Source organism: Methanosarcina vacuolata Z-761, from assembly GCF_000969905.1.
GTDB lineage: Archaea > Halobacteriota > Methanosarcinia > Methanosarcinales > Methanosarcinaceae > Methanosarcina > Methanosarcina vacuolata.
On record NZ_CP009520.1, the window covers coordinates 1,557,128 to 2,018,500 of the forward strand.

Below are 461,373 nucleotides of genomic sequence, written 5' to 3' on the forward strand. Positions count from 1 at the left end.
TCGTTGTTAGCTGTGTTGAATCATCGCTAAGAGCATCGAATAACTCCTGATATCCCATTTTTTCCAGGTTGCCAGACCCTCTTTGATAAGGGCTGCGTCCAGTTAGCACCTTGTAGAGCATGGTAACCGGAATGGAAAGCATAAGGGAAACCACATCCAGCAATGAGAAGTCATCACCACCACTTATGAATTTGTAGAATGCAGAAAGGACAGGAATATGTAATGTAGAGTTAACGATTTCTTTAATTAGCGAAAATGCACTTTCAAGAACTTTCAAGAGACCGCTTATGGTCGTACGAGCCAAGCCTATAACTTGTTTGAGCATATCTTTACTCAGTTTGGTGAAACATTCACCTATTGTCAGGTTATTAGTGGTGAACAGATCATAGATATCTCTGGTGAAGGTACAAACTATATTTGCTATGTCTTCACCTAATGGATAGACCACCTGAGTAAAGAAAACTGTTAGTGGATCCGTGTTACTGCTGACAGAAAAATCTGAATTAGACGATGCCTCCATGCTCTGCATAATATGGTAGTTTGCAAAATTACCAGGAGCGGAATCCAAAAAGTCTTGGGCACCCGAGTAGGAATCACAGAACTTCTTTCCTTCACTAAGCAAATTCAGAGAGCTTACTTCACTTGGAATTGGTCCGATCTTGTCAATTTCTTTCTCGATTTCGTCAAAAAAGTTGTTGACAATAGTCTCAGCATCACCTATTTTGTATTTGGCAAGTTCGAGTGTTTGGTTGGTCACATTAACGATGATTTTCTTAGTCAGAATGATATCCTCCCAATCAAACATGAAACCGAGCCACTTGACGAGATCCTCAAAGAAAACCTTAATTTTCTGAAACACCCAGCTGATAATGTTCATCGCAATTTCTACCGTTTCGATGGCAAATTTAAGGAGTTTACCGCCAACTTCAACAACAAACTCAAATACGCCCTCAGCCACCTGAACAATAAATCCGCCCACTTTTTCTATGCCGCTCTCAAGTGCTTTGAGCACATCACCGGCAACGCTCTTAATGGCATTTCCTATATCACCGATATCCAAAGCCAGGGCCTGAGCTGGTGAACTACCAAGCAGTTCAGGACTAACTGAGCCAAGCTTGAAGCTACTATTAACGATGGTTTTGCGTGCATCCCTACCTTCGTAATAGGTCACATTATCATCATCAAAACGCATACCCCAGAAGTAATCACCCTTAGTATTCGAGGCAGAGAGCAGATTTCGACTACTTCCTGTCGGATCGCGTAAGAGTGCCGCAAAGGTAGTAGGTTTTGAAGGGTCACCTGTTCCGCCGCTTACAGATCTGCTGGCGCTATCCTGAGGTAACGTGTTGGCAATATCTGTGAGTTTTTTGATTGCACTAGCTGCACTATCAACTGATTCTTTGCTTACGGAATCTGAAACCAGCTTATTCCCATCAGCTAGAACCACAGCCCGCAACTCGTCACCAGACTGTATCCTGGATAACGTATTGCGCACCTTGGTAGCTGGGTCAATATCAACCACACTTTTCAACCATTCAGCACTCAACTCGAAAACTGGAGTTGAGATGGTTGAAACTCTATTAATGATGGTGATGTTTCCTGCCAAATCTGGCTTGAGGGTGATTTGATTTTTGGCATTACCCAATAAAGTGTGAGCCTTCCCGTTCACTTTGAGGTATGTCCAGGCTGACGACTTTAGATTCAGCTCGATATCAGTCACGGGAACTCCAGAAGCTTGATCGCGGAAAGACATATGTGTTGTATAACAGTCGAAGCTGAGCGTATTTTCAGTGTCGTAAAGTGGAATATTAGTCTCGTACCACTGAGTATTTTCTGGGTCCTGCCACAGGTAAATTAGGTGATTAGTGTTGCTGACCATGAACAGCTGATTAGCTTTGTAATAACGGTTACGTAACGCTGCAGTCTGGGAAACATCTTTACAAATTTGCAGAACTGGCTGCCATGTAGTCTGAGAAGAGAAAGGTGACACTGTCATCCCTAACATCCCATCACTGTTGACCATCCAGAGTGTTACAGACTTATCATCCTGACGAGCGAGCAATGTTTGAACCGTAGGAGTTATGTCCTTCTCTGCAATCGTGATGGGTTTGGTGGCACCTTTACGAAAGAGATAAACTCCCTCGCCTGCTGCGTAGACATTATCATTACTGCTGCCACTTGGCAGGACGGCAAAGCTGTTGATCTTGCTGCCGAAGGGCTGTTGAAAAAAAATCGAGAATGTCTTACCATTAAATCGTTTAATTGGAAAGGATGTAAATTGCAACGATTGCCCATATATAGTGTCATAAAGAGAGTAGACACCTGGATATCCACGTTGTTTGCCAAGCGCTAGAGAATGAATTTTGATCGCGTTTTCTGGGATTGTGAGATGTTCCCATATCTCACTTTCCTCAAGATTGGTATTGAGTCGATAATATTCAGCTTGGTTATCTTTCTCAATTGCTACCACAGCAAGTACAGAGGACGTGGTTGAAGAGGAATCTTCTCCCATGTAGATCTTTGTCATTCTTGATCCAGATACCTGGAAAGGTCGAACGTGCCAGTACTGAGCAAAATTGTCCCACTGAATAGTTGTGTCAGATTTCAACAATTGTGAGGAGACATACATTGTTGTCTTGCTCGCGTTCGATGAAGATGAAACTGAGCAGGCTAATACGATTGGTCCAGAACCCATCTGAACCATCTCAAATGCAACTACATTCCCGGGCTTTTCGTCTTCCACCTTTGGCGTAATATCGTTCTGCTCCCAGCCAGTTTTGCTTCCTGAATCACGAGTGATTGCATAAAGCCGCTTATCGGATCCAACCGACACAATTATTGGTTCACCTTTACTATCCTGGGCTACACAAAAAGAGTTTTCAATGCTTACTGGCGAACCAGCTTCGTAATTTTTCATCAAATCTGAAGAGACAGTGAGCATAATTGGTTGTTTATCTGATCCTGATTCGGGCATTAACAGGATCTTTGAGTTTTCGATTTTTTGGCTTACAGTCATATAATACCTTCCAAGCTACATTACTATCCATTTACAAATTATCTTGAAACTGAAAAGCGATCACATTTTCTAAAATATGTATATAAGTCTCTAGAAAATGCAGTACACAGACAACTGCAATTTCACAAACGACTGAATTCCAAACTTTACAATTTATAAGCATCAATATAATTTGTACTACCAAAGCCTCTAACAATTAACACTTTAATTGACTTAATAAAAAATTGGTTACTAAGCACACTAATTTCAATTTGCTGCGTTTCTTAATATTTACTCTAATTTGTCCCCATTTTTCCCACTATTACTGGAAAATCAAAACTATATGTCCGTAAAAAACACTATATTCCTTCGATTGCAGAACTAATCCCGCAGGGTTTATGCGAGTATAGTAGATTTTTCCAACGGCAAGCAATTGTTCTAATCATATTTGACATGTTATAAATTTTAACAAATTAGAAGGAAGTACCTTAAAAATCAAAGTTGTAGAAAACGAGAATCAGAAAACGAGTTCAATATTTTAATCAGGATTCATTGAAATATATGAGGAAGACGGCGGGGAAGTTACAGATTTAGGTGCCATGGGATTTGAATATGAAATTGTGAGTGACCTGCCGAATAGAAAAACTGTTAGAGTAGTGCGCATGCAAACTTCGTCACCGAAATAAGGCCACAGCTTTTTGGAAAAATCAGAATATAGGTAAACCTTATTACCGTTTAAGGAAAGTAATGGTATAATGGACGGAAGGGGAGCAGAAAGAGGACCTCTGCAACTGGACATTGGCATAGTTGTATCAGGGCTTGGAGGAAACTCCAATCAGGAAAGGGACCAATTCAATGGACTTGTTTCCTTTTTTGGCGTTGATTTTGGACTATATGTCGGGCCATCATATAATCCGTTTCGGACTATAGGACCAAGTATCGGCATCGGTGTGGTTATAGGGTCTAATGGTTTTCTGGCTGCAAAATTAGGCATCCATTTCAGAAGAGCATTCGGTTTAGCTATGTTGTTTCCTATAGTTCCTATTTATGGTGTTACTGGATCAAGCTTGTTAGCTGCGCTGCCTATTTCAGAAGGAGCTAAAGTTGCAGCAACTATTCCATTACTGTTAGTGCCGGCAGCAGTCGTATACCAGGGAAACCTCAAAGAATTACGTAGGCGCGGAATAGAAACTTTAACGGAATTAAGAACACATCTGCCAGGAAAAAAATATTAATTCATAAAATTAAACCTGTATCTATTAAACCTGAATCTGTTAAACCTTAGTCTGTTAAATCTGAATCTGTTAAACCTGAATCTATTAAACCTTAGTCTGTTAAACTTAAATCTGTTAAACCTGAATCTGTTAAACCTGAGTCTGCTAAACCTGTATCTATTAAACCTGGGTCCGGAAATAATGCCTGTGAAACTTTCTCAAGCCATATCTTTAGAAATCTTCTTACTTTCCCAGGGACTGACTCTTTAGCAAGTTTCTGGAAATCACAGGTTCGGGTGGTTAAAGATTATCCTGACAGAGCAAAGATCTCTATTGTTGCCATTAAACCAGTTATCTTTCAAGGATCTGGCTATACTTTACTGCACTGGGTCACTCCTCTTCACGATTTTAATAAAATTTGCTGGGTACCGCTATCGGAGGGTTAACATTAAAAGCTACATCTTAATGGTATTTTATCACATGGGGAAAAGATGTTTTGGAGAACAGGCTATAAAGGGCAGACAGAAAACGGGCTGCTGAGTCACGAAAGCAATTTGAATTCGCAGCGGCACTTTGAATGTGGTTACTGAAAATTTCAGGAGCCCAATTAGCCTTTGATAACAGACCTTGAAAACAGCAGGATCTGGATGTCGCAGAATAAGATTAACAAATTAAACAGGAGGACATTATGGACAGTACGACGGAAGTTCAGCCGCCTGTGCCAGTGGTCCGACGAAATGAATGGTTAAAAGTTTTAATCACAGCAGTAGTCTTCTACATTCTCTTACTGGTGACCTTGCTGCTGACGAAGAACTCAAACCTTTTTCCAACCCTGGCAATGGTCGGCAGCTTTATGGTCCCTGTCGCTTATGTAGCTTTCATATACGAGCGAAGGCACCTCAGCCGCCTGACAATGCCAACGGTCTCCCTGGCTTTTATATATGGCGGGCTGCTGGGCATCATTGCTGCTGCTCTTTTAGAGCCATTTTTTATCAGTCAGCTAGATCTCAGGGCAATTTTAAGAGTAGGATTCATCGAAGAGTTTGCTAAAATCCTGGGAGTGCTGGTGATTGCACGCCGCAGACGGCATGACTCGGAAATGGATGGATTGATTCTGGGTGCGGCAGCGGGAATGGGGTTTGCAGCCCTGGAAAGTAATGGTTACGCCTTTACGGCCCTCCTGGAAAGTCATGGGAGCATTTCGGCAACAGTGGAGGTGACCTTAATCCGGGGTCTGCTTTCTCCATTGGGACACGGAACCTGGACAGCTATTTTAGCCAGTGTACTGTTCAGGGAAAGCAAGAGCTGCAACTTCCGCATTAACTGGAAGGTAATTAATGCTTATCTGCTCGTTTCCATTCTACATTCAATGTGGGACGGGCTGCCTCTTGTCGTTTCTTCTATCTTTGGCCAGGGGTTAGGCGTGTTAATTGCGTGGGGTGCGATTGGTGCTGCTGGATTGTTTATCCTCTGGAGACGCTGGCAAGAAGCGATCAGGTTACAAATGGTTTTGCCGTCAGAAATCGAGGAAATGTGTACCTAAAAAGAATAGAAATGTGTACCTAAAAAGAATACTACGTGTAACCTCAAGCCCGGACTGATGTAAGTTCGGATGAACTTCGGGACACCGAAAAGCGGTAGGAGGAGCATGAGATAATCAATTGACAACTTCAGATATTGACAAAAAAGCAGTTATTGGTGTGATAGGCTCCGGGGTCATGTGAAGCTTTTTTTCTACCCAATAACTTCTTGAGATTTGTGATTTTGCAAAAAAGTGTCGCACTGCCGCCACTTGTCGAAAAAGGCTCTATTTTCAACCTACACCACTGGAGGTAGCTGGGATCAGGATGTTAATAAAAAAGTAGAGAAGAGAAAGGAAAACAGGAAAAAGGAAAAAAGAAGGCCAAACTTCCTGTCTCGCACTCAGATATAAAATGGAGTCTCTATTTCTTTTGACTGCCGTTTTCTCAGACCACTCTGTACAGCCTGGTAATATTTCATGGTATCAGGAGTGACCGAAGGCCCGGTTTCAGCAATCGCTTGAAGGAAATGTTTCTGCTTTACTTCTTTAGCGTGAAGGTCTTCGCGAAGTGCGTCTCTTCCTGCCTTTTTACATACGGCTGCAATATCAGCACCTGTATACTGGTCGGTCATGGATACGAGTTTGTCAATATCAACATCCTCTGAAAGCGACATTTTCGCGGTATGAACCTTAAATATTTCCTTACGAGCTCCCGCGTCCGGAACGGGAACTAAAATTAACTCATCAAAACGTCCAGGCCTTAGAAGAGCCGGATCTATAATATCAGGACGGTTAGTTGCACCTATTACCACTACAGCTCTGAGTTCTTCAAGCCCATCCATCTCGGAAAGGAGCTGATTAAGGATTCTAGCTGTAACCTGTGGCTCACTTACGGAAGCCCCGCGAACAGGTGCAAGAGAGTCAAGTTCGTCCAGGAAGATAATAGATGGAGCGACCTGCCTTGCCCGTGTAAAAACCTCAGCAATCCTTTTTTCGGACTCTCCGTACCACTTGGAAAGCAGATCGCTTCCTTTTGCGGTAATGAAGTTAGCTTCGGACTCATGGGCAATGGCTTTTGCAAGGAGAGTCTTTCCAGTACCCGGAGGACCATATAAAAGCACTCCTTTGGGAGCTTCAACTCCTATATCCCTGTACGATTCCGGACTTTTGAGGGGCCACTCTACGGCCTCCTTCAGAAGTTGTTTTACTCCTTCCAGGCCGCCAACATCTTCCCAGCTCACGTTAGGAATTTCGATAAGGATTTCTCTTATAGCAGACGGCTGGACATCTTTAAGGGCATTTTCAAAATCTTCCCTTGTGACCCGAAGTGTGTCAAGGATTTCGCTTGGAATTTCAGGTTCATTGAGGTTAATCTTCGGGAGAATCCGCCTCAAGGAACTCATTGCAGCTTCCCGGCAAAGCGCAGCAATGTCAGCTCCCACAAACCCATATGTTATCTGAGCGAAGTCCATGAGATTTACGTTTTCGGCAAGAGGCATACCTCTCGTATGAATCTGGAAAATCTCAAGCCTTCCTTCGGTGTCCGGAACCCTTAATTCAATCTCTCTGTCAAATCGACCAGGACGGCGGAGTGCCATATCAATTGCTTCAGGGCGGTTGGTTGACCCTATCACAATCACGTTCTTTCGCTCTTTAAGCCCGTCCATCAGGGAGAGGAGTTGAGCTACAACTCTCCTTTCGACTTCTCCAGTCACCTCAGCCCTCTTAGGTGCGATGGAGTCTATTTCATCAAGGAAAATGATTGCAGGAGCGTTTTTCTCTGCTTCTTCAAAGACGTCTCTGATCCCTTTTTCTGATTCCCCATAATACTTGGACATAATTTCCGGACCATTGACTGAGATAAAGTAAGCATCGGTTTCGTTTGCAACTGCTTTTGCGAGCATTGTCTTGCCTGTTCCAGGCGGCCCGTAAAGCAGTACTCCTTTTGGAGCATCAATTCCTAGCCTATCAAAAAGTTCAGGATGCTTCAAAGGCAGCTCTATCATTTCCCTTATTTTGGTAATAGCCTCTTTAACCCCACCAAGGTCCTCATACATGACAGTAGGTACATTCTGTTCCGGAGTTATCTCTGCAGCTTCATGTAAAAGCTCAACTTCTGTCATATCTGTAATCTTTACTATCCCGGACGGGGAAGTGGAGACCACCTGTAACTTTATTTCTCCCAGCCCAAATGACTGCTCCATACCTGGACCAAAAAAGTCCTGAAAGAAATCCTCGAACATGATTCCTTTACCGAAAGTCTCTCTTTCCCGGGACCGCCTCAAGCTTGTGGTGGAAATAAAATCTCCCCTGGAAACCGTACGGTTCATGAATACGGCTTTAAGAGTTTCACTTGGGGCATAGATCTGCATGCCCTTAGCCACAGGCGCGAGGGTTACACTCCTTGCTTCTTTCCAGTCGGCTTTGCGAATATCCACATACTCCCCTATGCTGGTTTTTGCATTTGTGCGGATAAGTCCGTCCATGCGGATAATATCCAGGCCCGAATCGCTGGGATATGGACGTCCCACCAGGGCTGAAGTCGATTTTCCTCCTCTTATTTCCACGACGTCAAAGGGCTTGAGGTCCAGCTTTTCCCTGAAACTATCATCTATCCGGACAATTCCTTTTCCGACATCTCTTTGATCAGCTTCTGCGACTTTTAGTTTTGCAGTTATCTTTTCTCTGTCAGCCAAATAATAACCCCCATTTCCATATTAGAACTTACACTTATTTAAAAAGACAACGTAGTAATTTTCAAGATAATGTAGAACTCTTAATTTCTTCTTTTTTTCAAAAACTCATCTAAGCAGCCACAGCCTTATCAATGAAGGAACCTCTCTCTGTTTCCTAAATTTTATAATGTAGTTTTTACGAAAATTTCTTTTAGAAGATCGAGACAGTAACCTTCTGCCTGCTTTCCTTCAACAAACCCGATAAAGTCTTTTTATTTGCAAGATAACCGATACCTGTCATTTCTGGTTTCCCACCCTTTATTTTATATTATACTAATAGTTATATAAAAAAGAATTCAATTAAAATATTAGTCATGGCTTCATGCGTCTTCGGTTAAGTGAGGAATCATGACAAATTGGAGCAATGTCTCAACGTTTGTAATATATTTCAATGAGTTGTTAGCTGAACAGGGTGTCGATTTCATGTAAAGAAGCCAAAGTTTGAGGCCGGATTCTAATGCAAAATCAATAGTTTTCAGGCAAGAAAATTCCTTAACCGACGACCAATGAAAATGATTCTTTTGAGGCTGAAATTAGATTGCACCAACTTTAATCAAAATAGATTTGAATTTTCGTGAGTTTTATGTGAGCCTTGATACCTTTAAAGCTGTATTTCTGTTTTTTAATTCATATTTTTAAGTCTTAAATATTATTTTTATTGATATATACACTTTAAATTTATTAATTATGAAATCCAAATAACAATCGGTGATTTTTTTGGAATACTCTTCTCTCTATTTTCAAATTACCCGATCCCCCGAATCATCCCCCTATACATATCGTGCCTCGATTCTGAATGATGGAAATGTTGTAGCGAGCAACGATTTTGAACTCAGGAAAGACCTGAAACTCTTTCAGATGCTTAAAAGTATAGAGAAAAAAGTTACCGAAAGCCCTGAAGAACGAGAAAAACATAAAGAAAATGCAGAGGCACTGGAAGAAAAGGATAGAGAAGAGCCTCATGTCGAATTTGGGAAAATGCTTTACAGCAAGGTATTTTCCGGTCAACTCGGGGAGTATTTCAACAAATCCATAAAGGAAGCTCAGGGAAACGGTAGTGGACTCAGGATTTCACTCAGGTTTGGTGAAGATGTTCCGGAAATTTCAGCTCTGCCCTGGGAATATCTGCACGACGACGAAGATTTTCTGATTCGAAGAAGAAACATCCTGATTTCAAGGCTGCCAGCCGGCATGAAGAAGAAAAAGCTTGAACCTCTTGATTCCGTACTCAGGATGCTGGTAATAATTTCCGGCCCGGATGACCCCAGAATTTCTCCTTTGAACACGGAAAAAGAACAGGAAATTATTCTTGAAGCCGTGGACAAACTTCAAAGAGACCAGAAAATAAAAGTGGATTTTACTGAAGATGCAACCTTTGAAAACGTCGAAGGTTATCTTAACGAACAAGATTACCATATTATCCATTTCACAGGCCACGGGATCAGCATTGATGGTAAGGGGAATCTTGTTTTTGAAAACGAAAACCAGAAAGCAAGGCTTATTGACAACAAAACCCTTTCGGACCTTTTTTCAGAACGAGGCATCCGGCTTGTCGTGCTCAGTTCCTGCGAATCAGCTAAAGGCTCGAATAAAGAAGCCTTCGGAGATTTGGCCAGCATGCTTTCCAGAAAAGGGATTCCTGCGGTCGTGGCAATGCAATATTCAGTACTTGATGACGTTGCCACAAAGTTTGCATACCATTTTTACAGAGCAATTGCAAGCGGAAAACCTGTTGACCTTGCTTTAAAAGAAGCAAGACTCGTGATGAAAAACTTAGAAAACGGTAATGGATTTGATTTTGCAACCCCGATACTTTATCTTTCAGACTGCAACTGCGTTAATGTAGGGAATTTAAAACCGGAACCTTCTGAATTCGTTTTCAAACCTATGATGATGCCGGATTTACAGGTTATGGAAAAAGGTTTTGTTGCCAGGAGAAAAGAACTCAGGCTTCTTGAAAAAGGCTTCAAGTCCGATGTAAAGCGAGCTGCAATTATCCACGGCTTTGGAGGAATTGGAAAAACCGTGCTTGCAACTCGATTTGCGTTGAAAATGGGTTATTACTTCGAAGGCACTCTAGGAATAAAATTTACTCCTACAACCAGACCGGAAGATATCCTGAACAAATTCAACAGTTTTTTGCTGATGAAAGGAAGACCTGAACTGAACCAAATCCTTAACCAGCAGTTTCCTCTTGAAGTTAAAACTGCTTTACTGGTAAACATACTAAACCAGATAAGATTTCTGATCATTTTCGATAACTTTGAAGATTGTCTGAATGAAGAAAGGAACGACATAGAAAACCTTGAACTTAAAGCATTCATCCAGCATCTCCTTAACAACACAACCAGAAACACAAAATTCCTCATAACAACCCGTTATGATTTTGATCCTCTTGATGGCAGGCTTGCTTCCGGAATTGAACACATTTCCCTTCCCGAACTTCATTTCCCTCAGACAAACTGGCTTATGAACAATTTTACGGAACTGGCAGATCTGGGAATTCAAAAGAAAAAGAAAATATATGATGTTATTGGCGGCCACCCCTGGACGATAGGCCAGTTTTCAAAACATGCCGCTGTTCAGGGAGTAGATGATTTACTGCTGGATCTATCGTCCTTGAAAAAAGAGCTTATTGAGTTCACCTTGCTGGATAAGTCATTTTCCAAGTTAGATGAAGACGCCAAAAAACTGCTCCTCTGCGCCTCAATCTATGAAGAAGCCGTTCCTATTGAAGCATTGTCATGGATTATCGGCAATGAGAAAAATGAATGTCCCTCCGTCGTAGAACCTCTTAAAAAACTCATTCAATGGGGTCTGATTTCAAAAGAACAGGAGTACGACAAGAGTGTTTACTCAGAGCACACGATTGTAAAAGATTTCGCACAGAAAAAACTGGAAAAAGACGGACTGAACAAAAAAGAGCTTCTTATCAGGGCTGCCAAATACTATGAAAATTTGGTTTCTCAAACCGCAAGCCTCTGGGATTATTTAAAAGCACGCGATTATTACTTCCAAGCAGGAGACTGGGAAAGTGCAAATGAAGTTGTGGAAAATACTTCAGGCCTCCTGATCCGCTGGGGATATATTAAACTTGCAATGGATTTATTAAATGACTCTATTAACACGACATCAGGAGAAACAAAAACAAATGCTGAGTACATACTTGCGACGATTTTCCATCGTCTCGGAGACTTAAAAACATCATTTAAAATATATAACAATATTAAATATAAATATGAGGAAATTGAGGATAATAGGGGAGTTGCGGCTGTACTTCATGCAATTGGAATGATTCATCAGGATCAGGGAAACTACGAAGAAGCCTTGGAAAAGTATAACCAAGCCCTGAAAATTGAAGAAGAGCTGGGGGACAAAAGCGGAACTGCAACAACATTGCACCAGCTTGGGATAATTCATCATCAGCAGGGCAACTATGAAGAAGCAGTAGAACTGTATAACCAATCTCTGAAAATGAAAGAAGAGCTAAAGGACAAAAGCGGAATTGCAGCAACACTGCACGCGCTTGGAATTATTCATCAAAATCAGGGAAACTACGAAGAAGCCTTGGAAAAGTATAACCAAGCCCTGAAAATTGAAGAAGAGCTGGGGGACAAAAGCGGAACTGCAACAATATTGCACCAGCTTGGGATAATTCATCATCAGCAGGGCAACTATGAAGAAGCAGTGAAAAAGTATAACCAGTCACTGAAAATTGAAGAAGAGCTGGGGAACAAAAGCGGAATTGCAGGAACACTGCACAATATAGGAAGAATAAATGAAGAAGAAGGAGAATGTAGTAGTGCTCTCAGGAATTACTTAATTTCTTATTCAATTTTCGAGCAACTTAATTCGCCTAACAAGGAAATTGTCGCAAAATCTCTTTTAAGACTGCGAGAGAAGATGGGAGAAGAAGAATTTGATGCCCAATTTGAAAGGCTGGTGAATGAATGACTTCTGAACCCATCAAATGTCCTCACTGTGGATATAAGTACCGCACAAATGTAGACAAAATTGTTGAAGATGGAGAAACTGTTGCAGTACGCTTTGGTTTATCTGATATTAAAAAAGTATTCAGCCGAAGGACTCCAAAAAGCATGTTTATAGATCTTGCCTGCCCCAATTGTAAGAAAGAATTTGAATGGGAAGTAAAGGTATGACTGAAGAGGAAGTTGAAAGCGGGGCTGGTGAAGAAGAGATTCCTTCTGTTCCCGTTGAGCCTAATCCTTTTTGGAAAAAGAATGCTGAAAAGCTTGTTGGAGAATCTATTTCGGTTGTAGAGGATACAGCAAAACAGTTTGTTGTTGTCACAGGGCTGCTTCAAGGGATTTATTTTCACGCTATTGCATTTTCAGATATTAAGGGAGAAACATGGTATTCTGTCCTGATTTATATGGCTCCGCTTGTGCTGTGGCTGCTGAGTTTGATTTTTGCGGTGATGGTACTTCTCAGAAAAAGTTATGAAATTAACATAAATTCAACCAAGGAGTCAAAGGAAATATTCGAGGAAATGGTGAAAATTAAGTACAGGTATATTCGGATTTCGGGGATTTTCCTGATTTGTAGTTTCGTGGCGCTTGCTGTTGCTTTTTTGCATTACTTCGGCATATTTTAATTCTTTTTCGATGTTTAACTCTTTTCTTCTACGGAGGGTTTTAGAAAAATATATTTAGTATGTGTTTTAATTATCTGAAAGCCTCTTTGCGAACAAATAAATATACAAAACCTTTTACAGGTAGCCTAAGAGATAAAAATGACCGAACTTAAGAAAACGATTTCCTTCACTCGGGGCATGGGGCTTGCAATCTGCATGCTTATAGGCACAGGGATTCTTGCACTGCCAGGCTTGGCGCTTGATGCAGGCACCGTCTATGAAGCAATCTTCGGCTGGTTCCTTATAGCGATTGTCGCAGTCCCTCTTATCGAAGTCTGCTCCAGCCTTGGCCTTAAATTTCCTTCAACAGCCGGACTTGCAGGTTATGCTGAAAAGGCTGTTGGGCCCTGGGGAGGATATGCGGTTTCCTACCTTGTGGGAGGCTCTTTCTTTTTCGGGCTTCCTGCAGTTGCCCTTATAGGCAGCGAATATATGAAGCATCTTTTTCAGTTGTCAGAAGCAGGAGCAGCCCTTTTTGCGGTTCTGCTTGTAACCCTTATGTTCCTTTCGAACCTGGCTGGAATGAAGGTTATCTCTCTGATCAATTATGCATCTCTGGCTGTCCTTTTTCTGCTAATAGGCATGCTTATTGCCTTTAACCTTGATTTTCTGGGCTCGGGCCTCGGGATTGCCAGCGGAGCAATTAGTGGTAACGTGCATATAGACCTGCATAACATCTGGAAAGTTGCAGCCCTCCTTTTCTGGGCTTTTATCGGCTGGGAAAACCTCTCTTTTTCCCTGGGGGAAATAAAAGACCCTGAAAAAAACGTGCCTCGCCTTTACTGGCTGAGTTTTGCCCTTGTAACCTTAATTTACCTTCTGCTTGCCTTAATCAGCACGGGAGCCAGTGTTTCAGGCGCTTCTCTTCAGGGTGCAGCCGGGCTTTCCGGCCTCGTGCTTTTTACGCCCGGAGGAAAACTGCTCATCTGGCTCATGATAGTAGTTATTTCAGCAAATGCCTGTTCCTGGAACTTTACTGCAAGCCGCTTACTGTACGCCGGGGGCAGGAAAGGAATTTTTCCTGAGGTTTTCGGAAGGCTTTCAAAAAGGAATATCCCTGTATCCAGCCTGGTTGGGCTGTATGCACTTTCAATTTTCCTGGTTTTCGGAAGTTATCTCTTCAAAATTCCGGTGTCAACCATGATGCTGTTCGTAAGCCAGAACTACGTTTTCCTCTACGCTTTCATTATAATTGCATACTGGAAAACCGAAAACGGCTGGAAGAGAGGGATTTTTTCGGCTCTTTCACTCGTATCCTTGAGTTTTTTGGTCTCAGGGTTTACCTGGAAAGTCGCTTATCCGATCTTTTTGATAGGTTTTGGATATTACAGGTTTCTCAGGAGTACGGATAAAATTTCTGCATCCAGACTGCCTGCATCCAAACTGTCTGCATCCAGAAATGAAATTGCGCACTGTGAAGACGTTCAGGAAATCTCTAGTTTGGTCAAGCACTGAATGATAGGTACTGACGTTAGGTACTGAACATTAAGTACTGAATAATTTAGGGACCTTAAAAATTGTTTGAGATTACCAGTTGTTTAATAACCAGTTGTTTAAACGCTTTATTCTTGGAAAAATAATTAATTTTAATTTTCCCATCAAAAATACACCATATTTTTGTCTAAAAACGGATTTTACTTAATTAAACTCCATTGGTCATCGGTTAAGGAACTTTCTTGCCTGAAAGATATTGATTTTGCATTAGAAGCCGGCCTTAAATTTTGGCCTATTTTCATAAAATCGATACCCTATTCCAGCTCACGATCTACAAAATTTTTGACAAATGTTGAGAAAATTGACGCAGTTTGTCACGATTCCTCACTTAAACGAAGACGCATGAATCTCTCTTATCAATTATAATTAAATAACATAGCTGCATAAAAACAGTTAAAGAAAATTTATACATCGCTTTTTAATAATGACTTTTTGCAGGACTTATAGGGGGGTATTCAATGTTAAAGTATATTCATGAATTACGAGATCCAATACACAATTTTATACATTATAGTACAGAGGAAAGAAAAGCAATCGATTCAAGACCTATCCAACGACTCAGATATATTCACCAACTTGCTTTGACTTACCTTGTCTATCCTGGAGCTACCCATAAAAGATTTGAACATTCGTTAGGAGTAATGGAACTCGCAAGTCGAGTCTATGATGTTGTTACTGATCCCAATAATATACTCGATGATTCAATAAGAACCATCGTTCCTAAATCTGCCTTTGAACAGCAGTATTGGCGGCGCGCACTCCGTATGGCTGCTCTCTTCCATGATGCAGGGCATCTACCCTTTTCGCATGCGGCCGAAAAAGAACTTCTGCCAGAGGGTTGGAACCACGAAAGGATAACTGTCGAAATCATCCGCAGTGAGGAAATGAAAAAAATATGGAACGATCTCAAGATTCAAACCGAGGATGTTGTTAAACTAGCAGTAGGAAAAAGACATTGTAAAGACTACGATTTTACCGCTTGGGAGGCAATCCTTTCCGAAATAATTGTTGGTGATGCTCTTGGAGTAGATAGAATGGACTACCTTTTAAGAGATTCTTGCCACACTGGCGTAGCTTATGGAAAATTTGATCATTATAGGTTAATTGAAACTATGCGAATCCTTCCAAATAATTATAATGACGGGTCTAAAGAACCTGCATTGGGTATTGAAGATGGTGGTTTACATGCAGTTGAAGCTATGCTTCTTGCCAGATACTTCATGTATACCCAATTATATCTTCACCCCGTTAGGCGAATTTATGACATACATCTGAGAGAGTTCCTTAAAACATGGCTGCAAAATGGAGTTTTCCCCATTGAAATAGAAAAGCATTTACAAATGACAGATAACGAAGTATTTGTGGAATTATTTAAAGCCACACGTGATCAAAATCATCGGGGTCACGAACATGCAGAACGAATAGTAAATAGGAACCATTTCAAATTATTGGATAGCAGAAATCCCGAGGATATCTCTAAAAACCCTGAAGCGCCAAAAGCCATCTTTAATGGATTGTGTAACGTGTTTGGGAAGAAAAACGTGAGTTATGATACATATAAACAAGGAGGTGGATATTTCGATTTTCCCGTGTATGTTAAAAATAACAGAAGAACAGTTTCCGCTCGATATATATCTAATGTGTTATCAAAGATACCTATTGCTATAGATTTCATATATATAAATCCAGACTGTCGATCAACTGCCACCAAATGGTTAAATGATAATCGCGAACATATTATCAAGCCTTCAGCAGAAGAATAGCGTGTGATATTAAATGAAAAGACTGCAAATAGATGCTGTTTTATTGTCATTAATAGAACATATGGGAAGCAAAGGTAGCTGGTGTGGTGAAGCTCATATTCAAAAAGCATGTTATCTACTGGAAGAACTCTTTGGAAATCCATTGGGACTAGAGTTTATCCTTTACAAACATGCTCCTTACTCTTTTGATCTCAGTGACGAGTTAACAGCTATGAGAGCAGATAATGTTATTGAATTGAGAACAAAAGTTCAGTTTTATGGGTCAAGTCTTCTACCTGCCGAGAACAGCCAGCTTATAATAAGTATGTACCCAAAAACAATAAAAAAATTCGAACCCTTAGTAAAATTTATCTCTGAAAATTTTGCATCTTATGGAGTTCCCACACTTGAAAAGATATCAACAGCCCTTTATGTAACTCGAAAGGAAGATACTGATGGAAGCATTGAGGATCGTTCTAGGAGAATTCACAAACTTGAACCTCATGTAACGGTAGAAGAAGCCTGTGAAGCCATAAAAAACATCGATCTGATTATAGAGGAAGCTAAGGGGATTTCGTTTTCGACTACATAACGTTTCTATCACGTTTTTTGAATATTACTTTTAATCATTTTATCGCTTAGATTTCTAGTCCAAATATATACATCTGCGAAAAATCTTGGAACCTATCTTGACTTGTCAGATTAGACAATTACTCCAATCGCTGGTATCGATTTCACTACGAACGATATCTTTGGCATACTAGATCTAATGATGATGCTTTACCTTGCAATGCGATATAGTCAAGTTATGTATATACCTAATCCAAATTGATACAATACAATTCGATAATGGGCTCTTGAATTGATCGGCTTTTAGTATATTTAGTATATATAGATATATTCTCGACTGCTCGTCATCTTTGGTAAACTCATTTTTTCCGACAAACTAGTTCACCATTTTTAAGTGGGATAAGTACTGCATCGACTCGGTGGTCATCATACACACAGTCAAGAAATGGCTTGAGCGTATCAGCGTGGCTTATCACATTGTCAGCTATCAATATGCCACCTCTAACCATTTTAGGTATGATTTCCTCATAACAGTTAAGATAATACTCTTTCTCGCAATCTAAGAAACAAAAAGATATTCCAGAATATTGGCTTATTAAGTATCTAGCATCTCCATGTACGAGTTCTACGATGTCCTCTAGTCCAGCTTTTGAGAAAGTTTCACGTGCCAATTTCACTTTCTCTTCCAGTATTTCGAAAGTGATTAATTTACGATTTGTTTCTATACAAGCGAGTGCAAGCCACATGGATGAATAACCTGCACTTGTACCTATCTCCATAGCTATCCCGTCAGGGGAAACGGCTAGCATGAGTGCAATAAACTTGCCAGTTTCAGGTGGGATCTGTCTTAACCTTTATGATTTCGGTGTTCCATCAGTTCTATCTTCTTTATCGATAAGCTCAAGGTAATTCATTCGTTCCTTCATAAGGTCAGGTATTTCATGGAACATAGTCGTCATCTTACTATCAGTTTTTAATTTTTTATAAATCGTTGTCTATATAAAGCTTTTCGAAAAGATAGTAATGCCATAATTAGAAAGTTACAAGAATCCAGGTTCAGTTATTTAAGGCGTTATTCTTTCAAAAGTTAAAATTCTTTAAAATTAAGGTTATTGAACTTGTTTTTCACCATATTATATTCGGTGTTTAAAAGGAAAAACTATAAAACCCTAAATATCAAATTAGAGACAATTAATTCTTTAGTCGTCCAGTTTACATGGTTGACATTATCCTGATTAAATATTCAGTATGCCACATAGTTGCGTTTTGTGCAAGGAATGCAAGTAAGCTCCATTTGCACTGAGTTTCAAAACAAAAAGAACCTGAAAACTACTTTACGAGCATTTGAAAATAATATCAACCAGATAATAGGGAACAACCGGTTTCCTGGGTCAAATTAAGTATTTATCCGGCTGGCGAGCCGGCTCTGTCCTGCAAGGCGAAGAAGAGAAAAACAAAAGATTCCTGCCTCTTGATGTTCGCTTGATGGTCGTTTGATGGTCGCCTGATGGTCTCTTGGTGCTCTGAATAATATCAATCACCGGGTTAGAAACCATCAGTGCGGAAGCCATCAGTTGTCAGGAAACCTCATGTTATTTTTGCCGGATAATATTTTTGACCCGCCTGTCCCATTCCGTAGACTCAAAAAGCTCCTTCAGTTCAGGAGAATCATCTATAAAACAGAAGCCCCAGTAAACCGCAGGCAGGAACTCCCTTTTCCAGTGCTCTTTTTTCTTCTTGTCGAGGAACTGGTAGGTTTCCGAAGACGAGAGGCGGCTTACGAACCCCAGCACTTTTACAAGTTCAGGGATAGTTTTCTGAGCCGAACCGAGCTTCAGGCATTTAAGCCTGAGGTTATCTATCTTTCGGAAATCGGGATCGAAGTTCAGAGCTTTTAAGATCTGGTTTTTCTCAGGCATCGAGAGGTGCCCACCGTTATACTTGAGGGAGTTCAGGGCCTGAAGTTTCAGCAGCCATTCTACTTCCCCGAAAACCTTGGGTTTATGCTGCCTTGAAACATCCCCTAGCCTGCGGTCTTCATAAGCTTCTCTCTTGAGCCTATTTATATTGCCTGCAAGCTCTGCAAGCTCTTCTGCATCCCTGAATTCTCTGACCCGGAATCTCAGGGTAGCTCGCATAAGTTCCCGCTTTTCCCGCTCAAAAGCTCCTATGTCCTTTTCCTCGGTCAGTGCGAGCAGACGCGAAAAATACTTTGCTCTGATGGACGTCGGAGGAAGCCTTACCGGGATTTCACGAAACTGAGCCACTTTTCTGTTTCCTTTCCCTTTTCCCTTTCCTTGAAAGCCAAGTTCTACTTTCTTAATCTCTATCTTTCCTTCCTCGATTGCTCTTGCTGCATCGCCCTCTGAGAAAAGTTCTTCAAGGCGGATCTCAGGCTGGAGCATCTGCACCTGGTCAACCTTTTCCCCGGAAAAAACGCCTTCTCCAAAGCGCTGGTAGAGAGAGTCAATACTATCCGAAATCTCAAAAATATTGCCCTGTTGCTTTCCTGAGACTGAAGAAAGCCTTGTCACCCTTCCGACCTGCTGTTCAAAGAGCCGCATACTCAGGGTAGGACGCAGCAAAACAAGGGCTTCAAGTCCCGGGAAATCAAAACCTTCAATCAGCATGCCTACGGTGCACAGCACATACGGAGGCTTTCCCATTTCTCTGAAAGCTGCAAGAATGTCACTTTGTTCATTTTTAGACAGCTCCGAGCTTATAAAAACCGTATCCCGAAACTCGCCTTCAGGAGTATAATTCTCAAAATTTAAGGGCAGGATAGGCTCAGGATCCTTTTCGGATTCCGGAACTGAAATTTCCCCATTGAAAACCGAGGAGGTAAGCTTTGCATGGAAAGCATTAATTTCCTCACCTTCAGCCCCTACGCCATAGACACGCTTCCTCACAGGGGCGCAAAAGACGAGTGTTTTTGCATGCTTGTGTTTTATCAGAGAATCGTACACATCTTTTGCAAGCTGGGTTCTTCGAATTACCTTTTTCAACTTGTCAGGAGTACTGCAGTCAAGGAAAAGGTCCTGCTTATCAAGTTCATCAAGCCCTCTTTCAAAATCAAAGATCTCAAAGATATCCTCAGAACTCTCGGCAATCGTGTACTTAAGGGGGGCAAGTTCGTTGTCCAGGATGCATTCAGGAAGGGTTTTTGCGTATACCTCCCTCATATCCCCTGCAATTTCATCCACGAACTTGACATTCCCGACAACCCCCTGGAATGGAGTTGCAGTCATTCCCAGGATTTTTGTCCTGTCCCCCAATTCATTGAGAAAATCGTTTCCTCGATTGTTAATGAAATTGTGGATCTCATCCACTATTGCAAGGTCGGCAAGTTCAAGAATCAGGTTCTTGATCTCAGAGCTCTGTTTTCCAAGTACGGTCTGAAGCGAGGCAAAAAGAACAAAACCTTTATCCTTTTCCTTCCCAAAAAACCTCAAAGTTTCAGCAAGTTCTTTTCGGTCCACCTTATGTTCGGACGAGAGAAGTGCGCTGTTGGGAAAAAGGGGCCGTTTTTTCTTCCTGTCATAATAGGTCTGGCTAAGAAGAGGATTATTTCTCGAGACAAGGAAAAGCACAACTTTTCCTTCGTCGTAGTACTTCTTCATTATATGTTTCGAAAGAAATGTTTTACCCCAGCCTGTAGGAACCTTGATGTAGCCTCTCTGATTGTTTTGGAGATATTTTAGAATATCCTCAAAAATTTTCTTTTTATCTTTTCTCAAGGGCTCAAGCTCGACGGTTTCCATACTGACTGCGGTCTCATTTGAAATTGTCATCAGTTACGCTGTCCTTAAACTTGTCAATGTAAAAATTTGAGATCAAAACCAGAAAGTTCCTTACAAAGGGTTTCTGGGAAACTGGTATAACCTATAAAAGGAAATTCTGCATGTAATTATAAACTCAATAAGAAGTAACTCCCCATAAATTACAAATAATTAGTAAAAATTCCATTTAGTAAAAATTTCATTCCAAAATGCTTAGATCGGGATCTTTTCGTCCAGAAACGGAGAAAAACAAACCTATAACTACTTTTATTTAAAAGGAATCCTCTTTCAATAATAAGAATTACGTCAATATATATGTTATGCTAAAAAGCCAGAAGAAACAGGCAAACAGGTAAGTTTTGTTTCCTCTGGCAGTTTCCGAAAACTTATTTGGAAGGGTTCAGAACATTTTAACATATTTATTTTTTTAGAAGAGTCTATACAATATTAAGTTCATAAAATCTTAATACGTTTAAACGAACTTTGGCCTTTCAGAAAGATATTTTGATAGGGGCAGTTTTCTGTATGGTTTTCCTGCAATTTCACCTTTAATCCGGGCATTAAGTTCTTCCGTAGTAATTTGAACTTTTTTAGGTTTGTTCTGTTCGGATTCAGCCCGAATGGTTACATTAATGGTGTTATCCTCGACTTCTTTATCTCCAATAACAACCACGTAAGGGATCCATTCCCTGCCTGCTTCCCTCACTTTCTTTCCTATTGACAGGTCGCGGTCGTCAATGTCAACCCTGCAGTCCAGCTTCTGTGCAATCTCTTCGGCAAAAGCGACGTGTTTTTCTGAGATTGGCACAATCCTGACCTGGGTAGGAGAAAGCCACACTGGCAGCATAGGAACCTTTCCTTCTTCGGTTTCCATTGCAGCTTTTTCGAGAAGGGCGTAAATGCAGCGTTCGATTGCCCCGCTTGGAGAGCAGTGAAGCACGGTAGGCCTTTCCAGTTTGCCGTCAGCATTTACATAAGAAATGTCATACCTTTCGGCGTTTTCGACATCAATCTGAACCGTGGAAAGTGCACTTGCCTTCGCAAGAGCGTCTACGAAGTTAAACTCGAATTTGAGCACGAAATAGAAGAAGCGGGTGTCCCACATTTCAACAAGCACAGGTTTGTCGACGGTCCTTGCCATATTGACTACAAGCTCTTTATTCGACTCGTAAAAGTCCCTGGTAAAGCGGATGGCTACTTCATAATCCTTAATATGGATTCCCACATTTTCAAGCACATCAATGCAGAGGTCATACTGTTTTTTGAACTGGTCTACAGCCTGGTCCATGTCCTCGCAAAGGCTGTGCATATCAGGCATGGTAAAAGCTCTGAGCCTTCTCAAGCCCACAAGTTCTCCCCGCTGTTCCTTTCTGAAACTGTAACGGGTCATTTCGATCATCCGAAGAGGCAGGTTCCTGTAGGAAATCGTCATGTCGTGGTTCATAAGGAACTGCCCGAAACAGGCTGCAAAACGCAGGAACATCTGCCTCTTGTCTGACTCAATGGAGTACTGCCTTGCAGGGAACCTGTCCAGATATTTCTTAAGAGTCGGATGGTTCATGTCATACATGATAGGAGTTTCAACTTCCATTGCCCCAAAGTCGGTTGCGATATCAAGCACATAATTCTCAAGAAGGGACTTTATAAGCCTCCCTTTCGGATAATAACGCATGTTTCCGGAATCAGACCCTGGTTCATAGTCCGCAATCTCAAGCCTCCGCATAAGCTCCACATGAGGAGGAGCACGCTCAACAGCTCTGCTCTTGGAAATTTCGTAGTTTACAAACTGCTGGAGTTTGGGGTAAGGCGTAAGGTCGAAACTCTCAACTTCGTGAAGTTCTCCATCAGGAGTAAGGATGCGCCAGTAAGACTTTGCCGTACCTTCGGCTTTAAGGGCTTCGGAAACAACCTCTTCTTTTGCCCCGGTTGCTTCTACTTTGCCTTCTGACTTTTGAGTTCCTTCAGGGCGTATGCTCCTGGAGAGTTCGGAAAGCGGGTGCCCTTTACAGCTAATACTAAAAGCCTTATACCACCCGAAAGGAGCACGCTTGACCTCGTATTTTCCTGAGAGCGCAGTCTCTATGCCTTTGAGTACCTTTACTGCAACTTTCGGAGAAGAAAGGTCAGAACTTAGATGAGCATAAGGATAGAGCATTATACGGTCGGTTTTGACCTGGGTAGCTACCTTTTCAAGTTCAGAAACCGCCTTTTCTATAGTTTCCTCAGGATTTGCCTCATCTACACTTTCAACAGCCATAAAAGCGGTAAGTGCTTCCTCAAGCCTGCCGGCCTTTAAGGACTCTTCAATTTTTTCAGCAACTGGAGTTTGTTTTTTGGTTTCGTATTCAATATAATCAGAGTGAATGAGCAATAACTGCATTCTATCACCTATGTTCGATTTCTTCGGTGTGGAAGTTTGTTCCGAATTTATTTCGGTTTGAGTTTTGTCCCGAATTTGTTTCGGTTTGAGTTTTGTCCCGAATTTATTTCGGTTTTTAATTTTTCCCTAACTAGCTTCAGTTTTCAATTTATCCCGAACTAGCCTCGGTTTGGAATTTATCCCGAACTGTTTTCTTTTGAATCAAATAGTTGATTTATATAAGACTAACTGAGGTCTGTACCGTCAGTAGATCTTGATTAAAGGGGTAAAGAAGAATATATGACAGTCCTAATATCCTTCAACGATATAAAATAATCCCTTTCGACTGATACTTTTGAGCATATAATGGAAAACTTCAGGATTTCAGATGTTTTTCGGTACATTTTCTGAATTTTACTCAGGAATTACTTTTCCGAGTCAGCCTTACTTGGGTGTCCCACTTTCTTGAGGTCTGTGCAGGTCTCGACAATTTCGGGATGGGTGTGGTCCTGATAAACCCTGTAAGCCGCAACCAGAGCCCCGAGAAGAATAGGGGCTGCAAAAAATCCTGCAATTCCTCCGACAAAAGCCCCGCCAAGGAAGGCAAGCATAAGCAGCATCGGGTGAATCTTGGATTGCAGGCTGGTCAGATAGGGCCTGAGAATCAGCTCCGGGGGACCGTAGATAATAAGGGAGGATACTGTAAAGAAAACGGCTGCACTTTTAAACCCCAACTCAAAATATCGCATTAAAGCCAGAGGCACCAGCACCATGTACCCAGCAAAAAGAGGAACTATTGAAGCTATGAAGATAAGGGTCGCCAGGGCGAGCACATGGGAAAAACCAAAAGAGTAGAAAACAATAACCGAGGTTACGCTGACTATTAGAGCAGAATAGGCATTGCCTATGAAAATTCCTTTAAGGATCATGTCAAGATGATGCGCGTAACGGTTTACAACTTCTTTGTACTCTTTTGGTATCACGCCAAGAAATGCGCAGTAAAGCCGGTCCCCATCAGCGAGTATAAAATAGCAGAAAATGATTGAGATTAAAAAATTAATGACAAATAGACCGATACTCTGGGCATATGAAAGGAGCCCTATACTGCCTACTGCAGGGAGTAACGAGGTAAAGAGGTCCCAGATGGCAGAATTAATACTTTCTATGATTCTATCCGGAACGTCCAGAGAGTTTATGAAATCCAGAATCACTGCCGCAACTGCCGTCTTATGTCCAATAATCCAGGAAACCTGGTTAAGGATCTCAACAATACCTGCCCCTACAATAAACACTATAGGGATGAATATGCACAGACTGGCAATAAGAGCTCCTATTTTTCTGTGCTTTTTGAATTTTACCCGGATAGGCCTGGCAATGTAAGCAAAGACTATGCCCAGTACGATTCCATCTGCGAGGGGCAGCAGAATTAGAAACGCAAAGTACAGAAGCAGCGCTACCGCCAGTGCTGCTCCTATTTTCCATCGGCTGGCTATGATCTGACTTACTCCGTCAGGGTTTTGGCTCAATTTCATTTTTTAGTTTCCGTTTGAGTAAATGAATTATACACAGGTTTAAATCAGTTTGTGGAAATTTTATAAATATATGAAATCTAAACTTAATTAAAAAGTGTAATATCTAAATATATTTAGAAACTATTTAAAAATATCACAGAGATGTGAAATCCGGATTTCTGATGAATCACACTTTTAACTTTTGATTCAGGTCAGGTACAAGTTTATCAAAATATCTGGTTACCACACAGGACTCTGTACATTTTCCACATCTGATACAGGCTTCGTTTACATGTGGCGTTTTTCCTTCGAGAGAAGCCGCCCCGACCGGACAGGCTTTTACACAAATCCCGCATCCGGTACAGCGGGAAAGCCTTGTAAACTGCTTTGCAGCTTCTTTAAAAAGTGAAATCGCTTTTTCCTTTGTTTCCGAACTTGCAAGCAGATTCCCGTTCGAAAAAAACTTTACAGTTCCGGTCCCGGTTTTGACCAGCAACATCCCGAGGTCTTCCGCATAAACCGTGTTTCCGAGGACATTGATAAAACCTGCAGCTTCGTTTTCCCTGATACCTTTCACAGATGCTTCTATTGAATAGCCGCCTGCCCGGCAGGGAGAAATTCCTGACACGACTTCAATTTCAAAGTCTTCAGTTTTTTCTCTGGCAAGCACGGAAATCCCTAACTCTTCGGCCAGTTTTAGCATCTTGGGAGGCAGTTCTTTCCAGCGCCAGAACCCATGCTCTATGAATTCTTCGGAAAGCCCTCTGGACTTCGCCCAGTCCAGTAGAAAAGCGTTCCACTTCGCATACATTTCGGGGTGCAGGTCTTTTACCCTGGCGTACTCGGCAGCGAGGGCGGATGGGCAAAGCCAGCAGCCTACCCTTTCAAAGCCAAGGTCATAGAGAGGATTGTAGGAAAGTTGTCTCCAGTGTATGTAAAGCCACACCTCAATTGCCTTCCAATCCCTTATGGGAAAGATGTTGAGCTGGGCAGGGACAAAAGGATTCGTCTCACTTGCTGCAATCCTTGCCCTTGAGAAAGATTCGTGCTTGCGCTTGCCATCAATTGTGAGATAAGCCACGCCGCCAATAGTCCCTTCTTGAGAAAGTGCTTCTTTTCCTGTCTCGAAATCCCCTGCTGATGCCAGCTTGCAGACCTTGCAGCACCAGCGGAAATCCTTTGCAGGAGGCCCGAATTTTCCGACCTGCTCTCGAAAAGCGGAACCTGCATTTGCTTCGATGAGTGGAATTTCCTTTTCCTGGCAAAAATTTCGTACAAACTCGATAGTTTCCGGAAACTCAATCCCGGTGTTCAGGAAGAAAGCTTTTAGCTCCCTTTGCTTAAGGGAAGACCGCGCCAGGTCAAGCACCACAAGACTGTCTTTACCGCCGCTGAAAGAGACATAGACAGGCAGATTTCGGTATTCTTTCCTGGAAATAATTCCGCGAATAGTATTGATTGCGTTCTTCCCAAGAGCCTGGAGATGCTTTTTGTTTGCTTCGATGCATGCCGCAAGATCAGGAGTCTCAGGGCGAAGTGACGCTTCACTGCTGTCAACCTTCCTTATCCTGAGAACTTTTGTTTCGGCTCCACTTGAAGATTCCACTTTTGTCTTGGCTCCGCTTGAAGATTCCAATTCAGTCCGGTTCTCGGGCTCAGGCAGGTTTTTCAGGTCCGAAAAGTCCGCGCCGTCAATATAAGAAACCCCATAACCTGTCAGGCTGCCTGCAGTAACAAGGACAAAGTCTCCTGCTTTTTTATTGCTGTCAAAGGCTTCAATAGATTCTACTGTGACACTTTTTCCGTTAAGGTGCCGATTTGTTTTCTTAAGCTCGACTTTCCTGCCTCTGGCATTTTTAAGGAGAATTTTTGCACCCTGGAGGGAAGGTTCAAAACTGTAATCCATTTTTGAAAGCTCAAACCGGAGAATTCCGAAAATAAAGCCATCTACGAGCACCTCATCAGTTTTGTCTTCTCCGGGTATTTTGTTTAGAAGAATGAGCTTATCTCCAAGGGGATTGCAACCAAAAGCTGAGTGAAGCTGCCTGTCTATGATTTCTCGCTCGTAAGGAGAACAAAAACGGACGTCGGCAGGTTGGGAGAGCTGAAGGACTTCCCCTTTGCGGCCGCATATTCCACATTCTTCCCCTATCAGGGGAAGGTTACATTTTCCGCACCAGAAAATTTTATCGTCTTCATACTCGAAACGTGGAGAGGACTTTTTCTTTGTAAAAGTTACCACTTCTGACGGCTTTTCAAATCCAGAGCTCTTCCTTGCAGAGGTTTTTTCTTTAAAGTTCAGAGACCTATTTTTTGTCCCTTTTCCAAGGGTTTGCGAACCTTTTCTGTCTTGGCTGCTTCTATCTGGACTGTTTCTTATATGTTTTTGCGAGCTGGAAGGCTGGTGTTTTTCTTTTTTCTGATGCATGGGTGCCCTGACCGATAGTTCGAAGAAATGATTAAGACCTTATTGTTCAATTTTCTGCAAGGATGAGTTTATCGATATATCAATATTTTGAAAGAAAGGAATATCCAATGAAAGAAAACTTGATAATACTGTTTGTGCTCCTTTAATATTAAGTTGGTTATATAATTAACCTAATACATTAGTGTCTCAAATTAGCTTTTAAAATCTCTAATCTAATTTGATACCCACTTCTTTAAAAGTATCTCCCAGACGAATTCTTGCTTTCAACTTTATTTTATATTTCTGTCAACGCCAGGTTAAGACGCTTCGCTTTTTATCTTTATATTTCACCAGGTTAATGTCCAGTGAAGCCAGCTATTGTATTAAAGCTTCAAGTTTCATTTCCTACTCCAAAATATGATGAGGAAAGCTCAAAAATGGAACAACTATTGTATTTTTTTGTGGTTGAAACTCCATTAAATTTGAAGAGGATACAAATGGCATTAAAAAACAACAACATCAGACATAATCCTTGAATTGGTTTATTCCCCACACGAGGGAGAAGTTAAGGTTATAAGACTTAAGCGGTTGAATCATTTTTTATAAAGTATTTTAAAATAATATTCGCTATATAATAAGTGTTAGTTAAAAATAAATGATTCAACTTAAAGAAATTATATCAGTTTGGGGCGGGGAGTAAAATGACTGGAAGGTGTCTCAGGTATATACGGCAGAACTGGACAGAAACAAGATTTTACATTACAATTTTCATTCTCTTGATTATACTGGATTTAATAATTGTTTACATACTAATACAGTCCAGATCTCCGCCCACACCATCAAATACCTCTTCACTTACACCATCAAATACCTCTTCACTTACGCCATCAAATGTTACTGTATGGGTAACTGGCGATAGGAGTGGGAACTTCACCTGCGATGGGAGCAATGATCAGGTGGAAATAAATCAAGCTTTTGCATATGTTGCAGAAAACCCGCAGTTCACAACCGTTCATTTGAAAGGGCCGAACACATACCTTATATCAGATACTATTTTCATCGGAAATAATACTACCCTGGAAGGAGACCCTACAGCCGTAATTAAACTTATAGACAGGGCAGACTGGCCAGTATTTAAGCCCCTTATAACGCAGATTAACAGTACCGAAATACATGGAGTTACTATAAAAGGATTTGAAATCGACGGAAATCACGACAACAATCTGGATAAACCGAAAGGGTATGGATATTACAACATGATTCATTTCCGCAACTCCAGAGACCTTCAAGTTCATAATATGTATATGCACGATGGGCATGGAGAAGCATTGAAAGTAGACAATAGTTCCAATATCCAGTTTTACAATAACAGCGTATATAAAATGGGGCATAACGGGCTTTTTGCCGAAAACTGCCAGAATGTAGAGAGCTGGAATAATAACATAACAGTCAGGACTGACTGCGGCCTTAGATCAAGGAATTCTAACCATGTAAAATTCCATGATAACCTGATAGATTCCTTTTACCACTGGAGTGCGGGAGGACCTGGAATTCTGATTGAGAAAACAACAGCTGTCGTTAACGACGTAGAAGTATACAATAATACTATTCAGAATACTTATGGGCCTGGAATCTGGTTGATAGGCTGTTGTAGGTCTTATCCAAGAGATGAGGCTAAGAATGTATATATTTATCACAATATTTTCTACAAAACCGGCACTAATCCTAATATTGACTGGGTGGGGGGCATAGTGACAAGCGGCTTTTACGATACCCTCATTGAAAACAATACTTTTGATGGGGTATATCATGGTGCAATTATTCAGATGTACCCTACAGGTACTCACATTTATCCCTCATATAATAACTCAGGCCACATTGACCTTTCACCTAAAGGTACAGGATATACAACAACTGCTCGCAATAATATTATCGCAAATACCAAACAACGCAAAAAAGATCCAGATGGAACCGGGTATGGAGTAACTAATTATTTGCCTGAAACACATACCATTACGCTTGAAAATAACTGTCTGTACAATAACTATGCAGGTAACTATATGAACTGCACGTCAACCACTGATATCTATGTAGATCCTGTACATTTAAACCAGAACATTGGAGCCGGATATTTTTCAGAAGAGTTTCAAGAATCAATTAACCAGACCATGATAAATTCCATTTTAATAAAACGATGCTCATAATGCGCCTGCAGTTATATTGGCTTTTGCAGTTATATTGGCTTCTGCAGTTATATTGATCAGTGGGAGCTTGCTTAATGCAAAGTTCACTTAGAAAAACCTGACCTCTTACAAAAAGTAAGAAATATATATAACTTTTGCCGCGGTTAATATGAATAAGTTCATTCAATTTCATACTCCTGCTTAAAAAAAAAGTTTTGTAGTTTTTCCTGTAGAGTAGTGGGCTAACTCCTTTACCTTTAAGAACAAGAGAAACTTTAAGTTGTACTGATAGTGATTTTTTTCTCCTAGATTTCTGAGAAGAATAGATTAAACAGCTTTGAAATAAGCTTAACCGTTGAAACGAAACTGTTGAAACGAAACCGTTGAAACGAAACCGTTGAAACGAAACCGTTGAAACGAAACTGTAAACTTAAAAACTAACGCCAAAGATGACTTTTCACAGACAAATGAGTTTGCATAAGGGGAAATCTCAATAATGAAACCTCAACGACATTTTGAATATATACAAATTTCAGCAAAAAAACAGGTTCCAGAAGGTGAATGAAAATGAGTGAAATTGACTGGGAGTCCCAGGAGGGTGCCGAAAGGTATGACCGGAATTGCGATCATCAGTTCCAGAAAGGCAAAGCACTGATAGAAATGATGGGAATAAAAAAAGGGGATTCGGTGCTTGATATAGGCTGCGGGACAGGGCAGCAGGCTGTGAATGTTCTGGGAATCATAGGGTCGGCTGGTCAGCTCACGGGTATTGATCCTTCATCTTATCGTATTGAACTTGCACGGAAAAAATTTAGCAGAGACTCCACCAGCAACATCCGTTTTTTTGTAGGACAGGCTGAGGCCCTCAGTTTCGTGCCTGACAATTCAATCGATCATGCATATTTCTGTTCCTCATTCCACTGGGTTGACGACAAGAAAACTGCCCTATGTGAGATATACCGGGTCCTTCGGCCGGGAGGCAGGGTGGGGATGACCACACTTGACAGAAACAGCTCCAGCACCATGAAGACACTTGCAGATCCTATTCTTGCAAAATATCACATTGAAAGGAATCAGGAATTGCATAGAAGGATGAAAAAGGTTACTGCAACAGAACTCCGGGATCTCCTGTCGGACGCAGGCTTTGACAGTATATCAATCGAGCCAAGGGATATCCCCTGGAAGTATGGTTCTCCTGAAGAGTTTTTAAAGCACCTGGAAGAAAAAGACAGCTCTGAGGGCCTGCTGACGGACATTCCTTCCGAGATAAGGGAGAAAATCAGACAGGAGATCACTGAAGAGTTCAGGAAAGCACAAGTTTCGGAAATTGCCGGTTATGGGAATGTTACACTGTTTGCAACTGCAACAAAAACGAAAGAGGGGCTGTAAAACCAAAGAATGAGGAGGATGTGAAATCAAAGGATATGAATCATTTTAAGTTTCCGATATGCTGGCAAATATTTTTGATAGGGGTCGAAATGTAAAAGTAAATACGGTACTGTTTAAATAAAAATATTAAATTGAAGAACCAGTACCTCAAACCCTTTTTCAAATCCTTCTCCGTCCCCCAAACGAAAAATAAGCCTGTTTACCAGCAGGGGGAAAGAAGAGGAAAAAGATTCCCTTGTTTCAAGTTTCTCCTCAAAGCCGATAAAGAGCAGCTCAAGCAGTATTTCATTTTTGACTTCTTTTTTGTCAGATTTCAGTGATACAGTTACGACTCAAACAAACTCCTTATATAAATCACATCTCATGCAGTCAGCACAATGGTTACCTTCTCTATCTTTACTCCTACGGAGCTCGGCTGCAGCTTGCACCATTTCTGCGCGGGTCTTGTCGTGAAGGTCTTCCAGCACTTTAAATCGTCTCGATTTAAGCTCATAGCAGTTCGGATTTTTAGCAATTTCAAGATCAAGATTTCTCAGTTTCAAAGCGACATCAACAATATACTTACTCTGGTCAACAATGTGCTCATCTATAACGCTCATATAGTTTCTCCACTCTATGAAATAACTTTTTGAAAATAAAGGCTCAACAGCTGCCATTTCTAGCTATTTTCTGTCAGTGCTCCCATCTGGGTCTTCAAGTTGGTTCTATCTTTTCGCCGCGTTATTTATCTCATAGGTTATTAATTATTCTATAAATAAAATATATAAGAGTTTCTGATCAAAGTGACAGGAATTATAACAACTTTTGATTAAGAGAAAGAATACAAAACAAAAAAATTAATGAATTAATCCTTATACAGAGCATACCCTGAACGAACATGATATTCTTTGAATAACAGCACAACCAATGAACGTGCTTGCAGATGGCAGCATTTTCATGCCAAACAAACATGAGACTCTTTAAATAACATGCACAACCAATGAAAGTGCTTGCAGATGGCAGCATTTTCATGCTAATGAAGTGAAAAACAGATATGAGAATAAAGTACGGCAAACCGGGACAGTATGAAAAATATGGGAAAAAAGAGCTTATCTAACACTCGGGTCCGACTGCATTATCCCGAATATGTTCCTCTCGGTGTCGAGGCAATATGCGTACCAGCCGACTCCACGTATTGGTCTTTTTTCCATAGTGATTTTTCCACCGTGCTTTTGTATCCTGTTCAGGTATTCATCAATATCCGGGACGTCTATTGTGCAGATATAGGTACTTATCGGCGTATTTGCCTTTGGTTCCATTCCTTGCCTTTTCATAAGGCCACCGTCGATTCCTGGCTCATTTTCCTTGCCGGTGATTACATTCCAGTATTCCATTGAACTTTCCGATCTCTCGATTTTCCAGCCGAATACATCCTGATAGAATTTCTTAGCCCTCGCAATGTCTCCTGCATATATCTCAAAATGAATTACTCCTGGCATGAGAATTACCTCCTGTTTTAATTAGATAATTTGGACGATATTCATATATTAATTTCATTGGTCATCGGTTAAGGAATTTTTACTCTTATGCAATCAATTTTGGAACACTATAACTATTTCATTAATATATTTGATTTCTTGATTTGTAAACCTTTTTCGATTAACATGTGGACCCAACGCCTGACTTTTATATCTAGTGCATCGATTCCAAAGTATGTCAGAAATGAATTTTTTGAAAACCACGGAAAGCGCGGAAGACACAGAAATCAGTAGTAAAGGCGTGTTTCTTCCGTGCTTTCCGTGTTTTCCGTGGTTGTAATATCCAGATAGAATCACTATGCGACAGGCTGCGTTTTCCGTGTTACAAAATTCCATGTGACTTTAAAATAATATTTGCGTTATAAACTGTATTTGTTTTCTTATTATGTGTGTATTTGAGAATCGATATACTAGACATTAGAGTCTCAAAAGTTAAATTCACTCGCAGTTTTTTCTTAAGAGTTACGTAGTTGACTCCTAGCATATTGTTTTTTCCAAACATTCAAATATCTAAATTAATTTAACGTGTATTTGGGATTCCTTAAGTATTCTGTCACTGCCACTCTTATTAAATGGAGCATTAGCTACGTTTGGGTAATATCTAGCAGCTTCAGTGCAGCTAAAAACGTTGGAAGCTGCGATGAAGAAATCAATGTAGTCAATAGCATTACACTTATGTGGGTTTATATCCATAACTCTGCAAGTTTTTAAAGAAACACAAATTTATAAGTATATTTATAAAAATATCAAGTTTTCGGCATTTTAACTGCATAAGTCCTAAATTTAATAGTTTGCACAGAAAGTTTATAAAAAGTGCCTTGAAAGTAATGTGCAGAGTTTAAATGCGTCTGTCAAACTAAACTTGAAACCCACAATGCCCAGAGGCAAGAAATGATAGCTTTGAGAGTACTTGAGGTTTGTTTATTCCTGCCTCTTGAATAAAAGAAAAGAGGTAAAGAGTAGATGATAGTAAATAAAAAATTTGGAATAAGTGCAATATTTGCAACAATATTACTAGCAGTCATCCTGCCAGCGTCGATAGCAAGTGCACAAGAAAATGAGACCACACAAGAAAATATGACTATGGAGCTTACCTTTGGCCCGGAAACTTTTGATAAACTGAAAAATGATCCGTATTGTGTTGCTGCATATGGAAGCATACCTGATTTTACAACTTCGGAGGAGAGATATCAATGGATTGACACTCTCAGTAACATACTGGACAATTTATATAATGCAAGTTTTATGCAAGATCAGGAAAATTTGAAGTATTTTGATCCATTTGGCCCTGTTAAAACCTCTGGTGTAACCTTTGATGGTATTATAGAGATAAGTGTTAACAATAGTTCAGAAGTTGATGAGCCTTTGTTGGACGAATTCTATCAGCTTATTGACACAAAAGCAAACAGTATGGGGGTTAAAGAAGTTCCTGTCGTGTTCATGCGCGAAGATAACCTACCTCTGGATAATCTTGAACCTCCAAGCTCGACGGAGAATTATGAAAACTCTGTTAATGATAGTATTTCTAACACAAGCGACTCTAATGAGACTAAATCGAATAAGGTTAGCTCAACTCCAGGTTTCGAATTATTGGGGAGCCTGGTTTGCCTATACGGTGGCTGGAAGCTCAGAAAAAAGTAAAGTAAAGTAAAAAGTGAAGTAAAGTGAAGTATCGAGTGTTAACAGATTACTATCTCTGTTAACTCTCTCTTGCTAACGCCGATTTAACAAGTACGGAGTTTACTGTTGATCAAAAACTTTCAAAAATAAAAAATGAATTTCCCTGCGTATTGAGTTCAAGACTTATTTTTTGTTTATAATCAAAATGAAAAAATAAAATAATACTTCAGATAATTATCCAGAAAAACTATACCGAACACCGGCAAACCTTCCTTCAGTAACAGAGAAGATTTAAGCCAGAACAGCAGGGAAACTCATGGATTTAATAAAAATTGCCTGTATTATGCTTGCAGTTGCGTTCTTTCTGGGAATCCTTACCAGTGGAGGTAAGGATGAAACACCAGCAATCTCAACTGAACTTGAAAATGAAACCGTAAATTCGAATGCCAGCGGAGTAGCTGGAATGGCACAGGCTGAAGAAAAAACTGCAATTTCCGAACCTGCAATTTCCGAACCTGCAATTTCCGAACCTGCAATTTCCGAACCTGCAATTTCCGAACCTGCAATTTCCGAACCTACTGTTTCCGAACCTGCAATTTCCGAACCTGCTGTTTCGGTTCCCGCACCAGATCCCGTTATTCTGGAAAAAGGAGAGAGTCAGCTGGCAGGAGAAAGAAAAAATATCGAAAGCAAGGTAAGAGCTACAGTCCGACTCATTGAAGCCCAGGGAGAACAACTGTTTCCCTCAATGCGTAAAGAAGGCTCTCCCTGGTTCCAGGACAATTTCTGCATTTTTGTCTGGACCGAAAATGGGACCCAGGTCGTCTACCCTTCGAATCAAAGCCTTGAAGGCAAAGATATGAAAGGGCTTGTAGATGCCGACGGCAAGCCCATTGGAGAATTCTTTATCGAAACAGCCAAGAGCAAAAAAGGTGAGGGCTGGATAGAGTACAATTGGAAGGAAAATAATTCCGAGCCTTTCCGCAAATGTACTTTCGTCAAAAAGGCTTCTTATGGAGAAAAAACCTACCTTGTAGGCGCTGATCTCTACCTGGAGAATTATATCGTTTGCAGGAATCTTGAAGGGTGCAAGTATACTGAAGAACCCGGAAAGCTTCAAACTTCTGAACTCTTTAATCCCCTAAGTCTCAACAGAAACCTCGACATTAACTGCAGCATTGCCCATTCCATTGTAGAACCCGGAAAAAATGTTGCACCCCATATGGTAAAAAATCCGGAAATCCATTATATCCTTGAAGGACAGGGCCTGCTTTATATTGACGGAATCCCGATCGAGATACATCCAGACCAGCTTATATACATCCCAGCAGGTTCGGTACAGGATACATATAATACCGGAAATACAACGCTAAGATTTCTGATCATAGACCAGCCTGCGAAGTCAGAGAATAGTACAGAGATGCTCGAATTAAATGAATAAAATGGACTAAAAAATAGATAGAAACAGGGAAAAGAAGGAACCGAAAAAATTAAAAGATCATACACTTTCAAATATTCTTGACTCTATAATAGTCTTGACTCTGCGAAATCATTTCAGGATACAACAGTGTTGTATCAATTAAATAAACTGTATTACTACCTCGGGCGCTAACATTATGCACAACGAACTGTTATTGTGGCAGATGTTGAATTCGTACCGTTTTTATTGGTCACGGTCAGGTTAACGGTATGATTTCCTGCTTTAAAGTAAATATTCACTGGATTTTTCTCGGTTGAAATTGTTTCGTCTCCAAAGTCCCATTTCCATTCCTCAGGGTTTCCTGTGCTATTGTCAGTAAACTGTACTTTCAATGGAATACTTCCTGAAGTTGGGGATGCCGAAAAAGCAGCAACGGGTGCAACCAAGTTCTTAGGAACTGGTTCTACTTTGATATAGTTTTCTTTTGTTGTCGTATTACTACCTGCTGCATTGCTTGCTGTAAGTGCCACTGTATAATTCCCAGGTGTTGAATACTCATGGATTGGATTATCTACTATTGAGTGTGTTCTATCTCCGAAGTTCCAGTTCCATTCAGTTGCATTTTGCGAGAGAGCGATAAACTGAACTGTAAGAGGAGCAGGACCCTCAATTAAATTACTGGTAAAGTTTGCAACAGGAAGAATTTTTGGATTGTGGTCGTTATCTTTTTTTCCCAGAGCCACTATTGTGGCAAACTTTGAATCGGTTTCGTTTTCATTTGTTACGGTTAGATTAACATTATATGTTCCTGCTGGGAAGTAAACATGCACTGGGCTCTGATCGCTTGAACTGGTCCCGTCTCCAAAGTCCCAATTCCATCCAGTCGCATTTTGCGAGAAATCGGTAAACTGAACTGTAAGAGGAACATGGCTTCTGGTAACATTACTGGTGAAGTTTGCAACCGTTTTTCCGGTTACTTTCATATAATTTTCTTTTGTTGTCGTATTACTGCCTGCTGCATTGCTTGCTGTAAATGTCACAGTATACATTCCAGCTTTTGAATACTGATGTTCTGGATTTTGCTGCGTTGAAGCTTTTCCGTCTCCAAAGCTCCAGTTCCATTTAGTGGGGATTTCTGTGCTTTTGTCAGTAAATTTAACGCTTAATGGAGCTTTTCCTGATGTGACATTGCTGCTGAAATTTGCTACAGGAGTCTGCAAAGTTTTATTTACGGATATATTTTCTTTTGTTGTCGTATTACTACCTGCTACATTGCTCGCTGTAAGTGTCACCGTATAATTTCCAGCTTTTGAATACTTATGGGTTAGATTCTGCTCGGTGGAAGTATTGTTGTCTCCAAAGTCCCATTCCCAGGAAGTAGGATGATAGCTTGAGATGTCATTAAACTGGATTGTTAAAGGGGCATTAGGAACAGAGGTAGTGAAGTTTGCAACAGGTGGTTTTAGAAAAAGTATAGCCAGTAGCGCAACACTTGCTACAGCCAGAATGATGCTTATAACAACCTGCGGGCTCAGGGTTGTTGCCAGGTTTTCAGAAGTACATTTAGAAACCAATTCTGTTCTTTTCTTCCAGAAGCCTGGGCTCTTTTTCGGCGGAATATCACTTACCGATTTTATAGTATTTTCCAGAGCATCCTTGAAATAGGGATCATCAGCAAAATATTGTTCAAGCTGATCATCCGACATATTTACAATTCTGTCCTCGAGGAGTTTTTTCTGTTTTTCTGGCAGGTTTTTAATCAATTTCTTAGTTGATTCCTTTACTACCTTGCTGACAGAACCCTGGGTGAAGTCTTTTACACTGGACTTTACATCCCTTTTAATGTCACTCATGATCAGCCTTCTTGTCTCCGGTTTTATCGTCAATCGTTTTACAGATCCTTTTCTCGCAAGCTTTCAGTTTTTCATTCAGATCTTTATTGAACTCATCCTGCAGGCAGTCGAAAAAGTTTGTGAAGATTACATCCGCAGGGAGAGTTTTCTTAATTCCACTACAGGCATTGCCAATGCAATCTTTGAACTTTTCTATAGATTCATCAACACGATTTTTGTTGTCGGTCTTACTGTCAATCGTTTTGCAGGCCCTGCCCTCGCAAGTTTCCAGACTTTTATCCAGACCTTTCTTAAACTCATCCTGTATACAGTCAAAAAAACTCTCGAATACCATATTTGTCGAGAATTGTTTTTTCATACTCCCACAGGCACTCCCAATGCACTCCCTGATCTTTTCAATAGATATATCCACACGATACATTAATTTGAGTGCAGACGCTTCCTCCAGTTCACAATCTGAGTTTTTTATTCTTTCTACTGCCTTATCACATGCCTCCTCCATTTTTTTCTTAAAAGAAGGGCCGATCTTTTCTCGGTACTCATTGCCAACCACCTGCCTGTACGTGATCTGTATAGTTTTCTCTGAGGCGGTTTCGAAGGAGTTTTCCAGGATCTCTACCATGCCTTTAACATCAATGTTATCAAAGCCCGAAGTCCTGCATTCCTTAATGCCAGCTATGAAGCCCTGCTTAATGCCGGCTATAAGCCCTTCGTTGAAACCTTCGGCTATGCCTTCTTGAATTTCTTCAACCATAGTTTCGTAACTGCTGCAGTAATCGTTTAGAGGAGTCTCGATTTCAGTCAAACTGTAATCCCACATTAGAAAATTATGATTATAAAGTAGACATGTAAGGAGGATGCGACAATTTCTCAAAATCAAAATTCTGATACATATTTAAAAATTACCATTTATAATAAATTTTTCGAAAAATGTTGGGATATTCAAGAACCCTGGTACATTAAAAATATCGATTTAATGCAGCGAGCTCATTCCAAAACCAATTTTATTCCCACATCAATAAGAATTTCAGAATTATTTTTCAGGATCAGAAGCTCTTATTGATAATCCAGAATACGATATTCAGAGAAGCAATTTTGCGTTTTGGGATTAGTTCCCTAATAATTTTCCACACTCACATATAAACACGGAACCTCCTCCTTCTAACATATATCTTAAAAACAACCTGTGGTTCCGAAAATAGTCAAATAAAATAATCAAATTCAACCCGGATTGATAAAAATAGCAATATGACTACTTAAGCTACTGATATTATCTGTAATATTTTTCCTGCTGCAGGAAACTTATTAAAAAACATAAAAGTATCTCAACACTTACAACATAAACTGGTCATAGGAGTTTTCATCGCCCTATTGCTCGCTCCAGAAAGCCAAAAAGGATAATGTCCTCTAACCGGATACTTCACAGGTTAAGATATATCGATATTTTGAGACTACTTATACTTTTTTATTAATCTAATTTTTGAATATGTAGTGTATGCTTGAAGTCAATTGCTATTTATCAAACAACCTGCCTATATAAAGTTCAGACAAAAAAACATTAATTCTATGTATGCTATCCTTCAATTCCAATGTACAGAATGATAAGGACTGCTCCGGAAAAAGGAGAAGAGTTAAGGAAAAAAGCAATTCAAGGGGGATTTCTGGATACTTCAAGAAAGATTCGAAAAGTCAGGACTGAAGAAGGCAATTTTCTGGAAATCCCGGTTACGGAGTCTGCATACGACAGTGCGGACAGTTTTCTGGTTCTTGAACAGGAAAATCCGGAATTCCTTGAAAAGCCCAACTCTCTCAAGGATTCCCTTAAAGGTTTTCTTTCCGAAACTGAACTTGCATCTGTCCCGTCAGGCTGGCAGGTCCTGGGAGACATAATAATAGTTTTCATCCCTGAAATCCTGGAAGATAAAAAAACGAGAATAGCTGAGTCTTTACTTTCTATGTACCCAAAGTGCAGGACCGTTGTAAGGGATTTTGGAATTGAAGGGCAGTTCCGCCAGCCAAAAAGAGAACTCCTTCTCGGCAGTGAAACCGAAACCATCCACAAGGAACATGGCTGCTTTTTTAAGCAGGACGTAACAAAGGTAATGTACTCCAAAGGCAACCTTGAAGAGAGAAAGAGGATGAGCCAGCTCGGAGAAGGAGAAGTTATAGTGGATATGTTTGCGGGAATAGGGTACTTCTCAATTCCTATGGCTGTGCATTCCAGGCCAAAAAAAATTGTTGGGATAGAAATTAATCCTGAGTCTTTTGCCTATCTTAAGGAAAACATCAGATTAAATAAGGTAGAGGATATCTTTATCCCAATCTGTGGGGACTGCTCAAAGTTTGCTCCTGAAGGAACAGCCGATCGCGTGCTTATGGGGTATGTAGGAACAACACACCACTATCTTGAGCCGGCTATAAAGGCCCTGAAAAAAAGCGGGGGAATTCTGCACTATCACGAAACAGTCCCGGAAAGTCTTGCTAGAACCAGACCCCAGGAAAGGATCGAAAAAGCTGCCTGTGCCCTTGGAAAGAAGGTTGAGATTCTGGAAACCCACCGGATAAAAAAGTACTCTCCTGGTGTCCTGCATGTGGTTGTGGACGCACGGATATTCGAATAAAAATTTGAAATTTCTCTTTTAATTCTGTACAAAAGGAAATATCAAAGCGGTAATTATTAAAGCAGCAACTCGCAAAGCAGTACTCACAGACAGAAGTTCTCAAAGCGGGAATTCTCAATATTGTGCTGTAGCCTGCTTGATTGCGCTACAGAGTTCTTCAGGTTTCCTGGAGCTCAGAAGCATTCTTTCCCCTGAAATAAGTTTGAGGATTACAACTGGGCTAACTTTTTTAGAAGATTGTGACACATCAGATTCTTTTTCAGTGAGGGGGTCATAAACCTTAATTTTGCAGTCCTCCACTACATGTAAAGGAATCTTTTTGGAGGACAGATTCAGGGGGACCAGGCGAACGTATATTCCATTACTTCTCACTTCAGTTATATGCTTTGTACAGTACAACATAAAAGGGAAATAACCCGAAGACGATCCAGAGAGCAAACAGGTATGTTCCAGGGATGTTATCGATTCCGGCAGGTCTTCCAAAAATAAGGCTATGGATTTCAATATACCAGAGCAGAAGCGCAGGATAAAGGACCGAAATCAGGAAAAAATTGTTCCGCAAATCCTGTACTTCCCTAAAAATTACGTCTGCTTTTGGCTGTTCCACAAACTTCCTTCCTTGATACGTGCCTAATTTATTTGTGTTTTAATTGGAGACTCACTTTAAATTGCCTTGCTGACAGGCATCTCAATAGTGCTGAAATTTATCTTACGGTTACTAATTGAACTGCATATAGTGTTCGTACACACAACCAAATTCTTTTCCATGCGTCTTCGGTTAAGTGAAGAATCGTAATAAATTGCGTCAATTTCCTCAACATCTGTTAAATATTTTAATAAATTATGAGCTGGAACAGGGTATCGATTTCATGTAAAGAGGCAAAGATTTAAAGCAGGCTTCCAGTGCTAAATCGATAGCTTTCAGGTAAGAAAATTCCTTAACCGATGACCAATGAATTCTTTTCCATTTTTATAGTATTATTTAGATACCAGTATACCAATTCAGTATTGGAGCAGGGGTATGTAGTAGAAAATGTTCCTGATTTTCTCTATAAAAACTGAGTAATAAACCTTCCAAAAAAATGGAAAATTGTACATATTTTTTAATTTAAAAATTTGAAAATAATATGAGTGTGAAAAAACGACAACTATTGTTAAAAATCAAAAAAAATGAAGAAAAGTAGTCCGTGAGATGATAAAGAACAGATCAGATTAATAAAAGTTGGGCTGGCGGGTTCTGTCAAGTTGACGGATGCTGGGCGCTTTATAGGCTCAACTGTATCTGGACAAACTCCTTAACACCTGTAGACTTGACAGTACCTAAATTACATTACGCGTTATCTTTTTATTAATTTTTGAATATGAGTCGCGACATATACTTAAATAAATAATTTATGACCAAATCATCAAACAGTAAAAATATTAAAAAGTAATTTCAGGCACAAAATTTGTTTAAGAATCACACAGTTAGAGAAATTGGCCGGAAAAGTTATAAAGAGTTAAGTAAGAGAAGTTTATGGAGTTCAGGTGACCTGGAAAGTACTTTTGAATTCCATAAACACGCCTTAAGAAGCATTATCAAGTTAGCTTAGCTTATATTTAAGCTTGATTGATTCTGCCTCCTGAGTTAAAAGATACAGGAGTAGTATGAATGACAATGAAAAGAAAATTTGTAGTAGGAATTCTACTTTTTGTTATGTGTATGATTCTTCTGCCCTCTGTAAGTGCACAAGAATCATCAAAAATAAGTGAGAAGCCTTCTGAATCTGACTTTCCGCAGATGTCCATTCAATTTTCATAATTTTTCTTGCTATCGTTTTTTCTGAAAATTACCCTGCTTATTCAAGCTTCATTGAAAGATTCTAACCTCTATTTCCGGAAGTTTCAGTTGAGATAATAATTGTAAATTATTGAACAGATGCACAAAAACGATAGCCGAAAAAATGTTCTTTTTTTCAAGACATCTGCGGAAGGTCGGCTGAATTTGAACAAGGTCTAATAAATACACTAAATTCTAACACCGAACTATCTACAGATAATGTGATTGCGAACTATTGTAAAGCAAATAAAGACAAAATTCCAAAAAACAGTTTATTAAGTAACGATTCAAGTAGTTATCAACTAAAAGATGGATCAAATATAACTTTCACAAAGGATGGCTATATTGTAATTGATAGCTTGAAAGAAGAAGCAAACAAATATAACACTCAATCGAGTAATAAAAACAATGTAATGAATCCACAATGGGTAGTTCCTCCAGCTTATACTGATCCGATAAAATATAGCGTGAGCTGGTATAATTATCTAGGCTGGAAATTATTTACAGTCTACACAAAAGGGTATTTTGGGTATGATTATAATACTGTTGAGGCTTATCACATAGACTCCTGGTACTCAAAATATATAGTTTTCAATCCATGGGAGGTTTCGAACTGGCATGAGGGTGCAAGACAAACTTCTTCTACTACTGCAGAGGTTTATTGTGATGGGCGTTTCAGTTGGGGATATACAATTTCTGGGAACACTATAAAAGTACAAGATAAATATATAGAGCTAGATATGTCTTGTAACAAATATGGACAAGTTACTAAAAGTTACATTGATAATTAATTGAGCGTTATTAAAAATCTAGAAAGAATTGGTTAGTAAAACAGTTACTAAAAGATTTTAATGCAATATCCTTAATATTTTTTTGAATATTGAGACTCTGGTCCAAAATCCAGTGATTTTTGCATTTTTTGATTGAAAATCTGAATTAGCAAGAAAAATTCGGTTTTCACTAAAATCAATATTCGGTATCTAAAGACGTCAATCCCTAAGTTGTATTACAAGGATTGTGACCAATTACAAAATCTAGTGATTTTGAATTTTACATTCATCACTAGATTTTGGTACTGAGTCAATATTGAGGATATTTTATTTTTTAGAATATAAATGGTATTGAAGCTTTTAGTCAAATAGATTCATGTGCGTTTATAAAGTAAATATATAACGTTCACTCAAATATTATCTGTAATACAGTACTTAATGAGTCTATTTCGAAAAATAAGTTTGTTTGGTGTCACTAGAGTAGGGGACTACAAGCAAACCAATATATGAGGAGCCTATCCCAAAAGTTACTTTACTCTTAATCATTGGGAATTCTCAGAATTATTTTCATGATCATAAGCTTGATTGATTATTCAAAATACAAGGTCTATGAAGCAAATTTCAAGTTTTGGGATGAACTCGATTTCATGCATCTTCGGTTAAGTAAAGAACTGTGGCAAATTGCTTCAGTTCCCTCAACATTCGTTAAATATTTTAATTTATTATGAACTGGAACAGGATATTGATTTTCAAAAAAATACTGCGGAATGTGGGATTAATGTATATGATTTAAATTACAGGGTATTTTTATAGCTCTAAAAAGATGTGTAGAGACCAAGACATATCTTCTTAAAAGTAAACTAATCCTTATTATAGGGGTGTATTTTTTTCATGACACAAAAATTAATATATAAGATATTATTTACCTTTGCTTTTATTATTATTTTGATTTTCGGAATAAAATTATTATTTACACCAACGTTTGTTGCTACGGATACACCAGGTCATGAATCATATGTGTCTAGCTTAATTATTCAATTCAAAGATGGCATTACTGAACAGGAATCAAGAGAAATTCTTGAAAATTACAATTTGACTATGTATAAACTAGATTACAATGTTCATGATATGGACAAATATTACATAACAGTCAATAAAGATGAAGCGACACAAATAAAATATGAGTTGAGAAAAGAAAAAAATTGGATAGGAGTTACTCCTGATGTCGAAAAAGGAAATTATTGCATGATTTCAATATCTGAACAAGCTATTCAAGATAAAAATTTTATTGAAATGCTAAACAAACGTAATCTTCAGGTGAAAAAGTTCTTCTGGTGCCGTGTTATTTTCACAGATCACACTAAAAATGGGATTTCTCAGGAAAATGCAAATGAATTAAGAAGCAGGCTTGAAAAAGACGAGAATATTTTCACTGTATTCGTTGAACATGTTGAATCATAAATATTTAAAAATCGATGCAATTCGGGCTCTATAATAGTCGTCTTAATCATTATACAGACTATAGTAGCTTATATTAATGTTTAACTTGACTCTGTCAAATTCTGTAGTCCTTACTAAACGTCGATAACTTTCCAGCCATCCAAGTACATTCTACTATCCATCTGTAAGGAAGTACTTAAAAGCCTTTGACATCATTAATATGCTTAACTCTGGACAACAGGAATTCTCAAAGCGGAAATTATTAAAGCAGAAATTCTCAAAGCAGTAATCGCAAAGACAGAAACTCGCAAAGCAGGAATTCTCAGTATTCTGCTGTAGCCTGCTTGATTGCGCTACAGAGTTCTTCAGGTTTCCTGGAGCTCAGGAGCATTCGTTCTCCTGAAATAAGTTTGAGGATTACAACCGGGCTAACTTTTTTGGAAGACTGTGACACATCAGATTCTTTTCCAGTGAGAGGGTCATAAACCTTAATTTTGCAGTCCTCCACTACATATAAAGGGATTTTCTTGGAGGAGAGATTAAGGGGTACCAGGCGAACGTATATTCCATCACTTCTTACTTCAGTTATGTGCTTTGTACAGTAAAACATAAGAGGGAAAAATAACCCGAAGACAACCCAGAGCGCAAACAGATATGTTCCAGGAATATTCTTAATTCCGACAGGTCTTCCAAAAATCAGGCTATGGATTTCGATATACCAGAGAAGGAGCGCAGGATAAAGGACCGAAACCAGGAAGAAATTGTTCCGCAGATCCTGTACTTCCCTAAAAATCACATCTGCTTTTGGCTTTTCCACAAAATCCCTTCTTTGAAACCTGTCTGATTCATTTTTGTTTTAACTGGAGACTTAATTTTTAGATTGCCTGGCTGACAGAAATCCCGATATTGCTGAAATTTATATTACAGCTACTAATTGGCTACTAATTGAACTGCATATGGTGTTTATACACCCGACCGAATTCTCTTCCGTTTAATAAGTATTATTTAGATACCAGCATACCGACTCAGTATTGGAGTAGGGGTATGTAGTAGAAAATATTCCTGATTTTCTCTATAAAAACTGAGTAATAAACCTTCCGAAAAAAATTAAAAATTGTATACATTTTTTAATTTAAAAATTTGAGAATAATAAAAGTGTAAAAAAACGACGGTATCTTTTAAAAATCAAAAATTATACAGAAAAATAGTCCAAAAGACGATAACGAAAAAAGTGAATTAATAAAAGATTACTTTCTAACGCTCTTTTTCAGGAATTTTTTAGTACTCTTTATAGCGCTACATTTAACTTTTTGATGCTCTGTGCCATATCTATTACTTTTCAATAGACCTTCTAATAGCTTCTGAGAGTTTTTCCGGGGTCTGGGACCCAATCATTAGCTTTTTCACTTTTTTCCCATCTGCAAATTCGAAAAGTACACCCCTGTTACCTGCCATATTATAGGCATTTCCCTTTATTCCGTAGCGAATGCCCCAGCCTCCATAATCTCTGACAGGGTTATAGGTTAGGACTTTGTAATTTTGAATACTCTCAAATGGAAATCTTTTGAATGATAGATGAAAAGGGTAAACGCGAACATATAGCCCGTCCTTTCTGACCTCAGTAACCAGCTTCATGGAATAAAATAAAATAGGAAAAAGAATCCCGAATAATAGAAGTAAAAGAAACATCATCCAGTCAGGAGCCGGGTTATTTCCAAAAGGCTTTCCAAGTAAGAGCTGCTTATAAGCCCCATACCATGAAAGAACAACGGGGATCGCAATAATGAGCCAGATCCAGATCTGGTTCATTTTTTGAACTTCTCGAAAAAGAACTTGAGAATTCACTTGCTTTGGATTATTCATTTGCTTTTGACCAATTTGCTTTTGACCATTCAATTTTCTATCTACATCTACAAAATCCATTTTTTACTAGGTCTCTAAATTATGTAAAATGCATTGTTGGTCTCATAAAACTTGTATGAGATAGGAGTTTCTTAGGTTTGAGATCAGACTATTCTAAAATATAACATCACAAAAGTAATATCTGCAGAAAAATTAAAGAAAAATAATTAAATAAGTGCGTTTTTATGAAATTAATAACCTAATCTATCCATCTCTTTAATTATTGCTTCACTGAAATCCGTAAAGTGCTGGATTCCCCCTGTCCAGGCAGCAAGCATCATGGCATCATTGATCTCGGTTCTTGTGGCTCCGAATTTATGAAGTCTTTCGAGGATTTTGACCGCGCTCTGGGTGTTGTTGGTTGAGCAGGCTATAGCAAAGACTATTAAATGCTTATTTTTCATAGAAAGCCCGCCTTCCCTTTCACTCCAGATAGCTTTATAAAAGCCTGCTATCCCTTCAGCGAAATCTTCGTTTATCTGTCCGGCATATTCAATAGACCTGGGCATAAACCCTTTTAATTCCCTTACTTCTTTAGCCGCTTTTTCCATAATTATCATATGTCATAAGTCAGGATCGGATATAATTCTATCTTACTAGAAAATTTACAGAATTGGGTAAATAAAAAGGTAAAGAAGAATCAAAAAGAGTAAGGAAATGTAAAAAAAGTAAAATAATATAAAAATAACATAAAGAAATAATTACAGTAAAGAAATGCAAAAAGAAGTAAAAAGGGTATTTTTTTGCCTGGAAGTCTCAAGAATTCCTGAAAATAGACTTCAGAATCTTTCAGACTTGCAGTACCTCAACTGCCAGGTCGGCATTGATGATATACTCAAAATTTATTATTTCGTCCCATTTCTGCTGCATGAATGCGGACTGGAAGCAAACTCCAATAATTTTTCCATTCTCAGAGCCTTCAAGGATTTTACTGGCAATTTCTTTTGCTTTTTCAGGGCTAATCCCTATCTTTGGCATCGAAAGCCCTCCAAGCAGGACAACAACATCAGCGTGTTTATCCGTAAGATCTCCAAGTTGCATGCCTTCATGATCCATGTAGATAGACCTGGCTTTCTCAAAATCATTGCTGGAAACAAAAGCAAGTTCCCGGTCCCGGACTACAAAACCGATAAGTTCGGCAAAAGGTGTGCAGAACCCCGGAGTTCCCACAAAAGTAATCTTTTTTGCGCCTTCGACAAGGCCCCTGAAGCTGTTCAGGATGCCTCCTACTCCCTTTGAAGTGTTTATTATTGGCACTGAATTCTCTCCTTAAGGTTTCAGTAAAATTTTACTTCTGAACAATTCTTCATAATATCTCGTCATGACATTTCTTTGTAGCATTATATTTTTACAGTAGGATTGGAGACATTTACTTAAATAGGTGATGTTAACAGCGTTTATAAGGGAGGAATCGGGAAAAAATCACAATTTTCACCAGGAACAATAAATATAAAATTAAAAAAGTTGAATAAAATAAAAAAGAATTAAAATGACTTTTACCCTTTAAACCTGCCTGACCCCGAAGGACTGAAGCAGGATTTCCGGATAGAGCCCGCCGCTGGAAATTGTTTTTGTACTCTTAAGGTCATTTACTGTAAGCCTGGCAGGGGCGAACATGCCTGCGTCAACCTTAAAGAAGTCAAAGTTTGCTTCTTTGAAGGTCTGGTAGAAAGGCTTTCCGAAGTCTCGGGAGGTTGTGGAAGGCACCTTCTTTACGAATTCCTCAAGTTCGGCCAGTTCCCCGTCGAAGCGGACTGTATAGTTGGTTTCGCCACAGTAGATCACACAATCATTGGTCGAGCCCATGCACTGTACATCATTTCCGACAACAGGAGCAATTGGGGCAACTCCGTATCCGCTTTTAATGCAGTTGATGTCAAAACCAACGGACTCAAATTTATGGATTCCGGTTTCTACAACGCGGGCAGAGATCTGGACAGAACCAGCAATAGAGGCAGTAGGAGCAACAGCAATCATTACGTTTTCAGGGTCTACGCTGCAATGTTTTGCAATATATTCCACAACTTTCTCATCAGGGAGTTTATCGGATTCCAGGACCAGGACTGCGGCTTCGAAGTCGTCCTCATACCCGATTTCCTCATAGAGCTCTTTCGGTTTTAAGCCAAGGGCACGTGCAGGACCCGAACCCATTCCGAAATAATTGCCTACAGAAATTCTCCAGCCTGCATACTGGGAAGCCATACAGGCAATTACTGGATTGTCTGTTGCTACCTGAATGGCAGGCCATTTGAGACCTTTCAGGTCAAAAGTAGTATATTTAAGATCAGCGAGATCGGCCAGACAGAGCCTTGCCAGGTACATTCCAGCTTCATATCCGCCCTCCGCTTTAACTCCACAGTCAATAACCGTAGCCCCGTTATTTAGTTTGAGTACTTCAGTTTTCAGGTCTTCGCTCCAGTCGAGCATCTCTTCGATAACGTTTGATCCCATTTCGTTGACGCTTATCAAGGTATCACCTTTACTACTGGCTCCGGGATAAACAGAAAATATTTTCTCACATAGCGAGGAAGTAAGTTCTTACCTGCATTTATTGCGGAGCAGAACACTGTTTATCAGTCAGAGAAGTGCTTATAAAGAACATTGTTTGTAAAGAATAATTTCAATCAGGGTTACTATCTATCAGAGGATCGGAAATTAATCAGGGGAGTTTACCCGGATGAAGGTCCAGCCTATTGATCAGAGTTAACAGACAAGATTATTTACCGATAAAAGGTATCCACCTGATTGAGAATATTACCGGAATAAGATAGAGTAATTTTTTCTTGCAATTACCTTTTCCTGCAATTGCCTTTTTCCTGCAATTTTTTCTTTCCTGTAATTTTTTTCTTTCCTGTGATTTGCTACTCGTATAGGAAGAATCCAATATATAGATACTGTTTTATTATTTTAACTAGGATATTTATACCCTTAAACACATATCTTTAAACACGATACATTAACTCATTTATTTCAATTGTATCATGAAAACACGGTCGTTTTTCCTGACTTGTCCTTCAACCGCAAGGCCAATCGTATCTCCTTTTTCAGCTCTTTCAACAGGTTCGCCATTTTTCTTAATGGAATGGACTTGCTGCCTCAAATAAGTCGTATTTCCCTCTATTACGATCTCGTCTCCAACCGAAATCCCTTCTTCGAGAAGCCTGACTGCTGCAGCTTGCTGTTTCGTATAATAATTCTCAATTATTCCCACAGCCCTGCGTTGCTTTTCCGAGGCATTCATATCTTTTTCGGGAGAAAAGCCCTCAAGACCTGGAACCCCAAAGTAAAAGCCAGTTGAAAATCCCCTGTTATAGACCGAAGCAAGTTCACGTCTCCAGGTCTCTATTTTCTCAGGAGTGTAGTTTCCTTCTATGAAGGCATCGATAGCCTCTCTGTAGCAGCGGGAAACCATTTCAAGGTATCCAGGGTCCCGCAGTCTCCCTTCCACCTTAAAGGCAGATATCCCCGCTTCGAGAAGTTCTGGGATATGCCCTATCATACAGAGGTCTTTTGCACTTAGAAGGTACTTTCCAAGGCTTGCAGCAACAATCCCGTTTTCTCCATGAAGTTCCCATTCCCAGCGGCAGGGCTGAGTGCATTCTCCGCAATTTCCGGATTTCCCAAGTACGTAAGCTGACAGATGGCATCGGCCTGAGACTGCCATACACATGGCACCATGGACGAAAGTCTCGATTTCTACCTCAGTCTGCTGGCATATCTTCCTTATTTCTTCAAGGGAAAGCTCTCTTGAAAGTACAATCCTTTCGGCCCCAAGGTTTCGGTAGAAATTTGCAGTTTCATGGTTGGTAATGTTTGCCTGCGTGGAGATGTGAATTCTAAGCCCGGCTTTTCGTGCCCTGAGAATTACAGCAGGGTCCCAGGCAATAACTGCGTCTATTCCTGCATTCGAAGCTGCAGCTATTACATCTGATGCATCTCCGAGCCTTTCTTCATTTACTGTTGAATTTACAGCCAGATAGGCCTTGAGCCCTCTGGTTTTTACCTCATGGACAAAATCGTCAAGAGTCTCCAGGGTGATTTCTTTTGCTTTTGCTCTCAGGCTAAGCCTGTCGGTTGAAAAGTAAACAGCATCGGCATATCCTGAGCAGGCCTTAAGCCCTGAAATATTCCTGACTCCTACAAGGAGTTCAGGTTTTGAACTTTTACGCATGAGAACAAAAAACACATATCTTTCATTTAAAATATTTTATCGCTCCGCAATATTTTATCTCTCCGTTCAGTTAAAAAAATATTATAATACAATGTTAACTTATGATAGTTAATTGTAAGATTTGCCGGTTGACAGATAACTTTATATAAGTGAAGAGCGTTTTTCAAAATGGGGATTAAGTAAATTTGAAGAAGTAGTTTTTGCTAATAAACAAAAGCAAGAATAAATTACTGTTACTATAATTGAATACGGGGGATAAAATGGAACACGAACTCGAAGAAGTTGAGAGAGATTACATAGAATTCAGAAAAGAAATGGGAGAAGAATAAGCTTAAGGGAAGAATAAGCTTAAGGGAAGAATAAGCTTAAGGGAAGAATAAGCTTAAGGGAAGAATAATAAGTTTTGAAATTTGGTGAAAACAGGACGGATAAAAAATTAAGTATCCTCTTCAAATTGAGTGGAAATTGAGGGATTTCCACTCAATGAGCTTTTTTTTCTAATGGGTTGAGCCAGAGATGGCATCTCGAATTTGTTGGGGACTCTATCACATATGTACTGATATGCACTTATCCCCAGTTTCTTTGCTGTCTGAACAATCGTCATAAATGTGTCATTTGCCTTTGTTCTTTTCTTTGTTCTGGTTTGAAGGCTCACATCTCTTAGCATGAAAATGCTGCCATCTGCAAGCACTTTCATTGGTTGTGCGTGTTATTCAAAGAATATCATGTTCTTTTTTTCTGACCCTTAGGATATGCATCACTGGATAAAATGGATCTATTAACTTTACATGTTTCAGTTCGATGAACCTCTATTTTGTCCAGTTTAGATTTAGGCTCTTTCTCCTATGAAAACCGAATTTTTCTTTTCTCTTCAGAAGAAATGTCTTCGTTCTTTTTAGAGCCACGAATCTCAGGTTTGGTGTGTCACCTTTGAAGAGAATACTTTGTACAATTTGAAGAGGATACCTTATACAATTTGAAGAGGATACCTTATACAATTTGAAGAGGATACTTTGTACAATTTGAAGAGGACACCTTGTATAATTTGAAGAAGATATCTTTCATTTGTTTGTGCGTGTTATTCGAAGAATTTCATATGCGTTTTTAAAGCTGCATGTTTGAATCTGCCAGGATTCGGTTCTTCTAGACATTTCTTACAAAAATAAGACTGTAGGAACTGAATGATAACGTATATTAATTATAATTTTCAATGGATCTGAAAGAAAAAAACTGTAAAGCAGGTATAAAAGTTGCAAAGCCAAAGGTTTTTAAGCAGATATTAGTTAATTCTTGAAAAATTCAGCTGGAGGATACGTAATTATGCAGGAAAAAATAAAAGAAATTGCAGATAGAGTACGTGAACTGCGTGAACTTTCGGATTTCACGGTCAAAGACATGGCAGAATATCTGCAGGTATCCGATGAGATTTATGGAAAATACGAAGATGGAACTGAGGATATTCCGGCAAGTATACTTTTTGAAATTGCACACAAGCTGCGTGTAGACATGGCCACTCTCCTTACAGGGGAAGAGCCGCGCATGAATATATTTACAGTTACACGGGATGGAAAAGGAGTCAACGTTGAGAGGAGGAAGCAGTATAAGTATCAGAACCTGGCTGAAAAATTCATTCATAAAAAGGCTGAATTTTTTGTAGTTACAGTTGAACCCAAACCACATGGGGAAAAACCTGATACAAATTCCCACCCAGGCCAGGAATTTAACTATGTGCTGGAAGGAAGCCTGAAGGTCTATATTCACAATAATGAAATTATTCTGAATGAAGGGGACTCAATTTATTTTGACTCCACTTATGAACACGCTATGGAAGCCCTGGAAGGAAAGTCGGCCAGGTTCCTGGCAGTTATACTGTAATAGTCCAATTCGTTAATGCATCTCGGTTTGATGTTATTCGATTAAATTGAACTCAGTGAATTCGATTAGAACAAATACATGATTTAAATTAACATGACTTGGTTTCAAACCTGATAAGAAATCCAAGATCCAGGCTAAAACCTTGAAATTCAAATGAGATGTGTAGCCTTCATAAATTTATATGATATATAAATAAATTAAGAAAACGGGTGTTCAGAATGACTTCTTTGCTCAGCCAATTTGTTTCCAAAACCGACTTTGAATCCTATGATGACTTTGAGAAAAATTTCAAAATCCTTGTTCCTGAAAACTTCAACTTTGCCTATGATGTAGTCGATGCCTATGCAAGAGATTCCCCTGAGAAGATCGCAATGATCTGGTGTGACGATAATGGGGAAGAGAAAATCTTTACTTTCAAAGACTTGAAGTACTACAGCGACAAAACTGCAAATTTCTTTGCAAAGCACGGGATAGGTAAAGGCGACTATGTAATGCTCACCTTAAAGAGCCGGTATGAGTTCTGGTACTGTATTATTGCGCTGCATAAACTGGGAGCCATTGCTGTACCTGCAACACATATGCTCAAGACACGAGACATTGTATACCGGATTAAAAAAGCCGGATTGAAGATGATCGTCTGCATATCGGAAAACGAAGTTCCCGAACAGATAGACGAAGCCCACTCCGAATGCGAAAATATCCCGCTCAAAAAAGCAGTCGTTGGAGAATATACAGGGGAGGGCTGGATTGATTTCAGGAAAGAGCTCGAAGAAGCCTCCCCTGATTTTGAACGGCCTTCGGGCGAGGCTGCTACGAAAAATAGCGATATTTCTCTCGTTTATTTCTCCTCAGGAACAGCGAGCTTCCCTAAAATGGTGGAACACGATTTCACCTATCCTCTCGGGCATATTCTCACCGCAAAGTACTGGCAGAACGTGAAAGATGACGGGCTGCATTATACGGTTGCAGACAGTGGATGGGGAAAATGCGTATGGGGAAAACTCTATGGGCAGTGGATAGCCGGTTGTGCGGTCTTTGTCTATGACTATGATCGGTTTGAAGCCAAAAATATGCTTGAAAAAGCCACGAAATACGGGGTTACAACCTTCTGCGCTCCGCCAACCATCTACCGTTTCCTGATCAAGGAAGATCTCTCAAAGTATAATTTCAGTACCGTGAAATATGCGGTCGTTGCAGGCGAACCTCTTAACCCTGAGGTATACAACAGGTTCCTCGAATTTACAGGAATAAAGCTTATGGAAGGTTTCGGGCAGACCGAAACCGTTGTAACTATCGCAACGTACCCCTGGATGGAACCAAAACCCGGATCCATCGGGAAGCCGTCTCCGGGCTTTAAAATTGAACTGATGGACAGGGACGGCAGACTTTGTGAGGTCGGAGAAGAAGGAGAACTCGTAATCAACACAAAGGAAAACAAGCCTGTCGGACTCTTCGTCCACTATGGGAAAGATCCTGAGAAAACTAAGGAAGCATGGCACGATGGCTACTACCATACAGGAGATATGGCCTGGATGGATGAAGATGGCTACCTTTGGTTTGTGGGAAGAGCTGATGATATCATAAAGACCTCAGGATATAAAGTCGGACCTTTTGAAGTGGAAAGCGCCCTTATCCAGCACCCTGCAGTACTCGAATGCGCAATTACAGGTGCTCCTGATCCTATAAGGGGCCAGATTATCAAGGCAACCGTTGTGCTCACAAAAGGATACGCACCTGGAGAAGAGCTTAAAAAAGAGCTTCAGAATCACGTAAAAAGTGTCACTGCTCCCTACAAGTATCCGCGCATAATAGAGTTTGTAGACGAGCTTCCAAAGACCATTAGCGGAAAAATTCGCAGGGTCGAGATCCGGGATAAGGACCAGAATGAACTAAACTAAATATATTATTTGAAAAATCGGATACTATAAAATGCAAATAATAGAAAAGCAAATAAAACCTGATAAAGTAGACAAAACCTGATAAAGTAGACAAAATCTGATAAAGTAGACAAAGCTTGTTTTGATCCGGAAGCCGATAAGCTTCGGGTCAAAACAAAGAAGGAAAAAAGGAAAGAAATAAGTACCTTAAACTTTCTGGAAAGTTTGCTCTAAAAAGATTTGGTTCTGAATCCACTTTATAGTTTTATCTTAATTTTCTACTTATTAACTGTCTAATAAATTATGCAATTTACAACGTAAGAAAACTATGGAAATCTAAGGCTCTTCTTTCTGTCAAAAACAGGTTAAATTAAACAGGGACTGGATAAGTCCGGGAAGAATCAAAAATTCCGGATTCCCTAAATCCAGGAATGGGCTTGAAACCTGAGAAGAGTCCAAAGAGAACTGAAAAGTGAACAAAAAGAGGATTTCATATGTCAAAGGATGATAAAAAAGAACCATACCCTGTAATTAATACTCTGGAGTGTAAGGCCTGCGGACGTTGCCTTCTAGCCTGCCCTAAAGGCGTACTTTCCATGAGTGAAAACCTGAATGCCCGGGGATACCATTATGTGGAATACAAAGGGGAGGGCTGCTCAGGCTGTGCAAGCTGCTATTATACATGCCCTGAACCGCTTGCAATCGAGATTCATATTCCCCTTAAAGAAGAGGAAGACAGGTAAGGCAGGAAAGGAGGAAAAATATGGCAACACAACTAATAAAAGGTAACTCTGCAATAATTGTCGGTGCACTATATGCCGGATGTGACTGTTTCTTTGGGTATCCTATAACTCCGGCAAGTGAGATTCTACATGATGCATCCAAATATTTGCCAAAAATAGGCCGGAAATTCGTCCAGGCCGAATCCGAAGAGGCGGCGATCAACATGGTCTACGGAGGAGCATCGGCAGGGCACAGGGTCATGACATCATCTTCAGGCCCTGGAATTAGTCTGATGCAAGAAGGAATTTCCTACCTTGCTGGCTCTGAACTTCCCTGCGTGATTGTAGACATTATGCGGGCAGGACCAGGCCTTGGAAATATAGGGCCGGAACAGGGAGATTATAACCAGGTAGTAAAAGGCGGAGGGCACGGGAACTACAAAAATATCGTGCTTGCCCCGAACTCAGTGCAGGAAATGTGCGACTTTACTATGAAAGCTTTTGAGCTTTCTTTTAAGTACAGGAACCCAGCTGTAGTGCTTGCAGACGGGGTACTAGGGCAGATGATCGAGTCACTCGAATTCCCGAAGCAAGCTATTGTTCCTGAGATTGATACAACCTGGGCGGTCAACGGTACAGCTGAAACCAGGCCTAACCTGATAACCTCTATTTTCCTGGATTTCGATCAACTTGGAAAGTTCAATGAAAAACTGCAGGTAAAGTACGAGCTCATAAGGCAGAATGAAATCGATTACGAAGAGTACCTTACAGATGATGCTTCAATTGTCCTTGTTTCTTATGGGATCAGCAGCCGGATTTGCAGGTCAGCCGTGGATCTTGCAAGGCAGGAAGGCATTAAAGTCGGGCTTTTCAGGCCTAAAACTCTCTTCCCGTTCCCCGAGGCGCAGTTGAAAGCTCTGGCAGATAAGGGCTGCTCCTTTATTTCCGTGGAAATGAGCAATGGGCAGATGATATATGATGTCAGGCTTGCAATCAACTGTTCACAGCCTGTAGAGCTTGTAAATCGTATGGGAGGAAACCTGATGACCCTTGACCAGATTATGGACAAAATCAGGAAAATGGCAGGGGAGGCGTGAAAATGGCAGCAGAAATCATTAACGGAGAAAAAGTAATAGGAAGGCCAAAAGCACTGTACGCGGACTATCCTCGCAAAGGATCAGTAGCCTCGACAGCCACTCACTACTGCCCCGGCTGCGGACATGGGGTTCTGCATAAGCTTATTGCCGAAGCAATTGACGATCTCGGGATTCAGGACAGAACTGTTATGATAAGTCCTGTGGGCTGTGCTGTCTTTGCTTACTATTATTTTGATGCAGGTAACATCCAGGTCGCTCACGGACGTGCGCCTGCGGTTGGGACAGGAGTTTCCAGAGCTGAAGAAAATGCTGTAGTTATTTCCTATCAGGGAGATGGAGACCTTGCATCCATTGGTCTGAACGAGACTCTCCAGGCTGCAAACAGAGGTGAAAAACTTGCAGTCTTTTTCGTAAACAACACTGTTTACGGGATGACAGGCGGACAGATGGCACCTACAACCCTTGTGGGCGAAAAGACTACAACATGCCCGGAAGGCCGTGACCCTCGTTTTGCAGGTTATCCCCTCCACATCTGCGAACTTCTTAACAACCTTAAAGCTCCGGTTTTTATTGAAAGGGTTTCAGTTTCGGATATCTCCCACATAAGGAAAGCCAGAAAAGCCGTGCATAAGGCGCTTGAAATCCAGCGCGACGGAAAAGGATATGCTTTTGTTGAAGTCCTTGCCGCCTGCCCGACTAACCTCAAGATGAATGCGGAGCAGGCTATCAATTTCATAAATGAGGAGATGGAAAAGGAGTTCCCAGTCCAGAACTTCAGGGATAACTCCAAAGAAGTCGAACCTCTGCACCGTGGAGTCAGTGACTTTACAACCGAAGCTCTTGAGAAGCTTTACGGAATTGAAGCTGGTGCCGAAGAAAAACCTGCCAGAAAGGATTTTGCCCCGATCCAGACCAAGATTGCTGGTTTTGGAGGGCAGGGTGTCCTCAGCATGGGACTAATCCTTGCGCAGGCCGGAGTTAAGGCAAATCTCAATGCCTCCTGGTTCCCGTCCTATGGCCCTGAACAGAGAGGTGGGACCTCTAATTGCTCGGTCGTGATTTCAGGCCAGCCTATAGGCTCTCCTACGGTCTACACTCCGGACATCCTGATAGCTATGAATCGTCCTTCCCTTGAAAAGTTTGAAAGGGTAGTACGAGAAGGAGGATTTATCCTTTACGATTCGTCCATTGGCGAAGTCGAAACGCCTGCACATGTAAAAGCCGTTGCTGTTCCTGCAACTGAAAAAGCCAAGGAAGCAGGTTCTGAGAAAGCTGCCAATTCCTTCATGCTTGGAGTCCTTATGGGCCTTAATGCAACCGGCCTGAGTGAAGAAGTCTTCAAGGAGGCTCTTGCCGAAAACTTCGCGGGGAAAACCAAAATTATTGAGTTTAACCAGATGGTTCTCGAAGCTGGAGCACAATGGGCAAGAGAAAATGTTAAGTTCTAAGGACTTTACGATTTGAAAAAAAACAAGTTTCGAGGACATTCAAATTGCATAAAAGCAGGTGGAGAAGATCTTTCTCTACCTGCTGGTATGTTATAGCGATTTTCAATTGTAATTTTCAATTGTAATTTTGGTTCTCAAGTGTAAGTCCTATAATCTTCAAGTAATTATTAAGTAACTTTCTAAGTAACTTTCTAGTGATTTATCGGTAGTCTTTAAACGATTTCGTCCTCTTTAACTGTCAAGCATCCCATGTTATTCTTTTCGGGGCTATTTTTCAGGTTGTCCTGCACAGAAAAAGTTACTCTGGCGAAGCATACACTTCTAAGAAACTCGACAGAGAAGCCTAATTGATCTCAAAACAGATATTCAGCATATGCATCATCTTAAAAACAATCATAAACTTTATTAAAGCTGAGTACATTGTAAGAATAAGGGAGTATTTTATAAATTGGTTTTAAATGTATTTGCTAAAAGTTAATAAAAACTTAAAAGCAGTATATTGGAAAAACATTTAATTAGAAAATATTTTATTGGAAAAGCATTTCATTGATCTAAAACTAGTTGGCAGGGATTGAGCCCCTATTCTCTAATCCCTACCTGCGATCCAACCCGAGATTAAGAGGAAACCCTTACTCTTAATCTCACATCGAAGTAGATGGTAGGTCGAGTCCCTATTCTCGGATCCCTACCTGCGATCCAACCCAGAGATTGAGAGGAAACCCTATTACTCTCAACCATCTCATTTTATAATGACATGAGTGATATATATCATAACCGACCCAAAAAACAATTTGTGATTTTAATTTTGCTTGGGCTAATTATTTTTTATATCCACGAAATTTTCAATGACATTAAAAATTTTGCAGGTATTAATTCAGTTGAACCTTTGCAAATATCATCATATTAAGTAATAAATAAGTGTAAGTATTGTCTTATTAAAACATACTGACTAAGTTTTTCATATTACTGACTAAGATCAAAATGATCTGAAAAAAGACTATAAGTATTAATAACCTATCCAAAAAGTAGTTGCCTGCTATACTTTTTATAATACGCAATATGCAAAATCGGAACGGATGCCCGGATATTTAAACCTATTGTAACTTTTTGATGTGCATAAAAGAAGGAATTCTTTTATTATCAGAGGTAATTGTCGGACAGCTTATAAAGACTTTGGGATTTAACTTCGTTCTTTAAAAACCTGCTTTTCTCGTATAGGAGTCTGGTGCATCTAACTTCATGCATAACCTGCCCAAAAGTAGAAGAAATTTATAAACATAATGTTGAGGTAGAGCTGAACGAAAACAAAAAGAGGATTTACTCTTCACGGCAATTAATGGAGATAGTGCTTACATAATAAATAAATAAATAAATAAATAAATAAATAAATAAATAAATAAATAAATAAATAAATAAATATACTTAGGAACGGTCATAAGGTTTATTAGAAATAAGGACATTATGAAAAATAACAAATAGCTTTATAAATTAATTCAAAAGTAGATGGTAGGGTTACCGAGTCCCTATTCCCGGATCCCTACCTGCGATCCAACCCAAAGATTAAGAGGAAACCCTATTACTCTTAATCTATAATCTTATAGTAGCGTGGAAATATATATCATAACCGACCAAAAAAACAGTTCGGATTCTGAATTTTCAAACAGCTCTTGTATTTGTTTGGCTGTGTAATTTTTAATGATCTTCAAATATTTGATCAAAACATAAAATTTGATGCATTAAATTGGCAGTAAGGCAGTAAATGCCATAAAAATTTCTTTTTTGAAAATTCTCGAGCCCCTTCATGCAATTCAATCCGGGAATTAAGAGTCCTCTATATTCTTAATCTGCATTTACTTTTATAAGCACATGGACATTAGAGTCATAACCGACTTGAACAAAGACAACATAACTATAGAGAATATCTAAGTCCAGAAAAAGTAGCTTTAGTCCTTAGTAGCTTTAGTCCTTAGTACTTTAGTCCTTAGTAGCTTTAGTCCTTAGTAGCTTTAGTCCTTCGTTTTCTGTTAGTTATAGGCAAATAGCACTAATTTAGGAACCATACCTCTTGACCTGCAACCTTTATGGTTGATCACGCCGCAGAGTTAGCCATCTTGAGCGGAGAAAAAGGGAACTCGAAAGAGCCGTATGTTGACTGCATAAAAGGGTGGAGACCTGGGTCATTCAAGCCCTTCAGTGCTCCACTCTTTTAAATTATACTTTTAGTAGGTTTTCAAAGAAGATAAGCCTTGAGTGGGGGGAAACCGTTAAAACACACAGAACTGTAGCTCTGGGTATAGGCGCCTGTCGTAAAGATGTATACGCGGTTTCCTTCGCGCATTGTATGAGGGAACGTATACTTGTGATGCTCATACAGGATATCCATGCTATCACAGGTCGGACCTGCAAGAATTACTTCTTCAGCACAACCTTTTTTGTCGCAGAAAATGGGGTATTTGATGCACTCATCAAGAGTTTCTATAAGGCCCCCGAATTTTCCAATGTCAAGATAAACCCATTTGTACTGGTTGAACCTGGCTTTTTTGGAGATCATTACAACTTCGCTTACTATTATACCGGCATTAGCAACCAGGGAGCGCCCCGGTTCTATGATAATTTCAGGCAGCTCTTCTCCAAAGTCCTCATGTAAAAAGCGGCGGATTTCTCCAGCATAGGTCTCAAGCTCATGAGCCTGAGCCTGGTATTTTGCAGGAAAACCTCCCCCAAGGTTTATCATTTTCAGATTTATGCCTTTTTCAGCTACTGCCTCAAAAAGATACTTACATTTGGAAATGGCATTATCCCACTGGCCAATGTCCCTCTGCTGGGAACCAACATGAAAAGAAAGACCATAAGGCTCAAGCCCTAACTTTTCAGCCTTCAGAATGAGTTTATATATCAGGTCAGGGTGCGAACCGAACTTCTTAGAGAGAGGCCAGTCAGCCCCGTCGCTTTCAGTAAGAATACGGAAAAATACTCTGGAACCTGGGGCTTTTCTAGCTAACTTTTTCAGATCGCTATCCGAGTCGGTAACGTAAAGCCTCACTCCTTTTTCATATGCGTATTCTATATCTTTCTCTTTTTTGATTGTATTGCCGTAACTGATCCTTTCAGGTTCTACCCCAAGCCTGAGAAGCTGATCAAGTTCATAAACCGTTGCTACATCAAAATTTGAGCCTTTACTCTTCAGGGCAAGCACAACCTCATCCATAGGGTTAGCCTTTACAGCATAGTGAATTTTTGCAAAGGGCATGTGCTCTACAAGCTCGTCGTAGCTTTGCTCTATCTTCTGCAGGTCAACAGTTAAAAATGGGGTTTCTTTATCCCGGGAGAACTTTTTGATTCGGTTAAACTCGTCTCTTGAAACGAAATCCTCCAACGGGAACACATAGTGCTCTTTTCTCATATCTACTCCCTTTTAAAATTAAAACTGATATATGCTCAGACTATGTACTTACTAGTTAATAATTTTTAGTATCTTGATAATTTATAATGATTATTCAGTTTATAATCAATTATTTTGATAACGAACGAAATAAAGCGATTCAAATAGGATTTTATGTATATAAAACTAATTCTCGGTGAATATTAAGACATGAAAATAACTGAAATCAATAAATATTTAATAAAAATTGTCATATCATAATAAAATATCCAATTAAACCCTATTTTTTCATTAAAGGCACTAGAAATCCGTTTATCTCTGAAGGAGATACGAGAAATCTTCGATATTCTCAGAATCTTCAAGAACGATTTTTGTCCAAAAAAGAAACATTATGGATTTAAAAGAAAATAGGAGTTTAATTAAACGATTTAACGGTTATAAAACCTTTTTTTATCTATATTATCTGGAAGTAACTCATTTTAATCCATTTTACAAAAGTTCATATTCGAAAAGTTTATAAATAAATTCAAAGTATTCCTGACAGGTTTTATCTGGTTCTGAACAGCACTACCAGTATCCCGATTCCTGCAAACATAAGACCGTAAGTTATAACTTCCAAACTTAGCTGAAAAAAAAGAAATACTGTAGAGAGAGCTCCAAGAAACGGCAGCAAGGGAAAACGGCCAATATTCAGGGGAACCTTAAAAGGGCGATTTCTTCCGGGGTCAGTATAACGGAGCTTTATCAGAGAGAGGTTGACCATAAAAAAGACAATAAAAATCATAAAATTAGAAATATTTGCTACGATCGCAACATCTTTGAATAGCACAAACAGGGCTGAGAACAAGGTAACTCCTAAAATTGCAACCCACGGAGTCTGGTAACTGGGGTGTATTCGGGAGAATATTTCCGGAAGTGACCCTGAATCTGCCATACCATATACAATCCTTGACCCTCCAAGCATTACCACAAGTACAGTGTTCATAGTAGAAAAAAGGGCTATCCAGGACATAAGGACAAAAGCTTCATTCCCCAGAGAAACAGCCACAACATCTGCAAGGGGAACCCCTGAAAGTCCGAGAACCCGAAAGTCAAGCACACTTACGGCAGTTATCGCCACGCACATGTACAGGAAAACCGTGAAAAATATCGCAATAAGCATGGCTTTTGGAGTTGTCTTTTCGGCTTCTTTTGTTTCCTGGGATAATCTTACGATATCCTCAAAACCTAGAAATGCAAAAAAAATCAGAGTTGAAGCCTCAAATATTCCTGCCAGGCCCGGAGTATCTAGGTAATTTACCGTTCCAAGGTAAGGAAGGCCTGTATAGATTACAATTAGAAGCCCTGACACTTCTATAAGAGTTATTAGAATAGATAGCCGGGCAGATTCCTTGACCCCATAAACCATGATAAGGCTGAGAACGATAAAAAGGCCCAGGGTCCCTGTTAAATATCCATTCCCGGAAAGGCTGCTGAAATACCTGCCAAACCCGAGGGCAACTGCAGAACTTGTTATTACTACAAAATATATGACAAGCAGTCCCACAAACAGGCCAATGCGTTCTCCAAAAGCTCTTCTTACGAATCCATATTCCGCTCCAGCCTTTGGGAACATGGAACTGAGTTCCATATAGCTGAAGGCAGAAAGTGTGGCCGTTGCTCCGGAAAACAGAAAAGAAAACCAGACCATATTGCCTGCAAGCCCTGCAGCTTTTCCCATAAGTACGTAGATTCCGGCCCCGAGGATATTGCCAATTCCTACCAGAGTGATCTCCAGCAGATTCAGTTCTTTTTTCAGTCCTGACTCCCCTTTCATAATAAAATCCCGCATCAAAACTTGAAAAATTCAAAAACAAAATCATAAAAGTATTAGTGATAAAAATGGAACCTCAATCTGTCAGAAAGACTATTTTATGAGAAGCTGTGATTACTTTCCATTAACCGGCTCCTTTCCACTCACTGGCTCTCAAAAATTCCCTTTTCGAGAATGTAGAAGTTTTACCATTAAATGAATGTGGAAGTTTTACCATTAAATAAACGTGGAAGTTTTACCATTAAATAACTCCACGGAAAGTTGCTGAAAAAAGCTAAATAAGGCCTCAGGATAGACTAGCCGGATTTTACCGGTCTGAGAGATACCTTATACGCGCGCTTAAAATAAAAATTTTCAGGCTTGAATTTACACATTTTCAGGTTTGTGTGCACATTTTCAAGTTTACGTACATATTTTCAGGTTACGCTTTCATTTTTTTGGCGAGCTCTCGGCCGATTTCCTCAACCTTTTTCAAATCTTCTTCACTGGGTTTGCCCTTCACCTGAAGCGTTCCTATAATTTCCATCTTTGAGGGAACCAGAATATCTCCTGCTTGCTTCAGAGCGCCTCCGCCCCAGCCGAAAGACCCAAGTATAACCCCATATTTTGCAGGCGGCTTGAGAGCTTTTACCAGGTAAGTGCCGTAGAGGGCAAGAGGATGCATGCCTGCAAGGACAGTTGGAGCTCCAATGATAACAGCGCGGGAATCAACCAGTTCTCTTGCAATATCTCCTGTATCCGCAACTTCAAGGTCATAGATTCTGACATCTACACCTTCTTTCAGTAAGGTTTCTGCGATTGTCCTGACCATCAGTTTTGTGGAGCCCCACATACTAACATAGACAATCAGGGCTTTATTATCGGTCTTTCCTGCAGTCCACTTTGTGTAGGGCTCAAGTATACGCTGAGGGTTTTTATAGATAGGCCCGTGGCTAGGCGTAATAATTGCGATATCAAGATCCTTTATTTTTTCAAGAGCCTTTGCCCCCATATTTCCAAAAGGCATCATGATTTCCCCATAATAGCGTTTTGCAAGAGGAATAAGGTCTTCCAGATCTTCGTCGTAAACGCCCTGTGCTGTGTGAGCTCCGAAGAAATCACATGGGAAAAGTACTTTGTCTTCAGGCAGATATGTGAACATAGTTTCAGGCCAGTGGAGCCAGGGAGCTTCAATAAAGCGCAGATTTTTTCCTCCCAAATCAATAACATCTCCATCGGCAACAACTTTAATCCGGGCGTCTGGCAGGTCATGGTAAAGGCGTGCCATTTTCACACCTCTCTCAGTCGTAACAAGCACTGAGCCTGGAGCCCTATCCATAATATAACGAATTGCACTGGAATGGTCGGGTTCGGCATGGTTCATAATCAGGTAGTCCAGTTTTTCCAGGCTGGAAACCAGGTTTATCTTATCTTCGAACTCCCCTTCAAAACCAGGATTTACGGTATCAATAAGCGCTGTTTTTTCTTCTCCTTTCACAAGATAAGCGTTGTAACTTGTCCCCTGAGGCAGCGGGACCAGAGCATCAAACATTCTACGGGTCCAATCTTTTGCCCCAACCCAGAATACATCTCTGGCAATTTCAGGAACACTGTAAATCTCCATATTTTTTACCTCCACTTCCCCAATGCAGTAAAGCGACTCAAAATAAGATTCAGACAAAGCCGTCTGCATCTATCATTCCGACAACTGGACTCATTTAGTGATTAATTTAATGACTATATTGTATTTGTCCGATATATTTATTAGGCAAAACCCTTAACTAATAAAACCCTGGATTTCAACTGACTTTTAACTTGGTAAGGGAAAGCTAACTTTAAAAAAATTAAACTGAGGCCGCGCAGCCTTCTCTTTTTTATAGTATTTTTTCAAAAAAATAAAAAAATGAAAAACTTTATATAGACAGCAGTAAGTTATCTTCTTCCTAGCAGGCAAGAGTTAACCAAATTATGGCCGATGTGGCAATCCGTGAGCCTGAAAAATATTTGGTATTGAAATGAGGCTTTAATACCTAGAATATTACAGTTATCTAGAATATTGCAGTTAAAAAAGAAGGGATAATTATGAAAGCATCATCCGTAGAATTGAATCCTAATAAACTGGTACAGTACCTCAACAAACCAGCAAGCGAATTCACCAAAGAAGATATTATAAAGTTCATAAAGGAAAACGGCATTAAGATGCTGACTTTCCGTTATATTGGTGGAGATGGAAGACTCAAATCTCTCGCCTTTGTGATCAGAGACGAAGAACATCTTGACAACTTGCTTTCCGCTGGTGAGAGAGTCGATGGATCAAGCCTTTTTACATACATCGAAGCAGACTCAAGCGATCTCTATATCCTTCCTAAATACAGGACTGCCTTCGTGAATCCTTTTGAAGAAATCCCAACCCTGGATATCCTCTGTTCCTACTTCGACAAGGATGGAAGCCCTCTTGCAAGCTCTTCCGAAACCGTCATGAAGAAGGCTGGCCAGGTCTTGATCGAGAAGACAGGCTATGAACTTCAGTCAATGGGTGAACTCGAATACTACATCATTGCCAACAAAGAAGATGTCAATATGGCTTTCCCAGCCGTTGACCAGAGAGGATACCACGAGTCCAATCCCTTCACCAAATTCGACCAGCTCAGAAAGGAAGCAATGCTGTACATCTCCGAAGCTGGCGGAAAAATCAAGTACGGGCACTCTGAAGTCGGAAACTTTACTGACGATAAATACTACTACGAACAGAATGAAATCGAATTTGAGACTGACACACTTGAGAACACTGTCGACCGTCTGCTTATCGCAAAGTGGATGCTCAGGATGCTTGCCGACCAGTACGGTGTAATTGTCAGCTTTGCACCGAAGATCACTGTCGGAAAAGCAGGAAGCGGGCTGCACGTCCATATGAAACTCCTGAAAGACGGAAAGACCGTTATGGTAGAAAATGGCGGCGTTAGCGACACTGCAAAAACTGCAATTGCCGGTCTTCTTGACATTGCAGCAGGAATTACTGCTTTTGGAAACAGAATCCCAACATCCTACCTGCGTCTTGTACCTCACCAGGAAGCTCCTACCAACATTTGCTGGGGAGACAGGAACCGTTCTGCTCTGATCCGTGTGCCTCTTGGCTGGTTCGCTGAAGAATCCAGCAAGATGGTAGCTATCGCCAACCCGAACTATAATGAAGAGTTCAAGAGCCACAGCTACAAGTCTACCTTTGAATTCCGTGCAGCAGACCCCTCAGCTGACCTTTACCTCTTGATGGCAGCCTTTGCTGTAGGTATCCGCCACGGCTTTGAAATGAAAAACGCTCTTGATGTTGCAAAGAAGCTCTACATCGATGTCAACATTTTCAAGGACGAACACAAGGACAGACTTGCCCAGCTTGAGCACCTGCCTGCTTCCTGCTACGAGTCCGCTCAGGCCCTGAAAGGACTGAAAGATATCTTCATGGAATACGATGTCTTCTCCGAAGGTATGATCAACGACACCGTAAACTACCTTGAAGGCCTTGACGACAACAATCTCAGTGAGAGACTCTACGGCAAGAACGAAGAAATCAGGAAACTTGTGGACTCTTACATCCACGTTGGATAATCCTGTTTCAGCACTTCAAACGATTTTTTTCTATAGAAAAACGCAGACTCCTGCTTCTCAGGAAGCAGGGTTCTGCCAATAATATTTTTCTGAAATATTTCTGAAAGTACTCTTCTGTCAGTTTTTCTAAAAGAAGTATGCTTTTTGCTGTTTTTACCTTAGTTACCTTTCGCTTACGGTTCATGCTGCTTTTTACTTTAGATATCTTTTTACTCTTCACTTAAGGTTTTTTACCTCAGATCTTACCCCGGTTCTTAATATAGGGACTTTCTTTTCCGTTTTTTCCATATGATTTTCTCGATTTTTTTCTCGGTTTTTTCTCGGTTTTCTTTCGGGCTTTATCAGTTCTAATTTTTCAAGGTAACACTTCATGGCCTATTCAGGTCTACACCCAGACTGCGATACGGGGTTGGTTTTATCTATCTTAACGAAATCTATAGGGAACGTAAAGTGATAAGGACTTGAATTGATCAGAAATGAAAGAAAACAGCAATCCAGAAAATTCCGGGAGCCAGGAAAAAAACCTCCTTGAAGACCCGGTCCCAAGAATAACAATCATTTGTTCTGCCCCCGACCTTGCCAGCCAGAACATTAAGACCAACCTTTTAAACCTCATGGAATGGAACCTCCTTGAGCTTCCTGAAAACTCCGGATTCTATGCGGCCAGGGAGTCGCAGGACGGAAAATTCAGGCTTATTGATATTGAGGAAATGCATGTCTTCCAGGACGGACTCGACAGGAAACTCGAAAATGAAGGGTTGCCAGCTTCCCTTATAATTTTCGCATCCAAACACCGGAGCAAAGAGGAGATTTCTTCCCTTACCGTACACTGTACAGGGAACCCCTCAGACGATGCAAGGCTTGGAGGCTGCCCGAAGTCTCTTGCAGTCTCTTCTCCGGCTGCCATGAAGTCCATCCTTATGGAAATGAAGCGCCTGGCTGAGCAAAAAGGCCTCAAGTACGATGTTACCCTTGAAGTGACCCACCACGGGCCGACTGAGCTTTTAGTTCCCTCGCTTTATGCTGAAATAGGAAGCACTGAAGCGCAGTGGAAAGATCCTGAAGCAGGAGAGGTTGCTGCAAAAGCCATCCTTTCAGTCTCCCTTGAAAAAGTGCCAGTTGCCATCGGTTTTGGAGGTGGGCATTATGCCATGCGCCAGACCGGACTTTTGCTTGAAACCGGGATATCTTTTGGACACAATTTTCCCAAGTACAAGCTTGAATTTGTGGATGAAGCCCTGATCAAACAAGCAATTGAAAAATCAAAGGCTGATTTTGCTTATTTTGACCGAAAATCCATGAAAAGCGGAGAAAGGAAAAAGATTTCCGAAATCCTTGAGAAGCTGGGGCTCAATGTCCTTAAAGAATCCGAGATCAGGGAAAAATATGGAAATTAACGTTAAAGCAAAGTTTAAAACAAGTATAATTCTCCAGAAAAGTTGTATTACGACATAAAAAGCTGTATTACGACATAAAAAGTTATATTACTGCTTATATAGAGCGTTCCAGTACACAGAAAGGGATACAATGCTGAACATAGAGATACTTCCGGTTCTCCTCCGCTTTCTTTTTGGAGGAAGCGCTGTTGCGATTTCCGCAATTGTTGCAAAGAAATTCGGAGGCAGATTGGGGGGAGTTTTTGCAGCTTTCCCGGCAGTATATCTGGCAGCAATTCTGGGCCTGAGTATAGATTATAAAGGAAGCGAACTGCTCCTGATCTCAGAACAGCTTTCTAAAGGTGCACTTGTGGGAATGCTGGCAGATATTTGCTGTGCTCTTGCTGCAAGTTATTTGATTCTCAGGTCTGGGTGGAAAAAAGGGCTGGTTTACTCGCTTCTCCTCTGGGCCGTGCTTGCTCCTGCAATCTACTTATTGTGGTTCAGATTCTGAAAAAATCTTTGGTCAAGCTTTCTTTTAGAAAGGTTGTGGGCAAGCTTTTCTTCCCTTTTACAGACGATTAAATGAGCTATCCAGACGAACCTGTTGTGACTTTCTGTATCTTTATAACAATTATATCTTTGTAACATTCATTATTGACTTTCAGACAGGTTCTTCGAATTCTCTGACAATTTAGCGAAGATAGTGTAATGATAAGTATCACTTACCTCTAGCTTATATTTGTTGAGCAGGTAATCTTTACATATTCATTTTATTCATCTATCACCTGCATTGTTTTGGGCATACTCTTGCGACATAAAGACACAGAAAATATCTGCGATCTCCTGCTATTGAGTTTATCTATATTTCACAATTAAAATTGGCAACAATGTCCGATGATGATCAAGTATATTTCTGAACAACGTTTTAAAAGAACATGCATAACTTAGGAGATTCTGGTAAGGAAAAATACCCTGTGATTTAAGAGGGATGTGATAACACGGACAAGGAGAAGGAGCCCACAGGCAAAGAGGAAATACAAAGGTCAAAAAAAGAAAAGCCGCAAGCTATAGAAAAAATCTCAACTGGGGAAAATTCTGTTCTGGATATATCTCTGGATAAGTCTCCAAAAAAGGACTTTCCAATTGTAGGCATCGGGGCATCGGCTGGTGGGCTAGCTGCATTCGAAGCCTTCTTTTCAGCCATGCCCTCAGACACCTATCCCGGAGCGGCTTTTGTCCTGATACAGCACCTGGATCCTAATTATAAAAGCATTCTTTCCGACCTGATCAGGAGCTTTACCAGGATGCCTGTATACGAAGTTACAAATTGGATAAATATTGAGCCGAACTGTGTTTATATCATCCCGCCTAACCGCGATATGGTTCTTCGGGATGGCGTGCTCCAGTTGATAGAGCCATCCCAGCCGCGTGGTCGTCGCCTGCCGATTGATATATTTTTCAGCTCTCTGGCCCAGGACAAAAAAGAAAAGGCTATTGGTATTGTCCTCTCGGGTACCGGTAGCGACGGCACAAAAGGGGTGCAGGCTATCAAGGCTGAGGGAGGAATGGTAATGGCACAGGCCCCCGAGTCCAGCGAATACAACAATATGCCTCTTAGTGCTATTGCTACAGGTCAGGTGGATTACGTCCTGAAGCCTGAAGAGATGCCTGCACAGCTCATTAATTATATTGCCTATGTATTCGGTAAAACACGCCAGGTAACCTCAAAATTTGAATGCCTGATGAAAAATATATTCAATTTTCTTCACATCAAGACTGGTCATGACTTTTCTCACTACAAATACGGTACCATCAATCGGCGCGTTGAACGGCGCATGGCTATCCGAAATATTGAGAATGTGGATGAGTATGTGCATTATTTAGAGCAAAAGCCCGCTGAGGTGGAAGCTCTCTTTCATGACCTTTTAATCGGCGTCACCAGTTTCTTCCGTAATCCTGAAGCTTATGAAGCACTCCAGGAACAGGTTATCCCGTGTCTCTTTGTCGGCAAGTACCCAGAGTCATCAATACGTATCTGGGTGCCCGGATGTTCCACAGGTGAAGAGGCATATTCCATAGCCATTTTACTCCAGGAACAGATGGATAACTTTGACCAAAATTTCAAGGTGCAAATTTTCGCCACTGATATTGACAGTAAGGCTATTGAAAAGGCCCGTAGCGGTCTCTATCCAGCCAATATTGCCGCTGATATGTCCTCTGAAGGGCTTAAGCGTTTCTTCACTCTGGATTCAGACGGCTACTACCATATTCATCATAATATCCGTGAAATGGTTATTTTTTCCGAACAGGATATCATTAAGGATCCTCCATTTTCTAAGCTTGACCTCATCAGTTGTCGCAACTTGCTGATCTATATGGACAAAGAACTGCAGAAGAAACTAATTCCCCTCTTCCACTACGCTTTGAACCCTGGTGGATTTCTCTTTCTTGGTCCTTCCGAAAATGTGGGCGAGTTCATAAATCTTTTTGACACACTGGACCGCAAGTCAAAACTCTATATTAAAAAAGGAGGTCATAGCAGTGAGTATTTCCTTTCCATAGGGACTTTTATTTCACCATCGATGAAAAGCGAAGCCAGAAAACCTTCAGGCAACGTTCCTGTCGAAATCAGACCTAAACTGCGAGAGCTGACCGAGCACGCAATGCTGCAATATTATGCCCCTGCCAGTGTTTTGATCGACGAACACGGTAATATCCTGTATATTTATGGCCGTACTGGCATGTACCTTGAACCAGCTTCGGGTGAAATCGGCATGAACATCTTGAGTATGGCTCGAGAGGGATTAAGATCAGAACTGACTACGGCCCTGCACAGAGCCGTCATAAATAAAGCGCCAGTGTTTCATCCCAGAGTGCGAGTTAAAACCAACGGCAATTTCACTACAATTAATCTGGCGGTAAGACCTGTAGAGCGAAACCATGATACAACCACCTGGCTAAACTTATTCTTGGTCACTTTTGAGGAAACGCTGGAGTTGGAGCAGATCGAAACCGAAAAGGCTATCTCTACAGATGCTGGCGAAAAAGCCTGTGAAACGGATGTGGATGTGCGAATCTTAAAGCTAAAAAAGGAGCTACAGGCCAAGGAAGAAAGCCTCAAAGCTTCCAATGAGGAACTGACAACTTCCAATGAAGAACTTAAATCTGCCAACGAAGAAATGCAGTCAGTCAACGAGGAACTACAGTCCACAAATGAGGAACTGGAGACTTCAAGGGAGGAACTGCAATCCGTAAATGAAGAACTGGGCACGGTTAATATCGAGCTGCAAAACAGGGTAGCTGAACTGTCTCAAGCCAATAACGACATGAATAACCTGCTGGCTGGAACAGGCATCGGCACTATCTTTGTGGACCATCAACTACGTATCATGCGCTTCACTCCTCCAGTTACACGTTTGATAAATCTGATCCCATCAGACATTGGAAGGCCGGTTGGACATATTGTCTCAAATCTTCTGGGCTATGACCGCTTGGTAGAGGACATAAAAGAGGTGCTGGACAGCCTGATACCCAAAGATATTGAGGTCCAGACTAAGGAGAATACCTGGTATTTGCTGGGCATCCGGCCTTATCGCACTCTTGAAAACACTATTGAAGGAGCGGTAATTACTTTTACGGATATTACCGAGATGAAACGGGTGAGGCTTAAGGAGTCTGAAACTATGTGCCGCCTGGTTGCAGTAGCGCACGATGCAAGCGATGCTATAACGTTGCAGGACATGGAAGGCAACATCCTGGCCTGGAACCCAAAGGCAGAGAGTATTTATGGCTGGAGTGAAGCCGAAGCACTCTCAATGAATGTTAGCAGCATGATCCCGGAAGGTCGGAAAACAGAAGAGCTACTTATAGTGAAAAAGCTTAGCCGGGCTGAGGTCCTTGAACCTTACCGCACCCAAAGAATTACCAAGGATGGCAGGATAGTGGATATATGGCTGACCGCCACTTCACTGGTAAACGAAGCAGGTGAAGTATATGCTATTGCAACCACGGAGCGGGAAATCAAATTAGAAGATAATGAGAAGAAGAGCCCGAAATAAAAGGACTTTCCAGATCATGAGGTCTCAAAACTCGACCTATTTCTACAATTGATAATTTGTATTGTTGATTTTGGATTTAGATCATAATTTATTCTGAAATTAAGGAATACATTTACCTTGAAGTCGAATATATATTCAACTGTAGAGTCAATTGTAGTTTTGAGACTGCTTGAGATGATACCTTTGTATAGGCTCAAGGAAGATCCCTTGATAAAAATCACTTGATCCTTGATAAAAATCACTCGATATCAGAAAATTTTGAGTCGCTGCCTCTTCAAAGAAAGTATTAATATAGAATAATATTAAAGTAAATTAATGAATTAAGTTATTTTATAAGACCAGATAAGAATCATCTTGCTCAGTAGATACGCGTTAATTTTTATTATTCAATTTATATATAAAACACGATTGTTGGAGTCAGTCTCGATTAAATCTGAAAAAAATTAACAGAACATATGTTTACGAGAACTAAATCTGTTCTTGTGCTTAACATTTTTCAGTAATTAACTTCAGGGTTTAAATACTATAGCCGAAATTGTGAAAAATAAGAAGATTGGGGCGCGTATAGTCATGCCTGTAATTGTTGCAACAACAAACTTCATTGCGCCTCATTGGGCAATTGCATTATTTAGCCTCGTGACTAGATTGAGATAAGAAACATTTGCCTTTACATTCTTCTATTTGGAGGAAAGTTGGAGTGAAAGAAAGCCTGAGGAAATCTGGCATTGATATTATTGGAGATGTACCCTGGGGTACACATATTTGTCAATTCTATCAAACAAAAGAAGATTTAATAGATACACTGGTTCATTACTTCAAGACAGGACTGAATAATAACGAGTTTTGCTTGTGGATTCTGTCAGAGCCCCTGAAAGTAAAAGATGCAAAAGAATTCCTGAGAATGGCTGTTCCTTATATTGATAGTTATTTGGATAAAGGACAGATACAAATTCTTCCTTATAGTCGGTTTTATGCAGAAGAGGGCGTTTTTGATTCGGAGAGAGTCTTAAGCAGTCTTGTTGAAAAACTCAACCAGGCCCTGGCAAGTGGATACGATGGATTGAGGTTGAGTGGAAATGCTTTGTGGCTGGATAAAGAGAATTGGAGTGATTTTGTTAACTATGAGATAAAACTGGACAGTGCCACAGGCAATTATCAGATGATCGCGCTCTGTACCTATTTTCTTGACAAGTTCGATGCAACCAAAATCATCGAGGTGGCTATTAACCACCAGATTGTGTTAATCAAGAGGGACGGAAAATTGGAACAGATAAAAAATTCCAAGCGTGAAAAAGAAGAAGAAAAAATCAGGAGTTTAGCAGATATTGTGGAGTCCTCAAATGATGCTATTTTAACTATCTCGCTTGATGGTACTATTACCAGCTGGAACAAAGGTGCAGAGCAAACTTATGGTTATTCAGCTAAAGAAATTATTGGGAAACCCATATCCATCCTTGAACCGCCCATCTTAATTGAGGAAACAGAAGAATTAATTGAACTGTTTAAACAGGGAGACAAAATCCACAATTATGAGACTTTGCGGTTAAGAGAAGACGGCAGGATAATAAACGTTTCAGTAACTTTTTCTCCGATTTTTGACGCCTTTAAAAAGCTGGTTTCTATCTCAGTTATCTCCAGAGATATGACCAGAAGTAAAAGAGTCGAAGAAAAACTCCGGAAGAGTGAAGAAAGATACAGAATCGCTACAGAGCAGACAGGGCAAGTGGTATATGAATATGATTTAAGAACAGATAAGAGTAGCTGGGCAGGTGCTATAGAAAAAGTTACAGGGTATAGCCTTGAAGAGTTTCAGAGGTTTGGAAAGAAAGTATGGCTTAAAAATATTCATCTGACAGATATGAGTAGTGGGGATGAAAAGTTTCAGAGTGCAAGAAAGACTGGAGGTAGATTTAAGGAAGAATTAAGATTGAGAAAAAAAGATGGAAGTTGCATTTATATAGAAAATAACGGAGTCTGGCTTACAGGTTATGATAGCCAGCCTTGTGAAGCTATAGGAGTATTGAAAGACATTACTGAAAGAAAAAAGACAGAAAATTTCCTTAAAAGTATAGAAACTGCCCGTAAGAAGGAAATCCATCACAGGATAAAGAATAACCTTCAGGTAATTTCTTCTCTTCTCGATCTTCAGGCTGATAAGTTCAATGATACGAAAGTTGTTGAAGCTTTCAGGGAAAGCCAGAATAGAGTATTATCTATGGCTCTCATCCACGAAGAGCTGCACGAAGGCATGGGAAGCGATGTACTGAACTCTTCTAAATATCTAGAGAGGCTTGTTGAGAACATTTTCCAGACGTACAGATCTAGAAATGCCGATATTATATTGAACATGGATCTGGAAGAAAATATTTTCTTTGATATGGATACTGTAGTTCCGTTAGGGCTAATCGTCAATGAACTCGTTTCAAATTCTCTTAAACATGCATTTGTCGACAGAGATAACGGGCAGATTCAAATTGAACTTTGTAAAGGAGAATCAATCGGATGTAAAGACAATACAGCAGGAAGCAAACAAGAGGAATTTCACGGTACCAGTTTTATCCTGATAGTCTCAGACAATGGAGTAGGTATACCTGGAGATTTTGATCTGGAGAATCCTGCTAGCCTTGGCATGCAACTGGTAAACACTCTCATAGACCAGTTAGAAGGCAAACTTGAACTAAAAAAAGGCAATGGGACGGAATTTACTATAAAATTTAGAGTGATGTAAAAAAGTATAAATGTAACAAAAAATTGTATGCAGGTTACTGGTTTTAGTTTTTTATAAGAAATAGTTATGTGTGCAGGTTACTGGTTTTAGTTTTTAATAAGAAATAGTTATGTGTGCAGGTTACTGGTTTTAGTTTTTAATAAGAAATAGCTATCACCAATTATTATCTCCCGCATGTACCCGACAGGGACTTTCTCCTCCATATGCAGTGACGCCTTGCTAGATGGTATGTTTAGGACTTACGCAGTTGAACTGAAAAATCAACAGCATCAGATCGTTAACTGTCTAAACCGTAACTTTAATCCACAGTCTTTGGCGTAATTGATTTTGTTCCTTAACTTCATAAGTCCTAAAAACTGATTCAGTCGACAGCAACCACCGGATGCAACAAAAGTAAAGTAGATGAAACAAAAGGGAAATGTAAGCATGAAAATATTACTAATTAACGTTTAAATTAAAGTTTAACGAAAAGAGGTTACCAAAAGAATAGTCAGAAGAGTTATCAAAAGAATTGTCAAAAATCATATAATAAAAAGCCTTTTAAACTTATAAAGTGATCCATAAGGCCTGGTCCAATTTTAATGTAGTTTAGTTCTGTACTCAGTTAAGTTAGTACTTATTTAAGTTACCTTATTTAAGTTACCTTATTTAAGTTACCTTAGTTAAGTTACCTTAGTTAAGTTACCTTATTTAAGTTACCTTATTCAAGTTACCTTATTCAAGTTACATACTTTCTTTGTACGTCTTCTTTATACATCGGGACTTGACCCTATGGACCAATTATTACTATGTAAGTAATGGTATATAAGTAATGGTATAATAAAAGACAATATACTTTTTTTAGCTGTGTTGCAAGAAAGGTATAACCTAATTTAGAGGCTTGAATTAAGGCTTTGGGCAAAATACAGGCAAACTATTTAAAAGGGTTACAGATACAGTCGACAAACTGCCCATAATGCAGGCAGATCTGCCTGATTAATGAAATAATTACCTGATCCCATTGCCTAATCCTATTGCCTAACCATATTACCTGACTCGGGCTGGCCAGCCAGGTTTTGTTCAAGCGTTAACATATTCCCAGGGCTGTAAAGAGCTTCTTTAAATCTGCCTTTGACTTCTCAACAAAAACTCCTCTCGTTCCCGAGATCATAACGGTCCAGTCGCCGCCGCTGTACATCCAGTTCTGCTGAGGTACCCAGTTCATCTTGTAGAGTTGCGTGTAAGCACTGGCCAGAGCATCAAATATCAGGTTCACGGTTCCACAGAACTTGGCAGTTATCTCGGCCATCTCTTTTGGCATCGCATCCCTTGACTTATTAGATAAAAATGTGATGGACCAGAAAATAATAAAAAGTCTCAAAAATATATAAATATGCACAAATACTTTAAAAAATAGAAATGGAAGTAGAAAATACATTTATAAGTACGGACTATCCTAAAAAAGAATAATAAGATTTGAAATTCCCTTAAGAACAAACTGTAACAATAAAAACACTGAGTCCTCAAAAGGTCAATAAAGGTTAAATTAAGATTAAACAAAAACCAACATAGGTGTTAATAAGGGTCAATAAAATCTAAATGGTTAAGCTTTAAATTGAATATCAGCTTAAAATTACATAGATTTTGATTTGATCTGTTGATTTCCTAAATTTCACAATCGTAAGATGTGAGGAATAAGATGAAAACAAAAATACTTGTGCTGCTTCTTATATTCGGCGCCGTTTTACTTTCAGGATGCACAGGGAATGAACAACCCTCAACAGAGGAAAATGCAACCCCGGAGGGAACCGTAACTCCTGTGGAAAATACAACTGTTGTAGATACACCGGAAGAAAATGTAACCACTGAAGAAAACGCAACCCCTGAAGAAAACCTAACCCCTGAAGAAAACCTAACCTCGGAAGAAAACCTAACCTCGGAAGAAAGCGTAACTTCGGGAGACAATGGAAGACTTAATATCTCATCTTCTGAAATTAAAGACACTCCATATGTGTTAAGACTGATCAATAACAGAATAAGTTCCTCAAGTCTTGAAATAAAAAAGGGAGAATCAGTTTCCTGGGTAAATATGGAAGACAGCCCAAAAAGGGTCCTTACCCTCGTGAGTGAAGAAAAGATTTTCAATGATACAAGACTTTCGTACAAACGTACTTTTACATATACCTTCAACGAGACAGGGGACTACAAATTCAGTGTTGTCGGTCAGTCCAGAATGAATGTCACCGTTAGTGTTGATGAACCCTGATAAATAGTTTCTAAAAATTAAAGAGTTGAAAGTTCAGGGAATATCAAGCTTGATGAATGTTCTAACTATTTGCAGGAAAGGCCAATAAAATTTTGGCCAATAAAATTTCCTGGCAATCTATTTTTGAAGCTTTTTAAATCAGGACATCTCTGGGCAAACATATATCTTAATTTGCTTCTCCTTAAGTATGCATGTTCTTTTCTAAGGCTTTCTGAGGCCTTTAGAACTACGTTCCTAAACAACATACAAACTAGTATTAAAATTCGTTCCCGATTACTAAAATTCGCCACTTATTACTGAAATTATCTGATTATTACTAAAATTAGTTCCTCATTATATGATCCAGATCAGCGCTTATCATCCGAAATTCACGCCTTCGCTTCAAAAATAACTCCGGCTGAAAGAACTGTTCTAAGAAAGCATTATTATTTATAAATGGCTTATATTAAACTGGGAATACAAAAGGTAGATTAGTAATAAGGGGAAGGGGATTGAAAACAAAAAAAATAATTCTCCTCCTGATAGCCCTATCAGTAATAATATCAGGCTGCCTGAGCTCGGAAGACGAAAAGGATAATGGGAAAAAAGACCGAGAGGCAAGCGGCAGTTCAGGAGGTTCGCAAAGACAAAGAGAAGTGAGAACGCCCGTAGGAATGCAGGAAGAAACGTGGACGCCGGAAAAAACGGAAACTGAAGGGGAAATGTGTACACCGGAAAAAACGGAAACAAAGGAAGAAACGGGAACTCAGGAAGAAACGGGAACACAGGTAGATTTAGACACGCCAGAAGACGCGGGAATTTCCGGAATGACTAATGAACCTGAGATGGAGCAAACAGAAGCCTGGACCGGGGAAAGGGGGCAAGCTGGAACCATCCAGCCTGGTGAAACAGTACCGACGTCACATCTTGTAAGGCTTAAGAATTATCTTATGATTCCTTCAAGCCTGAAAATCAATATAGGAGATACAGTTGTTTGGAGAAATTACCAGGAGTCCAGTGTGCTTACCCTGACCAGCAAGGAGCGCCTTTTCGAGGACCAAAGGCTTGTATATGGAAATACTCTGGAGTATACGTTCAATGAGTCAGGAAGCTACAATTTCAGTGTAAAAGGATATCCTAAAATGCAGACGACCATCACTGTAAAATAAGATCCCAAAGTATAGCAGTTTCAAATGACATATAAAACTATAGTCGAAGGCACAACAAAGGTTTCAGTTCCGGTACCGCCTCCGGATGCAACCTTCCCTCCCTCGGCAGCTCCGGTTTTTTACAATCCGGAGATGGAGCTTAACCGCGATATTAATGTTGCAGCTACGGCTGCATTTGTGAAAAGGCTTCTTTCGAGAAAAGAGCTTCTCAGGGAAGAAGTCCGCTATGTGGACGCTTTTTCAGCGTCAGGGATAAGGGGGCTTCGGATTGCAGGCGAAGTAGGGATCCATGCGACTATGAATGACTGGAGTCCCGAAGCGTTTGAACTTATAAAGGAAAATATCAAAATTAACGGGCTTGAGGAAAAAACCCTGGCTACCCGCAAGAGTGCAAATGTGCTGCTTCACGAGCAAAAATACCATATCGTGGACATTGACCCTTTTGGTACTCCTTCGCCCTTCCTGGACGCAGCATCAGCCTCGGTCAGGAGTATGCTGTCGGTTACAGCAACAGATACTGCTCCCTTATGCGGGGCCCACCTGAAAGCCGGGATACGGAAATATGCGGCTGTACCCCTTAATACGGAATATCACAGTGAAATGGGGCTTCGAGTCCTCCTGGGGGCGTGTGCCAGAGAGCTTGCAAAGCATGAAAAAGGAATGTCACCTCTGCTTTCCCATGTGACGCGCCATTATGTTCGCGCATACCTCGACGTCCTCCCTGGAACAAAACAAACTGACCGAACTCTAAAGTCAATAGGCTTCAGTATTCATTGTCCGAAATGCGGGTTTAGAGGGCCTGTATACGGACTTGCAGTACATATCGAGAAAGAATGCCCTGTTTGTGGGGCTTCCACACAAATTGCAGGCCCTCTATGGCTTGGGCCATTCAGGGAACAGGCATTCTGTGATGAGGTTATTTCCGAACTTGAAGTGCATCCTCTAAACACAAAAGATAAAGCAAAAAAAATAATTACTTTCTGCAGGGACGAGCTCGATATCCCGATGTTCTATGACCAGCATGTTATCTGTAAAGAACTTGGAGCTTCTGCAACCGGGATCGAAATCCTGATAATAGCCCTTAAAGCCCACGGATTTGAAGCATCAAGGACTCATTTCAGCGGTACTTCATTCCGAACCGATGCGCCTATTGCAGAAATTAAGGAAATAATCAGGGCGCTTTCAGAGTGAGTTCCTCAGATAAAAATGCAGAGGTAAAAGTAAAGGTTAGGAATTGTCTCAGTATTATCCACTGAAGGATCCCAGTATTATATAAACCACTGAAGAATCCCAGTATTATATAAACCATTGAAGAATCCCAGTATTATATAAACCATTGAAGAATACTTAAAGTGCTTTGAATCAGACCTAGAAGTAACCCGCTAGAGAAATTCCAATGTGATATTATGTCCGACGAAAATCCAGAAAAGTTGTTTTTGCAGGAAAAACCCACTCGTGCGCTGCTGTTTATAGGCTCAATGGGTAAGACCTATGCGTCTGTCATTTCTAAAGAGATAGACTCCACTTTTGCCCATACAACAAGGATCCTCGCGAAAATGGAACAGTGCGGACTTATAAGATTCACATTCGAGGGGCGGATAAAGTTTGTCGAACTTACAGAATACGGAAGAGAGGTCGAAGCTGCTCTTAAAGAGTTCAGGGATTTAATTGAAGAGGAGCCTTTGAAGGATAAGAAAGAGGAGTCTCTGGATAATGGTCCTGAAAGGGAAGAAGCTGTAGAAAAGGAAGGCGGTCAAGGATCTGAACAGGCAGAAGAGCTTGACCCTCTGAATGCCGAAATTTTTGAGAAAATCCAAAAACTCAGGAACAAAATCGAAGGTATCCATAGGGACGCAATCAAGCAGGGAGATAGTAAGGATACAATTTCCCGGAAACTTGGCCCTTATAGCAGGGACATTAAAAAACTTCAGAATCAGATTGAAAGGGCAGAAAGCCCCATTAATGAGACTGTAATCTCAGCTCTGGAAGAAAGTGAAAAGCTTCTGGAAGCTTACCTCAGGAGCTGAGGAATTATTCAGTTCCCGGTAAAAACAAAGCAGAAGAAAAAATTGGTAGGAAAAATATGATAAAAGTTGTAACCCTCCAGCATATTTACGGAAAGAACCGGGAAAGAATGGCTGGGCTTTTGAAAACTCTGGTCGAGAATGAATTGAAAGACCTTGAAGTAAAAATTGCGATTTCTATTACCCCTGAAAACTGGGTTGAGTTCACCCTTGAAGGCGAGGATGAGGAAGTGTCTGCGAATCTGCTGGCCACCAGATATGGGACACCTGCAAAAAAAGCTGAACCCGGAAAGGTGTATCTGGGTTTTCTCCAGGCTTTCGGAGAGGACGCTTTTCTGGTCAATATCGGGGTGCCTGTAAAAGTTGAAACCGAAGACCTGAAAGCTCTGGGCAGCGGAAAGTCAAAACAGCTTGCCTCGAGATTCGGCCTTATCCCCCATTTGCCGGTTGAGATTGAGGTTATTAAGGCTAATAAGAATTTAAAAGCTCGTCTCACCAAAAAGCAGCTTGATATCTGGTGGGGATGGAAAAAAGCAGCTACTGATAGGGTAACTGTTAACGGGGCAACCCGCTCGGAAATCAAAAGCGCGATTAAAAAAACAGGTCATGGAAGGGACATTTACGAAATCGAGCGCCTTGGGTTGCTGGAACATGCAATCGTCTGCCGGGAAAACACCGACGGGCCTGGTATAGTTGCAGCAATAGGGCCTCGCCTGAAATCCGAGATGGGAGTCGTAATCGGTGACGCTCGCTGAAAGCTGCACTCTGATAGGGAAAATATGACGGGGAAAATAGGCTGAAGCCCGAAAAAAAGAGATGTCCTGAGTAAAATTTTATAAGCCAGTTAGTTTTGAGAATAGATGGACACTTGAAATCCAGAGTTATTAATAATAATTCATATGTAATACTGTCAGTGCGGCAAAGGAATTTATACTGTTATCTTAAAAAGGCAGTGTTTATGTCCTGATCCGTAACACTCGGTCTCGGTAACTCTGTACTCCTTCTCGAGTTTTCCTTTGAGAATTCCCTCAATAATACCTTCCGTTAAGGTGCAAAAAGGTTTTCCTATTATCGGTGTTGATCTGGCTTTGAAATTGTCTTCAATCTGAAGAGCAGGAGGGTCCACAAGTACTGTAACCCTGCACTTCCCCTGGAATTCCAGAAAATCCCCTATTTCCCTCAGGAGTTCTTCAGGAGTCTCGGATTCAAAAATGTGGGAAACAGATCTTCCGAGATCGGTTCCTATTATTTTTACAACAGGGGTATTATCAATCCCATATGCTTCAAAGCCAAAGTAAAGCGCATGGAGCAGGATTTCTGTGAAGCAGGACCTATTGTTTCCGCATGCAGGAACCTTTTCCAGTAAACTTCTGTAATGCTCTGTGAAAGGCTCCTGAGAACAGCCCATGTAGCGGGAAGTGAGATAATAAATTTTTCGGCGGCGATCTACCGGGTCAAAGTTTTCTTCCACAAGCTCGCATGACCTTAGATTGTTGAGGTGTACGGAAATAGTTGATTTGGCTTTTGCTGTAAATTTTACGATTTCATCAAACGACCTGGGTTCTTCCCTGAGCAAGTTAAGGATCTGGAGTTTCACAGGACTGCCTATTGCTACCAGTCCGTTATCATTGTAAAAAAACTCGGTTTTATTCTCAGGTTTTGCCATAATATCTTTAGATAAGTTGTATTTAGAATATATAAATCGTTCGCACGCCCACGAATAATTTCACATTATATATATTTATATGTCTATAATAAATTTGGGCTGTGTAAACTAACAGAAGGTAAGGTTAGTTTTCTTAATCACGTCCTCGATAATTAAAAGGCCTTTCTCTAACTCTTCCTTCTTGATGTTTAGTGCGGGAAATATCCTGATTCCATTACCCTGAGTTTGAGTGACAAATAAGCCTCTTACCAAACACTCATTTTTGACATTTGAAGCGATGTCTTCGCTCTGGAATTCGACCATAATAAGAAGCCCTTTTCCCCGTATGTCGGCAATTACATTCCCATAAATTTTTGGCCATAAACTCATTTTTTCCAGGGCAAAAGAGCCCATTTCTTTCACATTTTGGGAAATGTTGTTATCTATCAGGTATTTTATCACTGCGTAGGAAACGGCACAACCAAGAGGATTGCCACAGTATGTACCTCCGTGGTCTCCGATCTCGAGTTTCTTTGCAACGGCTTCAGACAAAGCAAAAGCACCAAATGGGAAACCACCTGCAATTCCTTTTGCCATTGTCATAAAGTCTGCTTTTGCACCACAGGAACTTGTAACAAAAGTTGGCCCTGTTCTGAAAAATCCGGTTTGGATCTCATCCACGATCAACAAGCTGCCATTCTTATTACACAGGTTGCTTACCTCTTTCAGGTATCCTTCAGAAGGTATGTGAACCCCACCTTCTCCCTGAATAGGTTCAAGAATTACTGCAGCAACATTCTCGTCCAGAGAACGTTTCATAGCCTCCAGGTCATCATAGGGAACGAACCGATAATTAGGCATCAGAGGACTATACCTATCCCTATGCTTGGCCTGACCTGTGGCCGATGTTGTACTTATCGTACGTCCGTGGAAACTTTGATCTGTAGAAATTATGTCGGGCCTGCCTGTTACTTTTCGAGCAAGTTTAATGGCAGCGTCATTTGCTTCGGCTCCGCTATTTGTGAAGAATACTCTTGTAAGATTAGAAGGTAGAATTTCTGTAAGTAAGGACAGTAGGCGTGCACGTGCAGGAGAATATGTAAGTCCCGAATTGGGGTTTTGAATTATCTTTTTTCCCTGATCAATCAGGGCTTCAGTGATAACCGGGTTTGCATGACCAATACATGTTACACCCCAACCTGCTGTGAAATCAATATACATCTTTCCTTCTTCATCCCATACATAAACTCCATCTCCTTTTTCAATTGAGATTTTCTGCTTCACGAAGAAAGGCGGAAGACACTTATCTTCTATTTCGAATGTTGTCTTGCTTGACATTATAAATCATTTCCTCTATAGCTAACCGGAAGAAATTTGAGGGTAGCACCTGGGCACTGCTTATCTTAGACCAGCTGTCCGGTATCGCTGAATTCAATTGAAGCTATTCTACTTTATCTCACGAAGGCGAGAAGACTCCCTCCTCGGTAGATCCGGTTTTACCGGATCGGACAGGTGGGAGATGAGAGCCGTCAACTTCGCCAAAATAAGTTAAGCGATTTGTTAGTATTATATACCTATAAAAAATTGTGTATACATAATGCTTTGTATTACAAATAACCTGAGATTAAATAAGAAACAATATGAAGCTCTGAAAACACTTAGTAGAGCCTCCAAAAACATGTATAATTTAGGGTTGTATAATACGAGACAGTATTTTTTTCAGAATAACAAATTTTTGAAATATCCTGATAACTATCATCTTTGTAAAGAAGATGAAAATTACAAATTAATGCAGGCTGCTACAGCTCAACAGTCGCTTAAATTTGTGGAAAGAGGAATGAGAAGTTGGTTTGGACTTCTTAAACTGTATAAAAATGGACAATTGGAAGATAAACCTAACCTCCCTCACTATCTTGACAAAGAAGGATATTTCCCTATAGCATATCCAAAAAACGCTTTTTCTTTTAAGAATGGAAAAGTTAGACTAGGAATTTCTCTTGAATTTTCAAGAAGATTTCCTAATGCGAAAAAACTATTAACTTTTTCATTACCAAAAATCTTGAAAAATAAACTATCGTATATTCAGGAAATACATGTACTTCCTATGTATGATGGAAAATATTTCAAGATTAAATATTGTTATGAGGAAAAACCTGAACCTGCTAATCTTGATTACTCTCAGTATCTTGGCATTGATCTTGGAGTTTCTAATTTTGCAACATTTGTAGATACGATTGGGACTGCCGAAATCATTGATGGCAAGTATATTAAATCTCTTAACCAATGGCATAATAAAGAAAATGCTAGGCTACAAAGTATTAAAGATAAACAGGCAATTGATAAAATAACTAACAAGCAAATTCGTTTACTTACTAAAACCGGAGTTTCTAAAATGTTAAAAAATAAAGGCTCTTGGCTACGATAATTTAAAGTCTAACAAAAAATTAATTAAGTTGCAGACCTCGCCTTATTCAAGTCTTGTTGTCGCCTAATATTGAATTGGTTTTCTGAGACCGTAATCGTTATTTATGTGATTTGTTATCTTCTTATAAGGAAGGTACCCGTTTTACTGCGTTTTATTTTAATTATTATTTTTTAGACTCTACAATTGGAGAAGTCTTCAATTTTCACTATACTGACTATAACTAAATCAGTTCAATATATATCTATTTTGTATTAAACATTTTGGAACTGCTTGCCAACATAATTACTTTTTTATTAGACCCTACAAAAAAAGTGCCTCTTGATATGGTTTCATGTATGAAAGTATAAACTCCGGTAAAAGAGCAAACAAAATTAATGAACTTATGAATAGAACTGTTAACTATCTGGTTAAACATTGTCTTAAAAACAATATAGGTAATATTCTGATTGGAGAATTAAAGGAAATAAAACAGAATATTAATCATGGCAGAAAAAATAACCAGAACTTTGTTCAGATTCCTTTTGATAAGTTCAAAGCTAAATTAGAAAGTAAATGTAATTTCTATGGAATAAAATACCAACTTGTTAATGAAGCATATACCAGTAAAACAGATGCTCTTGCTCTTGATGAAATCATAAAACAACCTTATGGTGATTCAAGAAGAATCAAGAGAGGATTGTATAAAAGTATTACTGGTCAACTAATTAATGCAGATATTAATGGAGCAATTAATATACTCCGAAAAGTAGCTGGTGATTCTGTTCTTGAACAGATAATCAGTAGTGGTCTTGTCAACAGACCTGGAAGAATCAAATTAGCGTTTGAAACTTTTAAATTAAATTGTTAACCTTGTGAGGGAAGCAAGCCCCTTCCTCAGGAGTTTTGGCGAAGCCGGAACGAACAGGGAGGGGTAGTTGACCAATCTGTTGATCTTTGAAAGTCGAACTTATTAATAATGTCTTCAGGTTCTTCTTTGTTTTGTGTGGATATCCTCATAATATTCTCATAAAAACCAATGCTTTCTTGAATTGAAAATCATCTTATCAACACGGAATAGCGAAGAGCCAGTTTATAGTTTACTTCATGCGTCTTCGGTTAAGTGAGAAATAGTGATAAATTGTCTTCAATTCCACAACATTTGTCAAATGTTATACTATTGTCAAATGTTATAATAGATAGTGAGATGGAACATGGTATTGATTTCATGTAAATATGCCGAAATTTAAGGCAGACTTTTAATGTAAAATCGATAACTTTCAGGTCAGAAAATTCCTTAGCCGATGACCTATGATATAAGTTCTGGTAATATAAACCTCTATTTTTATCTAATATTATACATCATATATATGTATAAATCTGTAAAGTATAAAACCAGAGTTATTTCTTTTTAAATGCTGTTTTTCAAATATTGCCCGGAAATTTCAGTTAAGGTGCTCAAAGCCTGAATAAGAGGTGAACCATGAATTTTAAAGGACATCACAAATTTTTAATTTGTCTTGCAGCAATTTTCGTATTTTTGCCAGGATGTATAGACTCTACTGAGCAAATGAATGCCGACTCTGCAGAAAATTCGGACTCAGGATCTTTATCAGGAGTTTCAGATGCAGCGAAAAATCCATCCCAGTCATCTGAGGGTTCAAGCAGGGGTACCAATGCCGAAGCTGAGGGTTCAAGCGAGGTTGCCTCGTATGCCGACGAAACCGTTACAGAAAACCAATCAGGGTTGGTTGAGGTAAATGGAACTTCGTTATCACCTAATGCTCATGGTTCCCAGGAAGAAAAACTCAGGGTTGGGGCTTTCAATATTCAGGTCTTTGGGGTCAAAAAAGCTTCAAATTCCAGGATAATGAATACGCTTGCAGAAATTCTCCGCACTTACGATATTGTTGCAGTACAGGAAATCAGGGACAGTTCCCAGACTGCTCTTCCTGCGCTGATAAAGGTTGTGAACAGTGAAGGGGATAATTATTCTTATGTCATTAGCGAGAGGCTTGGAAGGACTTCTAGCAAAGAGCAGTATGCATATATTTATGACTGTGACAGGGTAAAGCTGGAAGGTGATCCCTATACTTATTCCGAACCAGAAGGAACTGATCCTTTCCACAGGCAGCCTTATATAGCAACCTTTGAGGATAAGAACGAAACCTTCAGTCTTGTCCTGATAACTGTTCACACCGACCCGGACGAAGCCACCGAAGAAATCAATTCTCTTTCAACTGTTCTTGATAGCACCAGACAAACCTTCCCTGAAGAAGATAACTTCGTTATTATGGGTGACCTGAATGCGGACGGTTCTTATTTTGATGAGGATAAAGCAAATGCCCTGATCTGTGACGAGTACTGCTGGCTGATAGGCAACAGTATGGACACTACAACCGGAGACACGAACTGCACCTATGACAGAATAATAATTACCGAAGATATGGAACCTCATTTTACAGGGAACAGCGGCGTGTTCAGATATGACCTTGAATATAACCTGACTTCAGAAGAAACGGATGCTGTTTCGGATCACTATCCAGTTTATGCGGAATTTGTTTTCGATTCTACGGAGGCCTGACAGGATCGATCGGATCGGATTCTAAGAATTACTTTTGGCTCTTCATTGTTTTGTGTGGATGTCCTCATAATATTCTCATAAAAACCACTGCAGTCTTGAATTGAAAATCATCTTATCCATAGGGAATGACAAAGGGCTAAACAAAATATTACCTATACTAGTGTCATGGCAACTTAATTATGATACACAATGTAGACAATTTATTATCAGCATAAAATTATTTTTTTGATTGTGTGATTATTGGTAGTAATTTTGTAATTATTGGTAGTAAAAGTGTCATGATAAAAGTAGAGATTGCTTTGAAATCAAGTCTCTTATGGTATATCTCTTTTATTTTTCTTTCTTTTTTCTCAAGAATATCTAGAATCATTTTTGATTCGTTCAGCTTTTTTTCGTTATTATTATCCTTTTTGTTAGAACTAATTTCAATTATTTTGTCATAAGTTTCCTTATACATTTCACTTATTTTTTTGAGCTCTGATTTTACACCTTTGTCAATTAAATTTTCGATTGTTTGATATGTTATTATGAAAAGAATTACACCTACAAGGAGCATCAAACTCAGTATAATTAACTCAATTGTAATTATTGAACTAGGTGATATGGAAATAAATATAATCGCAGTTGGTGATATACTTGCGATCATAGCCAGCGTTATAATTATGAAATAACTGCTCACGATCAATAGAATAAAATATTTCAGGGATTTAAGTCCTCCTGCTTCATCAATGTCAAATACATTGATACTTATCGAATATCTTTCCCTCAGTTCTTTTATAATAATGACTAATTCGATCATTATCCAGATAATTACTGCCATTAAGAAAAGAACTAAGTACATAACGATGTCATTGAATATGTCAAGCAGTAGTGACCAAAACGTAGGTTCATGTTCAGATAAATAATAGTAATCAGGTTTTGTCCCATTAAATAATATATACTCCAATAATCCGTGTAGTTCTGGTATTGCGAAAGGAATGAGGACGATAATTATTGTCAAGTAATATAGCCAAGATTTGCATAATTTTTTATTTAAAAAGTATAAAAATATAAGGTACTGATTATCTTGAAATAGTGGCTTAAGTTTTTTAAACGTTTGATGTACATTGGAATAGAAGTAATTAATCAGAGCAAATTCATATCCTAATATAATACTTGGTCCTATTGAACCAAGTATTTGGGCATAATAAAGTTGATCCTGATAATAAAAATGAAAAATTTTCACTTTGGTTGTAAAAAATAAATAGATTAAAATAATGACTCCAGATAGTATAGGAGAAATAAACAAGTAATTTGCTGATATTTTGTTGTAAATTTCTTGAATTTTCATGTTCTCATAAATTTAATTTTACTCGTTTGTTTTTTCGCAGACTCAAGTGCTACAGAATAAGTAATTGAAGAACTTATCCCAAAATTCAATATTGCTTCTCAGAATATCGACCTCCTAATAACATTTCAGATTATGGGATAATAGTTATGAGACTCTATGATTTTTGAGAATAAAATTGGTTTTAGGATAAGCTCAGTAGAGTTCCTAAAAGTCTACTTCCTTACCCTGTTTTTCGGAAGCCAACATAAGATGTTTAGAAAACCAATTTGCCAAAACTATTTTATCTACTTAGGGTCAGTTGTATTTCTTGTTGTTCAAACACATCAAATTTAAACTGACTTTCCAAGCTTTTGTATCCTTCGAGTTCCAAGCGAACTGAATACGTTTTCAGCTTATCGATTGGAAGCGACTTTGAGGTTTTCCCTACATATTTTTCGTCTAATGATATACTTGCTCCTTCTGGAATTGAATGAATGATTAAGTATGTAGATGGCTTCATCGATCCAAATGCATAGTGTGGAAATGAAAAAGAAATATCTATATAATTTCCACCTTCATCTATAGATATTTTCTTGATAGTCATTTCCGGAGGATTGGATATCTCACTTTTATTTACTAAATAACTTATTTTATTTAATGAAACAGTTCCGTGTTCTCTTACTCTCGCTTCAGCTACTTTGCGTTCGTCTAACTGTAATTCCAATGATACTTCTTTCATTTCAGAATCTATTTGCTTTATTATTAGAATATACCCATCTCCAAAATCAAGACTTTCTCCAACTCTCTTTTTTCGAAAATAATCTCCATAGAACTTAATTGAATCTCCTTCTGTTAGAATTTTTGTTTCAGAAGTAGGTGTGTCATATCCACTAACTGGCTCGTAACTTATCGTGTATGTGCCTTTAGGTGCATTTAATCTAGCCCAGTATGATCCGTTTCCCCTATATTCCCCCGTAGGTCCGAATATAGAAAACGTTGCATTTGTTAACGGAACTGAGTCAGGACTCCATTTTAGACTTGTGTATACATATATGTCACCGGTCCCATTCTTTCCGAGAACATTAGGCGAGAGTTCACTGGTGTTGACCAGGATTTCTTTGGAAGTTGATATATTGTACATGTAGATCTCAGATTGATTCCATCCATTGCGATTATCCACCCACACGATTTTATCCCCGTAAATTGCAGGAGAGTATGCTGATCCATTGGCTGTAATTTGAGTCTTCACGGAGGTGGACAAATTGTACATGTAGATATCGGCTTTACCATTGCGGTAATCTTGCCACACTATCCTGTCACCGTAGATTGCAGGAGAATCTGCTGATCCACTGGTTATAATTTGAGTTTCGGCAGAGGTGGACAAATTGTACATGTAGAACTCAGATTGATTCCATCCGTTGCGATTATCCTTCCACACGATTTTATCCCCGTAAATTGCAGGATAATCTGCTGATCCACTGGTTGTAATTTGAGTTTCTACGGAAGTGGACAAATTGTACATGTAGATTTCAGATTGATTCCATCCGTTGCGATTATCCTTCCACACGATTTTATCCCCATAAATTGCAGGATAGTATGCTGATCCATTGGTTGTAATTTGAGTTTCTACGGAGGTGGACAAATTGTACATGTAGACCTCAGATTGATTCCATCCATTGCGATTGTCCTTCCACACGATTTTATCCTCGTAAATTGCAGGAGAATCTGCTGATCCACTGGTTGTAATTTGTGTTTCCGACTGGGTAGAAAGATTATACATGTAAATATCCGAGTACTTGCTGCGACTATCCACCCACACGATTTTATCCCCGTAAATTGCAGGATAGTCTGCTGATCCACTGGCGGTAATTCGATTGTTAGTGGAATTGTTGATATTATATACGTAGATATCTTTATTCCAGTCTACATTGCGGAAACTCTGCCATACTATCCTGTTACCATATATAGCAGGAATACTTGGGCTTGAGAAATTATTGACAGCACTCATCTGCGTAGCGTTTTCATATGAATAATATTCAACAGTAAGAAATTGATTATCTACAGATTTATTCTGTGGTAAAGTTGCATTGGAATTATTTATTACAGTTAACTCTCTTGTAGAAGCAGGATCACAAACAGAGATCATAAGACATATAGTAGCCACTAAAGAAATCGTTGTTTTATTTGCTGACATTTGTTACTTCCCCACTCAAACTCTAAAAGTTAGAATTAATCGAATCCTAAAAACAAAAGTTGTCTACGGATATATAAATAATATTTATTGAATTATATATATTATTATCGCTTCTTTCTCAAAATAAGGATTAATTAATTAATTATTCTAACTTTTGGGGATTATTTCTTTTCTATCGTGTATCTTACTGCTTTTATTTCTTATTTTTTTAAATTGAAGCTTTTATACCTCCAGAATCCTTTGACACATCATAACTCTTCAGGCTGGTGCTGGATGGTGATAGGTGGAAACGAAGCAAAAAAGGCTCTTCGCTATTTTGTATTGGTTGAAAATAATTTCTTAGTTAAAAGTATTCAGATCAAATATGAAAACACCAATCTTGGATATGATTTTCAACAACAACTATTTTTATATATTGCATATGTTACTTTAACATTCAGGAGCTAAATATGAGCTTGACTATGTCACATTACAAGGTAAAGCGTCATCATTAGATCTCGTATGCCAAAGATATCGTTCGTAGTGAAATCGATAACAGCGATTGGAGTAACTGTCTAATCTGACAAAGTCAAGTGAGTTATCCATTCGAAAACCAAGTTGTTTTTACTCTTGAAAGGCTCTCTAATTAGCTTAGAATTAAAAGCTTACTGAATATCGGAGTATTCGAAAAAGATACGTCAAACTGTACTGAAAATCAAAAGCCGAGATATCCGGAAACTAAGAAAGTCAAAAGTCCGGAAAATAAAAAGTTAAAGTATCTGGAAAGGAAAATAACGCAGGACTGACTGAGTTTTTTCTTTTACCAGACAGTGTTGTTTTTCAGAGTTGCGAGAATGTTTGTGAACTCGTTGCTGAACCTGCAATTGCCAAAGTCCGGAGAATTCAGAATGTTCTTCTTTATTTCCTGCAGTCCGATCAGGAGATTTATATCGTCGCTGTATTCAAATCCTCCATCGGATGCCGTGATGTTCTCAGCAAGGACGTCAAGAAGCCTCGGGTCAAGATCATTTGTAATATATGTGTCCAGAATCAGAAGATCCGAAATTCTCTTGTAGAAGTCAATGAGCTCCTGGTAACCGGGTATCGCGTAGGCTTTTGCCATCTTTTTTTGCCTGTTCAGGTAAATCAGGTAACGGGAGATTGTGCTTATAACATTCTCGATACCCTCTTTTTTAGGGAACGCGATTGGGAACCTTTTCAGCATTTGTGAATTAAGTTTGCCTCTGCTCTGCACCTCTTTGCGTCTCCAGACCTCAGGAAAAGCCTTTGCTATTGAAGAGTTGAGTACAGCCGTAACATAATGGTAGAGTGTGGGGTCTCCGAGAACAACACCTACACCGTTTGCAAAAACATGCTTTCCGGTAGGATCATATGAGGCCTGAATGCGGGAGTTGCTGGTAATGATGATTTTAGGTGTGTTTATATACCGCAGGAAACTTTCATTTTCGAAACGGTAATCAGCCGAAATGAGTTCCTGTGTTTTGGCCTCAGACTGCTGTTTGATTTCCATTGACTGCTGTTTGATTTCCATTAGCTGTTTATAAGCTGCAGGAAATTTTGCTTTCAGTTCCTCGGGCTGGAATATCCTGTATTCTTTCCTTATGTTATTGTCAAGGATTTCATAAGGCACCATAAACTGGTACTGAGTTGATTGAACCGTAAATTCATTCGAAACGGAATCATCTACATAAGGGTATATGAGTTCTTTTTCCATACCCGCCTGTTCTATATTCACATTTATCTGAGAGTCTTTGCAGACGCAGGATGCATCTGTACAGTTCTCGCTTGAAAGGCCAGCTTTTTGTAAAAAATCGTTTGTGGGGGGTACACCTTCAAAAACTTCTATTGAAATGTCTTCTAGGGTTCTAGGGATTTTGCTCAGCCTTTCTACAATATAGTCCTTACTCCAGAACATATATTTCACTTCTTTTTTATATATATAGGGAATTCTGGGTAAATGGTTTCTTTGTCGTGGGTTGGGTTCTCAAAAATTCGTTTTTGATTTTGAAGCACCTGATTGTTAACTCCTCAGAATCTCCATACTAAACTTTGAATATACCTCTTAATATAATAATTTATTCATAATAAAGGTTAACAAATGAAACCGAACTTTTTAAGTTAACATAAAAAAGTGAGAACTAACGCCATTGAGTGAGATAAATCCTTTCAGGAAAAGGCAGTTTTTTTAAAATAAAGGTAATTATTCCAGGTTTACAAACCTGAAAAAACTCTCAATGCCTTTCTTGCATTATCCAGCATATTATGGTCGTTGTTGAAATAAATGTAGGTTTTCTCAGGCCCAAATTCACGGATTTTCCTGATAGTTTCGCTAATTTCCGCCTGAGAATAATCATAACTGTACCAGCCTTCTCTTCCGTGCATTCTCATATACACGTTTTTTCCGGGGAAGATGCGGTTTTTGTAGTCAGGTGAGTCTACGGACACCAGGGTTACTTTCCTCATAAGCTCTTCACACGCCTCATAATTTCCCAGCAGGGCTTTGTTCCTTATCTCCAGGGCAAACCGTTTCCCAAGTTTTACGGCTTCTACAAACCTGAGTGCCCTTTCGATATCATCAAACTTTGGAGGCACCTGAAATAAGTAAAAATCAATGAGATGATCCATGGGTCGGAAAAGCTCAAGGAAATTTCCCAGAGTTTCCAGGGAACTTTCACTGAGTTGTCGCCAGTGGGTTATAGACCTGTGCACTTTTATGCTCCATCGTAGTTCAGTCCCCTTCCTGTTCCAGCCTTCAACCTGCTCAGGCGAGGGAAACCTGTAATAACTGGCATTAAGTTCAACACTGTTCAGCCCGGAATTCTGGATAAACCAATCAAGGTTCTTCTTTTTGTTCCAATCATAATACCAGCCGCTTGTACCCACAAATGCCTCCATAAAGTCCCCTTTTATACATCGGTCTGATAGCAGATCTATTTTTGGTTTATTCCTATTTATAACCTGACTTCCGCTTTTTTAAGCGCATAAATTCAATTTTTCCATAATTTCTTTTTGCTTTCTTGTGAGTTCTGTAACTATTACCTCTCCATTTTGCAGTTCTACTTTTCTGATCTTCTCAAGCTCTAAAAGTAAACTCTCTACTGTATAATCCTCAATAATTTTTGTTTCCTTCATCATACTCAGTAGCTTCATTCTAATAATTAGTCCGATAAAGCAGACAAAAATGAATCCCTTTGTTGTTGAATCTTTGTTTGTGTTTAGTGGAAGCGACTGAATATCATTTTTCATTACTTTGAATCCTTTCTCAACAATATCTCTTTCTCTGTAGTAAGTGAGACATTCTACCCAATCACGTTCTCCATAATAAAAAAGGAAAAACTTCCCCATTCTGTTTATTCTCTGCGATACTGCATTTTTCTTGATATTGATTTTGAAATGGTCATCTATCTTTTTCCACGAATAGAAACTTGCCATTTCCCTTGCTCTCTCTTTGAACACCTCTGCCGCATTTCTCCATCCTGGTATTGCTGTTTCTTCCAGTTTTTCCTTCATATCATAAAGACGGGAGTAAAATGTGCTTTTTTCTTCCATTTCTCTCTTTGGATCATAGAAACAGTATCCATTGATCTTGAATTCCTTTTCCTCAAGAGTCACTGGCTTTACAAATATTGGTTTTTTGTGAAACTTATGAAGATATTCCGGACTTTCGATGTCTTTTTGTACTGAACTCATAAGCTCTTTGACACTTTTAAGTGCCATTGTAGCTGGCATAATAAAAGGAATCTTTTCCCTTACTAATTCCTCAATGTTTCCCTTGCTGAAAAAGCCTCTATCCATTACCAGTGTATAGTTTTCCATTCCATGAGCTTCTATCTTTTTTAGAGTATTTTTAAGAGTTGTAACGTCTACAATACTTCCAGGATAGATGTCATACATCACCGGAATTCCTTTTTCCTTATCCACAATCATGGAGAGATTTATTTGAGGAAGATCGCAATTGTCTCTATTGTATCCGTATTCAAGAAGATTAATTAGTTGTGAGTAGCTCGATAAACTGGTAAGATCGTACATTAATGTGCGTTTTGTCCCAAGATTTCTAAACATTTTACCCATAAACATGGATGGAATGTCGCTATTACCTACTTTTGCAAGTAGATTACTGATGTTTTGACTTTTCAAGGGTAACTCAGGCCACTGGAGAGAAAGAACAGAATTCTCATACCAGGTTTTAAGGTTATACATAGCTGTAGGACGAATTACACGATTAAGTGCCATTGAAAGTATCATGTTCCTGTCTTTTTCATTGAACAGATCACCAAGATACTCTTCAATTTTGAGTTCTTCTACTATTTTCTGTAATGGAAGGAACTCACCATAGTTATAAGCATTTACAGGTTTGCTGGAAACGAAAGAAGTCTCATCTTGCACGATTTCATCGGAAGAGTTTAATGCGTCACGAACTCTAACAGGTTTACCGTTTATGTTTCTGCCAACATATTTGGATTTATGGCGAATTTGTTTCTTTTCCTTATCGTAATAAGGAATATCTTCGTACCAGTACTCAATTCCATTTATTTTCTTGATGCGGAGGATAGACTTCATGCGCTTATATAATAAGCGCATAATAGTATAGATAGTTTTTGAATTGTTGTTTGGAAATGAGTAAGTTAGTATGCATCTGCACACGAATTAAATGAGCAAAATAGGGATACAAAAAGTATGCGCTTAAAATTTGGGAATTAAGGTAGTATGCATCTGCACACGAATTAAATGAGCAAAATAGGGATACAAAAAGTATGCGCTTAAAATTTGGGAATTAAGGTTATAAGCGAAAAAGCTGGTGAGCAAAAAAGATGGTGAGCGAAAAACTGCTGTCGGGTTGCAGAAACTTAAAATAAAAAAATTGGTGTAAGATTGCAGGCACTTGAACACGAATTTGCCTATGATACCATTTTTACTGAGTCATCATTAAAGCAAGTTTTTATCAGATAACATAGAACATATTCAATACACCATGGCATGTGCAGGTAGTAGCAACGAAAAAAGTCCTGTCCTCAAGTTTTTCAAACCTCTTCTCGCTTCTGTTTTCTTCAATGGATCTTAAAAACTCAAGGATCTCCAGCAGGTTCTGCTTGAACTCCTTTCCTTTAAGCCCTCCTATTCCCGGTTTCATCTGATAGCTCTCAAAGACCCAGCCTGGAAGATGCTGAAGAAGTTTTCGTGCATATTCAGTAATGGTTTCTGGCTTTTTACGTCCAAAGGTGGGGCAGCGGTCTTTTGGGCCCGGACAGCCGTCAGGGCAGATTTCTCCTTCCCTGGCATAAGAGAGAAACAACATGCCATATTCAGGGTAACGTCCTGCGATTACATCATCAGGAAAGGAAGTTGCAAGCTTTTCAAAAAAAGACATGAGCCTTTCGTCTTCAGGTCGGATAAATAGCTCGGTTACAGGGCTATCTTCCATCTGGCTTTTTTCCAGAATCTCTTCAGCATTTTCTTCTTTTTCGGGCTTCAGAGGAAGTTTTAGAAGATCGGAAAGCAGATATGCAGCTGCATGGCAGGGAACAGCAGGGATAATGTATTCAGGGATGCCGAGACTTAGAAGAAAAGGAATGTTGTCAAGATCCATTTTATAAAAGTAGGCTTCCATCTCATTGTTTTCCAACTTGGTTTCTACCTTGTTTTCTTTATCTTCCCTTTCGTTTTCTTCTCTTTCTTTATCTTCTCTTTCGTTTTCTCCTGCTGCGCTGGAGGATTTGAATGCTTCATCCTGAAATGACTCTGAAGCTTTGTTTTTCAGAAGATTTACCAGCTCGTCTTTAGTTTTAATGATGTTTGACTTCTTGGAAGCAGGCGCATTTTCATCCTTATCGATAACGAGCACGAAGGGAAACCTGTTTTTCCGGGCGTAATCAAGGAAATCAGTGCCGATTTTTCCTCCTCCGAGGACGAGGTAATAGTTTTTGATTACGTGAATTTTCTCAAGGTGATTTATTTTTTCGTCAACTTGAGACGCTTTATATTCCATACTTTCCATAAGACACCAACCAGATAAGTTAAGGCGGCAGTAAGCTGTGAGGTTTTCTTATTTTTCGTGCGTGAAGATTACTCCTGGTTACAGATACACAAGTAAAATTACAGTACAATTACAGAATAATTAGTATAATTACAGAGATTATAAATATTACAGATATCACAGATATTACAGATCTAATTGTTCAAGGTATCCGGTAGGATCAATCAGGTTTTCAGGCATTTCTTCTGCAAACCAGTTACCTCCAAGATAATTTTTGTGAACGGTAATGGGTTCACTCCTCCAGATTTCAAAATGTAGCATACTTGGATTTTTGTTTTTCAGATTCTGGATGTAAAGCGGGCAGGAACCATCGATTTTTTCGGAGTTAAGAACCATTCCAACATGCCCTATCAAGTTTCCTGCTTCTATTTTGTCTCCTTTTCTTACGGTAAAGTCTGCAAGTTCCCCGTATTTGCAGAACAGCCCACTGCTCTGTTTTATAATCACATAATAAGTCGGGTTCCAGTAAGGCAATATTTCAGGCGAAGTCATCAGACCGGTTTCTGTGACAATTCCTCCTTCAATCGCAACTACCTCCGTATTTTCAGGGGCATAAAGATCAACCCCACAGTGATGTCGGTCACCTCTGTTTTCCCAGAAGGAGCCGTTTTCTCCTTTTTGCGGAACATGTACCTTTTTGAGGTTTGTGTTCTCAATGTCTACTTTTTCCGGCGCTGTATTTTCTTGAACCTTTATGTTTAGAGGCCAGATTCTCATGGAGTTTCAGTGTACATGAAAAGTATAAAAGCCTTTTTTGCTTTGAGATTGGCGTTTCTGCGAGTGAAAAAATAAGAAAAATAGTAGAAATAGAATGAGGAGGATCAAGCCCTCATCCTATAGTTTTAGCCTGCTGCTTTTATCCTTTGGGCTCTGCTAAGGTTCCTTCAATCAAGTTACTTGGCATCTTCCGTTGTTTCATCGATACTGGTTTCTATTCCACCATCATCGGCTGATTCTGTATTGTTTGTTTCTATTTCACCATCATCGGCTGATTCTGTATTATTTGTTTCTATTTCACCATCATCGGCTGATTCTGTGTTATTTGTTTCTGACTCGTTTACTTCCGTCTGATTTTCTGACTCATTTACTTCCGTCTGATTTTCTGACTCATTTACTTCCATCTGACTTTCTGTTCCGGTATTGCTGGTATTGAAAGCTGTCGGAGGCATCACAGATTGTTCTGGCTCAAAGCCGCCTACGAGAGGCAGGAAATCCGAATAGTTATTGCCCTGTAGCTCATACGCAGTATCAGCAATTCCGTCCCCGTCTGCATCGGTTGCGGTCTGCGAGAAACCGGTGCCGTCAGGTTTTGCCCAGAAATTGCCCCCTATATAAGGTCCGCCAACGATGTTGGTACCGGCAGTTTTTGTAATGTTCAAGCTATTTCCTTCACTGCCGTCCTTAATATTTGAGTTAAAGACATTGTTCAGGTAATTATCAAAAATGATATTGCCGTTACTTGTAGAGCTCATGAAAATACCTGAAATACTGTTCAAAGTAATTATATTTCTTGAGACAACATTATTCTGGCAGGTGCTCAGGTGAATCCCACGGCCGCTGTTGGAAGCCTCATTTCCGGAAATGTTGTTGCCTGTACTGTATGACAACAGAATTGCGTATTCCCTGTTACCCAGAACCGTATTGTTCAGGATATTGTTTCTGCCGGAGGATATCAGGTAAATACCTCTGCTGTTGCCTGAAGCTGTATTGTTATCTAAGGTATTGGTGCTTGAGTTGCTAAGATAAACCCCGTGACCTCCGTTCGAGTTCAGGATATTGTTCATAAAGTTGTTATTCGTGGAATTAACAAGTACGATACCATGGTTAACACTTGTACTTGCCGTATTATTTAATAGTGTATTCCACTGCGAGCGTATGACATAAAATCCATACCTGTTGTTTAAAGCCGTGTTATTTGATACCAGGTTGTAACCTGAATTCCGCAGGCTAATTGCCCTTCCGCCTTCCCGAACACTATTATTAAGAATAACGGTATTATTGGATAATTCCAGGTCTATTCCCAGGCTGTTATTTAACAACAGATTTTTATCGACGGTACAGTTAACAGAGTTCAGTAAAGAAATCCCTGAAGCATTATTGTTCGATACCTCATTTCCTGAGATATTGCTATTCATTCCTGATGAAATCCGTATCCCTTCCCGGTTGTTTAAAGCCAGATTATTCAAAACCGTGCTCTCGCCGGATCTTAACAGGAAAATACCACGGGTACTGTTTACCGCTTTATTGTTTGCAATGCTGCTGTTACCTGAGTCTGAGAAATAGACACCGTAAATTAAGTTTGAATCTGCAGTGTTTCCGGTAAGGTTATTACTACCCGAACTCGCTATGTAGATACCGTAACCGTTGTTTGCATTTGCGGTGTTGTTTTCCAGCCTATTATTGTTGCAGCTTTCCAGAACAATACCGTGGTTGGAGTTCATGTTTGCCGAGTTTTCAGAAAGTTCGTTCCCTTCGGAAGCAGTAAGGTAAATTCCAAACCTCTCGCCTGAAACATCGTTATTTATTATTTTGTTATAGTGTGACCACTCAACATTAATTGCTCGCTTACCCTGTGCCACCGTATTGTTGAGGACACTATTGTACATTGAATTCTTTAGATACACTCCAAGAGCGTTATCAGTGATTTTATTATTATAAACTGTACAGTTAAGAGCCCCCGATAGGATGATTCCTGCCTTGTCAATTCCGGCTCCTTTAATACTTACTCCCATGATTCTTATGTTATCGGCGTCTACAAAGAATACATCTGAAGCGTTATTACTGGCTGTAATCATGGTGTCTTCAGGATTCCCAGACTCTGACCTTATTACGAGATTGTCCTTTGTTATCACGATATTTTCGTTATAATTTCCGGGACTGATGACTATTTCATCTCCAGAAGTCGCATTATTTACTGCGGACTGTATTGATTCTCCTGGCTGAACCATGACCTCAACCGCAGTACCGATACTCGAGCTAAATACAAAAAGAAGAATAGCTACTGCTAAAGTTGCAAATTTGTTTATTTAAATCCCCCACTTTTTATTTATATTATTATTTAATTTTGTATTAATAAATCTGATTTTAAACATTAATTGATATAAGTTTATTGGATCAGAATAATATCAAAATAAAGAGATAAAAATAGAGAGTAAAAGACGATCAATAGGCATCTCAGAGAATTAAATCAAAGATTTTTTTCTTTTCTTGTGTGGCAGAGCAATTTTCTGGAAAATCCGAGAGGTTCTCTGCTTCACGTAAAGAATAAACCTAATACACGAAAAGGACTGCTCAAACTCGATGAACCAAGAAAGGCAAATAAAAAACAAGTAGAAAGGAAAATTGAGCAATAAAAAGAGTAAAAAAGAAAATAGGGAAAGAAGAAAGAATAAATAGAAATAGAAAATGGAAAAATAAGAAAGAGCAAAAAGAAGAATTTTGATCCTTAATTCTCTTTATCTAGTTATTCTTTTATTTTCTTCTATGCAGGAATGCCATAACAAGGCAAGCCACTACATAGAGCGCTTCAAATCCAGGTATGCTTGTGGTTTTATTCTTTCCTTCTTCCTGTTCGGTTTTTTGTTCAGGTTCCGTTTCCGACGCTGTACTATTTTGATCAAGTTTCGAAGTATCGGTTGAAGGCTTTGCATCAGCTACTTTTTCTACCGCTTTTCCTGTTATTGCAAAGAACGAGAAGCCCGGTGTTTCTGCCGTGAAGTACAGGTATTTACTATCTTCCTTTAATAATTTCACGGGTAGCTGTGACCATTTCTTGTCGTTGTACCTGTTTAGAGTAATTGAACTCTGGTCGATCTTCTTATCCTGCAGCCAGGACTTTTCAACCTTGAAGCATACGACAGGGTTTTCAATGTTCTTTTCTGTTGCAAACCCGCTGTTTCCAACCCAGAGGTTGAAATACTTATAGACTTCTCCCGAATCTAGGACTGAAACCAGAGTTGATTTTGCTTTGAGCTGCTCGGAAATGGTTGTTATCTTGCCTGCGGTCTTCTTTGCATCAAAGCTCACATACGCAACACAGGTTGCGTTCTTTGTGAAATCAAACAATACAGGCTTTCCGTTTGTAACTCGTGCCTGGGAAAGTTCTTTTACCTGGACATTAGTTTGAGGTTCAGGGGAACCGCCTGCTCCACCGCCTCCACCGCTGCTGTGATGGCTGCCTCCACCGCTTGAGCTACTTTCTTCTGTAGTAACAGTTATTGTGGCAGTTTTTGCGGGGGAAGTACCATTTTCATTTATCGCAGTTAAGCTAACAGTATAAGTTCCTGTGGGATAAGTGTGAATCGGATTCTGCTCGGTTGAGTTTGATCCGTCTCCAAAGTCCCAGTTCCTTGAGGTTGCATTTTGTGATTTGTCAGTGAACAGGACTGAAAGGGGAGAATATCCGCTCGTTACATTGGCACTGAAGTCTGCAACAGGATAAATCATAAACTTGCTGACAATTATTTCCTTAATTTTCGAATCAGTGCCGTTCTCGTTGCTTACTGTAAGTTTAGCAGTATAATTTCCTGGCTCCTGATATACATAGACAAAGCTTTTACTGGTGTTGTCTACGGTCCCATCATTGTTAATGTCCCAGCTTCTTGAGACTGCATTTTCTGAAAGGTCCGTAAACTGAACCGTAAGAGGCGCATAACCGCTGGTTACACTGGTGCTGAAATTTGCAACCGGCAAGACTGGCTGCTGTGGGTTGGAAACAGGCACCAGAGGCAGGTAATCTGTAACGTAATTTTTGCTGTCAATATATGAGGAATCGGCAATTCCGTCTCCATTGGCATCGGTTGCAGTCTGCGAAAATCCGGTGCCGTCAGGCTTTGCCCAGAAATTACCTCCGATGTACTTTCCGCCGACAATATTTCTGCCAGAAGTCATTTCTATGTTCCACGTAGTGTCTCTGGTGTTGATATCTGCATTAAGGGCGTTATTCACATAATTGTTGAAAACAAGATTTCTGTGGCAGGCAGGACACTCATAAAAGCCAGATACGTTATTAAAAGCAACAATGTTTCCAGAAACGGTGTTATCACCGGAAGAATCCAGAAAGATACCCCTGCTGGTTTCATTAGCTGTGTTCCCGGAAATTTCGTTATCGTTAGAATATGAAATCCACATTCCAAATTCGACATTATTCGATACATTATTACCTGAAATTGTGCTTTTGTTCGAGTTTATATGATTAATCCCTCTTTCATTCAAATTTACATTGTTGTTTAAGAGCTTATTTCCTTCAGAATTCACGAGCTGAATCCCATACATTTTATTTGAGTTTACTTGATTTTCCGAGATATTGTTGTTGTTCGAACTACTGAGAGATATCCCATGCTTATTGTCCGAAAGCTCATTATTAATAATTGTGCAGCCACTGCATCTAACCAGATAGATTCCTGTTTCTCCGGATTCAATCCTGAACCCGCTAATTGTCGTATTACTTGCTGCAACGTTGAATACACTTGTATTTGGGACAGCTTTAATTATTGTATTTTCAGGCTTCCCGGATTCCGATCTTATTACCAGACTTTGTGTGGTTACTTTGATGTTCTCACTATATGTTCCGGGTTTGACGATTATCACATCGCCCGAAGCCGCATTATTCACTGCGTTCTGTATTGAATCCGTTGAATTAACGGAGATCTCCTTAGCCGCCGCAATTCCCGAGACTAACGCAAAAATTAGCATGACCATTAGCAGGATGATTAATTTTCTCATTTTCATTCCCCAATATAAATGTCAAGTCTAATGAAATTTTTTAATAAGTTAAAAAATAGGCACAATCAATATAAATATATTGATTCAGTAAACAATATTTGTAAGTAAACTGGAGAAAAAAAGGAAGAATAAATAGAAATAGAAAATGGAGAAATAAGAAAGAGCAAAAAGAAGAATTTTGATCCTTATTTCTCTTTATTTAGTCGTTCTTTTATTTTCTTCTATGCAGGAATGCCATAACAAGGCAAGCCACTACATATAGCGCTTCAAATCCAGGTATGCTTGTGGTTTTATTCTTTCCTGGTTCCTGTTCGGTTTTTTGCTCAGGTTCCGTTTCCGATGCTGTACTATTTTGATCAAGTTTCGAAGTATCGGTTGAAGGCTTTGCTTCAGCTACTTTTTCTATTGCTTTTCCTGTTATTGCAAAGAACGAGAATCCCGGTGTTTCTGCCGTGAAGTACAGGTATTTACTATCTTCTTTTAATAATTTCACGGGTAGCTGTGACCATTTCTTGTCGTTGTACCTGTTTAAAGTAATTGAGCTCTGGTCGATCTTCTTATCCTGCAGCCAGGACTTTTCAACCTTGAAGCACACTACAGGGTTTTCAATGTTCTTTTCTGTTGCAAACCCGCTGTTTCCAACCCAGAGGTTGAAATACTTATAGACTTCTCCCGAATTCAGAACTGAAACCAGAGTCGATTTTACTTTGAGCTGTTCGGCAATGGTTGTGATCTTGCCTGCGGTCTTCTTTGCATCAAAGCTCACATACGCAACACAGGTTGCGTTCTTTGTGAAATCAAACAATACAGGCTTTCCGTTTGTAACCTGTGCCTTTGAAAGTTCTTTGACTTGAACATTAGTTTGAGGTTCAGGGGAACCGCCTGCACCGCCACCGCCTCCACCGCTGCTGTGATGGCTGCTTCCACCACTTGAGCTACTTTCTTCTGTAGTAACAGTTATTGAGGTAATCTTTGAAGAAATACCGTTTACATTGATTGAAGTCAAATTAACGGTATAGGTCCCAGGATTAGTGAACACATAAACAAAGCTTGCATCTGTAGACTCCACAGTTCCGTCATTGCCTATATCCCAGTTCCTTGAGGTTGCATTTTGTGATTTGTCAGTGAACAGGACTGAAAGGGGCGCATACCCGTTCGTTGTATTAATGCTGAAGTCGGCAATAGGAAGAATTTTGAATTCCTCGGCAGTTATTTGCACCGTTTTTGAGGAAGTGTCGTTTTTATTACTTGCTGTTAGAGTGACAGTATAGATTCCTGGAGTTTCGTACACGTGGACAAACCTTTTATTGTTGTTGTCTGCAACTCCATCACCATCAAGGTCCCAGCTTATCGAAGTTGCATCTTGTGAGAGATCCGTAAACTCGACTGCAAGAGGGACAAAACCCTTTGTGGAGTTGACATTAAAATTTGCTACAGGCAGTATCACACGTATCAGTGGGTAGTTGTCTGTGACATTGCCTGAAACGAAGGGAATATCAATAATACCGTCTCCATCGGCATCAGAATTAGTATCTGAGAAACCCATAAGTGACGGACTTCCCCAGAAATTGCCTCCGAGGGATGGGCCACTCATTATATTTTTACCTGGAGTTTTTTCGATGTACCAGGTGCTTCTGTTATTTCTAATGTTTGCGTTGTTGATATTGTTAAAATAGTTATTATAAACCCTGTTTGGATAGCTTCTGGGACACATATAAATTCCATTACCGTTTGAACTGACGTTATTGGCTGAGATTTCATTGTTCCCAGAGGAATCGAGAGAGATACCTTCACCATTGTTATAAGCTATATTCCTCGAAAGGTTATTATTAGTGGAATTCGTCAGGAATAATCCGGATTCAGAGCAATCAGTGGCTAAATTCTTAAAAATTTCATTATGTCCGGATCCAGACAGGCTGATGCCTCTAATATTATTCTGCACCGTATTGCTGATCAAGTTACTGTTATTTGAATTTGTTAAATAAATACCATATCTAGCATTCGAATTTACAGTATTGCTGGTAAGATCATTCTCACTTGCATTCTGGAGAATAATGCCATCATTTTTGTTAGAATTGATTTTATTGCCTGAAATCGAGTTTTTACTGGATAATGAGAGTAAATAAATACCTCTGTTGTTTAAGGAGGCGCTATTGTTAGTTATTTCGTTACTTATTGCATTGTCCAGTGCAAGGCCGCTAGCCGAGTTTGAATTTATTTCATTTTTGTCCACAACATTATTATTGGCCCCGCGCTCTATAATGATACCATTATTGTTAGAATTTGCTTTATTGTCCGAAAGCGTGTTTCTTCTGGATGTGTAGGATACGTAAAAGCCTATGGAATTGTTATATGCATCATTTTTTACAAGGCTGTTATCCTCGGAATACCTCATAGCTACTCCGTATTGACAGTTTGATATTGTGTTATTTTGCAGGGTAACACTTTTACAGGTGTTCAGGAATAAACCATGTATATTGGTGTTTTTAGCATTACCTGTGATTATGTTATCCAGAACGTTATTTCCAGAAGATCCCTCTATGTCAATTCCATTTGCTCCGTTGGAAGAAACAAGATTCTTTTTCACGTTACATTTATGCGAGTTTTTAAGGTAGATTCCTCTTTTTGTGTTTGAGCTTACAGTGTTGCTTTCTAGGACAGTATTGTTTGAACCTTCAATAACTATAGCATCCTCGGCACACTGGCTCACAGAGTTTCTTAAAATAGTATTACTCGGAGATCTATCAAAATAAATCGAATAATTTTGATTTGAAATCGTATTGTTCTCGACTGTGGTTAATTCGGATTTTAGAACGTTAATGCTTCTACCTATTTTTCCAGCTTCACTTGTTCTGGTAGCTGAATTATTGCGTATCGTAGTATTCATGGAAGAATCTATGTATACTCCCATAGCATTGTTTATGAATTTATTATTTTCAATGGTGCAACCATTGCAGCTATATAGATAGATTCCTGAGTGTTCTGATGTGGCTCCGCTGATTGTAAATCCTTTAATGATTAAATTAAGTCTGGCACTGGCGGAGATTACATTTTTGGTTGGGTCATTGGAAACAATTATAGTATCATCAGGATTCCCAGATGCTGACATAAGTTTCAGATTGCTGCTCTTTGTAATCACAATATTTTCGTTATATGTTCCCGGGTCTACGATAATTGTATCACCTGAATTAGCGGTGTTCACTGCGGCCTGGATAGACCCGCCTGAACTAACGCGAATTTCAGCCGCTGCCCCGATACCGGAACTTAACGTTAATATTAAAAATGTTAGTAATAAAAGCTTTATTCTGTTTATTTCAAATCCCTCCATACAGATAAAATAAATTAAAAATATTACTTTCTTAAATTAATTAGAATCTAATTGTAAGTGTAATATAAACATATCGGTTTTGATTATTATATTCATAAAATATATTATACTTGAAAGCCACAAGGTAATGTCATAGCTTACCGGAATTGTCTCTTGATTTCTACCCCTTGCACTTTTTGTTTCCAATATCAACTTCCTATTATATAATACAAAAATAAGTTAACACTGACTACCTCTTACTATTTTTCACTCTCACTTGACTATTGAAATTAACGACAAGATATAGATTTACATCTACTTTCCGGCCAGATGATCACGGTTTTTAATATCCGATACAAGCCTGCCAAGAATCTGGTTATTTTGATAACTAAGAGTAAAATTAATATATTTAATAAGTGCCTCTAAAAAACAATGAGATCTCTAGAAAAAATATTATAAAAAATATGTATGGATTCCAACAAACTACTTCAAAAAATATATGAATCCATATACAAGTAACAAACATAAATAAGCAGAAATAACAACAAAAAAGGAAAAAGGAAAGGAAAAAGGAAACTGAAAAAGGAAAAAGGAAACTGAAAAAGGAAAAAGGAAACTGAAAAATGAAAAAGGAAAAGGGAAAAGGAAAAGAGAAAAGGAAAAGGAAACTGAAAAATGAAAAAGGAAAAGAGAAAAGAGGAAAAAAGCCTGTATAACTTTTAATACCTCATTTTCTAGCTAAAAAGCAATTTTCCTAACTTAATAAACCGTTTCCTTCTTTGTACTTGTGTTATATGTCCTGTATTCATCCTGTTTTTTATCCTGCAGGTAGATGTATCCATATTCCGGATGAATTAGCCTTTTCCTGTACTCTTCCCTGGCTTCAGCCTGGCAGTTCTCACAGGCGTAGATCGGAATCGAAATCCCGAATATCCTGGGATTGCCTATGCCTCCATGAGCGTTGGAGTCAATGGTTTTGTAGCCCTGACAGTCAGGGCACATCCGGATGGATTCTTCCTGGAATTCCTGAATCATATCCGTGTCGTAAAAGATCTGTTTTTTTCGACGGTAGAAGTCTCCGTGTTTTGCCACCTCAGCCTCTACAAGCCTGTCCCTGTTTTTCCAGTTTTCAAGCTGGGTTGCAACTATTTCTTCCAGAGTTTTTCTATCCCTTGAAGCCTGGACAAACATGCCTGGCTTGAAGTCGGGTTCCCTTACGCAGGAATAATCAAGCCCTGCCATTGCAAGGATTATACCTGTATTCACATAAGGCAGTGCACTCTGGATTGCGTAACCTCCTTCAAGCACGGCCATATCAGGAGCAAGTTTTTCATTCAATTTTGCGTAGCCCTGTGCGGAAAAGCGCATATTTGCGAGAGGGTCGGTGTAGTGGTTATCCTGCCCCGCAGAGTTCAGGACAAGCTCAGGTTTGAAGTCCTTAAGAATAGGAAGCACAAGGGAATCGAGCACGTAAAGTATGCCTTCATCAGGTGTCCCTGGCGGCAGGGGAATATTGATCGTCCTTCCAAGGGCTTTTGGGCCCCCCAGTTCACTCATAAAGCCAGAGCCAGGGTAAAGAGTCCTTCCGTCTTGGTGGAAGGAAATAAAAAGCACATCAGGATCATTATAGAAAATATCCTGAGTCCCATCCCCATGATGCACATCGGTATCCACAATCGCAATCTTGCGGATCCCGTATGTTTTTCTCAGATACTCGACAAGGATAGCTTCGTTATTGATATTACAAAATCCCCGGTTTCCATGTGCAACTGTCATTGCATGGTGGCCAGGCGGGCGGATAAGCGCAAAAGCATTTTTGACCTCTGCCTTCATCAGGGCGTCCCCGAGCACCAGGCAACTACCTGCTGCGATCAGGTGAGGAGTTGTAGCCTGTGCTTTTACATCAGGCACACAGAAATGAACTCTGGCAATATCCCTGTATTCTGCAAGGCGAGGTTTATATTCGGCTATTTCTGGCAGGTCCATCAGGCCTTCTTCAAAGATCTGGTCTCTGGTATAAAGAAGGCGCTCTTCTCTTTCGGGATGGGTTGGTGAAATAGCCCAGTCAAAGGCAGGGAAGAAGATAAGGCCTGTCTTCTTGGCCTTAGTGCGGTCTGCCGGGGATAATGGTCCTTTTTTCGCTTCCAGCCCGGTCTTTTTCAGTTCCATTGTATTTCCCTCCTTTCCCTCGGATATTTCAAGCTCGTTTTCTTTATTTTCTATCGTCTGCATCTCTTCTTTCTCTGCCTTATCTTTATTCTCTGCCTGCTCTTTTTCCTCTTCTGCTGGAGTTGTTCCTGAGCCAGTCTTCAGTACATCCTTGAGTCTTCCAAACCCCAGTTTCATGCTTATTCCCTCCTTTTCCATTCCGGTATCAGGCCTGCAGGAATCTGCATGTTTACGTCAAAAAGCCGCCCTGTAGTATACCAGCCATTGACGACATTGAAGACTTCACTATTAACGATCTCAGCTTCATTGGCATACTCGGAAATTCCGAAATCTTTCGCACGTTCCCTTAAGAGATCTGCTGCAAGGGTTTCAGCTTCGTCGAGGCTGATTTTATTCAAGTTCTTGAACTTTGTTGTGTTTAGACTGACAATCTCCCCTTCCTCGGCAACAGAGTACACTTTCTGTTCAGTATCAATGTGCAGGTTCAGAGTAAGCGTGGGCCTTGCAACGGCTGCTCCAATAGCATTTCCCACCTCGGCATGTGCGGGAATAACAGGGTTTGCATTAAGTTTTTTTGCAATCTCTGCAATAAGCCCTTTTGCACCCCCTCCGATTCCAACCACGTTTTCAGGCCTTGTATTTTTCTCCTGCAGTACCTCCCATACTCTGTAAGCAGGCTCCTGTTCCCATTCAAAAAACATCTCATTGACCGCGTCAGCAATCATCTGTGAAACTCTGTCCACAATCAGGGATGCAGTTTCAGTTTCGGATTTTCCAAGTTCAGAAGCTGTGACTTTAATCGCTTCACTTGCACGTTCGGGATTTCCTACTTCAATAAGCCCGAGGAACTTCAGGGCATCCGTGGGGGTAGTTTCTTTTCCTCCCATGCAGTAAGCTGGGCCTGCCCTATCAGGGCCGATTGTTATCTGTTTTGTGCCTGGGTCCAGGTCCTTAACCCTTACAACACTGTCTCCTCCTATAGCTATCGAGCGGACCGCAAAAGCCCGGACATGTGTAAGGAAACCTCCGAGTTTTACGCCTTTAGAAGCCAGAAGGGGCTTGCCTGAAAGAATTAATGCAAGGTCTGTGGTAGTCCCTCCTATATCCACTACCACTGAGGTCTCCCCTTCAGAGGTAAGGGCAAGAGCTCCGATTGTGCTGGCAGCAGGGCCCGAAAATATAGTTTCCACAGGAAATTCTATTGATTTCTCAACCGGAAGAGTTCCTCCATCGGCTTTCAGGATATACACAGGAGCCCGGATATTTCTCTCCTCAAGGGCTTTATTGATTTTGTCAACAAACTCCTGGTAGCGTTCTCTGGTGGCAGAGGCAAGCATGGCAGTTGCTATCCGTCTTGGAAAATTCAGTTTTCCAGAAACCTTATGCCCGAGTTCCAGTTTGCAGCCAGGATATGCCTCCCTGAAAATCTCCTCCACCCTGAGTTCGTGAGAAGGGTTCCTCTGCCCGAACTTACTTATTATGGCTGCTCTCGAAAATCCGGATTTTTGGATCAAACCCACAGTTTTCCTGATCTCGGCCTCATCGAGGGGATCAATTTCCCTTCCCCTGTAATCCATAGCCCCTTTTAGATAAAAACTGTCAGGAAAAGTATAACTTGCCGGGTTAACCCCGGGTCCTGGGATTAATACCAGGGCTACACGGTCAGTTTTGCCTTCGGCAATGAGATTTGTTATCACGGTTGTACTGAACACTACTCTTTCCAGCTGCTCAGGAGGAATATCTTTGCTGACAGCATCAAGGGCCTCAAGCAGGGAATTTAGCAGATTTCCGTGTTCAGTGGAAACCTTGGCAGTACTATACACTTCTCCATTCTGGATAAGCACTGCATCCGTGGTAGTGCCTCCGACATCAATTCCTATTAGCATTCACAATTCGCCTATCCTCGCTGTATATATTTTTTAATTCTTTTATCCTTATGTCATATAAAATATAAGTTATATCAATTTCAAAACATAAGGTGCCAGAAACATCAAACTTCAAATAATATCAAGTTCCAGATGAGTTCTCAGTAGAAGCTTATATTATCTGGTTCAACTCACATAGCGCTGTTTCTGAGAGAGTTTTTGATCAAACTTTTTTTGAAAAAGTTTGGTGTTGTCTGGTTTAACTCAAATCGTTCAGTTTCTGAGAGAGTTTTTGATCAAACTTTTTTTGAAAAAGTTTGGTGTTGTCTGGTTTAACTCAAATATTTCAGTTTCTGAGAGAGTTTTTGATCAAACTTTTTTTGAAAAAGTTTGATTCACAGGAATACTATTTCTAAGCTTATATGACAAAAACATTCTGAATTGAAAAAAGAATTGTAATCCACAAAAAAGTTTGCTTCTGAATAAGTGAAAAGAAAAACCCTGTAAGAAAGCCCGATTAATAAGAGTGAAAACAATGAATCTCAGTTTTAACAGTAAAATTGATAGAATTGTAAGACGCGGGGAAGTAGTTCTATTTTTTGAAGCTCATCTTTTATCTTCAAACCTGATAGTGTATTTTGTTTTATTCCCTTTCTCAAGCTCGATTGTTCCGTTAATCTGTTCAACGAGAGCATTTACAAGTTGTAAGCCCAGGGTTTTCGAATTTTTGAAATCCACTTCTTCTGGAAAACGGGCCCCATTGTCCGAGTAGACAAGAGTAAAACCGGAAGGCAATTCTGGGAATTTCTTTTCGGTTGCTTCGCCTGTTTTTTCACATTCAACTTCATTTCGGGAGAGGGAAATCCTGATTTTTCCTTCCATACCTTTTGGAAACGCGTACTTAAGGGAGTTTGAGAAAAGTTCATTAATTATAATTCCCAGTGGAATTGCAGTATCAACTCCGAGAAGTGTACTGTCCACCTCAAGGACAAGCTTGATCTCCTCATTTCCAACTCTGTATGAGTGCAGAATTTCCGCAGTCAATTTATTTAGATATGCTGCAAAATCAACACTTGCCGCATCCTTTGACTTATAAAGTTCTTCATGAATAATGGACATCGAAACTACGCGTTTTTCACTTTCCCTGAAAGCTTCAATAACCTCTTTGTCTTTGAACTTGTCAGCCTGAAGGCTTAGCAGGGAGGAGACTATCTGAAGGTTGTTCTTTATCCGGTGGTGAATCTCCCTCATTCCAATTTTTTCGGCTTTCTTAAGGGTTTCCTCAGCGATTTTCCTCGGGGTAATGTCATAGGCATACCCCTGAATAAATGCAGTTTCTCCTGAAGTGCTGCATACGTTATGAATTAACTCATGGACCCACCTTATGCTTCCATCCTTCCTCCTGAGTCTGTAGTCGTACTCCATAATGGAATTAGGGGAGGGTGAGAGGGCCGGGGAATAAATCAGTTTACTCTGAATCATATATAACAATGGTCTGTCTTCCGGGACAATAAGGTTAAAGAACTTTATTCTACCAGAAATAAATTCTTCTTCGGTATATCCGGTTATTTCATCAAGGGCTCCCTCAAGCAAGAGGAGGTCAAAATTCCTGTTAAGTTTAAACGAAATTCCTTTGAAATTCTGTAAAAATGACCTGTATAACTCTTCGCTTTCCCTCAATTTTATGGAAGATTGTTTAATTGCGGTAACGTCTACCATTACCCCGAGAGCCCTGCATATGCAGTCTTCCTCATCTCTCAGGCATACTCCTTTATTTTTTACGAAAAAATAGCCTCCATCCTTTCGCTTTAATCTGAATTCCTCACTGAATTTATCTCCTGTATTCCAGCAGTTTTTCAATGACTGCTGCACATTTTCATAATCCTCTGGATGAATGTGCTCAAGCCAATCGTAAAAATCAAGATTCTCAATTTCTTTACTGCTGTAACCCGTGAGCTCAGTGACTGCTCCTGCCCACTCAACCCTACCGTTTTTCAGATCAATATCATATATCATCTGCCCTGTTTGTTCCGCAATAAGGCGGTATCTCTCCTCACTTTTTTGCAATTTCTCTTCTGTTTTTTTACGCCCTGTAATATCAAGCATTACTCCTAGAAGCCCTTCTATATTCCCACAAAAACTTTTGTACGCGACCTTATTGAAAATGAAGTCTCTTTTGATCCCGTCAGAGCACAGTACTTTAGTCTCGTAAACCTGGCTTCTTCCTTTCTGGAATAGCTGCCTGTCCATACTGGTGTAAAATTCACTAAGCTCTGAGGGAATTGCTTCGGAAAGCTCATCTATAGTATGACCGGTTACTTTTTCTTTTGAACTTCCGAGGATCATCCTTGCAAAGAGCTCGTTGCAGCCCTGGTAATAGCCTTTTCGGTCCTTATAATATACAGGAGTTGGAATTGTATCCAGTAGAGTTTCCAGAAAATACACCTTTTCTCGGAGTGTGTCTTCCACTTTATTTCTTTGAATTGTAAATGAAAGGATTATTGCAACAGCATTCAGGAAACGAGTATCTTCCTCGGTAAATTTTTCCTTTCTCGTGCTGTGAGCTGTCAGCATTCCATAAGGCTTTTCAATACTTCCTAGCAGCAAACTTATTCCACTAATTATACTCAGGGATTCCTCAAGGCCCATTGCGCTGAAGGAATTCTTCTTATCAAGTTTTTCTAACAGGATAGGGCGACCTGAAAGTACAGTATAGCCAGCTCTTGAAGCTAAATCTTTTTTAATGATCCTGCCTGTGTTTTCTGGCTTCCAGCCGGTCCCGGTTTCAAATATAAAATTTCCATCAGGCAGGAGTTTTAAGACGCAGCAGTACTCTATGCCAAGAGTTGCTGCAACAAGAGGCAAGGCTTGATCAAGCAGAGACTGAAAATCCGGGACTTTGAGAGAGAGACCGGAAATTTGGGAAAGCACTTCATACTCTCTTTTTCTTAAGAGTAGCTTCTCTTCGGTCTGTTTACAGGAAGTGATTTCAAATGCAGACATAATTACACTTTTGCAGGCAAGTAAAGGAGTAAAAACGATTGAATAAGTTTTCTCGCCTGCTTTCAGTTCAGTCTGTTCAAATATATTTTTGACTGCCACTCGCCGAGCAGTCTTCAGGATTTCAGCAGGCGCTTTTTCTCCAACCTGGCTTTTAAGAGCTTCAAGTAAGGATTCTCCTGCTTTATTTGCGTAAAGAACTGTTCCTTCTGACCCTATTCGCAGGACAGGGCCAGGGCTATTTAATAAAAATTCGGCCATCCAGTTTTCTTCGTTTTCCGCACCCTTAATGTCGTTTCGATTTATGTTAGGGCCACCGTATCCAGATTCTCTGCTCATTCCTTCGTAAACTTCCTGTTAACTATACAGAATATGTATGCCAGAGTTCAAACTTCAGGTATATTTTGTAAGCATCATCCTGGGATTATCATTAAATTTTCTAACATATTAATATTCTGATAATGTGCACTAAATTTATTATATGTGCTAAATAAAATGTATCAGATCCAGACAATTAACAATAGATATTTATAAAAAATATGATATTTACAAACCTGCAAGTACCAGGAAGGTCCATGGTAATGTCCAATAGAGTTTTTGTTTTCTGAAAACATTAAAAAAATGTTCAGATATACGTGTTCTGACAACGTTTTTGGACTAATACTTGAATGAATTCTGGAGAGAAAATTTGGAGAAAACTTCAGGTTAAAACTTTGGATTTAAAATATTTTGAAAGAATATTTGAATAATATAAAATCCAGTAACTAAATCTAGACTAAAGCTTAAACTTATAAGGGAGGTATTTCTATGGAGGATCTCAATCTACTGAAAAGAAAACTTGACGATATGAATGTATATGATCTTTTTGAATATGTAAAGGAGAATTACCCTGAAAATGAGGAGCTCTGGATCGGGTCTAAAAAAATAATCATCAGAAAAATTCTTAACTTTGAAAGAAACAGGATGAACGAAGAGGATTTCTAATATGCATCTGTAGGATTTCTAACATGCATCTGTTTATGCACTGTTCTTTTTGAAGGTCTTAAGTTAAATTTTTTTGAACTTTTCTTTGGGGGCTCCGCATCTCGGGCATGTCCATGATTTTGGGAGACTTTGAAAAGACGTATCCGGAACTATGGATTGTGAGGAATCACCACGATCAGGGTTGTAAAGGTATCCGCAATTGCCGCATCTGTACATTTGAGTCATCCCTGTTTTCATATCCAGCCCCGGAGCTGCATGGCTTCAACCACTCTGCCGACAGCAAGAGTATATGCAGCCTGTCGCATCTCTACATTGTTTTTTGAGGCAAAATCATATACCGAACAATATGCTTCTTTCATCTTTCTCTCCAGACGATTCCGAACTTCCTCTTCTTCCCATTGCGTACTTGACTGGTTCTGTACCATCTCAAAGTATGAGACAATAACTCCGCCCCCGTTGCAGAGGATATCTGGGATGATATGAATTCCTTTTGAATTGAGGATTGCTTCTCCTTCGAATGTAGTTGGACCGTTAGCCATCTCGGCAAGAATCCTGGCTTTAATGTTTCCCGCGTTCTCTTCAGTGATTATGTTTTCAAGAGAAGCCGGGATCAGGATTTCAACATCCAGTTCCAGCAACTCTTTGTTAGTTAGGTTCTCTGCTCCCGGATAGTTCAGCACCGAACCAGTTGAGTGCTTATGGCCTGAAACGTCTTCGGGGTCAAGTCCATAGGGTGAGAAGATTGCGCCTTTGCTGTCGCTTACAGCCACAACCTTGCAGCCGTATAGTTTCTTTGCAAGATAAGCGGCATGATATCCTACGTTTCCAAAGCCATGAACTGCAACTCTTGAATCTTTCAGGTTTATTCCAAGTCTTTCTGCTGCTTCCCTTATAGTGTATAAACCGCCTCTTGCAGTGGCATCATACCTGCCTGCCGAGCCTCCAAGGCTTGTCGGCTTGCCTGTAATGGAACCGAACACATTTCTGCCTGCGAGTTTCGAGTATTCGTCCATCATCCAGGCCATAACCTGTGGATTTGTATAAACGTCAGGGGCAGGGATATCCCTATCCGGGCCTATTATCTGGTAAATCCCACGGATGTAAGCCCTGCTCAGGCGCTCGATTTCCCTATGTGAAAGTTCTTTTGGGTTGCAAATAACCCCACCTTTCGCTCCTCCGAGGGGCAGCTTATGAAGGGCACATTTCCAGGTCATGAGGGCCGCAAGGGCTCTCGTTGTTTCCATAGTACCGTCGGGATGAAAACGAACACCACCTTTCGTGGGGCCCAGAGCTTCGTTGTACTGAACCCGAAAGCCTTTAAAAACCTTAATAGAACCATCATCCATGTGGACAGGGAGGGAAACATAGAGTTCTCTCATAGACACTTCCAGGAACACTTCCATATCAGGCGTGAGTTTAAGGCCTGCAGCACAGGTGCACAGGTGCTGCTTAACGTCTTCAAGGAGCTTGGAGCGAGAACTCAAAGTTATCCCCCCTTTAAAATAATGGGCTCCCGAAAGTTAAATACCTGCTGGAAATTGGCCCTCTGAACACCGTGATCATTAAAAAGTAGCATGGGCCTCAAACCCGTTCTATCCTTTCAACTGAAGCAGTAAAAATAAAAAAGCCTCAATTTTAAGAGGCTGCAAGATATCAAAAGAGTGTCTTTATGAATGTTCCAAAAGCTTTCATAAGTCTGAAGGAATTTCCTGAAAGCATGAGCTTCCTTATAAGGATAGAAGGATTGTCCATGTCTCCGTATTCGGTAATTGTGTCGAGAATCGAAGGGGTGTTTAGCGAACCTATAAGTTCATTGAACTGCCTGTCTTCCAGCTTTCCGATGTAGTCATGAATTTTCATGCCTATTTCAAGCTCTCTTCCAAGACCCTTCCGCCAGAGCTGGTCGTATTCGGAAAGCCGCTTTGCCGAGGTATCTCCTTCAAGGGCAGCCTGTGCAGCAACCTTTCCAGCGATCTTTGCCGCAAAGGCTCCTGTGTAAATACCACCTCCAGAGGTCGGTTTTGTCTGCCCTGCCGCATCGCCGACCAGCAGAATTCCATCCGCTACTGTTTTTTCCGGAGGGCCTATGGGGATTCCCCCTACTACAAAATCAAGCATGCCTCCTGAGTATCTTGCTTTTACATGAGGGTTAAAGTGCAGGAATTTCTCAAGATAAGAAAGAGGAGAACAGTCTTTCTGACCACTTTTCCAGGCAAGTCCGGGTTCAAGAGCAAGCGCAATTCTTGAAATTTTTTCATTAACGGGTACAGTCCAGGCAAAAAAGCCGGGAGCAGAAGAGCCAGGAAAAAGTTCAACAAAGTCGCTGTCATCCGAGGCATAAGGAGCTTCGATCTGGATACCCGGAAGTACGCGGGCAGGTTTTTCCATCCCTGCATAGCTGGCTATCCGGCTTTTTACGCCGTCAGCTCCTATCACGACGGATGCAAATACTGTTTCAGGTTTGCCGTTTTTCAGTACCCTGAGTTTTACCTGAGAATCTTGCTGTTCCCCCGTCTCGTTTTCCGGGTTCGGTTTTTCGAGTCCCACAGCCCTTGTCCTGAGAGATAGTTCAACACCTTCTTCCACAGCCCTTACTGCAAGGGCGCGGTCAAAGTTTTTCCGTGAGACCACATACGCTTTGGTCTGCTTTCCATCGATTGGCAGGCACTGCCCATCCGGAGCATATACGAAGGCTCCACGCACGGAATTGAACACAAACTCGTCCGAAGGCTTGAGCTCGCACTCTGCAACCGCTCTGGTACTCAAAAGTCCGGTACAGCTTACAGGAGACCCTATGAAAGCATGCTCTTCAATCATGAGGACCTTTGCCCCATTCAGGGCTGCATAGCGAGCTGCAGTAGATCCCACAGGCCCGGCTCCAACCACAACAACATCATATTTCATACTGTGTTAACCTCGAGAATAAGCCCTTACAGTAGCAGGGAGCTGAATATACTCATAATTCATAACTACATTAAAATTATAATAGTTTTATATAAATTGTATAATTTTGAATACCGCGACGCTGAATACAGTGATACTGAATACAGTGATACTGAATACAGTGATACTGAATACAATGACATTATTCTATATATGTGAGCTCTATATTATGAGGACGATTTATTATCTAATAGTGCATCGATTATTAATTAATTCCTGATAAAAATTTGAATTTTATGGAGAAAACAGAAGCATAAAATCCATTTATACATTGTAATATATATGCTTCTGTCGAATAAATGTTCAATCCCGTGCGGTTTAATAGGGGGATTCATTTAGAAGTTCTTTCACAAGCACCCTCGTACCGTTCATTTGAGATAACATTCCATGCCCTCCAGTATCATATAAGACCAGTTGCGATTGGTTTATTTTACTGTGAGCATTTTCTGCATGTTTGTAACTTACCAGCGCATCATCTTTAGCGTGGATAATTAATGTTGGTGCACGAAGATTATCTGTAGGTACGGTATAAAATTCAATCATCTTTTCATCGTTTACAGTGCCTTTATACCTTTGAGACATCGGATGCATTATATCTAGCATTTCCTGTGCCAATTCTTTCTGTTCAGGACTAAATGTTTCGTATACCTGTGATGGGATTCCCATCATGTCCAGAATTGTAGATTGAAGAAATCTTGTGAAGAGCCAGTATGCATAATCAGATTGCTGGATAGTGTGAATAATGCCAACATAAAAAGGATCCTGGTCACCTGGTGCCGGACCCATACTTACAGCAGAAATCAATATCAATGCTGAGCATCTGTTAGGATAGTCGTTTGCAAACTGAGTGGCTGACGGACCTCCAGCTGATACACCAACAACAATTATTTTATCTATGCTTAGATTGTCCAGAAGAGTTTCATACGCAGCAGCTTGCGATTTAATCGAAGCATTATCCGGAATGGGTGATCGAAGATAGCCATATCGTGAAACCGAGACGAATTTATAACCGTTCCCGAAAAATACTTTGCCCGCCCAGAGTCCCTGATCATAGCCGCCTCCTGCGCCATGTATCAATAAGATAGGCGTCCCTTTTCCCTCTACAGTATACTCAATATCCCCATATTCTGTTTTCAAAATAGTACTATTCGCAAGCAATTGCTTTTGTGCTTCTGTCATTGTATCGTGGTAATCCGGATAAGTTAGAGCAATTAGTATAGCAGTTGAACAAATTAAACATGCCAGTATAATAAGTAAAATATTCCTGCTTTTTTTCTTTACTTCTTTCAAGAATACCACTTCTAATTTGTAGTCACTATACCCCGGACTCTAGCCCAAACATGTTTGCAACCCTAAATTTCTCAATTATGAATTGTTCATCAATTTATTCTCAACAGCATTCAAACCATTTAATAGAAAATTGTCTATACAATATCCCATAACTCGCACTCTAATTAATCATTCCGACTTTCTATACAAAACTCAAAAATGTAAGTTTTGATTGAAAATTTTCGTACGACATTATCTGGTTGGCATGAAAAAGAAGAAGTTCTTTAAAATTTCCTTCGTGTGTCCAGAGAAATGGTTTTTATGGAAATTATAATACACGGGTTCTATCGTAAAACCTATACATTCTGAATACATAACTTTCAGAAAAGCAAAAATTACTGAACTACTGATCCTCCCATGCTTATAATCTACACTTCATCCAGGTATCTCTGCAGCTTATCCGCAAGTTTGCCAATATGAATACCATCAACAAATGCATGGTGGACCTGGACTGCAAACGGCATCATAAGTTTACCTTCCCTTTCCTGATATTTTCCCCAATCAAATATGGGTTGAGCTTTTTCCCTGTTTCCGAAATCCGTGTGTGAAATATGCGTAAACGTTATCCACGGCAAGGCTGAGAATTGATATACATCGTTTTCTACAGGTCCTGTAAAACTTTCTTTTTGATTTTCTGCCGTTACGGTTGCCAATTCTACAAACTTTTCAATCGTATCCTGCATGGGAACATATACTACCTTAAATAACTCTGTTTCTTTATCCAGATATGTAAATGAGGTATCAATGGATTCATATAACACAACTTCACCATCAAAAAAACGATACCGAAACTCCTCGATTTCATTTGCGCATTTCGTAACAGCAAATATAAACGCCATCGTAAATGACCAGTTATTTTCTTTAACTCTCTTTTTAAAATTCGTCACATCAAGTTCAAAACTTACACAATATTGAGGCTGAACTGCATTCCTGTATATTTGACAATATTCTTTTCTTTTCCATGTTTCAAAATCTATTGTCTGGTATCTGTTTCCCATGTTTATGCCTTCGTTAAATACAATCTCCTATCTTCAGGTTTCTTTAATCCTGTATTATCTGACAGTCTCTATATAAATCTTAGAAGAAAATGGCTCCCTCAAGCCAGGTTGACACTATTTGGTGAACTACCCCAACGCTAAAGCTGTGGGGCTTCTTGGTTCATGCCCCTGACTTTTGTCAACGAGTCCCCAAGCCCTTCCTCGCGTTCCGCGAGTGCAAATTTTTTAATATTAATTGCGGCATTAATGTCTCTGTCATGTGTACTTTTACATTCGGGGCATTGCCATTCTCTTATGTTTTCTGTAAGATTGGGATGTTTGTATCCGCAAATATTGCATATTTTTGACGATGGCAACCATTGATTATTTTTGATATTGATAGCATGAACTGAAAGTTAAACCAATAAAATACTTTGTCATTGTCCAAAAAACCGAATACTTTCACTTTCCTGTTGACCTGCATGAATTTTTCTGAAGCCAAAATTCTGGCCGTCCCCGGCTACATGGGTGATATTCGGGGGTCAGACTTCCCGGTGCGGATAATGATTTCATTTTTATTTACTGTACGCAGGCGGGTTCAAGCGGAGCGCGGCACGTGGAAAGAAAGAATGTGAGCTGCAATTTACGGTCATTCAGGAATAATAACAACTAATTAATCGGGGAACGCATGGGATAAAACCTAAAGGAAAAGTGTCTCCACCACCGGCTGGAACCTCAAAACCCTATTTTATAATTCGACGCGACTTTGCGTCAATCGAGTTCTAGGGTCCGGTTTTTGACTTCATGGGAGAGTTGGTTAAATATTAAGTTAATTCCGAAGAGCACGGAAATAAAGTCGTGGTGGAAGTTCTGGCAACAGAGTAAAAGTCTGTATTTTCTATTCACTATAGGTCCCTAAAAAGATGGTAAAAAAGGCATTTAAGGCTTTTAAATTGGAGAAGAATGAATTCAGTTAGTACTGGAGGTAATTATCGGGCAGCCTGTTCAGGTTGGGGTGGCCGCACGCAATTTGATTTTAGCATAAATCTCCCACCCCGCAGTCAACGACCTCTGCCCATTGGTCCGAAGGCATCGGAAGGGTGCATTTTGACATCGTAGTGGCACGAACTGGCCGTCGTTCTTATTCTCGTGCCTGGGTTTTACAGGAGCAGTCCATTGCTCCTGCCGATGCCAATCGATCAATGGTTAGTTATAATGCAATGCACAGACGAACGGTGTCTAACAGTTTTTGTGCCTGGGTTTATGACCTTTTCTGGAGGGATTGTTCATCCTATTTACCGGCTTTGGCAATCTTATTTCCGGTCTTTCAATTACAATCTTCTTCAGAGCAGGTAGTGCCTGTTCCTTAATATCCACATCATTGTCTTTCAGCACACTCATGAAATTAGCATGGTCATTTTTGGAAAGGATATTTATCGCTTTTCCTTCTGCTCCTGCTCGTGCAGTTCTTCCAATCCTGTGAATATACTGTTTACTCTCCCTGGGAATATCATAATTGTAAACATGGGAAACACCCCGTATATCAAGCCCTCTTCCGGCTACATCTGTGCATACAAGGACACATATGTTCCCGGAATGGAATTTTTCCATTATGCGAGTTCGTTCGTTCTGTGTCAAACCGCCATGAATTGCTACGGCATTGATACTTGATTTTCTCAGGTTTTTTGCGACTTTTTCAGTGTTTCTTTTTGTGTTGCAGAAAACCATCCCGAGGTTTGACTTCTCATTTTGCAGAAGGTACACGAGCAGAGATAATTTCATGTCATCTTGTACTTTATAAACGACCTGATTCAATTTTTGCGGGTCGATATAAGACTCTACTGAAACTCGAACCGGGTTTTCCATGTACTTGCGGGAAAGCCGGACAATATCTTTTGTAATGGTCGCAGAGAACAAAAGGGTCTGCCTGTTTTGAGGACATTCCTTGATAATTTTTTCTACATCCACTTTGAATCCCATATCAAACATATGGTCTGCCTCATCAAGGACAAGGGTTTTCATATTATTGAGTTTGATGGTATTTCTGCTGATATGATCGAGTAGCCTACCGGGTGTTCCCACAACAACCTCGGCATTCTTTAATTCTTTAATTTGTGGATTGATCCCTACACCGCCATAGATAGATGCGATATTTAACGGGTCGTATTTTGAGAATTTCCTGAAAGAATTTGCCACCTGCTCCGCCAGTTCTCTTGTAGGGGTCAGGATCAAAGCCTGAATTCCTTTTCCTTTTTCGGAATTTTGTAATATGCCGGAAGCAAATGCGAGTGTTTTTCCGGAACCTGTTGCGGCTCCGGCTATAACATCTTCCCCAGCAAGTATTAGGGGAATTGATTTTTCCTGTACTGCTGTAGGGCTTTCAAAGCCATGTTCATCTATTGATTTCAAAACAGCGTTATTGAGACCTAGTTTTTTAAAATTATTCATAGTTAGACTTTCCGTGATTTTTCTGAAAAAGCTACTTAATTGCTTTTTCATATTCATATATTTAAGACATATTAAAAACAATTAAGAGCTATAAGCACAACTTTAGAAAAGTTAAGATTAATTTACTGCTTAAAAGTTAGTAATCGCTTATAACGGTGAACTCTCCCTTTATACTTTTGCCTATTTTGATGATGTGATTACCCAGCATTCATTGTTCTTCCAAAGGTTCCTTTTGTAATAGTGTGCCGCTTCATGCAAGAGTCGTTTCCGGTTTGTTTGCGCGCCACCACATCCAATATACCGCATAACACTGCAAGGCTCACTCATCTATCATTAGATAATGAGCTGATCCCAAAACCCAAAAACTACTTTTTTGAATCTTGTTTTGAAAGGAACAATCGAACTACTGATTAGGAAAATAGTTTTGGGTACCTCCCAATATGGGAGTAAAAATGGCTTTTGGGATAGAATCGTTGATAAAAAATTACCAAATTCAACATTAATAAATAATGATAAACAGTATTCATATGGTGATAATATGAAAGTTAAATACGCTACCATCATAGTTGAGGATATGGATGAGTCAATTAAATTTTACACAGAAGTTATGGGACTTGAAATAGATAGCCAACACAATCCCCAACCTGGAGCAACAATCACATTATTGAAAGGGGAAGGGGATGCTATGATAGAGCTCATAAAAAATACAGAGAATGAAACTGGCCTGTAACTCAAATCTAAAGGTGCCAGAATCACCATGGAACCCATACCAATAACAGTTGGGACCCTTGCCTTCTTAGAAGACCCAAATGGAGTCAAAATAGCGCTAATTCAACACCACTAATCTTTTTTCAATTCATTGCGGTTCTTATTTGCTTCCTGGATAAACCGAGAGTATCACCTATAAGCTTTGCATCTTCTTCTGGAGTCCAGCCTGCAGCCTGTTTGCAGGAACTTTCCTACGCACTCAAGAAATCAGACTCTAAGCTGGAGGGCAAGCAGAAAGAAAAAGAAAACCTCTCTACGAGCCTTAATTTCTTATTCATCCCATAAAAAGTTTTATTCTTCGTCAGGCATCTGATATTTCCCCTTGAAAATATTTTTAAACTAACTAGTAGTTATTTACTAACCAATGGTTATTTAATCACCTATGGTCATAGTATAACTTAGAGTTACACAATTGATGGAGTAAATGAAATGAAAATAGAATCTGTGAAATTAGTTTATTTTTCACCTACCGGAACAACAAAAGCGGTTGTTCAGGGCATTGCGCATGGTATCAATCCAGGCGCCATAGAACTAATTGATATTACCAGACCGGATGCAAGAAAACAACCACTACTGGCCTTGGAAAATGAATTGCTTGTTATTGGAGTTCCAGTCTATATGGGGAGAGTGCCGGCATTATTAAATGAATGGCTGAATGCAATTCAAGCTCATAATACACCGACGGTTTGTGTTGTGGTTTATGGCAATCGAGCATATGATGATGCACTACTCGAACTAAAAAATATTATAATGAAATGTGGGTGTATTCCCATTGCCTGTGCAGCATATCTCGGGGAACACTCATTCTCAAATTTTGAGACACCAATAGCACAGGGACGTCCTGATAAAGATGATTTACATCATGCAGAGGTATTCGGACAGAAAATACGTGAAAAGCTGCAATCTGTTTCATCAATTTCTCAGGTTTCTGATGTGAATGTGCCTGGCAATTATCCTTATGGAGGAGTTACAAAATTATGGATTGTTGATTTTATCGCGGTCAGTGACGAGTGTTCACAGTGCGGAATCTGTGCAGAGGTATGTCCTGTTGGTGCTGTTGATGCAGAAAATTCCCGTTTGATTGATATAGAAAAATGCATTACCTGCTGTGCGTGTATCAAAAGCTGCCCGCAAAATGCCAGATCAATGAAACCCGGGCTTGTGAAAGACGCATCTGTGCGCCTCCATACGCTCTATAGCCAGCGAAAGGAGCCTGAATGTTTTATCTAATGAACATATCCCAATTGGTTAGAAGCACAAAACTAGAATAATTACATTCATTCCTTAAATCATATAATTAAATCATATGATGAACAGTTATAATATATATATATAAATCTATATATATAAATATATAAATTTGGATCAGGTGGAGTGGAACTATGGGAATCGCCGATAGAAGGCAACGAGAAAAGGAACAGCGAAAAACAGAGATTATCGATGCAGCCGAGCGTCTCTTTTTTTCTCGAAGTTATGAAGATGTTTCTATGGAAGATATCGCCCGCGAGGTAGAACTGAATAAGGCTACCATTTATCTATATTTTAAAAATAAGGAGACACTTTTCGCAACCATTGTACTCCGCGGTATCCAGATTCTTAAAGAAAAATACATGGGATGCATGGAGAAACAGGTGCCGGGCATTGTCAAGGTATCCCTGATGGGCCAGGCCTATTACCAGTATGCACAGGAATACCCTGATTATCTTCGAATGATTCATTTTTATGGTTCTGAGCGTTTTTCCAAAGAAAACCCGTGTACCGCAGAGATTGGAAAAGGATACGGTACCTGCCGTTTGCTCCTGAGGGATGCGATCCAGGAGGGTATCGATGACGGTACAATTCGTGCGGATCTCGATCCATTTCTTACCTCAATGTACCTTATGATCTCCTTCATGGGCATCCTGTCAATGGAAAATAAATGGAAACTGGTGATCGAGGCAGAGGGTTTCAGCTATGAGCAGTTTGCCAGTGAGTTTTTCCGGTTTATCGCTCCTGCCATCTCTTCCGGTGAGAAATCCCACAAAATGGATGTCAAAGATTTCGCGTCGTTTGGATTTTTTTTAACCGAGCCCGTGGTACCTGAAAAGAAAAAGAGAAATGAATCTTAAATCCTGGATTCGGCAGGTCGACATTTCATTTTTGGTAATTTTTGTTGATGGCGATTTTAAAATGAGGAACCCTTATTGTGTGCAGTTGTGGTTTACATATGATCCAAACATAATCTCTCATACTAAACTTTGAAAAATGATTCAGTGTTTATATGTGTTGTGGGAGTTTAGCCACACGTTAACCGGTTTTAAATCTAATGTGTATTATAAGAAAAAGAAGTAGGTAAAAGCCCTCTTCTACCTTTTCCAGAACCTCTCCCAAAAACCTTAGTAGAGATCTTCACCGGAATCCTCTTTGTTTTCAATGCATTTTAAGGCTTCAATTTTCCTTTTCGCATCTGCCATTTCGGGATAGAGACGAAGGATTTCACTGAAGGTGTTTATGGCTTCGGTATACCTTCCCAGTTTTCCAAGGATAACTCCCCTGTAATTCATAGCCTGCACATCGTGAGGTTTTATCCTGAGCAGCCTGTCAAAGGTTCTAAGGGCATCTTCGTACTCTTCCATTTTTGCAAGAGAAATCCCTAGATATTTCAGGGACTGCTCGTGCCAGGGATTAATGGCAAGAGCTTCACCAAAGGCCCGGCAGGCAGTTTCATACAGTTTCTGTTTGAAACAGACGACTCCTACACTATAAATTACCTTAATATTTTCAGGGTCTTTTTCCAGAGCAAGGTCAAAGGCTTTCAGGGCTTCTCTGTACATTTCAAGCTTACAGAAAGCGATTCCTTTGTAGTTCAGGACGTCGATATTTTCAGGGGAAATGTCAAGGATGCGGTCAAAATATCCAATTGATTCCTGGGGCCGGTTAAGCTTGATAAGAGTTGTGGCTGCGTTATACAGAGCTTCTTCATTCTTCGGATTGAAAAGAGCGGCTTTTTCAAAGGCTTTCAGGGCCGCTTCCGGACTTTCGAGTTCCATCAGGCAGAGCCCAAGGTAGTTCAGGCTTTCAGGGTCTTCGGGCGAGGATTCCAGCAGAATTCCAAAGGCCTCGGAGGCAGCTTCGTACTCACCCAGGTTGAAAAGTACAAGCCCGCTATAATAGAGTGCTTCCCTATGCGCCGGGTCATGCTGCAGAATTATGTCAAAAGCTTCAAGGGCTTTTTCATACTCCTGAAGCTCCATTCTAGCAATTCCGAGCCTGTAACAGGCTTCAACAGAGTCCGGGAAATCAGGGGCAGACAGGAGCACCTTTTCGAGGTCCTGAGCTGCTTCCTCAAAGTGCTGTAGTTTGAAACTGGCCACTGATCGGCTGTAAAGAGCATTTACGTTGTCAGGTTTCAGGGTTAGAGCAGAACTGAAAGCCTGATCCGCTTCCTCATACATATTCAATCTTAGAAGGGAAAGCCCAAGCTGCTCCCAGGCAGCTTCCAGGGTTGGATCGATTTCCACGGCTTTTTCAAAAGCTTCAACGGCTTGTCCATCCTGATCAAGCCCCCTTAGAGCAAGCCCTGCTACATACCAGAGGTCGGCAGCATCAGGTTTTACTTCGAGGATTTTTTCAAAAATGTCAAGAGCAGCTTCATAGTCTCCCAGTTTGATCTGTGAGAGCCCCATTTTCGTCCAAGCATCTTCGGTTTCAGTGTCATTTAGTTTATCTTCTAATCTGAATTTCTCATTTAACCCGGGGCTTTCGGTCTGATTTTCTCTCTGAGTTTCATCCAGACTTAATTCGTCAATTTCTTCAGGAATTTCCGTCTGATCTTCCAGAATTGCCTGTTCGAAGGACTCCAGGGCTTCAGCATAGTACTCATGAGAAAATAGAATGATCCCTCTTCTGTACCAGGCTTTTTCAAAGCCAGGATAAAAGGATAAAAGTTCTGAAAATATCTCAAGGGCTTCCTCAGGCCTGCCGAGCTCCTGAAACACAACTCCTTTGCCGTAAAGGGCTTCTTTTGAAGCCGATTCGCCTGCTGTAAGTTTTCTAAGCGGCAGGAGGGCTTCTTCATACCTTCCAAGCTCTATAAGGGAGAAGGCAAACTTTTCAAGGAGTTCGTCAAAAGCCTCTGTGTTCTCAAAAGCCGGGAATTCTCCTGCGTTTTCCTCATAGTTTTCTTCTTCAAACTCTCCAGTGTCTTTAGTATTAAAGTTCTCAGTTACAAGTTCGAGAAGAGCATAAACTGTAGAAACCACTTCTTCTGTTTTTCCAAGTTCAAAAAGGGCCAGGGCTTTTCTGTACAGAATTTCGAGATCCTGTGCCCCGGAATTAAGGATAGCATTAAAGACTTCCACGGCTTTTTCATATTCTCTGTTTTCGAAGTAGGCGATTCCTGCGTAATAAGAAATTTCGGGTTGCTGGCAGCCGAGGGCAAGAGCGTTTTCAAAGGAGCTGACAGCTTCTTCAAAGTTTCCCAGCCTGAAAAAGGCAATACCCCTGTAGTAATGCAGATCTTCCTTTTTCTGGCAATATTCCAGTGCCGTCTTAAACGCTTCAACGGCCTCCGGATATTCCTCAAGCTCGAAGTGAGTATAGGCTTTTTGCTCAAGGGCATAAGTACAGTCAGGCTTCAATTTAAGGACAGAGTCAAACATAGTCGAAGCCCTCTTTACTTCTCCAAGGGCTTTTAAAGCAACTCCTTTTCTGAAAAGGACAGTTTTTCGCTCTGGATTAATCTCCAGAACCTGATCAAAGAGTCCAATGGCTTCTTCATAAAACCCCTGCTTGAAGCAGGCCGTGCTCAGGTGTGCAAGAGCTTCAGTATTGAATGGATTTCTTTTGAAGACTTCCCTGAAACCTGAAGCCGATTCTTCATATCTCCCCGACCGCAGTAAAGCGAGGCTTCTCATGTAAAGGGTCTCAAGGTTTTCAGGATCTATTTTCAGGGAGGCTTCAAAAACCCTTACAGCTTCCTCAAAGTCTCCAAGCTCGAAACAGGAAAGCCCCAACTGGTAACAGGTATCCTGATAAGCAGGGTCAAGCTCAAGGACTTTTTCAAAGTCTTTTGCCGCTTCCTCATGCTGCTTCAGTTTTGAATGGGATATTCCTTTCAAATACCAGGCCTCTACAAACAGGGGGTTATTTTTGGTAAGCCTTGAAAAAACCTCAAGCGCTTTTTCGTAAGCTTCCAGCTTGATAAGCACAAGCCCTTTCCAGTAGAACGAAGAGTACTTTTCTTTATAATTATTTTGTTTCGGATTATTTTGTTCAGAGTTATTTCGTTCAGATGAGTTTTTTTCAGGGCAGTATACAAAAGAGCCTTTATCTGAGTCCTCACTTATTTCTTCAAATAGAGAAAGGGCTTTAGCGTACTCCCCGGATTCGAAACTGGCTAATCCTAACTCAAACTTTACTTCTTTGTTGCCAGGGTCAAGTTCCAGTATTCTGGAAAGGGTTTTAACTCCGGATTCGTACTTCCTTAACTGCAGGAAACAAATAGCTTTTTTATGGAGTGCGGAAAGGTTCTCCGGATTTCTTTCAAGTACAGCTTCAAGAGCCCCCAGGGCAGCTTTGTATTGTTCGGTTTCAAACAGACAGAGAGCTCTATACTCAAGGGCTTCTTTCATTTCAGGATTAAGGCGAATTGCAGACTCAAAGGCACATGCTGCTTCCTCTAACATGTTTATCCTATACAGGCTAAGGCCTCTGTAGTACCAGAGAATATCAGAATCCGGCTTTTCTTCGAGAGCGCTCTCAAAGGTTTCCAGGGCAGGGATGTACCTTTCAAGCTGCATTTGCGCAAGTCCTTTGTAAGTGCGTGCGTTCTCATAATTCGGATTCTTGTCTTTGTAATCCGGATTCTTGTCTTTGTAATCCGGATTCTTGTCTTTGTAATCCGGATTCTTGTCTTTGTAATCAGGACTCTTTATCTCGTCACATGCCGGTTTATCTATATCATCACTATCGAGATTTTTTAGCTCCTCATAATCAGAGTTATCTATCTCTTTATAACTTAGATTTTTTACAATTACTTCATCAAAAGCTCTTATAGCCTCTTCAAAGCGTTCAAGTTTTAGCAGGGCAATTCCTTTTCTATACCAGGCTTCCCTTGAGTCCGGATTTTCACTAAGCATCTGATCAAAAGCCTGAAGCGCAGTCTCATAATTTCCGATTTCCATTGCAAATTTTCCTTTCCTACACTGGATTTCCGGGTCTTTGGGATCTTTAGCAGCGAGTTTTTCAAAGGTTTCCAGGGCTTCTTCCTGCTTTCCGAGCTTCGCCTGGGCAGTCGCAAGGCTGTATAAAAGTTCGGGATAATCGGGATTAAGGGACAGGATTTTTTCAAAGCATTCCAGAGCAGTTTCTGTTTTTCCGAGTTTTAGCAGGGCTGTTCCCCTATTGTAAATTGAATCCAGGTCTTCAGGACTTGTTTTAAGAACTTCGGCAAATGCTTCGCTAGCTTTTTCATATTCATCGGCAGCCAGCAAAATCAGTCCTCTATTTCTCCAGGCATCTTCAAAATCAGGCCTGAGACTCACGGATTTTTCAAAAGCTTCAAGAGCTTCTTCTGTCCTTCCAAGCTTTCCGAGCACTATTCCTTTATTATTCCAGCCTTTCTCAAGATACGGGTTTAAGCGCAGACCCTCTTCAAAGGATTGAAGGGCTTCTTCATAGCGGTCCATGGAATAAAGAGCAAAACCTTTATTCATCCAGCATGCGTCGTTATCGGGTTTGAGTTCCGCAACTTTCTCAAGAGCTTTCAGGGCAGGCTCGAATTTTCCGTTGTCAAGGAGAATTAATCCTTGCTGCAGCCAGAGCCCATAGTTTTCGGGTTCTTTTTCAAGGCTCTGTGCAAGAGAGTCAAGAGCCTCTTCGATACGGCCTAACTTGATCAGCATAGTACCCCTGAGCTTTTGGGCCTTAATAAATTCTTGATTTTGTTTAAGCATGGAATCAAAGGCTTTGAGAGCTTCTTCATACTTTCCTTCTCTGGCAAGCAAACGTCCCTGCTGGTACAGGGCATCACCATATGCAGGGTCCAGTTCGGTAGTTCTGGATAAAGATTTTGCAGCCTCTCCAAAGCGCTGCAGTTTCACGAGAGCAAGAGCCCTGTTGTACCAGATTTCTTTAGTTTCCGGATAAATTTCAAGCACAGAGTCAAAGGCCTCAAGGGCTTCTTCATAGACCTCAAGCTTCATCAGAGCAAGGCATTTGTAATTCCAGGCTTCGAAATAAGTAGGGTCCAGCCTGATGGCTTCTTCAAAAGCTTTTATGGCATCATTGAGCCTGAGCAGCTGGATCAGAGCAATACCTTTCTTGAGCCAGATTTCTTTATTTCCCGGGTTTATTTTTAAAATTTTCGAAAAAGTTTTCTCGGCATCCTCATAGCTGGAAAGTTCGTTTAAAAGTATGCCCTTCTGATAGAGGGCCGTCTCACTGACAGGAAATTTCCTTAAAAATGCGTCAACACATTCCAGAGCTTCTTTGTTCTTCCCCAGCTTTATCAACGAAAAATATTTTTGTTTCCAGGAATCTTTATGCCTGGGGTTTTCTCGAATTAGGGAATCAAAGCATTCCAGCGCTTTTTCATACTTCTCAAGCTGTACAAGAACCAGGCCTTTTGAGTAGCAAGCGTCTGCGTTTTTTGGGTTGATCTTAAGTGCGTGCTCAAAGCACTCCAGAGCTTCTTCGTAGTTTCCGGCTTTTCCAGTTACGGTGCCCTGGGCATACCAGGCGCTTTTGCATTCCGGCTCAAGCTCAAGTGCTTTCTCAAAACAAAGAATCGAAGCCTCATTTTTTTCCATTTCGGCAAACGCCAGTCCTTTATGGTACCAGATTTTTGGATTTTCAGGATTTATTTCAAGTGCGTTGTCATAGGTTTCGAGAGCTGCTTCAAACTTTCCAAGGGTGGCCAGTGCGATTCCTTTTTTGTATCGGGCATCGAAATTTTCGGGCTCGAAGTGCAGTACCTGGTCAAAGGAGTCGAGGGCTTCTTCTGGTTTTTTGATTTTCAGTAGTGCGAGTCCTCTGTTAAATAGAGCTCCTGTGTGACCTGGATCTTTGTCTACAATCTTGTTGAAAACATTAATCGATTTTTCGTATTTTTTCTGTTTAATCAGGCCAAGTCCTCTTTGAAAAGCTTCATCGTGATTGATAACCAACTCCTCCGATCCTTTTTTCTAATTCTGTCCCTACACTTCCTACTTTTATTCATGCACTCTTCAAATTCTGTTCCTGCACTTTTCTGATTATGTTCCTGGAAGCTCAAATATCTGAAACTTGAATACTAGTCTTTTTTATCAGACCTTTATAATATTTTGCTCTGTTTTCTCCGACTTATCAGTTTTTGCGAGCTTTTGCCTCTCACTTGCCAATTTAAAATCTTTTTCAAAATGTTAACGATTTACCAGCGTTAACCGTTAAATTTAGGAGAAGCGAATGGTCAATCCCCGCAACTTTTGTTGTGGGATACAGCCTTCATCTGTACCAACTTTTGCGATCTTACAAGCTATTTGTTCTTACACGTTCTGTACTCACTTGTCAAGTTTTGTCTTGGAAGCTGCAAATGCTACAAGAGCCGCTTGTAGCGTCGGTTGAAATTCCATAGATGCCTGCGACTGAAGCCGCGGGAGCTGTCACCACTACATCCAGCCCGAAGTCTGTTGTCATTAAATTTTTGTTTAGAATTTAATTTCCTAACATTGTATATAAACGATCCTCAATAATTGAGCGTGGGAGACTAATTTTCAGCCTATTTTTTAAGTGTCTTTTTAAAGATATCCTTCTGATTTTGCAGGCAACCGTATTATAAATATACTGTTAATAAACATACTTATAATCTCTAAAATAATACCTAAAGTTAATTTGCCTAAAATTTAAATTAAACTTCAAAGACTCCTGAAAATGCTTCCTGAAGATTTCTGCATGTTTCTTTATTGAAACAAACAAGAAAAACCTTTTCAGGCAATCCATTTCCCTGAAGGAATTTAGCTATTTCGGAAACTGCAATTCCTGCAGCTCTCTCTGAAGGAAAGTTATACGCTCCTGTACTTATAGCTGGAAAGGCAATGGTTTTTATAGTATACTCTCTTGCAAGTTCAAGGCTTTTTCTGTAGCAGGAAGCCAGCAAGCTATCCTCTCCTTTTTGTCCCCCCTGCCATACCGGCCCAACAGTGTGTATTATCCATTTTGCAGGCAGAAAATATCCCTTTGTAATTTTTGCTTCTCCTGTAGCACAACCTTTTAATCCCTTACATTCTTCCAGCAGTTCTTGCCCTGCAGCTCTATGGATAGCGCCATCGACTCCTCCGCCCCCAAGAAGAGTTGAATTTGCGGCATTTACAACTGCATCTACTTCCAGTTTTACGATATCTCCCTGAATTACTGTTATCCTGTCTGAAATGCGTACCATAATCTGCCCTTCTGCTTCTGTTTATATCTTGTCCGATGTTTTCCACTAGCGTCAAGTCGATCATCAAGGATTCAATGGTTCTGAATTATTGCAATTGATTTTATAGGCTATTTGTCATTCCCTATGGTAAGCTGATTTTCAATTCGAAACCGCATTGGTTTTTATGAGAATATTATGAGGATATCCACAAAAAACAACGAAGAGCCATTTTAACATTTTGCGGTTGACCAGACACTGGATTATTTGTATTGTCTACAGCTTTCTGTTTCAACTATCTTTGGGCAATTTCTGGCTTTACTTTGAGAGCATCGTAAAAGTCAAGAACTACCAAATTTATATTATTAAGTCATACAATTTATTTCTTTTTTCTGTCACAAATCAAATATTTAGGCTCTTCGCTATTCCGTATGAATAAGATGCTTTTCAACTCAAGACCGCATTGGTTTTTATGAAGACATTACGAAGATATCCACAAAAAACAACGAGGAGCCATAATAACAGGCTGTCTCAAAACTCGAATCATTTCTACAATTGAGTGATTTATATTATTGACTTTAAATGTAAGTCGGAAATTATTCTGGAATTCAGGTACATACTTGCTTTAAAATCTAATTTTTTAACCTTTTTGTAGAATCAAATGTTATTTTGAGACCGCCTGCTATAGAAATAGTCCTGAAATAAATAGTCCTGAATAAATAGTCCTGAATAAATAGTCCTGAATAAATAGTCCTGAATAAATAGTCCTGAATAAATAGTCCTGAATAAATAGTCCTGAATAAATAGTCCTGAAATAATCAGGAAAAAGGTACAGACGTTGCTCTATGAAACCAGGGTCATTGAGTACCATAATAGGGATGCAGATGAAGTAAGGAACCTTGTGATCTCGTTCTTGGAGTTTCTCATCGATCAATTTGTCAACTTCAAGCTCATGGAAAACTCCGGCAATGAGACCAGGGTGACCTCAAAAGCTTGTACGTTTTATTGAGGATTCAACTCTTCTATTATTGTTTTTCTATTATTGTTTTTATCTGCCATGGAAGGTCAAGAAAACAGATATGAAAATTAATTATATTAACTTATATGTTTACCTGCCGAAGCTGGGTTCAAGTATTCAAACCTGCTTTATAGCCTCTTGGGAAGCAGTCACTATAACCTCTTTCATAGCCTCTGGCATAATCGCTTTTCCTGGCTTCTTTCTTTATAAATGCACTGTAGGGCTTCCTGCTGTCGGCTTTACCTTCTCTAAATCCGTCTTTATAGCCGTCTCTGCAGCCTTCTTTGTAGCCTCTATCATATTCTTTTTGATTTCCACCTGCCGATCCAGCTCTCAGGCCTGCTTTATAGCCTTTTGGGAAGCAGTCGCTATAACCTCTTTCGTAACCTTTATCATAGTCGCTTTTCCTGGCTTCTTTCTTTATAAATGCACTGTAGGGTCTCTTGCTATCGGTTTTGCCTTCTTTAAAACCGTCTTTATAGCCGTCTCTGCAGCCGTCTTTGTAGCCTCTGTTATATTCTTGCTGGTTTGCGCTTACCGCCGCAACTGTCACTGATACTATAAAACAGACTACCAGCAAAATAGCCACTGTCTTTTTTATACCCATTTATTCACTCCTCAAATCTGTTTCAACTTTACCAATTGCCAACAAAGTCAATAGGACTTCAACAAAGTCAATAGGACTATTACGCACTTGAGGAACAAAATCAATTACAGCAAAGACTGCGAATTAAAGTTATGTTTTAGGTAGTTGACTGTCTGATGCTGTTGGTTCTTCAGTCAGTTGCATAAGTCCTAGTCAATTTCAAACATATGCAACATAACAGTCATTATTCATAGAATATAATATTAATAGAAATATAAATAAGAAATAAATATAAATCATCGCATCGAAAGAACAAGGTTGTACATAGGCACAAAAACTTAACTTTAAACAGTATGTCCGAATCACCGCTTATGATTTCCGTCAATGTCTCGAATTTGCTGTAAATTTGAAATCAAATTTTTGTGTAGATGATGGTAACCTTCTGATATGGAGTTTTCTACAATATAACTTTTTTGAGATTGTAATTCTACAGAAAAAGAACATGACACTTTTTGAATAACATGCACAACCAATGAAAGTGCTTGCAGATGGCAGTATTTTCATGCTAAGAAGGAGGTTTGAAACAGGCTTTTCAGGAGCACAGAGTGTATGTTCTGACGGCGTTTTGCAGGTTCATAACTGAAAAATTAAGAAACTTAAAATAAATTACGGTTCTAAGGTTATAAAAACTTTAAAATTAAAGTTAAAAATATGGATGTGTTAAAATATGGATGTTAAAGAAGTAAATCGCCATGGACAGGAACTGATCAAACATCTGAAAATCAGAACGTCTCCTGTAGCAGTAAAGCTGATTTCGAAAGGGTCAGAAATTCCGGAAAGTATCAAGAAAGCAGAAGAGTGTATGACTCACTGTCAATTTATGGATAAAGTTAGAAGAACCCGAGAAGAGTTCTACACTTTAAATGAAAATCAAATGTGTAAAGTTGGAGCTGGTGCAATGGGACTTGGCTCAGTTCCTGAAGATCTGGTCACTGGGGAGCTTTATTACAAAGAATTCGAGCTATTCAGCACACTGGGCGCCTCAAGACGTACTATTGATATGATCCCAGTCCTTCCGCCTAATTCAACAGAAGCTATTCTGTATTCTCCTCTGGAAGAGACCTCATTTATTCCGGATGTCATTATGGTTGTCGGTAATCCTAAACAGATGATGTTACTTACACAGGCAGCAATGTACGGAATAGGAGGAAGGCTTGAAACTAGCTTTTCAGGAGCACAGAGTGTATGTTCTGACGGTGTTGTGCAGGTTTATAAAGAAGGAACAGTAGGCGTTACACTTGGTTGCACTGGAAGCCGGGCTTACGCCACGCTTACAGATGATGAAATGATTATGGGAATCCCTATTGAGCTTCTTGCTAATGTGGTTTCGGGCCTCAAGCAAGTATGCCCTTAACTGAAACCTTATCTGAAATTACCAGTTTTACTGGTAGTCCTGGTCATGCATGTAGTGTTTTTAATACAGCAGATTTATTCTCTTCAAATTATATGGGTAAAGGCGTCGGACCGTATAATGAAGGCTATATTGTTAATATTGCCGAGGGTGGTATATGTAAATCCCAGTACTTGTTTAATAGCGGGGGGGATATAACTTACCAATGAAGGTTGTTGAGTCTTATAAAGTGTATTGAGACTAAAATTCAGGTTTGAGACTAAAATTCAGGTTTCAAACTAAAATTCAGGTTTGAGACTAAAATTCAGGTCACATTCTCACAGTAAATTCACAAATCGTCTACTGACTAATTATCTTCAAGTTTTAGGGGTTATGAATGAGTATACATCCCAGACCGCCACATGTTCAAATTTATTTATATTTATTTACATTTATTCAAACCGTTTCTATAATTATATAATCAATGTTGTCTATTCATACGACCTGATGAAACGAACAACAAATTTCTTTATATTAGTATTATTGGTTTTGACGTTATGTACTGCTACTGCAGGCGCTTCAGCTAATGCTGCTTGTAATGTAAAAATTGTCAAGTTCACAGTAAACAATCCAACTGGAATAGCACCAGCTAAAGTAGGGTTTACAACTTATACGTCAGGCACTGTTAAAAGTGTTCAATACCAGGTATTGGATAAAAATGGAAAAGTAGTTGCATCCTGCAGATCTTACTGTACACACTGCACGGTAAAGCATATCTGCAATTGTTCACTTATTATAAAAAAGCCTGGTACCTATGACGCAAAAGTAACTGTATATGGTGCTGGAAATTGTCACGTACAGCAGATTAAAAAGTCAGCCATTAAAATAAAAGCTGCATGAAAATAACTGTAAAGCAATAAAGGTAAAGTAATAAAGGTAAATTAATAAAAGGGATAACTCCCTTTTTACTTTTTATTTTAACACTGGCAGATCTGCCTTCTTGCATACTTTTGTTTCCAGTAGCAAGAACAGGTTTAATGCCTTTCTTACTCTAACTTCTCCTGCCTAATTTTCGGTGTTTTCAGTCTTTTCTATTCTTCCCTTCCCCGGCAGCCTCTTTAGTTTGTCTTTCTTTGTCTTTCTTTCTCTTCAATCCCTTTTATAACACGGTCCGTTCTTCTTGTTTTACTTTTTCGTATCCCGTTTTTAATGTCACATTCTTTTCCGTCTGTGAACAGAACAATCATATAATATTTAGTGAGCTCAAACCCATTTTAATAAAAGTCAATCCGAAGATAATCTGTGCAATCCCCATAGCACGGATAATAGAAAAGTAGTGTTTACTGTTTATAAAGGACTTTGACTTTTCTACAATTAATGTGATGGCTACCTTTGACCCGACAAGAAAGATATAAAACCCTAATATAAACAGAATCGTGGCTGAAACCTGAGTGTTCAGGCTCTTATAAATTATCGGCCCACCTATGGAAAACCAGAAGACATATGGATGTGGGTTTCCAAAATTCACAATAACTCCTTTTTTAAGGGCATCCTCTTTTTCTACATTTAATTCAAAGCTGTCTTTTTTGATTTTCAGTAATTCGATTCCTGAATATATTAGATATGAAGCCCCAAAAAACGCAATGATTCCGATAATAAAATCATAACTTTTCAGATGCGACAGCACATACAATACGGATAAAACGATTGGCAGGTCCGTAATCAGAGGCGACACTGCAACCTTTATTCCTTCCCACTTGCCATACTGTAGAGTTTCAGAAATGGTTACAGCAAGCAATGGGCCTGGAGATGTTCCTGCAGCAAGGCCGAGAAATGACCCCAGGGCTAAAAATTCAATAATATCTAGCACCTTTATGCCTCATTTTTTAATATGTCAATCCAGGGAACCTGCCTTAAATCTTGAGTAACCGTGAATTCCCAACTCAGTTAGTCAGATTCCTGATTTAAATCTATAATAATTTTAAGGTATATAATAGTACGACACTGGTGTAGAATAATCATCAGTGACCTATATAATACCTCAATTTATATTGAACTTTGAACCTTGAATTTGTAGATTTTTAAAAAAAGGAGGCATTTATGCCTCTATTTTTGAAAACAAGAATGCTCCAACCATGCAGACAAGAACCGAGAGCAAACCTATTACTGCCAGGTCATTATAGATTCCAAACACGTTCATTCCGGCAATTGCTCCTCTTAAGCCATCTACCCCATAGGTAAGGGGATCGATCCTGCTTATAAAATAGATCGACGGCGGCAGGTTTTCTAGGGGGAAAAGGGCGCCGGATAGGAAGAAGATAGGCATGATCAGGAAGTTCATAATCAGCTGGAAGCCCTGCATATCTTTCATCTTTGAGGCTATGGCAAGGCCCAGGCCTGTAAAGAAGATAGCTATTAGGGACATGAAGACCAGCCCGACGGCAAGGCTTGCAAGGCCTGGAATTCTGAACCCGAGTAGATAGGTCAGGCTCAACACGATTAGACCCTGGATCATGGCTATAGTTGCGCCTCCAAGAGTTTTTCCGATCATAATTTCTGTCCTTGAGATAGGAGCTACCATAGTCTCTTTCAGAAAGCCGAATTGCCTGTCCCAGATAACCTCAAGCCCCGAAAATACAGCAGTGAACAGGATGGACATTGAGACGATTCCTGGTGCAAGAAAATCCAGGTAGTTTGCCCCTCCGCTTGCTCTCGTATACATCGGGCCGAACCCGAATCCAAATGTTATCAGAAAGAGCAGAGGCTGCCCGAGAGAACCAAGCAACCTCGCTTTTGAGCGCCAGTAGTGTTTTAGCTGCCTGAGCCAGAGGATATAGATTACCTCGATCAATGCCTGACCCTCCTTCTCATACCCCTTATAGCTCGTACTCTGTGTCCAGATTCGTTATCGTCCCTGATATCCCGGCCTGTTAATTTCAGAAAAGCCTCTTCTAAGGAGTCGGTTTCCGTCTGTTTCTTTATTTCTTCAACAGTGCCGGACTCTATAATTTTTCCGTGGTCAATGATTGCAATCTGGTCTGCAATTGCTTCGGCTTCTTCCATGTAATGCGTGGTCAGAAAAATTGTCATTCCTTTTTCTTTGTTCAGGCTCTTGATATGGCTCCAGATAGAATTTCGGGTCTGGGGATCAAGGCCTACTGTAGGCTCGTCAAGGAAAAGGATTTTCGGGTAGTGGACAAGCGCCCGCGCAATCTCAAGCCTGCGCTTCATGCCGCCGGAATAGCTTTTAACATAGTCTTCCCGCCTGTTCCAGAGCCCGACAATTTCCAGGGCTTTTTGGATTCTTTCATCTCTTTCCTTTTTAGGTACCTTATAGATGACTGCATGGTAAACAATATTCTCGTAAGCAGTCAGTTCTTCATCAAGGCTGGAGTCCTGAAAGACTATTCCGAAAGATGCACGGGCGTTATCCTGCTCTTTAAGCGCATTGAAACCGTTAATGCTTATTTTTCCTGATGTGGGCTTCAAAACAGTTGTGAGCATTTTGATAGTTGTGGACTTTCCCGCCCCGTTTGGGCCAAGAAAAGCAAAGATCGAGCCGGTTTCAACGTTGAAACTGATATCTTTTACAGCTGTAAAATCATCAAATTTCTTCGTGAGTGACTGAACTGAGAGTATATTTTGCATGGGTGAACCTGAAATGTTTTTTTAAATAAGGAAAGGCTAATAATAGAATTTCTTCTGTAATATTTCTTCTGTTAAATTTCTTCTGTTGAATTCCTTCTGTTAAATTCCTTTTGTTGAATTCCTTCTGTTAAATTCCTTCTGTTGAATTCCTTCTGTTTTCTTTATGGATAAAATGATTTTCAATTAAAGTTAGTGTTAGTTTTACTGGCTTCAAAGAACATATTTCCAGCCGTCTTTTTTCAGGCTATTTCTGTGTTTTTCATAATCAGGCATGAGTTCTCGAACAAATTTCCAGAACCGTGCCGAATGATTTTTCTCTTTTACGTGGCAGAGTTCGTGCACTACTACATACTCAAGCTGCTTCGGTGGTGCCATTATAAGCTGGAAATTTATCCTCAATACATTCTCTGCAGAACAACTTCCCCAGCGCTTTTTCTGGTATTTTACTTTAAATATTGGAGTATCTACCCCGAGCTTTTTCGAATAAATCTTCAGAAGCTTCTCAACTTCCTCTTCGGCACGTTTGCTATAAAAATTCCAGACGGCTTCTTTCACCAGAAAGGGAAGCTGATCTTCAGAAGTATTCTCAGAAATCTCAACCTTAAGTTCGGAATCCTGGAAAAAAGCCAGAGGTTTTTTAATGTTATTCATGGATGTGATTCTCAGAGGACATTCTCTGCCCAGATAAAGATAAACCTCCCCGTCACAATACTGCTTTTTTTGATCAGGAAGTCTGTTTTCCTCGAACCATTCAAGCTTTTTAAATATCCACCAGGCTTTTCTTTCAACCATTCCTTGAATAGTGTCTGCACTCAGACACTGAGGTGCCCGAAACTCGACTTTCATGTCCGGACGGACTAAAATAGCTGCACTCTTTCGCTTTTTACTGTATACGATCTCATAATTTATAGTCCTGCCACATACATTGATTCTATTGTTTTTTTTCATCCCGGTTTCCTCAGAATAAAAAGAGTTTTCAATTCAATTGTTCTTTTACTGGTATCCTCTTCAAATTCAATGGAGTTTTTCAACTCAAAAAATGTGCAAATATTTTACCATACAGTTATACAGTTTAATCCATCGCTTGAAGTTGTTTTTTAAACTTCGTTATATTTTTAAATATTCATCAAATACATGAAATTTACTTTTACTCATGAAATCCGAAAATAATTATAATCACTTCATTGGTCATCGGTTAAGGAATTTTCTTGCCAAAAAACTATCGATTTTGCATTAGAAACTGGCTTTAAATTTTCGTCTCTTTGTATAAAATAGATACCCTGTTCCAGCCCGCAACTATTAAACTATTTAACAAATATTGTGGAAATGGACGTAGTTTTCACAATCCCTTACTTAACCGAAGAAGCATGAAAATCACTTCAATTCCGACTCTTAAAGCCTGAAGATTGCTTCTTATTTTTCCTGATTTCAATCTACAGGTCAGGCACTTTTTACATTTCGGGTTATATCTTCTATAATGCCCTGAAAATGAGTAACTTCTCCTTCCTCATTACGCTGGATAAAGGTTTTCTCATCAATCCAGCGGACGTCAGCAGTCTTAGTAAGAATCCGATACCGGCGGTTGAATTCCTTTCCCCTTCTTCACAATTTTCCTCAAGTTCAAGTTCCACAAGGAGCAGGTCCTCGGGATGGATTAATTACGGTTTCAAGAACATCGGCTGCAATGAAAAACTCAAGTCCGAAGGCAATTCTGTTTGTAAGCTCTTTTTTATTCGAAGAATTTCATGTGTGTTTTGTGAGAAAGCAACAAAACACACTTTTGTTTGACTCCACCTAATCCACAAAAATTTGATAAATGAATCCTTATTAATTTAAACTGGATGTCATTATGTCTCCTTATCTATAATTATCCTCTTGAAGCTGGTATAGATGGGTTTCTACAAAGCCATTTTTTGAGCAAGATTTTTACTTACTAACTATGATATATCTGGATCTGGTTTCAGTACTGCTGCTTTCGGAGTTATCTACGGTTAAGCTAACAGTATATCCTCCTGTTTTGTTGTATGTGTGTACAGGATTCTTTTCTGTTGAAGTATTTCCATCTCCAAAAGCCCATTTCCATGAAGCTGGTGATCCAGTGCTGTTGTCAGTAAAACTGACATTAAACGGTACGGGTCCTGAAGTTGGCGATGCAGAAAAAGCAGCGACAAGGGAGTTTGAAACTGCAATATATCCGGTTTTTATCAATGTATTATCGCCGTTTGCATTACTCGCTGTCAATGTAACAGAATATAGTCCTGATTTATTGTATGTGTGTACAGGATTCTTTTCTGTAGAATTGTTCCCATCTCCAAAAACCCATTTCCATGATGTTGGCGATCCAGTGCTCTGGTCAGTAAAACTAACCTTAAAAGGCACTTTTCCTGAAGCAGGGGACGCAGAGAAATTAGCAACAGGAGCAGTCAAAACACCTGAGACAGCAATATAGTCTGTTTTTGTCAGGGCACTGCTGCCATTTGCATTAACTGCTGTCAATTTAACAGGGTATAGCCCTGATTTATTATATGTATGTACAGGATTCTTTTCTGTTGAATTGTCCCCGTCTCCGAAAACCCATTTCCATTTAGTTGGTGATCCTGTACTCTGATCAGTAAAACCAACAGTAAGTGGAGCTTTTCCTGAAACCGGAGATGCAGAGAAGCTGGCAACAGGAGGAGCTAAAATGCTTGATACAACAACATGGCTGGATTTTGTCAAGGCATTACTGCCATTTGCATTACTTGCTGTTAATGTAACAGTATATCGTCCTGATTTACTATACGTGTGTACCGGATTTTTCATTTCTGAAGTGTTTCCATCTCCAAACGCCCATCTCCATGCAGTTGGTGACCCTGTGCTCTGGTCGGTAAATATAACCTTAAGAGGCATACTTCCTGAAGCAGGAGACACAAAATAACCGGCAACAGGAGGAGCTAAAACGTTTGAGACATAAATATAGCTGGATTTTGTCAAAGTATTACTGCCGTTCGCGTTACTTGCTGTCAATGTAACTGCATATCTACCGGACTTAGTGTATGTGTGTACCGGATTTTTCTCTTTTGAAGTGTTCTTATCCCCAAAATTCCATGTCCATGCAGTTGGTGACCCTTTACTCTGGTCAGTAAAACTAACAGTAAGAGGCATACTTCCTACAGTTGGAGTTGCCGAAAAAGCTGAGACAGGAACAATATATCCTGAACTCGATACCACACTACCGTTCACAGAAACTACATTTATATATTTTGATTTTTGCAACTTATTACTGCCTTCCTCATTAGTCGTTGTTAAATCAACGGTATAATTTCCGGATTTATTGTATGTGTGTACCGGATTTCTTTCTGTTGAATTACTTCCATCTCCAAAATTCCATTTCCATGAGGCTGGTGACCCTGTGCTCTGGTCAGTAAAACTAACAGTAAGAGGTGTTTTTCCTGAAACAGGGGAGGCAGAAAATTTGGAAACAGGAGTGTTGTTTAAAGCGTTTGAGACGACAGCAATATAACCTGTTTTTGTCAGAGCATTATTGCCGTTTGCATTACTCACTGTCAATTTAACAGAGTATAGCCCTGCCTCATTGTATGTGTGTACCGGGTTCTTTTCTGTTGAATTACCTCCATCTCCAAAAGTCCATTTCCACGAGGCTGGCGACCCGGTGCTCTGGTCAGTAAAACTAACCGTAAAAGGCACTTTTCCTGAAGTCGGGGATGCAGAGAATTTGGAAACCGGAATATTTAAAGTGCTTGAGACAGCAATATAGCCGGTTTTTGTCAGGGCATTACTGCCTTTTTCATTACTTGCTGTTAATGTTACAGAATAAAGTCCTGATTTGTTGAATATGTGCACAGGATTCTTTTCTGTTGAAGTATTCCCGTCTCCGAAAACCCATTTCCATTTAGTTGGCGACCCTGTGCCCTTGCCAGAAAAATCAACCGCCAGAGGTGCTTTTCCTGAAATAAGGGACGCAGAGAAACTGGTGACAGGCGGATTAAAAATGTTTGAAACAACAATATAGTCAGTTTTTGTTAATGTATTACTGCCATATGCATTATTTACTGCTAATGTAACAGAATACAATCCTGCTTTGCTGTATGTATGTGTAGGGTTCTTTCCGGTTGAGTACGTGCCGTCTCCAAAAGTCCATTTCCATGATGTTGGCGACCCTTTACTCTGGTCAGTAAAACTAACAGTAAGAGGTGATTTCCCTGAGGCTGAAGATGCAGAGAAAGCAGCAATAGGGGTTTCATACCCGTTTGAAACAGTTATATAGCTGGATTTTGTTACTGCAGTCTTGGTTCCCGTTTCGTTCAATGTCAGTGTAACAGAATATTTTCCTGATTTTTTATATACATGCACAGGGTTCTTTTCCGTTGAATAAGTTTTATCTCCAAAAGTCCAGTTCCATGAGGCTGGCGATCCGGTGCTCTGGTCAGTAAAACTAACTCTAAGTGGCGTTCTGCCTGAAGTTGGGGACGCAGAAAATCCTGGATGTGCTAAAACAGTTACTGTGGCAGATTTCGAATCAGTACCGTTTTTATTGTTTACTTTAAACGTTACATTGTAATTCCCTGCTCTGGAATAAGTGTGTACTGGATTCTTCTGTGTCGAAGTGGATTTGTCTCCAAAATCCCAGTTCCACCCATCCGCATTCTTTGAGAAATCCGTAAACTGGACTGAAAGAGGAGCGTAACCGGATGTGAAATTGCTGCTAAAGTTTGCAACAGGATAAACTGGTTGTGCTGGAAGAGGACTAATAAATTGACCGAAAGCAATAGGCCTGAAGCCTGTGTTTACTGTGGCTGTAACCTTATCTGTAGCAGTGTCAATTACAGAGGCAGTGTTTCCGAGATGATCGCTATCGCCGGAGTTCGCTACATATACCTTTGTTCCGTCCGGAGTGGCTGCAATTCCGTAAGGGCTTTTTTTGACTTTTACAGTTGCTATAACAGTTTTTGTTGCGGTGTTAATTACCGATACATTGTTGCTGCCTTCATTTGCCACATACACCTTTTTTCCATCAGGAGTTACTGCAACCCCCATAGGCCATTGTCCCACAGGCACTGTGGCTGTAACAGTGTTTGAACTTAGTTCAATTATAGAAATAGTATTGCTTTCACAATTCATCACATATAGTTCTGTTCCCGCCTGGTTAATTGTAACTCCACAAGGGCCAGATCCAACTTTCACAGTCGCTATAACAGTGTTTGTGCTGGTATCAATTACAGAAACAGTGTTGCTGTAACGGTTCGTTACGTATACTTTTTTTCCATCCGGTGTGATTGCAACTCCTAAAGGATTAACTCCTACAGGCACGGTGGCTGTAACAGTGTTTGTAGATGTATCAATTACAGAGACAGCTTTTATGTCACGGTCTGCCACATATAGTTTTTTTCCGTCCGGGGTGACTGCAATTCCACAGGGACTATATTTATAGCCTACATCCACGATAGCTGTAACCTTGTTTGTTGCTGTATCAATTACAGAAACCGTACCCCTTTCGCCGTATTTGGTATTTGTTACATATACTTTTGTTCCATCCGGGCTAACTGCAGCTCCAAAAGGCTCGGTCCCTACAGACACTGTGGCTGTAAGGGTGTTGTTCCCTGTGTTAATCACAGAAACAGTGTTGCTGTCAAGATTTGTAATGAATGCATATGAAGGTGAAGGAGACCCTTTTGGTACAACATTTACTGTCGCAAGCTTTGAATCTGTACCTTTTGAATTGCTTACAGTCAGTCTAACAGTATAGATTCCTGTTGCAGAATAGGTATGTGTGGGGTTCTGCTTTGTCGAACCAGACCCGTCTCCAAAGTCCCAGGCCCATTTAGTTGCATTTATTGAGAGATCTGTAAACTGCACGGGTACAGAAAGGAAAACGTAATCTGATGTGATATTGCTGCTGAAGTTTGCTAAAGGATAAACTGGTTGTAATGGAATAGAACCTATAAACTGGCCTGAAGCGTAAGGGCTTTTTCCTGCAAGCATCGTGGCTGTAACAGCGTTGGTTGCTGTGTCAATCACAGAGACAGTGTTATAAAAGTTAATTGCTACATAGATTTTCTTTCCATCCGGAGTGACTGCAATTCCCTTAGGATCGGGGCCTACGGGTATCGTGGCTGTAATTTTGTTTGTTGCCGTGTCAATTACAGAAACAGTGCTGAAATATTCAGCGTTATTAGTCACATACACCTTTTTTCCATCTGGAGTAACTGCAACTCCAAAGGGAGTTCCTTCTACCTTCATCGTGTTTGTAACGCTGTTTGTTGCCGTGTCAATTATGGAGATGCTCCCGCCATCAGAGTTCACCACGTACACCCTGTTTCCGCCTGGTGTGACCGCAATTTCCTTGGGACCTCTTCCTACAGATACCGTGGTTATAACAGCTTTTGTGGCAGTATCAATTATAGAGACAGTATTGTCCCCATAATTTGTTACATATATCTTTTTTCCATCAGGACTTACCGCTACTCCCTCTGGATACTTTCCCGTATTCACTGTACTTACAACAGTATTTGCGGTGGTATCAATCACATAAACATTGTTGCTGTAACGGTTTGTTACATATACATTTTTTCCGTTAGGGCTGACTGCAACTCCCTGGGGAGAATTTCCTACACGCACTGCGGCTATAACATTATTTGTTGCCGTGTCGATTATAGATACATCATTGCTAAGAGCATTTCCGACGTAAACCTTTGTCCCATTTGGATTAATTGCAACTCCCAGAGGGTTGGACCCTACAGGTATTGTAGCTGTAACTTTGTTTGTGGCTGTGTCAATTACAGAGACACTGTTACTCTGTGCATTTGTAATGTATGCGAATTGTGAGGCACCTGCGATGCTCACTAACATTAAAAAAGCAAGTACCGTTATTCCCAAAACTTTGGTTAAGGTCTGCCTCCTAAACATTCTATTAAAATTCTTTCCTTTCATTTTAGACCGCCAGTATATAGATCATTTTGAATTTATTGAGGTTTTAAATTATATTGAAACTTAACCGACTTTATGGAAGGATAGTATAGCAATTCACTGAATCCGGATTTTTTGGGTTAAGTTGATTATTGCAACTAAGTGCGACTATACAGGTGACAAGATAAAGAAGACTTTATAGAATTATATGGAATACTTGTAAATTAAAAGATAATAAGTTTTCTTTTATTAACTGATGGGCTTGGTAAAAACTAAATTCATTCATTACTGTTTATATTTGAATTTTTATACTACTTTGAGTTTTTATATGTTCTGAAAATTTAAAAAACAGGGATCTCAAAAATTAGAATTTATTATTGGAATAAAAAACTATAGGATCTGAAAAATTTCTATTAATGAACAAATTTTTCTATTTATAAATAAAATTTTCTATTCATAAACAAAAATGAACTTAGTAAAATTCAATATAAAATTAGTGACGAATAGAAGGTTATATTACAAAAATTTAAAAAACAGATAAAGCAATTAATCCCCTTCCGTGCCTGAGTTTTCTCCTACAGAAAGCATAAGCTCTCCGTAGAGCAGTTTTTCCAGGGTTTTGGCTACGTACTTCCTTTGCTGGTATTTCTGGATATCCTCATGCATCCTGAGGTCAGAGTCTACCTGGACTCGCACGAGAGCAAAATGAAAGGCTTTTTCATTCTTTATCGGTGCGGTATAGAAAGCTTCCAGCATGTAAGGGAGTTTGAGGGGATCTTCTATAACTTCACTTAAAAGCAGCATCTCTTCAGGAATATCCTGGTAATGCGAAGATATATCTTTTTTTCCGGTAATAAGTTGCAGGTTTTTTTCTGAATATTTTTTCTCAAAGATAATAATTTCACCAATTATACTTCCCACCTCTTACTCAAACTAAATTTAGGGACCCTTTTATCAATTTCCGGGATTTACTTTCTATATTTTTTAACTCTGTACGCCTTTTAATTTTCTACATTTTTTAACTCTGTACATCTTTTAGCTTTCTACATTTCATTACTGACACACTTAATTGATGCCCTGTAAAAGGGAATAAGAGGCTTCAAGCCAGCATTCCCTTTACGATAGTGTCAATAGCATCGTCTTCTTCGAGGCCGCGGGCCATAAGAGTTTCGACTTCTTTTTTGTCCACACACCCGATTGCTGCTTCGTGAGTTACCTTGGCCAGGGGATTATCAACGCGTATAATCGGGACAGCTTCGGCTTTTGCATTGCCCTGAAGAACCTCCAAACAGTCCACATGTCCTCTGGATCTTGGTGCATGACCTTCAGTAATTCCCTTAAACTCCGACTCCGCATCTTCTGTAATGGCCAGTCGGCTTTTGATCACACTTCTGGCGTTTTCCCCATTAAGGGATACTTTTTCCATGATCCTGATTTTGTCGTCCTTTTTTCCGTAGACCTTGGTAACCATTTCACAGATAGAATCTTTTTCGGCATCCACGTCATAGTCGAATTCGAGAACTCCTACTCTTCCCGAGATCAGGGAGAAATTATTGAAATAACTGCCGCCTTCCTCTACCTTTACATGGGCCTTTGGAATTACCTGAGCTCCTCCATGTGGTCCGTGGAAGTGAGTTTCTGTGTACTTTAATGAAGCATTCTTCCCTATATGCATTTGAGCCTCCATTCTATGAATAATCTTTACAGCATTAGGGAATGTACAGTGAGCGATGAGTTCAACAGCCGAGTCTTCTTCGGCTACAAAATTCATATTTATTTCCTGGAGCCCATCTTCAGGAATAAGCCCGAAGCAAAGGTGGATAGGAAATGGAATTTTGTACCCTTTCTTAATGGTCAGTTTAACGTCCACTCCATGTTCGGTCTCCTGGGGTTCGAGCACAATTCCTTCTATCCCATTCGCATTAAGAACCTTATTTCCGCTTATCACAAGGCTTGCAAGCTCATGGTTATGCAGGATTTCAGCATCTCCACCGGATGCCGAATAGGCTGCGTCCATATCTTTGATTTCGCTGGAAAGCGTATTAAGAGTTATCTGAGTCATTTTTCAGGCCGCCTTTGGTGGGGATACCCTGCTGTCACATGGTATACACCTGTTTTTGAAAAATTCACTGATTTCCAGGGGGTCTCCGCTCCTGAGGATAACCCCTTCGCACATCAGGGATGCTTTATCGGAAGCGGCTGCAATTTCCTTCCTGTGTGTGATTACAAGTACCGAGGAACCGTTTTCTTTGAAAGTTTGGATCAGGTTTACGATTTCCTTTAAGGAAACAACATCAATTCCGGAGTCGGGCTCGTCGAGAATAGCAAGCTTCGGTTTCATTGTAATTATGGACGCAAGTTCTATGCGTTTTCTTTCACCTCCACTGAGCGCCTCTCCAACTTCCCTATCCAGGTATTTTTCAGGTCTAAGGTCAACCTTCCTCAGGGCCTCTTTCAGCTCTTCTTCAGTAGCGCCTCCATTGCCTTTTGCCCCGATTGCCAGATAATCCCTTACTTTCAGCCCTTCAAAGCGGGCAGGTTCCTGCCAGGCAAGGGTAATGCCTTTTTTTGCACGTTCGGTTATTGAAAGTTTTGAAATATCTTCCCCATTAAAGATGAGGCTGCCTTCCTCGTGTTCATAACCCTGGAGTCCCATCAGGGTATAGGCAAGGGTACTTTTTCCTGCACCATTTGCGCCGATAATGCTGTGAATTTCCCGGTCGCCTACCTCAAGATTGACCCCTCGCAGGATTTTCTTTCCATCACGGCTTAGCACCAGGTTTTTTACAGATAGAATCTCTGACACCTCTATAAGTTTTTTATTCTTGGCCCTGCAGCAGATCCTTGCAGTGCTGCAAATCCTTAACGGTATTTACGTTTATTGCTAGTTTGGGATTATCAAGTATCAGATTAAAGTCTTCCTGTTCGTTTCGGATTTGAGAACTGTCCAGAATATTAATTCCGGAAGGTACTATCAGCTTCCCATCCTTGTTAAAGACCGTATCCGGCCTGATTCCGGCTCCTTTGCAGACATTTATAGGAACATATACCGAGAGCGCTGGCTTTCCTTCTTCCCTATATTTCTTGATTACAGAATCGATAAGTTCAGGGTTTATCAGGGGAAGGTCCGACATAATAATCATTACAGGCCCAACCGTTTCTGCGGTTTCTACCGCGTGGACCATATCCCCTACATAGTTTCCGCCAAAAGTCCTGATTACGCGAACTTCTCCTTTGTAGCGTTCCTGGATCATAATTTCTGTCCTTGGGGTAACAGGGGAGACCGCTACAAAAACTCTGTCTATATTATCTGAGGCCCTCAGGGTATCTATCACATAGGCTATAAGTGGTTTTCCAAGCAATTCAACACAAGGCTTTTCTCCCATTCCAAGCCTCTGTCCGAACCCCCCTGCCATTACAATAGCGTCCATTTTAAACCTCCCATGTATCCATTCAATGAAAAATTCAGGAGAACTGCGATAATAATGAGTGCAGTTACCCGACCAACTTCGTTAGCAGTGCCAATTCCATCACCGTTTAATCCCCCAAAATGGGCATAGCTTCGGTTAAGAATTACCAGAGCCGAGATACAGGCTCCCAGATAAGGCAACAGCCCTATCCATCCAAAAGGCAGAAAGCAAACTATAGCTCCGAATATGAATCCAATCAGAAAATTCTTTCTGGTCGCTCCGCTTATAGTCATGGCTCCCAGGCCAGGGTAAGCCTGTTTTTCCTGCGGAGGTATGGGCTTTCCAAAGGCAGCAATAGTTAGCATGGACTGTTTTGCACTGACCTCTGCAATAAACATTGATGCAAGCATTAAAGCCGGAAGGTTAGCTCCAAAAACAACGGAACCTCCTTGCTGTATTGCCCTTATCGAACTGTACAGAGTAAGTAATACGAGAATGCAAAAGGATACTCCTCCTGTCCCGATGGTCGTGTCTTTCAGGGCCTTGATTTTCTTCTCATGTGACCCATGGGCCATAAAACCGTCCCCAATGTCCGTGACTCCATCGAGGTGATTAAAGCCTGTAATATAATATATGAATCCCATGATAAGGGCTGCAAGCACAGGCCCGGGAAATATTACCTGCCCTATGAATGCAACTGCACCTATGAGAAGCCCGAGTACGGCTCCCACAACGGGATAAAAGTAGATTTTCTTCATGAGTTCGTCGATTCCTTCCATGCTAATCCCCACAGGAATAGTGGACAGGAAACCAAACCCAGATTTAAAAGCAAGCAAATATGAATTCATCGCGCACCGCCTGTTTTTCAATCATTTCCTTCTTTCAGTCCGTCCCTACAAATTCTGCCATACCTCTTGAATACATATTGGAAGACACGCCTCCTATAAGGCCCCCGATAACGTCATCCATAAAAGGCCCGAGCTTTGCAAGGATTCCAGGTTTCTGTTTGTCAAACCTGACAAACTCAAAAGCGCCCTTGGAACCGCTGATATAGGTTGCAATACTTGTGCCGAGCACTTCATCTGCAATTATAAAAGTAAGGTCTTTTTCATAAGAACTTTTGCTAAGGTTCGGAAGGGTTCCTGCCCTGCCTTCCCGCTCCAGCAAGACCCCGGAATAGATTAGAAGGCAGAGGTTTGGATCTGAAAGTGCATACTTAAGTTCTCTCTTAAATAAAGCGTCGGCTTTCTCTCTGGTCTCAAGCCCTGGATGGGGAACGTACATTTCCAGAGCCGTATCAGCAAGGTCCTGAACACTGATGCCTTCTTCAGCAAGGACATCGAGGATGTTGACTGTAGCGTTTTCTTCTACTTTCTCAGGCTGCCCTTTTTTCAGGTCTTTTTCCTCAATATCGGATAATTTCATATGATCACTTCGGGGTTGTTAAAAAATGGTTTTATTAGCTTTTGAAAATCTTTAACGCTATTACACTGGCTTTTCTCATAACCCGTATTTCCATGAAGGATTCAGATTATCTCAGAAGCCGTCTTAAAATTCAAATAATTTATACAATTGGATAATAGGCAACGTTCCTTTTAAATTCATATTACACACTCGATGCATAAAATCAAACACAACAAACATCATGGTTTAAATTTTCGTTTTGGACATTAACAGTTTGACACTCCGTTTATCATTTAAATGCATAAGTCCTATCCCAATTATAGAACCAAATTTAATTTTAAGACACGCTCTCAGGAATCAGGTTCTGGCAGCGAAGGAAGGGTCACGGATACAGGTATATCCCTGCTAAATGAATTACTGCTGCACAGGCAACAAGCGAGAAGCCTGAAGCAATTGCTATTAATTGGGATACCCTTTTTATATCCTTTACTTCGGTCGGGGGATATAAGGCCCCAAGTATATAAGTATCGGGTTTTTCAAGTTTGACCCCGAGCGCTCCTGCAGTAGCTGCCATGGGATAACCGGAATTGGGGGACGGAGTTTTCATTCCGTCTTCAAAAGCACTCTTTATACTGTTAAATGGAGAAAATTTTCCCTGTTTTTTCGGGAGCAGACTCGCTATAAAGGCTGCTGCAAGAATGAATATAACGGAGATGCGGGCAGGGATCCAGTTTAATACGTCATCGGATTTCGCTGAGAAGTACCCAAGTTCCCTGTAGGGCTCGGTTTTATACCCAACCATTGAGTCCAGAGTACTTATGGCTTTAAATGCATATGCTGCAACAAGCCCGTATTTTCCGAAAAGGGTATAGTAAAAAATGGGGCTCAGGATGCCGTCAACATAGTTTTCGGATACGGATTCGATAACTGCGGAAGACATCTGGTTTCTGGTAAGTTTTGAAGTGTTCCGGCTTACATATATTGGGAGCAGTTCCCGGACTTTATCAAGCCTGTTTGCTTCGAGGTGCCCATAAATCTCCTTTGCAGGGCCGAGCAGGCAGTTAACAGCAAAGGTGGCTTTCAGGAAATATGCCTCTATAAGAAGGGAAAGCACCCTGGGAATTCCCGGAAGGGCTGCTATGTAAAGCACGGTGTAACCCAGCAAGGCTGCAGAAAATACACAGCAGAGAGCCATTGCAACTCCGTAGGCTTTCCTGTGAGTCTGAGGAGCCGCATTTATAAAAAAATTGATTAGTTTTCCTATCCACACAACAGGGTGTACGGCAGCAGGCGGCTCCCCGAAAAATATGTCTATGGCGGCTGCAAGCAAAAGTACCAGGGCAAGATGCCCGCTGTCTGGTACAATCATAGGATAGGCTCCATCACTTTCTTCCAGGCAACTTTCACGAGTTCGTCCGTATCTCCTTCCTGCATAAGACAGTCAAGGATTTTCTGCGCAGTTTCCGTCTTGTGAACCAGATGACAGTCAACACAGCTCCAGACTTTTCCGCCTCTTGAGCTCTGGATCCATTTTCCTCCTGTGCGCTCGTTTTCACAGGGATAGAACGGACAGAAGCAGAAGGTACAGTTCTGGCCTTCAAAGTGGCAGGGATAGTATTCGCAGGTTTTCCTGCCTCCAATGCCTTCTTCAGAAGCCTTTTCGATCACATTCTGCAGTTCTTGTTTTGCCTGTTCTCTACCCCACTCGGTAATTATATCCCCGATTGCAGCAATTATCCTGTCGTTTTCTTCGAAAGTCCGGACTGCAAGCCTTATGTAATCTTTTCCAAGGCCGTGGAGGGAAGAACAGTCCCTTATGAGGACTCCATGAGCTGCCAGACGTGCAGTTAATTCCGTTGAATCAAGCATGAATTTACTGATATCAACCAGGATAAAGTTTACATTCACCTCTCCGGCTTTAAAACCCCTTATCCTATCGAGTTTCGCCTTAAAAACCTCTCCTTCTTCCCTGATCATATCCCTCGCTTTTTTCAGGTACGGGTTTTCAATCCCGCCTTCAATATTAAGAAGGGAAGTCGCTACAGCGTCTGCCAGGGTTCCGAGGTTCCAGGAAAGTCTAGCAGTATCCAGAATTTCAGCTACCTCAGGGGAAGCTATTCCGAAGCCCATCCGGATTCCCGGGATTGCAAAGTCCTTTGTAAGGGAACGCATGACAAAAATGTAATTGTTGTTTACTGCAAGATCTGCAACACTCTGTGAAGGATCTGAAAGCTCAATAAAAGCTTCGTCCACGAAAAGAAGTGTTTTGTGCTGTGTACAACGTTCCGCAAGAGCTTTGATTTCTTCTCGAGTACGGAGTTTCCCAGTCGGGTTATTGGGGTTACAGATGAACAGGATTTTTGCTTTTTCCAGAAGCTCGTCAGGAAGTTTTTCGACTTCGTCCTGGCTTGGGTACTGCAGTTCTGCTCCCATAATCCGGCACTGCATTTCGTATTCTCCGAAAGTGGGCCAGGGTAGAAGGACAGTATCTCCTTTTTCAACCACGCATTCCACTACAAGCCTTATAATTTCCGTTGAACCGTTACCCGGAATAATATTCTTTGGGCTTACTCCATGCCCTACGAACTTTGCAGCAGCTTCTCGAAACTCAGGATACCTGTTATCAGGATATTCGGTAAGTTTCTTAAAACCAGCATTAAGAATCTCATCAAAGTTCAATCCGCTTTCCGGATGCTCAAAAGGGTTTCCCAGAGGATTAAAGTTTGCACTGAAGTCAAGAATTTCACTTTCAGGAATCCCGTAAGTTTCAGATGTTTCCTGAACTAACCCTCCATGCCTGCAGGGCTTCAGGTCCAGTAGATGTTTCCTTAAAGGTACACTTCTTTGCTCGGACACGGTAATCGCAAATATTTAGTGTGAATCATGTATATTAATCTGCTTATTATATTATTCAACGTAAACTTGCCTTTATTTGCTTTACAATTGTTTGATTGCGAAAACTTCTGCTTCTGGAATCCATTCTACTTTATTTTACAGAACAAATATATTATTTCTGTATTTAAGCTGTCGTTTTTTGGCGGCTTCAGATAGGTATCGAAAAAGTAAAATAGCTTGCTTTTAACTAGTACAGTCCAGAAACGCTAAAAAGCTCCAAATTATATCTTAAAGTAAAAACTCTAAATGAAGCAAAACTCTAAATTAAGCTTTAAAGTAATTGTTTTAATTTGATTATCAGGTGCATTTAAAAATGACAGTTAATAGACCAAGAGGGACCCGGGACTTTTTACCTGCCGATACTGCCCGGAGAAGATACGTGGAAAGTGTTATGCGAGACGTTGCCCGCAAATGGGGCTACAGTGAAATCATTACGCCCACGTTTGAACATCTTGATCTTTTCACCCTGAAGTCAGGAGAAGGGATCATAGGGGAGCTCTACAACTTTACGGACAAAGGCGGCAGGGAAATGACCCTCAGGCCTGAGCTTACTGCTCCTGTCATGCGTATGTATATAAATGAACTTCAGCCTTTTCCGAAGCCTTTAAAATTATTTTACTTTGAAAACTGTTTCCGCTATGAGCGCCCCCAGAAAGGCCGTTTCAGGGAATTCTGGCAGTTCGGGGTTGAACTTATAGGAAGCGGAAAACCCGATTCCGATGCCGAGGTTATTGCCCTTGCCGATGCCATGTTAAAATCCGCCGGAGTGAAGGGCGACATGAAGCTCGGAAACCTTGCGGTCATACGTACGCTCTTGAGTGGGCTTGAACCGGAAATTGTGAGCAAGGTTATGCGGCTTGTGGATAAAAAAGAGTATGCCGGCCTTGAAGCACTGCTTGAAGAAATAGGAGCCGAAGAACAGCTCAAGTCCGACCTTTTCCACCTGATAAAACTGGAAGGCAAGCATATCCTCCCTGAAGTAATAAAAATAGTTGGAAATATCCCTGAACTTGTAAGCTTTGAAAAGACCCTCAAGCTTCTCGACGCATACGGAGTCGATTACTCCCTTGACTTCGGGATTGCACGCGGGCTTGATTACTATACAGGCATGGTTTTTGAGGTCTATGCCGAGGGCCTCGGTGCCCAGAAACAGGTCTGCGGTGGAGGTTCTTACCAGCTTATCCAGCTTTTCGGAGGCGGAGACGTGCCTTCAACCGGCTTCGGGATAGGTTTTGATAGGATTATGGAAATCTGCCCTCTTACCCCGCCTGCTCCTAAAACCCTTATGCTGGTCTCAAAACCTGATCTTCATCTAAAAGCGATAAGTTTTGCAAATGAACTAAGGAAGTACGTGCCGGTCCATGTAGACCTCATGCAGCGTAATTTCAAAGCCCAACTTTCTTATGCAAATACCATCAACGCTGATTACGTGGTTATAGTTGGTGAAAAAGAATTAGAAGCAGGAAAGCTTACGCTGAGAGATATGGTTTCAGGAGAACAGGAACTTCTGACGCTTGATGAGATTATTGAGAAAGTTTCACCTAGCTAAAGTTGAAAGATTTTTTCTTTCATTCTTTTTACTCTCATTAAATTGTTGGAGAGCCTATTTAGGTTCAGGCAGCAGTACGCAATTTTGTTTACTTGTATATTGGACCTTATTCCTCTTTTTGGTTACATTTTCCTATATTACCAATATCGATTTTCAGAGAGTTCAGGTGTACAGGGAAGTGTGCAGGATTAGATTCTGACTTATAGCTGCAAGTATGGTCTTACGAAAACTTTCTCTTACAAGACCCAGGCAGAATTTGCAAAAGTACTCTGTGTAAAATTACTCTGTGTAAAATTACTCTGTGTAAAAGTACTCTGGCTTTCAGTTGCAAATTCAGCATAATTTCTGTGGCAGGCGTGGTTCGCATCTGAGGATTACCCATAAGAGGCGCACTGACCAAAATTAGCATACTTATTTGTTTCAATCACTGATTTTCATAAAGTTGACTAAAATGTTAATTGTTAGATACTTTGGTAATACAGATTATATAGGTGTTTAAAAATTATAATGTTTGGAATTCAATCAGAGGTGGCTCAACGATTGGAATCCAGAGACCAAAAGCTCAAACAGTAACTTACAAAGCAACCCACTTTCCGTATATACACACAAAAACGCAATCAACTTTCCCAATAAGGCAGTAAAGTAAAATTTGCCTGTCTTTAAAGTAAATATTTTAGACAATTCGGCAAATTAATTCTACATTTGTGTTCAAATGCGGAAAGTGGGTAACAAGGTCTAGGAAATTAATTTGGGCTGATCTCACAACTCTTAAAAATTAAAGTTGCGCTGGCGCACCGCGCAGCAAGCTAGAGAGGTATTCGACTGAAATAAATCATATCTGAAAAACGAGAATCCATATTTGGAAAGAATGTGTTTATTCTATCGGGATCGCAAAGAGTTATGAATACCCTGACCTCCGCAGGCTGTCTCACAACCGTAGTTAGCGATAAAATTCCTCCTTTTTTGTTTTAAGGCTTTAAAAGCCTTATTTTTTTTACAAATTTCTGCCCTGAATTTGAATTGTCGGATAGCTTCCTTTTGGTCCTCATTCATATAATTCAACAGGATATGAGAGCTTTGATACTTTGGGATATTTTCTAGTATATCGATCTCAAATATGCACATAATACAAAAATATATACAGTCTATGACGCAAATATTATTTTCAAGTCACATGGAATTTTGTAACACGGAAAACGCAGCCTGTCGCATAGTGATTCGATCTGGATATTACAACCACGGAAAACACGGAAAGCACGGAAGAAACACGCCTTTACTACTGATTTCCGTGTCTTCCGTGCTTTCAGTGGTTTTCAAAAAATTCATTTTGGACATACTTTGGAATCGATGCACTGGTGTACGACCTTTTCTTAATGGGACAGAAGATTATTGGCTCTTCGCCATTTCCTATAGATAAGATTATTTTCAATTCAATACCGCATTGGTTTTTATGAGGACATTATGAGGATATCCACATAAAACAAAGAAGAGCCTAAATCTCAAAGCCTCCGTAGATATACGAAAATGTTATACATTAAAACTACTATTGAAAAAGCATGCAGAAGGAAGACCTGGACTTTTTCAAAAAATGGTTTCTGGATTATGTAGACCAATTTTCCTCTCCTGAGGTCTTTATCCAGGAAAACGTTAAGCTAAAAATCGAACATACGGCAAGAGTCTGTGAAAATATCCTTTTACTTGCCAAAGCGGAAAATGTGGAAGAAAAAGACTGCAGGCTCGCTGAAACAATAGCTTTATTTCATGACCTGGGCCGCTTTGAACAGTTTACTAAATACAGGACGTTCAAAGACTCAGAATCTGAAGATCATGCCCTGCTTGGCGTAAAAATTCTGGAAAATACCGGGATTCTTTCCATTCTATCTCAGAAAGAGAAAGATATAATTCTGAAAGCTGTGGAATATCATAATCGCATGGAAATTCCCGAATGCACAGAAACTACAACAGAATTCCTTTTTTATTTGAAATTGATCCGGGATGCCGATAAACTGGATATCCTGAAGCTTGTGAGTGAAGATTGTGAAAAAGAAGAAGAGCTCAGGAATCCAGTTCTCGAATTCAATATTCCCGATACGCCCGGATGTTCGGAAAACATAGTTGAGGATATCCTGAATAACAGGATGTCAAAGCTTGCAGATGCAAAAAACCGGAATGATATTAAACTTCTCCGCCTTAGCTGGATTTTTGACATCAGTTTTCCTGCAGCTTTTTCTCTTCTCAGAGAACGCGGTTATCTTGAGACAATTCTGTACTCAATGCCAGAAACTGAAGAAATGCAAATGGTACGCGAACATATTGAGAGCTATTTGAACGCAGTTGAAACCAGAGCCAGAAATAAAGCTGTGAAAACGGATGTCATCTAAGCCAATAAGCCTTAAAGTGCATAGATCAGGATAAACTGAAACGTTAGTGAAGTGTAGATAAACTGAAGCAAAAGAGATAAGAAAACAATATGTAAAAATTTTAAACTTGGGCTGTTAGAAAAGAGAAATCCACTACGGATTCATTCCATGCAAATTCATTCCATACAAATTCATTCCATGTAAATTCATTCCATGTATCTTCTACGATTTTCATTGCCCAGACTTCGCCGGTAATCCGAACGAATCTGACTTCTTGACTGTTCTATAAGCATTGATTCCAGAGAATCTTCTTTAAGTTCTTCCCCTATATTTTTATCTTTTTCCTTTGTTTCCGGTCTGTCTTGATCCTTTTTTCCTATATCCGGTCTACTTTGTTCCTTTTCCTCTGTCATATTAAAATTACTCCTACGTTTAACTGAGTTAAGGAATGATTCAAGTATCATATCAAAGTATTGTTGTCAAGAATCATTATTGAGATAATGAAATTATGTACAGATCAATTCCTGAACTGCAAATTTGAAGTTATATTTTTATCATTCCTAAATCATATTTTGTTGTAATCGACATTTTCACGTAAACTTATTTTCAATTATTTTAACAGGATCTTTTTAGTTAGAATATTATTTTAATTTAATATATTATTTAGGACTTACGAACTTGAGGAACAAAATCAATTACAGCAAAGACTGTGGATTAAAGTCACGTTTTAGACAGTTAATAGTCTGATGCTGTTGATTTTTCAGTTCTACTGCGTAAGTCCTACTATTTTTATCAAGATTTACTTATTATTAAGATTTAATTATTATTAAGACTTTATTTTTATTAAGATATAATTATTATTTAACTTTTATTTTTATTAAGATTTTATTTTAGTTACCGTCTTATTTTAGTTTGAATTTTTCAGGATATTCCTCTGGATCAGAATCCGGAAAGATGTTCAGGATTTATCAATTGCCTTGAGTCCGGATGGCTGTTCGATAAATTCCACCTCAAGACCGGAAATTTCGCGCAGTCTGGAGCATAAAGCCTCCATTCCCGGATTTTCCGTGGCATAGTGAGTAGCGTCAATAAGGCAGAGATCCTCATACTCGCGGAGAATATTATGCTTAAGTTCGGAAGATATGAAGGCATCAACTCTGTTTGCCCTTGCAATTTCAAGGAACTCAGTCGCAAAGCCACTGCCACCGACGACCATTACCCGACTTATCCCCTCTTTTTCTCCTGCATATATGACAGGAGTTTGCAGGGTCTTTGAGACATTGGATGCCAGTTCAGCCGAAGCACAGGGTTCTATCTCTCCTATTCTGCCGACTTCCACATTTTTGAGATTCTTTAACCCGAGCCTTGCAGCAAGCACGTCATTAATGCCTCCTTCGGCTCTATCATAATTCGTATGCATGCTGTAAATGGAAATCCCGTTATCGAGGGCAAGCCTGAGAGATTCAGCCAGGGATTTTGAGATTTTGTTAATCGGATGGAAGATAAGGGTATGGTGGGTAATTAGAAGATTTGCTCTCATTTCTGCAGCTTTCTCAAGCGTATAAGAACTGGCATCGAGGGCAACTGCAATTTTTTCTATGTTATTTTCCAGGTTGAGAATTAGCCCGATCCTGCCTTCGTCAAAGTCTTCAGCAAGTTCAGGTGGCGCGATTTCTTCGAGAATTTCTACAACTTTCATAAGTTCCATGAAAAAGACCTCTGATGTCCGGAAGGGACGAATACTTATTTATTAAATTTTGAAACTTCCGAGATTTCCTTTCCTGATTCTGTTAAATATACACGACCTTATAAAGAAAACGACTCTATATAAGAAGTTTATTCAAAATTGAAACAGTACAAAAAATTAAAATATCTTATGTTAAGATAACTTATAGAGTTTAGACAAATTTCTGATTAAAACGACCTTAATACTACCATATAGATCTAACCAGTTTAGACAAATAAATTACAAATTTTAAATGATCCTGGATTTTAATGAAGAAACCATGAAATTGGAGTTAATAAAGTAACATCGAGTTAGAAAATTGTAAATCATAGGGGAGTGCTGGGGCAAAATCAATGCATCGAATTGTAAAATACGGATGGTATCATATGAATGGTATCATATGAATGGTATCATTCGTGAATAAGCAGTTAGTAATTATATATAATTTAAAAAATACAAAAAATGAAGAGCCGTAGCCATTACAGCAGCTCAAAATGCATGCTTCCAGTGCGAAAATCCAGTATAAAGAGATTAAATTCAAGGAAGGTAACTATGGCTAAGAAGCTTGCACTGATTGCATTACTTGCCGTTTTCTTCACTTCGGCTTTCTCAATAATCGCTCTTGCAGAAGAAGACATCGAGTGGGTAGAGAAAAAGGATGGAACACCACTGTACTGGGGGGATACAGTAACAGTTAACGGCTATGTTATAAAGGCAGAAGATTTTAACGATAACAAACAGGTGTTTGTTTCAATCTCGAAGGATGGGGAAAAACTGAAGACGTCTCCACTTTCCGCAGGCCTGGAAGTCGTATATGACGACAAGATAAAGGTTTATGCCCAGGAAGTGAACCCGAATTATGAGATTATCAAAAAGGATGGAAAGGAGTTCAAGACAGGAAACTGGAACCCTTATGCTAAACTGGATATCCTTATAAAAGGAGAGCCAGAATTTGACATAGACGTTGAAACCAAAAAGGACACATATGATTCGAAATCTACCGGAGACGGTTCAATTGATGTATCGATAGAAATTAAAAACGATGGAGACGCAAAAGCTAAAAATGCCGTTCTAACTATCGACACAGCCGGGATGGAAGTCCTTAAAGGAAAAAAGAAATACACACTTGGAGAGGTTCTTAAAGAGGAAACTCTTGAACCTGTGAATATTACATTGAAAGCTCCCAAGCCGTGGGAAGACACTGATCTTAATATAAGTGCAAAAATTACATGTGAGGATGTAAGGAACAAGAAGTACGAAGACATAGGCTTCAAAGTCATAAAAATAGAAAAAAAATGGGGCCTTGTTATTTCAAAGTTTATTACAAGAGATAATCACATGGGTAAGCCTATCTACGTCTCGGTCAATGTCCGGAACGTAGGGCTTTGCGACATAGATGACATCGTACTTACTGATTCGATAGCTTCCAAAACGCACCTTAAGAAAGATGCGGTGCTCGTGAAGACCCTTTCTCTTAAATCCGGGGAATTAGCTGAAAAAGTTTTTGAATACACTCTGATTCCTGAAAAACCGGGAGAATTCACCTTCCCAAAAACAACGGCTAATTTTACCCTGCCTAATGGGCAGAATGGTGACGCGGGTTCCAATAACTCGGAAAAGGTAAAAATTTATGGACCTGAAATCTCAGTTACAAAAACCATAAACAAACAGCAACTGAATGCCGGAGATGAACTGACCGTAACGATCACTGTAAAAAACACAGGAAACATTGATTCAAGTGTGACAGTAACCGACACCGTACCTCCTGAAGCTAAACTAATAAGCGGGGAAACCAGTTTCAAGCAGATTCTCGGAAGTGGCGGCGGTTCAAAAACAGTAACCTATATCCTTCAAATGCATAAAGAAGGAGAAATCCATCTGCCTGCATGTAAGGCAAGTTTCCTCGACCTTGATGAATATTCAGGAGAGGTCGTTTCGGATACTCCTGTTGTTTATGTAGGAGTGCCGATTTCTCTTGAAGGAAGCAGCAAGCAGCCTGAGGGAAAAACTGACTCCAATCAGGAAAAAAATAAATCATCGGGTCTGGCACAAAATGAAGATCCTGAAGATACTTCCGGATTCGGTCCTGTCCTTGCTATAGCAGGACTTCTCGCAGTTACATTCATCCTGGGAAGAAGACGTACCTGAAAAAACTTAAGTTGAGAGTTTCGAACGCTCTGGACTTTCCAGGGCATTCATTTCTTGCATTTAATAGAATCTACTGAGAAAAAAGCCTCATCCCATTACGATTCACTTTTTTCATTACTTATTACAATTTTCATTACTTTTCACTTTTTCATAACCATTTATACCACTTATGAATTATTTTATCTTGCTATTTTTACTGGTCTTCAAAAGTAATAGGTTGATAAGAGCTCTTTTTACCTTGAAACTCATTTGAATAAAAATAAAAATTGAACAAAAGAAAAAATAAATATCTTTATTAATTTCCAAAATAAAAAAAAGCATGTGAAGCAAAAAAAGAATTGAAAGTGAGAAAAACTCAACACTGCTGTTAGAAGAGGTATCGATATTAGAAAAAATAAATATTTTTTCGAGAAAAAGGAAGCAAAACATGAAAGAACTCGAGAACCGGATCAAAGCGAAAACTCTAGTCCTTACTCACGGAGATTCGGATGGGATATGCTCAGGTGCGATTGCAAAAACCGCTTATCCGGATGCGTATGTATATTTTACAAACCCGTCCAACCTTCTTGAAAAATTAAGGCTTATACAAGATGTGAAAACCCTTATTATTTGCGATATTGCAATCGATGAAAGGAACTGTTCTGAACTTCACACAGCACTCCGAGAATTTGCGGAGACGTCCGACCTTTACTATATTGACCACCATCCTCTCCCTAAAAGCTGTGAAAAAGAGAGCTGGTTCTACCATGATATCGAAGCCTGTTCCTCAGAGTTGACCTACAGGGTCTTTGAGGACCGCCTGGACAGGGATATGCGGAGGGTAGCAATCTACGGAGCGATTGGGGATTTCTGCGACAACACTCCATGTTTAAAGAACTGGGTCAAAGATTGGGATAAAAGGAATCTTTATTTCCAGGCTGGAACCCTGACCCAGGCCATCCTATATAAAGGAAGGGATTACGAATTCAAGAGAAAACTTCTTGAGCCCCTCTCAAAGGACATAATCCCTTCAAATATTCCAGAACTGCTTAAGCTTGCCAGAGAAGCAGCAATTAACGAGGAGAAATTAAGGCTTTTTGTTAAATATAATGTGGAAGTCCTGAGAAACAGCGCGTATATTGTAAATACAAATAACTCCATTTCAAAGGCAGCGATATACGCAGCCTCTTACGGCAGGCGGGAAGTCGGGATTGCAGCCGAATACCGTGAAAGAAAGGTAGCTTATGACCTTAGTATCCGATCCAGGGGAGAGGTAGACGTAAACAATATTCTCCGTTCAGTCGCACCAAGATTCGGAGGAAGCGGCGGTGGACATCCACTTGCGGCAGGCGCTCAAATTCCCGAAGATTCCCTTAACGCATTCCTCAGGGCTTTTGATAAGGAACTAGGGGAAGCACATAGGTAAAGAATCGGAACATGGATAAAAACCGGAACATGGATAAAAACCGGTCATCGGTTGACCAAAACAATTGATTCGCAATCGTCTAACCGGTTTATCACGCCGCGGCATGGGATTTTCGATCAACCCTATTTTGAAAAGGGTTGTGTCACAACCGTTGCGCCGGTTGATCACGCCGAGAACGACATTTTTGTTCAGGTCTTTTTTGAAAAAGGCTTGGAGGTAAAAAACAATGGAAACCAGTAAGACTGCAGCTGAAAGCGGAGTAAGCTTTGAGATAATCTTTGTAGGCCGTTCAAACGTGGGTAAATCCTCGTTGCTAAGGGAACTCTTCGGAGCGAAAGTAAGGGTTGGAAAACGCCCCGGGGTTACCTTACGCCCTGCACATGTCCATGTCTCGGACCTGCTTATCACGGATATGCCTGGCTTCGGCTTCATGAGTGGAGTAAAAGACCGAAAGCAAGACATCGTTAAAGACAAAACCGTGCACTATATCGAAGAAAATGCCGAAAGGATCAAGCTCGGAGTGCTTGTAATAGACAGCTCGTCTTTCCCGCAGATAGTAGACCGCTGGGACTCAAAGGACCAGATTCCGATAGACATTGAAATGTTTGATTTCCTCAGGGAAGTCGGGATTGACACCATTATTGCTGCAAACAAGATGGATAAGGTAAAAGAAAGCGATTATGATTCTCTTCTTGACGAGATTGCAATTCGACTCGGGCTTGAACCTCCCTGGCAGAACTGGAGGCATATAATAGCTCCTATCAGCGCCAAAAAAGGAGACCTGAAAGCTTTAAAAAGTCTGCTTCGGGAAAGGCTGCACGAAATGAAAAGGGATGACCTGTTCAAGTATGTTTGATTTGAAAAAACTCATTATTTTATCCCAAAATTATTTCGCTGTTTAAATTTCTTTTATTGCAGTTATATATCGCGTACAAATGACTCACCATTTTAATTCAACTTCGAATTTGGTTCATTTTACGTGATTATTCTATAGTATCAAAATGGAATTGTAATTTAATCAAGTTTAATTTTTTGAGTCGCTTGCTGTTGTATCGTATATTAACTTCCAAATAGTTTTGAATCTGCGAAATCATTTCAGGATACAACAAATTGTGGGATTCAAGCCAAAATCATTGATTTTGTTGAGCATGTGCCCACAGCTGATTCAAGTAGTTTATTCAGTTGTTGCAAAAATCACCGTATTTTTGAGAAGGGGGTCGAAATGTGAGGTAAAAGAGAAAAAGGTGTGTAGAAAAGGAAAGAGAATAAAGGAAAGAGAATAAAGGAAAAGAAAGAAAAGGAAAGAAAAGAAAAGAAAAGAAAGAAAATTTGTAAGTAAATTAGCTTTCCTGGACTTTATCCCCTTTTTTCATAGTTTCTTCGATTCCTTCTCCAATTTTAACATTCATGAGAAAATCATCAACCGTTGCAAGAAGAGAGCCTATTTTTTCAGAGTGAAAATGGACAGCAACTTTATCATTACTGATTTCACTTTCCATGCTTCTAAGGTTATCCGGAGAAAGAGCTTGCAGAATTCTCGCAGCGGATTTTCTTGATTCAGGATCCGGAAATTCAATTGTACCTGTAATTTTCATAAGCACTCCCATCGCTTTTCCATCTTATTATCTTTATCTTTTTTGATTTTTTGCTCCGGTCTTCTGGAGCTGGTCACCTATTATTCGGTCTGCAATGCTAAGGAACTCCTCTACACTTCCAAGAGGGATTGAAGCCCCGGAAGCTACACTGTGCCCGCCTCCTCTTCCACCAACTGCACCTGCAGCTTCTCTAAGGGCAAAAGCAAGGTCAAGTCCCTTTGAGACAAGTTCACGGGTTCCTCTTGCCGAGACTTTCAGGATTCCTTCGGATTCATTTATGCAAATAAAAGGAAGTTCGGGGTGAAGGTAACGGACGACCGTGCTTGCAAGGTTCCCGGTAGAAATGGCATCAGCAGTAACAACATACCAGAGATTCTCCCCTTTGCTAATTTTTTCTACGTTTTCTCTGGCGTTCAGTGTAAGTTTCTTCTTATGCTCTTTATTTAAAGAGATGGCTTCATTAATACTCTCCTGGTCTTTCAGGCAAAGAGAAATAGCCAGCCCGTAGATTTTCTGCTTTCCGCATGTGTCAAGGATGGAGATAAAATCGTAAACGTTTCTTACAAGCTCCCGATTCAGAAGCAAAACTTCTCCTATAACAGCCTCAATAGCTTCCGGGCTTGCTTGCCTGACAAGTTTCAGGGCGACAGCATTGGCAAGCCTTGAGATTTCCTCTTCAGACAGGTTTTCAATCTTTCCTGAAAGCCCGAGCTGGTTCAAAAATTCTGTAACTTTCTCAGGGTAACCGGTTATATCCAGAAAAGGTTCAGTACTGTATGCGAGCACGTCTACAAGGTCTCCATCTCCTACTTTGAGCCCCTTCCGAATAGAAACGACCCCTGCTTTTAAGGCTTCCTCCAGGATGAAGGCATTGGCCGTGTGAAAAAGTTGCTTATCTCCAATTGCACCTGCAAGGGCCAGCCCTGCAAGGTCAACGTTATCGGCTGCCAGTTCTCTGGCTACAAGATAGCAGGTGCCAGAAGCTGAGATATCAGTTGCTCCGTCGATTCCAACCAGATGGGCATTTACAACGGCTTTTGCTGGAGATTGCCCTACAGGCTGGTGGTGGTCAAGCACTATAACATCAGCTTCCACCTTCTCAATAAGTTCAGGTTGCCCGCTGCCCATATCGCAAAAAATGACAAGGTCATTCCTGGAGATGCTCTTGTTCACGTCTTCAATAACAGCTTCATCCAGCCTTCCAGCTATCGAAAGCTGGAAACAAATGCCTGCCCGCAGCAGAGCCTGTGCCATTATCCCGGCTGAGGTCAGCCCATCAGCATCATTATGTGAGACTACGCGCACAAATCTGTATTTCCGGATTTTTTCGGCTGCATTTTTTGCAAGATTTGTCAGATTCTCAAGCTCGCTCAAAATCCATCACTCAAAAATTCAGTAATAAAGTCAAAGGATTATTAGAAGATTAATTAAGATATGTTACTAGTTCATAAAGGATACCAGTCTATACAGGCTTGATAGTATAAAACTTTGTACATTCAATAACTGAAGAGTTTTCAGACAACATATACAAATTTTATTTAAATTTGTGCATAATCTTTGTTTTTAGAGTTATCTTTGTAAGGACATAGGTTAGTTTTGGAAAAATTGCACACTACTGTAAAACTTGTATAAACCAGAGAAAACTTGGCTCTTCGCTGTTTCGAGTGAGTAACTTACACTTATCTCTTAAATGCCAAAGTAACATTTATAAAATTTAGAAAACATTTACGGTTGAAAATCACATTCAAGCTTGATGTTTCTCTGTTTGGCCTATTACTTTGTAACTGATCAATTATTTTCAACCCCTCACAAAACAACGAAGAGCCAATTTTGCGCTGAAATCTTTTCGATGGATAACCATTAGCTACTTTTACGACTATTATTAGTCAGTTTAAGTTTCTTCTAAATTGAGCCCAGTTAGATTTTAAAGATTTTTAAAGATAAGCTTCTGTGACATAATACCTCATCATCCTATGACTGTTAAAATAAGATGCTATCATACCTATTGAATTATTGATTAGCTTGAACCATTCGTCTTGTTGTTCGTAGTACATAGGGACGACGATGTAGTAGAGTTTGTAATAGAGATCTTTGAGCTCAGCAAGTCTTGTTTCTTCTATAGAAATTTTTTCATCTGGTTTGGGCCCAATAGACCAACCTGTCACATCTTCAATCCACCCCTCAATCCACCAGCCATCAAGAACGCTAAGATTCACTACTCCGTTATGGGCAGCTTTCATACCACTTGTACCTGATGCTTCGTAGGGACAGTTAGGAGTATTAAGCCAGACATCAACTCCAGAAACCATTTTTGCAGCAAGATCCATATTGTAATTTTCCAGAAATGCAATTTTTATTTCGTCACGAAGTGTTTTCATCACTTTATAAATATCCCTTATAATTTGTTTTCCGGCTTCATCATTAGGATGAGCTTTACCTGCAAAAATAAGCTGAATTTTGCCTCTTTTATTTATATTCCTGAGCATCTCAAGATCAGAAAGAATTAAAGTTGGACGCTTATATGATGTCATACGCCGTGAAAAGCCTATTGTAAGAGTATCATAATCCATACCTATACCTGTTTTTTTGTTCACTTCGTCGATCAGATTTCTTTTTGCATTCCAATGTGCTTCCCAGAGTTCAGTGTCTGGAATTTCTCCGACTCTTATCAGAAGTTCGGGTTCATTCTCCCAATCCGGAAGATAGCGATCATAAAGCTTCCTGAAATAAGGGGAAGTCCATGTATAGGAATGAACACCATTTGTAATGGCATGAATTTTGTAGCCAGGGTAAAGTGCACTTGAGATCTGGCTGTGTCTTTTTGTAACGCCATTGATATAGTTCGACAAGTTCATAGCAAAAATGCTTGTATCAAAGTAGTTTTGCCCTCCATACTTGCGAAGGATCTCAACATCGTTTTTATCCTGGATTAGATCTCCTACAAGCCCATAATCAAATTTATCATGCCCTGCTTCTACTGGAGTATGGGTAGTAAAGATACAAAGTTCCTTTACTTTATTTGGGTCTAAGCTGTTTTGCTTCAAAAGTTCTAGAGCAAGTAAGCTTGAATGCCCTTCATTCATATGGTACTTTCTGACTTTGAACCCAAGAGCATTAAGCATTCGTACTCCCCCGATTCCGAGTACTATCTCCTACTTGAGTCTATAGCGTTGATCGCCTCCATATAGAAAATCCGTAATCTTGCGGTCTTCCGATTCATTTCCTTCAACATTTGTATCTAGAAAAATTATCGGCACGCAGCCTTCTATATGGCTCTTGTAAGTATAAGTCCAGGCTCTGAGTTTAACGTCTCTATTCTGAATTTTTACTTTTACCTCTTCTTCGCAAAGAGTCATAAAACGCGAAGGATCCCACTCATCAGCATGTTCTGTTTGATTTCCTTCAGGATCAAGAATCTGTCTAAAATAGCCTTTATTGCTTACCAGTGTTACTGCTACCAGTGGGATATTCAGATCCGCGGCTGAGCGGATAACATCACCTGCAAGACCCCCTAATCCCCCTGCATAGGTCGAAATTTCACTACGAAGACCTATCTCCATTGAAAAATAAGCAATATTTTGTCTCTCCAGTACTCCGTGAAGATTCTCCATATCATCAAGTCCTTTATTTTTTTTAAATTATAACTTGTTTTTTATATTAAAAATCATCACATTTTAAAACATTAAATATACATTTTTGAAAATAAACACAATTTTCTTTGAATAATGTCAACAAATAAATGAAAACGCTTTTAACACTTAACAATATATCAAAATTTTTGTAAAATTTGTTTTATATTATTTAAACATAACTATTAAGCCTATCATCAAAGTTAATTGATATCGATTTTGATGAAAACAAAGAGTTTAATAACTGACTGGTAGACAACGAAAAAGTGCAATCAATTGCCAATAATCAATGAAAATTCATTTAAAGAAATCTGTAAGTTGAATTTTAATGGCGATGGCTAACGATCTTGTTTTATCCGGATTTCTATATTTGTAACTAAATATTGTAACTATATATTGTAACTAAATATTGTAACTAAATATGAAACAAATCCAACTTTCAAATAATATTTGATAAGCAAAATTATTTCATACCCAAACACGTTTTTCCTACGGATAGTGGGACAAAAACCTGCGGACTTCTTCTCTTAGGAGAAAAGAATGAAACAGGAAGAGGCAATCCGGGAAACCGGCTCAGATCATACCAGCTAATCTGGGAATCAGCTAATCTGGGCATGGGGATTTAAGTTTCCGAAGGTGATTACTTGCCTTTGACGGAAACTCTAAGAATTTTGATATGCCTCAAAGGGTTAGATGACTATAAGTTATATCTGAAAGATCAGTAGCATACGAGAATGTCGTAGAAAATTCAAAAGATCAAAAGCTTACAAATTGAAACTTAACATGGGGAGATAATTATGAGTAAGATGACACTTAAGGAGAGACTTTTAAACGCGCTTGAAGGAAAAGAAGTTGACAAAGTGCCGGTCTGTTCTGTAACCCAGACAGGAATCGTTGAATTAATGGATGAAGTTGGGGCTCCCTGGCCGGAGGCTCATTCTGATCCTGAAAAAATGGCGAAGCTTGCGATTGCAAACTATGAATTAAGCGGGCTTGAAGCTGTAAGAGTTCCATATTGCCTGACTGTGCTTGCCGAAGCTATGGGCTGTGAGGTTAATATGGGAACCAAAAACAGGCAGCCTTCAGTTACTGCACATCCCTATACCAAAGACCTTGAAGGCATGGAAATGCCTGAGAACCTGCTTGATATGGGGAGAATCAGGGCTGTACTTGATTCAATCAAACTTATAAGGGAAAAAGTAGGGCCAGATGTACCTATTATAGGAGGAATGGAAGGACCTATTACTCTTGCTTCCGATCTGGCGAGTGTAAAGTCCTTTATGAAATGGTCTATTAAAAAGCCTGATCTGTTACATCAGGTACTGGATTTCGCAACTGATGCCACAATAGCGTATGCAAATTCAATGGTTGTTGCAGGAGCAGACATCATCTCCGTTGCCGATCCTGTAGCATCTCCTGACCTGCTGAGTCCAGAATCTTTTAAAAATGATCTCCAGTCAAGGTTGCAGAAGTTTTCCTCAAACGTAAATTCTGTTACGGTACTGCATATATGTGGAAGTGTGTCCCCTATCCTTAACTATATGGCAGATTGCGGTTTCGAAGGTTTGAGCGTTGAAGAAAAAGTTGGCAGTATTAAGAAGGCTAAGGAAGTGCTTGGGGATAGAGCAAGGCTCGTAGGAAATATCTCAAGTCCTTTTGTTCTGCTTCCTGGTCCTGTCGATAAGATAAAAGAAGAATCGAAAAAAGCGATTTCCGAAGGTGTAGATGTACTGGCGCCTGGCTGCGGAATTGCACCTATGACTCCGCTTTTCCACATTAAAGCGATGGTCGAGGCAAGAGACGAATACTACGCTTGAATACTCACACAGAAAAACGAATTTAACTAATTTTTCTATTATTTTTTTACGAATTTTTCACTAATTTTTATTAACATTTTTTATTGTCATTTTCAATTTTTTAATATGTTATATGTGCTGCTCGTATCCCATCCAGGGAGGACGGGATCTCGTTCACTTCTTTCTCTCAAGCAGTCTATTTCTTGATTATATATTCTTATTGTAATTGTTTTGACCGGTTTTTTCGTGTCCTTCATAATTGTAGATCTTGAGTAAATTAAGTGTTAATTTGTACAATCACAACTATATAGTGTTCACTCAACTGTTGCTGCTTAACAGAAAAACCTTCAGTGCTAAATGAGTCGGCCAGTACTAAATATTTCTATATAAATATATCAGGAAACCAAAAAACTACACTCTAAATTTATCAAGAAAACCAGAAAACTACACTCGGGATTTTAAAAAAGGAAAAAGGAGAATTGCCTTATTAGAGGTCGTAGTTCTCCGGCTTGAATACTTTGACTTCCTGTTTATACTTTGTAAGGCAGTCACTCATGAACTTTTCTTTGTCGTCGGTGAGGGCCTCAAAAGCGGCCTTTGCGTCTGCAAGGGCTTTAGCTTCGAATCTGGAGAGCTCGAGTTTACCCCTTGCTCCTTCTTCGACAATATTAATGCATTCGATAGCGGCGTTCTTGGCACGGAGGTAAATATCATTTCCGTCTTTTGCAATTGCCTGTCCTACTCTGTAGGCGTTCGGGTATGCGAGTACATAGCCCTGTGCGTCTCTGTATATATCCGAAGCTACGAACATGTCCCTGAGTATTTTTTCATTACCTGAATCAAGAGCAACATTCATTAGGGCACAGTCATAAGCTAAGGTTTCTCCCCAACACTGAACTGTGGTACCGCCGAATTCGCCGTGATACTCAACAGATTCATTGGACCAGAGGTCGCAGCACTGCATGACAATGTTACCCATCAGGTCGGAGTGAGCACAGGTTGAAGTTTTACCTTCCTGAGCTATCGGGACACCTGCAATGGATTTTACAATGGTATTTTCGTAACCACAGTCCTTTCCAGGGCCGACTGCACCGGCTTCGTAAGCAACGAGAGATCTTGCGGCAGAAATCGTCCTTGCAATGATTGCAAGTGTGTGGGCGAGGTTCTTGTCCAGCAGCCCGCCTGCAATGAACATCGCAGTGTTTGCCTGGGCACAGTCTGTGTCACCTGATGCTATTACATTATTCTTTTTTGCAACTGATGCGATGTCTTGCCAGATCATTTCCATATCTATGCTGCCGAGAACACCTATGCCGTAAAGTACTCCGGCCATGTCGTTCCTGAGGATTGCATAGTCAAATACTTCTTTTCCACCCATTGACTCTACTGCAAGCATATCAGCACCGTTCTGGGCACACTGTTCGAATGCCTCCATAAAGACGCTGTACTTGTCTCCTCTGAGAGCGAGGAAGTCTCTGGTCTCGCGGATGTCACCAATGGTGTGGCGGAGTGCGCACTTTATGCCGTATTCATCATGGTAATCTTCCATGATAGTTTTCTGGGCGTGTGCAACGGCTGCTCCCCAATCAGGGTGATTGGACATCTGCTGAACATGTTCGGTTTCAAGCACGACAGCTGGAGCTCCGATTTGAACCATCCTTGCCATAATGTCGGTAGTGATCCTTTCGTATTCCTTTATGAGCTTTTCTTTGGATGCTCCTGCTTCAGGTCTTGGGGCATAGTTTACTTCGGGAGTTGTGTAACCGGCACCGATTTCAAGTCCCAGCCCTGTTTTAACTGGCGTGACAGCTTTTCCGAAAACCATGTCATCTGCGCTTGCATAAGCCATTTTAGTACATCTTGTTACTGCCATTACTCCATCTCCTCAGTGTCTATGGAATTTCTCCCTCAGTTTCACAATGTTGTCTCCATTTGCCTTGATGAAATCGGCTATTTTCGCGGCATCGGCTGCTTCCTCACCGTACACGCCAAGCTCATACTCTGACACGAAGTCCTGGTTGACAGCACCACCGCCGCATGCGAATGGAATCCTGTAGCCTTTCTCCAGAAGTTTGTCATTAACTTCCTTGAATGCATACATAGTCGTTGTCATGAGGGCTGTACCTGTAAGCATGAGGGGCTTTTCTTTCTCCACGGCAGCTATTACTTCGTCCACAGGGACATCTCTTCCAAGATCCACTACATCATAGCCGGCTGCTCTCAGTAGTGCGGCCACAATGTTCTTTCCGATATCGTGCACGTCACCTTCTGCAACGTGACAAACGATTTTTCCTTTGGTTTCAGGTGATTTTCCTGCTTTCTGCTTAACGTATTCGATACCTTCCAACATGGCATCAGCAGACATCATGACGTTTGGCAGGAAAATAACTCCCTCATCATAAAGCCTAGAGACTACTCCCATTCCAACCATCAATGCGTCATTAATAAGGGAGATCGGGTCTTTTCCGGAACTGATAGCCTTTTCCAACCCCTCAACAACATCATCCTCTTCGCCTTCAAAGATGGCCTTTGCAATCGGATAAATCATTGAATCCTTTGGGTAAAGTTCTTCTGCAGCCTCTTCTGGTGTCATTTCCTTTTCCATTTTTACGTTGTAACGAACCAGAATGCCACTGGGATCTATATCTATCAAATGTCTAACCTCCATTTTGGCATTTGAGGAGCAAATAATCCCTGAGTATTTACAGGGGTAAAAATCGGGTTAAAAACCAAACTTCTCCTGAGATTGATCTTGATCTTATATCTTGATCTTATTTTGGTATTTAACATTCTCCTTTTTTTCACAGATACAACTACGCGAGATCCAAACAGGTATAAAATCCCAAATTCTTCCCAATTTCTTAAAGGGACTCCTAACTCCTCTTAATTTAATTGGAATCCTATATATATAAAACTCACTGAGCAAGTTTAAGGTTCTAATACTGAACTTCAGGCTGTAATTTTCTTTATTGAGGGGCCTTGTTACTCTTAATGTCCAGTTTTTATGAATTTTCTTTTAAATCAGATATAGTTTGAAAATCTGTACAATTGTTAATACTAAAAGAGTTTTTATAACAGTATGTGGCTCTTAATTTTTTGGCAGGTTAAGTTAATTTTCAGAAAATAATTTGTAATGAAAAGCAGTCAATAACTTTCAAAATAAAATCCTGCACTTTAATAATAACTATATTTTATCTTATCTTTTCTTTCTTAACTTAATCTCTTTTGGAAAAAATATATCTTTCAGCCTTTAGTTTAGTTTGTCTGAAAGCATTTTCTCGAAAGATATATATATCAGTAATGCATTTAGAGGATCCCTGATCTAAGAAGGTCAGTAATCCTTAAATCTATAGATTTTTGCAAAAATCATTTTTTGCGGAAAAATCTATGGTCAAAAATTATTCAAACAAAACCTTTATATAGGAAAAATTCCTTCTATATATCCCTCACAAAAGGCAAAATTGTGAGCATTCGACTCTCTTACTATAATGTAAGGTTATAATGGCAGTATCTCTATAGATTCAAGCAAATTTTTCATTTTGCTACGGATCTCAGAGTAAAAAATTGCCTGAGAGTAAAGCTTTATATACAAGAAATGTCTTGTATACATCCCTCACACAAGCGATTGTGTCGAGGTGAATAACACAAAGCTTTATATACAAGAAATACCTTGTATATGACCCTGCGCAAACTGATTGCGTAGATACAAATCACAAATCTCTTTCATCTTTTAATGGAGTCAGGAGTTGTTTCCTGACTGACGAGGATTTTGTCGGTTCGGTTAATTCTGGGCGGTGAGAGTTTTCATAACATATCATCGCGAAACTGAAATAACTGAATTGATAGTTGTTAGTGCAAGTTTCTGCGACCAAGACCTTTATTTTGAAGTGTGCGATACATTAACAATTCTGGTTGATCCTGCCAGAGGTTACTGCTATCGGTGTTCGCCTAAGCCATGCGAGTCATATGTTCTTCGTGAACATGGCGTACTGCTCAGTAACACGTGGATAACCTGCCCTTGGGTCCGGCATAACCCCGGGAAACTGGGGATAATTCCGGATAACGCACATATGCTGGAATGCTTTATGCGTAAAATGGATTCGTCTGCCCAAGGATGGGTCTGCGGCCTATCAGGTAGTAGTGGGTGTAATGTACCTACTAGCCTACAACGGGTACGGGTTGTGAGAGCAAGAGCCCGGAGATGGATTCTGAGACATGAATCCAGGCCCTACGGGGCGCAGCAGGCGCGAAAACTTTACAATGCGGGAAACCGTGATAAGGGGACACCGAGTGCTAGCATCATATGCTGGCTGTCCAGGTGTGTAAAATACACCTGTTAGCAAGGGCCGGGCAAGACCGGTGCCAGCCGCCGCGGTAACACCGGCGGCCCGAGTGGTGATCGTGATTATTGGGTCTAAAGGGTCCGTAGCCGGTTTGGTCAGTCCTCCGGGAAATCTGACAGCTCAACTGTTAGGCTTTCGGGGGATACTGCCAGACTTGGAACCGGGAGAGGTAAGAGGTACTACAGGGGTAGGAGTGAAATCTTGTAATCCCTGTGGGACCACCTGTGGCGAAGGCGTCTTACCAGAACGGGTTCGACGGTGAGGGACGAAAGCTGGGGGCACGAACCGGATTAGATACCCGGGTAGTCCCAGCCGTAAACGATGCTCGCTAGGTGTCAGGCATGGCGCGACCGTGTCTGGTGCCGCAGGGAAGCCGTGAAGCGAGCCACCTGGGAAGTACGGCCGCAAGGCTGAAACTTAAAGGAATTGGCGGGGGAGCACAACAACGGGTGGAGCCTGCGGTTTAATTGGACTCAACGCCGGACAACTCACCGGGGACGACAGCAATATGTAGGCCAGGCTGAAGACCTTGCCTGAATCGCTGAGAGGAGGTGCATGGCCGTCGCCAGTTCGTACTGTGAAGCATCCTGTTAAGTCAGGCAACGAGCGAGACCCGTGCCCACTGTTACCAGCATGTCCTCCGGGATGATGGGTACTCTGTGGGGACCGCCGGTGTTAAATCGGAGGAAGGTGCGGGCTACGGTAGGTCAGTATGCCCCGAATTTCCCGGGCTACACGCGGGCTACAATGAATGGGACAATGGGCCCCTCCCCTGAAAAGGGCTGGTAATCTCACAAACCCATCCTTAGTTCGGATCGAGGGCTGTAACTCGCCCTCGTGAAGCTGGAATCCGTAGTAATCGCGTTTCAATATAGCGCGGTGAATACGTCCCTGCTCCTTGCACACACCGCCCGTCAAACCACCCGAGTGAGGTATGGGTGAGGGCACGAACTCTGTGTCGTGTTCGAACCTGTGCTTTGCAAGGGGGGTTAAGTCGTAACAAGGTAGCCGTAGGGGAATCTGCGGCTGGATCACCTCCTAAGCAAAAAAACCCACTGCCCAGATGCCGATAAACCGAACAAAATCCTCACCCCTGAGATCCGCTGTGGATCTCTAGTCTCTCTAGGGCTTGTAGATCAGATGGAAGATCGCTGCCTTTGCAAGGCAGAGGCCCTGGGTTCGAATCCCAGCAAGTCCATTTTTGTGCACTCGGAAAGTAAATTTTCGGGGAAGGGCGGATTGCCTGCGTTGACACGCAGGTACATGAAGTCATGTATAGGTGCTGTATACTGGACGCTTTCTGGACCTGGTTAGGATACACAGGAATTATGCTATCAGGTGGATGGCTCGGCTCAAGAGCTGATGAAGGACGTGCCAAGCTGCGATAAGCCCGGGGTAGGTGCAAGGAGCCAATGAACCCGGGATTTCCGAATGGGACCTCTCCATAGTGATCAGTAATGATCGGGAACGCTCCGAATTGAAACATCTTAGTAGGAGCAGGAAAAGAAATCAACCGAGATACCGTGAGTAACGGCGAGTGAAAACGGCACAGTTCAAACCGAATCCCTTCACAGGGAAATGTGGTGTTGTAGGGCTGTTCAAACGTCCGGCGGCTAAACAGAACTTGCCTGAAACGGCAGACCGTAGAGTGTGACAGTCACGTATGTGTAAACCAAAAGACCGGAACATGTCCCTGAGTACCGTGCGTTGGATATCGTGCGGGAATCTGGGGGGCACCAACCTCCAAAACTAAATACTACTTGAGACCGATAGCGAAATAGTAGGGTGACCGAACGCTGAAAAGTACCCCGAGAAGGGAGGTGCAAAGTGCCTGAAACCTGATAGTGATAGAACGATATGGCATGAAAGGAACTCTGATATGAAGGAAACATTCGCGAGAATGTTGTACGAATATCACTGCCAGTGTCGTATCTTACGTTTTGAAGAACGGGCCAGGGAGTTTATCTCAGTGGCAATGGCTAACCTTATATTTGGGCAGCCGAAGCGAAAGCAACATGTGCGCAGCCCTTCGGGCGAGGCACGACGTATACAAGTGCGTGGAGTCACTGGGGTAAGACCCGAAGCCGGGTGATCTAGGCGTGGGCAGGTTGAAGCGTGGCGAAAGCTACGTGGAGGACCGCAAGCGGTATTGATCTGCAAATCATTCGTGTGACCTGCGTCTCGTAGTGAAATGCTAATCTAACCCGGCATCCGCTGGTTCCTTCCAAAACATGTCGCAGCATGACCTGACTGGAGATCGTCGGTGGAGTAGAGCACTGATTAGCGGTTCCGGGGGGGAAACCCCTCGCCCGCCTGTCAAACTCCAAACCCACCGTCATTGTAGAAAGTCGGAGTCCGGACTGCTGGGGTAAGCTTGTAGTCCGTAAGGGAGACAACCCAGCCCGTGGTTAAGGTCCCCAAGTGTCGACTAAGTGTTAATACTAAAGGGCGTCCCAAGCCCAAGACAGCTGGAAGGTTAGCTTAGAAGCAGCTACCCTTCAAAGAGTGCGTAACAGCTCACCAGTCGAGGTTTGGGGCCCCGAAAATTGACGGGGCTCAAGTCGACCACCGATACCACGGAGTACCGCAAGGTAATCTCGTAGGAAGGCGTTGCGTTCGGGCTGAAGCAGGGCTGTAAAGTCCTGTGGACCGTTCGCAAACGAAAATCCTGGTAATAGTAGCAGCAAAGCAGGGTGAGAATCCCTGCCGCCGAAGGGGCCAGGTTTCCTCGGCAATGATCGTCAGCCGAGGGTTAGTCGGTCCTAAGACGTACCGTAATTCGAGTACGCCGAAAGGGAAACAGGTTAATATTCCTGTACCATTTAGCAATCCGTCTGACGTCTCAGGGCAGGCCGAGCGGCGTCGTCGCGCCGTCTAAGCAGCGAACCCCGTGGAGAGCCGTAATGGCGAGAAGCGGGCGAATCTGTAATGGCTAAAGTCGGCTGCACCCAGGGACCCGTGAAAAGGCCGCTAAATGTCCGTACCAAGATCTGACACTGGTGCCCCTAGCTGAAAAGGCTAAGGCGTGTCGGAGTACTTCAGTTAAGGGAATTCGGCAAATTAGCTCCGTAACTTCGGGATAAGGAGTGCCTGCTGTGAAGACAGCAGGTCGCAGTGACCAGGGGGCTCTAACTGTCTAATACCAACATAGGAGATTGCAAACCCGTAAGGGCTAGTACAATCTCTGAATCCTGCTCAGTGCAGGTACCTGAAACCCCGTTTCAACGGGAAGAAGGGCCTGTAAACAGCGGGGGTAACTATGACCCTCTTAAGGTAGCGTAGTACCTTGTCGCTTAATTGGCGACTTGCATGAATGGATCAATGAGAGCCCTACTGTCCCTAACTGGAATCCGGTGAAGCTTACATTCTAGTGCACAGTCTAGAGACCTCTAGGGGGAAGTGAAGACCCCGTGGAGCTTTACTGCAGCCTGTCGTTGGGTTGTGGTTCTGGATGTACAGTGTAGGTAGGAGGCATCGAAGCGGGTGCGCCAGCATCCGTGGAGCCGCAATTGGGACACTACCCTTCTGGGACTACGACCCTAACTCTGCGAAGAGGACCCCGATAGGTGGGCAGTTTGCCTGGGGCGGGACGCCCTTGAAAAGATATCAAGGGCGCGCAATGGTTGACTCAAGTGGGTCGGAAACTCACTGAAGAGTGCAAGAGCATAAGTCAGCCTGACGTTATTCAGCATAGCAGTGGATGACGAGACGAAAGTCGGCTCTAGCGAACTTTTGAGCCTCCTTGGTGGGGGCCAAAAATGACAGAAAAGTTACCCCGGGGATAATTGAGTCGTTGCCGGCAAGAGTACATATCGACCCGGCAGCTTGCTACCTCGATGTCGGTTCTTTCCATCCTGGCCGTGCAGCAGCGGCCAAGGGTGAGGTTGTTCGCCTATTAAAGGAGATCGTGAGCTGGGTTTAGACCGTCGTGAGACAGGTCGGTTACTATCTACTAGAGGTGTTCGAGGTCTGCGGGTAAGCTGCTTTTAGTACGAGAGGAACCAAGCAGCGGCGCCACTGGTGTACCGTTTGTCTGACAAGGCATCGCCGGGCAGCTACGCGCTTCGGAATAAGAGCTGAATGCATCTAAGCTCGAAATCTAACCTAAAAAGAGACCTCATTAAGGATTCCGGTAAAAGACCGGTTTGATAGAAACGGGATGTAAGCACCAAGGCAACGAGGTGTTCAGTCCGCGTTAACTAACCATCCGTTCCTTTCCTAATCAAGTCCAGGCGAAATTCAGTATGCAGCACTATACATGACTTTATTTCATAATCCCACTTATAGGTTGAGTCTGGCGGCCATAGCGGCAGTGTAACTCCTGTACCCATCCCGAACACAGTAGATAAGCCTGCCCGCGTTCCTTACTGTACTGAAGTGTGCGAGCCTTCGGGAACTCTGGATCGCTGCCATACTCACCTTATAATACTTTACTTTTCATGATCTGTTTTTAAAATTAGTTTTTAATATGTCATTTTAGTATTGTTTTTTTACTTTCAGTTTTCTGCACCTTTCTTTATATGTTAATTCTACGATATTTTTACCCTTTTGTTCTTTTGTTCTTATGCATGCTTGTTTTTCATAGTTAACTTCATTTTTTGGAAAGTTCTCATAGCCTCTCAGTCTAAGAAAGAAGTATTAATTGACAACTTTTTCAATTTGAAAACTTATTATTTTATTTAATACAGTATAAGTACAATGAACTATATTTTAACTAACTACTGTAAATTCTACAATCTGTTTATGTTTTCTCGGTGGTTATATTGAAGTGTTCAAGGTACTTTACATTCGTAAGTTTACTTCTTTTAATTCCCAGTCCAGTATATTCAATGGGTATTGCTGAAGACTCTGTTACTACTATTTCATCCGATCTTCAGGAATCTTACTCAATATCAGGAAATCTCCTTTCCGGTATTCAAAGTGAAATTATGAATCTCTCTAATACATACATCGTAATCCAAGGTAATGGTATAAAAGGACTTGGAAAAAGTGATGAGTATGGAAATTATAAGTTTGGGAACATAAGCTCTGACATTTGGCTAGAACATGGTAGTTATTCTTTAACTGCTTTTAAGTATGTTTCTTCTGAAGGAAAGTATTTGTTTGGAACAGCAAATATATCCCTTAATAAAAATCAACAAGTACCTAATGTTGATATTACATTAGATTGGGCAAGTGAAGATGAAGAAAAGATAATTGAAAGTTTCTTTCCTTTGCTTAGATATTCTCTGTCAGGAAGCGTTTTTTCTAATGTTCAGAATCAAATTGTAAATGTTTCTAATACACAAATAGTAATCCAGGGAAATGCTATAAGGGGACATACAAAGAGTGATATCTTTGGAAATTATTATTACGGGGAGTTATATAATCCAGACGAATTATATGAGGGTTCTGACTTAAGGTATGGAAATTATTCCATAACTGCTTTTAAGTACATCCCTTCTGAGGAAAAATTCTTGTTTGGTACAACGAATGTGACCTTTAATTATAATGAAAAGGAATCGGATGTTAATATTTCTCTAGACTGGGCAAGTAAAGATGAGGAAAGAATAATTGAAAGTTTCTTTTATTTGTATGAATATTCAATTTCAGGAAAACTTTTTTCTGATTTTCAAAATGAATCTGTTAACGTCTCTAATGCAAATATTGCAGTCCCGAAAAATAACGGCTGTGCGGTTAGAAAATCGGATGACTATGGAAACTATAAGCTCGACGAGTACTCTATTGCTGATTGGTTAGAATGTGGTGACTATTCTTTAACTGCTTTTAAATATATTTCTTCTGAGGGAAAGTACTTGTTTGGAACGAAAAGTGTATCCCTTCACAATAATGAAGAAGTATCTGATGTTAATATCACATTAGACTGGGCAAGTGAAGATGAAGAAAAAATAATTGAAAATTTTCTTTTAAATCTTATATATTCTTTCTCGGGAAGCATTTCTTCTAATATTCAAAGTGGAACCCTGGATGTTTCCAATGCAAATATCATAATCCGAGCCAATGGTACGTTAAAAGGACTTACAAAAGGTGATATCTTTGGAAATTATAATTATGGTGATTTAGATTATGGATTAAATTACGGGGACTATTCTCTAATTGCCTTTAAGTATGTTCCTTCTGAGGGAAAGTATTTGTTTGGAACAACAAACGTATTTTTAAAAAATGTTCAAAACTTATCTAATGTTAACATCACATTAGACTGGGCAAGTGAAGATGAAGAAAATCTCATTAAAGATTTTCTTCTAAATTATGAATTCCGCTATCTGTATGGAAACATTTCTTCTAATATTCAAAATGAAACTATAAATTTCTCTAATACATGTATTGTAGCCAAAAAAAATGACAGTCTAAAATTCGGAAGATATAATGAGTACGGGAATTATAGGTTTGATGATGACAATTGGTTAGAGCACGGAAATTATTCTCTAACTGCTTTTAAGTATGTTCCTTTTGAGGAAAAGTTCCTTTATGGAACAACAAACGTCTCTCTTGAGAGGGATATAAGTACATATAACGCTAACATCTCACTAGACTGGGCAAGTGAAGATGAAGAAACGATAATTGAGAGTTTCTTTCCTTTACTTAGATATTCACTGTCAGGAAGCGTTTTTTCTAACATACAGGATAAAAACATAGACATTTCTAACACGAACATTATAATTGAAGAAAGCTATATTCGAGGGTTTGGAAGCACTGATGAGTGTGGAAATTATAATTGTAGTGATTTATATGATTTTTATATGCTAAATTACGGAAATTGTTCTGTAACTGCCTTTAAGTATATCTCTTCTGAAGGAAAGTTCCTTTACGGGACAACAAATGTATTTCTTAATAAGAATCAATATTTATCTAATGTAAACATTGCATTACATTGGGCAAGTGAAGACGAAGAAAAGATAATTGAAGATTTTCTCCCTCGGCTTAAATATTCGATTTCAGGAAAAATTCGTATAAATTCAGATGAGAACGAGAACATTGGTAATAAAAAGAGAACCAGTTCCAGTTCTGGCTCGTTACTCTTAAAGTATAATAATTCACTTGCGAATATAACATCCAATAATTCTTCTAACTCAATCTCTGAAGCCGGAGATATATATGATGAAGAAAATCTCTCTATGTCAGAAAAGAATAAGACTACAGCAAAAGGAGAAACTCAAAACAAAACAGCAGTTACGGATAGCATGGATAAAGCTAAAGCTATGCCAGAACTTGCCTCAATAAACTTGATTTTCACTCTGTTTTTGGTGTTCTGTCTTTTCAAGCGAGAGCTGACAAAGTAAGATAGTTTGTCTATGTAAGATAGTTTGCCTATCTTACATCTTCTCGGTTTATGATCAACAAAAAAATTTTTATATTTTATTCTCCCCGTAGCTCAAGCCCTACTTTTACTCCTTTTATAACGGCTTCAGTAATCTTTCTTCCAAAATCCGTGCTTGAACCCGCGTAAGGAATTTCCTTTCTTTCTTCATTTTCCAGGCCAGGGTTTGAGTCAATTTCATAAGCAACAATCACTGCATCCGTATTGGTGCCCAGGAAAGTGTAGCCTTTCTCAAGCAAAGCAAGCCCTTTTGCTTCTGTGGCTGTGATTATCGCTCCGAGAAGAGCTGTCTCGGATAGCCTTACTTTTGAGATCAGAATTATATTTATGGTTCCTACTTTTGCCCTGAATTCTGAACCATTGCTCACGCCAGCAGTTATGAAAGCTGTCATATAGTCATTTTCTATTACCTGAAGGTACTCCATTTTTACAGCTGTAAGAAGGCCGAAGTAAGCCCCTTCAAAACTCAATTTCAGGGCTTCTTCTTTTACGAATTCTCTTGGGTCTGGTGGATTAAAGGTTCTTGGAACCTGTTTGTTGAAAAGATACTTTACCCGTGCACGGCCGCCGTTTAAGCCCGTGCTCACGGTTTCGAAATCTCCTTTGATTATAAGGGTGCTGTCCTTCAGATAGTATTCCATACACATGAGCTCCGTTTTTTGTTATAGAAGTATTATATAAGTATAATAGTTGGTCGAACTTATGAGATAATGCTTTCAAAATGAGAATAGTAGTTTAGGGAGCAATCAAAACCGATCAGTTAAATTCCCATGCAGAAATTCTCAAACTTTTCATGGCCGAGTAATTCTTCGGATTTTCCTTCGAAAACGATCCTTCCATTCATCAACATGTACGCATTATCGCTTATCTCCAGTGCTTTTTTGACATTCTGTTCAACTATAAGCACCGTAAGTCCGAACGTTTCTTTTAGCTCCAGAATTTTCTGAAATGTATCGTTTGCAAATCTCGGTGAAAGCATGGCTGTAGGTTCATCGAGTATGAGAAGTTCTGCCTTCTTTATAAGGGCTGAAGCTATTGCAAGAAACTGTCTTTCACCGCCGTTCAATGTACCTCCTTTCTGTTTTAGCTTCGTTGTAAGTTCAGGAAATACTTCAAGGGCTAAATCCAGCTGATCCCTGTATTCTCCATTTTCAAGAATATAACCAGCGATTTTAAGGTTTTCCTCAACTGTTAAATTAGTAAAGATATTCTCTATCTGTGGAAGGTAAGCTATACCCATTCCTGTCTTTTAGCTTTTCTCATAGGCGCGGCTGCTGGTGTTTAAAAATTCCAGGATTAAATCACTTAGAATATGTTCTCTGATCAATTATTCTAAAGTTTAAGCCTTGTAAGCTCCGGAATTTCTCCCTTCAATTAATAAGGGTGGGTTCAGGCAGTAGAACAATGTGTTTCAGGTCTGACTCAGGAAAAAGTAGCAGAGATTAAAATAAGTGTTTTAAAAGGCTTTATTAAATTGAAAAAGAAGTCTCGAAGCGATGGTGTTTTGCTCTAAACGGCTCTTGATACGTTCTTTTTTGATACGTTCTTTCTCCCCCCCTCAACATAATAAACTATTTAACACTGTGTATATATATAACTAATAATGGATCACAGGTATTACTCATACTGGTTAGCTCTTATTATTCTTTCTGGAATATTTTATGTTATTTTTGGAACATTCTATACTGTTTTCGGTTTTAGTGGATTTCTAATCATTGCAGGTGTCTTTTTTGTTATAAGTGTTCTGTATGGTCTATGGTATTCTATTTCTCATAAATCTCACAGTTGAATAAAACGTTTAATTGTGAGTAAATGTTCAATATTTTTGAAAAATTTTAGTATTGTGAAAAAATAATAGAAGTATTTTTGGATATGTAACAAAAATTAGTTTTCTGCTTATTACTAATCGTAATTATGCATTTATATATAGAGCCTATCCCAAAAGCTCATTTACTCTAATTATTGCTGCTACCATTACAACTCCTAAATATGATGTCTCTTTAATTTCATATCTTGGAAATACTTTCTTGCATGACTCTATCCAGCTAAAGAACCTTTCTACTATGCTTTTCTTTTTGTATTCTTCTTGATCTACTTTTATTGGTCTTCCTCTCTTCTTTTTCTTCCTATTTCTTTTATTTACTGGTATATTGGACTTTATTCCTCTTCTTCTGTTATATTTTCTAATTTTAGCTGTATCATACATTGCATCAGCTGTTACTTTGGAAGGCCTGTTAACAGGCCTTCCTACAGGTCTCTTTATATTGAAATTTTTAAGTGTAGGTATATAAAGTGTAGAATCATTCTTATTTGCAGGAACAATAATAATCGAGAGAGGCAGACCTTGCAAATCTACTAAAACGCTTATTTTTATTCCTTTTATTTTTTTGTGGCCATCGTAGCCGATATTCCCCCTTTTTTAGCCGGAACATCCTTTGTATCAGTAAAGCAGTGAGAAAGATCTATTTTATTCAAATCGTAACCTTTGTTTAAAAGTTCATTGAAAATCTTCTGATAGATGCCATGTTCACACAGATATAGATGGAATCTATGTACTGTTGACTTAGATCCATATTTCCTGGGAACGTCTTTCCACGTACAACCTGTCATAACAACATACAAAATACCGTTCATTAACTTCCTCAGATTTGCACGTGGCCTTCCTGTAGGCGGTTTCTGTGGAGGAAGATAAGGTTCCATGGATTCCCATAGAACATCATCGATTTCACGAAATGACATAAAGGTAAATTTATAATTTCAACATAATATTGCTTTTGGGATAGGCTCATAGTAAGTAAAGCAAAAAAGATCTAAGTTTACACTTTAGATGATTAATGGCTTATATTACCGTTTTTTAGTTCAAACGTATAAGTCCTAATGTATAAGTCATATCCCTAATATATATGTTCTAACGCTGATGTATAAGTCCTGTAAGTTTTCACATGAACTTTCTAACGTTTAACACAAAACCTCCTGATCTAATGAAGCCAGAACTGTTAAATATCTAGAGAAAATACAAATAGTTTTTATGTATTCCTGGGATCCAAAACTTTACTCTTCTAATTCCTCAGCTCAGAAAAACTGGGGTTTTGAACTTCTTGCAAAGCTGAATTTGAAAGGAAATGAAAGGTTTCTGGATGTTGGCTGCGGGGACGGAAAACTTAGTGCTGATGTAGCAAAAAGCTTACCTGAAGGCTCTGTTCTAGGAATCGATCTATCTGAAGAGATGATTACTTTTGCCAGGAATCATTATCCTCAAGAGAAGTTTCCAAACCTTGCTTTTATGCAAGCAAATGCAAGTGAACTTACTTTTGATTCTGAGTTTGATATTGTTTTCTCCAATGCTGTTCTTCACTGGATAACGGCTCCTGAAGCTGCTCTGAAGGGTTTTTGGAAAAGCCTCAAACCCGGCGGAGTATTTCTGGCCCAGCTTGGAGGGAGAGGAAACGCTGCAGAAATCCTCAAAATTCTTGACTATATGCTTGAAAATGAAAAATGGAGTTCTTATTTCAGGGATTTTGTATTTCCATATGGTTTTTACGGACCTGAAGAATACGGTAAATGGCTCAAAGAAGCAGGTTTTTCAATTAGGCGTTTGGAATTGATCTCAAAAGATATGGCTCTTCAAGGAGAAAGTGCACTTTTTGCCTGGATTGCTTCAACCTGGCACCCCTATATACAGCAGGTACCTCAAGAATTGAAAGAGGATTTTATAAGTGAACTTGTAACTCTTTTTGTAAAGAGTTATCCGCCTGATAGCAAAGGATACGTCCATGTCCAGATGAAAAGGCTGGAAATTGAGGCTTATCTTGAGAAGTGAGGCTTATCTTGAGAAGTGAGACTTATCTTGAGAAGTGAGGCTTATCTTGAGAAGTGAGGCTTATCTTGAGAAATGAGGCTTATCTTGAGAAATGAGGCTTATCTTGAGAAATGAGGCTTATCAGGAGAAATAAATTTGTAAGACAAAAGAGTATAAAAATATATTAAGTTCAGATTTGATTAAAGCTTCAAACATGGTGGTTTATACATGAGCGAATTACTGATTTATATTAATGGAGACTGTGTCCCCAGGTCCGAAGCCAGGGTTTCGGTCTATGACCACGGTTTTCTCTATGGCGACGGAGTGTTTGAAAGTATAAAGGCGTATAACGGACGTGTCTTTAAGTTAAAGGAACATGTTGACAGGCTTTATGACTCAGCAAAGGCAATTGCAATGGATATTTATCTTACAAAGGATGAGATGACTGAGGTAATTCTTGAAACCCTGAGGAAAAACAACCTCAAAGATGCTTATGTCCGTCTTGTAGTCTCAAGGGGAATTGGAGACCTTGGGCTTGACCCTCGCAAGTGTGAAAAACCAAATATAATTGTCATAGCTCAGGGCTGGGGAGCTATGTATGGCAACCGCTACGAAGCAGGAATTATAGGAGTTAGCGTCTGTGTCCGACGAAATGCACCTGACGTTCTATCCCCGAATATCAAATCTCTGAACTACTTGAACAACATACTGGCAAAGATTGAAGCCAATGAAAAAGGAGGAGACGAAGCCATTTTCCTGGACCAGAATGGCTTTGTGTGCGAAGGTTCGGCAGACAACATCTTTGTTGTCAAGAATGGTAAGGTCTATACTCCTCTGACAATCAGTAATCTAAAAGGAATAACCAGAGCTACAGTCATCGAAGTTCTGGACCAGATGGGATACGAAACTATCGAAGCAAACCTGGGCTTATTTGACCTTTACACGGCAGATGAAATATTTGTCACCGGCACCCTGGCTGAAATGGCTCCGCTTATCAAGGTAGATGGAAGACTGATTGGAGATGGAAAGCCAGGTCCGATTGCCAAAAAGCTGGCCAGAGGTCTCAAAGAAGTAACTGCAAACAGTGGGACTCCGATCTACTCTTAAAAGCTTAAAATAGAAGATGAAAGCGGATCTTTGTTTCGTATTCCATCTTTTGTTTTATTTCTAAATTTTTTTTGTTTATAAACACTTCATCTCGATAATTTTGACTCCTGTGTAGAATAAAGGCTCTTCACTATCCCGTATGGATAAGATGATTTTCAACTCAAGACTGCATTGGTTTTTATGAGAATATTATGAGGATATCCACACATAACAACAAGGGACATAAATTTAACTTGCCTTTCAAAGGTGTGTGATTTTACGGTATCTAGAGACTTTGTTTGTGTATGCCTAATAAATGAATATTCCTTCCGATAACGATTTTGTTAGGATGAAAGGTATTTCTTTAACAAAATTTTTGAAAGATTTTAGTTTTCGTACCTGTAGCTTTATTTTTTCTAGAATAACAAATGATCAAATACATATTTTGCATGGCCACAAAAAAATCCGTATTCAAAATATCGTATACGAGTGGCCTTCTAAACAAATTAATGTATTGGTCAGTTGTGGGTTTTTTACATTGTTGCGTTGTAACTTTAATTGTGAACTAAAATTAGGTTCTACGTTTATATACATTTTGCGAATAAAAACGAAATGAATATATTTTTTAAAGTGAATTTACTAGTTAGGATCAACAATTCAAGCGAAAATGAGAAGTCGCTTGATGCTGATTTTAAGGAAAATTTTTGGCAAAAACGCATTTCTTTGAAAGTAAAGTTTAAATGTATTATATTTAGGTCATAACTTATTACAATTATATTTAGGTCATAACTTATTACAATTTCACAAAATAGAAGGTCAAACTAAACACTCTAACCAATACACACCGGCACTATAGTAGATATCTTAAAGTTAACAAATAAGACTAAATGGAAATAGTATTTCATTGTACAACAAATCGTACAACAAATAATAACTGTATAAAAATCAAAATATAAATTTATTACAACGGGAGCGCAGAGGGTCACGAATACCCCATTCTTTAGATTGGGGATGAAGTGAACCCTCGCCTCTTCGTATTTCTCTTTGAATATCTAAACCATAGCTTCCTTTTATAGATACATCAAATCTGATAGGAAACCGAGGGTCAAAATTTCAATCACTTATGTTAAGGAAACCTTGTTAAAGGATACTTAATCATCTGTCTCCAAGTAACCGGGCGGGCGGCCCGAAGCATACCCCATCCTTTAGGGTGGAGTGGCCGCCCGCAATTTGATTTGAAAAAACCTCAAAGAATTGAAACTTTATCAATGGTAATGGTTTTAACTCTGATGGTTTACTCGATGGTGGAATGGAAGCTAAGAAAAAGGCTAAAAGAAACAGGGGAAACAATACCTAATCAGGTTAAAAAGCAAACTCAAAAGCCCACTTCAAAGTGGGCTTTTGTGCTGATGAGGAAAATTACAGAAGTAAAAGTGGAAGTTGATTCAAGGGTGATAACCAAAATTGTCAACATGGATGAAGTTAAGGGCAAGATAATAAGGTTGATGGGGAAATATTGTGAAAAATACTACTTTTGAGTGGAGATCTGCGGAAAGACGGATAGAGGGGGGTAAAAATGAACATCCATTATAAAATATTTATGATAAACCAGAAAAAAATATTTAAAATTACAATTGATTTAGTCACTATTATCATCCTTTATATACTGCTACTGGCGCTACTTGTGGGAGTAATAAATCTCCTCCTGAATGTCAAATCAATTCTAATCGGGACTCTTGGAGGCGGTTTAGATCAGATAGTATCTGGTGTCCTCACAATTTTTATTCTCATTGATCTTTTCAAGACTTTTGCTGATTTTCGCGAACATGAAGAAATCAGAATTACATATGTAACCGATGCTACGATTTTAATAGTCATGCGTGAAATCGCAGCAGGGGTATATGGCCAAAGATTTGATTATCAATTTATTTTAGGCCTATCTACATTGTTGTTAATACTAGGGATAATAAAAGCGCTAGCTGTCAAATATCCATCCAAACAATAATTTATTCACTATCATTTATAGTAGTAAATAATGTATAGGCTCTGTAAAAATTTTATTACTTATTTGATTTTTAATAATTTCTATCATAAAGAGAACAATGGCGCAAAAATACCCAGTTGCTTGCAGCGATATTCACTACCGCAACTTTATTTTCATTAAAAATTATTAAATTCTGTACATTGGTCATCGGTTAAGGAATTTTCTTGCCTGAAAGCTATCGATTTTGCATTAGAAGCCGGCTTTATATTTTGGCCTATTTAAGTGAAATCGATACCCTGTTCCAGCTCATAAATTATAAAATATTTGACAAACGTTGTGGAAAATTGACGCGATTTGTCATGATTCCTCCCTTAACTGACGACGCATGAAATACTGTACAACTTAAGTAACCAAATTTGATGGAAAAAATTATGAAAAATATTATTTTAGAGGAGAGATCTCTAGAAAGTCGGATCAACTGTACTCCATCTTTTTAGGGATATGCTCCACACAGATTTCCTTGATCATTGTCACTTTCATTGTATTTGTTTCTTTATCAGGTTCACCAGTAACTTCAACGAATTTACGGCAGAAAAACTCAAGGTAATAGTCTAGTTCCCATGGACCTCTATCCCCATAATTCAGTAGAAATTCCCTGTCCCAGGTCTGAAGATAATAATCTGGACCTTCACCTTTGCTTCCAATCCGTCCATATTTTACATAAACGAGTCCTTCAAAAATTTCCACACAGTGTTCCCCCTTTTGATATACAATTCCAACTTAAAAAACAAATTATTTCAAAAGGTAATATTACCATATTATAACAATTGCTTTTCAGTATAATAAGGATGCGAGTATTACCACATGACACTTTTTAAGAGACTTTTTATTATTTTCTGGTTTTTTGAATGATGGCTGTCAACTGTCAGCAGAATCACTATCAAATTTTGATGGTCCCAGAATATATTAAAAAGTCTCTTTTTTCCTTCTGTTTGGATTATTTATAGTTTCATTGCAATATATAAATTACGAAATTTGTCTTTATCTTTAATAGGAGGGATATTAAATGATACATTTATGGGAGTATGATTCTCGCAGGATTGATGGTTTTAACACGCCACAACAAATGAGCGAACTTGAAAGAATCGGAAATGAAGGCTGGGAACTGGTTTTGATCAAGGATGATATTGATGAAGAAGGAAGGGTAACTGCTATTTTCAAACGGGCAAAGCTCGAGACGATATCTTAATAACTTTATTTTTTATTACTTTTTGTGCAACCCACATTGAATTAAGCATTTTGTCCTTTTTTTAAAAACTAAATCCTGAAGAGCAGAAAATACTTTCATGGTGCATGATAATGCTTATTTTAGTTCAAAGCCGATAATTGTATATGTAGGACTTACGCGGTTGAAATGATAAATCGATAGCATTAAACCTCCAAATGTCTAATAAATAACCAAGCACAACTCCGAATGTGCTTGATTTTATACCTCAAGTGCGTAAGTCCTAGTCTTTTCTCAGTAGAGATTGCAGTCTTTGAGAAATTTGGATGTATTTTTTGTTAATTCAAGGTTTGAAATATTTTTCCTTTTCTCGCATTTTTAGTTCCCTTTGTTTCTTCAAGAGTTCTTTTAACGTTGGTGGAAATGGGCACATATTCGCAAGTTTTTTGTTATCCATAATATATAAAGGCTTTTTTTCTATTTTTACTCTTGTGTTAGAGCTGCTGATTTTCTTTGATAGTCTTCTTTCCTTCTGAGTGAGGGCAATGTACCTCATATTCTGCAAAATATAGATGCCATAAATTACTGAAAAAAATACCACACTGAAAGAACCGTGCAGGATAGCAACGTCATAGGATAAAACGTAGCTGTCATTCTTGCAGTTCTTATAGACCCATATTATAAATAGACACAGTTTTTTAAACTAAATCCTGAAGAGCAGAAGATATTTTCATGGCATAGTAATGCTTATTTTAGTTCAAAGCCGATAATTGTATATGGATATTCCAGAGCGAAAAGACCTTCGAGGAGCTAACCTTCAAGGAGCTGACCTTATAGAGGCTAACCTTCAAGGAGCTAACCTTGAAGGGGCTAATCTTCAAGAGGCTAACCTTCGAGGAGCTAACCTTCAAGAAGCTAACCTTCGAGGAGCTGATCTTTTTTACGCTGATCTTACAGAGGCTAACCTCGAAGGGGCTAACCTTCAAGAGGCTAACATTGAAAAGGCTACCCTTCAATTGGCTAACCTTCATCTGGCTAACTTTAAAGAGGCAAACCTTCAAGGAGCTAACCTTCAAGGGGCTGATTTTTATGGAGCTAACCTTGAAGGGGCTAATCTTCAGGGAGCTAACCTTTATGGAGCTGATCTTCAAGAGGCTAAACTTGAAGGGGCTAACCTTGAGGGAGCTAAACTTGGAGGAGTTAAACTTGAAAGGGCTTACCTTATAGAGGCTAACCTCGAAGGGGCTAACCTTGAAGGGGCTAAACTTGGAGGAGCTAAACTTGAAAAGGCTAAACTTGAAAGGGCCTACCTTATGGAGGCTAACCTTGAAGGGGCTAATCTTGAAGGAGCTAAACTTAGAGGAGCTAAACTTGAAAGGGCTTACCTTGTAGAGGCTAACCTTGAAGGGGCTTACCTTATAGAGGCTAACCTTGAAGGGGCTAATCTTCAAGGGACTAACCTTACATGGGCTTACCTTATAGGGGCTAACTTTAAAGAGGCTAAACTTGGAGGAGCTAACCTTGAAGGGGCTCACCTTAAAGAGGCTAACCTTGAAAGGGCTGACCTTAAAGGAGCTTCCCTTGAAAGAGCTAACCTTAAAATGGCTAAACTTGAAGGGGCTAACCTTCAAGGAGCTAACCTTAAGATGGCTAATTTTGAAAGGGCTGACCTTAAAGGAGCTCAGCATTTATCACTTGACCAGCTTTCAAAAGTGAAAACACTTTATGATACAAAATTAGACGAAGAGTTCCACATACCATTAAAAAAGAAGTATCCTGCCCTTTTTGAAAAACCTGATGAATAACCGGATGATTGATGAAATAGAAAAGAAGTCAAACTTGAACTTATTCCCTAAATGAGCAGAGTTAAAGTTAAAATAGTTAGTAGTCTTTTTAGAAAAGTTGCAATAAGGAGGTATATTATGAAATTAGATTTCAAAGACCTTGCTCTCAGGTTCGTCTTCGGGGGAACTGCTGTTGCTGCCTGTTATATCATGCTGCAGATAATCCCTTCAAAATCTTTTGCTGGAGTTTTTGCAGCTTTTCCAGCTGTTATGGTAGCGGCCGTGATAATGGCAGGACATTTCGGAAGTTCTGAGCAAGCTTCTGACATTGCCCTTGGAGCTAGCGCAGGGATGATAGGCTGCACTATATGCGTGCTCACTGCTGCCTTCTGTATGGAGCACCTTAACAGTTGGAGCCTTTCAATTATCATTGCTCTGCTGGTTTGGTTTTTCAGCTCATATTTATCGACCAGGCTGATCCAGGGTTTCCTGGGAAAAATGAAGGAAAAAAGACAGCAAAAAATACGCTATTGAACTTTAAGATTCCAGAAAAGCCCTGAACAAAGAAATTCTTCCGGGCTCATCTTTACCATCCTTTTGCGGACTTTCCTTAACTTTCCCGGGATTTGTACTACTTCAAAATATTTTGGAATCTTCACTCCTGTTTTTGTTATTTTATTTACCGGACTTATTATTTTAATTTCATTGGTTCTCCACAGCATGTTACATTGCCGGTACAGCATGCATCGGTAGAGCAGGATACATCCCCGCACTCTTTTACTACCTGAAGTTCAAAACCACATGCTTCGCAACGAAGGACCTGACCCATTTTCAAATCTCCACAGTTCATTTTCGTGTCACCTCAATAGTCTTAATATGGAAAGTATGTAATTTAGGTTCAAACTGCTTTTGAAACAATGATTCTGAAAATTAGTCTATAAAATAGCCCTGAGCTCTCTGAAAAGCAGCAGCCTTGAAAGCAGGAACAATAGATAGCCCAGGTAGGAAAATCCGCTCAGACCCCTACAATATCATAAAAATGAGAAAGAACATCCTTAATATATTTTCTCTTCAGTCATTTTTCTAGATTTTTCTAGATTTTTCTAGATTTTTCTAGATTTTTCTAGATTTTTCTAGATTTTTCTATGCTTCAGTTTCAGTTACATTTTTAAATATCTACTCTATCAGATGAATAAATTCTTATCATATTTGCCGCAAATATCTATAGCAATCTGGCAAAACCTATTTTCGAATCAAAAAACAGGAAATGTTTCTATGAAGATGAACCCACGCTGTACCTATTGCCTGCTTTCAAGAGTACATTTTCAGTCTAAACTTTCTACGGATGATGAAGACCTCATAAGCAAGACCATCAAGGAATGCCTTGAAGTTGTGACCAAAAACTACAGTCCCGATGTGGTATCTGCTTCCGTAGCCACTAAAGTTCACAGAAAATGCTACGAGGTTCTGGGAGACAATGACCCTTATGCGGTAACAAAGAAACTTATCGACCAGGCTGCGCTGAAAGTCCTGCCTGTAGCAAAAGAAAAGATTTACGAAAATTCTCCAGAAAACGGGGAACTTTTCAGGCGAGCAGTGCTGGCATCCGTGGTTGCGAATTACTTTGATTTCGGAATTATGGGTTTTGATGCCAGTGAAGACAAATTTGAGGCTGCTTTTCGGAAATACTTCGAACACGGGCTTGATGTGGATGACACTCCCAAAATGCTCGGGCTCATGCAGGACGTTGTTTACATTGCCGACAATTGCGGAGAAATTCTCTTTGATACGCTTGTTTTTGAGATCATCAAGAAACTCGGTGGAAAGATCACACTCGTAGTCCGGGGTGGACCCATTCTAACAGACGTGACTTTAGAAGAGATCAAAGAGTTCGAAATTGATAATAAAGTCGATAGAGTCCTGACAACCGGTTCAAATGCCGTAGGTGTCCTGATTGAGGAATCTCCAGCCGAACTCCTTCAGGCAATGAAAGATGCGACTCTTATTATCAGCAAGGGCATGGCCAATTACGAAACTTTATCCGAGCACAATTTTGGGCCAATTGCGTACATGCTTCTTACTAAATGTGAGTGTGTTGCCGAAGACCTGGGACTTGAAAAGGACTTATCCATTGCAAAACTGATGAACTATCCCTGAGTTTTCCTCTGAGAAGTTTTCGGAAACTTCTTATCTATCAGGCTCACTAATAGCTATAGCTATGGATGGCCTAAAAACAATTTAATGCATGCAGTAGCGCATGTAGTAAAGTGCTAATACCACGGCATAGAATATATTATTATACTGAATTTATACAAACAAAATTGAAAAATATAAAATGAATTATAAGGAGAAAGAAAAAAATGTGTGAACTTAATGTGTTCTTGCTTCGTGGAGATGAGCGTGAGAGAATTATGGATTCCGTAGCAAGGATCTTTGTTGAAGGCAACTCAATCCAGCTTACTGGAATTTTAGGAGATCAAATGACTGTTGAAGGCTCAATTAGGGAAGTTAACTTCTCACGGGGAGAAGCCCTTATCCTTGCAAATTAAACTTTTTATTTTTTCGTTTTACCTCTTTTTTAGATCTGACGTTTTTTTCCCTTTTTTATCTCCTTATTCCCCTGTTTATCTCCTTTTTCCTATCTGTATTCTACATTTCAACCCCCTTTTAATTTTTCCACCGAATTTGTGTCAATACCGGTTTACTTTTCCCGATTTTGGCCCGAACTTGTTGAGTTTCTTCATCAGTGTGTTATTCACGGCATAGAGGAGTTTGCAAAAGATCCTGGAAGAAAACTGAGTAAAAAACTCGAAAACTTCCAGGATGTTCTAAAATGGCTAGATATACGCAGTTACGTTGGAGTGCAATATTTGCAGAGAATGCATCAGATTTATTGACAGTAATTCTGCATATATGTGGAATTCAAAGAATTGTTGAAACGATAATGAGTGTATGAAAGTCAAGCATTAGATCCGCATGTAAACAGGGAAAGATTTAGAGATGAATGGTTTGAATAAAAAATGAAAGAACAGGGTTCAAAAAGAATAACAGGAGACGGAAATGAATTTTTACCGATGACCAATGAATAAGGTTTAAATGAATGAGTAAACGGAAAGATACAATTCGAAATAATAAAAAGAGGTTTTGGAGAAAACGATATCGAGAAAAACAGTGAAATTTATCAGACATCTGCAGAAAGTGGATTGTACCTGAATTTCAGAGAAAATACCTATTAGAGTTTAAAGTTAATTATACCTAATATCAATTGTAGAAATAGTTTGAGTTTTGAAACAGTCTACCAAAACCAATTTTATTCCGAAATTGAAAAGAAATTCAGAACACTCTTTACGATAAGAGACTCGATTGGTTATTTATAACATAGAATTGAGAAAAGTAATTTTAGTTTTGGGATAAGCTCAAAGATAAGTATGTCAGTTTATTTTTTGCCTTTTTCATTCCATTCCATTAAAGCTTTTTCAATAGATATCAAAGTAAACATAGTAGTATTGAATATCTCATCTGGGTGTTGAGGCATCCATCTGATTTCATCAAGAACATCTTTTGGGAGCCTAACAATATCATTCATTTCTTCTCCTATCTTCATGAAATATTCAGTATATTGTGAACCGTACCTACTGTTTGCACTCGCAGTGATAGAAATATATTGAGTAAATGACCCGTCATTCATTATATCTCTCGAATATCTGTACTGAATTTCTTCAATACAATCCGAATAATCATTATGCAGTCTTCTGACTGTATCTGGAATTGATTCACCGTCTTTTTGCAAAGCTTTCAGGTCTGAAAATACACTTTTTGAGAGTCGAATAGTTTTGTACTGTTTCACGCTACTACATATGTAGTTAAAGTATATAAATAAATTACATTGGTCATCGGCTAATGAATTTTCTTGCCAGAAAGTATCGATTTTGCATTAGAAACCAGCTTTCAATTTTGGTCTGTTTACATGAAATCGACACTCTTTTCCAGCCCATAACTTAATAAAATATTTAGCAAGAATTGTGGAAATGGACGCAGTTTGTCACGATTTCTTACTTAACAGAAATAAACGACTCTGGTCCAAAATCTAGTGATTTTTGTATTTTTCGATTGAAATCATGAACTTGCAGGAAGAATTCGTTCTTCAATCAAACTCAATATTTGATATCGAAAGACTTCCATCGAGAGGACGTATTTAATGGATTATAACCAATTATAAAATCTAGTGATTTTCAATTTCACGTTTATCACTGGATTTTGGTACTGAGTCAAATAAACAGTAATAAGATAATAAAATGTGCAGTAATAAGATAATAAAATATGTAGTAATAAGATACTAAAATATGCAGTAATAAGATAATAAAATGTGCAGTAATAAGATAATAAAATGTGCAGTTTTATGGTTGATAATTTATGGTTGATAATAACCCTGATAGTCCACACAATAATCCCGAAAAAAGAAAAAATCCTTTTAAGAAAATGTTAGATAACATGAAAAATCTTATAAAAAAAGATGATGAAGATAATAAGCCGTCTTCTTTTGAAGCATCTAAAACCGAAAAAAGTAAAGGCTCAAATACTCCGAAACTTGAAGCATCTGAAACAAAAAAAGATAAGAGGTCAACGCGTGAAAGAAAAGCTAATAGTAAGGAGCAGAAGCTTCCAAAGAAGTTTAAAAAAGGTTGGTAATAGACACTATAAACCTGATTGAATATGAAACCGTAATTTGTAGAAATAGTTTGATAATTGTGATCAAAGGCAGTGTGCCATTTATTCTGTAAAATCACAAATCTCAAGAAGTTGCCGGGTCGAAAAGTCTATATCAGAAGATCAATTTTTTCTATTGTACGCAAAAAATTGACTTCAAATTTACAGCAAATTAGAGACACTGACTCAAATTTTCATTCATTACGAAAAACATCTACTGATTAGTGACAATTAGTAACGGGTCTGAAGAAGCAGAAATTCGTGAAGGAAAAACTAAAACAGAGCTAAAAAAGCTACAGATAAAAGAAATAAATGATTAAAGGAGAAGCAAGAAACAAAAACTGTTTCCTGTTTACTTCAGTAGCTTAATCATTTCTCTTCCAAAAGCATGAAGATCATCAGGGCTTCTTGAGGATACAAAATTCCCGTCAATTACAACTTCTTTATCTTCGTAAAGTGCGCCTGCGGCTATGATATCATCTCTTATCCCTGGCCAGCAGGTTGCTTTCCTGCCTTTTATGACGCCTGCAGAGACGAGAACCTGTGGGCCATGGCAAATTGCAGCAACCGGCTTGTTTTCTTTGAAAAAGTGTCTTGTAATCTCAAGTGCATTCTCGTCAAGCCTCATTTTTTCGGGGCCTTTTCCTCCGGATATTACAAGAATACCATAATCTGCAGGGTTTATGTCTTTAAAAGCAATGTCTACATTGACCTCATACCCATGCTTTCCTTTTATTGGACCCTTCTTCATTGAAGCTACATGTGTTGTAATCCTCTCTTCTTTCAAGCGGTGGTAAGGGTAGAAAAGTTCAAGATCTTCAAAACCATCGGCTCCGAATATGAGTGCCTTCATGTGAAACTCCCCCCGGGTTTTAGCTTTACGGCTTTAGCCTTGCGTTTAAATTTTCCAGACTTAATTTTCCAGACTTAATTTTCCAGACTTAATTTTCCAGACTTAATTTTCCAGACTTAATTTTCCAGACATTTCAAAATTGATTTTACGGGTACAATTTTGAGTACCTAATTTCACAAATTTGAGTACTTAATTTCACAAATAATACTTCATTCACAAATGAATGATTATTTCTGCAGCACATATACCTTGTCTGATTTCGAAAATACAATAGGTAACAATGGTTAGGTCATGAAATAAGTAACAGCAGCTCGATCATTGAACAGGTAACAGCATTCATGCCTGAAAGGCTTAAATTGCTTCAAGGGCCTGTTTGAGGTCTTCAATTATGTCTTCGTAATCTTCAATCCCTACCGAGAGCCTGACAAGCCCGTCAGTTATGCCCACACTCTTTCTTACTTCATGAGGGACACATGCATGAGTCATAGATGCAGGGTGCTGGATAAGAGTATCCGTAGCTCCGAGGCTCACAGCAAGAGAACAGAGCTTTACATTGTCCATGAGCTTCCTCCCGGCTTCAATTCCGCCTTTTACCTCAAAAGAGAGCATCCCGCTGAATCCGCTCATTTGCTTGCGTGCAAGTTCATGCTGAGGATGACCTGGAAGCCCTGGATACCTGACCCACTCTACCTCAGGTCGTGATTCAAGAAATTCCGCAACCTTCATTGCGTTTTCAGCGTGCCTTTCCATCCTGATATGCAGGGTTTTAAGTCCTCTTATGCAGAGCCAGGCTTCATGCGGCCCCATAATGCCTCCTGTATACCCAACAACCTCAGACATTCTATTAATAAAATCCTTATTTCCTGCAACGATTCCGCCAAGCAAATCTGCATGACCGCCTATATATTTTGTACAGCTACTCATAGAAAGGTCTGCACCAAGCTCAAGAGGCCTCTGGAAATAAGGTGTTGCAAAAGTGTTGTCCACAACGCAGAGGGCCCCGTTTTCCCTGGCTATCCTGGCTATTTCAGGAATATCGCATACAGTAAGCGTAGGATTTGCAGGACTCTCAAGAAAGACCATTTTTGTCTCGGGCTTAAAGGCTCTCCTTACATTTTCGGTTTTAGAGGTATCGATGAAACTGACCTCTATTCCAAGTCCTGGCAAAACCTGAGAAAAGAGGCTGTATGTGCATCCGTATACTACATCCGTTGAAATAAGGTGGTCTCCTTGCTTCAGGGCAGTTAACGCAATTGCGGTGATCGCTGCCATTCCCGAGGCAAAGGTCTGCCCTGCTTCCCCACCTTCAAGCGCAGCAAATTTTTCAGTGAGAACAGCATGTGTGGGAGTGTTTGGAGGAATTCTGGCATATACATACCCGGATTCATCTCCTGCAAACCTTGCTGCTCCCTGCCTGGCATTCTCAAAAATGAAAGTCGAAGTCTGGAATATCGGAGTTGTATGCGCCCCAAAAACCGGATCCGGCTTTTCTGCGGCATGTACACATTTTGTTGCAAACTTCACTTCTCTTTCCATCTCCCCAAATCCCTATCAAAATTAGTCTCCGGAATATGTATTGCTTTTCCGGTAATTATTTGTTTGGCGTGAAGCCCAAAAAAGCCTTCTCTTAAAACGCCTTCTCTCAAAACACTTTCTTTCAAAATACCTTCTCTCAAAACACCTTCTCTCAAAAAATCTTCTCTATTTTCTGAAAGCTAACAAAGAAAACCTGATCTTGTCTCCAGGAGTTATACACGTGTGTCAGAAATTTTAAAAATAAAACCGCTATATATCTGGAGCAAAAGCTGTGATTAAATAAACAATATTTGCTTTAGAAGCATTTAAAACGCTACAGGAAGACCTTCTGTGATACAATCCATACTTGATAACGACCTTTATAAATTCACCATGCAACTTGCCGTGCTTGAACTTTTTCCTAAAGCTGATGCTGAATACCGGTTTACCAACCGGGGTTCCCAGCGCTTTACTACGGAGTTTGTAGAAGAACTGGAAAGGACTATACGCGAAGATATCTCGAAATTAGCACTAACAGAAGAAGAATACAACTGGCTTTCAGAGAACTGCCCTTACCTGAAACCTATGTACCTTGAATATCTTAAGAATTTCCGCTTCAAGCCAGATGAGGTAAAAGTCTGCCTTACCGAAGAAAAAGATCTGGACATACGGATAAAAGGGCCCTGGCACAGCACGATTCTCTGGGAAATTGTCCTTATGGCTACGGTTTCGGAACTCTACTTCACAACCATTGAAAAAGAGTGGAATGGAGAATCCCAGAAGGGCTGTACTTCCGAATCCGTACTGGCTGCCTATGAAAATAAGATTCTTGAGATGGGAAAAGCCCTTGAGGAAAACAACTGCCTTTTTTCGGAGTTTGGAACCCGCAGGCGAAGAAGTTCCGAACTCCACGACCATGTAATGAAAGCCCTGGCCGGGATAAAAACCCTGACAGGAACAAGCAATGTGTATTTTGCAAAAAAATACGGCATGAAACCGATCGGGACAGTCGGGCACGAATGGATTATGGGTACCTCGGCACTTGTGGGGTTAAGGTATGCAAACCGTTTTGCTTTTGAAAACTGGATAGATGTTTATAATGGAGACCTGGGAATTGCCCTTACTGACACTTTCGGCTCAAAAGCCTTTTTCAAGGATATGGACCTGAGGTTATCAAAAATTTACGACGGGTTCAGGCACGACAGCGGAGACCCTTACGACTTTGTGGATGCTGTGATAGAGCACTATCGGAAAATGGGTATAGATCCCATGAAAAAATTACTCGTTTTCAGTGATGCCCTCAACGCAGATACTGCAATCCAGCTCAAAAAATACTGCGAAGGAAAAATCAACTGCAGTTTCGGCATAGGCACAAGCCTTACCAATAACTCCGATTTCTTCCGAGAAAGCCCTCCTCTTAATATGGTCATAAAGCTGCACAGCATTGACGGTATTCCTGTTGTAAAACTGAGCGATTCTCCGGAAAAGGAAACCGGAGAAAGAGATGCTATAAGGGTTGCAAATTACATTTTTGGAAGAAAAGGGCTGGATGAATGATTTAAGCTGAATGAATGATTTAAGCTGGATGAATGATTTAAGAGTCAAAGGCTAAAATCCCACGCTCTTTAAACGTGGGACACAGCCGTCAACTAGATTCGTTTTCGTTATCTGGGAATTTTTTTCTGCATTCATACCCATATTATTAATTTTCCTAATCTTACAGTGGAGAGGCTGAAGATGTAGATCCAGGATCTATAACTGCGGTATCTTAGCCACTAATTGTAGAATTATTTAAACCATTTCCTGATGTAGAGTCTAAAATGTTTAATGCAGGTTCAAGTTCTATAACAGCAATATCTGAGCCACTAATTGTAGAATTATTAAAACTGTTTTCGGACATAGAATCTGAAATGTTTATCATGGAATTATTAACTGTTACATAATTATTTATTACTGAGTTATCCATTGTTGTAGAATTACCTTCTGATGTAGAATTATCTTCTGATGTAGAATTATTTGTCATTGTAGAGTTATTTGTAGTCATAGAACTGTTATAACTATTCAGTAAAACAGAACTCGAACCATTTATTGTAGAGTTTTCCAAAGTATTCTGCATCTTATGTACCGTAAAAACTATTTTTGAGCCGTCAGGGCTCCATCTGGGGTTCGAGTCGATTACTCCGATATTGTCTGTAAGCCTTATCTTATAGCTTCCGTTAGTATCACGAAGCCAGATTTCAGGCTTTCCTCCTTCATCGGATATATATACTATTCTTTTTCCATCAGGACTGTAAGAGGGGTCCCATTCCCCGTATGAAGTATTGGTAAGCTGAGTCTGGTTTGTACCATGCCATTCTATTGTCCATAGGTCGGGTTCCTCTTTAGAATCATTAGCACTGTATATTATTTTTAGGCCAAGAGGGCACCAGTCTTTCCCCATTCCGACATTTTCTGAAGTACCGAGCCTGGTCTTATCGCTTCCATCCCGATTAACTATCCAGAGCTGGGACGGATTATCTCCTAACTTCTGGGTGTATACGATTTTTTTTCCGAGGCGGCACCATGCGCCCCATCCTTCTGATTTGTCAGGGTCATCTGCAACAGGAGTTACGGTTTCATTTTTCAGGTTCACAAGGTAGAGGCCTGTTTGGGAACCATTTGATTTTGTTAAAATCAGTTCTGTTCCATTGGGATTTATATCACTAAAGCAAGTAAGATTTCCCTCTCCAATGCCTGTTCGCTCTATTTCACTTCCGTTTGCTTTCATTTTATACGATTCCAAATTATCGGATCCGTCTCTGTGAACCGTATACAGGATATAATTTCCATCGACAGTCCATACCGGAAACAATTCTGATTCGGGGCTGTCAGTAAGAAAAGTAATATTTTCTACAGGGCTGTCAGCATAAGTTTCTTCTTCATAACCTTCGACTTCTCCGGTTGGGACATAAGTTAGGTTCGAATCTGAATAAAAATCGTTCTGTGAATCATTCTGGGCTATACTCCATCCAGATTCTTCCGTAAAATTACCATAGTCGGATATGGAACTCGGTTCTGCTACTGCAGGTAACGTAAGAAGTACGAATGTTAAGAATAAAGAAAAGTACCTGTATGCGATTCTCATAAATTATCACCGTTAACTCAAAAAAGTTAGTGTTATGAATATAAATAATTAATTACTAATTTATTGAAATATTCGTTTATTTGTATTTATTAATGCTAACTTATAAATTATAAATATATATTAAAAAGAAGATATTTGGATAATTAGAAAATCAATTCTATTTTTACCGTATAGGGAAGAAATCTAAAAGCAAAATAGAAGTTTTACCTGGGGAAGATAAATGTTAAAATCCCAGGCAGAACTTAAAATTAAATAAACTTTTTGATTTTAATCAATTGACTTTTTTATTTAAATTAATTATTTACTGTGAAAGCCGTTCCTGGTTATGAGGCTTTATTGTATCCCTCAGCCAGATTGACATTTACATACACTACGGCTTCATTAGTATGTTTGTATGCATAATCATCAGTAATTTCCGGCAGCTTGTCCGCTTCGTCCTGCGAAGTAACAACTGTGCCTGCTGGAATATACCTTCCGTCAGGAACAGTTACACCAATTGCTGCTGCTGTAGGCTCAAGTACGCAGTTGTTTCCTATTTTTGACTTAAAAACGAAAGCCTGCATACCGATGAAAGTATCGTTGCCTACAGAAGCTGGGCCATGAACCTGAGATTGGTGGGCAAGTGAAACATTTTCTCCTATATAGACTGAGTATTTCTTACCATCAACCTCAACAAGGTTCTTTTCTACAGGCTCGCCTTCTTCATTGATTGTCTCAAGGCCATGAAGTACAACTCCATCCTGGACATTGCTACCGTTTCCTACAAAAATCGGCATTCCTTCGTCACTTCGAATAGATGCCATTGGGGAAACCATAACACTGGCACCTATTTCCACGGCTCCGATGACTGAAGCCTGAGGATCAATACAGGCTGTGGGATCAATAACAGGTGATGTAGGTACAGAATTCCATGGTGTTACCGGATTTTCCCTGATATTAGAAAACCCGCTATCGGTTATTTCCTGTGTGACATTGCTCTCTGCTCCTTCACCTTCAGAGACACATCCGCTCCCTAAAAGGGCCAGTGAAAGAGATAGAATAAGTATTGTAAAGATCTGCTTGTTAAATCTCATATAGGTCCTCCATTGACAGGTAGGAAGGTTATAAAATATATAGACATTTCTATATTTATTTAAAAAAAGTTAAAAAAATAAAAATGGGGAAATTTTATTTTTAGAAAGGCTTCTGTAACCAGGCATCACAATTAAAGATATTTTACTAAAAATTTTCTTCAACAGAAACCGAAATAAATTCAAAAAAGTCTTATATTTAAGAGATGTGGAATGTCTCATGGAGGCTGTGTTTCAAATTTCACTGGAATCTATAATGGCAGACCTGCCCGCCTTTACGGTAATTGCAGTCTGGAATTTGTTTGTGATCCTGTTTCTCTCAAAAAAGGTATATCAAACTTCTCTGAAAAAGGGAAGGTCGATTAACTCTTCAATGTATTTTTCAAGAAAAGTAATTCACTTCCTGGCTGGCGGACTGACAGCAATGCTGCTCCCCTTTGTCGCTCATGAGCCGATTTTACCGGCGGCTACTGCTTTTGGGCTTGCTCTTATAACCTACCTGCCACATAAACTCAACAGGAGAATGTACTGGTTCCAGGACCCCGAAAATCTCTATGATGTGGATTTTACATTAAGCTGGGGATTAATAGTATTTTTTACCTGGTACATTGACAGGAGTTTCTGGCTTGGAGTAGTTCCGGTACTTTTCATGGCATATGGAGACGGGATTACGGGCATAATAAGGAACCTTAAGTATAGTAAAAGGACAAAAGCCTGGGAAGGCTCTGCAGGGATGCTAGTGCTTTGCATAATTATTGGCGCAAAAATGGGCTTTGCAGGGCTCTTTGCAGGAATAGTGTGCACACTTATAGAAAGAGTCGAGAATATAGATGATAATATCACAGTACCAGCAGCTGGCCTGTTTATCCTGCTCTCAGCTCACTACTATTTCCCCTCTCTTACAGCTCCCTTTTACTGATTTTCGCCCTTAATGAGGGCAAAATTCCTGTATGGTTCTGGATGAAGTAAAAGAAATTTCCAATCAAAAACTAAAAAAGCGCCCAAAATTAACCAAACCTTCCTATAAGCGCGCTTATGCTTTCACTCGTAACCATGCCTATAACTCTGTTTTCAGAATCGATCACAGGAAGCGCGGAAATTGAGTAATCTTCCATTATCGAGGATGCAGTCTCAATTTTATCGCCTGAGAATACGTATTTCACGTCGCGGGTAATTATTTCATCCAGTTCGGTGATTTTGCAGGCTACGGCTTTTGTAATGTCCCAGGAAGTGACTATACCTTCAAGCTTTCCGTCTTCGGATACTACAGGCAGATGGTTTACTTTTTTCTTTACCATAAGGGTTGAAGCGTTCTCTATTGTTTCGTTTCTGGAAACCGAATAGAAGTTCTGGTACATGATATCGCTTACAAGAACCTGTGAAAGAAAGCTCCTTATAATGTAATTGAGCTGTCCTTCTTCAAGCAAAAAGGCATCATGGCCGTACTGGGACCTGATTTCTTCGTATTTGGCATCAATCCCGTTTGCAGTAAGCGCAGATACGATTTCCTGAGATTGGTAAGGGGGATAGAGCCAGTCTGAAGTTATGGAAATCACAAGGTATTTTGCAGTAATCCCGGAAAGACCTTCGATAAGGGAGCCGTTCTTTGAAAGGTCAAAAAAATCCACGGCTTTTGTGATATAAAGATAGGAATTAGCATCAAAACGCTTCGTAAAGGTACTTCCCTGGTGATTCAGGTAGCTTTCGACCTGAAAATATGAAGAGCTATCAGGAAAGATTTCTGAAGATGGTTCTGAGCCGGTTTTAGATGTGGTCAGACCTGTTTCAGTCTGCGGGTCTCTTCCGAACTTCTTTTGCATTGAAGCATCGCTTAAGTATGTGATATGGCCTATCATGCGGGCAAGTGACAGGCCCTGTGCGGGGATTTCCTTCCCATAGTAGTTTCCCTTATTCCATTTCGGGTCATCAGTTATTGCTTTTCTTCCAATTGCTCCAAATGCAATTTGCTGTGGGGTTGAAGATGCGGTTGTTGCGATTGCAATTGCTTTTTTAATCATTTCAGGATAACTAACCGTCCATTGAAGAACCTGCATTCCACCCATTGAGCCGCCTGCAACTGCAAAAAGCTGTTTTATCCCCAGGTACTCGACAAGCTTCTTCTGGGCATTTACCATATCCGCAATAGTAATTACAGGAAATGAAATACCATAGGGTTTTCCGGTTTCAGGGTTGATAGAAGAAGGACCTGTAGAACCTTTACAGCCCCCTATTATGTTTGAACAGACAATGCAGTATCTTTCCGTGTCAAAAGCCTTATTCGGGCCAATTACAATGTTCCACCAGCCTGGCTTTTTGTCGTCTGCGTGAAATCCGGCAGCATGGGCATCGCCTGTAAGGGCATGACAGACCAGGATAACGTTACTCTTATCCGTGTTCATCTTCCCATACATCTCATACTCTATCCTGACATGGGATAGAGTCTTTCCGCTTTCGAGCCTGAAAATTCCAGGAATTTCATAGTTCATTGAACGGACTATCCCAAGATTCTGGCCTTTTCTTCCCGAAAAAAGGTTTTTAAAGGAAGAACCCTGGGTTGAGATTTCCATACTCATACCTCGGAAAGTGCCTGCTCGATATCAGAAATCAGGTCCTTTGCATCTTCAATTCCTATAGACAGCCTGATAAAGTCCTCAGTTACTCCACAGTCTGCCTGCTCTTCCTTTGATAGCTGTTCATGGGTGGTTGAAGCCGGATGGATTACAAGGCTTTTTGCATCCCCTATATTTGCAAGGTGGGAAAAGATCTCAAGCCCTTCAATAAACTTTTTGCATTCCCTCTCTCCGCCTTTGATTCCGAATCCTATTAGTGCACCGTACCCTGATTTAAGATATTTCTTCGCAAGCTCATAGCTGCAGTGGGATTCAAGCCCAGGATACGAAACCCAGGAAACCTTTGGATGATTTTCCAGAAATCTTGCAATCTCCAGGGCGTTGTCACAGTGTTTTTTCATTCTAAGGGGGAGAGTTTCAAGTCCAAGTGTGAACAGGAAAGAGTTAAAAGGAGAAATGCACGCTCCGGTATCCCTTATAAACTGCACTCTGGCTTTTGCAATGAAAGCGGCCTTTCCAAAGGCTTCCTTATACTTTAAGCCGTGGTATCCGGGATCAGGCTCGCAGATTTCAGGGAACTTTTCAGGGTTCCAGTCAAAGTTTCCGGAGTCAACAATTACTCCTCCTATGGAAGTCCCGTGGCCGCCAATGAATTTGGTCGCCGAATACACAACAATATCAACTCCATGTTCAATTGGCCTTAAGATCAGAGGAGAAACCGTATTGTCCAAAACAAGGGGAATTCTTGCGGCATGAGCAATCTCTGCGAGTTTTTCTAAATCAGGAATGTTAAGCCCGGGGTTTCCTATCGATTCCACATAAAAGGCTTTTGTTTTTTCTGAGATTGCATTTTTGAATTCTTCAGGCTTATCCACGTCTACAAATTTTACAGTCCTTCCTAGCCTGGGGAAAGTATAATTAAAAAGCTCATAGGTCCCTCCGTAAAGCTTATCTCCTGAAACGATCTCGTCTCCCGGTTTTGTAAAAGTGAGAAGCGCAGTTGTGATTGCAGCCATTCCTGAGGCTACTGCAAGGGCACCTATGCCTCCTTCAAGAGCAGCGATTCTTTTTTCAAAGACATCGGTTGTGGGGTTCATAAGGCGGGTATAAATATTACCTTCTTTCCTGAGCCCGAAAAGATCGGCAGCTTCATCAGCGTCCTTAAATACATATGCTGCAGTCTGATAAATCGGAACTGACCTTGCTCCTGTAGCCGGATCAGGTTTTGCACCTGCATGCACAGCAAGGGTAGAAACTCCAAGGCTTTCAACCTTCTTTTTTTCCAGATTTGCTGTTGTCTGACTTTCCCGATTTTCCTTGCCTTCTTTTTCGTTCCGATTTCTGTTTTCATCCGTCATTCTATTTCATCTCCAGCCCAAATTTCTTTGCTACCCCGCCAGGCTATTTCTCAGCATCTTTTTAGTCGTCTTTATTCGACTTTAACCAACTTTATTAAACTTCTTTTTACCTTTTGGACAAATCAGGAGTGGGAATCGAACTCACATAATTCCGGGTTGCAGCCGGAAGCATCACCACTCTGCCATCCTGACGCTTATCTCTTTTTGTATGTATTCACAATCTTCTTACATTTGTTCACAATTGTGATTGTTTGTTCACAATCGTGAACCTACTATAAATAACTACCTATTAAGTAATAGATGTTAATACAGACAATTACTTATAATAATAAATTAAAGTATAAATAATTATTTGTAATAATAAAACATGTGGGAATTTGAAAGTCCCGGAAAATTTTTTGTTAAAAAATTTCCGTGAAAAGTTAAGGAAAAAAGTATGGAGCCCTTGATTTTTCCCTTGCCATTTAAATTTCAGGATCTGCTTATCTCAAGCATCCTGTCCAGGGTTCTTTTGGCTTTGACCCTTATATTTTCCGGGACATGGATTTCATATTCCATATTCTGCAAGCTGTTCAGGATAGCCTCAAGGGTTATTTTCTTCATATTGTAGCAAAAAGTCTTCTCTGAAGCGGGATAGAACTTCTTACCCGGGTATTTCCTTTTCAGGTTTCTAACAATTTCCCTTTCGGTTCCAATTATGAATTCCGTGGAACCTGAACTTTCAACTTCATTTACAATTCCTGATGTACTGAGAACCCGATCTGCAAATTTCAGGACTTCAGGCCTGCATTCTGGATGTGCAAGAAACTCAGCATCAGGATGAAATTTTTTCAACTCTTCTAGATTTTCTTCACTGATATTGTCATGAACATGACAGAATCCTGGCCAGAGATGTATCTTTTTATCAGTATGAAGGGATACGAAAGCTCCCAGGTTTTTGTCCGGAATAAATATAATCTCCCGTTCCTCAATTGAATTTACCACATTTATTGCATTTGCAGACGTACAGCATATATCGGATTCAGCTTTTACGGCTGCCGAACTATTGACATAGCATACGACTGCAGCCTCGGGATGTTTTTCTTTTGCGGCCCTCAGAGACTCAGCAGTAACCATATCAGCCATAGGGCAACCTGCATCGGGTACGGGTAAGAGGACTGTCTTCTGAGGAGAAATTATTGCTGCAGATTCTGCCATAAAGTGAACGCCTGCAAAAACTATAACATCAGCTTTTGAACTAACTGCAGCTTTGCAAAGGGAAAGCGAATCCCCGATAAAGTCCGCAACTTCCTGAACTTCGCCGCGAGTGTAAAAGTGGGAAAGGATAACTGCATTCCTTTCGACTTTAAGTTTTTTTATCTCTTCTATAATTAACTCGTTTTCCATAACGATCTATTCCTTATATTGCAGGGAGTGTTCCTTATACTCCAGGAGTAATTAATAAAAGGATAATGTAAAATTTAAGCACTGAATGAAGGGACAATGATGAATTTAAAAAGTTAATAAAAGATAAATGATGACTTAAGGAAGTGAAGAAAGATGAAAGATTAATTCAGGAATAATTTCATTTTCTTTTATTAACTCCACAGACCGGGCAATTTTCTGATTTATTAATCTTCAGTTCACTGAAAGAGCATGAAAGCCCGTCCCATAACAAAAGGCGATTTTCCAGCAGCTCTCCCTGCCCTGTCAGATACTTAATCGCTTCATTAGCCTGAATAGTTCCTATTACTCCCGGAGTAGTTCCAAGTACAGGAAATACTTCTTTTTTAAAGGAGGTTGGAAAGATACAGCAAAGGCATGGTGTCTTTCCCGGAATTACTGTTGTTGCCTGACCTCTGTAGCCTGAGACTGCTCCATGAACCAGGGGTATATTCCGTTCCACTGCAAGCCTGTTCAGCACATGCCTTGTATCAAAATTATCAAGAGCGTCTATTATAATATCACATGGAGGAACTATTGAGCCTGCATTCTCAGCCGTGATTTTTTCCTTGATAGTCTCGACTTTTATTTCCGGATTCAGGGAAAGGAGCTTTTCCTCTGCGGATGTGGTCTTTTCTCTTCCGACATCCTTTTCATGATGGAGAAATTGCCTGTTAAGGTTGCTGAGTTCTACCGAATCAAAGTCTGCAAGTATTATTTTTCCAACACCTGCAACTGCAAGGTAAGTGGAAACCGGAGATCCAAGCCCTCCTGCTCCGATAACAAACACTGTTGCTTTCCTTAACTTTTCCTGACCTTCTTCCCCAAAAAGCATTATCTGCCTGGTATATTTTTCTGCTGTATATTTCTCCATTTATGTGCTCCGGGATTTCAATGTACTATAGTTTCCAGGATCGGCCATAAGAGCCGGGATTATTCATCCCATGGCTCAAGCCCTTTTTTCTTTAGATAATCATTAATTGCCTCATGAATCGCTTCTTCTGCAAGCATTGAACAGTGCATTTTAATCGGAGGAAGGCCATCAAGGGCTTCTGCGACGGCTTTATTTGACAGTTTCCAGGCTTCTTCCAGGGTTTTTCCCTTAATCATTTCAGTTGCCATACTGCTCGATGCAATTGCAGCTCCGCACCCGAAGGTCTGGAATTTTACATCCGCAATCCGATCATTCTCGACCTTGAGGTAGATTTTCATTATGTCTCCACACTTCGCGTTTCCGACCTCTCCTACGCCGTCACTGTTCTCAATGCTTCCCATGTTTCTCGGGTTTGAAAAATGATCCATTACTTTAAGGCTGTAGTCCATGAGTTGTCCTCCAGTGTTACTTTTCAATTACAGGCTCTTAGTTTTCGGTTACTCTAAAATATTCAAAACTTTTAAAAACGACTTCAGTTTATTCAATATCGTAAACGGTTGCCCCTCAAATAGTCCTGTACTCTTTAGGGGTCAGAGGAGACATATTTCTCAGTTTCTGTACGATATCAGGCACAGCCTCAAGTACCCTGTCCACATCTTTTTCGGAATTCATCCTTCCGAGGCTAAGTCTGAGTGAACCGTGAACGATTTCATGCGGGACTCCGCAAGCTGTAAGCACGTGAGAAGGCTCGAGAGAAGAAGAATTACATGCGCTTCCGGTAGATGCGAAAATTCCTTTTGCGTTCAGTAGCAGCAGAAGCGATTCGCCCTCTATGTATTCAAATGTGACATTTACATTATTTGCAAGCCTCTGTGTAGGATGCCCATTGAGATGGGTTTTCGGGATTTTCAAAAGTCCTTTTATGAGGCGCTCTCTCAGCTCCAATAGAGTTTTATTGGATTCCTCAATTTCGGCTGTTGCAAGCTCTATAGCTTTTCCAAGCCCCACAATGGAAGGGACATTCTCGGTTCCGGCCCTGCGCTTTCTTTCTTGAGCCCCACCGTGCAGAAGGATATCTATTTTTGTCCCTTTTCGAATGTAAAGAGCTCCACAGCCCTTTGGGCCTTCAAACTTATGTCCTGAAAGTGAGAGAAGGTCGATATTCATTTTTTTAACATCGATAGGAACATGGCCTATTGCCTGTACAGCGTCCGTATGGAAATAGATCCGGTTCTCTTTCGCAATTTTTCCGATTTCCTCTACAGGCTGGATTGTACCTATTTCGTTGTTTGCAAGCATTATGGAAATAAGGATAGTATCGTCTCGAATTGCCTTTTTCAACTCCTCAGGGGATACCATTCCATATTTGTCAACAGGCAAGTATGTTACCTCAAAGCCCTGTCCTTCTAGCCAGGCACAGGTATGCAGAACTGCGTGGTGTTCGATAGAAGAAGTGATTATGTGTTTTCCTTTATTCCGGTTTGCAAAGGCTATACCCTTAATTGCCCAGTTATCGGATTCCGTGCCTCCGGATGTGAAATATATCTCGTTTTCTTCGGCCCCGAGAGCATTGGCAACCTTTGTTCTTGCTTTGTCTATTGCATGTTTTGAGATTTTTCCGATCTCATAGATAGAAGAAGGGTTTCCAAAATTCTCGGTCAGGTAGGGAAGCATCTCTTCGACAACTTCTCTCCTTACAGGAGTTGTAGCAGAGTTGTCCATGTAAATGGTCTTGTTTTCAATGGTCACACTCACACCTTCACAATTGTGAATATCCATAGCATCAAGACTATTTAAGTTTTATCGTAGAATTCTGCGGGAAAACTTAGAGATATGCAGGAGAAAACCCCAATAATTTACATAGAGTTAGGAAAATTGTTAAAAATCAAGCAGGTTCCTCAAAATTTTTCTTTCTCCTGTTGCCCATGCGGTACTCATTACTATTTTTCTGAATGACCATAATTTATATGCATATACGATATATTCATTTTCAATTGTAAAATCTCAAAAAGTGATGATAACTGTGGAAACTCCATGTCAGAAAATTGTGTGGGATCTGGTTCCCGCAATAAGGGCCAGTCTTGCAATCGAACTTGTAAAAAAAGGACAGTCACAGGCAGCGTCTGCAAAGTTGCTGGGGATTGCCCCGTCGGCAGTTTCCCAGTACATTTCGGGAAAAAGAGGCTACAGGATTGAGTTCCAGGGCGAGACGAAAGAATTGATTGAAAAACTTGCGCAGGATTTGATCGATAACAACGTCTCTGACTTTGTAATAAGGGTTTGTGATATCTGTGTAAGTGCCAGAGGAATTGAAAATAAGTGCAGTAGTGGTTGCGGTTCGGAAAAACAAGCTGGTGATAATAAGGAAGATGAAGCGAAAAATCAAGAAAAAGCTGAAACATAAAACCGTCTTTTATCGAGTCTTCTACTGTTTTTCTATACCATATCGTAAGATCTTATTCAGTTTTCAAGCATGTTTTTTCAATAACGAAATTTCTCGAGATTCAATAACGAAATTTCTCGAGATTCAATAACGAAATTTCTCGAGATTCGATAACGAAATTTCTCGAGATTCGATAACGAAATTTCTCGATAACTATATTTAACATAAGGTTAATTCACAATTGTGAATTTCCTGCAAATTACCTGTATGTTGCAGCAGTACTTGTAGCTCAAAAATTCAGAGTTTCAGGTGGATTAAAGCGTAATTTGAGAAACTATGACGAGGTCTGAAAAAGGCTCGAGTGAAAAAAATTGCATGGCTGACAGCTTCTAACATAATAAACGAATTAAAACCCATACTGAATCTGAACGAAACAAGCACGCGGCAGACGCAGGTAAGGAGACAATAGATAATATGGGACGAATATATTCCGATATAACCTGGACAATTGGTAATACGCCTCTTGTCAGGTTAAACCGCATAACAGAAGGTTTGCATGCGGATGTGTTAGCTAAAGTCGAGTCCTTTAATCCTATGGGAAGTGTGAAGGACAGAATAGGGTTGTCAATGGTTGAAGAAGCCGAACTTGCAGGTAAAATCAAAAAGGGTACCACTATTGTTGAAGCAACCAGCGGCAATACCGGCATAGGACTTGCATGCGTCTGTGCTGCCCGTGGCTATAATCTCATACTGGTTATGCCTGAAACAATGACAGTAGAAAGAAGAAAACTGCTGACAGCCCTGGGAGCAGAGCTGGTTCTAACCCCCGGAATGGAAGGAATGAAAGGAGCAGTCAATAAAGCCGAGCAGATGGCTGCCGACGACCCTGAACTTTACTTTATAGCTCAGCAATTTCAGAACCCTGCAAACCCTGAAATCCACCAGCTGACAACAGCTCAGGAGATCTGGAGAGATACGGACGGCAAAGCAGATGCTATTGTAGCAGGCGTTGGAACAGGCGGAACTATCACAGGCATTGCCAGCATAATTAAAAAACGGAAATCTGCTTTTAAGGCAATTGCAGTCGAGCCTGCCGAATCTCCCGTGCTCAGCGGCGGAAGCCCTGGACCACATAAAATCCAGGGTATAGGTGCAGGTTTTGTTCCTGATGTACTTCAGCTTGACCTTGTTGATGAAGTAATCAAAGTAACCGGAGACAACGCCGCTGCAACATCCCGGCGCCTGGCAAAGGAAGAAGGCATCCTTGCAGGCATATCCTCAGGCGCTGCTACCTATGCTGCACTTCAGGTGGCGGCCAGGGAAGAAATGAGCGGGAAAACCATTATTGTAATTTTACCGGATACGGGAGAGCGTTATCTGAGCACCGACCTCTTTGACTGATTGTCAGCAACTTTTGACCAATTTATCAGCAACAGTTTGACTGATTCGTCTGATACTGGCTGACCGTTTGATTTGACAATTAATACCGGAAGATTTCGAATGGTAATCAGGGAAGATATCAGGACCGTTTTTAAAAAAGACCCCGCAGCAAGGTCTACGCTTGAGGTAATCTGCTGCTATCCTGGCCTGCATGCTGTCTGGATACATCGGATATCTCATTTGCTCTGGGAGAGACATTTTTACTTTCTGGCCCGTCTGCTCTCTCACATTTCCAGGATGTTAACAGGTATTGAAATCCACCCAGGAGCAAAGCTTGGAAGGAGAGTTTTCATAGACCACGGGTCCGGAGTGGTGATCGGAGAAACTGCTGAGGTAGGCGATGACGTTTTGATATATATGGGAGTTGTATTAGGCGGGACAGCTCTGGAAAAGACAAAACGTCATCCTACTATTGAAAATGACGTGGTTATTGGTTCAGGAGCATCAGTACTTGGGCCAATCACTGTTGGAAAAGGTGCTAAAATTGGCTCCGGCTCAGTTGTGATCCGGACAGTTCCACCAGGAGCTACTGCAGTTGGTGTCCCTGCGCGGATTACAGGGCCAGAAACATCCGTATATACAGGACCACTAGATCATAATAAGCTACCAGATCCAGCACTTCTAGTGATAAGCCAGATGCTTGACCGGTTGAGCAGGTTGGAAGAAATTTAAGGCGCATGAAGAGTTAGTTTCCGGGCACGGAATAACTCCACAAGGAACAGTACTTAAAGATGAGCAAATTTATTCCCTCCTAAAAGAAATAGTCGACCCTGAAGTAGGGATGGATATTGTCAAACTGGGCCTGGTAAAGGAAGTAATAATCGAAGGATCAAATGTAGATATAAACCTTGTATTGACAACAAGCGCCTGCCCTATGATTGAGTACCTCAAGGACCAGATCCGGCGAAAAGTCTTGAATGCTGGCGGGATAGAAAAGGTTAATGTCAATATTCTTGATGAACCCTGGAAAGGGGATCTATTCAAAAAACAGATAGTCTATTAAAATGCGTGTTTGGCATGAAAGTTCTTCCAAGTACTTTCATTTCTTTGTGCCTGTGATTAGAAGAATTTCATATGCGTTTTTTAGAAAGCTTGACATGAGAGAGAAGAGTGGAGAATAAATCTTTCTCATTCCTTCTCATTCCTTCTCATGCTTTTTGATTCGCTGAATCATATCAATAAAGTACTTAGTTTCTCTTTTTACATCGTCACTGCACACAACTGCAGAAATTGCGACCAGGCTGTCAGCTCCGTTCTGAATAACACTTTCGCAGTTTTCCTTGTTTATTCCGCCAATAGCAACTACAGGAAGCTTTATTGCATCTTTAACTTCTCGGATTTTAAGTGAACCTATTCCTTTCCCTGCATCTTTTTTTGTAGCAGTATCGAATATTGGGCCAAGGCCCAAATAGTCAGTCCCTGATTTTTCCGCCAGGACTGCTTCCTCTCTGTCATTTACACTAAGGCCGATTATTTTATCCTCACCAAGGAGCTTTCTTGCCGTTTCAACAGGCATATCGTCCTGGCCAATATGGACTCCATCCGCATCAACGGCTAAAGCAACATCGATCCTGTCATTTACCAGAAATATTGCCCTGCCACTGCAGATTCTCTTAATTTCTGAAGCCTCTTCGACCATTTCTTTCGTACTTTTATCCTTTTCCCGGTACTGAACAATCCTGCAGCCTGACTCGACTGCGTCCTTTACATCGGATAAAGTCCCTTTTTTAGAAAGTCCGGAATCTGTCACAAGGTAGAAGTCGATTTCTTTCAAAAGGGAACTTTTCCAGCTGAAGTCTTTCTGGTTCATGATGATTAATCCATCCGATACGCACGTTTTTCAAAAACGTTCTTTATAATCTCATTTTTCTGAACTTATGGTTCTTTTTACTTAATTTACCTTTTTCTCTTTCAAACTCACGATTCTTCTCTTTCTCTTCCGAACTTACGATTCTTCTCTTTTTCTTCCGAACTTACGATTCTTCTCTTTCTCTTCCGAACTTACTGTTTTCCATTTTTCTTCGGAACTTACTGTTCTTCAAAATTCATCATACTTTTTACTTTCTCATCCGACAGGTTGAACACCTCATCATACAGGTTAACCTTGAAACTTCCTGGCCCGTTTGATTTACTTGCTGCAAGTTCTCCTGCAACTCCAAAGTAACATAATGCTTCTCTGGACGCTTCGCAGTAGTCCGGATTAACTGCGGCAAACAAACCTATTACAGAGGCAGCCATGCATCCTGTTCCGACAATCGACCCCATGAGTTCATGCCCGTTCTTAACAACAAAAACTCTTTCTCCGTCACTTATAATATCTTCTTTTCCTGTCATCACGATAACGGAAGAGCTTAATTTTGCAAATTGCTTCGCAATCTTTACAGGGTCTGCATTAATTGATGTTGCCTCAACTCCTTTAGTCTCAGCGCTTTCGCCCGCCAGTTTTGCAATTTCCGAGTAATTGCCTTTTATAATATCGATACGGGCAGAACCAAGGATTTTAGCAGCCATTTCGTCTCTGAATTTCGTAGCTCCGACCCCGACGGCATCAAGCACAATAGGAATTTTCTTTTCGTTTGCAGCGGCAGCAGAGAGAAGCATGGAGTCGATTATTTCAGAGGTCAGGGTTCCGATGTTAAGCACAAGAGCCGATGAAATCCCTGTCATTTCAGCGCATTCTTCAGGGGCATGCGCCATTACAGGCAGCGCACCGAAAGCTCTTGTCATATTTGCGCAGTCGTAGATAGTTACCCAGTTCGTTATATGATGTATGAGTGGTTTTGTTTCTCTTATTGTTTTTAATGGTTTGTTCATAGAATTCCTCAAAAACGTTTTAAAAAGTGATTTATCTGCATACTGGCACTTGTGCCAGAGATTTATATCAAATTATTGTTACCGGAAATCATCTGCAATATAGGTTACTCATTTCTTACCCTTTCCACGCCTGTGTAAATATTCATCTTCTGGCTCCTAACAAAGCCGATAACAGTAAGGCCGGCTTTCTCTGCCATGCTTATGGCAAGCGTAGTGGTTGCACCTCTGGATGCGATAATAGGAATATTAGCCATAAGGCATTTTCTTACCATCTCAGAAGAAATCCTTCCTGAGCAGGTCACAATTGTCCTGGAGAAGTCCACACCATGTTTCAGTCCGTAACCTATTGCCCTGTCAAGGGCATTGTGCCTGCCGATATCTTCTATTATGCAAATCTTTCCTTCCGGCCCGAAGAGCCCTATAATATGTATGCCGCCTGTTCTGGTATGCAGATCTGATACCAGCGTTTCTTTCATTATAGTTTTAATTGTTGAGACATTAGTGACCATATCCGACTGGATTTTCGGGAGCCGATCCGCGTCCAAATATGAAGTATCGCCTCCACATCCCGAAAGGACAGTTTTGCCTGAAAGCATGATTGAAAAAGGGTCTTTTGTCAGTACACTGGCACTGAGAGTGATGGGATCATCTGTTTTTTCTTTATTCTCTCTGTTTTTCTCTCTGTTTTTCTCTCTGTTTTTCTCTCTGTTTTTTTCTCTGTTTTCATCTCTGTTTTTTTCTCTGTTTTCATCTCTGTTTTTCTCCCTGTTTTCATCTCTGTTTTTCTCTCTGTTTCTTTCTCTATTTTCTTCTATGTGCAACGATTCTATATCCTCGAGTTTGCGAATAATTCTTTCTGTATATAATAGTCCTGTTACAAACTCTTCAAGCAATGTCGGGCTTACCATAGCGGTTAAAGCATGGCGGCCGTTGACAAAGACTGCAAGAGGCACTTCAATTACGACTTCGTGAGACGATGGGACCATTGATCCGGGATCATATTTTATACAGGAGACCGTACTGTACATCATTATACCATACTCCTTACACGATACGTGCGATTTCTTCAATTGTTTCAAGAAGCAGGTCAACCTCCTCCTGAGTATTGTACATGTAAAAGCTTGCTCTCACAGTGCCGTTTTGGAGCCCCAGAGACTTCATTAACGGGATACAGCAGTGATCTCCCGAACGGACAAGAATTGCGGCTCTTTCGTCAAGCAAATAAGCTATTTCGTGGGGGTGAATTCTATCTATAGTAAAAGAGACAATCCCGATCCTGTTTTTCATATCCTGCGGCCCATATATAGTAATATTTTCAATATCGGGAAGCCCTTTGAGCAGGCGTTCAGTCAGTTCCTGTTCATGCCTGAAGATAGCATCCATCCCCAGGTTTTCAAGATATTTTACCGCCTGTCCAAGCCCTATTGCACCTGAGATGTTCGGGGTGCCTCCCTCGAATCGCTGATAACCGCCAGTCAGAGAATAAAACTCAGTAGTTACGTCCTCGACTGTGCCTCCACCAAGTATGAGAGGAGAAATAAGCGAGTCTCTCATCCACAGAACGCCAGTGCCCGTTGGCCCGAGCATCTTGTGGCCCGAAAAGCATAAAAAATCGCATCCAATACGCCGGGCATCTACAGGAAAATGAGGGACGGACTGTGCCCCATCAACCAGAAAATAGGCTCCCTGCGTTTTGCAGATGTCAGCAATCTCCCGCATAGGCTGTACGGTACCAAGTACGTTTGAGGCATGGCTAACTGCAACAAGTTTTGTATTAGCTGTAATCGCTTCTTCAAATTCCTCTATATCAAAAATCCCGGCTTCGTCTGGTCGGATAACAACCAGTTCAACGCCTTTCTGACGCAGTCGAAGCCAGGGGAGCAGGTTGGAGTGATGCTCAAAAATCGTTGTGACTATTCGGTCTCCTGACTGCCAGTCAAGGCCTGCTGCAACCATATTGATAGCCTCGGTTGTATTCTTGGTAAAGACTGTAGTGCCTTCTTTCCCACCAATGAAATTGCTGACCAGATCATGTGCGTCCTGATACTTTTGGGTTGCAACCCTTGTAAGCCTGTGCATTCCTCTTCCAACATTGGCGCGGTATTGCCGGTCATATTCGTTCATCGCAGCTATTACAGGCTCGGGAACAAGGCTCGTTGCCGCATTATCCATATAATGAAGGTATCTGGAGATTTGGAAGTCAGCTATGCAGTCTTTGAGCTTCATAACACTTCATCCATACTCCCGCTTCTGTATCCTTTAATATCGAGGGTAATGTACGAAAAGCCGCAATCCTGCAATACCTCCAGTATTCGAGCTCGCATGTTTATTGCCTTTTCAAGCTCTTCAGGCACTAACTCGATTCTTGCAATCTTGCCATGAAGCCTTACCCGCAGATTTGAAAACCCCAGATCGTGCAGCGAATTTTCTGCGTTTTCTATAGTTTGCAGCTTTTCAACTGTGATTTCTTCCCCATATGGAATTCGTGACGCAAGGCATGAAGATGACGGTTTATTCCAGAACTCACAGTCACAGTCCTGAGCCAGTTGCCTTATCTGTTTCTTTTGAATCCCAAGCGAGAGAAAAGGATGCAGGATTCCTTCTTCATTACTTGCCTGAAGTCCGGGGCGGTACTCATTGAGATCGGAAGCATTAATTCCATCGGCTATTTTTGAGATTCCCAGTTTTTCAGCCTGATCTTTTAATATCCTGGCAGATTGTTTTTTACAGATATAACAGCGATTGGGGCTGTTTTTTCTGAATTTTTCATTTTCCATAATCGGAAAGGGAATTATAGAGCAGGATATACCGAACTTTTGTGCGTTTTCCTCCGCTTCCTTAACAGCTCTTCTGGGGACAAGAGGCGCGTCAAAAAGTATACATTTTACCTTATCCTGAAGTACTTTTTGCGCAAGTAATGCAAGCAAAGTACTATCTATTCCTCCTGAATATGAAACAAGTAAACACTCTAATCCTGCAAGTTCTTTGAGCAACGCATCCTGTACATTTTCTTTTTCCATGGATGAATACCGACCTTTTATGTTCATTTTTTTGACTGTACCGGAAACATTAAATTTTCCAAGAACATTCACAATTGTGAATATGCTGAAATGGGCATAATTGGTAATAATACTTTTTGTCCAGAAAACGAGAGTGAATATAGAATTACAGATTGAAAAAGTGATACAAAAATGTGAGTACTGACGGTGGAAACATGAAAATTCGAGTAAAAACTTTTGCTCAGATAAAGGACATTCTAGGAGCAGACAGCTTTCTTGAATGCCAGAACGACATTTCAATGCGGGAACTTCTTAAAGCCCTTCGCGAAAGAGCCGGAAAGTCTGAAGACCAGCTTTTTTCCAGGAACGGATACCTGCACAGTAATTTGGTTTTAATGCTGAACGGTGCACGAATTTATGAAGAGGAAATTGATTCTCTTACACTTTCAGAAGGAGACGAAATCACACTGCTTTCTCCAGTTTCAGGAGGATGATCCTTAGCGAAAATTATTAGAAAAATAATATTAAGAAAATATCAGTTTCCAAAGAAATCTTAATTGAAAAATCTCAATTTGAGGATTGATGTGTAATCCATTTTTACAGATAAAGTGTGTAAGAGATGAATTTTTATGACCGGTGCAAAAATGCTTCTCATGATGGGGTGTCCCGAGGTCCCAATTCAAACCAGTATTGCCCTGTACTTATCCCATAAGCTGACTAAATTAGGATTCGATGTAACCGTTGCCGGGACAACTGCTGCAAGCAAACTTTTGAAAGTGTCTGATTCCGACGGCTATTATGTAAAAAAGCTGGTAGATCTCGACAAAACTATAGTAGATGTCATTGAAAAAAGAACGGATTTCGATATGTGCTTCGCCTTTATGCATAACGATGCAGGAATGACTTATGCAACGACCATGAGCTCCATTTCTCAGGCCAGGATGTACTCCATAGTCTTTGGCAGGAATGCCGATGCTCTGGCCGAAACCATAGAGTTCGACTGTGAAAAGATCGTCGCACAGGACGTTCACAATCCTGTTCGCCTTAAAAACAAGCTGGATAAGGTAATGGAGGAGATCGTCAAATGAGCTGTATTGAGCAAATGAAGTATACAATCCACCTGCAAAAGACGAGCTTCAAGGAGGCAAGGGAGTATATTGAGAAAAACTCTGACGAAGTTTACTATGTATCTCCCGGATACAAAATCTTCAAAGATTATTATATAATAGGAATACCACCAATTGCAGTTGGGGCAAAGGGTAATGCTCTGGTCTTCCCCTATACAAAGCCCTGCCATGGAAGCTTTGTCCTGAGCATAGACAATGAAGACAGCATAAAAGAGATTAATCGGCTCAGGGAGGCGGGCAAAGGAAAGGCAACAGCTTCAGTGAAGAAAGGCAACTCTCCTGAAATTTCCAAGGTATCTTTAACCAGCTATGAGGATATGTGGAAAAAACAAGACCTTGAAAACTGACCATAATAAAGATAACAGAAATAGATAACAGAAATAGATAGCAGAAATAGATAGTAAAAATAGATAGCAGAAAAAGTTTTCAATGTAGAGAAAGAAGATTCATAGATTCCTATTGATATTAAGGGAAAGTGTATAATATAGAGAAATACCTTCCTGGCCCGGAGAATATTTCTCTTAATCTGGAAAACAGTATAAGAGAGCAAATAACATTTGTACGGGCCAGAAAGAAGTACTGGAGTTTTTCTCAGAGTTTAAGGACTTGTGCTCCTTTCATAGCATTGGAAACCATAGTCTCGATATCCATTTTTCTTTCCTCAAGTACGATAAGGTCGTATTTTGCCCCTATTTCAGGACGCTCGGGGACAGCAGTACAGCTACCTGCTGATCTATTGGAGATATCGTAGGTCCCAATCTTGCGGGCAATATCCATGATTTCAGTTTTGTCTAATGCAATCAAAGGGTGATAAATCGGGATAGCAAGCTGATAGATTTCAGCATACATATTTGCAGCAGTCTGGGAAGCTACCTGTCCCAGGGAAGAACCGGTGATAATTCCGCTTGCACCTTCTTTTATCATAACCTCATAGGCTTCCCTGTACATCATGCGTTTGCAGAGAAGACAGGTATTTTTTCGGTTGCAAATGTCTATAAAAGCCTTGAGATTGGGACCGTGAGGAATTTCATAAGTCGTAAACTGATGTCCTGGAGCCCATTTTTGGAGCTGCCGGATGCAGTCAAAAGCACGCTCTCTTGCCGCGTCTTCTGCATAAGGAGAGTTACTGCAATAAACAGGTGTAATCATTACGCCACGCTTCATCATAAGCCATGCTGCAACAGGAGAGTCAAGCCCGCCGGACATTAAAACTACCATACTACCCTGCGTGCCGAGAGGAAGACCCCCTACTCCTTTAAATGTTTTTAGATAGACGTAAGCCAGGTTCTGCCTCATTTCAACAAAAATTTCCTTATCAGGAGAACTCAGGTTAACTCTGGGATGTTTTCCTTCTTTTTCCAGTTCATTCCAAACAGCATCCCCACAGTTTTTCCCTATGTCTGCCGAAGAAAAAGTATGGTTTCCACTTCTTCGGGCTCTGATAGCAAAAGACTCTCCTTCTAAAACAAGATCCCTGGCGAGGGCAGCACATACACTGGCTGCACTCTCAAGAGTAGGCTCTGCTGTCAATGCAGGAGACGTTGAGACTATCCCAAAAACATCAGCTGCGGCTTCGGCTGCACATGGATCCGCACTCTCGATAAAGATCCTGCCCCATTCCCGCCGGATCTGAGAATAGGGAATGTTTCTTGAGTCAAGCATTGCGGCAATGTTCCTCATAAGGATTTTCTCGTACCAATTTCGGACTCCAGTACTTTTAAGAGCAAGTTCACCATACCGGACTATAACTACTTCTGTCTTAATTCCATACTCGGAACAAGAGAATTCTGAATCCAAAAAATCCAGTTTTCTTGTATCATTATCTGGAGTGTGTTTATTTTCCTGATGAGTACGAATGCGAGATTCAATTTTTTCTTTAACCATGAAAATTACCAGCCGTTAAATAAATAGCCCAAAAATCCAGAATTTCAAAATATAAAACAATTATTCAGTTGTGGTAACTGATATCACGCTGATCCAGGAATTTCTAACATAAGTCTCTAATGAAGTTTTCCAGTAATTTTTGAACTGCTTTTGTAACCTGTTTTCTGTAACATTATTGACTGACATGAGATCAGCATTGACTGACGTGAGATCAGCACTGTAATTCCAGAGTAAGTTCATATCTCCATACTGCAGAGTAAGTTCATAACTCTACAACTGATTACAGAGGTTCCAGCATCTTTGTAGGTACGAATTTATGCTCCAGGATACGGTTCTTAAGCATTGTACAGAGCCTTTCTGCCCGTGCCCTGTCTGACTGCCTCAGAGATATAGGGACAGTTCCTTCAGCCAGTTCTATAGACCCCAGTCTTGCAAGGAATACTCCTTCAGAACACTGGAGCGTACAGGTTCCGCAGTTGATGCAGAGATCTCTGTTGATAGCGCAATCATTTGAAATCGCTTCTGTGGGACAGGTGCGCATTGCGGCACAGTCTGGATGGTGCAGACACCTATCTTTTTCGGCACGAATAACTTTATCAGTGCCTCCCCATACATTCCCGTAATTCACTTTTGCATGTGCAGTGCGCCCGTTTACGTCTGCTACTGGTAGCGGGACATTCTGGTCCAGAATTTTTAATCCTGAAAGAATCTCTTCATCAAGGACAGGGATAGGGACTGCAAGTGAGGTAAGGCATTCAGGGCCGTGTGCTGTTTTCATCCCTCCCATCATGGTCGGGTTCATATCTTTCATGTCTGCATATGCTGAGACGTTTGGCTTATCAGGACTGGCCCTGGTCCCTTTTCCCATGATATAACCTGGTGCACCATTTAAGAGAACTCTTGTACCCACACCTATTGACCTGTGAGAAGGATCGTTCTGCAGAGGATTTATTTCACCGCATCCTGATACCGTTGTTTCCGTAAATGGACCTGTCAGGCCTGTCACAGAGAAGATAGTGTTAATCGTTGGAGAAGCGGGATTTATCAGTGCATTGTAATTTTTAAACGCGAGCCTTGTGGTAATGATCCTGGCAAATTCGATCTCATCAAGCGTAACCTGGTTTTCATATTGCTTTCCGTGTGCTTCTACCGTCACGTCAATAGTTTTCCCTTTTACAAGGTCCCGGAAAAGATGACCTCCGCCATATTGTTCATTTGCATGTGCTGTCCCGTTTATCACAAGGTCTACAACCCCGAGCCTTTCGTTCGGACAGGGGCCCGGTTGAGCAGGCACACCGTTTAGCCAGATTGCATCCGCTCTCTCGAAACTGTTTTTTTCAGCTACCGGCACCATCATAACTGCCATAGTTCCTGACATCACGCCAAAAGTTCCTGTTGTTACTACATCCACGTCGTCAACAGTCACCTCTTTTCCATCACGAACCATCAACTTGAGCTCGGCAGCTGTAAGGATTATGGCTTCTTTGTTTGCAATCTTCTGATTTATTTCTTCAATCGTTTTCATAGTCTTCCAACCTTTTCGATAGTCTCAACATTTTCAATAGTCTTCATAATATCCTGATGTCCTCAAGCCTAACGTGAAGTCCAGAAGGTTTTTGAAAACACATATTCACAAGAGCCGTATGTGCAAGTCCTATCATGCAGTTGCCAGGCAGAAAATATTGACGGGTTCCGAACACAGGAGGTCTCTTTATAGTACTGGCAATTCCTTCAAAAGCGTGCACATGGTATGCCTGAATATCATGGGCATCTTCTTTTCTGGCAACCATGGGACCTACGGTATGGCATTCAATTACGCCTGTGACCGGATTTGCGCTCAGAACTCTTAAAGCATGATATACCGGACATCCTGGACCTGCCGGACGGCCAGTTACGAGGTCTCCTTTTTTGATATCCCATTTTTCTACAAGGTCTGCCCTGAAGGGCACTATAAACTTCCGGGCTGACGGTTCATCCGGAAATGGCAGGAGAACAAAGTCGTATTCTTTTCCAGCCACATCTACACCGGAGTAAGTGTTTCTTGCCTGAATAGCGAGGTTTTTCAGGCTTACGATTTTTTCCGGACGCACTGTCTTTTCTACGGTGTTTTCTATACTATAGAATGGACACATATCCAGCTCTGTTAATCCCGTTTCAAGTCTGGAAACAAAGTCCGAACAGGTCTGAGAACCGCAAGCTCCGCAGTTTTTCCCCGGAGGATTCCAGTTATTCATCATCAGTCGCCTCTGTATAAGGGTTCTGGCATATCCAGTGGCCTGATGACTCCAAAGTGGTTTTTCCATCCGATTTCTTTTTTCCCTATACATACGGTACATACACCAAGCGGGGGAGCACCTCTGAGCTTGATCTGATCAGATCCTATATCCGGGTGATCGGCAATCCGCCTCATAAGGTATCGTAAACCGGTCCCCTGAACTGCGTTTGTCTCTACAATGTCAATTTTTGGGACAACTTTTCGGATACTTTCTCTGAAAACTTCCTTTTCTGCCTGAGACACAAGATCAGTCTTGGTAACGACTGCTACATCTGCAAGCGCAAGCATAGGAGCCATTTTGAGAGGGGAGTTTGTTCCTGAGATCGCACTGACGACTGCAATTCCAAGTGAGTACGTTGTGTAAGGAGTACACCTGAGACAGAGGCCTGCGCTTTCAATTATCAGGATGTTTCTGGACAGACTTTCAGCCCAGAGTAACGCATCTTCAAGCACCAGAATTCCCATATGGTCAGGACACACGTCTCCGGAATAGATCTTTTTGACAGGAATCTCGAACTCTTCTGCAAGCTCCTGGTCTTCTGTCGCGTGTACAACGTCAATCTTCAGGAAGGCAGGAAGCGACCCCTTCGGGAGATTCTTTATAACCTGGCGAATGACAGCGGTTTTTCCTCCGCTTGGAGGACCGGCGACGATTAAAAGTTTCATTTTGACTCACACCCTGTTAAACTGGAGGCTTTGTTTGGCTGGGGTCATAAAAACCTTTGAAGAAACGGACGAAAAATCAGCTCCCTGTCTGAGTTTTTCTCTTATTTGATGGAGCTTGTCTTCGATTAAAGCAAGATCTGCAATAAGAGGCTGCTCCTCTCCTGTGGATTCGATTACAGACGCAACTCCGCCATGTTTCATCACTATACGCCTATCTGCCGTAAGAGCAAGATAAGGATCGTGTGTTACAAGGATTACTGCCTTGTTTCCCCCCTGGAGAGACTGGATGACGCGGTCTTTAAAAATACCTGCGTTTTCAATCTCATCAAGCAAAAGTATAGGTGTATCGCCGATTACAAGTGCATCTGCGATCATTAGAGAGCGAGTCTGTCCTCCGGATAACCCGCTCATCCTGCTTTTCAGGCTAATCGATTCACCTGTAAATGTATTTGCAAGCTTTATTGTTTCTTCAAGCAAGTCTTCTCTACCTGGTTTCCGTGCTCTGATATGCATTAGCAGAAATTCTTCGACTGAAAGATCTGCCAGGCAACGCGTGTTCTGGGTTATCAGGGCGATGGGTTTGAAGGCTGGCTCTCGTACGAAGGATTCAGGAGGCTCCTGGCCATTGATAAGGATTCGCCTGCCTGTAATACTATCTCCTTGCGCAAGAGTTTCAATATCATTGATTAAAGCTGACTTTCCTGAGCCAGTTGGGCCTACAATTGCAAGAGTATCCCCTGGCCTTATTTCCAGGGTTTCAAATCCTTCCTTTTCTCCAAATCGGTTTTTCCCAGATTGAACCATAAGAGTGAATTGCTTTGTCATATACACAATTGTGAAGATTTGTGCTTTATAACTCTTTCCGCAAAATAGCTAAGATTATCCTTAAAAGCCAAGAACTAATTAAATTATGTCCTTTATAGGAAATAGTATCAAAAATGGTGGAAATAATAGATTAATTCAAACCTGCAATTTTCCCTCTATAAAAATCTCAGGAAATTATTGCAAGATTTATATGAAAAACAGTAATCTGCTCCTCAAAATTGTGCTGAATTGATTCTATGTGCTCAAATATCTTTATTAGGTGTCAGGTCACAGCCAGTACATAGAAGACACATTGTTCGCGATTTATCGACACAGAGCGACTCACGGTCAAGCATATCCTTCAGCATACCTCCCAGTTTTAAAAGCCGCGCAGTGTCTGGCCTTGTGATCTTCACATTTTTTCTTAGTGGGCTGGGAGAAATAGGTCTTAGAATTGGAATTATGCATCGGCTTGTAAGGAGCTTGATGCCCTTTTGGACAGTTTCGTCACTTTCCCCAAGGCCAATTATAAAATTCGAAGAAACCCTATTTTTTCCGAAAACATTCACTGCACTGTCGAGAGCATCAAGAACATTGTAGAGCGAGAGGTCAGGACAGAAGCGCCTGAAAAGCTCAGGGTCCATAGTTTCAACATTGTATTTTATCTCACCTGCGCCTGCAGAATAAAGTTCTTCTGACGAACCTGTCGTGGGATAGACCGAGACACCTACTGGAAGATCGTACTCACGCGTAAGTTGCTTTATGATACTTGCCGCCCTCTGGACTTCTGTCTTTGGCGAAACAGCTACACCGCTGGTAAGGGAAATTGCCTTCAGTTCGCCTGTTGCATAAGCTTCCTCAACCATCTTCAGAACCTTTGTACTATCCTTTATCCCTCCCTGGATTTTCGGTACCGGACAAAACTGGCAATCATACACACATTTTTCAGATAGCGTAATGTATGCCTGTTCCGGACAGTGACAAAGCGGACGTTCAAGTGCTCCCCTGGCAACTACATCATTGCCTTTAACAATTACCACATGCTCATCTTCCGGTACTAAACGCAAAGGAGATGCATCATTAATTGTAAGCCTCACCCTTCGGTTTCCAGACTTCAAAAAGATTGAAGTGCCACCTGCTCCGGGTCCGGCTGTAGCCTTGCTCTCAAGCTTGTCAGGAAAAAGAGAATCATCTACCTGAACACTTCCTATGCTTAACAGAGCTGCCTTAGTATTCGTATTCAGTTCTTTGTCCATAATTATGCACTTCAGAAAGCAAAATACTCAGTGAATTTGCTCAGTACAGTTACCGTATACTAATAGTAGTGTTTACAATCGTAAGCTAAATTGATTAACAATTGTGAATATAATCGTAAGCTAAATTGATTAACAATTGTGAACTGTGCAATATTAACAATTGTGAATAAAAAGCTTATGATCGATTCCAATTAATTATAAAATGTGAATATTAAAATAGAAAGGTCTATTTTATTTCGGTTCGGTTTCAATATCTGTCTAGGAAGTTCCCTTGCAAACATAATAACAATATCTGTCTTGGAAGTTCTCTTACAAATATAATAACAATATCTGTCTTGGAAGTTCCCTTGCAAACATAATAAGCCAAACTTCAAAATTAAAATTTCAAATCCTCTTTTCCGCAAAGTTCCTTAAAAGGCATATTTTGCCTCAAAGAGCAGGTTTAAATATTAGGAATAAGTATGATGATTTGCTCATTCACAATTGTGAATGCCGGTGCCAGGGTGGCGGAAAGGCTACGCAATGGACTGCAGATCCATTTATCCCGGTTCGATTCCAGGCTCTGGCTTAAAAGTGTTCTCATAAACTCTATCAGAAAACTTTTAGTAAGAAAGTTTAGGATTTTTACTCCGGGAGATTTTAACAAAAGTACACTAATAGTAAAATCAGGTACTTCCAACCGTATTTAGTATGTTGATATTTAAGCAACCGAAATCTGATACTAGCAACTTAAATCTGGTACTATTGATTTTTCGTATTTCAACTGTGTAAGTTTGAATCTACTATGAGAAAAACGAACTTTTATTCAACGGGATTCAAAATGACTGAAATTGAAGTTAGAGAATTGGTACCATCCGAATACAGAGAATGGGATTTGCTTGTGCAAGAAACTCAACCGGGTACACTTTTTCATACAAGTGACTGGCTGGAAACTTACAGAAATGTTCTTTCAAAGGACCTTAGATTCTACGGTTGTTTCAGAAACGATAATGAGCTTGTAGGTGGATGCCCTCTATTTGTCAGGAACTTCAAAGGAATCCTCAAGATGGCATCTTCGACCAGTAATATGATTGACTACTGCGGACCTCTTATCAAAGAAAGTTCCAGCACCAGAACAAATAAAAAAGCGCAGGAAACTCACGAAATCTTTGACGCACTCAGGAAGTTTCTGTGCAGACAGGGTTTTGATAGTATTCACCTGAGATTCTCTCCGGGAATTGAGGATATCAGACCGTTTACCTGGAATGGATGGGACTCAAAGGTCCATTACACCCATCACCTGAATCTGAAGGAAAATGTTGATAATAAGATCTCAAGGACAATAAGGAAGGACCTCAAGTCTGTATTAAAGGCGGGGCTTGAGACAAAGATATGGAATGACCTTGAAACTTATTATAGTCTGCTTTCCAAAACGTATGAGAGGCAGAATCTCAAACCACCACTACCCAAAAGGTTTTTCGAAAAGGTTTTTGACCTTATTCAAAAAAAAGATATCGGTTACATGCTTATATCCGAAACTCCAGAAGGAGAAGCCGTTGCAGCGCATTTGACTCTTTACGGAAAAGAAAGTACGATTGGCTGGTCTTCTGCCCGGAATCCGGCTTTTAACCTTAGAGGATCAAATGCTCTCCTTTACTATAATGAGTTCCTCGACTTGCAGTCCAGAAATTTCGAATACATGAATGTTATGGCAGGAAATGTTCCCAGATTTGCGGATTATATTATGGGCTTTTCTCCTAAACTCGTTCCTTACTACAGTGTAACCTTAGAGAACAAGAAATATTCAATTCTCAAGGCCTTATATAAAGTAGCGACTTAATATAAAAATTGGGGTTATTTTTTGAGTTGTTGTTGAAAATCAGAAGATCCAGAAGATCCCAAAAAATAATCATACACGAAAAAATCAAAAACCAGGACCACTTTGAGGAGAATTATAATTACTGTTTTTCTCCTTTCTTCAGGTGTATCATTAATGCATATAACTGTATACAATTAATAAAAACAAGTTTTGTTTAACATATAAACAGATAAAATTTATATTTTTACTTTTAAACAGGAAAGATGGGGATGAAAAAATGAAGGTCGCTATCGTTTCAACTGATGGTAAGGTTATCAACCAGCATTTTGGAAAAGCATCCAGGTTTTTTATATTTGAGATTGATGATTGTGGTAAAATACAATTCTTAGAAGTTAGAGAGACTATGCCTTTATGTGGCTCAGCGGATGAAGGGCATGCCGATGATGTTTTAAGCAGAACAATTTCTTTGATATCTGACTGTGAAGCTTTGCTTTGCTCCAGAATTGGCAGCAGGCCGCGAGAAGAATTAAGGAAAAAAGGAATTAAACCAGTTGAAACTCCCTACTTTATTGACGAAGCTTTAAAAAGTATATCTGAAGCTGAATAATCAGGGTTAAACAGTTCCAAGTCACCTTATTTCCGAATTATGATTCACTAATGTTTAGCAAATATAATGACTTTCCATATCTGAAAAATTACAGATGCCAAAACATTATACACTTATTTTTGAGCCACAGTAATTCCTGTTTAATCTCTTGAACCTGCAAGAGTAATCTGGAGAATAATCTGGAAAATAATCTGGAAGATAATCTGGAAAATAATCTGGAAAATAATCTGGAAAATAATCTGGAAAATAATCTGAAAGATAATCTGAAAAATAATCTGAAAAATAATCTGGAGAATAATCTGGAGAATAATCTGGAGAATAATCTGGAGAATAATCTGGAGAATAATCTGGAGAATGATCTCTATTCTTGTTGAAATCGGAGAGGTTGCACAACTGCTTTTTTCTATCAAACAGGCAATTTACATCCTCAATCTGCGGATATTGATAATTTGCAGGCACTTTTTGCCTTAAAAACGAAATTTAAATATTAATAATGAATAGGATGTTTTGTCAGTTCACGAATGTGATGACAATCGAAAAAAGAGCTGAAAAGATAGGTAAAATGGAAAAAAACAGAACAGATAGACTAATTTGAAGAAGGTAAAAGCATGAATTCAATAAGGTTAAAGTATGAAAGGAGCGATCGTTGACGGAACAGAAAATTCTGCCCTCGATCTGAATGAAAATATTGCTGAAGAAGTATGGCGAGAGTTTGAAGATGAGCTTACGGTTGAAATATTCTGGGAAGCTCTTGATCTAACTGGGTTCCACATTCTCCTGCATATGGTATATCATATACTTCTTGCAGTAGAGTATGTATCTCCTGAAGTTATAACCAGCCCTCTTGATGTGATTGAACAGAAGATTTCTCAAAATGAGAACGATCTCCTTGAAGAAGGAAAATCCAGAGTGTGGCGGATATTCAATAGATATCACATTTCAGGCACAGGGATAAAAATGCGCGGACAGCTAAGAGCAGAAAATAGAAAAGATCCAGGGTTATATGGGAACTTTGTCACAGAGTCCAATAATACATTAACTAACTCTGTGTTTCCAAATATAACCGAAACATTAACTTCCTCATACTGTTGTTGATTGAGATTATAAAATCCCTAACCTCCTATTTTCTTTTTTGTTTGAAAATTTACTGTCACAAAATATTTTCGAAAAGAAAAACCTCATTTTAACTAATCAACCATTAAAAATAAGCAGCATTTCGAATCACGATTTCTGAATATTTATACGAAAAAAGACCAAACTATAGGAGCTCCATATATTATTGTACCAGCTCTTTTGATCATGTTGTTAACAATTTATTTTTCACCTTTTCCGCATCATATCATTAACCAATAGTAATCGGATTTCAAATAAATTTCTTGTAACTACTCTTGTTCATTATTCATTTCTCCTTCTTTTCTGAATACTATAGCTTGCTGTAACCTTTTAAAAAATATTTCTGCTAGCATTGTATAGATACCATGCAGTAATTTACTATGCTTATAGGTTCTCTATCAATACGAGCAGAAAACTTGTGAAGAAAAATTTCAGTTTCTCTTTGAAGTAAAAGGTATTTTTTGCCTCAAAAAGCAGGTTTAAATATTAAAAACGAGTATGATGTGTTGCTAATTCACAATTGTGAATAGTGGTGCCAGAGTGGCGGAAAGGCTACGCAGTGGACTGCAGATCCATTTATCCCGGTTCGATTCCAGGCTCTGGCTTAAAAGTTTTCTTGTAAATAGAAACAGGAAAGCTTTTAACAAAAAAATTTTAAGGCGCATTTAGCCTGAAGGAGGAACAAATAAAGGTTATAATGAATTGCAAACACCGACTTCACAATTGTGAAGTACGCATAACAATCAAAATGTGGTTGAATTCCCTTTATGAATCATGTATAGACGAACAGATAAAAACGACTCATATAACTCACAACTTAGTCAACAGCGTACTTTCCGCAGAAGTCCACAAAAGAATACCCGTTTATCAAATGGGTATAGCCCCCATAAATCAGTATCAGTTAAACAGGATACTGGGCAGATAACCCCTCAATTTGTGTACATCTGCGGAATAAGAGTGCAAAGTAACAAAGTAACGAAGTAACAAAGTAACAAAGTAACAAAAGATGCTGAGATGGCGGAAAGGCTACGCGATGGACTGCAACTCCATTATATCCCGGTTCGATTCCGGGTCTCAGCTTAGGGGTAGTATATGGATATAAGAACACAGAAAACATTTGAGGCACTTTTTGCCCTTGAAGATATTAGGGAGATCCTTAGACAAAGGCTTCCAAATACCAAAAGCCCAGAAGAAGAAAACACCATTAAAGAAAGTGTAAATAAGGTCAGAAAATTTCTGGATGATATCGAAAATGATGCCGGAACCCCGGAAGTAAGAAAAATAGCTGATAATATTGATATTCGGTCCAGAGAAGAAACAAACATCAATATACAGCCAATCCAGGCAGCAGGAAGGCTTACACCCGAAGCACGAAAAGCTCTCATAGCATATGGCGACGGCTATTCCACCTGTGATGCCTGCCGCAAACCTTTCAGGCTTGATAAAATAAGCAGTCCACCTATTGCTCCCTTTCATGAACAACTTGCAAGCTTCGTTAACATGGATGTGGCTCGAGTAGTGCCAGGTGCAAGGAGAGGGTTCCAGGCAGTGACATCGTCTCTGGTCAACAAAGGTGATTCCGTAATAGTCTCGGCTCTTGCTCATTATACAGAATTCCTAGCAGTAGAAGGAGCAGGAGGAATAGTTCGAGAAGTTCCCTTAAACGAACACAATATTGTGACTGCAGATGCTACTGCTGAGAAAATTGAAGCGGTTAAGCAGGAAACAGGTAAATTACCTGTACTGGTAATGATCGACCACTTTGATTACCAGTATGCAAACGAGCACGATGTAAAAGGCATTGCAAAAGTTGCCCACCAGTATGACATTCCTTTCCTGTACAACGGGGCATATACTGTTGGCGTCAGGCCGGTTGATGGAAAAGATATCGGCGCGGATTTTGTTGTAGGTTCAGGCCACAAAAGCATGGCATCCCCTGCACCTTCTGGAGTACTGGCAACAACTGAAGAATGGGCTCCCAGGATATTCCGCACAACTCAGATGACTGGCGATCTAACCAAACGCAAATTTGGAGTAAAAGAAGTCGAGATGCTTGGCTGCACACTGATGGGTTCAACTTTGCTAGGCATGATGGCTTCATTCCCTACAGTTAAGGAGAGAGTAAAGAATTGGGAAGACGAATTGAAAAAATCGAATTATCTGATCGATGGCTTGCTCGCTATTGAAGGCAGTAAAGTCGTCTCAGAGTATCCACGCAAACATACCCTTTCCAAAGTTGACACCATCAATAGCTTCGATCTTGTAGCGCAGAAAAATAAACGCAGAGGTTTCTTCCTTTCAGACGAACTTTCAAAAAAGGGTATTGTCGGAGAATTTGCAGGAGCCACAAGAGTCTGGAAACTTAATACATACGGGCTTTCGTGGGAGAAAGTTCGCTATGTCGTAGACACATTCCAGGAAATCGCTGAAAAATATGACCTTCAGGTAAACAAGGAGAAGAATTCCAATGACTAATAACTATAAATTAGGAACACTTGCCCTTCACGCCGGACAGAACCCGGATCCAGCTACAGGAGCACTTGTAGTACCTATATATCAGACTACCTCGTATGCATTCAAGGATGCAGATCAGGCAGCCAATCGTTTTGGGCTCAAAGAGCTTGGCAACATCTACACCCGTATAATGAACCCCACTACTGATGTGTTCGAAAAGCGCATCGCTGCCATTGAAGGTGGGACTGGAGCCCTTGGAGTTGCATCAGGTTCAGCAGCAATAACCTATGCTCTGTTAACTATTACTAGAGTAGGGGATGAAATAGTATCCGGAAACAATCTTTACGGCGGAACCTACGAACTTTTTAGATACACTTTCCCCAAACTGGGAAGAAAAGTAATATTTGTAGATTCAACTGATGTAGAGGCGTACCGAAAAGCCATTAATGAGAAAACCAGGGCTGTTTATATTGAGTCACTGGGTAACCCGAAGCTTGATGTCCCAGATTTTGAGGCAATTGCTGACATTGCTCATAAAGCCGGGATTCCGGTTGTCGTAGACAACACAAGTGCTGTAGGGCTTGTCCGGCCTATTGAACATGGAGTTGATATCGTTGTGCATTCAGCAACCAAATACATTGGCGGGCATGGAAACTCAATTGCCGGTTCTATAGTCGATTCCGGGAAGTTCCCATGGAATAACGGTAAGTTCCCGGAATTCACAGATCCTGATCCAGAGTATCACGGCCTGAAATACTGGGACACATTTTCAGACTTCCCTGGGCTTGGGAACGTAGCATTTGTCTACAAAACAAGGCTGCAATTCCTTCGAGATACAGGTGCCGCGATTTCACCTTTTAATTCATTCCTGCTGCTTCAGGGACTTGAAACCCTGCATCTGAGGATACAGAGGCACTCTGAAAATGCACTTAAGGTGGCAGAATACCTCTCAAACCATCCGAAGGTCTCGTGGATAAATTATCCAGGTTTGCCGGATCACCCAAGCCATGAACTTGCATCCAGATATCTCAAAGGTGGTTATGGTGGATTAATAGGATTCGGTGTAAAGGGTGGCGTGGAAGAAGGAAAGAAGTTTATTAACTCTGTGAAGCTGCTTTCACACGTTGCAAATATAGGAGATTCTAAAAGTCTTGTTATCCACCCAGCAAGTACCACACACCAGCAATTAACCCCGGCAGAGCAGGAAGCAAATGGGGTTAAGCCAGATTACATACGCCTTTCCATAGGTACTGAGGATATAGAAGATATAATCTTAGATCTGGAACAGGCTCTTGAGAAAGTGTAACTTTAATTTGTGTTCTCTGGTACCAAGGCTATTAGATCTTAAGGCTACAAAAGGCATTAAAAACGCTGTAAATTGATGAGGTAAAACTCATCTGTTTATTTTCAGTAATTTTGCTTTGTCAATTAACTTTGTCATATCAACTTTTATCAACTTCTATCAACTTTTATCAACTTCTGTCCACTTCTTTTAAAATATTTAACTGTGTTACAAGGATGACATTCATGGACTTTGAAAAATTACGACATGGGACCGAACTTATTAAGCGGGGCTTTGCAAGAATGCAAAAAGGGGGTGTAATCATGGATGTTACAAACCCGGAACAGGCCAGGATCGCAGAAGAAGCTGGAGCAGTTGCTGTTATGGCCCTCCAGGCTGTTCCAGCAGATATAAGAAAAGCTGGTGGGGTTGCCCGGATGGCCGACCCTGAGATTGTCCAGCAGATTATTGATACGGTTACAATTCCTGTAATGGCAAAAGCCAGGATCGGGCACTTTGTCGAAGCCGAAATTTTAGAAGCTCTCGGTGTTGACATGGTGGACGAGTCTGAAGTCCTGACCCCCGCTGACCCCTACTTCCACATAGACAAAACGCAGTTCACCGTGCCTTTTGTCTGCGGTGCCAGAAACCTCGGAGAAGCCCTCAGGAGAATTAACGAAGGAGCAGCCATGATCCGAACTAAAGGAGAGGCTGGAACCGGAGATGTAAGCCAGGCAGTTAAGCACATGAAGCAGATTCAGGGCGAAATCCGTGCACTTGCAGGGAAGACTAAAGAAGAGCTGATTATGGTTTCAAGGGAAATCGAAGCTCCGATAGAACTTGTAGTCGAAACATCAAAAATGCAGCGACTGCCTGTGGTAAACTTTGCAGCCGGCGGAGTTGCAACCCCTGCGGATGCAGCACTTATGATGCGCCTTGGTGCAGACGGGGTCTTTGTAGGTTCAGGCATTTTCAAAGCCGAAAACCCTGAAAAAATGGCAAAAGCCGTTGTTGAAGCCGTAAACAACTTTGACAACCCTGCAAAACTCGCAGAAATCTCAAAAGGCGTGGGCGCAGGCATGAAAGGTATCAGCGCAGACACGATCCCTGAACAGGAAGCCCTTCAGGAACGCGGCTGGTAAAAATCCCGGTAAAAATCCACTTAGGACTCCTCAGTTACATCATCCGGATTTCACTTCTCGAATGAATTTAAATCCCACGTCAGAAGCCCATTTAATGCGCTGTTCGGGTCTGGGCCGTATAGCCATTGGCGGACCCCGTGGAGTTTCTGGATCATAGTTCCAGTGTATAACGCCTAATTTACCTCCTGAAATTAAGATACGTTAGGCTTCATTTAGAAGCCTTTCTGGTTTTTCTGCATGAAGGATGTTACAAAGCATTCCATAATCCACACTCTGATTTTCCAGTCCGGAATCTTCAAGAGTGAAGTCACAGAGAATTATTTTTACGTTTTTTAGATTCTCATTGTTTGCCCTTTAGGTGACTCTTTTTATCATTTTTTCTTCAATATCAATGGCATACATTGTCCCTTTTATCAACTTTAACGCAGGTATGACAACAGTTCCATAACCACATCCAAAATCAACTGCATTTGCTACGCTATGATCAAGTCCCATAGTCACCAGGAAAGCGTCCGCTGGCTTATTGCTTCAACTCCTGTCCTTCCCAGCTTTAAAAAAGTCAAGGATAAAGGAAAAAACGGAGGATAAAATTCCCAAATTTAAAATTGAGTGGAAAAAGGAGTAGATCCACTCATCGAGATTATGCTCACAGAGGAGTATTCTCAGAAGCAATAATCAAAGAGGCCCTGCGTATGTACTCATAACGTCTTCCACTAAAGTGAGCCCTCCACTGAACCCTGCGTAATTGTGTTCAAGTATCACGCGGTTATATGAAGGGAATGAAACCGTCAAATGTAGGGCATTAAACTCCGGACCGGATATAGGAGTTTCAAGAGAACTTGCCAGCAGGAACAGGAAATTTCTGTCTTTTAAATTTTCCCGAATCCTGTATGCATCCACTTCATATATTATTTCAGGCCAGGCAGGGGTTTCAAGGTCGGTTGTCAATTCCTCGTTTATCAGTTTACGGGCTTCTTCAGGTGGATTATCTGTTATCTGAACAATATCAGGTAGATAACCCATCTCGTTTGCAAGGTATTTTGTAATGCTTACAGCCGAATTACTGTCAGCGACAACCGCAAAATAAGGATGCGGCCTGGTGATCAGGAGTATATCGCCAACAAATTCTGCAAATCTGTAGGCTCGCTTTTCCTCTCTGGCAATCAGGTCTTCAATGACATCGGCTGAAACATCTAACCTTTCTCCTATGACCCTCAGGAATTCCGAGGTTTGTTTTGGTCCTATTGGTACCCCTGGGAAGGAGATATAAGGAGTATCGAACTTTTCTTCGAGTTTCTCTGCCGTTTTATGCCCTATCCAGCTTGAGAGGACAATATTATATTCAGCAGCCGGAATTTTTTTCAGGTTCTCAAGTGCTTCAAATTCTCCTACAATCAGATTTGCCTTCAAGCCTATTTTTTCAAGCAGGGTTTTTATCTCCCTTGCTTCGCCCTTCCAGAATATGTGCTGTGAAGGCACTATACCGAAAACGTTTACCAATCCTTTTTCTTTCGGAGCCTTTTCAAGGAGCTGGTCGATCACAGCGTCGAAAAAGTACTCGTAGCCGTCGTATGATGTCCCTGCAAAGCCTGAAGTATTTACATGTATGATTGGAACCTCAGGATTCTTTTCTTTATATCTTCTGATAACGGCTCCCACATCATCTCCTATAAGTGAAGGGACACAGCCAGAGATGACTGCAAATACTTCTCCATTTACAAGTTCTACCGTTGATTCAATAAGCGCTTCAAGTTTTTTCTCGCCGCCGAAAATTACATGTTCCTCAACTAAAGAGGAACACGGGGTGCTTGTTCCACCGTAAGGGCCTCCAGCGTTCTGGCCACCACCGTAAAATTGACCAAAAAGCTGCCCTATTCCACATCCTGCCCCGGAATGGAGTATGGGAACAACTCCAAATATCCCTACTGCAGTTGAATAAGCTCCTGCAAGTGCGCAGGAGTAACGTGGTGCTTCAATAGCACCTGATATAACATTATTTGTCTCTAAAGGTTCACTTATTCCCATAATTACACCTATTTACTCCTCTGCTTTAAGATAATACAGTGAATTTGGCTGTTTGTACCACCAGTCTTTATATGTACTCAGCGTCTTTTCCTTCATAGTCCGCTGATATGAATGGCTTTTTAGTGACTGCAAAAGGAAGTTTCCAAATGCAATCGCTCCCGTATAGCCGCTCTGGGTACTCCAGGGATGTGCATCGGACCTCAAGGCATGCACCCTTGTTACACCCTTGTCGCGCTTGAATGCCCCTCCCTGGAACGGGCAGGTCATTGCGATATCGGGATTTCTATGGTTTGTTATATGTGTCTGTTCTGCGGCCTGGAAGGTATTTACCAGAATGTCAAAGTCCCCCATCTGGGCGAGCAATTTTTCAAGGTCCTTAAGGATGAGGTTGTCAAAGTCCTGGCACATTGCAGCTGAGGATTTAAGTCCAATTTCATCAAAGTACGGGACCTGAGCCAGAAGTCTTCCCTGCCCAAGTGCACCCAGCACTTCTACTTTCTCTCCATTACCTTTGAAATTTTCAAATTCCTGCCTGATCGCCTTGAGTTTTGGAAGCCATTTTTCGTGTTCTTCTTTGATCAGGGCTTCTATTTCCCTTTCTTTTCCAGTGTGCCTCCCGATTTCCCTCAGCCACTCATCGGTGTGAGCAACTCCCATTGGTGAGGGATAGAGGAAATAAGGAACTCCATATTCTTGCTTAAGTCCACGTGCAAGATAATCAGTGTAAGTCGGGCACAGGGGTGCAGTAACTGCAGCTTCGGAAAGTTGTTCAAACTGCTCCACAGAGGCGAATTCAGGGATGAAGTTAACTCTAAGACCGACTTTTCCCAGCAGGCGCTTTATTTCCAGTCTGTCCTGCCAGGTGTAGGAGAGCATACTGGCTACATTTATCAGATCTTTCTGTTTCTTTTCCGGTTTTTTGACGAGGTATTTTAAGACTGCATGCCAGAAGGCATCATAACCTGTCTGGACAAGTTTTGATCGTGAGCCTTCACAGTGAATAGGGACTATTGTTGCTTTTATTTCGGGCTGGACCTGTGAGACAACCCCTTCTATGTCCTCTCCGATTATTCCTGAAGTACAGGACGTAAGTATAAAGATCGCTTTAGGATTGTACCGTCTCTCGGCTTCCTTTATCGCTTCCCTGAGCTTTTCACCGGCACCGTAGACCACATCTCTTTCGCCGAGATTTGTTGTCATCCAGTGGAGGTCGTAATTTGCAGGACGGCCAAGTTCAACAGGCACGTGTCTGTAGAGTTCACGGTAGCCGAGTGCTGCAGACGAGCAGCCGACAGGTGCATGATATATAGCTACAGCGTCACGGATTGTTCCGATCCTTACTGAAAGATAGAAGTTCAGAACACAACCACTTGACTGCTGAAAATTCCGTTCTCTTTGCCTCAGGCAGCCTGAACGGGCTTCTTTTGCAAGATCGCTTGCTTTTCCATACCAGACGTTAATACCGTTTGCCCTCTGTTCCCTGTTGGGACATGTAGCCCGTGATAGGTCGATTCTATCCTCGATAAGTTCATTTTCAGTAAGTTCTGTTCCTGACATTAATCATTACTCCGTAAGAGACCTGTTTTTCGTAGTTAGTTTGTCTCCAGTATGTTTTGCTCTTGACATCACCTCTTCCATTCGCATTAATGAATATATAAATCGGGAAATCAGCAAAAATGTAAGCTAGTTTCTCATTATCCTAATTTTTGCGGCAAAAAAGAAAGTTCAGGAATAATTTAGTATTTGAACCAGATCCAGATGAATAAAATTTATCTGGACAATATCCGGTTTCAGTATCCTGAATGATGATAGGATTTGTTCCGATTCTGGATTAACTTGTTTATCCAGACCCGAGCCGGATAGGAATTTTTAAGTTTTTCCTCACTACGCCGCACGGCCTAGAGGCCTGCCTGCCGTTTAAGAAAATAGTGACCTGAAAACCGATATCGCAAGTAGAAAGATGAGATTCTGAAGGAAAACGTCTCGATTTGAAGGTTAGAGGAGTTGTTTTACTTAACTCCAGAAACCGATTTTTAATTCACAGCTGATATAGAACGCCTCCGACAGCTAGCCTGGCGGCTCTGTAAAAAAAGAAGAAAGAGATAGCAATAGAGATAAGAAAAAAGAGACTTGAACCAATAAAATAAAGATCATGAAGATATTCTTAAGAATCTCTTTTAGGAAAAAGGAGAGTTTTTGTTGATGTAACATTGATACCGTTAATGTAGTTTAAGTTCAAGATTTGTTCTTTAGAAAAGCCTGAAGCGTTAAATTCAACTTGCCCTTTGACAGAAATTGTAGAATTGGGACTTATGGTTTTGTTACCAATTATCTCATGATTCTCAGTTAGTACTCTTGCTAAAATATCTTTTGTAAAAATCGGTTCAACAGAATCCAGATGAATTTCCCCATTTTTCTCGTTATATAAGACAAAATCGTAATTAAAGGCCTGTATGCTTGTATTATTTGCACTATCAATAGGACCTAAAACTTCTGTGGCTGACACTATTTTTAACCCGTCTTCTGCTTGGGAAGAGTTGCTGTTTTCCTTAATCTCAACAAACAATATAGCTAAAACTAAAAGAAATATTAAGATATTGCGTATTAAGTTTTTATTCACCATATCCTTCCTGAAACCAAACTAAAATGGTATTTCTGATAGTAGATTGCTGTTTACTAATGTCTGTTCAAAAAATGAATCAATTATTCAATAGCTAACTCATTGATCATTGCACAAATTTAAAAGTTCATGTTTGTAAATATAGTTTAAGTTTTTCAAATAAAATATAAAAAGCAGTAGTATATATAAAAAATTGAATATAAAGAGTCCCTGATACAGAATAGACAGTGAAATAACCTGAAAACAGAATTGCAGGTAACAAGATGAGATAAAACACTTCTTGACTTGAGAAATTGTTTTATTTAACCCGAAAACCTACTTTAATTCATGGCTAATATAGAACGTCTCCGCCAGCTAGCCTGGCAGCCCTGTGAAAAAGGAGAAAAAGAAGAAAGAAGCAGTTAGTAATAGAGAGGAGAAAAAGTACAGTTCTTTGTCACTTTTACTTTTTGTTTTGTCTACTTTTTTTGAAAATGCCGCTCTCCTTTGTCGAGCGGGACAAATCACAGTATAGTGGGATGATTAAAAGTAATTTCGAGATCGAAATACAAGGATTAAAAGACAGATATACTAGTATCTAAGCAATTTAGTTATGGATTATTATAATTAAGAACGGGACTAAAGATGAAGTATTGTCTATGTATTGAAGTATCATAACTAAGTTGCCATGACACTAGGTTAGTTAATTAAAATTTCACAGTTGTATACTTTTAAAGGAATTTTGCTAAAATTATTTTTTACGATACAACTACCTTTTTTAAGACTGTAATTTTCAGTTTAGAAAAACTTACGGAATATACTTTCTAAAATCCTGAGGATCTATTTTTCAGGATACCTATAATCCATAAGTTTAATTTGAGAGAGGGGATTCGAACTCATGGACACCTTGGGAAGTGTATCTTAAGTCCATTGCCTTTGACTTGGCTGGACAACCCGTATGGAAGGACACTTTAGTCTGCTCTTTGAAAACTAAGCACATCGCAAGACAAACTGTAATTCGAACAATTTCCTCTAAAAACGCGCCTGGAAAAATGTTAAAAACATATTAAGACGCTTCACAAGAAACAATAAAAGAAACAAAAATAGAAAAACTGTCAGGTTAAGGACTATAGGAACCTAAATCTTTTTATTACCCCATCAAACGTGAACGGTACATAAATCTCGGACAATTTTCGTACATTAGGAAATAGCCAAAGAAAAAAATGAGAAATATTGCAACTGCAACTTATCTAGGACCTTCTAGTTTTTATACCCCGCCCTAAAAAGAAAGGAGCCTTTCGCCTTAGAGTTTCAAGCTGAAAGATTATACAAATAGATATCTCTGTTTTCCCGGTGTTCTGGGTCAGTTCGTGAGTCTATATATACGATTTTATCTTCGTAAATTGCAGGCTCTCTTGCATAAGTGCTGTCAGTAATACGAGTTGTCTCGTTAGTTGAGATATTGTACATGTAAATGTCACTCGACCATTTTTCTCCTCCTCTGTATTTTTTTTCCAACACTATTCTATCACCATATACATCTGGATTGGTCGAATTGCCATCAAAAGTGACTTGGCGTGTTTCATGCTTAGCAATATCTCGCATATAGACATCCATTACATTCATTAATTCATTTTTATATTCTATCCACACGACAATGTTTCCGTAAATTTTACCGCCACCTGCTCTACCGGTTCTGCTGATGTCACTTATTCTCTTTGTAGGTATGTCGTATATGGAAATATTTGCACTATATTCGCCTGGATTTACCCGATTCATCCGTCCATACACAATTTTATTTCCGTAAGTAGAAAAACCCCACCGAGGATGCGTACCAAATAGATCATGTGTATATGGAATTAGTTGAACTTCTTCACTTGTGCTAAGGTTGTATAAATATAAACTGTTATACTCAGCGTTTTGATAATATGCAGGCTGACCATCAACATATTTTGACCTTACGTACACAACATTATCACCATAGATCGCTGGTGTACTCGTATTATCGATTTTAGTTTCTTTACCAGTGGAAATGTTATACACGATCACGCTTCCACCATCCCACCATGTAATTTTATCTCCCTGAATAGATGGGCTATTTTGTGCATATCCCAATCCGGTTATGTTTCCAGTAGTCAAGTCATACATGCCAACCATGTTACCAAAAGTATCAGACCATGTGACAATGTTGCCATAGATTGATGGACTCGATGTTAGCCTCGAACTTATAATCATAGTCTCTTTGCCAGCATTTGCTATTGATGTAAAGCTTATAAGAAAAATCAAAGCAAGCCCTATATGTATAATTTTATTCCCCACATTAATCCCCATAAAGGATATAATACTGGAAAACTACATCAACATTGCTGCTCATTAGCAATATGGGGGAAAAGAAAGAAGAATGAGGGTTATTTATTGTTTTAAAACAAAATTATAGTCTCCAAGCATGCTATCCCTATATCTTTTATGACACTTTTTCAGATTTAATTTTGATCTGAAGTTTACCTTAGTCCTTTTAAGACGGAAACCCTACCTTGAATTGATTTTTGATGTTCCTCTTCACTCAAGGAAGGATCCTTTAAAGAAATCCAAAGTTCGCAGGGGATTTGCGAACAACCGCCGCAATTTTGATAATCTTTTTCCTTAACGCATTTATAAACAGGGCAGATATCAGCACCGATATACTGGGCCCAATAAACCTTGCCTTCAACTGCATCACAACCGACACAGTCGTTATTCAGATGAGTACATCCTTCACAATTTGCTCCACATACACAGATCATCTTTATACCTTCCGTAAACAATTTCAGTAGTTATAAGCAAATTTTGTTGTTTAAGGTGAGTAACTGTTCTAAATTATTCAAAACGTTGAGTAGATTTATCAGTCATTTGAATCTCAATACTATTGCATTCACCTTTACTTACAAAAGCTATCTCAAATTCATTATTCTTTGCCAAGTAAGCTGAAAGTATTCTTATATTTCAAAAGTTACTTTCTTTTTCATACTCAGATCTTCAAAATCTTACTAAGAATGAGATAGGAAGTCAATTCTTACCGTCAAAATTATGCAAAACCCTTTTTGTCAGCTGTGAAACCGCAGCCAATGAAATAACAAAATCGTAAAAGAATACTATGGATCGTGAGGAAAAGCTTAGGTTAAGAGTAAATAAATGCTTATTTATTTCTCTTCTATTCTTGTTTTTTCTGCACTCTAAATTTCTTATTTTCTCCAAATACAACTCATCTACATCCGGCCTTGTCCTTTAAATTGACGATTGCTCCACGTTTATCAAAAGAGATATGTCTAATATGTAAAGTACCACATCACCAATTTAATTACAACTCGCAAGATTTTTGATGGTCAATCTTTATTTGATTGATGTTTTAAAACACCTGAATGTCAGCAATTCCTTTAAGGTCCATATTGAGTCCACAATTCCTGCCTCTCTTGCAGGTGTATTTTTACATTCTACCCCTCTTTCATCTTTGTACTTTAATCCTCCATGACCTCTACAGAAGTTAAAGTGGGTACAATATAACCTCATTTGATGCTCTAACCATTCTTTGACTTTTGAAAACCCTATTGTTTTTCTTGAAACTCTGTTGTTATCCTGCCTAAAAGTCAGGTTTTGTCTTTCAAGTAAAGTTGTTGAGATTTCACTTTGTTCAATATTGTTTCCAAAGATAATCTTCTTCTTGACTTTCTTAAGTAACCCATTTATTCTTATTTTGACTACCTGTGCATACTTCAAATCATCACGGGGAAAAATTTCTGGTTTCTTTGGTCTTCCTCTTTTCCCAGTTCTTGGATACTCAATTAAAACTCCAAAATGTTTCAAAAGGGCTTCTCTATAAAAGTTCAATCCATCTGTGACAAAAAGAGGTATTTTATCCGAAAGATGTTTTTTAACTGACTCGACTAACTTATCCGCAACATACTGTTTTCTTGGTCCTATTACAAAGTCCAGTATTAGCCTACAACCTGGTGCAAAAGCTACCCACATCCATGGCCCATTATCTTCATAATCCTTCATTCTAGGAACTTTTTTTTTGAATTATTACCCATAGTTCATCCATTTCTATCTTGGGTACATCCACGTCTTTCATCATACTGTCATTTACTTTATCGCATTGTTCAGCTGCACGAGCTAACCATCGTTTTACACTGGCAGATTCTACCTCTAAAACATCGGCAATGGCTTCAATGCTCATACCTTTCATAGACATTTTTAAAGCTAAATCAATAGTTTTCTCAGCTTTCCGAAGATTATGATAAAAAGTGTCTGTATGGTCGTTGAATACTTTACCGCAATGACGGCAAAGATATCTTCTTGTTTTTTCTCCACGACTTATATATGTTCCATTTCCAGTAATATTGCCTTGGTTAGTAAGACCATAGAGCTTGCAGTTTTTGTTAGGACAGGCAACGTCAATGAATCTTGGTTTTGGACCTCTTTTTCCCATAACATAAACATATGATGTTAAAAGATATAATACCAATCAGATACAAAGTGACCATCAGATTTTTGCCGGGAATTAAAAGAAAAAAATGAGAAATATTTGCAACTACAACTTAGCTGAGAACCTTCTAGTTTTATATTCCGTCCTAAAAAGAAAAGAGCTTTCGCCTTAGAATTTCAAGCTGAAAGATTATACAAATAGATATCTCTGTATTCCTGGGATTCTGGATCATCGCGTGTATCTACATATATAATTTTGTCGTTATAAATTGCAGGATCACCAGCACAAGTGCTGTTTGTAATACGAGTTGTCTCATTGGTTGAGATATTGTACATATAAATGTCACTTGAAAAGTTGTTTCCTATCCAGTATTCTCTTTCCCACACTATCCTATCACCATATATATCCGCACTGGTAGAATTGTTATCGAAAGTGACTTGACGTGTTTCATGCTTGGCAATATCTCGCATGTAGATATCCCTTGACTCATTTTTTTGTTCTACCCACACAACAATATTTCCGTAAATTTCACCTCCTGCTGCTGTACCAGTTCTACTGATGTCACTTACTCTTTTTGTGGGTATGTCGTATATGGAAATGTTTGAACTCCATTCACCTGAATTTACCTGATTTGCCCGTCCCCATACAATCTTATTCCCGTAAATAGAAGGATAAAATCGAGCATGTTCATACGGAGTTAGCTGAGTTTCTTCATTGGTGCTGAGATTGTATAAGTACAAACTGTTAGATTCATCATTTTGATGAGAGGCAGGCTGACCGTCCTCATATTTTGACCTTACGTACACAACATTATCACCATAGATCGAGGGCGTATTCGCACCAACAATTTTAATCTCTTTGCCAGTGGAAATGTTGTACACAATTATATTTTTATCATAATCCCACCATGTAATTTTATCTCCCTGGATAACTGGGCTATTTCCTGCATGTCCTAGTCTGGTTATGTTTCCGGTAGTCAGGTTATACATCCACGCTGTGTCAGTAGTAGTCTCAGCCCATGTAACAATGTTGCCGTAGATTGATAAATCCAATGTTAGCCTCGAAGCTACGACCCTAGTCTCTTTGCCAGCATTTGCTATTGATGTAAAACTTATGAGGAAAATCAAAGCAAGTGATAGATATATTGTTTTGTTTCCCACATTAATCCCCATAAGAGATGTAATACTGGAAAACTACATCAATATTGCTGCTAATTAGCAGTGTGAAGGAAAAAAGAAAAACGGATAAAAAAATATTTACTTTTTCAGCATCCCGTTATCGTTTTTTGGATAGTCTCTATATTAGACAAGCGCTATTTGCAATTATTTCATTTCAACTATCAGTTACTGGTTGTGTTTTTCATTTTCATTTGAATTAGTAGTTGTGTTTTTGACAACTCTAAATGAATGGCCTGACTTAAATTAAGTATAATTGAGAGATAAGGGGAATTTTTGCCGCAAAATTAAGAAAAACAGAATTTCCATGTCAATTATTGCTGAAGTATGAGCTTATAAATCGGATCTGTTTGTTTCCCTGTATGGTGATGAAATGACAAAAGCAAGAAACATCGCAATATATGGAAAAGGCGGTATCGGGAAATCAACTACCTCATCAAATCTTTCAGCGGCTCTTTCTGACCTGGGCCTTACAGTAATGCAAATAGGCTGTGATCCTAAGAGCGACTCCACAAATAACCTGAGAGGAGGCAAATCGATCCCTTCCGTTCTTGATGCTATGAGAAGTGGAAAAAGAATTGAAATCAGCGACATCGTCTATGAAGGGTTCAATGGAATTCTCTGTGTGGAAGCAGGCGGTCCTGAGCCTGGAGTAGGCTGCGCTGGCAGAGGTATTATTACTGCAATCGAACTTCTGAGGCAAAAAAACGTCTTTGAAGAGTTTAACCCTGATGTTGTAATTTATGACGTGCTTGGAGACGTTGTCTGTGGAGGATTCTCAATCCCTATCCGTGAAGGCGTAGCAGAACAGGTATACACTGTTGCATCCTCGGATTTCATGGCAATCTATGCAGCGAATAATCTCTTCAAGGGTATAAGGAAATACGCAAACAATGGCGGTGCGCTTTTCAGCGGAATAATTGCGAATTCAATGAACCAGCCGATTCAAAAAGAGATAATAAATGATTTTGCACGTCAGACAAAAACAACGATTGCCGGATATGTTCCCCGTTCACTTGATGTTACAAGAAGTGAACTCAGAGGACAGACTGTAGTTGAACATGCGCCTGATTCTGAGCAGGCTGAGGTATATAGAGAACTTGCAAGAGGCATTTTGAATAACAATAAGAAATATGTTCCTGCACCTCTTGAGTCTGAAGAACTCAAAACCTGGGCCGAAAGCTGGTCAGATATACTCCTCAGGGAGCGTGAACAGGTACATGGACATGAAGGAAAAATGAAAAGCAGTAGCATTGAAGAAGGAACACCAATAAGTTCCGAAGCATGAGATACTCAAAATTCGGCTCTGTAGAAATCTCTTCAAATCGACAGAAACGGATCAGATCCAATTATTGAAATCCAGTTCGCGTCTTGAGTCACAGGTATTTGAGGTTCCTCCAACCACCGGATTTCTACAAAGTCTAAAATTTGTATCTCAAACTCTTTTATAAATTTAAAACTAAATGAATCTAAAGCTCCTGTTGTGAATTACTCATATAGCAGGAGTTTTCGAACTTACAGTTTTTAACTCGATGAACTTAATCCTTATCTGGGCATTGGGGCATTCCATCTCTTTCTTTCATCTCTTTCTTTCATCTCTTTCTTTCATCTCTTTCTTTCATCTCTTTCTTTCATCTCTTTCTTCTATCTTTTTCTTCTATCTTTTTCTTCTATCACTTTCTTCCATCTCTTTTTCCCATCGGTTTTTTACTAGCGACAATTGCTTTTTTCAAATTGTTTCATGAAATTTCCAGTGATTTGTTCGTTATGTGGACAAAACACTTTTATATCTTAAAAAATAATTATCTTCACGATTGTGAACAATACGAATTTAACTTCACAATTGTGAAGTCAAGACTTCAATTAAAAATCATACATGCGGTAGAAATAATGGGATTAAGTGAGCGAAATCTAAAGCAAAACAAAAATTACCGAATTATGATTGATTCGGAGGGGATAGGCCATATTAGAATAATCAGACGCATTAACCTGAAAACTCTGATTGAAATTTTCAAGGAGCTTTACCTTGAGCTTAAAAAATATCCTGACAAAAAACCGCATATGAAAATATATATTTCCCACTCAATTTACGAAGAGATGTCAGATAACATGAAACATTTCCATGACTTTGCAGTCTCATGTATGGATGGGACATTTGAACTGATTGTTATTAGCTAATTACTCGTCTTAGCTAATTATTTATTTCAAGTTAGTCAAATATTTGAAATAATAATATGCTCTATTTTAGGGCATATTACATATGGGTTACTGAAAGTCACAATTGTACAAAAAATGGCTATTGAAAAAGCCATTTTTGGATTATTGGGTAAACAAATATCCTTTTTGTATTCATTTTGGAAATTTCGGCCAAAAGGTTTAAAAACAAAGAATCCTTCTATGGAAATGGTGATTCACTATGAGGGATCGTTTTTGTTGAAAATGAATCTATAAACAACAATGTGAATGAAATTAACTACGAAAAACTTGAGAAACTGCCCCCGTCGGCAAAGCTGGTATTTAAAACACTTGAAGCTAAAGGGCAGATGACACAGAAAGACATAATTCGTGAAACAATACTTCCTTCACGCACAGTAAGATATGCAATAAACAGGCTAAAGGAAGAAAAAATTTTAATGGAACGTTTTTATTTCATTGACTCACGTCAGAGTCTTTATGAAATAAGAAAGCCTTCAAATCAGGTTCTGGCAGTATGAATTAAAAAATGCTTTTCTGTGTAACTGGATCAAACTTCATTGTATATCCGAATATTTGATTTTTGAGGCATATAAACCTCAATTATTTTTTAGAGAACTACTGTTAATAACTAATTTTAAGAGTTAATCTCAAATCCAAATCTTCTCTCCTATATTTCATACTCTGACTAATTATTCAAAATTCAAGATAGTGAGAGTCTTTTTAATTTTTTCTGGTTTATCTCCAATTTCAAACATCAGTTAGATCATTATCAGTTTTGAATGATCTTGCTTTGTCTACAATGTCTCCTATCAAAGAAAATAGGCTCTTCGTCATCCCCTATGGATAAGATGATTTTCAATTCAAGGCTGTATTGTTTTTTGGCTGTATTGTTTTTCATGAGAATATTATGAGGATATCCACACAAAACAACGAAGAGCCTTTTAGTTTTTCACGATTTAAAGTGGAAATCTAAAGAGACCAGAAAATAATAAAAAGTCTCTTCTTTCTAGCACTTCTCTATTACTGCCAATAATTGCTGGGCAGCCTGTTTAGCTTAGGGGTGGTCCACATTCTTGTACCGTAGCTTAATGCTATAAGGTTAAACCAGTAAAGAAAAATTAGATCTCTATATTAGCAAAATAGGGTTAAAATAATATTATTTGTTAAAAATATTATATAGAGTGAGAGCATAGTATAAATTGCGTTCTCATCTATTACAAGACCACATAGCAAGACCTATTCCACAAGAAATACTTCAACGCCTACTCCGAAAAATATAATATAAAAGTGAAGAGATAAGAAGCTCGCAACCCGTGAGTCCAATACCAAACCTCTTCCTGAACAAGACTTAATAAGTGCCGTTCGGAACTTCCAGAATTTCTCAGGTGGGAACGCATCTCTTTTCCTAAATAAAACGTTACAACTCAATATTATCCTAAAATATAGTTCTTTTACTTTTCGGATAGGTTCTAAGTCAATTCACATTCATTGCTCCCCTTTCACAGGCAAATATCAGGATTTCTCAAACCTCCCAACTCAAAACCCTCCTCCTCAACAACGTTTATATGTAGTAAGGATTACAGTACACCTGATTTTTCCGAACGTTTTATATTACTCATTAGATTACTTAATATATCATGACATGTAGAAACATGGCATTCATGTATTAAAATTTACAACCTGATAATGGTTTCATAAATAAAAAAGAAGGTTCTGTTAATGAAATACTGGCAGCCGAAATACGAAACAATGAATCCCGAAGAATTGAAGAAATTACAGCTAAAACGCCTTCAACACAGCGTAAAGCTGGTCTATGACAATGTTCCTTTTTACAGGCAAAATTACAAAGCAGCCGGAGTCACTCCATATGACATCAAGACCCTCGATGATGTCCGTAAATTGCCTTTCACACGGAAAACCGACCTTCGGGACAACTATCCTTTCGGGCTTTTCGCTGCCAAAAAAGAAGATATAGTACGTATCCATGCCTCGTCCGGAACCAGCGGGAAACCGACAGTTGTCGGGTACACGGCAAAGGATATTGAAACCTGGTCTGACCTGGTCGCCCGTGACCTCACGATGATTGGGCTTTCAAAAAGCGACACTATTCAGAACTCAATGAATTACGGGCTCTTTACCGGAGGCATAGGTTTCCACTACGGTGTAGAAAGAATGGGCGCAATGGTCGTGCCGGCTGCAACCGGAAACACCGCCCGGCAGCTTGAAATGATGATCGACTTCGGCGTAACTGCAATCCACTGTACCCCTTCTTATGCCTTTTACCTTGCCGAAACCGCTGAAGAAATGGACCTTATAGACAAACTCTCCTTAAAAGCCGCTATATTCGGAGGGGAACCCTGGTCCGAAAACACGCGGAAGCAGCTCGAAAAGCGGCTCAACCTTAAAGCCTATGACTGTTACGGCCTGTCCGAGATGTTCGGTCCAGGAATCGGTTTTGAGTGTCAGGAGCAGGACGGCCTGCATATCTGGAGCGATAATTTCCTTGTAGAAGTCCTTGATGAAAACGGAGAACAGGTCTCAGAAGGTGAAAAAGGTGAACTTGTCCTCACTTCCATCAACAAGGAAGGCTTCTGCAACGTCCGATACCGCACAGGCGACATGACAAGGCTTCTTGAATCAGAATGTGAGTGCGGCCGGACAACCACAAGAATTTCCCGCCTCATGGGCAGAGCCGACGACATGCTGATCGTAAGAGGAATCAACGTTTTCCCCTCCCAGATCCAGGACGTGATCTCTCGCATCCCGCAGGTAGGCGAACACTTCCAGCTCATCCTTGACCGTAATAAACACATGCTAGACGAACTTACAATCGAGGTCGAACTCGAAGATAATGCCTTTACCGGCGATCTCAAAGACCTTAAAGCCGTCCAGAATTATGTCCAGCACGAACTCAAAGCTGTCCTGAATATCCGCACAAATGTCGAGCTCCTTGAGAAAGGTAGCATCGAAAGAACCGCAGGAAAGGCAAAGAGAATCATCGACAGGCGGCCGCAGCTCTAACCGGAAGGGCAGCCTCAATTAACAATAAATCAGGGAAAAATTATTCCCTGGTCTTTTTTTTAACCTTTTTTAAGACCTGTTTTTTAGCAGTCCTTTTTAGATTACTCCAGTTTTTATTATCCAGCTCTCAGAGCAGAGAAAATAGCGTTTCAGAACCTTCAGAACTCCGGACAACCCTACGCTCGGTAAAATAGAGTGATTTTTGCGTAAAATCTGAAAATAAGCTGAAATTTTTTGATTTTGTTTTAATGAAGCCTACAATAAGCCAAAATTGTAAAATAATCTGTTTTGGCGATCTGAAGCAATAAAAAAGTATTATAAAATACAGCTCTAGCTTGTAAATACAAAAAATGAAGAATACGAAAAATGAAGAATACGAAAAATGAAGAATACGAAAAATGAAGAATACGAAAAATGAAGATATGTGTTATAGGTAACACATATCAGCCAGAGTTTGAATTTGCCTTAATATCCCGGTTGCTTTCCCCTTAACTCTTTGGATCAAATTTTATAGCCCGGTCGTATACTATCTCTGAGTAGGCTGGCCCGGTTTTTGTTGTGTTCTCCATGTAGGCTCTCCAGGCAACAAAAAGCGGCTGATCAGGCTCTATACCGTGAACTCCCACGCCGGAGGGAACCTCATAGCAGTATTGATCATCTTCGCTGCAGTTCCTGGCGAGCTTGTAGACATACAGGTATTTCGCATTTGGATTGTCAGGGAGGTATTCCTCGGCAGATCCATTGAAATCTGCGTCTGTAATTGCTCTAACACCATTCCACACATCTGCTCCGTATATTGCGAAGTTCGAGTACGTCGCCTTTCCTGTGGCTACATGGTTAACCCCATAGACAATTATGAATTCATTGGAATCGTTGCCCAGGGTAATTGCTGGTTCTCGCAAGAAAGGATAATACAGCGAGGTATTAACGAAAGGAGGTGTAGGCGAAGAGATAGTCTGGTTTGCTGTCCATAAATAGCACGCATCGTTGTTAGGACCGACACCGTTAATTCCTCTCTGGATAGCATCACTCCCTACAGGAACTGCCTGACTGGTCGGAAGTTCTGTGGCACTCGACTCATTATATTTGTTAAGAATTGCAATCCTTAGCTCTTCGAGATCATCCATAAGCTCAAACTCTGTTTGCCCGGTTCCGCGGACCCTCAGTTCCGGATAATCATACGGGTCCAGCTCCGTAGTGTTGTTGGGAGTAATCCTGAAAACAGTTGCAGGTGTATTATTTATGTAATCATCACCAGCCTGTGTGTCATTGAATAAAGCTGGGCGGACAAACGCGGCAAACGTATCGGAATCATTCTCCAGTCCCATTTTTAATATGGTTGATGGCAACACCTGGGTGTTAATTATATCGTCTGAGTATCCCGCAGATTGGGCAGCAGCCCGGATGCGTTGGTCAATGCCTCTGTCGGCCGTAATTATTATTACCGTGGTTTGATTGAAAGGATTTCCAGACGACCCGTTTGGAGTCCCTTCGGTTTTAATAACCAGGTCGTTCACCGTATCTGCTATGTTGGAAAAGAGCCATCTCCTTTCATTACCAATCGTCCTGTGCATTATGTAATGATCGTAGCTGAAGTACCTGCATTCCGGAGGTGTTCTTCCCACGAAAACAACAGCTTCATCAGGACCAAGGTTCCAGAATGGAGTTGTATTTCCGCTCATCCCAAGCGTACTGGTTAATTTAGAAATCCGTTCATCTACTCCCTGACCAGTTGCTGCTGGAACAAAATATGCAACATATTTTGTGGTGGGATTGTTTCCATATGCAGAAGGTAATATTCCTTTCTCTAACATCCCTATTAAATCAAAGTAACCCAGTTCACCTTCCTGTACGGTGAACCCCTCCTGTTCTAAAGCCTGTCGAAAAGCCTCTGCGTCATACGTTTCCATATTTGTTTCTACATTCTCTGCGAGGGCAGTTCCTGTTAATGATGTGAATAAAACGCCAATTATTATAACCATTATATAATTTTTCATATATAACCCCCAAGTTAATTTATTATTTAATATATTAGAAATCTTGTCAGGACATTGACTAAATTTTGACAGTCAATCAGTTAACATTTAGTATCATTCCTTTCTCCAACACCCGGTTCGGACTTATGTTTACTTTGTAACAATAATTTCATAAGAATATCCAACAAATCTAACAAAACTTTAAAGCCCATTTTTCATTTTATACTCAATTTTCATTTTAACCCAATTTTCATTTTAACCCAATTTTCATTTTATACCCATTTTTCATTTTATACCCAAATAACCGGTTGTAAATACTGCTTTCTAATATCCCGGACACTCAACGCTCGACGCAGGAGAGCGGCCTTTTCCATGAAGTCTGCAAAAAAGGTGAAGTTTTAGAATTTTATCAAACGGATCCCTAAAAAAGTTAAAATCTATATCATTTTTATTCTAACAGTTCTAAATAACAAAATTTATTTTACATGCCTCCAATATCAAAAAAGAATTGGAGGAGTTTATGGATCCAGCCGCTCTCGCCCAGCTCGCTCAGCAAGCAACAAATATTCTCATTCCTGCCTTGTCTGCCCTGTGCATTGCAGGAAAACCCGCAGTTGACAAAGGCAAAGAAGTTCTTGTGGATTTGATTTATGAAAAAGCCTTTGAAAAACTCGGTTCTGAAAGTGGAAAAAGAGCACAGGCTCTGCTGGATAAAATAAGCCCTATAATGAGTTCATCCCTCGAAAAAGCACTTACAAAAATTCTCAGAAACTCCCAGGATCCAAAAGCAAATGAAGAGCTTCAGGAAGAAATCCTTAAGCTGCTGGTGGAAAATCCAGACCTTGCCAGGGAAATTGAACCTATTGTGATAAATTTTAATGTTGAAAACATTGACCAGCTTGCATTAGGAAACTACAATAATTTCTTCAATTTTAAAACGCCTTCTGGAGACGAACTAATCAAAATCATTGAGTATCTGGATCAGAAAAGGAAAGAAGCCGCAAATCAGGAAATACTGAACCGTTACAACCCTTCAACCCTTCCATATTATCCCGAAAAACTAAAGCTATTTGTTACCGAAAACCGTTCAGAAGAGTTAAGAAAAGCACTTACATATCTCGAAAATCACCGAATTTTACTTATCAGCGGCGTTGGTGGAGTTGGGAAATCCACCCTTGCAAGGGCTCTTGTAGACCTCAGACCTGTAAACGTACCTGAACCTTTCTGGTTTGACTTTAATCAAAATCAGAGCGCAAAACTGGGAGATATCCTTGAAAAACTTGCCTCCTATCTGAAAGCACCAGAAATCGCATCTTTTAAAGACGAAAGGAGAGAGCCCGGAAAATTTGACATTGATAAACTCACAGGTGAATTTCAAAGAAGAAGTGAAGTCTGGCTTATTTTTGATGACCTGAGCACTATTCTTGAAGACCAACGTTTTGCAGACAAAGGAATCGAACTTCTATTTTCTTCCCTGCGACACAACACCCACAATGCAAAAGTTATCGTAACAAGCAGAACTCTTCCTATCTTTGAAAACGGGGAAAAACTGATTGATGTGGTAGAAAATGAGGATAAACAGGACCTCAAAGGTTTGAATAAGGATTTTGCAGTTGACTACCTTATTAGTAATGGACTTGACGAAGTGGAACCTGAAAAGCTGGAAAAACTGGCTATAGGCGTGGATGGTCATCCCCTTGCCCTGAAGTTACTCGTAGAGCTGGTAACAGAATTCGGTGTGAAGGATATGCTTGAAGACCTGAGTATGTATCAAAAAGACAAAGAGGATACAATCTTAAAAGCCAGAAAGTTATTCGACAAAATGGCAGGAGACGAAAAAGAACTTCTTGAACGCTTTTCTGTTTATCGTGAGCCTGTGAGTATGAAAGGGCTTAGGGAAATGTTTACGGAAAATACTCCAATAAACGCTATTAAGAGACTCCGCGACAAGTCCCTTCTCGAAATCGACCATAAAGAAAACTATTGGCTCCATCCCTTAGTCCAAGAATTCTTGTATCAGGATCTGATTAACAAAAATGAAGTCCACCTAATTGCTTACAATTACTATAAATCTCTAAAACTCCCCGAAAACCCAACCAAAAAAGAAGAGCTTCAACCAGCAATTGAAGCTCATTACCATGCATGTATGGCTGGAAAGTATGATTTGGCAGCATCTCTCATATGGGAATATAATCTTGTCGATCTTCTGGATCTCTGGGGAAATCAGAGAACCCTAATTGAAATCTATGAAAAATTGTTGCCTAAGGATCATTTTGTGGATGAACCAATTCTTAAGGACAAAAAGGTTCATGAAAATATTCTTGGAAATTTGGCGTTAGCATACCGTTATCTAGGCGAGCTAAAAAAAGCAATTGAATATTCTGAGCAGGCATTGAAAATTTCAAGAGAAACAAATGATAGACATAACGAAGGAGCTTGGCTTGGATATATGGGGTTAGCATACATGGATCTGGGCGAACCAAGAAAAGCAATCGAATATTACAAAGATGCATTGGAAATCTCAAGAAAAATGGGTGATAAACGCAGAGAAAGTGGTCATCTTGAAGATCTCGGGTTAGCTTATAGTCATCTGAGCGAGCCTAAAAAAGCAATTGAATATTCTGAGCAGGCATTGAAAATTTCAAGAAAAATGAATGATAAACGCAGAGAAGGAAATTGTCTTGGAAATTTGGGGGTTGAATATAGTCACCTAGGCGAGACGAGAAAAGCAATTGAATATAACAAGCAAGCACTAAAAATTGCAAGAGAGATCGGCTATAGACGCGGAGAAGGAAATCATCTTAGAGATTTAGGATTAAAATATAGTCACCTAGGCGAGACGAAAAAAGCAGTTGAATATAGCGAGCAGGCACTAAAAATTGCAAAAAAGATAGGTAATAGACGTGGAGAAGGAAATTGTCTTGGAAATCTGGGGAGCATATACAATGATCTGGGCGAATCTAGAAAAGCGATTAAATATTGCCAGCAAGCAATGATAATTTCAAAAGAAATGGGCTATAGACGTGTAGAAGGAAATCATCTAGGAAATCTGGGATTAGCATACATGGATCTGGGCGAACCAAGAAAAGCAATTGAATATTATGAACAAGCACTAAAAATTTCAAGAGAGATTGGCGACAGGCGCGGAGAAGGAAATCACCTTGGAAATATGGGGTTAGCATACAGTCATCTGGGCGAACCAAGAAAAGCAATTGAGTTTTTGAAGCAATCCCTTGCTATAGGAAAAACGATTGAAGACCCGAGGATAATTAGCTTTTGTGAGAAGAAATTGAAAGAACTTGATGGGATTGAAGACAATGAAAACTCAAACTATTATCCAACCTCTAATAATTCTCCAGATTCAAGATTTTCTCCGGCTTCAAAAAATATACTTCAGACTATTATCAGCAAGCTGAAGTCCAAAAAGTAATCTTTCAAAAAAAACAGATTTTACTCTTTAAATAGACTCATTTCTTATGGACTCATTTCTTATAAACTCATTTCTTATAAACTCATTTCTTATAAACTCATTTCTTATGGACTCATTTCTTATAGACTCATTTCTTATAGACTCATTTATTACAAATTTTTTGTAATCTCTTCTCATGAGCTTGATACAAATATCCCAAAATCAGCATTAAAAGATCCTAACTATTTCTTTTGCCTTTAAGGAATTTATACATCCTGGTGACTCTAAAAGTCGTAGCAAAAACTTTAAAAACAAGGCAGGAAGATCTAAAAGTATGAAAAGCGGAAGTGAGAACGGTTCTCCTGAGGCCCTGACAATATCCGATGACCTGGAGCTGGGGGAAGTAAAAGCTATTAGAGAAAAGCTTTCTGAAATGCACAATGACATTAAAAAAGTGATGGAATTTACCAGCAGGCTGCGTTTAGAAGCTGCTATTGAAAGGTCCAGGCAAGAGTATTCAAATGCTCTTCTCAATCACCTCTTCGAAGACATCGATTCCGGTCTTGAACAGAACATGGTAAAAAAATACCCTGAAAAGCAAAAATGTACTTCTGCATTTACGGCTCTTCTGCAGCAAAATGCAGGGCTTATAACGAAAAATAGAGTAGATGACAAATCAATATCGGACAACCGAAAAAAACTGGAGGAACTGAGATGCGAAGCTCCTTACAACAAATGTGAGAAATGCTTTTCCGAAGTATCGAGCCTTCTGGTAAAACAGGTGAACCTTATGCGCTCTATGAGGATTTATACTAACAACCAGGAACAGAAACCGAATATTTCTGCTCTTAAAACCTCTGTAGTTATGAGTGAAATCCTTGAGCCGGTCTCAAACCCCCAGCGTCTGGAAATTCTCAGAGCAGTAGCATTCGAAATGAAAAGTTTTTCTGCTTTTTCCGAACTTACGGGCCTCAGAGGAGGAAATCTGCTCTTCCATCTCCAGAAACTTATGGAAAGCGGGCTGATTCTACAACAGCACGAGAGGGGAGATTATATGATTACTGAGAAAGGTTTCAAAATACTTCAGGGTCTAAACGAAATTTATTCTTCACTTCAAAATTATCCACTTCAAAATTCCTCAAAGCAGAAACCTGAAAAGAACGATCTCATGGAAAGAAAAGAAAAAACAGAGATGACTATTTAAACTCAGGTATTTTTGATCCTCAGTTTTGCAGCGTTCAACCTCGCAACTTTCCATTTTTTAAGCACTATCTGGTTAAAATTAGCAACTCAGGTGTAGTAATACAGTTGAATGCATTAACTATATTTCAGTGCCGATTAAGTATATATCAATAACCTGCCAATAACAGAGTGTAGAATGAATTCTCCGGGGAAATCAAACTGCAAAGATCCAGAATGTCAGACAAAGAATATATAAAAAACACGGAATAAAAGTTGAGAAAAAAGCAAAATATGAGGAGTAAAAATGACTGTAAAAGATGATATTCACGGGCAGATCGTTGCAGGCCTTAAAGATGCAAAGTTTCCTATAAATACCCCTGAAGAACTGCTTGCTGCATTTCCTGCAGGTGCAGATACTACATGCAGGTCGGGCAACCTTGAAGTTACTGCAGGAGAAGCAGGAAAATTGCTTACTCCAGCAGATTTTCCATTCAAAGACGCAAAAAAAGTAGCAGACACAATAGTTGAAAGAGCAGGGCTTTAAGTCCTGCCCTTTTATTACAAAGGGAGCGCAGAGGGTCACGAATAACCCATTCTTTACAGCCTGTCCTACAACTACCCTTCGTAATAAAATAATTCCCTTTTTTTTGATTTAAAGGCTTTATTTGCTTTTTTTTAGAACTTTTTTATTACTTCCAATAATTTCCGGACAGCCTGTTTAGGGTTGGGTGGCCGCTCGCAATTTGATTTTGTGACAGTTCCTTAGTATATATATATTACAAACTCCAGTACCAATAGTAAGAATCTCCGTAACGATCTTACCAATATTACTGTCCCAGAAACAGCTAAAACTCCAGTACCAATAGTAAGAATCTCTGTAACGATCTTACCAATATTACTGTTCCAGAAATAGCTAAAACTCCTATACCTTCAAAAAGCAGCTCAAACGAGGACAATACCACGGAAAAAGTCAATGACCAGTGGCAAATTTTGATAAGAAGTGAGGTCGAAGGCCAGCAGCACCGAAAGGCGATAAAAATACAGAAAAAAAGAAAGAAAAAAAAGAAAGAATCAATCGATCGGAGCCAGAATTACTTAACCGAGGGCCTTTCTTATTTTTCCCATTTTGGTGAGGGTCGAGCATACAAGCTGGGAAACTTCCTCGTCCATACAATTTCCTTTACTTCCGGCCTGCAGGAGGTCAGGCTGCATCATTTCTACCAGGATGCGGTATGAAGGTTCGGGGCTGATTTCAAGATCAAAGACCTCATGCAGGATATCTATATCTTTGCGGACCTCCTTCAGGCATTCCCTGGATAGGAAGCGAGAAGCCACATTGAGATCCAGATATCCTGATGCAAACTTCAGGTCACCTGCAAGGGAGGGGAAGTATTTTGTAAGCAAGTTTTCACAGGCAGCTTCTCCGAGTTTTTCCCGAGCTTCTTCAAGAGCACGGCCTGTCCCTATGAATTCCGGAGGCAGACCTATGGAATAAAGAGCGCCTGTAAACTTGATTGCCCTTGGAAGCTGAAGGTCTTCAGCAGGCATACTGGCTTCAAGCTCTTTTCCGATATCGGCACGGCAGAGTTTAACCATGCCTGAGATATCAGGAGCGCTTCTTGAATAGCCGCCTGTACCTTTGTGCATAAGACGATCCCGCTGCTGTGGGAGAAGGTCAGCTATCCTGTTTATCACAGGAGCCAGTTGCCTGAGAATCCTGCTGTAGCTTGCTCCAAATATCCCAATGAGGTTTATTATTTCTTCTTTTTCTTCGACAGAAAAGAGTTCAGGCGTTTCAGGTAGCCTGGCCTTTGCAAGTTTTACAAGGGATTCAGCGTCTCCTTTTTTATGGCTGTACCTGAGCGCGGACTGGAGAGTAATGGTTCCAACCCCACGGTATTCCCGGAAAAAGTTCTCTGCATTCTTCAGGTCCAGGTGTCCTCTGAAAGGCAGTGTTCCTGCTCCGAATATAATGCCAGTTTGGGTGCCTATTTCGGAATTTAGTTCGCAGATTCCGTTTATTGCGTATTTGCATGAAAGCGTGCTCGCAATGTGCCCAAAAGAAAGAGCAGAGTCGGATTTACCCAGAAACACCCGGAATTTCTCAGGGACTGTCCCGAAGTGTTCTTTCCAGGAAAGAATCGTATTTTCTGCAAGTTCTTTTGCATTCAGCAGCGCAGGAGCATCTTCTATGAGAGGAATTATGCGAGGGACTTCCATTGAGAAACCAAATTCCTTTTTTGCAAGCTCACTTACGTCTACCATGTGCTGTTGAGCTCCAATAATTTCCCTGACGCTGTCTGTCATGGGATGCACGAATTCGCTGATCGCCTGGACATCCGAGTATTCAAGGGCATTGTAATTAGCCTCAGCAATTGACATCATAACCATGAGCTGCCTGAACCGGTTTTCCTGAACCGCACTCGGAGCTCGAGGAGTAATAAAAATATCTTTTCCTGGGGTCAGGTCTGTTTCTTCTATGAATTTTGATACAATCTGGACATTCTGATGGTAGGGAGTTGCCTTCCCTTCATAATCCGGCATATACTCATCACAGCCGAATATCTGTGCAGCCTCTATAGCTTCTCCTGGCTCTTCCTGCGTCGCAATATATTTTGACGCCGAGTCCGGATGCTGGGTGCACATTACTTTTGGAAAAACGGTTTTTTTACTCATGAAATGAATCCTCACTGTGTACAGCTCAGACCTTAGTTTACCGCTGAACTGAGTGTTGAACTTACTATGAAATACGCTGCTGAATTTCTTACTGAATACGTTAGTGGATTTATTACTATACTTGCAATTTTTTTAGTGAATAGCAGGTAAAGTCCGTTATTGTTAACCATTGGTTTGGTACAAATCAGCATCGAATCATATTGTTTACTTTATGATAAATGTTTCCGTTTACAATAAGTTGACATTTAACACTTGAGTTAACAAAACTACTGAAACTATAACATAACGATTGAAACTATAACATAACGACTGAAACTATAACATAATGACTGAAACTATAACATAACGACTGAGGATTGTACCCTGAAGTCTCAAATAGAAAAGATTATTCTATAAACAAATATGCAAAATTACTAAGATAGTTACGACTACAAACTTTTAAAAAGAGTTTGATCAAAAACGGAAAACTGCTTGCCTGCAAATCTTTTTAAAAAAGACTTGAGCGAAAACTCCAGTAACGACATAGGAATGATAAAAATGTAACTTCAAATTTGCAGTTCAGGAATTGATCTATAATTTCATTATCACAATAATGATTCTTGGCAACAAATGCCTTGATATTATACTTGAATCATTCCTAAATATCTCTCCTCATTCTCCATATGACTATTCGATGAAAGATGGTCGAATTCTTTTCATAACGTCTTAATGTCAACTAAAACAAACAGTAAGCTCCTTCTTCATCAAATGGGAGATATCCTATTTCGTCGCTTATCAGCAGTTTGTAATACTCCTTTTTGTATTCCACAATTCTCTTCATGAGTGCCAGAACTCCCTTGTAAAGAGTACAAGAACGGTATAAACCTCAAGTCTGCCTACCCACATATTACTGATAAGAATGATTTTTCCCAGTGATGGGATTGATTCAAAGTTTGCCATAGGCCCGACAATGTTAAAACCCGGACCTATGTTTCCGAGAGTCGTTATCGAAGCCGTAGCCGAGCTTACCATGTCAACTCCCAGTAGTGTTAGAAGCACTGTACCTACGACAAAAACACCTATATAAAGCACAACAAAAGAGAGTATTGACTGCAAAATGTCATCCGGCACTGCTTTATTATTAAAGCGGATAGGTTTAACAACTCTGGGATGAACAAATTTAAAGAGTTCTCTCCTTGCGTATTTTAACATCAGCATAAAGCGTACAACTTTCATGCCTCCACCTGTAGAACCTGCACATCCCCCGATAAACATGACTGAAAGAACCAGAATTTTTGCCGAATCTTTCCACCTATTAAAATCAGTTGAAGCAAAACCAGTGGCTGTCATAATAGAGGTTATCTGAAATATGGCATAACGGAAAGAATTGAACGGAGAAAATCCCATATCTTTGAATAGAACCAATGTCAGTAAACCTGTGAAACCAAGGATATAAAAAGAATAGGCCTTGAATTCCTCGTCTCGAAAGAGAACAAACTTATTAACACGAATAACCCGGTAATAAAGGGCAAAGTTTGCCCCCGCAACAAACATGAAAAATGTAAGAATAAATTCAATAACAGGGCTGTGAAAAGCTTCTATTCCTGCATTGTATGTAGAAAATCCCCCGCAAGCCATACAGGCAAAGGTATGATTGAGAGCATCGTAAAGGGACATTCCTCCGAGCACCAGAGCCACAACTTCAAGAGCAGAAATGAGAACGTAGAGCGTCCACAGAATTCTTGCAGTTTCCCGGATTCTTGGCTTCAGCTTATCTTCAGTCGGACCAGGTGCCTCGGCCCTGAATAGCTGGCGGCCGGCAACTCCAAGCTTTGGTAGAACTGCTATGAAAAGTACAATAATCCCCATTCCTCCAAGCCAGGCGGTGAAAGAACGCCAGAAAAGAAGCCCTCTTGAATAGCTCTCAATATTTACAAGAATCGAAGAACCCGTTGAAGTAAAACCCGACATTGTTTCAAAAACCGCATCAATAAAAGAGACCCCTTCAAAAAGAAAAGGAATAGCTCCGAAAACCGCTGCTGCAAGCCAGCTCAAGGCTACAATGGAAAGCGCTTCCTTTTGCTGCCAATCCTCACGGCCTTTAAACCGCATGAGAAGCAAGCCCGAAATAAGGGTTATGAAAAAAGAGACAATGAAGGGTACAAGAGGTTCCCGGTAGTAAAAAGCTACTAAAAGAGGAACAAGCATTGTAAAAGACAGAAGAAATAGAATTTTCCCTAATGCATTAAAGACTGCCTTGTTATCTATAAGAAACCACCTGCCTTTTAAAGTTCATCTGAAAAACTTTTCTATCTCCGACATTGCAGAAGCCATGGAAAAGATGACCACTCTATCCTGGTTTTCAATGACGAAGTCCCCTCTCGGGACTATAGTATCTTTTCCCCGAACCACTATATTGACGAGAGCTCCCCTTGGGAACTTGACTTTGTTTAGAGGTTTCCCGACAATTTTCGAGTTCTCGGAAGCCGTATACTCTATGATCTCTGCCTTTTCGCCTTCAAAGGTCGTCAGGGTTTGTATTCCTCTGCCCATTGTAAGCTTGAGTACCTCGTTTACAGTTGCTTCCCTGGGACTGACTGCCAGATCTATGCCGACCATTTCAAAGAGGGGCAGGTAGTCCGAGCGGTCAGCCCTGGCAATCACTTTCTTTGCACCCAGTTGCTTTCCAAGAAGGGAACACAGGAGATTTTTCTCATCGCTGTCCGTAACCGAGATAACAACATCCATGTTCTCAATGCCTTCCTCCCTGAGTAGACTGATATCGGTGCCGTCTCCATTTAAAATAAGAGCATTTTCCAGCATTTCTGCCACTTCTATGCAGCGGCTTTTACTGTACTCGATAATTTTAAGGTCGGCATTCTCTTCTTTGTCTATCAGTTTGGCGAGATAAAATCCTACAATGCCGCAGCCTATCAGAAGAATTCTATTTTTGTGGGGTACCTTGCTACCTAAAGTACTGCCTAGCCCTTCCATAGTCTCAGGTTTACCCACAACTACCATATGGTCGTTTGCCTTAATTATGTCGCTTCCATGAGGAATAATTATCTCATGCTCTCGAAAAATTGCACTGACAATGCAGCAGTCGGCAAGCCTTAGGTCCTTAATCTGTTTTCCTATAAGTTTGTTTTCAGGACTTATTGCAAACTCAGTCATCCGGACTTTTCCATCGGCAAACATTTCGGCACTTATCGCGGATGGACTTGACAGGATCTCAGCAACTTCGGATGCAAGTGAAAGTTCAGGGCAGATCATGAGATCGACTCCAACCTGAGACCTTGAGGTTACAGGCGAATCAATATAATCCGGATTGCTGACTCTGGCAATAGTTTTAGTTTCCTTCCATCCGGGCTTTCCCCGGGTAATCAGCTTTGCTGTCATGCAGGCTACAATGTTAACCTCATCTATACCGGTTACAGCTACAAGCAAATCAGTACCCTGAAGGATATCTGATAGGATCTCAGCATTTACTCCATTTCCTTCGATAACAAACACATCAAGTTCATCTGCCCGTTTTGACGCTTCTTCAGCATTTTCAATAATTATTACATCGTTTTTGGGGGAAAGAGCCTTTGCGATGTGATAACCTACTTCCCCTGCGCCGATAATTATAACCTTCATAGCACACCTTCAAAAAAACTGTTTTTAACTAACCTTATACTGTGGGGCCTGGCGGATAAAAAGAACAGGCACGAGATAAATAGATACGAATATTATATAACTAGAGAAAGTTGAGAGCACACCGATAAAATGAAACTGTAAAACGCAGCTCAATAAACTGTTTTTGATAATATTAATCGGCGTGTTGACCATCTCTCGAAGTTAAATGTTTTGCATACAGAATTTTGTACGATCCAGGCTTTTATGAATACAACTGGGATATAACCACAAGTTAAAATTCTAAAATTAAACAGTTATATAAATGTTTTCAAATATTTACAGCAAGAAACAAAATACAAAAGTAAACGAATCTTGAGAAAATAAGATAAAGTAAAGAAAAAAGTAGTATAGAAGAACGACAATTAAAAAGAAAAAGATGCCTCTAAAATGATAAAAAAGGGGCTAAAAGCCGCTTTTAATTTTCAAAGGCATCCTTTACTTTTTCGAAAAATCCTTTGTTTTTCTTGTTTTTCTCCGTAGATCTCTCAGTCCTGCCGTTTTGATTTCCTTCAGGATTTTTACTGCTGCTCAGGTCTTCGAACTGACGGAGTAGCTCTTTTTGCTCGTGAGTAAGCTTTGTCGGAGTCTTGACTACAACCCTGATGAGCTGGTCGCCTTTTTTACCCCCGTGAAGGTGCTGAATCCCTTTATCTTTAAGCCTGAATACGGAGTGGGTCTGGGTGCCTGCAGGGATATTCATCTTGACCTTTCCATGTAGGGTATCGACCATTACATCCATCCCGAGCGCAGCCTGGGCAAAGGAGATAGGAAGCTCGGAAATTACGTCATAATCAACTCTCTTAAAGTAGGGGTGTTCCATCACATGAAGCACAACATAAAGATCTCCGGCTGGAGCCCCGGTTTCTCCCGAATCTCCTTCTCCACTGAGCCTCAGGTTCATGCCTGAATCGGCTCCAGCAGGCACGTTTACTGTTATCTTCCTTGTGTTTCTGACTCTGCCTGTACCGCTGCATACCGGACAGGGAGATTCAATAACCTGGCCCCTGCCGTGACAGGTGCTACAGGTGGTGGTGCTTACAAACTGCATACCCAATCCGGAGCGAGTAGTACGGATTTGCCCTGTGCCTCCGCATGTGGGACAGCGCTTCGGACTTGTTCCGGGTTTGGATCCGGTTCCGGAACATTTAGAACATCTTTCTGTTCTAGGGATGTCGATATCTTTACGGACTCCAAAAGCTGCCTCCTCAAAGGTGATGTAAAGATCATACTGGAGATCGGAACCTCTTCTCGGTCCCATAGGACCTCTTCTGCTTCCCCCGCCGCCAAAAAACATTTCAAATATATCCCCGAAGCCGCCGAAGTCTGCACCTCGGAAGATATCTTCTGCGCTGTATTGCCCGTTTATTCCGGCATGTCCGAAGCGGTCGTACTGAGCCCTTTTCTCATCATCTGAAAGAACGGCATAAGCCTCGGAGATCTCCTTGAACTTATCCTCAGCCCCGACTTCCTTATTCCTGTCAGGATGATACTTTAGCGCAAGTTTTCGGTACGTTTTCTTTATATCCTCAGGTGAGGCATCTTTGGATAATCCAAGAATTTCGTAATAATCACGTGTTGTGGCCATCAGGATTCCCTGTTATTTTAAAAAAGATAAAGCTCCGGAGCCTGTAGCAGCAGGTTTCCGGCAAGGCCTGAGAATCTCCAGGCCTGTTTTATTACTTGGTTTTTCCTTATTTACGCTTTTCGTCGTTAACTACCTCATAATCAGCGTCAACGACTGTGTCATCAGGACCTTTTGCATCAGGATTTCCTGCTCCGCCTGCAGCCTGTTGAGCCTGCTGGGCTTTCTGGTACATTGCAGTGGAGATTGGATATACCGCTTCCTGAAGAGCTTCGGTTTTTGACTTTATGGCCTCGCTATCCTTACCTTCAAGAGCTTTCTTAAGGTCGTCGATTGCGGCAGTTACCTTTGACTTCTGGTCTTCGGTTGCCACATCTCCGGCATCCTTCAAAGTCTTTTCCGCAGCATTGATCAGGGCTTCGGCATTGTTCTTGGTCTCGACATCTTCTTTGCGCTTTTTGTCTTCTTCGGCATGCAATTCCGCATCTTTGACCATGCGCTCGATTTCGTCATCCGAGAGCCCACCCGGCTTCTGGATGGAAATGGACTGTTCCTTACCGGTCCCAAGGTCTTTTGCACCTACATGCAGTATCCCATTTGCGTCGATATCAAAGGTAACTTCAATCTGTGGGATGCCTCTTGGAGCTGGTGGGATACCGTCAAGAGTAAAGCGGCCGAGAGTCTTGTTTTCGGAGGCAACTCCCCTTTCTCCCTGAAGGACATGAATCTCTACTGAAGGCTGGTTATCAGCAGCAGTTGAGAAGACCTGACTTTTCTTGGTCGGAATTGTCGTGTTTCTCGGGATAAGTGGGGTTGCTATACCTCCGAGCGTTTCTATTCCTAGTGTCAGAGGAGTGACATCAAGCAACAGGACGTCTTTGACTTCGCCCCCGAGCACACCGGCCTGGATAGCTGCCCCGATTGCAACGGCTTCATCAGGGTTGATGTTCTTGTAGGGTTTCTTGCCTGTAAAGTTTTCCACAAGCTCGACAACTGCAGGCATCCTTGTGGCGCCTCCGACGAGGATCACTTTATCAAGATCACCTGGAGTGAGCTTTGCATCACTGAGGGCCTGGCGCATAGATACGAGGGTCTTTTCAAGGAGGTCCTCAGTCATCTTCTGGAACTGGGCCCTTGTAAGGTCGGTATCAAGGTGCTTTGGTTCGCCATCAGGACCAACTGTTAGGAATGGAAGGTTGATATTTGTACTTGCAACTCCGGACAGCTCGATCTTGGCTTTTTCCGCAGCATCGGTTAAGCGCTGGAGTACAGCTTTGTCTTTGGAGAGGTCAATTCCCTCGTTTTTCCTGAACTCAGTAAGTAAGTAGTTAACTATACGCTGGTCAAAGTCGTCTCCTCCAAGGTGAGTGTCCCCGCTTGTGGATTTCACCTCAAAGACTCCGCCTCCAAGTTCGAGAATAGATACATCAAAGGTTCCGCCTCCCAGGTCGTAGACAAGAATTGTTTGTTCTATATCCCCCTTATCGAGACCATAAGCCAGGGATGCGGAAGTTGGCTCATTGATAATTCTCATGACTTCAAGGCCTGCAATTGCCCCTGCGTCCTTTGTAGCCTGTCTCTGGGCATCATTGAAATAAGCAGGAACAGTAATAACAGCCTGTTTGATAGTTTCTCCAAGATAAGCTTCTGCGTCGGTTTTGAGCTTCTGCAGAATCATTGCGGAAATTTCCTGCGGCTTATACTGCGTTCCCTGAAGAGTCACCTTGTAATTGGCGTCTCCCATATGCCTTTTAATGGAATAAACAGTATTTTCAGGATTCGAAATGGCCTGCCTCTTTGCAACCTGGCCTACAAGTTTCTCTCCTTTTTTGGAAAATCCGACTACTGACGGAGTTGTCCTGGCGCCTTCGGCATTTGGGATCACGACAGCTTCCCCGCCTTCCATTACTGCCATGCATGAGTTCGTAGTACCAAGGTCAATACCCAGTATTTTTGCCATGTTTTATCCTCACTAGATTACCTGATTAAATTATTCAATTAAAGTTTTCATTCAATTATAAAGTTACAAAATATTTAGATAAATCATTAAGTTAAATTATTAATTAAGTTATCTGGTAAAGTTATAGTAAAGCTGTTCAGCTTAATTATGTTCAGCTTAATTATGTTCAGCTTAATTATGTTCAGCTTAATTATGTTCAGTTCAGTTTAATTATGTTCAGTTTAATTAGAGAGTAAGTATGCCTGAATTAAGGAGTAAGATTTTTCTCCTTTATTTCTCGGCCTCATCAGGGTTTCTGGCCACTGAGACCATAGCAGGCCTGATAATTTTAGAGTTAAGAACATATCCGGTTTTGTAAACCTCTACTATAGTATTGTCCGGGACTTCAGAGGTCTCGATATGTTGAATTGCCTCATGCCTGTGAGGGTCAAATTCACTGGCTTTTTCACTTTCGATCTTCTCAAGTCCGTATTTTTCGAGGATTGAGAAATACTGCCTTGAAAGCTGTTCTATTCCACTGACGATTGAGCTCATATCATCTGCAGTCTTTGCAGAGTTAAGGGCGCGATCAAAATTATCCGTTACTTCAAGAAAGTCAAGAAGTACCTGCTCAAGCACAGCTTTCCGGTTTTCCTCCATCTGGCGGGCGGTCCGTTTTCTGAAATTGTCAAAGTCGGCTGCAAGCCGGTAATACTTATCCATGAGAACCTGTTTCTCCTCCTGGCACCTGACTTCAGGACTTTTCTCAGCTTCCGAACTGGCAGAAGCCTCTTCGGGGTTTTCCCGTGCTTCATTAATCTCTTCCGCCGAAGAACCAGAGTTTTGGGCTTCAGAATTTTCAGCCCCAGCCTGGGCATCTTCGTTAGAATCCTTATTCTTTTCTTTATTGAATATTTTCATTCGTCGAACCCCATCAAGTAAGTACAACGGTTTCGCTCGTCCTGATCTGTGATTGTTTGTAATTCTATAAATAGTTTTCGAACGGTTAATGATACATATTACTCAAGAAAGAGAAGAAAAAGAAAAATCAGTATAAGTGGTTTTGAAGTTTATAAAAGAGTGCTTTGAGCATTACGACGCTTGCAATCATGGAAGCCGCAACTGCTGAAATCACCTGATCCCACCCGATGGCTGAGATTCCTCCTCCAAGTGCAAACTGTACGCCGCCTACAAGCGACACAAACACAAAGGAAAAGCCAAAGCCTGCAAGAGCTCCTCCTACAAGGGAACTCAGGGTGTCAAGTCCATGCTTTTCATAAAAAACCATTCCTGCAATAAACATTACTGCAAAAATCAAAAGTACAACTGCGGAGGGCAATGGACTTTCTTTTGTGGAAAAAACCTCAAAGAGCCCAAGCCCCATATCAACCAGGAATATACCCATGAAAACCGCAATGGTAAGGGTTTTGACAAACGGGTTTTCAAAGATCGACTGAGTATTTGGGTTTATGCTGTTAATAGTACCAGGCACCTTTATGTTTTTCAATGTTTAACTTTATGGTATAAACTGTATAATTTATATAAACTTTTACATACTCAACTTCATTTTTAGCAAGCCTTTTCAAAAAATTGCTTTCCCGAAACCGTTGCGCCGGTTTATCACGCCGATAGGGTTCGGGGATAAGGTTATCAGACTCAAACGGTTATTGGGGTTTTCGCTCAAGCCTTTTTTGAAAAGGCTTGGAACAAAAAGTAATAAATAAGTTCCCGAGTTTTTCCTTTCCGATGAAAATCCTGATTGCAGAATTTGCTGTCGGCACGGACATTGAAAAGTCCCTTATCCCGGAGGGAGCTGCCATGCTAAAAACCCTCGCGGAAAGCTTTGTTCGTCTTGGGCATGAGGTATACTATCCTTCAGCAGGTACGAAAATCTGCGCAGGCACGTGCATTGAATCTACAGCTGAAAATTTCATGCAGGTAATCGAGAGAAAAGCAAAAGACTGTGATGCAGGGCTGATTATTGCACCTGATTCTATGCTTCCCGAATTGAATAAAGTCCTTGAAGAAAATACCGTAAACCTGGGCTGTTCGCCTCAGTCGGCAGCCTGTTGCGCTGATAAGTTGATGTGTACGGAAATCCTGGCGAAAGCCGGAATTAAAGCCCCTGAGATTGCAAAAAAGGCTGAAGAAGGTAAAAAGTATGTTACAAAGCCCAGGTTCGGCTGCGGCGCAGAAGCAACATACCTTGTCACGGAGTTTGAGGACAACGAAGAATTTATTGCAAGCGAGTATGTTGAAGGAAAAACTCTGAGCGTAAGCCTTATCGCAGGAAAAAAACCGCTTCCTCTTACTGTAAACTGCCAGTTTATAGAGTTTGGCAAAAAAGAAGCCGAAACCATAGAAAATGAGAAAACAGGAGTTTCCGGCATAAAATATAATGGAAGCCTTACTCCTTACCAGACTCCAAGGCAAGATGAACTCTATGAAACCGCGATCTCCACAGTCAAATGCCTTGACTGTTTTGGATATGTGGGTGTAGACATCATACTTGCGGACTTTCCGTATGTAGTGGATGTAAACCCCAGGCCCACAGCCTCGCTTTTCGGAATTAACCGCGTTATGCGGGAGGAAATTGGAGACCTGCTTTTGAAAAATAAGTTTGGAGAACTTCCGGACTCTATACATATTGAGGGCGAATACCGCTTTTCAAAAGATGCGTTGGGCGAGCTTTTCGGAAGAGCTTGAAAGGTAGAATACAGATTGAAAAGCCGAAGCTTGAAAGATAGGGAACAGATTGGAAAGCCAGAGGCTTGAAAGATAGAGAACAGATTGAAAAAACATGATAAAGGGCTCAAAAATGAATTCTAAAGTTATCGGGCTTGATATTGGAGGAGCGAATACTAAACTTGCCTCCTCGGACGGAACTATTGTAGAACTGCACTATTTGCCCCTCTGGAAGAATACACGGCTTCCGGAAGTTTTAAAGGAAATCGCACAGCGGCTGCAGCCCGAAAAGGTTGCTATTGTTATGACCGGTGAACTTGCGGACTGCTTTGAGGACAAGGAACAGGGCATCCGCTTTATAATGTCATGTGTCAACTCTGCCTTTGGGATCTCAAATGTGTCTTATATAAACAGTCTGGGAAGGTTCCAGAGCGAAGCTGACGATCTAAGGGAACTTGCTGCTGCCAACTGGGCGGCTTCAGCCAGGTTGATAGGAGAAGAGATAGGAGACTGTATTTTTGTGGATGTGGGAAGTACCACAAGCGATATTATCCCTATCCTGTCAGGAGAACATAAAGCCGGGCTTACTGACTTTGAGCGGCTGGTCAGAAGTGAGCTCGTGTATGCAGGCACCCTCCGGACAAACCTTGCCGCACTTTTAGAAAAAGTAAAACTTGAAAAGGGCTGGTGCAGGACAGCTTCCGAACTCTTTGCTACAACTGCGGACGCCTATCTCCTGCTTGGAAAAATTGATGAAAATATGTACACATGCGAGACCGCTGATGGAGCAGGCAGGAGCAAAACCGATGCTATGCGCAGGCTTGCAAGGCTGGTCTGTGCTGACCTTTCCGAAATCCGGGAAGAAGACATCTACGAAATTGCATCCCAGGTAAAGGAAAAACAAATCTCTGTCCTGGCTGAGGCCATTTCCGAAGTTGCAGAAAGAAACGGGCTTAAAAGAATCGCAGCTGCAGGTCTTGGTGAGTTCCTTATAAAGGAAGCTGCAGAGCGGCTTGGTTTCGAATGCATCTCAGTATCCGGACGCTGGGGAGAAGAAATCTCAAAAGTCTTTCCGGCGTATGCGGCTGCCAGGCTGCTTTCCTGCAAGCCTTTTTAAAAACAACCCTTTTCAAAAAACTGCTTGCCCGCAACCCTTTTCAAAAAAGGCTTGACCGAAAACCCCAAGAACCGTTTGAATTTGATAACCTTATCCCCAAACCCTATCGACGTGATCACAACCCTTTTCAAAAAAGGTTTGACCGCAACCCTTTTCAAAAAAGGCTTGACCGAAAACCCCAAGAACCGTTTGAGTCTGATAACCTTATCCCCGAACCCTATCGGCGTGATAAACCGGCGCAACGGTTTCGGGTCAACGGTTTCGGGTCAACGGTTGCCTGAAAGGAAGAACTATGAGAGTGGTAATTAAAATCGGGGGAAGCCTTATCAAAGAGGCTCCCGAGCTTGTAGACAGGCTGGTAAAGGAATTTGGCTCAGGAATCCCGAAACTTCCAGAGGAAGCGTGTGCATCCGAAGGACTTTCTTATTCCATTCTAATAGTGCCCGGAGGAGGCATTTTTGCTGATGCTGTAAGGAAAACTGATGAAAGCTTTTCGCTGAGTGCGGATGCAGCTCACTGGATGGCTATACTGGGTATGGAGCAGTATGCTTGTTATCTTAAGGATAAAAGCCGCGCACGGGGGATAGATTCGATAGCCAGTCTGCCCCAGGGTGTATCTGTTCTTTTCCCATACAGGCTCTTGAGAACAGAGGATCCTCTGCCTCATAGCTGGGATGTGACCTCGGATACTATCGCGGCATGGGTTGCAAAGCAGATTGGGGCAACCTTAATAAAGGCCACGGATGTGGACGGTATATTCAGAAATGGGAAATTAGTCAGGGAAGTTTCTGTTGCCAGCTATGGAGGAAGTCGTGAAAGCTGTATTGATTCTGCCCTGCCGGAATTTCTTCTGAAAAACCGAATGGGGTGCCTGATTGTAAATGGTAAATCTTCGGATAGGGTAATTCAGGCCGTGTATGGGAAGTCTGTGCTCGGTACTGTGGTAAAGGGGAATATTTAAATCGTATATCGTATATGACTAGGGCAGAAGAAGCACAGCGTGTCCAAAAGCATTAATTAAATTCAGTTCATTAAATCTGCTAATGTTAACAAAGGTGCCCGGAAAAGCAGAAGCTCGATGCTTAAGGAAGGCGCCTGATTCACCGGCAACTCGTTACAAAATTTACTATTTGAAGTAACTATTAATTTAAAGTAACCATTAAGGAGAAAAAAAATGTCAGCACAAAAAGTTGAATACTGTACTTCATGCGGAATTCGCCTCGTGGAAAAGGGTTATGTAAAGTTTCCCTGCCCGCAGTGCGGATCAGAAATCGGAAGATGTGGAAGCTGCAGGCAGCAGGGTAACGTATACACCTGCCCCAAATGCGGATACAAGGCACCCTGATTCTGCAATAATCTCGAACCAGATTAATGCCGAAAATGTGAATGGAATAAAACTCGGTCAAAAAGATCAGATAAAAGTATAAGAGGAATCATAATGGGTGACGTTGCAGCAAAGATTAAAATTATGCCAGAAAGCGTTGATACTGACCTTGTAGAGCTGAAAGAGAAGATAAAGGGCGTAATTCCAGCAGGGGCGGATCTTCACGGAGATATTGTTGAAGAGCCTATCGCTTTTGGTTTGAAGGCTCTGATTGTAACATTAATCGTTGATGATGAAGAAGGCGGAACTGAGCCTGCAGAAGAAGCCTTTGCAAAAGTTTCCGGCGTTGAAAACGTCCAGGTTGTGGATGTCTATCGTATTTAAGAGGAGAAGAGACCCGGACAATGTGTCCGGAAAACAGTCTTTTCATATTCTCCTTTCTTGGGCTCGTAGATCAGGGGAAGATCGTTACGTTCGCAACGTAAAGGCCGCGGGTTCGAATCCCGCCGAGTCCATTTAATAACCTAATAGTCCTAAGCAATACTATTTCTTTAAGTTTATTTTTTACAATAATTATTACTTTCAATATCTGTATGTAATTCTATATGTAATCCAGCAACTTTTAGTTTTCCTTCAGAGTATCTCTTTCTCAAAGATATAATATATTTTCATGCGTCTTCGGTTAAGTGAGGAATCGTGACAAATTACGTCAATTTCCACAATATTTGTCAAATATTTTATAATATGGGCTGGAACAGGTATCGATTTCATGTAAATAGGCCAACATTTAAGGCTGGCTTCTAATGCAAAATCGATAACTTTCAGGCAAGAAAATTCCTTACCAGATGACCAATGTAGAGTAATTATAGTTTCTTCAACTGAATCAATGCCCAAAAATATAAACAATATTCATTGCCCATATCAGTATAAAAAGACAAAAAATAATGAAAGTTTTTCATTCTTCATGCATGTGTTAATAACTTATGAAAATTCCTAAAAAAGGTTTTCAACAAATCTTATCGCCTGTATGAGCTGAAGACGAAACGGTGATTCGTATTTTGTCTATCTAATTTCTTTCATTTACGTATCTCTCTTTTTGCCCTGTGATTCTTGCGCGGTTTACTGTACAACCTTTTAATCACTCTCCTTTTCTTTCAAGCTTCCCATAATTGCAAACATTGTTATGTTTTCACCTGTCTTTTAGTCCAAAAGAGATTTCACCCACTCTGGCTTCTTTGAGAGTGCACATCCCCCATTTGATTCCATGAGCTTATCACGATTCTCTCTCAGTGCTTTGAACAATCTGGAATTGAGAGCCTCTTTCAGCGGCATGTCCAGAATGCTGCATTCAGAGTACGGAGCGAAAGGGCAAGGCTCGACATCTCCAGAGGCGCTTATGTGGAGGAAGCCTCTTCCTGAAGAAAGGCAGCCTCCAAAGGCCTTTTCATCACCTGGGAACCCGATGTAAACGCCCGGCTGGCTTGCTCTGAAGGCAGCCATTTTAGTCAGGATCTCGTCTCGTTGCGAATCTGTAACCACCCAGTCCTCCGTACCTTTCATGACAGGGTTATACTCGACATAGATAAACGCTTTGCAGCCGTACTCCCGCATGAGCTTAACAAAGCTCTTGTCCGTGACGGTCTCGTAATTTGACTGGGTGACAGTGAGTGATACGCCAAAGAAGATGTCTCTTTCGTGAAGTTTCGCCATGTCTTTCATCAACCGGCCGTAAACACCGTCACCCCTGTGCAGGTCCGTCATGTTCTCTTGGCCTTCCATGCTGAGTATCGGGATAACATGCTTTTGTTCCTTGAATTGTTCAAGCACAGCGTCATCGATGAGGGTACCATTCGTGAATAATGTGAAGATCATATCCGGAAAGTTTTTAGTAACATCGAATATGTCTGGCCTGGTCAGTGGCTCTCCGCCTACAATTAACACAATGGAAACGCCCATCTCACTCGCCTGCTGTAGTACGCTCGTCAGACTGGCTGTGCTCATTTCAGGTTTTTGTTCGCGGGGGACGAGCCGTGAGTAGCAGCCCACACAGTGCAAGTTACATTTGTTGGTAACGCTGAGTATCATCACTGGAGGCACGTGGAGCCCCTTATCCTCGTTTTTCTGCCTTATTGAGGCCGCCTTTTTCTGTGCCATCGTGGCCCTGACGAAAAAGGCAGCCATGGCAGGTTTCTTCAAGGAGACATTCAGCGCATCGCTGAATATATTTTTGATGAGATCGTTGACCATGCGATTGAGATCGTTATTGTTTTCCATAAGAAATCACCATTAAACGTCGGCATTCTCTTTACAGGTAGAATATTCATTCCTGGACATCAGCCGGTACCTGTCCTGGCTGGTGGTTGTTTCTTTACACTCATAAACAAAAATATGGCTTGCTATTTAAATTCCTTAAGAAGCGTCTATCGATATAGTACATCTAATTCGCGGGTAAACCTGTTGCTAAAGGGTTATTTCATTCTGCGGCTTTTGTTCCGGATATGTGTCTGCAGGTTTTCGTCTTCTGCTGCACTGCCGGTCATGACCACTTTTATCTGATAATTCAGGTTATCTTCGGAATATCATTCCGGATGAAGGGCTGTGAATCACAGTTTTTGGCTCTCCGTTGTTTTGTGTGGATATCCTCATAATCTCCTCATAAAATCAATGGTCTTGAATTGAAAATCATCTTATCCATAGGGAATGACGAAAAGCCAAAGAGTATCCTCTTCAAATTAAATGGGTTTCCAACTACATAAAAAACGCACATGAAATTCTTATAATCACAGGCACAAAGAAATGAAAGTACGCGAAAGAACTTTTATGCTAAATATCAATGCAACTCCAGGTAATTCCGATTTTTCATGAAAATACTCCCGAAAATTGAAGAGTTTTTTGGAGGGGAATAAATTTTGCGCTGAAATTCTTTCGATGGCTAACTATTAGCTACTTTTACGACTCTATCTAATTATTTAATGATTTCATCTCAAAACAAATTTATTTCCACATCAGTAAGAGTTTTCAGAATTATTTAACATGAAAGTACTGCCATCTGCAAGCACTTTCGTTGATTGTGCATGTTATTCGAAGAATATCATGTGCGTTTTTCAGGATAAGAAGTTCTATTGATAGTCCATAATACAATATTCAGAAAAGTAATTTTGCGTTTTGGGATCCGCTCAATGATAGTTATTTATAATGTATTCTACATTATCAGTTATGGTAGAAAGACTATATTTTTTCCCATGCTCCTGGAACCTCAAACAAAATGCTTGAGCAATAAGTAAAGGGTGTGGTAAATGTTTGGAATAACATGTAGATATAAACTTATTCAGATCACCATAAACGCATTCAGGCAATGTCGTCTTCTGCATATTTATAACACCTCAGTGCCTGGACATTATAGACTTATCATAACTTTTGCGATATGACATTGTTGACTTTTCAGATAGGTTTTCAGCCACTGGGCCTGGAACTCCCCACCTGCTTGTTATTACAGGTGAGGAATTTACAGTCTCAAGTTCAATTAATAGATTTAGGAGTTTTTTTCTTTGCCTTTTGAACAAAGATATATATGGTGAACTTCTATTTAACACTATTCTTTAAATTAATAATACCTAATGTTATTATAATTCTTAATTGTATTACTAAATTGGAGAGGGTCAGTATAAAAACTACCACAATTTTCAGGTAATAAAACTGGTCAACTAACTTATTCTTATTGAGCTGGTCCCAAAACGCAAAATTGCTTCTTTGACTTTTCTTTCAAAGAAACGCGATTTTGACCATAATTTACAATAAATAAAAATAGCTAGTGTCGTGAAAATCAAGTTATGACTCACCTGATACCTGACATTCCGACTCCCTGCCAAACTAGAATAGTAATCACTTGATATTGGCCATTTTGCTAATGGATTACTGCCATAATTATACTTTTGTGATTTGAAATTACACAAAAGTATCAAAAATCGAAATGTGAGTTGCCATAGAACTCTCAATTACATTATTTACTCGAAAAATAAACACCATTGGGGCTTGTAAGATAAACTACCAGCTATACTAAAAAATGCGTGGAGAGAGTTAATTAAACTCACTACAGATCAAGGTTACTAGCTCAGAAATCACTATATAAAGCCAACCAAAACGGTTATATGAAGCGGAGGGCCTCAAAAACCCTATTTTTTGTATCTATAGAAATATTCGGGTCAGATATCAAAGTTAACTTTTAATATCTCACACTCTGGAAGATTTTCAATATGTACGCCTTCAAGTGTTCCCGTTACCTCAAGACTGTCAAACTCATTTGAACCGCAAAGTACGTCCTGATTCGGGTGCGTGCCAGGAGTGATATTGCAGCTCAGGACAGTTTTTTGCCCGGCCGACACTACAATTGGAAGCCTTGGAGATGCAGGGTGGTTCTTTGGAAGAACGATCAAGGGGGACTTGATTTCCCGGATCATAAAAAGAACGCATTTAAGCCCTTTTTCAGTTTTCTCATCCACAGATAGCGCAGAAGCAACAATCAGGTCATGGGGTTCAAGTCCGAGTACAATTTCTTCGTTCTCGGTTTCCAGAAAGAACTGCCCACGCGGACCCGCTTTCACAATAGCCACTGTTCCTGCTGTGCCGCGCAGGAGGATCATTTCACTGTCCTTCAGTGAAATGTCTTTAGAAGAGTTAGATTCTTTCATGTTAAAATAAGTATTTTAAAAATTCAGTCAATTATCAGGATTCTGCTACATTTTTAGACTGGCAGGAAGGGCATGTCACATTTTTGCCAATGCCTTTGAATCTGTTCCCACAGTCTTTACATACATAGTCTTTAACCGGCAAGTTTCCTTCCATATCCAGATCAAACGAGTCTCCAACACTACACATCATTGTCACCTCACGGTTTTATCAGGGGTTCAGTAATAATTATACTACCCACATATTACTACTCATACTTCTCCAATTAATACCTTTCCATACCAGCCCCAGGGGACTATTTATGCTCACAACTGTCCTATCAAGGCAGCGTTTCCTCAAATTTGTGTTTAAAAGAAACATACATTTAAAAGAGACATGCATTTAAAAGAAACATACATTTAAAAGAGACATGTATAGTGCACTTCATGCGCCTTCGGTTAAGTGATAAGTAGTGACAAATTGTCTTCAGTTCCATAACGTTTATCAAATGTTGTAATAGATTGTGAGATGGAACATGGTATTGATTTCATGTAAATAAATATGCCAAAATTCAAGGCCGCCTTCTGATGCAAAATCGATAGCTTTCAGGCAAGAAAATTCCTTAACCGATGACCAATGTAGAGCACTTAATTTTACAAACCTCTGGGAAACATCGTTTGCAATCAACGTAGTTTTTCTTCTTTTTCTTCTTTTAATTTTTTCCAGATCTTAAATCCTCCATAATAGGATAAGTAAATAAATCCTATTACGCTGCTGAGCCCATAAGAAATAAAACGCTCTAAAAAAACGAAACTGCTTGCAGATGCGAGGGACAAGCCAAAGTACAGAAGTAAAGAGATCAGGCCTCCTTCAATTATCCCGAGGCCTCCTGGGGTCAATGGTAGGGCTCCTAGAATGAAAGTCAAGACTGAAATTGTTACAATCAAGCTTAAAGAGAGGTCAACATTCAGGGCTAAAGCAACCAGTTTGAGGCGTATTACGTCAAGGGTCCAGACCCCACAGGATAGAAGGAGAACAGGAATAAAAGCTTGTTTAAATTGGTTCCAATTTTTCTGTATATTCCGAAAGAGAGAAGCTAATTTTGCTCGAAAGAACCACATTGCTATTCCTGCTGCCAAAAAGACTAAGAAAAACAGATGAATTGATTTTAACGTTAAATTGTCAATTGAGGGCAGGAGTCTAATCTCTAAAGAAGGGAATGCATATAGAATATAAATTGATAAGAGAAAAACAGGAATTACTTCAACCAATCTTTCAAAGAAAACTGTTTTAAAAGCGTTGACATAGCTTATCCCAAAAAGTTTGTTGGCCCAAAGAATTCTGAAGGATTCTCCCGTTGCCATGTTCCCTCCAGGAGTAACGTTATTTACGAATACTGCTCCGAAATAAATAGGAACAAGACTTGTGACTTTTAGATTGTAACCAATACAGTAGAGAACCTGCTGCCAGCGAACTGAGAATAAGTATACACTCAGCAAGTATACCAAGATCGCCAGAAAAACATAACGTAGCTTTGTTTCTCTGAGTGTTCCCAATATTTCTTCCAGAACAGGTATGATCTCTATCCAGTAACTGCGGACGAGATATGCACCTGCTGCGAGCAGTAAAAGGGTCACAATGATTTTTATCAAAGTTCCCATCTTCAAAGACATACCTCACAAGAGTTCAGAGCCACTTTTCTAGAAACAGTTTTTCCATTTAGCCTCCAAACTTTAAATTTACTTATGGGAGTCTGCCAGATATTATTTTTTGTTTTGCTCGTTAGATATTATTGCTTATTTTGCTCGTTAGATATTATTTTTTATTTTGCTCGTTAGATATTATTTTTTATTTTGCTTGTTAGATATTATTGCTTATTTGGTTTGTCAGATATTATTGCTTATTTTGCTGTCAGATATTATTGTTTATTTGGTTTGTCAGATATTATTGCTTATTTGGTTTGTCAGATATTATTGCTTATTTTGCTGTCAGATATTATTGTTTATTTGGCTTTTGAGTAATCTTAGCCACACGATACTTAGTATCCCTACAACAAATACGATTAGCAAGTCATCACCGTGCAGCAGTGAGAAACGAAACATACTTCTTAAAGCCGGCACATACAAAACCAGAAGTAAACCTGAAAGCGCTCCTGCTAGCACGTATCTCAAGGCTTTGTTCTCGGAAGACAACGTTTTGATAAGGCTCTGCGACCAGGAAAGGTTTGCCACAATTAAAGTAAGGTTTGCGATTACGAGCGTCGCAAAGGTAAGTGTGCGTGCGTCCACTTCGCCCTTGCCCATATATAGGGCATACAGGAAAACAGCAATCACTCCTGCAAGCATGCTTATTCCCTGTACCAGACTGAGAACCAGGTTTTTTCTTCCGAACAGTCTTTCCTGCAAGTTTCGAGGCGATCTGTTCATTATATTTTTCTCTTCAGGTTCAGCCTCAAAGACTGTTGAACAGGCAGGGTCAATTATCAGTTCAAGAAATGCTATGTGTGCAGGCAAAAGGACAAGGGGCAAATTAAATAATATCGGAAACAGGGCTAGTCCTGCAATGGGCATGTGGACTGAAAATATGTAACCTATTGCCTTCTTGAGATTATCGAAAATACGCCTTCCAAGCCTGACAGCTGCAACTATGGAAAAGAAATCGTCGTTCAGAAGGACGATTGATGCAGACTCACGAGCTACATCCGTGCCTCTTTCTCCCATCGCAATTCCAATATGGGCAGATTTCAGGGCAGGAGCATCGTTAACCCCATCTCCTGTCATTGCAACAACTTCCCCGTTTTGTTTTAAAGCATTTACAATTGTCAGTTTTTGTTCTGGTACAACCCTGGCGAAGATGTTTGTTACTTTTATCTTCTCTGCAAGCTCCTGTTGATCCATATTTGCCAGTTCAGGGCCAGTAATATATTTATCTGGGTTTTCGAGACCGATCTGCCTGGCAATATGCTGAGCTGTACCTGGATAATCTCCGGTAATCATAATGACTCTGATTCCGGCTTTATAACACTCCTTTATTGATTGGGCAACGGATGGCCGGACAGGATCGACAAACCCAAGCAGTCCTATAAACTCGAACTCGAAATCGTGCTGTTTTTCAGGCAAAGAGTCATCCTGAAAACTGGCTTTAGCTACACCAAGAAGCCTCAAACCCCTGTTTGCCATCTCCTGAACATGAGCCGATAACTCTTCTTTCTCGGATTCACTCAGATGGCACAGGTCAAAAATTGCTTCTGGTGCACCTTTTGTAGCAATAACGTATTGTCCGGAGCCTGGGGATTTCCATACGTTTGAAAGCGCAAGCAGGTTTTTTGAGAGAGGGTACTCCCTGACAGTTTTCCACTCTTCGTGGATATGTTCGGTATTAATAAGGAATTTTTCAGTGTTTCTTTTTATCTCTTTCTCAAGAGGATCAAAAGGATCTCGCTGGCTTGCCAGGTATCCAAACTCAAGCAATTCATGGAACTTCTCAAACAGGCATTTATTTTTCTCGAGTTCACAATATTCACCCTTCGAAAATAAGGAGTTCAGAATCATCCGGTTTAAGGTTAAAGTCCCTGTTTTATCCACGCAAAGTACGGTTGAAGCCCCAAGCGTCTCAATTGCAGGCATCCGTCGTACTAACACATTTCTTTTTGACAGTCTCCAGGCTCCCATACTCAGGAATATCAGTAAAACTACTGAGAACTCTTCGGGAAGAAGGGCCATGCTCAAACTCAGTCCTGCAAGCAAACCGTGAAGCCAATCTCCTCTGGTCAAACCGTAGACGACAACTACAACTGCGCAGAGTATTCCTCCAAAAACCGCAAAAGTCTTTATAATTTGGGCAGTTTCTTTTTTGAGTAGAGAGTCTTCTTCGGCTATCGTCCCCAGAGCTTTTCCGATTTTTCCCATTTCAGTATGTATTCCGGTTTCTCTTACCTGGGATACTCCATGACCCTGAATTACCAGGGTTCCTGAATATACAAATGGAAGATCGTCTCCTCCTGGCTGTTCAGGTTTTAAGGAGTGAGTTAAGCCAGCAAATTCACATTTTCGAACAGCCAGTGACTCGCCTGTGAGTAAGGATTCGTCCACCAGAAGATTTGTACTGGAAAGCACAACTCCATCTGCCGGTATACGATCTCCTTCTCTTAAAATTATAATGTCTCCTTTAACGACTTCTCTCCCTGGAATTCTTTTCTGTTCTCCGTTTCTTATCACAAGAGCTCTTGGGCTTGAAAGATTTTTTAAAGCCTCCAATGCTCTTTCGGTCTTTATTTCCTGGTTAAATGTTATACCCACGACCACAAAAACGAAAACTAGCAGTATAAGAGCATCTTTAACTTCCCCAAGGAATAGATAAATCGTACCTGCAATTAAAAGGAGAAGCAACATCGGTTCTTTAAGAACATTTAGAAAGATAAAAAAAGGGCTCTGTTTCTTCTGGGACGGCAGCTCGTTATAGCCTTCGTTCTTAAGTATCGCAGCAGCCTCTTCGTCTGAAAGCCCAGTTATATTCTCCGGATCGAATGTTGTTTCCATATTTTTTCATACCTGTTGTAATATCCCTTCTGTTTTTGGTTCTTTAAGTTTCGGAATGTTTATCAGAAAACGTTGACTTTTTTTTAAATAATTTTAAAATTCCAAAAGTAAAGATATTTCAATTTTATTATATAAGGCTATCCAGAAACAATTTTGGGATAAAGCACAATTTCATTTTGATACTATAGAATGATCATGTAAAATGAACCAATTTCGAAGTTGAATAAAATGGTGAGTCATTTGTACACAATATATAACTGAAATAATAGAAATTAAAACAGCGAAACAATTTCAGGTAAAACAGGGCTGCTCTGGCTGAAAATTGGCTTATACTTGTTCTTCCTGTGAGACAATCTGAACTCGTTTAAGGACTAAAAATACGCCCTTCAAAAATATCGGTTTTTAGAGCTTCGATTGACTTGCCTTCTCCTGATCTTTCTGAAAGTAAACCGGAACAGATATAAATTGATCAGAAATGGTTTTTTGCGTACACGGATATTAGGCCACTAGAAAAAAGTAGGGGTTGTACCCTAAGAGAAAAATTATAAGTGAGGTTGCTTTCCATGTGGACCATATGGAGCACAATAAGGAAATGTTATTCAAGTTAAAGCCCTTATTAGAAAAAGATTTTTTTTCCATTTCTGCTAATTGTTCATTCTCCCAATATTCTGACACTTTATATACCCCTATTATTATAATATTGGGATAAATTTATATTAAATTATCTATGAAAAATCGCAAAGAGCCAGCATTTCTTTTTTTGCTGTTTCTATGTTGGGTCAGGTCTGCTTTCCAGTTTAAAATCCCCTTGAAGATTTCAAATTGGCTCTGGTAATCTAAGAGTTCAAGAAGCTTGCAGGCTTGAAAAAGGCATTCAGCTTTTCAGGTTTTACAGCTTTTTCCTGCAGCATTCCAAAAATCTAATTTAGGAAATCCACGTATTTTAATACGGTTCTATATGGAAGCTATTAATTTTAAGAAAATAATGGTTGCAACCGACGGCTCACCCTGCTCATGGCTGGTTGCTGAAAAAGGAATTGAGCTTGCTCGGTTGAGTGGAGGAAAGGTTTATGCAGTCTATGTAGTGTCAACAGCCTACCTGGCTCCTATCAATGGGGATACCTTTCCTGCGAGTGTTGACCCTTACTGGGAATCGGTACATGAGGCATGGGAAAAACAGGGGCAACAAGCTGTAAATTCTGTAAAAAGCCTGGGAGAGAAGAAAGGAGTCAATGTGGAGCCCGTCCTTCTTGACGGCAATCCTTCAGAAGAGCTTATCCAGTATGCCGAAGAGGAAGAAATGGATATTGTTGTTATGGGCACACTTGGAAAGACAGGACTGAACAGGCTGCTTCTTGGCAGTGTCGCAGAAAATCTGGTCCGTCACTCAAAGGTTCCGGTTATGGTTGTAAGGGATAAGTGTGATTTATGAAATGAATTTTTAAAACAAAAAAAGAAAGCTAAAACTATTTTAAAATGAAAAATTAAAAGGGTTAGAGCTGCACGTAATGTGCAACTTCACCCAGGTCTTCCTCGATCCTGAGAAGCTGGTTATATTTAGCAGTCCTTTCTCCACGGGCCGGGGCTCCTGTCTTGATCATTTCTGCTCCGATAGCTACCGAGATGTCTGCAATTGTTGTGTCTTCGGTTTCGGCAGAGCGGTGGCTTACTATTACTGTATAGCCGTTTCTGGAAGCCATATTTGCGGCATCAAAAGCTTCGGAAATAGTCCCGATCTGGTTGACCTTTAAGAGAAGTGCATTTGCTGCTCCCATGTCAACGCCTTTTGAAAGCCTCTCAATGTTTGTGACAAAGAGGTCATCACCAACAATAATTGTGTCCCAGAGCTCATTGGTCAGGGCTTCGAAGTCCTCAAAGGCTTCCTCATAGAAGGGGTCTTCAATGGAAAGGATAGGATAGGAGTTCACAAGTTCGACGTAGTAGTCCATCAGTTCGGGAGCAGAGAGTTTCTTGCCATCGATTGCATAGGCCTCATCTTCGTAAAACTCGGAGGCTGCAGCATCAAGCCCAATTGTAACCTCGGTGTCAGTGTAGCCTGCTTCCTCAATAGCCTGGGCAAGGGCGTCAAGGGCTTCGGTTGACTCACTCATCTTGGGAGCATATCCTCCTTCATAGCCCACATTAGTAGAAGACCGACCATATTTCTTTTCCAGTAATTTTCCAAGAACATGATAGATTTCGGCTCCTATCTGGAGAGCTTCATAAAAGGTTTCTGCGCCTTTGGGCTGAATCATGAACTCCTGGATTGCAAGATCATTGCCTGCATGCTTGCCCCCGTTAAGGACATTCATTGTGGGCACCGGAAGAGTAAATGCATTTGAGCCTCCCAAATAGCGGTAGAGAGGAACATTGAGGGAATCTGCAGCAGCTCTTGCAACAGCCATGGATACCCCAAGAATTGCATTCGCCCCAAGGTTTGATTTGTTATCGGTCTCATCGAGCTCGATCATTAACTCATCGATTTCTCGCTGGTTTCGCACATCAAGCCCCAGCAATTCCTTCTGGATGATGGTGTTCACATTCTTTACTGCAGTGAGAACTCCTTTTCCTCCATATCTATTAGGGTCTGCATCCCGCAGTTCAAGGGCCTCGTTCGTACCAGTAGAAGCCCCTGAAGGAACACCGGCTCTGCCAAATCCTTTTGGCGTAAACACATCAACTTCAACAGTGGGATTTCCCCTTGAATCCAGGATCTCCCGAGCATGTATCTTTTGGATTTTATATTCTCCAGAATCCTGCTGTAGACCGATATACGACATTATTTCACCCTTTTTAATCTCTGATCTATCTATAGATATATTCTGTTATTTGAAGCTTAACCTTAATTCAAAGCTTATCCTTAATTTTGAAGCTTAACTAATTCAAAGCTTATCCTTAATTCAAAGCTAGTCTTAATTCAAAGCTTAGTCTTAATTCAAAGCTTATCTTTAATTTTGAAGCTTGTCTTAATTTTGAAGCTTAATCTTAATTCAAAGCTTATCCTTAATTTTTAAGCTTAATCTTAATTCGAAACTTAATCTTAATTCGAAACTTAATCTTAATTCAAAGCTTAATCTTAATTCGAAGCTTAACCTTAATTTAAAGCTTAATCTTAATTCAAAGCTTAATCTTAACCTAACCGTTAGATGTCCGAATTGTATTTAATTCTTTATCCGGTTAACGGAAATAATTTTAATTAAGTTTTACGCTATTGTTCCATAGGAAACCCTATTAACAAATGAAGGCTATATGTTGAATTTCCGAATTCAGAAATACTTTTGCCTCGAGTATCTGCATCCTTAGCTGTGTTAGTTCCGGAATATTATCCTTGGAGCATTTGCAAGAGATTTTCTTATTTTGTAACCCTTAACTCAGGCTTCCTGAGTATCAAGGAATGTCCATTTTCCTGCAGGCACTAGCTTTAAAGGTTTTGGTCAGGATCACAAAGCCAGTTTTTACAAAACCGTTTTTTTTCCAGAGATTTGCTAATATTAGTATTTATACTAAAACTTTCCAAAAAAAGGTATTAACACGGTTTGATAGCCAATTAACTCCTTAACAATACTCAATTTATTTAAAAAAACAATTTTATCTACATAAAATATATAAACCTGAAAGTATTATTCACATTCGATGACCGACGATTCTCCAGTTAATTTAACCGAAAAAGAGTATTCAATCATTGACATGCTCCAGAGCCTGGGACTCCCGAGGACAGAAGCCACCGCAATCGTGTGTCTAAAAGATTGCAGTGAACTCAGGTCTCTTCATATTGAACTTGTATCAGGGCTTAGACAACCGGAAGTAAGTGTAGCCATGCGCCCCCTACGGGATAGAGGCTGGGTGGAAGAAAGGTCTGAAAAAAAGAATAAAGGAAAAGGCAGACCTGTGAAGTACTACCAGTTAACTTTGCCCTTTTCACAAATTGTAACGGTCCTTGAAGAAGAGTTTTTAAAAGATAATAAAGAAAAAATAATTGCACTCAAAAGGCTTCGGGAACTGGAGAATACATTGCAAAATTGAATTTGAAGAAGACTGCCAGACAATATTGCAGGACTATATTCTTACTTCTTACCTTCCTACTCAAACTTTTGAGTCTTTATTAACTCTTCTTCTACCAGAACGTCATTTCATATCTAAAACTTGCTCAAAAGCTACTGGGGCAAAACCCTGTTCCTGATCTGTAATTCTTCTGGCAGAAAATCCCTCTAGTTCGAAGACAAAAGCCTCAATTACCATAAAAACTTCGCTTTCTCCTCTCAAGCACCCAAGTTTTACATTGTCTCCCCTGCCTGCACCTGCATGCAGATGGATCTTAGGCTTTCCTTCCATTAAAAAAATATCTCCAATTCCCAGAATCTCGTGTGCATTGTCAAAGCCGGACCATACAGGTTCTGGAGGGATTATACTTTCTTTAGGGCCTGTGACAAGTTTTGCTTCTTTTAATGCGCCTATCAACACAAAAACAGCAGATTCGATGCGCTCCAGTTCAGCAAGTTTAATCAGTTCCAGAATCAGGTCGTCTCCAGAATCGATCCTTACGGTAAATACTCTACCTATTCTTCCTGTTGCATATTCCATCTTTTTATCCTCACTGATCTGTGATTTTTCCGTCCACAAGCCTGATAACCCTATCAGCTTTTGATGCCAGGTTCTCATTATGAGTAACCACAATAAAAGTCTGATTATACTCCCTGTTCAGTCGTCTGAGCAGGTCATAGATAAGATCACCCGTTTTTGTATCAAGGTTGCCTGTGGGCTCGTCACCAAGCACGATTGCAGGAGAACAGCTAAGTGCCCTTGCTACTGCAACTCTCTGGTTCTGCCCTCCTGAAAGTTCACCGGGCTTGTGATCCATCCGGTCTTCAAGTCCTACCTCTTTAAGGAGGTTTTCAGCAATTTCCTGTGCTTCTTTCCTGCTTTTTCCCGCAATCAAGAGCGGCATTATTACATTTTCCATAGCCGTAAAATCCGGGAGCAGGTGATGGTACTGGAAGACAAAACCAAGCATTCTGTTTCGCATCTCAGAACGTTCCTTATCCGACATATTTGTTACGTCTTTACCATCGATTAAGAGCGTCCCAGAACTTGGGGTGTCCAGCAGGCCTATCATGTGCATAAGTGTGCTTTTTCCCGAACCCGATGGTCCTACAATTGCCACGAATTCTCCTTTCTTAATTTTCAAGTTTGCATTGTCGAGGGCGCGAAATTCCATTCCGTTTTTATATATTTTTGTCAGGTTTTTAAGCTCGATAATTGGGCGTTCTTCAGTCATGCTTTTCCTGCATTTTCAAAATTATAATAAAAAGAGGGGCTTTTAACTAAAGAGCTTTTGGGAAGAACACAGAATCCCAAGGAAAAACTCTATTTCGAGGGAACTTTCCTTTTGTTTGGCATGAAAATGTGCCATCTGCAGGCATTTTCATTTCTTTGTGCATGTTATTCAAAGAATATCATGTTCGTTTTGAGAAGAAAATTCTACAAAGGTTGGAACTCTCTATTGAATTTGAAGAGGATACCCAGGAATCATTATTCAAAGACAAAGAAAGATCGGCTTCCTAATTATTCATTTGTTTATAAAAATAGATAGATACTAAATTTAGAAAAATTTTTTACATCATAGCGGAAAAATAGATTTACTTATTTAGTGAGTATAGCCCGGCACGGATTCGAACCGAGGTTGCAGGATCCAGAGTCCCGCATGATTGACCACTACACTACCGGGCTTCGATGATTTTTCGCTGTGGGACGCATTTCTTTCGCCCTGAAGCGTATCTTCTAAAGGAAGATTTTATATAAATACCTTTCGGCTGAAGTGCTTGTAAATATTAAAATGAAATGTTGAGATGAAATGTTGAGATGAAATGTTGAGATGAAATGTTGAGATGAAATGTTGAGATGAAATGTTGAGATGAAATGTTGAGATGAAGTGTTAAAATGAGATGTTAAAATGAGATGTTAAAATGAGATGTTAAAATGAGATGTTAAAATGAGATTTTTTAAAGTCAAATGAAAAAGAGGAATTATTCCTTTAAAGGCTCTCTTCAGACTGGTTGAGAACTGCGGTCCACCACCAGCGAGCCATATCTAAAAGATCCTTTGAGAACTGGCCTGAAAGCCTGTACTCCTTATCTTTTATCGAAATCAACCCGGCTCCAAGCAACTTGTTACGCATCGCATAAAATGAGGCACGCCCTATCTGAAGTTCTTCAAGAAGGTTTTTCCATTCATCAGTCCGGATAGCACTTCCAGCAGCCTGACGCTCTTCTACTAGAGTTAGGAACTTTTGACCTCTTACTGCAGTGGCATCTTCTTGAAAAATGCGTCGCATAAGGGTGTAGTATGGGTCCCTTGAATGGCTTATTCGAGAATTGGAATCCGATCTTACGACAATAGTAGTTGCTGTTCTGGGTGCGTTTTTAACGAGTGACATCGTCCATCAGACATTTTAGGGTGTAATAGTAAATTTATCAAGCCGTGAATTCAGCAGATTCTTTAGGTGAAGTTACAATCTTCATCAGCAGATCTACATATTCTTCTCTCAAAAGGTAAACCATAGGGGTTTTATAGGATTCTTTATGCGCTCTTAGAATTCCAAGCTTCGAATGGATATATCCTACCATGGATGCAACCGTATTTCGAGATACATTATACTTACTTGTAAGCATTTCATGCAGCTCGTCAATAGTCGCTTTTTTTACCTTGATAAAAATGCACAGGATTGCCCTTCGATATCCACTGGAATCAACTTCTAGAAATTTCTCTAACCTGGATTTAATTTTAGCTCGGATGGATACCATTAATTACCACCTTTACTGATGTAGTAAACTATGTAAGTTATAGATCTATATATAGATTTTTAAATTTATTCGTTGTGAGGGGGATGGACACGAAAAAATTGATATCCATAAACAATATTATATTAATTCAAATCCAGTTTTTTGCGTATATAATATTGTTCTTTCTCTGATATATCGGTTTTTGTGCCCCACCTGCGCTGGACATAATTTGAATATTTTTTGAAACTTTTTTATTGTAAATATCATAGTTTTACACATTATTATTAAATGTTTTATTAAAAATTAAATAATAAATATCTAAAAAGCATATCCTCTTCCATGCGTCTTTGGTTAAGTGAGGAACCATGACAAATTGCAGCAATATCTCAACGTTTGTAATATATTTCAATGAGTTGTGAGATGGAACAGAGTATCGATTTCATGTAAAGAGGCCACAGTTACCTGACCCTGTACACCTGTTTTTGTCGTAGCAAAGTACTGCAGTTACTCCTTTTTTGGCTGGACTTTTTTATGAAGTCCTTACCGATGTTTTTCCCTCCATCAAAACTCATTTCTTTGATTTCCCTATAAAAGAGCTTTATAATGACTTTCTCTGAGTTTATCAATAATATAGGATATATGAGGGTCAAGCTTGCTCTTTCTTCCGGGACGTTTCTGGGGTTCAGGCAGGGTTTTCAGCCGAAGATATTTCCTCACAGTTTTCCTGTCAAAACCCGTTTGTCTGGAGATTTCACTGATGCAAAAGCCTTGTGGATACTTCACCGGCCTTGACAGAAGATATATACTCTTGTTAGGAATTGTGGGAAGGCTCTCTGTTTTGTGATGTGCATTGTATCGAGTAACACAAGATAAAGAGCACTTATTTTTATTTACTGTCAAAGTCAAGAGGTAACATTGCGAACTATAGTGCCGTGACTTGACAAAATAAAACGAGTGCAGTGAGAGTTTACATGTAATTTACTGCCACAGTCATCACAATGATTAGGGTATGATATGGAGAATAGGATATGATGTGGAGAACATAGAGTATTATTGATTTCCAACCAAAACCCTTGACAAAGGAATTATTATTTTGCTGTCAACAACCGTTTTTACCATTGACTTATCTATTGCGATTTTTCCTTTTCCTATACGATTTTTCCTTTTGCCATACGATTTTTCCTTTTCCTATACGATTTTTCCTTTTGCCATACGATTTTTCCTTTTCCTATACGATTTTTCCTTTTCCCACACGATTTTTCCTTTTCCCATAAATAAAAAATTATCTCAATATAATTAAAATTTTATTGTTTTGCACGATTTCGAGAGAAAATCTAATGGCCAGAAAATAATAAAAAGTCTCAAGAAAACTGATTATATGGAAATTGGGCATCTGGATATTGGGGAGTGGGGGGTGTTGGGGGTTATTAAAAAAGTTAAAAGGTCTTATCTGACCTTTCCAGATGCCCACATCCTAGTCTACCTCATGATATATATAATTTAAGTCTACTTGTTTCTCCCGGAAGTACCTCATGACAATTGTAAGTTTTTGTTGTTAGAGTTCTAAGTTAACTACAAAATGGGTTTTCTAAGCCCTGTTTAGTAGAGCAGAAAAGACCGGAAAGAATATTGTGATTTTGTGGTTGCGAAGTAAATCCTAGAAGGACTCCAGTTTTCTCTGAGCCTGAGAAAAACTCGGAATATAAAGCCTGTTTTGAGTGAATTTCAAAAACTTTCACATCTGATAACCTGATGACAAGATCTTTAAAACCGGTCCGGTTGAGTAAAAATAATACTACTTTATAATAAGTCAGCCCTTCTTGAATGTAGCTCAGTATCTTAACTATAACTAAGCCCTCCTGATCAAAGCGTAGCGTAGTTAAAAGAGCTCTGTCCCTACTGGATGGAATTCGGAAGGCAAAAAGTGCCTCATCCTCCCCAGACGGAACTCGGGCTGCAGAGCCACAGCTCTGCTGGAAAAACATTTATTATGCCTTGTGATATAAAATTACTTACGAATAATAGCTAACCTAAACAGAAACGAGCCGCTGATCTATTGACAAAAGACAAACGGATAAGGTTTCCATCAGGCTCATATCAGGCTTTTTATGAAGGCGTCCTATACAAAATAGACCCTGAGAATGACACCGTGGAAATGACCCAGAAATTGAATCCAAGATATAGCCCTGAGAGCAGTGAAGAAGCTTTCAATCTGGCAAATAAGCTTGGAGTAGAAGGAATTCAAAAAAGAGCCAGGTTATTCTCAAAACTCCTTCTTATTTCAATACTGTTATTCCTGTTTTTGATGTTTTTCCCTGCTCAGCCATCTACAAAATCCGAAAGCTTTCTGTTATCAGCCGGAAGATTCCTAACAATTGTGTCAGAAATCGTTTTCCTTTATATGTTTGGTTATTACAGGGCAATAACGAACTATTGTATGGATTCATACTGCGAGAAATGCAGGAAGCATTTAGTTTTTGAGGAATTTCAGGTTCCACTCGTAAAAGAAGAAAGCAAAATCGATGCCTATACAAAAACCCTTACACAATACTGGCACTGCATAAATTGTGGGCGTGAAGACATAAAAGTCGAACCTCAATACATAGACCACCATCACGAGAAAAGGCAAGATAATTTAAAAGAAGACACCTGCGAGGAATGCGGGGAAGAGCATGCACTAGAAGAATATAGAAACATTGATGTATTAAATTACATTTTCAAAAAGAAAATCAGGTATTTTAAATGCAGAAACTGCGGCTATCATGAAATCAGAATAAGTAAAAGGTTCAGAATTATTTAATAGAGTTCTTCGTTGTTTTGTGTGGAGATCCTCATAATATTCTCATAAAAACCAATCCGTTCTTGAATTGAAAATCATCTTATCCATAGGGAATAACGAAGAGCCAAAATTCTACAAGGCGTACAGGAAATCTATTCTTCAATCCAGAATTCACCGATGCAGAATCATACAGAAAATATTCTTTAAGAAAAAAATCCAGATTTGATTCTTTGATTTCGGCCTACACGCTTTCCAGAACCATGGAGAGAAAGTAATATATACTTCTAACTTATCAGGGGAAGTATGCTGGTTACTTCTTCTCGAAAACCTTCTGCAAGAACCAGGGCACTTTGCAAGTTGCTTTCGCGGTTTATGGCTGGCAGATGTATAACGCGCGGAAAAATGGGCATGCAGGAGCTTCTGGAGTTTGCGGAGGGCGGGCCTCTCATAGTTGTAGGAGAGTACCATGGAAATCCCGGGGAACTCAGCTTTTACGATGAAGTCGGAAAGCTCCTTTTTTCACTCAGGTTTACGGACTGGTACTCCAAGGAACTTGATTCCTACTGGTTTCCCGATATCGAGCCTAGGCTTACAGGCCAGGGAGAGATTGCGGACGCCTTTGAGGCTTTTTTCCATTTTCAAAGGGTTGAGAGCGATAAAATCGATCAACTTCTTCCCAGTTCCATCTTAATAGCGATTGGGGAAAAAGATATTGATTTTATAGGCAGTGGAAAGTCCCTTTTTAAGCTTAATCTCAAAGGTTTTAAAAAGTACTGACCTCCAAACTTTTTCCAAACCCTTATATTTAAAGCCGATTTTTATAAATTGATTTTTTATGATAAGAATTTTTATGATAAGAACTTTTATGATAAGGATTTTTATGATAAGAATCTTGAGACAATTCTCATAGGAAATTGGAAACCGATTTTCCCTTACTTACTTCAAAAAAATTTAAAACTGATTAGAGGTAATCCCTTGAAACTTTTCGCAGAATTTACTTTTGAAACTGAAGCTGCAGAAACGATTTACAGGTCTCTCCTGCCCGAACTCGATGACAATTTTTCACAAAGGTCTGCAATAGGCCTGTCTCTTGAAGATGCAAATAAGCTGGTGCTCAGCGTAAAAGCTGAAGATGTGGTTTCCCTGCGTTCAGCCCTGAATACATGGTTCAGGCTTATCCAGATTGCTCAGGAAGTCCTTGAAACCACGTATGAAGTCAGTTGTTAGTTCCAGCCTTTTGAATAATCACTTCCCTGCAAGCCTTTTCAAAAAAAAGCTTGAGCGAAAAACAATACTTAATCGAAAACTGCGAAATGTTTGAATAAATATTTGAATTTAAGTGCCTTGTCCACATCCTCCCCTTAGGCGTGATAAACCAGCGCAACGGTTGCAGATTAATGCTTGTAACCAAAAGGGCTGTTTTATAAATACTCCCATTACGAGTATGATTCTCGTTAGGGATGGCGATGGCGTTGAAGGCAGAGGATTCAGTAAAAAGCGAAATCCATTCTGTAACGGAATGAATAAGGGTTCTAATTTTATCCTATCTGAAAGGATGCTGACTGCGCGCCACGAAAGCACGCCCATGAGGCAGTTTTGTCTCATGACGTGTAGCTATGCTGCAGAGAAGATGAGGGAAGGCTCCTCGAATTCGCTTTACAGGAAGTGATTTCAAACTTCCATAAGCTGTTTAGCATGAAAATGCTGCCATCTGCAAGCATTTTCATTGTTTACGCATGTTATTCAAAGAATATCATGTGCGTTTTGGTCAAAAGCCACGGTATTGAGCGTTATGGAAAAGGCAAAGATAGACTTCGTCAGGTACGTGCTCTGGAGACGAATGCAAATGGACCAATGTTGGCGTGTCGAAACCTTGATGATGTCATCAAAAAAAGTGAAGAATTTCTTTCAAAGCCAATTGAGCATGAAATTACTTCCTTGTTTGTTGACGCTACTTGCCTCAAAGTAAGAAATGGACTTCATTACAAAAATACAAACAATATATGACTTTTTTTTAGCTTATAAGTTCTTAATGAACCTTAATAAGTATCAAATGGATTATAATTACTTTTTTTAGAGATTAAATCTCAACTAAAGTATGTTAAAAAAGAAGACTGCCATAAAGCTTCAATTATACAAGTATGATTATATTTTATTTAGCTAATTTAGGAATTGTTGACACAGAATCAAGGACTAAGAGCCAAGGACTAAGAGCCAAGGACTAAGAGCCAAGGACTAAGAGCCAAGGACTAAGAGCCAAGGACTAAGAGCCTGTCCAAAAATGGCATGCTGTAACTTTCACAATATCTAAAACCTGAATGGTTACTCCAAAACTATAGACCTCCTGTGATTTTTTTCAACATTCATTGCTGACTTTTCGGATAAAATCTAAGTTAACCAAAATAGGTGACTAAGTTAATCAAAAATATGGTTTATGCAATTGAACTAACAATAATCGCTGGTAACTGCACTTTCTTTTTCAACTGCATAGTTCTAAACTTAGTCTTAAACTGATCAACAAAAGTCTGTCGTGTACGTGAGTTGTTGATCAATTCCGAAAAAGCAAGTACATTTGTCTGATTTGAGATAAATGTGAAAAGAGGCTTGTGCATATGTTTTCAATAATACACACTGACTGACAAAAAATCTTTATAGAATAGTATTGTTACAATAAAAAAATAAAAAATGTATCAGAAATTCTACTCATAGTCTGTTTTATGGCTAGAGCGATAGCTGGAGAAGTAAGTTCACATGCAAGTAACAATGGAAAATAGACAGTTATAAAATAATACGCAATTTTTAAAAAATCATACAAAAGTTTTATTATTTTGGTCTTGATAATTATTTTAACCCTTAAAGTATCCAATTTGGAGTTAAAATGGACGCTCAGTATGAAATAACAGTAATTATACCTACTTTTAACGAAGAGGCCAATATTGCTGACATCATCGAGGCTGTGAATTCAACTCTTTCAGCAAATAATATTCGTGGTGGGATTCTGGTTGTTGATGACGAATCTCGGGATAAGACTATCGAAATTGTTCAGAATCTCACATTGAAATACAATAATCTGAAGATTATTGTCAGGCATGAAGACCATGGACTCTCGCAATCCGTAATAGAAGGTTTCAAACAGGCGAATTCGGATATTTTTATAGTAATAGACGCCGATTTTTCCCATCCCCCGATGTTAATTCCCCTTTTTTACGGAGAAATAAAAAAAGGAGCCGATGTTGTCATAGGAAGTCGATATATCCATGGGGGAAAAATTCAGCAGTGGCCCCTTAAGCGTCGGGTTCTCTCTCTTGGGGCAACAGGCCTGGGAAGGATACTATTTCCTGAAATTACAGACCCTGTAAGCGGATTTTTTGCTCTTAGAAAAGAAGTGATTTCTGGAGTTCAACTTCATCCCCGAGGGTATAAGATCCTTATGGAAGTTCTTGGCAAAGGGCAATGGAAATCAATCGTCGAGATCCCGTTTACATTTACGGACAGACATAATGGAGAGAGTAAGCTTACTTTCTGCATAATAAGCGATTATGCAAAACAGATTTTAAGTCTCGCTGAATATTCTCTGACTTCCCGCAATAACCAGATCTGGAACGAATGGAAGAAAATGGCAAAATTCGGTTTTGTTGGATTTTCTGGAGTTTTGGTCAACGTAGGTTTTCTGTATTTATTTACCGAATATCTGGGTCTTTATTATATCACAGCCAGTGTAGTAGCAATCGAAATAGCTATTTTAAATAATTTTTTTCTGAATGATTACTGGACATTTGATCTAAAGGATGAAGTAAATTCGTTTACACAGAATCGTCTTAAGCGGTTTTTTTCTTTCCAGTGTGTTTCAATTATAGGGCTTATAATTAATATAGGAATATTATACACTTTAACAGACTTTTTTGGAATTTATTATCTTGTTTCGAACCTCATAGGAATATTAATTGTTTTTTTCTGGAATTACCTGGTGAACAGGCATACTACATGGAAACTAAAAACTTATAGTAATTATTCAGCAAGTAAAAGCATGTTTGTTGATACTGATTCTAAGCAAGGCATGTTTGTTGATATTGATTCTAAGCAAGGCATGTTTGTTGATATTGATTCTAAGCAAGGCATGTTTGTTGATACTGATTCTAAGCAAGGCATGTTTGCTGATATTGATTTTAATGAAAACGACAAATTCAATAAATAACTAAGGATAATAAAAAAGCAATCAGTAAATAAAAATCAAAGAAGTCAATTGTTTTAGATGCAGGCTAATTAAAAAATTGGGATGTTATTGTGGACAGAGAAGATCTATTAATGAAGAAGCTGCCAGTTGTCGCTTTACTCGTGCTAATCACCGAGGGATTAGTCTGCAAGCTACTTGTTACACTACATCTTCGTCTGAATAGCGACAATACTAATGCTGGCCTCATAGCGATGGAGTTCTGGAAACATCATAACTATTTGTTCTCAGGCATTTATCTGCCTTCCCTGGATCCATACTATTTTACTGAATTGATACCTTTTCACCTGGTCCTACAGAGAATCACCAACTATGACCCAATGGTATTGCGGCTGACGGTTTTTATAATTTTTATTGGTGTTCTGGCAATATTCTCTGTTCTTGTTTACAAAATCACAAATAAAGGACTTATTCCATCCCTTGTTTTTGCTGCTATGCTAGCTAATGTAAATATGACAGCTTACGAAAATGTTTACGCCCTAGCTTTGACTCACACTGGTACTCTATTCTTTACAGGCATCCTATTACTTTTCGTGTTATACCTAAAAAAGGCCAGTACATTACAGCTTAGTTTAATCACAGTTTTAATAGCGCTGGTGGTTCTATCTGATACCATCGTGGTAGCATGGTTCGTTTTGCCATTTCTTGCTGCTTATTTTCTAGTTAATCAGGGCAGATCCAGGAATCTAAATATGTGGGTTATATCATGGACGCTTCTCGCTGGGCTTGTCTCTGTCATTAAATCCATGTTTATTGACTACCTTGTACCTAACCCGTTCGCTGTTCAGAACCAGGCTAGCATATTCTCCAACGCTTTAGAAATTTTCCGTCAATTGTCACTGTATTTGAACACAGGCTTATATCATGTACTAACTGAAGGACAGACCCCTTCGTCGATAGACATATTATTTACGCTGATTTTTTTAACAGCCCTTTGCATCGCTATTTGGAATCTGGGGCATGCTACCAACCATATTATGAAAAGCTTCGCTGTCATAATGGCGATATCAGCCGCGCTTATGTTCACCGGCCTTACTTTCACTAGTTTAAGCGAAGGAACTTACAGATACCTCGGATTCACAGCCATTTCGGTCTTCATGATCTTATCTTTCTTCACAAACTCAAAAAACCAGTTGTATATTTTCCTCATTGCCATTCTCTTAATATCATCTGCCACTGCTAACATTTCTTCTGTCGCAAATTTAGATTCTCAACCGAATGCCAGAGTAAATGAACTTGTTGATTACATGGAATCCAACAATATTACCTATGCATATGCTTACTATTGGGATGCCGGCATAACTACATATCTTGCAAACGAAAAGGTGATTGTCCGTCCAGTCATTTTTACGGATAGTGGCTTTATCCCTTATAAGTGGAATTCTTGTGTAAGGTGGTATGACGAAAGACCCACTGAGTACTTCGTTATTCGTAATAATGACTCACAATCGAATACGCCTGATGCCTTTGTTACTGCATATAAGCCGGATAGGGTGTTGTACTGCGGTAATTATACGCTCTACCACTATAGCGGCCTTAATGCGACATCTGTGTACGATACATGGACTCTAGACGAGGGAAATAGTTGGCTGCGTTTCAAGCAAAGGTACCTGGAAGGGTAAAGCACTCTTTTAAAAAGTAGTGTGTGAAAAATGAGAAATTATAAACAGGAATTAAGATTTTAAAGAAAGAAATAACCTTTTTGGAAAAAATATGATTTTCTGAAAATTTCTTTTCTTCAACAAACTACTTCTTTTCTTCAACAAACTACTTCTTTTCTTCAACAAACTACTTCTTTCATTTAACAAAATAAATCATTTCATTTGGCGTGAGAGTTAATTCCTCATTCTCTATTCCTGCCTTTACAAGCTTTTCGATTCGTTCCTTTGCGTTTTTGCGTGTGGTTTTTATTCCGAGCACTCTCGAAGTCTGGACAATAAGATCTTCAAGAGGAGTTGAATACTGGTTGTACAGGACAAAACGGATAGCTTCTTTTATTTCCTCGTCACAGATCCACTCGATTTTTGCGGATTCATCTCCCTCACGCCTGCGCAGGAGACATGCAGGTTTCGAAACTGGCCAGTAGAACTCGCCTTTGGCCTTGATTTCTCCGGAACTTTCGGCAAGATCTGCAACATTATTTATTCGCTGCTTGATTTTCCCGAGCATTCGGGAAATTCCTGTATGCGATTTTATTCGCTGCTGCAGGAGTTGTGCGTGAATGGGCCCTTCACACGCTACAATTCTTAGAATCGCCTCCTCAAGCTGCTTATCCGAAACCTCCGAAAGATCGCCGGTTTGCGGAAGGCCTGAGGAAAGGCAGACCTGGTAAAGGGGTACGACATCTTCGAGTGAACTGGATTTTCCGGATAGATTTTCAGGCTCTTTTTTTGAATTACCCAGTTCAGGTTTTTTTCCTGGAATTTCCCGGAGTTCGACAGTTCTCGATCCGGTATTACCGGCCCTGAATTTTAAGGAGCTTCCAGTATCGGGTTTCTCAAAAAACGTTCCTGTTTTTTCAGCCGGGGCTGAAGAGAAGGGTTCCTTTGGGTTTCTGGTTTCTGCCTTATACGTATGTTTTAGAGCAGGCTCACTTAACCGGGTTTCAGTTCTTCTTTTTATATCATGCTCAATTACAGGCTCTTCTTCGTGCTTAACTTGAGTTTCTGAGTCCCATGTCCATTCATAACTGTCATCTCCAGCTTCATAATTCTCTTCCTCTAAGTCTGGTTCGGGTTCGAAATAGCCTTCTGAGCCGTAAATATACGCAAACTCATTAATTCGCTTGCGTTTCTTTTTTTCAGGGCTTGCGCTGAAGTCAATCTCAGGGTAAGCCTGGTAAAAACTCACTTTCTCAGGCTCTGGCTCAGGTATCAAATCGGCTTTGTTTCCCTTGGAGTGAGGATCTACACTGAATTTAAGGAGTTTTGATTTTTTTGACCTTCCTACAGGCTTCTTACGGGAGTTTTCATCGGCTACCAGAGCCATCGACCTGGCTCTTACATCTATTTCGGGCAAGAAATCTGTATCTGATGGGGCTGTAAGTCCTTCTTCCAGTTTAAAAAACGAGTCTGAATAGGGTTTTTCAGCTTCAGCTCCAAAGGAGGGCTCCAGAAGAAGTTTTGCCTCAAAAGTTTCCGAAAGGCAGGCTCTATTATAAGATCGACTTTCAAGTTCGTCCTCATTCCCATCTTCACTCTCCACACTCACTGCAGGCGAGACCGGAACCCGGGATAAACCCGGATTTGCAGGAGAACTGGAATACCTTCCTGCAGGACTTCGATTCACAGGCCCAGGCCGGGCAGTCGGCTCATTAACCCTCGAAACCTCAGGTCCGATTTCGGATATTGCCTGTATTTTTGCCTGTTTTATAGCCCCATTCACAGCTTCAAGCAGTTTTTCCCTGCTCTCTTTCGGATGTAAGTACCAGTCCGTTGACCAGACCCGGTAGATCCTCCAGCCCAGCCCTTCAAGCACCTGCTGGCGCAGACGGTCGCGGTCCCGTGCAACATGCAAGGAATAATAGCTTTTTCCATCATACTCGATCCCAAGCACATACCGCCCTGGATGGGCGGGGTCAGGGACTGCAAGGTCAAGCCTGTATCCTGCACAACCGATTTGCCTGTGGATTTCGCAGCCGTTTTCTGCCAGGAAATTGTAAACTGCCTCTTCAAAAGGCAAATCGAGTTTTTCCCTGCGGTATGCAGGTAAGGGAAGCTTGCCGCTCTCTGCAAATTCAAGGAAGACTTTCAGGGCCCGAAGCCCGAAAGGTGAGTTTTCATCCAGCTTCAGGTCCCTTGATGTGAAATTTGCAAAAACAACGCATTTTTCCCTGGCCCGCGTAATAAGCACATTCAAGCGCCTTTCCCCTCCCTCACGATTAAGCGGGCCAAAGTTAAGGGAAAGCTTTCTGTTGCTGTCAAAGCCAAAACCCACGCTCAGCAGTATAACGTCCCTTTCATCGCCCTGGATAGTTTCAAGATTTTTAACAAAGAAATGCTCACCTTTTCCATTTCCAGAGTTAAGGTCAAGTCCGGGATTTGTTTTAAGTAAAGCCTCGATTTCTTCCTGGATAGCTTCCTGCTGTTTTATATTGAAAGTCCCGACTCCCAGGCTTTTATCAGGGTACCTGCTGAAGTGCTCGAAAACAGATCTTGCAACGGCTCTTGCTTCTATCCGATTGGCTCCGCTTTTACCCCTTTCATAAATTGAGTCTGGAAGATGCACAAACTTCAGCCCAAGTTTTTCGTCTTTTTGCATGGGGGAGGGATAAACATAGAGACGGTTATCGTAAAACTCCTGATTTGAAATTGCAATGAGGGACTCGTGCCTGCTCCTGTAGTGCCAGCGCAGGGTCTTTACCGGAAAACTGCGTTTGCACACATTCAGGATACTTTCCATATCTACGGCTGTAATGCAGTCATCAGGCTCGCTTTCCGGAAAATCGAGCACAGTATCAAAAAAGTCAGTCGGCGGAAGTTGTTTTGAATCTCCCATTACTACGACCTGCTTTCCGCGCAGGAGAGCTCCAACTGCATCTTCGGGTTTGACCTGGCTGGCTTCGTCAAAGATAATCACATCAAAACGCGTGCTTCTGGGATCAAGGTACTGGGCGATGGAAAGCGGGCTCATAAGGAAACAGGGCTTGATTTTTTGGATCAGGCCGCCTGCCTTTTTCATAAGAGTGCGGATAGGCATATGCCCTCTTTTCCTGTTGAACTCATTGAGCAGAATGCCCGCCTCTGAAGATCTTGAGGCTCCTGAAACTAATTTTGGGGTTTCCTCATAAGCCGAGCATACAATTCTTTTTCGGTTTTCCATAAGGACCTTTTTGTCAAGTTTCCTGAACTTGCCAAGTTTACCTTCGTGGAGTTCCCGGATAAAAGTCGAAAGTATAGGCCTTTTCCTGAAAGTGCGATTCAGGAGGATTTCGGCGTAGTTTCCTTCAAAAGCAGGAATTGCGTCACACACTGCGAGTTTTCCGGATTCAAGGTCTTCCATTATCGGGGCTGCCTTTGTTTCAAGACAGACCTGCCTGTAACAAAGATACTGGCTCCAGAGCACCAGGGACGAAGTCTCGTTTTTCCAGCAGGTTACGAGGGTTTTTAATGAACTTAGCTTTGCGGCTTCCAGGCCTTCTGGGCACATTTTCCCAAAATCTGCGCCTATACGAATCCCAACTCTCTTAAATGACTCCAGAAACTCCTGCGTTGCGGCCAGTACATGGCTGGACGCAGATTCGATTGCTTCGCTGTCAATTCCAAGTCCTATAAGCCTTAAACTCCTGTCTGTGAAAGTGCCTTCTTTCAGATACTGCTGGAAAAGAATTATCCATTGGCTGTATTCCTCAAGCTGTTCAGGATCGCTTTCAAAGCCTTTCCAGTAATCTCCAAAGTATTTTTCTCCTTCTGCACCCGAATTTTCAAGTTCCAGCCTGAGGGCTTTGTATTCGGAAATGCCGGTTAGGTCAAGCAGGATTTTACTGTTTCTGAAAGGCACTCGTGAGAGATAGCAAGCTGAAATTTCTTTTTTGAGCCTCCTGTATTTCGGGCTTAAAAACTTGAGGAGACTGCCGGAAAGCTCCTCGAATTCAGAGGTATCAAGGCTAAAAATCTCAGGGCGAAAAGTTTTGTCCGCAAAAGTTTTGAGCTCAAGGTATTTCCTGAATTTTGAAACCAGAGTTTCTGCCTCTGTTATTGAGTTTTCGGATTCATATCCCAAATTCTGAAGCATTTTTTCAGGGATGGTTTTTGAGTTTCCAAGGAATTTTGCGGCATTGATTACGGTTGCAATTCCCTCGAGAGTGTCAGGTTTTAAGGTTGCAGAAAGGTCATTAAGGGTTTTTATGGCGGTTTCAAGGGTCTCAAAAGCCTCAGCGCATTCGTCTGTAAAGGCTCCGATTTCTCCCAGATCCGAAGGCAGTACAAGCCCTGGATCGCAGCCGTACCAGGGATTTTTCCAGACCGGCCCGAGAAAAGGAAGTACCTGACTCAGTTTTTCTATAACAGCTTCTGCATCGGCCCAGGCTTCAGGATCCCAGGTTTCGGGTTCTTGAAACTTATATAAGGGCATTTTCAGGCCTTTTGATTCAAAATAAGCCCTTGTTTTTTCCCGAATGCCATAGAGGGTATAGAGGCTTGGGTAGATTTTTCCCGCAGGTTCCCCAAGTGATAGGGCATACTGGTTGAGTTCATGTTTTAGCTTTTCGAGCTCGTTTATATCTCTGTCGGGGCGTATGGGGGAAGGAGCTTCGCGGTTCAGGGTCTTTTCCAGCTCTTCGAGCACGGCTTTTTTGCGGGTCTGGTTGCTGTGGATCTCCAGGCAGAGTTCTCCAAGGCCGGCAGAGTCCAGCCTGCTTTTTACAACCTGAAGGGCAGCTATTTTTTCACTCAAGAAAAGTACGCTTTTTCCCTGGGCTATAAGTTCTGCAATCGTATTTGCAATCGTCTGAGACTTGCCGGTCCCGGGAGGTCCCTCAACAACAAGGTTTCTTCCGGCTTTCACATCTTCAATGACTGCAATCTGGGAAGAATCTGCGTCCATTATCTGATAAGTGTCCTTTGCCGGAAGTTTAAGGTCAACCTCTTCTTCCAGAAAACCGGAAACCTCACATTCTGGGTCTTCAGGGTTAAAGACCTCCTGGATCAATGGGTGGTCAGCAGGAGACATGTCTTCAGGCCAGGTTGCAGGGTCAAGGTCCTTATACATGACAAATTTCTTGAAGTTAAAAAGGTCAAGGCAGATTTCAGGCAGAAGTTTCCAGTCTCTATTTTCATGAATTTCTCTGGATACAGCCCTGAAATATTTCTCAATCCCCGAAGCTTCCTCAGGCATTTCAAATTCAGGAATCGTGATTCCGAATTCTTTCATTTTTGCCTGTAGGGTAATTGAAGTGAAGATTTCGTCTCCTGTCCACTGGATGCTGAAAATTCGGCCTTTGCTTATGCGTTTGAGTTCAACGGGAATAAGAAGTAGAGGAGCTTTCGGATTTTTTATGGCCGACCGGCTTTCACTCCACTGCAGAAAGCCCAGTGCAAGGTAGAGAACAGGATATCCCTGTTCTTCAAATATGGAGTTTGCCTGGTTAAAGACATAAAAAAGCTTTTTATCTAGGGTTTCGCTGTCATCAGGGGTTTCCAGAAAAGTTTCGGAGCGAGAAGTATGGGTTTTATCTTCGGATACCAGAATATTTCCTATTGTTTTCAAAAGCCGTTTTTCCTTTTCAGAAGCCTCGTATTTCTCCCCATTTTCACTTTTCCTGCCTTTTCTTAACTGAGCTGTTGCTCTGAACCTCATCGATTTTTCCTGGAGGACAAAGAGTTCGTAAATTTCCTCCGGGCTCCTACCTGTAATCGAGATGGTCCTTTTCTGAGAAGGGCGGTAATTGAGAAGATTATTTCGAAGGGACAGATCAAGCAAATTCTGCCTCAGGGCTTCCAATTCCTTAACTACGTCTACCATAAGAATACCAGGCTCTTTTGAAATAATCTGTGAAATATGCTTAAGATTAATAGAATAAAGATCACATACTAATAAATTTTATTAGTTCCAACCGGAAACAGAGCTATGAATAAATAAAAAAATACAACCCGGATGGCAGAGAACTCATTTAAGAATGAAATTCTTAAGAATAACACATTTAAGAATATTTTTTTTGTTATATCTGAAAACTATTTCCTTATTATTAGAGTTTTTCTAAAAATTGCGGTTATTCGTATTTTCGTTATATTTCAGCCTTCTTGAGTGTTTTCAAAAAGCTTGCTGGACTCGAGATTTTCACATTACTTTTCCCGCTTCTGGTAAGCTAAGGGACTGCAGGCAGTTTTTCCTTGAAAACAGGTTCTTCTTCGGTTTTGCTTTCCTCCTCCAGACTTGCCAGGAAAGAACTGGAAAGGATAAGGGCACATCCAAATAGGGTTTCAGCGGATATGGGGTCTTTTAAGAGCAGGTAAGCGAAAAAAATCGCACTTACAGGTTCAATCAGGGAAAGTATGCTTGCATTCTGGGCTTTGACATGTAAAAGCCCTGTAAAGTAAAGAATCGAACCTACTGAAGTGATTGTTATCCCTAGAAAGAGGAGAACAGGTAGGTTTTCAACAAGAGCTATTACTGATGCCTGTTTTACAAAAGGAAGCAATAATACAAGCATTACGATGGTTGAGATAAAAAGTTGTTCTAAACCTGAATACTCATTCCTGAGATCTCGGGAGGTAATAGTAACGCAGGCGTAAAAAAAGCCTGAAAAAAGTCCCATAAGCACTCCAAAAAGATATGCTGGCTCAATTCCCGACCCAGAAACAAGGTTTTCAGGGCCTATTACCATTACTACACCCGTAAGAGAAAGAATAAGGGCAACAAGGCTCTTTTTGTTATGTTTCTCCTTCAGGAAAAGAGGGGCGAGCAGCAAAACGTAAAACGGAGCCGTATAAAGTAGAAGTACGGATATTGATACATTAGTAAAGCTCACAGCCATGTAATAAGAAACCATTGCACCTGCATTGAAAGCTCCAAGCAGTATCAAGTTTTTTCTTTTACCTCGGAGCCTGATTCCTGACAGTTTTCCAGTAACTGCCAGATAACCTGTAAGTGCGAGAAGCCCGAAAAGAAGCTGGTAAAACACAACAGCTCCTGCGGCCATATTCTTTACATACATGAAAAAAATTCCTGAAAATCCGTAGATGACAGATGCGGCAATTACCTGGATATTTGCTTTTATGTGCTGCGGCTCCATGACCTCTTCAAATATGTATTTCTGTTAAATAAGATTATCCTGAGTATGTTGAAAGTAATATCCAGACAGCAGACTATTAGCAATATCCAGACAGTCAGACTATTAGCAATATCCAGACAATCAGACTATTAGCAGTCGGCATTTTGTAAACAGTAGTCTAAAAACAACCAAAAAACCGTTTTATAAAAGAAATCTAGATAATCTTAAAGTTCTCAAAACAGGATAATGCGGATAGACGAGTGCGGAATAGAATGATTAGTATCGAATATGCAGGTCCTATAATAGCTCTTGTTTTAAAAATTATATAAAAATAGTATTTTTAAGGTCCAGATGTGTATCTGGATTACTGAATAATTTATGGTCTTAATTGAAGTTAACTTGCACTTTTGAAGTTAACTTGCACTTTTGAAGTTAACTTGCACATTATCAAACTTTTACTGGCTCTTTTTCATTCCCTATGAATAAGATGATTTTCAATTCAAGACCGTATTGGTTTTTATGAGAATATTATGAGGATATCCACACAAAATAACGAAGAGCCATTTTACTTTTAGATCCCTAAACTGTATTTTGTCACATTTCTTCTTTTAGTTTCTTCTTGTAATCCCGGATGCAGTTGCTGAAGGGTCAGAGTTTCCGAGCCTGTTCTTTACTCCAATTAACCGCACAACTACCATACTGATCTCAAAAAAGAACGCCATGGGCACGGCAACCATCATCTGACTGAAGACATCTGCCCCAGGAGTAACTACGGCTGCAATAAACACGACAAGGACATAAATATGCTTGCGGTACGTCACAAGAGTACTGTATTTTACAAATCCATTTCGGGTAAGGAAAGTAAGTACTATAGGGAGTTCAAAGACCAGACCAAAGATTGCTGTAGTCGTTGCTATAAATGAGATAAACTTGAAAACCGAATAAGTCGCAGTCACCCCTGAGTCTGCTGCGTCAATGTAGAGGAACTTAAGGAAGAGAGGCAGCATGAGGAAATAAGAATATGAAGCTCCAATGACGAACATGACAATGACCGCTAGACTCAGGAAAACAAACTGGCCTTTTCCAATAGATATCGGAACTTTAATTGAGTACCGCTTCGAGATTGCCCTATAAGCATAGAATGCAATTAGAGGCAGGGTGATGAGAATTCCTATTATAATAGAGAGCTTTAGCTCCAGCATCATTACCTCAAGGGGAGATACATACACCAGCTTTGCGCCCTCTGGGAGAAGATCAACCTTCATTCTCTCAATTAGAGGGCCTGTAAACTGGAAAGAGAGAATAATGCCTGTGATAAGGACCCCAGCAATCACAAGTAACTTATTTCGCAGGGTCAGCAGAATTGCACTGAGATTTTCAATCGCTTCAGACATAATGAGTACCTATCCGGGAAAGCAAAAGAAAGTTTTTTGTCCTATTTAAAGAAACCTTATATTCACCGCAGTGAGATCTATTCATTGCAGAGATTTTCATATCAACTTTCTTTTTACCTATTTTGTTTTTTCGATTTTAGGTTTTTTCGGTTCTTTTCACGGAATCCTTCAAATTTTCCTGAGACTGCAAGCCATTCAGAAGATTCAATTGATGAAAGTCACGAAATCTGAGTATGGAAACAACGGGTTCAAGTATAGAGAACCGGGAAATAGCAGTTGTTTTAATAGGTGATAGTATTTATTACGAGTATATTATATTAATTATCTTAATTCGTTTACACAATCATCAATTAATTATCTGAATCCGATTATATTATTTGTTATAACTAAATTTATATTAATTGAATAATTATAATACATAAATTATTTTAAGTAAATTATAGTAATCGTCAGCATATATTAATCAAACTCTCTTAATCGTATTATATTAATAATTTTAAGTAATTATATATCATTTCAAGTGATAATGTCAACCATTTTAAGTAATTATGTTAATCGTTTTAAGTAATTATGTTAATCATTTTAAGTAATTATGTGAATCATTTTAAGTAATTATGTTAATCGCTTCAAGTAATTATGTTAATCGTTTTAAGTGATTATGTTAATCATTTTAAGTGATTGCATTATTAATGGCTCAGTACTATAAATGCTCAAGTATGCAGCTTTCAAGTATGCAAATATATAGTAGAAAGATATTCTGAAGAGGGATCGTAAAATGGATTGTGAAGATCTCTTTCACCGGGAAATTGGAATACCTCCGAAGAGTTGCAGATTTACATTCTATATTATGTTCCGACATTAATATATTTACCTAGATAGATGTAAGAGCGGAAAAAATGAACTCACAGAACACAGGCAACAGACCAACAGCTTCTACCGAAAAAAACTCGGGGATGAACTCTTATCCTTCCGGTGTCCCGGGAGATAATGAGGAACCTCTCATGGTTCACCTGTTAGAGCTCAGAAACCGTCTAGCAATCGTTTTGATCTGGCTCTGTCTGGGAATACTTATTGCTTTCCCATTTTCAGCAAAAGGGATGCTGATTGTCTGGAAGGAATTTATAAATACTGACTTTTACATGACGGCTTACTCACCTCTTGAATGGACCTTTGCGCGCCTCAAGCTCTGCCTCGTTTTTGCTCTGGCCACTTCAATCCCTCTGCTCTTCTACGAGCTTTACAGGTTTGCAGGCAAAGGACTTTATCCACATGAGAAGCGCTTTTTCCTCAAGGTCATTCCTCTATCCTTCCTGCTTTTCATCTTTGGGACCTCTATAGGGTACTTTATCGTCCTGCCTGTCATGTTCAAATACATTCTATTTTACTCGGGAGACATGGCTACAGCGCAGCTTTCCGTTCAGGATACTCTCTCAGCAGTAACTACAATTCTGTCAGGTTTCGGAATTGTATTCCAGCTTCCCTTGCTTGTGATTTTTGCCGTGAAAATGGGGCTTATAGAATACGAGACTCTTAAAAAGCAAAGGATACTGGTCTACAGTGTGATTATGGCAATTTCACTTTTCCTTTCGCCTGATCCTACATTCATTGCCCAGATCCTTGTGGCGTTTTTATTGGGAATTCTCTTTGAGTTCAGCCTGCTACTTATCCGGCTATTTTGATAGCTAGTTTGCCTATTTATAGGACCCTTTATTTTTAAAAACAGGTGTTTTTAAAAGGATCTCCGAACAAGCCAGTCCTACCGATCTTATTACAAGAACTTTTATATTTGATTGTTGATAATAACCAACAATGATAGGCACACAGGAATTAATAGTAATTCTTATTGTAGCTCTCTTCCTCTTTGGGCCGCAGAAGCTTCCTGAGCTTGCACGATCGTTAGGAAGTGCAATGGGAGAATTTAAAAAAGCACAGCGCGCTTCTGAGCTTGAGCTCAATCAATTTGATGCCTACACCAGAAAAGCTGCGAATACAGCTGCTTCTGAGGAAAAAGAGAAAGGGACGGAACAAAAAGATACTCCCAGCAGCAGTAAAAAAACAAACACCGATACAAAGCTGGAAACCGGTACAGAATTGAAAACCGATACAGAGCTGAAAACCGATACAGAGCTGAAAACCGGTACAGAATTGAAAACCGATACAGAGCTGAAAACCGGTACAGACACGAAAATCGATACAGATCTGGAAAACAAGCCGGAAGCCGGAAAATCTGTTTCTGAACAGGAAGAGCTCCGGAAAATCTGAAATCCAGGATTAAATCGGGATAAAAGTAGATAAACCTGAGTCGAAAACCAAAATGGGATAAATTTAATAAATATAAGAAGCAAAATAAAAACTATTAAATATATAAAATCTGCAAAATAGTAAATAAAAATAGAAACTTTATATAACATAAAAAATCTTAGCTTAACTTATAGATATTTACAATTTTTAGATCATTATCACCTGCTGAATTATATTTATTTAAGAAAACGAAAAGCTTGAGGTTAAGCCATGATAGGCACACAAGAACTCATAATGATTTTTGCAGTAGTTGTACTCCTTTTCGGAGCTACTAAACTTCCGGAGCTAGCCAGGTCCATGGGAAGTTCAGTGGGCGAATTTAAGAAAGCTCAGAAGGAATCCGAGCTAAACCTTAAAGAATTTGAAAAATCCATAACAGAACCCACAGCTCCAAAGAGCAAGGTACAGGAAACTGCCCAGAAACTTGGGATTGACATAAAAGGTAAGACCGATGATCAGCTTCTGGATGAGATCCAGAAAGCCGCAGAAAAACCAAAAGAGGTCTCAGAACCCTGAAAAATCCTGAAAAGTGAATTTCTTTTTTCTTTTCATGGCATTATTCCAGGTTTAACCTTTTTTAATGAAGCCTGTCATTTTTATTTTAACCGATATTTTTATTTTTTTCCCCGCCTGAATAAAGGTAGTGAAACAACTTAATAGGAGTGCTTTTGTGGCAGAACTAATCACTGAAGTAGACAAAAACGATAACGTTCTCGGGCTGCGCGAACGAGAGGAATTTTATTCGGGAAAGCATATCCACAGAGCTGCCCAACTTATCCTTCTCAACCCTGAAAATAAAATGCTTATCCAGAAAAGGGCACCTCAAAAACGGTGGTTTCCGGGCCGTTATACATATTCGGTAAGCGGTACTGTAGCAAATGAGTCTTATGAAGCCTGCATGGCACGGGAAATGCTTGAAGAAATAGGAATCTCGGTTCCCTTCCAAAAATTATTTAAAATTCCCTGTATCATCGAAAACAAAGGAGCCTTCCATATGGTATTTTCAGGCCTATGCTCGGAAAAAACTGCAAGCTTAATTCGGCCTGACCCGGAAGAAGCCGTATCTGTAGAATGGGTTGAACTTGAAGAACTGCACAGGGCTGTCAAAACTGAACCTGAGAAATATACGCCTTCCCTGCGAGAAGGAATTATAAAAATTTTCCACGAAGGGTGCGAAAAATATATTTTTTGAGATATAATTTTTTCTGGTATTTTATTCTTGGTATTTTATTCTTGGTATTTTATTCTTGGTATTTTATTCTTGGTATTTTATTCTTGGTATTTTATTCTTGGTATTTTATTCTTGGTATTTTATTCTTGGTATTTTATTCTTGGTATTTTATTCTTGGTATTTTATTCTCATCTATCGTTTGCTGAATAATCCGCTTAATAGTCGTATTCACCCGGTGCATGTTTTGAACCGGCATATTCACCTACAATGGGAATGTGTTCCCCACATTTCGGGCAGGTTTTCTCAGGTGTGATCTCATACTTTTCAATGTCGAAATAGCCACGCTTGATCAACATTTTTCCGCAGTTCGGGCAGAAAGTATTGTTGCGGTCACTGCCAGGAACGTTGCCCATGTAAACATACTTCATTCCTTCTTCAGTTGCAATTTTACAGGCTTCCTGCATGGTTTTTACAGGCGTCGGGTAGAGGTCCTGCATCTTGTACTGGGGATGGAAACGAGTAAAATGCAGTGGAGTCTCAGGTCCGAGATTTTTATACACCCATTTTGAAAGTTCCCTTATTTCATCAAGGGAATCGTTTACACTTGGAATAATGAGGTTTGTAATCTCAACATGTATTCCAAGTTGTTTTGCAAGGGCAGAAGCTTCGAGCACAGGGGCGAGTTTTGCGCTGGCGACATCGTGGTAGAATTTTTCAGTGAATGCTTTGATATCGATATTCGCGGCATCCAGATAGGGTGCTATATTCCTGAGAGCATCAGGCGTCATATACCCATTTGTCACATAGATTGTTCCAAGCCCTGCCTCTTTTGCCATTTTCGCACACTCATAGGTATACTCGTGCCAGATTGTTGGCTCATTATAGGTCCAGGCAATGGAGCTTGAACGTGAGAGAAGCGCCCTTTCAACAAGTTCTTCAGGTGGAATATCCATTGTGTAAGCATCTTCCAGGCAGACCTGAGAAATTGACCAGTTCTGGCAGTGCTTACATCGGAAATTGCACCCTATTGACCCGACAGAATGAACATAAGACCCTGGATAAAAGTGATAAAGAGGTTTTTTTTCGACAGGGTCAACAGCCTCGCTTGAGACCGTCCCATAAATAAGAGTATATAGTTTTCCGTCCCTGTTTTCCCGGACTCCGCAAAAGCCCCTTTTTCCCTGGGAAATTTTGCAACTATGGGCACAGAGCTTGCAGTGTACTTTATTATCTCCGATTTTCTCGTAGAGCATGGCTTCTTTTATCACAGCAATCCCCATTTAGAAATTGCTTTACAGCATAATAATGTTGCTGTTTCATATTTTTCCAGTTTTTCGGGAAGAAATGGTCAACTTACGGGTAAGTTTCTGCACCTGGTAATACTATCTGGAACAATAGGGTTTAAAACAAAGCTATCCGAAAAAAGCGATCTGGAACAAAGTGATCTGAAACAAAGTGATCTGAAACAAAGTGATCTGAAACAAAGTGATCTGAAACAAAGTGATCTGAAACAAAGTGATCTGTAACAAAGCGTTCTAGAACAAAGCGACCTGAAACACAACGGTCTGGAACAAAGCGATCTGAAACAATCTCATGCTTTGATGCCATTGCCTGTGCAGAAAAAACAGTTTAAAATTTGTTTTCCACTTTGAACCTCATGCTGAACTCGGTTCCGTTTTCTTTCTTCAGTTCGATTTCGCCTTCCAGCTGATTAACCAGAATGCTTACCAGTTGCAGGCCAAGGGTTTCAGGATTTTCGAAGTTTATGGTTTCCGGGATACCTTTCCCGTTATCCGAGACCGTAAGGTTAAATTCTGTACTTTTGCCTTCCGGACCTTTCTCTTCTTTGAGGCATCCGGACTCGTTGTTTCTGGAAAGTCTGATCCGAATTTCTCCGTTTTTCCCGTATGGAAACGCATGCTTCAGGGAATTTGAGACAAGTTCATTGACAATTAGCCCTAAAGGCACAGTAATATCCATGTCAAAGAAAATATCCTCCTCCAGCTCCGTTTTGAGACTAATAGCTGCATCTCCAAGCCTGTAAGTCTGGAAAAGGTTGTCGATGAGTTTCTTAAGATACGGTGAAAAGTTAAGCTTCTCAGTTCCTTCTCCTTCATGCAATTCCTCATGGATTAGAGCAATGGAGATTACCCGGTCCTGGCTTTCCCTGAAGGCTTCAAGGACCTCAAAATTCTTAACGCATTCCATGCTGTTGAACTTTTCAGCCTGGAGGTCCAGCAGGGAGGAAATTACCTGGAGATTGTTCTTGATGCGGTGGTGAATTTCTCTCTGGCGGGCAATTTTAATGTTCGCAAGAAATTCCTCGGTTTCCTTCCTTTCGGTTATGTCGTAAATCGTGCCCTGATAGTATTTCGGTTTCCCATCTTTTCCCAGGACTTTCTGGTAAATTTCGTGTAACCATCGGATTTTTCCGTCCCTGTGTATTATGCGAAAATCAACTTTAGTGTGTTTTATAAAAGGTGAATTCCGAATCCTTTCCTCTTCTTTGAGGAGTAAAGGCAGATCCTCAGGAAGGATTATCTCTTTCCACTTAGCCCTGGACATAAGTTCTTCTTCGGTATGTCCTGTGATCTCTTCAACAGCTCCGTTCATGAATATGGGAATGAAATTCTTGTCTGTCTGGAAAGCAATCCCCTGAAAATTCTGTATGAGAGAACGATATTTCATTTCACTCGCTTCAACTTTTTCCAGCGTGCATTTCCATTCTGTGATGTCTTTCATCACACCAATAGCCCTGTAAACTTTCCCCTCGTCATCTTTTAGCCAGACGCCCCGGGCTTCAACGTATATATATTTTCCATCTTTCTTCCTGAACCTGAACTCTGCATGAATTCTCGCTTTTTTCTTGAAGAAGTTCTCCATACTTTCAATCGTCTCGGTCCTGTCTTCAGGGTGAAGATGCTCTATCCAGAACGATTCATTAAAGTTTTTAAACTCTTCAGGAGAGTATCCTGTTACTTCCCGGATGGCTCCTGCCCATTCTACTTCGTGTGTATCGGGCCTGAAATCAAACACTAATTGCCCTGTCTGCTCGGTTGCGGTGCGGTATCTTTCCTCGCTTTCTTGCAGGCTTTTGCTGGCAAGTTTCTGTTCTGTTATATCTTTTACTACTCCAGTGACCCTGCTGATACTTCCGCTTGAGCCCAGTATATCGGTTCCGCTTTCCTCAAGATAAGCATAGTCGCCGTTCTTTTTTCGGAACCGGTATTCCAGATGGAAGTTTACCCCGTTTTTCATATGGTTTTCATTGTTTATCCAGAGCTTATACCTGTCCTCAGGGTGAACGTATTCCATCCATGAGTTCACACCTGCATCTTTTAATTCTTCAGGCGTGTATCCCGTAACTTCTTCAACCGAGCCGAGCAAGTCTACTTTATCAGCCATCATGTCGCAATTGTATACCATGTGCCCTGTTTTTTCCAGAATGGTCTTGTACATTTTCTCATTTTTCTTAATTTGTTCATTCAATTTATTTTTGGAACTAAGGCTCTCTTTCAGAATGTTTTCAGTCTTTCTGAGCTCGGTTATATCCTGCATTACAGTAATAATCCCAATAGTCTCCCCATTCTCGTCGCATAAGGCTGATTTATTTAAAATAAAAGTTTTTGTTGTCCCGTCCGCAACTATGAGTTCCTGTTCTAAGGTTCTCGTTCCACCATGATTCAGGATTTCATTTTCGATTTGGGCCCATTCGTTACATCTTTCCAGGAGGTCCCTCTTTTTTACAATATATTTTCTGGGACTCTCTATAAATTTCCGGACGAGTTCGCGGAGTGTTCTCCCGATAATCTTTTCTTTTGGAAGGCCAAGCATCTTCCTTGAATGCGCTTCATTTACTAGAAGGAAAACACCATTTTTATCCTTGTATGAAATAGGATTGACCATAGTGTCAAGTATATTTTCTATAATATGAGGACTATCCAGAAAAATAAGACCTGAGATCTTGCTTTTTTCACCAGATACTTGAACCTGGCTACAAGCCACATTATTTGAGGCTTTTAGCTTGTTTGTCTTTTTATCTTCGTTTACCAGTGCTGTCGTTCCTTCCTGACATTCTGGTTCTTCATCATAGTCCTTCATTTTTCTTCCCCAGAGTTTCTCGAAAATCAAGTTTTTTGGCACTCAAATTAACAGATAGGCTCTATGTTTTTAATGGACGGAATATCTGGTTAAATAAATATTGATAAAGTTAAAACAAGTTTCCTGATGTTTTCTATGTTCAATTTACAATAAATCAATAAATTAAATTACATTTCATGATAATTAATAGTTATCTCTTCAGGAAAGAAAGGAAAAAGTAATTTTTGAAATTCGGAAATAATAAAAAAGTAACTGAGAAAAAAGTAATCTTCTTCAGGTTGTCTCAAAACTCGACCCGTTTCTACAATTGGGTAATTGGAATTGTTGACTTTAAATTCAGATCGAAGATTATTCTGAAATTCAGGTATTTATTTGCCTTGAAGTATAGTACATTATCCTATTTGTAGAATCAAATGTAGTTTTGAGACAACTTGTTCCTGCAAATTTCAGGTTGCTTTCCGTGCAAACACAATCCTTGAACCGTCCGTCATGTCAAGAGCACGGAAGACTTCAAGCCCATAATTGTCAAGCAGCTCTATATACTCATTAAAGGGGACGCTATTTTCGAAACTGTAACCTGATCCTCCTTTTTTCACACCTTCAAAAGTCCAGAGGTTCCAGTCAAGGCTGAGAAGTGGGCTTGATTTTATTTTTTCGTCAGGCATCTGCCTGGTTACGAAAATGCCTCCAGGGTTTAAGGCTTCCGAAAGCTTGGGGACAAGGGAAGGCACTTTTCCGCCGGGGTTAAAGGAAGAAAAGATAAGGTCATAGCCACTTCCGATTTCATCTTTAAAAAAATCTCCCGGAATTGTACTCACTCTTGAAGCCCCATATTTCTCGATGAAATATCCTGTTTCGCCAGTAACGGGTGGAAGGTCGAAAACAAAAGCCTGAAGGTCTTCATTCAGCTTTGAAAAAGCGATTGCATAAAGCCCATGCCCCCCTCCTATGTCAAGCAGCCTTTTGACATTTGTAAAATCAACATTTTCCATGACAACAGTTACAGTTTCCTGAAGCAGACCACAGCGTGCGTTTTCAGCCATACAGTGGACAATTTCCCCAAAAAAAGGCCCTTTCTCGACAATATCGGGCCCCTGCTTCATAATCTGAGGAATGCGAGCCCAGCGTTCAACATTTCGAATCCTTTCGGCAAGGTAATGCTGCTGAGAAAACGGAGAACTTTCCATGAGATAAGTTGCACTGAGTTCAGAGACAAGGTACACTGCCTCGCCACTCTTTGTTCCATTGTCATGGTCCTCAGATCCGGTTTCGGATTTACCGTTATCTTGACTGGCGACTGCATCTATTTTTCCAATCTGCGCCTTCTCTTCTTCCTTACCCATTCCCTCCTCAAATCTGTCAAGGAACCCGAGACTATGGAGGGCTTCACAGAAATGAGGCATGAGCAGAGGATCACAGCCAAGTTTTTCAGCCAGGTCCTCTGCTGACAAAGGAGATTTAAGTGCTTCAAACACTCCGAGCTCAAGAGCCGAAACAATCAGCCTGTATTCTTTTAAACCCTGAATTGAAGAATCCATAAACTTAAAAAAGCGATCGAAATCGATCTCAGGCTTTTGCATTAAATCCAGAATTTTTCCAGCCTCTTCTTCATTTTTAAGCTTTACACTGGGGTCAAATTCATTTTCTAATCTGTTTTTATCTGTATCCTGTGCATTAACTTCAGTATCAGGTTCTGCTTTATCATCAATTTTACTTTCCATGCCCTATCTCCTTTTTATTAATTCTTCCAGACTTTTCACAGATCAATTTTAAAAAGTTACTATTCTCATATATTTACCCACTGTAAATATTAATCTAATAAAATATTGTAATAATTAATAAGATAAGAAATTTGCTTTATATTAATATCAGTAAACATTGTTAACTAAAGGTACTACTCTAAGAAAATAAAGCTTAAGGTGAAGATTGAAACAATCGAAAAATGTTATTATAACGAACTGGTACACACGGCAATCTGTATAGAAACTTTCTTTCTCGCCTTAAACATTGTTAAGATAATTTGGATCAGTTAGAGTTAGGATCAGTTAGAGTTAGGATCAGTTAGAGTTAGGACCAGTTAGAGTTAGGACCAGTTAGAGTCAGGATCAGTTAGAGTTAGGATCAGTTAGAGTTAGGATCAGTTAGAGTTAAAGTGAGAATTAGAATTAATAGGGAATTAGTTTTGAAATATAGTTCGGATTTCTACAGATATATACAGAAACCCTTAAAATTAGAACTTGAGCAGGTTTACCTAGCAATGGATACAGCTGTTCCTCTAGAAATCGTAGTAACCGAATTTGTTTCAAATGCCCTGAACTCTAAACTGAATTTTTCACACCGAAAAAAAGGTTAAAAAACAATAAATTTAAAAAAAACTTTAGATTGATGCGTCAACGTAATCGACCGGTCTTTTAAAAACAGCTGCTATCATACCATTTTCGTCGATATCATCCGCAAATTTGATGAGCTCCCAGCCTTCAGTCCCGAGGCTGTTAAGATCTTCTTTTGCCTTTGACCACTCACTGAACCTTATCTCTTTAACATCGTATTCCCAGATGGTCACTCTAATTCATCTCCAGTAAAGTTGGGTAATATTAACTCATATATTAAGTGGTGGCATCTGCTATATTTATCTTTTTAAAAAATAGATTTGCGATTAAATCAACTAAAGTTGATTTGTAAATTATTTGTAAATTATTTGTAAATTATTTGTAAATTATTTGTAAATTATTTGTAAATTATTTGTAAATTATTTGTAAATTGATTAAGAATCGACCTATAAATCTACCTTACTTAAATCTTATAACTAAGCCTATATTCAGGTTTTTTAAGGAACAAATAAAAAGGAAAAATTGTTGAGAATTGTTTTTCTGAAGTTAATTTCTTTAGCCGAGGTTGAATTTCAGCCAATCTTTAAAATAACTCAAATCTCAATCCGTCTTTAAATTCGCTCAAATCTCAACAAGTTCATACTCACGGCTTCCAAACTCGATTTCTTCTCCATACGTGAGCTGGTGGGTTCCATTGATCATTGGCCATGCTCCCTTGAACTTATCGGCTCCTGCTTCGTGGTTGCATTGAAGAGAGGAGTTGACAAGCCCTTTCTGCCGATTTACGAGGTCATAGCTTGCCTGGTCAAGGGCAACAGGGTCTTTTGAGGCAATAATTCCGATATCCGGTACTATCGGAGCATCACTCCAGGGTACGCAGTCGCAGTCAGGTGTAATTTTAAGCAGGAAATTTATGTAACCTACTTTTCCTTCTTTTCCTTTTACTGCCCCATAAGCGTACTCAGTAAGACATTCCAGGAAGTTCGGGATATCATGTTCCCAATCTATAGTTATAGCTCCGGCAGGGCAAACTTCCATGCACTGTCCGCAGCTTATACAGATATTGGGATCAATCATTGAGACTTCTCCCAGAAGAGAAGAAGCTCCTACAGGACAGATTTTAACACATTTCTGGCAGCCTATACACTTATCCTGAATAACATGCGGGCTTGTACTGAAATGCTGTTCCTTCTTGCCGGCTGCAGGTGCACAACCCATAGCGAGGTTCTTGATAGCTCCTCCAAAACCAGCTACTATATGCCCCTTGAAGTGGGACATCACAATCATAGAATCCGCAGCAGCAATATCCGCACCTATTTTTACGGACTTAAAATGTTTCTTCCCGATCTCCACATCTGCAACGTTCTGGCTTCTCAAACCGTCTGATATGATAAGCGGAGCCCTGACAACGGAATAATCAAAACCGTGTTCAATTGCAGTCGTCAGGTGGTCAACTGCATTATGCCGGCTGCCTGAATAAAGAGTATTTGTGTCCGTAACAAACGGTTTTGCTCCGGCTGCCCGGATTTTTTCTACGACCTGCCGCACAAAGACCGGATTTATATATCCGTCACTTCCGTACTCTCCAAAATGAATTTTGATTGCAGTCAGATCACCTTCTCCAAGGAGTTCAGCAAAACCTGCTTCGTCAAAAAGCTTCTGGATCTTGCTGATCGTATTCTCCTCTGGATTTCTTGCTCTGAGATCTGCAAAATAAACTTTACTTGCCATATCAGTGCCTCCTAAATCTGAATTAATGTTTTTATAAAACTGTGAAGTTAAAAAAGTGTTGTTCATTTTTAGGTATTGCGCTGTTTGTGCTCTGTTTAGAAAAAAATAGAGAGAACGAAAAACGCTGCTTCAGTAGATCAGCTTCAGTCGATTAAGAGCCTATCCGAAAAGTGGTTGCCTGTTATAACTTTTACAATATGCAATATGCAAAATCAGAACGGACGCCCGGATATTTAGACCTATTGTAACTTTTCGATATGCATTACTGAATTTTCGGATAGGCTCTAAAAATACACTTCATCTCACAGTTTTCCCATAGATTTCTTATATTTCTTAATATCCAACGCTATATTCTTCCATTTTTCCTTTTCAAGCCGTTTCAGCCCAATTTCTGCTTTTTTTGACTGGAATATGAGTTCTCCAGTTAATCTGTGATAACTGGCAAGCCGTTCCTCAGAAATAACCCCTTCCTCAACCGCCTTCAGGACAGCGCAGCCCGGCTCGTCGCGGTGAGTGCAGTCTTTAAACTTACAATTGCGGGCTGCGTCAACGATCTCGGAAAAAGCTTTCTCAAGCCCTTCTGCAGAGTCTCCGAGCTGTATTTCCCTGATCCCGGGGTTGTCTATAAGGACTGCTCCGTTTGGAAGCAGAAAGAGCTGGCGGACTGTTGTTGTATGCCTGCCTTTTTCATCGTCTTTCCGGATATCTCCGGTTTTCTGGACAGTTTCACCAAGAAAAGCGTTGATAAGCGTGGATTTTCCGACGCCTGAGGAACCGATTAATGCAACTGTTTCCCCAGGGTTGAGGTAAGGGCTAAGTTCGTCAAGCCCGGTTTTTGAAAGGGCGCTTAATGGAATAACCGGCACGTCACCTGCAATGGACCGGATTTTTTCTACCAGCCGGGTTGGGTTATCTTCAAGGTCGATTTTGTTAAGTAAAATCACAGGGTTTGCCCCGGAAGAATACACAATGGCAAGATACCTCTCAAGCCTTCGAAGGTTGAGGTCCTTACCAACCGACGTCACGATAAAAATGGTATCAAGGTTTGCAGCAATTACCTGCTCTCCGCTCCCGTCTCCTGCTGCTCCTCTTGAAAGGCAGGTCCTCCTGGGCAGGATATTCACAACCATGCGTGAGCCCAGTTCAGGCTGGTCAAGCAAAACGACAAAATCCCCTACCACCGGCTGCTTCCCAATTTTCAGAAGTGCACCTGAGATTCCAGCCTGTACGACAGCTCCAGAGACAAGGACCTCGCAGACCGTTTTATGCCTTGATGCAACTCTTCCGGGAGTGTAAGGGCCTTTGTAGGCAGAAAATGCCAGTTCAAGATCTTCGTTCCATCCTGGAATTTTATCGGCGTCAGAGTGAACTGAATTATGACCTGAATTTTCCGTTTCGCTATGATTGTTCATAAGATGGAAGTATCTGGTTAAATGGATAAATATTTTGATATCTTGTCCTGTAAAAATTCAATTGTGCCTGAAAATTCTTTCTTATTCCGGCTGAAAAAGTTCCCTGTTGGAGAACTGACTTCATTTTAAACTCTTTTTTTCTTTTCAAACTCTTTTTATAGTAAAGTGGCAAATTCAAAATAATGATCGATTCTGCATCTCTACGAATAATTGTAATTTTTATTGTCATTGTTATAGCCGTTTTACTTATATTCTCACGTTTAGGGAAAAGGCTCGATAAGGCTGACAAATGCATTAAAAGCTGTGCTAAAGAGGAAGAAAATGAGAGCGAAAATGAAAAAGAAGACGCAATGGCGATTGGACTTTCCCTTGGCATGTCATTTGGTTTGATACTTGGCCTTATGATGGACAATCTAACCCTGGGGATTGCTCTCGGACCTGCCCTTGGAATGGCTTTTGGAGCTTTATATGGGAAAAAAGAGAAGAAATAGTACGTGATTCAATCAGAGTGGAGATATAAGAGCAGTTGATCCGCTTATTCAAATGTTAGATGATTTTATACAAATACATATGTAAGAAAGTATTCAGCAGAAGATCTTAAGGGCCTATCTTTTCTTGAATTTTTCCTTTTAAAGTCGTTTAAGCCCAATTTCCGCTTTTTTGATTGGACTATGAGCTCTTCAGCTAATCTGTGATAGCTGGTAAGCCGTTCTTCTGGAATAAGCCCGTCTTCAACTGCCTCTTCCTGGGCAGAATATTCACAACCATGCGTGAGCCCAGTTCAGATTGGTCAAGCAAAACGACAAAATCCCCTACAACCGGCTACTTCCCAATTTTCAGAAGTGCACCTGAGATTCCAGCCTGTACGACAGCTCCAGAGACAAGGACCTCGCAGACAGTTTTATGCCTTAATGCAACTCTTCCGGGAGTGTAGGGGCCTTTGTAGGCAGAAAAAGCCAGTTCAAGATCTTCGTTCCATCCTGGAATTTTATTGGGGTCACAGTGAACTGAACTTTCCTTGTCGTTATGATTGTTCATAAGATGGAAGTATCCGATTAAATGGATAAATATTTTGATATTTGTTCTGTAAAAATTCAATTGTGCTTGAAAATTCCTTCTTATTCCGACTTGTGCTGAAGGGGAGAAAGTGATAATTTTCAATAACTTTTTCCTTAAGTCACAAGTCAAACCGCAATGCTCTAAGCCTTAAACGAAAAGCACCCGAAACAACTTTAAGCTCTTCTGTTACTGTTTCCTATGAAATATATTGTAGCTATTGCACTTTCGTGGGTTCTTTTTAGGTGATATATTCGGTTAAGATACTATCTATAAGAAATGTGCTATTTTCGTTGCTTTTTCTGTTAATCTCCAAATGTAAATCAAGATGGATAGATGATTGCAGTAGTCATTTTACGTTAACAGATTCCCTAACCGAATAGAATTACAATTTATGCAGACGTTTCGATTAGATGCTTTACTTTTCAAGATCATTGTCACTACTATAAATTTACTTTTATAGATCAATCTAAATTTTTATTTCAGTCGAATACCCCGCTAGCTTGCTGCGGGGTGCGCCAGCGCAACTTTGATTAATATTTATATGTTAGTGTTTAATTCAACGTAACAAAACAATAAATTCTTTAATTTAAAACAACATGGAATAATAACTAATGATAACCCGAAATACACGTAATGTGGTATAAAAATGAAAGTTCGGACTTTAATTTTTTGTATTATATTGTCAACCGTAGTAGTTCTCTTATTATCTACAGCAACTCAGGCAACCGAATATAGAGATGTTAAAGCGGAAGAAATATTAAAACAGATTGAAAATAGAGAAGAGGTGAATCTTACAAACTGCCACATAACTGGTGAATTTAACGTAAGTACAATTAAACTTGAAACTGTCCCAAACCCATATTTTTATAAATTATTGAATGAAGGGTATGGCCAAAAAACTATTATTTCTTATGGAGTAAATGAAAATTCAAGTGTTATTAAAAGCAATATTACAATAAAAAATTCAACTTTTGATACTTATACAGATTTCTCAAATGTTTTATTTAATAATTCTGTTTCTTTTGAGGGAACAAATTTTTTCACTGTTAACTTTTGTGGTTCAACTTTTAACAATTATGCAGACTTCTCTAATGCAAGTTTTGATAAATTTTGCAATTTCTGGGGGGTGAATTTTGGCAATAATGCTACCTTTAGAGACGTGATTTTTGGTAATTCTGCGAATTTTGGGAGTGCGATTTTTAGCAATAATGCTACCTTTATAAATACAACCTTCAATGATTATACAGACTTCTCTAATGCAAGTTTTGGTAATTCTACGAATTTTAGAGATGCAACCTTTGACGATTATACAGACTTCTCTAATGCGAATTTTGATGGTATTACATACTTCTCTAATACGCATTTTGGTGATTTTACAGACTTTTCCGATGCGAAATTTTGTAATTTTGGTAATTTTACATGGGTGAATTTGGGCAATAATACTACCTTTATAGATACGATTTTTGGTAATTCTGCTAACTTCTCTAATGCGAATTTTGGTAATAATGTAAACTTATGGAATGCAACTTTTGACAATTATACAGACTTCTATAATACAACTTTTGATAGTTCTGCAAACTTTATGGATGTAAATTTTGGCAATTATTCCAATTTTCAGGATGCGCAATTTGGGGACTCTATAAAATTCTCTTGGACAAATTTTGGCAATTATTCCAATTTTCAGTATGCGCAATTTGGGGACTCTATAAAATTCTCTTGGACAAATTTTGGCAATTCTGTTACTTTCTCTGAGGCTAATTTTGGTAATTCTGCTGATTTCTCTAATGCGAACTTTGGTAATTTTATGAATTTTCAAAGTGTGCGGTTTGGCAAATTTGCTACCTTCATTGATATACGTTTTACCGATACTATCAAATTCATAGTGCCAGATGCATCTGAAAATATAATAACTGACGGAAAAACATGCTCATTGTTCAGGAAAAACTACGATAGTGAAACACGATATAAAGACGCAGACAACATATATTACAACTATCGGATACATGACCAAGAAAGAAAGAGTAGGAGAGATATTTCAAAATGGATTGATTTTATTTGCTGGATTATCTGTGGCTATGGTCTAAGACCCTGGAATGCTATTATGTGTGGTTTTGGAATTATAGGTTTCTTTTCTATTGTGTATGCAAATCCTATTATATACAAAAAAATACCTATCCCTTTACCCCATATATCATTAAAAAGAAGCAATAGGTTAATACCTTTTATAGATTTTAAAAACTCTACAATTTTGAAGATATATATTCCTGTATCTTGGAATATATCATGGGAAAAAACAAGTGATCGAGTAGTAACTGTTAAATTTCAAGAACCTGCTATTGTAAATGGTTGTAATCAGAGGCAAAAGGTATCTACACGTGATATTGTTAGCTATAGTATTAGAACATTCCTTTTTATGAACAATGGAAAATGGTACAATCGAGATAATTTCGGAAAATGGGTCATTGCTGAAGGAGTTCTTGGCTGGAGTATTCTGGGGATTCTTATGGCAACTATTACCAAGTTGATTATAAGGATTTAATATATCTTACAGTCAGTGTGTCTATTTTTTGAAAAATCACAAATCTCGATAAGTTATTCAGTAAAAAATTCAATATCTTAAGAATTAAATTACATTCAGTATACAAAAACTCGAGGATTGCAATAGTCATTTTAATGTTAACAGATTCCTTGATTGAATACAAATGGATGGAAAAATTATGAAACAGAACGAAAAAAAAACATTCAATTTTTTAGCTTCAACCAGTTTGTTATTGTTTATTGGAGACTTTTTATTATTTTCTGGTTTTTTGAATGATGGTGGTCAACTGTCATCGGAATCAATGTCAAATTTTGACGATCCTATAAGATATTAAAAAGTCTCGTTTATTGTTTTTCATCTTTGTGTTGATGACTACTGTACAAAGTTCTTCATCCGCGACATATGAATATATCTAATTTGGTCCCGTTGTAAAAAATCTGGCTTTGTTAAACATCAGTGAAAATTTCCACAGTTGGGAAAGTTAATCAATCTCTCCACGGAGAAAATGGTACACAATCGAGGAAATATTATTTTTGCAACAGAACCCAACCGTTGGACCATTTTACTTCATAGCTGGTATGTGTATGTTTTGTACTTCATTATGATGCCATCATTCGGATTGTATAAATTATTTACAACAGATTGAAAATTGGAGTTAAAATGAAACTGCCACTGAAAATTATATATATATTCTTAATCTTCGCTCTGCTGACATCGTGTGTAGCAGCAACTAAAACCAAAGATCTCCCGACAAAAGAAGAAATAACTGATTTTATTGCTGGTATACCAGTATCTGATAACTATATTATCACAGTATTTAATGCCGTGATAGATAAACAGCCGACATGGAACTGTGATATATGGGTAGATAAAGATGGTAATCAGCTACTCAGTTTGTATTATGTAGATCCAGACTCAACAAAAGGATACGGTAGCATATACTTCAATGAGTTAGGAAAAGATATCTCCAGGCAAGACAAGCAAGGACTTGAACTCAAACTGGTAAAAATATATGTAGGAAAGTCTTTATCTGAAGAAACAACTGATGATTATAATACAACTACTGTAAACAATTATGATAGTGAAGAATCTGAAATCGCAGAACCTGAACCAGAAAAACTTGCAGACACATCAGATGAACTGGCGGAAGAATCTTCTACAAGTGTGAACTTTCACGGTGAAAAAACGTCAGTCATTAAGGGAGAAGATATCCTGCTCAAGCTTTCAGCCGTGAATCCTATCACAAAACCTATCATGCATGTCCAGGCAATTATTATTCCTCCATCTGGGATGAGTGTCTCTTCTTCAGAGTTTGTCGAGTCTGGCGCGGGACAGTACACAACTACATATGACCTTGAACCCGGCAGGGAAAAAGATATTGAAGTGAGAATTGCAGCCACCCAAGTTGGTAATTTCAATGTCATAGGCAGAGTAATTTATTATTTTGGAGAAAACAAAAAGGATGCAGTAGCTGAAACTCTTAATCTTCCTATTCAAGTAAACAAAGCTCTAGGTACTCAATCCTCCACGCTTGAGGATAAGTCAGTTACCATTCCTGTTCCTGATATACCTGGATTTGGAGCGGCAAGTCTAATAATGATGTTAATGCTTGCGTTTTTATTAAGAAGAAATTGAATCAAAGTTGCGTGGCAAAAGTTCATTGAGAAAGCTTTGGCTATTACGGTAAGAATGATCATCAATATATATTGAGCAAATTTTAACTTCTTCAATTATATTGAAGTTCTGCTGAACTCCAACCTTTAAGAAAGCAAAATTAGTGAACCACTGGTCTTCACATTATGCTTATACTCTACACTTCATCTGGGTATTTCTGCAGCTTATCCGCAAGTTTGCCAATATGAATACCATCAACAAATGCATGATGAACCTGGACTGCAAACGGCATCATAAATTTGCCTTCTCTTTCCTGATATTTCCCCCAATCAAATATTGGCTGCGCTTTTTCCTTATTTTCAAAATACGTGTGCAAAAGTGTCTTTGTAACAGCAAATATAAAAGTCTTAAAATTAAAACACCTCAATAAGAATCCAATTTTCGTTTTCAACCTCATGGAACCTGCATAATATATGACAAACGTACTGACTCTAACACCAGGAACATTTCTTCAGAGTAGTTTTGATAAAGTCGGCGATGGCCGGAAATACGAAGAAATAGAGCTCAAAACGACAGGAACGAAAACAACATTTACGGCCAAAACCCCTATTCAGCTACATCCTGGCACGACCATAACCGGAGATGAAAAAGCAATCATCCAGCTAATACCATATGCTTCGACGTGCCTCTGGAAGCCACAGGTACCAGTTTTCAGTTTCTCTGGCGAAAATTATCTGTTTGAAGGGTTCACGTTTGATGGGCTGGCTGATAAGCAGAGTGTGCTTCATGGGAAAGGTTACCATAATCTATTTGGAGGAAACAGAGCTTCAAAAGTCAAAATTCGGAACGTGAAAATTCAAAATTCAAAGGGTGATGGTGTCAGGATTCTGGACTCAAAAGACGTAACTGTCTATGGAAACAAAATATACGGCGTCGGACATGATGGTTTCTATTGTGAAAGGTGTGTTGACGTAGAAGCTTCAGGAAATGAGATCTATACAAGGATCAATTCAGGCCTGCGTTCTAAAGGTTCCAGGAATGTAATTTTCCACGACAACATAATAAAGAGCACTAAGAAGTACAAACCTCGTACAGGCCCAGGCATTCAGGTAGAAAACTCTAGGGCAAACGAAACTACATCGAATATCCAGATACTCAACAACGTTATTGATGGGTGTCAGGGTCCAGGGATCTGGGCTGCTGGTCATACTGCTCCTGCTTTAGATGCAGCAACCGGACTTACAATTAAAGGGAATACCATAACAAACTGTGGACAAATGCCTGTATTTGAAAACAAAGAAACTGCTGATAGACTTTCAGCCGTTGCCGGAATATGCCTCGATGGGTGGACAGAGGTAGACATTCGGGAAAATGTCCTGGGTGGTAACTGTAACGGCATCCGAATAGGGACCTACATAACTACTTCTGCGGGATCCGGGTATGTTTTGCGTCTTACAGGCAACGAAATAAAGAATACTGTAGCTCCTTTTAATAGGGATGCGTACGCAGGGTATGCAATCGCTGTTACGGTGCCTGGTAAATTCAATGTTATAAGTGAAGGAAACACGTTCAGCGGGAACTTAAAAGATGTCTTTAGAACTTAATTAGAAATGGGGTACTGTGAAGTTGATAGTACTCTCTATTGGATCATCGGTCATGCGTCTTCGGTTAAGTAAGGGATTGTGACAAACTGCGTCATAATCTACAGAACTTCCCCTACACTGCTTATAGAAATAGAACATTTTTTGTTATGGCAACTTTAAGGAAAAAAATACTGCGATAATTTTACAGTTGCATACACTTTTTTAAAGATACCTGTAGTCACGAGGCTAAATAATGCAACTGCCCAATAGATACAATGAAGTTTTCTGTTGCAACAATTACAGGCGTGACGATATATTCCACATTAGATATTATCCCACATTAGATATGCGGGGATATAGGTAACTCAAATTTTTTGTACGCAAGTGCAAGAGTTACGCACAACCATATTTTTTAGAAAATTGTCCCAAAAAATTAGTTTATTTTTATAATCCCTGTTAAATAAACAACTCGAATTTTTTTACATAATTTTGTATAAAAAATATACAACCAATTCTTAAGTCTTGAATTCTTGGCTACTCTAATATCGTATTATTTATAAATCGTTAGAATGATTCTCTTGTAAAATGACTCGTTTTTATAGTACCCTAAGACTTTACAGAACCCTAAATCAATAGCTTTAATACAAGTGTACTATGAATGACCGGATTATAAAAAAATTTTTAAACCTTTAAATAGTTATAACGTTTTATCTATCGGGGATCGAGTTGAATGTCGTTATTGGATGCGCTTAATAGCTTGGATCAAATAAACTGGTTTGTCTCCATATTAATTGGCATAGCAATCAGCGTTGTGGGTAATTTAATAACACCAGCAGCAAAAGATTTATTGAATAAACAGTCAGAGAAAAGAATAAATGAGAAAATAAAACATCTAGAGCAGGTTAAAGAGGAAATTAATAATTATGCTGCAAATCCTCTTCGACTTATTTCTTATGTAAATGAATCTCTTCTTCAAATGTTCGTATTATTTGCTTTTGCAAACGTTCTTAATTTTATTAAATATTTTACTGATCCTTTGTACTTGTTAACTCAAATGATCACTGTTATGCTCTATTATTACGCGGCTATGATAGCTTTAAAGACCTTATCGACTTGTAAAAAAGTTAGGGATATAAATAAGCAAACCACTCTCATAAATGAAGAAATAAAAAAGCAGAAATCAAATTAGGTAACTGACTTTCCGCAGATGTTCATTCAATTTTCACAATTTTTCTTGCTATCGTTTTTTCTGAAAATTACCCTGCTTATTCAAGCTTCATTGAAAGATTCTAACCTCTATTTCCGGAAGTTTCAGTTGAGATAATAATTGTAAATTATTGAACAAATGCACAAAAACGATAGCCGAAAAAATGTTCTTTTTTTCAAGACATCTGCGGAAGGTCGGTTTCAGGTTCCTTGTGGATCTGGCAGTTATCAGCCTTATTGAAAGTGGAGCTATGGAAAGTAAGGATTTCATAAGGACAGAAAATTACAATCTGAGGCTTAAACCTACAGGAGCCAGGAAGATTGTTAATGAGTTTTCTAATATGCTGAACAAAAAAGTAAGTTACTAGGGAAAAGAAAGCATCTGGAGTTATGTTATTTTTCTGAAGGTAAGAGAATTAGCCCATTATCTTACAAGCAAAAAGGAAAAATTAGACTTTGTTAAGCCTGGATATGAAATTGAGAGAATTGATTCTTCTGAAATAAGGCAAAAAATCCTCAATATTTCTTATGTTGATTGGAAGAAATTAGGGTTTTCTAAAGGTACTTTACATTACATGAAGCAGAATGCCAAGTCAGATAAACCCTTTACTCTTAATGTTCATGTACTGGAAAGAGTGAATAAGTGGGAGGCATTGGTTTCAAGTCAAAAGTAAAAAGGTGTATACTTTTACTGTAAAATGTAAAAATGTAAATTTTACAGTAGAATAGTAAAACGGCATCAAGAGCAATTGTAAATTTTACAGTAAAATAGTAAAACGGTATTATGAGCAATTGTAAATTTTACAGTAAATGAGCTGATCCCAAAACTCAAAATAACCTATTAGAATCTTGATTCTGAAGTAGTTAACCGAGATGCTGACAAGAAGATAACTTCTGAGAACTTTTATGTATTTGAGATTAAAAAAGGGTTTTGGGATGATCTCTATAATTAATCCGTTAAGTAGATGGATTGAAATTTATTTTATGATTTTTACTCCAATCTTCTTTTAAAAAAATGATTCATTTTATTGTCAAAATGTGTAGTTGATACCAGTTCCCATCCATCTTTTCCTAGTTCTTCCATGACACTTATTGTGGATCTATTTTCTAATTCGATATCTTTTCCATTTGTGAATGAAAGGAAACAGTAGTGTCCTTGTGAAGTCTGTACTGTTTCGTAAACACAATATTCGTATTTTGTCATAATGCATCGCCGTATGATTATATAAAGTGAAGACTTCTTAACTTTATCTGTTATTTATTAGGGCTATTTTTGTATATATTACGTAGAACAATATATAGAATAAAGTTTCGAAAAAATATCCATCCTATCCTCAAATGTTTGCCGGTTTTGCGGAGGAACCCGGTATTCAATTTAAACCCTGTTTGACTAAAATAGCTGGGAACAATTTTATGTATATACCCTCCTTTTTTAATCCACGTTGCAAATTAAGGGAGAGGTTGGAGATATGGAAAGGATAATTAAAAAATACGAATCCGAAACCTTCCCAAATTAAAATCAATTATTTTTCATGATTATCTAACAATAACCTAACAAATTAATTATACTAGATTCTCATTCTTCCATACATGGCAATTCCTGATTTTCAAACAATAATGCTTCCTTTATTGATACGCTTAAAAGACAAACAAACTTATAAAATTAGTGAATTAATTGAAATATTAGCTGATGAATTTAAGCTTACCGACGAAGAAAAAGAGATGATGTTTGAAAGTGGAAATAGTAAAATATTTAGGAATCGTGTAAGGTGGGCACGGCTTTATTTGAAAAAAGCTGATTTGATAAATGATCTGACTTTCCGCAGATGTCCATTCAATTTTCACAATTTTTTTTGCTATCGTTTTTTCTGGAAATTACCCTGCTTATTTAAGCTTCATTGAAAGATTCTAACCTCTATTTCCGGAAGTTTCAGTTGAGATAATAATTGTAAATTATTGAACAAATGCACAAAAACGATAGCCGAAAAAATGTTCTTTTTTTCAAGACATCTGCGGAAGGTCGGATGATCCAAAAAGAGGTTATTTAGTAATTACAGAACGGGGCTTAGAGGCTCTAAAATCAAACCTTAAAAAAATAGATCTTCGTTTTCTTGAACAGTATCCTGAATTTATAGAGTTTAAATATCCTAGTAAAGATAAAGAGGAAACTGTGACTAAAGTTTCTTATTCTGAAGATGAAAACGTTGATGAGAAAACCCCTGATGAGTTAATAGAGGAAGGCTTTTCCCTTATAAGAAAAAGTTTGGCACAAGACTTATTATCGCGATTAAAAGAAAATTCGCCTCATTTTTTTGAAAATGCCATATTACTTTTATTAGAAGCAATGGATTATGGTAAAGGAAAAGTAACAGGAAAAACGGGGGATGACGGAATAGATGGAATAATTCATCAAGATAAACTAGGCTTAGAAACTATTATCTTTCAAGCAAAAAGATATGCAGAAGATAATACAGTTGGATCCTCTATGTTAAGAGATTTTATAGGAGCTTTAGATTTAAAAGGTGTTACAAAAGGTGTCTTTATAACTACATCAAAATTTTGACCAAACGCCAAGGATTCTGCTTCTAAATGCCGCAAGAATATTAGGTTGATAGATGGGAGTGAATTTGTTCAATTGATGATAGATTATAACATAGGGGTTAGTACTTACAAGACGTATAATCTCAAAAAGTTGGACTCTGACTTTTTTATAGAGTTTGACGAATAACCCTCATTTTTTGTAGATAGTTCTTTTGTTATGTTGTCGATTTAGGAATTTGTACTCAGAGTAGCGTACAAAAAAATCGACTTTTTTATTAAAAATTCATTATAAAAAATAAGTCTATTTTTTGATTAGGGCAACTTTTTAAAATGAATCGGTTGTGCAGATTTCTTACACATGCGTTGCGTTTTTTCAAGTTACCTATATCCCACATTAGATATGCGAGGGGTGGGATTTGAACCCACGAAATCCTTCGATACCGGATCTTAAGTCCGGCGCCTTTGACCGGGCTGGGCAACCCTCGCTCTTTGAAGAAAAGCAAGTTTATTTGAGCCGCAGAAATTCGTCATGCGGACATGCTTTAAATAAAGTTAAATTATTTAAAGTTTATTCTTTAGCTCATGGAAATTACATTTCTTGGCACTGGAGTTGCAATCCCTCAAAAAAATAGGGTACAGTCCGGAATACTTGTAAGGTTAGACGAAAAGCCATTGCTTATCGATTGCGGAAGCGGCGTATTGAACAGGTTTCCTGAGGCTGGGGTTTCCCACACTGATGTGGATACAGTGTTGCTTTCTCACCTCCACCTTGACCACGTAGCTGACCTGCACCCTCTCATAAAGGCAAACTGGCTCCGCGGAAACACGAGTATGAAGGTCTACGGGCCTGAAGGAACCGAAGAATGGTTTTCAAAAGTGATTGACGCTTATGAATATCTCCAGGAAGAAGTGGACGTAGACGTTATTGAGCTCGCCCCCGGAAAAGAATTTACTCCCGAAGGATTCGATTGTGAGATCAGTTGCACGGCAGCCGCGCACAGCGTTCCGACTCTGGCTTACCGCGTGACTGGAGAAGACGGGGAATTCGTTTACTCCGCAGACACCGAGCCCTCAAGAGATGTAATGGACCTTGCATCCGAGGCCGATCTCCTGATCCACGAGTGCTCGTTTCCATCGGACATGAAAGTCACAAACCATACAACTCCCAGCTCACTTGCCGACATCCTGGAAGAGTATAATAATGAAATCGGAAGCATCTGCCTTACACATTTCTATCCGGAAATGCGGGGACACGAAAGAGAAGCAGTGCACCGCCTGAAAGGATATTTTGAAGGAAATGTGATTCTTGCCGAAGACCTCATGAAACTTGAATTATGATAAGCACGAAGAGAGATGTGAAGTATAGAATAATCCATGAGGTACAAAGTGAAATCTCATCTGTAAACAAAGGCTATACTGTTAAAAGGAGAGGCAATCCGAACAATAGTAAATCCTTCGGCAATCCTCGAATTTTACTCTTCATCCCTCCTCTTAAAAGAAGCTAAACTCAGAATTGGGTAGTGGGGGTGAGTCATCGACTAAATCTGAAAAAACAAGCTCACACTCCATGTTTGAAATAAATATGGAGAGATTTGGAGGCTCTTGGTTTTCAATAACTCACCCCCACGACCCAGAATTGTTATTCTTGACTTATACATTTCTGGATTTACTTATCAAATCATCCGACTGCATCCTGTCAGGTGAGTATGCAGCTCTATGATTAAATATCAGAAAAACAGATCACTTTCATACAGAAAAAGCTCTGAAATACCGCCTGTATGCGTTTAGTCTGTATATATTTATCATGTATGAAATCCCAGCTGCACACATCTATCGTATCTGAAATATGATTCTCATGCATCTATTATCTCCAAAACATCTCCAAAACACCTCCAAAACATATCCGAAACACAAATCTATACTTTTATCACTGGTGATTATCATGGCAAGAATACTCTCAGAAACGGACATTGGCATTCTGAAAACCGTTGCTCCAGAGTGCGAGGGGTATCTCTGTTCAGGCTCGGGAATGGCTTATCGTTCCATACTCCCTCCGCTGGCAAACCACTATGCAAAAGATGCTCAGGATTTCCTGCGGCGAATAAAACTACTATCTCGATATGACCTTGAATATCTTGTCAGGCTAATCTTATCAGGAGAAGAAAGCCTTGGCTGCGTACCGCTCGAGTATATCGAGCTTTTCATAGAAAATGTCTCAGAAAGGCTGGGTGAGGAAATGGCGACTCAGGTGAGGGATTCCTATAACCGTTCAGAATGCCCGGATTAAATTTTTATTAGTTAAGGTAAAAATGTAAAAAATTAAGATATTGTAAAAAGTAACAGTCTCAACTCTACACAACCCTGCTCAAACTCTCCCATATTTATCTTCAAGTCTTTCAATATCGTCTTCTCCTATATAGTCTCCCTGTGCGATCTCAATGAAAACAAGGTTTTGACTGCCTATATTCTTAATTCGATGAACCTTATTCACCGGAAGATCGACTGAATCTCCGGGAAGAACCCTAATTTCACTTCCGTTTTTGGTTACAAGTCCCTCTCCACTGATTACGTACCAGTGCTCGCTTCTATGAGAATGGCGCTGGAGTGAAATTTCACCCTGGGGAAAAACAGTAAGGCTTTTGACTTTATATCCAGGCTTATGCATAAACACCTCATAAAAACCCCAGGGCCTTTCTTCTTCACGTTTACACTTTTCCAGAATAGTTTCATACACCTTAATGTAATCATCTACCATTCTATCAACCGAAAAGCGTTTTTCCACATTTTCTCTGCATTTTTTACGGGATATGGATCCAAGTTTTTGCACAGCCTCGGCTGCCTCATCAACACTATTGACAAGAAATCCAGTCTCTCCATCCCGGATAAGTTCAGGCATTGCCCCCCTGTTTATCGCAATTACCGGTGTCCCGCTGGCCATAGCTTCAACTATGCCAATTCCGAAAGCCTCTTCATAATTAATCATATGCAGTAAAGCATAGGCATTTGACAGAAGTTCCTTCTTAAACTCAGGGTCAACATGCCCTTCATAAATAATCTGTTCATTATCCAGATAAGGCTGGACTTCTTTTTCAAAATAAGCCTGATCTGCAATGAAACCAGCAATTCTAAGTCTTCTGCCAGTTTTTTTTGCGACCTCTATTGCTTCCCTTACGCCTTTATCTTTATGCAAGCGCGATAAAAAAAGTAGATAATCCTGGGGTTTCTCATTGAAGTAAAAGCTTTCTATGTCAATTCCGTGACGAACCGTTGCTATATAGTCCAGGTCATTGCATCGGTAGGCATCACTTATGGATACGTAAAAAGTTCTATTATTGTACTTTTTATATACAGGCAAAATTTTCCGTGAAGAAATGCCGTGGATTGTTGTTACAACAGGCGTGTCCACAAGTGTACTGTAGGTCAGAGGAAGATAATCGAAGTGATTATGGATTATATCGAATTCCTTTGCTCTCTCGAAAACTTCTGATATATGCAGGCCTTCATACACTTTTCGGATCATATCCTTGTCTTCTTCATAAGGTCTCGGGCATACAGCATGAAGCTTCGCTGCAGTGTGAGAATCTGCTGTGGCAAATAATGTAACGTCAATACCTCTTTTTACAAGTCCTTCAGTTAATAAAGATACAATAGATTCCCATGGACCATATTTTTTAGGCGGCGTGCTCCAGGCAATCGGAGACAACATTGCAATTCTTATATTAATACCCCCAAAACCACTCCATATTCCCCTAATTTAATCCTTGTTTTTAATTTTACTGTTTAATTGTTGATTTTTGATTTTTGATTTTTGATTTTTGATTTTTGATTTTTGATTTTTGATTTTTGATTTTTGATCTTTATATTTTGATTTTTGATTTTCATACCCTATTTTTTATTTATCTCATTTCAATTTTGAATAGCCTCTTTTCGGGTCAGTGGAACTTTCTATATCTTCTTCAAACCACCGGCAATACTCATCAGGGCACTGTTTCTCAGGACACTGGTGAATATATCTCAGGACATCTTGCACTTTTGCGATAGCTAACGATACGGAAGTATCCGCACTCCCGTAATAAATACGAATTTCATCGCCAACAAGTACCCATCCGCAGGGGAAAACAACGTCATTGACGTCTCCACTGCGTTCGTACATTTCACGAGGCCCGAAAACCCAGCCTTCAGATCTGTGGAGCACTTTCCTGGGGTCATCAGGGTCAAGAAGGGCAAGTCCAAGCCGGTAACTTGCCTTAGCTGTTGTCTGGCGTACTCCGTGGTACATAATTAACCATCCGTCAGATACACGGATTGGCTGTGGGGACAGGCCTATTTTGTTCGCGTCCCACCACCCACCTTCTCTGGCATATAGAAGAACCTCATGTTCTCCCCAGTATTTCATATCAGGCGAAAAGGAAATCCAGATATTTGCTTTTGCACCCGCAATGTTGGATACAGGTCTGTGTAACATTGCCCATCTGCCATTAAACCTTACAGGAAAAACTGCAGCGTCCTTGTTTTCAGGAGGCAGGGTAGCTCCCATTCTATCAAAATTCCGAAAGTCCTCAGTAAAGGCAAGTGCAGTTAAAGGGCCTGAATCCGAAAAAGCCGTATATGCCACAGCCCATTTTTCCATCTCATCTATATACGTTATGCGTGGGTCTTCGATACCATATATCTCTTCAGGGTAGCTTACAGGATCAGGAGCAAAGGTTGGTTCTGGATCAATTTCCCAACCATAAATTCCATTCTTACTCCTTGCTATTGTAAAGTGAGAAAAACCCCTGTGATCTTCGACCCTGACCAGTAACAGTGTAGTGCCATCAACTATAGCAGCTGCAGGATTAAAAACTGAATGGGCCCTATAAGGCCAATCGTCAACGGTTAATATAGGATTTCTATCGTATCTTACAAATAACTCCCCATGGTCTTTCCAGATCATATTGTTCTCTCATCCCCCAGATCATTTTATTCTTGCTCCCCAGATTATATTTCACATTCCTCAGATCATTTTATTCTTGCTCCCCAGATTATACCAGATTATATTATTCTCACATTCCTTAGATCATTTCATTCTTGCTCCCCAGATCATGTTATTCTCTCATTCTCAGATCATGTTATTCTCTCATTCTCAGATCATGTTATTCTCTCATTCCCATACCATGTTATTCTCATTCCCAGATCATATTCTCTGACTCTCGGGATCGTATACCCTTTTACTTTCTTCTTTCACTCAACCTGATTTGCTGACAAAAAACTCTTTCTTTTCTGCAGAGTTCTATCATCTACCTCGTCGCTTACCCTGGACTGCAATATAGTACTGAAAGCTTTATCCATATGCTTATTTAAAGAGGTTAAAGCCATAAGGAAGCAAATTACGGATTCTGCGCCCTGGTTACAATTCATACCATCGCGGTTGAGCCCATCACAGACCGCGCCTGTGGAATAATCATACATAACAGTTTGCAAACGATTTCTTCCAAGGAAGTATTCAAAAGAATATCTTGCAAGTTCCAGATACTGCCTGTCATGTACAATTTCATAAGCTGAAACATAGGCTTGAGTCAGATAACCTGCTTCGATGGGTTGCTGGTCAAAAATAGGCTTTTCCCCATTGTAAGAGTACCAGCCCTGGTTTCCAACCATGTCAAAAAAGTCACCTTTCCACTGGATCTCAGTAAGAAAATCCAGAGTGTCAAGGCCGACCTTACGATAAGTTCGGTCTTTGGTGTAATTGTATGCCAGTAAAAGGGATTCACTAATTTTTGCATTACTATAGGTTACCGTAGGTTCGAACCAGTTCCAATCTTCTTTGTGGTTAGCCTCATATAAGTCGACCAGAGAATTCGCGTATCTGACAAATATGGATTCAAAGGTATCTTTACTTAAAAGGGAGTCTACAGACTTGACGGCATCCCTGCGCGAATTAAATACCGATTCAAATTCATCGGTATCCACACCTGCCCTGAGCATTTCAGATAGGCCGCACATGGTATAGGCTTTTGCCCTTGGATAATTAAGCTTCTCCATCTCAGGCCTGGCTCTGCTCATAAGGGTATGGGCAAGCGTGCGTATATTTTTTGACAGATAAGGGCAGCTTACCACATGCCCAAGACCGTAGATAGCACGTCCGAGAGTATCTTCACTTCCTTTTTCATCCAGAAATTCCCGTTTATAGCTCATGAAGTTGTGGAAGTGACCCGTATCGGTCTGGGCGTGTTCAAGAAAACTCATATATGTGGTAATTAACTTCCAGAACTCTTCGGCTTTCTTCTGATTATCTATTAACTGTGTCAGTGCAACAAGAGCTCGGCCCACGTCATCAGTACTGTATCCGTAATGACGAGCCGGTACACCTAGATTGGTATGCTGAATAATGCCCACGTCGTCGGTTAACAATTTCAGGTAATCAAGTTTTACTTCAGGCAGCTGGTTCGGAAGGAAATTAAACTTTTTCGAAGTGGAGTAGGCACTGGAATAAGCACTGTAATTCTTTAAAGCCCTGGTGAAAACCTTATTATATTGTTTACCTACGTTTTTCCATGTCATTTTTCGACCAAAATCATATGCCTTTTTGCGCATCTTATCACACTCTTCTGGATTTTTGATTAAATGCAAAAGAGATTTTCTTAAACCGCCTGTGTCTCCGAAATCTACAAGCAAACCGCGATTGTCAGAAAGCATTTCCTGAGCATACCAGTATGGAGTGGAAACTATTGCCTTTCCCATACCAATTGCATAGGTCAGAGCGCCGCTTACTATCTGCTCTCTGGAAAGGTAAGGAGATACGTAAATATCACTGGCAAGGATATAATTACAGAGTTCTTCTTTCTCGACAAATTTGTCATGGAATACTACATTTTTTTCAAGTCCGAGTTCTGAGACCTTGTTCTGGAGGTATTGCCTGTATGTTTCTCCAAAGTTCTTTTTAATTACAGGATGCGTAGCACCCAGTATGAGGTAAACTAGGTCAGGGTACTGGCTTATGACTTCAGGAAGAGCATCAAGCATACTTTCGATACCTTTATTCTGGCTCAACAGGCCGAAAGTTAAGACAAGTGGAGATCCCTTCAGGTTCAATCTATTTTTATATTTACTGCAGTTGTTAAAAGGGTAGTCAGGTACTCCGTGAAAGATTAATTCTATTTTATCCTCAGGAACTTTATAAACGTCTTTTAACATTTTGACTGCAGTCTGGCTCATTACAATCAGCTTTTCGGAATACCTGATGAGTTTTTCCGTGGATGCTCGATACTCAGGTTCAGGTTCTCGGATTACAGTATGCATTGTGCTTATCACAGGTTTGTTGATTCCTGAAAGAAGAGTAAAAATATAGTCTCCCGCATTTCCCCAGAAAAGTCCAAATTCGTGCTGCAGACATACGATATCAATATCAGATTGGTTTATATAATCCGCAGCCCGGTAATAATCCTCGATCCTGTCCCTCTGTATTTGAAAAACGACTTCTTCAGGATAAATATGGGTCTCAGAGGGATCGTTCAAAGCAATTACTTCACAGTGAACGTCATTATCTTCCCCATACACTGAATTTAAAAGATCAGATGTGAATGTGGCAATTCCACACTCTTTTGGAACATAGGTTCCTATAAATAATACTTTCAATTGCTTATTCAATTAATACCCCCACACTTAAAGTGACTCAGTTGCATTCTCTGATTCTTACTAGCTGTATAGTTTTCCAGTTACATGCTTCATGTTCTCCGTGAAACCATATTATCTGCATACTAATCCTCATACTATGCATCACAAAATTCATTCGAGCTTGAATAAAGCTATATATATTTTTCTTAAATACATGACTACCGTGAAAATATATAGCCAAATATCCATAAAATATAGCTCTATACCAGGCACAGGTAATCACTAGTATCTTGAAAATTTAGTTATTGGTCACATGTTAACTCTGAATCGCTATCTGCTGATGAAAAGCTATCAAAGGTTTGCTCAATAATTAAATTTTCATGACACTGGTAACTCAGATGATTACTAAATAGCGATAGATTTATGGTCCCCACCCAATCACTCACTTCGCTAAATTTCAACAAAGTAGGTAATAAAATACTGATTAGACACTGATTAGACCTAATAATTGTATTCGATGCTATTTAATATTATTTATAAATATAATTGCTTGTGTTAACAGAATAAGTTCAACAGAAAATTGTGGAAAGATAGTGCCTGAGAAGCTATGAAATGGTTTTTTCTATCACTGGTCTTTTTCCTAATCAGCACCAATTCAATACTGAATTTTAGCTTTTGTTCATTGTCTTTTCTGTTAGAATTTTTTTCCAGTGATTTGTTTGAAATTCTTTAACATGTGTTGATTTTTTATCCACACTGGCTTTATCCAAATCTGAATATATTTATGCATTAATAGTAAAATATAAAACAAAGATATGGAATTGTTCCAATTTTTTGAGTAAAAAACCTGAGTTTTAGACTGAAGAATACTGAAAGTTAAAAGAGGAAAAATTTCTTAGAGTATAATTTCTTAGAGTATAATTTCTTAGAGTATAATTTCTTAGAGTATAATTTCTTAGAGTATAATTTCTTAGAGTATAATTTCTTAGAGTATAATTTCTTAGAGTATACTAACTGATGCATTATAGGTTTTAATCGCAGCAAATAGGTCTATGTTATACAAAAATTTTAGAGAATGAGAATATTATTCTAGGTGCTATTCCTTCCAAAAAAGAAACTTGCTGTTCAGCCAGCGTTTTTATAAATATGACCATTTAATTCACTTAAGAAATTATGACGAAATTATGCTGAGAAAGCTAAAATGTCTTTTTTAAATACTCAGACTTTTATATTTAATGTATAATACTTTTTAGTGTAGTGTATATATGAATCAAGGTATAGAAGTCAATTATGAGATAATCAAAGCATTAAAGCCTGAAAAATAGTAATAAAGCAGGTGATTGTTTGAAAACCGTCTTTGAAAACCATCGAAATCCTGATCTGGCAGGGAGCCGAAGGTTTTTAAAACTGATACAATATGAGCTGTTATCCCTCGCTATATGTGTCGGCCGTGCTGTCTCAAAAGTTCTCGATATTTGTGCCTTCCCTGAGCTTATGGATCATTTATGGCAAATTGTCAAAACTAATGCCCGGGACCTTACCACAATAGAAGAAAAGGAAGCTCGAAGCATATTTGGAGATAAAATTGATTACCAGAAGGTACATATCGACGAAGCTTCGTTTCTCGCTTGGTTAGGGACAAAGCTAAAGAGATGCTCAGGTATGGGGATTACAACTTTTCATACAATTAACTTCAATAGAAAGCTTAACACGGCAGCAGGCAGCTCCGATATGAAATGGCTTATACATGAATTAACTCATGTGGCGCAGATGGAACACACAGGTTCGCAATATCTGGTTGAAGCATTTCATGCTCAGGCAAGTGAAGGATATGCATATAGAGCTGGGGAAAAAAAGCATTTCCATGAGTATAATCGTGAGCAGCAAGCTTGTATTGTTGCAGATTATTACATTTCACGCTTTTCGGGCGGCTCAACTGCAGATTATGATTCATATATTGCAGAACTGAGAGCTGGGGCTTTATAAACTTTAATAGAAAACATAATAGAACCCTTAGCTACTCTTGAGTTTTCCAATTAGTTTTCAAGCTGAATACATAATGGTATACATTTATTATTTAGTATCACTTGGACTCAAAACCGATTATTTCCTATGCTTCAAATGCCGTAATAAATCAAGAAGGTGAAGTGGAAAGAATCAATCACTGGGTAAATAAAAAGTGGAAAAAGAGTGGAAAATCGGTGGAGATATTTATATACCAATGAAAAAAACTCAAATTTCTATACGAGATTGGAAGGAAAAACAGGTAGGAATATATCTGAGAAACCAGAACATCAAAGATGAGACTTTTGATTATCAGTATAAAAAAAGAGCTGAATGTGAAAAGATACATTGACATATTAAGGGTACAGTAAAATTCGATATCAGAAAGGTAAGAAATCAGAGTAGAAAACAAAACTCTACTCTCTATTGAGTTTCATAGCATATCAATTACTGGTGTTGACAGAAATGCAAAATAAGGTTGGAGATAAGCATTTATTTGGGAAGTACTTTTAAAGAAATGGATATCAAATTAGATTAGAGGTTTTAAAAGCTAATTTGAGATCTTATTATGACAAATCTATTTGTTTGCGTATCTTCATAAACGATAAAGTACAATAATATTTTGGGGTGAATAACTATGCATAAATTAATGAAAATAGTGGGCTGTATCTTAGCAGCAATAGGACTTGCCTGCGTTATAAAATATATAATGCATTGCAAAGAATGTTGCTGTTTGTCTGGTTGGCATAAAACAAAAGCAGAAGACGAAAAATCAACTGGTTCAACTGTATCGCATGGAATAAAAGTAGAGGATGAAAAACCAACTGGTTCAACTGTACAACCTGAAACAAAAGTAGAGGATAAAAAATCAACTGGTTCAAGATACGGTTCTAATCCGATACGTTATTGAATTCTACAGAATAATAATTGTACCAGTAACTTTTTTGCAAAAAAGCTTGACCAAAAATTTGACAGCTATATGTAGTATAGTTTACCGCAAGCTTTTTGCAAAAAAGATTGACCAAAACCAGTAGACATATGGAGAGTAATTAATAGCAAGCACGGTGATTCCCCTAATTTTTAAGAAGATCTGCATTCAGTAAGCTTGCCAAGAGTCACATGACTTTATGACTTTTATATTTTAACTCCCTCTCTAATTTCCCATTTAATTTTCATTGACTTGATAGTTTGTACCCTTTTGGGGGATCCTTTTCTCTTGACATTATTAAATTATCTATTGTTTGGAGCTGTTACTACATATTTCTTCCAATTGATTCCCTTTTTTGAATATTTTTGACTTGAAATTTTTGTTTTCTCATTATCCACTTTGATCAATGGGTAATTATTGAGACTGTCCTGCATTTTTACTTTCAAAATTGAATACTTGCCGGTAACCATGAAGAAAATTCAGTAAAATCCTACTCATATTTTTGTCAGGAACCCTCAATCTGCTTGCTCTTGCTCTTGCTCTCATATCATTATCCTGGTTCAATATTCTTGCAACCTATCCACCCCGCATTCAATATATTCAATGGATTATGAAACTTCATGATCAAAATGGCACCATGAAGTGAAATCTTATGAAATTTCATAAATGTTATCTTGTACGACAACAGAATAAGCATCGTAAGCATAATCAATGCCATCTGGTGATGCCATGCATTTCAGCTTCTCACTATGTATTCAGATAGTTCACAATATCCTTTTACAGTCAGAAAAAGGGATGTAAACCTTCAAACCATTCACGAAGCTAAATAATGCAACTGCCCAATAAGGTACAATGAAGTTTTTTTCTGCAATAATTACAGCGTGACTATATGTGATAGAGTCGCCAACAAATCTAGATGCCATCTCTGGCTCAATTCATCAGAGAAAAAAGTTCATTGAGTGGAAATTGAGGGACTTCCACTCAATTTGAAGAGGATACATTAATACTTTTAAATTACTTTTTTTCCACTTTTTCTTCTTTTAACACCATTTTTGCAATCATGAAGACCACGAATGCAATAATTACAAAATTTATCAGTTCTCCCAGAAAAGCCCCCCATCCCAGTACTATTGGCCCAATTTCTAGAGTTGCAGTTTTCCAGGCTCCTCCCGGCACAAAAAGTGTGATAATCGGCATTACGATATTATCCACAAGAGACTTTATAAGAGCCGTGGATGCGATACCCATAATGAAAGCAATTGCAAGTGGAATTACCTTGTATTCATAAAGAAAATCCTTAAACTCACTTAGAAGCCCCATATTACCCCTCTCAAACAGCGAAATGACATATGAAATAAAAATAATTATAAAATTATCACTGTTCAATCCATTTATTCTTTGCATCCTTTATTAATAAATTGTCCAGGAATGAATTTCATATTGAAGTTATGACTGAAAATCAGTTTAAGGAATTATTCGATTGCAAGTAACTGGTAAAAATCCAGGGTTTTGAAAGTTGGGAAAAATCGTCATCATTTGAGAGGACAAAAACAAACATAAAATGAGAGTTAACAGAATTAAAATTTAAACTTATAGAGGGAAGTGCGCCAATTTTCTGTAAAGTCACAAATGTTAAAAAGTTATTGGGTAGAAAATTCCATGCCTAGCTCAACTCATTAGATAAAAAAGTTCATAGAATGGAAGGTGAGAGATTTCCACTCAATTTGAAGAGGACACGAATTTTTCCATTTTTTCAAATTTTTCAAATTAATTTTGGAAAAAGCCGGTCGTTTCCGCACGACCGGTGAGAGCCCGGGGTTTTGAGATCGATATATTTCCAGCAGGGGTCACTGAAAAGATATTTATGGTTTTATTCCTTTTTTTCCAGGCAGATAAGCTCTTCGGCGTATGGAAGCGTCTCTTTTATCCAGTCGCAGAACTCCCTCCACTCATCAAGCTTGTGGTAGCGGCGCTGGAAGTAAATGTTTCTGAGCTCAGCATAATTGGTTATGACGGTCCTTTTCTGCAGAAACGCACTCGGCAGGTCCTGGACGAGTTCTCTGAAAATCGCTTTCCGGTATGCGTTGTCCTCTTCACTATCTCCCTCACGGGATTTGTAGGCTTTGATAAGGTCGTTCAGGTGCCGGATCTGGTCGTTCCTATAATCTGTCAGGGTGTCAAACGAAAAATCGTGAGGTGCGAGCTCCTTGCTGGTCAGCTTGTGCATTGTTGAAGTGGAGTTCTTTTCTGCGAACTTGTAGGTGTCAAACTCTTTCCACCAGTAGAGAGGGGCAGTCAGGTCAAAACAGACCGTAATGAACCTTAAAAATTTACCGTGCTCGTTCCCCGCAAGGGTCAGGCGCTGGGCCAGGTTCAGGTCCTTTTCCCCGAGCTTGCAATTTCCTGCCTCATCAGGCTTACTGCTGTCCATAAGGTGCCAGGAGTTCATAGGGTTCCGCATGCCGAGAATGGCATAATAGATATTGTATGTACCGTGTAATTTCATCTTAATCATAAAAGCGCCTCTTAAACCCATTACAATAAGCAATTTATAAATTTGTTTGTTGCAACTGTTGTAAACGATTCATCAATCGAGGTGATAAGCAATTTATAAATCTATCCATGACAGATAAACTAACTCGTGTATACGGACTGATTTTTAACAAATGAAATGGTTTAAACAAATCGATTTATCTTGAAAAGCTAACTATTTTTAAAAAACTAACTATTTTTAAAAAGCTAACCATTTTTAAAAAGCTAACCATTTTTAAAAAGTTAACTATTTTTAAAAAACTAACCGACTTTAAAAACTGAAAAACTGAAAAACTGAAAAACTGAATTCAGTAGTTTAAGAAATAGCCATCGTTTTCCGGGGGGAAATTATTTAAGAAAAATAGGCGCCTTCTTAATCCATGCTTTATCCTTTCAAGTATAACCTTTCTGCAACATCTGGATATTTCTATTTGACAATGAGTAGTGACATTGTATATTATCAGTACGAGCCTGTTAACCTGGAAAAACTGGTAATCCCCTCTAATAAGAAGGAAGAAACCTCGTAAATATGAAATCTCTTGATTTTGAGTCAATGTTTTTGAGACAAAACTTCGGGCTATTTTTTTCAAGCTCGTTATGGTCAGTTATTATCGAATCCGTATGGTTCACATATTTTAATTAGGCCCAATGAATAAAAATAAATCAGGTATGCTCTTTTTCCACTTTAACCTCTATTTTTTCCAGGCTATTTCGTGACACTGCCTCTTGCGTGGAATCTCCGGATAAAGGAAAGTGGCTTTTTTCTCCGATCTTACATCCATAATTCTCATACCCGTACACGACTTTAAAAATTATTTAAATAGTTTGTTATATATTCCGAAAATCGTGCTTGAGATATGTTTTTGCTTTGTGTTCCCGGAGATGCTGGATATGAAAGGATCGATCACCCGGTTATAAAAGGTCTTTGATAGTTCTACGCCTGTCGTGTCGACGTACTTGTAAAACAGATAACTCAAGGGTATTATTAATAGCACAGACAAGAAACACGAAATAAAAGCAGCCATCCAGTATGGTAATATAGGGTGCAGTGCGAGGAATAGCGCGCAGGTGAAACTGCTTATTATCAGGAAATGTATCAAGTACAGCGAGTAGGATATTTTGCCGAGAAACACTGGCACTGGAGAAGAAAAGACTTGTTGCAGCCGTCGGCTGTTCAATAGAACATACATTATCATTCCGGCGCCCAGAATATGATACGTCAACTTTGGAATTTCAAAGAGGCCGTTATTGAGAAAACCGTACAATGAATCATTTGTCACGGTGCCTACAGGATACGAGCCTAGAAACAGTCCTGAAAACAGTATAATATATAATATTATTTTGTTATCGGTTTTAAAAATAGACTTTTTACTGTTAAATGTGTCTGCAAGCCCCATTCCTATTATAAAAGCAAAATAGTAGGAATTGAAGAAAAACACAGATGCAGCAAGGTAGAATGTCCATCGGTTACGTTTCATCCCGAACAGTATGGTCATTGCGAAAACAAGCATAGACCCATAAAATTCTGTGGTCATTGTCCATAAAACCGGGTTATAGGTGTCATCACCTGTAAAAAACGATCCCCACACCGCCTGCTTAACTGCATCGACAATGTCTGGCGTAAAAGTCCAGTAGTTGTCGTAGTTATTATTTCCGGAAACCGTTACGGTTTCAATATAGTAATGGAATACTCCAGTTGATGCCAGTAATAAAGATAATATTGTTACTGCTAGCACCGGAACAAACAACCGGATATATCGGCGAACTGCGCCACTTACAATTATTTTTTTGTCTTTAGTTCTAAAGTATTTTTGAGTTAATACGTAGCCACTGAGAACAAAGAAGATACAGACCGAAAAATTTCCGGCACCAATTAATCCCAGTGGTGTACTCGAGAAAATCTGTTCAAGATTCCCCAGATGTGAAGGCATTCGATCACTATAAATCATCGCCGGGACTAATATGATGAAGAAATGCATTATCATCACATTAATCGCAGCTATACCACGCAGCCCATCAAGATAGTTTATCTTCTCGTTCATACTTATTGCTCAAAGAGAATTTTATTCAAACAGAACCCATGAATTTCCATAACAAAACCGTATTTAATGACCGCATTTAATAAATGAAACTCAGCTCCAGCTTAATCGCGTAAGACCCTTAATTATTTTTTGATAAATCTCTCTCAAATAACGAGAACTGCAGATAAAATAAGTCTTTCCATTTGTTCCAGTTCCTTTTTTAATGGGTCTGTCTTTTGAATCTGAAGGGATTTTGGAAATAAGTATTGATGCTTAATATTGATGTTCAACACTAAATTCCAGATCAAGGCTTCGGATTGGAAAAATCCTTTTATTTGCTTTATGTTTTCGGCTCTTCGCTATTACGTATGGATAAGATGATTTTCAACTCAAGACCGCATCGGTTTTCATAAGAATATTATGAGGATATCCACACAAAACAACGAAGAGCCATTTTCTAGCGTAAAAAGAGTCTACTGAACATACAAAGTAAAGAGGATAATACTGGGAATCACTTATCATAGGAAATGTTTTCCCATATTGAACAAAAATTTTGAAAACAAAATAAAAATTCAAAAACTTAAATAAAAATTCCGAAATGGATTCCTTCGAATCCAAACACTCTTTGTCTATTTTATTAAATATCGTAAACTTCAATCTTTCAGGATGGTACTTGTATCATCACAGTTAGCTATGAACACTCCATTGTCTAGGATGCCGCCTGGAACATTAATTATTCTGTCCTCTATCCAGATTCTGTAATTCTCAGAAATTAAACATCCTACCTCTTTTTGGAATATTGAAGAGTGTTTGAAGTAGTTCAATTTTACAGTATCTGGGGTTTCCTCATATAGTCCACATTCTTTAAACTTTTTATTTATATAGACGTCGAATGTACCATCATCGTGGAGAATAAAATGGGTTGTCTTATTGGTGTATTTTCTGGGCATAGGGATCACATTTTTAATACGTTAAGTTACATGAATTCATTTTTCCACTTAATTAAATGGATTTTGCTTTGAGTTCTTTCTATTTCATATCTATAATATTTTTGCATTGGCCATTGGTTAAGGATTCATGTCCGTCTCCTGTTACTCTTTTTTAACTCAATTCTTTCATTTTTTATTCAAACGATTCATCTCTAAATCTTTCTCTATTTACATGCGGATCTAATGCTTGACTTTCATACTTTGCTTTCAAAGATGACTGATTTTACGTTATCCTGCGGCTTTATCTGTGTATGCCTAATAAAAGAATAATCCTACCAATAACGATTCTATTACGATGGCAGATATTTCTCCAGATTCAGAAAAGAAAATAACGATGCTTGTTTAGTGTCCATTTCTTCCACAATAATTTTGCTTTTTTTGGATTCTTTTTCCTGAACTACTGCAATCTTAATTTCAGACAGTTTTTCAATCAGTTGTTTCATAGAAAACCCATATATCTTTGCTTCCCAGGCCAAATATCTGTAGAAAAGCAGGCCAATCATAGCCAAAAATACATGAACCCTTATATTTTCATCCTTGTGGTGATAAACTGGTCCTACAGGGACAAGTAAATGGTCGTTCAACAGCTTAAAATCGTCTTCAACAAGATTTTTACTGTTATATGTTTTCACTATCTTTTTAGTATGCCACTCCTGCTTATCCGTAAACAGAATATTCTTACCAAACGTTTTTTCACACCTTTTTTCGTTTTCCTCATCAACCCAGAACTTCAACTGAGGTTTTTTCTTACCTTCAGGAGCTGCAATTATTTCGTATTTTATGACAGTCCTGAATTTTTTCAGAATAATTTCTGAAACTTCATTTTCGACACTGCTTCTGTTTCTCTCTTTTCCTTTACTGCTTTCTAATCTTCTCTGCAGGTCTTGGAGTTGATCAATTATTTTTGATTTGTTTGTTTCATAAGTGCTTTTTTGAAGTTTGTAAGTCCCTTCATTATAGGTAATTACGGTTGTGAATTCTGTTCCGTAGAACTGATGTTTTGTCCGGCACCCAAAAATCTCGCTACCTTTTGTGTTTTTATACAAGTAATTATACCTTGAAAGTGGAACATCAAGGAGTTCCTCAGCCTGATTTGCTTTTGCGGCTCCTACAAAACTCATTTTTGAGATTACCTTTTCAATGTTATCCTTAGAGTTGTTACCTTTATCGAAAACAAGAACAAGATCTTCAGAACAGATATTTAATTCAGTCAGTCGATTTATGATTTTGTCTACAATGCCCGAAAATTCTTCCGAATCAGGAACATTTCCAGGATAAGTTTCGTGAATAAAGGGTATATTGTTTTCATTTACAGCCAGTGATACACAAATTTGATTTTTGTCTTTACGATGCTTTTTGTTATATCCTTTATGAAGCAGTTCACTTTTTTCATCATAATTAGTGGCAAAGGTAAACCAGTTTGATTCATCAACAAACATTATTGATGGAGTTAACCCCTTCTCAACAAGAACCCGACAAAGGTCGTCTTCAATCTTTTTCATCGTATCTGAATCAATGTAACTCATTTGGTTCAGGAAATTCTGGCAATTTAGTTTGTGAGGAAACTTCCACATGAAAGATATTGGGGATTTTTTGAACCAGTCTTCGATCCCGTTTTCACTTAAAATGCCGTGACTTTTCCCAATTATATCGAGTAAAAGGTATTCTCCAACACTCAATCCATCTATTAATTTTTTGTCAGTATGCTTGTTTACTATGTCAATGAATCCAAGTTCTTCATTTACATGAAGGAGTGCGGCAAGCTTGCCGTACTCAAAAGACTTAAGTTTATCATAAGGCATCGATTCACATTGTTTTTTCATTTCAAGTATTTTTTCTGCACTACCCAGATAAATCTGAAAAACAGTCTTTACCTTTCCGTTAACCCTGGCAGCTTCTACAATGTACCAGTAAGGTTTGCCTTTGATAAGTTTCTTTCTCAAAAATACCATACTCTTTAATTAGGATCAACATTTATAAATACTTTTCCAATTAAATCGTTAGTATTAGACCTTTTAAAGTGAATTTAGTAGTTAGGATCAACAAATTAAAGAGAAATGAAAAGGCATCTGATAGTGGTTTTGAGGAGAAATCCAAGCAAAAATCGCACTTCTTTGAAAGTAAAGTCATATACACCCATTATCATTTCAAAAATTCTTTGAATTCCACATATATGCAGAATTACTGTCAATAAATCTGATGCATTCTCTGCAAATATGGATCCATATTCTTCCGGATTCTTGAAACAAAATATTCTCCATTTTCTTCAACCCTTGCAAACATTTGAGTTTTGTAAAAACCAAGATCAACAAGCAGAACACGATCTTTGATCCAGGGACCTATTTTTAATGTTTTGATCTCAGCTGTTTTTCAGAATACAGGGCAACTGTTTTAGGTATGTTAGCAACTGCGCTTACCATAACTCTCACTTTTATGCCTGCAGCTATTGTTCTTGCTCTTGCTGCTGGAAACTTATCTGCTAAAGAAGAGTGGAGACGAACAATTGTACTGTCCTGAATGATAACATCCTGGAAGGTTTCGAGTTTTTTACTAAGTTTTCTTCCAGAATCTTTTGCAAGCTTCTCTATGCCGTGAATAACACACTGACGAAGAAACTCAACAAGTTATGGAGTGATACGCCAGAACTCAGAGTTAAAACCCAAAAGGTGATGATAGGGTCAATTTTACGTTCACGTACATGAGAACAGCTTCTTTGGCAGTTTGCCTTAAACTCTTCGGGAAACATTTTCCGAAGAGAGTCTTCAAGAGGATGGGAAACGAGGAGACATAGATACAGAGGTGATAATATTATTATAAAAGCATGTACAGGAAATGGAATTTAATGCTTAACCGATGACGCATGGATGTTTATCAGGTAACCCCTAAAATCAGATTTTTAGAAGAAGTCTTGGATGATAGGCAGGGCAACCTTTTTCAGAGTAAGTGGATTCAATTGCGTTAATATCAACAACATCAGAAAGATCATTTACTACTCTGGAAATGTGGCCTTCAGGGATAAAATCTTCCAGATTAAGTGGAGTAGAAATTGCTGCTTTTGATCGTACTTTTTGAACACAGGAAAGACTGAATTTATTTTTTCTTAAAAAGTATACTTTTATATATATATCTAAGGAAAATAAATATTGTGATTTTTGTAATCCAAATGTACAACTAAGAGTAATTTTGAGACAGCCCGTAATAATCATTTTTAAAAATTGATTGTGTTTTATAAAAAGGTTTAAATATTACTATGAGTAAGGCTCATTACTATTAAATAGAGTTCTTTGAATTCGAATGATAAAGATGTTAAAATTGAAAAACGAAAGAAAAGAAAGAAAAATAAGTTTATGTAATTTCACTTCTGAGTCGGTGGAGCTTGGGATACTTCTTGCAATTGTAGGGGGATTTCTTGATGCTTATACATTCGTTGGAAGAGGCGGGGTTTTCGCCAATGCCCAGACTGGAAATGTCGTGCTTATGGGCATAGAAGCTGCAACAGGAGAATGGGGGCAGGCAGTGCTTCATGCTGTACCTATTCTGGCATTCATGGTCGGAGTAGTAGTTGCCGAGATGATTAAAAATCCTTCAATGCGCCTGTTTATAACAGATTCCGAAAAAGCAGTTTTAATTCTTGAAACTGTAGTCCTTTTTATCGTAGGCTTTATACCTTACACAAGCCCAAATATCATTGTAACAGTTGCTGTTTCGTTTGTTTCTTCGGTTCAGATATCTTCATTTCGCAAACTCATTGGTTCTACATATAGTACAACAATGGTTACAGGAAATTTACGTTCAGCTACACAGGAAGCGTATATTGCTTTCACGAAAAAAGACAATGAATCGGCTCGTAGAACCGTTCGATATTCTACAATTAACCTTTCGTTTCTAGCAGGAGCTATTTTAGGAGGGTTGCTTACATCATTTATTGGTGTTAAAGCCATATGGATACCTGTTATTGTGCTGATATGCTCTGTACTTTTATTCAGTAACGAGCGTAAGGATCAGAAGGCTAACATTGAAATCTAAGACTCAGTGAATTAGTAATAGTAGATTGGTGAACCACTGAAAACAAATCCTGAAATTCATGACAGTGAAACAGATAGAGCAGTAAAGGCTATAGCAGTAACAGATAGAGCAGTAACAGATAGAGTAATGAGTCACTTACAATATATGTAGTGGTTCTTGACAAAGATTAGTGAATTCGTGACAAAAATCAGTAATTGACAAAGATTAGTGAATTCGTGACAAAGATTAGTAAATTCGTGACAAAAATCAGTAAATTACTGACAAAAAAGCTTTTGCGTAATCTATATCAGCTTTCAGTGCAGGGAAGGTAGCAATGGCAAGAGATAGAAGAGATTATTATTATCACCAGGCAAAAGAGGAAGGATACCGGTCCAGGGCTTCCTTCAAGCTCAAGCAGATTAACGAAAGACACCATATTATCAATCGGGGAGACTCGGTTGTTGATCTGGGTGCAGCCCCAGGCGGATGGCTCCAGGTTGCAAAGGAACTGTCTGGAGGGAAGGTCCTTGGTGTGGATCTTCAGAGAATTGTGCCTATTGAAGGCGTCGAGACCATTCAGGGCAATATAAATGCAGAATCAACCATACAGAAGATTATTAAGACTGTAGGGGCAAAAGGAGCTGATGTGGTACTTTGTGACGCAGCCCCTAACCTGTCCGGAAACTGGTCTTATGACCATGCAAGGTCAATCGAGCTTGCAACTTCAGCTCTGGAATGCGCAAAAAAAATTCTCAAGCCCAAAGGGAATTTCGTTGTGAAGGTTTTCCAGGGAGATATGTTTAACGATTACATGCAGAAGGTAAGGGATAATTTTGTCCGGACAATGGCTTATTCTCCGAAAGCCTCGCGGTCCCAGAGTGCTGAAATCTACGTTATCGGAAAGAAATTCCTTACAGCTCCACTCCGCAAAGGAAACAAATTCGTTGTGGATATCGAAAAGCTGGGCTCAAGTGGAGACGGGGCTGTGCTCATTGAAGGGTTTGTTGTCTTCGTAAAGGAAGTTGAGGTCGGAGAAAAAGTCAGGATCAAAATAACAGATGTAAAGCCCAACTTCGCTTTTGCCGATGTCGCAGAGAGGCTTGGAAAAACCGAAACGCCTGAGTAATTTTATTAGACATATCAGTTAACACAAGCTATATAATTTAGCAAGAACCTATATATTTAAGTAGTTAAATACCCAGCTTAACTATTAAATATATTGGTTAATTGAATTAGCAGTTAGTAAAATTAATAAGAGTCTACCCCGATTTTAAAAAACACTTTCAAACACGGTGATCCGGTTGATTGATCTTCACACTCACACAATTTTCAGTGACGGGGAACTGATCCCCAGCGAACTTGTCAGACGGGCGGTTATTCACGGCTATGAGGCTATTGCACTTACCGACCATGCTGATTACACTAATCTTGAACAGCTTATCGAAGCGGGACAGAAAGCAAAATACCTTGAAAGTGAATGGGATATCCGCGTTCTAACCGGGGTTGAACTGACACATGTGCCGCCACGGAAAATAGCCCCTCTTGCAAAAAAAGCAAAAGAGCTAGGTGCAGAAATTGTGGTCGTGCACGGGGAGACCACCTCCGAGCCAGTTGCCCCCGGAACAAACGCAGCATCTGTTGCCTGTGAATATGTGGACATCCTGGCTCACCCGGGCCTGATCTCCGAGGAAGATGTCGAGACCGCTAAAGAGAACAATGTCTGCCTTGAGATTACAGCCAGGAACGGGCACAATCGGACAAACGGCCATGTCGCCAGGCTTGCTCTTGAGATTGGTGCAACGCTTCTTGTAAATACCGACACACATGCCCCTGAAGACCTTATCACTGATGAAATTGCCCTGAAGATCGCAATGGGGGCAGGGCTTACTGAGGCAAGGGCAAGAGAAGCGTTAAAAGCATCCGCAAAAAAGGTAGCAGATATTGTTTAAACTGTAGTTTCATACTTTTTTTCAATTTCTTCCTTTCAATTTCTTCCTTTCAATTTTTTCCTTTCAATTTTTTCCTTTCAATTTTTTCCTTTCAATTTTTTCCTTAATTTCTTCCGTGTTTTTTCTTAATTTTCTCATTTTGAATTTATTTATAGTTCGTTTTCGTCTTTCTTTCAGTTTATCCCTTGTTTCTACTATTTCCTTGTTTCCTCAGCTTATCCAGTTTTTATTATATTGAGCGCATCTCAAAACTTGATTTAATTTTCGGTATTGCTGCTGATATTACAACTCCAAAGCATGATTTTTCCAGTACACTGCTTGTCCTTAGTAATCAATTTATAATTAAGTCAATTAAAGTGTTAATTGTTAGAGACTTTGGTAATACAGCTTATATTGATGTTTAGAGATTGTTATATTGATGTTTAGGGGTTGTAAAGTTTGGAATTCAGTCGTATGTAAAATTTAACGATTGGAGTCCAAAATCCAGAGCTCAATTAGTTGCTTACAAGAGATCTAAAAAAGTAATTTCGAGTTTTGGGATCAGCTTATTAAATAAGAAAAATAATTGTTAAATCCGCGCTAGATATTTTAAACAAGAAATAAATTGAACAGAAAAATATTAAAGAAAGAAATGAATATTGGCAAATATAAAAAGGTTTTTTATTGTTTGTGGCATTTTCTTTTCGAAAAGTAAATGCTATATGAAATATGTAGCGTACTTTATAGTAAAACTCTCGGTCTTCTATTTAGCTGAATTTTCAATATTTTAGGAGGAGGTTTCACCTCAAAGGATCTAACTGTTTATATTATGTAAAATGTTAGATCTGGATTTGCAGTAAACTTCCAAACCCCCAGAATTGGATTACTGGTATTGAAAATTCAGGACTTACAGATACAATCCCTTGAGATTGAGAGTTAAAGTTCGAGAATATCTGAGGTACTATAATGAAAAAAATGAGTTTTTTAGTGATCGGCTTGCTACTTATGTCAATAGTAGCCATGTCAGGATGTGCTGATAACAAGACATCTGACAATACTGCCCCTGCAGAAGAGAATGCAGACAATATGTCAGCTAATACTACTATGCCTCCAGGAGAAGACGCAGGCCAGATGCCAGTTGACAACGCTACCATGCCCCCTGAAGGTGCTCCAGGTAACATGTCCGGTAATGGGTCCATGCCTCAAGGTGCTCCAGGTAACATGTCCGGTAACGGTTCCATGCCTCAAGGCGCCCCAGGTAACATGTCAATGCCTCCTCAGGCAGGAAATGCAAGCAATATGTCATAATTTAACCAGTTGGAACATAGCTTTCAAACTGGTCAAACAAGGCTGAGGGTAATTGGTTAGATAACAACTTTACTACCTTTGCCTTAACCTTTTTTATTACTTTTAAACTCATACCTTCAATTCATCCTGCCCGACTTCAACTCAACAAGGATATTTTCCTACAACCGTATTGATGTAATCTGTTTCTTGCGGTATATTGATTTGATCTCTTTTGCGGTGTCAACGTTACATCTTTTGACGCAAAATGGAGTAGTGGGAGAATACTCATTTTGCAGGATTGATCAATAACTCAAGGATAAGACCCGCATAGTCCTATATTATAAAAGCGTATAATATAAAAATCAAGATTTCATTTTTCGAGGTGTATTAGCATGAACGTTTATGTAATGCACTTTAATGAAGTCGACAGGACAAATTTGCCTGAAGTCGGGGGAAAAGGTGCTAATCTGGGAGAAATGGTCAAAGCAGGATTTCCTGTTCCGCCGGGTTTTTGCATTACAACGTCGGCTTACTGTGATTTTATTGCAGCAAGCAATGAGATGGACAAATTTTTTGATTTGCTTGACCAGTTGAAACTGGATCAACCGGACGAAATTAGCAGGCTGGGAAAACTGATAAGGGACCATTTATTAACCATCCCCATATCCCAAACAATCAAATTCTCTATCCTTGATGCATGGAAAATAGTGGGTGAAGAAAAGGCTTATGCCGTTCGGTCCAGCGCCACAGCCGAAGATTTGCCGACTGCCTCTTTTGCCGGCCAGCAGGAAACCTATTTGAACGTAAAAGGGATGAATCAACTCCTTCAGGCTGTGCGGGAATGCTGGAGTTCTCTATTTGCCGACAGGGCAATTATCTACCGAATTAAACATGGATTTGGCCACCGTTCTGTCTATTTATCCATAGTGGTGCAGCAAATGATATTTCCGGAGGTTTCCGGGCTTATGTTTACCGTGGACCCTGTCACCGGGCACAGGAATACTATTTCCATTGATGCCAGCTTCGGGTTGGGTGAAGCTCTTGTCTCAGGAATTGTTTCAGCCGACTCTTATCAGGTCCGCGAGAACCAGATTGTCAAAAAGCAAATCGCAGAAAAGAAGAAAGCTGTTTATCCGGTCACAGAAGGAGGAACAGTAACCAGAGAACTTGCTCCTGAACTCCAGAACAAGCAGGCTCTATCCGATGATAAAATTCTGGAACTGGCCCAACTTGGGCAAAGGATAGAAAAACACTACTGCTCAGAGCAGGACATCGAGTGGTGTCTGGCAGGGAATAAGTTCTATATCTTACAGAGCCGTCCTATCACTACTCTTTATCCGATTCCTAAAGTACATGACAATAAACTTCACGTATTTTTGTCTATTGCTCACCTGCAAATGATGACAGATGCCATGAAACCTATGGGGATTTCTGTTTTTTGGGAGATATTTCCCTTTGGAAAAAACTCCGTACCCTTTTCCAATTCAATGATTGTGGAAGCGGGAGGAAGGCTTTTTTATGACGTTACCCCTCTTTTGTACAGTAAAGCTCTTCGGCGGTATTTTATCTGGAGAATTGCTATTGTAGACGAACTAATGAGAGATGCCCTGGAAAAAATAGTATCAAGCGAGATATTTCAACAAGAAGCAAAAGCAAACAAAGATACGACGAGACAGGTTTTTAAATTATTCAAACCGATTCTTCCGCTCTATTTAAAGGGTATCCCGATTATTGTTAACAATTTATTTTTCCTCGATCCCTCCGGCATCATTGAGCGAGCTACAGCTCCACCGGAAGAGATAATCAATAAGCATAGGCACAGCATTATGCAGGCCTCAGGGATAGAGCGAATTAAAAGAGTTCAGGAAAGTATGGGCAAGTTGCTACAGGAACTGATTGGCAGCATGATGTACGTACCGTTACCATTCATTGTCCTGCCCATTGCCAGCCGGTTGACCAGACTATGGCTGGATGAGAACCTTGATGTTGATACGCTGAATAAATCCCTGCCTGGTAACGTGACAGGTGAGATGGGGTTAATGATTGGGGATCTGGCCGATACCGCACGAAAATATCCTGAAGTGGTAGATTTTCTGGAAAAATCGGAAGACAGCACTTTCTATCAGGACACTTTCTATCAGGGACTTAGTAAAGTAAAGGGCGGAGATATATTCGGGACCGAACTGGAAAGGTTCATGGAACTGTATGGCATGCGCTGCCCGGGTGAAATCGATATTTCAAACGTTCGATGGTGGGAAGCCCCTACCCTTCTTGTTCCGTCCATTATAAACCATATTAAAAGCAATGCTCCGGGTGAGCACCGAAACCGGTTCAGACAGGGCAGAAAAGAAGCGCAGGAAGTCGTACAAAAACTTATGGAAAGTATTAGCAACACCCCTGCCGGAAGCCTCAAAGCAAGACTAATGTCCAGGCTTCTTTCCATTTACCGAAATTCCACAGGCTTGCGTGAGTTTCCCAAGTATGTTATTGTTCGATTTTTTGATATCTATCGACAGGCTATCCTGGCAGAGGCCCTGGCTTTACATCAGAGAGGAATTTTGGAAAAAGAAGAGGATGTATTTTATTTATATCTCGATGAACTGGTTGCATTGCTAGAAAATCATTTTAGTGAGGACCTGACGCGGTTTATAGACTCCCGTAAAAAAGCCTGCGAGCAGTACCAGAAAATGACCCCTCCCAGGGTTATGACCAGCGAAGGAGAAGTTATTACAGGTGTTAGGATCGATATTGAGGCTCCAATAGGGGCTTTAATCGGGACTCCTGTTTCCGCCGGGGTTGCGGAAGGGTACGTAAAGGTTATCCTCAGACCCGAAGCCGCAAAGCTGAAAAAAGGGGATATTTTAGTAGCGCCTTTTACCGATCCTGGCTGGACTCCACTGTTTTATTCCGTTGAAGCCCTGGTGGTCGAGGTTGGGGGTATGATGACACATGGTTCAGTAATTGCGCGAGAGTATGGTATTCCTGCGGTTGTCGGTATCGAAAATGCAACCAAAATCTTAAAAGACGGCCAGTACGTCCGCGTTGATGGTACCAGGGGTTTTGTACAGGTCCTTAAGTGAAATGAATCTTAATCAGGCACTTCAAAAAGGGCAGGATAATTACCTTCAAAAAGGGCAGGATAATTCTATTTTTTAAGGCAGGAAGTTCTTCATCTAATTTTATACCATAAGGTGTTTTCACCTTAGAAGGTAGAAAGCTGGTCGATTGATAAAACATAAACTTCTATAAGGTTAGCTCTTTCAAGGTTAGCTCTCAAGGTTAACTCCTTCAAAGTGTTTCCACCAGATGGGTGGAACAGGTCATGACTGTTTTAGAGTAGAGGTAATCTCAGACTCTTCTGTTTTCTGAATTACTAACGAGCTGGACGAAAATTACTAAAAAGCTGGAAGAAAATTACAAAAGAGCTGGAAGAAAATTACAAAAGAGCTGGAAGAAAATTACAAAAGAGCTGGAAGAAAATTACAAAAGAGCTGGAAGAAAATTACAAAAGAGCTGGAAGAAAATCAGTATTAAGACCGGCAATTTCAATACTCATTGATATATATGAAGACTGGATTACTGGAAAAATGTATATACTAATGGAGCCAGTAATGGATCAATAATCAAAAAAAATACTAAGGGGTACAGAGCAAATTATACAGAAAAAATAAGCATATTGCTGAAAAATATCTTCTACTGCTCAGGATTTAACTTTAGTGTTACTCTCAGGAGTTATCATATTTTTTTTGGACCTGAACTCTGGCTGATCACAGGTACGAGATCTTAGGTACGATATCTTAAGATGTATGCCTTGAACTTTTCATAATTCAACAATTCAATTCACATTAAATATTTTAATTAAATATTTTAATCAAAAAGTTCATTTATTAGTAGGGAAGCCCTAAATGATCGAACCTATATTTTTGATGGAAATAATTGTTGCCTTGCTCGTTCTATCCATGCTGGCACAGGTCCTTACCCACTATTTTCAGATACCTTTTATAATCTTTCTTTTTATTGAAGGAATAATAGTAGGACCTGAAGTTCTAAACCTCTTAAACCCGGCTCTTTACTCCGATGTGCTAAGTGCTATCGTTTCGATCTGCGTTTCTGTGATAGTCTTTGACGGAGGATTCCAGATCGACTGGAAGCACATGAGAGGAGTTAAAAAAAGTGTTATTAAATTAAGTACATTAGGAGTTTTTATCACTTTTATCGGGATAACCATACTGACACATCTTCTTATAAATATCCCTATTCCAATTGCTGCTCTTTTTGGAGCTCTTGTTACTGCAACTGGTCCCAGTGTTGTTGGTCCAATAATCAGGAACATAGGGATTTGCCATAGGGTTGCCAAAATCCTGGAATTTGAGAGTGTCTTAAACGATGCTGTAAGTGTAATCCTAACTGCACTGGTTTTTGAAGGGATTACAGCTGAGATTTCCGGAACTGGTGCAGTTATTTTTATGCTGCAAAGAGTTGGGATGGGGTTAATTATAGGGGGCTTATGTGGGTTTATTCTACGCTGGTTTTTTACCAGAGGCATATCCATTGGCAAACAGCCTGCAAGGTTGTTCACTCTTACTTTTATCTTTGCTTGCTATGTATTGTCAGAAACTATAGGCAATGAGTCGGGGATTCTTGCAGTGGCTGTCTTTGGGATCATTATGGGATCTACCGAATTTCCCCAGAAGAAGATGATAGAAGAATTCAATAATAATCTAGCGGTTTTAATGATCTCTCTGATTTTCATCTTGCTTGCAGCAATGCTCAAGTTCTGGTACATCATGGAGATCGGGCTAAAAGGGATTGCCCTGGTCTTGCTTATAGCACTATTTGTCCGTCCTGTGGCTGTATTTATCTCGATGCGGAGTTCAAAAATAAGTACTAAAGAAAAAATGTTCATATCTTTTGTGGGGCCAAGGGGAGTGGTTCCTACTTCGATTGCAACGTATTTTGCAATTAAACTGGATGAAATGGGGATTGCAGGAGGCCAAACTATTGTAGGACTGGTCTTCCTGACCGTTATTATTACTGTTTTCCTGACAGGTAGTATGTCAAAAAAAGTAGCTCAGATACTGGAGATAATTCCTATGGAAATTTTGATTATTGGAGGAGGAAAAATAGGCCGTATCCTTGCCGAAAGGTTTGATAACAGAGGAGAAAATGTGTCAGTTATAGACATCTCGGAAGAGGAATGTAACAAATGCAGGGAATTAGGAATCAGGACTGTTCAGGGTAATGCAGCAGATATAGCTATTCTGAAAAAAGCCGGGATTGAAAATGCCAAATATGTAGTTGTAACTACAAAAAAGGATGATGCAAATCTTCTTTTTTGTCAGATTGCAAAGGCAAAGTTTGGGTTTAAGGGAGAACAATTAATTGTTAGGGTAAATTACGTAGAAAATCTCCAGGCATTCTGGGATCTCGGAATTCGAGCGATGAGCACTACAATGACAACTGCTGCGGTCATGGAAAATATGATTGGCGGTAATGACCTATTTTCGATGTGTGAAATCGGAAATAGGGGCAATATTATGGAAGTTAAGGTTACCAATCCAAAAGTCGTGGGAAAAACTATAAAGGAAATAAATTTTCCAGAAAAAAGCCTCATGGTTATGATACAACGGGGAAGCGAATCGATTATCGCATATAGCAGCTTGAAACTTGAATATAACGATATTGCAACGATTATTGCTGATAAGAGTTCAGGTAAGTATGTTTCTGATATTCTGTTTAAATAAGTTCACGCAAGGTTTTTGATATTCTGTTTAAATAAGTTTAAGCAAGGTTTCAAAATATGGCATTGGTAATCGGTTAAGGAATTTTCTTGCCTGAAAGCTATTGATATTGCATTAGAAGCCGGCCTTAAATTTTGGCCTATTTATATAAAATCGATATCCGATTCCAGCTCGTGATTTATTTAAATATTTGGTAAATGTTGAGGAAATTGACGCAATTTGTCATGATTCCTCACTTAACCAAAGATGCATGGAAAGTTTTTAAAGAGTAATCAATCTTACCCTTCCTCTGCTAACTTCGAGTTTGAACTTTCGGTTAATGTAATCTTTTGCAGGTCCTTTTCCATGTATGAGGAGTTCTACCAGATCTTCAGGTTCATCAATATCCGTACCTGCAAAGAAAGAGTCATATATTTCAAAATTCTGTCCGGAATCGGCTGCAATTGAACAATGAGTCAGAAAACTCGAACCATAGTACCTTACCCTGTAGTTAGAGGGGTTCTTTATATAAAGGGCATTAGTACCTCCACCTTTTCCAGGAACGATGCAAACATCCTTTTTAGTCGAAACAATCTCTATTATGTGCTTAGAAGAAAGAAGCGGAAGATCAGCCATAACAATAATAACCGGCTCCTCAGCCTGTTCAAGGTACCCGTTAAGGGCTTCATTCAGGTCATTTTTGTCCAGAAGCACGTTGGCTTTCGTCATATTCTCAAGCCCGTATATAGAAGGACTGAGAATATCGATTGTTCCAACTCCCGCTTCCTTAAGGGTGTCTATCACCTGATTCAGCATCAGTTCCACAAACTCTTCTCTCTCTTCCCGAGTCAGGACAGGGGACAATCTGGATTTTGCACTGCATTTTTTATAAGGGATTACGGCTTTCATCTTGACTCCTGAAAATCTAAGTTCAGAAATAAATATAAATAAATATTAACTCAATTCACTGAAATTTATATGAAGAAGCGTAAAACCCCCGCGTCCCGGAAAGATAAACTCGTTTTTCTTATGGTTCCGGCTTGCAGCAATTTCAACCGCTCTGACTTAATATTAAATCATAACCACACTGAGAAAGGCGCACAGGAAGAAGTAACTTCACAAAATTCACCCTCTCAGGCAAAACTTAATTTTTCTATATTCTAAATTTACATTCTACACTCTACATTCTAAATTAGTCCGCTTGAGCGAACGAAGTGAGCGAAACGGACAGCTCCCGAGTCTAAACTCGGGAGCTGCAACCTTGCCTGAATGACCTCATGCCGTCCTCCCGAGACGGGACTCGGGAGCTGCAACCTTTCACAAAATAGGAAGGGGATTGACTTTATTAGAAAAATCTCGTTCTATTTTCCGGTATAGAGTATCCCTCTGCACAGGGGTTCTTCCTGCTCCTTTTATCATCCATTCGAACTCGGCAGGAGATACATATTCTCCATTACTGCCTCCCGAGGCTGTGGAGATCTGGTCTTCCATAAGCGTGCCTCCGAGGTCGTTTGCTCCGCACTGTAAGGCTACCTGAGCGAGTTTCTTTCCTAACTTTACCCACGTGGCCTGAATATTGTTAACGTAAGTATGTAAAATTACGCGGGAAATAGCTATGAGCTGAAGGTCTTCAAGCCCTGTGGTCGAGAATTTTCCGGATGCAATCATCTTTTCCCCTACAGGGTTATTGTAAGGCAAAAACGCCATTGGTATAAGTTCCGTAAACCCGCCTGTCTCTTTCTGGATTTCACGGATGATAAAGACATGGTCCAGGCGTTCTTCAAGGGTTTCAACATGTCCGTACATGATAGTGGAATTAGTGGAAATCCCTGCTTTATGTGCTGCAGTTATGGTATCAATCCACTGCTGGGTATTGATTTTTCCAGGGCAGATAATCTTTCTTACCCTGTCGGAAAGGATCTCGGCCGAAGTCCCGGTAAGGGAATCAAGCCCACTTTTTTTAAGTCTTCGCAGGGCTTCTTCAACCGACATGCCTGAGATTCCTGCTGCGTAATTTACTTCCATAGGGGACAGGGCATGAATACACAGGTCAGGGAATTCGGCTTTTACTGATTCTATAATCTCAAGATAGAACTCTACATCAGCTTCCGGGATATATCCACCCTGGATGCATACCTCCACAGCTCCTGCTTTTCTCGCTTCTCCTGCTTTTTCCAGGATTTCTTCAACGCTCAGGATATACCCTTTCTCTGTCCTGTAGGCACAGAACCCGCAGTTTCCCACACATTTATTTGTGATATAGATATTCCTGTTCACTACATAACTAACAGTATCGCCTACCGTACTGGCACGCAGATTATTGGCGAGCTCAAACAGCTCAAAAGGGTTTCCTTCAAGCAGAAGGAGGGCATCCTCTTTAGTACATTTTCCCTGGTATGCCCTTTCAATTACATCTTCTGGAGTTGTCGGTTTTTTCGTGTACATCCGATCATCCTTTTTAAAATTCCTCATTTCCCTGAGTGTTATTCAACTATCTACTGCTTTTATCCGTACAATTTGAAGAGGATACCAGCTTATTCTGAGGCTCTACACCCTGTAATTCTGTTAGAGTTCCCGGAAGTCAATTCATGTACTCCTTTGTAAAGGGTTGTCCTCTCTTTTGGAACTCTTCCGGCTCCGTAGATCATCCATTCCAGTTCTTCAACAGAGATACTTTCTCCATTAGGAGCTCCTGCCAATCTGGAAATACTCTCTTCCATGAGTGTACCTCCCAGGTCATTTGCACCACAGTGAAGAGCAAACTGGGAAAGCTTCTTCCCCAGTTTTACCCAGCTTGCCTGAATATTATCTACGTGCCCGTGAAGAAGGATACGTGAAACAGCATAGATTTTCAGGTCATCGAGGCCAGGAGTAGCATACCTGCCCTCTCGGATCATTTTTTCACCAATCGGATTATTATAAGGCATAAAAGGCAGAGGCACAAACTCGGTAATTCCGCCAGTCTCTTTCTGAATATCCCTGATAGTCAGGATGTGCTCAATTCTCTCTTCAGGAGTTTCGACATGCCCGTACATCATGGTTGCCGTGGTAGGGATTCCTGTAGCATGTGCCTGTGTGACCACTTCAATCCACTCCGCAGTCTTGAGTTTTGAAGGGCAAATAATTTTCCTGACACGGTCAGAGAGAATTTCGGCTGCAGTTCCGGGCATTGTATCAAGCCCGCTTCGTTTCAGCTTTGAAAGGGCTTCACTTACTTTTATGCCACTGACACGAGAAGCATGGTAAACCTCCATCGGGGAAAAAGCGTGAATATGCATTTCCGGAAATTCGGCTTTTATGGTTTCTGCAATTTCCTGGTAAAAGTCAAGGCCCACATCCGGAAGAAGACCTCCCTGGATACAAACTTCGGTAGCTTTTTCCTTCTCAGCTTCTCTAACCTTTTCCATAATTCCTTCTATGCTGAGGACCTTACCATCGTTTGTCCTGAATGCACAGAACCCGCAGGTGCCTACACAGCGGCTTGTGAAATTTATGTTTCGGTTTACTACGTAAGTAACCGTATCTCCTGCCGTAAGAGAGCGAAGTTCGTCCGCAAACCTGAAGAGTTCAAAAGGAGGTACCTCCAGAAGCAGGAGACCATCTTCTTTTGTGCTCTTCCCCTGGTATGCTCGTTCTATGAGATCTTCGGGAATCCTGTTGTTCATTTTTCAATTCCTCCGCATGCCCTCTGTCCAGGGCTTTTTCCTGTAACCGTCAGCATCAGAGAGTTGTTCTATAAGCCCGCCTATCCTGTCCGAATACCATTCATTTCTTACATACTGAGGGTAAATTGGCAGGCGTTCCCTGAGCAAAATAGGACTTAGTTTCCTTTGCAAGTCCTTCACATCCGGCCATTCAGCTTCAGGATTAATCCAGTCAATTGTCAGTGGAGATATGCCTCCCAGGTCAGTTACTCCTTTTGCGATAAGGGCTTTGGGGTCTATAAGGTTTGGGGCGACCTGCACTGCTATGTCAGAAGGAAGGATCTGTCTGGCCAGGCATATAGTGTCAATCATTTCTTCTATTGAAGGAGCAGGAAAGTTTTCCATAGTTGTCCCGGGTTTTGGGGCAAAGTTCTGGATAATAACTTCCTGGATGTGCCCGTATTCCCTATGAAGAGACGCAATAGCTTCAAGGGACTCAATTCTATCTTCCCTTTTTTCCCCAATTCCTATAAGAAGGCCGGTAGTATAGGGGATCTGGAGTTTTCCTGCTTCTCGAATGGTATTAAGCCTGAGTTCGGGAAGTTTGCCGGGGCAGTCCTTATGGGCGTCCAGGGTTGCCGTGCTCTCAAGCATAAGCCCCATGCTTGCATTCAAAGGCTTTAAAGCCTTCAGCTCCGAGCGCGTCATAATCCCTGCATTCGTATGAGGAAGGATTCCAATATCGATTGCAGCCTCACAGAGAATGAGAAGGTATTCAAGCGTGGAAGAATAACCGAGTTCTTTAAGCCATTTCCTGTACTCCGAAACCTCCTCTGCATATTCCCCAAAGGTGAAAAGAGCTTCGGTACACCCTGCATTTGCCCCGTTTTCAAGTACAGGAAGAATTTCTCCGGGTCTCATGAGCCTGGCGCCTGGTTGTCCGGGCTCCCGCCGAAAACCGCAGTAACCACAGTGGTTCCTGCAAATATTGGTCACAGGAACGAAAACGTTTTTCGAGTAGGTCACAAAATTGGGATTTTTTGGTGGAATGATAAAACACCTGATGAGTTTGTTTTCTGAAATTTTAGTCCAGGATTTTCTTCATGGTAGCAACTACACCAAGAGCTACACCTTCAACTTCAATGCCGCCTTTTCCTTTGGCTCCATCCCCTACAACGTAAAGTCCGGGAATAGGGGTCTCATTACCAGGATCCGTGCCTGAGGCAGCCCTGTTTACCGGCCAGTTGTCGTGGTATGACTGGATAAGCAGGACTTCGTATTTTTTATTGGGAAAGATTTCTTTAAGGTCCTGAAGCCCCAGTTCAATTTCAGCTTCGAGATTTTTCACGTTCTCAGGGGCTACGTGTTGATGGGACATTGTAAGATGCTTGCCAGGTGGAGCGAGTCTCGGATCGACCTGCGTAACTTCATTTATCCCATTTACTCTTTTTGCATATGGGGTTAGAAGGACACCCGAATGCCCTACAAGAGGCTCGTCTGCAGCAAGACATATCTTTATCCCGGCAGAAGGCTTCAGGGTTTCAAGTCTTCTGAGGTATTCTGAAGCTTTTTCGCCTGACAGGGCCTCCGCACAGAGACATGCAGTTGCAGCATGCCCTAAATTGCTGATGACCAGGTCTGCTTTATGAGCCTCCTCACCAACAAGAACACCCGCAGCTTTTCCGTTTTCTACAAGGATTTTGGAAACCTCGGTCTCGGTATGAATCTTTCCGTCATGTGCAGCAATCACACTTTCCAGAGCATCGATTACTCCTTTGCATCCTCCAATAGGAACTCCTGGGCCGCCGAATCTGTACATGTTTTCAATGATTTCGAAAACTTCTTCCACAGAAACTTCGTCACTTCTAAGGCTCAATGCCCAGCCACAGAAAGCGTCGGCAAATTTCTCAAGCCAGTCATCTTTAAACTGTGACCTGAGCCATGCCTGCAAAGTGCTTCCTGTTGGGCGGTTCTTTCGCGTACTTACTATAAGAAGGGCGATCTTCAGGCGGTCTTTATGCGAGAGAAGTGTGGAAAAATCGTTAAACAAAATATCTTTGAAGCCTTTCTCATAATCCTTGCTGCCTTTTTTCAGAGGCACGCGTACAGTTGTATTATCTGCCCTAACAATTTTTACATCGGCTCCGACTTCGTTGAGGAACTTGGCAAGAGGGCCTGCAGGTCCATGGGGCAGGACATGGAAAGCTCCGCTTGAAACCTGGAATCCCTTGTAACTGAGGTTTGTAAACCTTCCTCCTGTGATGGGAAGCCTTTCAAAAACATCTACCTGGTACCCTGCCTTTGAGAGCCTGGCCGCACTTAAGAGCCCGCCAAGTCCTGCGCCAATCACAATCGCTTTCATGCCAACACCTCTATAGCCTTAACAGGGCAGTAAAGAGCGCAGATTCCGCAGTCTATGCAGGCGTCAGTAGCTTGTGCCTTTCCTTTTACCTCTATTGCTCCTTGTTTACAAAAAGAAGCACACTGGCCGCATCCTACACAATTATCATTAATCTTCATGCGATTCCACCAGTTTTTCTATCATGAAAAGACTTATTATAATGTATTGGTACAGTATGTTCTCAGGGTCATGCTAAAAAGTATAGTATTCTCTTTCCATGAATACGGAGACCCTATGTGTACCCGGTAGTATGTAATTTATTTATTTTCTGTCAACTATTCTTATACTGCTTCACTAATGATTCTGCTATTGATTTTATCATATCTCGTAAAATATAAGGTGGACCATTCCATATTTAGTGGGGTTCCATTCCAGATTCTGCAGCAAGATGGCCTAACTTTTATTATTTCTTTATTATTTTTATTTTATGTGATGCATGAAAAACCTTTTATTCTGGGAATTTCTCATGATTTTTATATTATTATATATGAATGTTTTATTCAATCTAAAATAATTAAAGTCTATATATACTTATTGTGCTTCTATGAAGCTTACTTATATATATTATAAATAATATTATTTATGTTTGGGGAACTGGAAGGGAATAACATATACATAACTTGCAGAATTCCGTAAACGGAATAGGACTTTATTCCAATTTTTTAAACATATCCATATTCTAAAAACAGATTTTAATTATTTGAACTTAATATTTATATAATATTAATTATCTAGCAAATAGCGATAAGTAACTCCTCATTCGTTTGCAGCAATTAGTATGAGGTTCTGTAATTTTAAGCAATTATAATTATTAATTATATTAATCTCAATCAATTGGACCTATGCTGCCTGAAACAGGAATTCCCCTGAACTTCTGGCAATTATCATACAATTCCGGGCAAAGAAATCTAAATTTTCAAAGCCTGGAAGCAAATGCCTGTACAAAGGGATCTTTTTATCGAAATTAAAGATCTCTGTGGACTCAGGCATCTATCAAAGGACCTGTGTCTGGACCGAAAACAATTTCCCTAAACCCGGTTGTCTGGACGCAGTTTTGTTGTCTAAAAACCCCAAATTCGTGTCATGTAATGCTGCACTTAATTCAGGTTGCTGCACTTAATTCAGGTTGCTGCACTTAATTCAGGTTGCTGCACTTAATTCAGGTTGTTGCACTTAATTCAGGTTGCTGCACTTTGATTCAGGTTGCTGCACTTTAACAGGTGATATTAATGTCTGAAATAATTGATAGCTACATACCAGTTGCAATATTCCTTGTCGTGGCACTTGTTATGCCTCCAATGACAATGTTTATGGTAAAGCAACTGAGCCCGAGGAGCAAGGCAGCCGGCAAATACACGACATATGAGTCGGGTTCGGTTCCCACAGGAACTGCAAGGATCCAGTTCAATGTTGAGTATTATCTTTATGCAATTGCATTTGTGCTCTTTGATATAGAGGTGCTTTTTCTTTACCCATGGGTTACGGTCTATAAGGGGCATGGGATCACCTCTCTTGCAGTGGTTGAGATGTTTGCCTTTATTTTTATACTGCTCTTCGGATACATTTATCTCTGGAAAAAGGGGGCCCTTACATGGGTGAAGTGAAGGAGAAAAAAACGAGTAAACCCTATGAGACCTCGGAAGAAGAAATTCCTGGAGTTCTTACAACAACAGGCAATGCGATCAGTGATTTTCTCAAGAAAACTAAGGTTCAGGACTTTATTAACTGGGGTAGGAAAAATTCGCTATGGTTTATGACCCAGCCAATGGGCTGTTGCGGAGTCGAGATGATTGCAATGGGCTGTGCCCACTATGATACGGACCGCTTTGGAATTATTCCGAGAAACTCTCCAAGGCAGGCTGATGTTATGCTCATAAGCGGCTACGTGACAAAGAAATACCTGCCTGCTTTAAAAAGACTCTGGGAACAGATGCCTTCTCCTAAATGGGTCATCGCTTTTGGAGACTGTTCAATTAGTGGCGGCCCATTCTATGAGTCATATAGTACTGTCCAGAATATTGATGAGATATTTCCAATCGATGTCTTTGTCCCAGGGTGTCCTCCAAGGCCAGAAGCAATGCTTCAGGGATTTGTGGAACTACAGGAAAAAATCAAAGCCAAAAAAGACCTGGGCTCGGAGTATTAAGGTTACTGAGGTTCTTCTGAAATTTCAGAGTTATTTGAGGGAAAATTATGGATGTCACAGAAATTCTCAAGTTATTAACAGGCACATTTCCTGAGGCAATCTCCGAAGCCGCAGCCGAGTCCGAAATCCGTGCCAGGGCATATGTGGGCAGGGAGAAGGTGAAAGAAGTTTGCCAGTACCTTAAGGATTCCCTTCAATTTGACCACCTCTGCTCAGTCTGCGGGGTGGACTACATAAAAAGGAATGAGTTTGAGGTAGTCTATCATATAGCATCATATAATCATCCTGTGGTTCTGACGCTTAAGGCCAGGCTTCCGAGAGAAAGTCCGGAAATCGAATCCGTTGTATCGGTGTACTGGAATGCAAACTGGTATGAAAGGGAAACTTACGAGCTTTTCGGGATTCTATTCAAAAACCACCCTAACCTGAAGCCACTTGTACTTCCCGAAGATATGCTTGGAGAATGGCCCCTCAGGAAAGATTACGAGGGCTTTCCGAATAAGACGGCCAGAAACCTGGTGTGAGGGTGAAAAATGGAAGAACGGCTTGAACCAGATGAGATGATCGTACACCTGGGCCCTCAGCATCCCATGCAGCCCGGCCCCTTCAGGCTAAACCTGAGGTTAAAAGGGGAAACAGTAGTGGATGCTGACATAGAACTGGGTTTCATTCATAAAGGTATTGAAAAGATTCTGGAGAATAAGACTTACCTCCAGGGAATAACAATCGTGGACAGGATCTGCTATCTTGTGGCTCTTGTAAACGAAGAATGTTTTGTAGGCTGTACCGAGAAATTACTTGGCATCGAACCGCCTGAAAGGTCTCAATATATCCGGGTTATTCTTGACGAGCTTACAAGAATTCAGAGCCATCTGCTGGGTATGGGCGAGTTTGGAGAATTCATTGGTTTTGTTTCCATGTTCATGTACACGGTAAGGGAACGAGAAGAAGTCCTGAGCCTGATTGATATGATCACGGGAGCCAGAATTACTCACAGCTATCTCAAGTTCGGAGGAGTACGCGACGACCTTCCGGATGGGTTTAAAGAAAAAGCAATCTCTGTCCTCAACAAACTCAAAAAATCAGTTGACGATTTTGAGGAAATGTTCCACACGGACAGGATCTACAGGGAAAGAACTGTCGGAGTTGGCGTCCTGACTGCTGATGTCGCAAAGAACCTTGGGGTTTCAGGGCCTGCTTTGCGTGCAACCGGTGTACCTTTCGATATCCGGAAAAATGAACCTTATCTGGTTTATAAAGACCTTGACTTCAAAGTCTGCACTGAAACTGCAGGAGACTGTTTTGCAAGAGTCCAGGTCAGACTTAATGAGATCCGGGAAAGTATCTATATCCTGGAACAGTGTTTCGACCAGATTCCCAGCGGCCCTCTCTTCCCCGAAGGTTCCCTGTACGGCAGGAGAACCCCTGTAATGAGAGTTCCTGCCGGTGAGGTGTTCTACAGGGTGGAAGACCCAAGAGGGGAAATGGGAATGTACATGATTTCCGACGGTTCGGACAAGCCATACAGAGTAAAGATTAGAGGCCCCTACTATCCTACCCTGCAAGCTCTGCCTCCCCTTATAATAGGCACGACTGTTGCAGATGTAGCAGCAATCTCAGGCAGCATGGACGGGTGTACCAGTGAAGCGGACAGGTGATTCTGATGACAGTAGTAATTCCTGAATATATAACCCCTTTAATTCCCTGGATCAGAGGAATATTTGGCCTTGTTCTGATTGGAATTATTTTCGTCGGAGCAATGGGAGCTGTCTGGCTTGAACGGAAGCTTTCTGCTGACATCCAGACAAGGATGGGGCCCTGCCGCGTAGGAAAATATGGGCTCTTGCAGCTTGTAGCCGATGCAATCAAGCTTTTTACGAAAGAAGACTTAAAGCCGCTGAATGCTGACAGTTTACTTTTTAATAATGCTAATATTTTCATGCTTGGTTCGGTTTTTCTTATGCTTGTCGCCCTTCCTGTGGGCGCGGTCTTTATTAATGGGGTCGAATACACGCTTGCGGTCACCCAGATGGACATCAGCGTGCTTTACATCGAAGCGGTGTCCGCATTATCCATTTTCGGAATTTTCATGGTGGCTTACGGCTCGAATAACAAATACTCCCTGCTTGGGGCTTTTCGAAACTTTGCACGAATGGTAGGATATGAAGTACCTCTTGGAATAACTGTCATAAGTGTAGCTGCTATGACAGGTTCGCTTAATATCGTAGACATTTCGACTGCACAGGGCCTGCGCTGGAATATTTTCCTGCAGCCCCTGGGATGTTTTGTATTCTTTGTATCACTAATGGCTGATATGGGAAGACTCCCCTTTGACCAGAACGAGTCCGAAGAAGAACTGATAGCAGGGTGGATTACGGAATACTGTGGAATGCGTTTCGGGCTGGGTTTCTTTGCCGAATACATCCACATGATCCTTGGTTCTTTCCTTGTAGCCCTTCTCTTCCTCGGCGGCTGGAACGTACCAGGCTTTATTGCAAACAACTCTTTCTTTGGCATTATTGCTCCAACAGGCTTCCTCATTGTAAAAGTTGTCTTTGTACTTATGGTAATTATAGGGCTCAGATGGGCTGTCCCGAGGTTCAGGATTGACCAGGTTGTTGACCTGAGCTGGAAAAAATTGCTTCCTCTTGCCCTTTTAAACCTTGTCTGGGCTGTAGGGCTCGGACTCTACCTGGGGGCGTGAAATTATGGTCCTTAAAAACATTAAATACGCAATTAGAAACATCACAAGGCCTCCCGTAACCAGGATGTACCCGGAAAAACAAAGCGAGCTTTCCGACCGGTTCAGGGGGCTTCAGATACTCGATAAAAGTAAATGCATAGGCTGTGGCATCTGTGCCAATACATGCCCCAATGCCGCAATCAAGATCGTAAAAGCTCCGATTGCACCAGGCAGCACAAAACAACGCTGGTTCCCTCAGATTGACATCGGACACTGTCTTTTCTGCGGGCTATGTATCGACCAGTGCCCGAAAGAAGCGCTTTCCAGCGGCAAGGAATACGCTAAAGGTCTCGTTAAATGGAAGCACAAAGACCTGCTCATGACCCCTGAAAAACTTGCAAGGGAAGTCGATATTGAGGAAGGTGACGAGAAATGATCGGACTCGAAACAATGGGAGAAGCCCTGAAAATGGCTGTCTTCTGGGTTCTTGCCATCTCTACAGTATTCTTTGCAGTCTTCGTAGTAACTGCAAAAGATATTGTCCGGGCCGGGCTTGCCCTGATCATGTGCATGTTTGGAATTGCAGCTCTCTACATCCTTTTGAATGCCCAGTTCCTGGGAATCATTCAGGTACTGGTTTACATCGGAGCAATCGGAGTTCTCATTCTCTTTGCGGTTATGCTGACAAAGCACGAGATAGGAGGTGGACCCGGTGAGGATTAACCGGCCTTTAGCCTTTCTCGTAGTTTTGCTCTTTACAGCTATTGTGGTAATCGGGGCTTTTGGAACTTCCTGGAACACGGTTTCCGAACTCCCCCAAAACCAGGCTGACCAGAGTAATATAGAGGGCATTGGAATGCTGATCTTTACTCATTATGTAGCGCCTTTTGAAGTCCTTTCAATCGTCCTGCTTGCCTCCCTCATAGGAGCGATTTACCTGGCAAAAGGGGAGGGCAACCGATGACTCTAAACTTTTACCTGGCAAAAGGGGAGAGAAACCAATGATTCCTTTAATCTTTTACCTCGGGCTTGCAGCCCTGCTGTTTTCAATAGGACTCTATGGCGTAATGACACATAAAAACGGTATCAGGATGATTATGTGCATTGAGCTCATGCTCAACTCTGCAAACCTGAACCTGGTGGCTTTCTCCAGCTACACGGATACCCTGAACGGGCAGGTTTTCGCCATATTCTCAATTGCCCTTGCAGCTGCCGAAGCAGCAGTCGGGTTTGCAATCCTCATGGCAATCTATAGAATGCACGATAAGATCAACCTTAATGAGCTCAAGATCCTGAGGTGGTAAAAACGGCTCTGGAAGAATTCGCATTTTTAATTCCTCTGCTTCCGGCACTGGCTTTTGTAATCACCTTCTTCTTCGGCAGGAAAATGCCAGCAGGTGGTGCCATTGTCCCTATACTGGCAATTGCCGCTTCCTTCGTAATCTCTTTAATGATTACTCTCAGGCTGCTGGCAAACCCAGAAGAGGTTATAAGTCAGTCTTATCCCTGGTTTGCAATGCTCAATATAGGAGTGTTGATTGATCCCCTGGCCGCAGTAATGCTGTCAATGGTCTCTTTTGTGAGCCTGCTGATCCATATCTATGCAGTTAGCTATATGTCAGGTGACCCGGGAGAAGCCAGGTATTTTGCAGAAACCGCACTCTTTACCGCAGCAATGCTTTCCCTGGTGCTTTCGGACAACATCCTTCAGCTCTTTGTTTCCTGGGAACTTGTAGGGCTGTGTTCCTATCTCTTAATTGGCTTCTGGTTCGAAAGGCCCTCGGCTGCAGCGGCTGCCAAGAAGGCTTTCCTGACAACCAGGATAGGAGATGTGATGTTCCTTACCGGGATAATTGTACTGACCTCCGACCTCCTGAAACTTGCAGGCGGATTCCAGGAAGGGACATACCTGCTCCGTTTTGACGAAATCTTCAGTTATATCCCGCAGCTTTCTGCCTTTCATTCAAACATTTTCGGCTTTGAAGTAAGCCACCTTACCATCATCACCCTGCTCCTCTTTGGAGGGGCCGTAGGAAAGTCCGGCCAGTTCCCTCTGCATGTATGGCTTCCTGACGCAATGGAAGGTCCGACAACCGTTTCGGCCCTTATCCATGCCGCAACAATGGTTACTGCCGGTGTCTATCTGGTCGCAAGAACCTTCCCCATGTTTATTGCAGCCCCTGATACCCTCATGGTAGTTGCTTACCTTGGAGGTTTTACCGCGCTCTTTGCAGGCACGATGGGAATCGTAATGAACGACCTCAAGCGCGTGCTTGCTTACTCGACCATAAGCCAGCTCGGTTACATGATGCTTGGCCTTGGCCTCGGTTCGGCAATCGGGCTTGAAGCAGTAGGCATTTCTCTCTTCCACCTGATCAACCATGCTTTCTTTAAGGCCCTTCTTTTCCTCTGTGCAGGCAGCGTAATCCACGCAGTAGGCACCCAGGACATGAGGGAACTCGGAGGCGTAAGAAAGGTAATGCCAGTTACGGCTGCCACTATGGCAATTGCAGCCCTGGCTCTGGCAGGTTTCGGAATACCCGGGACCTCAATAGGGACAAGCGGTTTTTTCTCAAAGGATGCGATTATTGAGGCTGCCTATCTCTTTGGAGAACACAGCAACAACTGGATCCCCTATGCATTCTCAATTGCGGCTGCACTTCTCACGTCAATTTACATCTTCAGGCTGATCTTCATGACCTTTACAGGGAAGCCGAAAAGTGACTACCATGGACATGAATCTCCCGCTATTATGACAATACCACTTTCAATTCTGGCAATCTTTTCCCTAGTGTTTGGGGGGCTGACAAAAACAGGGTTCATGGATTTCCTTGAAGAAACATTTGCAAACAGCTTCGTGAATCTTGACATAGGAAGCCTTGCAGCCTTAGGTCGAAATGAGCTTGTAGGGGCAGCAGGGAGCGAATCTCTCTTTGTCCAGTGGCTTCCGATGATAGTTGCCGTTGCAGGTCTTGCAGTTGCTTTTGTGATCTATTATCTGAGGATAATTAAATTCGGGCCGCTTGCTTCCATGAAGAACCCGGTTTACAGGCTGCTCTACAAGCGCTATTACCAGCATGAAATCTATACTGAATTCTTCTCGCTTGGAATCGTATACGGAGTCATTGCTTTCCTTTCACAGGTGCTTGATGTGATCATTGACAGTATCGTGGAAGGAATCGGAATTCTTACAGTAGGTGTAAGTGAGGAGCTCAGGAGAGTTCAGACCGGAGTTGTTCAGACTTATGCAATTGCAGTAGTTGTGGGTGTCAGCCTGCTAATAATACTTGTTAAGTTAATTATGGAGGTACTCTGATGCTGCCGGTCGCATCACTGTTGATTCTGGTGCCGCTGATTTTTGCAGCAGTTACCTTTTTCACAAAAACGAAAGATCAGGCTGCAGGCCTGGCTTTTTTAGGGTCCATTGCAACTCTTGGCCTTACCCTGTATGCCTACCTGAACTTTGACAGCAGTACGGCTGTCATGCAGTTCTTTGAATCGATAGACTGGATCCCCTTGCTGGGAGTTAAATATTCAGTTGGGATTGACGGCGTTTCCCTGCCCCTTATCCTCCTGAATGCAATAGTTATCCCGTTCCTGATCCTTTATAGCTGGAAGGAAGACAGGGAATCTCCTAACCGGTTTTATGGTTTGATTCTTACCATGCAGGCTGCAGTTATAGGAGTCTTCGTATCCCTTGATTTCGTGGTCTTTTATGTATTCTGGGAACTTACCCTGATCCCTCTTTTCTTCATGGTAAACATCTGGGGAGGAGAAAAGAGGGCCCATGCGTCTTATAAGTTCTTTATCTACACGCATGTTGCCTCTCTGGTAATGCTTCTTGGGATCTTCGGGCTCTTCTATGCCTCCTGGCAGCAGACCGGGGTCCCCACCTTTGATATAAGGACACTTGTTGCACAGTTCCAGTTCTTAGGGTCCGGCCTGTTAAGGGATGCAATCTTTCTCTCCATCATTTTCGGGTTCCTGGCAAAGCTGCCGATTTTCCCCTTCCACTCCTGGCTTCCGGATGCTTATACCGAAGCCCCGACCGCAGGCAGTGTACTCTTTATTCTGCTCAAAATAGGAGGATACGGGCTTTTCAGGATCTCACTTCCAATGCTCCCGAATACTGGCAACCCTGAGCTTATGATTACCATGCTGGGTTTCCTTGGAGCTTTCAGCATTCTTTATGGAGCTCTTGTAGCTCTGAGGCAGAAAGACCTCAAGCGTATGATCGCTTATTCCAGTTTAAGCCACATGGGATATGTTTTACTGGGTTCGGCAGGCCTTGTTACCCTTTCGGTTTCAGGAGCTATGTTCCAGCAGTTTTCCCACGGGCTTATAATGAGTATCATGTTCATGTCCGCAGGAGCGATCCAGACAAGCACGGGGACAAGGATAATCAACAATCTTGGCGGGCTTGCAAAGAAGATGCCAATGCTGGCTGTACTTATGATGCTCGGTTTTATGGCATCCCTTGGCCTGCCAGGACTTACCGGCTTTATTGCCGAGTTCCTGGTGCTGGCCTTCAGCTACGTCAACCTGCCTGGATTTGTCTTGCTTGCCCTTCTGTCAATAGTGATTACTGCAGGTTACAATCTATGGGCAATGCAGAGGGCAATGTTCGGAGTTTATAGCGAGAAGTTCGGGGATGTCAGGGACATCGATTCTCTTCAGGTCTTTTCGATGGGAATAATTGCCCTTCTTGTGCTTTATTTCGGCCTGAACCCGAATCCTGTGCTTAATATGATGATTACGAATTCGAAAGCAATAGTAAGCCTCGCGGCTGCCCTGGGGGTGTAAAAAATGGAAAATTTAATGCTTCTCGCACCTGAAATTGTAGTCGCTGCAACCGGTCTGATTATACTGTTTATAGGGGTCTTCATGTCCCCCAGGACCAAGAATATTCTTGGTTACCTGGCAACTCTGGGAGTCCTTGCAGCTCTGGTTCTGACAATCCAGAGTTTCGGGATTGAAGCTACGATGTTCTCTGGCACTGTCAGCATTGATGCCCTTTCCCAGTTCTTCAAACTGGTCTTCCTGGCAGTTGCACTGATTGTTTCGGTTGCTTCAATTAAGTATAATGAAAACAGTGACCATACCGAAGAGTTTTATTCCCTGGTGCTTTTTGCAACCCTCGGGATGATGGTTGTTGCCTCCTCAAATGACTTTATCCTGCTCTTCTGTGCCTTTGAGCTGGCAAGCTTTGCTACCTATGCCCTTGCAGGTTTTGAGAAACAGAACCAAGTGTCCCTCGAAGGAGCCATGAAGTACTTTATGATGGGTGCAGTTTCTTCAGCGCTTATGCTTTTTGGGATATCTTTTGTGTATGGGGCAACGGGCACTACCAGCATTCCAATGATTGCTGAAAATGCCTCCCTCCTGGCAGAAAACCCTATCGGGCTTGTTGCAGTTGTGCTGCTCATTGCAGGTTTTGGCTTCAAGATGGCTCTTGTACCTTTTCATATGTGGGCTCCGGATACCTATCAGGGTTCTCCTTCAGTTGTCTCCTCCCTTCTTGCAGCCGGGTCGAAGAAAATGGGTTTTGTGGCGGCTTTCAGGGTTTTCATCCTGGCGCTTGCTGCACTCCAGCCTGACTGGCAGTTAGCTTTTACAATTCTGGCAGTCGTAACCATGACCTTCGGAAACGTGGTTGCAGTCTCTCAGACCAGCGTGAAACGTATGCTTGCTTACTCTTCTCTGGCCCAGGCAGGGTATATTGCAATGGCTTTTGTGGTAATGACCCCAATGGCTCTTACAGGTGGAATTTTCTATACCCTTGCCCATGCCTTTATGAAAGGAGGGGCATTTATCGCAGCCGGCGCAGTTGTCTGGATGATAACTACTCAAAGGACAGGGGACCTTCAGGTTCCAGACCACCTGGACAACTTTAGGGGCCTTGGGAAGAGAATGCCGCTAGTAGCTCTTTGCATGACGGTTTTCGTCTTTGCCCTTGCAGGCATTCCACTGACTTCCGGTTTCATGGCCAAGTTCGTGCTCTTCTCTTCAGCCATTCAGGCAGGTATGACCTGGCTTGCGGTAATTGCAATCCTGAACAGTGCCCTTTCATTGTTCTATTATGCACGGCTTGTAAGGTACATGTACTTCCTTCCCCCTGAAGGCAAAAAGATCGGCCTGCCTTTCCCATATGCAGCAGCCCTCCTGCTTGCAACAGCCGGCGTGTTTGCAATGGGCCTATGGCCTGAACCCTTCTTGCAGTGGGCAATGGAAGCAGCAAAGGTACTGATCTAAGGAGATATGAGACATGACAGATTGTGATCTTTGCGGAAAAGCGATCCCGGCCGTAATTCCTGTCCGGGTTTTCCGCTCCCGCCTCAAATTCGCCTATCCTGAGGGTGTCTGGAAAGGGCTCTGTGAGACCTGCCTGGATTCCTCCCAGGAGACCTATTTAAGCATCGACAAAAACGAAATCTCCTGCAGGCGAAACAAATGCGTCCTGTGCGGTAAAAAAGGCAGGGTTTACCCTGTGGAAATTCAGATTCCCGATTTTTCAAAAGGAGTTATAAGAAAAAAGGTAAATGTCTGCACAAAATGCCTGGATTCTATCAATGAGACTTATATCAGGTTTAAAGGAGAGCAGATTGAGGGTTCGGTTTGTGAACACGGGCATGAACACTGAATTTGAGTAAAGCTACGTTTTGTGTCTTTATATTACTTTATTGGTTCATTTCTTTCGTTATAATAAACGGAAAAAGACGGAATGGACAAGAATTACTAAGTAAGTTTAACTTTTCTTTTTTGGCTGAAACCGATTGCTTTTCCATCACCTTTGTCTGCTTATAATTTGCAATTTGAGTTTATCAGTCGTTTATCTGACTTTTCGCAGATGTCCATTCAATTTTCACTATTTTTTTCGATATCGTTTTTTCTGAAAATTACCCTGCTTATTCAAGCTTCATTGAAAGATTCTAACCTATATTTCCGGAAGTTTTAGTTGAGATAATAATTGTAAATTATTAAGTAAAAGAACAAAAACGATAGTCGGAAAAATGTTCTTTTTTTCAAGACATCTGCGGAAGGTCGGGTTTATCTATATTCTCAGGTTCACAGTGTTGCATAACTAAAATCATTATAATATCTCTTAGTTTTAATTTTTATTGTACAATACTGAAAGCTCTTTTTAAAAATGTGCTTTCGGCTGTAATTTTATAGGACTTACGCACTTGAGGACAAAATCAATCAAGGAAAATACTGTAGATTGAAATCATTTTTTAGACGGTTAACAGTCTGATGCTATTGATTTTTCAGTTCAACTGCGTAAGTCTTAATAATATTACTTTTGGGATGATCTTAATGAATATAACTCTAATCAAATACAAATTGAACGCCAGATACCATAATATGATAAAAAAACTATAGAAGATATATGAAAAAAGTAGTTATTTTAGGAATTCTACAAATGATCCTTCTCGGTGCGTTCCTGCTCTCGTCTGGATGTTCATCATCGACAGAAAGTACGACTACCTCCTCTTCTACGTCTCAGTCAATTTCCATGATCACAGACAAGACGCAATATGTCCACGGCGAAATGGTCAAGCTAAAAGTAACAAACAACCTAGATGATCCTATTTGGTATATAGGCTACCCTCAGCGCGATCTAGTCTTCTGGGAGATTGAAAAGTCTCAAAGCAATGGTTGGCAAAGTGTGGACTTTCGTCTGCCAGTGATTGAAGAAGGAAAAGAGGTTTGTCAAGTAATACTTTATGAACGACCTATTGGTGACGTAACGGAGCTTAAACCCCACTCTGACCTTCTTTACGAGTGGAACCAGCAAATATGCTCACTCAAGACAGTGACTGAACCATTCGAACCTGAGATAATTAAGCGAGGTAAATACAGATTTGTATTCCACTACAGTTTGTTCACAGTGAAATCAGAAAACGTCGAGAATGAACCTTGGAAAAGACCGATTGACCTAGGTGAAACGAAGACAATTTATTCTAATGAATTTGTTTTGAAGTAAATGGAATAACGTTTCCAGGATTATGGAGAGCCTATACGAGAGTAGAATAACTGCAACTTATTATAATACAGAGTAATGACCCCACGAAAAAATCATATACAACTAATAGTGTCATGGCAACTTAGTTATGATGCCTTAATACCTAGACAACATTTCATCCTTAGTCCCATTCTTAATTATAGTGATCCATAACTAAATTGCTCAGATACTAGTGTCGAGTCAATCTTCAATTGTCGGATAAAGACATGATAATTTTATCCTTGCATCATCTGTTGTGAATTGCCAGTTAACCTTTGAATTTTTGTTGTTTCTGTAATTTTGCCATGCCAATACTTCTTTTCTAACAAGCTCGATGTTATCCATTCTTCTTTTTAAACATTGACCTGAAAGCACGTTCAACTCAATCTCTGCTATGTTCAACCAACTTCCATGTTTTGGTGTGTACACAAACTCAAACCTATCCCACAGTGCCTTTGCTTTAGCTGGTGGAAATGCTTCATAGAGAGATCCAGGGACATGAGTATTTGATTGTCCATTATCAGCGTAATTTTATTTGCATTTTCACGTTGAAGTGCGATTTTTTCCCGAAAATACGCCCAATCTTGCTTGGTTTTTCTTTCAGTAATATTTACCATTCGTTTTCCTGCTAACGGTTCACAGGCAAGAAATATATTGCACACTCCACAACGTTTGTATTCGTAATCATATCTGGCTGTTTTTCCAGATGAACAGGGGATAGGAATTATGGTTTCTGCAATCAGTTGTTTTGGAGATTCGTCCATACATATGACAGGATTTAACGGATCAAATGGACGTTTATAAACGTCCAGAACCATTTCCATATTTGCAACAAAACTACTGTTCTGTTCAGGAGGAATTACCCATTCTTTCTTTTGCCAGGGTTTAATTTCGTTTTTTTAATATATGACGTATTGTTTCGTGAGAAATGCTTTCGATATAGCCAAGCTCTATAACTTTATCAGCTAACAACCTCAAAGACCATCTTGCAAAACCTTCAGGAGGTTCACTGCAACTCAATGCAACTAAATGGGCTTCAAAATCACCATCAACTTTTTTAGTATAAATCCGATTTCTGTTTTTTCCATTAAGGGCAATTTCAAGACCGTCTTCAACAAAGCGCCTTTTTACACGATCAATTTTTCTCATACTGATGTTCAGGATACGGGAGATTTCTTCGTTGGTTGAATGGTTGACATTACATTCACCTTTATCGCAATTGAGTAAGATTAGAGCATTGAGAATTTTTTGTGAATTTTGTTTACCCTTTGAGATAAGTTCACAAAGATCTTTGCGTTCGTCTTCAGTGAGTGTTACAGTATATCTTTTCATAAGTAATCCTAAAGATTACTTATGAAAAAATACAAGAAATACATTACGACCGTTTAGGTTTGACTCGACACTAGCCTTAAACTGCTTTTTACTTGCTTTTCTTGTATAGTAAGATGTTGAAAAGTCAGCAACCGATTTTGATCTTGAAAGAGCATGCCAAATACATATGACATTGATAAAACATTTGATTACCCGAATTTTAAAAAATATTTTAAATAAGAAAGTTTTAATAGAATACATTTGTAATTCTTAATAGTTAAAAACGTTTATTTTTATTTCATTTGGAAAATTAACTAACGGGTACTGGACATCATAGCCCTATTATAATTTTAATGGTCGTTGATAACTTTTCCGATCAAGCTGTCTCAAAACTCGACCAATTCCTACAATTAAATAATTTTTATTATTGAATTTAAATTTAGATCGGAAACTATTCTGAAATTTAAGCATATATTTCCCTTAATTTCGATAGTATGAGCAGGTGTCTAATATTCGTCAAGGAGGACAAGGATATTATGAAACATATACTCAGAATGTTTGCGTTCATAGCAGTTGTGCTCTTGATCGCAGGAGTGCCAGTTGCTCAGGCTACTGTTGAAGAAGGTTGGCCAGTTAGCAAACCGAACACTCCCAAAAATGCAGATGATCTTTTCATAGACTTTGAGAAGGGAATCGATGGAATTCAGATTGAAAACACTATTCCAAGTCTGAAGTTCACTACAACCTCTGGGCTCAATTGGAGATACGGTGATATCCGAACAGGTAATTATAATGTTGATCCATACGGGAGCAAAGCATATGAAACTAGAGGAAATTTCTTTGCCTGGTTGGGTGAAACTGGAGACACGGGCCGAATCGATTTTCCAGGAGGAGGCGCTACTTACTGTTCCGTCCTTGTTAGTACATATTCTGGTGTGGTTCTGGATGCCTACAACAGTACGGGTGTATTAATAGCTACTAGTGGCAGGTGTGGTTCTAATCTTGACACCGGAACCTTAACTCGTCTGACCGTTGACGCTCCCACAGGACAGTATATTTCTTACGTTTTGATTCATGATACGGGCAACTACTGGCTAATGGATGATCTGTGCACAGATGCCAAAGGTGTTATCCCTGTGCCCGGGAGATCTATTGGGAAACACAGCGATAAGTTCGACATAGTGTTTGTACCCGATGATGACTATGGATCATCAGCAGATATTGATAAGTGGTTGCCGACTTTTCTCGATGACATTAATCATCAAATTGATGAGAGGCTTGGTGGAGCAGCTCCCGTGAGTGGAAATCTAAGCAAGTTCAATTTTTACTACACGAAACTTCAGGGAACTGCCAGCAGCAAGACACTTCCAGCCGACTTAACTCAGATGTCGCCTTTTGCCGATGCATACGTAATCTTTCATACTGAAGAGTTCGGTGATTCAACTAGAATGGGCCCACCCAGTATTTATGGAGCTGAAGGACCGGTCGGAAGGTCATTTATCCATGAAAGTGGCCACGGGATTTTTGGACTGGCGGACGAATATGATGACGATAACTGCATCACGTTCTACTTCCAGCCAAATCCGATGCCAAATATCTGGGCCACCGAAGCTGAAGGTAGAGCAGATGCAACTAAAGAAGGTTGGAACCCTGATGATATTCAAAATTTCACAGATTGTCAGGGTGATTGGTGGAAACTTGGCACCAAAGAATACATTATGTGTGACGGAAGTTTCTTTGCCAATGGATGGGGAGCGCCGGCCTCCAGGAGAATCCAATGGTTCTTAGGCCAATATCCAAGTGACAATACGAAAGCAAAAGCTTCTACCCAATCGGAGAAATCCATATCCTTGAATCTGCAAATATCGTCGGATGTATTCAGTCTGTTGGATGATAGTTTTGTTACAGACTCTGCCCCTAGCTATCTTCCTGGAAAGTATGATTTTACGACAAAGGTATATTCAACCAGCGGAGAATTGTTGAGAGAATATGGATTTAATGATCCGAGACGAATATTAGCTGAATCGGACTATGAAGGACCAACCTTGTTAGATAATGTTAATTTCCAATTGACACTACCGTATTTCAACAATGGTGGTAGAGTTGATTTGATTGAATCTGCGACTGGGAGCGTTAAATTGTCGGTTGACATATCCAAATATGCCTCAACGGATACTACTCCACCTTCCTCAATAACTAATATCCAGTCCACCAACGGCACAACCTGGCTCAACTGGACTTGGACTAATCCCTCAGATCCCGATTTCTCCCACACAGAAATCTACCTGAACGGTCCTTTCCAGACCAACACCTCTGCTGGATACTTCAACACCACCGACCCCCAGCCAGAAAAAAGTTATACTCTCATTAGGACCAACCCCTCAAATCCCGATTTCTCCCACACAGAAATCTACCTGAACGGTCCTTTCCAGACCAACACTTCTGCTGAATACTTCAACGCCACCGGCCTCCAGCCAGAAAAAAGTTATACTCTCAGTACGCGCACTGTAGATGATTCTGGAAATGTCAATCAGACGTGGGTCAATTCAACAGGTACTACCAAAAAAGAACTTGTACTCCCTGTAGCGAACTTTTCTGCAAAACCCACCGAAGGAAAAGCACCATTAACGGTTGCTTTCACTGACACCAGTACAGGAGACCCGACCAAATGGAAATGGGATTTTGGAGATGGAACAACTTCAATCCAACAGAATCCTAAGCATAAATATTCCAAAGCAGGAAACTATACGGTAGCACTTACGGTAAGCAATGCGGCAGGCAGTAATACAGTAACAAAAGACGGCTATATACAAGTTATAGAAAAACCTGTAGCTAACTTTTCTGCTTCCCCGACTTCTGGGAAAGCACCATTAAACGTTAAATTTGCTGACACAAGCACAGGAACACCTACTTACTGGTACTGGAACTTTGGAGACGGATCAAAGTCATACCTACAGAATCCGACTCATAAGTATTCAAAGATAGGGGTCTATACTGTTAGCTTAATAGTAAAGAATGCTGCAGGAAGTAGCGAAGTAACAAAAACAAATTATATAAAAGTAGTAACAAAGCCGGTTGCCGCATTCTCTGCGTCTCCGACCTCTGGAAAAGCTCCATTAACGGTTGCCTTTACTGACAAAAGTACAGGCTTACCAGAGAAGTGGAAATGGAGTTTTGGAGACGGGACAATTTCAAGGGAACAGAATCCAGAACATCAGTATTTACAGGAAGGAAAATATAAGGTTACACTTACAGTAAGCAATGCGGCAGGCAGCAATACTGTAACAAAAACAAATTACATAACAGTGACAACAAATACAAGACCGGGAATATACTCTGAAAACGAATAAAACCCAAATTAAAAAACAAGAAAAATATCAAGACTAAAGGATAGTGGTGGGTCATTGATCAAATCTGACAAAGGGCCCACACACCCTATTTTGCAGAGTTGAGAATCCATACATATATATTATTTTTAATAAATTATTGTCACTATCTAATCAGCATGAAAGTATTTTCAACTACTTTCAGATTTCTGAAAGGATGTTCAGGTCTAACCGTGAAGAAGTTGAAGGCATCCTTAAAGCTGGAGATCAGGTAAAAGTCGTTTTTACGGACAAAGTAAAGTATGAAAATGAGATCTCTTAAGGAATGGCAAGTTTTGAAGGAGCAATTTAATAACAGTGATTGAAAAGGGAAGAAAAAGGGATACAACGAAATAATAAGTGTGATTTAAAACTTATTTTTTAATGCACAAGTGCATTTTAGTCTAAAATGCGAGTTTGAGTCACCAGCATATAATTTATTTTTTCATTGACTTTTATATATAACTCAACTACCTTTTTTACTGCAAGTTGAAAACTATCCTTTCTCCTTTTGTAAGTTTGCTGGAAAGATAAACACCTATATCAATATCGCTTAGCGGTCCTTCCGTTCCCTCTGCTGTCGAACCAAAGAGATATGCAAGTTCTACATATTCCTTTTTATTAAAAAATTCAGGAAGCAAGATACACAGAATTTCTTTCCCTATCTCGTGAATTTTAAGACCCATTGTATTTTCTCTATGTCCTGTTCTTTCAAATACGTTATGTTGTAAGAATGGATATACATGATAGGTTGTGCTCTTTGCAGGCTCACAATTCCAATAGTTATTCCTGTCCGGGTTTTCCGTTCCCGCCTCAAATTCGCCTATTCTGAGGGTATCTGGAAAGGGCTATGTGATACCTGCCTGGATTCCTCCCAGGAGACCTATTTAAGCATCGACAAAAACGAAATCTCCTGCAGGAGAAACAAATGCGTTTTGTGCGGTAAAAAAGGCAGGGTTTACCCTGTGGAAATCCAGATTCCTGATTTTTCAACAGGAGTTATAAAAAGAAAGGTAAATGTCTGCACAAAATGCCTGGATTCTATCAATGAGACTTATATAAGGTTTAAAGGGGAACAGATTGAGGGTTCGGCTTGTGAACACGGGCATGGGCATTTGTAAGTTCATGAATATTGAGTTTTGAGTAAAGCTGCAGTTTGCGGCTTTATTTCTTTTCTTATTAGCATGAAAGTTCTTTCAAGTACTTTCATTTCTTTGTGCCTGTGATTAGAAGAATTTCATGTGCGTTTTTGTTATTAAGCAAATATTCATTCGGAATATATTTGGCTCATGTTTTTTATATAGATATTATCCCAAATAGTATACTATATTTTGATATATCCAGTAGTCAATTGATATTTTAGCCGGTTTTATTTTTATTAACAGTCTTGTTAAGTTATTTCAGTGTAAATCGAATTGCTCATTTACCTGAAAGTAAAAAAATAATTAGAATTGAATCTTTAAACCCGAAATGAAATTTCTGTAAGTGAGCCAGATGAAAAATAGTTACATGCTACTAATAGTATCTTTACTACTGCTTACATCAGCAGGTGTTGCTTCTGCTGCACTACCATATTACATTGACCCACAGCGGAATTTGTGGCTTAATATCAGCATGGATGGTAGTACACAATATTTCAATGTATATAATACACCTGGATATTCTCCAAATGGGGATGCAGTCATGTGGGCGTATGATAATTTCAGCTCAAGCAACTTAGACACATCAAAGTGGACCAGTTATAAAAAAGGGAGTAGTAAATCAACAGTAGCTATAAAGAATGGACAGCTTATATTGTCAGGTTCAGGCGTGACCTCCTCTGCAAATGTTGTGCTGAATAAACCGTTTACTAACGGAATTGAACTGGCAGTTAATGAAACGATTTCGAAGGGTACCGGTGATGTAGGTACATATACTGATGCTTCTTTTGGTTCTGGCCCACTCGCAGGTGTGACTAATGAAGTCGATTTAGATTTGTGTCATATAGTTCTCTATTCGCTCCACAGATTGATCTCTATCTTAAGACTTGACAATCTGGTTGATATTGGCAGTAATTCAGGAACAGGTTGGTGGCACACCGTTTTCTCCACCGTTGATGGATCATTCCAAAGTCAGGGAATATCAAGATCAATAATTTGGACAAATTCAAGCACTTCGGATGCTATTATGCCTAATCCTGGCATCACGCTAAGTGAGTACACCGGAGAAAATCTTCCACATACAGTTGCATATAGTTACGATACTTACGGCAATGCAAATATGAGTATGCTCAATGTAAACCAAAATCGTCTCCCATTATCTATACCTGACCCATACGGTTGTAACCAGTTTAATCACATTGCCGTATATTACAATTCATCTGGAGTATTTGGCCACAACTGGTGGATGCTTGTTACAACAATATGTACATATTCAGATAGTAAGTATGAAAATGCATGTTTATATTATTCTGATGATGGCCTGCTCTGGTATGTACCACCAGGAGTAACAAATCCAATAGGAAAGCAGATTGTATCTAAATATGACTCAAACGTTTATGGGTCTGATCCTGATGTTGTATACAATCCTGCGACTGGAAAACTTATGTGCTACTATGTAATTGGAGACGATACCGGTAATGTAAATGTAGAAGATTTAAAAGTTAAGACATATGATGGTAATACTGTTTCGCCTGAAATGAAAGTTATCGCTCATGGAGTAGCAACAACTGTTTTGTACGATAACACCGCAGGAACGTTTTACATATGGACTGTTGATAATGATTCCAATCCAAATGTAATATACAGGTATACTTCAACTGACGGTATAAATTTCACTAATAAGCAAGTAGTTGGTCAGTCAAGCGAGTGCGAACCCTATCATGTAAAAGTAATTAATCGTCCTGGAGACTCAAAGCTCTATGCGCTTTTTACATTCAAAGGCAACAACGATCTATATATTGCAACTGCAAACAAATACACGGATAATTTTACAATTCAAAATTCACCTCTTCTACAGGTTGATGACTCTTCATCTATCACACATAAAAATATTGAATTCTCTTTCAGTGCAGGTAAATTTAGCGATGACGGAAACATTCTGAAACTATGGATAACTGCTAAAGATACCAATGGGGTTTGGGATGCTTTTTACACACAAGCAACTCAGGCAAATGGTATCTGGAAAGTTGGAAATTTCACAACTCTACATGCTCCTGTCATGACAGTCAAAAATGAAAAGTGTCTCAATACCCCGAAACAGTGGATGCTCTCACAGGGCGACTACGTAAACAACAAAGGAGTCATAAGGAAAATCAACGAAATTTGGGGATACAAAATAGGTCACACACCAAAAGTAAAAGTAACGAATATGGGAACATATATGCAAATTGAAGTTGTGCCAACTGATTCCCAGAAAGTGACTGATTACCAGGTGATGATCCCTGCTAGTTTTCTTAACTTATCATCTCAGATTGACTCTCTGGATATTGAACCTGTGCCAGATGACTCCGAGAACACGACTAATTCTCAAGTGATGGCTTCTGCGAGTCTTCTTAACTCATCATCCCAAAATGATTCTCCGGATATTGAACGTGTCCAGGCAGGAAAGGACACGTCCACTTCAAAAGGAGTAATTAATTGGAAAGGGCAAAACTGGTATTTGACAGGTGACAAAGCAAACCCTGGCAATAATTACTGGAATACTTCGGGTGCATGGATAGATAACCAGGACAGAATGCACTTAACAGTTGTAAATAATAACAGTAAATGGGAATGCACAATGTTAAACAGCCAGTATACATACTGTTATGGTACTTTTACGTGGACTGTAGCTTCACCTGTTTACACATTTGATAAAAACAGTGTAGTAGGACTCTGTACTTATTTAGATGACAATAATGCATTAAATCTGGGAATTTCAAGATGGGGTGACCATAATGGAAATCAACTATGGTACTTTATAGAACCTTCTATAATTAAAGGAAACAGTAAGGCGTATGGGGTTCCACCGAGCATCGAAGGCACAAACACGACTTATAGAATTGAGTGGAAACCAAATTATATAAGATTCACATCCACAAAGGCAGACGGAACAGTTATAGCAGGCTATACTAATACAAATATTTCTACAATTCCGAAGGAGCCCGAAAATGTCATAATGAATTTGTGGTTAGTGGATCCTCCATCCGATGGAAAAAACATTGAACTTATACTAAGTAATTTCACAGTTACAGATGAGTGAATTATAAAGCGGCTTTGAAAAATAAGACCGTAAGTCTCTTTCCTTTATAATTTGCTGTGAGAACAGGAATGTAGCAGGTAGAGAATGAACCTGTGGACTCTTATCTATATTTAGGGAATAATTACAGGACTCAGAGATACTTTGTTTGCGTCTAGCTGAGTGAGTTATGGTTGTCTTATTACAGACTTCAGAGATACTTTGTTTGAGTCTAGCTGAGTGAGTTATAGTTGTCGTATATCAGATGCCTATTTGATAGTATACAGGCACACTGTATACATTAAATTCTGTATTGCCATTAGATAAAACATTGCATGTTGCCATTGTTTGACATTTAGCCACAGGTACTGCAGATCAACATTATGGAGTTATACAAAAATGCGGCTGATGCCAAAGATGAGCATTAGTAAACCTACTAGGAATGTTGTAGTTTTCTGGACTCTGCCGCTATCTATTAACAGCGAGGCATATTTGTTGAATTCTGGATATGCTTTTTCACGAACCCATTTGGAGATTGTCCAGTTTAATACTAACAACCCTTTCGATTCTTCTGCAAAATTCTTGTTTTGTAGATGTCTTTTGATAATTTTATAGTAACATCCGCCGAAACCAGTAATGAGACGAACGTCTGCAGGTACCGCGTCAACAACATATGCCAGTTATTAAATTGATAATACACACGATATGTAAAAATAATATGCAAATAGTGCGTTAATAATGCATGCCAGATATTAATTTGATCCGGTACGCGATACATGCCAATCGTATTCAGGTAGTAGGTCAATGACATTATTACCAATCCTGATTCGGTTTAAAGAGGAAGAGGTAGTATGCATAGACCAGCTGAGCAATAGTAAACCATGCATAAAAAATCTGAGGAATAAATGTTATTCTTACAAGATAGTCCCAATTACTGGGATTCTGTACATATCGAAGTGTGTAAACACTGTCCACGTACATTAAAATCATTACCAGTAAGAATATCCAATTGGGATGATAAACACCCGTCACTATGTCATAAAAAGCATAGTGTAGCAAAAGAATCTGGAAAGCCAACATAATCCAGAAAAATCCAGCATTCAGGATGTCTTTTCTGGTGCTTTTATTCCATCCGTGCTCCCACAATGTGTCAAGTCCCCCACGAAGCCAGCGAACCCGTTGTTTCCATAACTCATTTAGTTTTAATGGGACATCTGTCCAGGCAAGCATCCCAAAGCCTGAAGCTGTGTGGTAACCAAGTTCTTTTAGAGTCATCGTTAACTCGTAGTCTTCGGTGATATTATGCACATCGTACACGGTGCAGTCAACTTTTCCGGTATCGATGCGCTTTTGCATAACTGCTTTTATTGCTTTCACTTTATATACCGTGCACATCCCGTGTGCGACTTTAATTCCCCTATCCTGACTAACTCGGCTTCTGTCGAACTCTGCATATTCGACATACTGCCAGTGATATACTAACTTTTCAAAAAATCCATTAGTTTCCTGTTTGACTACACCGGCGCGAGAGCACACTGCCCCAAGCAGGGGGTCCAGTTGAAATTCGATTAATGCCTGCTCAACAAGATCTGGAGCTATGACTGTATCACCATCGACTGATAACACGTAATCATATGAATTCAGATCAACATTTTCATAGGCAGCATTAAGTGCTCCAGATTTTTTAAATTTATTTCCAACAGTTTCTATCAAATTTACGCGGTTATCAGTAGCAGCTATACTTCTTACTATGCCCGCTGTATTATCTGTACTGTTATCACTTATTACAAGAACATCGACCTTGACTGTTTGAGTAAGAATGGATTCAATGGTAGAGCGGATTATATCTTCTTCATTATGAGCTGGCACAAACGCGATGACGTTGTTCCTTGAGGGCAGAACGGTTGTCATTTTTCAATTCCTCCTGATATATACTACAATAATTTATTGGTTCTGTTCTCTAATACTATACTTTTTAAAGTAATACTCATAAATTGTAAGTATCTATATACATATAGTCCTATTTTTACCATCTAACTACTTACCGAGTAGTAATATACATAGATTTTTAGTATATAGAAGTATTTGTAATAATAAATCATATATTTCATAAAAAATAATAAAACTTGCTATTAAATAGAGTGCTATTTTATTAATATGAAAATATACAAGTTGATCCCAAAAATCAAAGATTTTTTTAAAATATAGAACTTTGGAGAATCAATCAAGCTTCTAATCAGAAAAGTAATTCTAAAACTCTCTCTTTTTGAGAACAAAGTTAGTTTGGATAATCTCATTAGATATTTACTAAAAATTAAATCTATAGCATTCTCAATAACTCGCTTTCCGCAGAAAAATTTTATATTTAATAATCTTTACAGATATCGATTTTCAATCAAACATGGATTTATTAAACTTTTATACAGAAGGTAAAAGCAACTCTTTTGGAGTCGGTTAAGATACGATTCTTCAAAAATATGTTATTTTTGTTGCTGATTTTGTAATCTTATTTTGACAGCACCCACTAATTAATACTGAATATTTCTCTTATTTTTACCCAAGTTGGCTTAACAAGTCCTATAAATTTCTAAAAATTTGTTATATATTCTACATAATTCCATTAATTTTTGCTACAATCAAGTTATTGATCTGATAAAAATTCGCAAAAATATATATTTTTATCAAGGCCGGTTTACTTTTCCCCATTTTGGTCGGATTACTTTTCCCCATTTTGGCCTGATTACTTTTCCCCATTTTGGCCTGATTACTTTTCTCCATATTTTGATATAAATTTTACCCAATTTTTGTATCCTCAAATTTTATGGATAAAAGTAAATTTCATGTATTTGCTGAAAATTTAAAAATTTGACTAAGTCTAGAAAACAACCTCATGCGATGTATTAAACTGTATAACTGTATTCTAAAATTGTTGCATATTTTTCGAGTTAGAAAATTTTCAATTGAATTTGAAGAGGACACCTTATTTTTTATTTAACTGTAAAAGTTAGGTTGTAAACCTAAAAATATAAATTTGGATGAGTAGATGGTTGCAGTAGTCATTTCGAGATTAATAGATTCCTCAACCGAATCTAAATGATAAGTAACTATATAGTATATTTAGAAATCAATATATCATCCTTTATTCACCAAATGTGATTAAAAGATTAAACTATTGGTATCTGTTTTAAAAATGCTATCCGAAGAAAATATTTATTTTCAAAAAAATACTGCGTATCCTGGGCAGTAAGTAGAAACAGAAAAATTTGCTCAGTAAGTAGAAACAGAAAAATTTGCTAATTTTGTCTCATTTCGTTTTCGAAATTGAATGAGTTGTGCCCTGAGAACGTGTCTAAAAACTAAAAAAGGAAAGAGTCTTTCGCCTCAGTTAAGATGGCACATAACTAAAGTCAGATAAAACCATCTCTGCATTCTGTCCATTTATTGGCGCTAAATGATTCATAAGCCACATCTGCATCGCAACTCCACCTTCTACATGCGGAATGCTTGTCTGGTCTGTACAGTTCCAGTCAGATATGACAGTTCCATTAGAAAGCTTTGCAGTAAAGTGGACATACGTTGGCTCCCAATCAAAACTGTATGTTACGTCTGTAGCGTTCTGGTAAGGAGAGTCATAAGTTATTGCACTCTGGTATGCATTTGGCTGGGCACTATAACTAAGTCTGTCACTGCATATCCAGCCCCACTGAGTAGCTTCAATATCTATCTCATTGGCATCGTTATGGCGGAAAAACATAGCAGCTACAATATTCGGATCGAGATTCAGTATTGGTGATGAAACCGTCCACTTGTATACACCATAGCTATAGTCAGTGGATGTTGTGTCAACTTCTGTTGAATACCAGATATCTCCGACTTTCTGGATTGTAAGGTGTAGTTTCTGGTTTTCATCAATCCAAACATTATTGCTGGAACTGCTCCAGTAGTTACCACCAGGATTACCAGTTCCACTTCTTACCCACCACTCTTCACCACACCAGTTTAGATAAGTTTCTGCATCAGCAACATTTGTAATCATAAGCAAGCCTAACATACTTGACATTATGATTTGAGTATATTTATTCCCCATATTTATTAATTGGAGTAATTAGATAAAAATTAGTATTACTTTGATAAAATAGAAACTGTTAAGTAGTGTTATATGTACAAACACTTTCCTGAGGAAAACTTCATATTTAAGAATTTAGGCTCTTCGTCATTTCAGATGGGTAGTTTGAAATCTAACTTTCCTAATTTTAGATAGATCATAGTAATAAAATACTTAGTGTTTCGATATCCTCTTGCATTTCTTTTTATTAACCTTAACTCTCCCTCGCATAGAAAGTAAACCAATTAAAGAATTGTGTCTTTTAATGTTGTTTTTCAACGGATTTTTGCATTTTTCCCTTCTCTATTGCTTTTAACTTACTTTCCGCAGATTAACTTACTTTCCGCAGATGCCCGTTCAATTTTCACAATTTTTCCTGTTATCGTTTTTTCTGAAAACCGTCCTGTCTACTCAAACATGTGTTTTTGAAACATCCCACAATTTTCTGCCTTTTGCCTTCATTGAAAACTTCCAGCACCTATTTCCCGAAGCTTCAGTTGAGATAATAACTCCAGATTTCCAAATAATTTTCCAAAAACGATAGCAGAAAAACACGTTATCATTTTGAAGACACCTGCGGAAGGTCAAATGGAAAATAAAACAGTAATAATAAAAAAACAATCATCAATAATTGAAAATGAAAGGAAAATAAATAAAATTAGCAGAAGGTAAATTAAATTGAAAGAAATCCCAAAAAAGCCAGAAGTAAAGCCGAAAGCCCTTCTGAATTTAACAATTAAACACTTTATCCAGGAAGTACTGATGAATCCGTAAATCCTCGGTTAATTCCGGATGGAAAGCAAGAGCCAGCACATTTCCCTGCTCTGCAGCAATAATCAGGTCATCGAGCCTGGAAAGCACGCGAACCCCAGGCCCACAGCTCACGATTCCGGGAGCCCTTATAAACACGCCGGTGAAAGGAGAATCAAGTATCTCGACCTCAAGTTCAGCTTCAAAAGAATCCCTCTGCCTTCCGAAAGCGTTTCTATTGACCTTTGTATCCATAATTCCGAGCAATTCCTGGCTGGTTTTCTCAACCTGCTCGTCGCCACCCTTTGCAAGTACAATCAAACCTGCACAGGTCCCAAGGATCGGAACTCCTCTTGAAGCCGCATCCTTTATCTCCTCTGCAATCCCCTCGCGGGCAAGCAACCTGCAAAGTGTGGTACTCTCTCCGCCAGGAATCACAATTCCGCTGCACTCCGGGATAACACCCTTATGCTTTACCGCAACTACCTCTGCATCTATCCCTCTTTCCTTGAGGGCTTTCTTCAAAGCATTAATATGCTCAGAAACCGCTCCTTGAATAGCGATTACACCTATCTTCATGAAAAACACCATTTTCCAAAATTAATTCATTATCTGTTAATCCGAAAATAAAAAATTTTAATTGATTTATTCTTACAGCCCGTAAGAAAGAATCCATTTTTAAAAATTGAATTTCAACCGTTGCACCGGTTTATCACACCGTTTCAAGGGATTTTCGATCAAGCCTCTTAAAAAAGCTTGCGAGCAAGCAGTTTTTCCAAAAGGCTTGCAGGCAATCACATATTAAAAAGACCTGTGATTGCGCCCTCTGCTGACCCAAAACAAAATTCGGGTAAATCAGCCGTCCTCAGAGAGTTGGAAATATAGCCTTTCTTGCCCATAGTTCAACCCTCCTAGCTAAGTTCAGTATCTTCATTATAATTCAGCCCTCTTGAGCGAACGAAGTGAGCGAAAAGGGCACCGTCCTCCCGAGACGGGACTCGGGTGGCGGAACTCGGGTGGCGGAACTCAGGGGGTTACCAGCCGCGTTCCTGAAGGGCTTCCTTTTCAGGGATAGTGTCTGCGCTGATGCCTTTCATGCCTGCGCCCACGCCTTTTGAGATTTCTGCGAGTTTTGCAGGGTTGTCAAAGTTGTTTACGGCTTCAACAACGGCTTTTGCCATTTTCTCAGGGTTTTCGGCTTTGAAAATGCCTGAACCTACAAAGACCCCGTCTGCACCAAGGCGCATCATGAGAGCGGCATCCGCAGGGGTTGCAACTCCGCCGGCTGCAAAGTTTACCACAGGCAGGCGCTGCATTTTTGAGGTTTCGACTACAAGTTCTATCGGAGCTTCGATTTCCCTTGCAACCATAATGAGTTCTTCCTTGGTTTTGCCAGCAAGGGCACGGATTTCGCCCTGAATCTGCTTCATGTGCTTAACTGCCTGGCTGACATCTCCGGTTCCAGCCTCTCCTTTAGTTCGGATCATGGCTGCTCCTTCGTTAATTCTCCTGAGGGCTTCTCCGAGGTTTCTGGCACCGCAGACAAAAGGCACGGTGAACTGCGTTTTGTCTATGTGGAAGTAGGGGTCAGCGGGGGTCAGGACTTCAGACTCGTCCACCATGTCAACACCGAGAGCTTCTAAAATTTCGGCTTCGACAAAGTGCCCGATCCTGGCTTTTGCCATTACAGGAATTGTAACCGTATCAATAATCTGCTGGACAATCTCAGGGTCGGCCATCCTGGCAACCCCACCCGCTTTTCTTATATCTGCTGGAACAGCCTGGAGGGCCATAACAGCAACTGCTCCGGCTTCTTCTGCGATCCTGGCCTGTTCCGGGTTTGTAACATCCATGATTACACCCCCTTTCTGCATTCTTGCAAAGCCCCTTTTGATAAGTTCGGTCCCATGTCGTAATTTTTCAAAGTCCATGAATGTCATCCTCTCTGTCTTGATATGATTATAAGATTCTATGCCGTGGGAAACCCTTTACACGATGAAATAACTCTTGGGTCTTTTCCACTGATTGCAACCAATAGGTTGCGGTTTTCAGTTAGTTATTTCTCCAGTGAATTGTGAATACGCTCAATAGTCAAAGGCATTATTTAAGTTATTCCTTATTAATAAATACAAAGTAAATCATATATAATAACTTAATATTTTTTCCATTAACTAAAAGTATTTCTTACACCTGTAATGTTTATTCTGCTCTTTTAAATAATGCATTACAGAGCCTTAATGCTATTTATTATTCTACCTCTAATATGCTTGCCTGAGGTTAATTAGCACTATCTCTGTTTTCATATAATATATATGATCTCCTTCAGGTTCTTAAATATATAGTTTTCTAAGAATACAATAGTTCCGATTTATCCAGGTTCCGAATGCCAATTACAAAATACATTCAATATTCTCGACCTAAAATGAATTATGCAGGATCAATGAATTCGAATGCGTGCAAAAAAACGACTCTGACCCCTACATTGGAAATTACAGCACATGAAATGAGATCCGTAGTCAATGAAGACATTGGCAAATCTATAAATTGGGGAATAAAATCACTAATTGGAATGCCAATTAAGTCGTTTCTGCGTCGGTTAAAAGAGTACATTCAGTAAAGAGATAAGCAACTACGCAGACAGTTAAGTGGAACATAGTAGCCAAAAAATATCATAAAATAGAGAATCATTGGATAGCAGAAGTTAATGAAGTTTTTAGAAACAAATGGTATTTTGATTTCTGTTGTACGAGAAATAGTTTAAAAATAAATATTTTTGATGGAAGACTCGTAATATGTAATATTTCAGTTATCAATGAAGAAAAAGTAATTGGCTATTTCAGCCATTCGGAACTATACCTGATCGGAACTACTGAGTTTAGCGATGGTTTGAAAAACCAAAATTAGGACAACTACCCAAGGTAATTACGAGGTCGATAGTCAAAGAAGGGTAAAGTGGAGTACTTTCTTTTCTTTGTGCCTGTTATTCGAAGAATACCATGTGCATTTAAAGACCCAGTGGTTTGCATTTCTCCACACTCGTTGACGTAATTAATTTTGTTCCGCAGGTGCGTAAGTCCTAAGCCATTATCAAGGCTAACTTGATAATGAATTCCTCTTTACGAAGATTATCAAAGAAAATATCTGTTCGATCATTGAATACACTACCTTATTTGAGGCAGGTCTATTTGCAAACTCTTTTGTTCTTGATTTGATACTTGCCATTGCCTATGATATTTCATTTTTCAGTGATATGATGAAATTTGCAATTTTAATCAGGACAGAAAACATCAGTGAATTTTGGTTTTGTTCCTTGTTTTTCCATTAAAGCACAATTATATTTTTATTATATAATATCACTCAAATAAAAACAGCACAGAAAAATTACTTATTTATCTCTTTTTATGTTATTTGTATGATAATTGAGGGTTTTTCTAATCTAATATTCTTTAATAGATTATAATAAAATCTTTTGAAAAATAAATATGTAAACTATATAAATAAAGTAATACACGTTATGAAACAGATTTTTGAAGATATTTAAGGTCCTATGTAGTCTTCGGTTAATAGATTTTAAAAAGACTGGGGTGTAAACTATAAGCGGGTTTCTTGAAAATTTAGTTATTGATCACATATTAACTCTGAATCGCTATCTATTAATGAAAAACTATCAAAGATTATGCTCAATAATTAAATTGCCATAACGCCAGGAATTAGGAGTTTTTTGAGTGTATATTTGTTTGGAGCAATTATTAAATAGACTACATGAATATCTGATTTCTTTTGACAAAGAGGTAAATGCAAAAATAGTACGAAATCGGGTAAATGCAAAAATAGTACAAAATAGATAGTAATATTAATTTAACATTGGCTGATTACGATTTCAACCAAGACTTTAATAAAAATGTGATTACTGAGCCCATTCCAAAACATATTAATTTAAATATAACTATATTTTTAAAGTTGTTTTCGTGAGTTATTTTTCATGACCTGATATTTTGTAAATAACTAAAAATACAGGATCCGATAAGTAATTTTGAGTTTTGGTATCAGCCCAATATAAAAGCACTTTTTATAAAAGCTGGAAATGGTAAGTAAGTTCCAACTTTTCCAATTTAGGAAATAACAATATTTTTATGAACCCACAGTTTTCCATTATAACCCGTACACTTTATAGTCATACAACTTATGTAAAAACCAGTCTTTGAATACTTGTGCACTGGATATTTTAGTGATGAAGTAATTTTTGTTCCTGATTTTGAGGTTCCATCCCCAAAGTCCCATCTGATATATGTCTCTGTACCTTTTGATAGGTCCTTAAATCGCACTATTCGAGGATCAGTATTCGAAGCGGCTACCGCAGTATAATCAATACGATTATTTCCACCTGTTAGACGTTCTGTTGCTGGTGGAGTTCCTGCACCTAGAGGAGTCTTGGTTACAACACATTTTGCACAGACTCCTTGAGACAATAAAGCTAGTATCATTAATACGGTAAAAACAGATACTGTTATTTTCCATATAGACTTTCTATTATTTTTCATATTTTCCTCCTGTTTTTTTTTATATTTATCTGGTAGTCCACGTAGCAAAAAATTACAGGAGAAATTACCTTATAAGCATACTTATTTTCAAAAAATTTAATAAAAAACGCGATGACAATTTAAAGCTTGATAAAGCTTTATCTTCTTACCTAAAAGATGATAACACTGTAAATTCATTGATAATTGTTCTAATTTTTTGCAAGCTTAAAAATAATGACTAGGAGAAGATTATATAATCCTAGATCTTAAGACAGTTCTTTATTTCCAGTAATAACCGCTGAAACCTCTACAATTTACTAGAAACCATCTATTTCAGGTATATGGTTATTGACCAACCATACAGTACCTATAGCCAGCCTTCTCAACAGACCTCCCAGTCGCCTCATCAGTCCTCCTGGCCTGTTCTGTATACACATCTTCCAGTATACTCAAACGGGGTTTTAAAAGAGGATTGATAAACCCAAGAGAATTTTACTATATCCTGAAATAATTTCGCAGATCCAGAACTGTATGAAAGTTCAATAGATGATACAAAAGCATGTCAGATATAAGCTAAACGTTGGGTAATTCTAACTCGCTTTAGTAAAGGAAAATGACTATGTAATATGAAAAAATTTAAAAAATGAAATGAAATAGTGTGTTTCCTGGATACGTGACATTACTACAATAAAAAAATTAAAACTAAAACGAATTTTGGAACTGAGTCCATAATAAGAGAAAATTATTTACAAAACATCCCCAACCTTTCTAACATGAATTTCGGATTTTTGATTTTCCCAGGGCTGGAAGAACTGGACCTTGTTGGCCCCTGGGAAATAATATCACTCTGGAGCAAATTTGCCCAGGGACCTGAGAAATGCTTCATGGTTGCCGAAAATCCTGCTCCCGTGATCTGCAGCAAAGGAATGTCCGTAAATCCTCATGTCACCTTTGCAGATTGCCCTCCACTTGATTTTCTCCTTGTGCCTGGAGGGGAAGGTACACAGATAGAAGTTGATAACCCATCCCTGATCCAATTCGTTGCCGAGCAGGCTGAACAGTGCCAAGCTGTGCTGTCGGTCTGTACTGGCACATTCATACTTCACAGTGCCGGCTTGCTCTCAAACAGGCGAGCCACTACACACTGGGCTTCCCTCCAGAAACTGCGAGACATGGGTGACGTGGAGGTAGTGGAGGATCGAATCGTAAGGGATGGGAATATCTGGACCTCGGCAGGCATTTCTGCTGGAATTGATATGGCGCTTGCATTTGTTGAATACATGACAGATGAAAAAACGGCGGGTAAAATTCAGCTTGGTGCCGAGTACTACCCTTCCGGCAGGTCTTATGGTATGATGCACAAAATTCCGCAGGCTCCTGAATATTTAAGGAAAAGGGACTAAGGAAAATGACTGACTATGAGTGAAATTATTCGCTATATTCAAAAACATGAATTGAGAGAACTGCTGGACCTCTATAAATACCTGAACAAGGATGACCCAGATATTGTAGAGGATGCTGAACTCAAAAAGCTATGGTAAGAAATATTGGAAGACCCGAGTCAGCACTACCTTGTGGTCGAAGTAGATGGAAAACTGGTATCCACCTGCGTAATGATTATTATTAAGAACCTGACAAGGAGCGCAAGTCCTTATGCTATTATCGAGAGTGTTGTGACGCATCCAGATTATAGAAAAAGGGGGATTGGAACAAGACTTTTAAAAAAGGCGCAGGAGATAGCTAGAGAAAAAGGCTGTTATAAAATTATGCTCCTTACGGGAAGAAAAGAAGCTATACCGTTTTACGAAAATGCTGGATTTGAGTGTAAATCTAAGACAGGATTTATTATCAGGTTTGACGGACGCTGATAAAACAGGTGTTTAATTAAGACTCGTGAACTATTCTTGATGCCTTCAATGATCAGCTTTAAACTTTACTTTCAAAGAAGTGCGATTTTTGCCTGGATTTTTCCTCAAAACCACTATCAGATGCCATTTCATTTCTCTTTGATTTGTTGATCCTAACTACTAAATTCACTTTAAAAAGTCTATTGATAATGATTTACTTGGAAAAGTATATATAAAGGTTGATCCTAATTAAAGAGTATGGTATTTTTGAGAAAGAAACTTATCAAAGGCAAACCTTACTGGTACATTGTAGAAGCTGCCAGGGTTAACGGAAAGGTAAAGACTGTTTTTCAGATTTATCTGGGTAGTGCAGAAAAAATACTTGAAATGAAAAAACAATGTGAATCGATGCCTTATGATAAACTTAAGTCTTTTGAGTACGGCAAGCTTGCCGCACTCCTTCATGTAAATGAAGAACTTGGATTCATTGACATAGTAAACAGGCATACTGACAAAAAATTAATAGATGGATTGAGTGTTGGAGAATACCTTTTACTCGATATAATTGGGAAATGTCACGGCATTTTAAGTGAAAACGGGATCGAAGACTGGTTCAAAAAATCCCCAATATCTTTCATGTGGAAGTTTCCTCACAAACTAAATTGCCAGAATTTCCTGAACCAAATGAGTTACATTGATTCAGATACGATGAAAAAGATTGAAGACGACCTTTGTCGGATTCTTGTTGAGAAGGGGTTAACTCCATCAATAATGTTTGTTGATGAATCAAACTGGTTTACCCATGCAACCAATTATGACGAAAAAAGTGAACTGCTTCATAAAGGATATAACAAAAAGCATCGTAAAGACAAAAATCAAATTTGTGTATCACTGGCTGTAAATGAAAACAATATACCCTTTATTCACGAAACTTATCCTGGAAATGTTCCTGATTCGGAAGAATTTTCGGGCATTGTAGACAAAATCATAAATCGACTGACTGAATTAAATATCTGTTCTGAAGATCTTGTTCTTGTTTTCGATAAAGGTAACAACTCTAAGGATAACATTGAAAAGGTAATCTCAAAAATGAGTTTTGTAGGAGCCGCAAAAGCAAATCAGGCTGAGGAACTCCTTGATGTTCCACTTTCAAGGTATAATTACTTGTATAAAAACACAAAAGGTAACGAGATTTTTGGATATAGGACAAAACATCAGTTCTACGGAACAGAATTCATAACCGTAATTACCTATAATGAAGGGACTTACAAACTTCAAAAAAGCACTTATGAAACAAACAAATCAAAAATAATTGATCAACTCCAAGACCTGCAGAGAAGATTAGAAAGCAGTAAAGGAAAAGAGAGAAACAGAAGCAGTGTCGAAAATGAAGTTGCAGAAATTATTCTGAAAAAATTCAGGACTGTCATAAAATACGAAATAATTGAAGCTCCTGAAGGTAAGAAAAAACCTCAGTTGAAGTTCTGGGTTGATGAGGAAAATGAAAAAAGGTGTGAAAAAACGTTTGGTAAGAATATTCTGTTTACGGATAAGCAGGAGTGGCATACTAAAAAGATAGGCTCTTCGTCATTCCCTGTGGATAAGATGATTTTCAATTCGAAACCGAACTGGTTTTTATGAAGACATTATGAGGATAGCCACACAAAACAACGAAGAGCCAAAAGAGTGAAAACATATAACAGTAAAAATCTTGTTGAAGACGATTTTAAGCTGTTGAACGATCATTTACTTGTCCCTGTAGGACCAGTGTATCACCACAAGGATGAAAATATAAGGGTTCATGTATTTTTGGCTATGATTGGCCTGCTTTTCTACAGATATTTGGCCTGGGAAGCAAAGATATATGGGTTTTCTATGAAACAACTGATTGAAAAACTGTCTGAAATTAAGATTGCAGTAGTTCAGGAAAAAGAATCCAAAAAAAGCAAAATTATTGTGGAAGAAATGGACACTAAACAAGCATCGTTATTTTCTTTTCTGAATATGGAGAAATATCTGCCATCGTAATGGAATCGTTGTTGGTAGGATTATTCTTTTGTTAGGCATACACAGATAAAGCCGCAGGATAACGTAAAATCACTCATCTTTGAAAGCAAAGTTAAAACTGGTAGTAGTCACTCAGTCACTCGGCAGCAGTTATTATATGTATGATAATTTTTCATATGTGTAAATTAATACAGTGAGGATAAATAGGCTCTTTTGATTCAAGAGACTCCTTTAATTCCGGTACTTCTGGCCTCAGGTCCATGTCAGTATATGGGAAAAGTTAGTCGAGCCAGGCTTTGGTCTGGTTCTTGATCCCAGCAAAATAGTAGTGTTGCCGTTCATTCAAGAGTTTCCCAGGAGAACGGCAATTTTTATCATAGTATTTGTCGCTTCCTCAAAATATTTCAACCTTACTTCCACATAACCTCAAGAGGCTTCCTGCGGGGGATTCCATAAACCCTGTACTCCGGATTGCCAAACATCATTGCGTAGGCACATTTCCTTCCTACGGGAAAGCCCAGTTCATTTTGAAGAGGTTCATAGGACATGGCAGCAGCCGCAACAAAGCCAGCCCAGCATGTCCCGATCCCGAATGCCGGTGCAGCGATATCGAAATGTGTGAGGGCGATGATAGCATCAGTAGGCGCAATAGGGTTGTCTTCCGGGATGTGGGCGAAAAGCAGGTGTGGAGCACCACGGCAGATGACATCGATTCCCTGTTCCCATGCTGAAATAAGCATCGGCACAAACCCGCTCATAGGATGGTCGGTGTTAAGCAGGTTTTTCATCCATTCGATTGTGAGTCCGGCAATCTTCTTTACTTCTTCTGGATCATGGATTATCAGCCACTGTACCGGCTGACCGTTACCTCCGGACGCGGCGTAGCGGGCAATATCGAGGACTTCAAGGATTTTCTCCTTTGGCACGGGTTCCCGGGTAAAGTGCCGGATAGACCTGCGTTTTTTGAGGTAGAAAGCCACATCCTCAGGAGAGATGTTGCCTGCATCTGAAGGAAGAAGAACTTTTTCATCAGGTAGGAAATTCAGGGTGAGTGCCTGAGATGGGCAGAAAACCTCACAGTGCCCGCAGTAGAGGCAGTGTGAAACGTTTGCTTCCTGTACCTGGGGGAGATTAGACTCATCATCCAGACCGATAATACCTGAAGAGCACATCTTTACACAAAAGCCGCATCCTGTGCAGCGATCCTGATCGACAATAATGTGAGTCATCGTATCAAATCCTATTAAAAGTAGATATATCGACCAGCCGGCATTTATTACTTTTCTTTTTTTATCGGTCTGTGAAGTTTCATTTATTCGATAACTGGATGGGCAAAGAATAAGAGACTGGGTACTTTTCTATTTACATTATGCCATTAAGTTTTACAACAGGTTTTCATCTGCCCATCTATAAAATCTCTTCAATTTCTCTTCCATATAAAAGTAATGTTCCCCGTGGTCCAGGACTTTAATTGTTTAGTGATGCCTCGCTGCAAATGCTGAAATTTCGCCCCATTCAGACAGATTATCGTTAGACTTTCCTTTCAAAGAAATGCATTTTTTGCCAAAATGAAAAATATTCAACGTATTATTTTTGGAGATCCTGAAGAAATAGTTGAAATGCTTGGAGCTAATTCGGAAGATTACATTGGTACTTCATATGTAGAAAGGATAAATCTTACGATCAGGACCTCTCTTGTGAGATTTGTAAGGAGAACAATGAATTTCAGTAAAATAATGAAGATGCATACGAAAACATTTGATTTATTCCAGGCATGGTATAACTTTATAAAACCTCATGATTCTCTAAAATTAAGAATAAACTCTAAAAATAGAAAATGGTTACAAAGAACTCCACCAATGGCAGAAGGAATAACATATCACATATGGAATTTAAAGGAATTACTAACGTTTAGAGTTCCTGTTCAATAACTTAGGGACACGACCACAAATCAAAGTATAAATGAGTATATATTCTAAATATTTTAATAAATAGCGGGTACTGCAAAATAGTGTTACATAGATACCTTTCACAAATATTGAGTATGAATCTGCATATGTTCTATATGTGAAAGATTCAAATACAGATGGCTTCTTTTTTAAAAATGGGATTTGTATTTTTTATATTGCGTTAGACCCGAAACTTAAAAAATTATTCTAAAAGTTGAGGTAATTCTATGGAGACTAAGGAAACAGATACTTTATTTATTATTTCAATACTGGGACTTTTGCTGCTGGGAAACGTTGGTTCTGCAGCAGCTGTACAATTTGATTCGAATTCTAGCGTTAATTTCACGAACTCTACTAACTGCGAATTTCCTGTTACGCCGGAAGCTAATATAAAGAACGTGATTGTCCTGATTCCTGATGGTTGTTCTCAAAGTGTGGAGACTTTAGCTCGCTGGTATAGCGGAAAGCCTCTTGAGCTTGACAATATGGTGACTGGGACAGTCTCGACTTATAGCACTGACTCAGTCATTACTGACTCATCCTCAGCTGCAACCGCATTTGCTGCAGGATATAAAACTACTAACGGTTTTGTAAGCGTCGGGCCGAGCAATAGCTCTGTGTTAAGTACACTGGAAATTCCACCTGAAGAACTGCAGTACAGACCACTTGCAACAGTGCTTGAAGGTTCAAAGCTCGAAGGCAAGGCTACAGGACTTGTAGCAACCTCTCGTATTACCCATGCCACACCTGCGGCTTTTGCTGCTCACGTAGATAACAGAGATAATGAAACCGAAATCATGAAACAGATGGTTTATGAGAATATTGATGTGGTCTTTGGCGGCGGTTCCAGTTATCTCACACCTGTAACTGGGGGAGGAAAAAGGGCTGACGGAGAAAACCTGACAAAAGTACTTCTTGAAAGAGGCTACCAGTATGTTGACAGCAGAGATCAAATGATGAACCTGACCACTGGAAAGGTTTGGGGTCTTTTTGCCAGTAGCCACATGATGCCGGATATCGATCGTTCTTCACTTGCACCTGAACAGCCTTCTCTCTCAGAAATGACCAATAAGTCCATCGAACTGTTATCTCATGATAAAAATGGCTTCTTCCTGATGGTCGAAGGCAGCCAGGTTGACTGGGCAGACCACGCCAATGACCCTAACTATGCTGTAACCGATTTTCTGGCTTTTGACAAAGCTGTTAAGGTTGCAGTTGACTTTGCTAAAAAGGACGGGCATACACTAGTCCTGGTTTTCCCGGATCATAATACAGGCGGCATGACTATTGGCAGCGACTATGATCCCAATTATACATCCACAACCGTAGAAGATGTTATTGCGCCTCTCAAAGGTATGAAACTCAGTTCCACAGGCCTTGAGACAAAAATAGGGACTGATCTTTCATCTGAAAATATCAAAAAACAGCTAAAGACCTGGTGGGGCATTGATGCTACTGATGAGGATATATCTGAAATTCTTAAGCTCTACAACGATGGAAAAGGCCTATCACTTGACTATGCCATCAGCGAGGTAATAAGCCGCAATCACACAGTAATTGGCTGGACTACTCACGGGCATTCTGGAGACGATGTTCCTCTATGGGCTTATGGTCCTGACCATCCGACAGGCCATATGGATAATACCGAAATTGCAGGATATATAGCTAAAGACCTCGGATTTGACCTTAACAAGACCAATTCGAATCTCTTTATTGAAGTGGGGGAAGTTTTCTCCAAAGACAACGGAGATGGGAAACTGGATAAAGATGAATATTTGATGAACATGACAGATTCCTCAAACCCTGTGCTGGAAATTGGAGATGCCGAACTGCCAGTTGACACGAATATTCTTATCAAGAATGGCGTAGCTCATGAGCTAGAAGGAATAGTTGTCTACGCTCCGGCAACTGGTAAAGTCTATATTCCCTGTGAAGCACTTTCACTTGTAAATGGAACAAAAATTAATGGAGCTCAAAAAGCAGCCGAAGCTGCCTGAAAATGTGAGTTAATTGACAGGGATTATTTCCCTTTTCTTGTTTTTTGCTCTGTCTATGGATTGTGAAATGTGAAATATCTTCACCAGACCCACATTTGAGAAGTCCGGAACAGGTTTTAATTTACAAATTGGCATACTTCCCACGCAAGCTGTGGAGAAGTTTCTTTTCTGGTTGTATTTTCTGGTTGTATTTTCTGGTTGTATTTTCTGGTTGTATTTTCTGGTTGTATTTTCTGGCTGTACTTTTACTTAAGATGGTACGGTCAAGAACCCATCGAGGGGTGTCAGTGATCCCTTTCCCTACATTAGAGATAACCCGTAAAATAAATTTTTACATTAATTGCCTTGATATTTCTCTACAAGATCGCCACCGTTATTGACTTCATCGACATCATGTTTGTTTCATGGCGGTTATAAGCAGTTATGACAGCTTCAACCTATTTATTAAAGTATTATGAACCGTGTTCCGAAAACTTAAACTTTCAGGCTCTTCGCTATTCCCCATGGATAAGATGATTTTCAATTCAAGACCGAATTATTTTTATGAGGACATTATGGGGATAGCCACACAAAACAGCGAAGAGCCAAAAATTATATCAGACAATTTAACGAGACGCGAAGAACTGGTATTTTTAGATCAAAGCTTAAAGCATTCAACAGCGCAATGGCTTTTTTGAAAATTTATTGCGGTATCTGATATTATTGTTGACACTGTAAGATAACGTTGCGATATTGATATTTAGGTACCTAAATATATTAGGTGCTTAAATAACAGTGTGGACGTAGTCAAATGCAGAATAAGAATGTGATACAGCTGTATAATACGTTGAACCGTCTGAACAAGCAAATGCACCGTTTTTCTCATAAGGCGGACCACAAACACGGTCTATTCCACATGCAGTCAAAATTGCTGCAGCTAATCGCGAAAAATGAAGGAATTATCCAGCGGGACCTTGCGAAAAAAATGGATATGCGTCCTTCGTCTATGACAGAAGCACTCGGAAGACTGGAGCAACTGAACCTTATTTTGCGTAAACGGGATGAAAAGGATCAGAGGTCAATGCACATCTACCTGACAGATAAAGGCAGGGAAATTGTTGAAGACACTGTCAGGTCCGAAGAAGAATTCATGAAAAAATTTACAGATATCGTGTTCAGAGAAATCTCGGAAGAAGAAATCGAAAAGATGCTTGCAATTACCTCAAAGCTGTGTAAAAGTCTTGATACGCTGGACTTGAAAGAACCGAAAGATTGTAGCGAGGAATGTTGCCAATAATCACTGCCTTTGTAGAAAATAGGGATAACGTTATCATTTTGAATAATTACAAAACAGCAAAAGGATACATTTATGTTTCAACTTATTAAAAAAAATCTTAAGGGCATAGCTCTGATTTGTTCTTTACTTGCTCCTCTTTTGATGTTGATAGAAGTCTTCATGGACCTTCAACAACCAAGGCTTATGTCAAATATTGTGGACATAGGAGTTCAAAACAGAGACCTGGGATATATATTATCGACAGGCTTCGAAATGGTGCTTTGTGCGCTTACGGGATTAATTGGCGGTGCAGGATGCGGTGTGCTCGCCTCATTTGCATCTGTGATGTTAGCTGGAAGTTTGAGAGAAGAGCTTTTTCATAAAATACAATCGCTTTCCTATACGGAAATTGACCATTTCAAAACATCGTCGCTTATTACAAGGCTGACCAACGATGTAATGCAAATTCAGAATATGTTTCTCATGTTGCTGCGTGGCATGGTGCGTTCACCATTGTTGTGCATTGGCGGAATAATTATGTCCTTTTTGCTGAGTCCCCGTCTTGCCGTTGTTTTCTGCATCATTCTGCCTATTCTCATCACTTGTGTCGTATTTGTGATGATGAAATCGGTGCCGCTTTACACGCAGATGCAGCTCTGGCTTGACAAAGTTAATACCGTCATGCGTGAAAATCTGCTGGGTGTACGTGTTATAAAAGCCTTTAATTTAGAAGACAAACAGAATGCACTTTTCGGCAAAGTAAATACGGAATTTACAGAAAAAAGCATACGGGCACAGAACCTGACCTTTACGCTGATGCCGATAGCTACTCTGGTTATGAATCTGAGCATTGTTGCCATCCTGTGGTTCGGAGGCAATATGGTCGTTTCCGGAAATATTGAAACAGGCAAGATAATGGCGTTTGTCAATTACCTTGTGCAGATAACAAATTCTCTTATAATGCTTGTCAATATGATTATAAACGTTTCACGCGCACAGGCATCATCAGGTCGTATAAAAGAGGTTTTGGACTGCGAAACGAGTATTAAGGAGTGCAATTCTCCCGTATTGCCAGAGAATTATGACATTGAGTTCAAAAACGTCAGTTTCAGATACGGCGAAAGTGGAGAATATGTTCTGAAAAACCTGTCGTTCCTGTTTAAGGAAGGGCAGACAATAGGTATTATAGGAGCTACCGGCTCAGGAAAGAGCTCAGTTGTAAGCCTGATTCCGCGGCTGTATGAGGTAACCTGTGGACAGGTCCTGATAGGAGGTTGTGATGTTAAGGATATACCAGTACAGCACCTGCGCAGCAGTATCGGGATCGTGCTGCAGGAAAACGTCCTTTTTCAGGGGACGGTTAAAGAAAATATGAATTTTGGCGATGAAGAAGCAGAGGAGGAAGAAATATGGGATAGCCTTCAAGCTGCTCAGGCAGAAGATTTTATTCAGGCTCTCCCGGACAAATTACAAAGTCAAGTTGAACAAAGAGGAAAAAACTTATCAGGTGGGCAGAAACAGCGCCTTTCCATCGCAAGAACTCTTCTGAAAAAGCCAAAAATTTTGATTTTTGATGATTCCACAAGCGCAGTTGACCTCTCGACCGAGGCTCGCCTGCAATTTGAAATTGCAAAAAAGATGAACGAAAACACGATAATCGTCATTGCGCAGCGTATATCCGGTGTTATGGATGCGGACACAATATTGATGCTTGATCATGGCAGTGTTATTGCAAAAGGTACCCATAAAGAATTACTGCAAAGCAACGAAGTATATCGCAATATAGCCGTTTCACAGCTTGGCAAGGAGGTGCTCCTTAATGTCACAGAATAACGTGATGCCTCGTGATATACCTCATAATATTACAGGCCGTCCCGCGGGGGGACCAGGCGCTTTTCTTAACAGGGAAAAAACAGAAATCAAGGACGTTAAGGAAACACTCATACGCATTATTATGTACCTTGGAAAATGGCGGCGCACATTGCTCATCGTTTTTTTCTGTGCTCTTGTTACAACGCTGATTACAATTATCGGCATTCAACTAAATGGGTACACGGTTGACGAGTTCATATCTAAAAAAGATATTGCCGGACTTGCTCGCATCTGTATTGTCATGGTTCTCATTTACCTTGTTGCGGTTTTTTCTACTTACATGCAGAATTCTCTGATGATCCGTGTTGCTCAGAAAACTTCGGCCAATATCCGGAGCGATCTTTTCAGCAGCCTGCAAAAGCTGCCCCTCAAGTATTTTGATACCCATTCAAGCGGGGACCTCATGAGCCGCCTGACAAACGACGTTGATAATATCAACCTTACACTTTCACAGAGTGTCGTGCAGCTTTTTTCAGGTGTCGTCAGTGTTGTCGGTATGCTGGTAGCAATGCTGCTGCTCAGCCCGTTGCTTACACTGATCGGGCTGCTGACAATGCCTCTGATGTTCTTTACATCAAAAGCCCTCGCCGTAAAGTCCCAGAAGTTTTTTAAGAAGCAGCAATCTGAGCTTGGACGGCTCAACGGATACATAGAGGAAATGGTCTCCGGCCAAAAAGTTATTAAGGTCTTTTCCCGAGAAAAGGAAGTGAGGGTCACTTCAAAGAAATCAACGAAAAGCTTGTCTCCAGTTCTATGAAAGCACAGACGATAAGCAGTGTTATGGGACCGGTGAATAACACTATTAATAATCTGACCTATTTGGTTATCACGGTCTGCGGCGGTATTTTAATAATAAAGGGGTTTGCGGGAATCACTGTCGGCGTAATATTTTCTTTCCTGCTCTATATGCGCAATTTTACCCAGCCGATCAACAATATCCTCAACCTTTTCAGCACTATCCAGTCAGCCCTTGCAGGCGCAGAGCGAGTGTTTGAGGTAATGGACGAAGAAAAAGAAAAGGACGCGGATAATGCCAGAGACATTCAAAACATTGAAGGCAACGTGGAAATAGAATCCGTTAATTTTTCATACATACCGGGTAAGCCTGTACTTAAAGAAGCAACAATTTCTGCGGAAAAAGGCCAGACGATTGCCATTGTGGGACCGACTGGTGCAGGCAAAACAACCATTATCAATCTTCTCACCAGGTTTTATGGCATTGATGACGGGGCAATCTATATTGATGGGCAGAATATAAATGCCATTACTCGAAAGAGTCTGCGGCAGTCTATTTCAATGGTACTCCAGGATACTTTTCTCTTCTCAGACACCATACGCGAGAATATCCGCTATGGCAAGCTGACAGCAACGGACGAAGAAGTTGAACAGGCAGCAAAGCTGGCACATGCCCATGACTTTATTATGCAACTGCCACAGGGTTATGATACAATTCTTTCTGACAATGGCGGCAACCTTTCACAGGGACAGCGGCAATTGCTCAGTATTGCGAGAGCGATGATCGCACAATCTTCTGTGTTGATACTTGATGAAGCGACTTCTTCAATTGATACACGGACAGAGCTGATTATTCAGAGTGCGCTGCTCAAACTGATGCACGGAAAAACAAGTTTTGTCATCGCACACCGCCTTTCTACCATCAAAAACGCAGATAAAATTATCGTCTTAGACGACGGAAGAGTAGTAGAAACAGGCACGCATAACGAACTGCTTCTTTCGGGCGGTTTTTATGCCAACCTTTACAACAGCCAGTTCAAAAAAGGCATGGCAATATAAGTAGTCGGGTGGTTCAACAATGACAGGCATTTGCTCTGCCTTGTGGAATCAAAGTTGAGATGGCGCACCCCGCAGCAAGCTAGCGGGGTATTCGACTGAAATAAACGATTCAAAAAATACGCTATTTAGCGTGTAAGAATTTCGACAATTTCTCCGATATAAAGATCGTGATAATCCTTATCCGCATACCATTGTTCATCAATTTGCTCCATCACAAAGCTTTCAGGTTTGATTGGCTGGCAGCACATTTTTTTGCAGACCAAAACCTTAGAAGCCTCATTATAATAAGGAATTCCTTCATAATGATTTATTGTCAAACCAGATTTTTTCACTTTGTCTTCATCTCTTCCTGATACCGTACCCATATAAGTCAACATTTTTCCATATTTTTCACGGTCAAAGAAAGAAATTGAGAAATTATCTGAACCATCAATAAATTCTTTTGTATAACGACTCTTGCGTACTACAATAAATGCAGCGTTTTTATTCCACATTACACCAAGCCCACCCCATGAGGCAGTCATGCTGTTAACCTTTCCTTCTTTCTCTGCTGTAATTAGCATCCATTCTTTTCCTATCATCCGAAATGGACTAAAATCAAATGCATCTGCTTTCAATGGTTGAAATGTGCTCATATGTTGTCTCCTTTTAAGCTGCATTATTTACATTTGAATTGGTGATATCTTTTATATAGAGCTGATATATAGAGCTGATCCCAAAACGCAAAATTGCTTCTTTGAATATCGTATTCGGATTACAAATAAGAGATTATGATCCTGAAAAATAATTCTGAAACTCTTATTGATGTGGGAATAAAATTGGTTTTGGGATGAATTCTTTACAAAACAGCGTGGCATTTTTTGAAGATACCTATTCCCCGCACTAATTTTTCATCTATTTTATTGTGATTTCAGACCAGCTTAAGCCAGATTATCTTTTTCTGTTACTGTAAATCTCATAATGAATTCTGTGCCATTATTCCTTTTCAATTCAAATTTCCCATCTAATTGGTCTACAAGGGAAGTTATAAGCTGAAATCCCAGACTATCAAGCTCTTCAATTTCAAGATTTTCAGGAATGCCTATACCGTCATCTAAAACGGTGAGAATGAAGTGAGTGCGCTTCCAGTCTTCGTTTATGTTTTTTATACACTCTTTTTCCTCTCTACTAAGTTTAATTTGGATTTCTCCTTTCTCTCTGTCAGGGAATGCATGTTTTAGGGAATTGGAAACAAGTTCATTGACAATTATTCCTAATGGGACTGCAGTATCCATATCAAAAGAAACGTTTTCTTCCAGATTCATGCTTAAGGTGATATTGGAATTTCCAAGCATGTATGTTAATAAAAGATTCTCAGCAAGTTCTTGAATGTACGGGGAAAAGTTTAGTGTTTCGAATCCGCCGCCTCTATACAGTTCTTCGTGTATCAAAGCCATAGATATTACTCTATCCTGGCTTTCTCTGAAGGCTTCCAGAACTTCTGAATCTTTAATATCCTCTCTATCTCTAAACTGTTCAGCCTGAAGGTCCAGCAGAGAGGAAATTACCTGAAGGTTATTCTTTATTCTATGATGGATTTCCTTTTTCCGAGCAGTCTCAATATTTGCAAGAGCTTCTTCAGCTTCCTTTCGTTTGGTGATGTCGATATCCATCTCAAGGATCATGGGAGAACCATCAACGTCTGTGAACGGAAGGTCATAAGCATCAAACATGCTTCCGTTAGGCATGGTGATCTCCCAATGATGGGGTTTACCGGTTTCAAGTACGTTATATGCTTTACAGAACTCACAGGGTTCGTTACGCCCAAAACAATACTCAAAACAATGTTTATCGCCTAACTCGCCAAACTTCTCACGGAAACAACGGTTTGCAAAGGCAATGCGATGGTCAGGTGTTAATAGAGCAACCATTATCGGCAGTGCCTCCAGTACATCAAAGAACCGCTTCCGCTCAGTATCGACAGCTTCGGTAACCTTACGGCGTGATTCGCTCTCGCACAGCACTTCCTCAGCCTGTTTTAGCTTGGTGATGTCAGTCAGTACACCGTCCCAGATTGTTCGGCCGTCGGGCAGCCTGCGCGGACGGGAGTGCAACCGTATCCAGTGAGCTTGGCCGTTGGGCAGCTGCGCAGGTAATTCCATATCGATATCTGATAATTCGAGGGCACTGCGTGCCTCGGCTTCGACAAGCTGTTCTAAGTATGTCCGTGGAACGTGCCTGTACAGTGTGTTGGGATCACGCAGCAAATCGGACATGCTGATGCCGAACAAACACTCGATTCCTGCGCTGAAGTATAAGAAATTGGTACTGCCATCGGGCTCAAGGACATACTGATATACAGCGCTTTCTGGCAGGTTGTTGCTCAGGAGATACAGCCGCTTTTCACTCTCTTGCAATGCATCCAATACAGCATCACGCTCAGCCAGCGATTGATACAGCTTGATGTTGCTGTAGCCTAGCTGCGAAACCATATTGGCAAATGTCGTAAGAAAAGACATGCATATATCCACAGCTATCGGGCTCAACCTCGGAACTTTCTCAAGCGCTGCTATGTACTCCTGCTCATTGAAGCCATATTTCCTGGCCTGGGCTCGGAATAATTCATAGTCTACAGGCTCATCCTCAAAAAAGAACTGCCCTGAAAAGGCATAGCCAACATGCCGGTCGCCTACAATAATGGAAGTCGCTATATCCCACATATTATTTTTGCATTTATTCAGCTTAAATTCTCTTGGGAGAATGCCTGAGGATAGCTTGATGTAATTTTCCATGCAGTGTTTGCAGGATTCGGGGTGAACCCTGTGGAATTTCGTGCAAATGTCCTGCCACCCGGCACATGCCAGAACATTGCCTTTGAGGTCAACCAGGGCTATTGGAATGTTAGCAAGCTTATAGAAATCCTCCATCATGGACTGGATAGCCTGAACATCAATAATATTGGCAAGTTCCAGATTTGGCATCTCCAGAGATTCACTTTCCTGGAGTTTTCCCTCATGCCTTTTACTCTCACTTATATCAAATCCGTAAATGTTTACGCATTCTTGCTCAGGCAAGGGATGAAAAATAATAAAGTATACTCTTTCCCCCACTCTAATTTTTATTTTTTCACTAACTTCCTGGGAAATTACCCTGTGAACAAAAATTTTGATATGCGGAGGCAATTTTTCTCTTACTCTCACGCCCCACTCATGCAATAAAGGCTTTCCCGCTTCATTAGAGTAAAGCACTGTGCCATCCTTTGCCACACTGATTACAGGATTCGGGTTTATTGCCTGAGACTGCTCCATTTTAGCTGTCATTATTCCCCTGCTCTCCCTCTTTTATGCAACAAAATGCCTGATTTTAATGATAATTAAATAAATCAATATTTTAGTTTTTATATTAATATAATTTTAATTATTATGTAATGAAGCATCATTTGCATTCACCGTATTTGTCAACATTAGGGTATCTATTACAATCAGTTCACATCGATACATTATCTAAGTTGACCTTCTTTCTTTTTTGACCTTCTTTCTTTTTTGACTTTTTTTCTTTTGCATAGCTGAGATAAACTATAGACTTAATAAAATATTATAAATTTATAAAATATGCCATTGACATTGTTAAAGAATTTATTGCCAATAAAATAATAGTTAAATTTGGAAATATAAAGGCAGAAAATCTCTTATAACTAAATAAAAGCCTTTAGATAAAGAACTTTTGTCAGAATTAGAAAGCTGTCATTTATATATTTCACTATTTATTAATTATCCTAGTGCATCGATTATACTGAATATGGAAGAAATTCACTGGAAAATATGGAGTCTCATGGGGGAAAAATATGAAAATATATCTCTCTAGTTGCGTTAACCTGCCGAATCCAGGCTAAAATATCCAGGTTCCAAATTTCGGCCTGCCATCTTTAACTATATAGCCATGGTGTATAATCTAAAGATTCTTTATCTATATAGTATATTAGGATAATCTCTATATATTTGATGTGCAAATATAGTGGTTGAGGAGAAGAGAAATCGAACCGAAATGAAGAGAAAACTAAAAACAATAAAAAGAGGTGATAAAAAATGGAAAGACTAAGGAATTTGATCCTCGAAAACGTAGCAATGTTCAATAAGGCGTTTCCGAACAGATTCTGCCATAGTCCGGACGTCATCTCCGCAATCTCATACGACTATAAGTTCACTTACGGACAGGTTGAAAACGAGATCGAGAAGATGGTCCATGAAGGGGTTCTTGATGCAGAACTCTCGGACTGGTATGAGATAAAGCTCGTATAAAGAGCTTGCTGCCTTTCGAGCAGGAATTAAAGAAATAGAAATCACAAAACACTGCACGACGACAAAAAGGACTAACTGAGAAATAGTAAATCGGACTGAGTATCTAAGAACTTAACTGGATATTTGGCCGCTTAGTTAAGTATTTGCACACCAGATCAGGTGTCCAAATCGGATAAAGAAGTAACATACAGCGAAAACTTCCGTACAGATATGAATTCATTAGAAGTTTCGCGGGTAGCTAGATTCTTTTTCCCAAAAACCTTTTTTAATCTTAGATAATTTTAAGAAACGGGCATTTTGAATAACTGCTTTTTTCTGATAATGCTTTTTAAGTAAGTGATTTGCTAATTTTTAAATGTTTATATATTGAAGGCTTTTTTGACAGTTTGATCCTGATTTTTTTATCTGCTGGGCCGAGTGTCATAGATTGTGATATGACTTACATCATGGCAGCCAAGATGATTGCTCAGGGGATATTGGTGGGATTCGCGATTGATAGGTTCCATATTACGGAAGCTACTGTCGCGATTTTTGGCACAGAGTGAGTGTGAATATTCTGGATTGTCAGTGGCACTAAGAAAAGGAGGTTCGCAAGTATCATGCAATATGGTTTGGGCTCAAGTTTAAGGAGCAATGGTTGCGCCAGATATACTCGGGATGTTTTGAACTTAGCTAATTAACACAAAATGTTTTTATATATTGTCCTCATTAATTTATACGGTTCGTGGTAGAAAAGATAAACAAGTAAAAGATAAAACAGTTAATAATAAAAGATAAAACAGTTAATAATAACTGTAGGCTTATTGGATTGATACGAGTTCTAAGATCTATTTTGATAAAAGTTTCCCCGCGAGTCTTTAAAGATGTAATGTTACGTGGTTTAGATAACTCTACTAGATTTTAATGGAGAAATAATAAATAAATGTCAAAAATCGATTTAGAAATCGTAAAAAGTATTGAGGTAATAACTGTTTGTATTACCATCATCTTTGCTCTGTTGAAGTAATAGTGCAAATGCGAATCGATCGGGAAGTCCAATAAACTTATCCCGTACTTTCTTATTTTTGTTCTAATTTTTGCTCTTTTGTGTTTTCTATCTTATTCTGTTATTTATCAGCAGTTTTAACTGTAACCCACGATGGGATTGCTAGACTGATCACAAGTCAATAAGGAAATTCGGTTAACTAGTAGAAACTGAAAAACGAAAAAAAACCAAAACTCGTTATTGGTTAATGAAATTTCTGCAATGGTAACTATGCAACATCACAACACGAACATTATAACATACCCACACGCTAAATTTATATATTATAATTTCCATTTATATTAAATAAATAGAAATAACTGGAGTGCATATGTCACATACAGTCAAGTGTGAAATAAAATGCAAAGAACATAATATCTGTTTCAAATCGCCAATATTTTTCGGCACGCCTGGCACATTTACCAGCGCAATAACGTATGGAAACATTGTAAGCTGTCCCATCGGCGGAGAAATGATTCCATGCAACAAAGACAATATGAGATTCCAATACCGTGACGACAATGGTAGAGTTTTTCATGAGGAGGGCAAGGATACCTTTTAATTCCCTCTAACTTTTTTACAATCCCACGCTGAGCACCTACATTATTATGCCGAATAATGCTAAGCGTGGCACACATATTCGATTAAGGCTTTCAGCTTTACATAAAAAATGTTTGTATTTATACCCAAGTTCATCATTATTTGCGAAAGCCGGCAGATCAATATATCGCACTCTTGGACATATATTTACAGGCGAATAACATGGATAACTTGAACAGAATATTCAATGAAGTGCAAGATATCGAAAAGGCGCAGTCTGACTACTGGAAACAAATAGATCAGATGCAAACGGTTCCTGTTGAAAACATGAGATTAGAAAATGAGGAATTACTAAAAAATATACTCAAAGAATTAAAAGGAATATCGAGAAAACTGGATACACTTGGAGAAATATCTAAAGAACTCAAGGAAATTAGAGAAATATCTAAAAATTTAACAATTGCAGGTGAAACTGCTAATACCTGCATAGGGATTGCGTAAAAGAAGGTCGCAGAATAAAGCGAATCTTTTAGTTCGCATGTGACACTGCATACCCACATCTTACAGTGGGGTATTCGAATAAAATATAAGACAACATAACCAACGAGATGATTTATTGGATAGTAATAAAAATTGTTTTGTTATATGTCCCATAGGGAATGAAAGATCTGCGACTAGGAGATGTTCTGATTTAACGTTTGATTATATTATCACACCTGTGGTTAAAAACCATGGATATAGTCTGAATAGAGCAGATCGTATGGGAAAGACCGGAATGATCTCTAATCATATAATTAAACAACTTCTTGATTCAGATTTAGTTATTGCAGATCTTACGGATTATAATCCCAATGTGTTTTATGAATTAGCAATACGTCATATTACACAAAAACCTTGCATTCAGATGTTAAAATATGGTCAAAAAGTACCATTTGATGTTTATGGAATTGAAACAATTTTTTTTGACATTGACTTAAAAAATGCAGAACAAGCCAAAAATAAACTAGACGAGCAAATTAAATTAATAGAGAAAGGCGAGTTCAAAGGGACGAATCCTATAACGCCAGTTCATGAAAACCCATTAATTCAGCAAGCTTTACAAGATAGTAAAAGGGAATTGAAAGATAATGAAATCTTAATTTCTATTCTCGAAACCGTAAATTACCTTACTAATGAAACAGTTGAAATTCAAAGAGAAATTTCTTCTCTAAGAGAATCTGGAAATTACATCGGAAACTTGGGAAACAAAAGATTTTATAAAAGCTTTAATGACTCCGATCTAAAACGTGATCTCGACTCTATAAATCAAGAATTGTCCTTATTAAATAGTGTCTACATCATATTAGATAATAATGTAGAGAAAGTGGCCGAAACAGTTGAACCTGGTGAAGCATGGGAATTAAATGAAGCAATGGCTGAGAGGGGTGTTATTGAAAACAGGATTGAATTTTTGAAAAATGTAAAGAAGGAAATCGAAAAAATTTATTAAGGACTTTTATCCTAGAAACCAAGTTTTCCCAAGCCTCAACCCTCTCCAAAACATGGCTGTTGAGGATGAAGGTTTTATCATTTTTGGTCTTCGGGATATGCTACAAATATCCCGGCAACTGAACCGCGAAACTCAGTCATGGCCAAACAAAACAAATAATAACTTCAAAAAGCCTTCAAATACCTTCTTCTTGATAAAGCTTAAAGTTGGGCCTTGAGGGTATATGCTAAACTTTAGCTAGCCCAGCACACATATCCCAGGACCCAAACAAAATTCACTAACCCCTAACTAAATATTATACAGATCTATCTAATTCTGAGTAAAATCGATCCTCATTAGATGCGCTTCCATAAATATAGAAAGCAATCAGGGGAAACCAGATATCACCTATATAAATTCCATAAATCGCCATGAGAATAGCAATAAACTTTCCGATGGAAGCTGCACTATGAGTAGCCTTTACATAAGACATTTTCCTGGCAAAAAGTGAACGGAGTATCCTGCCACCATCCATAGGAAAAGCAGGCAGTAAATTAAAGATCCCAAGCACTAAGTTCATTGATCCAAGGACCCAGATAATAAGATATATAGGGTTTTGAGAAAGCGCAGAGCTAGAGGATATTACGTAATTGTATGTGAACAGGCAGATAAAACCTATAATGAGGCTCGTTAAAGGCCCTGCAAAAGCTATCTTTGCTTCCTGTCCGGGTTTCTGTGGGATCTCCATAGAGGCCACACCTCCGAAGAGGAGGAGAGTAATGCTAGAAATATTTGCCCCATAACGTTTTGCAAGATAAGAGTGTGCAAGTTCATGTAAAAGTACTGAGACAAAAAGGAAGATGGCAGAAAGAGTAGAAAGAGTATATCTAACTACAGTTGGCTCAACTCCCACAAAACCATATGGCTGTGAATTGATCGCAAAAAAATATGCAGATATCGGAAGTGCCAGAAGGAAAGATGTGTCCAGTTTGATAGGTATGTCCATTATGTTTCCGATTTTAAAAGATGACTGCATTGTTGAAACAACTCCGTTTTATTTCTATAAAATTAAACAATTAATATTTTAAACTTGAGTTCTGAATCTCTAAAATTCAGATCTTTACTCAACATGTACAAAAATGTAAAATTCATTTTCTATTCGTTCACCATTAGGACCTGGAGGCATTAAGGGTTTTTAGAAACAACATCGAATAATTAATAGATAAGCTTATCCTGAAACTCAAAATTTGATTTTTGAATTTTTGATTTTTGGGTCGTGTCCCTGAGTTATTGATCAATTCCGAAAAAGCGAGTACATCTCACGTATTTAATGAATATATTGAGAGATTCTTGCGCTTTCGGTTTTCAATGATTCAAACCCACTACCAATTTTTGATTTTTGAATTTTTGATTTTTGAATTTCGTATATGGAAAAGTCAGTTGAATACCTAATCACTAAAATGATCCTGAAAACTCATGGTTATTTAGAATAAAATAGGTTTTGGGCTAGGTTCCGAATGTAAGTCCATCGTTGTGTCCGATTGTGCAGGCTCTTTTTCGGCAGCTGGTTTGCATTCGCGGCAAATATATTTCAGCTCATATTGTTTATCGATGTCAATACGGTCCAGATATTTATAAAACGTTTTGCACATCCGATATTTGCAGTCGCTGAACGCAGTCTGTATTTGCTCCTCTATCGGTTGTGCAGACTCAAGAAAATACTCCTTCCCACACTTCTTACATTCCGTTTTCGTGATGCATAGTATATGTACAGTTTCAATGCCAGTCGATAACGATTTTTCAGAGGTCCGAGCGACTGCTTTAAGCACAACTCTGGCAGTGTCATCGTTTAGCTCGGAGCCACAATCGCAAAGTTTACTGTTCTCGAAAATTTTACTATAATCAATTTCAATACATTTGTCGTTCAGCGCTTTCTTATGATCTGCACAGACATACACGTCCATCGCATCTGTCTCGTCCATATTATCACAGTGAAATATTATGCACTGTTTACAGTATAAACTTTTTCATAAACTTGCAAATCGCTCAATATTGAATATCCTGAGGTCAAACTCACAAAATAGCCAGCTTAGCCAGTTAAATAAGATTTGTTCTTACCCTGGAGGGACTTAAATCCCCAAGTCATAAAAACGATAACAGAAAAAATGTTATTTTACTTTTTCAAATTACTTTTGTTTTTTTAGCAATTGCTACTTTTAAAAATCTTTCAACTCGTGTATGAGATCTAAAAGTCAGGCCCTGTTACATGAAGTTCCACAAAATTAAAGAAAGGATCCCAAAAACTGTAATTATCCCAAAAGTCTTCTTTGTAAGGGCGAAAAGGTTGGGGGAACCGGAAATTTTCGAAAGCAGGATCTTGTTAATCGTGCTAATCAGGCTTGCAAGCACTGCAGTGTTCGCTGCGGTTGCATAGGAAATATTTCCACTTACTGCAAGTAAGGTTACCGAAACAATCACTCCCGAACTGCTAACAAGAGCACCCAGGGCGGTAACGTAAATTCCGGCAGTCCCTGCAACTTTATAAGCAAAACTTCCTACTACCAGGATGACGGTAAAAGCAAAGCCGAATTTAAACGCCTGTCCAAGTGAGAAAGGAGATTCAATTTTAAGTTCTCCTCCACTTATAGGGCAGAATTTTTTGTCATACCTGAGAACTATTGCTACAGAAGCAAGGATGATCACTGCCTGGGGAGGAAGCATATGCAAAGTTGTCTGGCCAGTCGGATCAACAATCAGGGCTAATACAAGGTTCCGAATGAGCATGGAGATATTGCAGAGCAGTATTCCGGTAAGCACGGGATCGGCCATTTCCTCCACTAGTTTTGAGAGACCTGCAAGCGCGGCTGTTGTTGCCTCACTGTTCACAAAGCCTCCTACAAAACCTGAATAACAGATTCCACGCTTTGTGCCGAACTTTCTCAGGAGCACATAACTTAAAAAACTGATAAGAGAAACAAGAATTACAATAAGTATTGCAGTCCTGAAATTTATAATTCCGTAAAACTCCCTATCCGGCACTACCGGATAAAGTATAAAAGTCACGGCCAGAAACTGTATGGCATTGTAGAGTTCTTCTTTTGTCAGGTTTCCTGCGAACTGGTGAAGAGGCTGTTTCTGGATCAGAAGAAAAGCCACAACTATTGAAGAAATAATAGCAAACAGGCCATAATCATAGCCAACAAGCACTCCCATAACGAAAATGAAAAAGAGACTGATAGGGCTGGTAACTCCTATCCGTTTAAAGAGAAATATCTTGGAATAAGTGATTATGCAGCAAATTGCTCCGAAAAAGAGCGCAGCTACGTAAACAAAACCCGGCCCTTTTGCCTCGCTTACGAAAGCAGCTAACATACCTGTTATACAGGTTATGCTGTAAGTTCTCACCCCTGCAAAAATTTCATGTTCGATTCCTCTGTGCTCCCTTTCAATACCTACCATTATCCCTATAAGAAAAGAGATGGCAAGTTTTGTCATGAAATCCAGAAAAACCGGATCGAAACCAAAATCCTCTATGATGTCCGTGGCTCAACCTCTATAATTTTTCAAGTTATAAAATTCAGAGTCAAGTTCCAAGAAACTTCTATTTAATGTTTCTATTAAATCTCTATTAATATTTCCAGAACTTATTTAAGTATTCTATCTGCCAATTTACTCCGACATCTACCATTTAACGCTTTTATTCCCGTCTCTCAAAGCGCTTTTAATCAAACGCTATTTGCTTTTTATGCAAGTAAATAAAGAAAGTAAGTCGACGGAGGTAAGTGAATAATTGTGATAGCAAAATGGATTTTTCCTTAAGGTAAAGTAAACAGAGTGAGCTAAAATAAAATATAATTATATAGTACAGATTTTCCAGGTAATGAATTTAGTCCCTGAAAAGAGAAAAGGTTCAGAGTGTATTGAGGGCCTGTCTAATACTTTTTCAGGCAATTGCTACACCTGAATACCTGAGCTAAACCTGGTTGTCCCTGGGTAAATTTTCCAAGCCTGACTGAAGCTGATTAGAACTTGAGGCTTGGATGTTATTGAATCTTGTTATTTTACACTTGGATGTTATTGAATCTTGTTATTTTACGCTTGGATGTTATTGAATCTTGTTATTTTACACCTCTATAAATTTAACCTCAATAGATTTGTTTTCCTCCTTTTCTCCGAGAGTTATAAGGGTGCAGGAGCCTTTACAGGCTTCGCCAGGGTTTACCACTACAGTCTTTCCGACCTGCTCCAGGCCTTTTGCCTCATGGATGTGTCCGCAGACGATCAGGTCAACACGGTCAAGGAATTTCTGGATAGCCGTGCTGCCCACGTGTCCGAAAGGAAGTTCATCTCTTGCACCGTAAGGTGGGGCATGCGTCAGAAGCACTATGGTGCCGCAATCTTTGTCGTTTTCGGCAGAGCGGACCATTCCTTCAAGGGTCTTTTCAATTTCGTCTTCGGATAACTCAAAGGGAGAATTGAAAGGGGTGGGATTTGAGCCGCCCAGGCCTATAAACCTGATATTTCCTATCTGTTCGGCTTTTCCGTGCAGGTTAGTAGCTTTAGAAGCGTCAAGGGCTTTTAAAATGCTCCTATAGTCGCAATTACCCGGGATCGCAAGTACAGGTCTGTCAAACATTTCCATCAGTTCTTCAACCTTCTCATCGGGCCCAAAATTAGTAATGTCCCCAACAATAACTACAAGATCAAAATCTCCTGCCTTTTCAATCATTTCCTTTATTTTCGAATAATCTCCATGGGGGTCAGTAATAGCCAGTATCTTCATTTTTATCAGGTCCTGTTATTAGTAGCTATTATCAATAAGGTTTCTGTTATTCATGTTTGTTCGTAGAAGTCATATCATTCATAGCTATTCGAAAAGACCCTATCGCGTCGAATTTTTTTGATAAACTTTTTTTTCACCTTTTTTCTAAAAAAATTTGAAAAATATTGAGGGAATTGACGCAACTTGTCATGATTACTCACTTAAACAAAGATGCATGAATGCGGATTTATTGAACTTTTATGCAGAAGGTAAAAGCAACTGTAGTCACGCCTGTAATTGTTGCAACAAAAAACTTCATTGTACCTCATTGGGCAGTTTCATTATTTAGCCTCGTGACTATGTATCGTGTATTTAGAAACCGTGACTATATGTCGTGTATTTAGAAACCGTGACTATATGTCGTGTATTTAGAAACCGTGACTATATGTCGTGTATTTAGAAACCGTGACTATATATCGTGTACTTAGAAACCAATATATCATCCTTTATTCACCAAATATGATTAAAAGATTAAATTATTGGGATCTGTTTTAAAAATGCTAGCTGGAAAAAGTATTTATTTTCAAAAAATACTGCGCATCCTGGGCAGTAAGTAGAAACAGAAAAATTTGCTAATTTTGTCTCATTTTGTTTTTGAAATTGGAAGAGTTATGCCCTGAGAGCCGTATCTAAAAATTAAAAAAGGAAAGAGGCTTTCGCCTCAGTTAAGATGGCACATAACTAAAGTTAGATAAAACCATCTCTGCATTCTGTCCATTTATTGGCGCTAAATGACTCATAAGCCACATCTGCATCGCAACTCCGCCTTCTACATGCGGAATGCTTGTCTGATCTGTACAGTTCCAGTCAGATATGACAGCTCCGTTAGAAAGCTTTGCAGTAAAGTGGACATACGTTGGCTCCCAATCAAAACTGTATGTTACGTCTGCAGCGTTCTGGTAAGGAGAGTCATAAGTTATCGCACTCTGGTATGCATTTGGCTGGACACTATAACTAAGTCTGTCACTGTATATCCAGCCCCACTGAGTAGCTTCAATATCTATCTCATTGGTATCGTTATGGCGGAAAAACATAGCAGCTACAATATTCGGATCGAGATTCAGTATTGGTGATGAAACCGTCCACTTGTATACACCATAGCTATAGTCAGTGGATGTTGTGTCAACTTCTGTTGAATACCAGATATCTCCGACTTTCTGGATTGTAAGGTGTAGTTTCTGGTTTTCATCAATCCAAACATTATTGCTGGAACTGCTCCAGTAGTTACCACCAGGATTACCAGTTCCACTTCTTACCCACCACTCCTTACCACACCAATTTAAATAGGTGTCTGCAGCAGCGGTGTTTGCAATCAAAAGCAAGCCTAATGTACTTAACATTACGAGCTTTAGATATTTTTTGTTCATATTACTCATAATATGAATGGCATAACTTGATGAAAAATTAGCATGTTTTTCTTTTAATAGAAAAGTTCAAATATCTCAGAATTAATATAGAAGTTTACAAAATTTAAGCATTAATGATAATTAATTAGAAAATAAAGATTACTTAATCTTAAGACAGCATTTAAGAGGAAAAACACCCTCAATGGCCAGACCCACCGAAATTTTTGGCGTAATATAAATTAACTATTTATTTGTAAACATAACTATTTATATATATCTTATATCTAAAAGTCGTACTTCCTTTTTTATAATATAGAGCCGTAAAAGTATTTTTTTGCTCTATTTAGTAATTCAGAATGTTCACTGATGGTAATTGTCCTTCTTTCTCGAACAGTAGATTTTTGCTTCAATTTGCAGTTTCCAAAATCTTTTTTATTAAAATAGAAAGTGATCTTCATTGGTCATCGGTTAAGGAATTTTTTTGCCTGAAAGCTATTGATATTGCATTAGAAGCCAGCCTTAAATTTTGGCCTATTAACATGAAATTGATACCCGGGCCCAGTTAATAATATACAAAATATTCGATAAATGTTAAGGGCATTGACGCAATTTGTCACGTTTCCTTACTTAAACGAAGACGCATGAAAAACTACCTGCCTGAATACTGCGGCAACACTTTTAATACTATATATATTATAAGATAATCACTTTGAAAAAACAGTGTTAATTTTTCAAAAAATATAAATATAAAAAACTGTAATAAGAGAAAATAGAATTGATCATAAAATGTTCCATCTTGTTAAATTAAACATAATATTTTTATTTATTAACTTCTATGTTCCTATTCACACATACTAACTAAAATTTATACTAATATTTCATTAAAAACAGAAAGTTAGATTAAATAAACTTTAGATTTTACAATTATACCTTGAACTCAAAAAATTAACAGGTTGTAACAGACTCTGACAACATATATAGTATATTTTTATTTATAATCTTACACGTTTTATCGTTTCCACTTAAAGCAAAAGATCACTTGAAAAAGCAAAAGATCACTTGAATTCTGAAGATTTGTGAATGCAAAATTCAGGATATAAAGCTTATATTACTGAGCTAAAATGTTTGCGTTTTAAAATAAATGCAAAAATAAAACATGGATTGAACAGGAAATAGTATCTTATGAACTCAATTTCATTTTCCAAACACAGACCTCATGTCCCTGAAATAAAATATATCCTATTGATGTTCTTCAGTACGCGAATAATTTTGAGTATAATCGGGGTAATATCCCGTAAAATTTTATCAGTATACGGAGAGTCTCAATTCGCCTGTCAACCTGACTGGATAGGTCATGTCTGGCTGGATATATGGGGTGTTTGGGATACAGGCTGGTATATGAAGATTTCTCAGTCTGGTTACACTCCAGTTTCTCTGGGTCAGGTTATTTCACAGGAGACTAATATCGCATTTTTTCCCTTATACCCCTTACTTATGAGACTTTTAAGCCTGGTTACAGGAAATGAGTATCTTGCCGGCTTAATAATATCAAACTTTTGTTTGATAATTTCTTGTGTTTATCTTTACCGGCTTGTAAGGCTTGATTATGATGAAGACACCTCCATTAAATCAATAAAATATCTACTTCTTTTTCCGGTCTCTTTCATCCTTTCGGGAGTTTTCACCGAGTCCCTGTATCTCACTCTTACTTTGGTGTGTTTCTATTATGCCAGAACAAGTAAATGGTACATAGTTGGAATCACAGGGTTCTTTTTATCCCTAACAAGGTCTACTGGTGTTCTTATCATTTTACCTTTACTTTACGAGGGTCTTATGCCCTTGATAAGAGATAAGGAAAACTTAAAAAACCTTAAAAACTCCATGCATAAGATACTGCCTCTTTTTTATCTCTCCCTAATTCCCCTGGGCACAATTTCTTTCATGATTTTTAATTATCACCTAACTGGAGATTTCATGGCTTTTGCACATGCTCAGGTAATGTGGCAAAGGCATTTTGGAAATCCTCTGGAGACTCTACTTAACGGTTATCATGGGAATACTGGCACAGCCTTCGAGGCAGTTTTTGCCGTTATTACTATCTTTATAGTTATATTGTTTTACAGAAAGATCCGGTTTTCTTACTGGTTGTTTTGTATGTATTCTCTTTTCGTCCCACTTTGTACAGGAATTCAGTCCATGCCTCGTTTTATTCTTGTAATTTTTCCGATTTACATCCTCTTTGCGGACATTACTAAAAACCACATTTCAGAAGACCTTGTTACGCTATCTTTTGCTCTTCTCCAGGGTTTTTTAATGGTTTTCTGGACTAATAGTTTCAATTTGGTGGTATAAAATGAGATTTTTTATAAATTTCATACAAGTACATGATTATTATTTTGCTTATTATATTTAAGTCACAAGTTGGAGTTAAAATGTATTCTAATTATGAACTAACAGTAATTATTCCCACCTTTAATGAAGAGGTCAATATTGCCAGGATGATCGAAGCTGTGAATTCAACCCTTTCATTAAATAAAATTCATGGTGAGATTCTTATTGTTGATGACGAATCTCGCGACAAAACTATTAAAATTGTCGAGGAGCTTATGCTGAAATACAATAATCTGAGAATTATTGTAAGGCACACAGACCATGGTCTTTCACAATCTGTAGTTGAGGGCTTCAGGCAGGCAAATTCGAACGCTTTTATGGTAATTGATGCCGATTTTTCTCATCCTCCGGAATTAATTCCTCTTTTTTATGAAGAAATAAAAAAAGGAACAGATATCGTCATAGGAAGTCGATATACTCGAGGAGGAGGCATTAAACAATGGCCTCTTAAACGTCGGATTTTATCTCTTGGAGCAACTGGCCTCGGAAGAATACTATTTCCTGAAATTACAGACCCTGTAAGCGGATTTTTTGCCCTAAAAAAGAAAGTGGTCTCCGGAGCTCAACTCCACCCAAGAGGGTACAAAATTCTGATGGAAGTCCTTGGGAAAGGAAAATGGAATTCAGTTGTAGAGATTCCGTTTACATTTACAGATCGGGAGAATGGAGAGAGTAAGCTCACTTTTTGCATCATAACTGACTATGTAAAACAAATTTCAAATATCGCTAAGTATTCTCTTGTTTTTCGTAATAACCATGTCTGGAATGAATGGGAAAAATTGGGAAAATTCTGTTTTGTCGGATTGTCCGGGGTACTGGTCAACGTAGGTTCTTTATATTTATTTACTGAATACATAGGCCTTTATTATATTATATCCAGTTTAGTAGCAATCGAAATATCTATCCTGAGTAATTTTTTCCTGAATGACTACTGGACATTTAAACTGAAGGATAAGGCCAACAAATATACACAGAATAGATTTAAGAGATTCTTTTCTTTCCAGTGTATCTCAATTGTGGGACTTATTATTAATATAGGAGTACTGTATTTCCTGACAGATTTCTTTGGTATCTATTATCTGGTTTCAAACCTCATAGGAATAGTAATTGTCTTTTTTTGGAACTATCTTATGAACAGACATGTTACATGGAAACTGAAAACTTACTAATAAAAAATAAGAAGAATACATAACATAGAAGTGCCGCTAAACACAGTACGAAAATTCAGTACGAAGTATTGCCGAATCCCTCTTTTAATCATGGCTTTGTCAGCATTCTGTATTTCAGCGAAGATAACCATGGTTAAACTTTATTTCAAAGAAGTGCGATTTTTGCTTGGATTTCTCCTCAAAACCACTATCAGATTTACATTTCGACCCTAAATTCCGCCTTTTTAGGCGCATATATTCTTTTCTTTATCTCTGTGAGGTCAGAAGATTACGATTTAAAAATTTTACCTTGCATATGATGTGCCTAAGTCTGAGCACATGTATCGATTTCCAACGACATTTATGTGCCTAAAAATGCGGAACTAAGTTTGAAAGATATTATTGAAAAAAACTTTGACAAAAAATCCATTTGATGTCGTAATCAATATTATAAAAAATAAATTCTGTTTAATTTTTAAGGGGGGTCGAAATGTAAAATATAGTACATATTTTACTTTTGGATATAACTTTATATCCAAAATACCAGATAGTTTATCATATTAAGTGTTATCAATGAAAAACGAAATCAGAGATTAAACATCTGATTTGATAGTTTAATGATATAGCTAAAAACTTTGTGTTTTATATAGAATGCATTAGTATTAAATTATGGAGTTCAAAGATCTCTGAAAAACCAATTGAATCCAAATGCTCAGAGACTTAATTAAGTTAGCTTTAAACGTTTAAAGTTTTACTTAATCCTGTCTCTGGAGTCAAATCACGGGGTGAGAGGAAATGACAACAAGAGTACACCTATAAACGGTGTACTTTTGTTGCTTTCCTGCTGGAAAATATTGAGGCTACTATGGCTTCTTGAGAGAATCGCTATAGTATTGTTCTACAATTACTGCTCCCTAAATAATTTATAACTATTTTGGGGAGTACACAAAAAGCTCTGTGATTGGAAACTGGTGAAGTTGTATGGAGAAGTAACTGAAGATGTGTACGGCGATCAGATAACCCTTTTTATGTAGAATAATCTTCAACGACTCAGTACCAAAATCTAGTGCATTGATTCCAAGTATGTCCAAAACGGATTTTTTGAAAGCAGCGGAAAGTACTGAAGACACGGAAATCAGTAGTAAAGGCGTGTTTCTTCCGTGTTTTCTGTGTTTTCCGTGTTTTCTATGTTTTCCGTGTTTTCCGTGTTTTCCATGTTTGTAATATCCAGACCGAATCACTCTATGACCGGCTACGTTTTCCGTGTTTTCCATGTTTGTAATATCCAGACCGAATCACTCTGTGACCGGCTGCGTTTTCTGTGTTACAAAATTCCTGTGACTTTAAAATCAAATTGCGGGAGGCCACCCCACCCTAAACAGGCTGTCCGACAATTATTGGTAGTAATAAAAAGTGATATAAATAAAGCAAATAAGACCTTTAAATCAAAAAAGAAGGAATCATTTTATTACCAAAAGTAATTGTTGGACAGCCTGTAAAGGACGGGGTATTCGTGACCCTCTGCGCTCCCACAGTAATAAACAGTGATGATTTACTAATTTTAAAAAAGATCATGATGCTTAATGAGTATGACAACACAGTCCTATTCTTGACCCCACAAGCCTTTTTGTATACTCATCAGAAGGTGAGAGCATTACATCATGGGAATTCCCCATCTCTACAATCTTTCCGGAATTCATAACGGCTATTCTGTCAGCAATCTTTAGTGTCAGGGAGAGATCGTGTGAAATATATATCATTGCAAACCCTCTCCTGTTCTGAAGGCCCTTTAAAAGACGCAATATATTTGCAGAGGTTGAAACATCCAGAGCCGAAGTTATTTCATCGGCAATAAGAAGTTTTGGCTCCATAACCATTGCTCTTGCAAGTGCAACCCTCTGCCTCTGCCCGCCGCTGAGTTCCCCGCAATATTTACTGAGGAAATTGTCAGTACTGGGAAGACGAACAAGTTCAAGGGTACTTTTAACCATTTTCAGTCTATCTCCATTGGATCCGATCTTATTGATATAAAGAGGCTCTTTGATTGCATCAAGCACAGTAAACCTGTTGCTGGTTGAACTGAATGGGTCCTGGAATACTATCTGAATACCGTTGAACCTGCTTCCATAGTTTCCCCCGACAACATTCCCATCCATAAACAATACCTCTCCGCACTCGGGCCTTATCACATTTGCAAGAATATGTGCGAGGGTCGACTTCCCCGAACCGGTCTGGCCGACAATTGCAAGAACCTCTCCTTCCCTCACTTCCAGATTAACGTTGTCAACTGCCTGAAGATCTTTTCCATCTGGCAGGCGGTAGCTGAAACTCAGGTTTTTAGCCACCAGAAGGTCTGCTATGCCCCCTCTATGGCATGCAATTTCCCTCCCATCTCCTATCGGCTTCAGAACCGGAGAAACTTTACTGCAGATATCGATTTTTTGTGTACATCTCGGGCTGAAAGGACAGCCTTTAAACTCATCTCCTGTCGGAACATCCCCGGGAATTCCCCATAAATCTTTATAAACGAAAATATCCGGGGTAGAGTGGACAAGGCCCCTTGTATAAGGATGACGGGGAGATACGAGAATATCCCTTACAGGTCCTGTTTCAACAACCCTTCCTGAATACATAACAGCAATCCTGGACGCAACAGAAGATACAAAAGTGATATCATGAGAGATCATTAACATCGTATACCTGTTCTTCTTTTGAAGGTCGACCAGAAGGTCCCTGATTTCCTTTCGGGTAAATGCGTCAAGGGCAGAAGTAACTTCATCGAGAATCAGTAATTTCGGGTCGCATGAAAGAGCCATTGCCAGAAGAACCCTCTGCCTCATGCCACCGGATAATTGATGCGGATATGAATCCATCCATTCAGGATCGAGGCCAACTTTTCTGAACAGATCAGCACATTTACTCTGTGCTTTCTCAGGGCTGATATCAAGGTGCTTTATCATCGGTTCTCTTACCTGAACGCCCACTTTCATAACAGGGTTCAGCACCTCAAGACTGTTCTGAAAAACTATTGCAATATCCTTCCATCTGAATTTGTCCATTTCAGGTTCAGGCAAAGAGGAGATTAGCTCATCCCTGTAAAGAATTTCCCCTGAAATAGCTGTATTTTCCGGTAATAGCCCTATAATCCCGAGAGCAACAGTGGTCTTGCCACTTCCGGATTCTCCGACAATGCCCAGAATTTCTCCTTTTTCAATCTCAAAAGAAATGCCGTCAACAGCCTTAACAGTATCAATGTCAGTCAGATAGTGGCATTTAAAATCATTGATTTTAAGCAGACTCATGATCAGAACCCTTTTTTATCTTTAATTTCGGATCAAGTATCCTTTCCATATCCCTGCTTATGAACGCAAGACAGAGCAGGAGGAAAATGAGCATAAACAACGGAGGCAATAACCACCATTTCCAGTAAGGTGTAAAATATATCGAACGGAAACTGGTTGCATGATTAAGCATCATTCCCCAGCTCTTGGAAGTAGGATCTCCGAGGCCCAGGAAGGCAAGTCCTGCTTCGGCTATGATTGCGTGTGAGGATATGCCGATAACAAGCACAAAAAGGACAGGCAGAACTTCAGGAAATATATGCCTCCAGAGCAGGTAAAATGGTTTTGCGCCGTAGTTCCGGGCGGCAATAATATAGCTGTTCTTCTTTAGCGACAGTGTCTGGGAACGCGCAATACGTGCGGGTTTGGCCCAGCTGAAAAGAACAAGTATAAGAATCACGTTAAGAATACTTGGCCCAAGAAAAGCAGATATTACAATAAGGAGAGGAAAGCTTGGAAGAGCCATTGTCACATCAATTACTCTCATAAGGCTCTGATCAATGTACCCTCCAATATATCCTGCCAGTATTCCAATGGCTCCTCCCCCAAAACCTGCTATAAAGGCTACTGCAAGCCCTATTGTAAGGCTCATTCTGGCACCGTAACATACCTGTGACCAGATATCCATACCGAGTTCATCGGTCCCAAGTATGTGTCCGGGACCGGGAGGTTCAAGTGAATCCCCTGTGATCTTCTGAGGAGGATAAATTGTTATCACAGGAGCAAAAACTGCCATTAAAATGATGCAGAGAATTCCAAAGATACCAATTTTACCTTCAGTACTGAACCTGGAGAATGGCTTAACTATACTGCTGACAATTCTGTTTATACTGCTAACAATTCTGTTAATTCTGTCAATATTCAAAGCCTGAACAAACGAAAGTATTCCGGCATTTCCAGAGGCAGCAGTATCTTTCATCATGTCACAACCCTCGGATCAAGTTTCCCGTATATTTTGTCAACCAGAAGGTTGCAGAGAAGTATGGAAACTGCAATTACCAGGAGAATACCCTGGATAAGCGGGTAATCCCGGCCGACTACAGCACTTCTGAGTGTCATCCCTATGCCTGGATAGGAAAAAACATTCTCAACCAGGACAACACCTCCCATCATTATGCCGATCGTAAAACCTGTTCTTGTCACTACAGGGAGCAGTGCATTCCGGAGTGCGTGCCGGATCCAAACTTTTTTTTCGCCCAGACCTTTGGCTCGGGCAGTTCGGATATAATCCTTTGTTGTCACTGTAATCAGTGTGTTTCTGGTGAGCAGGTATACGCCGGTCAGTTGTGAAAGTGATAGAGTCAAAACAGGCAGAAAGGCATGGTACGATATATCCAGTATCTGCTCTGCCAGACCATTATAGTTTGCAAAAGGAGTAACAGCACCTGCAAGTGGAAATAGCCTGAGATACACACTAAAAATCAGAAGAAGGATCAGCCCAAGCAGAAAGGAAGGAATTTCTGCAAAGGCAATCATACCAGTCATCATAATTCGATCACTCCCCTTCTTCCGGTTCTTTGCAGAAATTGTTCCAAGAACCACACCGGAGATTGTACTGATTACTGTCGCACTCACGACAATCAATATAGTCCAAGGAAGATGGAGCACTATTACGTCACTGACCGGCATTTTGTAATAAATACTCCTCCCAAGATTGCCAGTCATCAGGTTTTTCATATATGCTAAAAACTGTTCAGGCAACGGCCTATCAAGTCCGTAATAGTTTATGTAATAAAGATGCTGCTCCTCTGTCATTACAATAATATCTTCCCCAACTTCATCTGCGGAAGTGGTTGAGAATGGGTCTCCAGGCATCATCCTTGGTAGAAAAAAATTAATGACAAGAATTACAAAAAGTGTCGATAACAACCTAAAAATAAACGAATTCCTGTCATTTACCATCCAATCATCTTACCCCTTTACTATCCAATCATCTGCCGTTAACTTCCCAGGTCATCATACCGGTATATACATCAGACTCAGAATGGTAGATTCCATCCACAGAGGCGTTTTTATAATAATCTCTTATTTTTTCTTTTGTCTCGTCATCAAAATCGCGTCCCCTTCCGATGAAATCTATTGCCTGGTCTGCAGCTTCTCGCCAGTCTGTTTTTTCATCCCATTTAGAATAGTTAACCCTGATCAGTGGCCTGTAGCCTGAGATATAAAGATACATGAATGGAAAAACTATACCGTTCATGTTATTCTCGGATTTTTCACCGAGTATTGAACTCCTTATATCACGATATGCCCTGTCCTCTTCTCTTCTCAAAAAATTACTGTAATAACAGAGATTTTTTGAGCAAGCTATCATCTTGTCAAAACTTTCGATATCCTTTACTCCAGGAGTCATGGATGCAATTACTAGGTCAAATTCATTCCGGAATCCAAGCTCGTCTATGTCCGCGGTCCACCAGGAGCATTCAATGATATCTACCGGAAGAGACTCTTTTTTCACAGCATCTTTCAGTCTGTCGAGCATTCCGGATGAGATATCAAGTGCTGTCACCTCTGCTCCAAGTTTTGAAAGAGGAAGAGTGAGGGTACCGGGCCCGCACCCGATATCCAGGACTCTGGAACCTTCCGGAGTAAAGCCGGATTCTTCAAGTAATTCGAGAATCTCATCGGTCCTCTTTTTTCTGTTATCTTTTTCAATGTTATTGGCATAGTTTCCAGACCGTTTGTTCCAGAACTCTGCCATCCTGCCCTCATCCTGGATCATCCCATTACCTGTAGCTTTTTTCCAGCATTCGACCAGGTTATCCATGTTATCTTTTTGCTGCAATTCCATCCCTCTCTAAATACGAAAGAATACACTGTGTTCTTGCATGATGATCGTACCTGGTCATCCAGCCGTCATATTTTGAAATACGCCATATATCATACGACGTAGTATAATAGAGCGGTATTGTGGGTACATCATTAGCAAGCAAGGTCTGCATATTGTATACTATTTCTTTCCGTTTACTATCGTTCAATTCTTGCAATTCCCGAGTGCCAAGATCATTCAGGGTATCGTTGTGGTAACCAAATATTGCTGCTCCAGATGATACACTTCCTGACTGTGAACCTGTATCACAGTACCTTGTACGGAGATAATCTGCGTCTGCCCCCCAGCCGCCAAAGCCGCTTATCGCAAGTTCAAAGTCTCCGCTCTTTAGATTGGCATCACGGGATTTGCTCTCAAGGGCTTTTACCTGAATGTCAATTCCCACTTCACTTAATCTCTCTTTTATAAGTTCACCAATACGGACTTCGCCACTAGCAAGAGATAATACATATGACAGTTTTTCCCCATTGTTGTCACGTATTCCATCTCCATCTGTGTCAGTCCATCCGGCTTCTTCAAGCAATGTTCGAGCTTTATCCGGGTTGTAGTCATATTTCGGCTGGTCAGGATTATACCAGATATGGTCTTCAGGGAGTATGCCCATTTTACCGGCTTTCCCTGCACCTCTTGCGATCTTTTCCACCAGTTCATCGCGATCAATGGCGTAAGCAAAGGCCCGCCTTATTCTACTGTCATTTAGCTCAGGACAGTTTTTCATATTGAAATAAAACTGGTAACCCCAGAAAGCCGGCTGCTGGACTATTCTTATATCAGAGTCTGATTTGAACCGGTCAAGAGTATCAGGCGATATACTTGTGAAATCTATTTGTCCCTGTTCAAAAGCTATTAATGAGTCGCTGACCGGAATAAACTCGACGGCTTTAACGACAGGCTCTGGTCCCCAGAAATTCTCATTTGCTACAAACCGGTATGTTCCATGCTCTTTATTGTATTCATCAAGAATGTACGGACCAGTACCGATGACTGCCTTTGGATCAAGGAAACTGGTGGGATCGGAGACATCTTTGTATATATGTTCAGGTATGATTTCAAAACTCGTGAGCTTGTAAATGAATGTCGAAACAGGCTGAGCAAGTACGAACTTTACTGTACTGGAATTCACGACCTGAATATTATCTATAATATCGGACTCAATTCCGCCTGAAACGGGTACATTTTTCTGCTCATAATCGAAAGTAAATTTAACATCATTTGCTGTAAAAGGCACTCCATCGCTCCAGTTGACACCGTCACGGAGATAAACTGTATATTCTGTTCCATTTGAATTGACATCCCAGCTTTCAGCCAGCCAGGGAATTATACCTTTTTCATCCCTTTCGAACAGACTGTCAAAGATCATTCCAACTTTTGATGACCCAGGACCCCTCGGATATATCGTAAATGGCTGTGGATAGCCACAATCTCCTCCACTTAGATTAACAACATTCACATACTTTGATCCGTTGGAAGGGTTCTCAACCAATGCCCCGGTCTGATCAGAACTGTTTTCAGCCGATGACCCTGCCTGAGCACTGTCCTTATTAGTACAGCCCGCTGTCATTAAAATCAGGGCTATCAGGAAAATAGAAAATAATAACTTTTTTTTCTCCATCAAAGAACACCTATTTTGTGAATTAACCTGCCTAATCACCTGCAATAGGAATAAAGATACTAATAACGCCTACGTGTTATTACTTAAAACTATAAGAGTGTTACTAAATGTATTTGAAATAAAAAAACTTTATTAAATAAACTCCCAAAAAAATATATTAATTTGACAAGAATTTCCCAAAACAAAGTCAACCCGTTCAAAATATAGTTCTTGCCAAAAAAGAATTACTTTTCACTGAACTTTCATCCAGAATTATAATTCCATCTGCATAACCCAAAGAATACTCTCATTCATGGCTCTACAGAAATCTCGGAAAAAATGCAAAACGTAATCAAAATCATAGAGGTTTATAAATGTAAAAAAACGGACAAAATAGATTCAGAAGTAATTGCACAACTTGCATTGAATAAGATGGTTCAACCATCAAGAGTTTTTCCGAAAAGGCATAGAGAATTCAGGTCATACGTTAGGTTCAGACTAACTATTGTAAGGAAAAGAACCGATATTAAAAATGAAGCTCATGCTATCCTTTCTTCCGAAATGTTACATCTGGGTGATGTACTTACTGATATTTTTGGAAAAAATGGGAGAGCAATTCTAGCTGGAATCTCTTCAGGTAAGAATGTTGATCAGATTATAGAATCACTTTCTCCAAATGTAAAGAAAAAAGGTATTCAGATAAGAGAAATTCTGGACAGAGAAATCTCCCAGAGTGCTGCAATCAGACTTCAGATATGCCTGAACCTTATAAAACATTTAGATGATGAAATTGAAGTTCTGGAAAGGGAAATTTTCAATTATGCTTATCAAAAGCATAAAAGAGAAATGGAAATTTTGATGTCAGTTCCAGGTATTGGAGAGCTTGGTGTGGCAACTCTTATTGCTGAAATAGGTGATTTCAGGGATTTTTTATCGGGAGATAAACTTGCTTCATGGCTTGGTCTGGTTCCAAATGTGTATCAATCTGCAGATAAATACTATAACGGCAGAATCACAAAGAGAGGATCGAAAACAGCAAGATGGATTCTGATACAGATTGCTCAGGCAGCAGCAAGAACGAAAAATAGCAATTTAAAAGAGTTTTTTAACAGGAAAAAGAAGTCGATTGGACATTCTAAGGCAATCGTTGCTCTGGCAAGGAAAATTGCAACAATAATATGGCATCTTATCACAAAGGATGAGATGTACGAAGATGAAAAAGGATATAAAAAGGGAGAAATTCAAAAGAGAAAGATTGTTGAGACTGAGATATTCTCGGTTGATGAACGGATTAAAATAATTAGTGGAATATTCGCAATTATGGGAAAAGAGGGACGAGAGAGTACATGAGGAAGATATCTTCATGTACTTTCATGCTAAATAAATTAAATAAATGTTTTAAGTGTTTTATTTCAATAATTTCAGAGCTTCTCGGCAAGCAGCAACAGCCGGAGCTCCTGAGGTGATAAAGATAACTTCCATGGCTTCCATGATTTCTTCTTTAGTGACTCCATGATTAAGAGCACTTTTCATCTGCGCCACTGTACAGGCCTCACACTGCTTAGATGCCACAACTGCAAGAGCCATAAGGATTTTTGTTTTTGCAGGCAGAGCCCCGTCAGATAATAATTTTCCATCACAACGTCTGTACTTTGTAAGAAACTCAGGATCAAGTTCTTCAAGTGTTTCTAAGATCTGGGGCTTAAATCCCATTTTCTTTTCTATACTCTCTACTGTTTTATGGTCTGCCAAATTATGTCACCTACCTATAGAATAATATGTAGAAATATCAGACATTTCTTTTTATATTAAGACTTGACTGGTAAATAAAGAACTGCACAACTATAAATTTATAGATGAATCTTTGATTAAGCCCGTTCTGACCGATTTTCAACCCTTCTAGATTAGTACTTAGGGGCAAAGAAATTAGGGGCAAAGAAATAATGCCAATAAATTAAATTGGAACTAATCCTTCGGTCTAATGACGAACTGTAAAAATTTCGAAACCAGCTTTTTAGACGCAGCCGATGTCCCCAATAGTGGCGTCAATGCACTCACGACACATCATTCTGGGAAGATCTTTCTTTAGTGTCAAATGGGGAAGTGGATATCCTCCTTTCATAGGTAACTCTACTTCTTTGATATGATCCATGCAGAGACCTTTTCCACAGACAATGCAAACTCCTACTGCCTCACTTACTTTATTTTCTTCAGAGCAATCATAACATTTCAGCATTTTTTATCACCTCAACAAACTCCATTATCAACAAACTTCATTAAATAGACAGTTTTCCTTCAGGGCTTCATGGCAAGAATAGCACATAATTCTTTTAATGTGTTCAATGTCAGGCTTCAGTTCAATTGGATAACTTCCTTCCCATACAGGAGTTTCCTCGCGGATAAGATGCTCTTTGCAAACCCCTCTACCACACGCAATACAAATCCCAACGGCGTCCGTGTCTTTACCTTCTTTAGCGCATTCATAGCATTTCATAAGCTTTCCTCCAGGTAAGAAAAAGTTGTTTATTTATCCGAAAATTTGGTTAAGGAATGGTAAAAATATAACTTCAAATTTTCAGCTTGGGAATTGATCTGCAGTTCCGTTTCCCTAAATAATCATTTTTGGCAACAAAAACCTTTGATATTATATTTGAATCATTCCTAAATGCATGAAAGTATAATTAATTAAGTTATGCGGATGATTTTATTCCTCAACAAGAGTCATTTCCTGGCCACAACAAACAAGAGTTCCTCCACCTACTTCTTCTACTACAACTTCGTTACCGCATATCTCACAAAGATATCTTTCCCCTTTAGCAGATACACCCATAAACCTTTCACTCCTGTTCCGTTAAGTTATTATCTCAAAGCAATTTAATTAAACTTTCCTGTTGCTAGACTTATTCAGTTTTTAGAGAACAATCCAAAAATTCAAAGCCAATTCTCTGAAAACTTTAATGACAAAAAATTAAGTTTGCTATGGGTGAGATCTTAAAAGACATATGTCTTATGTACCGTAAAAGGGTTATCAAAGAACAAAACACTGATCTCTTTTCATGTTTTTTCATAAATATGGAATGTGCTTGTTTTCTGATTTTATTAAAGACTCACCCACTAGCGAGAACCTGCTTACTTGCAGGTGTCAAGAAGCCCTTTCTTTTTACCTCCCCTTTGTTCAGAGGGGTGTATCGGCTCAACTTTTGCTTCTTCTTCCTTTGTTTCTGCCTTCTTTTCTTTTTCATGATGGGTCATAGATTCAACTCCTTAATCAGTTATATTTTTAACAATTTTTATAGATTATACAGTTTGATCAAATTTATCAACTTTCAAATGATTCCCAATTTTTATGATTCCCAATTTCATGTTATGTTCAGATTGCTCCTGCCAACTTTATTCAGATACATTGACAGTTTTTTCCCATCCCTCCTTATGACCAATAAGACATCAACTGAATCAAATTTGAGAATATATACACAACTTAGATATTTCATTATCCTGGGATCACAAAATTTGAGATTGATTCTGCTAGTAATTAACTGAAATCAATCAAATTCTTTTATGTTACAATAAATAATTCTCCCAGTAGTTACTCAATTATCCTCGTAATTATTTTAAATTATTTATATGAAAAATTGTTTCTTAACAAAAGACAGTTTAGCATAAAATATTTTAAAGCCGGAAAATAATTTTATATTAATAAAGTATGCGGATTATCTGTATAAAATCATTTTTTTTCCTTATGCACAGACATTACAACAAAACCTACGCATTGAGATTTTTTAAAACAAATTTTATGTAAACTGGGTAAATCAAAGTTGCGCTGGCGCATCCCGCAGCAAGTTAGTGAGGTATTCGACTGAAATAAAAAAAGGAACAGGAGAGAAAATATTTTCGATTATATAACTAACAGAGTCTTATATCTTACAGATTGTTTTAACTAAAAATAATCAAAAAACATACATGATATTCTTCGAAGAACATGCCCCAAAAATGAAAGTACTTGAGAGCACTTTCATGCCAAACGTACATGATACTCTTCGAATAACATGCACAACCAATGAAAATGCTTGCAGATGGCAGCATTTTCATGCCAAATATAAAGAAATGAGTAAAGAAGAACAGACCTTTTCGATGAAAATGTCTCCAAAAATTAGAGAGTTTTTTGGAAGGGAAAATTTTTTCACTGAAATTTTTTTGATGGCTAACCAGTAGCTACTTTTACGACTCTATCTCCTTCTGAAGTTACATGAATTTTCTCACTAATAAGTAAAATAGAACAATAAAGCAAAGGATAAGGAATAAGTGCATCAATGCTCCAAGCATCACTTCAGAACTTACGTCGTGGTCTTTAAAATAAGGAATATTTTGTTTCAAAGTGGAGAGGAGATTGCCAATCGAGTCTGTCATGGTTGTAAAATAATTTTTCCTATATATAGAATTATAGTTTTGAGTTTCTTGCAACTTTCCTGATAATACCCGATTCTGCGCCGTTTCATTGAGAAAATGATCAGGGTTCAAATCTGATTTTTTGAGACCCTGAATTTTACAGTTCAATATAGAAAATTTAAAAAACTACAATACAATAAATATTGATAGTATATTTGTCGGGCATCTTCCAGGCAAATAAAAAGTTAACAAAGGGAAAGAGATGGCCAGTTATAAACATCCGTGTAACTACTGCGGTAAATTAATCGCTCGTGATTCTAATTTCTGTCCTTTCTGTACGCATGAGAACCCTCTTGGGCCTATGAGATGCCCTGTATGCAGGTACCCTCTTGAGGACGGGGCAAAAGTCTGCGGACACTGCGGCGTTTTGCTGTGGATCACATGTCAAAGTTGCGGAAAAGAAACATTTCTTGGGGATAAATGCAGCAATTGCAGTGCTCCTCTTTTAATTGTCTGCCCTAATCCGAAATGCAGGACCGAACAGTCCCCTGCAAGCAAGAATTGTATCAAATGCGGTAAACCGTTGAGGTGATAATATGGGATTCAAGACATCACAACTCCAACCTTTTACAAGGAACTATGAAGACAACAGTTCAGAAGCAGGTTTCCAGTTTACTTTCTACTGTGACATCTGTGAAGACGGCTATAAAACAAGATTCATCGAATCCAAAACATATAAGAAGACAGGCCTGTTTGGCATGGTTGGAAGAGCCCTTTCTGCAGGCTCCGACCTTGTAGGCCAGTACGGTGTTGGAAATGCACTGGAAAGAGGCGTGGATATACTCAACGACCGAAAGCAGGGAATGTCTCCTGAATGGCGCAAGGAGTGGGAAGATGCCTTTGAAATAGCCCAGAATGAGGCAAAAGAACATTTCTTCAGGTGCCCAAGATGCAAGCACTATGTCTGTGAAGCCGACTGGAATGAGCAGGATAATCTCTGTGTAGAATGTGCACCAAGGGAAAATGTTGAGCTGACTGCAATAAGAGCAGAACGCATGGTAGATGAAATGAGGGACAAAGCTGAAAATGCAAACGTATTTAAAGGAAATATAGAGAGAAGGCAAACTTTATGTCCGGAATGCGGCAAACCCTCAGGTGAAGGAAAATTCTGTAATAACTGCGGAGCATCCCTTACCCTTACAAAATGTCCAAACTGTGGCAACAAGGTCTCCATTGGTACCAGGTTCTGCGGAGAATGTGGTACAAAGTTAAATTAATCTCTCTGAGTGAACTACTCCTCCCTGAATCCTTTGCCTGACAGCTCAGGTTCGAGGTAGGAGCTTTTTTGGTTCATTATTTTTTCTATTGAAGGATAAGTCACACAAACCCTTCTCCGCTTTCCGCGGGTGTCGGATAACTAAATAATTAGTGGAATATTCGCAAATTTGTTTGATTTTAAAAAATTACCTCTCATGTCCTTATTGGAGCATGGACAAACATACGTTAACCTTCCAATCCCTGACCGGAGGTTGCCCAGCCAAAAACTATATAATTAGTCAATACCTAACTAACTATCCAGATTCAGCATGACAGAGAAAAAAGAGCATTTGTTATTAGTCTTTGAAAATCTGATCAAAATCAAAAGCGAATGCTCCTGTGAGATCCTCTCTCAATGCGGGTTATCGGATATCACTATAAAACAGATCGGATATCTGAAGATTATCGATGAACATGGGGACGTGACTTTTAGCAGGCTTGCTAAGATCACCCGAAACTCAAAGCCGACCATCACAGAGATGGTAAACAAATTCGTAAAAATGGACTGCGTGTACAAAGAAAAGTCCTCGGAAGACGGGAGAATATTCTACATTCGCCTGACTGAAAAAGGACGGAGAATAGCTCGTGCCGAAGAAAACGCATTGTTGAAGGTCATTGAAAAAATGGCAGGATCTCTGGACGAGAAAGAAATTGACACGCTTATCGACCTCCTTGAAAAGGTGTGGTAATTTTTTTTGTCCAGCGAAAAAGTTAGGTTAATTCAAACTAAATAATTGGACTGACCTGGTAGACAGAAGAACAAATTCAAAAAAATGAGACGATTGACAATGTATCCAGAACAACCCGATGAAAACAGAGAAAGCATCGTAATGCCGCTCTTTGAGGTAGTTGTCTACCCGAAAAGCCGGGCCAAATTCCTTGCTGACAAAGTCACAGGAGAAACCCTCCTGAATGACATGAAAAACGCTGAATCTGTATATGCCATCGGGCTGACAGTACAAAGCGGCACAAAACCTTCCGACCTGACAGAGGATAAACTGTATAGAACTGGAAATCTCCTTTACATTAAATATGTCCAGCCTGCCGATAATGGATATCTCGTTGTTGCAAGGGCTCTAGAAAGGGTAGAGGCTATTTCTCTGTATAGGAAAAATGGGCTGTTCTACACAACTTACAGGCCTGTCCATGATCTGCCGGATTTCAATGAGGATGCTGAGACCGAGGCAATGGCAAATATAAAAAAGACAATTCACGAGATCAGCAACAGGTTCCAGGGCTCCGAGCAGTTTACCCGGTCAATAGATAAGATGGACTCCATTGACCAGATAATAGGCTTTGTCATGCCGTATATACCCGTAAAACTTGCCGAAAAGCAGAACCTCCTGGAGCTTGCCTCGGTTCGTGAGAGGCATCTTGTGTTCCTTCATATCCTGACAAAGCATAAAGAAAATATCAATCTACAGATCGAAATGGCAAGAAAAGTCACTGACAAAATAAGCAAGTCAAATCGAGAGGCAATGCTCCGCGAGCAACTGAAAGTGATTCAGGAAGAGCTAAACGAAGGGGATGACTCGCTTTCAGGCGATGCTGCATACAGGGAGAAAATTGAAAACTCAACCATGCCTGATGATGTAAAAAAGAAGGCATTTTCCGAATTAAAGAAACTAGAAACCGGAGGCAGTCACAATCCTGAAGCCCCTGTTATAAGGAATTATCTTGACCTCCTGATCGACCTTCCCTGGGTAACCGAGGAGAAAAAGAGCATCGATATTGCCGAAGCCCGTCGGGTGCTTGAGAGCAACCACAATGGACTGGAAAAGGTCAAAGAGAGAATAATCCAGCACCTGGCAGTCATGAAATTAAAACATGAGAAGCAGGGCTCAATTCTTCTTCTGATAGGGCCGCCCGGAACCGGAAAAACAAGCCTTGGGAAAAGCATTGCTGATGCTCTGGGCAGAAAATATATCAGGGCCAGCCTCGGAGGCGTCAAGGACGAAGCCGAAATCCGGGGACACAGGCGGACATATATCGGCGCCCTGCCCGGAAGAATTATTCAGGGCATGAGAAAAGCAGGCACGAAAAATCCTGTGTTTATTCTTGATGAGGTCGATAAGCTTTCAACTTCCTACTCGGGAGACCCGGCAAGTGCTCTCCTGGAAGTCCTTGACCCTGAACAAAACAGCACGTTCTCAGACCACTATCTGGAAATCCCATATGACCTGTCCGATGTCCTGTTCATAGCTACAGCTAACTCCCTGACAAGTATCCCCTGGCCTCTTCTTGACAGAATGGAGACCATTGAGATCTCAGGTTACACAAAGAATGAGAAACTTGCAATTGCAAAAGACCACCTGGTGCCCTGCATACTGGAAGACCACGGCCTTGATGCGGAGAAACTTAAAATTGAAGATGAAGCCCTGCAAGTAATCATCGAGAAGTATACCCGCGAAGCTGGTGTCCGTGGGCTTAAAAAGCAGCTTGCTAAGATTGCAAGGTTTGTGTCCGAAAAGATCGTGTCAGGCAAGGCCGACCTTCCTTACGTGGTCAGGGCTGATATGCTCAAAGAAATTCTCGGAAAAGAAATAATCCGGCAGGAAGAAGCCAGAAAAGAGAATGTCCCAGGCGTTGTTACAGGGCTTGCATGGACGCCAGTGGGAGGAGATATCCTCTTCATAGAAGGCACGTTTATGCCAGGCAGTGGAAAACTCACGCTTACAGGTCAGCTTGGAGATGTGATGAAAGAATCTGCAAAGATATCTTTGAGTCTTGTCAGGTCAAGGCTTGCAAACACTGCAAACAGCTTTGACTTTACTTCAAGCGATATCCACATCCATGTACCTTCAGGTGCAACCCCGAAAGACGGCCCGTCAGCAGGCGTAACCCTCTTTACCGCCCTCACATCCCTCATAACCGGCAAAGCGGTTGACCCCAAGCTTGCCATGACAGGGGAAATAACGTTGAGCGGTGCAGTACTGCCCGTTGGAGGCATAAAAGAAAAAGTTCTGGCAGCTCACAGGGCAGGCATAAAGAAGATAATCCTGCCAAAAGAGAACGAGAGGGACCTTGAGGATGTACCTGAAGATGCCAGAAACGAACTTCAGTTCGTGCCTGTAGAGACCATCGAAGAGGTCTTGAGAGAAGCTCTGGATATTGATCTGCCCAGGCCGGTAGTACCCTCATATTCGGGAAACAGCTTTGCAATTACGCATAGTGTATAAACGTTAAGAAATGCAGGATTGGGCTTATGGTTTTCAGACCATAATACCCATCCAATTTTTCCTCCTAATTTTTCTTTTTGATTTCCTCTTGATTTTTCTTCCTGATTTTTCTTTTTGATTTCCTCTTGATTTTTCTTCCTGATTTTTCTTTTTGATTTCCTCTTGATTTTTCTTCCTGATTTTTCTTCCTGATTTTTCTTCCTGATTTTTCTTCCTGATTTTCTCTAATTTTCCTTCCTGATTTCCTCCTGATTTTTCTTCCAATTTTTACCCAGAAAACTTTGAAAAAACGTCTTTCTTCTTCATAGAAAAATATGCAAAATAGTATCGAGAATGGAATAAAAGACGGCTCTTTTACAGTCCTGGACTGTCGTTAGAGTCTGATTTACAAAACCGGAACTCCACCAAAGCCAAAAAATCAAAAATCGCCATGTTTAAAGTTAAAAACATAAGGATTATGGAATTATATCTTAGTTTACTTTTTAGGGTATGTCAAAAAGTATTATACTTATTGTAACTTTTATAGTTAGAAGCGTGCACAAATTAACTGATATTTAATATTATAAACTATTGTAACTGATACAACATGCCACCATTGACTTTTTGGATAGGCTCTACATAACAATTTAGCCTACTCAAATAAATTTATTGATATTCGTTTTAACTTCGCATATAAGTATGATAATTAATGAAAAATGTAAAAAAGCAATCAATACAATCATTAAAGAAAATCAACTCACAGAAGTTAGTTCATTGAATATCAATAAATATGGCTATTTGTTGTTTTACTCAGACATTTGCTTTCAGTTTTACTGCGGAAATCCTATAGAAAATAAAACATTAATCATGTAGTAGCAGACGATCAACATGAAGCAATTAGTTATATTATCAATTCTGATTATAGCTGTGCTTTTTACAGCTGGTTGTACTGAGCCAAACCCTACTCAAGAATCTCATGATAATGGTTATGTTGTCAATACAACCGAACTTCATTATAATGGTTCCATTGTCAATACGACCGAACTTGAGCAGATAAATACATCACTTGAGAAAGGCCCGGTCTTTTTGAAAATCGGCGCCGAATGGTGTGGGCCATGCCAGAAAATGGAGCCTATCCTTCAGGAACTGGCAAATAAATATGAAGGAAAAGCAACGATCATGTCTGTAGATCTAGAACAAAGCCCTGAATTTATTGAGTATTTCGGAATAAGCTCTATTCCTGACTCATCTGTGATCATAGGTATTGAAAACGGAGAATACGTATATATGCAAGAGGATGGAAACGTCAGCAAGGACAGGTTCACGGCCAGAATTCTTGGACTCAGGGATCAGCAAGAATTCGAAAAAGTTCTGGATCTAGCGCTGCAGAAAGAAAATATCAAATCCAAATAAAATCTCCAAATAAAATCCCCAAATAAAATCCACTTTTTGCAGTAAAATTTCAAATTCATAATTTTTCGTGCTATCTATTTTTCTGCAAAGTATACATTTGGAAAGTCATATCCTGCCTGTCTTGAATATATTATATATAAGCCACAGTCCAAAGATGCTGGCAACAACGAAACTGAATGTGCCAAGAAAAGGAACACCCCAAACAAGAGGTCTCATATGTGTCTGAATGACCAGAGAGGAAGCGACAATCATAGCAGAGATAATCAGACTGATAGATAACCGATTACTTGCAACGTCAATCTCGGACACCAGCCGGTTGCCTTCCTCAGATTCAAATTTTATTTTCAAATAGCCATTTTCAGCATGATCAAGTATATGTGAGATTTTATTCGGTGCTTTTCGAAAGAGACGTGTCCAGCTTGAAATATTGTTATAGGCTTTGTGAGCCAGGTTTTGTGGATAAAAACGCTTTTTCAATTCGTTTTTTGCATAAGGTTCGAGAAGTTCGCTAAAATTTAAATCCGGGTCCATTATAAGTCCAAAGCTTTCAACAGCCACTATACCTCTAACCAGTAAGACTATATTATGAGGCATCGCAACCTGGTGGTCTCTTAAAATGCTTATCAATTCTTCAATTATCATGGAGGCATCAAGGTTTTTAAGAGACTTACCATAGTATTTGGATCGAAAAGATTCAACATCCTCTTTCAATAACCTTGTGTCTGCATAAGAGTCTATACAACCCATATCTCGGAGTAACTCGATGAACAACGAACTATCTCCATTAACTAAAGCTACCATGCCATCCAGAAACATATCGCATATTTCCGAGGAAAGGTGGCCTGTCATTCCAAAATCAAGAAAAGCTACGATCCCGTTTTCCATTATAAGGATGTTTCCGGGATGCAGGTCTGCATGGAAAAAGCCATCTTCAAATACCTGCTGCATGAAAGCTTCTATGACTACAGAAGCTATAGTGCTCCTATCAAAGCCCTGTCTGTCCAGTAAATCCACACGGCTACTTTTTATACCTTTGATATATTCCAGCGTCAACACACATGTGTTTGTATAGTCCCAGTAAACCCGTGGAATATGGACCTGGCTATTTTCCCTGAAATTGTCTGCAAAACGGTCTGCATTCCAGCCTTCCTGAGTATAATCAATTTCTGCAAGAATACTGCGAGATAACTCGTCAACAATCTCAATCGGCCTGTATAATCTTGCCTCTGGCATATGTTCATCAACAAGCCTGGCTATACTGTACATAATGTCCAGATCAGATTCGATTACTTCCTTTATGCCAGGACGCTGGACTTTCACGACAACCTCATCGCCATCTTTTATCTTTGCCCTATGCACCTGACCAATGGATGCACAGGCAAGTGGTTTTTTCTCAAAACACTCAAATAATTCTTCAATGGGATGGCCGAGTTCTTCTCTTATAATTAGCTCGACTTCTTCAAATTCAAAAGAAGGCGCCTCGTCCTGAAGTTTTGCAAACTCGGCAGCATATTCCAGAGGAATAAGGTCGTGTCTCATGCTCAGTAATTGACCTAACTTAATGTAGGTCGGACCCAGTTCCTCAAGTATCTTACGTATTCTAACCGGGCCTGAAGTGTTGAGCCTGTCCATCTTATCTTTATTGTTAAACTTATAGGTCAAATCCCTGATACTGCTCAAACCTATCTTTTCAACAACATATCCAAACCCATACTTCTGGAGAACCTCGATTATCTGGCCATATCGTTTCAACATGGCATAGCGATGAAGCTTTTTACGTATCATAATGTCATTAGCCTGGAATTTTTATGGGGGTTGTTAATTTATTTTTATAATAAGTTAACAGGATATATTATATATTTTTAGTTATCCTTATATTAGAGTTCCTGTTTCTTATCCCGTTTTCATGTTATTCAAATTATTTACAAACTCCAGATCCCAGGAGATAAAGAAATTCCTTAAGCTTCGGATAGGGAGATAAAAAATTCCTTAAGCTTCGGGTAGGGAGATAAAGAAATTCCTTAAGCTTCAGGCAGGGAGAGAAAAAATTCCTTAAGCTTCAGGCAGTTTCATTACATCATTAAAGAAGTGTGTAAAAATTCAAAGTTGCCCACTGCTTCAGGAGGAAGTCCTATTTCTTCAAACATCTCCCTGAAAAATGCGCGATATTTCTTTTCAGGTATCGATTCTCCGACGCTTCCGACATGCATTATGATTTCGAGCCTGACCTTTCCTGAAGAATCAAGTTCAACTATGTACTTATTTCCTATGTATCTGTTCCCCATGTACCTGTTCTCCTTATCATAAGTCACGACCCCTGCCTTTGGGACAAAATACCTTACTAAACCTACCTGGTTCCCGTCCTTTAAAAAAACTTCTTTCGTATCCGAACCTATCTTGGGGTATCCATAAAAACTCAAAACGTAATTGTCGTAACTGGAATCATCACTGTTTTCCGCAAGATAGGCATATACAGCCGGAAAATCCGGGGACTCGTTTACCTGTATTTCGGCGTCCCATGTCTGATTTTGTGCAGCTTTTTTCAGAGCCTCAAGATACTTTTCCGAAGCTTTTTCATCCGAGCCGAAGAGGAGCCCTAATTTTTCAAGCATCCAGGAGTCATCAGGAAATTCCGATAGCTGTAACGGAGACTTGGGGTCGGAATGGCTAAAATTCGAGACTGCAATACAGGTTTTAATCCCGGTTTCAGTTCCGTTTTCACATACAAAGACCATAAGCTCGGAGTCATCTTTATAGTTAAGCCTTATATTCTGCACAAGAACAGCACTTCCGAAGTTTTCCCGGACTTCAGAGACATCTCCTGGTTCAAAGCCCGAAAAGTTTCCGGGCCAGGGCCATGAACCTTCTATCTCATAACCAGCTTTCTCCGCTTTCGTAAGTACGGAATTGTAGTCAAAAGACCCAATATCAACTTCTTCGGAGTAGTACCAGGAACTGTCAAGTAAATCCATTAATAAGAAAGGGCCGTAGAGAAACAGCATAAATAGAATGAGCGGGAGCAATAATAATATCAGTATGGCTTTTTGCTTATTCATGAGACTCTCAACTCTGGAAAAGCTTCAGTGGACTGGGAGGCCGTTTTTGTTCCTTTGTTCCTTATATGTAGAATCTTAAAAATACTGGAATTATAATTGGAGTTTTTCACATTATTATATGAAACAGATCCACTTACTAAATAATTTATATATTTCCACTACTTATTTAAAAAATTATCTATAATCCGAGAAAAAAGCGCAGGTAGACCAAAGAATCTGGCTCGGAAACTTTCCCAGGGTTCAACAGCCTGCCCATTGTGGTGTTATTTGTGGCGTTATTTGTGGCGTTATTTGTGACGTTATTTGTGACGTTATTTGTGACGTTATTTGTGACGTTATTTGTGACGTTATTTGTGGTGTTATTTGTGACGTTATTTGTGGTGTTATTTGTGACGTTATTTTTCCCTCCGTTCTTGTTGGTCGAAATTCACTACTCGACTTCGGAGAAAAACTTTCTAAAAAACTGTTCTTTTTTCCAAGTTTTTCTGTTTCTGGCTATTGAGAGAATACTGTAGTAATCTGTAAAGTAGTGAAACCTATAACTTTTCAAAGTTTTCAGATAAAACTCGCCCATGATCCCAATAATCTGTAACGTAGTGAAACTTATAACCATAGTGATTACATAAAGAAAACTAAGGACCTGTATTGCCTAACGTACCTATATTGCGAATATAAATGTAAAGAAAGTTAAAAACCCGAGGTAAAAGTCATGAAAGTGATAGCAATAAACGGAAGTCCTCGAAAGAACTGGAACACAGCCACCCTGCTGGAAAAAACCCTTGAAGGTGCAGCTTCAGAAGGTGCAGAAACCGAATTAATCCACCTCTATGACCTTGACTTTAAAGGCTGTATAAGTTGTTTTGCCTGCAAATTAAAAGGTGGAAAAAGCTTTGGAAAGTGCGCAGTAAAGGATGAACTGACACCTGTACTTGAAAGGCTGGAGGAAGCCGATGCTGTAATACTCGGATCGCCAATTTACCTTGGAAATTCCACAGGAGAAATGCGGTCCTTTATGGAGCGCTATATATTCCCGTATATAACCTACTCTACTGACATACAAACATTTTATCCCAAAAATATTCCTGTTGGTTTTATCTACACTATGAACATCACTGAGGACCTTTTTGAGCTGGTTGGGACTAATAAGCTTATTGAGGCAAACGAATGGGTTGCAACAAGGATATTTGGGTATTCAGAATCGTTATGCAGCACAGATACATACCAGTTTGATGATTATTCAAAATACGCTTCGTCTGTTTTCAATCCTCAGGAAAAGGCAAATAGGCGAAAAGAAGTATTCCCTCAGGACTGCCAGAAAGCCTTTGAGATGGGAGCCAGATTCGTTAAACGGCAAAAAGCTCTGAAAGAGCAGAACAAAAGCAATAAAACTTGAGTTATTTTACTTCCTGAACCCGATTTTTAACTCCTGTAATATCGAAAACATCCGCCAGTTTGTCTGGCGGCCCTGCACAAAAAGGAGAAATACGTGGAAGAAGAAGGCTTAAAAAGGCAAAAAACAGGAAAAAGAAGATTAAAAAACAAAAAGGATCTTCACCATCCCCTATGGATAAAATGATTTCCAATTCAAGGCTGCATTGGTTTTTATGATGACATTATGAGGATAATCGCATAGTAAAATATTTTGTCACAATTATAGGATCAAATTTTCCTGTCGTTGTCTTCAAACCTATTACTGTTATCTCGTTTGTTCCTGTCATTGTTGCAGGGTGCTATACTTAACTTAATGATAAAATTGTTACTTACCGTGCAAGACAGTACAAAACAGAATGCCAGGAAAACTCCCAGCATCTGTTTTATTTTCAATACATGACCCACTCCAAACTTTAATCGAACCCATTTCTTTATCCAGATTGTTGTTTATTTAATAGAGGGGTGTATGACGAGATAACTACCTTCTTATACAGCCAATTTTTTATACAGCCAATCCTCATCGTTTTTTATAGTGACTTTTACATAGTGGCTTTTACGTAGTGGCTTTTATCTGCTGTAGAATACATAGGAGTACTCGTAGTAGTAGCTATAGAATTTGTTGTAAGAACTGCAGAACGTATTGTAGCTGATGAACCAGCTCATATACATTTTGTACCATTTGTTGTACTCTTTGCCATGTTTCTTATTGTTCCACTTTTTCCTGTCGTTATCCCACTTTCTCTTATCGTTATCCCACTTTCTCTTATCGTTATCAAATTTTCTCTTGTCGTTATCCCACTTCTTTCCGTTGTAGTTGTCAAACTTAAATTTATTTCCATCCTTTTTGTTCTTATTATTGTCCCAAGGAGCTGCACTGACTGATGCAACTGTCACTGACAGTACAAAACAGACTGCCAGGAAAATTCCCAATGTCTTTTTCATTTCTAACACATACCTCACTCCAAAAATTTATTCTCCAGAAATTTATTTAAACTCTTTTTATTTATAAAACGTTATTTATTTCTTTGGTTTTTATTTTATTTTGATTATATTACGTGATTTTGTTTTATACCTTAAATTACCTGTTAAATTTACTCTGTTCAATTCACTTGTTCTAGTTGTCCTGCCGACTACACGCAGCTTGACAATTTTAAAATTCGTTATATTAAATATAAATATACTTATACTAAAAAATAGCTTAAAAGGGTTTAATTAATAAAATAATAGTTTTAAATGATTTAATTCGTAAAATAAATGTTTTTAAAACTTAAAACTTATTTTTATCGACATATAACGTGTTTAATGCTTATAAACCGCCTTAACATTGGTGTTTCAAGGCGAACTGCCAGGATCTAAGGTATATAAGCCTTTTAACAGATTCAAAAAAATCGGGTTGTATTTGCTCTTTATATACGATCAACAATTTGCTTTATGGTTGTGTCTTAGAATTACCGTTTCTGTTATCGATTAAGCATTTTTTGCCTGAATATAGGTTTTTTCAAGCAAAATGGGATTTAATGGAAGTTTTTAGGGAAAATAAGTTTTTTTAAACTTTAAAATCCATATATCTGAATAAATAATAGAAATAACATGGAAAAAACCTCTTTAAATCATTAGATCTTACAAAAAAGTGAAAAATTTGCTTATTTTATTTTCCAGGCACATGCATAAGAAGCTACTTTACGATTAATGAAAGCACAAGAGCTATGCAGTACGTAGCTTAACTAAAAAACCAGTATCATGAGCTTAAACCGCTTTATCATTCCTGCTGATTCGGTGGACGTGGTAAGGTCCAGGAATCTCAGCTCGCTGGCGTCAAGCACTTCTATGGTCAGGTGCGTGTATTTTCGGTTTGTTATTCGTGGAAAAGTCTAATGTAATATATAGAATAGGACAAGTTTGTTTAAGAATTGTCCAGATTGCACTCCTTAAGGTAAGATGGAAATTCATTTTTCAGGAACTCGATATCCGTTTCATGTAACGAAAAAGTGCATAAACGAATTGCAAAAACAAGCTCTAAAAACAATTTCAATATCAGTTGTAACCCAATATAAGTTGTAATCCAATATAAGTTGTAATCCAATATAAGTTGTAACCCAATATCAGTTTGACTCCATTCGGATCGAACCTGAAATCTATATGAAATCATATGGCAGACAAAGCTAAAGATGTTCTAGCAATGTGAAAAAGAAGGTAACATTCTGGATAAATAATATTGAAGATAAAAATATTGAACATAGCATTAATGGGGATTGGGCATCCGGTTATTGGGGAGTTGGGGGGTATGGGGGGTTATTAAAAAGAGTTAAAAGGTCTCTTATGACCTTCCCAGATGCCCAATACGCTAAGAGTACTTCATTGTATATAAACTTAAAGATTTAATCGTAGATTGGCTAAGGATAGTCAAATTATGTAAAAAATAAACCTTTGCAAAGTGGCTCTGGTGTTACGATGGAAACTTTCAATAAAATCTCAAATTTACGGCATTTGTGATGCCAGATTCATATCTATAAGTCCGAGGCCAAATAATGCAACTTCACAATGAGATACAATGAGGTTTTTCCGGATCATAGTCTTCTTCAAAGACTGAGAACGTCATACATTCTTTTCCTACATTCTGCGCCTATATTTTGGATGCACCACTTTCTCTTCGACCAGGGCTTAGTTTTGCTTTTTTTAAAACAAGCCTGATGCTCTCTTTGTTTATTGTCTCAAAACCTTCTTTTTTCTGCAATTCTTCAGTCAGCAGTGCAAGTGTCCACTTATTTCTTCCATCAGGAGGTGTAGTACATGCTTGAGCTATGATTTCTGCAATGTGTTTCTCTGTATATTTTATGGGTTGACCAGTTCTTGGATTATCTTGAAGAGCTCTTTGGAGACCTTCCTCCAAATATCTCTTCTTGGTTCTCCCAACGGTATTCCTGCCGACATTCAGTATTTCAGCGATCTCCAGATTCTTTTTATTCTTATTTGCAAGTAATAGAATTCGTGCTCTGATCAATTCTCTTGCATTTTTCTGTCCTTTTTTAACAAAGTCCTGGAGGTATTGCTCCTCGTTATCTTTAAGTTTGATTTTCACCATAAAGAGCTCTATAACATTTTAAGTATATAAAAACGCACTAAATTTAAATTGTCATGACCTCGTTTCTAAAACATAGTTTCTTAAAGTTTTTAATTTGTCTTTCTCAACTCATTTATTCTGTGACTTATATTGTGACGAAAACCATTGCAGCTACAACCGTGGTCCATTTTCCATCCTTGTCGCCGTTTGCGGTCTGGCACATATGGAATGTGTCAAAGATATGCCCGCTCGCCTTGTAGACCTGCTCTCTCTCATGCCAGGCCATTTCTGCGTTAAACTCTATTCCAAGGGTGGTCGCAAGCATTGTTGCCGCCAGGTCTTCAGCATATTCTCCTGCAATAATTTCTTCTTCTCCAAAAGAATGATGTTCGGAAATGTACCCGTAGTTGTCTTCATTTACAGGAACTGCAGTCCCTATGGCTGCAGCCATTAAACGATGAGGCTCATTAGTATCATTCCTTGCAAGTACACAATGGACAATGGCACCAGGTTTTAACTCTGCAAGTCCTTCTTCTCTGGGTACAACTTTGCAATTCGGGGGCAGAATACTTGAAACACTTACAAGATTGAATTTCTCAATTTTTGCAGCCCTTAGCGCAAGTTCAAAAGATGCTAATCGGTCTTTGTGTACCCCTGTACCCTTTGTCAAAAATGATTTTTTTGGGATCATGTTAACTCCTTCAGGACTTACGCAGTTGAAATGAAGAATCAATAGCTTCAGACCGTTAACTGCCTAAAAACCGACTTTAATCCACAGTTTTTGCCTTAATTGATTTTGCTTCTCAAGTGCGTAAGTCCTATCCTTAAGAGATTTATGCATTTACTGTGCGGTTTCCATTGTATGAGCAACCGACACATATTATAAAATTTTCAAATTAGTTTAAAAATTTTTTAATTGTTGTAAGTTAAACTACTGAGCTCATAGTTATATCTTTAATTTCTGAAACGTAAGCCACAGTTATGAACTTTACCCTTTTTACTCATAATTTTCAGAGATAGAGAATTCTCCACAGGAATTGCAACCCAGAGAATGGACCTGCCTGTTTAGGTCTGTAAAGCCATCATCTTTTTTCCTCTGCCCAGAAAGAGCTTTTTCATAGACATTAGAATTTGCAACCCCTTCAAAGATAAATCTTGTCTCTATCGGAATTTCACCTGCATGGACTTTTATATCTTTTTTTTGTACATTAACTGTAACCTGGTCAGGGAGAAGCCCGGATTCGGCCATATAATCAAGAATCAGCTTTCTTCCAAACTCCTCAGCAAACTCCACGGCTTCACTCCGGATTATGAAATGCCTCCTTCCTACAGGTGTGTACACAAAGATCCCTTTTGTTTTAAGGTCATACTTGGACTCACTGTAAAGCGTGCGTACTGTTATCTCAATGCGTTTTGTCCCTTTTCCTGCAAGAGCTCCAACAGCATTTCCAACCTCTGAGTGTTCAGGAGCAAAGACTTCGGCATCTATAAGCTTCTTCAGTTCGTCCACATATGCCCTTACAGGTCCTCCAAGCAGGACAACAGGGATATCCACTTTAAAACGAGCGAAGAAATTGCCATCAAGCATTTTTTCAATTTCTTTCCTGTCCACTCCTTCCATCAGAAAAGCAATAAGGTCTCGGGCCATGTTTCTGGCAAAGAGCCGCTTAACATTTAGGCAGAACTCATCCCTGTCAATCCCTATGAAGTTTGCAAGCAGAGTAGCTCCGATTTCCGAAGCTTCAACATTCCATTCAGTATATTCACCAAGCACATGAAGCGCATCTGTTGGGGTAAAACCGATTACCTGAACAAGCCGCTTCTGGATTAGAGAATCCATTACTCTCTTTGGAGGGAGGATACTTTTGTCCCAGTAGACATCTTTGAGGGAACGCGGTTCATCCCGTATAAGGGCAAGGAGCTCTTTTTCTTCCCGGTTCAAATTGACAGGTTTCTGCTCTGTCCGGACAAAGAATTTTGTTGCCTGGATATGTTCGTCCAGCTTGAGCCTGTCCGGAATCCAGCGCTTTTTCAGAGTGTTCATAAAATCGGGGTACAGGACTGCTGCCCTGCAGAGAGGGATAACCCGCCTGGGGCCTATGTGTATATTGCCACTCTGGACCCAGATATGACTGTCTCCGCCCATAGCCGAAGTCTCCATACGCAGAGCTCTGACTTTTGTTTGCCAGCCTCCCACAACTGCTCCTGCCTCACTGAGGTCTGGCAGTCCTTTATGGACCAGGGAGACATCCGTGCTTGTTCCTCCGACGTCAATTACAGTGCAGGTCTCGTGCCCGGACAGATAGGAAGCTCCAAGGAGACTTGCTGCGGGGCCTGAAAAGACCGATTCGATGGGTTTTTTCATAGCCTCCTGCATGCTTACTACAGAACCGTCGCAGCGGAGCATGGCAATTCTCGGGTTGAGGCCTCTTCTTTCGATCTCAGTTACTATCGTTTTTAAGAAGCCCTCTGCTACAGGCAAGAGCTGGGCATTGAGGTAGGCAGTAACTCCCCTTTCATAAGCCCCGAGCGACTGGGCCAGTTCATGCCCGCAGACAACGGGCAGCCCTGTCAATTCCTGGATCAGGGTTTTTACACGCAGCTCATGCTCCGGATTTCTCACACTGAAGTAAGAAGAGACTGCAAAAGCCGATACCCTGTCTTTTATTTCAAGTACGAATTTTTCGACTGCTGGCAGGTCAAGGGCTGCGACTTCTTCGCCATTACTGTCATGCCCTCCCTTTACCATAATCCAGTTCTCAATTCCCGAATCTTCAGGAACATCATAATTTCCGATAAGGATGAGCCCAACAGGATATCCTGTTCCTTCAAGAATAGTATTGGTGGCAAGAGTAGTTGAAACCGAAACTACAGTCACGAGTTTTATCTTTTCCGGGTCAAGTCCGTCAATTGACTTCTTTATTCCTTCTATAGGATCAGGATAAGTTGTGAGGGCCTTGTTTGAGCATACAACTTTTCCATCCGATTTCCTGATTAAAACCGAATCAGTATAAGTTCCACCTGCATCAATGCCCAGATCATATGCCATTTTTGAACTGCATTCCATTTTTATATCTCCACATTTACTTTCTGGCGGTTTTGCATTACTCTTTCCTCGCCATTTGTAATGCTGTTCCTTTTATGCCATTTTTAATTACTTGCTGATGTTCTGACCGCAAAATCAGGACATTACGTCCAGAACATTACGTCCAGGACATTACGTCCAGGACATTACGTCCAATTCTGTTCGGTCCTCAGGAGCTGGTGAGAGACTCAAGACCAAACACTGAATTAATTATTGCATTATTGCACTATTGAGGGTAAATATAAATATTCCGGGAGATTTCCGGAACTCAAACTTTTGGCATTCCAACTCCAACGAAAACAAGCTTTGTCTCTAAGGGTACTGCCCCTGCTTCACTAAGAGATATATCTTTTCTACTGACTTCGATCTGGATCTGCCCTTTGTCGAGCCCGGCTTCGGTCATGTATTCCATGATGAGCTTTCTTCCCAGAACATCGGCATATTCCAGAGCGTCTGGATAGCTTCCAAAGGTTTCCCTGCCCTGAGGCGAAAACAGAAGAACGAGCCTTTTCTTATCTTTTGAGTAGGCGCTTTTGATCAGGATTTCAATTCTTTTTATGCCCTTGCCTACAACGGCTCCGACCGCGTTTCCTACTTCGGCATGCTCCGGGATTATGATATCGGCATCGAGAATTTGTTTCAACTCCCTGGTGTATGCAACTACAGGGCCTCCTATCAGCACCACAGGGATTTTCATTTTGAACTGTGTAAACCTGTCAGAAAGCAGGATTTTCTCGATTTCGGAGGACGGCACGTCCGTCTGGATAAAAGATACCAGGTTTAAGGCCATGTTCCTTGCAACGTCCTGTTTTATCTGTTTGCAGATCTCGATATGGTCGGTCTCGGTATATCGTTCCAGAAGTTTTGCTCCTACCCTTGAGGCTTCTTGGTCCCAGGCTGTATATTCTCCGAGCACATGAAGCGCATCGGTTGGAGTGAAACCGATTGCCTGGACCAGGCGTTTTCTTATGAGCGAATCAAGCAGACCCGGAGAAAGCGTTTTCCTGGTCTCCCAGAAAATATCATTAAGCGATGCCGGAAAATCTCCTATCCTGTCAAAGAGTTCTGCTTCAAATTTTCCGAGGTCTGAGGGTTCAATGCCTGTCCTTACAAAAAACTTAGTAGGTTGCACATTTTCGTCAAGGTGCATAGCTCCAGGAATTCTTCCTTTTCTCAGGACTTCAAGAAAACCAGGGTATTTAACCGCTGCAACGCAGAGTGGGATAACTCGCCTTGGGCCGATATTTATTTTCATGTTCCTGATCCAGACATGGCTGTCCCCTCCCATTGCTGAGGTTTCCATCCGGATAGCTTTTACCTTTGTCTGCCAGCCTCCGACTACAGCGCCCTCTTCACAGAGTTCAGGAAGCCCGTTTTCGAGCATGGAAACATCCGTACTTGTCCCGCCTACGTCAATAACTGCACAGGTCTCAAGCCCCGAAAGATGGGACGCTCCTACAAGGCTTGCTGCAGGGCCCGAAAAGATAGACTCGATTGGTTTTTCCAGGGCTTCGTTAATGCCCACTACCGAACCGTCGCATTTGAGCATCAACAGCCTTGAGTCCATTCCCCGCCTGGAGATTTCTTCCCTGATTGAGCGGATAAACTGGTTTGCAATAGGAATCAACTGGGCATTCAGGTAGGCTGTAATCCCTCTTTCATAGGCTCCAAGGTCAAGGGAAAGTTCGTGCCCACAGACCACAGGCATCCCGGTAAGTTCCTGGATGCGGGCTTTGACTGCCAATTCATGAGCAGGGTTTCTGATACTGAAATAGGACGAGACTGCAAAGGCTGAAACCTTATCCCTAACCTTACTGACAAAAGCTTCCACAGCTTCCATATCAAGAGAAACCAGTTCGGCTCCGTGATGGTCGTGCCCTCCTTTTACGATAGTATAAAACTCAATATCCTTCCTTTCCGGAATTTCATAATCTCCTACGAGGATCAACCCTACAGGATAGCCATTTTTTTCAAGGATTGTGTTTGTAGCAAGCGTTGTTGAGACCGAAACCATTTTTACGTCTTTTAAATATTTCTCATCCAGCCCGTCTATGGAATTTTTAATTCCTGTGAGCAGGTCAGGATAAGTGGTAAGCGCCTTGTTCGAATCCATCACTTTGCCATCGGAATCCCGAATGATGATCGAATCAGTATAGGTGCCTCCTGCATCAATTCCCATGCTGTATTGTATCTAAATGCCTCCTGTTCATTTTTTAGAATTGGGGTTCATGAATTGGGGTTCATGAGAGAGTTTATATGGTTAAAATTGCCGGGCATATATTATATTTAAAAGTATTTTATTCATGTGCATAATATGCTATTGGGAAAGTTAGTGGTTTTTGACAAATAAAAAGAAAAAAGTCTAAGACGGTTTTATGTAATCAATATGATTGATTGTTAAGTACTAAGATTCGAAAAAAATTGTGATATTAACGCCAATTTTAATAAAAATATTTTAATGAAACATTTATGAATTTGGAAATAAAAGTTGGTTTTGGAATGAGCTCATACTTTCGATAGAATCCTGAATTAAAAAAGTACTTTACTATTTGACACCCAATTAGTAATAGAAAAATAGAATCAAACAGAAATCTTAATTTTAGGAGTTGGTAAACTTTATGGGAGATCAAAATGAAGAAATATATCTTGCAGAGTTGCAAGCTTGCAAACTGGATTTTTTAGAATGGACACCTGAGAAGGGAGTGAATGTTAGTGAAACGTCAAAACAATTTGCAAGGGAGTTTCTGAATTTATCAGGTACAGAAGACGATGGCGAGAATAAAAAATTTAACGGGGCTAAAAAGACATTCAATGAAATAGCTTCATTATTAGTCCAGCGTAAAGCAGAGAGTGACGGACTGATTCCTAAAGCAGCCATAGATGAAATAGCAGAACAAAGCGGAACTACAGATCGTAGAGTTTATACAGTACTGGAAGCTTTAGAAGCTGAGGGATGGGAACCATAAAAGGGCTATGAAGAAAGAACGAGTGCATCGATTCTGAAATAAATACATACTAATTAAATAATTACAGCTTATGACGCAAACATTATTTTAAAGTCACATGGAATTTTGTAACACGAAAAATGCAGTCGTCCGAAGAGTGATTCGAAAGAGTGATTCGAAAGAGTGATTCGAAAGAGTGATTTTATCTGGATATTACAACCACGGAAAACGCGGAAAGCACGGAAGAACCACACATTTACTACTTATTTTTCCGTATCATCCGTGTCTTCTGTATCATCCGTGTCTTCTGTATCATCCGTGTCTTCTGTATCATCCGTGTCTTCTGTATCATCCGTGTCTTCTGTATCATCCGTGTCTTCTGTATCATCCGTGTCTTCTGTATCATCCGTGTCTTCTGTATCTTCCATGCCTTCCGTGTCTTCCATGCTTTCCGTGGTTTTTAAAAAGCTCATTTTTGACATACTCCGGAATCAACGCACCAGCTGGTGTTGTATAGTTTGTTATATTATTGACAATGCAATCTATTGAAAAAAGTTTAACTGTAAAATAAACGTCTCTATCGATTTGCGTTCACTGACATGTTTTTACTTCTTTTCCGCTACTGTGATTTTTATAGTGAACTCAGTTCCAGAGTCCCTGTTCAAGTCAAGTTCTCCGTCTAACTGGTCTACCAGGATGGTTACCAGTTGTATTCCAAGGGTATAGGAGTCTTCCAGACTGATGCTCTCAGGTATGCCTGCTCCGTTATCTGAAACGACCAGGATATAACTGGTACTTTTACATGCTTCGTTACTATCTTCAATTCCGTTATCTTCAGATTTTTCACTTATTTCCCGTGAGAGTTTTATTTTAATTTCTCCTGTTTTCCCACCTGGAAATGCATGTTTGAGGGAATTTGAGACCAGCTCATTAACAATCATTCCTAACGGAACTGCAGTATCCATATCAAAGAAAATATTTTCCTCTATTTCCAGAACCATTTTGACTTCCGAAGCTCCAACGTTGTAACACCTGAAGAGCTCCTCAATCAGTTTTTGAAGGTAAGTCGCAAAATTAAGAGTACTGACTTCTTTTGACCCATACAGTTCTTCGTGGATCAAAGCCATAGAAATAACCCTGTTCTGGCTGTCCCTGAAAGCTGCAAGCACCTTTGGAGTGTCATAAACCTCATTGACAGCGAATTTTTCAGCCTGCAGGTCTAGCAGAGACGAGATTACCTGCAGATTATTTTTAATTCTATGATGAATTTCCTTTTTACGGGCTTCTTCAATTTTTTTCAGGAAATTTTCAGCTTCCTTTTTCTCAGTAATATCCATTGCGACGCAGATGACCCCAATAATGTTTCCTGTGGCGTCGTGCAGCGGTTCCGTGGTCATATCATGGACCAGATTACCACCAGCGGAAGCTGACCTATGGGTGACTACCTCGTCACGTCTACCTGTGCCACTGGCTAATACCTGACGCTTGATAGCGGTAAATATCTCAGCATCCTCTGGCTGATATATCTCATAGTCACGCTTACCCAGGACATCCTCGACTTTGAAGCCCGGCGCAGGGTTGTACACCCATGTGTACCTCAGCTCAAGGTCCTGACTGAACATAACAATGCTTGAGCCTCTCAGAGCGAGACGAAAGCGTTCCTCGGACTTTCGCAGTTCTTCTTCTATCCGCTTACGCTCTGTGATATCCTTCATTATTCCGAGGACTTTGTTTGTAAGATAATTTCCCTTTTGAAGACAGACCCCATGATCTTCAACATGGATATATTCTCCGTCCTTCCTTCTAAAACGATACTCAAGGTGGAAATTCCTCTTATTTTCAGTGTTCCTTAAGTCATAGCTGCAGCCGTTTATCTTTTGATTCCAGACTTTCTTCTGGTCTTCAGGGTGGACATTGTTTATCCATAGTTCAATACCGGTGTCCAGCAGTTCTTCCTGAGTATATCCTGTAATCTCTTCTATGGTGCCTGCCCAGTAGATTTTATTTTCCTCGACATCGTGCTCATATATTAACTGACCTGTCTGTTCCGTAACAATCCGATATCTTTCCTCACTATTGTGAAGCCTTTCTTCGGCTTTTTTACTCTCGGTTATGTCTCTGGCGATAACCGAGATAGCCATAAGCTCTCCGAAAATATCAAAAACCGGAGAAAGAGTCATTGAGACATCTATAACCGTACCGTCTTTTCTTAACCGTGAAGTCTCATACTGGTGAATCTTTTCTCCCTGTTTTATCATTTCAGTCAGTTTTTGTGATTCATTTACCAGGATGGAAGGCATTAAGACTGTTGCAGGCTTTCCCAAAATTTCTTCAGCTGGATACCCATAGATTTGCTCTGCCCCAAGGTTCCAGCTGGTAATGAAACCATCAAGAGACCGGGTTACAATGGCATCATTTGAAAATTCCACTATATTCGCTAAGTTCTGAACTCTTTCCTCTGCTTTTTTACGCTCAATGGAATACTGGATAGAACGTTTCAATAATCTGCCATCTACCTGCCCTTTGACCAGATAGTCCTGAGCACCTGTCTTTACAGCCTCAATTCCGATATTTTCATCATTCATTCCTGTCAGAATTATAATGGGAATTCGTGAATTCCTTGCATGAATTTCAAGAAAAGTATCAATACCGTCGCTGTCTGGCAATCCCAGGTCAGATAATATTATATCAAACCGATTCTCTTTAAGAAGGCTTAAACCTTCATTAAGGGTCTGAACGGTTTTAAATTCGTACTGAAAGTCGGTGAATCCTTCGAGCATCTCTTCAATTAAACCTGCATCCCCGGGATTATCCTCAAAAAGCAAGATTTCTACCTTTTTATACATAGTCAAACCGTCCTATCCGGGTTATTCTGGCCTTACTTAGATGGCAACTTTACAATCTCAAGCCAGAAATTTTCTATGGACTTAACTACGTCTAGAAACTGATCAAAGTCAACAGGTTTAGTAATATATGCATTGGCGTGCAGATTATAAGATCTCAGGATGTCCTCCTCAGCTTTGGAAGTAGTTAAAACCACAATAGGTATGTTTTTAAGTTCATCGTCGCCTTTCACTTCCTCAAGAACCTCGCGCCCGTCTTTTTTTGGTAAATTTAAGTCCAGAAGTATTATATCCGGGCGCGGGGAACCTGAAAACTGTCCTTCGCCACGTAAAAAAGCGATTGCTTCTTCTCCGTCCTCTACAATATGAAGAATGTTCCCGATTTTTGCATCTTCGAAACCTTCTTCTATTAGTCCAATATCGCCTTTGCTGTCTTCTACTACAAGAATCTCTACCGGTTTAAATGCTATTCGAGTTCTCATTTATATGACCATCCTGGTTATATGTCAAAAATTTTGAGCTTTCCCGAAACTGGTTATCTAATTTGAGCCGAATATCTAAAATTTAAATTTTTTATAGGGATTAATTTTTTTATATAAATTAAATTTTTTTATAAAAATTAAATTTTTACTGTATAGTCATAATCACGAATTCACGGTATAGTCTTTATCACAAACTTTTATAGGAATTACTGGTAAAGTGAAGTAGAAAGTAGAGCCCTTCCCTGGTTCAGATTCTACCCAAATCTGTCCTCCATGCCTTTCAATAATTTTTTTACAGATCGAAAGCCCTATACCTGTACCGGGGTACTCTTCTCTTTTATTAAGTCTTTTAAAAACCTCAAAAATCCGTTCAGAGTATTTAGGGTCAATTCCAATCCCATTATCTTTTACTAAAAATAACCATTGACCAGCTTTTTTTTCGGCAGAAATTTCAATTTCCGGGGCATTTTCACTGCGGAATTTTATAGCGTTGCTTATAAGATTCTGGAATAGTTGAGTGAACTGGACAGGGTCCGCCATTACTACAGGTAAAGAACCAGAAGATATACTGGCTTCATTTTCTTTTATTGATACCTCTAAATTAAATAAGACTTTATCCAGAACAGATTTGCAATCTGTAGGTTCGAATTCTCTGGTTTTTGTGGTTACCCGAGAAAATTCCAGAAGGTCGTTAATCAGGTTTTGCATACGGGAAGCCCCGTCCACAGCAAAATAGATGTATTTGTCAGCCTTCTCGTCAAGCTTTCCCTGATATTTTCTTTGTAAAAGCTGTAAATAACTTGCTATCATTCTCAAGGGTTCCTGCAAGTCGTGGGACGAGACGTAGGCAAATTGTTCCAGCTCCGCGTTTGAGCGAGCAAGCTCCTCTAATTTCAGTTTTAACAGTTCTTCTGCCTTTTTCCGTTCGGTGATATCACGGGCGGCTGCAAAAGCTCCAATAACCGCACCATTTTCGTCTTTATAAATTGAAGCGTTATATAATACAGGAGTTACACGACCGTTTTTGTGCTGAATTTCAAGTTCGTAGTCCAGTACCAAACCTTCCCTGAAGAAATGTTGATATCCTTCTCTAGCTTTCTCAGGATCGGTGAAATAGTCTGAAAAATCAGTCCCGATTAACTCATTTCTTGAATAACCGGTAGCCAGTTCTGTGGCTTTATTTACATCGGTTATCCTCCCATCAGGGCCGATAGTAACCATAGGGTCAAGGCTGACTTCTATCAGACTACGATTATAAATGCTTGACAACCTCAGAGTTTCTTCTGCTTTTTTTCGCTCAGTAATGTCTCTTGCAATAACGGAGAAAGCTATAAGTTGGTCAGAAACATCCAAAACCGGAGAAAGAGTTACTGAAATATCTATTAATGTACGATCCTTTCTTAACCGTACTGTTTCATAGTGCTGGATTCTCTCTTCCTCTTGAATTTTCTTAGCTAACTGCTTTATCTCTCCTTTACGATTATCTGGCTCAAGTATTGAGATATTTTGTCCAATAATTTCTTCGGCGAGATAGCCATAAATCTGCTCTGCTCCTTTATTCCAGCTTGTAATAATGCCATCAATAGACTTTGTCATAATGGCATCATCCGATGACTCTACAGCACTCGCCAGTACCTGTATCTTTTCTTCCGCCTTTTTCTGCTCACAAATATCACGTGCAGCTGCAAAAACCCCAATAACTTCTCCAGTTTCATCCCTATAAACCGATGCATTATACAAAACAGGCGTTATCTGCCCGTTTTTATGTTGAATTTTCAGAGAATAATTTCGCACCAGCCCTTTCTGGAATGCATTCTGATATCCTTCTCTGGCTTTCTCAGGCTCGGTGAAATAATCCGAAAAATCAGTCCCAATTAACTCCTTGCGGGAGTAACCCGTAACAAGTTCGGTTGAATTATTTACATCAGTAATTTTACCATCCGGACCGATAGCTACAAAGGGATCTATACTGGCCTCAATGAGACTGCGATTATACGTGTTAGCCAGCTCTAAGGCTTTTTCAGCCTTTTTTTGCTCAGTAATATCCTGAACTGTTCCTCTCATATGGACAGGAATATTTTCCTCATTAAAAATAACCTCAGCCTGTTCATGTACTATACGCTCTTCTCCACTGGCTAAGGTAATCCGGTGATTAATATTGTATTTTTTGCCGTTTAAAGCTTCTTTAACGGCATTATTTACATAATCTCGATCATCCGGATGTACATAACTCAGAAACGCATCGAAAGTTGCCCCGAACTCTTGAGGGCTGCGTCCGAAGATACGATATATCTCATCAGACCAGTATAACTCATTAGTTACAATATTCCAGTCCCAGTTTCCAAGGTGTGCCATCCTCTGAGCTTCATAAAGACTCCTTTCGCTTTCCTTCAAAGAATTATAAGCGTTCTCAAGCTGCTCCCTATGCTTCTTTAGCTCCGTTTCAGCGCGTTTTTGCTCGGTGACGTCAATGTCCATCTTGAGGATCATGGGCGAACCGTCAATGTCTGTGAACGGAAAGTCGTAGGAATCAATTATGCTTCCGTCCGGGGTGGTGCCTTCCCAATGATGGGGCTGACCGGTTTCAAGCACTTTATATGTTTCGCAGAATTCACAGGGTCTGGTGCACTCATAACAATATTCATAACAGTGCCGGCCGCCTGATTCGCCAAACTTTTCACGGAAGCCACGGTTGGCAAAGGCGATGTGATAGTCAGGTGTCAGCAGGGATATCATTGCCGGCAGCGTCTCAAGAACGTCAAAGAGCCGCTGCCGTTCTGCCTTAACAGCCGCTTGTGCCTGTTTGATCTCGGTGATATCAATGCCCACTTCCAGGATGAGTGTGGAACCATCGGAGTCCTTGAATGGGTAGTCATATACATCGTAATTACGGCCATCTGGACCTAGCCACTCCCAACGATGAGGTGCACCTGTTTTGAGCACCTTGTAGGTTTCACAGTTCTCACAGGGCTCGGTGCGCTGGAAGAGATATTCGTAGCAACGCCTGCCCTCAGATTTGCCGAAACGCTCCTCGAAGAAACGGTTTGCAAACGGCACGCTGTGATCCGCTGAGAGCAGTATCACATAAGCCGGCAGCATGTCCAGCACGCTGTTCAATCGCTCCCGTTCAGCTTGCACAGCCTCAGTAACCTTGCGACGTGCTTCGCTCTCGCGAAGCGCCTCCTCGGCTTGCTTGCGCTCTGTGATATCTCTTAAGATTACTGCGAACTTCCCTTTTTCAGGGCTGAATACATAACTGTCAAGATACCTATCTAGCCCCTGGCTAAAAATCTCAACATGCGTTGACTTACCTGAGAGTGCTACTTCACCATACTTCTCGATAAGCAAGTGACTCGGGTTATGCAGTACTTCCTGTATAGTCTTGTCTGATATCTCTTTCCTCTTTAAGCCTGTTTGACACTCAAAAGCAGGATTTATCTCAAGGAAGCGATAGTCGCGTGGCGTACCATCCTTATCATAAATAGGTTCTCCAAGGAAGAAGCCGTCAGTCATGCTTGTGAAAAGCATTCGATATTGCTTTTCGCTTTCACTCAAAGCTTCATAAGCTTCCTGGAGTTCTTCCGCCTGAGCCTGCAATTCCTCGGATTGTACCTGAAGATTGTCGTATGCTTCACGCAAGTCATCTTCTGCCTGTTTGTATTTTGTCGTCTCACGTAACGACAAGACAAGGCCAGTTACGTTTCCGTTCGGATTCTTGACCGGTACAAGACTCCAGTCCCAGTAAGTGACTCCGAGTTCGGGCTGATCAGGATAGAAAAACGGCTTGTCCCTATAGAACACTCCTTCGCCGGTGTCCCGAACCTTCCTAAAAATCGCTTCGTTTTCTTCATGGGGATATAATGCGAAATGGTTCTTGCCGATAATATCTTCCAGCTTCATATGGCACGACTCGGCATAGGCGGCGTTAGCCCACAAAAAGTTGAACTGCGGATCGAAAAAAGCCAGCATAAAGTCGGTGGTTCGCATTACGCTTTCTAGCAAGCTTCTTTCTCGTTGCAGCGCCTCTACTGCCCGTTTGCGTTCGATAGCTACCGACACTTGGTCAGCCACGGTGCTCATGAGAGCAAGTTCGTCCCTCGTAAAGCTCTTTCTGCTCTTCGTGCCAAAGGAGAGTGTGCCTATTGTTTTCTCTCCGACATGGAGAGGCTGACAGGCGTACGCCTGAATTCCCAT

General features: G+C 39.8%; 349 protein-coding genes, 7 tRNA genes, 3 rRNA genes and 17 pseudogenes (2 of these 376 only partly in view). 174 read left to right on the forward strand and 202 right to left on the reverse strand.

Features of this window, described 5'->3' with window-relative positions; genetic code table 11:
- Positions 1 to 3,016, reverse strand: partial view of a hypothetical protein gene (locus MSVAZ_RS06635; protein ID WP_048119568.1) — the 5' portion only. The gene continues 791 nt to the left of window position 1, outside the view; 3,016 of the gene's 3,807 nt are visible here — the first part of the coding sequence; its start codon is at positions 3,014 to 3,016; its stop codon lies beyond the left edge, outside the window.
- Between the two features lie 734 nt (positions 3,017 to 3,750).
- Here MSVAZ_RS06635 and MSVAZ_RS06640 point away from each other — a divergent pair.
- Both MSVAZ_RS06640 and MSVAZ_RS06645 read left to right on the forward strand, forming a co-directional pair.
- Positions 3,751 to 4,230 carry a hypothetical protein gene (locus tag MSVAZ_RS06640; RefSeq protein WP_048119571.1) on the forward strand — a complete coding sequence of 160 codons (480 nt, stop codon included), beginning with the start codon at positions 3,751 to 3,753 and terminating at the stop codon, positions 4,228 to 4,230.
- 667 nt (positions 4,231 to 4,897) lie between these two features.
- Positions 4,898 to 5,752 carry a PrsW family intramembrane metalloprotease gene (locus MSVAZ_RS06645; RefSeq protein ID WP_048119573.1) on the forward strand — a complete coding sequence of 285 codons (855 nt, stop codon included), beginning with the start codon at positions 4,898 to 4,900 and terminating at the stop codon, positions 5,750 to 5,752.
- 380 nt (positions 5,753 to 6,132) lie between these two features.
- Here MSVAZ_RS06645 and MSVAZ_RS06650 read toward each other — a convergent pair whose 3' ends face one another.
- Positions 6,133 to 8,427: a CDC48 family AAA ATPase gene (locus tag MSVAZ_RS06650; protein WP_048119575.1), complete on the reverse strand. Its 2,295-nt coding sequence runs from the start codon at positions 8,425 to 8,427 to the stop codon at positions 6,133 to 6,135.
- Between the two features lie 756 nt (positions 8,428 to 9,183).
- Here MSVAZ_RS06650 and MSVAZ_RS06655 point away from each other — a divergent pair.
- From MSVAZ_RS06655 to MSVAZ_RS06680, 6 genes are all read left to right on the forward strand, one after another.
- Positions 9,184 to 12,420, forward strand: a complete 3,237-nt coding sequence (locus tag MSVAZ_RS06655) for a tetratricopeptide repeat protein (RefSeq protein WP_048119578.1) — start codon at positions 9,184 to 9,186, stop codon at positions 12,418 to 12,420.
- A complete protein-coding gene (locus MSVAZ_RS06660; protein WP_048119582.1) occupies positions 12,417 to 12,626 on the forward strand; it encodes a hypothetical protein in 210 nt (69 codons plus the stop codon). Before MSVAZ_RS06655 ends, MSVAZ_RS06660 begins: the two co-directional genes overlap by 4 nt.
- Positions 12,623 to 13,081, forward strand: coding sequence for a hypothetical protein (locus MSVAZ_RS06665; protein WP_048119585.1), 459 nt, complete (start codon positions 12,623 to 12,625; stop codon positions 13,079 to 13,081). The genes MSVAZ_RS06660 and MSVAZ_RS06665 overlap by 4 nt, the downstream gene beginning before the upstream one ends.
- A gap of 138 nt (positions 13,082 to 13,219) precedes the next feature.
- Positions 13,220 to 14,575, forward strand: coding sequence for an APC family permease (locus tag MSVAZ_RS06670; protein WP_048119588.1), 1,356 nt, complete (start codon positions 13,220 to 13,222; stop codon positions 14,573 to 14,575).
- 497 nt (positions 14,576 to 15,072) lie between these two features.
- On the forward strand, positions 15,073 to 16,377 hold the full coding sequence (locus MSVAZ_RS06675; protein ID WP_048119591.1) for an HD domain-containing protein: 1,305 nt from the start codon (positions 15,073 to 15,075) through the stop codon (positions 16,375 to 16,377).
- A gap of 13 nt (positions 16,378 to 16,390) precedes the next feature.
- Positions 16,391 to 16,948, forward strand: a complete 558-nt coding sequence (locus tag MSVAZ_RS06680) for a hypothetical protein (RefSeq protein WP_048119594.1) — start codon at positions 16,391 to 16,393, stop codon at positions 16,946 to 16,948.
- Positions 16,949 to 17,285: 337 nt separating this feature from the next.
- Here the strand turns inward: MSVAZ_RS06680 and MSVAZ_RS06685 are convergent, their stop codons facing one another.
- From MSVAZ_RS06685 to MSVAZ_RS06705, 5 genes are all read right to left on the reverse strand, one after another.
- Positions 17,286 to 17,768 carry an O-methyltransferase gene (locus tag MSVAZ_RS06685; protein ID WP_269746820.1) on the reverse strand — a complete coding sequence of 161 codons (483 nt, stop codon included), beginning with the start codon at positions 17,766 to 17,768 and terminating at the stop codon, positions 17,286 to 17,288.
- A gap of 750 nt (positions 17,769 to 18,518) precedes the next feature.
- Positions 18,519 to 20,717 (reverse strand): DEAD/DEAH box helicase, encoded by a 2,199-nt coding sequence (locus tag MSVAZ_RS06690; RefSeq protein WP_048119597.1) that lies wholly within the window; start codon positions 20,715 to 20,717, stop codon positions 18,519 to 18,521.
- A 460-nt stretch (positions 20,718 to 21,177) separates the two neighbouring features.
- Entirely contained in the window at positions 21,178 to 23,085 is a 1,908-nt protein-coding gene (locus tag MSVAZ_RS06695; RefSeq protein ID WP_048119599.1) for a threonine--tRNA ligase, read from the reverse strand.
- A 404-nt stretch (positions 23,086 to 23,489) separates the two neighbouring features.
- Positions 23,490 to 24,596: an AI-2E family transporter gene (locus MSVAZ_RS06700; RefSeq protein ID WP_048119602.1), complete on the reverse strand. Its 1,107-nt coding sequence runs from the start codon at positions 24,594 to 24,596 to the stop codon at positions 23,490 to 23,492.
- Between the two features lie 166 nt (positions 24,597 to 24,762).
- Positions 24,763 to 27,003 carry a phosphoadenosine phosphosulfate reductase domain-containing protein gene (locus tag MSVAZ_RS06705; RefSeq protein ID WP_052727907.1) on the reverse strand — a complete coding sequence of 747 codons (2,241 nt, stop codon included), beginning with the start codon at positions 27,001 to 27,003 and terminating at the stop codon, positions 24,763 to 24,765.
- 344 nt (positions 27,004 to 27,347) lie between these two features.
- Here MSVAZ_RS06705 and MSVAZ_RS20110 point away from each other — a divergent pair, with 344 nt between their 5' ends.
- The 3 genes from MSVAZ_RS20110 to MSVAZ_RS06715 all read left to right on the forward strand — a co-directional run bounded on the left by MSVAZ_RS20110 (position 27,348) and on the right by MSVAZ_RS06715 (position 30,554).
- Complete coding sequence (locus MSVAZ_RS20110) at positions 27,348 to 27,518, forward strand: hypothetical protein (RefSeq protein ID WP_156150982.1); 171 nt, start codon at positions 27,348 to 27,350, stop codon at positions 27,516 to 27,518.
- 165 nt (positions 27,519 to 27,683) lie between these two features.
- Positions 27,684 to 29,186 carry a right-handed parallel beta-helix repeat-containing protein gene (locus MSVAZ_RS06710; protein WP_048119604.1) on the forward strand — a complete coding sequence of 501 codons (1,503 nt, stop codon included), beginning with the start codon at positions 27,684 to 27,686 and terminating at the stop codon, positions 29,184 to 29,186.
- Between the two features lie 546 nt (positions 29,187 to 29,732).
- Positions 29,733 to 30,554: a class I SAM-dependent methyltransferase gene (locus MSVAZ_RS06715; protein WP_048119606.1), complete on the forward strand. Its 822-nt coding sequence runs from the start codon at positions 29,733 to 29,735 to the stop codon at positions 30,552 to 30,554.
- Positions 30,555 to 30,886: 332 nt separating this feature from the next.
- On the opposite strand, the gene MSVAZ_RS06725 is transcribed toward MSVAZ_RS06715, so the two are convergent.
- From MSVAZ_RS06725 to MSVAZ_RS21930, 3 genes and pseudogenes are all read right to left on the reverse strand, one after another.
- Positions 30,887 to 31,153, reverse strand: coding sequence for a hypothetical protein (locus MSVAZ_RS06725; RefSeq protein WP_048123766.1), 267 nt, complete (start codon positions 31,151 to 31,153; stop codon positions 30,887 to 30,889).
- Positions 31,154 to 31,642: 489 nt separating this feature from the next.
- A complete protein-coding gene (locus MSVAZ_RS06730) occupies positions 31,643 to 32,032 on the reverse strand; it encodes a VOC family protein (protein ID WP_048119611.1) in 390 nt (129 codons plus the stop codon).
- A gap of 612 nt (positions 32,033 to 32,644) precedes the next feature.
- A pseudogene (locus MSVAZ_RS21930) lies at positions 32,645 to 32,764 on the reverse strand (IS701 family transposase); the annotation flags it as partial.
- Positions 32,765 to 33,034: 270 nt separating this feature from the next.
- Between MSVAZ_RS21930 and MSVAZ_RS21115 the strand changes: the two are divergent.
- Together MSVAZ_RS21115 and MSVAZ_RS21935 are read left to right on the forward strand one after the other, a co-directional pair.
- Positions 33,035 to 33,712 carry a hypothetical protein gene (locus tag MSVAZ_RS21115; RefSeq protein ID WP_052727908.1) on the forward strand — a complete coding sequence of 226 codons (678 nt, stop codon included), beginning with the start codon at positions 33,035 to 33,037 and terminating at the stop codon, positions 33,710 to 33,712.
- A gap of 295 nt (positions 33,713 to 34,007) precedes the next feature.
- Positions 34,008 to 35,132: a cache domain-containing protein gene (locus MSVAZ_RS21935; RefSeq protein ID WP_048119614.1), complete on the forward strand. Its 1,125-nt coding sequence runs from the start codon at positions 34,008 to 34,010 to the stop codon at positions 35,130 to 35,132.
- Positions 35,133 to 35,305: 173 nt separating this feature from the next.
- On the opposite strand, the gene MSVAZ_RS06745 is transcribed toward MSVAZ_RS21935, so the two are convergent.
- Complete coding sequence (locus MSVAZ_RS06745) at positions 35,306 to 36,964, reverse strand: PKD domain-containing protein (RefSeq protein WP_052727909.1); 1,659 nt, start codon at positions 36,962 to 36,964, stop codon at positions 35,306 to 35,308.
- On the reverse strand, positions 36,957 to 37,769 hold the full coding sequence (locus MSVAZ_RS06750) for a hypothetical protein (protein ID WP_048119616.1): 813 nt from the start codon (positions 37,767 to 37,769) through the stop codon (positions 36,957 to 36,959). The genes MSVAZ_RS06745 and MSVAZ_RS06750 overlap by 8 nt, the downstream gene beginning before the upstream one ends.
- Before the next feature lie 784 nt (positions 37,770 to 38,553).
- Here MSVAZ_RS06750 and MSVAZ_RS06755 point away from each other — a divergent pair.
- Complete coding sequence (locus tag MSVAZ_RS06755) at positions 38,554 to 39,585, forward strand: class I SAM-dependent methyltransferase (protein WP_048119618.1); 1,032 nt, start codon at positions 38,554 to 38,556, stop codon at positions 39,583 to 39,585.
- Positions 39,586 to 39,699: 114 nt separating this feature from the next.
- On the opposite strand, the pseudogene MSVAZ_RS21785 reads toward MSVAZ_RS06755, so the two are convergent.
- Positions 39,700 to 40,192 (reverse strand): annotated as a pseudogene (locus MSVAZ_RS21785) (DUF6141 family protein).
- Between the two features lie 1,044 nt (positions 40,193 to 41,236).
- Here MSVAZ_RS21785 and MSVAZ_RS20785 point away from each other — a divergent pair.
- From MSVAZ_RS20785 to MSVAZ_RS06775, 3 genes are all read left to right on the forward strand, one after another.
- Positions 41,237 to 41,386: a hypothetical protein gene (locus MSVAZ_RS20785; protein WP_156150983.1), complete on the forward strand. Its 150-nt coding sequence runs from the start codon at positions 41,237 to 41,239 to the stop codon at positions 41,384 to 41,386.
- A gap of 239 nt (positions 41,387 to 41,625) precedes the next feature.
- Complete coding sequence (locus MSVAZ_RS06770; RefSeq protein ID WP_048119624.1) at positions 41,626 to 42,195, forward strand: hypothetical protein; 570 nt, start codon at positions 41,626 to 41,628, stop codon at positions 42,193 to 42,195.
- 870 nt (positions 42,196 to 43,065) lie between these two features.
- Positions 43,066 to 43,635, forward strand: a complete 570-nt coding sequence (locus tag MSVAZ_RS06775) for a UPF0228 family protein (RefSeq protein ID WP_048119627.1) — start codon at positions 43,066 to 43,068, stop codon at positions 43,633 to 43,635.
- Positions 43,636 to 43,936: 301 nt separating this feature from the next.
- On the opposite strand, the gene MSVAZ_RS06780 is transcribed toward MSVAZ_RS06775, so the two are convergent.
- The 7 genes from MSVAZ_RS06780 to MSVAZ_RS06810 form a co-directional block, all read right to left on the reverse strand.
- Entirely contained in the window at positions 43,937 to 44,431 is a 495-nt protein-coding gene (locus tag MSVAZ_RS06780; protein WP_197078847.1) for a DUF6141 family protein, read from the reverse strand.
- A gap of 515 nt (positions 44,432 to 44,946) precedes the next feature.
- Positions 44,947 to 45,537, reverse strand: a complete 591-nt coding sequence (locus MSVAZ_RS06785) for a DUF6141 family protein (protein ID WP_082091049.1) — start codon at positions 45,535 to 45,537, stop codon at positions 44,947 to 44,949.
- Between the two features lie 170 nt (positions 45,538 to 45,707).
- Positions 45,708 to 46,076 carry a carboxymuconolactone decarboxylase family protein gene (locus MSVAZ_RS06790; RefSeq protein ID WP_084626086.1) on the reverse strand — a complete coding sequence of 123 codons (369 nt, stop codon included), beginning with the start codon at positions 46,074 to 46,076 and terminating at the stop codon, positions 45,708 to 45,710.
- A 229-nt stretch (positions 46,077 to 46,305) separates the two neighbouring features.
- Complete coding sequence (locus MSVAZ_RS06795) at positions 46,306 to 46,773, reverse strand: DUF2124 family protein (protein WP_048119630.1); 468 nt, start codon at positions 46,771 to 46,773, stop codon at positions 46,306 to 46,308.
- Between the two features lie 246 nt (positions 46,774 to 47,019).
- Positions 47,020 to 47,985, reverse strand: coding sequence for a methenyltetrahydromethanopterin cyclohydrolase (mch, locus tag MSVAZ_RS06800; RefSeq protein WP_048119633.1), 966 nt, complete (start codon positions 47,983 to 47,985; stop codon positions 47,020 to 47,022).
- A 496-nt stretch (positions 47,986 to 48,481) separates the two neighbouring features.
- On the reverse strand, positions 48,482 to 49,687 hold the full coding sequence (locus tag MSVAZ_RS06805; protein ID WP_048123772.1) for a peptidase U32 family protein: 1,206 nt from the start codon (positions 49,685 to 49,687) through the stop codon (positions 48,482 to 48,484).
- Positions 49,688 to 50,123: 436 nt separating this feature from the next.
- On the reverse strand, positions 50,124 to 50,384 hold the full coding sequence (locus MSVAZ_RS06810; RefSeq protein WP_048119636.1) for a hypothetical protein: 261 nt from the start codon (positions 50,382 to 50,384) through the stop codon (positions 50,124 to 50,126).
- A gap of 623 nt (positions 50,385 to 51,007) precedes the next feature.
- On the opposite strand from MSVAZ_RS06810, the gene MSVAZ_RS06815 reads away from it, so the two are divergent.
- From MSVAZ_RS06815 to MSVAZ_RS06835, 5 genes are all read left to right on the forward strand, one after another.
- Entirely contained in the window at positions 51,008 to 51,562 is a 555-nt protein-coding gene (locus tag MSVAZ_RS06815; RefSeq protein ID WP_048119639.1) for a helix-turn-helix domain-containing protein, read from the forward strand.
- Positions 51,563 to 51,780: 218 nt separating this feature from the next.
- A complete protein-coding gene (locus MSVAZ_RS06820) occupies positions 51,781 to 53,460 on the forward strand; it encodes an AMP-binding protein (RefSeq protein ID WP_048119641.1) in 1,680 nt (559 codons plus the stop codon).
- Positions 53,461 to 53,933: 473 nt separating this feature from the next.
- Complete coding sequence (locus MSVAZ_RS06825) at positions 53,934 to 54,182, forward strand: 4Fe-4S dicluster domain-containing protein (protein ID WP_048116514.1); 249 nt, start codon at positions 53,934 to 53,936, stop codon at positions 54,180 to 54,182.
- 20 nt (positions 54,183 to 54,202) lie between these two features.
- Complete coding sequence (locus MSVAZ_RS06830; RefSeq protein WP_048119643.1) at positions 54,203 to 55,258, forward strand: 3-methyl-2-oxobutanoate dehydrogenase subunit VorB; 1,056 nt, start codon at positions 54,203 to 54,205, stop codon at positions 55,256 to 55,258.
- A 2-nt stretch (positions 55,259 to 55,260) separates the two neighbouring features.
- A complete protein-coding gene (locus MSVAZ_RS06835; RefSeq protein ID WP_048119648.1) occupies positions 55,261 to 56,706 on the forward strand; it encodes a 2-oxoacid:acceptor oxidoreductase family protein in 1,446 nt (481 codons plus the stop codon).
- Positions 56,707 to 58,936: 2,230 nt separating this feature from the next.
- On the opposite strand, the gene MSVAZ_RS06840 is transcribed toward MSVAZ_RS06835, so the two are convergent.
- The 3 genes from MSVAZ_RS06840 to MSVAZ_RS06850 all read right to left on the reverse strand — a co-directional run bounded on the left by MSVAZ_RS06840 (position 58,937) and on the right by MSVAZ_RS06850 (position 63,504).
- Positions 58,937 to 60,109, reverse strand: a complete 1,173-nt coding sequence (locus MSVAZ_RS06840; protein ID WP_048119649.1) for a type III PLP-dependent enzyme — start codon at positions 60,107 to 60,109, stop codon at positions 58,937 to 58,939.
- Between the two features lie 526 nt (positions 60,110 to 60,635).
- Entirely contained in the window at positions 60,636 to 61,904 is a 1,269-nt protein-coding gene (locus tag MSVAZ_RS06845; RefSeq protein WP_048119651.1) for an APC family permease, read from the reverse strand.
- A gap of 418 nt (positions 61,905 to 62,322) precedes the next feature.
- Positions 62,323 to 63,504, reverse strand: coding sequence for an FprA family A-type flavoprotein (locus MSVAZ_RS06850; protein WP_048123773.1), 1,182 nt, complete (start codon positions 63,502 to 63,504; stop codon positions 62,323 to 62,325).
- 458 nt (positions 63,505 to 63,962) lie between these two features.
- On the opposite strand from MSVAZ_RS06850, the gene MSVAZ_RS06855 reads away from it, so the two are divergent.
- From MSVAZ_RS06855 to MSVAZ_RS06870, 3 genes are all read left to right on the forward strand, one after another.
- A complete protein-coding gene (locus MSVAZ_RS06855; RefSeq protein WP_048119653.1) occupies positions 63,963 to 65,483 on the forward strand; it encodes a glutamine synthetase family protein in 1,521 nt (506 codons plus the stop codon).
- Positions 65,484 to 65,959: 476 nt separating this feature from the next.
- Positions 65,960 to 66,880 (forward strand): D-aminoacyl-tRNA deacylase, encoded by a 921-nt coding sequence (locus MSVAZ_RS06865; RefSeq protein ID WP_084626087.1) that lies wholly within the window; start codon positions 65,960 to 65,962, stop codon positions 66,878 to 66,880.
- Between the two features lie 130 nt (positions 66,881 to 67,010).
- Positions 67,011 to 67,373: a DUF3147 family protein gene (locus MSVAZ_RS06870; protein WP_048119656.1), complete on the forward strand. Its 363-nt coding sequence runs from the start codon at positions 67,011 to 67,013 to the stop codon at positions 67,371 to 67,373.
- 468 nt (positions 67,374 to 67,841) lie between these two features.
- Here MSVAZ_RS06870 and MSVAZ_RS19345 read toward each other — a convergent pair whose 3' ends face one another.
- Positions 67,842 to 68,066 (reverse strand): hypothetical protein, encoded by a 225-nt coding sequence (locus MSVAZ_RS19345; protein WP_082091052.1) that lies wholly within the window; start codon positions 68,064 to 68,066, stop codon positions 67,842 to 67,844.
- Between MSVAZ_RS19345 and MSVAZ_RS06875 the strand changes: the two genes are divergently transcribed.
- Complete coding sequence (locus MSVAZ_RS06875) at positions 68,065 to 70,920, forward strand: CheR family methyltransferase (RefSeq protein ID WP_232316240.1); 2,856 nt, start codon at positions 68,065 to 68,067, stop codon at positions 70,918 to 70,920. The two genes, MSVAZ_RS19345 and MSVAZ_RS06875, sit on opposite strands and share 2 nt — an antisense overlap.
- 697 nt (positions 70,921 to 71,617) lie before the next feature.
- Positions 71,618 to 73,648, forward strand: a complete 2,031-nt coding sequence (locus MSVAZ_RS06880; protein ID WP_052727911.1) for an MEDS domain-containing protein — start codon at positions 71,618 to 71,620, stop codon at positions 73,646 to 73,648.
- Between the two features lie 1,066 nt (positions 73,649 to 74,714).
- Here MSVAZ_RS06880 and MSVAZ_RS06885 read toward each other — a convergent pair.
- The gene (locus tag MSVAZ_RS06885; protein ID WP_157206034.1) at positions 74,715 to 74,948 is read right to left on the reverse strand and encodes a DUF2173 family protein; all 234 of its coding nucleotides are present in this window, start codon (positions 74,946 to 74,948) and stop codon (positions 74,715 to 74,717) included.
- A gap of 378 nt (positions 74,949 to 75,326) precedes the next feature.
- On the opposite strand from MSVAZ_RS06885, the gene MSVAZ_RS06890 reads away from it, so the two are divergent.
- The 5 genes from MSVAZ_RS06890 (at position 75,327) to MSVAZ_RS06910 (ending at position 79,820) form a co-directional block, all read left to right on the forward strand.
- The gene (locus MSVAZ_RS06890; RefSeq protein ID WP_048119659.1) at positions 75,327 to 75,893 is read left to right on the forward strand and encodes a hypothetical protein; all 567 of its coding nucleotides are present in this window, start codon (positions 75,327 to 75,329) and stop codon (positions 75,891 to 75,893) included.
- Positions 75,894 to 76,384: 491 nt separating this feature from the next.
- Positions 76,385 to 77,041, forward strand: a complete 657-nt coding sequence (locus tag MSVAZ_RS06895) for a cupredoxin domain-containing protein (RefSeq protein WP_048119660.1) — start codon at positions 76,385 to 76,387, stop codon at positions 77,039 to 77,041.
- Positions 77,042 to 77,065: 24 nt separating this feature from the next.
- A complete protein-coding gene (locus tag MSVAZ_RS06900; RefSeq protein ID WP_048119662.1) occupies positions 77,066 to 78,232 on the forward strand; it encodes a tRNA (guanine(10)-N(2))-dimethyltransferase in 1,167 nt (388 codons plus the stop codon).
- 215 nt (positions 78,233 to 78,447) lie between these two features.
- Complete coding sequence (locus MSVAZ_RS06905) at positions 78,448 to 79,068, forward strand: MarR family winged helix-turn-helix transcriptional regulator (protein WP_048119664.1); 621 nt, start codon at positions 78,448 to 78,450, stop codon at positions 79,066 to 79,068.
- Between the two features lie 56 nt (positions 79,069 to 79,124).
- Positions 79,125 to 79,820: a DUF2110 family protein gene (locus MSVAZ_RS06910; RefSeq protein ID WP_048119666.1), complete on the forward strand. Its 696-nt coding sequence runs from the start codon at positions 79,125 to 79,127 to the stop codon at positions 79,818 to 79,820.
- A gap of 173 nt (positions 79,821 to 79,993) precedes the next feature.
- Here the strand turns inward: MSVAZ_RS06910 and MSVAZ_RS06915 are convergent, their stop codons facing one another.
- Together MSVAZ_RS06915 and MSVAZ_RS06920 are read right to left on the reverse strand one after the other, a co-directional pair.
- Positions 79,994 to 80,731 (reverse strand): V4R domain-containing protein, encoded by a 738-nt coding sequence (locus tag MSVAZ_RS06915; protein WP_048119668.1) that lies wholly within the window; start codon positions 80,729 to 80,731, stop codon positions 79,994 to 79,996.
- Between the two features lie 108 nt (positions 80,732 to 80,839).
- Positions 80,840 to 82,048, reverse strand: coding sequence for an aspartate aminotransferase family protein (locus tag MSVAZ_RS06920; RefSeq protein WP_048119670.1), 1,209 nt, complete (start codon positions 82,046 to 82,048; stop codon positions 80,840 to 80,842).
- Between the two features lie 259 nt (positions 82,049 to 82,307).
- Here MSVAZ_RS06920 and MSVAZ_RS06925 point away from each other — a divergent pair, with 259 nt between their 5' ends.
- From MSVAZ_RS06925 to MSVAZ_RS06935, 3 genes and pseudogenes are all read left to right on the forward strand, one after another.
- Complete coding sequence (locus tag MSVAZ_RS06925) at positions 82,308 to 83,135, forward strand: RNA-guided endonuclease InsQ/TnpB family protein (RefSeq protein WP_052725368.1); 828 nt, start codon at positions 82,308 to 82,310, stop codon at positions 83,133 to 83,135.
- A 355-nt stretch (positions 83,136 to 83,490) separates the two neighbouring features.
- Positions 83,491 to 83,982, forward strand: a pseudogene (locus tag MSVAZ_RS06930) (IS200/IS605 family accessory protein TnpB-related protein); the annotation flags it as partial.
- Between the two features lie 612 nt (positions 83,983 to 84,594).
- Positions 84,595 to 85,695, forward strand: coding sequence for an exonuclease/endonuclease/phosphatase family protein (locus MSVAZ_RS06935; RefSeq protein ID WP_052727912.1), 1,101 nt, complete (start codon positions 84,595 to 84,597; stop codon positions 85,693 to 85,695).
- Positions 85,696 to 85,912: 217 nt separating this feature from the next.
- Here the strand turns inward: MSVAZ_RS06935 and MSVAZ_RS06940 are convergent, their stop codons facing one another.
- From MSVAZ_RS06940 to MSVAZ_RS07000, 13 genes are all read right to left on the reverse strand, one after another.
- A complete protein-coding gene (locus tag MSVAZ_RS06940) occupies positions 85,913 to 86,695 on the reverse strand; it encodes a hypothetical protein (protein ID WP_232316241.1) in 783 nt (260 codons plus the stop codon).
- 610 nt (positions 86,696 to 87,305) lie between these two features.
- On the reverse strand, positions 87,306 to 89,198 hold the full coding sequence (locus tag MSVAZ_RS18755; protein ID WP_052727913.1) for a PEGA domain-containing protein: 1,893 nt from the start codon (positions 89,196 to 89,198) through the stop codon (positions 87,306 to 87,308).
- A 799-nt stretch (positions 89,199 to 89,997) separates the two neighbouring features.
- Positions 89,998 to 91,113, reverse strand: a complete 1,116-nt coding sequence (locus tag MSVAZ_RS06950) for a hypothetical protein (RefSeq protein ID WP_048119679.1) — start codon at positions 91,111 to 91,113, stop codon at positions 89,998 to 90,000.
- A gap of 296 nt (positions 91,114 to 91,409) precedes the next feature.
- The gene (locus MSVAZ_RS06955) at positions 91,410 to 92,093 is read right to left on the reverse strand and encodes a DUF72 domain-containing protein (RefSeq protein ID WP_048119681.1); all 684 of its coding nucleotides are present in this window, start codon (positions 92,091 to 92,093) and stop codon (positions 91,410 to 91,412) included.
- Between the two features lie 78 nt (positions 92,094 to 92,171).
- Positions 92,172 to 93,758 (reverse strand): IS1634 family transposase, encoded by a 1,587-nt coding sequence (locus MSVAZ_RS06960; RefSeq protein WP_048117034.1) that lies wholly within the window; start codon positions 93,756 to 93,758, stop codon positions 92,172 to 92,174.
- Between the two features lie 382 nt (positions 93,759 to 94,140).
- Complete coding sequence (locus tag MSVAZ_RS06965; protein ID WP_048119683.1) at positions 94,141 to 95,193, reverse strand: hypothetical protein; 1,053 nt, start codon at positions 95,191 to 95,193, stop codon at positions 94,141 to 94,143.
- A 165-nt stretch (positions 95,194 to 95,358) separates the two neighbouring features.
- Positions 95,359 to 95,949: a M23 family metallopeptidase gene (locus MSVAZ_RS06970; RefSeq protein WP_048119684.1), complete on the reverse strand. Its 591-nt coding sequence runs from the start codon at positions 95,947 to 95,949 to the stop codon at positions 95,359 to 95,361.
- A gap of 176 nt (positions 95,950 to 96,125) precedes the next feature.
- The gene (locus MSVAZ_RS06975; RefSeq protein ID WP_084626089.1) at positions 96,126 to 98,180 is read right to left on the reverse strand and encodes a right-handed parallel beta-helix repeat-containing protein; all 2,055 of its coding nucleotides are present in this window, start codon (positions 98,178 to 98,180) and stop codon (positions 96,126 to 96,128) included.
- Positions 98,181 to 98,703: 523 nt separating this feature from the next.
- The gene (locus MSVAZ_RS06980) at positions 98,704 to 100,956 is read right to left on the reverse strand and encodes a PGF-pre-PGF domain-containing protein (RefSeq protein ID WP_052727914.1); all 2,253 of its coding nucleotides are present in this window, start codon (positions 100,954 to 100,956) and stop codon (positions 98,704 to 98,706) included.
- A 211-nt stretch (positions 100,957 to 101,167) separates the two neighbouring features.
- On the reverse strand, positions 101,168 to 104,284 hold the full coding sequence (locus tag MSVAZ_RS06985) for a right-handed parallel beta-helix repeat-containing protein (protein ID WP_048119688.1): 3,117 nt from the start codon (positions 104,282 to 104,284) through the stop codon (positions 101,168 to 101,170).
- Positions 104,285 to 105,022: 738 nt separating this feature from the next.
- The gene (locus MSVAZ_RS06990; protein ID WP_048119690.1) at positions 105,023 to 106,609 is read right to left on the reverse strand and encodes a histone deacetylase family protein; all 1,587 of its coding nucleotides are present in this window, start codon (positions 106,607 to 106,609) and stop codon (positions 105,023 to 105,025) included.
- Between the two features lie 2 nt (positions 106,610 to 106,611).
- Positions 106,612 to 108,318, reverse strand: coding sequence for a hydantoinase/oxoprolinase family protein (locus tag MSVAZ_RS06995; RefSeq protein ID WP_048119692.1), 1,707 nt, complete (start codon positions 108,316 to 108,318; stop codon positions 106,612 to 106,614).
- 585 nt (positions 108,319 to 108,903) lie between these two features.
- Complete coding sequence (locus MSVAZ_RS07000) at positions 108,904 to 111,636, reverse strand: PAS domain S-box protein (protein WP_232316242.1); 2,733 nt, start codon at positions 111,634 to 111,636, stop codon at positions 108,904 to 108,906.
- A 468-nt stretch (positions 111,637 to 112,104) separates the two neighbouring features.
- Here MSVAZ_RS07000 and MSVAZ_RS20790 point away from each other — a divergent pair, with 468 nt between their 5' ends.
- On the forward strand, positions 112,105 to 112,281 hold the full coding sequence (locus MSVAZ_RS20790; RefSeq protein ID WP_197078849.1) for a hypothetical protein: 177 nt from the start codon (positions 112,105 to 112,107) through the stop codon (positions 112,279 to 112,281).
- A 63-nt stretch (positions 112,282 to 112,344) separates the two neighbouring features.
- Here the strand turns inward: MSVAZ_RS20790 and MSVAZ_RS19355 are convergent, their stop codons facing one another.
- From MSVAZ_RS19355 to MSVAZ_RS07030, 7 genes and pseudogenes are all read right to left on the reverse strand, one after another.
- Positions 112,345 to 112,518 carry a rubredoxin gene (locus MSVAZ_RS19355; RefSeq protein WP_229393495.1) on the reverse strand — a complete coding sequence of 58 codons (174 nt, stop codon included), beginning with the start codon at positions 112,516 to 112,518 and terminating at the stop codon, positions 112,345 to 112,347.
- On the reverse strand, positions 112,515 to 113,765 hold the full coding sequence (locus MSVAZ_RS07005) for a Glu/Leu/Phe/Val family dehydrogenase (protein ID WP_232316243.1): 1,251 nt from the start codon (positions 113,763 to 113,765) through the stop codon (positions 112,515 to 112,517). Before MSVAZ_RS07005 ends, MSVAZ_RS19355 begins: the two co-directional genes overlap by 4 nt.
- 169 nt (positions 113,766 to 113,934) lie before the next feature.
- Complete coding sequence (locus tag MSVAZ_RS07010; RefSeq protein WP_048119696.1) at positions 113,935 to 115,185, reverse strand: NAD(P)/FAD-dependent oxidoreductase; 1,251 nt, start codon at positions 115,183 to 115,185, stop codon at positions 113,935 to 113,937.
- A gap of 357 nt (positions 115,186 to 115,542) precedes the next feature.
- Positions 115,543 to 116,403 carry an alpha/beta fold hydrolase gene (locus MSVAZ_RS07015; RefSeq protein ID WP_232316244.1) on the reverse strand — a complete coding sequence of 287 codons (861 nt, stop codon included), beginning with the start codon at positions 116,401 to 116,403 and terminating at the stop codon, positions 115,543 to 115,545.
- Positions 116,404 to 116,921: 518 nt separating this feature from the next.
- Positions 116,922 to 117,551, reverse strand: coding sequence for a CatA-like O-acetyltransferase (locus MSVAZ_RS07020; RefSeq protein ID WP_048119700.1), 630 nt, complete (start codon positions 117,549 to 117,551; stop codon positions 116,922 to 116,924).
- A gap of 137 nt (positions 117,552 to 117,688) precedes the next feature.
- A pseudogene (locus MSVAZ_RS19360) lies at positions 117,689 to 117,913 on the reverse strand (zinc ribbon domain-containing protein); the annotation flags it as partial.
- Between the two features lie 856 nt (positions 117,914 to 118,769).
- Positions 118,770 to 119,939: a DEAD/DEAH box helicase gene (locus tag MSVAZ_RS07030; RefSeq protein ID WP_052728035.1), complete on the reverse strand. Its 1,170-nt coding sequence runs from the start codon at positions 119,937 to 119,939 to the stop codon at positions 118,770 to 118,772.
- A 424-nt stretch (positions 119,940 to 120,363) separates the two neighbouring features.
- Between MSVAZ_RS07030 and MSVAZ_RS21130 the strand changes: the two genes are divergently transcribed.
- The 3 genes from MSVAZ_RS21130 to MSVAZ_RS07045 all read left to right on the forward strand — a co-directional run bounded on the left by MSVAZ_RS21130 (position 120,364) and on the right by MSVAZ_RS07045 (position 122,854).
- A complete protein-coding gene (locus tag MSVAZ_RS21130) occupies positions 120,364 to 120,708 on the forward strand; it encodes a VOC family protein (RefSeq protein WP_232316245.1) in 345 nt (114 codons plus the stop codon).
- Positions 120,709 to 121,175: 467 nt separating this feature from the next.
- The gene (locus tag MSVAZ_RS07040; protein ID WP_048119706.1) at positions 121,176 to 121,976 is read left to right on the forward strand and encodes an EFR1 family ferrodoxin; all 801 of its coding nucleotides are present in this window, start codon (positions 121,176 to 121,178) and stop codon (positions 121,974 to 121,976) included.
- Positions 121,977 to 122,128: 152 nt separating this feature from the next.
- Positions 122,129 to 122,854: a TetR/AcrR family transcriptional regulator gene (locus tag MSVAZ_RS07045; RefSeq protein WP_048119708.1), complete on the forward strand. Its 726-nt coding sequence runs from the start codon at positions 122,129 to 122,131 to the stop codon at positions 122,852 to 122,854.
- A gap of 267 nt (positions 122,855 to 123,121) precedes the next feature.
- Here the strand turns inward: MSVAZ_RS07045 and MSVAZ_RS07050 are convergent, their stop codons facing one another.
- The 5 genes and pseudogenes from MSVAZ_RS07050 to MSVAZ_RS20795 all read right to left on the reverse strand — a co-directional run bounded on the left by MSVAZ_RS07050 (position 123,122) and on the right by MSVAZ_RS20795 (position 131,744).
- Entirely contained in the window at positions 123,122 to 128,893 is a 5,772-nt protein-coding gene (locus MSVAZ_RS07050) for a tetratricopeptide repeat protein (RefSeq protein ID WP_048119713.1), read from the reverse strand.
- A 379-nt stretch (positions 128,894 to 129,272) separates the two neighbouring features.
- Positions 129,273 to 129,401, reverse strand: a complete 129-nt coding sequence (locus tag MSVAZ_RS21525) for a hypothetical protein (RefSeq protein WP_255351972.1) — start codon at positions 129,399 to 129,401, stop codon at positions 129,273 to 129,275.
- 211 nt (positions 129,402 to 129,612) lie between these two features.
- Positions 129,613 to 130,143, reverse strand: a complete 531-nt coding sequence (locus MSVAZ_RS07055; RefSeq protein WP_048119716.1) for an O-acetyl-ADP-ribose deacetylase — start codon at positions 130,141 to 130,143, stop codon at positions 129,613 to 129,615.
- Between the two features lie 783 nt (positions 130,144 to 130,926).
- Positions 130,927 to 131,125, reverse strand: a pseudogene (locus MSVAZ_RS20120) (DUF4277 domain-containing protein); the annotation flags it as partial.
- Positions 131,126 to 131,246: 121 nt separating this feature from the next.
- Positions 131,247 to 131,744: a FliH/SctL family protein gene (locus MSVAZ_RS20795; RefSeq protein WP_052725372.1), complete on the reverse strand. Its 498-nt coding sequence runs from the start codon at positions 131,742 to 131,744 to the stop codon at positions 131,247 to 131,249.
- Between the two features lie 706 nt (positions 131,745 to 132,450).
- Between MSVAZ_RS20795 and MSVAZ_RS07065 the strand changes: the two genes are divergently transcribed.
- Together MSVAZ_RS07065 and MSVAZ_RS07070 are read left to right on the forward strand one after the other, a co-directional pair.
- A complete protein-coding gene (locus MSVAZ_RS07065) occupies positions 132,451 to 133,137 on the forward strand; it encodes a DUF169 domain-containing protein (protein ID WP_048119718.1) in 687 nt (228 codons plus the stop codon).
- A gap of 483 nt (positions 133,138 to 133,620) precedes the next feature.
- The gene (locus MSVAZ_RS07070; protein ID WP_156150985.1) at positions 133,621 to 134,013 is read left to right on the forward strand and encodes a hypothetical protein; all 393 of its coding nucleotides are present in this window, start codon (positions 133,621 to 133,623) and stop codon (positions 134,011 to 134,013) included.
- Between the two features lie 343 nt (positions 134,014 to 134,356).
- Here the strand turns inward: MSVAZ_RS07070 and MSVAZ_RS07075 are convergent, their stop codons facing one another.
- The 15 genes from MSVAZ_RS07075 to cobD all read right to left on the reverse strand — a co-directional run bounded on the left by MSVAZ_RS07075 (position 134,357) and on the right by cobD (position 151,337).
- On the reverse strand, positions 134,357 to 134,983 hold the full coding sequence (locus MSVAZ_RS07075; RefSeq protein WP_048119722.1) for a LysE family translocator: 627 nt from the start codon (positions 134,981 to 134,983) through the stop codon (positions 134,357 to 134,359).
- Between the two features lie 228 nt (positions 134,984 to 135,211).
- Positions 135,212 to 135,964 (reverse strand): ABC transporter permease, encoded by a 753-nt coding sequence (locus MSVAZ_RS07080; protein ID WP_048119724.1) that lies wholly within the window; start codon positions 135,962 to 135,964, stop codon positions 135,212 to 135,214.
- Entirely contained in the window at positions 135,961 to 136,761 is an 801-nt protein-coding gene (locus tag MSVAZ_RS07085) for an ABC transporter ATP-binding protein (RefSeq protein ID WP_048119726.1), read from the reverse strand. The genes MSVAZ_RS07080 and MSVAZ_RS07085 overlap by 4 nt, the downstream gene beginning before the upstream one ends.
- Before the next feature lie 210 nt (positions 136,762 to 136,971).
- On the reverse strand, positions 136,972 to 137,709 hold the full coding sequence (locus MSVAZ_RS07090) for a M48 family metallopeptidase (RefSeq protein WP_048119728.1): 738 nt from the start codon (positions 137,707 to 137,709) through the stop codon (positions 136,972 to 136,974).
- A gap of 492 nt (positions 137,710 to 138,201) precedes the next feature.
- Positions 138,202 to 138,330 (reverse strand): hypothetical protein, encoded by a 129-nt coding sequence (locus tag MSVAZ_RS21680; RefSeq protein ID WP_084626217.1) that lies wholly within the window; start codon positions 138,328 to 138,330, stop codon positions 138,202 to 138,204.
- Between the two features lie 51 nt (positions 138,331 to 138,381).
- Positions 138,382 to 138,471, reverse strand: a complete 90-nt coding sequence (locus MSVAZ_RS21790) for a DUF1622 domain-containing protein (protein WP_084626218.1) — start codon at positions 138,469 to 138,471, stop codon at positions 138,382 to 138,384.
- A gap of 216 nt (positions 138,472 to 138,687) precedes the next feature.
- Complete coding sequence (locus MSVAZ_RS07095) at positions 138,688 to 143,691, reverse strand: PKD domain-containing protein (protein ID WP_048119730.1); 5,004 nt, start codon at positions 143,689 to 143,691, stop codon at positions 138,688 to 138,690.
- Between the two features lie 522 nt (positions 143,692 to 144,213).
- On the reverse strand, positions 144,214 to 144,588 hold the full coding sequence (locus MSVAZ_RS07100; RefSeq protein ID WP_332310040.1) for a hypothetical protein: 375 nt from the start codon (positions 144,586 to 144,588) through the stop codon (positions 144,214 to 144,216).
- Positions 144,589 to 144,766: 178 nt separating this feature from the next.
- Positions 144,767 to 145,729, reverse strand: coding sequence for a SufB/SufD family protein (locus MSVAZ_RS07105; protein WP_048119732.1), 963 nt, complete (start codon positions 145,727 to 145,729; stop codon positions 144,767 to 144,769).
- Positions 145,730 to 145,732: 3 nt separating this feature from the next.
- Complete coding sequence (locus MSVAZ_RS07110; protein WP_232316246.1) at positions 145,733 to 146,473, reverse strand: ABC transporter ATP-binding protein; 741 nt, start codon at positions 146,471 to 146,473, stop codon at positions 145,733 to 145,735.
- 13 nt (positions 146,474 to 146,486) lie between these two features.
- Positions 146,487 to 147,098 carry an NTP transferase domain-containing protein gene (locus MSVAZ_RS07115; RefSeq protein WP_048119735.1) on the reverse strand — a complete coding sequence of 204 codons (612 nt, stop codon included), beginning with the start codon at positions 147,096 to 147,098 and terminating at the stop codon, positions 146,487 to 146,489.
- A complete protein-coding gene (cobS, locus tag MSVAZ_RS07120) occupies positions 147,083 to 147,925 on the reverse strand; it encodes an adenosylcobinamide-GDP ribazoletransferase (protein WP_048119737.1) in 843 nt (280 codons plus the stop codon). Before cobS ends, MSVAZ_RS07115 begins: the two co-directional genes overlap by 16 nt.
- A gap of 34 nt (positions 147,926 to 147,959) precedes the next feature.
- Entirely contained in the window at positions 147,960 to 148,502 is a 543-nt protein-coding gene (cobZ, locus tag MSVAZ_RS07125) for an alpha-ribazole phosphatase CobZ (RefSeq protein ID WP_048119739.1), read from the reverse strand.
- A gap of 361 nt (positions 148,503 to 148,863) precedes the next feature.
- Positions 148,864 to 149,850, reverse strand: a complete 987-nt coding sequence (locus MSVAZ_RS07130; RefSeq protein WP_048119741.1) for a cobalamin biosynthesis protein — start codon at positions 149,848 to 149,850, stop codon at positions 148,864 to 148,866.
- Positions 149,847 to 151,337 (reverse strand): threonine-phosphate decarboxylase CobD, encoded by a 1,491-nt coding sequence (gene cobD / locus MSVAZ_RS07135; protein ID WP_048119746.1) that lies wholly within the window; start codon positions 151,335 to 151,337, stop codon positions 149,847 to 149,849. Before cobD ends, MSVAZ_RS07130 begins: the two co-directional genes overlap by 4 nt.
- 352 nt (positions 151,338 to 151,689) lie before the next feature.
- Between cobD and hisS the strand changes: the two genes are divergently transcribed.
- Both hisS and MSVAZ_RS07145 read left to right on the forward strand, forming a co-directional pair.
- Positions 151,690 to 152,925, forward strand: coding sequence for a histidine--tRNA ligase (gene hisS / locus MSVAZ_RS07140; RefSeq protein ID WP_048119748.1), 1,236 nt, complete (start codon positions 151,690 to 151,692; stop codon positions 152,923 to 152,925).
- Between the two features lie 1,556 nt (positions 152,926 to 154,481).
- Positions 154,482 to 155,306 carry an HD domain-containing protein gene (locus MSVAZ_RS07145; RefSeq protein WP_048119750.1) on the forward strand — a complete coding sequence of 275 codons (825 nt, stop codon included), beginning with the start codon at positions 154,482 to 154,484 and terminating at the stop codon, positions 155,304 to 155,306.
- Positions 155,307 to 155,491: 185 nt separating this feature from the next.
- Here the strand turns inward: MSVAZ_RS07145 and MSVAZ_RS21140 are convergent, their stop codons facing one another.
- Together MSVAZ_RS21140 and MSVAZ_RS07155 are read right to left on the reverse strand one after the other, a co-directional pair.
- Entirely contained in the window at positions 155,492 to 155,698 is a 207-nt protein-coding gene (locus MSVAZ_RS21140) for a hypothetical protein (RefSeq protein ID WP_048119752.1), read from the reverse strand.
- A gap of 545 nt (positions 155,699 to 156,243) precedes the next feature.
- On the reverse strand, positions 156,244 to 156,993 hold the full coding sequence (locus MSVAZ_RS07155; protein ID WP_048119754.1) for a Nif3-like dinuclear metal center hexameric protein: 750 nt from the start codon (positions 156,991 to 156,993) through the stop codon (positions 156,244 to 156,246).
- A gap of 570 nt (positions 156,994 to 157,563) precedes the next feature.
- On the opposite strand from MSVAZ_RS07155, the gene MSVAZ_RS07160 reads away from it, so the two are divergent.
- The 3 genes from MSVAZ_RS07160 (at position 157,564) to engB (ending at position 161,420) form a co-directional block, all read left to right on the forward strand.
- Positions 157,564 to 159,159, forward strand: coding sequence for a BatD family protein (locus MSVAZ_RS07160; RefSeq protein WP_048119756.1), 1,596 nt, complete (start codon positions 157,564 to 157,566; stop codon positions 159,157 to 159,159).
- Between the two features lie 427 nt (positions 159,160 to 159,586).
- Positions 159,587 to 160,564, forward strand: coding sequence for a DHHA1 domain-containing protein (locus MSVAZ_RS07170; protein WP_048119759.1), 978 nt, complete (start codon positions 159,587 to 159,589; stop codon positions 160,562 to 160,564).
- A gap of 226 nt (positions 160,565 to 160,790) precedes the next feature.
- Positions 160,791 to 161,420: a GTP-binding protein EngB gene (gene engB / locus MSVAZ_RS07175; RefSeq protein WP_048119761.1), complete on the forward strand. Its 630-nt coding sequence runs from the start codon at positions 160,791 to 160,793 to the stop codon at positions 161,418 to 161,420.
- Positions 161,421 to 161,904: 484 nt separating this feature from the next.
- Here engB and MSVAZ_RS07180 read toward each other — a convergent pair whose 3' ends face one another.
- The 4 genes from MSVAZ_RS07180 to MSVAZ_RS21685 form a co-directional block, all read right to left on the reverse strand.
- On the reverse strand, positions 161,905 to 162,159 hold the full coding sequence (locus tag MSVAZ_RS07180; RefSeq protein WP_048123785.1) for a KEOPS complex subunit Pcc1: 255 nt from the start codon (positions 162,157 to 162,159) through the stop codon (positions 161,905 to 161,907).
- 33 nt (positions 162,160 to 162,192) lie between these two features.
- Positions 162,193 to 163,533 (reverse strand): DHH family phosphoesterase, encoded by a 1,341-nt coding sequence (locus MSVAZ_RS07185; protein ID WP_048119763.1) that lies wholly within the window; start codon positions 163,531 to 163,533, stop codon positions 162,193 to 162,195.
- A 560-nt stretch (positions 163,534 to 164,093) separates the two neighbouring features.
- Complete coding sequence (gene glgP / locus MSVAZ_RS07190; RefSeq protein WP_332310046.1) at positions 164,094 to 165,308, reverse strand: alpha-glucan family phosphorylase; 1,215 nt, start codon at positions 165,306 to 165,308, stop codon at positions 164,094 to 164,096.
- A gap of 3 nt (positions 165,309 to 165,311) precedes the next feature.
- Positions 165,312 to 165,770 (reverse strand): glycogen/starch/alpha-glucan phosphorylase, encoded by a 459-nt coding sequence (locus tag MSVAZ_RS21685; RefSeq protein ID WP_332310041.1) that lies wholly within the window; start codon positions 165,768 to 165,770, stop codon positions 165,312 to 165,314.
- Positions 165,771 to 166,585: 815 nt separating this feature from the next.
- Here MSVAZ_RS21685 and mtaA point away from each other — a divergent pair.
- Positions 166,586 to 167,605, forward strand: a complete 1,020-nt coding sequence (gene mtaA, locus MSVAZ_RS07195) for a methylcobamide:CoM methyltransferase MtaA (RefSeq protein WP_048119765.1) — start codon at positions 166,586 to 166,588, stop codon at positions 167,603 to 167,605.
- Between the two features lie 466 nt (positions 167,606 to 168,071).
- Here mtaA and mtaB read toward each other — a convergent pair whose 3' ends face one another.
- Positions 168,072 to 169,457, reverse strand: a complete 1,386-nt coding sequence (gene mtaB, locus MSVAZ_RS07200; RefSeq protein ID WP_048119766.1) for a methanol--corrinoid protein co-methyltransferase MtaB — start codon at positions 169,455 to 169,457, stop codon at positions 168,072 to 168,074.
- A gap of 12 nt (positions 169,458 to 169,469) precedes the next feature.
- Positions 169,470 to 170,252, reverse strand: a complete 783-nt coding sequence (gene mtaC, locus MSVAZ_RS07205) for a methanol--corrinoid protein MtaC (RefSeq protein WP_197078850.1) — start codon at positions 170,250 to 170,252, stop codon at positions 169,470 to 169,472.
- A gap of 1,237 nt (positions 170,253 to 171,489) precedes the next feature.
- Between mtaC and MSVAZ_RS07210 the strand changes: the two genes are divergently transcribed.
- The 5 genes from MSVAZ_RS07210 (at position 171,490) to MSVAZ_RS07230 (ending at position 179,207) form a co-directional block, all read left to right on the forward strand.
- A 16S ribosomal RNA gene (locus tag MSVAZ_RS07210) occupies positions 171,490 to 172,967 on the forward strand.
- Positions 172,968 to 173,052: 85 nt separating this feature from the next.
- Positions 173,053 to 173,125 (forward strand) — tRNA-Ala (locus MSVAZ_RS07215).
- Between the two features lie 116 nt (positions 173,126 to 173,241).
- A 23S ribosomal RNA gene (locus MSVAZ_RS07220) occupies positions 173,242 to 176,149 on the forward strand.
- A 71-nt stretch (positions 176,150 to 176,220) separates the two neighbouring features.
- A 5S ribosomal RNA gene (gene rrf / locus MSVAZ_RS07225) occupies positions 176,221 to 176,342 on the forward strand.
- The 16S, 23S and 5S rRNA genes sit together here with 1 tRNA gene alongside, the layout of an rRNA operon.
- Before the next feature lie 348 nt (positions 176,343 to 176,690).
- Positions 176,691 to 179,207: a hypothetical protein gene (locus tag MSVAZ_RS07230; protein ID WP_048119771.1), complete on the forward strand. Its 2,517-nt coding sequence runs from the start codon at positions 176,691 to 176,693 to the stop codon at positions 179,205 to 179,207.
- 76 nt (positions 179,208 to 179,283) lie between these two features.
- Here the strand turns inward: MSVAZ_RS07230 and MSVAZ_RS07235 are convergent, their stop codons facing one another.
- From MSVAZ_RS07235 to MSVAZ_RS07250, 4 genes are all read right to left on the reverse strand, one after another.
- Positions 179,284 to 179,886: an adenosylcobinamide amidohydrolase gene (locus MSVAZ_RS07235; RefSeq protein ID WP_048119773.1), complete on the reverse strand. Its 603-nt coding sequence runs from the start codon at positions 179,884 to 179,886 to the stop codon at positions 179,284 to 179,286.
- A gap of 119 nt (positions 179,887 to 180,005) precedes the next feature.
- Positions 180,006 to 180,485 carry an ATP-binding cassette domain-containing protein gene (locus MSVAZ_RS07240; RefSeq protein ID WP_048119775.1) on the reverse strand — a complete coding sequence of 160 codons (480 nt, stop codon included), beginning with the start codon at positions 180,483 to 180,485 and terminating at the stop codon, positions 180,006 to 180,008.
- Between the two features lie 693 nt (positions 180,486 to 181,178).
- Positions 181,179 to 181,595: a transposase gene (locus MSVAZ_RS07245; RefSeq protein ID WP_232316102.1), complete on the reverse strand. Its 417-nt coding sequence runs from the start codon at positions 181,593 to 181,595 to the stop codon at positions 181,179 to 181,181.
- Between the two features lie 29 nt (positions 181,596 to 181,624).
- The gene (locus MSVAZ_RS07250) at positions 181,625 to 181,984 is read right to left on the reverse strand and encodes a transposase (RefSeq protein ID WP_048119490.1); all 360 of its coding nucleotides are present in this window, start codon (positions 181,982 to 181,984) and stop codon (positions 181,625 to 181,627) included.
- Between the two features lie 289 nt (positions 181,985 to 182,273).
- Between MSVAZ_RS07250 and MSVAZ_RS07255 the strand changes: the two genes are divergently transcribed.
- From MSVAZ_RS07255 to MSVAZ_RS07270, 4 genes and pseudogenes are all read left to right on the forward strand, one after another.
- On the forward strand, positions 182,274 to 183,065 hold the full coding sequence (locus MSVAZ_RS07255; protein WP_048119776.1) for a class I SAM-dependent methyltransferase: 792 nt from the start codon (positions 182,274 to 182,276) through the stop codon (positions 183,063 to 183,065).
- Positions 183,066 to 183,272: 207 nt separating this feature from the next.
- Positions 183,273 to 184,151: a branched-chain-amino-acid transaminase gene (gene ilvE / locus MSVAZ_RS07260; RefSeq protein WP_048119777.1), complete on the forward strand. Its 879-nt coding sequence runs from the start codon at positions 183,273 to 183,275 to the stop codon at positions 184,149 to 184,151.
- A gap of 1,214 nt (positions 184,152 to 185,365) precedes the next feature.
- A pseudogene (locus MSVAZ_RS07265) lies at positions 185,366 to 185,668 on the forward strand (IS1634 family transposase); the annotation flags it as partial.
- A 38-nt stretch (positions 185,669 to 185,706) separates the two neighbouring features.
- Complete coding sequence (locus tag MSVAZ_RS07270) at positions 185,707 to 186,135, forward strand: phosphate-starvation-inducible PsiE family protein (protein ID WP_231592520.1); 429 nt, start codon at positions 185,707 to 185,709, stop codon at positions 186,133 to 186,135.
- 453 nt (positions 186,136 to 186,588) lie between these two features.
- On the opposite strand, the gene MSVAZ_RS07275 is transcribed toward MSVAZ_RS07270, so the two are convergent.
- Positions 186,589 to 186,861 carry a hypothetical protein gene (locus MSVAZ_RS07275; protein ID WP_048119780.1) on the reverse strand — a complete coding sequence of 91 codons (273 nt, stop codon included), beginning with the start codon at positions 186,859 to 186,861 and terminating at the stop codon, positions 186,589 to 186,591.
- 319 nt (positions 186,862 to 187,180) lie between these two features.
- Between MSVAZ_RS07275 and MSVAZ_RS07280 the strand changes: the two genes are divergently transcribed.
- The 3 genes from MSVAZ_RS07280 to MSVAZ_RS07295 all read left to right on the forward strand — a co-directional run bounded on the left by MSVAZ_RS07280 (position 187,181) and on the right by MSVAZ_RS07295 (position 189,657).
- The gene (locus MSVAZ_RS07280; protein ID WP_048119783.1) at positions 187,181 to 187,363 is read left to right on the forward strand and encodes a hypothetical protein; all 183 of its coding nucleotides are present in this window, start codon (positions 187,181 to 187,183) and stop codon (positions 187,361 to 187,363) included.
- A 752-nt stretch (positions 187,364 to 188,115) separates the two neighbouring features.
- The gene (locus tag MSVAZ_RS07290; protein ID WP_052725373.1) at positions 188,116 to 189,144 is read left to right on the forward strand and encodes a pentapeptide repeat-containing protein; all 1,029 of its coding nucleotides are present in this window, start codon (positions 188,116 to 188,118) and stop codon (positions 189,142 to 189,144) included.
- 117 nt (positions 189,145 to 189,261) lie between these two features.
- Positions 189,262 to 189,657 (forward strand): DUF3147 family protein, encoded by a 396-nt coding sequence (locus MSVAZ_RS07295; RefSeq protein ID WP_048119786.1) that lies wholly within the window; start codon positions 189,262 to 189,264, stop codon positions 189,655 to 189,657.
- Between the two features lie 157 nt (positions 189,658 to 189,814).
- Here MSVAZ_RS07295 and MSVAZ_RS20800 read toward each other — a convergent pair whose 3' ends face one another.
- Positions 189,815 to 189,973 carry a hypothetical protein gene (locus tag MSVAZ_RS20800; protein ID WP_198146812.1) on the reverse strand — a complete coding sequence of 53 codons (159 nt, stop codon included), beginning with the start codon at positions 189,971 to 189,973 and terminating at the stop codon, positions 189,815 to 189,817.
- A 425-nt stretch (positions 189,974 to 190,398) separates the two neighbouring features.
- On the opposite strand from MSVAZ_RS20800, the gene MSVAZ_RS07305 reads away from it, so the two are divergent.
- From MSVAZ_RS07305 to MSVAZ_RS19385, 3 genes and pseudogenes are all read left to right on the forward strand, one after another.
- On the forward strand, positions 190,399 to 191,280 hold the full coding sequence (locus tag MSVAZ_RS07305) for a damage-control phosphatase ARMT1 family protein (protein ID WP_048119790.1): 882 nt from the start codon (positions 190,399 to 190,401) through the stop codon (positions 191,278 to 191,280).
- Between the two features lie 203 nt (positions 191,281 to 191,483).
- On the forward strand, positions 191,484 to 191,672 hold the full coding sequence (locus MSVAZ_RS07310; protein ID WP_048119793.1) for a CooT family nickel-binding protein: 189 nt from the start codon (positions 191,484 to 191,486) through the stop codon (positions 191,670 to 191,672).
- Between the two features lie 281 nt (positions 191,673 to 191,953).
- A pseudogene (locus MSVAZ_RS19385) lies at positions 191,954 to 192,140 on the forward strand (IS4 family transposase); the annotation flags it as partial.
- A 419-nt stretch (positions 192,141 to 192,559) separates the two neighbouring features.
- On the opposite strand, the gene MSVAZ_RS07315 reads toward MSVAZ_RS19385, so the two are convergent.
- Positions 192,560 to 192,970 (reverse strand): hypothetical protein, encoded by a 411-nt coding sequence (locus tag MSVAZ_RS07315; RefSeq protein WP_048119795.1) that lies wholly within the window; start codon positions 192,968 to 192,970, stop codon positions 192,560 to 192,562.
- A gap of 566 nt (positions 192,971 to 193,536) precedes the next feature.
- On the opposite strand from MSVAZ_RS07315, the gene MSVAZ_RS07320 reads away from it, so the two are divergent.
- The gene (locus tag MSVAZ_RS07320) at positions 193,537 to 193,812 is read left to right on the forward strand and encodes a hypothetical protein (protein WP_048119798.1); all 276 of its coding nucleotides are present in this window, start codon (positions 193,537 to 193,539) and stop codon (positions 193,810 to 193,812) included.
- A 370-nt stretch (positions 193,813 to 194,182) separates the two neighbouring features.
- Here the strand turns inward: MSVAZ_RS07320 and MSVAZ_RS07325 are convergent, their stop codons facing one another.
- The 3 genes from MSVAZ_RS07325 to MSVAZ_RS20145 all read right to left on the reverse strand — a co-directional run bounded on the left by MSVAZ_RS07325 (position 194,183) and on the right by MSVAZ_RS20145 (position 196,374).
- Positions 194,183 to 194,683 carry a type 1 glutamine amidotransferase domain-containing protein gene (locus MSVAZ_RS07325; RefSeq protein ID WP_048119801.1) on the reverse strand — a complete coding sequence of 167 codons (501 nt, stop codon included), beginning with the start codon at positions 194,681 to 194,683 and terminating at the stop codon, positions 194,183 to 194,185.
- A 351-nt stretch (positions 194,684 to 195,034) separates the two neighbouring features.
- Positions 195,035 to 196,219, reverse strand: a complete 1,185-nt coding sequence (locus MSVAZ_RS07330; RefSeq protein WP_048119803.1) for a trans-sulfuration enzyme family protein — start codon at positions 196,217 to 196,219, stop codon at positions 195,035 to 195,037.
- Positions 196,204 to 196,374, reverse strand: a complete 171-nt coding sequence (locus MSVAZ_RS20145) for a hypothetical protein (protein WP_157206036.1) — start codon at positions 196,372 to 196,374, stop codon at positions 196,204 to 196,206. Before MSVAZ_RS20145 ends, MSVAZ_RS07330 begins: the two co-directional genes overlap by 16 nt.
- A 175-nt stretch (positions 196,375 to 196,549) precedes the next feature.
- On the opposite strand from MSVAZ_RS20145, the gene pncB reads away from it, so the two are divergent.
- Positions 196,550 to 197,755, forward strand: a complete 1,206-nt coding sequence (gene pncB / locus MSVAZ_RS07335; RefSeq protein WP_048119805.1) for a nicotinate phosphoribosyltransferase — start codon at positions 196,550 to 196,552, stop codon at positions 197,753 to 197,755.
- 211 nt (positions 197,756 to 197,966) lie between these two features.
- Here pncB and MSVAZ_RS07340 read toward each other — a convergent pair whose 3' ends face one another.
- Both MSVAZ_RS07340 and MSVAZ_RS07345 read right to left on the reverse strand, forming a co-directional pair.
- Positions 197,967 to 199,322, reverse strand: a complete 1,356-nt coding sequence (locus tag MSVAZ_RS07340) for a TolB family protein (protein WP_048119807.1) — start codon at positions 199,320 to 199,322, stop codon at positions 197,967 to 197,969.
- A 323-nt stretch (positions 199,323 to 199,645) separates the two neighbouring features.
- Entirely contained in the window at positions 199,646 to 200,395 is a 750-nt protein-coding gene (locus tag MSVAZ_RS07345) for a carbonic anhydrase (RefSeq protein ID WP_048119809.1), read from the reverse strand.
- A gap of 217 nt (positions 200,396 to 200,612) precedes the next feature.
- Here MSVAZ_RS07345 and MSVAZ_RS07350 point away from each other — a divergent pair, with 217 nt between their 5' ends.
- Positions 200,613 to 201,311 carry a hypothetical protein gene (locus MSVAZ_RS07350; protein ID WP_048119812.1) on the forward strand — a complete coding sequence of 233 codons (699 nt, stop codon included), beginning with the start codon at positions 200,613 to 200,615 and terminating at the stop codon, positions 201,309 to 201,311.
- Positions 201,312 to 201,399: 88 nt separating this feature from the next.
- Here the strand turns inward: MSVAZ_RS07350 and metX are convergent, their stop codons facing one another.
- From metX to nifS, 6 genes are all read right to left on the reverse strand, one after another.
- On the reverse strand, positions 201,400 to 202,959 hold the full coding sequence (gene metX, locus MSVAZ_RS07355; RefSeq protein WP_048119814.1) for a homoserine O-acetyltransferase MetX: 1,560 nt from the start codon (positions 202,957 to 202,959) through the stop codon (positions 201,400 to 201,402).
- Positions 202,960 to 202,961: 2 nt separating this feature from the next.
- Positions 202,962 to 204,320: an O-acetylhomoserine aminocarboxypropyltransferase/cysteine synthase family protein gene (locus MSVAZ_RS07360; RefSeq protein WP_232316247.1), complete on the reverse strand. Its 1,359-nt coding sequence runs from the start codon at positions 204,318 to 204,320 to the stop codon at positions 202,962 to 202,964.
- 471 nt (positions 204,321 to 204,791) lie between these two features.
- On the reverse strand, positions 204,792 to 205,706 hold the full coding sequence (gene nadA / locus MSVAZ_RS07365; protein ID WP_048119816.1) for a quinolinate synthase NadA: 915 nt from the start codon (positions 205,704 to 205,706) through the stop codon (positions 204,792 to 204,794).
- 178 nt (positions 205,707 to 205,884) lie between these two features.
- Positions 205,885 to 206,616, reverse strand: coding sequence for a HesA/MoeB/ThiF family protein (locus tag MSVAZ_RS07370; RefSeq protein ID WP_048119818.1), 732 nt, complete (start codon positions 206,614 to 206,616; stop codon positions 205,885 to 205,887).
- 59 nt (positions 206,617 to 206,675) lie between these two features.
- Positions 206,676 to 207,065 (reverse strand): Fe-S cluster assembly scaffold protein NifU, encoded by a 390-nt coding sequence (nifU, locus tag MSVAZ_RS07375; protein ID WP_048119820.1) that lies wholly within the window; start codon positions 207,063 to 207,065, stop codon positions 206,676 to 206,678.
- Positions 207,066 to 207,180: 115 nt separating this feature from the next.
- Positions 207,181 to 208,395, reverse strand: a complete 1,215-nt coding sequence (gene nifS, locus MSVAZ_RS07380; protein WP_048119822.1) for a cysteine desulfurase NifS — start codon at positions 208,393 to 208,395, stop codon at positions 207,181 to 207,183.
- A gap of 235 nt (positions 208,396 to 208,630) precedes the next feature.
- On the opposite strand from nifS, the gene MSVAZ_RS07385 reads away from it, so the two are divergent.
- The 4 genes from MSVAZ_RS07385 to MSVAZ_RS21150 all read left to right on the forward strand — a co-directional run bounded on the left by MSVAZ_RS07385 (position 208,631) and on the right by MSVAZ_RS21150 (position 211,442).
- A complete protein-coding gene (locus MSVAZ_RS07385) occupies positions 208,631 to 209,020 on the forward strand; it encodes a transcriptional regulator (protein ID WP_231592524.1) in 390 nt (129 codons plus the stop codon).
- A gap of 453 nt (positions 209,021 to 209,473) precedes the next feature.
- Positions 209,474 to 210,400, forward strand: a complete 927-nt coding sequence (cysK, locus tag MSVAZ_RS07390) for a cysteine synthase A (protein WP_048119826.1) — start codon at positions 209,474 to 209,476, stop codon at positions 210,398 to 210,400.
- 99 nt (positions 210,401 to 210,499) lie between these two features.
- The gene (gene cysE / locus MSVAZ_RS21145) at positions 210,500 to 211,111 is read left to right on the forward strand and encodes a serine O-acetyltransferase (protein ID WP_048119828.1); all 612 of its coding nucleotides are present in this window, start codon (positions 210,500 to 210,502) and stop codon (positions 211,109 to 211,111) included.
- A 109-nt stretch (positions 211,112 to 211,220) separates the two neighbouring features.
- Entirely contained in the window at positions 211,221 to 211,442 is a 222-nt protein-coding gene (locus tag MSVAZ_RS21150) for a metal-sulfur cluster assembly factor (RefSeq protein ID WP_232316248.1), read from the forward strand.
- 135 nt (positions 211,443 to 211,577) lie between these two features.
- On the opposite strand, the gene thiE is transcribed toward MSVAZ_RS21150, so the two are convergent.
- The 5 genes from thiE to larE form a co-directional block, all read right to left on the reverse strand.
- Positions 211,578 to 212,249: a thiamine phosphate synthase gene (thiE, locus tag MSVAZ_RS07405; protein ID WP_048119830.1), complete on the reverse strand. Its 672-nt coding sequence runs from the start codon at positions 212,247 to 212,249 to the stop codon at positions 211,578 to 211,580.
- A gap of 218 nt (positions 212,250 to 212,467) precedes the next feature.
- Positions 212,468 to 213,253, reverse strand: coding sequence for a hydroxyethylthiazole kinase (gene thiM / locus MSVAZ_RS07410; protein ID WP_048119834.1), 786 nt, complete (start codon positions 213,251 to 213,253; stop codon positions 212,468 to 212,470).
- Between the two features lie 104 nt (positions 213,254 to 213,357).
- Positions 213,358 to 214,284 carry a formate dehydrogenase accessory sulfurtransferase FdhD gene (fdhD, locus tag MSVAZ_RS07415; RefSeq protein WP_048119837.1) on the reverse strand — a complete coding sequence of 309 codons (927 nt, stop codon included), beginning with the start codon at positions 214,282 to 214,284 and terminating at the stop codon, positions 213,358 to 213,360.
- A 13-nt stretch (positions 214,285 to 214,297) separates the two neighbouring features.
- On the reverse strand, positions 214,298 to 215,479 hold the full coding sequence (locus tag MSVAZ_RS07420; protein ID WP_048119838.1) for an aminotransferase class V-fold PLP-dependent enzyme: 1,182 nt from the start codon (positions 215,477 to 215,479) through the stop codon (positions 214,298 to 214,300).
- Positions 215,476 to 216,300: an ATP-dependent sacrificial sulfur transferase LarE gene (gene larE / locus MSVAZ_RS07425; protein ID WP_232316249.1), complete on the reverse strand. Its 825-nt coding sequence runs from the start codon at positions 216,298 to 216,300 to the stop codon at positions 215,476 to 215,478. The genes MSVAZ_RS07420 and larE overlap by 4 nt, the downstream gene beginning before the upstream one ends.
- 167 nt (positions 216,301 to 216,467) lie before the next feature.
- Between larE and MSVAZ_RS07430 the strand changes: the two genes are divergently transcribed.
- From MSVAZ_RS07430 to MSVAZ_RS07440, 3 genes are all read left to right on the forward strand, one after another.
- Positions 216,468 to 216,746: a MoaD/ThiS family protein gene (locus MSVAZ_RS07430; protein ID WP_048119839.1), complete on the forward strand. Its 279-nt coding sequence runs from the start codon at positions 216,468 to 216,470 to the stop codon at positions 216,744 to 216,746.
- A gap of 159 nt (positions 216,747 to 216,905) precedes the next feature.
- Positions 216,906 to 217,340 carry a DUF1890 domain-containing protein gene (locus tag MSVAZ_RS07435; RefSeq protein WP_232316250.1) on the forward strand — a complete coding sequence of 145 codons (435 nt, stop codon included), beginning with the start codon at positions 216,906 to 216,908 and terminating at the stop codon, positions 217,338 to 217,340.
- Positions 217,337 to 217,726: a DUF1894 domain-containing protein gene (locus MSVAZ_RS07440; RefSeq protein ID WP_048119843.1), complete on the forward strand. Its 390-nt coding sequence runs from the start codon at positions 217,337 to 217,339 to the stop codon at positions 217,724 to 217,726. Before MSVAZ_RS07435 ends, MSVAZ_RS07440 begins: the two co-directional genes overlap by 4 nt.
- A 244-nt stretch (positions 217,727 to 217,970) precedes the next feature.
- Here MSVAZ_RS07440 and thiI read toward each other — a convergent pair whose 3' ends face one another.
- The 6 genes from thiI to MSVAZ_RS07470 all read right to left on the reverse strand — a co-directional run bounded on the left by thiI (position 217,971) and on the right by MSVAZ_RS07470 (position 224,264).
- Entirely contained in the window at positions 217,971 to 219,263 is a 1,293-nt protein-coding gene (gene thiI, locus MSVAZ_RS07445) for a tRNA uracil 4-sulfurtransferase ThiI (protein WP_084626094.1), read from the reverse strand.
- A gap of 280 nt (positions 219,264 to 219,543) precedes the next feature.
- On the reverse strand, positions 219,544 to 220,788 hold the full coding sequence (locus tag MSVAZ_RS07450) for a methanogenesis marker 16 metalloprotein (RefSeq protein WP_048119845.1): 1,245 nt from the start codon (positions 220,786 to 220,788) through the stop codon (positions 219,544 to 219,546).
- A gap of 43 nt (positions 220,789 to 220,831) precedes the next feature.
- Complete coding sequence (locus MSVAZ_RS07455; RefSeq protein WP_198146813.1) at positions 220,832 to 221,500, reverse strand: (Fe-S)-binding protein; 669 nt, start codon at positions 221,498 to 221,500, stop codon at positions 220,832 to 220,834.
- Positions 221,500 to 222,204, reverse strand: coding sequence for a GTP-binding protein (locus MSVAZ_RS07460; protein ID WP_048119847.1), 705 nt, complete (start codon positions 222,202 to 222,204; stop codon positions 221,500 to 221,502). Before MSVAZ_RS07460 ends, MSVAZ_RS07455 begins: the two co-directional genes overlap by 1 nt.
- Before the next feature lie 6 nt (positions 222,205 to 222,210).
- Positions 222,211 to 223,029, reverse strand: a complete 819-nt coding sequence (locus MSVAZ_RS07465; RefSeq protein ID WP_048119850.1) for an ATP-binding cassette domain-containing protein — start codon at positions 223,027 to 223,029, stop codon at positions 222,211 to 222,213.
- 242 nt (positions 223,030 to 223,271) lie between these two features.
- Positions 223,272 to 224,264: a radical SAM protein gene (locus MSVAZ_RS07470; RefSeq protein ID WP_048119854.1), complete on the reverse strand. Its 993-nt coding sequence runs from the start codon at positions 224,262 to 224,264 to the stop codon at positions 223,272 to 223,274.
- A gap of 497 nt (positions 224,265 to 224,761) precedes the next feature.
- On the opposite strand from MSVAZ_RS07470, the gene MSVAZ_RS07475 reads away from it, so the two are divergent.
- From MSVAZ_RS07475 to MSVAZ_RS07485, 3 genes are all read left to right on the forward strand, one after another.
- Positions 224,762 to 224,832 (forward strand) — tRNA-Cys (locus tag MSVAZ_RS07475).
- 252 nt (positions 224,833 to 225,084) lie between these two features.
- The gene (locus MSVAZ_RS07480) at positions 225,085 to 226,083 is read left to right on the forward strand and encodes a GNAT family N-acetyltransferase (protein WP_048119856.1); all 999 of its coding nucleotides are present in this window, start codon (positions 225,085 to 225,087) and stop codon (positions 226,081 to 226,083) included.
- Between the two features lie 256 nt (positions 226,084 to 226,339).
- The gene (locus tag MSVAZ_RS07485) at positions 226,340 to 226,669 is read left to right on the forward strand and encodes a NifB/NifX family molybdenum-iron cluster-binding protein (RefSeq protein ID WP_048119858.1); all 330 of its coding nucleotides are present in this window, start codon (positions 226,340 to 226,342) and stop codon (positions 226,667 to 226,669) included.
- A 105-nt stretch (positions 226,670 to 226,774) separates the two neighbouring features.
- Here the strand turns inward: MSVAZ_RS07485 and MSVAZ_RS07490 are convergent, their stop codons facing one another.
- Complete coding sequence (locus MSVAZ_RS07490; RefSeq protein ID WP_157206037.1) at positions 226,775 to 227,128, reverse strand: hypothetical protein; 354 nt, start codon at positions 227,126 to 227,128, stop codon at positions 226,775 to 226,777.
- Positions 227,129 to 227,299: 171 nt separating this feature from the next.
- Between MSVAZ_RS07490 and MSVAZ_RS07495 the strand changes: the two genes are divergently transcribed.
- The 6 genes from MSVAZ_RS07495 (at position 227,300) to pdxS (MSVAZ_RS07515) (ending at position 232,660) form a co-directional block, all read left to right on the forward strand.
- Entirely contained in the window at positions 227,300 to 227,764 is a 465-nt protein-coding gene (locus MSVAZ_RS07495; protein WP_048119862.1) for a hypothetical protein, read from the forward strand.
- Between the two features lie 552 nt (positions 227,765 to 228,316).
- Positions 228,317 to 228,387: transfer RNA gene (locus MSVAZ_RS07500), tRNA-Cys, on the forward strand.
- Positions 228,388 to 228,790: 403 nt separating this feature from the next.
- A tRNA-Cys gene (locus tag MSVAZ_RS20155) sits at positions 228,791 to 228,862 on the forward strand.
- A gap of 12 nt (positions 228,863 to 228,874) precedes the next feature.
- Positions 228,875 to 230,257, forward strand: a complete 1,383-nt coding sequence (gene pscS / locus MSVAZ_RS07505) for an O-phospho-L-seryl-tRNA:Cys-tRNA synthase (protein WP_048119865.1) — start codon at positions 228,875 to 228,877, stop codon at positions 230,255 to 230,257.
- On the forward strand, positions 230,250 to 231,542 hold the full coding sequence (locus MSVAZ_RS07510; RefSeq protein ID WP_048119867.1) for an O-acetylhomoserine aminocarboxypropyltransferase/cysteine synthase family protein: 1,293 nt from the start codon (positions 230,250 to 230,252) through the stop codon (positions 231,540 to 231,542). The genes pscS and MSVAZ_RS07510 overlap by 8 nt, the downstream gene beginning before the upstream one ends.
- Before the next feature lie 221 nt (positions 231,543 to 231,763).
- Positions 231,764 to 232,660 carry a pyridoxal 5'-phosphate synthase lyase subunit PdxS gene (gene pdxS / locus MSVAZ_RS07515; RefSeq protein WP_048119869.1) on the forward strand — a complete coding sequence of 299 codons (897 nt, stop codon included), beginning with the start codon at positions 231,764 to 231,766 and terminating at the stop codon, positions 232,658 to 232,660.
- 354 nt (positions 232,661 to 233,014) lie between these two features.
- Here pdxS (MSVAZ_RS07515) and MSVAZ_RS20160 read toward each other — a convergent pair whose 3' ends face one another.
- From MSVAZ_RS20160 to MSVAZ_RS07560, 8 genes are all read right to left on the reverse strand, one after another.
- Positions 233,015 to 233,155, reverse strand: a complete 141-nt coding sequence (locus tag MSVAZ_RS20160) for a class I SAM-dependent methyltransferase (RefSeq protein WP_156150991.1) — start codon at positions 233,153 to 233,155, stop codon at positions 233,015 to 233,017.
- A gap of 180 nt (positions 233,156 to 233,335) precedes the next feature.
- On the reverse strand, positions 233,336 to 234,685 hold the full coding sequence (locus MSVAZ_RS07525; protein ID WP_048119871.1) for a nitrogenase component 1: 1,350 nt from the start codon (positions 234,683 to 234,685) through the stop codon (positions 233,336 to 233,338).
- Positions 234,686 to 234,697: 12 nt separating this feature from the next.
- Complete coding sequence (locus MSVAZ_RS07530) at positions 234,698 to 236,242, reverse strand: nitrogenase component 1 (RefSeq protein WP_048119873.1); 1,545 nt, start codon at positions 236,240 to 236,242, stop codon at positions 234,698 to 234,700.
- 607 nt (positions 236,243 to 236,849) lie between these two features.
- Positions 236,850 to 237,308, reverse strand: coding sequence for a hypothetical protein (locus tag MSVAZ_RS07535; protein ID WP_048119875.1), 459 nt, complete (start codon positions 237,306 to 237,308; stop codon positions 236,850 to 236,852).
- Positions 237,309 to 238,595: 1,287 nt separating this feature from the next.
- The gene (locus tag MSVAZ_RS07540; RefSeq protein ID WP_048119877.1) at positions 238,596 to 239,615 is read right to left on the reverse strand and encodes a hypothetical protein; all 1,020 of its coding nucleotides are present in this window, start codon (positions 239,613 to 239,615) and stop codon (positions 238,596 to 238,598) included.
- 170 nt (positions 239,616 to 239,785) lie between these two features.
- A complete protein-coding gene (locus tag MSVAZ_RS07545) occupies positions 239,786 to 240,067 on the reverse strand; it encodes a DUF3795 domain-containing protein (protein ID WP_048119879.1) in 282 nt (93 codons plus the stop codon).
- 586 nt (positions 240,068 to 240,653) lie between these two features.
- Positions 240,654 to 241,749 (reverse strand): IS1 family transposase gene (locus MSVAZ_RS19400; RefSeq protein WP_157206013.1). Its coding sequence is split into 2 segments (ribosomal slippage): positions 240,654 to 241,329 and positions 241,328 to 241,749, totalling 1,098 coding nucleotides; the frame shifts between segments, so codons are not numbered across the junction.
- 173 nt (positions 241,750 to 241,922) lie between these two features.
- On the reverse strand, positions 241,923 to 242,906 hold the full coding sequence (locus MSVAZ_RS07560; RefSeq protein WP_232316251.1) for a TolB-like translocation protein: 984 nt from the start codon (positions 242,904 to 242,906) through the stop codon (positions 241,923 to 241,925).
- Positions 242,907 to 243,294: 388 nt separating this feature from the next.
- Here MSVAZ_RS07560 and MSVAZ_RS07565 point away from each other — a divergent pair, with 388 nt between their 5' ends.
- The 4 genes from MSVAZ_RS07565 (at position 243,295) to MSVAZ_RS07580 (ending at position 248,138) form a co-directional block, all read left to right on the forward strand.
- Positions 243,295 to 244,209, forward strand: coding sequence for a nucleotide-binding protein (locus tag MSVAZ_RS07565; protein WP_048119883.1), 915 nt, complete (start codon positions 243,295 to 243,297; stop codon positions 244,207 to 244,209).
- 650 nt (positions 244,210 to 244,859) lie between these two features.
- Positions 244,860 to 245,099: a hypothetical protein gene (locus MSVAZ_RS07570; protein ID WP_198146814.1), complete on the forward strand. Its 240-nt coding sequence runs from the start codon at positions 244,860 to 244,862 to the stop codon at positions 245,097 to 245,099.
- Between the two features lie 281 nt (positions 245,100 to 245,380).
- Positions 245,381 to 245,635, forward strand: a complete 255-nt coding sequence (locus MSVAZ_RS07575; RefSeq protein ID WP_048119888.1) for a MarR family transcriptional regulator — start codon at positions 245,381 to 245,383, stop codon at positions 245,633 to 245,635.
- Positions 245,636 to 246,836: 1,201 nt separating this feature from the next.
- Positions 246,837 to 248,138, forward strand: a complete 1,302-nt coding sequence (locus MSVAZ_RS07580) for a phenylacetate--CoA ligase family protein (RefSeq protein WP_048119890.1) — start codon at positions 246,837 to 246,839, stop codon at positions 248,136 to 248,138.
- A gap of 488 nt (positions 248,139 to 248,626) precedes the next feature.
- Here MSVAZ_RS07580 and MSVAZ_RS07585 read toward each other — a convergent pair whose 3' ends face one another.
- Entirely contained in the window at positions 248,627 to 250,135 is a 1,509-nt protein-coding gene (locus tag MSVAZ_RS07585) for a hypothetical protein (protein ID WP_048119892.1), read from the reverse strand.
- Positions 250,136 to 250,634: 499 nt separating this feature from the next.
- On the opposite strand from MSVAZ_RS07585, the gene MSVAZ_RS18770 reads away from it, so the two are divergent.
- The 3 genes from MSVAZ_RS18770 to MSVAZ_RS07600 all read left to right on the forward strand — a co-directional run bounded on the left by MSVAZ_RS18770 (position 250,635) and on the right by MSVAZ_RS07600 (position 255,249).
- Entirely contained in the window at positions 250,635 to 253,544 is a 2,910-nt protein-coding gene (locus tag MSVAZ_RS18770) for a tetratricopeptide repeat protein (protein WP_052727915.1), read from the forward strand.
- A gap of 313 nt (positions 253,545 to 253,857) precedes the next feature.
- On the forward strand, positions 253,858 to 254,727 hold the full coding sequence (locus tag MSVAZ_RS07595) for a winged helix-turn-helix domain-containing protein (RefSeq protein WP_048119894.1): 870 nt from the start codon (positions 253,858 to 253,860) through the stop codon (positions 254,725 to 254,727).
- A 282-nt stretch (positions 254,728 to 255,009) separates the two neighbouring features.
- Positions 255,010 to 255,249 (forward strand): MTH865 family protein, encoded by a 240-nt coding sequence (locus MSVAZ_RS07600; RefSeq protein ID WP_048119896.1) that lies wholly within the window; start codon positions 255,010 to 255,012, stop codon positions 255,247 to 255,249.
- A 551-nt stretch (positions 255,250 to 255,800) separates the two neighbouring features.
- Here MSVAZ_RS07600 and ppcA read toward each other — a convergent pair.
- From ppcA to MSVAZ_RS07635, 7 genes are all read right to left on the reverse strand, one after another.
- The gene (gene ppcA, locus MSVAZ_RS07605) at positions 255,801 to 257,381 is read right to left on the reverse strand and encodes a phosphoenolpyruvate carboxylase (RefSeq protein WP_048119898.1); all 1,581 of its coding nucleotides are present in this window, start codon (positions 257,379 to 257,381) and stop codon (positions 255,801 to 255,803) included.
- Between the two features lie 816 nt (positions 257,382 to 258,197).
- Entirely contained in the window at positions 258,198 to 259,628 is a 1,431-nt protein-coding gene (locus MSVAZ_RS07610; protein ID WP_048119900.1) for a TrkH family potassium uptake protein, read from the reverse strand.
- 24 nt (positions 259,629 to 259,652) lie between these two features.
- A complete protein-coding gene (gene trkA, locus MSVAZ_RS07615; RefSeq protein WP_048119902.1) occupies positions 259,653 to 260,999 on the reverse strand; it encodes a Trk system potassium transporter TrkA in 1,347 nt (448 codons plus the stop codon).
- Positions 261,000 to 261,453: 454 nt separating this feature from the next.
- On the reverse strand, positions 261,454 to 262,623 hold the full coding sequence (gene dnaJ, locus MSVAZ_RS07620) for a molecular chaperone DnaJ (RefSeq protein WP_048119903.1): 1,170 nt from the start codon (positions 262,621 to 262,623) through the stop codon (positions 261,454 to 261,456).
- Between the two features lie 106 nt (positions 262,624 to 262,729).
- A complete protein-coding gene (gene dnaK, locus MSVAZ_RS07625; protein WP_048119905.1) occupies positions 262,730 to 264,580 on the reverse strand; it encodes a molecular chaperone DnaK in 1,851 nt (616 codons plus the stop codon).
- A 270-nt stretch (positions 264,581 to 264,850) separates the two neighbouring features.
- A complete protein-coding gene (grpE, locus tag MSVAZ_RS07630) occupies positions 264,851 to 265,480 on the reverse strand; it encodes a nucleotide exchange factor GrpE (protein ID WP_048119907.1) in 630 nt (209 codons plus the stop codon).
- 127 nt (positions 265,481 to 265,607) lie between these two features.
- Positions 265,608 to 266,066, reverse strand: coding sequence for a heat-shock protein (locus MSVAZ_RS07635; RefSeq protein ID WP_084626095.1), 459 nt, complete (start codon positions 266,064 to 266,066; stop codon positions 265,608 to 265,610).
- Between the two features lie 239 nt (positions 266,067 to 266,305).
- On the opposite strand from MSVAZ_RS07635, the gene MSVAZ_RS07640 reads away from it, so the two are divergent.
- The 7 genes from MSVAZ_RS07640 to MSVAZ_RS07665 all read left to right on the forward strand — a co-directional run bounded on the left by MSVAZ_RS07640 (position 266,306) and on the right by MSVAZ_RS07665 (position 270,200).
- On the forward strand, positions 266,306 to 267,265 hold the full coding sequence (locus MSVAZ_RS07640; RefSeq protein ID WP_048123795.1) for an ATP-grasp domain-containing protein: 960 nt from the start codon (positions 266,306 to 266,308) through the stop codon (positions 267,263 to 267,265).
- 112 nt (positions 267,266 to 267,377) lie between these two features.
- Positions 267,378 to 268,361, forward strand: coding sequence for a hydantoinase/oxoprolinase family protein (locus tag MSVAZ_RS07645; RefSeq protein ID WP_048123796.1), 984 nt, complete (start codon positions 267,378 to 267,380; stop codon positions 268,359 to 268,361).
- Positions 268,362 to 268,385: 24 nt separating this feature from the next.
- Positions 268,386 to 268,670, forward strand: a complete 285-nt coding sequence (locus tag MSVAZ_RS20165) for a hypothetical protein (protein ID WP_157206038.1) — start codon at positions 268,386 to 268,388, stop codon at positions 268,668 to 268,670.
- Positions 268,654 to 269,322: an amino acid kinase family protein gene (locus MSVAZ_RS07655; protein WP_048119912.1), complete on the forward strand. Its 669-nt coding sequence runs from the start codon at positions 268,654 to 268,656 to the stop codon at positions 269,320 to 269,322. Before MSVAZ_RS20165 ends, MSVAZ_RS07655 begins: the two co-directional genes overlap by 17 nt.
- Before the next feature lie 213 nt (positions 269,323 to 269,535).
- Positions 269,536 to 269,706 carry a zinc finger domain-containing protein gene (locus tag MSVAZ_RS19405; RefSeq protein WP_011308351.1) on the forward strand — a complete coding sequence of 57 codons (171 nt, stop codon included), beginning with the start codon at positions 269,536 to 269,538 and terminating at the stop codon, positions 269,704 to 269,706.
- A gap of 93 nt (positions 269,707 to 269,799) precedes the next feature.
- Positions 269,800 to 270,069, forward strand: coding sequence for an elongation factor 1-beta (locus MSVAZ_RS07660; protein ID WP_048119914.1), 270 nt, complete (start codon positions 269,800 to 269,802; stop codon positions 270,067 to 270,069).
- A gap of 59 nt (positions 270,070 to 270,128) precedes the next feature.
- A tRNA-Ala gene (locus tag MSVAZ_RS07665) sits at positions 270,129 to 270,200 on the forward strand.
- A gap of 685 nt (positions 270,201 to 270,885) precedes the next feature.
- Here the strand turns inward: MSVAZ_RS07665 and MSVAZ_RS07670 are convergent.
- The 5 genes from MSVAZ_RS07670 to MSVAZ_RS07690 form a co-directional block, all read right to left on the reverse strand.
- Positions 270,886 to 271,959 carry a radical SAM protein gene (locus MSVAZ_RS07670; protein ID WP_048119916.1) on the reverse strand — a complete coding sequence of 358 codons (1,074 nt, stop codon included), beginning with the start codon at positions 271,957 to 271,959 and terminating at the stop codon, positions 270,886 to 270,888.
- A 1,928-nt stretch (positions 271,960 to 273,887) separates the two neighbouring features.
- On the reverse strand, positions 273,888 to 274,373 hold the full coding sequence (locus tag MSVAZ_RS07675; RefSeq protein WP_048119918.1) for a hypothetical protein: 486 nt from the start codon (positions 274,371 to 274,373) through the stop codon (positions 273,888 to 273,890).
- A 34-nt stretch (positions 274,374 to 274,407) separates the two neighbouring features.
- Positions 274,408 to 274,563: an FmdB family zinc ribbon protein gene (locus tag MSVAZ_RS20170; protein ID WP_156150995.1), complete on the reverse strand. Its 156-nt coding sequence runs from the start codon at positions 274,561 to 274,563 to the stop codon at positions 274,408 to 274,410.
- 470 nt (positions 274,564 to 275,033) lie between these two features.
- The gene (locus tag MSVAZ_RS07685) at positions 275,034 to 276,023 is read right to left on the reverse strand and encodes a lysylphosphatidylglycerol synthase transmembrane domain-containing protein (protein WP_394297480.1); all 990 of its coding nucleotides are present in this window, start codon (positions 276,021 to 276,023) and stop codon (positions 275,034 to 275,036) included.
- Between the two features lie 315 nt (positions 276,024 to 276,338).
- Entirely contained in the window at positions 276,339 to 278,888 is a 2,550-nt protein-coding gene (locus MSVAZ_RS07690) for a cation-translocating P-type ATPase (RefSeq protein ID WP_048119924.1), read from the reverse strand.
- A 958-nt stretch (positions 278,889 to 279,846) separates the two neighbouring features.
- Between MSVAZ_RS07690 and MSVAZ_RS07695 the strand changes: the two genes are divergently transcribed.
- Complete coding sequence (locus tag MSVAZ_RS07695; RefSeq protein ID WP_048119926.1) at positions 279,847 to 280,320, forward strand: universal stress protein; 474 nt, start codon at positions 279,847 to 279,849, stop codon at positions 280,318 to 280,320.
- 61 nt (positions 280,321 to 280,381) lie between these two features.
- Here MSVAZ_RS07695 and eno read toward each other — a convergent pair whose 3' ends face one another.
- Positions 280,382 to 281,668 carry a phosphopyruvate hydratase gene (eno, locus tag MSVAZ_RS07700; protein WP_048119928.1) on the reverse strand — a complete coding sequence of 429 codons (1,287 nt, stop codon included), beginning with the start codon at positions 281,666 to 281,668 and terminating at the stop codon, positions 280,382 to 280,384.
- Positions 281,669 to 282,521: 853 nt separating this feature from the next.
- On the opposite strand from eno, the gene MSVAZ_RS07705 reads away from it, so the two are divergent.
- A complete protein-coding gene (locus tag MSVAZ_RS07705; RefSeq protein WP_048119929.1) occupies positions 282,522 to 282,911 on the forward strand; it encodes a transcriptional regulator in 390 nt (129 codons plus the stop codon).
- Between the two features lie 102 nt (positions 282,912 to 283,013).
- Here the strand turns inward: MSVAZ_RS07705 and MSVAZ_RS07710 are convergent, their stop codons facing one another.
- The 6 genes and pseudogenes from MSVAZ_RS07710 to MSVAZ_RS19420 all read right to left on the reverse strand — a co-directional run.
- Positions 283,014 to 283,469 carry a PPC domain-containing DNA-binding protein gene (locus MSVAZ_RS07710; RefSeq protein ID WP_048123797.1) on the reverse strand — a complete coding sequence of 152 codons (456 nt, stop codon included), beginning with the start codon at positions 283,467 to 283,469 and terminating at the stop codon, positions 283,014 to 283,016.
- A 10-nt stretch (positions 283,470 to 283,479) separates the two neighbouring features.
- A complete protein-coding gene (locus tag MSVAZ_RS07715) occupies positions 283,480 to 284,163 on the reverse strand; it encodes an ABC transporter ATP-binding protein (protein ID WP_048119931.1) in 684 nt (227 codons plus the stop codon).
- Between the two features lie 379 nt (positions 284,164 to 284,542).
- A tRNA-Gln gene (locus tag MSVAZ_RS07720) sits at positions 284,543 to 284,615 on the reverse strand.
- 304 nt (positions 284,616 to 284,919) lie between these two features.
- Entirely contained in the window at positions 284,920 to 285,321 is a 402-nt protein-coding gene (locus MSVAZ_RS07725; RefSeq protein WP_048119933.1) for a hypothetical protein, read from the reverse strand.
- Positions 285,322 to 285,358: 37 nt separating this feature from the next.
- The gene (locus MSVAZ_RS07730) at positions 285,359 to 285,688 is read right to left on the reverse strand and encodes a DUF2551 domain-containing protein (protein ID WP_048119936.1); all 330 of its coding nucleotides are present in this window, start codon (positions 285,686 to 285,688) and stop codon (positions 285,359 to 285,361) included.
- A 411-nt stretch (positions 285,689 to 286,099) separates the two neighbouring features.
- Positions 286,100 to 286,471 (reverse strand): annotated as a pseudogene (locus MSVAZ_RS19420) (IS21 family transposase); the annotation flags it as partial.
- A 508-nt stretch (positions 286,472 to 286,979) separates the two neighbouring features.
- Between MSVAZ_RS19420 and MSVAZ_RS20175 the strand changes: the two are divergent.
- Positions 286,980 to 287,171 (forward strand): hypothetical protein, encoded by a 192-nt coding sequence (locus MSVAZ_RS20175; RefSeq protein ID WP_157206039.1) that lies wholly within the window; start codon positions 286,980 to 286,982, stop codon positions 287,169 to 287,171.
- Between the two features lie 64 nt (positions 287,172 to 287,235).
- Here MSVAZ_RS20175 and MSVAZ_RS07740 read toward each other — a convergent pair whose 3' ends face one another.
- The gene (locus MSVAZ_RS07740) at positions 287,236 to 287,652 is read right to left on the reverse strand and encodes a nuclear transport factor 2 family protein (protein ID WP_048119939.1); all 417 of its coding nucleotides are present in this window, start codon (positions 287,650 to 287,652) and stop codon (positions 287,236 to 287,238) included.
- 71 nt (positions 287,653 to 287,723) lie between these two features.
- Between MSVAZ_RS07740 and MSVAZ_RS07745 the strand changes: the two genes are divergently transcribed.
- From MSVAZ_RS07745 to MSVAZ_RS21155, 7 genes are all read left to right on the forward strand, one after another.
- Complete coding sequence (locus MSVAZ_RS07745; RefSeq protein WP_048119941.1) at positions 287,724 to 288,467, forward strand: hypothetical protein; 744 nt, start codon at positions 287,724 to 287,726, stop codon at positions 288,465 to 288,467.
- Positions 288,468 to 288,749: 282 nt separating this feature from the next.
- Positions 288,750 to 289,223, forward strand: a complete 474-nt coding sequence (locus tag MSVAZ_RS07750; protein ID WP_048119943.1) for an rRNA maturation protein — start codon at positions 288,750 to 288,752, stop codon at positions 289,221 to 289,223.
- 198 nt (positions 289,224 to 289,421) lie between these two features.
- Complete coding sequence (locus MSVAZ_RS07755; protein ID WP_048123798.1) at positions 289,422 to 289,673, forward strand: KEOPS complex subunit Pcc1; 252 nt, start codon at positions 289,422 to 289,424, stop codon at positions 289,671 to 289,673.
- A gap of 217 nt (positions 289,674 to 289,890) precedes the next feature.
- On the forward strand, positions 289,891 to 290,115 hold the full coding sequence (locus MSVAZ_RS20180; protein WP_157206040.1) for a hypothetical protein: 225 nt from the start codon (positions 289,891 to 289,893) through the stop codon (positions 290,113 to 290,115).
- A gap of 26 nt (positions 290,116 to 290,141) precedes the next feature.
- Positions 290,142 to 290,453, forward strand: coding sequence for a hypothetical protein (locus MSVAZ_RS07760; protein WP_048119944.1), 312 nt, complete (start codon positions 290,142 to 290,144; stop codon positions 290,451 to 290,453).
- Between the two features lie 871 nt (positions 290,454 to 291,324).
- Positions 291,325 to 292,641 (forward strand): glycosyltransferase, encoded by a 1,317-nt coding sequence (locus tag MSVAZ_RS07765; RefSeq protein ID WP_084626097.1) that lies wholly within the window; start codon positions 291,325 to 291,327, stop codon positions 292,639 to 292,641.
- A 1,034-nt stretch (positions 292,642 to 293,675) separates the two neighbouring features.
- Positions 293,676 to 294,299 (forward strand): hypothetical protein, encoded by a 624-nt coding sequence (locus tag MSVAZ_RS21155; RefSeq protein WP_232316252.1) that lies wholly within the window; start codon positions 293,676 to 293,678, stop codon positions 294,297 to 294,299.
- 175 nt (positions 294,300 to 294,474) lie between these two features.
- On the opposite strand, the gene MSVAZ_RS07775 is transcribed toward MSVAZ_RS21155, so the two are convergent.
- The 3 genes from MSVAZ_RS07775 to tatC (MSVAZ_RS07785) form a co-directional block, all read right to left on the reverse strand.
- Positions 294,475 to 300,138, reverse strand: a complete 5,664-nt coding sequence (locus MSVAZ_RS07775) for a DUF3320 domain-containing protein (protein ID WP_048119948.1) — start codon at positions 300,136 to 300,138, stop codon at positions 294,475 to 294,477.
- Positions 300,139 to 300,481: 343 nt separating this feature from the next.
- On the reverse strand, positions 300,482 to 301,408 hold the full coding sequence (locus MSVAZ_RS07780) for a DMT family transporter (RefSeq protein ID WP_048119950.1): 927 nt from the start codon (positions 301,406 to 301,408) through the stop codon (positions 300,482 to 300,484).
- Between the two features lie 587 nt (positions 301,409 to 301,995).
- Positions 301,996 to 302,781, reverse strand: coding sequence for a Sec-independent protein translocase TatC (gene tatC, locus MSVAZ_RS07785; RefSeq protein WP_048119952.1), 786 nt, complete (start codon positions 302,779 to 302,781; stop codon positions 301,996 to 301,998).
- Between the two features lie 896 nt (positions 302,782 to 303,677).
- Between tatC (MSVAZ_RS07785) and tatC (MSVAZ_RS07790) the strand changes: the two genes are divergently transcribed.
- The 4 genes from tatC (MSVAZ_RS07790) (at position 303,678) to MSVAZ_RS07805 (ending at position 306,274) form a co-directional block, all read left to right on the forward strand.
- The gene (tatC, locus tag MSVAZ_RS07790; RefSeq protein ID WP_048119954.1) at positions 303,678 to 304,460 is read left to right on the forward strand and encodes a twin-arginine translocase subunit TatC; all 783 of its coding nucleotides are present in this window, start codon (positions 303,678 to 303,680) and stop codon (positions 304,458 to 304,460) included.
- Between the two features lie 130 nt (positions 304,461 to 304,590).
- A complete protein-coding gene (locus tag MSVAZ_RS19425) occupies positions 304,591 to 305,043 on the forward strand; it encodes a Sec-independent protein translocase subunit TatA/TatB (RefSeq protein ID WP_082091066.1) in 453 nt (150 codons plus the stop codon).
- A gap of 249 nt (positions 305,044 to 305,292) precedes the next feature.
- Positions 305,293 to 305,598, forward strand: a complete 306-nt coding sequence (locus tag MSVAZ_RS07800; RefSeq protein ID WP_048119955.1) for a twin-arginine translocase TatA/TatE family subunit — start codon at positions 305,293 to 305,295, stop codon at positions 305,596 to 305,598.
- Positions 305,599 to 305,752: 154 nt separating this feature from the next.
- Positions 305,753 to 306,274: a Nudix hydrolase gene (locus MSVAZ_RS07805; protein ID WP_052725376.1), complete on the forward strand. Its 522-nt coding sequence runs from the start codon at positions 305,753 to 305,755 to the stop codon at positions 306,272 to 306,274.
- Between the two features lie 194 nt (positions 306,275 to 306,468).
- Here the strand turns inward: MSVAZ_RS07805 and amrS are convergent, their stop codons facing one another.
- Positions 306,469 to 307,533, reverse strand: a complete 1,065-nt coding sequence (gene amrS / locus MSVAZ_RS07810; RefSeq protein ID WP_048119960.1) for an AmmeMemoRadiSam system radical SAM enzyme — start codon at positions 307,531 to 307,533, stop codon at positions 306,469 to 306,471.
- On the opposite strand from amrS, the gene MSVAZ_RS21795 reads away from it, so the two are divergent.
- Positions 307,453 to 307,779, forward strand: a complete 327-nt coding sequence (locus MSVAZ_RS21795; protein WP_084626221.1) for a pentapeptide repeat-containing protein — start codon at positions 307,453 to 307,455, stop codon at positions 307,777 to 307,779. The genes amrS and MSVAZ_RS21795 overlap by 81 nt on opposite strands.
- Before the next feature lie 103 nt (positions 307,780 to 307,882).
- Here MSVAZ_RS21795 and MSVAZ_RS18775 read toward each other — a convergent pair whose 3' ends face one another.
- The 5 genes from MSVAZ_RS18775 to rsgA all read right to left on the reverse strand — a co-directional run bounded on the left by MSVAZ_RS18775 (position 307,883) and on the right by rsgA (position 315,827).
- A complete protein-coding gene (locus tag MSVAZ_RS18775) occupies positions 307,883 to 310,354 on the reverse strand; it encodes a PAS domain-containing sensor histidine kinase (RefSeq protein WP_052727916.1) in 2,472 nt (823 codons plus the stop codon).
- A gap of 446 nt (positions 310,355 to 310,800) precedes the next feature.
- Positions 310,801 to 312,075: a methyltransferase gene (locus tag MSVAZ_RS07820; RefSeq protein ID WP_048119962.1), complete on the reverse strand. Its 1,275-nt coding sequence runs from the start codon at positions 312,073 to 312,075 to the stop codon at positions 310,801 to 310,803.
- A gap of 656 nt (positions 312,076 to 312,731) precedes the next feature.
- Positions 312,732 to 312,917, reverse strand: coding sequence for a hypothetical protein (locus MSVAZ_RS07825; protein ID WP_048119964.1), 186 nt, complete (start codon positions 312,915 to 312,917; stop codon positions 312,732 to 312,734).
- 388 nt (positions 312,918 to 313,305) lie between these two features.
- Positions 313,306 to 314,415, reverse strand: coding sequence for a DUF362 domain-containing protein (locus MSVAZ_RS07830; RefSeq protein WP_048119966.1), 1,110 nt, complete (start codon positions 314,413 to 314,415; stop codon positions 313,306 to 313,308).
- Positions 314,416 to 314,717: 302 nt separating this feature from the next.
- A complete protein-coding gene (gene rsgA, locus MSVAZ_RS07835) occupies positions 314,718 to 315,827 on the reverse strand; it encodes a ribosome small subunit-dependent GTPase A (RefSeq protein ID WP_048119968.1) in 1,110 nt (369 codons plus the stop codon).
- 182 nt (positions 315,828 to 316,009) lie between these two features.
- Between rsgA and MSVAZ_RS07840 the strand changes: the two genes are divergently transcribed.
- Positions 316,010 to 316,318 carry a hypothetical protein gene (locus MSVAZ_RS07840; protein ID WP_048119970.1) on the forward strand — a complete coding sequence of 103 codons (309 nt, stop codon included), beginning with the start codon at positions 316,010 to 316,012 and terminating at the stop codon, positions 316,316 to 316,318.
- 331 nt (positions 316,319 to 316,649) lie between these two features.
- On the opposite strand, the gene MSVAZ_RS19440 is transcribed toward MSVAZ_RS07840, so the two are convergent.
- On the reverse strand, positions 316,650 to 316,865 hold the full coding sequence (locus tag MSVAZ_RS19440; RefSeq protein WP_232316254.1) for a hypothetical protein: 216 nt from the start codon (positions 316,863 to 316,865) through the stop codon (positions 316,650 to 316,652).
- A gap of 700 nt (positions 316,866 to 317,565) precedes the next feature.
- Between MSVAZ_RS19440 and MSVAZ_RS07850 the strand changes: the two genes are divergently transcribed.
- Both MSVAZ_RS07850 and MSVAZ_RS07855 read left to right on the forward strand, forming a co-directional pair.
- Positions 317,566 to 319,425, forward strand: coding sequence for a pentapeptide repeat-containing protein (locus tag MSVAZ_RS07850; protein ID WP_198146818.1), 1,860 nt, complete (start codon positions 317,566 to 317,568; stop codon positions 319,423 to 319,425).
- A gap of 660 nt (positions 319,426 to 320,085) precedes the next feature.
- Complete coding sequence (locus MSVAZ_RS07855; RefSeq protein WP_048119976.1) at positions 320,086 to 321,060, forward strand: hypothetical protein; 975 nt, start codon at positions 320,086 to 320,088, stop codon at positions 321,058 to 321,060.
- 175 nt (positions 321,061 to 321,235) lie between these two features.
- Here MSVAZ_RS07855 and MSVAZ_RS07860 read toward each other — a convergent pair whose 3' ends face one another.
- Positions 321,236 to 321,490: a CatA-like O-acetyltransferase gene (locus MSVAZ_RS07860; RefSeq protein WP_052727917.1), complete on the reverse strand. Its 255-nt coding sequence runs from the start codon at positions 321,488 to 321,490 to the stop codon at positions 321,236 to 321,238.
- A 22-nt stretch (positions 321,491 to 321,512) separates the two neighbouring features.
- Between MSVAZ_RS07860 and MSVAZ_RS07865 the strand changes: the two genes are divergently transcribed.
- The 3 genes from MSVAZ_RS07865 to MSVAZ_RS21165 all read left to right on the forward strand — a co-directional run bounded on the left by MSVAZ_RS07865 (position 321,513) and on the right by MSVAZ_RS21165 (position 324,196).
- Positions 321,513 to 322,643: a right-handed parallel beta-helix repeat-containing protein gene (locus tag MSVAZ_RS07865; protein ID WP_048119978.1), complete on the forward strand. Its 1,131-nt coding sequence runs from the start codon at positions 321,513 to 321,515 to the stop codon at positions 322,641 to 322,643.
- A gap of 709 nt (positions 322,644 to 323,352) precedes the next feature.
- Entirely contained in the window at positions 323,353 to 323,811 is a 459-nt protein-coding gene (locus tag MSVAZ_RS07870; protein WP_048119980.1) for a hypothetical protein, read from the forward strand.
- A gap of 148 nt (positions 323,812 to 323,959) precedes the next feature.
- Positions 323,960 to 324,196 carry a CRISPR-associated endonuclease Cas1 gene (locus MSVAZ_RS21165; protein ID WP_052727918.1) on the forward strand — a complete coding sequence of 79 codons (237 nt, stop codon included), beginning with the start codon at positions 323,960 to 323,962 and terminating at the stop codon, positions 324,194 to 324,196.
- Between the two features lie 623 nt (positions 324,197 to 324,819).
- Here the strand turns inward: MSVAZ_RS21165 and MSVAZ_RS07880 are convergent.
- Positions 324,820 to 325,032, reverse strand: coding sequence for a DUF4177 domain-containing protein (locus MSVAZ_RS07880; RefSeq protein ID WP_048119981.1), 213 nt, complete (start codon positions 325,030 to 325,032; stop codon positions 324,820 to 324,822).
- 386 nt (positions 325,033 to 325,418) lie between these two features.
- Here MSVAZ_RS07880 and MSVAZ_RS07885 point away from each other — a divergent pair, with 386 nt between their 5' ends.
- A complete protein-coding gene (locus MSVAZ_RS07885) occupies positions 325,419 to 325,730 on the forward strand; it encodes a winged helix-turn-helix domain-containing protein (protein ID WP_048119983.1) in 312 nt (103 codons plus the stop codon).
- Positions 325,731 to 325,998: 268 nt separating this feature from the next.
- Positions 325,999 to 326,391, forward strand: coding sequence for a restriction endonuclease (locus MSVAZ_RS18785; RefSeq protein WP_052727919.1), 393 nt, complete (start codon positions 325,999 to 326,001; stop codon positions 326,389 to 326,391).
- A 379-nt stretch (positions 326,392 to 326,770) separates the two neighbouring features.
- Here MSVAZ_RS18785 and MSVAZ_RS07895 read toward each other — a convergent pair.
- Positions 326,771 to 326,855 (reverse strand) — tRNA-Leu (locus MSVAZ_RS07895).
- A 96-nt stretch (positions 326,856 to 326,951) separates the two neighbouring features.
- Here MSVAZ_RS07895 and MSVAZ_RS07900 point away from each other — a divergent pair.
- Together MSVAZ_RS07900 and MSVAZ_RS07905 are read left to right on the forward strand one after the other, a co-directional pair.
- A complete protein-coding gene (locus MSVAZ_RS07900; RefSeq protein WP_048119985.1) occupies positions 326,952 to 327,707 on the forward strand; it encodes an MBL fold metallo-hydrolase in 756 nt (251 codons plus the stop codon).
- A gap of 604 nt (positions 327,708 to 328,311) precedes the next feature.
- Entirely contained in the window at positions 328,312 to 328,656 is a 345-nt protein-coding gene (locus MSVAZ_RS07905) for a hypothetical protein (RefSeq protein WP_048119987.1), read from the forward strand.
- A 78-nt stretch (positions 328,657 to 328,734) separates the two neighbouring features.
- Here MSVAZ_RS07905 and MSVAZ_RS07910 read toward each other — a convergent pair whose 3' ends face one another.
- From MSVAZ_RS07910 to MSVAZ_RS07920, 3 genes are all read right to left on the reverse strand, one after another.
- The gene (locus MSVAZ_RS07910) at positions 328,735 to 330,075 is read right to left on the reverse strand and encodes a glycosyltransferase (RefSeq protein WP_084626101.1); all 1,341 of its coding nucleotides are present in this window, start codon (positions 330,073 to 330,075) and stop codon (positions 328,735 to 328,737) included.
- A gap of 195 nt (positions 330,076 to 330,270) precedes the next feature.
- Positions 330,271 to 331,305, reverse strand: coding sequence for a glycoside hydrolase family 130 protein (locus tag MSVAZ_RS07915; RefSeq protein ID WP_048119991.1), 1,035 nt, complete (start codon positions 331,303 to 331,305; stop codon positions 330,271 to 330,273).
- Positions 331,306 to 331,592: 287 nt separating this feature from the next.
- Positions 331,593 to 333,998 (reverse strand): glycosyltransferase, encoded by a 2,406-nt coding sequence (locus MSVAZ_RS07920; RefSeq protein WP_048119993.1) that lies wholly within the window; start codon positions 333,996 to 333,998, stop codon positions 331,593 to 331,595.
- Between the two features lie 1,311 nt (positions 333,999 to 335,309).
- Between MSVAZ_RS07920 and MSVAZ_RS07925 the strand changes: the two genes are divergently transcribed.
- From MSVAZ_RS07925 to MSVAZ_RS07935, 3 genes are all read left to right on the forward strand, one after another.
- Complete coding sequence (locus tag MSVAZ_RS07925) at positions 335,310 to 335,951, forward strand: hypothetical protein (RefSeq protein WP_232316255.1); 642 nt, start codon at positions 335,310 to 335,312, stop codon at positions 335,949 to 335,951.
- A gap of 193 nt (positions 335,952 to 336,144) precedes the next feature.
- Positions 336,145 to 336,321 (forward strand): hypothetical protein, encoded by a 177-nt coding sequence (locus MSVAZ_RS20190; RefSeq protein WP_157206042.1) that lies wholly within the window; start codon positions 336,145 to 336,147, stop codon positions 336,319 to 336,321.
- Positions 336,322 to 336,606: 285 nt separating this feature from the next.
- Positions 336,607 to 336,879 carry a hypothetical protein gene (locus MSVAZ_RS07935; protein ID WP_048119995.1) on the forward strand — a complete coding sequence of 91 codons (273 nt, stop codon included), beginning with the start codon at positions 336,607 to 336,609 and terminating at the stop codon, positions 336,877 to 336,879.
- A gap of 531 nt (positions 336,880 to 337,410) precedes the next feature.
- Here the strand turns inward: MSVAZ_RS07935 and MSVAZ_RS20195 are convergent.
- The 3 genes and pseudogenes from MSVAZ_RS20195 to MSVAZ_RS07945 all read right to left on the reverse strand — a co-directional run.
- Positions 337,411 to 337,687, reverse strand: a pseudogene (locus MSVAZ_RS20195) (hypothetical protein); the annotation flags it as partial.
- Between the two features lie 224 nt (positions 337,688 to 337,911).
- Positions 337,912 to 338,217: an MscL family protein gene (locus MSVAZ_RS07940; protein ID WP_048119997.1), complete on the reverse strand. Its 306-nt coding sequence runs from the start codon at positions 338,215 to 338,217 to the stop codon at positions 337,912 to 337,914.
- 550 nt (positions 338,218 to 338,767) lie between these two features.
- Positions 338,768 to 339,412 (reverse strand): hypothetical protein, encoded by a 645-nt coding sequence (locus MSVAZ_RS07945; RefSeq protein ID WP_048119999.1) that lies wholly within the window; start codon positions 339,410 to 339,412, stop codon positions 338,768 to 338,770.
- Between the two features lie 397 nt (positions 339,413 to 339,809).
- Between MSVAZ_RS07945 and MSVAZ_RS20200 the strand changes: the two genes are divergently transcribed.
- The gene (locus MSVAZ_RS20200) at positions 339,810 to 339,956 is read left to right on the forward strand and encodes a hypothetical protein (RefSeq protein WP_157206043.1); all 147 of its coding nucleotides are present in this window, start codon (positions 339,810 to 339,812) and stop codon (positions 339,954 to 339,956) included.
- Between the two features lie 285 nt (positions 339,957 to 340,241).
- Here MSVAZ_RS20200 and MSVAZ_RS07950 read toward each other — a convergent pair whose 3' ends face one another.
- The 5 genes and pseudogenes from MSVAZ_RS07950 to MSVAZ_RS19455 form a co-directional block, all read right to left on the reverse strand.
- Entirely contained in the window at positions 340,242 to 341,471 is a 1,230-nt protein-coding gene (locus MSVAZ_RS07950; protein ID WP_048120001.1) for an acyltransferase family protein, read from the reverse strand.
- A gap of 632 nt (positions 341,472 to 342,103) precedes the next feature.
- A complete protein-coding gene (locus tag MSVAZ_RS07955; RefSeq protein WP_048120003.1) occupies positions 342,104 to 342,400 on the reverse strand; it encodes a hypothetical protein in 297 nt (98 codons plus the stop codon).
- Between the two features lie 329 nt (positions 342,401 to 342,729).
- Complete coding sequence (locus MSVAZ_RS07960; protein ID WP_048120006.1) at positions 342,730 to 344,391, reverse strand: IS1634 family transposase; 1,662 nt, start codon at positions 344,389 to 344,391, stop codon at positions 342,730 to 342,732.
- Between the two features lie 259 nt (positions 344,392 to 344,650).
- A pseudogene (locus MSVAZ_RS19450) lies at positions 344,651 to 345,063 on the reverse strand (transposase); the annotation flags it as partial.
- A gap of 230 nt (positions 345,064 to 345,293) precedes the next feature.
- Positions 345,294 to 345,515: pseudogene (locus tag MSVAZ_RS19455) on the reverse strand (IS5/IS1182 family transposase); the annotation flags it as partial.
- A 227-nt stretch (positions 345,516 to 345,742) separates the two neighbouring features.
- Here MSVAZ_RS19455 and MSVAZ_RS07965 point away from each other — a divergent pair.
- The 6 genes from MSVAZ_RS07965 to MSVAZ_RS07990 all read left to right on the forward strand — a co-directional run bounded on the left by MSVAZ_RS07965 (position 345,743) and on the right by MSVAZ_RS07990 (position 355,403).
- Positions 345,743 to 346,465 (forward strand): YoaK family protein, encoded by a 723-nt coding sequence (locus tag MSVAZ_RS07965; protein WP_048120008.1) that lies wholly within the window; start codon positions 345,743 to 345,745, stop codon positions 346,463 to 346,465.
- Positions 346,466 to 346,778: 313 nt separating this feature from the next.
- Complete coding sequence (locus MSVAZ_RS07970) at positions 346,779 to 347,570, forward strand: 23S rRNA (uridine(2552)-2'-O)-methyltransferase (RefSeq protein WP_048120010.1); 792 nt, start codon at positions 346,779 to 346,781, stop codon at positions 347,568 to 347,570.
- A 175-nt stretch (positions 347,571 to 347,745) separates the two neighbouring features.
- Positions 347,746 to 348,393: a histidinol phosphate phosphatase domain-containing protein gene (locus MSVAZ_RS07975; RefSeq protein WP_048120012.1), complete on the forward strand. Its 648-nt coding sequence runs from the start codon at positions 347,746 to 347,748 to the stop codon at positions 348,391 to 348,393.
- A 945-nt stretch (positions 348,394 to 349,338) separates the two neighbouring features.
- Positions 349,339 to 349,680 (forward strand): hypothetical protein, encoded by a 342-nt coding sequence (locus MSVAZ_RS07980; protein WP_048120014.1) that lies wholly within the window; start codon positions 349,339 to 349,341, stop codon positions 349,678 to 349,680.
- A gap of 371 nt (positions 349,681 to 350,051) precedes the next feature.
- Positions 350,052 to 352,739, forward strand: coding sequence for a phosphoenolpyruvate synthase (locus MSVAZ_RS07985; RefSeq protein WP_048120016.1), 2,688 nt, complete (start codon positions 350,052 to 350,054; stop codon positions 352,737 to 352,739).
- Between the two features lie 825 nt (positions 352,740 to 353,564).
- Positions 353,565 to 355,403 (forward strand): cation:proton antiporter domain-containing protein, encoded by a 1,839-nt coding sequence (locus tag MSVAZ_RS07990; protein ID WP_048120018.1) that lies wholly within the window; start codon positions 353,565 to 353,567, stop codon positions 355,401 to 355,403.
- Positions 355,404 to 355,661: 258 nt separating this feature from the next.
- Here MSVAZ_RS07990 and cofC read toward each other — a convergent pair whose 3' ends face one another.
- From cofC to MSVAZ_RS08020, 6 genes are all read right to left on the reverse strand, one after another.
- On the reverse strand, positions 355,662 to 356,288 hold the full coding sequence (gene cofC / locus MSVAZ_RS07995; RefSeq protein ID WP_048120020.1) for a 2-phospho-L-lactate guanylyltransferase: 627 nt from the start codon (positions 356,286 to 356,288) through the stop codon (positions 355,662 to 355,664).
- Between the two features lie 408 nt (positions 356,289 to 356,696).
- Entirely contained in the window at positions 356,697 to 357,824 is a 1,128-nt protein-coding gene (gene cofH, locus MSVAZ_RS08000; RefSeq protein WP_048123804.1) for a 5-amino-6-(D-ribitylamino)uracil--L-tyrosine 4-hydroxyphenyl transferase CofH, read from the reverse strand.
- Positions 357,825 to 357,913: 89 nt separating this feature from the next.
- A complete protein-coding gene (gene cofH / locus MSVAZ_RS08005; RefSeq protein WP_048120022.1) occupies positions 357,914 to 359,044 on the reverse strand; it encodes a 7,8-didemethyl-8-hydroxy-5-deazariboflavin synthase subunit CofH in 1,131 nt (376 codons plus the stop codon).
- Between the two features lie 3 nt (positions 359,045 to 359,047).
- Complete coding sequence (cofG, locus tag MSVAZ_RS08010; protein WP_048120024.1) at positions 359,048 to 360,049, reverse strand: 7,8-didemethyl-8-hydroxy-5-deazariboflavin synthase CofG; 1,002 nt, start codon at positions 360,047 to 360,049, stop codon at positions 359,048 to 359,050.
- Between the two features lie 58 nt (positions 360,050 to 360,107).
- Complete coding sequence (locus tag MSVAZ_RS08015; protein WP_048120027.1) at positions 360,108 to 361,385, reverse strand: phytoene desaturase family protein; 1,278 nt, start codon at positions 361,383 to 361,385, stop codon at positions 360,108 to 360,110.
- On the reverse strand, positions 361,382 to 361,543 hold the full coding sequence (locus tag MSVAZ_RS08020; protein WP_048120029.1) for a 4Fe-4S binding protein: 162 nt from the start codon (positions 361,541 to 361,543) through the stop codon (positions 361,382 to 361,384). The genes MSVAZ_RS08015 and MSVAZ_RS08020 overlap by 4 nt, the downstream gene beginning before the upstream one ends.
- A 1,110-nt stretch (positions 361,544 to 362,653) precedes the next feature.
- Between MSVAZ_RS08020 and fpoA the strand changes: the two genes are divergently transcribed.
- The 14 genes from fpoA (at position 362,654) to MSVAZ_RS08090 (ending at position 374,237) form a co-directional block, all read left to right on the forward strand.
- Complete coding sequence (gene fpoA / locus MSVAZ_RS08025) at positions 362,654 to 363,028, forward strand: F420H2 dehydrogenase subunit FpoA (protein ID WP_048123805.1); 375 nt, start codon at positions 362,654 to 362,656, stop codon at positions 363,026 to 363,028.
- Positions 363,016 to 363,570, forward strand: a complete 555-nt coding sequence (gene fpoB / locus MSVAZ_RS08030) for a F(420)H(2) dehydrogenase subunit B (RefSeq protein WP_048120031.1) — start codon at positions 363,016 to 363,018, stop codon at positions 363,568 to 363,570. Before fpoA ends, fpoB begins: the two co-directional genes overlap by 13 nt.
- 47 nt (positions 363,571 to 363,617) lie before the next feature.
- Positions 363,618 to 364,094, forward strand: coding sequence for a F420H2 dehydrogenase subunit FpoC (fpoC, locus tag MSVAZ_RS08035; RefSeq protein ID WP_048120033.1), 477 nt, complete (start codon positions 363,618 to 363,620; stop codon positions 364,092 to 364,094).
- 9 nt (positions 364,095 to 364,103) lie between these two features.
- The gene (fpoD, locus tag MSVAZ_RS08040; protein WP_048120036.1) at positions 364,104 to 365,228 is read left to right on the forward strand and encodes a F420H2 dehydrogenase subunit FpoD; all 1,125 of its coding nucleotides are present in this window, start codon (positions 364,104 to 364,106) and stop codon (positions 365,226 to 365,228) included.
- Between the two features lie 5 nt (positions 365,229 to 365,233).
- On the forward strand, positions 365,234 to 366,274 hold the full coding sequence (gene fpoH, locus MSVAZ_RS08045; protein ID WP_048120038.1) for a F420H2 dehydrogenase subunit FpoH: 1,041 nt from the start codon (positions 365,234 to 365,236) through the stop codon (positions 366,272 to 366,274).
- Positions 366,275 to 366,278: 4 nt separating this feature from the next.
- On the forward strand, positions 366,279 to 366,689 hold the full coding sequence (gene fpoI, locus MSVAZ_RS08050; RefSeq protein WP_048120040.1) for a F420H2 dehydrogenase subunit FpoI: 411 nt from the start codon (positions 366,279 to 366,281) through the stop codon (positions 366,687 to 366,689).
- On the forward strand, positions 366,686 to 366,976 hold the full coding sequence (locus MSVAZ_RS21530; protein WP_048120042.1) for an NADH-quinone oxidoreductase subunit J: 291 nt from the start codon (positions 366,686 to 366,688) through the stop codon (positions 366,974 to 366,976). The genes fpoI and MSVAZ_RS21530 overlap by 4 nt, the downstream gene beginning before the upstream one ends.
- Positions 366,966 to 367,217 (forward strand): F420H2 dehydrogenase subunit FpoJ, encoded by a 252-nt coding sequence (gene fpoJ, locus MSVAZ_RS21535; protein ID WP_048120044.1) that lies wholly within the window; start codon positions 366,966 to 366,968, stop codon positions 367,215 to 367,217. Before MSVAZ_RS21530 ends, fpoJ begins: the two co-directional genes overlap by 11 nt.
- A 37-nt stretch (positions 367,218 to 367,254) precedes the next feature.
- Complete coding sequence (fpoK, locus tag MSVAZ_RS08065; RefSeq protein WP_048120046.1) at positions 367,255 to 367,557, forward strand: F420H2 dehydrogenase subunit FpoK; 303 nt, start codon at positions 367,255 to 367,257, stop codon at positions 367,555 to 367,557.
- Positions 367,551 to 369,569 (forward strand): F420H2 dehydrogenase subunit FpoL, encoded by a 2,019-nt coding sequence (gene fpoL / locus MSVAZ_RS08070; protein ID WP_048120048.1) that lies wholly within the window; start codon positions 367,551 to 367,553, stop codon positions 369,567 to 369,569. The genes fpoK and fpoL overlap by 7 nt, the downstream gene beginning before the upstream one ends.
- Positions 369,569 to 371,056 (forward strand): F(420)H(2) dehydrogenase subunit M, encoded by a 1,488-nt coding sequence (gene fpoM, locus MSVAZ_RS08075; RefSeq protein WP_048120050.1) that lies wholly within the window; start codon positions 369,569 to 369,571, stop codon positions 371,054 to 371,056. The genes fpoL and fpoM overlap by 1 nt, the downstream gene beginning before the upstream one ends.
- Before the next feature lie 3 nt (positions 371,057 to 371,059).
- Entirely contained in the window at positions 371,060 to 372,505 is a 1,446-nt protein-coding gene (fpoN, locus tag MSVAZ_RS08080) for a F(420)H(2) dehydrogenase subunit N (protein WP_048120052.1), read from the forward strand.
- 13 nt (positions 372,506 to 372,518) lie between these two features.
- A complete protein-coding gene (locus tag MSVAZ_RS08085; RefSeq protein ID WP_048120054.1) occupies positions 372,519 to 372,893 on the forward strand; it encodes a F420H2 dehydrogenase subunit FpoO in 375 nt (124 codons plus the stop codon).
- A gap of 747 nt (positions 372,894 to 373,640) precedes the next feature.
- On the forward strand, positions 373,641 to 374,237 hold the full coding sequence (locus MSVAZ_RS08090) for a hypothetical protein (RefSeq protein WP_048120056.1): 597 nt from the start codon (positions 373,641 to 373,643) through the stop codon (positions 374,235 to 374,237).
- Positions 374,238 to 374,456: 219 nt separating this feature from the next.
- Here the strand turns inward: MSVAZ_RS08090 and MSVAZ_RS19460 are convergent.
- Positions 374,457 to 375,587 (reverse strand): annotated as a pseudogene (locus MSVAZ_RS19460) (IS630 family transposase).
- A 515-nt stretch (positions 375,588 to 376,102) separates the two neighbouring features.
- Between MSVAZ_RS19460 and MSVAZ_RS21175 the strand changes: the two are divergent.
- Positions 376,103 to 378,916 (forward strand): PKD domain-containing protein, encoded by a 2,814-nt coding sequence (locus MSVAZ_RS21175; protein ID WP_052727920.1) that lies wholly within the window; start codon positions 376,103 to 376,105, stop codon positions 378,914 to 378,916.
- A 494-nt stretch (positions 378,917 to 379,410) separates the two neighbouring features.
- Here the strand turns inward: MSVAZ_RS21175 and MSVAZ_RS08110 are convergent, their stop codons facing one another.
- Positions 379,411 to 379,617 carry a nucleotidyltransferase domain-containing protein gene (locus tag MSVAZ_RS08110; RefSeq protein ID WP_048123807.1) on the reverse strand — a complete coding sequence of 69 codons (207 nt, stop codon included), beginning with the start codon at positions 379,615 to 379,617 and terminating at the stop codon, positions 379,411 to 379,413.
- 57 nt (positions 379,618 to 379,674) lie between these two features.
- Between MSVAZ_RS08110 and fpoO the strand changes: the two genes are divergently transcribed.
- Entirely contained in the window at positions 379,675 to 380,052 is a 378-nt protein-coding gene (fpoO, locus tag MSVAZ_RS08115) for a F420H2 dehydrogenase subunit FpoO (protein ID WP_048120059.1), read from the forward strand.
- A gap of 388 nt (positions 380,053 to 380,440) precedes the next feature.
- Positions 380,441 to 383,152, forward strand: coding sequence for a LamG domain-containing protein (locus MSVAZ_RS08120; protein WP_232316256.1), 2,712 nt, complete (start codon positions 380,441 to 380,443; stop codon positions 383,150 to 383,152).
- Positions 383,153 to 383,941: 789 nt separating this feature from the next.
- Here MSVAZ_RS08120 and MSVAZ_RS08125 read toward each other — a convergent pair.
- From MSVAZ_RS08125 to MSVAZ_RS08150, 5 genes are all read right to left on the reverse strand, one after another.
- Positions 383,942 to 385,039 (reverse strand): glycosyltransferase family 2 protein, encoded by a 1,098-nt coding sequence (locus MSVAZ_RS08125; protein WP_048120063.1) that lies wholly within the window; start codon positions 385,037 to 385,039, stop codon positions 383,942 to 383,944.
- A 1,474-nt stretch (positions 385,040 to 386,513) separates the two neighbouring features.
- Positions 386,514 to 387,188, reverse strand: coding sequence for a glycoside hydrolase family 16 protein (locus MSVAZ_RS18795; RefSeq protein WP_157206045.1), 675 nt, complete (start codon positions 387,186 to 387,188; stop codon positions 386,514 to 386,516).
- Between the two features lie 774 nt (positions 387,189 to 387,962).
- Entirely contained in the window at positions 387,963 to 388,562 is a 600-nt protein-coding gene (gene pdxT, locus MSVAZ_RS08135) for a pyridoxal 5'-phosphate synthase glutaminase subunit PdxT (RefSeq protein ID WP_048120065.1), read from the reverse strand.
- A 455-nt stretch (positions 388,563 to 389,017) separates the two neighbouring features.
- Positions 389,018 to 389,914, reverse strand: coding sequence for a pyridoxal 5'-phosphate synthase lyase subunit PdxS (pdxS, locus tag MSVAZ_RS08140; RefSeq protein WP_048120067.1), 897 nt, complete (start codon positions 389,912 to 389,914; stop codon positions 389,018 to 389,020).
- A 2,181-nt stretch (positions 389,915 to 392,095) separates the two neighbouring features.
- Entirely contained in the window at positions 392,096 to 392,524 is a 429-nt protein-coding gene (locus MSVAZ_RS08150; protein WP_048120071.1) for a PKD domain-containing protein, read from the reverse strand.
- A gap of 752 nt (positions 392,525 to 393,276) precedes the next feature.
- Here MSVAZ_RS08150 and MSVAZ_RS08155 point away from each other — a divergent pair.
- The 5 genes and pseudogenes from MSVAZ_RS08155 to MSVAZ_RS21800 all read left to right on the forward strand — a co-directional run.
- Positions 393,277 to 393,906: a DJ-1/PfpI family protein gene (locus tag MSVAZ_RS08155; RefSeq protein ID WP_048120073.1), complete on the forward strand. Its 630-nt coding sequence runs from the start codon at positions 393,277 to 393,279 to the stop codon at positions 393,904 to 393,906.
- Positions 393,907 to 393,921: 15 nt separating this feature from the next.
- A complete protein-coding gene (locus tag MSVAZ_RS21540; protein WP_269746813.1) occupies positions 393,922 to 394,044 on the forward strand; it encodes a hypothetical protein in 123 nt (40 codons plus the stop codon).
- A 6-nt stretch (positions 394,045 to 394,050) separates the two neighbouring features.
- The gene (locus MSVAZ_RS08160; RefSeq protein ID WP_198146819.1) at positions 394,051 to 394,371 is read left to right on the forward strand and encodes a GNAT family N-acetyltransferase; all 321 of its coding nucleotides are present in this window, start codon (positions 394,051 to 394,053) and stop codon (positions 394,369 to 394,371) included.
- A gap of 237 nt (positions 394,372 to 394,608) precedes the next feature.
- Positions 394,609 to 395,928: pseudogene (locus tag MSVAZ_RS08165) on the forward strand (IS1634 family transposase); the annotation flags it as partial.
- Between the two features lie 108 nt (positions 395,929 to 396,036).
- Positions 396,037 to 396,378: pseudogene (locus tag MSVAZ_RS21800) on the forward strand (IS1634 family transposase); the annotation flags it as partial.
- Between the two features lie 389 nt (positions 396,379 to 396,767).
- On the opposite strand, the gene MSVAZ_RS08175 reads toward MSVAZ_RS21800, so the two are convergent.
- Positions 396,768 to 397,586: a nitroreductase family protein gene (locus tag MSVAZ_RS08175; RefSeq protein WP_048120080.1), complete on the reverse strand. Its 819-nt coding sequence runs from the start codon at positions 397,584 to 397,586 to the stop codon at positions 396,768 to 396,770.
- Between the two features lie 339 nt (positions 397,587 to 397,925).
- Between MSVAZ_RS08175 and MSVAZ_RS08180 the strand changes: the two genes are divergently transcribed.
- The 7 genes and pseudogenes from MSVAZ_RS08180 to MSVAZ_RS20815 all read left to right on the forward strand — a co-directional run bounded on the left by MSVAZ_RS08180 (position 397,926) and on the right by MSVAZ_RS20815 (position 405,224).
- Positions 397,926 to 398,288 (forward strand): IS1 family transposase, encoded by a 363-nt coding sequence (locus tag MSVAZ_RS08180; RefSeq protein WP_052727922.1) that lies wholly within the window; start codon positions 397,926 to 397,928, stop codon positions 398,286 to 398,288.
- 245 nt (positions 398,289 to 398,533) lie between these two features.
- Positions 398,534 to 400,303 carry an alkaline phosphatase gene (locus tag MSVAZ_RS08185; protein WP_048120085.1) on the forward strand — a complete coding sequence of 590 codons (1,770 nt, stop codon included), beginning with the start codon at positions 398,534 to 398,536 and terminating at the stop codon, positions 400,301 to 400,303.
- Positions 400,304 to 400,806: 503 nt separating this feature from the next.
- Positions 400,807 to 400,980 (forward strand): hypothetical protein, encoded by a 174-nt coding sequence (locus MSVAZ_RS20205; protein WP_157206046.1) that lies wholly within the window; start codon positions 400,807 to 400,809, stop codon positions 400,978 to 400,980.
- Between the two features lie 170 nt (positions 400,981 to 401,150).
- A complete protein-coding gene (locus tag MSVAZ_RS08190; RefSeq protein WP_394297486.1) occupies positions 401,151 to 401,579 on the forward strand; it encodes a MarR family winged helix-turn-helix transcriptional regulator in 429 nt (142 codons plus the stop codon).
- Between the two features lie 72 nt (positions 401,580 to 401,651).
- Positions 401,652 to 403,391, forward strand: coding sequence for an ABC transporter ATP-binding protein (locus MSVAZ_RS08195; protein WP_048120087.1), 1,740 nt, complete (start codon positions 401,652 to 401,654; stop codon positions 403,389 to 403,391).
- Positions 403,392 to 403,512: 121 nt separating this feature from the next.
- Positions 403,513 to 404,297 (forward strand): annotated as a pseudogene (locus MSVAZ_RS20810) (ABC transporter permease); the annotation flags it as partial.
- A gap of 132 nt (positions 404,298 to 404,429) precedes the next feature.
- A complete protein-coding gene (locus tag MSVAZ_RS20815; RefSeq protein ID WP_232316291.1) occupies positions 404,430 to 405,224 on the forward strand; it encodes an ABC transporter ATP-binding protein in 795 nt (264 codons plus the stop codon).
- Between the two features lie 125 nt (positions 405,225 to 405,349).
- Here the strand turns inward: MSVAZ_RS20815 and MSVAZ_RS08205 are convergent, their stop codons facing one another.
- Both MSVAZ_RS08205 and MSVAZ_RS08210 read right to left on the reverse strand, forming a co-directional pair.
- A complete protein-coding gene (locus tag MSVAZ_RS08205; RefSeq protein ID WP_048120089.1) occupies positions 405,350 to 405,859 on the reverse strand; it encodes a flavin reductase in 510 nt (169 codons plus the stop codon).
- 285 nt (positions 405,860 to 406,144) lie between these two features.
- Positions 406,145 to 408,523 carry a PocR ligand-binding domain-containing protein gene (locus tag MSVAZ_RS08210; RefSeq protein WP_048120091.1) on the reverse strand — a complete coding sequence of 793 codons (2,379 nt, stop codon included), beginning with the start codon at positions 408,521 to 408,523 and terminating at the stop codon, positions 406,145 to 406,147.
- A gap of 765 nt (positions 408,524 to 409,288) precedes the next feature.
- Between MSVAZ_RS08210 and MSVAZ_RS08215 the strand changes: the two genes are divergently transcribed.
- The 4 genes from MSVAZ_RS08215 to MSVAZ_RS18800 all read left to right on the forward strand — a co-directional run bounded on the left by MSVAZ_RS08215 (position 409,289) and on the right by MSVAZ_RS18800 (position 412,554).
- Entirely contained in the window at positions 409,289 to 409,501 is a 213-nt protein-coding gene (locus MSVAZ_RS08215; protein WP_048120094.1) for a hypothetical protein, read from the forward strand.
- Between the two features lie 1,355 nt (positions 409,502 to 410,856).
- A complete protein-coding gene (locus MSVAZ_RS08220) occupies positions 410,857 to 411,087 on the forward strand; it encodes a hypothetical protein (protein WP_048120095.1) in 231 nt (76 codons plus the stop codon).
- A gap of 230 nt (positions 411,088 to 411,317) precedes the next feature.
- Entirely contained in the window at positions 411,318 to 411,566 is a 249-nt protein-coding gene (locus tag MSVAZ_RS08225) for a hypothetical protein (RefSeq protein WP_157206047.1), read from the forward strand.
- 115 nt (positions 411,567 to 411,681) lie between these two features.
- Positions 411,682 to 412,554: a hypothetical protein gene (locus MSVAZ_RS18800; RefSeq protein WP_157206048.1), complete on the forward strand. Its 873-nt coding sequence runs from the start codon at positions 411,682 to 411,684 to the stop codon at positions 412,552 to 412,554.
- A gap of 295 nt (positions 412,555 to 412,849) precedes the next feature.
- Here the strand turns inward: MSVAZ_RS18800 and MSVAZ_RS08235 are convergent, their stop codons facing one another.
- The 5 genes from MSVAZ_RS08235 to MSVAZ_RS18805 form a co-directional block, all read right to left on the reverse strand.
- Positions 412,850 to 413,569 (reverse strand): site-2 protease family protein, encoded by a 720-nt coding sequence (locus MSVAZ_RS08235; protein ID WP_084626104.1) that lies wholly within the window; start codon positions 413,567 to 413,569, stop codon positions 412,850 to 412,852.
- Positions 413,570 to 414,017: 448 nt separating this feature from the next.
- Positions 414,018 to 414,515: a hypothetical protein gene (locus tag MSVAZ_RS08240; RefSeq protein ID WP_048120098.1), complete on the reverse strand. Its 498-nt coding sequence runs from the start codon at positions 414,513 to 414,515 to the stop codon at positions 414,018 to 414,020.
- A 280-nt stretch (positions 414,516 to 414,795) separates the two neighbouring features.
- Positions 414,796 to 416,028, reverse strand: a complete 1,233-nt coding sequence (locus MSVAZ_RS08245; protein ID WP_231592538.1) for an MgtC/SapB family protein — start codon at positions 416,026 to 416,028, stop codon at positions 414,796 to 414,798.
- A 628-nt stretch (positions 416,029 to 416,656) separates the two neighbouring features.
- A complete protein-coding gene (locus MSVAZ_RS08250; protein WP_048120102.1) occupies positions 416,657 to 417,316 on the reverse strand; it encodes a metallophosphoesterase in 660 nt (219 codons plus the stop codon).
- A gap of 704 nt (positions 417,317 to 418,020) precedes the next feature.
- Complete coding sequence (locus MSVAZ_RS18805; protein ID WP_157206049.1) at positions 418,021 to 418,731, reverse strand: glycoside hydrolase family 16 protein; 711 nt, start codon at positions 418,729 to 418,731, stop codon at positions 418,021 to 418,023.
- A 1,239-nt stretch (positions 418,732 to 419,970) separates the two neighbouring features.
- Here MSVAZ_RS18805 and MSVAZ_RS08260 point away from each other — a divergent pair.
- Positions 419,971 to 421,053: a glycosyltransferase family 39 protein gene (locus MSVAZ_RS08260; protein ID WP_198146822.1), complete on the forward strand. Its 1,083-nt coding sequence runs from the start codon at positions 419,971 to 419,973 to the stop codon at positions 421,051 to 421,053.
- Positions 421,054 to 421,133: 80 nt separating this feature from the next.
- A complete protein-coding gene (locus MSVAZ_RS08265) occupies positions 421,134 to 422,261 on the forward strand; it encodes a glycosyltransferase (protein WP_048120106.1) in 1,128 nt (375 codons plus the stop codon).
- A gap of 908 nt (positions 422,262 to 423,169) precedes the next feature.
- Here MSVAZ_RS08265 and MSVAZ_RS08270 read toward each other — a convergent pair.
- The 6 genes from MSVAZ_RS08270 to MSVAZ_RS08295 all read right to left on the reverse strand — a co-directional run bounded on the left by MSVAZ_RS08270 (position 423,170) and on the right by MSVAZ_RS08295 (position 430,023).
- Positions 423,170 to 423,514: a hypothetical protein gene (locus MSVAZ_RS08270; RefSeq protein WP_048120108.1), complete on the reverse strand. Its 345-nt coding sequence runs from the start codon at positions 423,512 to 423,514 to the stop codon at positions 423,170 to 423,172.
- Between the two features lie 306 nt (positions 423,515 to 423,820).
- Positions 423,821 to 425,542, reverse strand: a complete 1,722-nt coding sequence (locus MSVAZ_RS08275; RefSeq protein ID WP_048120110.1) for a dipeptide ABC transporter ATP-binding protein — start codon at positions 425,540 to 425,542, stop codon at positions 423,821 to 423,823.
- Positions 425,529 to 426,503, reverse strand: coding sequence for an ABC transporter permease (locus tag MSVAZ_RS08280; protein ID WP_048120112.1), 975 nt, complete (start codon positions 426,501 to 426,503; stop codon positions 425,529 to 425,531). Before MSVAZ_RS08280 ends, MSVAZ_RS08275 begins: the two co-directional genes overlap by 14 nt.
- Positions 426,500 to 427,336 carry an ABC transporter permease gene (locus MSVAZ_RS08285; protein ID WP_232316258.1) on the reverse strand — a complete coding sequence of 279 codons (837 nt, stop codon included), beginning with the start codon at positions 427,334 to 427,336 and terminating at the stop codon, positions 426,500 to 426,502. Before MSVAZ_RS08285 ends, MSVAZ_RS08280 begins: the two co-directional genes overlap by 4 nt.
- A gap of 175 nt (positions 427,337 to 427,511) precedes the next feature.
- Positions 427,512 to 428,372: a class I SAM-dependent methyltransferase gene (locus tag MSVAZ_RS08290; RefSeq protein ID WP_048120114.1), complete on the reverse strand. Its 861-nt coding sequence runs from the start codon at positions 428,370 to 428,372 to the stop codon at positions 427,512 to 427,514.
- A complete protein-coding gene (locus MSVAZ_RS08295; RefSeq protein WP_048120116.1) occupies positions 428,350 to 430,023 on the reverse strand; it encodes an ABC transporter substrate-binding protein in 1,674 nt (557 codons plus the stop codon). The genes MSVAZ_RS08290 and MSVAZ_RS08295 overlap by 23 nt, the downstream gene beginning before the upstream one ends.
- 339 nt (positions 430,024 to 430,362) lie before the next feature.
- Between MSVAZ_RS08295 and MSVAZ_RS08300 the strand changes: the two are divergent.
- A pseudogene (locus tag MSVAZ_RS08300) lies at positions 430,363 to 431,352 on the forward strand (IS110 family transposase); the annotation flags it as partial.
- 57 nt (positions 431,353 to 431,409) lie between these two features.
- Here the strand turns inward: MSVAZ_RS08300 and MSVAZ_RS08305 are convergent.
- From MSVAZ_RS08305 to MSVAZ_RS21545, 5 genes are all read right to left on the reverse strand, one after another.
- Positions 431,410 to 431,754 (reverse strand): carboxymuconolactone decarboxylase family protein, encoded by a 345-nt coding sequence (locus MSVAZ_RS08305; protein WP_048120117.1) that lies wholly within the window; start codon positions 431,752 to 431,754, stop codon positions 431,410 to 431,412.
- A 262-nt stretch (positions 431,755 to 432,016) separates the two neighbouring features.
- A complete protein-coding gene (locus tag MSVAZ_RS08310; protein WP_052725385.1) occupies positions 432,017 to 432,238 on the reverse strand; it encodes a DUF2180 family protein in 222 nt (73 codons plus the stop codon).
- 27 nt (positions 432,239 to 432,265) lie between these two features.
- The gene (locus MSVAZ_RS08315) at positions 432,266 to 432,496 is read right to left on the reverse strand and encodes a DUF2180 family protein (protein ID WP_048120119.1); all 231 of its coding nucleotides are present in this window, start codon (positions 432,494 to 432,496) and stop codon (positions 432,266 to 432,268) included.
- 210 nt (positions 432,497 to 432,706) lie between these two features.
- Positions 432,707 to 432,832, reverse strand: coding sequence for a desulfoferrodoxin FeS4 iron-binding domain-containing protein (locus MSVAZ_RS08320; RefSeq protein WP_048120120.1), 126 nt, complete (start codon positions 432,830 to 432,832; stop codon positions 432,707 to 432,709).
- A gap of 299 nt (positions 432,833 to 433,131) precedes the next feature.
- On the reverse strand, positions 433,132 to 433,254 hold the full coding sequence (locus MSVAZ_RS21545) for a hypothetical protein (protein WP_255351974.1): 123 nt from the start codon (positions 433,252 to 433,254) through the stop codon (positions 433,132 to 433,134).
- Between the two features lie 1,396 nt (positions 433,255 to 434,650).
- On the opposite strand from MSVAZ_RS21545, the gene MSVAZ_RS08330 reads away from it, so the two are divergent.
- The 4 genes from MSVAZ_RS08330 to lon all read left to right on the forward strand — a co-directional run bounded on the left by MSVAZ_RS08330 (position 434,651) and on the right by lon (position 438,884).
- Positions 434,651 to 434,980, forward strand: coding sequence for a double zinc ribbon domain-containing protein (locus MSVAZ_RS08330; protein WP_048120124.1), 330 nt, complete (start codon positions 434,651 to 434,653; stop codon positions 434,978 to 434,980).
- Positions 434,981 to 434,984: 4 nt separating this feature from the next.
- Entirely contained in the window at positions 434,985 to 435,665 is a 681-nt protein-coding gene (locus MSVAZ_RS08335) for a zinc ribbon domain-containing protein (RefSeq protein ID WP_048120126.1), read from the forward strand.
- Positions 435,666 to 435,974: 309 nt separating this feature from the next.
- The gene (locus MSVAZ_RS08340) at positions 435,975 to 436,394 is read left to right on the forward strand and encodes a MarR family winged helix-turn-helix transcriptional regulator (RefSeq protein WP_048120128.1); all 420 of its coding nucleotides are present in this window, start codon (positions 435,975 to 435,977) and stop codon (positions 436,392 to 436,394) included.
- A gap of 84 nt (positions 436,395 to 436,478) precedes the next feature.
- A complete protein-coding gene (gene lon / locus MSVAZ_RS08345) occupies positions 436,479 to 438,884 on the forward strand; it encodes an endopeptidase La (RefSeq protein ID WP_394297482.1) in 2,406 nt (801 codons plus the stop codon).
- 33 nt (positions 438,885 to 438,917) lie between these two features.
- Here lon and MSVAZ_RS08350 read toward each other — a convergent pair whose 3' ends face one another.
- Positions 438,918 to 439,148, reverse strand: a complete 231-nt coding sequence (locus tag MSVAZ_RS08350; RefSeq protein WP_048120132.1) for a hypothetical protein — start codon at positions 439,146 to 439,148, stop codon at positions 438,918 to 438,920.
- A gap of 603 nt (positions 439,149 to 439,751) precedes the next feature.
- Here MSVAZ_RS08350 and MSVAZ_RS08355 point away from each other — a divergent pair.
- A complete protein-coding gene (locus MSVAZ_RS08355; RefSeq protein WP_048120135.1) occupies positions 439,752 to 440,276 on the forward strand; it encodes a thioredoxin family protein in 525 nt (174 codons plus the stop codon).
- A gap of 105 nt (positions 440,277 to 440,381) precedes the next feature.
- On the opposite strand, the gene MSVAZ_RS08360 is transcribed toward MSVAZ_RS08355, so the two are convergent.
- On the reverse strand, positions 440,382 to 442,061 hold the full coding sequence (locus MSVAZ_RS08360; RefSeq protein WP_048120137.1) for an ABC1 kinase family protein: 1,680 nt from the start codon (positions 442,059 to 442,061) through the stop codon (positions 440,382 to 440,384).
- Positions 442,062 to 442,348: 287 nt separating this feature from the next.
- Positions 442,349 to 443,332, reverse strand: coding sequence for a hypothetical protein (locus tag MSVAZ_RS08365; protein ID WP_232316259.1), 984 nt, complete (start codon positions 443,330 to 443,332; stop codon positions 442,349 to 442,351).
- 709 nt (positions 443,333 to 444,041) lie between these two features.
- Between MSVAZ_RS08365 and MSVAZ_RS08370 the strand changes: the two genes are divergently transcribed.
- Entirely contained in the window at positions 444,042 to 444,725 is a 684-nt protein-coding gene (locus MSVAZ_RS08370; protein WP_048120139.1) for a flavodoxin family protein, read from the forward strand.
- 605 nt (positions 444,726 to 445,330) lie between these two features.
- On the opposite strand, the gene MSVAZ_RS08380 is transcribed toward MSVAZ_RS08370, so the two are convergent.
- A complete protein-coding gene (locus tag MSVAZ_RS08380; RefSeq protein ID WP_052727926.1) occupies positions 445,331 to 445,705 on the reverse strand; it encodes a hypothetical protein in 375 nt (124 codons plus the stop codon).
- A gap of 1,239 nt (positions 445,706 to 446,944) precedes the next feature.
- Here MSVAZ_RS08380 and MSVAZ_RS08385 point away from each other — a divergent pair.
- Positions 446,945 to 447,145 carry a hypothetical protein gene (locus tag MSVAZ_RS08385; protein WP_048120144.1) on the forward strand — a complete coding sequence of 67 codons (201 nt, stop codon included), beginning with the start codon at positions 446,945 to 446,947 and terminating at the stop codon, positions 447,143 to 447,145.
- A 172-nt stretch (positions 447,146 to 447,317) separates the two neighbouring features.
- On the opposite strand, the pseudogene MSVAZ_RS08390 reads toward MSVAZ_RS08385, so the two are convergent.
- From MSVAZ_RS08390 to MSVAZ_RS08405, 4 genes and pseudogenes are all read right to left on the reverse strand, one after another.
- Positions 447,318 to 447,845 (reverse strand): annotated as a pseudogene (locus MSVAZ_RS08390) (helix-turn-helix domain-containing protein); the annotation flags it as partial.
- Positions 447,846 to 447,969: 124 nt separating this feature from the next.
- Positions 447,970 to 448,515, reverse strand: coding sequence for a pyruvoyl-dependent arginine decarboxylase (locus MSVAZ_RS08395; protein WP_048120148.1), 546 nt, complete (start codon positions 448,513 to 448,515; stop codon positions 447,970 to 447,972).
- Between the two features lie 306 nt (positions 448,516 to 448,821).
- The gene (locus MSVAZ_RS08400; protein WP_048123816.1) at positions 448,822 to 450,873 is read right to left on the reverse strand and encodes a hydantoinase/oxoprolinase N-terminal domain-containing protein; all 2,052 of its coding nucleotides are present in this window, start codon (positions 450,871 to 450,873) and stop codon (positions 448,822 to 448,824) included.
- A 304-nt stretch (positions 450,874 to 451,177) separates the two neighbouring features.
- Positions 451,178 to 453,088 (reverse strand): hydantoinase/oxoprolinase N-terminal domain-containing protein, encoded by a 1,911-nt coding sequence (locus MSVAZ_RS08405; RefSeq protein ID WP_232316260.1) that lies wholly within the window; start codon positions 453,086 to 453,088, stop codon positions 451,178 to 451,180.
- A 427-nt stretch (positions 453,089 to 453,515) separates the two neighbouring features.
- On the opposite strand from MSVAZ_RS08405, the gene MSVAZ_RS08410 reads away from it, so the two are divergent.
- The gene (locus MSVAZ_RS08410) at positions 453,516 to 453,875 is read left to right on the forward strand and encodes a hypothetical protein (protein ID WP_232316261.1); all 360 of its coding nucleotides are present in this window, start codon (positions 453,516 to 453,518) and stop codon (positions 453,873 to 453,875) included.
- 242 nt (positions 453,876 to 454,117) lie between these two features.
- Here the strand turns inward: MSVAZ_RS08410 and MSVAZ_RS20210 are convergent, their stop codons facing one another.
- From MSVAZ_RS20210 to MSVAZ_RS21180, 4 genes are all read right to left on the reverse strand, one after another.
- Positions 454,118 to 454,327, reverse strand: coding sequence for a hypothetical protein (locus tag MSVAZ_RS20210; protein ID WP_048120154.1), 210 nt, complete (start codon positions 454,325 to 454,327; stop codon positions 454,118 to 454,120).
- A 132-nt stretch (positions 454,328 to 454,459) separates the two neighbouring features.
- A complete protein-coding gene (locus tag MSVAZ_RS20820; RefSeq protein ID WP_052727927.1) occupies positions 454,460 to 456,700 on the reverse strand; it encodes a PAS domain S-box protein in 2,241 nt (746 codons plus the stop codon).
- Positions 456,701 to 456,732: 32 nt separating this feature from the next.
- Positions 456,733 to 457,179, reverse strand: coding sequence for a response regulator (locus MSVAZ_RS08425; protein ID WP_048120163.1), 447 nt, complete (start codon positions 457,177 to 457,179; stop codon positions 456,733 to 456,735).
- Between the two features lie 162 nt (positions 457,180 to 457,341).
- Positions 457,342 to 461,373, reverse strand: the 3' portion of a protein-coding gene (locus MSVAZ_RS21180) for a PAS domain S-box protein (RefSeq protein WP_048120165.1). 1,977 nt of this gene lie beyond the right edge of the window; the window shows 4,032 of its 6,009 coding nt (coding positions 1,978-6,009); its start codon lies off the right edge, out of view; it ends in the stop codon at positions 457,342 to 457,344.

What these genes read in the sequence shown, in the direction of transcription:
- MSVAZ_RS06640 (WP_048119571.1), top strand. Translation starts at nt 3,751, where the DNA reads ATGGACGGAAGGGGAGCAGAAAGAGGACCTCTGCAACTGGACATTGGC.
- MSVAZ_RS06645 (WP_048119573.1), top strand. Translation starts at nt 4,898, where the DNA reads ATGGACAGTACGACGGAAGTTCAGCCGCCTGTGCCAGTGGTCCGACGA.
- MSVAZ_RS06660 (WP_048119582.1), top strand. Translation starts at nt 12,417, where the DNA reads ATGACTTCTGAACCCATCAAATGTCCTCACTGTGGATATAAGTACCGC.
- MSVAZ_RS06665 (WP_048119585.1), top strand. Translation starts at nt 12,623, where the DNA reads ATGACTGAAGAGGAAGTTGAAAGCGGGGCTGGTGAAGAAGAGATTCCT.
- MSVAZ_RS06670 (WP_048119588.1), top strand. Translation starts at nt 13,220, where the DNA reads ATGACCGAACTTAAGAAAACGATTTCCTTCACTCGGGGCATGGGGCTT.
- MSVAZ_RS06675 (WP_048119591.1), top strand. Translation starts at nt 15,073, where the DNA reads ATGTTAAAGTATATTCATGAATTACGAGATCCAATACACAATTTTATA.
- MSVAZ_RS06680 (WP_048119594.1), top strand. Translation starts at nt 16,391, where the DNA reads ATGAAAAGACTGCAAATAGATGCTGTTTTATTGTCATTAATAGAACAT.
- MSVAZ_RS06690 (WP_048119597.1), bottom strand. Translation starts at nt 20,717, where the DNA reads ATGACAATTTCAAATGAGACCGCAGTCAGTATGGAAACCGTCGAGCTT.
- MSVAZ_RS06695 (WP_048119599.1), bottom strand. Translation starts at nt 23,085, where the DNA reads ATGCAGTTATTGCTCATTCACTCTGATTATATTGAATACGAAACCAAA.
- MSVAZ_RS06700 (WP_048119602.1), bottom strand. Translation starts at nt 24,596, where the DNA reads ATGAAATTGAGCCAAAACCCTGACGGAGTAAGTCAGATCATAGCCAGC.
- MSVAZ_RS06705 (WP_052727907.1), bottom strand. Translation starts at nt 27,003, where the DNA reads ATGCATCAGAAAAAAGAAAAACACCAGCCTTCCAGCTCGCAAAAACAT.
- MSVAZ_RS06710 (WP_048119604.1), top strand. Translation starts at nt 27,684, where the DNA reads ATGACTGGAAGGTGTCTCAGGTATATACGGCAGAACTGGACAGAAACA.
- MSVAZ_RS06715 (WP_048119606.1), top strand. Translation starts at nt 29,733, where the DNA reads ATGAGTGAAATTGACTGGGAGTCCCAGGAGGGTGCCGAAAGGTATGAC.
- MSVAZ_RS06725 (WP_048123766.1), bottom strand. Translation starts at nt 31,153, where the DNA reads ATGAGCGTTATAGATGAGCACATTGTTGACCAGAGTAAGTATATTGTT.
- MSVAZ_RS06730 (WP_048119611.1), bottom strand. Translation starts at nt 32,032, where the DNA reads ATGCCAGGAGTAATTCATTTTGAGATATATGCAGGAGACATTGCGAGG.
- MSVAZ_RS21115 (WP_052727908.1), top strand. Translation starts at nt 33,035, where the DNA reads ATGATAGTAAATAAAAAATTTGGAATAAGTGCAATATTTGCAACAATA.
- MSVAZ_RS21935 (WP_048119614.1), top strand. Translation starts at nt 34,008, where the DNA reads ATGGATTTAATAAAAATTGCCTGTATTATGCTTGCAGTTGCGTTCTTT.
- MSVAZ_RS06745 (WP_052727909.1), bottom strand. Translation starts at nt 36,964, where the DNA reads ATGAGTGACATTAAAAGGGATGTAAAGTCCAGTGTAAAAGACTTCACC.
- MSVAZ_RS06755 (WP_048119618.1), top strand. Translation starts at nt 38,554, where the DNA reads ATGTACAGAATGATAAGGACTGCTCCGGAAAAAGGAGAAGAGTTAAGG.
- MSVAZ_RS20785 (WP_156150983.1), top strand. Translation starts at nt 41,237, where the DNA reads ATGACAATGAAAAGAAAATTTGTAGTAGGAATTCTACTTTTTGTTATG.
- MSVAZ_RS06775 (WP_048119627.1), top strand. Translation starts at nt 43,066, where the DNA reads ATGACACAAAAATTAATATATAAGATATTATTTACCTTTGCTTTTATT.
- MSVAZ_RS06785 (WP_082091049.1), bottom strand. Translation starts at nt 45,537, where the DNA reads ATGGATTTTGTAGATGTAGATAGAAAATTGAATGGTCAAAAGCAAATT.
- MSVAZ_RS06790 (WP_084626086.1), bottom strand. Translation starts at nt 46,076, where the DNA reads ATGATAATTATGGAAAAAGCGGCTAAAGAAGTAAGGGAATTAAAAGGG.
- MSVAZ_RS06805 (WP_048123772.1), bottom strand. Translation starts at nt 49,687, where the DNA reads ATGCGTAAAAGTTCAAAACCTGAACTCCTTGTAGGAGTCAGGAATATT.
- MSVAZ_RS06810 (WP_048119636.1), bottom strand. Translation starts at nt 50,384, where the DNA reads ATGAAAGTGCTTGCAGATGGCAGCATTTTCATGCTAAGAGATGTGAGC.
- MSVAZ_RS06815 (WP_048119639.1), top strand. Translation starts at nt 51,008, where the DNA reads ATGCAGGAAAAAATAAAAGAAATTGCAGATAGAGTACGTGAACTGCGT.
- MSVAZ_RS06820 (WP_048119641.1), top strand. Translation starts at nt 51,781, where the DNA reads ATGACTTCTTTGCTCAGCCAATTTGTTTCCAAAACCGACTTTGAATCC.
- MSVAZ_RS06825 (WP_048116514.1), top strand. Translation starts at nt 53,934, where the DNA reads ATGTCAAAGGATGATAAAAAAGAACCATACCCTGTAATTAATACTCTG.
- MSVAZ_RS06830 (WP_048119643.1), top strand. Translation starts at nt 54,203, where the DNA reads ATGGCAACACAACTAATAAAAGGTAACTCTGCAATAATTGTCGGTGCA.
- MSVAZ_RS06835 (WP_048119648.1), top strand. Translation starts at nt 55,261, where the DNA reads ATGGCAGCAGAAATCATTAACGGAGAAAAAGTAATAGGAAGGCCAAAA.
- MSVAZ_RS06840 (WP_048119649.1), bottom strand. Translation starts at nt 60,109, where the DNA reads ATGAGAAAAGAGCACTATGTGTTCCCGTTGGAGGATTTCGTTTCAAGA.
- MSVAZ_RS06845 (WP_048119651.1), bottom strand. Translation starts at nt 61,904, where the DNA reads ATGAAAGGGGAGTCAGGACTGAAAAAAGAACTGAATCTGCTGGAGATC.
- MSVAZ_RS06850 (WP_048123773.1), bottom strand. Translation starts at nt 63,504, where the DNA reads ATGGAGATTTACAGTGTTCCTGAAATTGCCAGAGATGTATTCTGGGTT.
- MSVAZ_RS06855 (WP_048119653.1), top strand. Translation starts at nt 63,963, where the DNA reads ATGAAAGCATCATCCGTAGAATTGAATCCTAATAAACTGGTACAGTAC.
- MSVAZ_RS06865 (WP_084626087.1), top strand. Translation starts at nt 65,960, where the DNA reads ATGAAAGAAAACAGCAATCCAGAAAATTCCGGGAGCCAGGAAAAAAAC.
- MSVAZ_RS06870 (WP_048119656.1), top strand. Translation starts at nt 67,011, where the DNA reads ATGCTGAACATAGAGATACTTCCGGTTCTCCTCCGCTTTCTTTTTGGA.
- MSVAZ_RS06875 (WP_232316240.1), top strand. Translation starts at nt 68,065, where the DNA reads ATGCCCTCAGACACCTATCCCGGAGCGGCTTTTGTCCTGATACAGCAC.
- MSVAZ_RS19345 (WP_082091052.1), bottom strand. Translation starts at nt 68,066, where the DNA reads ATGGCTGAAAAGAAGGCTTCGAATGCAGCTAGCCCACCAGCCGATGCC.
- MSVAZ_RS06885 (WP_157206034.1), bottom strand. Translation starts at nt 74,948, where the DNA reads ATGCCAAAAGAGATGGCCGAGATAACTGCCAAGTTCTGTGGAACCGTG.
- MSVAZ_RS06890 (WP_048119659.1), top strand. Translation starts at nt 75,327, where the DNA reads ATGAAAACAAAAATACTTGTGCTGCTTCTTATATTCGGCGCCGTTTTA.
- MSVAZ_RS06900 (WP_048119662.1), top strand. Translation starts at nt 77,066, where the DNA reads ATGACATATAAAACTATAGTCGAAGGCACAACAAAGGTTTCAGTTCCG.
- MSVAZ_RS06905 (WP_048119664.1), top strand. Translation starts at nt 78,448, where the DNA reads ATGTCCGACGAAAATCCAGAAAAGTTGTTTTTGCAGGAAAAACCCACT.
- MSVAZ_RS06910 (WP_048119666.1), top strand. Translation starts at nt 79,125, where the DNA reads ATGATAAAAGTTGTAACCCTCCAGCATATTTACGGAAAGAACCGGGAA.
- MSVAZ_RS06915 (WP_048119668.1), bottom strand. Translation starts at nt 80,731, where the DNA reads ATGGCAAAACCTGAGAATAAAACCGAGTTTTTTTACAATGATAACGGA.
- MSVAZ_RS06920 (WP_048119670.1), bottom strand. Translation starts at nt 82,048, where the DNA reads ATGTCAAGCAAGACAACATTCGAAATAGAAGATAAGTGTCTTCCGCCT.
- MSVAZ_RS06925 (WP_052725368.1), top strand. Translation starts at nt 82,308, where the DNA reads ATGCTTTGTATTACAAATAACCTGAGATTAAATAAGAAACAATATGAA.
- MSVAZ_RS06935 (WP_052727912.1), top strand. Translation starts at nt 84,595, where the DNA reads ATGAATTTTAAAGGACATCACAAATTTTTAATTTGTCTTGCAGCAATT.
- MSVAZ_RS18755 (WP_052727913.1), bottom strand. Translation starts at nt 89,198, where the DNA reads ATGTCAGCAAATAAAACAACGATTTCTTTAGTGGCTACTATATGTCTT.
- MSVAZ_RS06950 (WP_048119679.1), bottom strand. Translation starts at nt 91,113, where the DNA reads ATGTTCTGGAGTAAGGACTATATTGTAGAAAGGCTGAGCAAAATCCCT.
- MSVAZ_RS06955 (WP_048119681.1), bottom strand. Translation starts at nt 92,093, where the DNA reads ATGGAGGCATTTGTGGGTACAAGCGGCTGGTATTATGATTGGAACAAA.
- MSVAZ_RS06960 (WP_048117034.1), bottom strand. Translation starts at nt 93,758, where the DNA reads ATGAAGTCTATCCTCCGCATCAAGAAAATAAATGGAATTGAGTACTGG.
- MSVAZ_RS06965 (WP_048119683.1), bottom strand. Translation starts at nt 95,193, where the DNA reads ATGGAAAGTATGGAATATAAAGCGTCTCAAGTTGACGAAAAAATAAAT.
- MSVAZ_RS06970 (WP_048119684.1), bottom strand. Translation starts at nt 95,949, where the DNA reads ATGAGAATCTGGCCTCTAAACATAAAGGTTCAAGAAAATACAGCGCCG.
- MSVAZ_RS06975 (WP_084626089.1), bottom strand. Translation starts at nt 98,180, where the DNA reads ATGGTTCAGCCAGGAGAATCAATACAGTCCGCAGTAAATAATGCGACT.
- MSVAZ_RS06980 (WP_052727914.1), bottom strand. Translation starts at nt 100,956, where the DNA reads ATGAGAAAATTAATCATCCTGCTAATGGTCATGCTAATTTTTGCGTTA.
- MSVAZ_RS06985 (WP_048119688.1), bottom strand. Translation starts at nt 104,284, where the DNA reads ATGGAGGGATTTGAAATAAACAGAATAAAGCTTTTATTACTAACATTT.
- MSVAZ_RS06990 (WP_048119690.1), bottom strand. Translation starts at nt 106,609, where the DNA reads ATGAAACTGGGGTTTGGAAGACTCAAGGATGTACTGAAGACTGGCTCA.
- MSVAZ_RS06995 (WP_048119692.1), bottom strand. Translation starts at nt 108,318, where the DNA reads ATGCTAATAGGAATTGATGTCGGAGGCACTACCACGGATGCAGTGCTT.
- MSVAZ_RS07000 (WP_232316242.1), bottom strand. Translation starts at nt 111,636, where the DNA reads ATGAGCAGAGAATCTGGATACGGTGGCCCTAACATAAATCGAAACGAC.
- MSVAZ_RS20790 (WP_197078849.1), top strand. Translation starts at nt 112,105, where the DNA reads ATGGAGGATCTCAATCTACTGAAAAGAAAACTTGACGATATGAATGTA.
- MSVAZ_RS19355 (WP_229393495.1), bottom strand. Translation starts at nt 112,518, where the DNA reads ATGAAAACAGGGATGACTCAAATGTACAGATGCGGCAATTGCGGATAC.
- MSVAZ_RS07010 (WP_048119696.1), bottom strand. Translation starts at nt 115,185, where the DNA reads ATGAAATATGATGTTGTTGTGGTTGGAGCCGGGCCTGTGGGATCTACT.
- MSVAZ_RS07015 (WP_232316244.1), bottom strand. Translation starts at nt 116,403, where the DNA reads ATGACAGAAGCACAAAAGCAATTGCTTGCGAATAGTACTATTTTGAAA.
- MSVAZ_RS07020 (WP_048119700.1), bottom strand. Translation starts at nt 117,551, where the DNA reads ATGGGAAACAGATACCAGACAATAGATTTTGAAACATGGAAAAGAAAA.
- MSVAZ_RS07040 (WP_048119706.1), top strand. Translation starts at nt 121,176, where the DNA reads ATGAAAATAGAATCTGTGAAATTAGTTTATTTTTCACCTACCGGAACA.
- MSVAZ_RS07045 (WP_048119708.1), top strand. Translation starts at nt 122,129, where the DNA reads ATGGGAATCGCCGATAGAAGGCAACGAGAAAAGGAACAGCGAAAAACA.
- MSVAZ_RS21525 (WP_255351972.1), bottom strand. Translation starts at nt 129,401, where the DNA reads ATGACAACAGACTTCGGGCTGGATGTAGTGGTGACAGCTCCCGCGGCT.
- MSVAZ_RS07055 (WP_048119716.1), bottom strand. Translation starts at nt 130,143, where the DNA reads ATGGTACGCATTTCAGACAGGATAACAGTAATTCAGGGAGATATCGTA.
- MSVAZ_RS20795 (WP_052725372.1), bottom strand. Translation starts at nt 131,744, where the DNA reads ATGGGTATAAAAAAGACAGTGGCTATTTTGCTGGTAGTCTGTTTTATA.
- MSVAZ_RS07065 (WP_048119718.1), top strand. Translation starts at nt 132,451, where the DNA reads ATGGATGTTAAAGAAGTAAATCGCCATGGACAGGAACTGATCAAACAT.
- MSVAZ_RS07070 (WP_156150985.1), top strand. Translation starts at nt 133,621, where the DNA reads ATGAAACGAACAACAAATTTCTTTATATTAGTATTATTGGTTTTGACG.
- MSVAZ_RS07085 (WP_048119726.1), bottom strand. Translation starts at nt 136,761, where the DNA reads ATGCAAAATATACTCTCAGTTCAGTCACTCACGAAGAAATTTGATGAT.
- MSVAZ_RS07090 (WP_048119728.1), bottom strand. Translation starts at nt 137,709, where the DNA reads ATGAAAAAAAACAATAGAATCAATGTATGTGGCAGGACTATAAATTAT.
- MSVAZ_RS07095 (WP_048119730.1), bottom strand. Translation starts at nt 143,691, where the DNA reads ATGAAAGGAAAGAATTTTAATAGAATGTTTAGGAGGCAGACCTTAACC.
- MSVAZ_RS07105 (WP_048119732.1), bottom strand. Translation starts at nt 145,729, where the DNA reads ATGACTCAGATAACTCTTAATACGCTTTCCAGCGAAATCAAAGATATG.
- MSVAZ_RS07115 (WP_048119735.1), bottom strand. Translation starts at nt 147,098, where the DNA reads ATGGACGCTATTGTAATGGCAGGGGGGTTCGGACAGAGGCTTGGAATG.
- cobS (WP_048119737.1), bottom strand. Translation starts at nt 147,925, where the DNA reads ATGAATTCATATTTGCTTGCTTTTAAATCTGGGTTTGGTTTCCTGTCC.
- cobZ (WP_048119739.1), bottom strand. Translation starts at nt 148,502, where the DNA reads ATGAAATTATCCGATATTGAGGAAAAAGACCTGAAAAAAGGGCAGCCT.
- MSVAZ_RS07130 (WP_048119741.1), bottom strand. Translation starts at nt 149,850, where the DNA reads ATGATTGTACCAGACAGCGGGCATCTTGCCCTGGTACTTTTGCTTGCA.
- hisS (WP_048119748.1), top strand. Translation starts at nt 151,690, where the DNA reads ATGACAGTTAATAGACCAAGAGGGACCCGGGACTTTTTACCTGCCGAT.
- MSVAZ_RS07145 (WP_048119750.1), top strand. Translation starts at nt 154,482, where the DNA reads ATGCAGAAGGAAGACCTGGACTTTTTCAAAAAATGGTTTCTGGATTAT.
- MSVAZ_RS21140 (WP_048119752.1), bottom strand. Translation starts at nt 155,698, where the DNA reads ATGACAGAGGAAAAGGAACAAAGTAGACCGGATATAGGAAAAAAGGAT.
- MSVAZ_RS07155 (WP_048119754.1), bottom strand. Translation starts at nt 156,993, where the DNA reads ATGGAACTTATGAAAGTTGTAGAAATTCTCGAAGAAATCGCGCCACCT.
- MSVAZ_RS07160 (WP_048119756.1), top strand. Translation starts at nt 157,564, where the DNA reads ATGGCTAAGAAGCTTGCACTGATTGCATTACTTGCCGTTTTCTTCACT.
- MSVAZ_RS07170 (WP_048119759.1), top strand. Translation starts at nt 159,587, where the DNA reads ATGAAAGAACTCGAGAACCGGATCAAAGCGAAAACTCTAGTCCTTACT.
- engB (WP_048119761.1), top strand. Translation starts at nt 160,791, where the DNA reads ATGGAAACCAGTAAGACTGCAGCTGAAAGCGGAGTAAGCTTTGAGATA.
- MSVAZ_RS07180 (WP_048123785.1), bottom strand. Translation starts at nt 162,159, where the DNA reads ATGAAAATTACAGGTACAATTGAATTTCCGGATCCTGAATCAAGAAAA.
- MSVAZ_RS21685 (WP_332310041.1), bottom strand. Translation starts at nt 165,770, where the DNA reads ATGGAGAATCTTCACGGAGTACTGGAGAGACAAAATATTGCTTATTTT.
- mtaA (WP_048119765.1), top strand. Translation starts at nt 166,586, where the DNA reads ATGAGTAAGATGACACTTAAGGAGAGACTTTTAAACGCGCTTGAAGGA.
- mtaB (WP_048119766.1), bottom strand. Translation starts at nt 169,457, where the DNA reads ATGGCAGTAACAAGATGTACTAAAATGGCTTATGCAAGCGCAGATGAC.
- mtaC (WP_197078850.1), bottom strand. Translation starts at nt 170,252, where the DNA reads ATGGAGGTTAGACATTTGATAGATATAGATCCCAGTGGCATTCTGGTT.
- MSVAZ_RS07235 (WP_048119773.1), bottom strand. Translation starts at nt 179,886, where the DNA reads ATGGAATACTATCTGAAGGACAGCACCCTTATAATCAAAGGAGATTTC.
- MSVAZ_RS07240 (WP_048119775.1), bottom strand. Translation starts at nt 180,485, where the DNA reads ATGGGTATAGCTTACCTTCCACAGATAGAGAATATCTTTACTAATTTA.
- MSVAZ_RS07250 (WP_048119490.1), bottom strand. Translation starts at nt 181,984, where the DNA reads ATGTCATTTCGTGAAATCGATGATGTTCTATGGGAATCCATGGAACCT.
- MSVAZ_RS07255 (WP_048119776.1), top strand. Translation starts at nt 182,274, where the DNA reads ATGTATTCCTGGGATCCAAAACTTTACTCTTCTAATTCCTCAGCTCAG.
- ilvE (WP_048119777.1), top strand. Translation starts at nt 183,273, where the DNA reads ATGAGCGAATTACTGATTTATATTAATGGAGACTGTGTCCCCAGGTCC.
- MSVAZ_RS07270 (WP_231592520.1), top strand. Translation starts at nt 185,707, where the DNA reads ATGAACATCCATTATAAAATATTTATGATAAACCAGAAAAAAATATTT.
- MSVAZ_RS07280 (WP_048119783.1), top strand. Translation starts at nt 187,181, where the DNA reads ATGATACATTTATGGGAGTATGATTCTCGCAGGATTGATGGTTTTAAC.
- MSVAZ_RS07290 (WP_052725373.1), top strand. Translation starts at nt 188,116, where the DNA reads ATGGATATTCCAGAGCGAAAAGACCTTCGAGGAGCTAACCTTCAAGGA.
- MSVAZ_RS07295 (WP_048119786.1), top strand. Translation starts at nt 189,262, where the DNA reads ATGAAATTAGATTTCAAAGACCTTGCTCTCAGGTTCGTCTTCGGGGGA.
- MSVAZ_RS20800 (WP_198146812.1), bottom strand. Translation starts at nt 189,973, where the DNA reads ATGAACTGTGGAGATTTGAAAATGGGTCAGGTCCTTCGTTGCGAAGCA.
- MSVAZ_RS07305 (WP_048119790.1), top strand. Translation starts at nt 190,399, where the DNA reads ATGAAGATGAACCCACGCTGTACCTATTGCCTGCTTTCAAGAGTACAT.
- MSVAZ_RS07310 (WP_048119793.1), top strand. Translation starts at nt 191,484, where the DNA reads ATGTGTGAACTTAATGTGTTCTTGCTTCGTGGAGATGAGCGTGAGAGA.
- MSVAZ_RS07320 (WP_048119798.1), top strand. Translation starts at nt 193,537, where the DNA reads ATGGTTGATAATAACCCTGATAGTCCACACAATAATCCCGAAAAAAGA.
- MSVAZ_RS07325 (WP_048119801.1), bottom strand. Translation starts at nt 194,683, where the DNA reads ATGAAGGCACTCATATTCGGAGCCGATGGTTTTGAAGATCTTGAACTT.
- MSVAZ_RS07330 (WP_048119803.1), bottom strand. Translation starts at nt 196,219, where the DNA reads ATGGAAAGAGAAGTGAAGTTTGCAACAAAATGTGTACATGCCGCAGAA.
- MSVAZ_RS07340 (WP_048119807.1), bottom strand. Translation starts at nt 199,322, where the DNA reads ATGAGAATCGCATACAGGTACTTTTCTTTATTCTTAACATTCGTACTT.
- MSVAZ_RS07345 (WP_048119809.1), bottom strand. Translation starts at nt 200,395, where the DNA reads ATGAGATTTAACAAGCAGATCTTTACAATACTTATTCTATCTCTTTCA.
- MSVAZ_RS07350 (WP_048119812.1), top strand. Translation starts at nt 200,613, where the DNA reads ATGGAGGCTGTGTTTCAAATTTCACTGGAATCTATAATGGCAGACCTG.
- metX (WP_048119814.1), bottom strand. Translation starts at nt 202,959, where the DNA reads ATGGAAATCTCAACCCAGGGTTCTTCCTTTAAAAACCTTTTTTCGGGA.
- MSVAZ_RS07360 (WP_232316247.1), bottom strand. Translation starts at nt 204,320, where the DNA reads ATGACGGATGAAAACAGAAATCGGAACGAAAAAGAAGGCAAGGAAAAT.
- nadA (WP_048119816.1), bottom strand. Translation starts at nt 205,706, where the DNA reads ATGGAAAACGAGTTAATTATAGAAGAGATAAAAAAACTTAAAGTCGAA.
- MSVAZ_RS07370 (WP_048119818.1), bottom strand. Translation starts at nt 206,616, where the DNA reads ATGGAGAAATATACAGCAGAAAAATATACCAGGCAGATAATGCTTTTT.
- nifU (WP_048119820.1), bottom strand. Translation starts at nt 207,065, where the DNA reads ATGGACTACAGCCTTAAAGTAATGGATCATTTTTCAAACCCGAGAAAC.
- nifS (WP_048119822.1), bottom strand. Translation starts at nt 208,395, where the DNA reads ATGGATATTCACAATTGTGAAGGTGTGAGTGTGACCATTGAAAACAAG.
- MSVAZ_RS07385 (WP_231592524.1), top strand. Translation starts at nt 208,631, where the DNA reads ATGATAACTGTGGAAACTCCATGTCAGAAAATTGTGTGGGATCTGGTT.
- cysK (WP_048119826.1), top strand. Translation starts at nt 209,474, where the DNA reads ATGGGACGAATATATTCCGATATAACCTGGACAATTGGTAATACGCCT.
- cysE (WP_048119828.1), top strand. Translation starts at nt 210,500, where the DNA reads ATGGTAATCAGGGAAGATATCAGGACCGTTTTTAAAAAAGACCCCGCA.
- MSVAZ_RS21150 (WP_232316248.1), top strand. Translation starts at nt 211,221, where the DNA reads ATGGATATTGTCAAACTGGGCCTGGTAAAGGAAGTAATAATCGAAGGA.
- thiE (WP_048119830.1), bottom strand. Translation starts at nt 212,249, where the DNA reads ATGAACCAGAAAGACTTCAGCTGGAAAAGTTCCCTTTTGAAAGAAATC.
- thiM (WP_048119834.1), bottom strand. Translation starts at nt 213,253, where the DNA reads ATGAACAAACCATTAAAAACAATAAGAGAAACAAAACCACTCATACAT.
- fdhD (WP_048119837.1), bottom strand. Translation starts at nt 214,284, where the DNA reads ATGATGTACAGTACGGTCTCCTGTATAAAATATGATCCCGGATCAATG.
- MSVAZ_RS07420 (WP_048119838.1), bottom strand. Translation starts at nt 215,479, where the DNA reads ATGAAGCTCAAAGACTGCATAGCTGACTTCCAAATCTCCAGATACCTT.
- larE (WP_232316249.1), bottom strand. Translation starts at nt 216,300, where the DNA reads ATGAACATAAAAGGTCGGTATTCATCCATGGAAAAAGAAAATGTACAG.
- MSVAZ_RS07430 (WP_048119839.1), top strand. Translation starts at nt 216,468, where the DNA reads ATGAAAATTCGAGTAAAAACTTTTGCTCAGATAAAGGACATTCTAGGA.
- MSVAZ_RS07435 (WP_232316250.1), top strand. Translation starts at nt 216,906, where the DNA reads ATGATGGGGTGTCCCGAGGTCCCAATTCAAACCAGTATTGCCCTGTAC.
- MSVAZ_RS07440 (WP_048119843.1), top strand. Translation starts at nt 217,337, where the DNA reads ATGAGCTGTATTGAGCAAATGAAGTATACAATCCACCTGCAAAAGACG.
- thiI (WP_084626094.1), bottom strand. Translation starts at nt 219,263, where the DNA reads ATGGTTAAAGAAAAAATTGAATCTCGCATTCGTACTCATCAGGAAAAT.
- MSVAZ_RS07450 (WP_048119845.1), bottom strand. Translation starts at nt 220,788, where the DNA reads ATGAAAACGATTGAAGAAATAAATCAGAAGATTGCAAACAAAGAAGCC.
- MSVAZ_RS07455 (WP_198146813.1), bottom strand. Translation starts at nt 221,500, where the DNA reads ATGATGAATAACTGGAATCCTCCGGGGAAAAACTGCGGAGCTTGCGGT.
- MSVAZ_RS07460 (WP_048119847.1), bottom strand. Translation starts at nt 222,204, where the DNA reads ATGAAACTTTTAATCGTCGCCGGTCCTCCAAGCGGAGGAAAAACCGCT.
- MSVAZ_RS07465 (WP_048119850.1), bottom strand. Translation starts at nt 223,029, where the DNA reads ATGACAAAGCAATTCACTCTTATGGTTCAATCTGGGAAAAACCGATTT.
- MSVAZ_RS07470 (WP_048119854.1), bottom strand. Translation starts at nt 224,264, where the DNA reads ATGGACAAAGAACTGAATACGAATACTAAGGCAGCTCTGTTAAGCATA.
- MSVAZ_RS07480 (WP_048119856.1), top strand. Translation starts at nt 225,085, where the DNA reads ATGACTGAAATTGAAGTTAGAGAATTGGTACCATCCGAATACAGAGAA.
- MSVAZ_RS07485 (WP_048119858.1), top strand. Translation starts at nt 226,340, where the DNA reads ATGAAGGTCGCTATCGTTTCAACTGATGGTAAGGTTATCAACCAGCAT.
- MSVAZ_RS07495 (WP_048119862.1), top strand. Translation starts at nt 227,300, where the DNA reads ATGAAAGGAGCGATCGTTGACGGAACAGAAAATTCTGCCCTCGATCTG.
- pscS (WP_048119865.1), top strand. Translation starts at nt 228,875, where the DNA reads ATGGATATAAGAACACAGAAAACATTTGAGGCACTTTTTGCCCTTGAA.
- MSVAZ_RS07510 (WP_048119867.1), top strand. Translation starts at nt 230,250, where the DNA reads ATGACTAATAACTATAAATTAGGAACACTTGCCCTTCACGCCGGACAG.
- pdxS (WP_048119869.1), top strand. Translation starts at nt 231,764, where the DNA reads ATGGACTTTGAAAAATTACGACATGGGACCGAACTTATTAAGCGGGGC.
- MSVAZ_RS20160 (WP_156150991.1), bottom strand. Translation starts at nt 233,155, where the DNA reads ATGGGACTTGATCATAGCGTAGCAAATGCAGTTGATTTTGGATGTGGT.
- MSVAZ_RS07525 (WP_048119871.1), bottom strand. Translation starts at nt 234,685, where the DNA reads ATGGGAATAAGTGAACCTTTAGAGACAAATAATGTTATATCAGGTGCT.
- MSVAZ_RS07530 (WP_048119873.1), bottom strand. Translation starts at nt 236,242, where the DNA reads ATGTCAGGAACAGAACTTACTGAAAATGAACTTATCGAGGATAGAATC.
- MSVAZ_RS07535 (WP_048119875.1), bottom strand. Translation starts at nt 237,308, where the DNA reads ATGGTGAATAAAAACTTAATACGCAATATCTTAATATTTCTTTTAGTT.
- MSVAZ_RS07540 (WP_048119877.1), bottom strand. Translation starts at nt 239,615, where the DNA reads ATGGGGATTAATGTGGGGAATAAAATTATACATATAGGGCTTGCTTTG.
- MSVAZ_RS07545 (WP_048119879.1), bottom strand. Translation starts at nt 240,067, where the DNA reads ATGATCTGTGTATGTGGAGCAAATTGTGAAGGATGTACTCATCTGAAT.
- MSVAZ_RS07565 (WP_048119883.1), top strand. Translation starts at nt 243,295, where the DNA reads ATGACAAAAGCAAGAAACATCGCAATATATGGAAAAGGCGGTATCGGG.
- MSVAZ_RS07570 (WP_198146814.1), top strand. Translation starts at nt 244,860, where the DNA reads ATGATTGATTCGGAGGGGATAGGCCATATTAGAATAATCAGACGCATT.
- MSVAZ_RS07580 (WP_048119890.1), top strand. Translation starts at nt 246,837, where the DNA reads ATGAAATACTGGCAGCCGAAATACGAAACAATGAATCCCGAAGAATTG.
- MSVAZ_RS07585 (WP_048119892.1), bottom strand. Translation starts at nt 250,135, where the DNA reads ATGAAAAATTATATAATGGTTATAATAATTGGCGTTTTATTCACATCA.
- MSVAZ_RS18770 (WP_052727915.1), top strand. Translation starts at nt 250,635, where the DNA reads ATGGATCCAGCCGCTCTCGCCCAGCTCGCTCAGCAAGCAACAAATATT.
- MSVAZ_RS07595 (WP_048119894.1), top strand. Translation starts at nt 253,858, where the DNA reads ATGAAAAGCGGAAGTGAGAACGGTTCTCCTGAGGCCCTGACAATATCC.
- MSVAZ_RS07600 (WP_048119896.1), top strand. Translation starts at nt 255,010, where the DNA reads ATGACTGTAAAAGATGATATTCACGGGCAGATCGTTGCAGGCCTTAAA.
- ppcA (WP_048119898.1), bottom strand. Translation starts at nt 257,381, where the DNA reads ATGAGTAAAAAAACCGTTTTTCCAAAAGTAATGTGCACCCAGCATCCG.
- trkA (WP_048119902.1), bottom strand. Translation starts at nt 260,999, where the DNA reads ATGAAGGTTATAATTATCGGCGCAGGGGAAGTAGGTTATCACATCGCA.
- dnaJ (WP_048119903.1), bottom strand. Translation starts at nt 262,623, where the DNA reads ATGGCCACAACACGTGATTATTACGAAATTCTTGGATTATCCAAAGAT.
- dnaK (WP_048119905.1), bottom strand. Translation starts at nt 264,580, where the DNA reads ATGGCAAAAATACTGGGTATTGACCTTGGTACTACGAACTCATGCATG.
- grpE (WP_048119907.1), bottom strand. Translation starts at nt 265,480, where the DNA reads ATGAAAATATTCAATAAAGAAAAGAATAAGGATTCTAACGAAGATGCC.
- MSVAZ_RS07640 (WP_048123795.1), top strand. Translation starts at nt 266,306, where the DNA reads ATGAAAATCCTGATTGCAGAATTTGCTGTCGGCACGGACATTGAAAAG.
- MSVAZ_RS07645 (WP_048123796.1), top strand. Translation starts at nt 267,378, where the DNA reads ATGAATTCTAAAGTTATCGGGCTTGATATTGGAGGAGCGAATACTAAA.
- MSVAZ_RS07655 (WP_048119912.1), top strand. Translation starts at nt 268,654, where the DNA reads ATGAGAGTGGTAATTAAAATCGGGGGAAGCCTTATCAAAGAGGCTCCC.
- MSVAZ_RS19405 (WP_011308351.1), top strand. Translation starts at nt 269,536, where the DNA reads ATGTCAGCACAAAAAGTTGAATACTGTACTTCATGCGGAATTCGCCTC.
- MSVAZ_RS07660 (WP_048119914.1), top strand. Translation starts at nt 269,800, where the DNA reads ATGGGTGACGTTGCAGCAAAGATTAAAATTATGCCAGAAAGCGTTGAT.
- MSVAZ_RS07670 (WP_048119916.1), bottom strand. Translation starts at nt 271,959, where the DNA reads ATGGAAAACAATAACGATCTCAATCGCATGGTCAACGATCTCATCAAA.
- MSVAZ_RS07675 (WP_048119918.1), bottom strand. Translation starts at nt 274,373, where the DNA reads ATGAAAGAATCTAACTCTTCTAAAGACATTTCACTGAAGGACAGTGAA.
- MSVAZ_RS20170 (WP_156150995.1), bottom strand. Translation starts at nt 274,563, where the DNA reads ATGATGTGTAGTGTTGGAGACTCGTTTGATCTGGATATGGAAGGAAAC.
- MSVAZ_RS07685 (WP_394297480.1), bottom strand. Translation starts at nt 276,023, where the DNA reads ATGTCTTTGAAGATGGGAACTTTGATAAAAATCATTGTGACCCTTTTA.
- MSVAZ_RS07690 (WP_048119924.1), bottom strand. Translation starts at nt 278,888, where the DNA reads ATGGAAACAACATTCGATCCGGAGAATATAACTGGGCTTTCAGACGAA.
- MSVAZ_RS07695 (WP_048119926.1), top strand. Translation starts at nt 279,847, where the DNA reads ATGGAAGCTATTAATTTTAAGAAAATAATGGTTGCAACCGACGGCTCA.
- eno (WP_048119928.1), bottom strand. Translation starts at nt 281,668, where the DNA reads ATGTCGTATATCGGTCTACAGCAGGATTCTGGAGAATATAAAATCCAA.
- MSVAZ_RS07705 (WP_048119929.1), top strand. Translation starts at nt 282,522, where the DNA reads ATGACCGACGATTCTCCAGTTAATTTAACCGAAAAAGAGTATTCAATC.
- MSVAZ_RS07710 (WP_048123797.1), bottom strand. Translation starts at nt 283,469, where the DNA reads ATGGAATATGCAACAGGAAGAATAGGTAGAGTATTTACCGTAAGGATC.
- MSVAZ_RS07715 (WP_048119931.1), bottom strand. Translation starts at nt 284,163, where the DNA reads ATGACTGAAGAACGCCCAATTATCGAGCTTAAAAACCTGACAAAAATA.
- MSVAZ_RS07725 (WP_048119933.1), bottom strand. Translation starts at nt 285,321, where the DNA reads ATGTCACTCGTTAAAAACGCACCCAGAACAGCAACTACTATTGTCGTA.
- MSVAZ_RS07730 (WP_048119936.1), bottom strand. Translation starts at nt 285,688, where the DNA reads ATGGTATCCATCCGAGCTAAAATTAAATCCAGGTTAGAGAAATTTCTA.
- MSVAZ_RS07740 (WP_048119939.1), bottom strand. Translation starts at nt 287,652, where the DNA reads ATGTTTTTCCAGCAGAGCTGTGGCTCTGCAGCCCGAGTTCCGTCTGGG.
- MSVAZ_RS07750 (WP_048119943.1), top strand. Translation starts at nt 288,750, where the DNA reads ATGCTGGTTACTTCTTCTCGAAAACCTTCTGCAAGAACCAGGGCACTT.
- MSVAZ_RS20180 (WP_157206040.1), top strand. Translation starts at nt 289,891, where the DNA reads ATGATTCTCGTTAGGGATGGCGATGGCGTTGAAGGCAGAGGATTCAGT.
- MSVAZ_RS07760 (WP_048119944.1), top strand. Translation starts at nt 290,142, where the DNA reads ATGAAAATGCTGCCATCTGCAAGCATTTTCATTGTTTACGCATGTTAT.
- MSVAZ_RS07765 (WP_084626097.1), top strand. Translation starts at nt 291,325, where the DNA reads ATGGACGCTCAGTATGAAATAACAGTAATTATACCTACTTTTAACGAA.
- MSVAZ_RS21155 (WP_232316252.1), top strand. Translation starts at nt 293,676, where the DNA reads ATGGCGATATCAGCCGCGCTTATGTTCACCGGCCTTACTTTCACTAGT.
- MSVAZ_RS07775 (WP_048119948.1), bottom strand. Translation starts at nt 300,138, where the DNA reads ATGGTAGACGTAGTTAAGGAATTGGAAGCCCTGAGGCAGAATTTGCTT.
- MSVAZ_RS07780 (WP_048119950.1), bottom strand. Translation starts at nt 301,408, where the DNA reads ATGGAGCCGCAGCACATAAAAGCAAATATCCAGGTAATTGCCGCATCT.
- tatC (WP_048119952.1), bottom strand. Translation starts at nt 302,781, where the DNA reads ATGTCTGAAGCGATTGAAAATCTCAGTGCAATTCTGCTGACCCTGCGA.
- tatC (WP_048119954.1), top strand. Translation starts at nt 303,678, where the DNA reads ATGAACTCACAGAACACAGGCAACAGACCAACAGCTTCTACCGAAAAA.
- MSVAZ_RS19425 (WP_082091066.1), top strand. Translation starts at nt 304,591, where the DNA reads ATGATAGGCACACAGGAATTAATAGTAATTCTTATTGTAGCTCTCTTC.
- MSVAZ_RS07800 (WP_048119955.1), top strand. Translation starts at nt 305,293, where the DNA reads ATGATAGGCACACAAGAACTCATAATGATTTTTGCAGTAGTTGTACTC.
- MSVAZ_RS21795 (WP_084626221.1), top strand. Translation starts at nt 307,453, where the DNA reads ATGGGCACAGAGCTTGCAGTGTACTTTATTATCTCCGATTTTCTCGTA.
- amrS (WP_048119960.1), bottom strand. Translation starts at nt 307,533, where the DNA reads ATGGGGATTGCTGTGATAAAAGAAGCCATGCTCTACGAGAAAATCGGA.
- MSVAZ_RS18775 (WP_052727916.1), bottom strand. Translation starts at nt 310,354, where the DNA reads ATGAAGGACTATGATGAAGAACCAGAATGTCAGGAAGGAACGACAGCA.
- MSVAZ_RS07820 (WP_048119962.1), bottom strand. Translation starts at nt 312,075, where the DNA reads ATGGAAAGTAAAATTGATGATAAAGCAGAACCTGATACTGAAGTTAAT.
- MSVAZ_RS07830 (WP_048119966.1), bottom strand. Translation starts at nt 314,415, where the DNA reads ATGGCAAGTAAAGTTTATTTTGCAGATCTCAGAGCAAGAAATCCAGAG.
- rsgA (WP_048119968.1), bottom strand. Translation starts at nt 315,827, where the DNA reads ATGAACAATCATAGCGAAACGGAAAATTCAGGTCATAATTCAGTTCAC.
- MSVAZ_RS07840 (WP_048119970.1), top strand. Translation starts at nt 316,010, where the DNA reads ATGATCGATTCTGCATCTCTACGAATAATTGTAATTTTTATTGTCATT.
- MSVAZ_RS19440 (WP_232316254.1), bottom strand. Translation starts at nt 316,865, where the DNA reads ATGAACAATCATAACGACAAGGAAAGTTCAGTTCACTGTGACCCCAAT.
- MSVAZ_RS07855 (WP_048119976.1), top strand. Translation starts at nt 320,086, where the DNA reads ATGAAACTGCCACTGAAAATTATATATATATTCTTAATCTTCGCTCTG.
- MSVAZ_RS07865 (WP_048119978.1), top strand. Translation starts at nt 321,513, where the DNA reads ATGACAAACGTACTGACTCTAACACCAGGAACATTTCTTCAGAGTAGT.
- MSVAZ_RS07870 (WP_048119980.1), top strand. Translation starts at nt 323,353, where the DNA reads ATGTCGTTATTGGATGCGCTTAATAGCTTGGATCAAATAAACTGGTTT.
- MSVAZ_RS07880 (WP_048119981.1), bottom strand. Translation starts at nt 325,032, where the DNA reads ATGACAAAATACGAATATTGTGTTTACGAAACAGTACAGACTTCACAA.
- MSVAZ_RS07885 (WP_048119983.1), top strand. Translation starts at nt 325,419, where the DNA reads ATGGCAATTCCTGATTTTCAAACAATAATGCTTCCTTTATTGATACGC.
- MSVAZ_RS07900 (WP_048119985.1), top strand. Translation starts at nt 326,952, where the DNA reads ATGGAAATTACATTTCTTGGCACTGGAGTTGCAATCCCTCAAAAAAAT.
- MSVAZ_RS07905 (WP_048119987.1), top strand. Translation starts at nt 328,312, where the DNA reads ATGGCAAGAATACTCTCAGAAACGGACATTGGCATTCTGAAAACCGTT.
- MSVAZ_RS07910 (WP_084626101.1), bottom strand. Translation starts at nt 330,075, where the DNA reads ATGTTGTCTCCGATTGCCTGGAGCACGCCGCCTAAAAAATATGGTCCA.
- MSVAZ_RS07915 (WP_048119991.1), bottom strand. Translation starts at nt 331,305, where the DNA reads ATGATCTGGAAAGACCATGGGGAGTTATTTGTAAGATACGATAGAAAT.
- MSVAZ_RS07935 (WP_048119995.1), top strand. Translation starts at nt 336,607, where the DNA reads ATGCATAAATTAATGAAAATAGTGGGCTGTATCTTAGCAGCAATAGGA.
- MSVAZ_RS07940 (WP_048119997.1), bottom strand. Translation starts at nt 338,217, where the DNA reads ATGGGGCTTCTAAGTGAGTTTAAGGATTTTCTTTATGAATACAAGGTA.
- MSVAZ_RS07945 (WP_048119999.1), bottom strand. Translation starts at nt 339,412, where the DNA reads ATGATTAAGATGAAATTACACGGTACATACAATATCTATTATGCCATT.
- MSVAZ_RS20200 (WP_157206043.1), top strand. Translation starts at nt 339,810, where the DNA reads ATGCTTTATCCTTTCAAGTATAACCTTTCTGCAACATCTGGATATTTC.
- MSVAZ_RS07950 (WP_048120001.1), bottom strand. Translation starts at nt 341,471, where the DNA reads ATGAACGAGAAGATAAACTATCTTGATGGGCTGCGTGGTATAGCTGCG.
- MSVAZ_RS07955 (WP_048120003.1), bottom strand. Translation starts at nt 342,400, where the DNA reads ATGCCCAGAAAATACACCAATAAGACAACCCATTTTATTCTCCACGAT.
- MSVAZ_RS07960 (WP_048120006.1), bottom strand. Translation starts at nt 344,391, where the DNA reads ATGGTATTTTTGAGAAAGAAACTTATCAAAGGCAAACCTTACTGGTAC.
- MSVAZ_RS07965 (WP_048120008.1), top strand. Translation starts at nt 345,743, where the DNA reads ATGTTAAAATTGAAAAACGAAAGAAAAGAAAGAAAAATAAGTTTATGT.
- MSVAZ_RS07970 (WP_048120010.1), top strand. Translation starts at nt 346,779, where the DNA reads ATGGCAAGAGATAGAAGAGATTATTATTATCACCAGGCAAAAGAGGAA.
- MSVAZ_RS07980 (WP_048120014.1), top strand. Translation starts at nt 349,339, where the DNA reads ATGAAAAAAATGAGTTTTTTAGTGATCGGCTTGCTACTTATGTCAATA.
- MSVAZ_RS07985 (WP_048120016.1), top strand. Translation starts at nt 350,052, where the DNA reads ATGAACGTTTATGTAATGCACTTTAATGAAGTCGACAGGACAAATTTG.
- MSVAZ_RS07990 (WP_048120018.1), top strand. Translation starts at nt 353,565, where the DNA reads ATGATCGAACCTATATTTTTGATGGAAATAATTGTTGCCTTGCTCGTT.
- cofC (WP_048120020.1), bottom strand. Translation starts at nt 356,288, where the DNA reads ATGAAAGCCGTAATCCCTTATAAAAAATGCAGTGCAAAATCCAGATTG.
- cofH (WP_048123804.1), bottom strand. Translation starts at nt 357,824, where the DNA reads ATGTACACGAAAAAACCGACAACTCCAGAAGATGTAATTGAAAGGGCA.
- cofH (WP_048120022.1), bottom strand. Translation starts at nt 359,044, where the DNA reads ATGAACAACAGGATTCCCGAAGATCTCATAGAACGAGCATACCAGGGG.
- MSVAZ_RS08015 (WP_048120027.1), bottom strand. Translation starts at nt 361,385, where the DNA reads ATGAAAGCGATTGTGATTGGCGCAGGACTTGGCGGGCTCTTAAGTGCG.
- MSVAZ_RS08020 (WP_048120029.1), bottom strand. Translation starts at nt 361,543, where the DNA reads ATGAAGATTAATGATAATTGTGTAGGATGCGGCCAGTGTGCTTCTTTT.
- fpoA (WP_048123805.1), top strand. Translation starts at nt 362,654, where the DNA reads ATGTCTGAAATAATTGATAGCTACATACCAGTTGCAATATTCCTTGTC.
- fpoB (WP_048120031.1), top strand. Translation starts at nt 363,016, where the DNA reads ATGGGTGAAGTGAAGGAGAAAAAAACGAGTAAACCCTATGAGACCTCG.
- fpoC (WP_048120033.1), top strand. Translation starts at nt 363,618, where the DNA reads ATGGATGTCACAGAAATTCTCAAGTTATTAACAGGCACATTTCCTGAG.
- fpoD (WP_048120036.1), top strand. Translation starts at nt 364,104, where the DNA reads ATGGAAGAACGGCTTGAACCAGATGAGATGATCGTACACCTGGGCCCT.
- fpoH (WP_048120038.1), top strand. Translation starts at nt 365,234, where the DNA reads ATGACAGTAGTAATTCCTGAATATATAACCCCTTTAATTCCCTGGATC.
- fpoI (WP_048120040.1), top strand. Translation starts at nt 366,279, where the DNA reads ATGGTCCTTAAAAACATTAAATACGCAATTAGAAACATCACAAGGCCT.
- MSVAZ_RS21530 (WP_048120042.1), top strand. Translation starts at nt 366,686, where the DNA reads ATGATCGGACTCGAAACAATGGGAGAAGCCCTGAAAATGGCTGTCTTC.
- fpoK (WP_048120046.1), top strand. Translation starts at nt 367,255, where the DNA reads ATGATTCCTTTAATCTTTTACCTCGGGCTTGCAGCCCTGCTGTTTTCA.
- fpoM (WP_048120050.1), top strand. Translation starts at nt 369,569, where the DNA reads ATGCTGCCGGTCGCATCACTGTTGATTCTGGTGCCGCTGATTTTTGCA.
- fpoN (WP_048120052.1), top strand. Translation starts at nt 371,060, where the DNA reads ATGGAAAATTTAATGCTTCTCGCACCTGAAATTGTAGTCGCTGCAACC.
- MSVAZ_RS08085 (WP_048120054.1), top strand. Translation starts at nt 372,519, where the DNA reads ATGACAGATTGTGATCTTTGCGGAAAAGCGATCCCGGCCGTAATTCCT.
- MSVAZ_RS08090 (WP_048120056.1), top strand. Translation starts at nt 373,641, where the DNA reads ATGAAAAAAGTAGTTATTTTAGGAATTCTACAAATGATCCTTCTCGGT.
- MSVAZ_RS21175 (WP_052727920.1), top strand. Translation starts at nt 376,103, where the DNA reads ATGAAACATATACTCAGAATGTTTGCGTTCATAGCAGTTGTGCTCTTG.
- MSVAZ_RS08110 (WP_048123807.1), bottom strand. Translation starts at nt 379,617, where the DNA reads ATGGGTCTTAAAATTCACGAGATAGGGAAAGAAATTCTGTGTATCTTG.
- fpoO (WP_048120059.1), top strand. Translation starts at nt 379,675, where the DNA reads ATGATAGGTTGTGCTCTTTGCAGGCTCACAATTCCAATAGTTATTCCT.
- MSVAZ_RS08120 (WP_232316256.1), top strand. Translation starts at nt 380,441, where the DNA reads ATGCTACTAATAGTATCTTTACTACTGCTTACATCAGCAGGTGTTGCT.
- MSVAZ_RS08125 (WP_048120063.1), bottom strand. Translation starts at nt 385,039, where the DNA reads ATGACAACCGTTCTGCCCTCAAGGAACAACGTCATCGCGTTTGTGCCA.
- MSVAZ_RS18795 (WP_157206045.1), bottom strand. Translation starts at nt 387,188, where the DNA reads ATGTCAAGTATGTTAGGCTTGCTTATGATTACAAATGTTGCTGATGCA.
- pdxT (WP_048120065.1), bottom strand. Translation starts at nt 388,562, where the DNA reads ATGAAGATAGGTGTAATCGCTATTCAAGGAGCGGTTTCTGAGCATATT.
- pdxS (WP_048120067.1), bottom strand. Translation starts at nt 389,914, where the DNA reads ATGGACTTTGAAAAATTACGACATGGGACCGAACTTATCAAAAGGGGC.
- MSVAZ_RS08150 (WP_048120071.1), bottom strand. Translation starts at nt 392,524, where the DNA reads ATGAAAAATAATAGAAAGTCTATATGGAAAATAACAGTATCTGTTTTT.
- MSVAZ_RS08155 (WP_048120073.1), top strand. Translation starts at nt 393,277, where the DNA reads ATGAATTTCGGATTTTTGATTTTCCCAGGGCTGGAAGAACTGGACCTT.
- MSVAZ_RS21540 (WP_269746813.1), top strand. Translation starts at nt 393,922, where the DNA reads ATGAGTGAAATTATTCGCTATATTCAAAAACATGAATTGAGAGAACTG.
- MSVAZ_RS08175 (WP_048120080.1), bottom strand. Translation starts at nt 397,586, where the DNA reads ATGACTCACATTATTGTCGATCAGGATCGCTGCACAGGATGCGGCTTT.
- MSVAZ_RS08180 (WP_052727922.1), top strand. Translation starts at nt 397,926, where the DNA reads ATGAAAAATATTCAACGTATTATTTTTGGAGATCCTGAAGAAATAGTT.
- MSVAZ_RS08185 (WP_048120085.1), top strand. Translation starts at nt 398,534, where the DNA reads ATGGAGACTAAGGAAACAGATACTTTATTTATTATTTCAATACTGGGA.
- MSVAZ_RS20205 (WP_157206046.1), top strand. Translation starts at nt 400,807, where the DNA reads ATGGATAAGATGATTTTCAATTCAAGACCGAATTATTTTTATGAGGAC.
- MSVAZ_RS08190 (WP_394297486.1), top strand. Translation starts at nt 401,151, where the DNA reads ATGCACCGTTTTTCTCATAAGGCGGACCACAAACACGGTCTATTCCAC.
- MSVAZ_RS08195 (WP_048120087.1), top strand. Translation starts at nt 401,652, where the DNA reads ATGTTTCAACTTATTAAAAAAAATCTTAAGGGCATAGCTCTGATTTGT.
- MSVAZ_RS20815 (WP_232316291.1), top strand. Translation starts at nt 404,430, where the DNA reads ATGGACGAAGAAAAAGAAAAGGACGCGGATAATGCCAGAGACATTCAA.
- MSVAZ_RS08205 (WP_048120089.1), bottom strand. Translation starts at nt 405,859, where the DNA reads ATGAGCACATTTCAACCATTGAAAGCAGATGCATTTGATTTTAGTCCA.
- MSVAZ_RS08210 (WP_048120091.1), bottom strand. Translation starts at nt 408,523, where the DNA reads ATGACAGCTAAAATGGAGCAGTCTCAGGCAATAAACCCGAATCCTGTA.
- MSVAZ_RS08215 (WP_048120094.1), top strand. Translation starts at nt 409,289, where the DNA reads ATGGAAAGACTAAGGAATTTGATCCTCGAAAACGTAGCAATGTTCAAT.
- MSVAZ_RS08220 (WP_048120095.1), top strand. Translation starts at nt 410,857, where the DNA reads ATGTCACATACAGTCAAGTGTGAAATAAAATGCAAAGAACATAATATC.
- MSVAZ_RS08235 (WP_084626104.1), bottom strand. Translation starts at nt 413,569, where the DNA reads ATGCAGTCATCTTTTAAAATCGGAAACATAATGGACATACCTATCAAA.
- MSVAZ_RS08240 (WP_048120098.1), bottom strand. Translation starts at nt 414,515, where the DNA reads ATGGACGAGACAGATGCGATGGACGTGTATGTCTGTGCAGATCATAAG.
- MSVAZ_RS08245 (WP_231592538.1), bottom strand. Translation starts at nt 416,028, where the DNA reads ATGACAAAACTTGCCATCTCTTTTCTTATAGGGATAATGGTAGGTATT.
- MSVAZ_RS08250 (WP_048120102.1), bottom strand. Translation starts at nt 417,316, where the DNA reads ATGAAGATACTGGCTATTACTGACCCCCATGGAGATTATTCGAAAATA.
- MSVAZ_RS18805 (WP_157206049.1), bottom strand. Translation starts at nt 418,731, where the DNA reads ATGAGTAATATGAACAAAAAATATCTAAAGCTCGTAATGTTAAGTACA.
- MSVAZ_RS08265 (WP_048120106.1), top strand. Translation starts at nt 421,134, where the DNA reads ATGTATTCTAATTATGAACTAACAGTAATTATTCCCACCTTTAATGAA.
- MSVAZ_RS08270 (WP_048120108.1), bottom strand. Translation starts at nt 423,514, where the DNA reads ATGGAAAACACGGAAAACGTAGCCGGTCATAGAGTGATTCGGTCTGGA.
- MSVAZ_RS08275 (WP_048120110.1), bottom strand. Translation starts at nt 425,542, where the DNA reads ATGAGTCTGCTTAAAATCAATGATTTTAAATGCCACTATCTGACTGAC.
- MSVAZ_RS08280 (WP_048120112.1), bottom strand. Translation starts at nt 426,503, where the DNA reads ATGATGAAAGATACTGCTGCCTCTGGAAATGCCGGAATACTTTCGTTT.
- MSVAZ_RS08285 (WP_232316258.1), bottom strand. Translation starts at nt 427,336, where the DNA reads ATGACAGAGGAGCAGCATCTTTATTACATAAACTATTACGGACTTGAT.
- MSVAZ_RS08290 (WP_048120114.1), bottom strand. Translation starts at nt 428,372, where the DNA reads ATGGAATTGCAGCAAAAAGATAACATGGATAACCTGGTCGAATGCTGG.
- MSVAZ_RS08295 (WP_048120116.1), bottom strand. Translation starts at nt 430,023, where the DNA reads ATGGAGAAAAAAAAGTTATTATTTTCTATTTTCCTGATAGCCCTGATT.
- MSVAZ_RS08310 (WP_052725385.1), bottom strand. Translation starts at nt 432,238, where the DNA reads ATGCTGAAATGTTATGATTGCTCTGAAGAAAATAAAGTAAGTGAGGCA.
- MSVAZ_RS08315 (WP_048120119.1), bottom strand. Translation starts at nt 432,496, where the DNA reads ATGAAATGCTATGAATGCGCTAAAGAAGGTAAAGACACGGACGCCGTT.
- MSVAZ_RS08320 (WP_048120120.1), bottom strand. Translation starts at nt 432,832, where the DNA reads ATGGGTGTATCTGCTAAAGGGGAAAGATATCTTTGTGAGATATGCGGT.
- MSVAZ_RS21545 (WP_255351974.1), bottom strand. Translation starts at nt 433,254, where the DNA reads ATGACCCATCATGAAAAAGAAAAGAAGGCAGAAACAAAGGAAGAAGAA.
- MSVAZ_RS08330 (WP_048120124.1), top strand. Translation starts at nt 434,651, where the DNA reads ATGGCCAGTTATAAACATCCGTGTAACTACTGCGGTAAATTAATCGCT.
- MSVAZ_RS08335 (WP_048120126.1), top strand. Translation starts at nt 434,985, where the DNA reads ATGGGATTCAAGACATCACAACTCCAACCTTTTACAAGGAACTATGAA.
- MSVAZ_RS08340 (WP_048120128.1), top strand. Translation starts at nt 435,975, where the DNA reads ATGACAGAGAAAAAAGAGCATTTGTTATTAGTCTTTGAAAATCTGATC.
- lon (WP_394297482.1), top strand. Translation starts at nt 436,479, where the DNA reads ATGAGACGATTGACAATGTATCCAGAACAACCCGATGAAAACAGAGAA.
- MSVAZ_RS08355 (WP_048120135.1), top strand. Translation starts at nt 439,752, where the DNA reads ATGAAGCAATTAGTTATATTATCAATTCTGATTATAGCTGTGCTTTTT.
- MSVAZ_RS08360 (WP_048120137.1), bottom strand. Translation starts at nt 442,061, where the DNA reads ATGATACGTAAAAAGCTTCATCGCTATGCCATGTTGAAACGATATGGC.
- MSVAZ_RS08365 (WP_232316259.1), bottom strand. Translation starts at nt 443,332, where the DNA reads ATGAATAAGCAAAAAGCCATACTGATATTATTATTGCTCCCGCTCATT.
- MSVAZ_RS08370 (WP_048120139.1), top strand. Translation starts at nt 444,042, where the DNA reads ATGAAAGTGATAGCAATAAACGGAAGTCCTCGAAAGAACTGGAACACA.
- MSVAZ_RS08380 (WP_052727926.1), bottom strand. Translation starts at nt 445,705, where the DNA reads ATGAAAAAGACATTGGGAATTTTCCTGGCAGTCTGTTTTGTACTGTCA.
- MSVAZ_RS08395 (WP_048120148.1), bottom strand. Translation starts at nt 448,515, where the DNA reads ATGATCCCAAAAAAATCATTTTTGACAAAGGGTACAGGGGTACACAAA.
- MSVAZ_RS08400 (WP_048123816.1), bottom strand. Translation starts at nt 450,873, where the DNA reads ATGGCATATGATCTGGGCATTGATGCAGGTGGAACTTATACTGATTCG.
- MSVAZ_RS08405 (WP_232316260.1), bottom strand. Translation starts at nt 453,088, where the DNA reads ATGGGAATTGATGCAGGAGGCACCTATACTGATTCGATCATCATTCGG.
- MSVAZ_RS20210 (WP_048120154.1), bottom strand. Translation starts at nt 454,327, where the DNA reads ATGAGCTTTTTAAAAACCACGGAAAGCATGGAAGACACGGAAGGCATG.
- MSVAZ_RS20820 (WP_052727927.1), bottom strand. Translation starts at nt 456,700, where the DNA reads ATGTATAAAAAGGTAGAAATCTTGCTTTTTGAGGATAATCCCGGGGAT.
- MSVAZ_RS08425 (WP_048120163.1), bottom strand. Translation starts at nt 457,179, where the DNA reads ATGAGAACTCGAATAGCATTTAAACCGGTAGAGATTCTTGTAGTAGAA.